The sequence below is a fragment of the Cryobacterium sp. PH29-G1 genome, from assembly GCF_030063365.1.
GTDB lineage: Bacteria > Actinomycetota > Actinomycetes > Actinomycetales > Microbacteriaceae > Cryobacterium.
Genome location: NZ_JASISY010000001.1, coordinates 112,537 through 522,756, shown reverse-complemented (window position 1 = coordinate 522,756; position 410,220 = coordinate 112,537). Strand labels below are relative to the sequence as shown.

Here is a 410,220-nt window from a genome sequence, read left to right as displayed (position 1 = left end):
CGGGCTGGGGCACGGAGTCGAGCTGGTCGAGCAGGCGGCGGGCATGGCGGAGGGAGATGTCGCCGGTGCGGAGGGCATCGAGGGTTTGGGGGCGGGACTCGACCAGCACGCGGCTTTCGTGCAGGAGACCGGACGCGGTGCCGGACGGGATACGCAGCGCGCACGCCATCTCCGCGACCAGCCCTTGTTGGGCGGCGAAGGTGGCGTCCCAGTCGTGTTCGTGCTTCGGACCGGCCTGTGGGCGGCCGGTTTCGGCGGTGTTGGTGGTGTAGTCCCACGCTTCGGCGAGGACCTCGGCTTTGCTCGCCTGGGCCCAGGCGATGATCTTCTCGAAATACAGCGCCCGGTCAACGAACTGCGCCTGATGCCGCTGGAACGGACTCAAGCCATCGGCCGCACTACTGCCGGGCGAACTACTGCCGGTCGGACTACTGCCGGGCGAACTGCTGTCGGTCGGTAGCGGCTGGCCCGGTTCGTTGTCGCTATCGTGCTCGGTGCGGAGATGCTCGGTGCGGAGATACTCGGAGTAGAGGAACTCCTCGCGCAGGTCATCATCGAACAGGTGCTCGGGCGGCACAGCGGCGAACACCTCGGTCAGGTCCAGACCGGCCGGCAGAGGCGGACCATCAGGCATCTCACGGCGATAGAGCGCCCGGCCGACAGCATCCGTTACGACAGTATCCGCCAGGAAGGGGTCCGGGCTGACGGGCTCGGCACTGCAGGGATCGGTATCGACGTCTTCGAGCGCGTCGTACGGAGCGAACTGACCGAGGCCCTCGGCAACCTCGAACCGCCAGTCGGCCTGGCACTGCGCCCAGAACGCATCAAATTCAGCGCGCTCCTCGGGCGAGACCGGCCACGTACCGTATGCGGCGAAGAACGGATCGACACTGCCCTGCTGCTGGGGGGTGTCGCCGCTCTGGCTCATAGAACAAGTGTACCAAACTCAACCCCCAAAGTCGAGGTATTCTCATACGGATTGGGATATCCGTGCGAAGCTGAATTCGCACGGTCAGCAGCATTTGTGCATCGCACTCTTCGTCAGGCGTACACGGCGGTTACGCTGCGCGCTGCGCGAGAATCACCCCCAGCGTCGTGCCCAGAAACCGCGCGACCTCTCGCACTTCTCCGTGAGCGGCGCCCGCGCCCCATCTGACAGCCCGGCCTGACGCACCGGGTCGGCGTTGTGCGAGATGTCGGACCGCTTCACGATGAGCGCGAAGTCGTGCGCCACCCCTGCCATCGACTCGGCGAGCGGCTCCCCCGGGCGCTTGGTGATGGCATCCACTGCTGAGACGACGTTTTGCTCGAAGCCGAGCGTGCGCAGGTAGTCGAGCGTGACTGCCGTGTCTTCCACCACGTCGTGCAGAGCAGCCACGATCTTCTCGTCGTCGGTGTGCACCCGGCGCATCACCTCAAGCGGGTGGCGAATGTATTCGACGCCGAGCTTGTCGCACTGGCCGGCGTGCGCCGAACGGGTCAGATTGACCGCTACGTCGAGCATCGACGCTTGCGGCCTCGCGAGCAGATACTCGGCAACCGATGACTGTACGTCGACCAAGGTGTTTTCGAGGATGATGTTCGGTGCTTCGGGGTTCGTCATAGTTTTGCTCCTTGATCGATTACGGCAGGTAGGGGCCCAGAAGGGTTGCAAGAAGCGGATGTCGCGGCGATCAAGTAGGGGGTTCGCGAGCCGTGCGTGCTCGGATGCCCCTAGTGTGAGGGTAGACAGATTCGATTCGTTGGAACCGGTCCCGTGGGGTGCGCACGATTTCGTGCGTGGTGGACGTCTGTTAGTTGTGGCGCCGGGGATTCTCTGGGGGTGAACTCTGCCGAAAGCGAAGCCAGTCAACGCCAAGAAGCCCGGTGAGCAGCATCGGTGACCGCACCCACGGCGGCCCTGCCCGAGTCCGCGTCCTGCGGTTCATTGAAAGGGAACAAACATGATCACATTCCAGCAGCCCTCCACCTCACGCAAACGCCTTCTGGCCGCGGCGCTCGCGCTAGCCGTCGTCGGCATCGGCAGCATCGGCTTCGGCACAACCGCTGTCGCTGACCCGATCCCCCAGGCCCCGGTCGACCTCGGCGTTGCCGGCACCTTCGCAATCCTGTCGCAGACCGGGGTGACGGATGTCCCGACATCAGCCGTCACCGGCAATGTCGGTGTGAGTCCGACCTCGGGCGCCGCTACCCTGCTCACCTGCCCGGAAGTGACCGGCACGATCTACTCCGTTGACGCCGCCGGCCCGGCATGCAAGGTAACGGATGCCACGCTCCTCACGACTGCCGTCGGCGACATGCGCACCGCGTACACCGATGCCGCCGGGCGGACCAACCCCGACTTCATTAACCTCGGCGCCGGCGAGATCGGCGGGCTCACCCTCAAGCCCGGACTGTACAAATGGAGCACCGACGTCAGCATCTCCAACGACGTGAAACTGGTCGGCGGCCCGAATGACGTCTTCATCTTCCAGATCTCGGGCGACATCACCGAGGCCGCGGCCAAGAATGTGACCCTCGCGGGCGGCGTGCAGGCGAAGAACGTGTTCTGGCAGACCGCCGGTTCGGTGTCCGTGGGCACCACCGCCCACTTCGAGGGCAGCGTCCTGAGCAAGACCCTGATCGCTTTGAAGACCGGTGCATCCATCAACGGTCGACTGCTGGCCCAGACCGCGGTCACGCTGCAGAGCAACACGGTCACCGAGCCCGCGCTGTAGGTTCCTCCACCGCATGACCGCGGGGTCACCGTCGGGTGAAAATCCAACAACCCCACTCGACTAGCGTTGAGCCCATGGAATGGTGGCAGGTGCTGGTCAGTGTGCTCGCGGGCCTGGCGCTACTTTGGCTGGCGTTGATCGGGGCGCTGGTTTGGATCTCGCGAGGTCAGGTCGAGAAGATCAAGCTGGTCGACGCCCTGCGCCTGGCACCCGATGTCGTGCGGCTCACCCGCCGCCTCGCCGCCGATCCGACCGTGCCACGAGGGGTTCGAATCTGGTTGCTGGTGCTGCTGGTCTATCTCTTGCTGCCGATCGATCTGGTGCCCGATTTCATTCCCGTGATCGGCTTCGCCGACGACGCCATCGTCGTGGCATTGGTGCTGAGGTTCGCGACGAAACACGCCGGAGCGGATGCCCTGGACCGGCACTGGCCCGGCACACCGCAGGGGCTGCACGCCCTGCGCACCCTCGTCGGCCTCGGCGACTGAGGTGCTCGCCGTACCCTTGGTGGCGCCGACGGCATAGACCAACTGCTGCGACGCACCCCGATGGCGAACGGCAGCGGGACCACGACATAGCGAATGCACAGCGAGCCCGGCGGCCACGCGCAACGCGGAAGCTGCGGTCGGGGGCATCCGCTGGCATGGTGCCGGCTGCGCGGGAGTTGCGCCAGTGCGCGGGAGTAATGGGCTGGCCACAACTCCCGCGCAACGAGCTAAGCGGGAGCTGCGCCAGTGCGCGGGAGTTCCGCCTCCCGCGCAGCTGCGCAACTCCCGCGCCGCGAAATCATCTGCCTGCGCTAGCGGGTGTAGTGCGACTCCTGCAGCTCGTAGACCGGAGTATCCAGACCCTCCATGCGCGCCTTGATCTGCAACGCCAGGTAGTTCGAATAGTGCCGGCTCTGGTGCAGGTTGCCGCCGTGAATCCAGAGCTGAGGAACGTTGGTGGGCTTCCACATATTGCGCAGCTCGCCCTCCCAGGGGCCCGGGTCCTTCGGAGTGTCCGAACCGTAACCCCAGCAGCGACCGACCTTGTCGGCGACCTCGGGCGAGACCAGGTCGGCCAACCATCCGTTCATCGAACCGTAGCCGGTGGCGTAGACGATGAGGTCGGCTGCCAGCTCGGTGCCGTCGTCGAGCACCACCGCCTCGGGGGTGATGCGCTCAACCTGACCCGACTTCACCGCGACACGACCATCGATGAGCAGCTGTGAAGCGCCCACATCGATGTAGTAGCCCGAGCCACGCCGCAGGTATTTCAGGAACAGGCCGGAGCCGTCCGTGCCGAAGTCCAGGTCGAAGCCCGCGGCGGCGAGTTGGGCGTAGAACTCGGCGTCGCGCACGGCCATCTGCTGAAAGATCGGAATCTGTGCCTCGGGCAGGATGCGGTACGGCAGCGACGCGAATAGCAGGTCGGCTTTTTCGGTGGTGACACCATTGGCCAGCGCCTGCTCGGAATACAATCCGCCGAGGGCGAGGTCCATGAGCGAATCGCTGCGCGAGATGTGCGTCGACGAGCGCTGCACCATGGTGACGTCGGCGCCGTGCTCCCACAGGTCGGCGCAGATGTCGTGGGCCGAGTTGTTCGACCCGATCACGACGGCCTTTTTGCCGGTGTAGTCGCTGCCCCCGGTGTGCTTCGAGGAATGGTGCTGCTCACCGTCGAACGAGTCGGCGCCGGCAAAGACGGGGGTATTCGGGTACCCGGAGACCCCGAGGGCGAAGACGAGCTGCTTGGGCCGCAGAGTGACCGGCGTTCCGTCACGCACGACCTGCACCACCCACTCCTGGGTATCCTCGTCGAAGGCTGCCTTGGTGCATTCGGTGCTCGACCAATAGTTGAGTTCCATGATGCTGGCGTAGTGCTCGAGCCAGTCGCCGATCTTGTCCTTCGAGGCAAAGACCGGCCAGTCCTCGGGAAATTTCAGATAGGGCAGGTGGTCGTACCAGACCGGATCATGCAGGTGCAGGGACTTGTAGCGATTGCGCCAGGAGTCGCCGGCCTTGGCGTTCTTCTCGATCACAATCGTGGGCACGCCGAGCCGGCGCATCCGAGCCGCGAGGCCAATACCGCCCTGCCCACCGCCCACGATCACGCAGTACGGCTGTTCCTCATAACCCAGGCGCGCTTCCTGAGCGGTCTTCTTTTCCAGCCAGGAGGTACGGCCCTTCTCAATGGTGTGGGAGACGCCCCGCTCGCGGTTGTGACCCTTCTTCTCCTCGAAGCCCTTGAGCTCCTGCATCGTAGTGAGCAGCGTGTAGCAGAGGCCGTTGTTCAGTCGCAGGTGTGCGTAGCCGCGGGCGACCGCGGTCTCGAATGTCACCCAGGCCTCGACGGCACCGGCTTCTCCGGTGGCCGCTTCGGCGAGCGCCCAGTCGTGCGGGCGCACGTCGTCGAGGGTGGCTGTGAGCATCCGCTTGATGTCAGCTTTGCTCTCGAATGTCTTCAGGTTCCAGGTGAACGACACGAAGTCGCGCCAGTAGCAGTCGTCGGCGAACAGCGCGAGGGCGCCGTCGATGTCGTGGTTGTGTAAGGCCGTGTCAAACCGGGCGAGCCAGTTTTCGACGACAGCGGTAGGTGAATCGGGCATGTCACTCCTTTGTGAACCAGCGAAAAGTCGGCCCATTGTCGGAGGCGACCTGTATGTTCAAGTACACGGCCGCGAGGGTTACACAGGCGTTACACCTGCTGTTTGCACGGCTTCATCGTCGGATCCAATGGAGGAGACAACGCATGCCCACAGAGCCGAGCACCGCGGTTTTGCCTGCCGGCCTGCGCTTTTCTTCCCCTCTCGAATACGAGCGGATGCTGCGCACGGCCCACGAACGCACCCTCACCGGTGCGCCCGCGCCCGAGATCACCACCGATGTCTGGGACTCCTGGCAGCGTTCTCTGGCCGCAGGTATTGACCCCGACCGGCACGTACCGCGGCATCTGCACGAAGTAGCGGATGCCGTGGCGCTGCGCCGCGGGCATCCGCTCGAGGCGGTGATGCCGGCCCTCAGCGAGCTTCTGGCCGATGAGAGCTCGGACGGGCAGCACCTGCTCGTGCTGGCCGACGCCCACGGCGAGGTGCTCTGGCGGGTTGGCAGCCGGCCGGCCCTGCGCCAGGCCGACGGGCTCGAGTTCGTCGAGGGCGCCGACTGGTCGGAGGCCGGCGTCGGCACCAACGCCATCAGCGAAGCCGTCATGAGCGGCCGCGCTGCGCAGTTGTTTTCTGCCGAACACCTCGTGCGCACCCACCATTCCTGGGCGTGCACGGCCGCCCCCATTCGACACCCACTCACCGGTGCCGTGCTCGGGGTGCTGAACGTGTCCGGGCCACTCAACACGGTCACGGCCGACAGCATGCGCATGGTCAAGTGCGGTGTGCGGCTCGCCGAGGAACTACTGCGGGCGGCCCACCGAGACCTGGAGCGTACCGTTGGTTTCCTGCCTGACGGTGCCGCCTCGCCCGGTTTTTCCGCGCCGGGTCGTTCGTCGGCCGTCGCACTCGAATTACTCGGCGAGAGTCCGGCGGTGGTCACCGCCGACGGCAACCGGGTGCCCCTCACGCTTCGCCGTGCGGAGATTCTGGCCTTGCTGGAGTCGCGCGATCGCGGCTGGAGCGCCGACGAACTTGCCTACGCCGTGCACGGTGAGACCGGCTCGGCCGCCAGTATTCGCATTGAGATGCACCGTATTCGGCAGGTGCTGGGCGACGCGCTTCAGTCGGCGCCGTATCGACTGGCGCCCGCACTGCGCGGCTCATCTGACGCGGCCCGGGTGTTGCAGCTGGTGCGTCTCGGGCAGGTGGCGGCGGCCCTGGCCGCGTATACCGCCCCGTTTCTCGCGCGGTCAACGGCCCACGCCCTCGAGCCGCTGCGCGCGGAGCTGACCAGCGCGGTGGGGGCATCCGTTCGGACCAGTGGCAGCGTTGAACTTTTGCGACGGTGGTGCCTGACCGAAATGGGCAGCGATGATCGCTCAGCGGTGCTGGCCCTCGGCCAGTTGGCCGGCCTCACCGATGCCGCCTATCTGGCCGCGCTCGCCCGCCTCAGCCGGATCGACCGCGAGCTCGGCCGCTAAACCGGCAAACTGTCGGGCACGGAGCACCGAGATGTCGGTCCCCACGCGTAGGCTGCGCCTATGCGCGCAATTATGGTCAACTCCCCCGGCGGCCCGGACGCCCTCACCCTGACGACAGTGCCCGACCTCGAGGTCGGCGCCCGAGAGATTCGGGTGGAGGTGGCTGCCGCCGGTGTGAACCGAGCGGATGTCGTGCAGCGGCAGGGCCATTACCCCTCGCCCGCCGACGCACCGCAGTGGCCGGGACTCGAGGTCTCCGGTGTGGTCACCGAGGTGGGTGACGACGTGACCCGGTTCGGGATCGGCGACCGCGTCTGCGCGCTTCTGGCCGGCGGTGGGTATGCCACCGAAGCCGTGGTGCACGAAGACCTGGCCTTGCTGGTGCCGCTGTCGATGGACCTCGTCGACGCCGCAGCCCTGCCGGAAGCTCTGGCCACAGTGTGGTCAAACGTGTTCATGAGCGCCGAACTCGCACCCGGCGAGACCCTGCTCGTGCATGGCGGCGGCAGCGGAATCGGCACGACCGCCATCCAGCTGGCCCGGCTGATGGACGCCCGCGTGGCCGTGACGGCCGGTTCGGCCGAAAAACTCGCCGTGTGCGAGAGCCTCGGGGCGCAAACTCTGATCAACTATCGGGAGCAGGATTTCGTGGCCGAGGTTCAGGCCGCCACCGATGGACGCGGTGCCGACGTGATTCTGGACATCATGGGCGGCTCCTACGCGGCGCGCAACATTGAGGCGGTCGCGGTGAACGGCCGCATCATGGTCATTGCGAACCAGAGCGGCGAACCGGCCACGTTCGACCCGCGGCACCTGATGCAGAAGCGGGCCCGCTATTGGGCGACCACCCTGCGTGCGCGGCCGCTGGCCGAAAAGATCGCCATCATGCGATCGCTCGAAGCTGCGGTCTGGCCGTGGATCGCGTCGGGCGAGTTTCGCCCCGTGGTCGACGGCCGGTTCTCGTTTGCAAACGCACCGGATGCGCACCGCCGGTTGGAATCATCCGCTCACGTCGGCAAAATCGTGCTGGTGCCCTAGGGGCGCCTCCCCCTGGCGCCCCCTCACCCGACGCGTAGGGCGGCGAGCGCCACCGGTGCCCCTACGATCGAGTACATGGCACTCCTCTACGACGCCGTACTGCGGCCTTCCAAGTCCGAGATCATCGCCGGGTGGGTCCCGACCCAGTCGTGGTTCGCTGGCGACGCCGCTGCCGAGGTTGAGCACGTGGCATCCTTTCGCTTCGACGATCCGGAGGGCGAGGTGGGCGTCGAAACGCATCTGGTGCGTTTTGGAACGGGGCCGCTGTTGCAGGTTCCGCTGACCTACCGCGGTGCACCCCTCGCCGGCGGTGACGACTGGCTCGTCGGCACCATGTCGCACTCCGTGCTCGGCGACCGCTGGATCTACGACGCCACCGGCGACCCGGTCTACCTCGGGGCGACTGCCACGGCCGCGCTCACCGGCGGGAAGCAGGCGGACCAGTTCGTGCAAGGTGACGGCGAGCTCATTCCCGTTGCTCCCACCGCCAGCGCGGTCGGCAGCGGAACACCGGGAGCACCTGTTGCGGCACCGTCATCGTCGATCAGCACCGTCTCAAAGGCCGGCACCACGATCGTAACGGCGGGCAGCCTGCACATCACGGTTGTGCGGGTGCTCGACGGCACGGCTGTGACGCCAGCAGCGGATGCCGCCACCCTCCGTGGCGCCTGGCCCGGGCAGTCAACGCCCCAGCTGCTCGTGGTGGTCTCAGCCGTCAGGACGACCGAGGAGCCAGGGTGAGAGTTGCCACCTGTTCAACCACCGGATGGAGGTGATCGTCCTGGTGCACCACGCCCTTCTCCCACCAGAGTTTCAGCCCGGCGGGGGTGTCTTCCAGGCTCGCCAGGCAGTTGTCAAACCACGGCCCCCTGATACCGGCCCAGCGAAACGGCGGTGGCGCAACCCCGGCAGAACGGGCCAGCATCGCGCCCAGGCGGGTAGCGATTCCGTAGGAAAGCACGGCGGAGAAGGAGCGCATGGCCACGGGAAGCGGATTGCGGATCGGCGAGCAGACCGCTTGCACGATGCGGCTACCCGACGTTCGCTCCACCTCGGAAACGGTCGAGTAGTGTACGTCACCGGATAGAAACGTCACCGTCTGCGGGCTCGATCCCCGTTTCCCGTCAGCCACCTCGGCGGCCATCCGGGCCAAATCGAGGAAGCTGCGCTGGAACGCGGCCCAATGTTCCAGGTCGACCAACCGGCGCACCCGCTCGGCGACCCGCGCGGCCGACTTACCCCAGGCCCCTTCAGACACGGCCTCATCCCACGATTCCAGATGATGGAGCCCGGGTGGCAGCAAAAACGGCAGGGATGTGCCAATCAGCAGCTGCCGAAAACCGCCGCGCATCCGCTGGTCAAGCCAGTCGGTTTCTGCGGTGTCCAGCAAGGCGCGCCGTGTCGGCTCCAACTCCCGGGCGGCGCGGGAGTCGACCACGATCAGGCGGACATCATTGAAGTCGCGGCAATAACTCCACCGGTAGCTGGCGGGTTCTCGATCACACCGCTTTGCGAACGCGTCGAGCCGGGAGCTGATGTCGAGCTCAAAAGCACCGTCGTGCGCGGCGATTTCTTGCCAGATTTCATCGTCAGCGCGTTCGGCGGGCGACATGTTGCCGAGGTGTTGGTACACCCAGTACGAGGCCAGCCCGGCCGTGATGCGCCCCCGCCACCACGACGTTGCCGCCATCTTTCGCTTCCAGCTTAGGGAGGTGTTCCAGTCGTCGCGAATGTCGTGATCGTCAAAGATCATCGCGGTCGACACCGTGGAGAACAGCCACCGGTTGGCCTCGTCCGACCACGCCAGACGGTAGAGATGGGCGTATTCTTCGAAATCGGCCAGTTCCTTACCCGGCGGCTCGGTGATGTCTCGCCGGGCGCGAATGAATTCCTGCATCTTCTTCGTGGTCAGGTCGGCGTACACCTGATCGCCGAGAAAGAGAATCAGGTCGGGGCGCGGCACTTCGTTCTCTGGCGAGGCCAGGCGCAGTGCGTACGCCCGGAGAGCGTCGACACCGTGCGTGCGATTGCCCTCGGCGTCATGGGGAACGCTGGTGCGGCAGGAACCAAAGGACAGGCGCAGTGGATGTGCGTTACCGAGCGTCGCGATGACGCACGCCGGAAACGTGGAGTGCGCCGCCGGCCACGCCCTTTCTCCGTTCGACTCGGCGTCGAACTCGGCGCTGAATCCTGCGTCGAATCCTGCGTGGAACAGCACGGCATACGGCAACGTCGTGTCGGGTTGCAGGCCGTCAACGGAGACGAGCGCGTAGTGGTGTCCGTGCACGGCGAAGGTGCGCGCTCGCCACGATCGGCCGTCGACGAGCACGGTGACCTGGCCGGCCTCCCGCGTCTCGCACCAGATACTCGCCGAGACATCGTCGACGTACCGCACCATCGGGCCGAGGATCAACGCGGAATTCGTCATGAATCAGGTGTACCGCTTCACACCGGCGACGGCTATACCCGTGTGCTGGGCAACGGCTTGCAATCCTGCCCCCCGCTCACCTAAGTTAGGTAAGGCAGGCCTAATAAACCCGCCCCTCCTCTTCGCCCGCAGGCCGCTCGCCGTCTTGCGTTCGCGAGGACATTGCCGTGCCCAAAACCCCACCGCACCCGTTCCAGAAATAAGGACTTCATGCCCCGCGCCCCCAAACTGATCGCACTCGGTGCGGTTGCGTTGCTCACCCTCGGACTCACCGCCTGCGCCCCGGCCACGGCGAGTGACGAGACCGCGAGCAGCGTCGACTTCACCCCGCTGACCATCGAGCATGCGCTCGGCACCACGGTGATCGAATCGAAACCCGAACGCGTCGCCACCGTCAACTGGGCCAACCACGAGGTCCCCCTCGCCCTCGGCGTCGTTCCGGTCGGCATGGCCGCAGCAAACTTCGGCGACGACGACGCCGACGGCCTGCTGCCGTGGGTCAAGGAAAAGCTCGACGAGCTGAACGCCGAGACCCCCGTTCTGTTCGACGAAACGGATGGCATCGACTTCGAGGCGGTCGCCGACACCCGGCCCGACGTGATCCTCGCCGCGTATTCCGGCCTCACCCAGGAGGACTACGACACCCTGAGCGAGATCGCTCCGGTCGTCGCCTACCCCGAAACCGCTTGGGGAACCCCGTGGCGAGAGATGATCGCGCTCAACAGCGAGGCCATCGGCTTGGCCGATGAGGGACTCGAGCTCATCGCCGACCTCGAGCGCCAGATCACCGACACGGCCGCAAAATACCCCTCGCTCGTCGGCAAGACGGCAATGTTCATGACCCACGTCGACACCGCCGACCTCAGCGAGGTGAGCTTCTATACGGCCAAGGACACCCGGGCGATGTTCTTCGATGACCTGGGTCTGGTCACCCCGCCGAGCGTCGCCGAGGCATCCGCTGCGACGGAGAAGTTTTCGCTCAAGCAGAGTGCCGAACAAGCGGATGCCTTCAACGATGTGGACATCATCGTCACCTATGGCGGTTCCGACCTGGTCACCGCGCTCGAGGCCGATCCGATCCTCTCGCAGATGCCCGCCGTGGCCAACGGCGCGATCGTGAACCTGTCCGGATCGAGCCCGCTCGGCACGGCCGCGAACCCGACACCGCTCTCCATCTCGTGGGTGCTCGACGACTACGTGGCGTTGCTCGCGGCGGCCGCCGACAAGGCCTGATGACCCCAGTAGTACCGGATGCCGCCATCGTGCGACGCCCGCGCCGACTGCGCTCCCTGTGGCTTCTCCTGGCACTCGTCATGGTGCTCGGCCTCATGCTTGCCTCCGTCACGATCGGTTCCCGCGAGGTCGGCTGGGCCGACATCTGGGCGGCGCTGAACGGTTCAGCCGACGGTTTTGACGAAGCCGCCGTCGCGACGCGTATCCCCCGCACCGCTCTCGCCGTTCTGGCGGGAGCGGCGCTCGGCATGTCTGGGGCGGTCATGCAGGGCGTTACCCGCAATCCCCTCGCCGACCCGGGAGTTCTGGGTGTCAACGTGGGTGCGGCCCTCGCGGTCGTCACCGGCATTGCCTTCTTCGGGCTGAACGCGGCGGCCAGCTTCATCTGGGTCGCCATCATCGGAGCGGCCGTCACTGCGGCGTTCGTCTACACGGTCGGCTCACTCGGGCGCGGCGGCGCTACCCCCCTCAAACTCGCGCTGGCCGGCGCGGCAACCTCCGCAGCCCTTGCCTCAGTGGTCACCGCGGTCGTGCTGCCGCGCAATGACATCGCCGGCGGCGTTTTGTCGTGGCAGATCGGCGGGGTTGGCGGCGCTACTTTTGTCAGCATCCAGCAGGTTGTGCCGTTTCTGCTCGTGGGTTTCACCATGAGCCTCGTCGCGGCCCGATCGCTCAACTCCCTCGCTCTTGGCGACGACCTCGCAGCGGGCCTCGGCGAGCGCGTGGCCCTGGCCCGTGGCGGCGCGGCGCTCGGCGCGGTCGTCTTGGCCGGCGCCTGCACCGCGGTGACCGGCCCGATCGGCTTCGTCGGCCTCGTCGTTCCGCACGCCTGCCGGCTGCTCATCGGCGTCGACCACCGTTGGCTCCTCCCGTTTTCGGCCGTGCTCGGCGCGGCGCTGCTCACCGCAGCGGATGTGCTGGGTCGCGTCATCGTGCGCCCCGGCGAGGTCGACGTGGGCATCATCACCGCCCTCATCGGCGCCCCGTTCTTCATCTACATCGTGCGCCGCCAGAAAGTGCGGGCGCTGTGAGGCTGGAGCGCGCCGTTGGCGTCGTGACCACCGCCCAGGCCATCCGGAACAGCCGCACCCACCGGGCGTTCCGCCGACGCTCGGTCGTGGGCCTGCTGGTCGGCGTCATCGTGGTCGGTTTCGCCGTCACCCTCATGGTCGGCCAGACCTTCTACCCGCCCGCCGACGTGATCGGCGTGATTTTCGGCCAGGACGTTCCAGGCGCTACGTTCTCGGTCGGGCGTCTGCGCCTGCCCCGGGCTTCCCTCGCCATTCTGGCGGGCCTGTGCTTCGGCCTCGGCGGCGTCACCTTTCAGACCATGCTGCGCAACCCGCTCGCGAGCCCGGACATCATCGGCATCAGTTCGGGTGCGAGCGCCGCGGCTGCCTTCGCCATCGTCACCCTCTCGCTCGGTGACACCGCGGTGTCGGTGCTGGCGATTGCCGCCGGGCTCGCGGTGGCGCTGCTGGTCTACGTTCTCTCGTTCAAGGGCGGGGTCGCCGGCACCCGCCTCATTCTGATCGGCATCGGGATTGCAGCCATGCTCGACAGCATCACCGCCTACTCCCTCACCCAGGCTGCCGAGTGGGACCTGCAGAATGCGATGCGCTGGCTCACCGGCAGCCTCAACGGCACCAGCTGGAGCCAGGTGCTGCCGGTATTCATCGCCCTGATCGTGCTCGCCCCGGTGTTGGTCGGCCAGTCGCGCAACCTGGCCATGACGCAGCTGGGTGACGATACGGCATCCGCTTTGGGGGTGCGCGTTGAACGCTCCCGCCTCATCGTGATTATCACCGCGGTCGGTCTGATCGCTTTCGCGACGGCGGCGGCGGGGCCGATCGCGTTCGTCGCGTTTCTCTCCGGCCCGATCGCGAGCCGCATCGTCGGCCCCGGCGGCTCACTGCTGGTGCCGTCAGCCCTGGTCGGCGCGCTCCTCGTGCTCGTGGCCGATTTCTGTGGCCAATACGCGTTCGGTACCCGGCTTCCGGTCGGCGTCGTGACCGGCGTGCTCGGCGCGCCGTACCTGATCTACCTCATCATTCGCACCAACCGCGCGGGGAGCTCACTATGAGTATCGAACATTCACTTCTGATCGAGAATCTCACCCTCGGTTACGGCGACCGCACGGTCATTGACAATCTCGACCTGCCGGTGCCGCCGGGCCAGGTCACCGCCATCGTCGGTGCGAATGCCTGTGGCAAATCCACCCTGCTGCGCTCGATGTCCCGGCTGCTCGCGCCGCGCGCTGGTCGCGTCATTCTCGACGGCAGGAGCGTGCACCGGATGCCGGCCAAACAGTTGGCCCGCACGCTCGGCCTGCTCCCCCAGTCGCCGGTCGCGCCGGAGGGCATCACCGTGGCCGACCTGGTCGGGCGCGGACGCAACCCGCACCAGGGCATCCTGTCGCGCTGGAGCATGGCCGATGACCTGGCCGTCGCCGATGCCCTCGAAGCGACAGCGACCGTCTCCCTCGCCGACCGCAGCGTCGACGAGCTCTCCGGCGGTCAGCGCCAGCGGGTGTGGATTGCGATGGCCCTCGCCCAGCAGACGGACCTGCTGCTGCTCGACGAACCCACCACTTTTCTCGACGTGAGCCACCAGATCGAGGTGCTCGACCTGCTGACCGACCTCAATCGCACCCGCGGCACCACGATCGTGATGGTGTTGCACGATCTCAACCTCGCGGCCCGGTACGCCGATCACCTCGTCGCCCTCACCGACGGGCAGGTTTACGCCCGCGGCACCCCGGCCGAGGTGCTCACCGAGGAAGGCGTGCGCGCGGTGTTCGGTCTGAACAGCCACGTGATCATCGACCCGACCTCGGGCAAACCGCTGATGCTGCCGATCGGTCGTCACCATATGGTTTAGCGGGGCATCGGATTTCGGGCCGAACGACGGTAGCAGCGGCCGATCGGGTGCGCCGGTGAGCGGCTGCCGGGGCTCTTTCGTGCCCCGCGCCAGCCGGATGCGCTCATCGACGCATCCGGCTCAACTCAGCGGTTGGCTGCCCGCGGCGCACCGATCCCGGGGTTGATCTGGAACGGTCCGGCCGACGTCGGTTGCACGTCGAAGTCGAAGATCGAGGTGGGGATATAGACCGTCGAGCAGGAGTTGGGAATGTCGACCACACCCGACAGCCTGCCTTCGATCGGTGCCGCGCCGAGCAGCAGGTAGACCTGCTCCGGCGAGTACCCGAACTTGGTGAGGTAGTCGATGGCGTGCAGGCAGGCCCGCTGGTACGAGAGGTGCGAGTCCAGATAGCGCTGCTCGCCGTCGAGCGTCACCGATGTGCCGGAGAAAGCGAGCCACTGGCTGAACTGGGGTTCCACGTTGCCCGGCATGAAGATGGCGTTCTCGCTCACACCGTAGGTTTCCATCCCACCCTTGATGATGTCCACGCGCAGCTCGATGAAGCCGCCCATCTCGATGGCGCCGCAGAAGGTGATCTCACCGTCGCCCTGCGAGAAGTGCAGGTCGCCGAGCGAAAGGTTGGCGCCGTCCACGAACACCGGGTAGAAGATCCGGCTGCCTTTCGACAGGTTCTTGATGTCCTGGTTTCCGCCGTTTTCGCGCGGCGGTGCGGTGCGGGCAGCTTCCCCGGCTACCCGGGCGAACTCCGAGGACGCGAGGGAGCCCAGCACAGCGTGCTCGGCTTCGGGCGGCAGGGCGAGCGGCGGCACCCGGTTCGGGTCGGTGGCGATCAGGTCGCCTTCTCGCTTGTTCCATGTGGCCAGCAGTTTCGCTGAGGGTGCCGTGCCCATCAATCCGGGGTGGATGAGCCCGGTGAACGAGACATTGGGGATGTGGCGCGAGGTTGCGGTCTGGCCGGTGAAATCCCAAATAGCCTTGTACGCGTCGGGGAACTGGTCGGTCAGAAAGCCGCCGCCGTTATTACGGGCGAAGATTCCGGTGTATCCCCAGCCCTGTCCGGCCAGTGGCCCCGAATCTTCCATGGGGATGGGACCCACATCAAGAATGTCCACCACGAGCAGGTCGCCCGGCTTGGCGCCTTCCACGGCGAACGGGCCGCTGAGCTTGTGCACGGTCAGTAGCGGCGCGTTGAGAATGTCTTCGGCCGAGTCGTCATTCACGATCGCGCCGTCAAACCATTCGCGACAGTCCACCCGGAACGACGTACCGGGTTTCACCGTGGCGACCGGGGGAATCTCGGGGTGCCACCGGTTGTGGCCCACCTTCTCCTGGTCTTCGAACTTCTTGGAAGAATCCAACGGAAATAGCAGCTCTGGCATTTCTTTTTCTCCTTCTTCAGTGTGAATAAACGTGCAATTACGGTCGGGGAAGCTTCTTATGCAGCGGATTCGACGTGTATTTCTGCACGGGTCCCGAACGCTGCCCCGGGCCGGGAGAGTTGACCACCGTGGGTTCGTGGGCGCTGCGTTTCGTCGAGTCGATCAGCCGATAGGCTGCCGACCCGGTCGCTGAGATGCGCGGCGCGCTCATGCGGCGCCGCGCGGTGCCCGCGCACGTCGGGCAGTCCACCGAATCGGGTACGGACCGCATTTCAAAAATCAGGTCGAAGTCTGCGCAATCCGGGCACCGGTATTCGTAGGTGGGCATGAATCCCTTTCAGTTCGCCGTCGAGGCGTTGGCGGGTGCTGCGGCGGGTGCCGACGAGCTGGCGGGCAGGCGACGGCCGAGGGCCACCGAAACGAGGAGCGCGATCACGGCGAGGGCTGCCACTCCGAGGGCGAGGGCGGTGGTGGACTCGTAGCGGCCCGTGAGCAGGAAGAAGGCCGGAATGGTGGCTGTGAGGTGGCTGGTCAGGATAGCGAACCAGCCGGTGGTGCGGGTGAGGGATTCCATGCCGAGGCCGAGTAGCAGGAAGAACAGTAGCCACAGCACCGCCCAGGTCCACCAGATCACCGCAAATACGGCATCCCCGAGGTTGAGCGTGATGGCACCGATCACCACGGCGGATGCAGCGACGAACAGAGAGAACCAGCCGAGTCCTTCTCCGCTCCATCCGGTCACCTGAAGGATACCCACGTACAGATAGGTGAAGCCAAACAGGTAGAGGCCGGATGCCCCGAAGATGATCGCCGGGTCGTTGTCCGCCTGCATCAGAATAATGGTGGGCAGGATCACCTGCATGCCACCGACGAAGAAGTTGAGGATGGCGGCGGACTTGCCGGGAATAACCCCGATCAGCATGAGCCCGTTGATGAACAGGATTGCCCCCACGTACAGCAAACCGACGTTACTCATATGGCATTGCCTCCATGGAAGCCGCTGGAAGGCCTCTTTGCCCTCCTGACTTGAACGTATCGTCACAATCAGTCGGGTGTCAACCTTCTTCGGGTGGGCTCGCAGATGCTCCAATTCGGCCGGTATCCAGATCCACGAGCGGGAGCGCCGCGGCATCCGCTTGCAGGGGTAACCAGCACAGCACCGCCGATCGGCTCCCCTAGAATCGGCGCATGCCCCGCCTCGTTGTCGTGATGCCGCTCACGCCGCTGCAGACCGGCGCGAGCTTCTTCGTCGACCAGTGGCCGCTGCACGTGACCGTGCTGGCCCCCTTCGAAACGGATGCCGCGCCCGCCGAAATCGCCCGCGTCACCGCCACCGCGCTGGGCGGCTTCGCGGCCGTCACGGTTGTTGCCGGACAGGACGAGCTGTTTGGCCGGCGCCACGACATTCCCGTGACGCTTCTTGACCAGAGCCCCGCGCTGACGCTGGTGCACGACCAGCTCATTCTGGCGCTGCGGCCGCTCGCCACCGCATGGAACGCGCCGGCGTTTTCCGCGCGGGAGTTTCGAGCGCACGTCACGGTCAAGCTTCAGGGGCGCGTGCACGCGGGCGATGTGCTCAGCCTCGCTCAGATTGCTCTCGTGGACATGGCGCCACGAGCGGCGCCGAGCGGCCGAACGGTGCTCGCAACACTTGAGGCGGCTGATTTTTGCATGCCCGACCCCAACAGTTCAGCCTCGCGCCATTCCCGGTAACGTGCGCTCGACCGGGCGTCGCACCCAGCGCGGTACCTTTTTACGACTGCCGTCGAACCGTTGTAATCGACGAGCAAAGCGCGTTAAACAGGCTGCTACAGTGAGCCTTGTGTCCACGTCGCCGACCCCATAGAGTCGGCCGACAGCCACACATGTGCGGCACGTCATGCACCCCCAGCCACAGCAGTTTGGGGGCAGGTTGTCCAATGGAGGAAAATCACATGCGTTCTAGAAGACTCTCTCTCATTGCGGGCTTCGCGCTCGCGGGCCTCGCTTTGGCGGGCTGTTCCCCGGCCAGCGACAGCACCAGCTCGGGGAGCGCCGATCAGGTGGAAGTCTTCACCTGGTGGGCTTCAGGATCGGAAAAGGCCGGACTCGACGCCCTCGTCGCCGTGTTCAACGAGCAGTACCCCGACGTGGAGTTCAACAATGCCGCCGTGGCCGGCGGTGCTGGTTCAAATGCCAAGGCAGCCCTCGCCTCCCGGCTTGAGGCGGACAACCCGCCCGACACTTTCCAGGCCCACGCCGGCGCCGAACTCACCGACTACATTGCCGCAGGCCAGCTGCAGGATCTCAGCAGCTTCTACGCCGACAACGGCCTCAACGATGCTTTCCCGGCCACTCTGATCGAACGACTCACCTCCGACGGCAAGATCTACTCGGTGCCCAGCAATATTCACCGCGCCAACGTCACCTGGGTGAACATCTCCGTGCTCGAGGGCGCCGGCATCGACCCGACCGTCGCCCCGGCCGACATGGACGCCTGGATCAAGGACCTCACCAAGCTCAAGGACTCGGGCGTCGAGACACCCCTCGCCCTCGGCACCGAGTGGACCCAGATGCAGCTGCTGGAAACCGTGCTCATCGCCGACCTCGGCGCCGAGGGCTATTCCGGGCTGTGGGACGGCACCACCCCGTGGGATGGCCCCGGCGTCGCGATGGCCGTTGACCACTACGGCCAGCTGCTTGACTTCGTCAACAGCGACTACGTTGGTCTCGACTGGGATGCCGCCATGCAGCTCGTGCTTGACGGCAATGCCGGCTACAGCGTGATGGGCGACTGGGCCGAGGCTGCCTTCGCACAGGCCGGCCAGACCTACGGAACCGAGTACACCACTTGGGCAGTTCCGGGCACCGACGGAATCTTCGACTTCCTCGCCGACTCTTTCACCCTGCCGGTCGGCGCTCCCCATGAGGCCGCAGCCATCGACTGGCTGAAGACGATCAGCTCCGCCGACGGCCAGAAGGCATTCAACATCGCCAAGGGCTCCATTCCGGCACGAACGGATGCCGTCGCATCCGACTACCCGGCCTACCAGCAGACGGCGCTGAAGTCCTTCGGCGAAGACACCGTTGTGAGCTCGCTCGCGCACGGTGCCGCTGCAGCGAGTTCCTGGTCTGCTGACCTCTCCTCGGCCATCGGCAAGTTCGGTGCCGACCGCAAGGGCGACGCGTTGATTGCTGCGATGGTCTCTGCGGCCTCGAGCGCACTGGGCTGATTTGTTCCACCCCCCTCCGGGAGGGCGAAGCTGCGGCCTCGCCCTCCCCGTTCGTTAACGCTCTGACGCAGGGAAAGGCGCACTGTGCGCAAGGGAATTCGCAATTGGGGACCTCCGCTGCTGCTGGTATCCCCCACCATCATCATTCTGGGCATCTTCGTGTACGGCCTCATTGCGGCCAACATTCAGGTTTCCACGACCAACCGACACAGCCTGGCGCCCGAATCCGCGTTCGTGGGTCTCGAGAATTATGTGGCTCTGCTCAGCGAAGATCGTTTTCTGCACTCTCTGTTCAACCTCGTCATGTTCACCGTCGTGTTCATCGCCGGCACGATGCTCTTTGGCTTCATCTGGGCGTGGATGCTCGACAAGGGCGTCAGCGCCGAGGGCATCTTCCGCTCCGTCTACCTGTTTCCGATGGCGATTTCCTTCGTCGCCTCCGGTGTCGTCTGGCGGTGGCTGCTCAACAGCGCTGAGGGGGATCGGGCATCCGGTCTCAACCGAATCTTTGAGAGCCTGGGTCTCGGCTTTCTGCAGAATGCGTGGTGGAACGAGCCCATCTGGGGTATGGCGGCCATCGCGATGCCCGCCATCTGGCAGCTGTCCGGCTACGTCATGGCCCTGTTCCTGGCCGGCTTCCGCGGCGTTCCGCAGGAGTTGCGGGAGGCGGCCCGAATGGACGGCGCCTCCGAGTGGAAGCTCTACCGGTACGTGGTGTTTCCCCAGCTGAGCCCGATCGCACTGTCGGCGCTGATTATCGTGAGCCATATGTCGCTCAAGGTCTTCGACCTGATCATGTCGATCACCGGCTCGATCTACCAGACCGAGGTACCCGCCACCTACATGTGGGTCACCCTCACCTCGAATGACTACGCCAAGTCGGCCACGATCGCCACGATCCTGCTCCTGCTGGCCTCCCTCTTCATCATTCCCTACCTCATTCAAACGTGGCGTTCAGAGAAGGCGAACCGATGACCGTCACCGACCAGGCCCCCCGGGCCGCGCGGCTCGATCCGGGCATGCGCACGCCCAAACCGGCACGCCGCTTCACCATGGGGCGCACACTCAAATACGTGTTCCTGGTCATTTTCGTCTTCGTGGTGCTCATTCCCGTGTATGTGCTCATCGTGACGAGCTTCAAACCACCGGCGGACGTTACGGCGTCCACGTCGTGGGGGCTGCCGGTGCGGTGGCCGTGGGAGAGCGTCGCGCCGGGCGGACCGACCGGCTTCGACAATTGGACCGGGGCGTGGACGGCGCTCGCCCCGGCGCTGGGACGCACGTTTCTTCTGGCCATTCCGGCAGCGCTGATTTCGTCGTTCATCGGTGCCATGAACGGGTTCGTGCTTTCGCGTTGGCGGTTTCCGCACGCCGACATCGTGTTCACGTTCATTCTGTTCGGCATGTTCATTCCGTACCAGGCGATCATGACTCCGCTGGTGCAGATGAAGACGACCCTCGGCCTGCCGAGCGACATTTCGACGCTGCTCATGGTGCACATCATCTATGGCCTGCCGATTTGCACGTTGATCTTTCGCAATTATTACGTGAGTATCCCGATGGAACTCATGGAGGCTTCGCGGGTGGACGGCGCGGGCATGTTGCGCACCTTCGCCTCGATCGTGCTGCCCCTGTCGCTGCCGGGTTTCGTGGTCACGATCATCTGGCAGTTCACCAGCGCGTGGAATGACTTCTTGTTCGCGATGTTCCTCTCGGACACCAGCGGTGGCCCGGTCTCACTCGCGTTGAACAACCTCGCCCAGGGCGCGCAGCTGGCCAACTACGGCACCGCTATGGCCGGGGCGCTCCTGGCGTCCTTGCCGACCCTGCTCGTGTACATCATTCTCGGCAAGTACTTCATCGGCGGGCTCATGAGCGGATCGGTCAAATAACCTCAGGCACTCTTTGCGGAAGCGGGCACTCGTTGGAACGGATGCCCGCTTCCCGAACGCGTGCCACGAGTGGCTCGGCGACGCCCCGGCGGCGAGTACGCTCGAACTGTGCTCTCCCGCGATCTGATTCGTTTGTACCCCGAGCTCTACCATGTGGCCGCCGACGGCAGCTGGCCTGCCATTGAACGGCACGGGCTGCTCAGTCCCGCCGCCCTGGTGACCCGGTGGGGAGTGAAGCAAGGCGCGCCCCAGGCGGCCATTTTGGGCAAGCGCCGCGGCGAGTCACGCGTGCTGGAGCATGCGGACTTCGGTACCGCGGTCATCCGTCATCAAAAAGCCATTCACGAGCCATCGCTCGAAGACGCCCTCGACGACATGACACTCGCCGAGTGGTATGCCACCCTGAACGACCGCGTGTTCTTTCATCTGCAGCCGCGATTGTTACGTGACCTGCTCAATGCTCGCTCGTATCGGGACGACGCCCACACCGTGATCACCCTGAGCACCAAGAGCGTGGTCGCCGCGTACGAAGACCAGATTGAATTGAGCGCCATCAACTCCGGCTTCGCACAACGCCACGACAAAGAACCGCGCGGGCGCGACACCTTTGAGTCCATCGAAGATTATCGGCACCCCACCCGGTCGCACGCGGTGACCAAGGGTCGCGATATCGCCGAACTCGCCATTCCCCGCGGGGTGCGCGATCTGCGCGACCACGTCGTGCGGGTCGAGCGGATGCGCGAGGGCACCATTCTCGAGCGTCTCACCTAACGGCTCGGCGGGCCGAGCCAACGCGCAGCCTGGCTGCTCAGTGGGCGGCGAAGTACTCCACGGCTGAGATGAGCAGCGGCGAGGCCACGACGGCGAGCACCGTTGCGGCCGCCGCGGCGGCCAGAACGGTGAACGTGGTACGCCGCGTGCGCGCGGCCGCGACGCGCTGTTCGAGGGCGGTGAACCGGGCGTGCAGGTGCGCCGGTGTGAGCGGCTGCCCCGCGGTACGCCAGATGGCCGGGTCGTCGACAACCGCGGTGAGCGCGGCCTGCTGCAGCGCGGTGAACACCGCCGGGCGCGCGACGAGCCACCGGCGCAGGCGCGTGGAATCGATCACGGTCACGTTGTCCGGTTTGCGGGCGAGCAGTATTTTGTGCGGGTTGACCAGCACGATCATGGGCTGGACAACGGATGCTTCCGGCATGCCGGCGGCCAGCAGGGCGGTGATCTGGGCCGACTCAAACCGGGCGTCGCGCAGGTACGGCATGGCGTGGTCGCCGATCGGAATCGAACGCAGCGACCCGGCCAAATCCCGATCCCAGTGGGTCTTCGAGTTGATCGCGAAGATTCCGCCCGGTCCCACCACAAGGTGATCGACCCAGAATGCCGTATTGCGAATGGGCAGGGAGTGGTAGACGCTGTAGCCGTCGGGGAGCCGCGCCAGAATGTCACCGACCACGATCTCGGCCTGCGCGGCGCGCAACCAGCCCAGCTCATTGGCGTCCAACGGCGAAGCGCCCAACGCCCGTGCGAGCCGGGACTGCTGCGGGCCATCTTCGTGCTGGCGGAGCAGTTCCTCGATCACGGATTGGCCGGCGAACCGACCGGGCGCAGTGGGCGCCGCGGGAGGGACCGGGGTCAACACGTCGGCCGGTTCGCGTACACGAGCAGGCATCCCAGCACTGAGAAATGTAATAGCCACGTTCACTTGCCTCACCAGGGGTTCGCACCCCGTACTATCGTGGCGCCGACACATGTCGATTCCGGGTTTACAGTCGGCCGCGTCCGAGCGTTCGTTAGCAACTCTTAAGTATTACTCATTCGGACTGGGGCGGCGACGCACGAGGCTGGTGCGGAGCATCCGCTGTCAATATAGATGGACCGGCCGCTCCGGTGCCTCCCCCATTAAGTAGGGCAACGTCAGCTAGCCTGAAACTCACCCCACCGATTGGATCCGCACGTGAAATACCTGACCTTCAACGTTTGCGCGATCGCCGGACTAGGCTTCAGCGGCTTAGCCGTGCTTCTCCTGCTGGCCAATCTTCTCTCGGGCAACCGGTTCGTCGATGCGATCCTGCCGGCGGCCATCGTTTCCCTCGTGGTCGGCGGTGCCTTCTCGGTGCGCGCCCGTCTGCTCTCAGCCAGGGGCAACGGTCCGGCCAAGCGGCGTGGTCCGGCCAAGCGCTGACGATCGGCCCGTCTCCTACGCTTTCGGCTGCTCGGCGCCACCGGAACGCGGCGCAATCGACGGGCGGATGCCCCAGGTCAGCGGGTTATCGATCACGGCGGCGAGTTCCATGCGTTCGGCCGGGCGCAGCACCTGCGGACGGGCGGCCAGCCAATCGCCCAGAGTTGCCGAGCCGAGTAGCGGCACCGTCTTGCTCGCAGTCTTGCCGAGCATTGTGCGGCCAGGCGCCGATCGGCCGGTGGTCCACCGTGCCCGAGTGCCGAGCACGACCAGCGCAGGCTGCACCGCGGCACGAAGTGGCAGCCGACCGCGCAGGAGCATCGTCACGCGGCGCGCGGCAGCTTCGGCGACCGCGGAATCCGGCGAGCGCTGCCCAGCGACGAGCACGGTGTGCCGATGTACCCAGGCGATCTGGCCGTCATAGAGCTGTGCCTGCAACGCGAAAACACCGCCGGGGCCCACCAGCAGGCGCGTGGCGCGCTCGGCGTCACCACCGATATCGGGCGGAGCGAAGGCGGCCCAGTGCTGCGGCAGCGTGTCCAGCAGCGAGTCGAGCGCGGTCTCGGTGAGCGCCCGGGCCAGCGCCAGGTCGGTTGGCGTGGCGGATGCCCGGCGCCACGAGCGACCGAGCAGCCAGGCCGAACAGGTGAATGGTCGAGGCGCTCCGGTGCGATTAGATTCGGTGCGATTAGATTCGGTGCGATTCGATTCGATAAGTTCCGGGGGCGTCACCAGACGCCGCCGCGTGGAGAGTATATGAGTCATCAGTGCTCCTCGCCGGGTTCTATATCTTGCCAGTGTCACCCCCGCCGCAAGACCCCCAGAACGGGTGACGTTCAGCCACGCGAAAGCCGGCGGGCCGGCCGTGTTCGCGCCGGTGGCGCGAACAGCCGTTGCGTCTGGTCAGACCGCCCTCACGCCGGCGCACCGAGACATCCGCTCTATAGCGTGCCGCTGAGCTGGGGCAGCAGGAGCAGGAGCATTCCCGCGGCACCGAGTGCGACCAGCAGCAGTCCGAGCGGCAGCCAGAGCAGGCGGGTGCGACGAGCACGGGCCACCTCGGCTTCGAGAGCACCAAACCGCTGCAGAATCTCCGCCGGTTGCACGGCCGCGAGCGCCTGCCACAGCACCGGGTTCTCAACGAAGCCGGCGACTTCGATCCGGTCCAGTGGTGTGAGCACCGGAGGCAGTGCCTGCAACCACGCGCAGAGGCCCGCCGCCTCGACAACTTTCACGTGGGCCGGTTGCGCCTTCACGGTCACGCTCTTGGTATCCACGAGCACGACGACGCCGTGCACCGATGCGGACCGCGGCAGCCACCGGGCGAGAAGGGTGGTGAGACAGACCGCCTCGTATTCGGCTTCGCGCACGTAGGGGATTCTTCGAGCTCCGACCTGCACGCTGCGCCCGGCAACCTGAACCGCCTGACGCGCTTGCCGCTCGGAATGAAGCGCAAAAACTCCGCCGGGACCGATGACGAGGTGATCAACGTCGGCACCGCTATCGCCCACCGGGAGGGAATGAAAGACGATCCATTCCCGAGGCAGTTCGTGCAGGGTGAGTCCCACGGCGATTTCGGCGCGGGCGGCATCGAAGCAGCGAACGCTTTCGGCGCTGAGCGGCGAACGACCGATCAGGCGTTCCCACCGGCGGCGCGGCGCGACGAGCCGTTGCTCCAGCAGGAGCACTTCTATGATCGACTGCGCAGGGCAACGCTGTCGCATACTCGGAGCGTCGATGGTCACGGTTCTCCTGTTCGGGTGCTTGAATCTACCCTCCCGACAGTGCGGCGAGCAGCCCCCATTGGGGTACTTGCGCACACGACGTCGACCGTGACCGGTGCCCCGATGACGTGCTGAGCTCCTCGCTCAACACTTCACGCGGTGGCCAGATCAGCGCTCGACGAGAATTCCGTCTTCGTCGCAATACACGCTGCGCCCCGGGGTGAAGACGACTCCGGCGATCTCGACGACGGCATCCGCTACCCCGGAACCGGTCTTGGAACTCTTGCGGGGGTTGCTGCCGAGCGCTTTAACGCCCAGATCGAGCGCGCCGATGGCGACCCGGTCGCGCACGGCACCGTTGATGATCGCGCCCGACCAGCCGTTGGCCACGGCGAGGTCGGCGATCATGTCGCCCATCAGCGCCGAGTTGAGTGAGCCGCCGCCGTCAATGACGAGTACGGCGCCGTCGCCCGGCGTGGACAGGATGGACTTGAGCAGCGCGTTGTCTTCGAAGCAGGTGACGGTGCGGATCGGGCCGCTGAAGCGCGCCCGCCCGCCGATCGTCTGAAACTGCAAGGGTACGGATTGCAGCTCTTCGCCACGCTCGTCGTACAAATCGGCGGTCAATACGGTCATTGTTCCTCCAGGGTTTCGTAGCTTCCAGCGTAGGCCCGGCACCGACCGGGCCCCGACGCCACGGGTGCTAGAACCGGATGGTGTCGGTGCTTGCGGTGACTTTGGCCAGCACGTCGGTCAAGACCTCCACGCCGATGCCGGGCCCGGTCGGTACCCGCAGGTGACCGTTTTCGAGTTCGAACGGCGCGGTGAGATCCTGCGCAAAGTATCGGTTCGAGGCGGAGGTATCGCCCGGCAGCACGAAGTTCGGCAGCGCGGCGAGGGCCACGTTGGCCGCCCGGCCGATGCCGGTTTCGAGCATGCCGCCGCACCAGACCGGCACGCCGTGGGCCGCGGCGACGTCGTGGATGCGCCGGGCCTCCAGATACCCGCCGACCCGAGCCGGCTTCACATTGATGATGCTGCACGCGCCGAGCGTGATCGCCGTCGCGGCGTCGCGGGCGGATTCGATGGATTCGTCGAGGCAGATCGGTGTGGTGATGAGCTTGGCCAGGCTGGCGTGGCCGAGCATGTCGTCTTCCTTCATCGGCTGTTCCATCAGCAGCAGGCCGAACGGGTCCAACCGGGCCAGATGGCGCGCGTCAGCGAGCGTGTAGGCCGTATTGGCATCGACCTGCAGCAGCAGGTCTGGCCCGAAACGTTCGCGCACGGCTCGCACCGGTGCCAGATCCCACCCGGGTTCGATCTTCAGTTTGATCCGCAGGTATCCCTCGGCGAGATAGCCGGTGACAGCGTCGAGCAGTTCGGAGATCGAGTCCATGATGCCCACCGACACGCCGGCCGGCACGGTATCGTGCACGGCGCCGAGGTGACTGCCCAAGGACACGCCCGTTGTTTTCAGCTGCGCGTCCAGAATGGCCGTTTCGAGTACGGCCTTGCTCATCATGTGGCCCTTGACCGGTTCCAGCACGGTCGCGACCAGCTCGGCCGTGAGTCGGTCCCCGAGCGCTTGCAATCGCGGCACCAGGTGGTCGCGAATGACCAGATCGCTCGCGTCGAGAAACTCGGAGCTGTACAACGGGCGGGCGTCGGCGGCGCACTCGGCCCAGCCCTCGGCATCCGCTGTGAGCACGCGCAACACGGTCACCTCCCGCTCGGTCGAGGTGCCGAACGAGGTGCGAAAGGGCCGCACCAACGGCAGGTGCACCCGCCGCAGCTCGATGGCCTCGATTTTCATGCTGTACCTCCTGGTACGAGGCGGTACCAACCGTCTCGGCTGACCCCGCGGGCGACATGCCCCGAAGCGAATACATCGGTAAAAATAGAGCGGATGCTGTGCCGCCACTCGGCGGCCACCCGCGGGTTCTGCGCCCGCAACGCCACAATGTCGGTGGGAACCCGACACCACAGGGCGCCGTGAGCCGCCACCAGTGCCGGCTCGCCGTCGGGCCCCAGCCGAAGCACAGCGCGGCGCTCGACGACGGGACCAGCGACGGCTTCGGGGCGGCGTTCGCTGCACGCTGCGGTGGTGTCGCTGGTGAGCGGCCAGACGGCAACCAAGCGGTCACTCTCGTCGTTGGCGTTCACCTCGCCCTGCATCGGACCGTAGAAGTCGACGGCGTACTTGCGCGCGTGAGCGCCGAGTTTGGTGAGATTGAACCGGGCGTTGCGGCTGACCAGCGGGTCAAAGGTCCAGGTCATCTCTCTGAGGTCGCGGGCCAAACCCCAGGCCCGCTGATGCTGTTTCATGGCGAACCCCACGCCGTGGTCGCCGACGCCCGGCAGTACCCCGGCAATCAGGGAGTACATGGACGGGGATTGCCGCGCTGGGGCCTGATCCGCGGCGGGTTGGTTCGTGTTCGGTGGGATCGAGGGCGCCCGTGGCGTGACCAGCGCCGCGGCGGCGCCGACGAGTCGGCCGGATTCGTCGCGAGCCACGGTCACATTGCACCCGGCGTGGCTCATGCTGCGGAGCAGTTCCGACGGCATCACACTCTCCCCCGCCGGTAGGCGCCAAACCGTATTGAACAGGGCCTCCACCTCGAGCAGGCCGGCGAGACTGGACTCGTCGCCCACCTGCAGCCCGGCTGTTTCGGCGGCCCGGCGAGCGGCAGTCTGGGCTTGTTCGGTGATGGCGGCGAGGGATTGTTGCGACAGCATCTGTTCAGTGTGGTCTGCCGCGCACGGTTCTACCAGCCCGGAGCGACGCGTGGGTCAGCCGAACAGGACCGCGGCCTCGTCGTAGCGCTTCTGCGGGACCGTTTTCAGCTTGCCGAGCGCTTCTTCGAAGCCCACCCGTTCGATCTCCGTGCCCTTCAGCGCAACCATCGTGCCCCAGGCTCGTTCCGTCACTGAATCGATAGCCGCCAAGCCCAACCGGGTGGCCAGAACGCGGTCGAACGCTGACGGCACGCCGCCGCGCTGGATGTGGCCCAGGATCGTGGCACGGGTTTCTATGCCGGTCCGGGCTTCCAGTTCCGGAGCCAGCTGATCGGCGATTCCTCCGAGCCGGGGACGACCAAAGGTGTCCAACCCGCGGTCGGAGTGCGCAGAATCCATATGGTCCGGAACAAAGCCTTCTGCCACCACCACCAGTGGTGCGCGCCCTCGGGCATGGGCGTCCTGCACCCACTCGGTAATCTGCTCCAGGCTCACCTTCTGCTCGGGAATCAGGATGGCGTGGGCGCCGGCAGCCATACCGGCGTGCAATGCGATCCAGCCCACATGACGCCCCATCACCTCGGCGATAATGCATCGATGATGCGATTCACCGGTGGTGCGTAGCCGGTCGATCGCTTCGGTGGCAATCTGCACCGCGGTATCGAAACCGAAGCTGTAGTCCGTGGCGTCCAGGTCGTTGTCCACCGTCTTGGGTACGCCCACAATGTTCAATCCGGCGTCCGTCAGACGTTTAGCCGCGGCCAGGGTTCCCTCGCCTCCGATCGCGATGATCGCGTCGATGCCCAGCCGGTCCAGGTGCGCCCTGATCACCTCGGGTCCCCCGCCGTTTTCGAATGGATTGGTGCGGGAGGTGCCCAGGATGGTGCCTCCGTGCTTCGCGATGCCCCGTACCAGGGTTCGGGGGATATCGATGATGTCGCCCTCGACGACGCCGCGCCAACCGTCAAGGAATCCCACGAATTCGTGACCGTGTATGGCAATTCCCTTGAGTACGGCGCCGCGGATGACGGCGTTCAAACCGGGGCAGTCTCCACCGCTGGTGAGAATTCCAATTTTCATGTTTCGGCTCAAATCGTCGGGGCGGCAGCGCTCACGGGTCAGGAATTAAAGATCACAAAGAATTTTCTGAAGCGTTCCTGAATCTCCCACGTTCCTTGCCACCCAATGGGGAAGACTGCGGCAGTTCCAGCCTGCAGAATGACCGGTTCGCCGCCATCCTCAGTGACGACCATGCGGCCTTCGAGAACGTGGATCGCTTCACCGCGCTCCAGGAATTCCCAACGCGAGAGGCCCGGTTCGGCTTCCCAAACACCGGACAGGATACGCGAGTCGTCGCTGATGAACGGAACGGACATCCGCACCGCAATATTGTCTCCGAGCACGTCGGCGAATGGCTGGCCGAGGAGGGATTCGTCGAGTTCCCCGGCGAAGAGCTCACGGGGCTGGAAGGTTATGCTCATTTTCAAATTACCTTTCTGATGGGACTCGCCGAAGTGCCTCCGACGGTCTGCTGGTGGCGGACGCGACTCGATGAACCGCGGTTGAACTATGCCAAGGCGGCAAGCACCGACATGGCCTCCTCGACCGCGTCTGAGGAGGGGAAGGCGTGCCGTTTCACTCCGGCCATTTCCTCCATGACGCGCACAACCTGGCAGCTGTAGCCGAACTCGTTGTCGTACCAGACGTAGAGCACCAGGTTCTTCTCGTTTGAAATGGTGGCGAGGCCGTCTACGATCCCGGTACGGCGTGACCCGACGAAATCTGTGGAAACCACTTCAGGTGAGTCGATGAAGTCGATCTGCTGTCGCAGATCCGAGTGGAGTGACATCTCACGGAGGTAGCTGTTGATCTCGTCCCTGGTAGTGGGATTTTGCAGGGTGAGGTTGAGAATGGCCAGGGATACGTCCGGAGTGGGGACGCGGATAGAACTCCCCGTGAGCTTGCCCAGCAGTTCGGGCAGCGCCTTGGTCACAGCCTGAGCGGCGCCTGTTTGGGTAATGACCAGGTTCAGAACGGCGGAGCGCCCGCGACGGTCACCCTTGTGAAAGTTGTCGATGAGATTTTGGTCGTTTGTGAAGGAGTGCACGGTTTCAACATGGCCGTGCATAACACCGAACTTGTTATTGACGGCTTTCAGCACCGGCGTGATGGCGTTCGTGGTGCAGGAGGCGGCGGACACGATCTGGTCAGTGGCGTCGATGGTGCCGTGGTTGATGCCGTACACGATGTTCTTCAGGTTGCCCTCGCCTGGAGCGGTCAATAGTACGCGTGCAACCCCCTTGCTTTGCAGGTGCTGGGACAGTCCTTCGGCATCGCGCCAACGGCCGGTGTTGTCGACCACGAGTGCATTGTGGATGCCGTATGCGGTGTAGTCGATCGAGGCGGGGTCATCCGAGTAGATCACCTGGATCTGTACTCCGTTGGCCGTGATGGTGTTGGCGGCCTCGTCGATCCGAATGGTGCCGTCGAAGGAACCGTGCACCGAGTCACGGCGCAGCAGGCTGGCACGCTTGGACAGATCGTTGTCGGATGAGCGGCGCACCACAATGGCACGCAGGCGCAGGCCCTGGCCGCCGCCGACCTTTTCGATCAGCAGCCGAGCCAGAAGCCGACCAATCCGGCCAAAGCCGTACAGGACGACGTCGGTGCAGGCGTGCTCTTCGCTGCCGCGCCGGCCCACCAGGTCGGCGAGTTCCGCGCGCAGAAATTCTTCCAGCGTGGCGTTGTTGCCTTCTTCCTTGAATTTTTGGTTCAGCAGGGCAATATCGATCGCGCCCGAGCCGAGTTCCAGCTGCGCCAGGGTGTTCAGCAGCGGGGTCGTTTCTTCCAGGAGCAGCTCGTGCTTACCGATCCGCCGCGCGAATCGGTGTGCCTTGAGAATCTTTATGGCCGACTTGTTGATCAGACTGCGACCGTGGATGCTCGTGACCACATTATTCTCGCGGTACAGCCGGCCGATCACCGGAATCATGGCCTCGGCCAGAGATTCTCTGACCAGCCACGTATCAAGACACGAATCTGGGGTGTGTAACATCGGGCTGCCTTTCCGATCAAGGGACGGGTCGAGTTTCATTTTGTTTTTCCTCTGGGAGGCCTGACACCTATCTTCCGGTCATTTTCAGGTAGCCGAAACGCCGATCGGGACGGTTTAAACAGTCCGTTTGGGTAGGCGGCCGGGGGCAGGCTAGTGGGTGTCCACTGCCTCGACTTCGCTCTTGTCTTCGCCCCAGAGAGTGTGGAAGCTGCCTTCGGCGTCGACGCGGCCGTACGTGTGCGCACCGAACAGGTCGCGCTGGCCTTGGATCACCGCGGCGGGCAGGCGCTTTCGGCGCAGCCCGTCGTAGTACGCCAGCGAGGAGGAGAACACCGGCACGGGAATGCCGAGCTGCACCGCGGTGGAGACGACTCGGCGCCAGGCCGGGAGAACGTCGGCGATTGCTTTGGTGAAGGATGGGGCGAACAGCAGGTTCGCCGGCTTCTCGGTCGCGGCGTAGGCCCGGGTGATTTCCTTGAGGAGTTCGGCGCGAATAATGCAGCCGCCTCGCCAGAGCGAAGCGATCTCGTCGAGTTTCAGGTCCCAGCCGTACTCGGTGGCGGCCGAGGTGAGCATGTCGAGGCCCTGGGCGTAGGAGATCAGCTTGGAGGCATAGAGCGCCTGACGGACGTCCTCGACGAAGCTCTCGGGAATCTCAATATCGGCCTCGGCACCGATGAGCAGTTCCTGGGCCAGTTTGCGCTGTTTTGTCTGGGAGGACAGCGCCCGGGCGAAGACTGATTCGGCGATCCCCGACGTCGGGGATCCCAGTTCGAGGGCAGAGATCACGGTCCAGCGACCGGTGCCCTTCTGGCCGGCGGCGTCCACAACGACGTCGACGAACGGCCTGCCGGTCTTCGCATCCACGTGGCCGAGGACCTCGGCTGAGATTTCAATCAGGAAGGAGGCAAGATCGGTTGTGTTCCACTCCTTGAAAATCCTGGCCTGCTCGGCCGGCTCGAGGCCGGCTCCCGAGCGCAACAGGTCGAAGGCTTCGCCGATGACCTGCATGTCGGCGTACTCGATCCCGTTGTGAACCATCTTGACGAAGTGGCCGGCGCCGTCGGTTCCGATCCACGCGCAACACGGCTTTCCATCCACCTGCGCGGCAATCTTTTCGAGCAGCGGTCCGAGGGCCCGGTACGATTCCTTCGAGCCGCCGGGCATGATCGAGGGGCCGTTGAGGGCACCTTCCTCGCCACCCGAAACGCCGATTCCTACGAAGTGCAGGTTTTTTTCGGCGAGCGCGGCTTCGCGGCGGCGGGTGTCTTCATAATGCGAGTTGCCGGCGTCGATAATAATGTCGCCCGGCTCCAAGAGCGGTTCGAGCTGCTCGATCACCGAGTCGACCGGCTGGCCGGCCTTGACCATAATGAGCACACGGCGCGGTTTCTCCAGGGCATCGACGAGTTCCTGCAGGGTCTCCGTTCGCACGAATTCGCCGTCCTGGCCGTGTCGGGCGAGCAGGGCGTCGGTTTTCTCGACCGAACGGTTGTGCAGGGCAACCGTGAAGCCGTTCCGGGCGAGGTTGCGGGCCAGATTGGCCCCCATCACCGCAAGGCCGGTGACACCGATGTGTGCTGACATTAATTCTCCCAAAAATTGTCGATGGAACGATGCGTCTCACGGTCGGGCAGATCAGCGCCGCTGGCTCGGCTGGCCCGGATTCGGCCGGCTATCGCGCTAGCTCACCGGTGGATTCGTAGGTGGCAATCTCGCCGATCCGGCGCTCGTGGCGTTCGGCGTTGCTAAAGGGTTCCGCCAGGAAGGCTTGGATCAGTGCGGTGGCCTCCTCGACGGTGTGCTGCCGCCCGCCTACCGCCACCACGTTGGCATCATTGTGTTGGCGGGCCAGTTTGGCCGTATCAAGGTTCCAGGCCAGGGCCGCACGCACACCCTGGACCTTGTTCGCGGCAATCTGCTCGCCGTTGCCCGAGCCGCCGAGTACGATCCCGAGGGCGTCCACGCCACTGCTCTGGTCGGCCACCACCGCGGCTGCGGCAGTGATACAGAAGGCCGGGTAGTCGTCCTCGGCGTCGTAGGCCGCAGGGCCGTGGTCGACCATTTCGTAGCCGTTGGCTGACAGGACGGTGATGAGGTGGGAGCTGAGCTCCATGCCGGCGTGGTCGGTTGCGATATGAACGCGCATGAGTGATCCTTCAATCTCGTGTTGGGGTGCGGTATTCGGCGCGTCGGGAAATTCCAGCGGCCTCAGCTGATTGCTGCGTAGCCGAAGGCGAGTTGTCCGTTCGCGCGCAGCGACTCAATGGCATCCGCCGGAGACGGCCTGCCGTAGACGGCCGATCCCGCCACAAAAATGTTGGCGCCGGCCTCCGCAGCGCGGAGGATGGTTTCCTCCGTGATACCGCCGTCGACCTGAATGGCGACGTTGACCCCCGACCCCTCGACCGCCGCGCGGGCACGGCGAATCTTGGGCAACATGACGTCCAAAAATGCCTGGCCGCCAAAGCCGGGATCCACCGTCATGATCAAGAGCATGTCGATTTCGTCGAGCATGTCCAGATACGGCTCCACCGGGGTGGCCGGGCGCAGTGCCATACCCGCTTTTGCCCCCCGGGCGCGGAGCTCTCGAGCGAGTTTGATGGGGGCATCGGACGCCTCAACGTGGAATGTCACGGAGCTCATTCCGGCGTCGGCGAACTGTGGGGCCCAGCGGTCTACATCGGAAATCATCAGGTGGACGTCGAGCGGAATGGGGCTGACCTTTTGCAACCGTTCCACGACGGGCAGCCCGATCGTCAGATTCGGCACGAAGTGGTTGTCCATGACGTCCACGTGCACGGCATCGGCGTTGCTGATGCGGGCCAACTCTGCCTCCAGGTTGACGAAGTCGGCCGAGAGGATGCTGGGGTTGATGCAACACTGCAGGTGTGAATGGGACATGGAGTGCCTTTCGGTAGCGGTCGGTGCTGGGTATCAGTGCTCAGAGTTCAGGGTTTAGGAGCCGGCGCTCAGTGGGTCAGTTCCTTGCGTGCGTTGACGAGGGCGCCGTCGACGTCGGCCAGGAGTTCCTTCCAGCTGGTCACGAACTTCTCCAGGCCCTCGGATTCGAGAAGCGCGACGACCTCGTTGTAGGAGATGCCGAGTTTCTCGAGCGCGGCCAGGGTGAGATTGGCCTGAGCGTAGGTGCCTGAGATCGTGTCACCGGTGACGACGCCGTGGTCAAAGGTGGCGTCAAGGGTCTTTTCGGGCATGGTGTTGACGACACCGGGTGCGACCAGTTCGGTCACGTACAGGGTGTCGGGGTACGCCGGGTCTTTGACGCCGGTAGAGGCCCACAACGGACGCTGCGGGAGCGCGCCATCGCCGGCCAGAACAGCCCAGCGTTCGGTGGCGAAGAGCTGTTCGTAGACCTGGTACGCGAGGCGAGCATTGGCAACACCCGCCTTGCCCTTGAGCGCCTGTGCCTGCTCGGTGCCGATGGCGTCGAGGCGCTTGTCGATTTCTGAGTCCACACGGGAGACGAAGAAGGAAGCAACTGAATGAATCGTGGCGAGGTCATACCCGTTTTGCTTGGCCTGCTCCAGCCCGGACTGAAAGGCGTGAATGACAGCGCGGTAGCGCTCCAGAGAGAAGATCAGGGTCACGTTGACGCTGATCCCTTCGGCCAGGGTGGCCGTGATGGCCGGGAGACCTTCGCGGGTTGCCGGAATCTTAATGAGGACGTTGTCCTTGCCGACCTTCTGGTAGAGGTTCTTGGCTTCGGCGATCGTACCGTCGGTGTCCCAGGCCAGCCGGGGGTCGACTTCGATGGAGACACGACCGTCGACACCGTTGGTGGCGGCGGCGACCGGCGCGAAGAGGTCGCAGGCGTCGGCGACGTCGGTCGTGGTGATCTCGAAAATGGTCTGATCGAGGCCGGCACCCTGTGCGGCAAGCTCAGCGATCTTTACGTCATAGTCAGTGCCCGAGGTGATCGCGGCCTGGAAGATCGACGGGTTGGTGGTCACACCGACAACGTTCTTCTCGTCGATGAGCTTCTGCAGGCTGCCGCTGGAGAGCCGTTCGCGGGAGAGGTCGTCCAGCCAGATGGACACGCCGGCGTCGGACAGTCGTGCGGTGGGGGTTGCGTTGGTCATGGCTTCTGCTTCTTTCTTGGGAATGTTCATGGAGAGTGAGCGTGTGCGGCCGGCGTCGCAGGAGAACCCTGGGGCCGTCTGGACGCCGGCCGCGATGCAGCCGAGAAGGCTAGTCGCCTGCTGCCGCGAGGGAGTCCTTCGCGGCGGCGGTAATTGCAGCCGTGGTGATTCCGAACTCCTGGAACAGGCGCTTGTAGTCGGCCGAAGCCCCGTAGTGCTCGAGGCTGATGGACCGGCCGGCGTCGCCGACGAATTCCTTCCAGCCCAGAGCCAGTCCGGCCTCGACCGAGACGCGGGCTTTGACGGCGGCGGGCAGTACGGATTCGCGGTAGGCGGCATCCTGCTTGTTGAACCATTCCACGCACGGCATCGAGACGACGCGGGTGGCGATGCCCTGGGCCTGGAGCGCCTCGCGGGCCTCAACGGCCAGCTGCACCTCGGAGCCCGTTGCGATCAACAGCACCTGCGCCGGCACGGTGGCACCGTTTTGAGAGGCCTCGGCCAGAACGTAGCCACCCTGGGCGACGCCGGCGGCGCTTCCGAAGGTGTCGCCCTGAGCCGTGCCTGCACCGCGGGCATAGGTCGGGATGTTCTGACGGGTCAGCACGATGCCGGCCGGGTTCTCGTGGTTCTGCAGTATCGTCTTCCAGGCTACGGGAACCTCGTTGGCGTCGCCGGGACGAACGACGTCCAGACCCGGGATGGCACGCAGGGTCGAGATCTGTTCCACCGGCTGATGCGTGGGGCCGTCCTCGCCCAGGCCGATGGAGTCGTGCGACCAGACATAGATGGACGGAACGCCCATGAGCGCCGAGAGGCGGATGGCCGGGCGCTGGTAGTCGCTGAAGATCAGGAACGTGCCGGAGAAGGCGCGGGTGCGGCCGTGCAGCGAGATGCCGTTCACGATCGATGCGGCCGCGTGCTCGCGGATGCCGAAGTGCAGCACCCGACCGTACGGGTTGCCCTTCCACGATTCGGTCGAGCGCGAGGACGGAATGAACGACGCGTTCCCTTCGATGGTGGTGTTGTTGGACTCGGCGAGGTCGGCCGAACCGCCCCACAGCTCCGGGAGTACCGGGCCGAGCGCGTTCAACACTTTTCCCGAAGCGGCGCGGGTGGACATGTCCTTGCCGGCTTCGAACACCGGCAGGGCGGCATCGACGCCGGAGGGAAGCGTCTTGGCCTCGATGCGCTCCAGCAGGGCGGCACCCTCGGGGTTGCCCGTCTGCCAGGCTTCGAAGGAGGCTTGCCATTCGCTGTGGGCTGCGGCACCGCGTTCGACGGCCGCTCGGGCGTGGGCCAGAACGTTTGGATCGATGTCGAAGGATTTGGCCGGGTCGAAGCCCAGGACCGACTTCAGACCGGCAACCTCGTCGGCACCGAGGGCGGAGCCGTGGATCTTGCCGGAGTTCTGCTTCTTCGGCGAGGGAAAGCCGATGATGGTGCGCAGCGAAATGATGGAAGGCTTGGAGGTCTCGGCCTTCGCCGCCAGGAGCGCGGAGTAAAGCTCCTGAACGTCTTCGATGTACTCACCCGTCTCGGTCCAGTCCACCCGCTGCACGTGCCAGCCGTAGGCCTCGTAACGCTTCAAGACGTCTTCGGTGAAGGAGATGTCGGTGTCGTCCTCGATAGAAATGTGGTTCTCGTCGTACACCACCACGAGGTTGCCGAGCTCCTGGTGGCCGGCCAACGAGGATGCCTCGGAGGTCACCCCTTCCTGGAGGTCGCCATCGGATGCGATGACCCAAATGGTGTGGTCGAACGGCGACGTTCCCGCGGCAGCATCAGCGTCGAACAGGCCGCGCATGCGGCGCTGCGAGTAGGCGAAGCCCACCGACGACGCCAGTCCCTGGCCCAGCGGGCCGGTGGTGATCTCCACACCGGCGGTGTGCTTGTATTCCGGGTGCCCCGGGGTGAGCGAACCCCAGGTGCGAAGCTCCTGCAGGTCTTTCATCTCCAGGCCGTAGCCGGAGAGGAACAGCTGGATGTAGAGCGTCAGCGAGGAGTGGCCGGGTGACAGGATGAAACGGTCTCGTCCCAACCAGTCCGGGTTCTTCGGGTCGTGGCGCATCAGCTTCTGGAAGAGCAGGTACGCGGCTGGCGCCAGGCTCATGGCCGTACCGGGGTGACCGTTACCGACCTTCTCGACGGCGTCAGCTGCTAGAACGCGGATCGTGTCGACGGCACGCTGGTCGTCGGCCGTCCAGTTGAGTGGTGCTGATTCAGTCGTTGACTCTGAACCTGTAGCGCTGGCAAGCGTCACATTTGCTGTCGGATTCACGATTCGTCCCCTTGATTCGGTCGTCGGCCGGTAGCGGCCGCACGGATGGTCTGTGGTTGATGTCCATCTTCACCAAACGAAAGGGTAGGGGTAACACTGTTTTCTGACGGTTCTGACTACACTTTCGGATTGGTCGGCGTCAGCATTCGCCGGCAGTAGGATATCCGCATGAGCATCGTCGCTGATCAGCCCCTGAAGGATTCCCTCGCAGTTCTTCCTGACCTGCCGTGGCCGCTATTGCAGGCGGTGGCGGCATTGGCCGATGCCTCGCTGGCGCAGATCGCGGAGCGCCTCCGCGACGCGACGCTCCCCTATATGGGAAGCAGTGCGCTAGTCATCTTCACCGAGGACTGCACCGGGCGACCGCAGAAGAAGGCTGGTGCGCAAGAAATCATCTCTCACGTCTCCATCACCGAACTCGAGGCGCTTCGCACTGTCCTTTCGGATGATGTGCCGTGGTTCGGGGAAGCTGAACTCGCCGGCCGGATCCGCCCGGTACTGGCCGTGAAATACTCCCCCAGCAATGCCATCCTTGTGCTCACCGACCCCCATCCGACCGGCCCGATGCACGACGCCGGGCTCGACGTGGTGAAGTATCTCTGGCGTCTTGCTGCGGGGCGGATCCAGGAGAGAGTGACGGATGCGCCGCCGTCGTACCTGCTGGAGTCGCGCGCGGCCTCAGCGGAACGCGTGCGCGTGACGGCCGAGCTGACCGATCTGCATTCCACGACCCTGGAAATTCTCCTGGCGGCCCTGCGCTCGTCTTCCCTGGACCATGCAGCAGCCCGCTCAACCGTCACCGGCCTCACCGCCAAAGCCCTGGTTGAGCTGCGCACCCTCAGCGACCGCACGACGGACTCGGTGAAAGAGCCCGTCGCCAAAGCATTCGAACGCCTCCGGGATGACCTGCGCCCGCTAACTCGCTTCAGCGGCATTGAGGTTGAATTCATCGAACCGCCGTTGAACGGACGTGCGCTACCCGGCGAGGTCGCCCACGCCGCCCGCGCGATCGTCCGCGGACTCGTGCTGGCCATGATGGAAGAACCCCACGTCAGTCGGGTACGCACGCAATGGGACTGCGACGGTGAAAACCTGCTGATCAACGTGCGCGACGACGGCCGCGGGTCACTCGACGCCGACGCGCCGAGCATCGCACGGCTCGACCGCCGCGTGCAGGCGCTCAACGGTCAGCTGCGGATGGATGTCATGCCGGGTTGGGGCGCCGACATTTTCGTCTCCCTGCCCCTGGACCTGCCGGCTCGCCCGTCCGAGGATGTCGCCGAATGGAATCTGGCCGCGCGCGAACTCGAAGTGCTGCAGCACCTCGCCGCCGGAGAGCGCAACCGCACCATTGCCTCAACGCTGGGCATCAGTGAAAATACGGTCAAGTTCCATGTGCGGAACCTGTTCAGAAAGCTCGACGTGGGTTCGCGCACCGAGGCCATCGCTCTGGCACACAGCCACGGTCTTCGGTGACGGATGCCGCCGGTGGCGGCGTAGCGGCGCAGAGCACACCGGGAGTGTCTCGGAATCAGTTCTTCCGAGACACTCCCCTGTGCCGTCTACTCGATCACCACATCGGGTCGGGAACCAATTCAGGGTCTGACGCATCGAGATCCGGTGCGCGCACGGGTGCGGCTGCGTTCTTGGATCGACTCGATTCGTGCTGGGAATAGAACCAGATGGGGATGTAGAGCGACAACACTATGAAGCCGACCCAGGTTGAGCCCCAGCCGATTTCCAAGCTGTTCAGGTAGACCACACCCACCAGGCACAGGGGCAGATTGAACAGGCCAAAGAGCATGGCGACATGTTTCCAGCCCTTGGGCGCTTTGAAGGGGCGTTCCAGATTGGCAAAGGAGGGATGGTTCTTGGCCTTGACATAGGCGAACAGGCTGATCCCGTTGGCAAAGGTGTATCCGATCGCGGCGGCCGCGAGAATCGCCGCCATTGATCCGACCGAGATCAGCACCATGTTGAACGCTGCGGTGACGAGCAATGCAACAAACGGGGTTCCGTGACGATTGGTCTTGCCAAAGAACTTGGGAAGATTACCTTCCGTTGCCATGGAGTGCATGGCGCGGGAGGAACCCAGGAAAGCGGTTTGAATGATCAGGATCATCGCGATGATCAACATCATGATGGTGAGCATGGAGCCGGATTCACCAAAGATTGCCTTTGCCACGGGTATCAGCGGCGATAGCGGCTCGGCTACGACCCCGTCAACACCGAGCACCCCGATCACGGCAGTCTGCACCAGCACATAAGAGAGGAAGCAGATAATGCCGACGGCCAGCAACGCCTTGGGCACGTCCTTGGACGGGTTCTTGTACTCGGGGCCGTAGATCGCGGCCGTCTCCCACCCACAGGCGCTCCACTGTGCGATCGCAAAGATACCGAACAGGATCAGGATGTGGTTCATATCCCAGGTCCAGTCCGCCGGCAACCAGTTGCCGGTGATATTGGCCAGGTCAACGTGTCCGGTGGCGAACGGCGCCACCGTCAAAACAATCAGCGGTATCAGCGACAGTGCTCCCAGGATGTAACCCAGGATGGCGCCGTCCTTGAGGCCGAACCAGTTCACGAAAGACAACAGGGTGAAAATCACCATGCCCGATATCAACGACAGCTGATACTCGGTGAATGTTTCGGCCAATACCGGAAACAGCCCGTGCAGGTAGCCGCCGATCAGGATGGCGAAGATTGCCAGCACCGGGTTCCAGGCAAACCAATAGCTCCAGGCACTGAAGCCGCCGATCAGCTTTCCCTTGTCGTACTTGCCGGTGAAGTTCTCGGTGCGGAAGATGTGCTGCGCGAAACCTGGAAGACCGGAGGCCTTGGGAAACGTGGTGGCCATTTCGGCGTAGGCGGCGTTCTGCATGAAGCCCTGCGTAACCGACAGGCCCCAGATCAGGATGGCAGCAGCGGATGTCCACATCGGCAGGTAGCCCAGGGAAGGCAGAATCAACAGGGGCACCCCCAATGCGATGGCCATGCCCTGCTTCCAGTCGATCGATCTTTTCAGATGATCGACTTCATCCGAACGATGTTCACTCATGACAATCTCCCTTGAATATCAATAGGTCTCTGATTTATTAGCGACGTACGGTATTTCTGGAATTTCTAAAATGGCAGTGAGAATGCAGCGCTCGGGCCAGTGTTCGGCTCAGCGGTGGACGTGACAAAAAAGCGTTAGAGTTCGAAGTACCTGAACGAGTGGGATTCCAAGCCTTCGGGGTTGGGGCCGTAAATGGTGAACATGTGTGCGTAGACCGGCGCCCAGTACCGACCGGTGCGGCCGGGATTCACGCGTGCTGAGTCACCGGGTTTCAGGATCACCGTCTTACCGTCGGTCTCGATGTGGAGTTCGCCTGCCAACAGGAAGTTCGTTTCGGTGTGCGGGTGAAAGTCCTCCCATCCGCAAGCCTCCAGCTCCCATTCCGAGAGGATGACGTCGTCCCACTCGCCCACGGGGTCGGCGTTGATGAACCGGCAGCGCAAGCGAGGCCATTCGTCTTTCATCGGCGTCATGGGCTTGGCCGGCCAGAGATCGAGCACGTCCATCATCGACGGTGTCGAAGGTTGAGGGGTGGTTGGCGCCATTGTCGGTAACCCTTTTCTTCAGTGGAGAATCTGCTTGGGGCATGCCTGAATAATCTCAATCACAGGGCAGCATCGCGTCGTGGGTCACTTCGCTGTCAAGACATTGTCATGGACAAATGTTCAAGTCAATGGTCCAAGTTGAAGAAATGGCACTTTTCGAGTGTCCAAACGAATAGTCTTTCCCCACCCTCTCTCGAATCGGGACGGTAGAAGCTGGAGCGTGCACCATGCGGATACCCGCAGCAGAACGTAAGACCCAGCTCATTGCAGCGACCGTGGAACTCATGAGACGCGAGGGCGTGCAATCGGTGACCATGCGAGCCATTGCCAAGGAGGCCAATGCTCCCCTGGCGACGGCACACTATTGCTTCAGCAATAAGGACGAGCTCATGGACGCCGCCGCCGAGGCCTGGCTGAAGAACCTGAACCGCTTTTCCAGCGATGTTCCGGTGCACCTCGGTCTTCGCAAGGCCGTGGAACAAGTGGCCGAGGGCTACTGGCGCTCGCTCGAGGAAGAGCCCGCCAGCCTGGTCGCTGAGTTCGAGCTCATCATGTGGGCAACGCGCAATGCCAGCTCAAGCCGGCTGGCAGCGAAAATCTACCCCGCCTACGAAGTCGAGCTGGGAGAGATGCTGTCGTCGGCCGCCGATAGCAGTGATGATCAGTGCCTCATGAGCATTCCGGCCCTGGTCAGGTGTTTTCTAATGATCTACGACGGAGCGGCGATCCAATATTTGACCGATCCGGTAGCCACGGACCACCGCGGGCTTTTCTTCATGATGGTTGATGCTCTCCTGACCAAGGCGGGGCTCTGATTTTTTTCAGGCCCGCAATAAATTCTCGCGACTTCAACTTGAACCATTGACTTGAACAGTTGTTCATGTGAAAGTAACTCCAGCGAACGTTGGTGACGTTCATTCCACCGGTAGACCTCGGAGCAGAGCTCGACCGGACCTCTCGAAACAATGGATTGTTCGGTCGCCAGCGCTTCTTCCCGGAGCCCCCAGCCGGGTTTCTGACTCGATCTCGAGCGCAGTGTCATAGTCCCAAAAAGATGGCCAAACCTGACCCATCTTCGCAAACACTAGTCACAGGAGAAACCATGGAAACCGTATTGGGCACCCTCACCAAGGCCGGCGCCATCTACAAGGTCGAAGGCGGCTACCTCGACCTTCCGAAGATGAACGAGCCCGGCTGCGACGCCGCCATCGGCGACTCCCTCTCCAACCCGGAAGGGTCGGTGATGAGCGCCGGATTCTTCGAACTCAAGGCATCCGAGCCCCTGGTGTACACCTACACCTACGACGAGATGAAGGTGGTCATCAAGGGCGAATTCATCCTCACCGACCAGTCCACCGGCGAAGTGACCCGCGCCACCGAGCGCGACGTACTCTTCTTCCCCAAGGGCACCACCGTCAAATTTGAAACCCCCGACTACGCTCTCGGGTTCTTCGCCGGCGACCGCACCTTCGCACCCTAACCACCATGCGGGGCGCATCCGCTCCTCATCGACCGGATGCGCCCCGCTGGATCGGGTTTTTGACCCCTGCGTCACGACGATGCAGCCGGCCTTTCGGCGCATCCATTTTCTGCCCGGGCACTGTTGCCCGGCGAATTGTCGACCCATTTTCTGGACCAGCTCAGGGCCGGATTGGCGCTCCCCTATATATACGTACGACAAGCACCACCCGCTACCGCAGTGCGGCATCAAACGGTCACTTGCCTCAGAGGTAGCGTCATTCATTTTCTGCCGCACACCGGCGGCCCGGCTATCTATTGGAATAGGAGAACAGCATGTCACTGCGAGTTGGAATCATTGGTGCGGGCCCCAGCGGGATGGCACAACTGCGAGCATTTGAGTCAGCCCGCCAGAAGGGCGCCGCGATCCCCGAGATCACCTGCTTCGAGAAGCAGGACGACTGGGGCGGGCAGTGGAACAGCAGCTGGCGCATCGGCCTGGACGCTCATGGTGAGCCGGTGCACACGAGCATGTACCGGCACCTGTGGTCCAACGGGCCCAAGGAGTGCCTGGAGTTCTCGGACTATTCCTTCGACGAGCACTTTGGTCGTGCCATCTCTTCCTTTCCGTCCCGCGAGGTTCTGTTCGACTACATCAAGGGCCGCGTGGAGAAGTCCGACGTGCGCAAGTACGTTCGGTTCAACACTGTCGCCCGCCACACCAGCTACAACGAGGTCACGCAGGAATTCACACTGACGGTCGAGGATCTCAAGACCAACCTCACCGAGACCCACGTTTTCGACAAGCTCGTGGTGGCCACCGGCCACTTCTCCGTGCCTTCAGTTCCCGAGTTCACGGGGATCAAGACGTTCCCGGGCGAGGTTATGCACGCACACGATTTTCGCGGCGCCGAGCGCTTCTATGGCAAGAACCTGCTCATGATCGGGAGCAGCTATTCTGCTGAAGATATCGGCATGCAGGCGCACAAGATGGGCGCCGCCTCCATCACGTTGAGCTATCGCTCGAAGCCCATGGGCTACGTCTGGCCGGAGAACACCGTGGAGCGCCCGCTCGTCACCCACTTCGTCGGCCGTACCGCACACTTCAGCGACGGCACCCAGGGTGACTTCGACGCCGTCGTGCTGTGCACCGGCTACCAGCACAAGTACCCGTTCCTCCCCAGCGAGCTGTCGCTGAAGTCCGCAAACGTGCTGTACCCGGCCAACCTATATAAGGGAGTGGTGTGGCAGCAGAACACCAACCTGTTCTATCTGGGCGCACAGGACCAGTACTACACGTTCAATATGTTTGACGCGCAGGCGTGGTACGCCCGCGACGTCATGACCGGAGCGATCGTGCTGCCGTCCCTGGCCGAGCGCGAGGCGAACATCCAGCTCTGGATTGAGCGCCTGGCCGCACTGCCGGATCATAACGCTGAGGCTGACTTTCAGACGGACTACCTGCGGGAGCTCATTGCCTCAACGGATTACCCTTCCTTCGACCTCGACGCTGTCTCCCAACTGTTCAAGGACTGGATGCACCACAAGGAAACGGACATCCTGGGATACCGGGACATGCTGCACCGATCCGTCGTCACCGGCACCATGGCCGCCAAGCACCACACACGCTGGCTCAACGCGATGGATGACTCCATGGCGCGCTACCTGAATGGCCCGTCGCAGGAAGTGGACACCAGCACGCCTGAGGCTGTCGACGATATCCTGGCCGCGAGGTAATTGCTGGCCCTCCCCCGTCCAGCAGGGCCGTACTCGGGTTGAGTACGGCCCTGCTGGGTGCGGAGAGTGGATGCCACGGGCCTAACGAGCGGTCGCGAAGGCTACCTGTGGTGCCGCCGCCGGGATCGCCTCGGGATAGGCAGCCCACCACGCAGCGCACGCGGCACGCCAGCTGTCGAGGTCATCCTCGCGTCCGCTGATGGTCACCATCGAATCGGTGACCGAGGCCACTGTCCGACCGCAGGAATACGAGACCCCGTCGAGCGTCACCGCCGGATACTTTTCGTAGAGCTCCCCGAGGGAGCCGATCAAATAGTCGGGGCGCTCATCCACCCGTGCTGCCAAGGCCGTGCGGACCGAGTCTATGCCCGTGAGAACGAGCGCTGTGGCCATCCCCGCGCGGTTCCCACCGAGGATATCGGTGTCCAGCCGGTCCCCCACCACAATCGCCCGCTCGAGACCAGAGTGACGAGCCGCGGTCTCGAAGAGGGCGGCCCCTGGCTTTCCCGCGACCAACGGTGACCTCCCGGTGGCCGCGGTAATCGCGGCCACGAGGGCACCGTTCCCCGGGGCGATCCCGCGCTCTTGCGGAAGGGACATATCGGTGTTCGTCGCAACCCAAACCGCACCCGCGCCCACCGCGTAGGCGGCCTCCGCCAGGTCCTTCCATCCCAGATCGGGCGAGAAGCCCTGAATGACGGCATCCGGTTGGGCATGGGCAGTGCCGACGACGTTGAGCCCTTGGGCTCGGACGGCGTCCACGAGACTCACGCTCCCGATGACCAGGATTGCCGACCCGGCCGCAACCAGTCCGGCCAGCAGCTCGGCACCGGCCAGGGCTGAACCGAACACCTGCTCAGCTCTGGCTGGAACTCCCAGCTCTCGGAGATGGGCCGCCACCTGTTCGGACGAGCGGGACGCATTGTTCGTCACGTAGGCGAGACTCTTGCCTTCCACGGCGAGCTGTTTCAGGGCCTCTGATGCCCCGTCGATTGCTCGCGGTCCGGTGTACACGACGCCGTCCAAGTCCGCGAGCACACCGTCGTATCCGTCTATCAACCGTTCAGTCATCATCAACGTCCTCCTGGATCGCTTTCGTTGTGGATTCAGGCCTAGACGGCGAGGAGAGCCGGACGATCCCGGTCATGTACTCGCGTGGGGGTGCCCGTCAGCGTCAGCTGGCTGTCCTGATATACCCGGGTGGTGCCCAGTCCACGAACCGTTTCGCCGAAGACCTCGTCGGGGTCCAGTCGGCGGAGTTCCTCGGCCAGGCAGAGCCGCAGGGTGCGGCGCGGCAGTGAGATCCGCTGCGCCGGCTGTCCGGGTTGAGTGAGTTCAGCCACCGACTGACCGGAACGAAACAGCACAACGTCCCCGGTTCCGCGGCAGAGCCGCACACGACGCATGCCCATCCCGGCCCGCGCAGCCAGCACGGTCACCGGAACCTGCAGGGACAACTCGAGCCACGCCGCCAGCAGCAGGGTGCTGGGGGAATCTGCAGCGCCTTCCACGGTGACGGCCGTGACAGGGGCGGAATCCACCTGGTCCAGTACGGCGGCCAGCTGGATCCGCCACGTGGTCAGGCGGGTCCAGGCGAGGTCGGTGTCACCGGCCCGGTAGGTCATCCGAATGTTTTCCAGGGCCTGCTGCGGGTTTTCCTCGTTGGCCGAGTCGGTGATCCGGCGGTGCGCCATGCGTCCGATCGACGTCTCGCCCGCGTTCTTGGGGGCGCCGTACGGCCACCAGGCCACAATGGGTGCGTCCGGCAGGAGCAGCGCGGACACCAGGGATTCGCTTTCTTCGGAGAGCTCACCGGCGCCGCGAAGCACGATCACTTCGGACGCGCCGGCGTCACCACCCACGCGGATCTGCGCGTCCAGGCGGGTCGGCGCCTCGGCACCGGCGTCCGCGAGAACGATGATCCGACAGGGGTGTTCCCGGCTGGCGTCGTTGGCCGCTTCGATCGCCTCCTCCTCGGAACCGGACTTGGTCACGACGACCAGGGTGAGCACGCGTCCCAGTGCGATCACCCCGCCCTGCTCGCGCAAAGACATGAGCCTCTTGGAAATCAGGGAGGTTGTGGTGTCGGGAAGATCTACAATCATGGCCGTCTCCAGGTTCGTCCATCGCGCGCGAGCATTGCATCGGCCGAGGCTGGTCCCCAGCTTCCGGGGGCGTAGGCCTCGGGCTGTTCGCCGAGGCTTGCCCAGTATTTTTCGAACGGATCCAAGATCTTCCACGAGTGTTCAACTTCTTGATGCCGGGGGAACAGCGGTGGTTCGCCGAGCAACACGTCCAGGATGAGCCGCTCGTATGCTTCCGGGCTGGATTCGGTAAACGAGTGCCCGTAGCCAAAGTCCATGGTCACGTCGCGCACCTCCATCTGCGTTCCGGGAACCTTCGAACCGAACCGGATCGTTGCACCCTCATCGGGCTGCACCCGGATCACCACGGCGTTCTGGCAGAAATCGTCCTCCCCGTGATCGCGGAACAGCAGGTTGGGGGCGCGCTTGAAAACGACGGCGATTTCCGTCACCCGGCGACCCAGCCGCTTTCCGGCACGCAGATAGAACGGCACACCCGCCCAGCGACGGGTGTGGATATCGACCCGGACTGCGGCGTAGGTTTCCGTCGTCGACCCGGCCGCGATACCGTCCTCGTCGAGGTAGCCGACCACCTTTTCACCGCCCTGCCAACCGCCGGCGAACTGCCCGCGTGCCGAATGGGTGGACAGATCCTCGGGAAGTTTGACCGCTGCCAGCACCTTTTCCTTCTCCGCGCGCAGGTCATCGGCGTTGAACGAGATGGGTTCTTCCATCGCCGTCAGGGCCAGCAGCTGCAACAGGTGGTTCTGAATGACGTCACGTGCCGCGCCCACGCCGTCGTAATATCCGGCCCGGCCGCCCGTGCCGATATCTTCGGCCATGGTGATCTGCACGTGGTCCACGTAGTTGGCATTCCACAGCGGTTCGAACAACTGGTTCGCAAAGCGCAGCGCCAGAATGTTCTGCACCGTTTCCTTCCCGAGGTAGTGGTCGATCCGGAACACCGCATTCGGCGGAAAAACGGTCTCCACGATGTCATTGAGCCGCCGGGCCGACTCCAAATCGTGCCCGAACGGCTTCTCAATCACCACCCGCCGCCACTTGTCGCCCTCGGCCTGCGCCAAACCATGCTTGCTCAGCTGGCGGCAGACCTGCTCAAACGCCTTCGGCGGGATGGACAGGTAAAACGCGTGGTTTCCCCGCGTTCCCCGCTGCTCATCGAGTTCATCGATGGTCTTTCCCAGCCGCTTGAACGCAGCGTCGTCGTCGAACTCACCCTGCACAAAACGGATTCCCTTGGCGAATTGGTTCCATACCGTCTCGTCAAACGGGGTGCGGGCGTAGGCCTTGACCGTTTCCCTGACCTCGGCGGCAAAATCGTTGTCGCTCCACTCCCGACGGCCGAAACCCACCAGCGCGAAACTGGGCGGCAGGAGTCCCCGGTTCGCGAGGTCGTACATGGCGGGCATCAGTTTCTTGCGGGCCAGGTCCCCGGTTACACCGAAGAGTACCAGGGAGGACGGACCCGCCACGCGGGACAGCCGGCGGTCGCGTGGGTCCCGGAGTGGATTAGACCCGGACCGCGCGCTCGTTTCAGCGTGAGTAGCAGACATCGTTGCTTCTAACTGTCGACGTGGCAATATGGTCCGCGACCGGCGGTCACGAAAGTGTCTGCTCGCGGGTCTCCCCGAAGGGGACGGTTTCGCTGAGCGCGAGGGTGTAGCGAAAAAAGTTATGGCGGGTGACCAGGATGCCGGCACACCGTTGGGGTATCTGCCGAAGCAGGGCCTCGGCATGGTCGAGCATCTCGTCGAGTCGGGTGGGAGGGGTGACGAAGACTTCCAAAGGCTCAGTGTGAGAGTGCATGATGAACAGCTTCCTTCCCAGTTTCTCGGGGTCTGAAAAATGCCAACCCCTCATCGTTGAGGGCGTGCTTTGCCCGGAATGTTCCCGTGCGTGGTGGTTCTTGACTCCGGCTTTGCGCCGACCTCGTACTGCCCGCGGTGCTGCTTCTCCGCGGGCAGTACGAGTAGGTCATCGGATGACTAGCCGATGGCTGCGAGGGAGCCGACGATGGCGTCGCGGAGGTCCTTGGCTGCCTGTGCCGGGTCGGCTGCGCTGTAGATGGAGCCACCAACGACGGCCACTTCGGCACCGGCACGCTGGACGGCCTCGATGGTGCTGAGGTTCACGCCACCAGCGACCGAGAACGGAACGCGGGCCTCTTCGCCGGCGCGGAGCAGACCGGTCAGGTCGTAGCCGGGCTTGGCCTGCTCGTCGAGGCCAGCGTGCATCTCGACGAATTTTGCGCCGAGAGTGCGGGCTTCCTTGGCGCGGGTGACCTTGTCTTCCACGCCGATGAGGTCGACGACGATGCCCTTGTTGTGAGCCTTGGCTGCCTTGACGGCGCCGGCGATGGTGGAGTCATCGGCGGTGCCGAGGATGGAAACCAGGTCAGCGCCGGCCTTGAATGCGATGTCGGCCTCGAGCTCGCCGGCGTCCATGGTCTTCATGTCAGCGAAGACGAGCTTGTCCGGGTGAGCGTTCTTGACGGCCGTGACGACCGCAAGGCCGGCAGCCTTGATCAGCGGGGTGCCGAGCTCAATGATGTCGACGTACTCGGCGACCTGGCCGGCCAGTGTGAGGGCGTCTTCGATGGTGAGCAGGTCCATTGCAACTTGGAGCTTCATGATGTTTTCTACTTTCTGTTGGGAATTGCGGTGGGGTGGGAAAACTTTGAGGCCTCGGTTATTCGAGGTTGGCGTGCCGGAGCCAGAGCTGTTCGGCCGGTTCGTCGGCGTTGTCCCAGAGCGACTGGAAGACGGCCTCGGTGGCGAGGAAGAGCACCTGTTCAAACAGGGATCCGGAGTACTGGCGAGAAACGCTGGAGCCGTGGTCGGTCTTCTGCACGGCGGGAATGATCACCAGGGCGTCGGCGAGTGCAGCGAGCGGTGAGTCTGCGTTGGTCGTGAACGCGGCAATTCGCGCTCCAGCCTTGGCCGCTGTTTCGGCCGACTTGACCACGCCCGAGGTCGTTCCCGAGCCGGAGGCGACCAGAAGCAGGTCGCCGGCGCTGATTGCCGGCGTGGTGGTGTCGCCGGCGATGTGCACCGTCAGACCAAGGTGCATCAGCCGCATGCCGGCCATTCGCAAGACCAGGCCACTTCGACCCGCACCGGCGACGAATACCCGACCCGGCTGGCTGAGGAGGCCGGCGAGGTCGGCGACCTGTTGTTCGTCGATCTTCGCCGAGGTATCAGCGATCTCGTCCCTGACGAGCGACAGGTTGCGCGCAATGTCAGCTGCGGTGCTGTACCCGGTTCGTGTTGCATTTGCTGTCGGATTCACGATATGTCCCCTTCGATTCGGTCACTCGGCCGGGAGCGGCCGCAGGATGCTTTCTGGTTGTGATTCATAATCTCGAAGCGACGGGGCAGGGGTAACACTGTTTTCTGACGGTTCTGCCTACACCTTCGGATAGGGCCGTGGGCGTGGCGGCTACCGGAACCCTGAAAACTCTGGTGCTGAAGGTTTTATTGCATAGACTCTAAGAAAGAATCACAGTCCTTCTGTACCGGCCGGACTGCGTAATACGACTCCACCCGTCGCCCATATTCGAAAGCGCAGACTCTTGGTCATTCCGACCCCCTTCCAGTCGCAGATCTATCGCTCTCTGCCGGAAATCGAGCGGGCCGACGCGATCGTCGACAGAATCACCACGGCCATCCGTCTCGGCTTGCTCAAAGTCGGTGAACGCCTGCCACCCGAAGCCGCGCTGTCGGAAATGTTCGGGGTTGGCGGGGCGACTTTGCGCGAAGCTCTGGCGGAGCTGCGGGAGCAGGGGGTCGTCGAGACGCGTCGCGGTCGAAGCGGGGGAACCTTTGTGGTTACTCAGCCTCGGCCCCAGACCGACAGCATCCGGGAGTGGTTTCTCTCGACCTCCATTTCGGAGATACGCGACATCGGTGACGAGCAGGCAGCGGTAGCCGCCGCGATCATCCGTCTGGCCTGTGAGCGTGCCGAAGCACACGATGTCGAACGACTTCAGGAGCTGGCACGGGCATTGGTGTTGGCCACGAGTCCCGAAGGGCGCGCATTGGCTGACAGCCGGTTCCACATTGAGTTGGCCGTGTCTGCTCAATCACCGAGACTGGCCAATGCCGAAATTCGGCTGCAGGAAGAGACTGTTCAGCAGCTGTGGACCCCGATCGCCGCCGCACTTGACCCAGAGCCCGCAACTGCGGAACACTTGGAGCTCGTTCGAGCCGTGGCCCAGGACCAACCAGCGAAGGCCGGAAATCTGGTCCTTGAACACATCAGGAGAAACATTTATCACCTGATCGACACGAAGCTCACCCTCGGTTACGCCCGATCGAATCAGGATGCCCCATGAACCCGGACAGGGAAGTCGTACAGGCAGCTCATGCTCTTACACTGTGGTTCCGCGGCGTCTCCGTCGAGATCAATCACCTCAGCCGCAACGTCGCTTCCTTGCTTGAGTCTTCACTCGCCGGCCGGTCTACGGTAAACAAGGGCGCCCTGGTCGGACTAGAGGAACTCGCGCACGAGTTTCTGACCCGGAACGCATCCGCTATCGGTGCCGGGATGTTCTTCGCTACGGACTCGATTGATGAGGGCGGTCGACCGCGGGAGTGGTGGACCCGCGAGCCGGACGGTGCCCTCAAGCGGCTCGATTTTGACTCTACCCCTGGAAGTCGCCGATACTACGATTACGAGAAGCTCCCGTTCTTCTCGGCCGCCGCGTCGACGGGCGAGCAGACCCTCTGGGGGCCCTACGTCGATTACCTGGGCTTCGAGGACTACATTCTCACCGTCTCGGCACCGTTTTGGGTGCGGGGTCGCTTCATGGGAGTGGTGGGATGCGACATTCGGCTGAGGGATTTGGAACCACTCATAATGCCCACCCTGCGTCTCATTCATGACAATGCTGCCCTCATCAACGCCAGCAACCGCGTCATTCTCGGTAACTCCGGCATGTATCTCGTCGGCGAGCGGGTCAGGTCCGAATCTGCACACCAGCATCGACTGGCCCTGGACGTTCCCCATCTGGGACTGTCTCTGATTTACACCACCACGACGTAGGCGCCGCGCACGACCGCGAACACTTCAGGATGCCATTGGTCCGGTGCGGGTCACCGGCACGGGGTACTCGAGCGATGCCGGGGATCACACAGCCGAGTCGCCGCCGCCGGTGACGCACCTTCCGTCACCCCTTGCACGAAAAAAATAAAAATAAAAGCTATCGAAATTAAGCTTTAAGCATGTAACCTCTCCAATGATTTGATACATGCGGCGCGCGGGACGCGCTTTCCCCATGCGACTCATCATTCGTTTCGCCATCCGTCCGCTAACTCAGTGCGGCTGCGACTTCGTTAACTGAACTGAGAACTGGGTACTCGAGCGCCGCGTCAGGCGAGTCATTTTCATCCCCGAAAGGGACGACTCTGCGGGCACAAGCGCACCAATGAACCCCCCGACAATGAAGTTCAAGGGAGATCTAATGAGTGAAAATCGTTCGGATGAAGTCGATCATCTGAAAAGGTCCATCGACTGGAAACAGGGAATGGCCATCGCGCTGGGGGTGCCGTTGCTGATTTTGCCTTCCCTCGGCTATCTTCCGCTGTACGTATCCGCCGCGGCAATCGTGATCTGGGGGCTCTCAGTCCTTCAGGGATTTATGCAGAACGCCGCGTATGCCGAGATGGCCACCACCTTTCCCAAGGCCTCCGGCCTGCCCGGTTTTGCGCAGCATATTTTCCGCACCGAGGACCACCAGGGCAAGTACGACAAGGGCAAGCTGATCGGCGGTTTCACGGCCTGGAGCTACTGGTTTGGTTGGAGCCCGATTTTGGCGATTTTCGCCATCTTGGTCGGCGGCTACCTGCATGGCTTGTTTCCGGTGCTGGGCGAGACTTTCACCGAGTATCAGCTTTCATTACTGTCAGGCGTGGTGATCTTCTCCGCGGTGTTCGCGGTCAACTGGTTCGGCCTTAAGGACGGCGCCACCCTGGGTTATGTCCTGGCAGCCTTTTCTCTGATCCCACTCGTCATCTTGGCGTTGGCGCCTTTTGCCACCGGTCACGTTGATCTGGCCAACGTGACCAACAACTGGTTGCCGGCCGACTGGGCCTGGGATCTGCACCATGTATTGATTCTTTTTGGTGTCTTTGCCATCGCGCAGTGGAGTGCCTGTGCTTGGGAGACGGCGGCCATTTACGGCCCGGAGTACAAGAATCCGTCCAAAGACGTCCCCAAGGCGCTGCTTGCCGTGGGCATCATTTGCTTCCTCTTCTTTGTACTGGTGCAGACGGCCGTAATCGGTGTGCTCGGTGTTGACGGCGTTCTGGCCGAGCCGGTTTCGCCGCTGATTCCGGTGGCCCAGGCAGTCTTCGGTGGAGCGGGCTCCATGATCGCAATCATGATGTTGATTTTCGCCATGATTCTGATCATTCAAACGGCCTATCTGGGCTCATCCCGCGCCATGCACTCGATGGCGACGGAGGGTAACCTTCCCGCGTTCTTCGGCCGGACCAATCGTCACGGAACTCCGTTTGTGGCCATGGTGGTCATTGGAATCTTTAACCTGATCCTGATTTCCATGGGAAGTGCCGCAGCGATTCTGGCGGCCTCGGCGATTGGCTACACCTGCGCCAACGGCATCAGTTTGTTCGCCTATGTCCGGGCCAGGAAGCACCCCTCCTTCGCCAATTTGGATCGTCCCTTCGAAGCACCGAAGGGCTGGAAGAATGTTGCACTGACCTTTGGCCTGTTCAATGTTCCCCTGTGCCTCGTCGGAGTGGTCTATCTGAACAGCTTGGAGATCGGCTGGGCGTCGACGTGGGTTGGTTTCATCGTGTTGGGACTCTACATACCCATCTGGTTCTATACCCAGCACCGGGCTCGTCGTTCGACCGGCACAGCACCCGCGAGCGTGTCGTCTGGCCACGAGGCCCAGGACAACGATCCGCGCCGCCCGGTTGACGTAATCACCTAGAGACCGCGGGCAGGTCGCCATCGCGGCCTGCCCGCCCTCGAGATTTCGATCACGGATAGAGGCCATGGATCCGCTAGCCCTGAACCTCATTGAGCTGGGAGCCGTGGTGTTCAGCCTCGGCCTCCTGGCCAGACTGGCCGGGCAGATCGGCATGTCGCCGATCCCGTTCTATCTTCTCGGGGGACTCGCCTTCGGTACGGGCGGGTTGGTTGAGTTGGAGGGCATGAAACAATTCGCGCATCTCTCCGGCGAGATCGGCGTTATCCTGCTGCTGCTCATGCTCGGTCTGGAATATTCAGCGTCTGAGCTCTTCACCGGACTGCGAAGTTCCTGGCGGGCCGGCGCGATCGACCTGCTGTTGAATTTTCTCCCCGGAGCAGCACTCGCCGTCCTGCTGGGCTGGGGCCCGGTCGGCGCGATGGTGATGGGCGGAGTCACCTACATCTCCTCATCGGGCATCGCAGCAAAGGTGATGACGGATCTCGGGCGGCTGGGCAACCGCGAAACCCGGGTGGTGATCTCACTTTTGGTCTTTGAAGACCTGACTATGGCTGTCTACCTGCCTATTCTGACCACCATCCTTGCCGGTGCCGGTTTTCTCGGCGGGCTCACAACGGTAGGCATCGCTTTGGCCGTGGTGAGTCTCATCCTCGCGGTTGCCTTGCGCCACGGCCATCACATCTCCAGGGTCGTGCAGAGCGAGAACGCCGAAGTGTTCCTCCTGAACATTCTGGGCGCGGCCCTGCTCGTTGCCGGATTGGCCTCGGCCATGCACGTATCGACCGCGGTGGGGGCGTTCTTACTCGGCATCGCGATCTCCGGTGCCACATCGCACAGTGCCACGCGCCTGCTCACACCGCTGCGGGATTTATTCGGAGCGATCTTTTTTGTGGCGTTCGGATTGAATACCGATCCCGCGTCCATTCCGCCCGTGCTCGGCTGGGCGCTCGTACTCGCCCTGGTCACCACTGCCAGCAAAATGGCCACCGGCAGCTGGGCTGCGAAGCGCCTGGGCATTGACCGCCCTGGGCGTCTCCGCGCTGGAGCGGCACTCATCGCTCGCGGGGAATTCTCGATTGTCATCGCCGGACTGGCAATCGCGTCCGGCGCCGTCACCCAGGAACTGGCGGCAATGGCGACTGCCTATGTGCTGATCATGGCCATTATCGGCCCACTGGCGGCCCGATATGTTGAACCGCTGACGGAGAGGCTGCTCCCTGCAGCGAGCGTAGCGAAGGCGGTGCGCTGGAACCTCGGCTGGCTACGGCTGGTCGCCGGCCCGCGCCGACCCTGGTAGCTGCGCCGCCCTCATTGCGGGAGCGACGCCAACGGTCGCGAGGACGACTTTGGGATTCGCCGGGGGCGCAAACGAGCGAAAAACGGGATCCAGGAATTCTTCAGATTTTTTTCTAAAAAAGACTGGACTAGATGAATTAGGTGCCGTAGCTTTGCATCACATCAGAAGAGCTCGGACTCGAACCCTTCACAAACTCATAGGAGAGATCATGGAAACCGTATTGGGCACCCTCACCAAGGCCGGCGCCATCTACAAGGTCGAAGGCGGTTACCTCGACCTGCCGACGATGAACGAACCCGGCTGCGACGCCGCCATCGGCGACTCCCTCTCCAACCCGGAAGGGTCGGTGATGAGCGCCGGATTCTTCGAACTCAAGGCATCCGAGCCCCTCGTCTACACCTACACCTACGACGAGATGAAGGTCGTCATCAAGGGCGAATTCATCCTCACCGACCAGTCCACCGGCGAAGTGACCCGCGCCACCGAGCGCGACGTACTCTTCTTCCCCAAGGGCACCACCGTCAAATTTGAAACCCCCGACTACGCTCTCGGGTTCTTCGCCGGCGACCGCACCTTCGCACCCTAACCACCATGCGCACCGCATCCACGTCGCCGGCAACAGGCACCGGCTGCGAACCAGGCTTCCGCGGAGTCATCTGCGTGTCGTTCGACACCGCCGATGCTCTCAAGGATTACGCCACCGCTGGTGTGTCCCGGCACGACCTCTGCTTTACGTCCGCAACCCCGGACGCCCTCGCAAACCTGAGGTCGGCACTCGGACGCTCGCGCGTCGGTGTGCGTGTCGTGTTGGCCGGTCCTCCGGCCGACGTGCATGCTGCAGCATCCGTCGCCGCGGAATGTGGCCTGGTGGACGAAGAGATGACCCTACGGTGCAACGAGGTCGGACCCCGGGTGATCTTCTGCGGACACTGCCACACCTCCACTACAACCGATCACCCGATCGGTACGAATGTGGACTGTCAGGGCTGCGGCACGACCCTGACCTTCACCGACCACTTCTCCCGCCGGGTGGGCGGGTACCTGGGATTCTCAGCTCATGCCGAGGAGGCAGCATGACCGCGACGGCGCTCCAAACGAAGGTCCAACCGGTGTTGGAAGGAACCCTCCAGCTGGAGGTGACCAACGTCAGTGCCCAGACGGACTCGATCACCAGCATCTCCTTTGGTGATCCGCTGGGCGAACTGCTGCCGTGCTACGTACCGGGGAGCCATCTCGTGGTGCAGCACGCAAGCGGCGCCAACGCCTATTCGCTCACCGGCTCAGGCAGTGCTCCGACGGAATACAGCATCTCCGTGCTGCGAGTCGAAGGCGGTTCCGGCGGATCCTTGGCCATGCACGCGCTCGCGGTGGGTGACCGTGTTCAGGTTTCGCACCCCCGCAGCGCTTTCGCCCCGGCGGCAACAGCGAAGCATCATCTGCTTATCGCGGCAGGAATCGGCATCACACCGGTGCTCTCGCACGCTCGGTACGCGGCCGAATGGGGCGCGTCAGCATCCCTGATCTACGTGCACCGCCCCGGAACGGGGGCGCACGTTGCGGAGGCACGCGCGCTACTGGGAGCTGGCCTGACGGAATGCCTGGATCGCGGCAGTTTTCAGGAGGTTCTCACCCGAAAGCTCACGACCCAGAAGCTCGGTACTCACCTCTATGTCTGCGGTCCGACTGCCTTCATGGACAGTGTGCTCGAGCAGGCCCACGATCTCGGCTGGCCCAAGGGGTTGCTGCATTCGGAAGCATTTTCCGGTGCGGCGCTGGACGATGGCGAACCCTTCACGGTGAACCTTGCCCGTAGCGGAGTCACATTGAGCGTTCCGACCGGTGTTTCTTTGTTGGAAACCCTCGAAAACGCGGGGCTGAGCATTCCGAATATGTGCCGCAAAGGCATCTGCGGCGAATGTTCCGTGCCGGTGCTGGCTGGGAACCCTCTGCACCGAGATCTCTACCTGACCGACCAGGAAAAAGAAGACAACGCCGCCATGATGTGCTGTGTCTCCCGCAGCCTGGACAACGAATTGGAGCTGGACCTGTGAGTACTGTCATCAATGACACTGTCCGGGACGCCGACGTGCTTCCCGAACGGATCAAGCACTTTCCCTTTCCGTTTTCCGGCGACATCTACCGCTACAGCGCCAATGTCGAACCGTCCCGCAAGGAAGTCCCGACAGAAGCGGGCGCCTGGGGCGGCCGCCTGCTCCACATCGACGAACACTATCTTGCCGAGCTCAAGGAACGTGACGAGGTGCTGGATCGGGATCCGTCCCGGCTCCAAGTGCTCCCCCACATGCGACCCGCCGTGTGGGACGCCATTTGCACACTGCTGCCCGCCCTGGCCCAGGAATACCCCGACACCGTATCGTTCACCCGCGAAGGAAACGTCTGCCGCTGGCGCAACTCTCTGCAGAACCTCGACGTGCAGTTCACCGTCGGCGACGACAGTTCGCTGCCGATGGGTCCATTGCGGTTTCTGGGCAGCCAGATTCAGGACGATCTGGTCTTTCTCGACCACCGACAGGATGCGCTGTGGCTCGATGCGGGAGTGGTCACCTTCGCCGCCGACTGGTCTGTTGGATTCGACGTCGGCATGAAATTTCTGGAGGTCCATCACCCCGTTCCACGGGTGAAGGAAGAGAAGATCGTCAGCCGCGCGGAGCAGTTCTTGATGCGGCTCCAGCCGGGGGAACAGTACCGCAGAACCAACTGGACCCTCACCATCGACCGGCGTCTGGACACGTCCACCGAGACCTACCCCAACTGGGCTCATGACCGCACCACCATTGCCGACGATCCCGCCCTGCCGGACCGGCTCCACCTCCGGGTAGAAATTCAGCACATGATTCGTCTCCCGCACTCCGGTGCCGTGCTGTTCATGATCCGGAGCTATCTACTGCCCCTGCGGGATATTGCCCGCGTACCCGTCTGGCGGGAGAACATGGGCCGCGTGCTGGCCGAGCTCCCAGACGATATGGCCGAATACAAGGGAATCATCAACTACCGCAAAGCGGCGTCCGACTGGTTGCTGGCCAACTAATCACCCTCAGCTTTATTGCCTTCCAGAACCTGCAGAATCAACCAAGGAGAGAGAACCATGACCATCAGCATTGAAACTCAGACCGTTGTCGGGGCACACCCGCTCGATCCGCTGTCCCGCGCCGAGATTACCCGGGCAGTCGCCATCCTCAAGAATGGGCCTGCGGCAGCCGAGACGTTCCGCTTCATCAGCGTTGAGCTGCGCGAACCGTCCAAGCATGCCCTCCGAGCCGGCAGTGAAACCGAGCGCGAAGCAGACTCGGTGCTCATCGACCGTGGCACGGGGAACGCGTTCGAAGCCATCGTCAACCTCGACGCCGGCATTGTCTCGAAGTGGACGCAGTTGGCTTCCGGCGTTCAGCCGCCGTTCATGCTGGACGAGTTCGCCGAGTGCGAGATCAACTGCAAGAAGGACCCGCGCGTCGTGGAGGCACTTGCTGCCCGCGGCCTGACCAACCTCGACCTCGTCTGCTTTGAGCCCTGGTCGGTCGGCTGGTTCGGCGAAGACGCGCAGGGACGACGTCTGATGCGCGCCCTCGTCTTCGTGCGGCAGGATCCTGATGACAGCCCCTATGCCCACCCGATCGAGAATTTCGTCGTCATCTACGACCTCAGCTCGGGCACCGTAGCCAGGGTGGAAGACGCCGAGGCTATCCCGGTCCCCGCAGCCGCAGGCAACTACCTGCCCAAGTATGTCGGGCCGGCCCGCACCGACCTCAAGCCCATTTCCATCACCCAGCCCGAAGGCGCGTCCTACACGGTGACGGGCAACCACGTGCAGTGGGCCGACTGGTCCTTCCGCGTCGGTTTCACGCCCCGCGAAGGCCTGGTGCTGCACCAGCTCAAGTTCCGCAACAAGGGCACCGACCGCTCCGTCATCAACCGTGCGTCACTGGCCGAGATGGTCGTTCCATATGGTGACCCCGCTCCCGTGCAGGCCAAGAAGAACGCCTTCGATTCCGGCGAATACAACATCGGCAACATGGCTAATTCGCTCAAGCTCGGCTGCGACTGCCTCGGCGAGATCAAGTACTTCGATGGCATCACCACCGACAGTCACGGCAACCCGATGACCATCGAGAACGCCATCTGCATGCACGAAGAAGACGACAGCATCATGTGGAAGCACTTCGACTTCCGCGAGGGCACCGCTGAAGTGCGACGCAGCCGCAAGCTCGTGATCTCCTTTATCGCGACCGTCGCCAACTACGAGTACGCGTTCTACTGGCACCTCTTCCTAGACGGCAGCATCGAGTTCCTGGTCAAGGCCACCGGAATTCTGTCGACAGCCGCCCAGAACCCGGGCGAGAAGACCCCGTATGGTCAGGCCTTGAACAACGACGGACTCTACGGCCCCATCCACCAGCACCTCTTCAACGTGCGGATGGACTTCGAGGTCGACGGTCCGCTGAACTCCGTCTACGAGGTGGACACCGAGACACCGGCCGACAACCCCACCTTCACCGCTTTCCGCGCGGTTGATCGACTGCTGGAAACCGAGCAGGCGGCAATTCGCAAGGCGGACAGCTCCAAGCACCGCTTCTGGAAGGTCGCCAACCGCGACAGCAAGAACCTGGTGAACGAATCGGTGGCCTACCGTCTCATCCCCACGAACGCCATCACCCTCGCCGCCGACGAACGCTCGCACGTGAGTCAGCGCGCCCAGTTCGCCCGCAACAACCTGTGGGTCACCGCGTACGACCGGGCCGAGCGTTTTCCCGCTGGCGAGTTTCCGAACCAGAGCACCGGCGGCGATGGCCTCCCCGCCTGGACCCTCGCTGACCGCAACATCGTCGACCAGGACCTCGTGGTCTGGTACACCTTCGGAATGCACCACGTGGTGCGCCTCGAAGACTGGCCCGTCATGCCCCGCCAGAACATCGGCTTCATGCTCGAACCGCACGGCTTCTTCGACGAGAACCCCACCCTCAACCTCCCCACCTCGGAGGAGATCGCGACCAACACCGGAACGTGCTGCAGCGGACACTGAACCGACGGTGACCCTGGACCACCCCAGGGTTGAAGCTGAAACAAAACAAGCGGTCCCCGGTGCGGTTGCAGCCGCACCGGGGACCGCTTCCATACCTATCCGCTATCCAGTGGAGAGAGTGAACCCCGTGTTCGATCTTCCTGCACTTACCTGGACGCTCACAGCCGTTCTACTACTCAGTGGATGCTATTACGTTGTGCAGGCGATCCGGTCGCGTCAGATCACGAGCCGAGTCAACAACGGCCTCAGCGCCCTCATGAACGTCGTGATGGCTTCGATGATGTGGCATCTCGGGGCCACGACCATGCTGGCTCAAATCGCAGTTCTCACCGTGGCGGCACTGTGGTTTTTGCTGCAGGCGGTCGCCCGACCGGAACTCAAAATACTCTGCGCCAGCAGCCACGGCCGGCTGAAATGCGCGTACCACACCTTTGCAATGGCCAGCGCTGCTGTGATGGTCGCCCTGATGATGGGCCACCTGACGACCGCCGGTTCTTCAGGCCTGGCTGCGGGCACAATGTCTATGTCGGGTGGGCACCACTCGATGGCGGCAACACCCCAAAGCGCCGGTACAGCCGCGCTGGATCACTCACCTGACCTGGCGACGGTGTTGGCTCTGACCTTCGGTGCTGCAGCGATCGTATTTTTGGTTTTGCTCGTGCGTTGGCAGGTAACGAAATCTGCTCCCCGCATTGCGGCTCCACACAATTCCGTGCGCGCGGATCACGGGTTTGAAGCCGTCGGCGCCGCGGTCATGGCCATCATGTTTGCTGCAATGTAGCCAGTCAGGCGGCGTGCGGTCGACCGACTAGTCCTTAAGGTCGAGCATCGGCGTCGGTCGGCGAAATCCGCGGGTGAGCACGAGCAGGTAAACGAAACCGACCGCGAGCCAGATCAGACCAACGATGAGCGCCCGCGGCGACAGGCTGGTCCACAGCCAGAGGGTGAGCACAACGCCCACGCTCGGCACGATCAGGTAGTTGAGCAGGCGGCTGCCGCGGCGCAGGTGTTCGGCGACGAAATAGTGTTTGATCACCGAGAGGTTCACCGCTGTGAACGCGATCAGGGCGCCGAAACTGATCATCTCGGCGAGCAGGCCCAGATCGATCACGAGGGCGAGAAGCGACACGATCGAGACAATGACGATCGCAATCACCGGCGTACCGAACCGGGAGCTGATGCGCCCGAAGAACCGGGTCGGAAGCACGCCGTCGCGACCCATGGCATACAGGATTCGTGAAACGGATGCCTGGGACGTGAGCGCGGACCCGGCCGCGCCGGCCACGTACGCGGCCGTGAAAAACGCCACCAGAAATTGTCCCCCGACGACGCCGACCACGTCGAGGGCTGCCGAATCGACGCTCGAAAACGCGTGGCTGGGGAGCACCAGGTGGGCAAGGTAGGACAAGCCGACGAAAATAACCCCGGCGGCGATGGTGACGATCATGATCGCCCGCGGCAGGTTCTTTTTCGGATCGCGGGTTTCTTCGGCGAGGGTGGAGACCGAGTCGAAGCCGAGGAACGACAGGCAGAGCACGGCGGCGCCGGCGGCGAGCGGTGCAAAGCCGGGAGCATCGCCGGTACCGTTGAATGGGGCGAGCAAATCGAGGCTGGCGCCACGGCCGATCGACACGATCGCGAGGGCAACGAATACGACGATGAAGATGGTCTGCACGGCGATGATCACGATGCTGGCCCGGGTGACCGAGACGATGCCGACGATGTTGAGCACGGTGACGAGGATGATGGTGGCCAGCACGAAGGTCCACGCCGGCAGGGCGGGGAACGCCGCGTTGAGGTAGATCCCGATCACCAGGTAGTTGATCATGGGCAGAAACAGGTAATCGAGCATCAACGACCAGCCGGTGAGAAAGCCAATCCCCGGTCCGAAGCTGCGTTGTGTGTAGGTATAGGCCGATCCGGCAAACGGAAACGCGCGCGCCATATGTCCGTAGGCCCGCGCGGTGAACACCATCGCGACGAGGGTGATCAGGTACGCCATCGGCAGTCGGCCACCGGTCATCTGGGTGACGATGCCGTAGGTGGTGAACACGGTGAGCGGCACCATGTAGACCAGGCCGAACAATACGAGCGATGGCACACCGAGAACACGCCGAAGCTGCGCGGTGCTCGCTCCGGTGCTCGCTCCGGTGGTCGCGGAGGTGGCTGAACCGTGGGAGGAATTGGTCTTCGTTGACATAGCTATTCCCTTCAGATTGCGGTGAATTCGGCGGACAGAGCCGGGAGGGTTTTGGTTGCGGCCAGGTAGGTTGCCGTTCCGGCCAGATAGGTGGCGTGCACCGCGATCTGGGGCAGGTCGGCGGCCGGCGTGGTGCGCGGGTCGGCCGCTAACCAGACCAGGTCGGCGCTCGCACCGACCTCGATGACGCCCCACGGGGAATCCGTCTGGTCGGCGAAGGCCTGCCGCGCGACCCCGCTCGTGTAGGCGGCGAGGGCTGTCTCTGCATCGAGGCGTTCGGCGGGGGTCCAGCCGCCAGCCGGCTTCCCCTCCACTGTGGTGCGGGAGATAGCAACACCGAGACCGTCCAGTGGTGCCGCCGAAGAGCAGGGCCAATCGGACCCGAACGCGAGGGTGGCCCCGGATTCGGCGAGGGTACGCAGCTGATACTGCCGGTCGGTGCGGTCAGGACCGAGGCGCGGCACGGTGAGCACGGTCATCAACGCGTCGAGCTGGGCCCAGAACGGCTGCATGACGGCGACCACGCCGAGTTGCGCGAATCGAGCGAGGTCGCTCGCGCTGGCAAGCTGCACGTGCGCGATCACCGGGCGGCGGTCCCTGGCCGGATTGACCCGTTCGGCGTGCTCGATGGCGTCGAGCGCCTGCCGTACCGCGGCATCGCCGATGGCGTGCAGGTGTGGTTGGAAGCCGGCCGCATCGACCAGGGCGACCGCGTCGGAGAGCTGCTGCGGCTGCCAAAGCAGCATGCCGTGGTCATGCATGCCCGAGCAATACGGTTCGAGCAGGGCGCCGGTCTCGTTCTCCACGACTCCGTCGACGAAGAACTTGACGCTGTTGGCCGTGAGCAGCGGATGCCCCAACCGGAGAACGCGTTCCCGCGCGTCCAGCAGGTCGGAAAACGACCCGGGAAAGTGACGCGGGTCGGCCAGCAAGGCCAGATTGACCCGAGTTGACAGGGCTCCACTCGCGGCCGCTTCAAGGTAGACGTCAATATCGTTCGGCTCAACCCAGGCGTCTTGCACCCAAGTCACGCCGAGGCTGGCGAAGTGGGCGGTGGCCCGGCGCAGCGCGTCGACCCGGTGGTTGTCACAGAAGCCCGGACTCACCGCATTCATCAGGTCGACCGCGCCCCATTCGCGCAGCACGCCCAGCGGGCTTCCGTCGGCGCGGCGGGGAATTTCGCCGAGCGCCGGCTCGGGGGTCTCGGCGCTGATTCCGGCCAACTCGAGGGCCCGGGAGTTGCACCACAGCGTGTGGTAGTCCCAGGCGCGCAACACGACCGGGCGGTCGTTGACGGCCTCGTCGAGCCAGCGGGCATCGAACAAGCCGCCAGGGGCGAACGATCCGTCGTAGGACGCACCGTGAATCCAGTCGAGGTCGGGGTTCGCCTCGGCGTAGCGCCGCACTTCGGCGACGATGTCGGCCACGCTCGCGCAGGCGCGAATGTTGGGACCATTTTCTTCCAGGCCGCCGAATACCGGATGCGCGTGACCTTCTCCGAATGCGGGCATAAGAAAACCGCCGGCCAGGTCGATAACCGTGGTGTCAGCATCCGCTGCAGCCTGGGCGGCAGTGCCAATCGCCGCGACGCGACCATCGATCACGGAGAGGGCGCTTTCATCGGGCTGAAGCGGCCCCATCCAGACGGTTCCATTGGTGAAGAGGGTGGATGTCACGCTGTCGTCTCCTAGCGTTTGGCAAAATACGAACAATGTTCGTATTGAGTACAGTACGGTTTAGAGCGGGAAATGGAAAGCTTTTTTTCTGAGGAGATTTCATGGCAATGACCAGTCGACAGATCGCCGTCGCCGCCCTCGATCTGGCCGAGACCCACGGCAGCGACGCCCTGACCATGCGTTCCCTGGCCACCCGGCTGAACCGGCGTCCATCGTCGTTGTACAACCACATCGGCGGCCGCGACGACCTGATCGAACGCATGCGCGCCCTCATCGTGGAAGAAATCGACACCAGTAGCTTTGCTACCGAATCATGGGACGTGGCCCTGATCAGCTGGGCACACTCTTACCTGGCCGCCTTCGCGACGCGGCCCAATTGCATCCGTCTCTTGGCGACGACCCCGGTCACCGACCCGTCAACACTGCGCATGTACGAAATTGTCGTCACGGCGCTCGGGCACGGCGGCTGGCCCAACGGCGAGGGGATTGCCGTTGTGCGCACGGTCGAAGCGCACGTGCTCGGCAGCGCCCTCGATCTGATCGCGCCGAGCAACCTGGCCGCGCTAGCGATAGTTCCAGTCGAGCTGGAGAACCTGCGTCGCAACCTCGACCCGGCGCACGCCGCACACGCCTCAGCGCGTTTTGCATTCGATCTCGGCATCACCGCGCTCGTGGACGGTCTACGCAGCCGCAGCGGGACTCGCGCGGCGGCGGCGCCCGGTACACAATAGTCGGGTGATTCGTAAACGAATTCTCGTACGCGGCGAGGTCCAGGGCGTCGGGTTTCGGTATCATTCCCGGGGCCAGGCACTGCGCCTCGGGCTGGTGGGGTACGTGCGAAACCGGCCAGACGGGTCGGTGGAACTCGAAATCGAGGGGCCGGAGGAATCCGTCTCGCGTATGCTGCGCTGGCTGCACACCGGTCCACGCTACGCCGTCGTGACCGCGCTCGAAGTGAGCGATGTCACTCCGACGGGCGAAGCGGAGTTTTTGATCACCCGCTGAGTTCGGAGGCAGCCCCGCGCTGGCGTAGCGTTACCGTATGACCGCGCGCACGAGCCCCGGGGAACGCGAATGACAGCGCGCACCGCGTTCGGTCTAGCGCGCCTGGGCCTGGCCACAGCGGGACTCGTCGCTTTGATCAACTATTTTGAGTACACCCTCGGTGTGACCACGTTTGCGATCGCCAACTTTTTCAGCTATTTCACGGTACAAAGCGCCATGGCCGCCGTGCTCGTGTTTCTGACGGCGGCCGTCGTTGCGTTGCGCCGACCGACCGACCCGGCCTGGCTCGACATGCTGCGGGCCATGGTGACGACCTACATTCTGGTCTCTGGCGTGGTCTACGGCATTATCGTGTGGCAGTCGTCCGCTGCACACTATTCAATCGAAGTGCCTTGGTCGAGCCAGTTGCTGCACTTCGTCATTCCGGTTTGCGCGCTCATTGATTGGATCGTGGACCCGTTCAAGGCCCGGCTGTCCTGGAAATATCTCGCCTGGGCCATCGTGTTTCCGGTGTTCTGGCTGGTCTTCACGCTGGTTCGGGGACCGATCGTACGCTGGTACCCGTACTTCTTTTTGGATGCCCGTCAGGTGAGCGGGCCCGGCGAGACGGTGTTCTTTTGCCTGATCATCGTGGCGATCATCACCGGAATTGCGGCGCTGCTCACCTGGATCACCCGGTTCAAGCGCACGCCGCGGCACCTGCGCGCACCGTGGCCTGCGACCGACTGACGTCCGGGGCCTGGACTATTCGGCAGCGTCGGGCACTGCGAGAAACGGTTCGAGCGCTGTGAGCGCCGCTGCCAGGAACGCGTCGTCATCGAGCGCGGAGAGGCGGGTTGCGTTTTCGGCGGCAACCATGCCCATCAGCACGGGTTCCCCGGTGAGCGGCATCATGTTGACCCAGAGGGGAAAGTCGGGGTCGTCCCCGACAACGGTCCACAGCTGAGCCTCGGTGTCCCAGAATGGCGTGTCGAAGCGCAACCACACCTTGTCGACGACCCCCATTCCGAGGGCTGCGATGGCCGCACGGTGCGCAAACGGCAGCGCCGGCGAGAATTCAATCGCCGCGTCCTGCAGCACTCCCAGGGGTACCGTGACGATGACGCGATCGGCCGATACCGACTCGCCGGTTCCGAGGCGCAGGCTCACACCGTCATCGTCGTGGGCAATGCGGTTGACCACGTTGGACAGCAACAGATCGAGGCCGTCTGCGTCGTGTGTGAGCAGGGTCGCATAGCCGCCGACGACGATCTTGTCGTCCTCGGCCCAGGCCAGGTCGCCGGTATACCAGGCCGATTGCAGGCTCGGCGTGGCACCGGTCTCAACCTTAAGCTTGGTGGCGATTTCGTATTCGAGCCAATCGGCATCCGAGAGGCCGTCGGCGTTGGGGGTTGTCGACAGGTCGGCTTCGCCGGAGTCGATCAGGGCGCGTTCCACCGAGACATCGCTCTGCTGTTCGGCCGCCCAGCGCAGTGCACCGGCGACGGCCTGAGCGCCGAGTGGTGAAGCGTCGACAACGGCACCGGCCCGGGTGCGCACCTCGGGTGCGGGTACGACGGGGATCAGGCTGACTCCGAGCGCGGTCAGCTCGTCGTCCAGAAAACTCTCCGAAGCGCCGCGCACGAACGAGGGTCCCCGTTCGATCGGGAACGGCCAATCGCCACGGACGGTATCGATGCGCCCGCCGATCCGGTCGCGCGCCTCGATTACTACGACATTGAAACCAGCATCCACGAGTTGACGCGCCGCAGCGATGCCGGCAATACCGGCACCGACGACGGTGATGCGTTCGTCGGGGCCGGCGACGTCCTTCACCCGGCTGGCGGCGAATTGTCCCGAAGTGCGTGCGCCGTCCACGGTGCCGGGCGCGTCGACCGCGGTCGCTTCACCGGCGAAGAACACCCGAGCGCCAACAGCCCCCCGCAGGGCAGCACGGTGCTCCGGGGTGGAGTTGACGGCGGCGTAGCTGAAGGATCCGCGCGAGAACGGGTCGGTCGACCAGTTGGTACGGGAGACGGCCAGCGGCTGCGGTACCAGCGAGGGGTTCACCGGGGTGGGCACCACGGATGGCGTCGGCACCGGCGCCGGCGCCACGCACGCGGCGAGGGCCAACACAGAAAAACCCGATGCCGTGCCGAGCAAAAAAGTGCGCCGCTTCACGATCGGTCCGGTCCGGGACGGCAAATCTCGGGCGCGGGCCCGCAGCTGTTCAGTCCGGCGCCAGTCATACGTCCAAACTACCGCAGACCGTCGCCGCGTCGAGGTTCGAGGGTTGACATTTTCGTCCGAAGGTACTTAGTTAGTTACATGACCAACTAACCAGCTAACCGACCGGCGGTCGGTGAGCGGGCCGCACCATCCACTGATTGAAAGCAGGCAGTCCTTGATTGAGGCGGGCAAACCGATCTTCATGCAAATCGCGGAGCAGATCGAGAACGACATCATCGATGGCGCCATCGAGGAGGAATCGCCGGTGCCCTCAACCAACGAATTCGCGGCATTTCACCGCATCAACCCGGCCACCGCGGGCAAGGGCGTCAACCGTCTGGTCGACGACGGCATTCTCTACAAGAGGCGAGGAATTGGAATGTTTGTAGCAACCGGGGCCCGACAACGACTCGTCGGCGCCCGCACCGAGCAGTTTCGAACCAACTTCGTTGGTCCGCTGCTCGACGAAGCCGCCAAACTCGGCATCACGCCCGAGCAGGTGGCCGACATGATCAAGAACCCGACAGCGACCGAGCGAAAGGCAAACAACTCATGACCCGCACTGACCCTGACACCGCCGTGCGCGTGGCCGGCCTCACCAAGAGATTCGGCACGTTCACCGCTATCGACGACGTGAGTTTCACGGTCGAGCGCAACAAGATTTACGGTCTGCTGGGTCGTAACGGCGCCGGCAAGACCACTCTCATGCAGCTGCTCACCGGGCAGCAGTTCGCTACGAGCGGCACCCTCGAGGTATTCGGCGCATCACCGGTGGAGAACGCCCGGGTGTTGCAGTCGCTGTGCTTCATCAAGGAAAGCCAGAAGTACCCCGACAGTTTTCGACCCGAACACGTGCTGGCGAGCGCGCCATGGTTTTTCGCCAACTGGGATGCCGCCTTCGCCGCCCGGCTCGTTGACGATTTTCGGCTGCCGTTGAACCGACCGATCAAGAAACTGTCCCGTGGGCAGCTGTCGGCGGTCGGTGTGATCGTCGGGCTCGCTTCGCGGGCACCGCTCACCTTCTTCGACGAACCCTATCTCGGCCTCGACGCGGTGGCGCGGCAGATCTTCTACGATCGCCTCCTCGAGGACTACGCCGAGCATCCGCGCACCGTGATTCTCTCCACCCACCTCATCGACGAGGTGAGCAACCTGCTCGAGCACGTCCTCGTCATTGACGAGGGTCGTATCCTCATGGATCAGGATGCCGAGCAGCTGCGCGGCTCCGCCAGTACCGTGGTCGGCAAGAAAACGGATGTCGATGCTTTCGTCGCCGGACGCGACATTATTTCCCGAGATGGCATCGGCGGGCTCGCCTCGGTGACCGTCAGCGGCCTGAGCGAGGCCGAACGCACAGCGGCCCGCGCTGCGGGGCTCGAACTCTCCCCCGTGTCGCTGCAGCAGCTCATCGTGCAGCGCACCACGAGCACCACGGGAAGCCCGACCACTCATGACGCTGTGACCGCGACCGATGCTTGGAGTACCCACTCATGACTGATTTAATGACCGGCACCGCGGCATCCGTTCACCCGCGCAGCGCTCCGACACGCATCTGGAACGTAGTGCGGCTGCACCTGGTCGACCGACGCACCTATATCGGTATCCCCTGGCTAATCGTGGGCATTGCCTTCGTGATCACCGTCTTCATCGCCCAGATCATCGGCTTCACCACGGGCGGCCTCGGCACCCCCGATGCCATCGAGGGCCAGCGGTATAGCTGGGCCGTGCTCTCGCCGCAGTGGTATCTGGTCGTGGTCGGCGTGCAGGCCATCTCCTTCGGGTTTCCCCTCGCGCTCGGTTTCGGCGTGACCCGCCGGGACTTCTACCTCGGCACCGCACTCCTGTTCGTGCTGATCTCGGCCGGCAACGCTCTGGCCTTTGCCGTGCTGACCCAGCTCGAGCAGCTCACCCACGGGTGGTGGCTGAACAGCTACATGTTCAACGCACTCTGGCTCGGTCTCGACGGTTTCTGGGTGGACGTGTTCTCGTTCTTCGTGATGCAACTTCTGGTGTTCTTCGTCGGTGCGTCGATCGCAACGATCTACATGCGCTGGCGGATGCCCGGGATGCTCGTGTTCTGGAGCGCACTCGCCCTGGCCATCGTTGGCACGATTATGCTGATCACCTTCACGAGCAGCTGGCCCACGGTTGCGATCTGGTTCGTCGCGCAGGGCATCGCCGGAATCTTCGCCTGGCTGCTCGTTCCGGCCGCACTCGCAGCCCTCGGCGGCTACCTGGCCCTGCGAAAAGCCACCCCCAAGAACTAACCGCCGCACGGAGTCTGCGGGAGGTGCTATTGGGGGCGGCGCTCTTCGGCCACGGCGTTGCCACCGTCTACGACGATCACCTGGCCGGTGACGTAGGCGGCGCCGGGGGACGCCAAGAAGGCGACAACGGATGCGACCTCCCCCGGTGTACCACTGCGTCCGGCCGGCACGAGCGCCCCTTCCAGAGCCTCGCTGGTGAGCTGGGAGCCGGTTCCGATCCACCCCGGGGCCACGGCGTTGGACGTGATACCGGCTCCGGCCTCGTCGACGGCGAGGGCCCGGGTCAGCCCAACCAGACCGGCCTTGGCCGCCGCGTAGGCAACGTCACCACGGCTGGCCATGATCGCGCCGCTCACACTGGACACCGTCACGATGCGGCCCCAGCCGGCCGCGCGCATGAAACCGATCACCGTGCGCGTGGCGTGAAAGGCCGTGGACAGGTTGATGGCGAGGCCGTGCTCCCACTCGGCGGGGCTGGTCAAAATGTCGCCGTGCCCCATCTCGGCGTCGCCGACAGCGACCATGCCGGCGTTATTGACCAGGATCGTCGGTTCGAGTCCGCTCGCGGCGAGCGCCACCTCCAGCCCGGCGGCCCCGGCGGCCGAGTCGAGGGTGCAGATGACTCCGCTGGCTTCGAGGCCGTCTGCGACTAGTTCGAGCGCGCGGTCGTGCACCCGCGCCGTCGTGCCGGTGAGGATCACCCGGGCGCCGAGTTCACCCAGCATCCGCGCTGCGGCAAAGCCGATGCCGGTGACGCTGCCTGCCCCGGTGACGAGCGCCGTGCGACCTGCCAGGTCGAAGGCGGCCGGAAGCGCTGGTGTAGTAGTCATGGCGTCAGGTTAGCGCCCCGCCCGCGCATAACTCCTGCAATTGGTGACCGGCGCCAAACGGATGCGCGGAATTCCGCCCAACTATTCTGACGCCTGTGCAAATTGCAGGAGTTACGAACGGGGGCGGCGGTGGCTAGACCGGCTCGGGCAGGCTCAGAAAGCCATCGACGAGCAGGCCACGCAGCTGCGGCAGCAGTTCGGCGACCAGAGCGGCCTCGTCGGCCTCGAGCAGCTGGGCGAGAGCGCCAATGATGGCCCCGACCGCGAGGTCGCCGTCGCAGGCGCCGACCAGACCGGCGAGGGCCGTGTCGAGCGGCACCGAGCGGCCGAATCCGCCGCCCTGGTGCAGCGTCATGAGCGTGGGATTTGGTTGGCCGGGCCAGTAGTGGCGTTCCTCGGTGACATCGGAAGCCACGGTGAGGCTCGTGCGCAGCAGGAGCGCGTCATCCGTTCGGGCCAGCCAATCGTGGGCCGCGAGGCACTCGGCCAGGTGGGCGCCGAGGCCCGCCGGATTGTGGCCGAGGGCATCGGGCATCCGTTCGAGGCGGCGCAGGGTGGGCGGAGTAGGCAGGCCGGTGGCGACGACATCGGTTCGACGCAGCACCAGGTAGCCGAACCCCACCCGGCGCACGCCGCGCGCTTCGAAGTCATTCAGCCAGGCGTTGTAGAGCAGGTCGAAGTCGGCGGTGCCGGGGCGAGTACCACCGTCCCGAATCCAGGTTTCGGCGTATTCGCCCGGCGACTGCACCTCACGCTCGATGATCCAGGCGTCCAACGACTCTCCGGCAACCGGCGTGAGCCACCGCTCGAGCCGGTCGAAGGCATCCGTGTCGTCGTGATACTCCCAGTTGCCGAGCAGTTGCACCACACCTCCGGGGCTCAGATGCGCGGCGGCGCCCCGCACCACGGCTTCGACCAGCGCATCGCCGACCATGCCGCCGTCGCGGTACTCGTAGCTCGGCACGTCAACGCCCCGCGGGGTGATCACGAACGGCGGATTCGAAATGATGTGGTCGAAACGCTCCCCCGCCACCGGCTCAAACAGGCTGCCGAAGCGAAACTCAATATTGTCGATGTCGTTGAGCTCGGCGTTGAGCGCCGCCAATTCGAGCGCGCGCACCGAAATATCGGTCGCGACGACGTGCTCGGCGTGCCGCGCGGCGTGCATGGCTTGAATTCCGCAGCCGGTGCCGATGTCGAGCGCCCGCGCCACGGGTGTCGGCATCATGAGGCCGCTGAGGGTGCGGGAGGCCCCGCCGATGCCCAGAACATGCGTTTCACCGAGCGGATGCCCGAGCGCCAGCTCCCCCAGATCACTCACGATCCACCAGCTGCCGGCACCGTGGGCGTCGACGAAGCTGTACGGGCGCAGGTCGACGAGCGGGCGCAGGAATGTTTCCGGCCCGGCCGAGTCTGTGGCGGTGGGGTTACCAACGAAAGCCACGAGGGCGAGCTCTTCCGCGCCCTTGGCCCCGAGTGTCGGCATTGCGGTGTCGAGGTCAGCGCGCGGTACCTGGTCGCCGAGCAGGAACAGCCGCGCGAGGGTCGCGGCGGGCTCGTTCCGGCCCAGCCTGGTGGCGAGCGCGGCGAGCGCGCGCTGGGCCGGGACCCGCTGGTTACGGCGGAGGGCGGCATCCGCGTCGATGCCCCACAATCCGGTCAGGCCCGGAACCGAGAAATGGGCGGCGGCAAGGTCGGAGCGCAGCCGGGAGATGAGGTCAGTGGTTATTGGTGCAGAAGTCACCCGTCTATTCAACTCGATCTGCGGCCGGAGCCGGCACCACTTCGGGCCGGCGCACGCTCACAGCCAGCGCATCGTGAACGCCCGGGCGATGAGTTCGTTGGCCGGGGGCAGCGTGAGGGCGCGCACCAGGGCGTTGCGGGCGCCCAGTCGCACGCCGTGCGCCGGTCGGCCCATGTTCATGTTAAATCCGGCCTGCACGGCCGCGCGACGAGCGGCGTTGCGCCGGGTGCGGTCGTAGCCGGCCAGAACGGATGCCGCCTGCGACGGTACCAGCAGCGCCCGTTGCAGCGCCGGCGCGAGGGCAACGGCGTCGAGCCAGCCGAGGTTCATGCCCTGCCCGCCGATCGGGCTGATTTGGTGTGCCGCGTCGCCGACCAGCACGATGCGGCCGGCGTGCATGCGCCCGGCGAGCCGCTGCTGCACGGCGAACGCGCTGGCCTCCCCGACGGGTTCGGCCACACGCACGCCCGTTCGATGACGGATGAGCGCGGCGAGGTCGGCGCTGCCGGCATCCGTTGCCAGGAAATCGGTCATGGCCACCCAGCGACGCCGGCCACCGGGCAGCGGAAACGACTCCACCACTCCGCCGCGTTCGAAATAGAGCACCGCACGGCTCGCACCGGGTCCGGTATCAGCCAGCGCGGTATCGATAAAGTCACCCATGAGATAGGTTTCCCGGCGGCCCAGCTGCTGCCAGGTGATGCCGGCCGCGTGGCGCACCACGCTACGCGCGCCGTCGGCGCCGATCACATAGCGGGCCTCGACCTGGCCGGCGTCGGTCGACAGCAGCACGGCAGCACCGCCGTCACGCACCGCCGTCACGGTGACACCGCTGCGGTACCGGCCCGGTCGCAACTGCTCGAACCGTTGCCGCAGCAGGGCCTCGGTCTCGTATTGCGGCAGGGCCGCCACGAACGGGTACCGCGGCGCTGCCCGCTCGAACGACAACTGTCCGAGCCGTCGGCCATCGCAGCGCACCTCCCCCGCTCCAATGCGCACGGCACGCTCGAGCAGGGCATCCAGAACGCCGATCCCGGCGAGGGTAGCGAGCGAGGGCGGGTGGATGCCGATGGCCCGGGAGCGCAGCGACGGCTGTTCCCGCTGTTCGAGCACCTCCACGTCGATCCCACCGACGGCGAGCACGCAGGCCAGCATCGTGCCGACCGGTCCCCCACCGACAATGACAACATCACGCACCGGGCGCATCCCAGCTCAGTACGAGACGAGACGGCCAGCCGCGGGAGACGACCCACCCGGCCGGCACCGCGGCCCACAGCTCATGGGCGGTATAACTGCGCCGAATCGAGGTCAGCCCGTCGGGACGAATGTAGGAATGCCGAAAGAAGGGCCAGGTCGCCACCGCGAACCCGAGGTAGGCGTATGTCGACCGCTCCAGATCGGCGTGCAGCACCCGGCCGCGAACGAGTTCCTCCGAATCCTCGAGCAGTCCGTGCCGCTCGGCCGCGCTGAGGTGGTGCAACACGTGGTTGGAAATAACGAAGTCGAACCGTGCGCCCTCCGCGACCAGATCGGAACTGAGCGCCCGTCGAAACGACAGTCCGGCGATCGTGGGTTGGCTGGTCGCGAACGCGTGCGCGCGGGCATCCGGGTCGATGCCGGTCACCCGAAGCCGCAACCCGTCACGGCGCGCCCAGCCGGCGATCGCCCGCGACACGTCGCCGCCGCCGGAGCCGACGTCGAGCAGCGTCGATTCGGTCGTGGTCGACAGTGCGGGGCGGATGCGCGTGCGATAGATCCCCGACCAGCCGGACACCACCGCGTTGACGACGCGAAAGTCCCGGTAGGTACGGGTGAGCATGGCCGGGTCGCACAGCGGCGAATCCATGATCTCCACCGCGTCGTGTGCCCGCACGCGCAGTGAGGGAAGGGCCATTCAGCCCTCGACCACGGTCATCAGGCTGGATTCCACGGTGAGGCCCGGGCCGAACGCCATGGCACAGACCCGTTCGCCGTCGGCCGTGGCCGGGGCGTCAAGAATGGCCTTCATCACGAACAGAATGGTTGCGCTGCTCATGTTGCCGTTGGTGCGCAGCGTCTCGCGCGACGGGATCAACTGGTCGGTGCGTAGCGCAAGTTTCGCCTCGGTCTTGTCGAGAATGCTGCGGCCGCCGGGGTGAATCGCCCAGTGCTCGATCACCGAGCTGAGCGACGGGGCCGGAGCGAGGGTGAGAAGGGGAGCCAGCAGGGTCCCGCCGGTGCCGACGGTCACCGGGCCGGCATCCGCTGCACGCCCGGCGGCGAGCTGCCCGGTGATCGACGCATCCCGGGCGAACAGCGGGGCGAGCGCCTCTTCAATGTGTTCGTCGATGATGTGCGGAACGTAGGTGCTGAGAATCATTTCGAATCCTTCATCACCGATTTTCCAGGCCATGTCGCCCTCACCGACCGGGGTGATCACCGTTTCGAATAGGTCGAGTCCGAGGGCTTTCTCGCCGGGCAACGGCGCGCGCGCACTGACAATGCCGGCGGCGGCACCGTCGGAGAACAGCGAGGAGGCCACGATGGTGTCGGGGTCGCTCGAGGTGCGCAGATGCAGCGAGCAGAGTTCGGCGCTGACCACGAGCACGACCGCGTTCGGGTCGGCTTCAACGAACTGTTTCGCGGTGCGCAGGGCGGGCATCGCTGCGTAGCAGCCCATGAATCCGAGGTGGTAGCGCTGGGTGTTGGCGTTCAGGCCGAGCTCACGCACCAGCATGTAGTCGGGGCCGGGGGCGTAGAACCCGGTGCACGAAACGGTCACGACGTGGGTGACATCTTCCGCACGAATGTCGGGGCAGGCCGCGAGCGCGCGGCGCCCGGCTTCGACGAAGAGTTTGGTGGCCTCCTCGATATACAACTCGTTGCGCACCCGGGTGCTCGGCCTCAGCAGAAGCTGCTGCTGCGCGTCAAAGAACTGCGGTTGGGCGGCATCGTTGTCGAGGGTGAGTTCGGCGATGACGGTATGCCGCGTGTCGATGCCCGACACGTTGAAACTCGTGCTGACCAGCCGTTGCGCCAGCCGAGTGAGTCCGGGCTGGGCGGCGAAAATATCCCGCACCTGCTCCTGAATCAGAATTGTCGGGGGAACAACGGTCTGGAGCGCTCTCAGCGTGACGGCCATGAGCCAGTGTCGCACGGGACCTCGATTGAGTACACCCCATCTTTGCCGCGGTGCCGTCGGCCGCGGCTCGGCGGCGAGATCCGTCAGGGTAGGCGGGCGAACAGTCGCGTTCCGCTGAGCGCGAGCACCAGGCCGGCGGTGACAATCGCCGTGACACCGCCCAGATAGGCCACGATCGAGCCCAGGGTTCCGACCGACTCAAAGAGACTGGTGTTCAGAACCAGGGTGGCGACGAAAGCCACGGCGGAGACCGCGCCGCAGCCGATCGACAGCCAGCGAATACCGCGCATGGTGGACTGCCGCAGCCCGGTGAGCGCGAGCCAGCGTGGGGCTGCGGTTCCAGCCGGAACGCCGGCCTCCGCTCGCGGCACGATGCCCACGCTCGGCCAGGCGAGCACGGCTCCGGCGAGGCACCCCCATAGGGCCACCCAGAGCAGGGCAGCGATCACGTCGCTCGGCCGGTGCCATTGGTTGGCGAGGGTCGCCACCCCGGCCAGCACGGCGAAGGCCGTTCCCCAGCCGGCGACCATCGGGCGCATCCGGGGGCCGGAGACCAGAAACACCACGAGAGCGGATGCCGCCGCCACCGTCGTATGCCCCGACGGGAAGGAGTTTCCGGCGTAGCCGTCGACGGCCAGGTCGGGGCGAGCCAGAATGCCATATTTGAGCAGTTGGGCCGAAGCCGTTGCAGCCCCCGCGGCGACCAGAGCCACCAGCAGGGTGCGCCAGTTGCGGCGCACGAACCCGATGACGGCGGTCAGCACCAGCCCGAACGCCACGGCGATATCCGGCACCGCGTCGAGCACTCGGCCGGTGAACGGAGTGATGCTGCGGCGGCCGAACTCGGCGCCGTCATAGGCCAGTTGGTCCGCTTCCTGGCCGATATGGCTGCGCACAAAGAACAGGTACAGACCGATGAAAGCCACGGTGGTGAGTGCGGCTCCGGCGAGGTACCCCAGCGAACCCTGCTTGAGGGAGCTGAGACTTGACCGGTTGCGCACGATCAAGCATGCCACAGCCCGGCTGGGAGGCAGTCTGTCACCGGGCCGGTGGGAACACGCCCAGGTGCCGGGTCGGGCGGCAGCCGGTCAATGGATCCACGAGAGCTGGACGATATTCCTTGCCCATTTGCCCCGACTGTTGCAGGATTGTTGCGTGGCATACACCCGTTGTTCAAGAACTTCTGATCGAATAGTGTGATGAATCGCGATGGCGCTCCCGCAGCGTGTGCCCGCGACAAACGAATGGACGCTCCGTGAGCATTCGAACGGCTGAGTACCCCCGGCCGGACCATTTCCTGTTACATCTGAGCGACACCCACCTGCTGGCGGGGGGTTCGAAGCTCTATGGCAGCGTCGATGTTGAAGCCCATCTGGCTGAACTTTTCGCCGAGGTGGAGGCCTCCGGCGCCCGCCCGGAGGCCATCGTCTTCACCGGCGATTTGGCCGACAAGGGTGAACCAGGCGCCTACGAGCTCCTGCGGGAAATCGTGGAGCCCACCGCAGCCCGGCTGGGCGCCCGCGTCGTCTGGGTGATGGGCAATCACGACGACCGTTCGGCGTTTCGCACCGAACTGCTCGGCCAGGAGCCCAGCATTGCACCGATCGACCGATGCTTCGATCTCAATGGCCTGCGTCTGATCACGCTGGATACCTCGGTGCCCGGTCACCACTATGGTGCCGTGTCCGACGAGCAGTTGCGCTGGCTGGCCGAAGAGCTGCGCGTGCCGGCACCTGACGGCACCATTCTGGCGATGCACCACCCGCCGATCCCCAGCGTGCTCGACCTGGCCACCGCTGTGGAGCTGCGCGACCAGGAGCGCCTGGCCGAGGTTTTGCGCGGCACCGATGTGCGCAGCATCATCGCCGGGCACCTGCACTACTCGTCCATGGCGATGTTCGCCGGCATTCCCGTGTCGGTGTCGTCAGCGACCTGTTACACACAGGATCTCAACGTTCCGGTCGGCGGCACGCTCGGACGTGACGGAGCCCGAGCGTTCAACCTCGTGCACGTCTACCCCGGCACGGTCCTGCACTCCGTGGTGCCGCTTGGGCACTATCCGACGCTCGAGTACGTCGATGCCGCCGAAAGCGCGCGTCGTCTGCACGCTTCCGGCATTGAGATCACGCCGTCGGAAACTCTGCCTGCATTGCGCGAGCCGCCAATGACCAGGCCGATCCCGGTTCTGCACTAGTTCCGGCGCTGGCCCGTTCCCACGGTGCCACGATCGGAAAATACTGTTCCAGAAAGTCGGTGACCGCTTCGGTGCGCACCTCGGTGGAGATTTCGGGGTGGCTGCCGTCGTTGAGGCAGAACATGTCCTGATCGCGGCGCTTGCGCAGGTGGTTCATCTGGCGCAGGGCAATGCGCAGCGTCGTCTCGATGTACAGCGAGTGCACCTGCGTCTGTGCGACCGCGCGACCGGTCATCAGCGCATAGTAGTGGTACAGCGAGTTGGTGACCGAGATGTCGGTGGCCGAACGAAAGCGACTCGCCGCGGTACGGCTGAAGTCTTCGGGAAATTCCTGCTCCATCTCCAACAGCACGCTCTTGCGCATCGGCGCCGGCGTGTGCTCGAGGTGACGGGTGGTGACCTTGCCGAACCGGCCGCGCAGCAGCGCCCGGTTGACGCGGGCGGCATTTTCGAATCCGCTGCGGGTCGGGTCATTCTCGCCGAGACCGATCCGAGTGGATGCCTCCACGAACTTGGTCACGCCGCCGGGCGAGAAGAACAACTCGGGGCCGACCGGACGACCGAAGAACATGTCGTCGTTGGAGTACAGAAAATGCTCGGCCAGCCCGGGAATATGATGCAGCTGGCTTTCCACAGCGTGCGAATTGTGAATGGGCAACACGCTGGTGTCGACGAAGAAGTCTTCGCTGCGCATGATCGTAACGAGGGGATGCTCGGCCAGCCATTCGGGTGCCGGCGAGTCGGTGGCAATGAAGATACGGCGAATCCACGGAGCGAACATATACACGCTGCGTAGCGCGTACTTGAGTTCGTCGATCTGCCGAAAACGGGCATCGGAATCGTCACCCTCACCGACGACGTAGTCCTTCATCCGCTTGGCGCGTTCCTTCTGAAACGCGGCGCTGGAACCGTCGACCCAGCTGAACACGAGATCGATGTCGAAGGAGACGTCGCTGGCCAGATCGTCGAACATGTTCTGCAGGGTCAACCAGGTGCGACCGTACAGGTCAATCGTGGTTTCGCGGGCTTCGGAGCGCGGCAACCGGGTGCGCATGAGTACGTTTTCGACCGGGGCGATGATTTCTTCTTCGCCAAAGCGCCACAGCTCGAACTGGAACGCGGTCTGCGCGCCGTAGCGCAGGCGGCCGATCGGTTCAATGCGCGGACGGTAGACCCGAAAGACGGATGACTTGCGCAGCGTCGTCAGAGCGCCGTCGGCGAGGAGAAGCTGCTGGCTCACGTTGCCGTCGAGCGATTTGGCGTAAAAAGGCTCGTTGGCGAAGGCGGTGGCGAGAACCCGGGTGATTTCCTTGCGCCGTTTGCGGTCGACGGCGATGACCGGACGGTTGTGGTCGCCGCGCACCAGCAGAAAATCGATGCCGGCGTTGGTCAGAGCGTCGTAGACGGCGACCAGGTCTTTCACCATGGACTCGTGCGGCGTGTAGTGGCCGTTGATCAGGGCGATCTCGCCCTTACGTACCACGAGGTCGTCGCGGTCGAAGCGGCGGGTGCGGGAATCCGGTGTGATCAGCACCAATTCGGGTTCACCGCTGAGCGACAGGGTGGGAATCAGCCCGGTGTTAGTGGGGGGTTCGGGCTCGTTGGAGTCGTAACCCACGGAGTCGGACCGCAACGCATCGGTGTCGAAGATGTCGCCGCCGAACGAATCCGGGTAGCCCTGCTCGGGAGTATCCGGTTGAGCGTCCGGGATGTCGAGTGTCGCCATGGTCCTCCTTGAGAAAGTGGAGCACTGTTGCGGGCCAGCCGGAGCTGACACCGGGGAGTGCGGCCGAAATTACCGGCGTGGATGTTTCCGTGTGGTTCGCAGCAACGATCTTCTCGAGAAGTGACGGGGTTCTCGATGGGCGACTGGCGTTCGGTGAAACGCGGTGGCCTGCATCTTCAGTGTACGTCGCACGGGTGGTAATTTGCTGCGTCGACCGATTGGTCGACTTGTGTCGCCGGAACGGATGCGTCGGCATCCGCTCTATTGGTGTGTCGCGGTTACTGGGCGGAGATGCCGAACAGGCCGATGATCAGGGCCATGAGCAGGATCGTGACCAGTTCGTGGGCGATGTTGAGCACGGTGAGGCCGGCGGGGCGGCGGTCAAACGCATCGTGGGTGATCATGCGGGCGGCGGTGAATCCGGCCCAGAGGATGACGCCGGTGAGCAGGGTGTTCACCAGAAAGTTGCCGCCGTAGAAGTTTTGGGCGATCGCGGCCGCGCCGGCCAGCACGGAAGCGGTGATGAAGCTGACGATCACGGTGATGATGATCGCACCGGTGCCGCTGCCCTTCATGCTCTCCTCGGTATGGCCGACCGCTTTCATCCAGTACCGGCCGAAGACGGCGCGGGTGTACCAGATGGAGCCGACGACCATGCTCGACGCGGTGGCCAGGAGTACGGCCCAGATGTTGATTTCGGGAACCATGAGGATCCTTTCGGCGGGCCCGGTAATCTGGGCCGTGGGTGATACCCCGATTTTAGTGCCTGGGCGGCTCAGCCGAATGTTGCGCTTCGGCGGCGATATCGACCAGGAGCGCTGCCGTTTGCTGGATCGGCGGCACCCGGGCCGGATCGGTGACCGGCAGCTGGCAGACGAAGTCGCGGCAGAGGTACGCGGTGGGCTGGCCGCTCGGGGCCGTGCGCGCCGCGAACAGGTCGAATCCGGCGGCGGTGAAGGCGCGTGCCTGCGATTCCAAGACGCAGGCGACGACTCCGGCCGGGTGGCGTCGGGCGAGGCGTTGCAGGGTGACGGGGTAGGCGGGTGCTGTCGTCGGCTCGTCCGGCACGACGATGACGAGCTGTTCGGTGGGGCCCTGCAACTGGTCGAACAGGCGTAGGGCAGCGCCGAACGCGAGCGGACGGTCGGGCGCAAGGTGCGCGACCGGACCGAGCCCGGACAGGGCTGCCCGCCGATATCGGTCGTCGCCGGTGAGCTGGTAGAGCAGCAGTGCTGCGTCGACCGTCGCCGACAAGCCGGACGGATAGGCGCCCTCGGAGGGATCAATGGCGCTGACCAGACCCTGCCGGGTGAGCACCGGATCTGCGCCGTGCGGCGGCCGGAAGGAGGACTCGTCGACGCCGTCCGACAACAGTGTGCTCTCCAGCAGATCGCGAGCCCGGGTGGCGTACGCGACCTCACCGGTGACGAGGGCGAGTTCGAGCAGGCCCCGTGCGTGCATGCCGTAGTCCTCCAGCGTGGCTTTCGCCGTGGAGGCACGACCGGTGACCGAGGCTCGCACCAGGCTGCCGTCGGCGCGCTCGTGATGCTCGCGCAGGTAGTCGGCGGCACGGCGGGCGGCGTCGATCAAGTGCGGCTGGTCGAAGGTGAAGCCGGCGCGGGCCAACGCCTCGATGGCGAGCCCGTTCCAGCCGGTGAGCACCTTCTCGTCAAGGGCCGGCGGGGTTTGGTGCCGGCGGTCGCCCTGTTCCAATGCGTAATAGCCGCCCTCAACGCGTTGGCCATCGACGGTGCTCTCGGAGTCTTGGGCGCTCGCGAACCCGCCGCTCGGCAGCTGCATCACGTTACAGAGAAAGCTGGCGATCCCCTCGGCGATCTGGCGGGCCCACGCCTGGCCGGTGAGCATCCACGCCCGCGTGTACAGGCCGAGCAGCTGGGCGTTGTCGTAGAGCATGCGTTCGTAGTGCGGCTCACTCCAGTCGCGGTTGACCGCGTAGCGAAAGTAGCCGCCTTCGATCGGGTCGCGCAGCGGCGATGCGCCCATGCGCTTGAGTGTGCGGAGGGCGAGCTCGGGCCCGTCGTTACCGGACGTATGGGAATGTCCGAGCAGAAAGGACAGCGCCGGAGCCACCGGAAACTTCGGCGCGCCGCCGAAGCCACCGTAACGGGCATCCTCATACCCCACCAGCTCGGCCACCGCGCGATCCAACCGGTCAGTGCCAGGCTTCCCATCCGGCCCGGCGCCCACCCCGACGTCTACCCCGGCGCTCGGTGTCGGGCCGAGCGCGCGTGCCGACTCGGCGAGGAGCTCGGCTACCTTGGTGGCTCCGGCCGTCACCTCGGCGCGGCGGGTGAGCCAGGCCGTCGTGACCGCGGTCAACACGTCCAGAAAGGACGGACGCCCCGGCATGGCAACCGGCGGAAAGTAGGTACCGGCGTGAAACGCCTGCCCGTCGGGTGTGACGAACACGTTCAATGGCCAGCCGAGCCCGTCAATGAAAGCGCTCGCGGCGGCGAGGTAGCTCGCGTCAACGTCGGGGTGCTCCTCGCGGTCGACCTTGATGCTGACGAAGTGGGCGTTGAGATAATCGGCGATCGCGGGGTCACTGAAACTTTCCCGGGCCATGACGTGGCACCAGTGACAGGTGGAATAGCCGATCGAGACGAGCACCGGCACGTCACGCTCGCGGGCCGCCGCGAACGCCTCCTCGCCCCAGCCGAACCAGTCGACCGGGTTTTCGGCGTGGCTACGCAGGTAGGGGCTGATGGCATCGGCGAGACGGTTGGGCATGTTCCATTGTGCTCCGATTGTGTCGTTCGAGCCGTTTCGTCCGAGTTGCATTTCGCGGATGCACCCTTCTCACAGTTCCAGAACCCCTGCGCCACTCGTCGGGCGGGGGCTGCGCCAGTGCGCGGGAGTTCCGCCTCCCGCGCACCGGCGCAACTCCCGCGCGCCGCGAAGTTACCGCTCACTACCGGCGGATCGAGGCTTAGACGACCGGGAGCAGGGCGTTGCGGCGACGCTGCACGCGCACCCAGACCACGAAGCCGACGATGGTGAAGGCGCCGTAGAACAGGTACAGCACCGCGGAGGCGTAGTAGCCCGCACTGATCAGCAGCGGCACCCCGACCACGTCGACGGCCACCCAGATCAGCCAGAATTCGGTCCAGCCCTTAGCCATGCCGTAGGTGGCGAGCAGCGATCCGGTGAAGATCCAGGCATCCGCCCACACCGGTTCGAACGAGCCGAGGGCGCGAAAAATGGGGGTGAGCACGAGGGTGCCGGCGACGAGTCCCAGGCCCAGCAGGATGCGGGTGCGGGTGCCGGCCCAGTGTGGAGCGACGGCCACGTGCACTGTGGAGTTGCGACTGCGCTGCCACTGCACCCAGCCGAAGATCGACACAACGATGAACATGATCTGCCGGCCAGCCTGCCCGAGCAGGTTGATCGGGTTGGGCGTGCCGAACACAGCGCCGAGAAATACCGTGAACAGCAGGGCGTTGCCGAGGATCCCCACCGGCCAGGCCCAGATTTTGCGGCGCATACCGCCGAACGCGCTGGCGATACCGAACACGTTGCCCACGACCTCGCGCCACAGGATGGTCTGGGTGCCGATCTGAAGTTGGGCGTCGAACAGCCACTCGATCGGGTTCATGGGCTTCTTTCACAACGGTGCGGGGTGACGATGGCACCAACGCTACTCGTAAATGGCGGGAAGATGACATGCATGCGGCCGATCCCGATGGTCTCTCTGTCCGGGGCCGCGGATCCCGGGACAGGTGTACGGCGCGAACTGGCCGGCGCGAACATCCGCTGTCATGCTGAAGTCATGGGGTGCAGCGAGAACATATTTGACGGACCGGCCCAGGCTGCGCCTGAGCCGATGGCACAGCAGGCGACGATCTCATGGACAACCGATCTGACCACCGCCAGGTTGCCGGTGCGGCACCTAACCGGGTACGCGGCCTTCGTCGACTTCAGCGAAGGTCTGGGAGCACCCGCGTTGTCCGCCGACGTCGCCACACTGCTCGATTTTTTGCGCCAGCACACCGCAGCCCTGGCCGCGGATACCGCTTTGGCCGATGCTGCCGCCGTTTACCTCGGCAATGTGATCGCCTCCCTGCGAGCGGATGCATGCTGGCAGGTTTTCGACGGCCTCGACGGCAGCGTGGGCAACGACTCGATTCAGTTCACCCCGATGACGCTGATCGAGCGGTTGCGCGAGACCGAGAATTGGGCACCGAAGATACTGGACCTCCTACAGGACTGGGCCGGCGAAGTTATCGCAGAAGCAATGCCGTATCCTGTGCTCGCCGGCTCTCGCCCCGGCATACCCCGATATGAGCGCCCTTCCTGGTCGGAGGCAACGTATTACGCGGCCGACGGCACGGTCATTCGGTACGGCGAGCGCTGGAACGACGCCGGGAACAGCCCTCCCGAAAACAGCTACTCGGTCACGAGCAACCTAGAACGCTTTGCGGGCATTCACGTCGTGGCCGAGGCGCTGATCAATCACCTGACAGGTTCATATGACGTCACCGTCACCGACGATCTCAGCTGCGCGGATGACCTGTCCATAGCTGGCGCCGACGTCACGCGCGCCGTACGGATCGTGCCGCACGATGAGCAGGCCGCTCCGCTGACGATCGTGTTCACGAGCTTTCCGGGACTGATGGTGCATGCCGGGGTTCTGCACGATTTCGCCTACCCGCAGTGCGGGTGCGATGCGTGTGACGACACCGCCCTGTCGCAGGTTGAGCAACTCGAGGAGCTCGTGCTGGGGGTTGCGTCGGGCAATTATCACGAGCGCTATCCGGTCGGCAGCAAACGAGAGAGCCAGTACGCCCTGACCAATCCGGACGGCTCGGGGTCACGTTCCGGCGGCAGCGGCGCGGAGACCACCGACCCGGCCCTGCTCGATGTCGCCGAGCACCGGTTGCAGGGTGTACCGGACGGGTGGCAGCCCTGGCCGCTGCGCGCGCGATAGCGCTGCCGTTCGCTGCTGGCGATGCCGCCTAGTTGACGTCGTTCGGGTGGGCGGAAACGCGTCCGGCCCGCTCCAGCGCGGAGATCATGGCGACCTCGGTGCGGCTGAGCTCGAAGTCGAACACGTCGATGTTCTCCTTCATGCGCTCGATCCGGTTCGACTTGGGGAAGAGGATATTGCCCAGCTGCAGGTGCCAGCGAATCACGATCTGCGCGGGCGATTTGCCGTGCGCGTCGGCAGCATCCACTATCACCGGCTCGTCGAACAGGGGGTACTTGCCCTGGCCGAGAGGGCCCCAAGCCTCAATGTTGATGCCATTGTCGCGGGCAAAAGCGGTGACCTCGGGCTGCTGGTGCGCCGGGTGCAGCTCGATCTGGTTCACGGCGGGAACGACACTCGTCTCGTGCAGCAGACGATCGAGGTGCGGCACCAGAAAGTTGGAGACGCCGATGGAACGGGCGCGGCCGGACTCCTTGATCTTTTCGAGGGCCTTCCAGCTCTCCACGAACTTGTCATTGGCCGGTGCCGGCCAGTGGATCAGGTACAGGTCGACATAGTCGAGGCCGAGCTTCTCCAGGCTCTCTTCGAAGGCGTCGAAAGCGCTCTCTGTGCCCTGGCGGTCGTTCCAGAGCTTGGTCGTGATGAACAAATCCGAGCGCTTGATCTTCGAGGCCGCGAGCGCCTTCCCCACGCCCGCCTCGTTGCCGTAAATGGCAGCGGTGTCAATGTGGCGGTAGCCGACCGACAGCGCATCAGAGACGATACGGGTGGTTTCATCGGGTTCGACCTTGAACACGCCGAAACCGAGCTGAGGAATCGTGTGGCCGTCGTTGAGGGTGATGGTGGGTACAGATTTCGTCATGCGCTAACACTATTGGCCGCAACTTACCGTCTGCCCCCCAAGCACCCGATGTTCACTCTCCGCGAAAGGGAGCACCCGATTTTTCACCGAAGCTGCGGGAAGGAGCGCACGACCGGGGCGAAGTACGATAGAAGATCCATGGAAAACGTTGAGATCACCTTCCCGCCCGAATTGCCGGTCAGCCAGCGCCGCGAGGATATCGCCCGCGCCATCCGTGACAACCAGGTGGTCATCGTGGCCGGGTCGACCGGGTCGGGCAAGACCACCCAACTGCCCAAGATCTGCCTCGAACTCGGGCGCAAGAACATCGGTCATACCCAGCCGCGCCGGCTCGCCGCGCGCACCATCGCCGAGCGCATCGCCGAGGAACTCGGCCAAGAGGTCGGCCAGCTGGTGGGCTACCAGGTGCGGTTCACCGATAAAGTCGGCGCCGACACCCGCATCAAGTTGATGACCGACGGCATCCTCTTGAACGAGATTCACCGCGATCGTATGCTGCGCAAGTACGACACGATCATCATTGACGAGGCGCACGAGCGCAGCCTCAACATTGACTTTCTGCTCGGCTACCTGCGGCAGCTGCTGCCCAAACGCCCCGATCTGAAACTCATCATCACCTCGGCCACCATCGACCCGGCCAGTTTCGCGAAGCATTTCGCGGCCGCCGATGGCACCCCGGCGCCGGTCGTCGAGGTTTCCGGGCGCACCTTCCCGGTGGAGATTCGCTACCGCCCGCTCGTCGCCGAACCAGGCCTCGACGATGACGAGACAACGGATGCCGCTCCCCCGGTGGACCGCGACTATATCGAGGGCATCACCACGGCCCTCGACGAGCTCGAACGGGAATCCGACGGCGACGTGCTCGTCTTTCTCTCCGGCGAGACCGAGATTCGCGACGCCGCAGACGCCCTGCAGGGAAAGTACGCCTCCTCGGCCAGTCGCAACCCCACCGAGGTGCTGCCGCTCTACGGCCGGCTGTCGTCGGCCGACCAGCATCGCGTGTTCCAGCCGTCGACGGTTGCCGGGGTCAAACGTCGCATCGTGCTCGCCACCAACGTGGCCGAGACCAGCCTGACGGTGCCGGGCATCCGCTATGTCATCGACGCGGGAACCGCTCGCATCAGCCGGTACAGCGTGCGGTCCAAGGTGCAGCGGCTGCCGATCGAGGCAATCTCCCAGGCCTCGGGCAACCAGCGCAGCGGGCGCAGCGGGCGCACCAGCGACGGTATCGCCATTCGGCTCTACTCCGAAGAAGACTATATGCGTCGTCCGGAATATACCGAGCCGGAGATTCTGCGCACCAACCTTGCCGCCGTTATCCTGCAGATGATCTCGCTCGGCCTCGGCGACATCGCCTCCTTCCCTTTCTTAACCCCGCCAGACTCTCGCAATATCAAGGACGGCCTCGACCTGCTCGCCGAACTCGGCGCCATCGAGGCGGAGGGCACCCGCACCAAGAGCGGGCGCGGCGCGTCTCGTGCCACTACCGAAGCGGATGCTGCCGCTCGCCCCAACACCGGCCCGGCCACCCCGCGGCTCACCCGCATCGGTCAGCAGCTCGCGCAATTGCCGATCGATCCGCGGTTCGGCCGCATGGTGATCGAGTCGAAAACCCAGGGCACCAGCCGGGAAGTCATGGCCATCGTCGCCGGACTCACCATCCAGGATCCGCGGGAACGCCCGCTCGAACGACGCGCACAGGCCGATCAATTTCATGCTCGGTTCGCCGACCCCACGAGCGACTTTCTCAGCCTGCTCAACCTCTGGAACTACCTGGAGAAGCAGCAGTCCGAATTGGGCTCGAGCGCGTTCCGACGGTTGTGCAAGAACGAGTACCTCAACTATCTGCGGGTGCGCGAATGGCAAGACGTGCTGCGCCAGTTGCGCCAGCTCGCCAAACCACTCGGCCTGCACCTCGGCGAGGCCAGCGCCAACCCCGACGGTGTGCACCGGTCGTTGCTGGCCGGGCTGCTCTCACACATCGGACTCAAGGATGTCGCCAAGAAGGACTACATTGGCGCCCGCCAGCAACGTTTCGTGCTGTTTCCCGGATCGACGCTGGCCAAGAAACAGCCCAGCGCGGTCATGAGCGCCGAGCTGGTCGAGACCAGCCGGCTCTTCGCCCGCATGAATGCAGTCGTCGACCCGGCCTGGGCCGAGCCGCTCGCCGGCAATCTGTGCAAGCGCAGCTACTCCGAACCGCACTGGGAAATGAAGCAGGGCGCCGCCGTGGTCTACGAACGCGTCACGCTGTACGGCGTGCCGATCGTGGCCCGCCGTCGGGTGCAGTTCTCCCGCATCGACCCGGCCTATGCCCGGGAGCTGTTCATTCGGCACGCTCTCGTTGAGGGCGAGTGGGACCGCGCCTCCGGGCCGCAGTCGAACGCCGTCGAGCGGGAAGCCGACCGCGGCGGGCGTGGACCGTCGCGCAACGAGCGGGTCAGCATCTCCGCTGACGGCGGAAACGCTTCGAGCGGCCGCGGATCCGGCCGCTCCGACGGCGCGCCGGCTGTCGGCAGCAGCGCGAGTCGCGGCGGCCGACCGGGCCAGACCGGTGACCCGGGCATGTGGGCGTTTGAGCGAGCCAATGCGCGCCTGCGCGAGGAACTGGCCGAGTTGGAGGAGCGCACCCGACGCCGGGACATCCTCTTTGATGATGAGGCCGTTTTCGACTTCTACCAGCGCCGCATTCCGGCCGAGGTGTCGTCGACCAAGAGCTTCGAGGGGTGGTGGCGTACCGCCAGGTTCGACACCCCCGACCTGCTCACCATGACCGCCGATGCTCTCGTCGCCGAGGACTCCCCCGAGATCGATGAGGGACTCTTTCCGCCGAGCTGGCAGCAGGGCGACCAACGTCTCACCCTCGGTTATCGTTTTGAACCCGGCGAAGAAGACGACGGCGTGACGGTGCGGATTCCGCTCGCCCTGCTCGCCCGTCTCTCTCCGAACGGTTTCGACTGGCAAGTGCCGGGCCTGCGCGCCGAGCTGGTGACCGCCATGATCAAGTCACTGCCCAAGAGCATCCGACGCAATGTTGTACCCGCCGCCGACTGGGCCGCCCGACTGCTCGGCGAGCTGCCCGCCGAGCCCGGCATCGTGGGAACCTTGCCGACGACGATACCCGTGGCCTCGTTCGCCGAGACCCTGGCCAGCCTCATTCAGAAGCTGACCTATGTTCCGGTGAGCGCGCGCGACTTCGAGCTCGGGCGCGTTCCTTCACACCTGCGCATGACCTTCGTCGTTACCGACGAGCGCGGGCGCACGGTCGCCGCCGATAAGGACCTCGCCGATCTCCAGCGCCGGCTCGGCACCCGGGTGCGGGAATCCGTCGCGAAGGCAACGAGTTCCGCGGCGCCGAGCAATGCAATCGAGCGCGGCGGCATCACTACCTGGGATCTCGGCGAGCTCCCCCGCTTTCTCGATACCAAGCAGGGCGACAACACAATTCGCGGGTATCCGACGCTCGTCGATGACGGGGCATCCGTTTCTATTCGTATGATGAGCACCGAGCTGGAACAGGCCCGTGCGCTGCCACGCGGCGTGCGCCGGCTGCTGTTGCTCGCGACGCCGTCACCGGCGGCCTATGTGCAGCAGCACCTCACCGCCGCCGAGAAGCTCAGCCTTGCGACCAGCCCGTACAAGAGCACGCAGGCCCTGTTCGAGGACTGCCTCGCCGCCGCCGTCGACGACGTGCTCTTTCGGGTGCGGCCCGACGGCCAGGTGTTCATGAAGGCCGAGTTCGACACGATTCGAGACCGTGTCTCGGGGGTGGTGATGGATTCCATGTTCGAAACCGTGGGCCTCGTCGCCCGCATACTGACCGCGAGCCGGGTGGCCGATAAGGCGCTCAAAGCCGCGACGAGCATGGCGTTGCTGCCCGGAATCAGCGATGCCCGCCAACAGCTCACCGCCCTGGTCTACCCAGGTTTCGTCAGCGAAACCGGCCTCGCCCAGCTGCGGCACCTGCCGCGCTACCTCGGCGGCATCAGCGCGCGGGTACCGAAACTTGTCGATAACCCCAGCCGCGACCGGGTCTGGATGAACGAAACCCAGGCCGCCACGACCCGATTCGAGAACGCCGGCGGCACCATGCCGTTGAAAGCGGATGCCGCGGCGCCGGTTCTGCGCGCCCGCTGGATGATCGAGGAGCTGCGCATCAGCCTGTTCGCTCAGGAGCTGAAGGCAGCGGAATCCGTCTCGCTGCAGCGCATCCAGAAGGTGCTCGCGGGTTAGGGGCGTCGCTGCGGTCGTGTGCTGGCCGGGCCCACCCTATGCAACTGGGCCCATGATCTATCATGGGCCCAGTTTCCGGGCCCGGGCCCGGGCAACAACAGACGGGGCTAGAGGACCTTGGAGAGGAAGGCTTGGGTGCGCGCGTGTTGGGGGTTGGTCAACACTTCGGTGGGCACGCCACTCTCGACCACGACGCCGCCGTCCATGAAGACGAGAGAGTCGGCGACCTCTTTGGCGAAACCCATCTCGTGGGTGACCACGATCATGGTCATTCCGTCGCGCGCGAGATTCTGCATCACGTCGAGCACCTCACCGACGAGCTCGGGGTCGAGCGCACTGGTCGGCTCATCGAACAGCATGAGCTTGGGTTCCATGGCGAGGGCACGCGCAATCGCCACCCGCTGCTGTTGCCCCCCGGACAGGTGCGCCGGGTAATAGTCGGCCCGTTCGGCCAGGCCGACTCGGGCCAGCAGGGTGCGAGCGTTGGCCTCGACCCCGGCCTTGGACAATCCTTTGACCCGGATGGGTGCTTCCATCACGTTCTGCAACGCGGTCATGTGCGGAAACAGGTTGAAGCGCTGAAAGACCATGCCGATGTCGCGGCGCTGCCGAGCGGCCTCTTTCGGGCGCATCTCATAAAGCCTGTTGTTGGCCTCGCGATAGCCGATGAGTTCACCGTCGACGCTCAGCCGCCCGGACGACACCACCTCGAGGTGGTTGATGCAGCGGAGGAAGGTGGACTTGCCCGAGCCGCTCGGCCCGACCAGGCACATCACCTCTCCGCTTTTGACCTCGAGGGAGATGCTCTTGAGCACCTCGTTGGAACCGAAGCTCTTGGAGACGCGGTCAGCGACCACCATGGGCGTATCGTTCGCAGCGCTCATCGGCGGTCTCCCTGGTCTGGATCATTGGGCGGCAGCACGACGGTGGGCTGATTGCCACCGACCACGGGGGTGACGCCCGTCATGGCGGCGGTGGCGTCATCCGCTTTTTTGTCGGGACGACGGTCGCCGATGCCCCGGGCGAAGCGCTTCTCCAGAAAGTACTGGCCGACCATAAGGATGGAGGTGAAGAACAGGTACCAGATCGATGCGACGAGGAGCATCGGCACCGTCTCGAAGGTGACGGCCGAGATATCACGGGAGCGCGTGTAGAGCTCGAGGGTGAACGGGATCGCCGTGACCAGCGAGGTGGTCTTCAGCATCGAGATGACCTCGTTGCCGGCCGGCGGGATGATCACCCGCATCGACTGCGGAACGATCACGCGCACCATGGTTTGAAACCAGCTCATACCGAGCGCGGTGGCGGCTTCTTCCTGTCCGCTGTCCACCGAGAGCAGCCCGGCCCGCACAATTTCGGCCATATAGGCGGCCTCGTTCAGGGCCAGCCCGATGATCGCGAGAATGAACGCACTCAGCGCGACCCGGGTGGGAAAGGACACCCACGGATCGGTGAACGGCAGCCCGATATCGATCGACTGGTAGATCGTACCGATCAGGCCCCAAAAGACCAGTTGAACATAGACCGGTGTGCCCCGGAATACCCAGAGGTAGACCCAGGCCATGCTGTTGACCACCGGGTTCGGTGACAGTCGCATGATGGCCAGCGTCACGCCGAGAATGATCGCGATGATCATCGAGTACACCGTGAGCTGCAGGGTGACGAACGCCGCCTGGGAGATGCGCTGGTCAAACAGATATTTGCCAACGGCCGGCCAGTTATAGGCCGGCCGCATCGCCGCATCGGCGATGAACAACGCCACGATGATGAGCAACACGACCGCGAAGGTATTACGCCAGGGATGGCGCAGACGAATCGCCTTGATTCCGGGCTCCGTCTTTTCGGCGGTCGCGGCCGTGTCAGTCATGATGAAAGTCGCGCTCTCTAGCCGTTGGATGCAGCGTTGATCGTGATGGTGTCGATACCGCCGTCGGTAACACCCCAGGTGTCAAGGATCTTGGCGTAGGAACCGTCGTCGACCATGGACTGCAGAGCAGCCTGCACGGCCTTGGTCAATTCCGAACCTTTATCGACCGTGATGCCGTACGGCGCCGTGTCGAAGCTCTCGCCGGCCTTCTGCAGCTTGCCGTCAGCCTTGGAGATGGCGTACAGGGTGACGGGCGAGTCGGCGCTGAGGGCGTCGGCCTTGCCGAGCACGACCGCGTTGGTCGCTTCGTCCTGCGAACCGTAGGGCAGAACCTCGATCTTCTCCTTGCCGGCGGCGACGCAGGCCGCGCTCTTGGCCGGCAGCTCATCGGTGTCTTCTACGGTGTTGGACTGCACGGCCACGGTCAGGCCGCAGGCGTTGTCGGGGTCGACGGTGCTTCCGGTGGGCGAGGCCCAGAGAATGCCGGCGTTGTAGTAGTTGACGAAGTCAACCTGCTTCTCGCGCTCGAGGTTGTCGGTGAAGGAGGATTCGCCGATGTCGACGGTGCCGCCGGTGATGCTGGGAATGATGTTGTCGAACGACGCGATCTGGTACTTGGTGGTCAGGCCGAGCTTGGCGGCGATACCGTTGGAGAGTTCGATGCCCCAGCCGATCGGTGCACCCGCATCATCCTTGAACTCGTTCGGCGGGTACGCCGCGTCGGTGCCGATCACGAGCACGCCTGCGCTCTTGATATCGGCGGGGAGCAACGCGACCGCGGCAGCATCCGCTTCAATCGTGCTGGCCGCATCGGGGGCAGTCGTCGCGGCGGGAGTCGAATTGTCGACACAACCGGTGAGCAACAGCACTGCCCCGGCTGCGAACGCCGGAATAATGAATCGTGCGCGCATGGCACTTCCTTCTCGAATTGGTCAAAAATGCACAGGTTCGCCAGTGAAGCCTGCACGCGGGATGAGACCTAACGAGCCTAATGCACGGGCGGCCCTCGGAAATCGTGCTTTTGCACTCTCACCTTTCATTTTGACGAGCGGATGCTGCGGTTCTATCGTCGGGTAGTGCCCACACGATCCCCGAACATTTTGTACACCTCGCCGACCGACCCGCTGGCGGCGCCGCTGGTCGCCGAACTCTCCCGCGAATACGACGAGCGGTACGGCAGCCACGATGGAGTTCCGGCCTCGATCGAACTCAGCCGGTATCCGGCCCGGCGGTTTCTGCCGAGTGCTGGCGGTGCTTTCGTACTGCTGGTGGAGAACGGCCACGCGGGCGCCGGCGGTGCCTTCATGCGGGCGAACGAGACGACCGTCGAGGTGAAACGGGTGTGGACCCACTCGGCAAAGCGGCGCCGCGGGCTCGCGCGCCAGGTCATGGCGGAGCTCGAGGCGGAGGCCGGTCGGCGCGGGATCCCCTCGATCATGCTGACGACGGGACCGCGCCAGCCCGAAGCGGTCGCGTTGTACGTCGCGCTGGGCTACGAGCCCCAATTCGACCTCGAGGCTGACTGGGAATCGCTCGGGTACCTCGAATTTCGTAAGCACCTCACCGGGGCCGACGACGACTCGGCCCTCTGACCGGCCCGCATGGGGGCACGTCCTCTCCCCCGATTTCGACACTCCCGACCGTAGACTGGGAACACTGTGAAAAGTTACTGGACCCTCCTGCGTACGCCCGGCGTATCCCGCCTGATCGGCGCTCAGCTGACGGCCCGTTTTCCCTTCGGAATGCTCTCGCTCGCGTTTCTCATTCACATTGAACGGATTTTTGATTCCTATGGCGCGGCCGGGCTGGTCCTCGGCGCCATGAGCATCGGTCAGGCCATCGCCGGCCCGCTCACCAGTCGTTTGATGGGCCGACTCGGCATGCGCCCCGTGATCGTCGCGACCATGTTCATCTGTGCGGTCTCGATCATCGTCATGGCGCTGGTTCCGCTGGCCATTTCGAGCCTCATGGTCATCGGATTCGTCGCCGGCCTGTCCACCCCGCCGATCCAACCGGCCGTGCGCACCATCTATCCCAAGATCGTCAACTCCCGTCAGCTCACCCCGCTGTTCGCACTCGACGCCTCCGCGCAGGAGATCATCTGGGTGCTCGGCCCGGTGATCGCGACCTTCGTGGCGCTGCAAGTGTCGACGACCGCGGGCATCCTGCTCGCCGCTTTCTTTCTGGTGGCCGGCGGGATCTGGTTCGTCTCGCTGCCCGAAGTGGGCCGGGTGCGCATTCCACGCAGTCGCCGCAAGCTCGGCGTCGTGCTCAAAAAGCCCGAAGTACTGCTCAGCACCGTCGTCGGGTTCACCCTCGTCGCGGCCTGCGCCGCCGTCGAAGCCGGAGTGGTTGCGGTATTCGGGCACGGCAGCGCCGACGCCGGCTGGGTACTCGGCATCTTCGCGATCGGTTCACTCATCGGCGGGCTCGCGCTCGGCCACGCCCCGATCGGCCCGTGGGCCCTGGCCGGCCGCATGCTCATCGTCACGGTCGGTCTCGCCCTGGCGAGTCTGTGGCTCACCTTCTGGTGGCTCTCCTTCGCGCTGCTCCTGGCCGGGGTCGGCATCGCTCCCGCCTTCGCGGTGTTGTTCGGCATCGTCTCGGCGAGCGTGAAGTTCAGCGACACCGCCGAAGCCTACGGCTGGGTGGGTACCGGCCAGCTGATCGGCGCCGCCATGGGCTCCGCCATCGCCGGGTTCTCGATCGACCACTTCGGACCGGTCGCGGCCATCTATGTCGCCGCGGGTTTCGCCGGCCTCGGCTGCATCATTCCCGCGCTCGGTCGACGCTGGCACCCCGACCTGCGCGGGCGCGACATCAGCCCCATCCCCGACACCGAGCCCATCCAAATCCAGGTCTCGTAGCATGGTGGCATGATCTCCCTCCCCCTCAACGATGGCCATTCCATTCCCCAGCTCGGTCTCGGGGTCTACAAAATAGCGGATGCCCTCGCCGCCGATACCGTGCAGGTCGCGCTCGACGCCGGGTACCGTCATATCGACACCGCCGCGCTCTATGACAATGAGGTCGGCGTCGGGCTGGGCCTGGCGCGTTCGAGCGTGCCCCGCGACGACGTGTTCGTCACCACCAAGGTCTGGAACGATCGGCACGGCTACGACGAAACGCTGCGGGCATTCGACGAGAGCCTGACCAAACTCGGACTCGACTACGTCGATCTCTATCTGATCCACTGGCCCGCCCCGCACCAGGATCGCTACATCGAGACCTATCGGGCCCTCGAACAGCTCCGCACCGACGGCCGCGCCCGCTCGATCGGGGTCTCTAATTTTCACCCGCATCATCTCGATCGGCTGCTGGCCGAAACCGACGTCGTACCCGTGCTCAACCAGGTTGAGCTCCATCCCTGGCTGCCACAAACTGCGGTGCGCGCCTATGACGCGGCCCACGGCATCCGCACCGAGGCCTGGTCGCCGCTGGCGCGGGGGCGCGCGATCGGCAACGACACCCTCGACGCGATCGGCGTCAAGCACGACAAATCGGCGGCTCAGATCGTGATTGCCTGGCATCTGGCGCTCGGCAACATTGTCATTCCCAAGTCGGTCACGCCGGCCCGCATCCGTGCCAACATCGACGTTTTTGACATTGCGCTCGATGCCGCCGATCTGGCCGCTATCGCGGAGCTCAACAGCGGCGAACGCACCGGCAAAGATCCCGACGACCTCGACTGAATCGCGTTGGCCGCATCACCAGCGCGGGTGGATCTGCTCCCGCAGCAACCGGTCGTAAATATCCTGCACCCCTTCGTTGAAGGCCAGGTCGAGCGGTTCGGCCACACCGGCTGCGGCGTTGCCCTGAGCCTGCGCGACCGAACGTGCTCCCGGAATGACAGCGCTCACCCCGTCGATCTGCGCGACCCAGGCCAGGGCGGCCTGCGCCGGGGTGAGGCCGGCCGGGGCGAGGGCGGCGAATTCGGTGGCGGCCTGCAGCCCCACCTCGAAGTCGACGCCGGAGAACGTCTCTCCCACATCGAAGTGGCTGCCGTCACGGTTAAAGTTGCGGTGATCACTCGCGGCGAAGACGGTCTCGCGCGAATATTTGCCGGTGAGCAGGCCGCTGGCCAGCGGAACCCGCGCAATGATGCCGACCCCGGCGGCGCGCGCGGCCGGCAGTACCTCGTCGAGCGGTTTGAGTCGAAAGGCGTTCAGGATGATCTGCACCGTGGCGACGCCCGGGTGGCTGATCGCGGCGAGGGCCTGGTCGCAGGTTTCCACGCTCACGCCGTAGTTGCTGATGACACCCTCGTCAACGAGGGTGTCGAGCGCGTCGTATACCTCACCGGACTCGAAGACCGAACTCGGCGGGCAGTGCAGCTGTACCAGGTCGAGGGTGTCAACGCCCAGGTTGGTACGCGACCGGTCGGTCCACGCGCGAAAATTGGCCAGCACAAAATTTTCGGGCAGCTGTTCCAGACGTCGACCCATTTTGGTGGCCACGGTGATCTCCACACCGGGGGCATCGTGCGCCAGAACATGCCCGATCAGGCGTTCGCTGCGGCCGTCACCGTAGACATCCGCTGTATCAAAGAAGGTGATTCCTGCATCAGCAGATGCCGCGATCACCCCGGTCGCTTCTTCGTCAGACACGGCGCCCCAGTCGGCGCCGAGTTGCCAGGTGCCGAGGCCGATTACCGAAACAGTGCGGCCGGTTTTTCCAAGGGTGCGCTTTTGCATGCCTTCAGCTTAGGCACGGACCGTGCTTTATGCCCGGTCATTTGGCCACGGCGGATCTGGCCTGAGTTCAGACGTCCACGACGATTGTGCTCGCCGGCTCGACCCTGGCATCGTCGGACACGCTTACGGGCGCCACCCCCGCGACCGCAGCGCCGCAGCTACGGCGTCGCGCACCCAGTCTTTCGACGACCCCTTACGCACCGTGATCACCAACCACCCGGCTTCGCGCAGGTCGTGCAGTCGTTCGGCATCGCGGTTGTGCTGAACATCGTCGGTGCGATGCTGCTCCCCGTCGTATTCCACGAGCACCTTGTAGCGAAAGTAAACCAGGTCCCCGCGCACGCGCCGTTTACCCCTCGGCAGCGGAATATCCCGGTTAGTCTCCGGCTCCGGAAACCCACACACAATGAGAAACAGGCGCAGAAATGTTTCCCTGCGGGATTCCACCCGAGGCCGAATCAGTGCCTCGGCGGCGCGCAGGCGGCGGGCGCCGCGATGCCCCGCATACTGCACAACCCGCGCGGCAATCTCGGGGGCCGTCGCGAGTCCGAGCTCCGCACGCAGCAGATGATCTCCGGCCGCCACCAGGTCGTTCAGCTGCAAAACGGATGCCAGTCGGCACCAAGTCGCGATCGGCTCGAGCACTGGCATCCCGGCGAGGTCTTTCACCCCGGGACGGTCCACTGAGCTGTGCCCGATCACCCCCGCGCCACGCAGCGCACGGTCCGAACCCACTACGGTCACGTGGATACGCGGGTCGGTTTCGAGAGTTCCCGGAAGGGGCATCCCGTGGAGCACGGCCGCCGTGGTGTGGCTGAAGAAGGCGCCTGCGGGCATCCGTGGCAGGAAGGTCCGGCAGCGGTCGGTTACATCCTGATTGCCCCTCGCCGCCAGGCAGATACCCCAAAACGGATGCTCGATGTCGCCCGAGCGCATTCGCTTCGCCGAGAGGCCCGCCGCTTGAGCCTCGGCAACGGTGAAGGCCCGGTCAGCCAGGTCGGGCGGGAGCGGAGTTCGATTGTGCATGGCTTGAGGGTGCCACAACCCCGCCCTCCGCGAAGAGTTATCCACAGGCCTGGTCGCTCGGGCTCTTCTGCCCCGATCGACCACATCGGCCCAGTAAAGCTGCCCCTCGCCCGCGAGACGACGCATTCCGCCCCATGAACCTCGCGCACCCCGCGCGAGACGACAAGATCGGCCCCATGAGACCCCGCCAAGGGGCCGAACGTGGCATCTCACGAAACCCATGGGGCCAAAGATGTCCCCTCGCGCGTGATCTGGCCGGGCCAACGCTTCTGCGCGTGAATTCCCGGAGGGAGACCAGCGTGCCCAGACAGCAGTTGGCCCTGGTAACCAGCGCCCGGGCAGCAGCCCGGGCTAGCAGCTGTTAGTGGTTGCCGATGCGCTCCGCGATCAGCGGACCGCCATCTTGCACGGGCTCCCCCGGGTCGCCGATGCGCCAGGCACCCTCCACGGCTTTGAGGGCACGGCTGAACCGTTCCGGCTCGTCGGCGCTGAGCGTGAACAGGGGCTGCCCCTTGACCACGGTGTCGCCGGGCTTGGCGTGCAGGTCGATACCGGCGGCATGCTGCACCGGGTCCTGCTTGCGCGCCCGCCCGGCACCGAGCCGCCAGGCCCCGATGCCGAAGGGCAGGGCCTGCTGCTCAACCAGCACGCCGGATCTCTCGGCCAGCACGACGTGCGTCTCGCGCGCGACCGGCAGCGCGGCATCCGGGTCGCCGCCCTGCGCCCGAATCACGGCCCGCCACTTGTCCATGGCCCGGCCGTCGGTGAGTGCGGCCGCCACATCGACGCCCGTGATTCCCGCGAGGGCGAGCATCTCCTCGGCCAGGGCCACGGTGAGTTCGACCACATCGGCCGGGCCGCCACCGGCGAGCACCTCGACCGACTCGCGCACCTCATTGGCATTGCCGATTGCACAACCGAGCGGCACGTTCATGTTGGTCAACAGAGCGGATGTCGCCACCCCGGCATCCTCGCCGAGCTCCACCATCGTGCGCGCCAGTTCCCGCGACCGTTCGATGTCCTTCAGAAAAGCGCCGGAGCCGAATTTCACGTCGAGCACGAGCGCACTCGTGCCCTCGGCGATCTTCTTCGACATGATCGACGACGCGATCAGCGGAATGGCCTCGACCGTGCCGGTGATGTCGCGCAGGGCGTAGAGCTTGCCGTCGGCCGGAGCCAGACCGCTGCCGGCCGCACACACCACGCCGCCGATATCCTGCAGCTGCTTGAGCATCTCGGCGTTGCTGAGGTTGGCGCGCCATCCGGGAATCGACTCGAGCTTGTCGAGCGTGCCGCCGGTGTGGCCGAGGCCACGGCCGGACAGCTGCGGCACGGCCGCGCCGAACACGGCGACGAGCGGCATGAGCGGCAGGGTGATCTTGTCACCAACACCACCGGTGGAATGCTTGTCGGTGGTCGGCTTGCCGAGCCCGGCGAAGCTCATCCGTTCGCCGCTGGCGAGCATCGCCATGGTGAGCGCGCGAATCTCGTTTCGGGTCATGCCGTTCAGAAAAATCGCCATGGTCATGGCGGCCATCTGTTCGTCGCCCACATAGCCACGGGTGTAGGCGTCGATGAGCCAGTCGATTTGCGCGGTACTCAGCTCACCGCGATCCCGCTTGGTGTGTATCAGGTCGACGGCATCAAACGCTTCGATGGTGGTCACGGGGCAGACTCCTTAGGAAGCGGTGGTGTGAAGCTGGACGGTGTTAGGAGGCGGTGCCGGCGCGGTACTCGGCGAGTTGGCGCGGCCCGAAAGCATCCGGCAGTACCTCGTCGATGGTCTTGACCCCCGAGACCGTTTCGAGCAGCATGCCCGGCGCGGAGTGTTCGTAGAGCAACTGCCGGCAGCGACCGCAGGGCATGAGAAGGCCCCCATTGCCGTCGACGCAGGTGAACGCCACGAGGTGGCCGCCGCCGCTCAAGTGCAGGTTGGACACCAGGCCGCATTCGGCGCACAGGGTGAGGCCGTACGAGGCGTTCTCCACGTTGCATCCGCTGACCACCCGCCCGTCATCGACCAGCGCCGCGGCACCGACCGGAAACTTCGAATACGGCACATAGGCGGTGGCCATGGCGGCGCGGGCGGCCTCGCGCAGTGCCGCCCAGTCCACGGTGACAGCGGTCACTTGATGTACGGCTTTCCGTCGGCGGCCGGCGCCCGCGAGCGGCCGACGAACCCGGCAACGGCGAAGATGGTCACGACGTAAGGCAGCATGAGCATGAATTCGCTCGGCACCGGCGAGCCGATGATGCCCAACACATTCTGCAGGTTGGTCGCGAAACCGAACAGGAGTGCCGCCAGGGTGGCCTTGATCGGATGCCACTGGCCGAAGATCACCGCGGCGAGGGCGATGAAGCCCATGCCGTTGGTCATTTCCTTGTTGAATGCTCCCACCGCACCCAGCGTGAAGTACGCACCACCGAAGCCTGAGACGACGCCGCCGAGGGTGACGGATACGAAGCGGGTGCGGTTGACGTTGATGCCCACAGTGTCGGCGGCTTGTGGATGCTCACCCACGGCCCGCACGCGCAGGCCCCACTTGGTGCGAAACAGGCCGAAATACACGATCGCAATGGCGAAGTACATGACGTAGACGATGATGGTCTGACGAAAGAGCACCGGACCAATGATCGGAATCTCACTGAGAAACGGAATGTCGAGTTGGGGAAAGACGTCAGGTGAGTTCAGGTTCTTGCTGGGGGCGAGCACCTGGGAGTACAGAAAGCTCGTGAGTCCGATCACGAGCACGTTGAGCACGACGCCGACGATGACCTGGTCGACGAGGTATTTCAGCGAGAAAGCGGCGAGCACCATCGCCACGAGCGCGCCGGCGACCATGGCCGCGAGCAGGCCGAGGTACGGGTTACCCGTCGCAGAGGCGACGACCGCCGAGCTGAAGGCTCCCGCCAGCAACTGACCCTCGATCGCCACGTTCACCACGCCGGCGCGTTCTGACAGCACGCCGCCGAGAGCTCCGAAGATGAGCGGGGCGCTGAGGGTGACCGTTCCGATCAACAGTCCGGGCACCGGAATCGTGGAACCGGATGCCGCCCACGCCAGAAACCCGACCAGAAACAGTATGGCGAACAGAATGGAATAGATGATCGGGATCTTGATGCGGCGGTAGACCATCCAGGCCGACAGTGCAGCCAGAAGCACCAGCACGATGGCGACGACCACGCCGGTGATGAAGGTCGGCAGGGCTACCGCGGGCAATTGGATCACGTCACGGGCCTGGGACAGGCGGAAGGTGCTCAGCTCACCGCGCTGGCCACGACCGAGCAAAACAAACAGGAACAACGACAGCACGGCGAAGCCGCCGAGGGTGATCGGAATCTTCCAGCTGCGACTCGCCGCCGTCGCCTTCACGATTGGTGCCGACGCCGGCGTGGGGGCGGGGCTCTGTGTGATCGTGCTCATTTCGCCACCACCTCGTTGGTCTTGTGGGCCTTGACAACCCGAATTTTCGGTTTCTTGGTGGTGCCGGGGGTGGGCAGGTGGAACATGGCGCGCACCAACGGCGGGGCCGCAATGAACAACACGATCAGGGCCTGCACGACCACGACGATATCGATCGGTACGCCCTCGGCTGCCTGCATGGCGAACCCACCGGCTTTGAAAGCACCAAAGAGGATGCCGGCGGCGAAGATTCCCCACGGTTTTGACCGACCGAGCAGGGCCACCGTGATGGCGTCGAAGCCGATTCCGGCATCGATGCCGGCGCCGAACCCGGTGGTCACCGTGCCCAGTACCTGGTTGATCCCGGCTAGGCCAACGAGGGCCCCCGAGATGGCCATGGCGTACATGTAGATGTTTTTCACGTTGATGCCGGCGACGCGGGCCGCGCGCGGGTTCTGCCCGACGGCGCGAAACTGAAACCCGAGGCTGGACCGGCTCAGCAGCCACCAGACGAAGATCGTGGCCGCAATGACGGTGAGGAAACCGGCGTGGAGGTTGTAACGCGGCCCGAACAGATCGGGAAAGATCGCGGTGGACAACATGGCCGGTGTCTTCGGGTTGTTGCTGCCGGGAGCCTGCAGGGCGCCCGGGGTGCGCAGCAGAAACTGAATGAGATACAGGGCCACGAAGTTGAGCATGATCGTGACGATCACCTCGTGCGCGCCGGTGCGCGCCTTGAGCAGGCCCACGATTCCGCCCCAGATGGCCCCACCGAGCAGTCCGGCCAGAACGGCGACGATCAGGTGGATGCCGGCCGGCAGCTCCACGGCGAAGGCAACCCAACCGGCGGCGCCGGCGGCAATCAGCATCTGGCCACGGCCACCGATGTTGAACATTCCCACTCGAAAAGCGAGACCTACGCCGAGACCGGCCGCGATCAGCGGCGTCGCGAAGGTGAGCGTCTCGGTCAACGGACGAATCGCGGTGAGAAAGTTGTTGGCACGAAAGTTATAGATGGCGCCCTGGAAGAGGGCGGAGTAGGCCCCCGCAACGGCATCCCCGACGGCCCGCAGCAGGTCGCCCGGCCGCGAGAAGAAGTACACCGCGGTCTCCTGCACGCGATCGTTGGTGAAGGCGATCAGAACCGCGCCGACGATGAGCGCGAACAGAACGGCCAGGATGGAGATCATGGCGCTGCCACCGGTGATATCGCGCAGGGTTTGGGTCCAGCGTTCCGACCCGTCCTTCTTGGCGCCGCCGGGTTCGGGGGCTGCCGGTGCTGCGGCTGCCGGTGCGGGTGCCGAGGTGTCGCTCACAGTGCCGCCTCCGTTGCTGGGGCCGGTTCGCCGGCCATCATGAGTCCCAGCGTGGCACGTGGGGTGGTACCGGGCACAATTCCAACGATTTCTCCTCGGTACATCACCGCGATGCGGTCGGCGAGAGCGACAACTTCGTCGAGCTCGGTGGATATGACAATCACCGGGATACCGGAGTCGCGGGTTTCAATGATGCGGGTGTGCACGAATTCGATCGAACCCACGTCGAGCCCTCGAGTCGGCTGCGCCGCGACAAAGAGGCGCAGCTCACGGCTCAGTTCGCGGGCGAGTACGACCTTCTGCTGGTTGCCGCCGGAGAGCCGACCGGCTTCCATGTCGCTCCCCTGCGAACGGATGTCGAACTCTGCAATCTTCTCCGCGGCGAACGTGGCACGAAACCCCAGCTGCAGATTGCCCGCTTTCACAAAAGGTGCCCCCGAGCTGCGGTCGAGCATGAGGTTCTCGGCGATGCTGAAGTCGGAGATGAGGCCGTCTTCGGTGCGGTCCTCGGGAATGAAACCCACACCGGAATCGAGAATGTGCCGCACGCTGTAACCACGCAACGGCTTTCCATCGAGGTCGATCGATCCGGTGACATGGTGCTGCAGGCCGATCAGCGCCTGGGTCAATTCGGTTTGGCCATTGCCCTGCACCCCGGCGATGGCGAGCACTTCACCGGCCTGCACGTCGAAGCTCACGTTGTTCACGACGATCTGGTTGAGGGCGTCAACCACCGTGAGGTTTTTCACCGATAGCGCGGTACCACGCAGGTCGGGAGCGTCCTTGTGCACGGTTAGTTCAACAGCGCGGCCGACCATGAGCGAGGCGAGTTCGGCGTTGGTCGCGGTCGGCGATGCTTCACCGACGACGGCGCCCAAACGGATGACCGTGATGCGGTCGGCGACGGCGCGCACCTCGCGCAGCTTGTGCGTGATGAACACGATCGAGGTTCCGGTCTCGGCGAGTTGGCGCATGATGACCATCAGCTCGTCGGTTTCTTGCGGGGTGAGCACGGCGGTGGGTTCGTCGAACACCAGCACCTTGGCATCTTGGGAGAGCGCTTTGATAATCTCGACGCGTTGCTGCACGCCGACCGGCAGGTCTTCGATGCGGGCGTCGGGATCGATGTCGAAATTGAAGCGGTCAGAGATTTCCCGCACCTTGGCACGGGCCGCGCTGAGATCCAGTCGGCCGCCGAAGGTGGTTTTTTCGTGGCCGAGCACGACATTCTCGGCCACGGTGAACACCGGAACGAGCATGAAATGCTGGTGCACCATGCCGATTCCCGCGTTCATGGCGTCGCCGGGTCCGGCGAATTTCTGCACCTTGTCGTCGAGCAGAATCTCGCCCTCTTCGGCCCGATACAGGCCGTACAGCACGTTCATCAGGGTGGACTTGCCAGCGCCGTTCTCGCCCAACAGGGCGTGAATTTCACCCGACTCGACGGTGAGGGAGATGTTGTTGTTGGCGACCAGCGCACCGAAGCGCTTCGTGATGCCGCGAAGTTCGAGCTTCATTCATCCTGAATTCTTGGGTCAAGCATGCGGGAGCGCGCGAGGGTAATGAAATGGGGAGGCCGAATATTCGGCCTCCCCATTCTCAGAGCTTATTACTGCTTGGGCGAAGCGGGCGATTCGACCGTGATCGAACCGTCGATGATGCCGGCCTTGATGGCGGCAACGTCATCGGTCATGGTCGCGGGAACCTTGGACTCGAAGTCGTGGAAGGGTGCGATGCCCACGCCTTCGTTGTCGAGCGTTCCGATGTAGGGCGCCGGGTCGAAGCTGCCGGAGCCGGAATCCGTGACGACGGTGGACACGGCGAGCTTGATGTCCTTGAGGATGCTGGTGAGGAACAGGCTGGAACCGGCCGGGTTGGTCTCAAACAGGTCGGCGTCGACACCGATCATCGCGATGTCCTTGCCCGAGCTCTTGATCGCTTCAATCGCGCTCAGGAAGATCGGTCCACCGACGGGCAGGAGCACGTCAGCGTTCTGGTCGATCAGGCCCTGTGCCTTGGCGAGGGAGTCGACGCCGGCTGCGAAACCGCCGGTGAACGAGCCGGTCTGCGCGGCAACGTCCCAGCCGATGGTCTGAACGTTCTTACCGTTCTTCTCGTTGAAGTAGGTGACGCCGTCGGCGTAGCCATCCATGAAGATAGTGACCGGGGGAATCTGCTGTCCGCCGTAGGTACCAACAACACCGGTCTTGCTGTAGCCGGCAGCCGCGTAACCGGCCATGAAGCCGGCGGGAGCGGTGTCGAACAGGAGCGGCTTGATGTTCGGCGCGTCGACCGTGCCGTCAAAGTTGAGGTCAGCATCGTTGTCGATGATGGCGTAGTTGACCTCGGGGTTGGCCAGAGCCGACTCCACGGTGGCAGCGGCGAGGTTGAACCCGACGGTCACGATGAGGTTACAGCCCTGGTCGACGAGGTTCTGCACGTTCGACTGGTAGTCGGTCTCGGTGGCGGACTCGACCGTTTTGGGCGTTACGCCGAGGTCTTTGGCGGCCTCGGTGAGGCCTTCGAAGCCGAGCTGGTTGAACGACTGGTCGTCGAATCCACCCTCGTCGGAGACCATGCAGGGCAGAAAGTCGCTGGAAGCGGCCGAGTTGGTGTTGTCGGTCGTGGCAGGCGCCTGAGCACAGCCGGCGAGCATCGCCACGGTGCCGAACATTGCAAGACCGGCAAGTGCGGTCTTCCGGGTCGAAATTGTCAAGAGGACCTCCAGGATGCTGCCCAGCTCGATCGCACGGGCGTGATGGGCTCCACGTTACCGAATGTGACGCTGCGCAGATGAGCATTGTGGGTGCGCGAGCGAGTCGTTACCAAGCCGCGACCTTTCGCAACAGAAATCTCCCCTTACTGGGGTGAACTGGGGCCATCCACGACAATGATCCCGGCTATAATTGCGGCTCGAATCTGGTCGAGTTCGTCGACGAGTTCAGCCGGCACGAGATCGGCCTGCTCGTGGAAGTCTGCAATCTCCACGCCGCCGTTCTTCAGCGTTCCCACGAATGCCGTGTTGTCGAAGGTGCCGTCCAGGTCGGACCCGATGGTCTCCACCACCGCGTCCGCGGTGTTTTTCAGCACGCTCGTGAGTACGACCGATTGAAACTGGGTGGGCAGCGTGACATAACCGTCGTTGTCGACCCAAATAATGGAAACGCCCGGTGTCTCGATCGCGGCAGCGGCCGCGCCCTGACCGACCTGGCCGGCGACCGGCAGAATAATGTCGGCACCCTGGTCGATGAATGATTGAGCGAGGACCTTGCCCTTGTTGACGTCTTCGAAGTCACCGGTGAAGCTGCCGTCCTGGGTGTCTTTGTTCCAGCCGAGCACCCGCACGTCGGCCTCGTGCTTGTCGTTGTACATCGCAACGCCGTCGACGAACCCGTCCATGAACAGGGTGACGGGCGGTTGATTGCCGCCGCCGAAGGTTGCCACAATGCCGGTCTTGCTGACCCCGGCGGCGAGGTAACCGGCCAGAAACGACGCCTGGGCGGTATCGAACACGATCGGTTTCACGTTGGGTGCGTCGATGACCTCGTCGACGATCGCGAAGTGCACGTCGGGGTTGGCCGTCGCCTCGGCGAGGGTGGCGTCGGCCAGTTCATAGCCGACGGTGAGTACGAACGAGCATCCGGTGGCCACAGCCTGGCTCACATTCGGTGCCAGATCGGTCTCGGCGGTCGACACGATCGCGTCGGCGTCGATGCCGTACGTGGCCGCTGCCTCCTGCAGGCCTTCCCAACTGGACTGGTTGAACGAGCGGTCTTCGAGACCACCGGAGTTCGTAACCATGCGGGCGCAGTACTCCGGCTCCGTCGCGTCCGTGGTCGCGGTGGGGGTCGGCGCCTGCGCGCACCCGGACAGCAGCAGAGCGGATGCCGCGAGGGCAGCAACAGCGATCACACGACGCATGGACACTCCCTTAAGCATGAACTGGAATTCTAGTCAGGATTGGCCTAGAGCACGTCGCTGGAGCCGGACAGCTTGAGCGCATCGACGACGGCCTTGACCTTTTGCGCGTTTGCGCTCGTGGTGACCAACAAGGCATCCGGGGTGTCGACCACGACAATGTCCTCGACACCGATAAGCGCGATCATGCGGCCGGTATGGCTGACCACGATGCCGCTCGACGAGTCGGCGAGTACCCGGGCGCCCTCGCCGAGGATGGCGAGGTTGGACTTGCGGCCGCCGGAGTGCAGTTTGGCGATCGAGGCGAAGTCGCCCACGTCATCCCAGTCGAACTGACCGGGAATCACCACGAGCTTGCCGGCGGCGGCGGCGGGTTCGGCGACCGAATAGTCGATGGCGATCTTCTTCAGGCGCGGCCAGACCTGGTCGACCACGGCCCCGCGGGCCGGGGTGTCCCACGCCTCGGCGAGCTTCATCAGTCCGGCGTGCAGCTCGGGCTCGGCCACCGCTATTTCGGCCAGCAGCCGGTCCGCCCGCGCGATGAACATGCCGGCATTCCAGAGGAAGTTACCGTCGGCGAAGTACTCTTCGGCGACGTCAGGGCTTGGTTTTTCCACAAAGGAGTCCACGGCGAGGGCCGTCGGGGCACCGGCGACCTCGAGCGCTGCGGCGCTCTTGATGTAACCGAAGCCGATTGCGGGTTCGGTCGGCTGGATTCCGATCGTGACGATATAGCCGGCATCCGCTGCCGCGACCGCCTCCGTCACCGCGGAGCGGAACTGGGCATCGCCCCGGATGACATGGTCGGCCGGGAACGATCCAATGATCACGCCGGGTTCGCGCCGCTGCAAGATGGCGGCGGCGAGGCCGATCGCGGCGGTGGAATCACGCGGTTCGCTCTCCAGCACGACGTTCGGGTCGCTCAACTCGGGCAGCTGCTGCTCGACGGCGGCACGGTGGGCACGCCCGGTGACGACCATGATGCGCTGCTCCCCCGACAGCGGAACGAGGCGATCCCAGGTGTCGCGCAGCAGGGTATGACCGGAGCCGGTGAGGTCGTGCAGAAATTTGGGGGCATCCGCTCGGGACAGCGGCCACAGCCGGGAGCCGATACCGCCGGCCGGGATCACGCTGTACAGGCGGTCGATGGGCTCACTGGACGTAATCATCCGCTCAGACTATCGGGCCGGTTGCGCGCGCCGCCCAGCCACGATTTGTTCATGTGCCCGTCACCCGTCGGCAAGGACCGGTCCCTAGCCTCGAACCATGCGGATCGCAGTCATCAGCGAAAGTTTTCTTCCCACCGTCAGCGGCGTCACCACGAGCGTCTGCCGGGTGCTCGAGCATCTGGCAGCCACCGGGCATGAGGCCATGGTCATCGCCCCCGCTGGCGCTCCGGCCGAATACGCCGGATTTCCCGTGCACACCGTGTCCGCGGTGAATTACCGCGAGTTTCCCGTTGGCATACCCAGCCCACAGGTGCAGAAACTGCTCGCCGATTTTCGCCCCGACGTGCTGCACGCAGCCTCGCCGTTTCTGCTCGGCGCCCAGGGCATCAGCGCGGCAAACCGCCTCGACATTCCCTCGGTCGCCATCTTTCAAACGGATGTCGCCGGCTACGCTCACCGCAATCACCTCGGCCCCGCCACCGCGCTGGCCTGGCGTTTTGTGAAATGGGTGCACGAGGGTGCCACCCGCACCCTGGTGCCCTCCTCGTCATCGATGGCCGCCCTCCTGCGCCTGGGAGTACCGCGACTCGCGCTGTGGACCCGCGGCGTCGACCTCACCGGATTTCACCCGAACCTGAAGAACGATCCGGCGGTCGCAGCCCTGCGGGAACGCATCGCGCCGCTGTCGGCCGCCGCCCGAACGCCCGCCGCCCCAACGCCCGTGATCGTTGGCTATGTCGGTCGGATGGCGCCGGAGAAGCAGGTGGAGCGACTGCGCGCGCTGCGCGGGGTGCCGGGCATCCGTCTGGTACTCGTCGGCGACGGCCCGAGCGTACCTTCTATACGCCGTGCGCTCGCGGGAATGCCGGTTACGTGGCTCGGCCGACTCTCGGGACGGGAGCTGGCTGTCGCCTACGCGAGTTGTGACATTTTCGTACACGCCGGCACCGAGGAAACGTTCGGACAGACCCTGCAGGAAGCACACGCCGCCGGGTTGCCCGTGGTGGCGCCGCACGCCGGGGGTCCGATCGACCTCGTCGCGCACGGTGAGAACGGCTACCTGTTTCGGCCCGATGACGAGCGCGACCTGCGCCACTGGGTGCTCCAACTCGTACGCGACCCGCTGCTGCGCGCACGCATGGGCGAAGCTGGACGACGATCGGTGCTCGGGCGCTCCTGGCCGACGGTGTGCGGCGAGCTGATGGACTACTACGAACAGGCGATCGACGAGCGTCTTGCCGTGCGCGCGGACACTCAGGTGCCGCCCGCCATGCAACGTTAGGCAACCCTTACCGGCACAGGGTGCGGTGCGCTTGTAGAATAACGAAATGTGCTCACAGCACATTCACGGTCTTACTAAAGAGCCATAATTCAGCCAGGGAGGGTTGTTCATGCCACAGACGGCAGGAACCCTAGATTCTCAGCAGAAGACGACGTCACGTCGCCCCGCCGGCACCCTGTATCGGGGTAACACGGGCATGTGGTCGTGGGTTTTGCACCGCATCACCGGTGTCGCGATCTTCTTCTTTCTGCTCGTTCATATTCTCGATACGGCGCTCGTGCGAATCAGCCCCGAAGCGTACAACGCGGTGATCAGCCAGTACCAGACGCCGATCATGGGTCTCGGTGAAGTCGCACTCGTCGGCGCCATCGTGTTCCACGCCTTCAACGGACTGCGCATTATCCTGATCGACTTCTGGAACGCCAAGTACCAGCGCGTGCTGTTCTACGTCGTCATCGGCCTCTGGGTCGTCACCATGCTGGGCTTCGCACCGCGCCACCTCATCAACGTGTTCAGCCACTAAGGGGGCGACAATATGACTTCAACAATCGAAGCTCCCCGCAGCCCGTACACTCGCTCCAGCAAGAAGAGCAGCGTCAACTGGGAAAAGTGGGGCTGGATCTACATGCGCGTCTCCGGCGTCGTGCTGATCGTGCTTATCTTCGGACACCTGTTCGTCAACCTCATGGTCGGTGAAGGGGTGAACGCACTGAACTTCGCGTTCGTGGCCGGCAAGCTTTCCAGCCCGTTCTGGATGGTCTGGGACGTCCTCATGCTCTGGCTCGCCCTCATTCACGGCGGCAACGGCATGCGCACCCTGGTCAACGACTACGCCACCTCTCGGATCAGCCGCGGCATCCTGAAGATCGCCATTCTGGTCAGCGTTGTCGCGTTGATCGTGCTCGGCACCCTCGTGGTGTTCACCTTCGATCCCTGCCCCGCCGGTGCGCCCGCCGACCTCGTGGCATCGTTCTGCAAGACCCTCTAGGAGCAGCACACACACATCATGACAACACCTGCACCCGCACCCACCTCCACCCTCGTGGACGGCGTTCACTACCACCAGTACGACATCGTCATTGTGGGAGCGGGTGGTGCCGGCATGCGTGCCGCCATCGAAGCCGGCCCCCACGCCAGCACGGCCGTCATCTCCAAGCTCTACCCGACGCGTTCGCACACCGGTGCGGCGCAGGGCGGGATGGCTGCGGCCCTCGCCAACGTTGAGGAAGACAACTGGGAGTGGCACACCTTCGACACGATCAAGGGTGGCGACTACCTGGTTGACCAAGACGCCGCCGAGATCCTGGCCAAGGAAGCCATCGACGCGGTCATCGACCTCGAGAACATGGGCTTGCCGTTCAACCGCACCCCCGAGGGCAAGATCGACCAGCGTCGTTTCGGTGGCCACACCCGCGACCACGGCAAGAGCCCGGTGCGTCGCGCCTGCTATGCCGCCGACCGCACCGGCCACATGATTCTGCAGACGCTCTATCAGAACTGCGTCAAGCGCGGCATCAACTTCTTCAACGAGTACTACGTGCTCGACCTCGTCATGACCAACGTCGACGGCGTCGACCAGCCCTCCGCCGTGGTCGCCCTCGACCTGTCCAGTGGCGAACTGCACGTGTTCCAGGGCAAGGCGTTCATCTTCGCCACCGGTGGTTTCGGCAAGATCTACAAGACCACCTCGAACGCTCACACCCTCACCGGTGACGGCGTCGGCATCGTCTGGCGCAAGGGCCTGCCGCTCGAGGACATGGAGTTCTTCCAGTTCCACCCGACCGGCCTGGCGGGATTGGGCATCCTCCTGACCGAGGGAGCCCGCGGCGAGGGCGCTATTTTGCGTAACGCCTCCGGTGAGCGCTTCATGGAGCGCTACGCGCCCACCATCAAGGACCTCGCCCCGCGTGATATCGTCTCGCGCTGCATGCTCAAGGAGGTCGCGGAAGGTCGCGGCGCCGGCCCGGACAAGGACTACCTCTACCTGGACTGCACGCACCTCGGCAAGGAACTGCTCGAGACCAAGCTGCCCGACATCACCGAGTTTGCGCGCACCTACCTCGGCGTCGACCCGGTCACCGAGCCGGTGCCGGTCATGCCGACCGCGCACTACGCGATGGGCGGGATCCCGACCAACGTGAAGGCCGAAGTCTGGCGCAACAACGAGCAGGTCGTTCCCGGCCTCTACGCCGCCGGCGAATGTGCCTGCGTCTCGGTCCACGGCTCCAACCGCCTCGGCACCAACTCGCTGCTCGACATCAACGTGTTCGGCAAGCGCGCCGGCAACAACGCGGTCGAGTATGTCAAAACGGCCGAATTCACTCCCCTGCCGGAAGACCCGGCCAAGGAGGTGCGCGAACTGCTCGAGGGCATCCGCTCGTCGACCGGAACCGAACGCATCGCCGTGCTGCGCAAGATTCTGCAGGAAGAAATGGACAAGAAGGCTCAGGTGTTCCGCACCGACGAGTCCCTCGCCGAGGTCACCGAGACCATCCACCTGCTGCGTCAGCGGTACAAGAACATCGGCGTGCAAGACAAGGGTCGCCGGTTCAACACCGACCTGCTCGAGGCCGTTGAGCTGGGCTTCCTCCTCGACCTCGCCGAAGTCGTCGTCTACTCCGCCCGCAACCGCAAGGAAAGCCGCGGCGGACACCAGCGCGAGGACTACCTCGTGCGTGACGACGAGAACTATCTCAAGCACACCATGGCGTACCTCAAGGGCGACGCAATGTCGGCGGATGCCGCCGACCACATCACGCTCGACTGGAAACCGGTTGTCATCACCCGCTACCAGCCGATGGAGAGGAAGTACTAGTGAGTACCGCCACGATTGACCAGAAGCCGGCCGTTCCCGAAGAAATCAAGTCCTTCACGGTCACGCTCATTGTGCGTCGCTTCAACCCCGAGGTTGACGAAGAGCCGCACTGGCAGGACTTCGACGTGCAGCTCTACCCGACCGACCGCGTGCTCGACGCACTGCACAAAATCAAGTGGGAGCAGGACGGCTCGCTGACCTTCCGCCGCTCCTGCGCGCACGGCATTTGCGGCTCCGATGCCATGCGCATCAACGGCCGCAACCGTCTGGCCTGCAAGACGCTCATGAAGGACCTCGACGTCACGAAGCCCATCTACGTGGAGGCCATCAAGGGCCTGCCGCTGGAGAAGGACCTCATCGTTGACATGGAGCCGTTCTTCGACTCCTTCAAGGAGGTGCAGCCGTTTCTCGTTGCCAAGAGCACGCCGGTTGACGGCAAGGAACGTCAGCAGTCCGTGGCCCAGCGCGCCCGCTTCGACGACACCACGAAATGCATTCTCTGCGCTGCCTGCACGTCGAGCTGCCCGGTGTTCTGGACCGACGGCCAGTACTTCGGTCCGGCTGCGATCGTCAACGCGCACCGTTTCATCTTCGACTCGCGTGATGAGAATGCGGCCGTGCGCCTCGACATTCTCAATGACAAAGAGGGCGTGTGGCGTTGCCGCACGACCTTCAACTGCACGGATGCCTGCCCGCGCGGCATCCAGGTGACTCAGGCCATCGCCGAGGTCAAGCAGGCCATCATGCGCGGCAAGGCGTAACTGCTCGTCTCACTGTGTACCAGGACGCCCCCGTCGATTCGACGGGGGCGTCCTGTCGTACTACCGCGCCGGTACCTCGGGTGGCGAGCCCGGTTAAACTAGCCCAGTGAAAGAACTTGCGACCCGCGTTCAGGCGTGGCGGCCGGTGCGGGTCGTGACCCACTTCTCGGGCGTGCGCGGCAGCATCCTCGCCGCCGGGATGTCGTACCAGGCGATATTCGCCATCTTCGCCGCGATCTGGGTCGGGTTCTCCATCGCCGGACTGTTTTTGACCGCGAACCAGGATGTGCTGGACGCGCTGTACGCGATCATCAACCAGTCGATTCCGGGACTGATCGGCACCGACGGCATCATCGATCCGAAGCTGCTCGCAACCGCCGGGGTGCTCACCTGGACCGGAGCGATCGCCCTGGCCGGTTTGCTGCTGACCGCGCTCGGCTGGCTCTCGGCGACGGCGCAGGCCGTGCGCACCGTCTTTGGTATGCCGCCGCAGACCCGGTTTTTTCTCTGGGTCAAACTGCGGGAGCTGGGGCTCGGGTTGCTGTTCGGGCTGGCCCTGATCCTGTCAGCTCTGGTCTCCCTGGCCAGCACGGCGCTGCTCGGTGCGCTCTTCGGTCTCTTCGGCATTCCGCAGGATTCGTTCTACTACGAGGCGTCGGCCCGGCTGATCGGTATTGTCGTGGTTCTCATGATCGACACCATCACCCTGGCCGGGCTGTTTCGGGTGCTGTCGCGGGTGCGCATCCCCATTCGCCGTTTGTTTGCCGGCGCACTGCTGGGCGGCGTTGCCCTCGGAGTACTGAAGATTCTCGGAGGCGCCCTGCTCGGCGGGGCCAGCCGCAATCCGCTGCTGGCCACCTTTGCCGTGATCATCGGGCTGCTGATCTGGTTCAACCTCGTGAGCACCGTCACCCTGATCGCGGCATCGTGGATCGCGGTCGGGATGGACGACGCGGGCATTCCGCCGCACTCCCTCAGCGCGGACGAAGCGGCAGAAAGCCAGAAACAGCGCGTGCACGATGCCCTGCGGGTGACCGCACAAGCCGAGCTGACGGCGTCCAGGGCCGACCTCGACGCCTCACCGTGGTACGCCCGCTGGAGCGCGAGGCGCCGTCTGAAGGCCGCCGAGGCCCGGGTGGCCGAGTATGCCAGGGCAGATGCGACGGCCGAGCGATAACTAGACTTGACCCATGTCTTCTGCCAAGCCCCTTCGCATTGCCAGCATCAACACGAACGGGGTACGAGCCGCGTTCCGCAAGGGAATGGGCGAGTGGCTCAACGCCCGCGACGTCGACATCCTGGCGATTCAGGAGGTGCGCGCATCCACTGCGGATCTCGAGGGACTGCTCGGGCCGGACTGGAATATTCTGCACGATGCGGCCACCGCCAAGGGCCGGGCCGGGGTCGCCCTCGTGAGCAGGGCCGGGGCAGCCATTCATCGCGTCGCCCTCGGCGCCGAGGAGTTCGACAGTGCCGGCCGCTGGCTCGAGGCGGACTACGAGGTGAACGGCCAAATCATCACCGTCGTGAGCACCTACGTGCATTCCGGTGAGACCGATACGCCCAAACAGGTGGAGAAGTACAAGTTTCTCGACGCCATGCTCGCCCGGCTGCCCGAACTGACCGAGCACAGCCCGCGCGCGCTCGTGCTCGGCGACCTGAACGTTGGGCACCGCACGCTGGATATCAAGAACTGGCGCGGCAACAAGAAGCACGCGGGGTTCCTGCCGGAGGAACGTGAATATTTCGACCGTATTCTCGGAGCCGAAGGCGCGCCGGGATACAACGAGGGCGCCGGACTGGGCTGGGTGGATGTCGGACGCAAGTGGGCCGGTGAGGTCGACGGTCCATACACGTGGTGGTCGCAGCGCGGCCAGGCGTTCGACAACGACACCGGTTGGCGACTGGACTACCACCTGGCCAGCCCGCTGCTGGCGGCATCCGTTGTGAATTATGCGGTCGATCGGGCCGCGGCGTACGACCAGCGCTGGAGCGACCACTCCCCCGTCGTCGTCGACTATGACCTAACTGGAGACAACAAATCATGACCAAATCTCGCCTGTATTCGGGCATGCAGCCCTCGGCTGAGTCCCTGCAAATCGGCAACTACATTGGTGCGCTGCTCAATTGGAAGTCGCTGCAGGAGTCGCACGACGCGTTCTTCTCGATCGTTGATCTGCACGCCATCACGGTGGCGCAAGACCCGGCCAAGCTGCGCGAGAACACGCGTCGCACGGCCGCCCAGTACATTGCCGCGGGCATCGACCCGTCGGCGTCGACGCTGTACGTGCAATCGCACGTGGCCGCCCACGCCCAACTGGCCTGGGTGCTGAACACCATCACCGGGTTCGGTGAGGCGAGTCGGATGACCCAGTTCAAGGACAAATCGGCGCGGCACGGCGCCGACGCGACCACCGTTGGGCTGTTCGCCTACCCGACGCTCATGGCCGCGGACATTCTGCTGTACCAGAGTGAGGTGGTCCCGGTCGGGGAAGACCAGCGCCAGCACGTGGAGCTCACCCGCGACCTCGCGCTGCGCTTCAACTCCCGGTTTGGAGACACCTTCACGATCCCCGAGGTGGCAATCGTGAAGGAGACCGCCAAGGTCTACGACCTGCAGAATCCCACGTCGAAGATGAGCAAGTCGGCCGAATCGCACGCCGGGGTGATCTGGTTGCTCGATGAGCCCGGCGTCACGAAGAAGAAGATCATGCGAGCCGTGACGGATGCCGACGGCGGGGTGGTCTTCGATCGCGAGAACAAACCGGGCGTGGCCAACCTCCTCACGATCTATTCCGTGCTCGCCGAGCGCTCGATCGAGTCGATCGAGAACGAGTACGTCGGTCGTGGCTACGGCGACTTGAAGAAGGGACTCGTCGAGGTGGTTTTGGGCACGTTCGACCCGATTCGCGAGCGGGTCGCCGAACTGCTCGGCGACCCGGCCGAGCTCGACCGGGTGCTCGCCTCCAACGCGGCGCGGGCCGACGAGGTCGCCAACGAGACTCTGGCCACGGTCTATGACCGCGTCGGCTTCCTCCCGCGCCGCTGACCGTGGACTCGCCGGTACAGGTCGTGCTCTTCGACCTCGATGACACCCTGTTTGCGCACCGAGCGGCCGTGACCGCGGGTATTCTGTTGCACATCGACCGGGCCGGAGAAGCCTTCGTCACCGACGATCGTCCGGCAGCGACCGCCCTCTGGGATGCACTCGAAGAGGAGCACTATCACGCCTACCTCGCCGGGAGTCTGGACTTTGCTGGCCAGCGCCGCGCCCGAGCTCAGGATTTCGCGGCGTCGTTCGACATTGCGCTGACCGGGCCCGAAGCGGACAGCTGGTTCGACGAATACTTCGAAAGCTACCGGGCCAGTTGGCAATTGCACGATGACGCTCTCCCCTGCTTCGATGCGTTGGCCGAGATGATTCCCGGGGTGCGCTTTGGACTCATCACCAACGGCGACCCGGTGTTTCAGGGCGACAAGATTCGGCGTGTCGGTCTCGACGATCGGTTCGAACACGTCATCACCTCGGGCGCATTCGGCGTCGCCAAGCCGGATCGGCGCATCTTCGAGCACGCCTGCACGCTCTTTGATGTGCCCGTGGACGCAGCGGTGTACGTCGGAGACCGGCTGCGCACCGATGCTCTGGGCGCGGCAGCGGCGGGCCTGACGGGGGTCTGGCTCGACCGCGCCGCACCATCCGTCTCATCCGTCGACGCGGCCAGTGCCGCCCGTCTGGGCGTACTACGCATCGAAAAGCTGGCAGACCTCTGTGCGGTGCTCGCCTGACGTAACCGCCGTGCACCTCCCTCTCGGCCACCCGTGTCACTAGCCCCCCCCCCGACACCAGCCCCTCGGTCACCAGCCCCTCGGTCACCAGCCCCTCGGTCACCAGCCCTTCGCCCCCCCCCCCCCCCTCACGTCCCCGGCATTCCTCCCCCTCCCCTTTCGCAACTCCTGCAAACCGAAGGTCTCGATCCGCATACACGCACATCGACTGGGGTGTTTTCAAAGCGGGGCGCAGACTGCAGGACTTATGCGCCCTCACGTGAACATGGGCAGCGACCCGGCGACCTGGCTGCTAGTGAACCCGACGTCTTCAGTCGAGTAACCGGGTGCTTCCGTAACGACAAGTGGTGACGAGGCGCCGGATTGCTGCGACGACGCCTTCTGGATCGAACATGATATCGGCGTAGAGCACGCGAAGAGTGACATACCCGAGGGTGGCCGCGATCCGATCACGGGCTCGATCTCGAACCTGATCTTTCCAGCTCGAATGGTGGGCAAAGCTGTCGGCCTCCACGATCACACAGCCCTCAACCACCGTGTCGACTCGGCCAACACCTGGGATAGTGACTTGAATTTCGCACCGAAGGCCGGCACTGCGAATCAGGTCTCGAAGAACGCTTTCTTGTCCCGCGTCCACACGGGCATCGATCCGAGAGCGCACTACTTGGGCGTTGAAGGGTACGTGAGCGAAGATCTCGCTGAGATCACTCACGCGGATGAGGCGCTGGTGGAGCGCCGTATCCAAAGCGGCGAGAGCGAAGGGCTGCTTTTGGCACCTAATTATTTGCACGAGGGCATCCCGGGCACCAACACAATATTCGGTTCCATCGGCTCGATCAATCAACGGTGACCAATGTAGTTCAACCCCCTCACGGGGCAAAGCCGACAATGGCACAGACTTATTGTGCGGGCTCCGCAGACGAGAGCCCGCACGGTCGACGTGTATGTGGGTGAAGCGCGTATCAAAGGCAAAAATCCCCAACTCCTTTGCGGCAGACACGCACGCCATACGTCCGCCGACACGCACAGCCTCGAGGGTGTGGCGGTCCGTTCCCGGAAGGGCGTAGTGATCTCGGCGAACACGTAAGAGTGCGTCAGCACGGACGGCCTGAGTGATTTGCTGCCCCGACATACCGCTGGCAAGAAGTTCGTACCGGTGAACGATGCGGCGCATTCCAAATTCAACGCTCAGATGAGGTCCCATGCGTCGAGGGTGATGCCGATTGGATCCGAGCAGGTCTCGCCGCAGTCAATCTGGGGCCAACTCCTGAAACTTGGCGCTGTGGAGAACCCCCAAAACCCTCGACGTCAGATTTCGGAACCGAAACTGCACAGTTTCATCCGCCCAGAACTCGCCCTAGTACGCCTAACTCCTGCAATCGAGGAGACACGATCCAAGTTTTCGTGCCAAGTCGCGGATCCGCGACTGCAGACGCGCAAATTGCAGGAGTTGCGGACGAGGCGGGTGAGGGGCGAAGGGGCGTGCCTTAGTTGGCGGGGCAGGCTGGCGACTTGGTGTGAGGGCAGGGGTGGGCCATCATGCTGGCTCTGGTGCACGCTCGGCCGGCCTCACGCCGCACACCTCCTGCAATTTTCTGAATCCGAAGCCATTGAGGCCCGCAGACATGCGAATTTCTCGACGCGAGCCGACGAGTTGCAGGAGTTGTGCGAGGGAGACTGGGTGCATTGGGGACGCACAAACCCGGCGGCCGCGTGACGGTCGCCGGGTTTGTGGTGCTTATGGTAGTACTAGGGGTACTAGCGCACGTCTTCGTCTACCCAGTCAAGGGTCTTGGTGACGGCCTTCTTCCAGTTGCGGAGGAGGCGGGCGGCCTCTTCCGGATCCATGGAAGGCTCCCAGCGGGAATCTTCCTGCCAGTTGGCACGCAGGTCATCGAGGCCACTCCAAAAGCCAACCGCGAGGCCGGCCGCGTAGGCGGCGCCCAGCGCGGTGGTCTCGGCGACGACCGGACGCACAACGGGCACACCGATGATGTCGGCCTGGAACTGCATGAGCAGATCGTTCGCCGTCGCACCGCCGTCAACCTTGAGCTCGGTCAGCGGAACCCCGGAGTCGGCGTTGACCGCGTCGAGCACCTCACGGGTCTGGTAGGCGATGGCTTCCAGCGCCGCGCGGGCGATGTGGCCCTTGTTGACGTAGCGGGTGAGGCCAACGAGCGCGCCGCGGGCGTCCGACCGCCAGTACGGTGCGAACAGGCCGGAGAAGGCCGGTACGAAGTAAGCGCCGCCGTTGTCGGAGACCGTCTTGGCGAGGTCTTCAATTTCGGAGGCGTTTTTGATGATGCCGAGCTGGTCACGCATCCACTGCACGAGCGAGCCGGTGACGGCGATTGAACCCTCGAGCGCATAGTGCACGGGGGCATCGCCGAGCTTGTAGCCCACCGTGGTGAGCAGCCCGTTCTTGGAATGGATGATGTCGGTGCCGGTGTTGAAGATCAAGAAGTTACCGGTGCCGTAGGTGTTTTTGGCCTCACCCTGGTCGAAGGCAGCCTGACCGAAGGTCGCCGCCTGCTGGTCGCCGAGGATACCGGCAATCGGCACCTCGCGCAGCAGGCTGTGGCCGCTCGCGGTGCCGTACACCTCGGAGGAGGACTTGATCTCGGGCAGCATCGACTTGGGTACGTCGAAGATGGCGAGGATATCGTCGTCCCACTGCAGGGTTTCCAGGTCCATGAACAGGGTGCGGCTCGCGTTGGTGACGTCGGTCGCGTGCACGCCGCCCTCGGTGCCGCCGGTCAGGTTCCAGAGCACCCAGGAGTCGGTGGTGCCGAACAGAAGGTCGCCGGCATCCGCCTTCTCGCGGGCACCCTCGACGTTTTCGAGGATCCAAACAATCTTGGTCCCGGAGAAGTACGTCGCCAGGGGCAAGCCGACCTGGTTCTTGAACCGGTCGACGCCACCATCGGCCGCGAGGCGATCGACGATGGCCTGGGTGCGGGTGTCCTGCCAGACGATGGCGTTGTAGACGGGGACACCGGTGTTCTTGTCCCAGACCACAGCGGTTTCGCGCTGGTTGGTGATTCCGACGGCCTCGATGTCGTGGCGGGTGATATTTGCCTTTGACAACGCCTGACCGATGGCCTCACGGGTGTTGTCCCAAATTTCTTTGGGGTCGTGCTCGACCCAGCCGGCCTGCGGCAAAATCTGTTCGTGCTCAAGCTGACCGGTCGAGATAATCGATCCGGCCTTGTCAAAGATGATCGCGCGGGAGCTCGTGGTTCCCTGGTCGATGGCGAGAACGTACTTGGCCATGTTCTAACTCCTTTGTTGTTCCAGGTGAGAATTCAGTTCAAAACGAAAGCGGATGCTGCAGGGTACGTCAGTACCCTTAGCCCAGGATCGGAAGCAGCGCGCCGGAGGATACTCCAGCGAGCACGCCACCGATGATGGGGCCGAGGACCGGGACCCAGGAATAGGACCAGTCGCTGGAACCCTTGCCCTTGATCGGCAGGAAGAAGTGCGCGATGCGCGGGCCGAGGTCACGAGCCGGGTTGATGGCATAACCGGTCGGTCCGCCGAGTGAGGTACCGATCACGATAACGAGCAGGGCAACCGGCAGCGCGCCGAGCGCGGCGAGCCCGCCGCTGTCGCCGTTGCGGCCGAAGCCGATCACGACGAAGACCAGAACGAAGGTACCGATGATCTCGGTGACCAGGTTCCAGCCGTAGGAGCGAATGGCCGGGCCGGTCGAGAAGACGCCGAGCTTGGCGGCCGCATCCGGCTCTTGGTCGAAGTGCTGCTTGTAGGCGAGCCAGACGACGACGGCACCGAGGATGCCACCGATCATCTGGGCCCCGATATAGGCCATGGTCGATACGAAGTTGACCGGCACGCCGGAACCGAATTCGGTCGCGCCGCTGGCGACGAGCCCGAGGGTGACAGCAGGGTTCAGGTGGGCGCCCGAGTTGTAAGCGGCGACCACACCGGCGTAGACCGCGAGGCCCCAACCGATGGTGACCATGAGGAAGCCGCCGCCGAAGCCCTTGTTCTTCGCTAGCGCTACGTTGGCGACCACGCCGCAACCCAGCAAGACGAGGATGGCCGTTCCCACGACCTCTGACATAAAGACGACACCGAGATTGTCCACATTGACCTTTCAGATGGGGGTGCTGCTATTCACCGACCGACCTTGTTGTCGAATGCGGCGATCGTGCTGTGTGTTTAAAAACGTATCGGCGCCCGGCTCAAATTCGGCCCGTTTCCGCTGCACGTTCGTGCAGATTGTCGGCAATCCTGAGCCGGGTCCAGCGGTCGGAACCTAAGCGACCAGAACGGAACCCTGGCCCGCAGCCGCGAGGGTGACCCCGTGTGCGTCGCGGAGGATGTCGCGAGCCAGCGCGATCTCCTCGGCCCGCCGACCGGCATCCCAACCGAGAACGGGGGCGACAATCTGCGCCAATTCCTCGATCAGCGACGCGGTCACCGCACCGACGAAAGCCATGCTGGTGCGACGCAGGAGCACGTCGATCAACCGGACCACGCTCTCGGTGGAAGCCAGGAATTCGATCTCACGCCGCGTGTAGGCAGGATTGTGTTGGAGGGGGGCATCCGCTGCTGCGGAGGGGTCGGTCAGAAAGTCGATGACCTCACTCGCGCGGGTGCCATAGCGGGCCAGTAGGGCGCCCGCACGCTCGACACCGACCTCATCGCCGTGGGCCGTAACCCAGACCAGATGGGCGGCCGGCGTCGCCGGGAAGTCACGACCGCCGCCGATAGCGAGGCCCTCGGTGGAGACGGTCCGCGGCAGGCCGAGCAGCTTGAGGATGTCGGTGCTCAGGTTCTCGGCCAGCGCGCGGAACGTGGTCCATTTGCCGCCGACGAGGCTGAGCAGGGTGCCGTCGACTGCGTTCGTGCGCGGCAGCGGCCGCGACTCAATGCGGTAGTCGCGGGAGACGAAACCGGGGGCCTCCTCGTCGTGGCGCGGCAGGGGGCGCACGCCGGCAAAGCGGAAGACGATGTTTGACCGATCGACCGGGACGGTTGGGAATACGTGCGCGACCAGGTCGAAGAAGTAATCGATTTCGTGCTCGGTGCACCGGATCGGCTTCGTCATGTCGTGCTCAAGGTCGGTCGTGCCGACCAGAACGCGGCCCTTCAGCGGGTAGATCAGCACGATTCGACCGTCTTCGTGCTCGAAGAAGATCTCACGGCCACCGGTCGCCGCGAGCAGCTCCGGGCTGTCCAGAACGATGTGGGACCCCTTGGTGCCGCCCATGAAGGTGCTCGGCTGGCCGAGGGCGTCATTGGTCAGGTCGGTCCACGGCCCACTCGTGTTGACGACGACATCCGCTTGGAAGGTGAACTCTTCGCCGGTGATGGTGTTGCGCAGCAGCACGCCATCCTCGTTCATCCCCGCAGCTTCAACGTAATTGGCGGCGCGAGCGTGCACTCCGGCCTCCAGTCCGTCGCGCAGTACGTCGAGGGCGAGGCGTTCCGGGTCGTGCATGGCGGCGTCGTAGTAGGTGGCCGTGTACTTGAGGCTGGGGTTCAACAGGGGCAGGGCGGCGAGCGCTTTCTTGCGGCCCTTGAACTCGTGGCGGGGCACCGTTCCACCGTCGCGGGAGAAGGCGTCGTAGATCATCATGCCCATTTTGATGAGCAGGGCGCCGCGCTCTACGTGCTTCTTGCCCTGCTTATGGGTGAGAAAGCGCAGTGGGGCGGCCATCACACCGGAGAACGTGGAGAAGATGGGAATGGTCGTCTGCAGCGGCTTGACGTAGTGTGGCGCGATCTTGAGCAGACCGTTGCGCTCCTCGACCGACTCTTTAACCAGGCGGAATTCTCCGTTTTCGAGGTAGCGCACCCCACCGTGGATCATGTGCGAACTGGCCGATGAGGCGCCGGAGACGTAGTCGTTCTTCTCGACGATGACCACGTCGACGCCCTGCAGCGCCAGATCGCGGAAGGTGGCAATGCCATTGATGCCGGCGCCGATGATGAGCACCTGGGCGCGGGGGCGATCGGAGATCGCGGTCGAAGTCTGTGAGTTTAAGAACGACATTGTTGTCACCTCTGTCTCGGGGCTTGCCCTGGCTCGAATTGCGCGGGGCACGCCATATGAATAGATTCAGTCTGACAGTTCGACACAATTTCTCAACTGGATTGAACATACGTGCAAGGAGCCGCCGTGACCTTCGATATCGATTCTGTACAGTCCGACCGCAACCGTGACGCGCTCACCGCGGCGCACCTGTACTACATGCAGGACCTCACCATGGATGCCATCGCCCACGAGTTGCATACCTCCCGATCCTCGGTCTCGCGCCTGCTCAGTCACGCCCGCGAGACCGGCCTGGTCGACATCCAGATCAGGTCACCCCTCGACGCCCCGAGCCATCTCGAGCAGCAAATCGAGGCGCGATTTCAGATCACCGCCCACGTGGTTCCCGTTCCCGACAGCGCAAGCGATGTCGATCGGCTCGAGCGCGTCGCGCTCTCGGTTGCACGAATTCTCGGTCAGTATTTCGACTCCAACATGACCATGGGCATCGCGTGGGGTTCCACCATGAATGCGATCAGCCGGCATGTCACCCCGAAACAGACGCACAATTCGCAGATCGTGCAGCTCAACGGTGCCGGAAACATGCGCACGACCGGGCTCGGCTATGCCAGTGAAATCCTCGGACGCTTCGGTACGGCGTTCGGCGCGCACGTGCAGCAGTTTCCGGTGCCGGCGTTCTTCGACGATCCGGCGACCAAGCAGGCGTTGTGGCGGGAGCGCAGCATCAGCCGGCTGCTCGAGATGCAAGCCATCATGGACATTGCCCTCTTCGGCCTGGGCTCGCCGTTTTCGGGTGTGATCAGCCGTGTCTATGCCGGCGGTTACCTGGAACAGGCCGAATTCGATGCGCTCAGCGCCGCCGGAGTGGTCGGCGACGTGGCTACCGTGTTCTACCGTGCCGACGGTTCGGCCGACCGGATCGCCTTGAACGCACGCTCCACCGGGCCGGATTTCACGGTGCTGCGCCGCACGCCGCGGCGCATCTGCGTCGTGGCGGGCCGTTCCAAACTGGCCAGCCTGCGCGGAGCCCTGGCCGCGCAGCTCATCACCGACCTGTTCGTCGATGAGAGTACCGCCCGAGTCCTGATCGAGGCCCCCTGACCTCATCCCAAAACGACGGATCCGGGCGGGAATAACACGGCATGCAGGCTGTTGCACTATAACTAGAAGTAGAACTTGCAGTACACGTGCTCCGGGGTCGGTGTAATTCCGAACCGGCGGTTAAAGTCCGCGACCCGTTAGTCCCGTAAGAAACTGTGCGGGGCCAAACGGTTGAGCTGGTGAAACTCCAGCACCGACGGTTAAAGTCCGGACGGGAGGCGCACGAGTCGGTTGGCCCCTATGGTCGACCGACGGGATTTCGCGTGGAAACGCATTCCCATACCCCCGGAGCTCGTCCGACACGGATGAGGGCGGGATGACCACGAACGCAGACGCCGACACCGGTGTGCAGAGCCCCGCCCTGCACACGGCCATGCTGCGCGCTCTGGAACTCGCATCGCGCGGCCCGGCGACCGGGGTGAATCCGCAAGTCGGCTGCGTCATCGTGAACGCGGCCGGCGACACCCTCGCCGAGGGCTGGCATCGCGGCGCCGGAACGCCGCACGCCGAGGTCGATGCCCTGTCGAAGCTCGCCCCGGGCGCCGCACGCGGCAGCACCACCATCGTCACGCTCGAACCGTGCAATCATGTCGGCCGTACCGGACCCTGCTCCGACGCTCTGATCGAGGCCGGCGTCACCCGAGTCGTGTATTCCGTGACCGACCCCGGCCCGCAGTCCTGCGGCGGGGCCGACCGGCTCCGTGCCGCCGGCATCGACGTACGGGGCGGCCTGCTCGCCGAAACGGGCGAGGCATTTCTCGGCGACTGGCTGGTCGCCGCGCGCCTCCGCCGCCCGTTCGTCACGCTCAAGTGGGCTTCGAGCCTCGACGGCCGTGCGGCCGCGGCCGACGGCTCGAGCCGGTGGATCACCGGCGCGGCGGCCCGCCTCGACGTGCATCGGCGTCGCGCCGCCAGCGACACCATTCTGGTGGGAACCGGCACCGTGCTCGCCGACGACCCGGCGCTGACCGCACGCGACGAAGCCGGCAGCCTGCTCACCGAACAGCCGGTACCCGTGGTGGTCGGCCGTCGTGCGGTGCCGGCATCCGCTGCCCTGTTCGACCACCCCGAGCAGCCACTGTTTTTCGACGGTCAGGACTTGCCGGGCGTGCTGGCCGATCTACACGGCCGTGGCCTGCGCACCGTGTTCATCGAGGGCGGGCCGACCGTGGCGAGCGCCTTCGTCGCGGCCGGGTTGGTCGACGAATACCTGATCTATCTCGCGCCGACGCTGATCGGCGGACCGCAGCTCGCCCTCGGCGACATTGGTGTGACCGCCATCGACCGGCAGCGCCGCCTCTCCATTCATTCCCTCGACCGGCTCGGCGACGACGTTCTCATCGTCGCCCGGCCCCAACCCGCTTCGATCTAAGGACACGCATGTTTACCGGAATCATCGAGGAGCTCGGCCAGATCGAGCGCATCGACCTGAGCCAGGATGCCGCTCGCCTCACCATTCGAGGCCCGCTGGTCGTCGCGGGTGCCGGTCACGGCGACTCCATCGCCGTGGGGGGCGTGTGCCTCACCGTGGTGGAGCGTACCCCCGAGACCTTTACCGCCGACGTGATGGCACAGACCCTGCGCATGTCGACGCTGTCCGACGCCCGGGTCGGCTCCCCGGTCAACCTCGAACGCGCCGCCCTCGTGGGCGATCGCCTCGGCGGTCACATCGTGCAGGGGCACATCGACGGTACCAGCACCGTGCTCGCGATCCGCCCGGGTGAGGCCTGGCGGGTGCTTCGATTCAGCCTGGGCGCCGACCTGGCGCCGCTCGTCGTCGACAAGGGATCGATCGCCATCGACGGTGTCTCCCTCACCGTGAGCGACATCAGCCCGGCCACCGAAGCCAACCAGTGGTTCGAGGTATCGCTCATTCCCGAAACCCTGACCGCCACCACCCTCGGCGAGGCAGTCGTGGGCGACCGGGTCAACATTGAGACCGATATTCTGGCTCGCCACGTTGAACGGATGCTGGCACTTTCTGCCGCCGCAACTCCCCCTGAACCGTTAACCGCCAGCACACCCCAGCAGACAACCGCACCTAGGAGCGCATCATGAGCCTCGCCGATATTCCCTCCGCCCTTGACGCCCTCCGCCTCGGCCGACCGGTCATCGTCGCCGACGACGAAGGCCGCGAAAACGAAGGCGACGTCATCATCTCCGCCCAGCTGGCCACCCAGGAGTGGATCGCCTGGACCGTGCGCTATTCCTCGGGTTTCATCTGCGCGCCGATGACCAACGAGATTGCCGACCAGCTCGACCTGCCGGTCATGGTGGTGAACAATGAAGACCCGCTCGGCACCAACTACACGGTGAGTGTCGACGCAGCCGACCGGCTGTCGACCGGAATCAGCGCGGCCGATCGCGCCCACACCCTGCGGGTACTCGCCGACCCCGTGTCGGCACCGGCGAGCCTGCACCGCCCCGGCCACATTCTGCCGCTGCGCGCCCGCGATGGCGGCGTGCGCGAGCGCGCCGGCCACACCGAAGCCGGCGTGGATCTGATGAAACTGGCCGGTCTGGTACCGGTCGCGGCGATCGCCGAGATCGTCGCCGAGGACGGCGAAATGATGCGCCTGCCCGGCCTGCTCGAACTCGGAGCGCGCGAGGGCCTGCTCGTGATCACGATCAAAGACCTGATCAGCTACCTCGACGAGGTGCACCCGAATGAAACCCTGCCGACGATCGCCCCCCTCATCGAAGCTCCGCGCGTGGACTTCGAGGTGGAGACCACGGTCCCCACCCGGCACGGTGCCTTTCGGGTGCGCGCCTACCGCGACCGTTCCACCGGCGCCGACCACGTTGCGTTCGTGGCGGGCACCCCGGTTGATGGCGCCATCGTGCGGGTGCACTCGGAGTGCCTCACCGGCGAAGCCTTCGGCTCGCTCAAATGCGAGTGCGGACCGCAGCTCGACGCCTCGCTCGACATCATTCAGGAAGAGGGCGGCGTGGTCGTCTACCTGCGCGGCCAGGAAGGACGCGGCATCGGACTGATCAACAAGCTACGCGCCTATGAGCTGCAGGAGGACGGCCTCGACACCCTGGACGCGAACGTGGCGCTGGGCCTGCCCGTTGACAGCCGTGATTACGGTGCGGCCACCAGCATCCTGCACGATCTCGGTTTGAACTCGGTGCGGCTGCTCACCAACAACCCGGAGAAGGTACGCCAGCTCGAACTGCACGGCGTCGCCGTGACCGAACGGGTGCCACTCGTGGTCGGCATCGGCGAGTTCAACGAGAACTACCTCGCCACCAAGCGTGACCGAATGGGTCACCACATCAGCAACATCGAGCTCATGAACGGAATCGCCTAATGGCTGGAACAGGACCGGTAATCAGTGTTGACGGGAGCGGACTGCGGGTTGTCGTCGTGGCTGGCCGATGGCACGACGTGATCACCGACGGCCTCATCGCCGGTGCCACCCGGGTGCTCGAGGCCAGCAACGCCGAGTTCTCGGTGGTGCGCGTGCCGGGCAGTTTCGAACTGCCCGTTGCCTGCAAGGTCGCGCTCGAGAGCGGAGCCGACGCGGTCGTCGCCCTCGGCGTGATCATTCGCGGCGGCACCCCCCACTTCGAGTTCGTGTCGAATGCGGCAACGGATGGCCTCACCCGCGTGGCGCTCGATACCGGCAAGCCGGTGGGCTTTGGCGTGCTGACGCTCGACGACGAACAGCAGGGGCTCGACCGGGCCGGTCTACCCGGTTCGAAGGAGGACAAGGGCGAGGAGGCGGCATCCGCTGCCCTGGCCACCGCGCTCGTGCTGCGTGAGTTGCGCGACCACGGCGTCGCCTAGGCTGAGCGCATGGACCTTTTACGCAATATTCTGCTCATTCTGCACTTCGTCGGCCTGGCCTCACTGCTCGGCGGCTTTCTCGTGCAGATCAAGCCGATCATTGCCGGCAAAGGCACGATCGTTGCCGCGATGTTCCACGGTGCGCTGACCCAGCTGGTCACCGGACTGCTGCTCGTTGGCATCATTGAGATGGGCGCGCTCGGCCACATCGACAACGCCAAGATCGGCGTCAAGCTGCTCGTACTTATCGTGATCACCGTGCTCGTGATCGTGAACCGCAAGAAGCCGAGCGTGTCGTCGCTCGTGCTCTGGGCCATCGGCGCCCTGACCCTCGCAAACGTGGCCATTGCGGTGCTCTGGAAGTAGCCGGGCGGCGATCGCCGGAAACCACGGGGGTAAAGTCTTTAGTGACCTCTAAAACGCGGCCACACCACCATTCGTGCTTGAGCGCTGCCGCGGGATGTCTGAACGACATGCGGGCTGCGTCGGCGCCCCGCCATCCCAACCGGAGTGTTTCACCCCCATGTCTACTGCCACAGCGTCCGTTTCGACGCCGACCACACCACTCAACCCGAAAAGCCGCGTCATCATGGCGAGCCTTATCGGTACGACCATTGAGTTCTACGATTTCTACGTTTATGCCACGGCGGCTGTGCTGGTCTTCCCGCACCTGTTCTTTCCCACCGGCAACGAGACCACCGCGCTGCTCGCCTCCTTCGCCGTCTTCGGCGCCGCCATGGTCGCCCGCCCGATCGGCGCGCTGTTCTTCGGCCACTTCGGCGACCGCAAGGGTCGCAAGGCCACCCTGGTCGGCGCGTTGCTCACGATGGGCATCGCGACCTTCCTGATCGGTCTGCTGCCGACCTACGACATGATCGGCTGGTGGGCACCCTTCATGCTCGTCATCCTGCGCCTCGCCCAGGGCTTCGCCCTCGGCGGCGAGTGGAGCGGCGCGGCACTCGTCGCGACGGAAAACGCCCCGGTCGGCAAGCGTGCCTGGTACGGCACCTTCCCTCAGGTCGGCGCCCCGCTCGGCTTCATCATCGCCAACACTCTCTTTCTCGGCCTCGCTCTCGCACTGCCGTCCACCGACCCGACCCGCCCGTCCGAGGCATTCCTCGAGTGGGCCTGGCGCATCCCGTTTCTGTTCTCCGCTGTGATGGTTATCGTCGGACTCTGGGTGCGTCTGCGCCTGGTCGAAAGTGAGGTCTTCACCAAGGTCGTCAAGTCCGACCGGGTCGAGAAGCTGCCGCTCGCCGCCGTATTCAAATCGAACTGGCGTGAACTCATCCTCGGCACGTTCATCATGCTCGCCACCTACGTGCTGTTCTACCTGATGACCACGTTCACGCTCGGCTACGGCCGCGCCGCAACGGATGCTGCGGTTCCGGGACTCGGCTTCAGCTACAACAACTTCATTCTCATGATGATTGCCGGCGTGGTGTTCTTCGGAATCTTCACCCTCGCCTCCGGCCCGTGGGCCGATAAGCACGGTCGTCGCAAGACGCTCATCGTGGTGACGCTGGCCATTATTGTGTTCGGTCTGCTGTTCGTGCCGCTGCTCGGCGCCGGCTTCGTCGGAGTGATGGTGTTTCTTATTGTCGGTTTTTCACTCATGGGAATGACCTTCGGCCCGATGGGCGCGCTGCTGCCCGAGCTGTTCCCGACCAGCGTGCGCTACACCGGTTCCGCGTTCGCCTACAACATGAGCTCGATTCTCGGTGCCGCCGTCGCCCCGTTCATCGCCATCTGGCTCTGGACGCTCGGCGAGGGCAGCCCGTTCTGGGTCGGCATTTACCTCGCGGTAATGGCCGTCGTCACCCTGATCGCGCTGATCCTCAGCCGCGAAACAAAGGACCTCGACCTGCATCGCTAGCCGCCGATGGGCCGGCGAAGTATAAGTTTCGCCAGTCAGGGCGCGCGCTTTACGCGCGTCTCGAGACCGCGCGAGTCAGTCTGCGAAACCCTGCCGCCGCCATCCGCTAGTCGAGGAGGAGGGCTCGCAGGCGGCGGGTGGTCAGGACCAGGCCGACCGCGATCATCACCGCGTAGTACAGAACGTGCCAGAGCATCCCGGGGTCGACCTGGCCGGTGGTCAGGCCGCGCACGAGCTCGACACCGTGCCAGAGCGGCAGCGCCTGAATCAGATATTGGATGCCCTGCGGGTAAACGCTGAGCGGGTAGAACGTGGCCGAGAACAGAAACATCGGCAGCAGCATGAAGTTGATCCAGTCCATCTGCTGGAACGTCTTCAGATAACTCGTGACCGCCATGCCGACGCTCGCGAAACCGAACGCAATCAGCAGCACGGCCGGCAGGGCGAGCAATGCCCACCAGGTGAGGTTCAGGCCCAGTATCTGCATGACGAGCATGAATCCACTCGCGTAGAGCAGCCCGCGCAGCAGAGCGAGCGAGATCTCGCCCAGTGCCACGTCGAGCGGACCGAGCGAGGTCGCGAGCATGCCCTCATAGAGTTTGGCGAACTGCATCTTGAAGAACACGTTCCAGGTCGAGTCGTAGATCGCGCCGTTCATGGCGGCGACGGCCAGCAGGGCCGGCGCAATGAATGCCGCATAGGACACACTCGCGCCGCCCGACGTTTGCACCGGACCGATCAGGGTGCCGAGGCCCAGTCCCATCGACAGCAGGTAGAAGATCGGTTCCACCACACCGCTGAGCACGACGAGCGAGTTGGTACTGCGTGTTGCGCGCCAGCCGCGGGCCATCACACTGCGCGCGTTGCCGGAATAGAGACTGCCGATGCTGCCGGTCATTTGTTCAGCCGCCGGACGGTGAGGCGGCGGCACCAGATCCAGCCGATGGCCAGGAGTGCCGTCAGATAGAGCACGTGTACCAGGCTCAGCCAGAGCGGCTCGGACATTCCGTAGGCGAAGACGCGGGAGAGCTCGGTACCGTGCCAGAGTGGTGAGATCCAGCCGATCCACTGCAGGTAGGGCGGCAGCAGGGTCAGCGGAAAAAACGTGCCGGAGAACAGCGTCATCGGCAGAACGATGAGGCGCTGCACCATGGCGAGCTGGCCGGTGTCGTCCTTGAGCGTGATCGTGTACGCCATGACGAGCACACCGAAGGAGAGCCCGGTGAGTAGCGCGACCAGCACGGCCACGATGCCGAGCGCCCCGGGCACCGCCCCGAAGACCAGCATGAACACGTAGTAGATGGCACAGGTGAGCAGCATGCGCGCCGCGACGGAGATCACGAGGCCGTTGATGACCTGGCCGGGTTGGATGGCGCTCGCGTTCATGCCGAAGAAGGTCGGATTCCATTTAAGTCCGAGCATGATCGGGTAGGTGAATTCTTCGGAGGCGACCGCGATCGCGCTGCTCGCGAGCAGCGCCGGTGCCAGGAATACGAGGTAGCTCACCCCGGTGAGGGCGTTCGCGCCGACGTTGCCGTCGACGAGGCTGGCCAGGCCCACCCCCATCGCGTAGAGGTAGACGAGCGGGCTGCCGATCGCGGTGAACAGCACGGTCTGCGCATACGTGCCCATGACCCGAAACCGGTGCTCGGCCACGTACCAGGAGCCGTAGCGGCGGGTGCGCGCCGCGGCCGCAACGGCGGAGGCGAGCGCCGCCGAGTGGATGCGCTCGCTCTCTTCCCGGCTGCTCATTCGATCAGGTTTCTGCCGGTGAGGCGCAGGAACACGTCTTCCAGGCTGGATCGTCGCACCAGGCTCGTGATCGGGCGGAGGCCGGCCGCGGTCATCCGCTCTAATTCCTTCTCGCCGCTCGTGCTGTAGACCAGAATGCGGTCGGGCAAAACGTCGATCCGTTCGCCGTAACCGTGAAGGCGCCCGGCCGCCTCGGCGTTCTGGGTGGAGCCGAACCGCACCTCGAGCACCTCGCGGGAGGAATACCGCCGGATGAGCTCGGCCGGTGAGCCCTCGGCCATAATGCGACCCTGGTCGATGACAACGAGGCGGTCGCAGAGCTGTTCGGCTTCGTCCATGTAGTGCGTGGTCAACAGCAGCGTCGTGCCCTGCTCCTTGAGGCGGAACAAGCGGTCCCAGAGTATGTGGCGTGCCTGCGGGTCGAGGCCGGTCGTCGGCTCGTCGAGAAGCAGCAGGCGCGGGTCATTGATGAGAGCCCGCGCGATGGTGAGCCGGCGTTTCATCCCGCCGGAGAGGTCATCGACCTTGGCGGTGGCTTTGTCTTCGAGCTGGGCGAACTCGAGCAGCTCATCGGCGCGGCGGGCCACCCGGGCACGCGGCAGACCAAAGTACCGGCCGTACACCAGCAGGTTCTCCCGAACCTTCAGTTCGAGGTCGAGATTGTTCTCCTGCGGCACGACGCCGAGCTGCGCCCGAATCTCGGGACCGTACCGATCGGGGTCGAGGCCGAGCACGCTGAGATCACCGCTCGTGCGGGTGGAGACCGCGCCGATCATGCGCATCGTCGTAGATTTGCCGGCCCCGTTGGGGCCGAGCAGGCCGAAGGACTCCCCCGCCGCCACCTCGAAATCAATACCGTCGACGGCGACGAAATTCTGGTATCTCTTCACGAGATTCTGGGTGACAATGACAGTCTCTGGCACAGTGGCCCACTGTAGACCGAACCGTGACAATGGGCATTGTTCGCATCTGCGACGGTTAAGATTTATGAGTGACTACCGTTCCTCGTGCGCCTGAAAGTTCCACTGTGTCCCCGACCCCAACGGCGATCAAGCCGCCGCGTGTTGGCCGGCGCGGCCGCCCCGCCCCCACCGGACCGAGAGCGCGGTTCAGCCAGCTGCTGCCTTACCTGCTTGAGCACAAGAAGGTACTCGCCGTGGTCATTGTGCTGAGCGTGCTCGGCGCGGCGGCGAGCCTGGCCCAGCCGTTGCTCGTGAGCCAGGTCATCACCATCGTGCAGAACGACAAACCGCTCGGTTCCCTCGTTGGCCTGCTGATTGCCCTCGTGGTGGTGTCGGGTCTGATCAGCGGATACCAGCACTATTTGCTGCAGCGCACCGGCGAGGGTGTTGTGCTCTCCAGCCGCCGCAAACTGGTCGAACGCTTGCTCCGGCTGCCGATCAGCGAGTTCGACGCCCGTCGCACCGGCGACCTCGTTTCCCGCGTCGGCAGCGATACCACGCTGCTGCGCGCGGTGCTCACCCAGGGTCTGGTTGAAGCGATCGGCGGATCGCTCACCTTCCTCGGCGCGCTCGTGGCTATGCTCGTGATCGACCCGGTGTTGCTCGGGCTGACCGTACTCGTGATCGCGGTGTCGGTGGTCACCGTCACGCTGCTGTCCCGACGCATCCGCACGGCCAGCCAGGCCGCCCAGGCCAAGGTCGGCGACCTCGCCGCGAGCGTGGAACGTGCCATCAGCGCGATCCGCACCGTGCGCGCCTCCAACGCGACCGCACGCGAGACGTCTGTGATCGAAGAAGACGCTCGCGGCGCCTGGCGGATGGGCATCAAGGTCGCCAAGATCAGCGCCCTCGTCGTACCGATCGCCGGCATCGCCATGCAGGTGTCATTTCTGGTGGTACTCGGTGTCGGCGGTTTTCGTGTGGCCAGCGAAGCCATCACCGTGGCCAACCTGGTCGCGTTCATTCTGTTTCTGTTTCTCATGATCATGCCCCTCGGCCAGTTCTTCGGAGCGATTACCTCGGTGAACTCGGCGCTCGGGGCGCTCGGCCGCATTCAGGAGATCATCGATCTGCCCACCGAAGACCAGTTCGACCGCGATATCGCACCGCTGGCCATGACGGTGGGTGCCGCCAACGAGAAGGTCAACCCCGAGGCCGCCGCAATCAGCTTCGAGAACGTGCACTTCGGCTATGCCGGCGCACCGGCCGAAGACGTCGCGAGTGCCGGCGCCGACGCTGCCCACGCTGCGAAATTCATCGCCGATGACTCCGCTTCCGAGGACTCTCCCGCCGATGACTCCGCCGACGCCACGGAGCCCCGTCCGGTGCTCAGCGGGGTTTCCTTCAACGCCCCGCGCGGTCTGCGCACCGCGCTGGTCGGGCCCAGCGGCGCCGGCAAGAGCACGATCCTCGCCTTGATCGAACGGTTCTATGACGTCGACGCCGGCACGGTGAGACTGGGCGGGTTGGACATCCGTTCGTTGGACCGCATCGCGCTGCGTGCCCAGATCGGGTACGTCGAACAGGATGCGCCGGTTCTCGCCGGGTCGCTGCGCGACAACCTCACCCTCGCCACGCCCGATGCCACCGACGACGAGTGCATCAAGGTGCTGCACGCGGTCAATCTAGGCGAGGTGCTCGACCGCGATCCGGCCGGTCTCGGCGCCGCGGTCGGCGAATCCGGCGTCAAACTCTCGGGCGGCGAACGCCAGCGGCTCGCGATCGCGCGGGCGCTGCTCGCGGCTCCGCCGATTCTGCTGCTCGACGAGTCCACGTCGAGTCTCGACGGCAAGAACGAGCAGATGATGCGCGAGGCCATCGATGCCGTCGCGGCCGACCGCACGCTCATCGTCATTGCGCACCGGCTGTCGACCGTGGTGGATTCCGACCAGATCGTGGTGCTCGACCACGGCCAGGTCGTTGGCGTGGGCACGCACTCCGAGCTCGTGGTGTCGACGCCGCTCTACCGCGACCTCGCCAAGCACCAGCTGCTCGTCTAGGCCGTCGGGGTGCGGGGGTAGCGCAGCGTCACCAGCTGGAACGGACGCAGTTCGAGCAGGAGCGCGGCGTTGCCATGGGCGTCGTCACCATTCTCAGCGTCGCCAGCGTTCTCGGCGTCACGTTCGGCCGATACCGTGCTCCGACGCTCGAGCAGGTCGGTGTCGTAGGCCGCACCCGCCGGAAACGAGCGGATGACCCGGGCCCGGGCCCGGGTGCCGTGCGCTTCGTAGAGCCGCACGATGACATCACCGCTACCGTCTTCGGCGAGTTTGACGGCCTCGATCACGACCGCCGGATTGTCGACCGTGAACAGTGGGTCGATCGGCACCGCACCCACGCCGGTCACGGTGCGCAGGGGCAGGTTCAGTCGATACCCCGCATCGACCGCATCGGGAATGGCGGCTCCGACGAGCAACGCCACGCGCAGTTCGTGCCGCCCCTGATCTGCGGTCGGATCGGGATAGAGCGGGGCGCGCAGCAGGGACAGCGAGACGGTGGTGCCTACCCGACCGATCGCGGCGAATGCGGTGCGGGTGATGGCATGACCGTAGGTGGAATCGTTCGCGACGGCCACTCCGAAGCCGGGTTCGCCGACGTGCACCCAGCGGTGGGCGACCGTTTCATAGCGGGCAGCATCCCACGAGGTATTCGTATGCGTCGAACGGAATATATGACCGAATTGAATTTCGGACGCGGCGCGATCGGACTGCAGGTCGAGCGGGAAATTTAGCCGTAACAGTTTCTGTTGTTCCTGCCAGTCGATGCTGAACAGCAGATCGATCGCGACAGAGTCCCCCGCAAGAATGACGTCTTCACTGATCCGGGACGCACCGAACCGACGGATAATGCGCAGGCCGACCGACCCCGAAGGCAACTCGTCAGCGGCCAATGGTTCGACCGATTCGGCAGCGGTGAGCGCGTCGAAGAGTCGGGCGTGCGGGGTGTCGATGTCCCAGGCATCCCACTGGGTGGGGGTGTCCCGGTGCAGGGTGAGCAGGTTGGCCCGGCTGCCGGGCGGCACGACCTCCCGCTCGGCGCTGCGATCGTAGACCGAGCAGAACAGGCCGTCGGTGTCTATTGCCACTCGCACGTGCCGGTTCGACAGCAGCCAGCCGTCGGCGGTTGGGGTGAGCGTCGCTGTGACGGGTGGCCCCACCAGGTCAACCCGGGGCAGGCTTCCACCGAGCGCGGGCACGCCGGCACGGTCATACGGTCCGGCGTTGAGCACGATCGCGCCGTCACCCGCCCCGCACAGCGCTCGAACGGATGCCGCGATCAGGCCCTCGAGCTCGGCGGCAACCCGCGCATACTCGCGCTCCGCCTGCTGGTGTACCCAGGCGATCGACGATCCCGGAAGAATGTCGTGGAATTGCTGCAGCAGCACGGTCTGCCAGGCCTGTTCAAGTTGCCGGCGCGGATACTCCGCCCCCACCCGAACCGCGGCCGTCGTCGCCCACAGCTCGGCTTGCCGCAGCAGGTGTTCGCTGCGCCGGTTGCCCTGTTTGGTGCGAGCCTGCGAGGTGAGCGTGCCGCGATGAAATTCCAGGTAGAGCTCGCCCGACCACACCGGCGGCACGGCATACTCGGCCTCCGCCGCCTCGAAAAACGCGCGGGGGCTGGACAACTCCACCGTCGGAGATCCCTCGAGCGAGGCGGTGCGGTGCGCGGCCGCGATCATCTCCTCGGTCGGTCCGCCACCGCCGTCGCCCCAACCGAACGGCACGAGGGAGGTATTCGCCGCGCCCTTCTCCGCGAACAGACGCTCGGCCCGGGCCAGTTCGAGCCCGGACAGCTGCGCGTTGTAGTCGGCGACCGGCGGAAAATGCGTGAAGATTCGACTGCCGTCGAGGCCCTCCCAGAGAAAACTGTGGTGCGGAAAAACGTTCGTGTCGTTCCAGGACAGCTTTTGGGTGAGAAACCAGCGGCTGCCGGCCGCCCGCACGATCTGCGGCAGAGCCGCCGAGTAGCCAAACGAATCGGGCAGCCAGACCTCGAGCGGTTCCACCCCGAATTCGCGCTGAAAGAACGCCTTGCCGGTCACGAATTGTCGGGCGAGGGCCTCCCCGCCGGGCATGTTCGTGTCGGATTCCACCCACATGCCACCCACCGGAACGAAGTTACCGGACGCGACGGCCCGACGCACCCGCTGAAAAAGCTCCGGGTAGAACTGCTGCAGCCAGGCGTATTGCTGCGCCGACGAGGCCGCGAACACAAAGTCCGGATATCGGTCGATCAGATCCAGCACGTTGGAAAAGGTGCGTGCTACCTTGCGCACGGTCTCCCGCACCGGCCAAAGCCAGGCGCTGTCGATGTGTGCGTGTCCCACCGCGTGCACGTGGTGGGCACTGGCGTTTGCCGGGCTCGCCAGCACGGCGGCGAGGGTCGCCCGCCCGGCCGCAGCTGTTGCGCCCACGTCATTCGGGTCGAGCACATCGAGGCAGTTTTCGAGGGCGCGCAGAATATTCGCCCGTCGCGGTGCGTCGATGGGCAGCTCCCGACGCAGGCCGTCGAGGGTGAACAGGTCCTGCACAAGCTGCCATACCGGTGTGTCGCGCTGGGCGACATCCGCTTGGCGCAACGAGTAGAGCGGCGTGCTGCCAGCCGTCGTGAGGTCGCCCAGGAGGGTGGGGGTGAAGCTGAAGTCAGCGGCAATATTGGGGTTAGCCGCGGCTTCCAGATAGAGGTCAACGGTGTCGCCGGTCACCGGCACGGTGCGGTTAAGCGATTCCACACCCTTGATGAGGTGGCCGTCGGGGCGGTACGCGGTGCCTTCGGCTTGAAACCCGGGTACGGCGCTGGTGAAACCGAGATCGATGACGACCTCGATGCGGGTGTCCGCGCTGCCGCGCCAGTCTGCGGGAACCGTTCCGGTGAGATGAAACCACACCGTGCCCCACGGCCGGCCCCACGGTTCGCCCACCACGAACGGTACAAACGAATGCGTGACCGCCTCGGCGAACGAGACCGGCTCCCCCGGGCTCTCCCAGACGGTGACCATGAGCGGCACTTTGGCCCGGTAGAGTGCCGGCTGCAACCGCTCGCGCAGAAACCGGTTCAGTCGAGTCTCGACGAGGGCGCTGTCGTCATGCATGGTGGAATCTTACGGCTGCGTCGTCCCCGCTGCACCGTGGATCACAACGGATGCCGCCGCGAGCCCGGATGGGCGCGCCGCCGGGCCCACCTTATGACACCGGGCCAACGATAGATCATGGGCCCACTTTCCGGGCCTGGGCCCGGAAAGGTAGCGAGGGGTGCGCGCACAGGATGGACGGGAAACGGCCCCATCACGGGAGGCGATGGGGCCGTTTTTTTGTTGCGGGAACTAGTCCTTGAGGTGGTAGCGCACGCTCGCGAGCTCGGCGCGCAGTGCCGGCGGCACCTTCTCGCCGAACTTGTCGAAGTATTCCTCGGTGAGGTCGCACTCGGCGAGCCAGCTGGTCTGGTCGATCGCGAACAGCTGGTCTACGGCTTCCTTCGACAGGTCAAGACCGTCAAGGTTCAGACCGTTTTCGGCCGGGAGCAGGCCGATCGGGGTATCGACGGCGTCGGCCGTGCCCTGAATGCGGCGAATCATCCACTCAAGAACCCGGGAGTTCTCGCCGAATCCGGGCCAGATGAAGCCACCGTCGGGGCCCTTGCGGAACCAGTTCACCTGGAAGATCGCCGGCGCCTTGGTACCGAGGTCCTTGCCGACCTTGAGCCAGTGGCCCCAGTAGTCGGCCATGTTGTAGCCGCAGAAGGGAAGCATCGCGAACGGGTCGCGACGCAACTCGCCGACGATGCCGTCAGCGGCGGCCGTCTTCTCGGACGAGATCGTGGCGCCCATGAAGACACCGTGCTTCCAGCTGCGCGCCTGGGCGACCAGCGGAACGTTGGTGGCACGACGGCCACCGAACACGATGGCGTCGATCGGTACGCCGCCGGCGGCTTCCCAGTCGTCGGCGATCGACGGGCACTGAGCGGCTGCAACGGTGAAGCGGGAGTTCGGGTGCGCGGCCGGACGACCGGAGTCGGGCGTCCAGTCCTTGCCCTGCCAGTCGATCAGGTGCTCGGGAGCCTTGTCGGTGAGGCCTTCCCACCAGACATCTCCGTCGTCGCGCAGGGCGACGTTGGTGAAGATGGTGTTGCCCCACATGGTGGAAACAGCGGTGGGGTTGGTGGTTTCACCGGTTCCGGGGGCGACGCCGAAGAAGCCAGCCTCGGGGTTGATCGCCCACAGGCGGCCGTCCTCGCCCTGACGCAACCAGGCGATGTCGTCGCCGATGGTCTCGACCTTCCAGCCGGGAATGGTCGGACGCAGCATCGACAGGTTTGTCTTGCCACACGCCGACGGGAACGCGGCGGCCACGTGGAACACGCCGCCTTCCGGCGAGATCAGCTTGATGAGCAGCATGTGCTCGGCCAGCCAGCCCTCGTCCCGGCCCATGACGGACGCGATGCGCAGGGCGAAAGACTTTTTGGAAAGCAGGGCATTTCCGCCGTATCCGGATCCGAAGGACCAGACCTCGCGGGTGTCGGGGAACTGCACGATGTACTTCTCGTCGTTGCAGGGCCATTCGACGTCGGGACGAGTGATGCCCGACGCGTCGACGAGCGGGTAGCCGACGCTGTGCACGGTGTGCACCCACGGGTCACCGGCTTCGATCATGGTGAGCACGGTTTCGCCCATGCGGGTCATGATGCCCATGTTGAGCACAACGTAGGGGGAATCGGTGATCTCGACGCCGAGCTGCGAGATGGGGCCGCCGAGCGGGCCCATCGAGAACGGCACGATGTACATGGTGCGACCGCGCATGCTGCCGGCGAAGACTCCACGCAGTTCGGCGCGCATTGCCGACGGTTCGGCCCAGTTGTTGGTGGGGCCGGCATCCGCTTCATCGTTGGAGCAGATGAACGTGCGGTTCTCGACGCGAGCGACGTCTTTCGGGTTGGTGCGGGCGAGGAAGCTGTTGGGGCGCCATTCCGGGTTGAGGCGGATGAGCTGGCCGGAAGCGACGAGCAGTTTGGAGAGCTCGTTGGCCTCACGCTTGGAACCGTCGCACCAGACGATCGCGTCGGGTTCGGTCAGGCGGGCAATCTCATCGACCCAGGCCTGCAGGTTCGGGTCGGTGCTGCCCGTACGGGACGGGCGTGCGTCTCCGTTGGTCTGGAGGGAAGAGTTGGTGAGGGTCATATCCTGGCCTTTCCGTGCTACTCGGGTAGGTGCAAATTTGTGGAACGTCGGGCGGCGTTGCTGTTAGACGTTGCATATGGCCAATATTTCGGCTACAAATCAAGGATGCTCCCCTTCGGCGCATAGAACAGGCGATATTGCTAGTTAAGAATTGATGTTTTTTAGATATTGTTAAGGAATGTCGCCTCAAGCCTCCGATCTGATCACCCTCGGCCATCGCATCCGCCATTTTCGAAGCGAACGAGGCCTCACCCTCGACCAGCTTGGCGAGCGCGTGAGTCTTGCCGGCAGTCAACTGTCACTCATCGAGAATGGTCGCCGCGAGCCGAAGCTATCGACCCTGCAGGACCTCGCGACCGCGCTGTCGGTGGACCTGGCTGAGCTGTTGCGCCGGGAGGCGCCGAACAATCGGGCGGCACTGGAGATCGAGCTGGATCGTGCCCAGAAAAATCCGCTCTACGGGGCACTCGGCCTGCCCGTCGTGAAGGTGACCAAGGGGATGCCCCTTGCCGCCGTTGAATCGCTGCTGGGGCTGCACCGCGAGCTGTCCCGACGCGCCAGCGAGGCCATCGCTACCCCGGAAGAAGCTCGACGAGCCAACACCGAGTTGCGGGAGCGCATGCGGGAGCAGGGTAACTATATGCCCGAGATCGAGGAGCTCGCCGAAGAGCGGGTGCGCGCGAGCGGACACATTTCGGGCGCCCTCACTCACCGCGAGGTCAGCGTTATGGCCGATCAGCTCGGTTTCAACCTCATCTATGTGAATGATCTTCCCAACTCCACCCGGTCGGTCACCGACCTTGCCAACGGACGCATCTACCTGCCGCCGGCCTCGATTCCCGGCGGGCACGGCCTGCGCTCGATGGCGTTGCAGGCGATGGGCCACCGGCTGCTCGGGCACGAACGACCCGGCAGCTACGCCGAATTTTTGTGGCAGAGGCTTGAGATCAACTATTTCGCGGCCGCCTGCTTGATGCCGCGGGAGGCATCCGTAGCCTTTCTCTCCAACGCCAAGGCGGAACGCGAGCTTTCGGTGGAGGACTTTCGCGACACCTTCGGCGTGACCCACGAGGCAGCCGCCCTGCGACTGACCAACCTTGCCACCTCGCACCTCGATATGACCCTGCATTTCTTACGGGTCAACGGTGACGGCGCGCTGCAGAAGGGGTATGAAAACGACGATTTGCCGTTTCCGGTGGACGTCACGGGGTCGATCGAGGGCCAATACGTCTGCAAACAGTGGAGCGCCCGCAGCGCTTTCACCCACACCAACCGCACCACCGAGTTCTACCAGTACACCGACACCCCGGCCGGTACCTACTGGTCGGCGACGCAGACCGGGTCAACGGATGCCGGCGAGTTTTCCATCAGCGTCGGCGTTCCGTTCGCGCAGGCGAAGTGGTTTCGCGGGCGGGAGACCACCCAGCGCACGGTCTCGCGCTGTCCGGACGAGTCGTGCTGCCGTCGCCCCGATGCGGATGCCGCGGCCCGCTGGGCCGGCCGGGCTTGGCCGAGCGCCCGGCTGCACGCCCACGTGCTATCGCCGCTGCCGTCCGGCACGTTTCCGGGGGTGGACGACTCCGAGGTATACACGTTTCTGGAGACGCACGCCGCGGAGTCCTAACGGGGTCAGGACCCTGCAGCCGTAGAACGTAGCGCGCCAGCGGGCAAGGCAAGTTCATGCTCGGCGATGGTACGCACGAGGGGACGCTCGGTGCGGGCGTCGCCGTAGCGCACAGTGGCATGCGCATTGAGGCCATCGATGATGCCCAGAAGCTGCCAGGCCAGGGCGGGCGCATCGTCGGTCACGAATTCGCCGCGGATCACACCGGCTTGCAACTGGGCGACCAGGAAGCTCTGCCAGGCATCCATTTGCCGACCCACCTCGGTGGCGAGCGCCGAATTACTGCGTCCCAAACTCCAGGCGTCGAGCCAGATCACGGTGACCGCGCTACGCTCGGGGCCGAGCAGGGTATCGATCAGGGCGCCGAGTGCCTGCACCGAGGTGGGGCAGGCCGCTAGTTCTGCGGCGACCTCGTCAATCTCGGCGGCCACGATCGCCCCGAAGGTGGCTGCCACAAGCACGGTCATGCTCGGCTGGTAATGCGCGACCAGAGCCGGTGCCACCCCGACCCGGGCCGCGACGGCACGTACCGTTACGGCGGCGAGCCCCTCGGTCAGGGCGATTTGGCGGGCAGCCAGGGCGATCTCCGCGGCCCGCTCGGCGGGGCTCTTGCGCCGGTTGCGCGCGGAAAGTGTTGACATGGGACACCAGTGTATATAGTTTGATCTCAGGTTGTTGATCACTCGATCAATAAGAGCCGCAAGGAGAACAGCATGCGCCTGATCGAGGCCCCGTCCAGTCCCGCCTCGCCCACCCGGGTGCAGCAGCCCGATCGCGCACCGCTCCGCGTTGGACTCGTTCAGCACCGCTGGCACGCTGACGCGGCGACGCTCACGACCGAACTGGCCGAGGGCATCCGTCTGGCGGCTGAGGCCGGCGCTCGAATTGTGTTTCTACCCGAGTTGACCCTCAGCAAGTACCCGGGCAACGTGCGGGCCAGCGGCATCCCCAAAGCGGATGCCGAGCACCTCACGACCGGTCCCACGTTCGCCTTCGCGGCCGCCCAGGCTCGCCGGCACAACGTGATCGTGCACGCCTCACTGTTCGAGAAGCCGGCCGACGATGACGAGCCCCTCGACGGCCGCGGCTACAACACGGCGATTCTGGTGTCGCCCACCGGTGATTTGCTCGGTCGCACCCGCAAGACCCACATCCCGATCAGCGCCGGCTATTACGAAGACACTTACTTTAGGCCGGGGCCGGCCGAGAACGCCTACCCGGTCTATACCGTGGCCGGCGCGCAGCTCGGCCTGCCCACCTGCTGGGATGAGTGGTTTCCCGAGGTCTCCCGGCTGTACGGCCTGGGTGGCGCCGAAATTCTGGCCTACCCCACCGCGATCGGTTCGGAACCGCTGTTTCCCGACTTTGACACCCAGCCGATCTGGCAGCAGGTCGTGGTGGCCAACGGCGTCACGAGCGGACTGTTCATGGTGGTGCCGAACCGGCACGGCGACGAGGGCGACCTCACCTTCTACGGTTCGTCGTTTATCTCCGATCCGTTCGGACGCGTGCTCGTGCAGGCCCCGCGGGGCGAATCCGTGGCGCTCATGGCCGATCTGGATCTGGCCCAGCGTGAAGAGTGGCTCAGCCTGTTTCCGTTTTTGACCACCCGCCGGCCCGACAGCTACGCGGCGCTGACCGCGCCGGTCGACCCGAAGCATCCGTACGGCGCAACGGCAATAGAGCAGGCATGACCTGGCGCATGCCGGCCGAAACCGCGCAGCAGGAGCGGGTCTGGATGGCCTTTCCGACCGGCGGTTACACCCTCGGCGATACAGCATCCGAGGCTCACCAGGCTCGCAGCACCTGGGCTGCCGTCGCCCACGCCGTGGCCGAGTTTGAACCGGTGACCATGGTCGTCGATCCGACGGCCCGCGCTGACGCCGCCCGATATCTGGGCAGCGAAATCGAGATCATCGAGGCACCGCTGAATGACAGTTGGATGCGCGATATCGGCCCGAGCTTCGTGCACGATGAAACCGGCCGGCTCGGCGCCATCGACTGGACCTTCAACGGCTGGGGCGGCCAGGACTGGGCCACCTGGGATCACGACGCGCGGGTGGGCCGGTTTGTGGCGGAGGCCGCCGGTGCTGCCGTTGTCTCGTCATCGCTCGTGAACGAGGGCGGCGGCATTCACGTCGACGGCGAGGGCACCGTGCTGGCCACACACAGCGTGCAACTCGACCCGGGTCGCAACCCCGGCGCTACAACGGCGTCGGTCGAAGCGGAACTACGCCGCACCATCGGTGCAGAGCACGTTGTCTGGCTGCCGCGCGGCCTCACCCGCGACCAGGGCCGGTTCGGTACTCGCGGGCACGTCGACATGGTCGCCGCGTTGCCGTCACCGGGCACGATTTTGCTGCACGCGCAGCACGACCCGGGCCATCCCGACTATCCGCTCACCCGTGAATTTCGCGCGCTGTTGACCGCCGCGCACGATGCGGCCGGGCGGTCATTCACGATTATCGACCTGCCGGCACCCGCGACGCTGCGCGACGACGAAGGATTCGTCGACTACAACTATGTCAACCATCTCGTCGTCAATGGCGGCGTCGTGGCCGGCAGCTTCGGCGACGAACATGCCGACGCGCTGGCCCGCGATCTGCTCGCCGCGGCCTACCCGGGGCGCCGGGTGGTGTCGGTCGACGCGCGGGCGTTGTTCGCGCGCGGGGGCGGCATCCACTGCATCACGCAGCAGCAGCCGTCAATACCACCGCGCACGCCAACGCCGGAACCAACTCGGATACCGAACTGATCGGTCAGTTGGCCGCGGCGACCCGATGATTGTGCCAGGCGCGAATCACAAGGAACGGTACGAGCACGGCCGCGATCAGCAGCACGAACGCCCACGCGCCGATGTCGGGCGTCATTATGTTGGCACCCCAAATGACCAGCGCGATCGCACCGACGTTCAAGAGAACGGATGCACGCGGCCGGCTCGGCGCGTTCGCAAACAGTGGCAGGGGCACCGTGGGATTGGCCCAGGCCAGTCGCAGAACGTAGAAAATACCGCAGACGAAGCCGGCAAGAACGAGAATCGTGCCGAATATCATGGCCATGCCGTGGTGCTCCTCAAGTGCGTCGTAAATATGACCATATCCCGCTTCGTCGTTGAAATGCCTATGAACTTTCCATTTGGAAAGTACCTGCTAGTCTGCCGGTAGTGCTGGGGTGGCATCCGCTCACCTTCCGGCGCGAACAAACTGAGGAGCCGACGATGAGCTCAACCAACGATGATCACCTCGACGCGGCCGGCGCCGCACGACTACTCGAGGCGGGGGCTGCTGCCCGTGCCCGCGCCGACAGCGCGGTCGACTATCGCACCCTGGCCCGCATGCAATTCGGTATCGCGGGCAGCATGTTCATTTATCTCAGCGCGTTCCTGTTGCTGGTCGGCAACCAGCAACAGAGCGCGGCGCCGACCGGGTCGACGAGCGGTTTTTCGTACAGCGTCGTCTTGCTCATCCCTTTTCTCGTCTTGAGCCAGCTCGTGATGGGTGCCAGTGCCCGTAGCCGGGTACTGAGAACGCACCGGCGCCTGCTGGTGATCACGCTCGTCGCGCTCGTGCCGTTCGGTGTCGTCGGCGTGCTCAACCTGCTGGGAGTGAGTTACCCCTGGGGCATCAACCTGCTCGTAGCCGCTGCTCCGGCCACTCCCCTGATCTGGCAGGGCGGCATGTTGGCCAGGCGGGCCGGCCCCACGCCACCGCGGGCTCCGCGCACCCCGCTGAATCGACCGGCCCGCATCATGACCGGTTGTCTGGGCCTGTATTTCGGTCTCACCGGCATGCTCGCCGCCTTCAGCTGGTTTGCCCTCGCCGGACTCGGCCTGATGCTGGCACTGGTGGCCTTGTTGACCCTGGCCTCGTCGCGCTGGGGGCTGCCGAGCCTCGGATCCGACTGGAGATCCCCCGAGTGGAACGGTTTCGCCGCGTCGTTCATCCTGCTCGTCACGCTGGCGGTCGTGCTCGCGCGCACCGACTGGAATACCCCGCTGGCAGGTGTCGTCGGCGGCGTGCTCGTAGCCGCTCCGCTCGTCGTGGCAGCCATTCGCGGCGCGCGGTCATGACCGACGCGGCGCGGCGGCATCCGCGTCACGAGCTCGACCCGGCCCTGCTCACCCCACTGCGGTTTTCACTGATGGCGGCGCTGGGAACGGATACCGAGATCGACTTCACGACCCTGCGTCAGCTGCTCGAAACCGAGGATTCGTCACTCAGCAAGGCGATCGCCACGCTCAGCGCGGCCGGCTACCTGGGCGTGCGCAAGGGCTACGTGGCGAACCGTCCGCGAACCTGGCTGCGGGCGACCCCGGCCGGCGGGGCCGCCATGCGGGTGCACGTGGCGGCCCTGCAGGCCATCGCCGGTGGAGCAACTACTTCGGCTGCATCCGGATGGCACCGTCAAGACGAATAGTTTCCCCATTCAGCATGGGATTTTCCACTATATGCCGTACCAGGAATGCGAACTCTGCGGGGTCGCCGAGCCGGGACGGATGCGGCACCTGAGCGCCCAGGGAGTCCCGTACCGGCTGCGGCAGACCCTGCAGCATGGGAGTGTCGAAGATCCCTGGGGCGATCGCCATGACCCGGATCAGGCTCTGCGCGAACTCGCGAGCGAGCGGCAAGGTCATCGCGGCAACACCGCCCTTGGAAGCGGCGTAGGCTGCCTGCCCGATCTGCCCGTCGAAAGCGGCCACCGAGGCGGTATTGACGATGACGCCACGTTCGGCACCGCCCTGGCGGTCGGTGTCACCCAGGGGGTCGGTGAGTTGCATCGCGGCAGCGGCCAGCCGCACGACGTTGAAGGTTCCCACGAGGTTGATGCGGATCGCACGTTCGAAGTCCTCGAGCGGCAACGGCCCGTCACGGCCGACGGTGCGAGCACCGGGTGCGATCCCGGCACAGTTAATCACGATACGCAGCGGTTTCTGGGCCACAGCGGCGTCGACGGCGGTCTGCACGTCGCCGGCACTGGTCACGTCGCCGGCCACGAACCGGGCACGATCGCCGAGGGCTTGGGCGATCGCCTCGCCGGGAGCCCCCGGCAGATCCAAGAGCACGACGGAAGCCCCGGCCTCGTGCAGCGCCCGAACGCAGGCCAGACCGAGGCCGGAGGCGCCTCCGGTAATGAGGGCGGAGCATCCGCTGATAATCATTTAGAGCCTTTCGATCAGGGTGGCGTTGGCCATGCCGCCGCCCTCGCACATGGCCTGCAGGCCCCAGCGACCGTCGGTCATTTCGAGGTGGTTGAGCAGGGTGCTCAGCAAGCGAGTACCCGAGGATCCGAGCGCGTGGCCGAGGGCGATGGCCCCGCCGCGCGGGTTGAGTCGGTCGGGATCGGCGCCCGTCTCCCGCAGCCAGGCCAGCGGCACGCTCGCGAAGGCCTCGTTGACCTCGTAGGCGTCGATGTCGTCGATGCTGAGGCCCGCCCGGGAGAGGATGCGCTGGGTCGCCGGAATCACCCCGGTCAGCATGAGCAAGGGGTCACTGCCCACCACGCTGAAGCTGTGAAACCGGGCGCGCGGGTTGAGGCCGAGCTGGGCGGCTCGTTTTGCGCTCATGATCAGCGTCGCCGAGGCACCGTCGGTGAACGGCGACGAGTTGCCGGCTGTGACGTGCCAGTCAAGTTTGGGGAAGCGTGCGGCGAGGGCATCCGTGCGGAAGGCGGGGCGCAGGGTGGACAGCCCGGCGTGCGCGGTGCCGGGGCGAATGGTTTCGTCCTCGCTGATCACAGTGCCATCCGGGCGGGTGATGGCGACGATTTCGCCGGAGAAATCGCCGCGCTCGGTGGCGGCCGCGGCGAGTCGGTGGGAGCGGGCCGCGTAGGTGTCGAGGGTGTCGCGGCCGAGGTTCCACTTCTGGTTGATGAGCTCGGCGGATACTCCCTGGTTGACCAGGCCATCGGGGTAGCGCTCGTGCATGAGTGTGCCGAACGGGTCTTGCTCACCCCGGGATGAACCGAGCGGGACCCGGCTCATTGATTCCACCCCGCAGGCGATGACCACATCAGCGCTGCCGCTCATGATTGCCTGCGCGGCAAAGGCTGCGGCCTGCTGGCTGGATCCGCACTGGCGGTCGATGGTCGTGCCGGGAACGGTGTGCGGAAAACCCGCGCTGAGCAGGGCGGTGCGCGTCACGTTATTGCCCTGCTCGCCGACCTGGCTGACACAGCCGCCGATCACGTCATCGACCAGCGCCGGGTCGAGATTGTTGCGGCTGACCAGTTCGCGCAGCACGGTGGCCAGCAGGTCAGCCGGGTGGATGCCATCGAGGGCTCCCCCGGGTTTGCCGCGTCCCGACGGGGTGCGCAGAACGTCGATGATGACAGCTTCATTGCTCATATCCCCAGCCTAAGCCCGCCGGGCTGAGTCATCCGTTATCGGGAGCGATCGACCCCAAAACTGGCAGCGCACAACGCAGTTGCAGCGGATGCTCCAGCGTTGTGCGTCGGGCGGGCGTCGTCACGCCCTCGGCGTCATTACCCGGAGAGTGCCCACATGGCCACGGCACTCGCCGCGGCAACGTTCAGCGAGTCGATGCCGTGCTTCATCGGGATCTGCACCACACTGTCGGACGCGGCGAGCGCCTCCGGGGTGAGCCCCTCGCCCTCGGCGCCGAGCAGAAGAGCGAGACGCTCGTGGCTGGCACCGTCGAAGTCGCGCAGGCTGAGCGCATCCTCGGTCAGGGCGAGGGCTGCAACGTGAAAACCGTGCCGGGTGAGCAGGGCGCGGGTCTCGCCCCAGTCGCCGACCCTGGTCCACGGCACCTGCAAAACCGTGCCCATCGATACCCGGATAGCCCGGCGATAGAACGGGTCGGAACAGCGGGGCGTGACCAGAATCGCATCCGCGCCAATGGCGCCGGCCGAGCGAAAGATGGCACCGACGTTGGTCGGATCCGACACGTTTTCTAGGATCACGATGCGCCGCGCACCCGCCAGCAGAGTATCGGCGCTGAGTAGTTCGGGTCGGTGCATCGAGGCGATCAGGCCGCGATGCAAAATGTACCCGGTGAGTTCGGCGAGCATCTCGCCCGGGCCGACAAATACCGGAACATCAGCGGCATAGTCTCCGAGCACGGCGAGCGCCTCGTCGGCCGTGTTGCCGAGTGCCAGCACCGACCGCGGAATGTGCCCGGCGCGCAGCGCACGCTCCAGCACGAGGGCCGATTCGGCGATGTACAGCCCGTGCTCGGTGCCGCGGGCTTTCTTGAGGGCCACGTCGGTGAGGTGGGCATAGTCGACCAGGCGCGCATCGCTCAGGTCGTCGATCGCGATCAGGGGCATCCGCAAAGTCTAACCAGCGGCCCGGTCGCACGATTCCCCGCTCCCCCGGGCCGTGCATCCAACCTCCAGCCAGCAGCTCCGGCTCCAGCTCCTGCTCCTGCTCCGGGCCGAACCAGGAATAGCTGCGCGGATCGCATAACTCCTGCAATTTCACGAGCCCGGCCCAGCGAGCCCCGTGAATCCGGGGCCCGTGCCGGGCCGAAGCTCAAATTGCAGGAGTTATGCGCACCGGCGGCCGGCGCTACTTCGTGGGTACCGTCTGCACGGCCAGGGCGAGGTTGCCGTCAGCGAGGCTGCCCCAGGCGTAGACGACGGTGTTGGTGTGCGCTGCGACGGCGACGTCGGCCGGGCCGATGAGCGCCGCGGTGGTACCGGCGGCGGCGACCGCGGCCGAGATGGTGCCCACCGGCAGCACGAGTACCGACTCATTCGGGTTGGTCAGGCCGGTGATGGCCGGAGCGCCGTTTGCGAGCACGTCGACCGCCGGAGCAGCTGCGACGTGGCGCACCGTGAGGCGGCCCTGGCCGTCACCGGGTGCGGAGGTGTCGTTCGCGAACAGGGCCGCGGTCGGAACTCCGGCTTCACTCAGGTGAGCCACCGCCGTGTAGTTCATTCCGGATGCGACACTGAGATCGACCGGGCCGATGACGGGAGCGCTGGCGTCGACGGCATCCGCTGCGGTGATGGCGAGGGTGTAGCTGCCAGCCGCGATACGGAAGGTCTTGGTGAGGGTTCCGGGTTCGAAATCGTCGATGACCAGCTTGTTGTCAACATAGACGTCAACAACGACACCCGGGATGGCGTGCAGTACCGAAACGGATGCCGGAGCCTGGGCCCGCGTAGGCACCGTCTGCACGAAGAGGGCCAGGTTACCGTCGGCGGCGTTGCCCCAGGCGTAGACGATGGTGTTGGTCTTCGCTGCGATGGCGACGTCGGCCGGACCGAGCAGCGGCGCGGTGGTTCCGGCGGCAGCGACGACGGCGCTGATCGTGCCAACCGGCAGGTCGAGAACGGCCTGCGACGGGTTGGTCAGGCCGGCGACAGCGACGGCTCCGTTGGCGAGCACGTCGACCGCCGGAGCGGCCGCGACGTGACGGACGGTGAGGCGACCCTGCCCGGTGGTCAACGGCGTGGTGTCGTCATTGAACAGGGTGGCAGTGGGAATGCCGGTGTCGCCGAGATGAGCAACGGCCGTGAAGCTGCGGCCGGCCGTGACGGTTACGGTGGTCGAGCCGCTCAGGGCGATGCTCTTCAGCGGGGAGCCATTAGCGCTGCCGCCGAGCACGAGCGGATCCGAGGCGGAGATGTCTACGGTGTGGGTGCCGGCCGCGATGTTGATCGGACCAAGCAGGGTGCCCGGCTCAAAGTCGTCGACGACGACACGGCCGTCCACCGAAATGTCCAGGGTCACGCCGGGAATGGCGTGGAGCACCGATACCGAGGCGGTGCCCGACGACGCGGACGACGCGGGAACGGCCGCCTGCGCCGGTGCGAGCCCGGCGAGAGCGACGAGAAGGCCGGCGGAGATTCCGACGGCGATGGACTTGCGCATTGCTACCTCCAGTGGGGTCGTGACGGAAGGCAGCGGTGCCTCCCTGGTAACAACTTCCCCGACCCCGCGGGTTTTGGATGCATCGGTTTCAAATTTTTCTCAGGTTCGCCCCTGAGCGGTTCGCGGCGAGAGTTGCTGTTCGGGGTTAGAGCGCGTGCAACCGGCCGCGCACGATCGAATCGCCGGAGTGCGCCGGGTCCCCGTCGGCGGGCTCGGCTGAGACATCGACGAGCGGATACTGGGCGAGGTCGACGCTCGCGGGAATGGTGAAGCGGCCGGTGGATCCGTCGAGGAATCCGACGCTGACCAGGCCGGAGGCATCCACTTTGAGCAGCCAGACCTCGCGCAGGCTCGGGCTCGTGGAGTTCGGGGCGTCAAGATCAACGACGACCGAGCGACGGCCGTCATCGGCCACCTCGACCAGTGCCGACCCGCTCGCGGTCCAACCGGGCAGAGCGTCGAGGGTCGCTTCGGCGATCACCCGGTCACGGGGCGCGCCGCTGGTCGTGGCCGCCACACCGATAGCGATGCCGCCCACCAACCCGATGACTCCGGCGGCCACCGCCAAGGGCACCCAGCGGCGGCGAGACAGCAGGCGAACCGGTGCCTTCCCCACCGGCACTGCGGCGACCGGCACAACGGTGACAGGCACAGCGGCGATCGGCGCTGTGCGCACCGCGTCGCTCAGCCCCAATTCGGCGTGGATACCCGCCCAGACCTGTGCGGGCGGAGTGAGCACGCGATCGGACCCGGCCACGCGACCGATGTTTACGACCCGGCGCAGGGCACCGAGTTCAACGGAGCACGCGGCGCACTCGGCGAGGTGGGCCCGTTCCCGGGCGGTGGCGTCACGTTCGGCCAGGGCCAGCAGCTGGAGATCGACCGGTTCGATGTGGACCGGGTCAGCGCTGGTGCGAGCGGCCTCAGTTGGAGTCATCGGAGGCCTCCAGCCGAGCCCGCAGGCGGTGCAGACTGCGCCGCATGTGGCTCTTGACCGTGCCCAGGGGCAGCCCGAGGCTGTCGGCGATCTGCACCTGGGTGAGATCGTCGAAGAAAGCCAGCCGCATTACCTGCTGCGGCACGGGCTCCAGCCGGTCGATTTCGTCGCTGACCAGCACCCGATTGACGACGCCGGCGCTGTCGTCAGCGCGGTGCGACGGAATGGTCGCGGCGAGTGACTCTTCGATCCGCCGCTGGCGCCTGCGCGCCTCGTGGGTGTCGGCGATCACATTCCGCGCGATGCCGATCAGCCAGGCCGGTAGCGGCGAACGCGCCGGGTCGAAGCCGGTTCGTCCACGCCACGCCGCGATGAATACCTTCTGCGTGACATCCTCGGCGTCGGCCGCGTTGGCGAGGGATCGCACGGCGATCGTGAAGACCAACGGCGACCAGCGTGCGTAGGCCGCGGCCAGAGCGCGCTCCTCGCCATTCTGAAAGGCGCGGGTTAGAGCCGCGTCATCGTCGGTGGTTGAGCTCACGTCGGGGTGGGTCCTTCGGGCCGAAACTCGAACGGGGCAGGAACGCGGCAGCCAGACACCTCGGGTGTTAACTTCCGCGCACACCAGCATAGTGAGTTTTCCTCGCCTCAATGGGCTTCACCCGATTGGGCACCACGAGGGGCCACAGCAGCACACCCGACATGCGTACTGTGGCCCTCCACGGGCGAAAACCGCTTACGCTCTTACTTCCCCGATCGAAGGCAAAACGGATGCACCCCGTCGCGTTTCGCTGTCGATGGTTACGGAGTCGGCGTGAGCGTGTACTTCGTCGAGAGGTATTCCTGGATGCCCTCGAGACCGCCTTCGCGACCGAGGCCGGACTGCTTGACGCCGCCGAACGGTGCGGCGGCATTGGAGACAACGCCGGTGTTCAGGCCCATCATGCCGGTCTGCAGTTTATCGATCATGCGCTGCCCACGGGCCAGGTCGGTCGTGAAAACATAGCTGATCAGGCCATACTCGGTGTCGTTGGCGAGGCGCACGGCATCCGCTTCGTCGGTGAAAGTGCTGATCGCCAGCACCGGGCCGAAGATTTCGTCACGCAGAATGTCGCTGCCGGGCTGTACGTCGGCGACCACGGTGGGGGCGTAGAAACTACCGTCACCCTCGATCGCAGCGCCACCGGTGAGCAGCGTCGCGCCACGGGTGAGCGCGTCCTGCACCAGGGAATCGGCCTTCGCGACAGCCTTAGAGTCGATCAGCGGGCCGATCGTGATGCCGGCTTCGGTGCCGCGCCCGATCTGGAAGGCTTCGACCCGCTCGGTGATCCGGCGGGCGAATTCGGCCGCGACGGACTCGTGCACGATGAAGCGGTTGGCCGCCGTGCAGGCCTGGCCGATATTGCGGAACTTCGCGATGAGGGCGCCATCAACGGCCTTGTCGAGGTCGGCGTCGGCGAAGACGACGAACGGGGCGTTGCCGCCGAGCTCCATCGAGGTGCGCAGCACGTTCTCGGCGGACAGCTTGATGAGCGATTTGCCGACCGCGGTCGACCCGGTGAAGCTGAGCTTGCGCAGGCGCGGGTCGGCGATGATCGGCTCGGAGACCGCTCCGGACTGCGACGTCGTGATGACGTTGACGACACCGGCTGGCAGGCCGGCCTCTTCGAGCAAAGCCACAAAGTGCAGGGTGGTCAACGGCGTCAGCGCGGCCGGCTTGACCACAACGGTGCAGCCGGCAGCGAGCGCCGGAGCGATCTTGCGGGTCGCCATGGCGAGCGGAAAGTTCCACGGCGTGATCAGGAAGCAGGGGCCGACCGGGTGCTGGGTGACGATCATCTGACCGGTGCCCTCCGGGTTGGCGCCGTAGCGGCCGCTGATGCGCACGGCTTCTTCGCTGAACCAGCGCAGGAATTCGCCGCCGTAGGCGACCTCACCGAGCGCCTCGGGCAGCGGCTTGCCCATTTCGATGGTCATGAGCAGCGCAAACTCCTGCTTACGTTCCTGCAGAAGGTCGAAGGCACGACGCAAAATTTCACCGCGAACACGGGCGGGGGTCGCTGCCCAATCGGCCTGTGCGGCGTCGGCGGCATCGAGGGCGGCGGCGCCGTCGGCCACGCTGGCGTCGGCGATGGTCTTAATAACCAGGCCGGTGGCCGGGTCTGTCACATCGAGGGTGCGTCCGCCGGTCGCGGCGACCCATTTGCCGTTGATGTAGAGCTGGCCAGGAACGCGAGCGAGCAGCTCGGATTCGTTCGTGCGCGCGTCGGTAACAACTGTCATTGCATCTCCCATACTTGTGTCTGCCCGTCGATCTGACGGTAGTAAGCCTATCTGCGCCCACCCTGAGGGCTGCTGGACGCCCCTGCTGCTTTGCTCAGCCCAACACCAGCGGCACGATCATGCCGACCGTCATTGCCGACATGGCCAGGCCCATGCTGGCGTGTTGCGCGGCCGCGCAGCGCTGGCGAATGCTCGGCCGCTCAGCCCAGCGGCGGGCGGCGGCCACAACGAGCACGACAACGAGAGCGGATGCCGCGATCAGCGCCCACCCCAGTGGCAGAGCGAGCGATCCAACCGCATGCGCGTGTGCTGCGTGCACGGTGACGGGCGCGGCAGCATCCGTTCCAGCGGCCGGAACCGGCGGAAGCATGGCCAGCCACATCGTGGCCATGAAGAGAAGCCCGGCCGCGTGCTGCGCTGCTGATCGACGATCGCTCCCGAGCGCCGATCGAATGCCGGGCAGGCTCGCCAGCATGAGCGTGAGGAGCAGGGCCGCCCAGGCCAGGGGCGAGAGCAGCGTTCCCGGAAGCGCCATATCGAGAGTCGAGACGACCATGGCCAGCGCGAGGGCTGCGGCCATGAACGCCCGCCACGGGCGTCGAGGCCGGCGCAGGTCCGCGAGCCCGCAGAGCACGCTCGCCCCGGTGAGCGCGAGCGCGAGTCCCATCCAGGCCGCGGCCCAGATCTCGATGCCCCCCGCCATGCCCACCGTTGCGCTCATGCCAGCACGCTACGCGTGAACTCGCCGACGGAGTTGTCAACCGGCGCACGCTTGGTGTGCACCGGCGCAGGTCGTGAAGCGCGCACCCGGCCGCGTGAACGCGGTGACGCACTGGTGGCACGAGCGCTACCGCGCCATGCCGTAGATCTGGCCAATGGCTTGCTCGGCTTCATGATCGGGACCGAGCGGGATCCCGGTGCGGTCACGCAGCAACAACGTCGCCGCGAAGGCGATGACCGTGACCCCGGCAATGTAGAAGGCCACGGACAGGGCTGTTCCAGTTGCCTGCACGAGTGCCGCAGCCACCAGCGGAGCGAAGGCGCCACCGATAATCGCTCCGAGTGCGTAGGTGATCGCGACGCCGGAGTACCGGATCGACGCCGGGAACAACTCGGTGAAATACGCCGCCTGCTGCCCGTAGGTAAACCCGTTGCCCACGGTGAACAGCGACAGGCCAAGAAACAGCAGCCAGACGTTCCCGGTGTTGACCAGGGGAAACAGTAAAAACACCGTGGCCAGCTGCACGATCCATCCGATGATGTAGGTATTACGCCGGCCGATCTTGTCAGAGAGACCACCGGCGATCCAGGTCATCGCCAGCCAGACCACCGCTGAACCGGTGACGGCCAACAGCACCGGGGTGCGTTCCATCCCGACGAAGCCGTTCGGATCGGTGGCATAGTTCTGCAGGTACCCGCCGGTGGTCATGTAGCCGGCTGCGCTGTTGCCCGCGAACGTCAGCGCCCCGAGAATGACAAGCAGCCAGTGCTTGCGGAACAGCACGACAATGGGAACCTTAGTCTGCTGTTTACGTTTGGCGATTTCCTTGAACACCGGGCTCTCGTCAACGCTGCGGCGAACGATGTAGCCGGCCACGATCAGCACGAAGCTGAGCAGGAACGGGATGCGCCAGCCCCACTCGAGGAAGGCAGCACCGGGCGAGATTACACCGGTCATCAGGGCGAGCACGCCGGAAGCCAGCAGCAGGCCGAGCGGTACACCGATCTGCGGGAACGCGCCAAATCGGCCGCGCTTCCCGTCGGGTGCATGTTCGACGGCCATCAGCACAGCGCCACCCCATTCCCCGCCAGCGGAGATGCCCTGCAGAATGCGCAGCAACAGCAGGATGACCGGCGCCGCAACGCCGATCTGCGAGTAGGTCGGCAGAACCCCGATCAAAGTCGTCGCCGACCCCATCAGGATGAGCGTGACCACGAGCATGGCGCGGCGTCCGAGCCGGTCGCCGAAGTGGCCGGCCAGGAATGCCCCGATCGGGCGAAACAGGAAACTCACGCCGACCGAGGCGAAGGCGAGCAGGATGCCGATCTGCGGGCCGGCCGGCTTGAAGAACAGCTCGGCGAAGATCAGGCCAGCGGCACTGGCATAGAGGAAGAAGTCGTACCATTCGATCGTGGTTCCGATGACCGTGGCCATCGCCACCCGTCGCCGATCGGACGAGCGTTGAATGGGCGGTGCTGCTGTCGAAACAGATGACATCTGCTGTGACTCCCTTGTCATGGTCGGTCGCACGGCCGACCATGTCCACGGCCTGCGAATTCCATTGCATCGTATATGATTTGAGATACGAACGCAATTGGCGGAGCGGCCCGAATGAAAGATGCTGAAAGGGTTGCATCCTCAGCGAGATCGTATATCATTTCAAATACACACGCAGCGCCGCGAGAGGACACCCTATGCAGAACCCCACACCATTCACCGGCACCCCCGGCAAGGTAATCGCCCTGCACCTGAACTATCCGTCCCGCATCGCCCAGCGCGGCCGCGTACCGGAGCAGCCCTCCTACTTTCTGAAGCCTGGCAGCTCGGTGAGCGCGTCCGGCACCCCGATCGAGCGCCCGGCCGGCACCGAGCTGCTCGCCTTCGAAGGCGAGATCGCCCTGATCATCGGCCGTAGCATCCGCCGGGTGAGCCCCGAGGAGGGCTGGGCGGCCGTCTCGGGCATCACCGCAGCGAACGACTTCGGCGTCTACGATCTGCGCTACGCCGACAAGGGATCGAACCTGAAGTCCAAGGGAGGCGACGGCTTCACGCCGCTCGGCCCGAACGTGATCAACGCCAGAGACGTTGAACCGGATGCCCTGCGCGTGCGCACCTGGGTCAATGGCGTTCTCGTGCAGGACGACACCACCGAGCAACTGGTCTTCCCGTTCGGCCGCCTGGTCGCCGATCTCTCGCAACTCATGACACTCGAACCCGGTGACGTGATTCTCACCGGCACCCCCGCCGGTTCCTCCGTTGTACAGCCCAGCGACGTCGTCGAGGTCGAGGTGGATGCCCCGGGCGTGCCCGGCGCGCCGAGCACCGGCCGATTGGTCACTCCGGTCGTCGCCGGCACGATCGCACTGGCCGAATACGGTGCCCGGCCGAAGATCGACGATCTGCAGCGGGCCGAGGCCTGGGGGTCGGCCGAGGCGGCCGGACTGACCGCTTCGACCGGCGCAGCCTCCGTCCTGACCGAGGAACTCAAAGCCAAAATCAACTCGGTCGGCACCGCCACGCTCAGCTCCCAGCTGCGCAAGCGCGGCCTGAACAACGTCTCGATCGACGGACTCCAGTCCACTCGTCCGAGCAGGCGCCTGGTCGGTCTCGCCCGCACCCTGCGGTTCATTCCCAACCGGGAAGACCTCTTCACCTCCCACGGTGGCGGCTACAACGCGCAAAAGCGCGCCTTCGATTCGCTCCGCCCCGATGATGTGCTCGTGATCGAGGCCCGCGGCGAGACCGGCACCGGCACGGTCGGCGATATCCTCGCGCTCCGCGCCCAGGTCAACGGCGCGGCCGGCCTGGTGACGGATGGCGGCGTGCGCGACGTGGCCGCCGTCTCCGCGCTCGAGATGCCGACCTACTTCGCCAACGCTCATCCAGCCGTACTCGGCCGCAAGCATGTGCCGTGGGACACCGACCTCACCATCGCCTGTGGCGGCGCTTCCGTACAGCCCGGCGATGTCATCGTCGGGGACGCCGACGGCGTTCTGGTGATTCCGCCCCGTTTGATCGAAGAAATCGTCGCGGACGCGATCGAGCAGGAACGCGAGGAGACCTTCATTGCCCAGATGGTCGCAGCGGGCGAGGTCGTCGACGGGCTGTACCCGATGAACGCACAGTGGAAGGCACGGTACCAGGAATGGCTGAAGTAACCGGCCAGGCGGCCGGACTCAGCAAGTCGCAACTCGCCTATCAATGGATCAAAGCCCGCATCTCCGACAGCACGTTCACCCCGGGCTACCGCCTGGTGCTCGGCGCGATCGGCAAGGAGCTCGGCGTGAGCGTCGTTCCGGTGCGCGAGGCGATCCGCCGACTCGAGGCGGAGGGCCTGGTCACCTTCGAGCGCAACGTCGGCGCTCAGGTCGCGATGATCGAGGAGACCGAATATCTCTACACGATGCAGACCTTGAGCGTCGTCGAGGGCGTCGCGACCGCCCTGTCCGCACCCTTCATCACCGCCGACGACATCGAACGCGCCCGCACGGTCAACCGGGCCATGATCGCTTCCCTCGAAGACCTCAACCCGCACCGGTTCACCGAACTCAACCTCGACTTTCACGCAATCCTGTTCGAGAACTGCCCGAACCCGCACATCCTGGAGCTGGTGCACCGCGGTTGGAACCGCATGAAGGTGTTGCGCGACTCCACGTTCAGCTTCGTACCGGGCCGGGCCCGCGAATCCGTCGCGGAGCACGAACAGCTGCTGCAGCTGATCGAGTCGGGCTCGGACGCTCTCACCCTTGAGCTGGCCGCGCGCGCCCACCGCACCGGCACAATGAATGCCCTACTCGCCTTCCAGAAATCGCATCACCCCCACCCAGCATCCGAACCCTCCCCGAGAAAGAGAGCCTGACCATGACACAGACGTCTGTCCAGACCACGCACTATATCCCCACCGACCTGCCCACGAGCATCCGTCACTTCATCGGTGGAGAATTCGTCGACAGCGTCGGCGGGGAAACCTTCGACGTGCTCGACCCGGTCTCCAACCAGACCTACGCCACAGCGGCCGCCGGCCAGCAGGCCGACATCGATCTGGCCGTCGCGGCAGCGAAGGAGGCGTTCGACAACGGACCCTGGCCGCGCATGCTGCCCCGCGCCCGGGCCCGGGTGTTGCATCGCATCGCTGACGCCGTCGAGGCGCAGGACGCCCGACTGGCTGAGCTGGAGACATTCGACACCGGGCTGCCGATCACGCAGGCACTCGGTCAGGCGCAGCGCGCCGCCGAGAACTTTCGGTTCTTCGCCGACCTGATCGTCGCCCAGATCGACGACACCTATAAGGTGCCCGGCCGACAGATCAACTACGTCAACCGCAAGCCGGTCGGTGTCGCCGGTCTCATCACTCCGTGGAACACCCCGTTCATGCTCGAAAGCTGGAAGCTCGCCCCCGCGCTGGCCTCCGGCTGCACCGTCGTACTCAAACCGGCCGAATTCACCCCCCTGTCGGCGAGCCTCTGGGCGGAGATCTTTCGCACCGCCGGCGTGCCCGACGGTGTGTTCAATCTGGTCAACGGTATCGGCGAGGAGGCCGGCGATGCGCTGGTCAAGCATCCGGATGTGCCGCTCATCTCGTTCACCGGCGAGACCACGACCGGCCAGACCATTTACCGCAATTGCGCGGCCAATCTCAAGGGCATGTCGATGGAGCTCGGCGGCAAATCGCCTGCCGTGGTCTTCGCCGATGCCGACCTCGACGCCGCGATCGACTCGACCCTGTTCGGAGTATTCTCGCTGAACGGTGAGCGGTGCACCGCATCGAGCCGCATCCTGGTGGAGCGGTCGGTCTACGATGACTTCTGCGCCCGCTACGCGGCCCGCGCCCAGAGCATCGTGGTCGGCGACCCGCACGACCCGAAGACCGAGGTCGGCGCGCTCGTACACCCCGAGCACTACGCGAAGGTCATGAGCTACGTCGAAATCGGCAAGACCGAGGGACGCCTGCTCGCCGGTGGTGGCCGCCCGGCCAACCTCAGCGAGGGCAACTACGTCTCCCCCACGGTCTTCGCGGACGTCGCCCCGACCGCCCGCATCTTTCAAGAAGAGATTTTCGGTCCGGTCGTCGCCATCACCCCGTTCGACACGGATGCCGAGGCACTCGAACTGGCCAACGGTGTGAAGTACGGTTTGGCCGCCTACATCTGGACCACCGACCTCACTCGCGCGCACAATTTCTCGCAGGCAGTCGATGCCGGAATGGTGTGGTTGAACTCGCACAACGTGCGTGACCTGCGCACCCCGTTCGGCGGCGTCAAGGCCTCCGGTCTCGGCCACGAGGGCGGCTACCGTTCGATCGACTTCTACACCGATTCGCAGGCCGTGCACATCACGCTCGCCCCCGTGCACACGCCCCGCTTCGGCGGCAACTAGCCCCGCCGCCGCCCGTTCGCTTTCCGGGCCCGGGCCCGGAAAGCCGGCCCAGGTTAGATACTGGGCCCACTCTCATAGGGTGGGCCCGGTGCAGCACCCCGGACCATCACTGGCCGTCTCAACGGCCGGCCCCACGCATCCGTTTCAGAAAACCTCAACGAGGAGAACCCCATGACCAACCCCATCCCCACTCCCACCACGACCCCGCCCGACATTCTGCGCTGCGCCTACATGGACATCGTCGTGACCGACCTGGCCAAATCCCGCGAGTTCTACGTTGACATTCTCGGCCTCGTCGTCACCGAGGAGAGCGACACCGAGATCTACCTGCGCTCCTTCGAGGAGTTCATCCACCACAATCTGGTGCTGCGCCAAGGGCCGGTGGCCGCCGTCGCAGCGTTTGCCTACCGGGTGCGCAGCCCCGAAGACGTCGACCTCGCCGAGGCGTACTACCGCGAGCTCGGCTGCCGTACCGAACGCCGCACCGAAGGCTTCACCAAGGGCATCGGCGACAGCGTGCGCGTCGAAGACCCGCTCGGCTTCCCCTACGAATTCTTCTACGCCACCACCCACGTCGAACGCCTCGCCTGGCGCTACGACCTGATGGGACCGGGCGCGCTCGTGCGACTCGACCACTTCAACCAGGTCACCCCCGACGTCGGCCGCGGCCGCAAATACCTCGAAGACCTGGGCTTTCGCGTTACCGAAGACATCCAGGACTCCGACGGAGTCACCTATGCGGCCTGGATGCGCCGCAAGGACACCGTGCACGACACCGCCCTCACCGGCGGCAACGGGCCACGCATGCACCACATCGCTTTCTCCACGCAGGAGAAGCACAACATCATCTACATCTGCGACAAGCTGGGCGCGCTGCGCAAGAGCGACCTGATCGAGCGCGGCCCGGGCCGGCACGGTGTCTCGAATGCGTTCTACCTCTACCTGCGCGACCCCGACGGTCACCGCATCGAGATCTACACGCAGGACTACTACACCGGCGACCCCGACAACCCCGTGGTCACCTGGGACGTGCACGACAACCAGCGCCGCGACTGGTGGGGCAACCCCGTGGTCCCCAGCTGGTACACCGATGCCTCGCTCGTGCTCGACCTGGACGGCAACCCGCAGCCCGTCATCGAACGCACCGAGTCCAGCGAAATGGCCGTCACCGTGGGCGCCGACGGCTTCTCATACACCCGCAAAGACGACAGCGTGGCCGGCTTCAAACTCGGCAACACCCTCTAGGAGGTAGCTCATGCTTGACCAGTCAGTCATAGAAGAGATCGCCGACGAACTCGTTGCGGCCGGCCGCACCCGGTCGACGGTTCCCCTTCTGACCACCCGACACCCGGGCATGACCGTCGAAGACGCTTACGCCGTACAGAGCCTGTGGAAGGAGCGCGGCATCGCGGCCGGCCGTCGGCTCGTCGGCCGCAAGATCGGCCTGACCTCCAAGGTCATGCAGGTCGCGACCGGCATAACGGAGCCCGATTACGGGGTGATCTTCGCTGACGAGGTCTACGAGAATGGCGCGAGCATCCGTTTCGACAGCTTTTCGAACGTGCGGATTGAGGTCGAGCTCGCGTTCGTGCTCGGTAAGCCGCTGTCCGGGCCGAACTGCACGCTCTTCGACGTGCTCGATGCCACCGAGTACGTGGTTCCGGCGCTGGAGATCCTCAGCTCGCGCATCGAGATGCCTGGCCGCACGATCGTCGACACCATCTCCGACAACGCGGCGATGGGCGGAATGGTGGTGGGCGGCACACCGGTGAAGGTCGGTGACATCGACCTGCGCTGGGTGTCGGCACTGCTCTACCGCAATCAGACCATCGAGGAATCCGGGGTGGCTGCGGCCGTGCTCAACCACCCCGCTGCCGGCGTCTACTGGCTGGCGAACAAGCTCGCACAGCACGGAACCAGCCTCGAGGCCGGGGAGATCATCCTGGCCGGCTCGTTCACCCGGCCCATGTGGGTGGAACAGGGCGATACCGTACACGCCGACTATGGACCGCTGGGAGCCATCACATGCCGATTCGAGTAGCAGCGGAGCCGACCTTCCGCGACGTTCTGGCGGGCAGTGAACGTGCGCAGATCGGTATGTGGGTGTGTTCCGGCAGCGCCCTGGTCGCGGAAATCTGCGCCGGCAGCGGTCTCGACTGGCTCCTGATCGACACGGAGCACAGCCCGAACGGCCTGGAGTCGACGCTGAGCCAGCTGCAGGCCGTGCACGGTTACCCGATCATGCCGCTGGTGCGCGCTCCAATCGGGGATCGGATCATCGTGAAGCAGCTCCTCGACCTCGGTGTGCAGAATCTGCTCATTCCCATGGTCGATACCGCCGAACAGGCCCGTGACATGGTCGCCGCGGTGCGCTACCCGCCGCACGGCGTTCGCGGAGTCGGCAGTGCTCTCGCCCGGGCCTCCCGGTGGAACCGCATCGACGGCTACCTGGCCCGCGCCGACGAGACGATCGCACTGTTCGTGCAGATCGAGACGACGGATGCCGTGGCCAACGTCGCCGAGATCGCGATCGTCGACGGGGTGGACGGCTTGTTCATCGGTCCCTCCGACCTCGCCGCATCGATGGGCCTGCTCGGCCAGCAGGACCACCCCGACGTCGTCGCCGCGGTCGAGCAGTGTATCCGCACCGTCACGGCGCTCGGCAAACCGGTCGGCGTCAATGCTTTCGCGCCGGCGACCGCCGAACGCTACCTGGCGGCGGGTGCCCGGTTTGTGCTCGTCGGTGCCGACGTAGCCATCCTCGCCCGGGCATCCGAGACGCTCGCCGCGACCTTCATTCGCCCCACGGGTCCGGCCGGGTCTGAGCTTCCGCGGCCGAGTTACTAAAGCGACAGAGCGACCGAGCCGAATGCGAGAATAAGAGGGTGTCGATCCCAGAATTCGCCGAAAACTCCGGCCGCCCCCGGCCGGCGCCCGCCGCGCACTCGCAAACCCTGTCGCGCGGCATCCGCGTGCTGGAAATTCTCGCTGACACCGCCGAACCGATGAGCATCGTCGCACTCGCTGCCGCCCTCGACGTGCACCGCTCGATCGCCTACCGCATTCTGCGCACCCTCGAGGATCACGGCCTCGTCGTGCGGGATCCGGCCGGACAGGTGCGGCTCGGCGCGCGGCTGGCTGCCCTGGCCCGCGGGGTGTCCCGCGATCTGCAGGCCGCTGCCCTGCCCGTGCTCACCCGCATCGCCAACGAACTCGGCATGACCGCGTTCGTCGCGGTGCTCGACCAGGGCGAAATCTTCACTCTCGTGAGTATCGAGCCGCGGCAGGCCCATGCGACGGTCGCGCAGCAGCCCGGCACGCGGCATCCGCTGAACATGGGCGCACCGGGAATCGCCATCCAGTCCGGTCTGAGCGCCACGGAGTGGGCCGCGCTCGGCCAATCGGAAACCCGCCGCAGTGAGGCTGGGGAGGTCGCCGCCCTCGGCTATGCCTCAAGCCACAACGAGGTCATTCCCGGCCTGTCGTCGATTGCCGTTCCGCTGCTGGTTCCCGGGGACTCCCCCGCGTCTCTGGCCGTCGTCTACATCTCCAGCCGGCATTCCCCCGCCGATATCGGCGCCGTCCTCACCGCCGCGGCTCGCACGATCGTCGCCGAAGTCAGCTGACTATTCGGCCACACACAGGCTCTGCACACCCACCCGCACGATCGACCCGATGTGGCGTGCCCGCAGTTGAGACACGATACTGGGCTCGTCGGCATAGGCGAGGAACTCGCTGTTGTAGGTCTGGCTCGGGTATCCGTCGGCGGCCCACCCGTCGGTGATGCGCAGAAACGCGGCTGCTGCGGCGTCGTAATTGACGTCCCAGTCGTCGGTGTTCGCGCCCGAGAACGTTAGGTTCATGCCATACCCGACGCCGGCGCCGTCTGCGCACTGAAAGGAGTACGGCGTGGTCGCCCCGGCGAGGTCGAGCGCCGCGCCGGGAACCTCTCCCTGCGCGGCCGGGGCCTCAAACGCCGGCCCGAAGCGGGCGGTGGTTCGCGCGACAAACGCGCCGAATTGCTGCTCGAGTTCAACCGCCGCCAGCGCGGTCGAGGGCGCAGCCGGTGGCACAATTTGCGGGGGCAGGGCCGGAGTCTGCAGGAGTTCAACGTTCCCTGCAGCCGGGAGCTCCGACCGTTCGCCGGCAGCCACAACCTTCGCGATCGCCCCGAGCCCGAGCGCCAGGGTGAGGCAGAGCAGCACGGCCGCAGCGACCAGCCCGGCAACCGCAATGGACGCCGCATCCGCTCCCCCCGACCGTTGGCGTGCCCGCGGCACCCAGCCGCCGATGCCCGCCGCGAGCGCGAGCAGTGGAATGGCTGCCGCCGCGACGAGCTGCGCGAGGTAGCCGAAAATCAGCGTGTACGGGTCGGGCGCGGCCGAGCCGCCATAACCGACGCCGAGCCCCAGGTAGAGCATCCACACCGGCGACACCACGGAGGCCACCGCGAGCAGCCCACACAGCCGGCGCAGGCGACGCACCCGGAGTGACGGCAGGCTGCCCGCCAGATAGGCGAAATTCTCAGCGGATGCCGCCGGCGCGAGCGTCGGCACCGACCATACGCCGACAACCACGCCGACGATCATGGCCGCGACGGCGAGAACGAGCACGAGCGACAAGCCGATGGTCACGCCACCGTCGGTCGCCACCACCCACCCGTCGCCCCCGGTGGCACAGAGCAGGCGCGGCGGAAAGAAATCGTAGCGCAGCCGGTGAGTTGACCCGTTGACCCCAGCGCAGGTCTCGCCCACGTCATAGGGGCTGAGTAGGAACGCGGTGACGATCGGCCACAGCATAGCCACGATGAGGCCGGTGAGAAGCACGCCGACCGCGGCACGCGCCTGCGTCGATGGTGGTTTCGTGGAGGTCATTTCCTCCAAACTAGCGTTGATCGAACGGTGCAGCGCCCGGGCGCACCCGAACACGACGCTCACAATACTGACCGCTAGGTAGGTAATTCACGGTTTTACTGTCATACTGCCCCAGTGCCGGTTTCACCGCACAATCCCCACACTTTGCAGCGTCACCCGCCGCAATACCCGCAGCAGTACCCGACCCCCAGCACCGCAGTGAGATACGAGGGAGTATTCCATGGCCTTAACGACCGAGCGCACACCGATTTCCAGCGCCAAACGGAACGAAGAACGGCGAGTTCTCGCCGGCACCATGGTGGGTACCACCATCGAGTGGTACGACTTCTTCATCTACGCTCAGGCCGCCGGGCTCGTACTGGCGGGCCTGTTTTTCGCCCCGCTCGCCGGAGAGAATGCCCCCTTGGCCCAGCTGATCGCCTGGGCATCACTCGGAATCAGCTTCCTGTTCCGCCCGCTGGGCGCCATTGTCGCCGGCCACCTCGGTGACCGCATCGGCCGCAAGGCGATGCTCGTCTTCACCCTCGTCACGATGGGTGCGGCAACGGCACTCATCGGCCTGCTGCCGACCTACGACCAGATCGGCGTCGGGGCACCCGTGCTGCTGATCGTGCTGCGCATCCTGCAGGGCTTCTCGGCCGGCGGAGAATGGGGCGGTGCCGCGCTCATGTCGGTCGAACACGCACCAGACAACAAGCGTGGCTTCTTCGGCGCCTACCCGCAGATCGGCGTTCCGGTTGGCCTCATCCTCGCCACCGGCGTCATGATCGCCGTGACCACCTCGATGAGCGAAGAGGCCTTCCTCACCTGGGGCTGGCGCATCCCGTTCCTCGTGTCGGTGCTCCTCATCGTCGTCGGGTGGGTCATTCGCCGCGCGGTGTCCGAGAGCCCGGTCTTTCAGGAGATGCAGACTCGCAAGAAGGAATCTGCCGCTCCGCTCAAGCAGCTCTTCCAGAACCACTCGCGTCAGGTCATCCTCACCGCACTCATCTTCATCGCCAACAACGCGGCCGGCTACATGCTCATCGCGTTCTTCAGCTCCTACGCCACCAAGCCCGTTGAGGCCGGCGGACTCGGCATGGACCGCACCCCGGTGCTCGTCGCCAGCACCGTGGCAGCCGTGTTCTGGCTCGCCTCCACCATGTTCGGCGGCATCCTCTCCGACAAGATCGGTCGCATCCGTACCTTCCAGATCGGCTATGCCTTTCTGTTCCTCTGGGCGATCCCGATGTTCGCCCTCATCGACACCGGCGATATCGTGTGGTTCGCGGTATCCCTGATCGTGTTGGCGAGCGGGCTCGGCCTGTCCTACGGCCCGCAGGCCGCGCTCTACGCCGAGATGTTCCCGGCCCAGGTTCGCTACTCGGGGGTGTCGATCGGATATGCCCTCGGCGCTATTCTCGGTGGAGCTTTCGCACCGCTCATCGCGCAGTTGTTGCTCGATCAGACCGGTCAGTCGTTCTCCATCGGCATCTACCTCATGGCACTGGCTGCGATCTCCTTCGTCGCGGTGACCCTCGTAAAGGAGACCCGCGGGATTCCGCTCGGCGTCAGCGCCCACGAGTAGCCGCGCCCCATTTCGACCGGGCCCGGGCCCGGAAAGCGGGCCCATGGTAGATCATGGGCCCGCTTGCGTAAGGTGGGCCCGGCCAATACTGCTCGGAGCCGGGCACCGAAAACCGTGAGCCAGGTACCAGAAAGAGCCCCCGTCACCGACGGGGGCTCTTCTGTACTGCTGAACGGATACCTAGCCGTTGATGACCTGCGGCACGCCAAGCGCCTTGAGACCCTCGACGCCGAACTCCAGCCCGTAGCCGGACTGCTTCGCCCCGCCGAACGGAATCATCGGGTGCACCATGCCGTGCGCGTTGATCCAGACGGTACCGGTCTCGAGACGGGCGGCAACCTCGCGAGCCCGAACGAGGTCGCTCGACCAGACAGAACCGCCCAGTCCCACATCAACGTTGTTCGCACGAGCGATGGCATCGTCGAGGTCGGTATAGCGGATGATCGGAAGCACCGGCCCGAACTGTTCCTCGGCGACGAGCGGGTTGGCGTCGTCGATGTCCGCGATCAGGGTGGTCGGGTAGAAGTAGCCCGGTGCTTCCAAATCGGGATTGCCACCGATGAGCACACGAGCGCCGGAATCCTTCGCAGCCTGCACGAGACCGGCGACAATGTCGAACTGCGCCTTGTTCTGCAGCGGACCGAGCACGTTGTTCTCGTCGATTCCGACGCCCATCGGCATTTTTGCCGCGAACGCTGTCAGCGCGTCGCAAACAGCGTCGTAGATGTCGTCGTGCACGTACAGGCGCTTGAGGGCGGCGCAGGTCTGGCCGGTGTTGATGAACGCACCCCAGAACAGTCCCTCGGCAATAGCCTCGGGGTCGGCGTCGGGCAGCACGATGCCGGCATCGTTGCCGCCGAGCTCGAGAGTGAGGCGCTTGACCGTGTCGGCCGAGCTGCGGATGATGGCCTTGCCGGTTGCGGTCGATCCGGTGAACATGACCTTGCCGATGCCGGGGTGCACGGCGAGGCCGGCTCCGATCTCGCGACCGCCGGAGACGACGGTGACGAGTCCCTCGGGCAGCACCTGGTTCATGACGGCCACGAGGGCGAGAACGCTCAACGGCGTGTACTCGGAGGGCTTGACGACGACGGCGTTTCCCATCCGCAGCGCGGGCGCGATCTGCCAAATCGAGATCATCATCGGCCAGTTCCACGGACCGATCGCGCCGACGACGCCGATCGGGCGGTAGGTGATCGCGGCGTGGGTGGTGCCGTCGTCGAACACCACCTCGGACTCCAGCGGGGTCGCGGCCGCGGCGCGCAGCCACCCGGAGGCTCCACCGACCTCGAAACGCGCATTCGGTCCGTTGAGCGGTTTGCCCTGCTCACGCGAGAGCAGCTGGGCGAGGGGCTCAGCGGCGGCATCGATCGCGTCAGCGGCGCGCATCATGATGGCGCTGCGCGCTTCGTGGCCGAGGGCCGCCCAGGCCGGCTGGGCCAGCTTGGCGGCAGCGATGGCCGCTTCGAGATCGTCGACGGTGTGCACCGGGGCGAGGCCGACGACATCGCCGGTCGCGGGGTTGAGCATTTCGCGCGTCTCCCCCGTCGTCGGGGTGATGGCGGCGAGCAGTCCGTCTAGGGTGTCCAGCGTCGGGGTTGCCAGGGTGTCGTTCGTTGTCATGAGTCCTCCACGTTGAGTGCGGCGCCGTGAGTCCCGCCGTGACTCCACCGTACGCGCGGGCCTCACCTCAGCGCTTGCACGAGAGCGCTGCCCAACCACCATCCCGTGCACATCGTGCGCGGGGCGCCACTCGTTCCGCGGCCGTTGGCGGTCATTTCACAGACCGGTACGCCCGGGTCAGGCCAGAAACTGTAGCGCAGCCTCTCTGAACTCGCGGGAGGTGAGCGCGTTAAGGTGGGTGCGTCCGGGCAACTCCAGATACCGCGCGCCGCGGTCGGCGGCGAGCGTGGCAATCCCCGCCGTAATCGGGTCCGCCCCGCCGGCGACAAACAGCTGGGGGATGCCCGCCGGCACGTCGAGCGTACTCCCGGCAAAACCCTGCACACAGGCCACGAGGGCGTCCAGATCGGCACCCGATGCGATTATCGGGCCGAGCACCGCGGCGATGGTGGGGTCGGCCGGCAGGTCGCCGTGGGCCACGAACCGGTTGACGGCGTCAGCATCCCAGGTTGCAAACAGTTCGATGGGGCCGGCGCCACCGAGCACGAGGCGGTGCACGCGTTCCGGCACCAGCCGGGCCAGGGCGGCAACAACCCGCGATCCCATCGAATAGCCGATCACGTCGACCCGCTCAAGTTCGAGCGTGTCGAGCACAACCACCAGGTCGGCGGCGAGTTGCCGAGGCTCATAGTCGGCGGCGTGGTGCGGCTTATCGCTGCGTCCATGACCGCGCAGGTCGGGGGTGATCGCCCCGCGCTGGGCCTCTGCCAGCGCACGAACCCAGCCCGAGCCACCCCAGGTGACCTCGGCGGTCGACGCGAAACCGTGCACGAGCAGAACCGGCCGTGCTCCCGGCGCTGCATCAAAGGCTATGCGCACGCCGTCCAGGCGCCGAGCGAAATCGGTCACTCGACGGCATCGCTCTCTGCGAACACCGCGCCGGCGTGCGCCATCTCGGCGAGGGCCGTCGCGGTGGATTCCGGGGCGACCCCGGCCACGAGATCGGTCAGCACGCGCACGTGCTGGCCGTGTTCCAAAGCGTCAAGGGTGGAAGCGCGCACGCAGTAGTCGGTGGCCAGACCGACGATGTCGACGTCAGTCACGCCGTGCTCGCTCAGCAATGCCCCCACACTCTGCCCCGCTTCTGTGGTGCCCTCAAAGATGGAGTAGGCGGGCTTGCCCTGCCCCTTGCGAATGTGAAACGTGACGGCATCGGTCGTGAGAGCGGGGTGGTATTCGGCGCCCGTGGTGCCGGCAACACAATGCACCGGCCAGGTCGTGACGTAGTCGGGCGTCGTGTCGCGGGCGAAGTGGCCCCCGTTGTCGTTGCCGATATCGTGCCAGTCGCGCGAAGCGAAGACATATTTATAGACGAGCGGATGCTGCGCCAGCAGCGCGCTCACACCCGTCGCGACGGCGGTACCCCCGTCAACGGCGAGGGCGCCGCCCTCGGTGAAGTCATTCTGAACGTCGATGATGAACAGTGCGTGGGTCACGATGTCTCCTTCGAGAGTCAGTTAGTACACGGTCAGTTGTTGGACAGGTTATCGCCGCAGTGAAAGAATCCGGTGGTCAACGTGTCGATGGCGATTTTTGCGTTCGAATTCACGTTGCCGATGGCATAAATAGCGAAGGTGAGCGGGGTGCCGTCGGCGGCGTGGATAATGCCGGCCAGCGTGTAACCGGTATCGATCCAGCCGGTCTTCGCGAAGACGGCGCCGTCGGCGGCGGAATTGGCACCGGCGAACCGGTCGCTGTAGGAGAGCGATCCGCGCGGACCGCCGGCTACCGGCAGGCCGTCGAACAGCACCCCCAGGTTTCCCTCCCGCGCGTTGACCTTGATGAACAGCGCGGTCAGATAGGCCGGCGAGACCGCGTTGTTGGGGCTGAGCCCCGAGCCGTCAGTGATGATCATGCCGGTCGTGTCGATGCCGTACGCGGCGAGACCCCCCACGATGCCCTCCTGCAGTGCGGAGAACGAATTTCCGGCGCCGTATTCGATGGCCACGAGCCGGGCGAGCATCTCGGCGATGGTGTTGTCGCTCACGATCAGCGCCTGCTGAATGAGCGTTGACACCGGAGCGGACTGTACGACACCGAGTGGAGCTGCGCCGGCCGGGGCAGTGCCCTGGCTGATGGTCACGCCGCCGCCGAGGGCGTCGGCGAATGCCTGCCCGGCCCGCATGATCGGGTCTTCGCTGCGAGCCGAGGTGCTGCGGGTGGGGTCGTTGCGGTCGCCGTCGACCATGAGCGCGGTGATCTCCGGCATGTAGCCGAGGCCGAGTTCGGTGCGGGCCCAGCCCGCGTCCCAATCCGGGCCGGAAAAGTAGGAGGAGTCGAGCACGAGCGAGCTGATCGGCGGGTTGGCCGGATCGGCGGCCCAGGCGACCATGGTCTGCGTCGCGAGGTCGTCGAGGTGCGCGGCACCCGTGTAGAACGATTCCTGGCCCGTGGGCAGCCGCGACAGGGTGAGGTCTCCACCACCGACGAGCACGACCTGGCCGGGTTCGGCACCCTGCACGACGCGGGTGCTGGCTCGATAATCACTACCGAGAACGTTGAGGGCGGCGGCCGAAGTGAGCACCTTCATAACGCTCGCCGTGCGCGAGGAGGTCGTGCCGCCCCGGTCGAAGAGCACCTCACCGGTTGTGGCATTGACCACCTGGGCCTGGAATTCAGCGAGGCGGCTGTCGGCGGCCAGCGCGGCGACCGAGCAGGTACGCAGCTGGCTGGCGGCGGTGGCCTCGGCCGGAACCGGCCGGGCCGGATCGACGGTGGGCGTGGGGCTCGGTGTCGGCGTGGTCACCACGGATGCTGCCGCCGGTTGCGTCACGCCGGTCTGGGTTCCGGCAAAAACGGCGCCACTGCCCAGCAGCACGAACGCGACGCCGCCGGCGACGATCAGCCAGGCGCGCCGGTGCCGGGTGAACACGCGTGCGATCCCACCGCGCGGGGCGGCACCAGCCGGAGCGGGTTCGGGTTTCTGCACTGGTTCGTCCACCTCCGTATGCTAACCGACGCACCTTGCCGTCGAACTATTCACCCGGGTAGCGCAGACCGATCTGAGCCCGCACCGTGTCGAGGGTGGTCATGATGGCGACGGATTCCTCGGCCGGCATGATGTCGCTCGATACCTTGCCGGCACGAATCAGAGCCTCCGCTTCGGCCGCTTCGAAGTGCATGCCACGACCGGTGAATTGGGTCGGCTCGAACGTTTCGAGCACCGCGCCGAGATTGTCGAGCACCCGAAAACTGGTCGGCGTATACCAGACGGCGTCGATGTCGATGCGCCCGTCGGTGCCGATGATCGTCGCCGACGTGGGGCCACGCGTGTTGCTGGCCGTGAATGTCGTGGCGATCTGGCCGCCGGGATACCGGAAGATCGTCGCGACCTGAGCGTCCACTCCGGTGGATTTGAACGAGGCGCTGGCCAGAATCGAGTCTGGCGCCCCGAAAACGGCGTGCGCGAGGCTCACCGGGTAGACACCGAGATCGAGTAGCGCGCCGCCCCCGAGCTCCAAGGCGTTGATCCGGTGTGCCGGATCGTCGGGCATGTCCTGAGTGTGGTCGGCGAGCAGGCTGCGCACATCGCCGAGGGTGCCGGAGGCCAGAATCTCGCGAATGCGCACCATGTGCGGCAAAAATCTGGTCCACATGGCTTCGAGCACCAGCAGGTTCTTGCTCGCGGCCAAATCAACGATCTGCCGGGCTTCACGGGCGTTGAGCGCGATCGGCTTCTCGATCAGCACGTGTTTGCCGGCGTTCAGCGCGAGGGTGGCGTGTTCGGCGTGAAACGGATGCGGCGTTGACACGTAAATGACGTCGACGTCGGGGTCGTTCACGAGGGCCTCGTAGCTGGAATGCGCGGTCGGGATGCCGAATTCTTCGGCAAACGCATCCGTTGAGGCCTGGTTGCGTGACCCGACGGCTTGTACCGTGTGGCCGTTCTGCACGAGATCATTGGTGAACATGTGGGCGATGCCGCCGGTGGCCAGGATTCCCCAGCGAATGTGAGCCGTCATGCCTGCAGCTTATCCGCAGGCACCGACACGGGGTTCTGAATCCCGAGTCCTGACACGATTCCGCCGCCGACCAGCAGTATTCCGGTCGCAATCGCCGCCCGATGAAACCCCGCCAAATCAAGAATCGGGCCGACGATGATGCTTGCCGCCGCAATCATGACGAGTCCAGCCACCCGCGACACCGCGTTGTTGACGGCCGAGGCGATACCGGCCCGATTCGGGTCGATGGCGCCGAGGATGGCGGAGGTCAGCGGAGCGACCGTGATGGTCAGGCCCAGGCCGAAGATGACGACGCCGGGCAGCACCTGGCTGGCATAGACGACACCGGGGCCGACCCGCAGCATGGTGAAGAAGCCGATTCCCGCGGTGATCGGGCCGATGAACATGAACAGTCGCGGGCCGAACCTGCCGGCCAGCCGCCCGACGATACCGGACAGGGCAATGCTCAGGATGCTCACCGGCAACAGGGCCAGGCCGGCCTGCGTCGCGGTATACCCGCCGACCTGCTGCAGGAAGACGGCGAGAATAAACGAACCGAGCGACAGCGCCGCATAGATCAGGGTCGTTGCCACGTTACCCACCCAGAAATTGCGCACTCGAAACAGGCTCAGCGGCATCATGGGCTGCCGAGTGCGGCTCTCGTGCCCGATGAACGCGGCAAAGCACAAAAAACCCACCGAGAGCGGCACCAGAATGACCGGGCTGCCCCACCCGAAGTTCGCGTGTTCGATCAGTGCGAAGACGGGCAGGGCGAGGCCAAGCACGCCCAGAACGGCGCCGACGATATCAACGCGGGTGCCGGCATCCGCTGCCCGATCGCCCGGGAGACGCGCGAGCAGCCAGAGGGTCACCAGAATCGGCACGATGTTGATGGCGAACACCAGTCGCCAGGACGCGACGTCGACCAGCACACCGCCGATGAGCGGGCCGGCGATGAAGGCGGTGCTGGTCCAGGCGGTCCAGGTGCCGATGGCGCGGGCCTGACCGGCACCCGAAAATGTGCTGAAGATGAGGGCGAGCGAGCTCGGTACCAGCAGAGCACCGGCTACGCCCTGCAGGGCGCGCGCGCCGATCAGAAAGGCAGCGGTCGGCGCCAGCGCACACAAAACGGATGCCGCGGCGAACCCCACGAGACCCCAAAACAGCACCCGTTTGCGCCCGAACGCGTCGGAGAGCGAACCAGCCAACAGAATGATGCCGCCGAGGGTGATGAGGTAGGCATCGACGACCCACTGCTGCGTCGCGATGCCGCCGCCGAGCTCGCGCGTGATCGCGGGGAGAGCCACATTGATCACCGTGCCATCCAAAAAAGCGATGAACGAGGCGAGCACAGCGACGGCGAGAACGAGTCGTTGTGTAGCGGCCGGTGCACGTGTCATGACCTGATTAAACTCCACCGGCCGCCGTTGCGGGTCTTTAGTACGCTCACGCGAATTTAATAGGTCAAACTAGACCGATGATCACCCTGCAGCAGGATGCCGATGGCTTCATCCGCATGAACCGGCACTTTCCCGACAACACGCTCATCAGCATCAGCTTCACCGCGGGGGCCCCGGAGGAATTCACCGGAGCCCAACTGAACGCCGTCTTTGACACGGCCCTGGCCGAGTTTCGTGGGCGGAACCATCTCGAGGGCGCCAAGGGTTTCTCCCGCGCGCCGGCGAAGACGGTACACCCCACGAAAAACATCACCTTCGTCAAGGTGTATCCCGGGATGGCCGGCTGAACGCGGACGCGACACCCGGTTCAGGCGGGTTGCGACGCCAGCGCGGTGAGGGCGGCGAGCTTGTCGACTCCGACCGGTTCCTCGGCCAGCAGCGGAACGATCGCGACCCGGTCAGCGCGGGCGAAGACCTCCGCGATCTGGGTGGCTTCGTTGGCGGCGCGCGCTTGCAGGAACGGGGTCTCGGGGTGCGCCGCGGCGATGGAATTGTTGACGACCCAACCCCAGGGGTGAATCCCGGCGCGTTCCAGGTCTTGCTGCAATCCCTCGGCTTCGAGCACCGGCGTCGTCTCGGCGAGGGTAACCAGCAACACCTTCGTCAGGGCCGGATCCTGCAGGCGCATCAACGGTGTGACGAACGACATGCTGTCGCCCATCTGACGCGAGATCTCTCGGTGATACGACCCCGTGGCATCCAGCAGCAACAGGGTGTGGCCGGTCGGGGCGGTATCGACCACCACGAACTCATGCCGTGATTCGTGCACGGCCTTGGAAAACTGCCGAAACACTGCCACCTCGTCGGTGCACGGTGAGAGCAGGTCTTCGGCGAGGGCCGCCCGGCCATCGTCGTCGAGGTTCTTGCCCTTGGTCGCCATGACGTTGTCCCGATACTCGGCAATAGCCTCGACCGGGTCGATGCGCGAGACACGCAGCCCGGGCAGGCTTCCATGCAGTGTGTCGACCAGATGGGCGGCCGGGTCCGTCGTTGTGAGGTGCACCGGGTGACCGCGCTCGGCGAGGGCCACGGCGAGCGCCGCGGCGATCGTGGTCTTGCCCACGCCGCCCTTGCCCATGCACAGGACCAGTCCGTGACCGGTCTGCTCCAGCTCGTCGACGAACCGGCCGAGCGGGGCATCCGGCACCTCGACCATCGATTGCGGTGGGGTATCTCCGTCAGTGCCGGCCCGAAACAGGGTGCGGAGCGCCCCGACGCCCATCATGTTGCCGGCCTTGAGTTCGAGAATATCCGTGGGCAGGGCGGCGAGGCTGGCGGGAAGATGATTCAGCGCCGCCGCCTCCCGGTTGCGCACCGCGGTGGCGATCGGTTCGATTCCCGCTTTGTCGGGCAGTACACCGTTGATCACGACATAGCCTCCGGGAATGCCGATTTGGTGCAGTTCGCCGAAGGTTCGATCGATCTCCGCCAGAGCGGATGCCTGGGCGCGGGCCACGAGCACCAGCCGGGTGCGGTCGGGATCAGCCAGAGCGGCGACCGCTGCGGCGTAGACCGCCTTGTGCTTCTCCAATCCGGACAACGGGCCGAGGCAGGAGGGGTCGCCCTTGCCGGCGTCAAGAAACTCCGTCCAGGACCCCGGTAGCTGCAGCAGGCGGATGGTGTGCCCGGTCGGGGCCGTGTCGAAGACGATGTGGTCGTACGTCTCCAGCAGGCTGTCGTCGGTCAGCAGATTCGTGAACTCATCAAATGAGGCGACCTCGGTCGTGCACGAGCCGGACAAACCCTCGACAATGCTCGCGAGCTCCCGGTCCGGCAGCAGTCCGCGAACGGGGGCGATGATCCGTTCGCGATAGGCATCCGCTGCCTGCTCTGGATCAATTTCGAGCGTCCACAGCCCGGAGATGGCGTCTATCGGGGTCACGGTATTGCCGATCGTGAGACCGAACACCTGCCCGATGTTGGAGGCCGGGTCGGTGCTCACCAGCAGTACCCGGCGACCGTTTTCGGCCAGCTCAATGGCCGTGGCACAGGCAACGGATGTTTTTCCCACGCCGCCTTTGCCGGTGAAGAAGAGAAAGCGGGGCGGGTGTTCCAAAAACTTCACGGTGTCAGCAGCAGGCAGTTGCAGCGCCGCCGCAGCATCCGCTGTCAGATTTCTCGGTCAGGCCCAGCTGCGGGCGCTCGTTCGGTTCGGTCGGTTCGGTCGGTTCGGTCGGTTCAGGAGCGAAGCCGGCGAAGGCGAGCAACTGTGACTTCGAGGGGTATGCACCGGTCGCCACGGTGACGCCGTCGACGACGGTGAGCGGCAGCCCGGTGGATCCGACGACGTGCATGAAGGCACGTACCGTCTCATCGGTGGTGAAGGCGAGCGGATCGGTGGCCAGGTTGTGGCGCTGAATATCGGCGCCGAGGTCCTGCAGGCTGCGGACCGTCGCGGTCACCGCCACGAGGGACTCATCGACGTCGACGCCGCAGACTCCGGTGTCACAGCACAGGGCCGGTTCGTAGATTCGGATGGCAGCCATATCAATCTCCTCAGGTCGTTATACCCAGTATGACCCTATATATCGATGAATATCAATACAGCCGGAGGTTCATTCCGCCGGGGCCCGGGGAGGCGCCAACGTGAAGTCGCGCACCTCCCCCGGAGCCAGGGTGGTTTCCACCCCATCGACCATGACGGTGACCGCGGCCGTGCCGCCCGCACGTACGTGCAATCGAAGATTGGTCGCCGTCACCTCCAGCCGGATCGGCTGCTCCCGGTAATTGATGGTGAAGTCGATGTAGGCGAGCTCCGCGGGCAACAGCGGATGCAGCCACAGTTTGTCGTCGCGAATTTCCAGCCCGGTATAGCAACGGCGCACGATGTCAACGGATCCGGCCATGGCCCCCAGATGAATTCCCTCGTGGGTCGTACCACCCTGAATGTCGGAAAGATCCGTCTCCAATGCGGTTGTCAAGAAGGTCCAGGACCGCTCGCGGTCGCGGCGGGCCTCAACCCAGGAGTGCGCGACATTGCTCAGCGTCGACCCCTGCGTCGAACGTGCAGCATAGAATTCCACCGTTTTCACGATCACCTCCGGCGCCAACGGATAGCCCATCTCGTGCAGCAGCTCGCGGAGTTCTTCGGCGGAGAACAGGTACAGAAGCATCAGAACGTCCGCCTGCTTTGACACACGGTAGTTGTTGGTGCGATCCCCCTCGGCGTTGAGGATGAGATCGAGCCGTCCCAGGTCGCCGTATCGGGACCGATACGCCTCCCAGGCGAACTCGGGCAGGTCTTCATAGCCGTCGAACTGGCTGATCACCCCGTCGGCGTGGAAGGGAACGCGCAGGCGACTGCTCATGTGCTGCCAGAGCGCGACCTCGTCCGGCCGCAAAGCGATCCGATCCCAGAGCGGACGGCAGTGGTGCTCCTCCAGCAGGGACACGGTGTGCACCGCACGACCCAGCACCCACGCTGTCAGAACATTCGTATAGGCGTTGTTGCGTATCCCCAACCCCGGTTTTCCGGGGTAGCCGTCATGGAATTCATCGGGCCCCATGGTGCCATCGATGTCGTACCGGTCGGCTGCCGCGTCATAGCCGGCGAGGGAGACAAAGAATCGCGCCACCTCGATCAGCAACTCGGCCCCTTGCCGGATGAGATAGTCGACATCGCCGGTCGCTTCGTAATACTGCCAAACACTGTAGGCGACGGCGAGCCCAACGTGACGCTGACGATGGGAGTGGTCGGGCATCCACTCGCCGCTGCGCGTGTTGAAGAGTTCGGCCGGCGTCACGTCACTCCCGTCGATGCCGCTCTGCCAGGGAAACATGGCACCGTCAAAGCCGGCGGCGCGAGCCAATGCCCGCGCTTCGTTCAAACGTCGGTAGCGGTACCCGAGCAGGGTCCGACTCAGGTCGGGCCGGCACAGTGTGAGGAGGGGGTAGACGAACATTTCGTCCCAAAAAATATGACCGCGATACCCCTCGCCGTGCAGCCCCCTGGCCGGGATGCCGGCGTCGAGGTCGGAGTCGGCTTCGGCCACCGACTGCAGTACGTGGAAGGTATTCAGGTTGAGGGCGAGGCGCTGACGTTCGCCGGCATGGATCTGCACGGCGAACTCTTCCCACAAGATCTCCCACCGCCGTTCGTGCGCCCGTTGCAGGTCGACGGTGTCTGGCAGCCGCTGAATCCAGGTCGAAACCGCCACGACCGGGGACGCTATCGCGCGATCCCTGGACGTACTGACGACGACGATCTTCTCCACCCGGAGCGGTCGACCCGGCTCCAACGCCAACTCGAATTCGTGCGCGACCCAGCCGCGGTCGTCGGTGAGCAGCCGCCGGTCCACCGCGAGCTGTTGGCCATCCGAGAACGCTCGGGTGCGCGCTGCCATCGCCAGGTGGATGCCGGACTGCGTCGTCGCCATCTCCAGCAGAACAGTTTCGTCGTTCAGGGCGTCTGCCGTGCGGGGCAGGAGATTTTCGCCCGTGAGCATGCGATCGGCGGCGACATTGCGGTTCGCCACCCGGCCGTCGAGTGCCGACCGCACGGTGAGCGGACCGGACCAGTCTTCAGCCTCGAACACGGTCTCGATCACGGCCAGATGCGGCGCAGACTGCGAGACGAAGCGGTGTGAGGTAACGCGGGTGGTTCGCCCCGCCGCGTCTCGAAAGCGGATGACGCGGCTCAGCACAGCTCGACGCAGGTCCAACTCTTGTCGGTACGTCACGACCTGATCGCTGCTCGGGCGGAACCACGCGTTGTCGGCCACCCGAAAGTTCAGGGGGAGCCAATTGGGCGCGTTGACCATGTGCTCATCCACGATCGAATGCTCGCCCAGATCGGTTCTCACCCGGTTGTAGACACCGGCCAGATACGTGCCGGGATAGTGCACGGAGTCGGCCTCCACTTCCGAGGCCGCGCCGCGGGTTCCCCAGTAGCCGTTGCCGAGCGTGCAGAGCGCTTCGCGTCGCCCCTCGGTGACCGGATCGAAACCGTCGTAGCAGAGCAGCCATGGTTCGCTGCCGGATTCGCTGCCGGCCCAACCGGGGAACGCCCGGAGGAGACTGGGATCCAACTCGCCCAGATCGGACACGATGCGATCGGCGCCAGCCGCCCGAAGATGTTCGCCGACCCCCGCCCGGTCCATGCCGACGACCAGCCCGAATCCGCCGGCCGCCGCGGCCTGCACCCCCGCCTCGGCATCCTCGACGACGACGGCCCGGCCGGGTGCCACCTGCAGCTGTCGCGCCGCCTCCAGGAACATGGCCGGATCGGGTTTGCCGGGCAGCGACAATCTGAGTGCATCCGTTCCGTCGACCCGGACATCAAAAAAGCCGGTCAGGCCCGCCGCCGTGAGTACCGCAACGCAGTTGCGGCTCGACGTCACGACCGCCGTGGGAACACCCTGCCGGCGCAGCCGGTGCAGCAGTGCGACCGCGTCGGCAAACGGTACCGTACCGTTGGCGGCAAGACGCTCATCGAAGAGCGCTTGTTTGCGTTCGGCCAGCGACGCGATCGTGGGAAGCAGACCCGGCTGTACGATCGGCTCATCGACGCGGTGAGTGGCCACCCCCTCGGGCAGCGTAATCCCGCGCGAGGCCAGAAAGACCCGGATTCCGTCTTCCCGGGGGCGTCCGTCTACGTAGCGCCGATAGTCAGCGTCGGCATCAAAAGGTTTGACCGGGGCGGTCGAGAGCTGAGGAAGCACCTCATCGAACAGGTCTTTCCAGGCGCTCGCATGCACGGATGCCGTCTGCGTGACCACACCATCCATGTCCAGGATGACGGCGTCGTAGGCCCCGCGCGCTGCAGGCACCGGCTGGTTCTCGCTCACGAATGCGCTCCTCACCCCTTGGGAACACCCAGGTACTCCTCAGACCCTACAGGCGGGGCCGGTGGTTCCCGGTCCGACGCCGCGCACGCGGCGTCCGCGGCTTTGGTTCACGCGTCGCTCGCGCGCACCGCGGCGAGCGGTGTCCAAAATCGGCTCGGTACCGTTCTAGACTTGCCCTGCTTAGCGTGCTTACCGAGGAGGTACCGTGGCACGATCGAATATTTTAGACAGGTTCCGCCCGGTAGGCGCGCCCGGAGCGGCGTCCCCGAGTGGCGATGCGGCTTCGGATGCCCTGGGCCCGGCGGCTGAACTGGCGCCTGTCTTCGCCGCTCTCGCCGCCGACGTGGAAGCCTGTCGGAAGCTGGTCGAGGACGCCCGGCAGAGCGCGAGCGACGAGCTGTCCCGCGCTCAGGAGCGGGCGGATGCCGTGATCGCCCGCGCCCGGCTGGACGTGGGCGCCGAGCAGGCTCGTGCCGCAGCGGCCGTCCTGCGCACCGCGTCGGAACATGATGCCCAGTTGTTAGAACAGTCCAGCCGCAAAGCGGCGGAACTCGAGGAGACCGGCACCGCCCAGCTGGCCACGGCCGTGCACAAGGTCATGGACGCCCTCGTGTCTGAGCAACTCACCCTGCGGCGATGAAGTCCGATTGGGTTGCCGCATCTGTGCGGGCGCGTTCCCTGGCACAACGCCGCGTCGGCGCGGGAGCAAGCCGCACAATCGCCGCCCAGCTCAGTCTGGAAGGGGGCCTGTCCCTGCTCGAAAACACGGTCTACGCCCACCTCCTGGACAGCGGCAGCACTCTCGCCGCTGCGGAACGCGCCACCCACGACACCGTGCTGTGGCAGCTCAGAGTGTTGGCCGGTTGGATGCCGGGAGCAGGAACGAGGCTGGCCCGGGCAGCCGCCGGCGCGTATGAACGCGACAATATTCTCACCCTGTTCCGTCGTCTTGCCGATGAAAGCACCACGGTCGAGCCTTTCGAACTCGGGTCGCTCGCATCCGCCTGGCCACGGCTACAACTGGTGACGTCGACCGATGAGCTGACGGATGCCCTGCGCACGTCTGTCTGGGGTGACCCCGGGCCCGGTGACACCACCGCGCTGCAAGACGTTCTGACTCTGGCCTGGCTTCGTCGACTGACCGAAGCGACGGCAGCCGCGCGTCCGTGGGCCGTAGGTGTCGCCACGGTGACCGTGGCTCGGCTTCGCCTGGTCGATAGAGCAGAGCCGTCCACGCGAATGCGTCAACTGGTGCGTCCGCTGCTCGGCGACAAGTGGGAGACTGCTGCCGACCTCACCGAGCTGCGCAGCTTTCTGCCGCGCTCGGCCCAGGCCGTGCTGCTGGGCATCAGCACCCCCGACGATCTGTGGCGAGCGGAGTCGCGACTCCGGGCGAGTGTGGAAGCCGATGGTTTTCGTCTCATGCGCGGCTCCCTGCCCGGACCGGATATCGTGCTGGGTGCCATTGCGGTGTTGGCCGTGGACGCCTGGCGGGTGCGCGCGGCTCTGGCCGCCGCGGCGTCAGGAACAGGATCAAGCGAGGTGCTCGATGCCGTGGCGTGAATCTCTCAGCCCCGTTCAAATGACGCGTGTGGCGCTCGTCGCCCCGATCGAACAACGCCGCGAATTACTGGTGGCTATCGCGCACAATGCGCATGTTGAGCTCGACCTGCCGTACTCGCCCGGCGACGGGCCGGACGAGGTGGACAAGGCCGTTGATGCGGCCATGACGTCCGGTTCGACCGCTGGCTGGGTGGGCTGGACTCCGGCCAAAGAACTTCCCGCCCTCACGGAAGCACTCACGAGCGTGGGCGCTGCCGTCGTTCCGTTGGGGCGACCCCGAGGTGTCCAACCGCCAACCCTGCTGACCGGAGTCGGCACCAGCCGCGCTGGAGTCTCTCGCACCCTGGTCGACACCTATGGCACCGTGCCCTACGCCGACGTGGATCCGTCCCGGATGGCGGGAGTGGCGTACGTGGTCATGTTCGGCATGATGTTCGGCGACCTCGGACACGGGGCCATCCTGGTTCTGGCCGGTCTGGTGCTGCGCAGCGGCCGGATCAAGAAGCTGGCTTCCCTGAAAAAGACGTGGCTGTTCGTGGCGGGTGCTGGGCTGACCTCGATGGTCTTCGGGGCACTATACGGCGAGGCCTTCGGCCCCACCGGGCTGGTGCCAGTGCTGTGGCTCGAACCCATGAATAACCCAATTCCGCTGATGGTCACCGCACTCATTTTTGGCGCGGTCCTCCTCGCCGGCGCGTATGCCCTCGGCACCATAAACCGGGTGCGGGAGGGCGGCTGGGCCTACGCCCTGTACGCCAGCTCGGGCGCCGCCGGCGCCGTGCTGTTCCTGGCGATCGGCCTGCTCACCTGGGGTCTCATTTCGAACCTCTCCCCCGTGGTCTTGATCGCGGTCATACTCGCTGCGACCGCGCTCGTGTTCATTTTCATCGGCTTCTTCGTCGACGCCGGCGGCGGTCCGACGGGCATCATGCAGGCCGTCATCGAGCTGGTGGACACCGTGATTCGCCTCGGCTCGAATGTTGTCTCGTTCGCTCGGCTGGCGGCTTTCGGGCTCACCCACGCGGCGCTGCTGAGCGTCGTGTGGAGTGCCACCACGGCGTTGTGGCAACCGGATTGGCGGGCATTGGCCGCCATCCTCGTGTTCGTGGTCGGCAATGTGCTCACCTTTGCGCTCGAGGCGCTCGTGGCCGGGGTCCAGGCGCTCCGCCTGGAATACTACGAACTCTTCTCCCGAATTTTTCAATCGGAGGGGCGGCCGTTTCGTCCCTGGGCGCCCGTTCGAAGCGCCGATCTCCACCCCGACAGTTCCTCTGAAAGGCCTCTACCGTGACTATCTGGCTCGGCACTATCCCCGTGTTTCTCCTGGCCGCCGGCGGCGCCTTCATGCTGATGAAGCGCCGGGGCAAGTCCGGCATCACGCTGCTCGTGGGTATCAACGTGGCCGTGATGGTCGGTGCGCTGGCCCTGGTGGTGACCGCGCTGAATGCCACGCCCGCGGTGGCAGCCGACGTGTCCGTGCCGGCAGCCACGGCGGTCGCGGCCACCGGAAGCGGCGGGTCGGCCCTCATCGCCGCGGCCATTGCCGTGGCCGGGTCGTCCATCGGAGCAGCCTTCGCCGTGGCCTATACCGGGTCGGCCGCGTTGGCGGCGATGAGCGAACGTCCCGAGATCTTCGGGCGTGCCATGGTCGTTGTCGGTCTGGCCGAAGGCATCGCCATCTATGGTCTGATCATCGCGATCATCCTCATCGGTAAGGCCTGAGGCGGATCGCGATGTCGACCACTGTTGCCGCGCTGGGTGAACAAGCACTGCTTGAGGGCTTCACGCTCGCCGGTGCCCACCTCTATGCGGCCGAAACCGACGACGCCGTACGTCAGGCCTGGGCCGCGCTGCCGGATCGCACCGGAGTCGTGCTCTTGACCCCACGTGCGGCACACGCGCTAGGCGCAGCAGTCTCCGCCCCGCATTCCCCCCTCACCGCGGTGCTGCCGCTATGACGGGACTTCCATCCGGGTCAGATTCCAGCCTGGCACCGCTTCGCGATTCCATGCATGCTGCAGCGCGCGCGACAGCCGCTGAGATCTTGGACAGTGCACACACCCAGGCGCAGGCGCTAGTGGATGCGGCCCAGTTGAAGGCCGCCACGATCCTCGCGGCCGCAACCGCCGACGGCGAAGCCGCCGCCCAGTCCGAGTCCAGGATGCGTTCCGCTCGGGTACGGCGTCAGGCCCATGAGGCCGTGCTGACCACGCGCAATGCCCTGCGACTACAGCTGCAGGGACAGGTACGAGAGTCAGCCCTCGCGCTGCGAACCGACGAACGGTATCCGACCCTGCTCGACCGACTCACCGAGCGAAGCCGCATGCTGCTCGGGCCCGATACGACGGTCACCGAGAGCCCCGACGGCGGCGTCATCGCCGAGGCCGGCTCCCGCCGTGTCGATTTCTCCCTGCCGACTCTCGCCGCCGGCACACTCGACCGGATGGCGCCGGAGGTGGACGGCCTGTGGTCGCGGTAGGCAAGCCCCGCACAGGTGCCATCGTGCGGGTCAGCGGCCCCCTGATGGAAGTCGACGGAGTACCGGACGTCTCCATGCTCGAGGTTTTGGCCGTGGGTCCTCAGCGCATCAGTGCGGAGACCGTGGCAATCGCGGGCAACCGCGCAACGCTTCAGGCTTACGAATACACCGGCGGGGTCAAGGTCGGCGACACCGTTGAAGCCACCGGCAGTCAACTCACCGGTCTGCTCGGCCCCGGCCTTCTCGGTGCCGTCTTCGACGGACTGATGCGTCCGCTCTCGTCAGCGCCGCTCTGGCTGACGCAGGATCGCACCACCTCGACCGACGATCCCGCCACCATGGAGCGCATCTGGACGTTCGTACCGTCAGTCGCCGTCGGCGACCAGGTTTCACCGGGGGATGTTCTCGGCACAGTCCCCGGCGCCGGGTCGGTGGAACACCGGGCGCTCGTACCACCGGGCATTTTCGGCACTCTCACCTGGCTGACATCCGAGATGGAGGTGCACGCGCTGGATCCGATCGCCCGCGTCGGCACCCAGGAGGTGCTGCTGTCGGAACGCTGGCCGGTGCGCGCTGCCCGCCCGTTCCGCGACCGTACCGCTGGAGTCGTCCCGCTCCACACCGGGCAGCGTGTGCTCGATTTGATGTATCCGCTGGCCCGCGGTGCCGCCGCGGCCGTGCCCGGCGGGTTCGGTACCGGTAAGACCATGATGCTCCAGCAGATTGCCAAGTGGAGTGACGCGGATGTGATCGTCTACGTGGGCTGCGGCGAACGAGGCAATGAGATGGCCGATGTGCTCGACGGCTTGTCCCAGCTCGTCGATGAGCGCACCGGCGGCAAACTCATCGACCGCACGGTCATCATCGCCAATACCTCTAATATGCCGATGATGGCCCGCGAGGCCAGCATCTACACCGGCATTTGCGTGGCCGAATATTACCGGGACATGGGCTACGACGTGGTGGTGATTGCCGACTCCACCTCCCGCTGGGCCGAGGCGCTGCGAGAGTTTGCCAACAGAAACGGGGACCTGCCGGCGGAAGAGGGATACCCGGCGAACCTCGCATCCGAGCTGGCCGCGTTTTACGAGCGGGCCGGTCGAGTGACCACGCTCGGCGGGCAGACGGCATCCGTCACCGTCATCGGAGCGGTATCGCCGCCGGGCGGCGATATGACCGAGCCTGTTACCACCGACACCCAGCGTTTCGTTCGGTGCCTCTGGCTGCTCGACCGGGATCTGGCCTACTCACGGCATTATCCAGCGGTGAGCTGGACCGGATCATTCACGCGTGACGAAGAAGCGCTCGGCCGCTGGCACACCGCAAACGGAGACCCGGGTTGGGCGCCGCGGCGCGCCCGCGCCGCGGCGCTTCTGGCCGAAGCCGACCGCCTCGGAGACCTCGCCGAAATCATCGGCGCGAACTCGCTCCCCGGGCATGAACGCATGGTTTTGCTGGGCGGGCGCCTGTTGCGAGACGGAGTTCTGATGCAGAACGCACTGAGCCCCAACGACGGCTTCTGCTCGGCGGAGAAGGGCGCGGCTCTGCTCGATCTGGTGCTCGACGTCGTCGACACCTGTCAGCAGCTGGTGGAGCGCGGCGTCTCGGCGACGACCATCGAACAAGCCGACCACGGGCCGGTGCTTCGGGCCCGTGAAGAAACCGGGCCGGCGGATGCCGCTGGCGTCGCCTCCCGACGGGCCGACGTTGTGCGCAAGCTGGAGGAACTCTCATGACGGACCCAACGACCGCGCCATCCGGCACTGAGCGCCCTGACGAGGGGCCGAACCCGGGGGTGGCCCAGATTTCGCACGGCGACGTGCGTGAATTGCGCGGCCCGCTGCTGGTGATGGGAGATGTCGACGACGTCGGGTGGGACGAGTTCGCCACGGTCGACTTCGCTGGCCGGGAACGACACGGCCTGGTGTTGGAGGTGGATCATGATCTCGTGACGCTGCAAGTGCTGGAGGGGACGGATGCGATGGCGCCCGGCGGCGTTCGGGTGCGATTTGCCGGCCGCCCCCTGCGCATTCCGGTCGGGAGCGGCTGGCTCGGGCGCGTGTGCAACGGCCGCGGCGAGCCCCTCGACGGCGGCCCTCCCGTAACCGGGGACACCACTCTGCCGGTCAGCGGATGGCCGCTCAACCCGGTCTATCGAGAGCCACCGCAGGAACCGGTCCTGACCGGTATTTCCGTCATCGACGCGTTGACCACCCTGGTCAGGGGTCAGAAACTCCCCATCTTTTCCGTTCCCGGGCTCCCCCACCTCACGCTGGCCACGCAGATCGCCGCCCAGGCAACCTCCGGAGGCACCACCTTCCGCGTTGTGTTCGCGGCAATGGGTCTGACCCACGCAGACATTGCCTTCGTGCGAGACCGTTTGGAAGAACGCTCAGCGGCCGGCGAACTCGTGCTGTTGATCAACGCCGCAGACGACCCCGTCATCGAACGCATCCTCACCCCTCGAATCGCGCTGACCATTGCCGAGAACCTGGCCTATACGGAAGGTCACGACGTCTTGGTCATCATGTCGGACATGACCAGCTATGCCGAAGCCGTGCGAGAAGTTTCCGCTGCCCGTCGCGAGATCCCGGCCCGGCGTGGATACCCGGGCTACCTCTACAGCGATTTGGCCAGCCTGTACGAACGCTGCGGCCGAGTGCGGGGGCAGCAGGGCTCGGTGACTATCGTGCCGGTGCTCACGATGCCCGCCGGCGACATCACGCATCCGGTGCCCGATCTGACCGGCTACATCACGGAAGGACAGATCGTGCTCTCCCCCGAGGTCGCCGCACGCGGGATCTACCCACCCGTCGATGCGCTGTCGTCCCTGTCGCGCCTGATGCGTAGCGGCGCCGGTGCCGGCCGTACCCGCGAGGACCACCTCGATGTGGCCGCGCAGGTACTTGCCGCCCTGGCACATGCCCGGCAGTCCGCCGAGTTGGCCGAGCTAGTGGGAGCCGCGGCCCTCAGCGAAACCGACCGCAGCTACATCGCCTACCGAGGCCTGCTCGAACAGGGGTTGCTGAACCAGGGTCACGACGACCGGCGTTCCCTCGAGGACACGCTGGACCGGGCCTGGTCCGCATTGGCCGCGCTGCCGCGGCGGGAACTGACCATGCTGTCCACCGAATTCCTGGACCGATATCTGCCGAGCGAACCGGAGGCGACATGACCGACACTGGTCGATCGGGAAAAGTCCGTCTCGAACGCCGGCTGCTCACGGCCAAACACGGCGCTGCTCTGCTCGACCGTAAACAACACATCATGGCCGATGAACTTGAGCGACTGCAGTTGCACGCTGACGGCATCCGCCAGGAATGGGAGGAGCGGGCGCGGGAGGCGGCCATGTGGCTGGGCCGCGCCGCCGGCCTAGACGGCCGAGCGCAAATCGAGGCGGCTTCACCGTCCGACTCGGCCGAGGTCGAGATCCGCTGGGGCGGTGCCATGGGTGTCACGTACCCGGAGGAGGCCAGCTGCCGGTTGCCCGGTGTCCCGTTGTCGGGTGGCAGCTCGGCGTTGGCCTTCGCGGCAATCGCGCATCGATCGGCCCTCACCGCCGCAGTCCAGCACGCGGTCGTGCAGCGCGCGGTTCTGTTGCTGTCCACCGAACTCACCGCGACACGGACCCGTCAGCGGGCCGTCGAAAATCGTTGGATTCCCCTTTTGGAAGACGGACTGAGGGCAATCCGCCGCGCGCTCGAAGACCAGGAGCTCGAAGAGAGCCTGCGGGTGCGCTGGGCTGCGGACAGAACTGAGAAGCCCGTACCCCGACCGAGGGTTCCCGAATTGGAGTCCTCATGAGCGGCACAATACTGGTCGCCGTCAACGATTCACCTGCGGCGTTCACTGCGGTCGACGTCGCTGTCGACCAGGCCCGGCGTCTCGGTGCACGCCTACGCGCCGTTATGGTCATCGAAGACGGCGCGATCGACCGGCATCTAGACCCAACCGTGGCCCTGGCCAGACGTCGGGAGCTTGCGGCAGATGCTGTCCTCAACCATGTCATTGCCGTGGGTCTGGCGTCCGGCATCGACGTCGCGGGCCATCGACGAACCGGCAAGGTCGCCGCCGAAATCCTCGAGGAGGCGCGCGCGGTCGACGCGACGTTAATCGTCATGGCCCGCGTCGACCGACCGGGCCACGCCATTCCTTCTATCGGCAGCCACACGCTGAGGGTGCTCGAATTCTCCAGGATTCCGGTGTTGGTCGTTCCGGCGCCATAGCGCCGCCGGATCGGTGAAAATTCCAGTCCGCTGCGGCATCCGTGCTGTCCACTTTCGCCAGCCGCTCACGCGGGCCAGACTGTTCCCATGGAACACGAACAAGCGGCCGAGATGAGCGCCCGAGTGGCGGGCCTGTTCAACCGGGTGGCCGACACCTATGACGCGGTCGGGGTGCCCTGGTTCACTCCGATCGCCGAGCGACTCGTGGCAGAGTGCTCGCCCCGACCGGGTGAGCGAGCCCTGGATCTCGGCACCGGCCGCGGCGCAGCCCTGTGGCCGTTAGCCGCGGCCGTCGGGCCGAACGGCCACGTGACCGCGCTCGATCTCGCCGAGCAGATGGTCGCGGCAACCCGCCGTGATTCCACGGCGCGCGGCCTCGGCACGGTGACCTTCCTCGTCGCTGATGCTTCATACCCGAACCTGCCGCCGGCGTCGTACGACCTGGCCGTCGCCTCACTCGTGCTCTTCTTCCTGCCCGAGCCGGGCGCCGCTCTCCGCGTCTGGTGGGACCTGCTCGTGCCGGGCGGTCGCCTCGCTGTTTCCACCTTCGGCCCTCGCGATCCGGCCTGGGAAGACCTGGACGACGTATTCACCCAGTACCTTCCACCCCAGCTGCTCGACGCGCGCACGAGCGGCATCCGTGGCCCTTTCGCAACGGATGCCGGGGTCGAAGCCCTCTTTCGCATCGCGGGTTTCGACGACATCCGCACCACCTCGTTCGATCTGCCGGTGCATTTCAACGATGTCGATCACTGGTATCGCTGGTCGATGTCGCACGGCCAGTTGTCGCACTGGCTAGCGGTGCCGGAACCAAACCGAGCCGAGGTTCTGGCGCAGGCAGCCGAGCGGTTGAAAGCGGCACGCGACCCGCGCGGCGGCTTCACGCTGGAACAGCAGGTGCGCTTCACGCAGGGGCGGCGCCCGCTGCCCGGCTGACGTCGCCGCCACCGCGTAAACCGCGAGTAAGCTGGAACCGTTATTTGGGGGGTTACATGCTCGATCGTGGAGTGGGTCTTGCTGTGGGCACGACCGTTGCAGCGGGAGCGGCGGTAGTCTGGCTCGCCGTGAGCCGGGATCTGCCGACCGCCAGTCCGCCGGCCGACAGCGGGTCTCTCGGGATGTGGACCTTCCTCTACGCCCTCGAGGCTCCCGCACCCCACGTGCTCGTGGCAGCAATCGCCCTCGCCGTGTTTTTTGCCGCCGGGATCAGCGTGCTGGAATGGCGGGTGACCAATACGTCTCGTCGGTCGTCGAACCGAACCCTCGCCCCGCTGGCGCCGAAGATCGTGATGTCCCTGACAGGGGGTGTCTACGCCGGCCCGGTCTCGTTTACCGTCCTCATCCCGGCCTACAACGAGGAAGCAACACTCTCGGCCACGGTGACCGCGCTTTTGTCGCAGTCCCACCGCCCGGAGCGGGTCATTGTCGTCGCCGACAATTGCACCGACAACACGGCGGCCATCGCGCGCAGCCATGGTCTTGAGGTCTTTGAGACGCAGGGAAACACGCAGAAGAAGGCGGGCGCCCTCAACCAGGTGCTCGCGGTCATCCTCCCCGACCTCGGCGACAACGACATCGTCATGGTCCTGGATGCCGACACTACGCTGGATGCGGGTTTCCTTGCGAGCGGCGTCGCTCGATTCGAGAATGATCGCGCGCTCATGGCCATCGGGGGCTTGTTCTACGGAGAACCGGGTGCTGGCCTGCTCGGCCAGATGCAGCGCAACGAATTTGTGCGCTATTCCTCCCAGTTGAAGCGTCGCCGCGGCAAGGTATTCGTGCTCACCGGTACCTCTTCTATGTTTCGGTCCCGGGCCCTGCGCGAGATTGCGCTCAACCGAGGCGGCCTCCTCCCGGGGCAGCCCCACGACGTCTACGACACCCACGCCCTGACCGAAGACAACGAGCTCACCATCGCCTTGAAGACGCTGGGAGCGCTCATCACCTCGCCGGCCGAGTGCACGGTGGTCACCGAGGTGATGCCCACCCTGCGCGCTCTGTGGGTGCAGCGCCTGCGCTGGCAGCGCGGAGCGCTGGAGAACCTCAGCGTTTACGGCGTCACCCCACCCACCCTGCGATACTGGGCCCAACAACTCGGCATCGGATACAGCGTCATCGCCCTCACCTCCTTTTTGACTCTCATCCTGCTTACCCTGCTGTCGCTGGACGAGTGGATCTGGTATCCATTCTGGCTGGGCCTCGGACTGGTGTTCATGCTCGAACGCGTCGTATCCGCGTGGAAAGGCGGTTGGCCGGCGCGCCTGCTGGCTGTCACCGTGCTGCCGGAGCTGTGCTTCGATATGTTCCTAAACCTCGTCTACGTGAAGGGAATCATCGACATCACCCGCGGCCGACAGGGGCAGTGGGGCGCCGCCACCCAGTCGACCCGTCCACGTGTCCGAACGCTCGGCGCGGCGACAACGCCCGGTGGCAACTGATGTTGTTTCCAGCCGGGATTTTGTTTCCCGAAACTGTCCTGCGCTCCGAATTCTTCTCCGTTCTTGCCGCGTTCGTAGCCGTGAACACGGTCATCTATGCCACGCTCGCGATCTCTCGCATCCTGCCAACGGTGTATCCGGGCGATCTGGTTCCGGGCCGCCGACGCCGCGCCGAAACGCGCAGCATCTTCCCCGAAGCGGCCCGCGACGACCGTGACGGGGCCCGACACCTCAGAACCACGCCGGAAGAGACCGCTGCGCCGTAGCGAGCACCGCTTGACAACTTGTCGCGTTTATCCCCGATCGTAGGGAAACCCCGCTCACAGGAGTCTTACGGGACGCCCGGTGACGGCGCACACTCGATCATGCGCAGCGGCGTTTCCTTGTGTATGGGCACGAGCTGCCAGTCAGCCCCGTGGTCAATCGGTCTTCGGCGCGAGTCCGAGTCGTGGGTAAAGCACAACGAAGGCCTCGTCGAGGCCGTCGGTGAGAGCGGGAAGGACGTGCCCGCCGTTGGGCGATTCCCAATAGGTGACCGTCATGCCCGCGGCTGACGCGGCCGCGGCCATCCGCTTCTGTCCGGGGACGAATCCTGTGTCGTTGGACCCGACGGTGAAGACGGCGACCGTGTCGGTGAATTTCTTGGCGGCGAGCAGGTTGAGTGGTTTCATCGCGTCGTAGGAGGCCTGGTCGCCGTGGAAGACGTCGGCGAGGGTCGCCGCCTGAATCTCGGAGCCGGGGAATTCCTCACCGGAGATGTCGACGACGTTGGAGAACAGGTTTGGGTGTTTGGCGGCGAGGGAGATGGCGCACTGTCCGCCGTTGGAATATCCGGCGATGGTCCAGTACCTCGGGTCATTGATGATGTTCAGGTTCGCCCGCGCCCAGTTCACGACGTCCTGGGTGATGAACGTTTCAGCATTGCCGTAGTTCGGAGTGTCCAGGCACAGCGGGTCGCTGGCCGGGTCGCCGAGCTGGTCCGCGACGATGACGATCGGTGCGAGACCCGCGTGGGCGGCAGCATCCTGGTCAAGGGTCGCGGCGATGAACGACGGATCGGGGTTGCCCGGCTGCCCCATGAGCAGGATGACCAGCGGTAGCGCCGGCGCATGGGGGACGAGCGCTGCCGGTGGAAGGTAGATCCCGGCCGGCCGTGAGGTGAATCCCGAGATCGTGTTGGGGATGACCCGGCTCCCCGTCGTGCCCTGCGCGGGGAGATCGGGCGGAGCGACCCAGCTCTGGTAAAGCGGACCGGTCTTCGAAGGTGTGACGGTGGCAGGCAGCGCGATCGCCGTTTCCGTCGTCACCCCGAAGAGAGAGCCCAACGTGCGGTTGAGCCCGAAGCTCGCATTGATCGCCAACGACCCCGACGCCAGAAAGATGAGAACCGATGCCGCAGCCATGATTTTGCGACGTCGGCGCGCTCCCCGAAAATTGGCCAGGGCCAGGGCGACCGCCGAGCACGTGGCGGCAAACCAGAGGAAACTCGCCAGGCCCGGCGACATTCCGAACGCGTCGACGACAATCACGACCACGAACCAGATCCCCACGGCGACCCCGGCCCCGGCGGTAGCAGCGATCACGACCGTCAGCATCCAGGCCAAGGTCGGGGCGCGGAGGAGGAGATACAGCAGCTGCACCGTCGCCAGACCCAGCACGACATAGAGCACCGGGCCAGTGACGATATCGATGCGAAGCAGGGAGGTGCCGAAGTCGTTGATGAGCGTCCCGTCTGCGCGGTCGGGCGTCAGCTCCACTGCCGGATAAATTCGTCGGTGAAGCTGACTCGCCGGAACTCTACTGCGGTGCGCTGACGTCGCGCGTTTTATGGACGACTCTGAAAGGAAGCAGCGGCTCAACTCTCAGGAAGCCGGTGTCGTAGGAATTGGTCGCACCGCCGTCAACCGGGTCGACGGGGTCGGTCGCGGACGTTTCCGAGCGCTACACGATCGGCCCGCTCGCGTCGCGGTTGTGGGAAACACACCCTCGCGGACATCCGGGCAGTCGATGCAGCTTGGGAGGAAACAGAGCCACTTGGTGAGACGCCCGTTCCTTGGGAGGACGTAAAGCGTGACCTCGGTCTGTCGTGACGTACACGGTTCAGATCCTGCCCGTCGCAGCCCGAGCAATCCGCAAGCTTCCCCCGGAGGCAAAACGTCGCGTGCAAGCGATGGTCGAACCATATCCGCCGCCCAGTTGAGCACGCGGGTCACCGAGGCACGGTCCTTAACCCGCGAGCCTCAGGCAGTCTGATGCACGGAACTGAAATAGGTGACTACAGGCGGGACGCCTTCAGAACAATAGAGGTACCCGCGTGCTCAAACGTCAACTGCGTAGTTCAGCGTCAGCTCGTCAGCGGGCACTCCTCGAATGCCCCAGTTCGCACGCGGCGTCTCCGTGATCGTGATTTCTAGATCGTGCGGAGTGACACCGACGGCTGCAACATTGCTGATGAGTTCGCGGATGAAGTCCTTCTTTGTTTCCGTCGATCTGCCCTCAAACATGCTGACCTCGACGATGGTGTAGTCGATCGAACGATCCTCAGGCGTGATGAACTCGTCGGGGCTAAGGGTAATGAAACGGTGGAACCGCTTCTCCATCGGCAGCTGAAGCGCCGATACCGCCGCTGCGTGGATCGCGTCGGACAGCGAAGAGATGCGCGGAGCAAGCGCCGATTTGTGACCGTAAATTTTGATTTGAGCCATGCTTCAGTTTGGCAGGTCGCCAAGTGCGGCTTGTCCGAACACGCACGCATTGAATTCCGCAAATGGAACCGCAAACGGTCAACGTCCGTGAGGCTCTGCACGGCCACGCCGTCGTGGCACCTGTTTGGGACGTTGGCACTGGTTTGAACGCGTGCCAACTTCCCAAACACGTGCCACGAGACGCGCGCAGGTGCCTGGCGGGGTGCCCAACCTCCGGGGCGTCGAGTGCCCGAGTGCCGGACAGCCAACGGGAATAATCTCGCCGAGGCTGGGCGCCACCGCCCGCGTGAACGCACTTGTCGCGTTACCCTGCCCGTCAGGAAATCCCGCTCACATGCGTCTAACGGGTCACGAGTTAAAGGCTCTTGCCGTCTTCAAGCCAGGATATATGAGGCACCAAGGTTCCGAGACGCGTTACGGTGGTCGTGGATAACGTCTGCGACTGTGAGCGGTAAATATCCGGTCGCAGGGTTGCGATTTTGCTCGTACCTCGTGACTTCGCCGTCCCTAGTCGCAGAGCGCAGGCATATGCATCAATTGACACGACGACAACCGGGGGGAAGTCATGAAGAAAACGCCTGCACTCTGCGCTGGATTCATCGTCATCTTCTTCTTGACTGGCTGCTCTGGCCAGGTGAGCGGTGCGGCAGCGACTTCGCCCCCTTCGCCCTCTAGTACCCGTCACCCTTCGGCTTCCCAGTCGGCTTCCCCTTCGCCCGAAATGCCTGGTCCGGCTGAGTCCGAGCCCGTCGGAGCCGCTGAATGTGACGGGGATAACCTGGATATCTCGATCGCCGCACAGCCGATGGCCAGCGGTGCAGGTTCGTTTTACTCCGAGATCACGTTCACTAACACCAGCGGCGACACCTGTCTGGTCGAGGGACCGCTTTCCATCTTCAACCTCGCAGACAGCGCTACGGGGGCAGTCGTCGGCAAGCGCGCGGAAGACAACGGGCTACCAGAGGTGGTGCCCATTGCTCCTGGGGCGTCTGCTTACAGCACCATCCACTTCACCAATGCCGGAGCCTACGACTGTGAAACAGCCGTCGCCGATGTGGCCTACGTGAGTCCGCCCAATTGGGATTCATCGCGGACCATCACGCTGGAAAGTCCCGTCACCGTATGCAACACACCGGCTACGTACAGTGTGTCGTGGATCAGCGCGACCAGTCTCTTCTGATCTAAACGCATGGGCAGCGACTCCCAGCTGCCGATGCAATCGCCGCTGCTGCTGTAGCAGGGGCGATAGTCGGGGTGATTGGTCGCCGCTGGAGGATCAGGACGCCAATCGATCGTTGGGACCGACTCTAACAACGCCCTACCCACGGTCCGGAACACCGCCACGCTCGCGATCAGCACAAGGCCGCGCACTTAGAACAGATGCGGGCAAATTGTGAGCAAATTCGGAGAAACATACCGCTGAGACGGTTTTAGAAACTACGTCTGATCAGGATTTTTAGTGGAGCCGCCTGTCAGAATCGAACTGACGACCTTCTCATTACGAGTGAGATGCTCTACCAACTGAGCTAAGGCGGCGTTACCAGAGCACCCCAAAAGGTACTCGGTGACACAGCAGCCAAGCCTAGTCGTTTTTCCGAGTGATCCTGTACACCTCGGCGAAGGAGGCGTCGATGCACTCCGAAAGCGCGCGTACACCGTCGCCCTCAGCCCAGACCCGCCACGCATGGCGAATCGACGCGACAGCTACGAGCGTGAGCAACAGCGCCCGCTGGTTGAGCTCCGTCGGGTGGTTGGCGAGGTCGGGGGCATCCGCTGTAAAACGGTGCGCAACAATTTGCTGCAGCTGGTCTTCAAAATCGCGCAGTGTTGCCATGCCTATACCGAGCAGGTACGCGTTTTCCTTCATGACCGCGCGCCGCAGCTGGTTAATCTCAAGGTCTACCTCGGTGTGCGCCAGGCTTTGGGAGAGCAACACGGCCAGGTCGGCCAGCACATCGGCATTCTCGCCGCCGCCGGTCACAAATTTCTCAATATCGGCAGCGGAGGCCATTCCCGGTGTATCCCCGATCAAAGCCGCATCTTTCGAGGGGAAATAGTTGAAAAAGGTGCGTGGTGAAACGTTGGCGAGGCGGCTGATGTCCTCAACCGTGACATGGTCGACACCCCTCTCGCGCGCCAGAGTGAGTACGGCATGTTGGATGGCGCGCCGGGTAGCACGGCGCTTACGCTCGCGAAGACCCAGCGGTTCAGTTTCGATCGGCATCCCCAATTATTTCACGGTGCGCACACGTGCACATCGAACGGGCGGCACCCCTAGCACTGCGGGTCGGCAGCCGGAACGATCCCGTCTACCAGATACGCGTCGACCGCATCGTTCACGCACGAGTTGGACTTGTTGTAGGCCGTGTGTCCTTCACCGGTATAGGTCACCAGATTGCCGCTGTCGAGCTGCTCAGCGAGCCGCTGCGCCCAGACATAGGGCGTTGCCGGGTCATTGGTCGTGCCGACGACCATAATGGGCGCCGCACCAGGCGCGTGAATCTCCGCGCGTTCTCCCGTGAACTTTTCGGGCCAGTTAGCGCAGGCGATGTCTCCGAAGCTCATATACGCACCGATGACCGGGGCTGCTGCGGCCATTTCTGCGGCCTGAGCGCGCATGATGGTGGGGTCGGCGTTGTACGAGTAGTCGATGCAGTTGATTGCCATGAAGGATTCGGTTGAGTTGTCGGCGTAGTTGCCGTCGGCATCGCGCCCGTTGTACGCGTCGGCGAATTGGAAGGCACCGTCGGCATTGCCGTGCAACACGGTATCGAACATGACGCTGAGCTGGGGCCATGCGGTGGCTTGGTAGAGCGGGTAGATAATCGCGGTCAGCAGCGCATTGGCGCCCAGCTGGCGGCCATCGGTTGCCGTGATCGGGCTGGCATCTACCGACGTCATGAGCGAGCCGATCGTTGTCATAGCGCTGTCAACGCTGCCCCGGAACGGGCAGTCCTCCCCCGCCAGACAGTCGGCCAGGTAGGCGCGCAGGGCGTTTTCGAACCCGACCGCCTGAGTTTTGGTCACCTCAAAGTTGCTGGTCGACGGATCAACGGCACCGTCTAGCACCAGGCGGCCGACTTTGTCAGGAAAGAGCTCGGCGTAGGTGGCACCGAGAAATGTGCCGTACGAGTAGCCGAGGTAGTTCAGTTCAGTATCGCCGAGCACCGCGCGCAGCAGGTCGAGGTCGCGGGCGGCACTTTCGGTGTCTATAGTACCGAGCAGCGCTCCGGTTTGTTCGGCGCAGGCGGCAGCGAAGGCATCGGAAGAGGCCGCCAGTTCGGCGATCCAGGCATCCGTGCCACGCTCGGCCGTGGTTAGGCCATAGAGGTATTCGTCCATATCGGCCGAGTCGTAGCAGGATACGGCGGAGGAGCGACCGACCCCGCGCGGGTCAAAGCCGACGATGTCGAAGCTCGATTGCAGCGTCTTGTCGGTGGCATAGTCGAGCGAGTCCTTGACGAAGTCGTAGCCGGAACCACCTGGTCCGCCGGGATTCACGAGCAGGGAGCCGATACGGTCGTTCCCCGTGGCGACGTGCCGCACGAGCGCCAGCGAGATATCACCGGCAGCGGGGTCGGAGTAGTCCAGCGGTGCGGTCGCGTCGGAGCATTGGAGTCCGTCACCACAGTCATCCCACTGCAACACCTGGCTGTAGAACGAATCAAGGCCACCGCCGACCGTCTCGCCGGTGGGGGTAGATTCGGCGGGTCCGGCATCCTGCGCGAACAGCGAGGAGCATCCGCTGAGCACGAGTGCGAGAGTTAGGACGACCGCCGTGGTGCTGAGGGCGCGGATGCTGCGATTCAACGAGTTCCTCTTTCGTGACATGAAACGGATGCTGCGTTAGAGGCTACCGAAGGCGGCTGGGAGCGTGCGGGTGGCAGCAGGCCGGCTAGCGACGGATCGCCGACACGAGCATTGCCTCCAGCGCGAGAGCCGGAGCCACGTTGGATTGGATCCGCTCACGGGCCAGGGCGATCGCATCCATGGTGGCGACCGTGGCTTCGGGAGCGCTCGTCGCGCTGGCCGTACGCAGTTCGGCGAGCAGTTCGAGGTTGATCACGACGTGTTCCCGGCCAAGCTGCACCATCACCACGTCCCGGTAGAGCGAGGCGAGATCGACCAGAATGCGGTCGATCCCATCGCGCAGGCTGCGCACGGCGCGGCGTTTCTGATCATCTTCGAGCGCCTTGACTTGGCTGCGGAGCGCCGGCGGCACGGATTGGCCGGCCTCGACACCGAGCGAGCGCAGCATGCCGTCTCGTTCAGCAGCGTCGAGCTCCAGAGTGATCGCCTTGGCATCGTCACCGGCAATGGCGAGCAGCCGCGCCGCCGCATTGACGGCCGCTGACACCGAGCGGATGCCGAGGGCCGTGCGCAGGGTCTCCTCGCGTCGGGCCCGCGCGTCGGCATTGGTCGCGAGCCGCCGGGCCATTCCGATGTGGCTCTGGGCAAGACGAGCGCTACTGTCGGCGATGACCGGGTCGACGCCGTTGCGCCGCACGAGCAGATCGGCCACATCGGCCACGCTCGGTACGCGCAGACGCACGGTGCGTACGCGGGAGCGGATAGTGGGGAGCAGGTCGGCCTCGCTGGGCGCGCACAGGATCCACACGGTGCGCTCCGGGGGCTCTTCAAGGGCCTTCAACAGCACGTTGGAGGTACGTTCGACCATGCGGTCGGCGTCTTCGACGACGACGACCCGGTAGCGGCCGACCGACGGCGAGTACTGCGAGCGGGCGACGGCCTCCTTCACGGATTCCATCTTGATGATGACGCCCTCGGTCGTGAGCACGCTGAGGTCGGGGTGGGTGCGCGCCTCGACCTGACGCGCGGCCGCGAGGTCGCCTTCGGGAGTGCCCGGACTCAGTAGCGCCGCCGCGAAGGCGAAGGCGAGGTTGGACCGGCCGGAGCCGGGCGGCCCGGTAATGAGCCAGGCGTGGGTCATCGAGCTCGACTCGATGGTGGCCCGGCTGGTCGCGCTCCCCGCGGCATCGCTCGCGGCCATGTCCCCCGTCAGGCCGGTACCCGCAGCAGAGCCAGCGCCCGCGCCGGACGGCAGGCGCTGCGCCGCCGCTTGGAGGATGGCGATCGCGTCGGCCTGTCCCGTTAGGTTGTCCCACACTGCCATGAGTCAAGGGTAACCCGGTCCACCGACAGTCCGCCTCCCGCCCGTCCTTCTATTGCCCGGGCCCGGGCCCGGAAACTGGGCCCGTGATAGATCGTGGGCCCAGTTGCATAAGGTGGGCCCGGGCCCGTGAGATCAGAGCAGGGAAGCTACCCGGGCGCGGATGAGAGCCGCGATCTCGGCGACGGGCGCCGCGGCGTCAACGACGAGAAAACGGTGGGGTTCGGCGGCGGCCAGTTCGAGGAATGCGGCACGCACGCGAGCATGAAAGTCGTTTTTCTCGGCCTCGAGTCGGTCGAAGACCTTGTCCTCGGCATCGAGGCGAGCGCGCGCGACGACCTCATCGAGGTCGAGCAGCACGGTGAGATCGGGCAACAGTCCCTCGGCGGCCCAGAGCGAGAGGTCGCGCACCTCGGTGGCCCCGAGCACCCGTCCGGCGCCCTGGTACGCCACCGACGAGTCGAGATAGCGGTCCTGCACAACCACATCACCGCGGGCGAGCGCCGGCCGCAGCTTCGTTCCCACATGCTGGGCACGGTCAGCGGCGTACAGCAGAGCCTCAGCGCGCGGGTCGACTTCCCCGCGGTGATGCAGCACGATCTGCCGAATCGCAACGCCGACGTCCGTTCCACCGGGCTCGCGGGTGCGCAGCACCGTGCGCCCCCGCTCCTGCAGCCAGTTGGTGAGCAGGAGCGCCTGGGTGGTCTTTCCGGATCCGTCGCCGCCCTCGAGGGTGATGAAGAGGCCGGTCACTCCGGGTGCGCAGCCTTCGGCGCGACCGTCGTCGTCGCAGCGGAATCCGGAAGTGTGCCGACGGTCTTCTTCACGGCCGGCTTTTTCGCAGCCGGCTTTTTGACCGCTGCCTTCTTGACTGCAGTCTTCTTAGCCGCGGCCACGGGCGCATCCGTGCTGGCCAATGCTGCCTTGGCTGCCGCGTTCGCGGCTCGGGTAGCGGCAGCCTTCTTCGCCGTGGCCGCCTTCGCCGCCGCGGTCGGCGCCTTCTTCACGGCCGGCTTCTTCTTGGCCGGTGCCTTCTTGCGTGGCGCGGCCGGACCCTTGGCCCGCTTATCGGCGAGCAGCTGCACGGCCCGGTCGAAGTCGATCTCCTCGATATCTTCCGACTTGGGAATCGTCGCGTTGGTGACCCCGTCCGTGACGTACGCGCCGAATCGGCCGTCCTTGATCTTAATCGCCTTGCCGCTCTCAGGATCGGGTTCTTCGAACTCTTTCAGAGCACTCGAGGCCCGGCGGGCACCATACTTCGGCTGGGCGTAAAGCTCGAGCGCACCCGGCAGGTCAATGTCGAAGATCTGGTCTTCGCTCGTGAGCGACCGGGTGTCGATGCCCTTCTTCAGGTACGGTCCGAACTTGCCGTTCTGGGCCAGAATCTCGGTTCCGGTCTCCGGGTCGAGACCGACAACGCGCGGCAGCGCCAGCAGACGCAACGCGGTTTCAAGGTCAACGGTGGCCAGATCCATCGATTTGAAAATGGATGCCGTGCGCGGCTTGTCCGCAGCGGCCACCTTTTTCGCAGCCGGCTTGCGCTTGGGTTTGGTCACGGTGACCTCGCCGGTGACGGGGTCTACGGTCTGCGCCGGAGCGGCAACGACCACCGGAATAATGGGTTCGGCCGGGGCCGGCGCGAGTTCGGTAACGTACGGACCGAAGCGGCCGTCCTTCGCGACGATCTCCTTGCCGTTGTCCGGGTTGATTCCGATCACGCGGTCAACGACGACCGGAGCATCGATGAGCTCGCGGGCTTTGGCGGCGGTCAGTTCATCGGGGGCGAGTTCCGGCGGAATGTTGACCCGGCGGGGCGGGGCATCCGCTGCAGCGTCCGGGTCGATGACCTCAAGGTAGGGGCCGTACTTGCCGATGCGCAGGGTGATGTCGTCGCTGATGGCGACCGAGTTGATCACGCGCGGGTCGATCTCACCGAGGTTGTCGATGACCTGGCGCAGACCGCGGTGCTTATCGCTGCCGAAATAGAAGCTGTTGAGCCAGTCCAGACGGTTGGCTTCGCCGCCCGCAATGCGGTCGAGGTCGTCCTCCATCTCGGCGGTGAAGTCGTATTCGACCAGGTCGCTGAAGAAATCTTCGAGCAGGCGCACGACGGAGAACGCGATCCAGTTCGGAACAAGAGACTGGCCCCGCGGCGTAACATAGCCACGCTCGGTGATGGTCGAGATGATCGAGGCGAACGTGGACGGGCGACCGATGCCCAGCTCTTCGAGCTTCTTGACCAGGCTGGCCTCGGTGTAACGAGCGGCCGGGGTGGTCTCGTGGCCCTTGGCCTCAAGATCGAGCAGAGCCAGCATCTGGCCCTCTTCGAGCGGCGGCAGCTTCGACTCGGTCGCCACGGCCTCGGCGTTGCGTTCTTCGTCCTTCGATTCTTCGTAGGCGAGCATGAAGCCGCGAAAGGTGATGACCGTTCCACTGGCGGAGAACTCGGCGAGCGCGCCCGACGCGGACGGGTGCTGGGCGGTTCCGGTCGGACCGGCCGCGATGGTGACGGAGGCGGTCGAACCGGTAGCGTCCTTCATCTGCGAGGCGACGGTGCGCTTCCAGATCAGGTCGTACAGCTTGAAGTCGTTTCCGCGCAGGTTCGAGGCGAGCGAGGCCGGGGTGCGGAAGGTATCGCCGGAGGGGCGAATAGCCTCGTGCGCTTCCTGCGCGTTCTTGCTCTTGCCCTTGTAGGCGCGCGGGGCATCCGGAACCGTTTCGGCACCGTACAGCGCCGCAGCCTGCGTGCGAGCGGCGGTGAGCGCCTGCTGCCCGAGCGACGGCGAGTCGGTACGCATATAGGTGATGTACCCGTTTTCGTACAGCGATTGGGCAACGCTCATGGTCTGGCGGGCGGTGAAACGCAGCTTGCGCGCCGCTTCCTGCTGCAGAGTCGAGGTCGTGAACGGTGCGGCGGGGCTGCGGCGGTACGGCTTGGAGGTGACCTTGGTGACCTCAAGCTTGACGCCGGGGTGCTGCAGGGCGGTTGTGAGGGCATGGGCGGCGTCGGCGTCGAGCGTGACCGCTTTCACGGTGGGCTTGAGCGCGCCGGAATCGTCGAAGTCGCCACCGGTGGCAATGCGCTCACCGTTCAGCCGCACGAGCTTCGCGTCGAAGGCCTGGTCGGTTTCTGAAGCGGATGCCGCCAGTCGCGCGAGCAGGTCCCAGTAGCCGGCCGAGACGAACGCGAGGCGCTCCTTTTCCCGGTCGACGACGAGGCGGGTTGCTGCGCTCTGCACGCGACCTGCGGACAGGCCGGGGCCAACCTTGCGCCACAGCACCGGGGAAATTTCGTAGCCGTAGATGCGGTCGAGGATGCGCCGGGTCTCCTGGGCATCAACCAGGGCGGTGTCGAGGTCGCGGGTGTTGTCTTTGGCGGCGAGGATCGCGTCTTTGGTGATCTCGTGAAACACCATGCGCTTGACCGGAACCTTGGGCTGCAGTACCTGCAACAGGTGCCAGGCAATGGCCTCGCCCTCGCGGTCCTCATCAGTTGCGAGCAAGAGTTCGTTCGCATTCTTGAGGGCGCGTTTGAGTTCGCTCACGGTTTTCTTCTTGGCGTCACTCACCACGTAGTACGGTTCGAAACCGTTGTCGACGTCGACCGAGAATCGACCGAGCGCACCCTTCTTGAGTTCAGGCGGCAGGTTTTTCGGCTCGATCAAATCGCGAATGTGACCGACCGAAGACAAAACTTCGTAACCGTCGCCGAGATACGCGGCGATCGACTTCATCTTGGTCGGTGATTCAACAATGACCAGCTTCTTAGTGCCTGGCACCAGACTCCTCTTTATACGTAGTGGCCAAATGATGGGCCAAGGCACACCATACACACCGGAATGGAGTGCCTGCCTAATCGAGGGACGCGGTTCGGCGCGCCCCGGCCGCACACACGGCGCTCCCAGCCGTCGCCCAGTTCGCTCTGAGCTTGCACCACAACAATCCCAAACCCTTGCTGTTTACCCGCCCAAGTGCAGAATAGACCCATGGGTACAACAACGGCCACATACACCGCGAAGTTGACGGATGGGCCCCTTCAGGGCAAGACAATCACCACGACCTTTCTCGACTCGGGCGATCCGCAGCCCCGCATCGAGATTCCAGGTGATTCCGGTAAACGCTACCTCTATGCGCGCGGCACCGGACTGGAATTCGAGGGTTCCGACTCCACCGGGCGCCCGAGCGCGGTCGAATACCATTACCTGGAGGTGCTCTTCTCCTAATCACGTTGCTGGTCAGGTTGATGCCGGTCGATCCCGTGAGCGCGCCCGGGATCGGTCACCCGGTTGGCGGTCCGGCCCGCGCACTCGCGGAGATGTCCAGGCCGTGCACTCGGCGCAGTACCGAAACGGATGCGATCAGCCCGACCACGGCACAGTGTGTGACGGCCGCCCCGTTCAACGTTGCTGCCGCATCCGCTGCCTCGCAGGGGTACCCCGCGATGGCACCGGAGGCGGTGTCGGCAGCGGCGAGCGCGGCCGCGTCGGCCGCCGTTGCCACGGATCTCCCGGCGGCAAGCAGGGCCAGCACCGACACGACAACGGTGGTCAGCAGTACCGTGGCCCCGATCAGAGCGAGCGCGAGCACCGACCCCGCTCCGCGCTCGGCAGCCTGGTCGGGTGAGCGCCCGGAGCGCGCACTCATCGGCCACCGGCCAGGGCGCAGGAGCGTGCTTCGAGGGTGAGGCCGGCGAAGATCCCCGGCAGGGCCGCAGCGGCGACTCGGGCGCAGACGAACTCCCCCCGCTGTTCGGAAGCGAGGCTCGCCCCGGCCACCGCCTGCGAGACGAGACCCGCGGCACGGCCAGCGGTGTCGCCGCGGGCCAGCGCACGCGCGGCGGTAGCGGCTGCGTCCGTCAAGCGCACCTGCACGCCAACGACCTGAACGGCACCGAGACAGCAGGCCAGCACGAGCACGACCGCCGGCAGGGCAGTGGCAAATTCGGCGGTCGTGCTGCCCCGGTCACCCCAGCTAGCCGCGCTAGCCGATATTGAGGGCACGTCGCACGAGATCGGTGAGCATGCCGCGCACTTCGTCGCTGCGCAAAATGACGATGAGCAGCCCGGCGAATCCGACCGCGGCCATCGTGGCCACAACATATTCTGCCGTCGCGGCACCGGCTTCATCGGCCCAGCTTTTCAGGGTGGACTTTGTATACACAGACTCGTCTCCTTCGGCGTCCATCGACGCGAGTTGGGCGGCACGAGCACTGTCACTCTGGTCGGTTCTCGCGACGTGCGTCGCCGCATCCGCGCATCTGGGGACAGTTTCAGAACGTCGTCAACGTGGAGGACAGCACGCTAATTAGCAACGGAACAACGCCGACCAGCATGAACGCGGGCAACACGCACAGGCCGAGCGGCAGCATCAGAGTCACCGACAGTGTTGCCGCCCGGCGTTGCCCGGCACCGCGGGCATCACGGCGCAGCTGCTCAGCCTCGCTGCGGAGAAGTTCAGCTGCGGGAACTCCCGCTCGCGTGGAGAGATCAAGCACCCGGTCAATCGAGTCGACGCCGGCGCCGAGCGCGATGCCGTAGCGCTCGGTGCCTGCCTGAACGAGCGTGCGCGAACGGTCAATCGACCCACCGCCGGACATAGCAATCGCCATGAGTTCCAACCGCAGCCCCGGCGTCAGGTCGGCCGGCGCCGCCCGGCGCACGAGCGCGCGGTTCCAGCTGGCGGCAGCGAGCATCAGAAGTGCACCGCCGCCGAGGCAGACCAGTCCCGGCACGGTTGCGACCAGCGTGTGCACGGAATCAAAACCCATCAGGCTGCCGAAGACCACGCCGATCACGGGCAGCACCATCACGAGCCGGGCCGTCGCCCGCGGGGCGGCCAGCGCCACCTCGAGATCGCGCTGCACCTGGGCGAGTTCGCGCAGCGACGCGGCAAGCTCGCGCAGACATCCGGCTAGGGGCGCACCGGCCTGCGTGGCCACCTGCCAGGCAGCAGCCAGCCCGAGCCAGGCCCGCTCGGCTTGAACCGCTGCGGTACCCCGCCGTCGGGCGCGGGCTGGGGCCCGCACCCGTGCGGCGTCGCCGGTCGCCAGGCCCACCAACGTCTGCCGACGTGCCTGCCCGGCGATGGCGTCGGCCACACTGTCACCGCGGGCCGCAGCCCGCGCGGCAGCCCGCAAGATGCCCGTCGTCGCCGATTCCGCCCCGCCCGACGATGATTCGGCCCCCACGCCGGCGCCCACGCTCGCACCCACAACGACAGTCCCGCCCCGCGCCGGCAGCAGGTATCCCCAGGCCGACACCGGAGAAACCCCGGCCGACAACAACACCGCGAGCCGCTGTGTGACTGCCGCGACCTCCTCGATTGGCGGAATCGCTTCACCCCGCCGCACGGTCTGACGCCTCCCCCGCTGCTCGGACCGGTGCCGGCAGCAGCACCGTTATGCGCGAGCGCATCAGGCCGCCTCGATGGTCAGTCGGTCACGGCCGTTGAGGGTGAACCGGCCGACCGCCTCCAGCCGCCGCACCCCGTCGGTGCGCTCCAGATGCAGGACCAGCCCGATCGCACTGACGGTCTGCCGGGCCACGGCCGCAGCGCTCATCCCGGCGAGAGCTCCGAGTGCCTCCAACCGCGCCGGAACGTCTTCGAGGGAGTTGGCGTGCAGCGTGCCCGCTCCCCCGTCGTGCCCGGTGTTGAGGGCGGCGAGCAACTCCCGAATCTCAGCGCCTCGGCACTCGCCGAGCACGAGCCGGTCCGGGCGCATGCGCAGCGCCTCCCGCAGCAGCGCTTCCAGACCGATCCGCCCGGCACCCTCCAGATTGGCTTGCCTGGCCTCGAGTGCGACCACGTGCGGATGCCGAATGCGCAGCTCCGCCACATCTTCGATTGCCACGATGCGTTCGTCGGCCGGTGCCTCGCCGAGCAGTGCTGCCAGCAGGGTGGTCTTTCCGCTCCCGGCCGCACCGGTGATGAGCAGATTCTGACGGCCACGCACCGCCGCACGCAGGCGATTCAACCGGGCAGCGGATGCCTCCCCCACGCCGAACAAACCGGCGTCAGCGAGCGCACCAAGACTCCGATCGGCGGCGTGCGGCAGCCGGATGGAGAGCAACGTTCCCATGCTGGATACCGGCGGAAGCACCGCGTGCACGCGAATCCCATCGGCCAGTCGCACGTCGACGCACGGGCTCGCCTCATCGATATGCCGCCCGCCGAGGGCGATGAGCCGAACGGCCAACTCGCGCACCGCGGTCTCGTCACACTGCCAAGCCGGCGCGAAGACGAGGCCGTGCCCGGCGTCGATCCAGAGCCCGGATTCCCCGTTGACAAACAGGTCGGTCGTTTCGGGATCGGCGGCGTAACCGGCCAACGGGCCGAGCGCCCGAACGTCACGGCGAGCGCTGCCACCATAAGAAGCGTCGTCGCCAATGGGTCTGGGGGCATCCGTTGTCGCTGTGCGGTGGCGCGCGCCGGTGGCGGTCGGCTGCACAGCCGCCGGATGCGCCACGGGCTGAGCCGGAAACGGGGAAGCGGAAGCATCCGTAGAAGCATCCGCACGCAGCGGAACGGCATACGACGGAACGGCAACAAAAGGCAGGCCCATGCTTCGACACTAGGGCGAGCCATCCGCGTACCGATGGGCCGGGGCGTTTGTGTGCACATCCGCCCGCTGGCGAGCCTGGGGAGGGATCATCGCGGAACGCAAACCGAGCACGACCGCCACGATGACCCGTGAAGCACAAGGCGAGTGAAGCTTAAATAGAAGGGGCGGCACCTATTGGGGGGAACAGGTGCCGCCTAGCACCGCGCAGATTGGGGGGAACCGTGCGCGATACCGGTCGAACTTTCGTTCTGACGTGATTTAGTTTACGCAGCGCGAGCCAAAAAGCAAGTCCAATGTCCTCATAAAGGAGGACACTCGACCGGGGGTGACGAATTGACTCGAAAATGAGGGTCTATTTCTCAGTATTTCATTTGTGTATACAGAGATTGGTCGCGACCGGTAGGGTTCAATTGAGCTGGCAATGTCCTGCATGCACGTACCGCAAAGGAGCGAATTACACATATGACGGTTAAAATTGACACCCTCCTGCACGAATCGCGTCGATTCGCGCCCACTCCCGAGTTCGCCGCACAGACCACTGCGACGCCGGACCTGTATACAGAAGCACAGAAGGACCCGGTTGCTTTTTGGGCTGATCAGGCACGCAATCTTTTGCACTGGCACAAGCCATTCACCAAGACTCTCGACTGGACCAACCCGCCGTTCGCGAAGTGGTTCGAAGACGGCGAACTCAACGTCGCCTACAACTGCCTCGACCGCCACGTTCTCGCCGGCAATGGCGACCGCGTCGCACTCTACTTCGAGGGCGAGCCGGGAGATTCCCGCAGCTATACCTACGCCGAGCTGACCACCGAGGTCAAAAAGGCCGCCAACGTGCTGCTCGGGCTCGGCGTCACAGCGGGCGACCGCGTGGCCGTGTACCTCCCGATGATCCCCGAGGCTGTCATTTCCATGCTCGCCGTCGCCCGCATCGGCGCCGTTCACTCGGTCATCTTCGGTGGTTTCAGCGCCGAGAGCCTGCGCTCCCGTATCGACGATGCCAACGCTGTGCTGGTTATCACGGCCGACGGCGGCTACCGCAAGGGCAAGATCAGCGCCCTTAAGCCGGCCGTCGATGCCGCACTGCAGACCAACGACTCCTCGGTGAAGAACGTGCTCGTAGTCAAGCGCACCGGCCAGGACGTGCAGTGGAACGACCGCGACATCTGGTGGTCCGACGCCATGGAAACGGCCTCCCCCGAGCACGAAGCCGAAGCTTTTCCGGCCGAGAACCCGCTGTTCATTCTGTATACATCGGGCACGACCGGCGCACCCAAGGGCATCCTGCACACCAGCGGCGGCTACCTGACCCAGAATGCGTTCACCCACCAGGCCGTTTTTGACCTCAAGCCAGAAACGGATGTCTACTGGTGCACCGCCGACGTCGGCTGGATCACGGGACACAGCTACGTGGTCTACGGACCTCTCGCCAACGGCGCCACACAGGTGCTCTACGAGGGCACCCCCGATTCCCCGCACACCGGACGCTGGTGGGAAATCATTGAGAAGTACAAGGTCTCGATTCTGTATACAGCGCCCACGGCTATTCGTACCTTCATGAAGCTCGGTCGGCAGATCCCGCAGAAGTTCGACCTGTCGAGCCTGCGCGTGCTCGGTTCGGTGGGCGAGCCCATCAACCCCGAGGCGTGGATGTGGTACCGCGAGGTCATCGGCAGCGCGCTAACGCCGATCGTCGATACCTGGTGGCAGACCGAGACGGGATCCATCATGGTCTCGGCCCTCGCCGGTCTCACCGAGACGAAACCGGGCGCCGCCCAGGTTCCCGTGCCAGGCATCACCATCGACGTGCTCGATGACGATGGCGTGCACGTCGGCCACGGCAACGGCGGACTCCTCGTGGTCACGAAGCCCTGGCCCGCCATGCTTCGCGGCATCTGGGGCGACCCGGAACGCTTCAAGGAGACCTACTGGGACAAGTTCGAGGGCACCAGCGGCGCCAAGGACGGCCCGCTGTACTTCGCCGGCGACGGCGCCCGCCTCGACCACGACGGCGACATCTGGCTGCTCGGCCGGGTCGACGATGTCATGAACGTGTCGGGCCACCGCCTGTCGACCGCTGAGATTGAGTCGTCGCTCGTGGCGCACTCGCTCACGGCAGAAGCGGCCGTGGTCGGTGCCGCCGACGAGACGACCGGTCAGGCCGTTGTCGCGTTCGTCGTGATCAAGTTCAGCCAGGCCGAGATTGCCTCGCACGAGGACATCACCGGCATTCTGCGAGCCCACGTGGCGCAGCAGATCGGTGCGATCGCCCGCCCGCGCGACATTTACATCGTCGACGAGCTGCCGAAAACCCGTTCCGGCAAGATCATGCGGCGCCTGCTGCGCGATGCGGCCGAGGGGCGCGACGTCGGCGACGTGACGACCCTCGCTGACACGATGGTGATGAACACGATCACCTCGCAGATGAAGAAGTAGCCGCTCCACCCGCGTAACCCGAGGCCGCCTTCCGCCAGGAGGGCGGCCTCGGTCGTGCGCTCACCCCGCACGCCCAGACATTGTGTTCTACTGTGGCGGCATGCCACGACCCGAGGTACCCGCCCGCAGCCGCCTCGGCCGGCTGGATGCGCTCCGCGGGGTGGCGGCAGTTATCGTTCTGGTGCACCACGTGTCGATGACGCTGCCGCAAATCGCTACGGCATACGAGTCGAGTGCCGGGGTGGTGCTTTTTTCCGTGGGCTGGTGGGCCACGCTCTCGCCGCTCAAGGTGCTCGTCGCCGGCCCCGAGTTCGTTCTGGTGTTCTTCGTGCTCAGCGGCTTCGTACTCGTGCGCTCACCGCTCGCCGCCCGCCAGGCGAACACGAGCTACGACTGGGGCGCTTACTACCCGCGCCGCATCATCCGCTTGGCCGCGCCGGTTCTGGTCTCGCTCGCTCTCGCGATCATCTGGATCGTGCTCGTGCCGCGCACGGTCGGTGCAGCGGACGGTCCATGGCTCGCGCGGCAGGACACCCCCGATTTGGCACTGGGCAACCTGCTGCAAGAGGCGAGCATCATCGGTGAAACTCAGCGCCCCGACATCAACCCGCCGTTGTGGTCCCTGGCCTGGGAGATGTGGTTCTCTCTGCTGCTGCCTGTCTTCGTGGTCATCGCAGCGCTTTCCCGCCGCCCCGCGATAGCCCCGGTCGGCCGGGTACTGGCCTGGGCCGCGTTCTGGTGCGCGATCGCCAGTGTCGGGTACGTCACGGCCACGCAGCCGCTCATGTATTTGCCGCCCTTCGCCCTCGGCGCGTTGTTGGCCGCAAACTATGATGAGCTCCAACGCTCTAGCGAGTTGCTTCTGGCGAGCGCTCGCGGTCGCGTGATCGGCTGGGCCGTGGCGGCGCTCGGCCCATTTCTGCTCGTGATCTATTGGATGCTCCGCCCCCTGACGAGCGGGGTGTGGAGCGAGGTCACACTGTCGATGCGCGTGACCGGAGCTTTCGTGATTGTCGCAACGGTAGCGTTCTGGCCGACGAAAGCACCCCGACGCCAGACACCGTCGAGAACCGGTCGCCTTCTGGCGTGGTTCGGCTCGATCAGCTTCAGCCTCTACCTCGTGCACTTTCCCATCGTCGTGGCGTTCGCGCTGCTCGCGGGCCAGGGACGGTGGTGGCTCGGCGCCCTCGTTTCGGTGCCGCTCAGCCTGGTCTTGGCCCAGCTGATGACCCGGTGGGTCGAACGACCGGCGCAGGCCCTGGGCCGGCGGGTGGGGGCATCCGTCTCAAAACGGATGCCCGCACCCGCCTCACGCCGGTAAACGCGGCAGGGTTAGGCGAATGCGACGACGAACTCAATCTCAACCGGGGCGTCGAGCGGCAGCACCGCAACACCAACGGCGGAGCGCGCGTGCCGACCGATGTCGCCGAAGATCTCAACCAGCACGTTCGACGCGCCATTGACCACGGTCGGCTGGCCGGTGAACGCCGGATCGGAGGCGACGAAGCCGGTGACCTTGACCACCTGGGTGATGCGGTCAAGCGACCCGATCACGCTCTTGATGGCGGCGAGACCGTTCAAGGCACAGGTGCGGGCGTATTCCTGCGCGTCCGCGGCGGGAACGAGGCCGTGACCGTCACCGACCTTGCCGGCGGCGGGCAGCGCGCCCGACACCATCGGCAGCTGACCGGCCGTGTACACGAAACCGTTGCTGATCACGGCGGGCAGGTAGGCGGCAACCGGCGGCACAACATTGGGCAGTTCGAGCCCCAGTTCGGCCAGGCGTGCTTCGATGTGCGACATGATTATGCCTCTTCCTTCGGTGCGAGTGGGCGTTTCAGATAGGCAACGAGGCCACCTTCGGGGCCGGGTACGACCTGCACGAGTTCCCACCCGTCCGTTCCCCAGTTGTTCAAAATGGCGGCCGTGTTGTGGATCATCAACGGCGTTGTGAGGTATTCCCAGGCGGGCATGTGACTCCTATTGAGGCGGGCTTTCAGATTTGTCGCTTACGCTCAAGTCTATGTCTGCCAAAAATCGAACCGTGAGCGGGGCTCTGGGGGGTTTCCTGGGTCTCATCGGGATGAGTGCCGTTGCCGGCATTCTCGTGACCGCCGCCGTCGCCCCAGCCGTTGCCCTGTCCGGCATTGCCGCTACGAACACCATCAACGTGTTCGATAGCCTGCCCGAGTATCTCGCCATCGATCGGCTGGCGCAGAAGAGCAATATCTACGCCTCGACCAACGCCGACGATCCGGTGGGCACCCGCGTACTCCTCGCCTCGTTCTACGAGCAAAACCGGGTCGACGTGGCCTCCGACGCCATCAGCCAGTTCGCCAAAGACGCCGCTATCGCCGGTGAAGATCCGCGATTCATGGAGCATGGCGGTGTCGACATTCAGTCGAGCTTCAACGGCGCTGTACAGACTCTGGCCGGTGGTGGAACCCGTGGTGGCTCCTCGATCACCCAGCAATACGTCAAGAACGTGCTCGTGCAAAAATGCGAGGCCATGACCGACGCCGACGCGGCGAAGGAATGCTACACGGATGCCACCCAGACCACGGCTGATCGCAAGCTGCGCGAGATGCGTCTGGCAATCGGCCTCGAGAAGAAGTATGAAAAATACGAAATTCTTCGTGGCTACCTCAATATCGCCGGCTACGGCGGATCGGTGTACGGCATCGAAGCCGCCGCCAACTATTACTTCAACACGACCGCCATCGATCTGACACTGCCGCAGGCGGCAAGTCTCGTGGCGATCGTGAACAACCCGGTCAAGTTTCAGCTCGACCATCCCGACAGCGAGACGAACGGCGCGGCCAACGGCTACGCCGCCAACAAGGTGCGCCGGGATTACATCCTCACCGAGATGCTCAAATACGACAAAATCACCCAGGCCGATTTCGACGCGGCGATCGCCACGCCGATCGAACCGGTTATTACCGTGCCGAGCACCGGATGCCAGACCGCCGGCGGCAGCGCCTACTTCTGTGACTACGTCACCAAGAATCTCAAGTCTGATCCCACCTTCGGCGCGGATGCTGACGAGCGCCTCGCCAACTTCAAGCAGGGCGGATTCGACGTGTACACCACGCTCGACCTCGACCTGCAGTCTGCTGCCGAGACTTCTCTGAACAAGTACGTTCCCAAGACGGTTCCCGGCTGGGACGTGGGCGGGGTCGTTTCGAGCGTGAAGGTGGGTACCGGAGAGGTGCTCGCGATGGCGCAAAACAAGGACTACAGCCAGCAGGAGCAGCCCGCAGGCAGCACTTTCACGAGCATCAACTACAACACCGACTACGCCACGGGCGGTTCCGGCGGATTTCAGCCCGGTTCAACTTACAAGGTGTTCACACTGGCCGAGTGGCTAAAGGAGGGGCATGCCCTCACCGAACGGGTTGACTCGCGGGTCAAATCGGACTGGGGCACGTTCCAGGACAGCTGCCTTGGGCCGCAGAGTTACGGTACTAAGTTCAGCCCCAGGAATGACGGCGGCGAGGGCGGCTCCAATGAATCGGCGCTGCACTCGACCACCCGGTCGATCAACACCGGCTTCATCGGTATGGCCAAGAAACTCGATCTGTGCGGCATCAGAAAAACCGCTGAGAACTTCTTCGTGCACGCGGCCGACGGCGGCGAGCTCGGCCAGAACGCGTCGTCGGTCATTGGCACGAACTACGTCGCTCCACTTACCATGGCCGTCGCCTTCGCCGGCATCGCCAACAACGGCATGACCTGCAGCCCCGTTGTCATTCGCAGCATGGTCAGCTCAGACGGAACCGAACTTCCGGTGCCCAAGTCGGAGTGCAAGCAGTCGGTCGAACCGGACGTCGCCGCCGGCATGCAGTACGCCATGGCGACCACGACCACGGGCAGTGGAACAGCAGCCGCCTCCGGCTCGCGCACCTCGCCCAAGGTGCCGATCATCGGCAAGACCGGAACCACCGACTCCGCCAAGGACACCTGGATGAGCGGAGCCAGCAGCCAGGTCGCCACCGTTGTCGGCGTGGTCAACGTGAGCGGCGCGTTCAAGAATCAGCGCATTACCTCACTTAATGGCATGTCAGCCCAATACATCCGCCACTACGTCTGGCCCGACGTCATGAGTGTCGCGAATGCCAAGTACGGCGGAGAGGCGTTCCCCGACGCTTCGTCGGCCATCATCAACGCGGTGGCGGTGCCCGTTCCCGACGTGCGCGGCAAGTCAATGTCCGAGGCCAAGAGCACCATTCAGGCGGCCGGATTCTCGTTCGTCGATGGCGGCGCCACCGCCTCGGAGATGCCGGTGGGAACCGTGGCCAGCACCGACCCGGCTGGCGGCTCGTCCTCCACCCGCGGCGCGACCATCACCGCGTACTCGAGCGACGGCACCGGCGTGACCATTCCCAACGTCGTCGGCAAGAGTGAAGCGGATGCCCGCAGCACACTCACCGGCGACCCGTACACCTTCACCGTCGCCAAGACTGAAGAGCCGACCACGGACAAGGCGCAGGACGGCAAGGTCATCGCGGTTCAGCCGGGAGTCGGCACCTCCAGTCGTCCCGGCGATGCAGTGACCATCGTCATCGGCAAGTTCGCCGCAGCAGCCCCCGAGAAGAAGACCGAATGACCGCGGCTCGTCGCCGTGCCACGGGCGGCCAGATCGTCGGCACATCGCTCGCGGCGGCGGGCGCGGTCGGCCTCGCCGCCTTCGCCTGGGGCTCGCTCGTGGAACGCAATCGGTTCACCCTGCGCGAGGTGAGTGTTCCGGTGCTCGCACCGGGTTCCGCCCCGATTCGAGTGCTGCACCTCTCTGACCTGCACATGGCGCCCTGGCAGAAAAACAAACAAGAGTGGGTGCGCAGCCTCGCCGCGCTGAAGCCCGACCTCGTGGTCGATACCGGGGACAATCTCGGCCATGCAGACGGCGTCACCGGAATCGAGTACGCCCTGGCACCATTCCGGGGCATTCCCGGCGTGTTCGTCAACGGGTCCAATGACTATGTCGGACCGCAGCTGAAGAACCCGTTCACCTACTTCGGCGGGCCATCCAGTCGACGCACCGTGCACCGCGAGGAACTCGACACCGATGCGTTGCGCCGGGTATTCGCCGATCTCGGCTGGACCGACATTAACAACGCGGCCGAGTCCCTCGATCTGAAAGACACCCACGTGGAGTTCTTCGGCGTCGACGACCCGCACATCGGACGGGACCGCCTCGACCTGATCACCCGCGCGATCGACGATCTGCGAGCCAACGATCCGCTCGGCGATGACGTCTGGCCCGACCCGGAAGAAGCGGCAGCCGCGCGTTCCACTCTCACGGTGGGCGTGGCTCACGCGCCCTACCAACGCGTGTTGAATTCGTTCGTGAACCACGGTGCCCAGCTGATTCTGGCCGGGCACACGCACGGCGGCCAGGTCTGCGTGCCCGGTTTCGGAGCGCTCGTGACCAACTGCGACATTCCGCGCCGTCAGGTGAAGGGCCTGAGCCTCTGGAACCACGGGCTGCGCACCGCTTTTCTGAACGTCTCGGCCGGCCTCGGCACTTCCATCTACGCGCCGGTGCGCTTCGCCTGCCCGCCCGAGGCGACCCTGCTGACCCTGACCGCATCCTAACTGCCCGTTCAATTCGTCACGGGAGGCCTGGAGCACCTATACTGATTGAGGCCCACGGGCCATCGGGGTATGGCGCAGCTTGGTAGCGCGCGTCGTTCGGGACGACGAGGTCGCAGGTTCAAATCCTGTTACCCCGACAGCAGTAAATATGAACAGCAGTAAATATGAACAGCACGAAACATCGCAAACCCCCACTCCATCGGAGTGGGGGTTTCGTTGTAGTATCGCCTGTCGGCATCAACATCACTCCTGCCGAGGATCGCCGGGAAACCGGCGCGAATGGATTTCTCCTCGTATGACCGCAAGTCCCAGCACCACGAGCACGCCACCCGTCGTCTCCCGCCGCGCCTGGCAGGCTCTGATCGTGCTGCTCGCCGGCATGTTCATGGCCCTGCTCGACACGACCATCGTCAATGTCGCGCTTCCCAGCATCCGCACCAGCCTCGATGCCTCCGAAGCCACCCTGTCGTGGATCATCTCCGGCTACGCCCTCGCCTTCGGCCTCGCGCTCATTCCAGCCGGCCGAATCGGCGACCGCTACGGCCACAAATGGGTGTTCTTCTCGGGCCTGGCCGTGTTCACGCTCGCGAGCCTCGCCTGCGGCCTAGCCCAGAATGACCTGCAGTTGATTGTTGCCCGCGTTGTTCAGGGGCTGGCCGGCGGCATGTTCGTACCGGCGGTGACGGCCGTCATTCAGCTGATGTTCCCGCCCCAGGCCCGCGGCAAGGCGTACGCGATCATGGGATCGGTCATCGGCGTTTCCACCGCACTCGGTCCGATCGTCGGCGGGCTCATCATTGAGGCCTTCGGCGTGGAGAATGGCTGGCGCCTGGTGTTCTGGGTAAACCTGCCGATCGGTATTCTCGCCCTCATCGCCACCGTGTTCCTGCTGCCCGGCGGCGCCGCACTCCCAAAATCCACGCAGCTGTCGCGTGCGGGCATCGACTGGCTCGGGCTCGTCCTCATCTCGGCCGGCCTCGTGGCGCTCCTGGTGCCCTTGATCGAGGGTCAGGATCAGGGCTGGCCGCTCTGGACCTTCCTCACCCTCGCGGCCGGGGTGCTGCTCATGGTTGCTTTCGGTGCGTGGGAAGTCTCTGTCGCCAAGCGTTCGGGCAGCCCGCTCGTGCCGCCCCACTTGTTCTCGCATCCCGCATTCACCGGCGGTGTCATTCTCGCCCTGGTCTACTTCGCGGCATTCACGAGCATCTTCTTCACAATCTCGATTCTCTGGCAGGCGGGCCTCGGGCACAGCGCTCTCGAGTCGGGCCTAGTCTCCATCCCGTTCGCGATCGGTACGATTCTCGGGGCCTCGCAGAGCGACCGGCTGGCCAAACGCCTCGGTCGCACCGTGCTCGTGGTCGGCGTGTCCTTCGTCACGATCGGCCTGATCTGGATCTGGCTGGTCATGCTCCTGACAACGCCCGGCGACCTCACCAACTGGCACCTGCTTCCGCCCCTGTTCATCGCGGGCCTCGGCAGCGGATTCTTCATCGCGCCGAACGTGTCATTCATTGTGGCGACCGTCGACCGCTCCGAAGCCGGCGGCGCGAGCGGCGTGGTCGGTGTCATGCAGCGCGTCGGCAGCGCGGTCGGAATCGCCGTGATCGGCAGCGTGTTCTTCGGGACCCTGGCCGTGGCCGGTCCCGGAGCGGATGCCCTCGCCACGGCATTCACGCACAGCGCCACCATGGCAATGGCAGTGAGTGCCGGTTTCAGTATCCTCGCGCTCATCCTCGTGTTCGCTTTGCCCAAGCGGGTCGCCGGCAACGGGCCGGCCGCCGCCGCCGGTTAGCGGGCCTGAGGTCGAACTACCGAATACGCGTGAGCTCGGTGAACGACATGGTCGCGCTCGAGCCGTCAACACAGGTTTGGTAGAGCAGATCGTAGCCATGCGGGATGGCACCGGCTTTGTCGGTGGCAGCGTTCAGTACGACGGCGACCGGCCCCACCCGAAAGGTTCCGGTGACCGCCCCGGTCAGGGCGACCGTGCTGCCCTCCGCAGGAAACCAGGACCCCCCACAGGACCAGTGCTCAGCGATGACCGGTGTTCCGTAGCGGTCCCCAACGTCGACGGCGCCGCGACAGGCGTCGATCTCGTCCTGCCACCCGGCCGTCCACACGACCTCGGTGTAGTCGACCGATACCGCCGCGGTCGTCTCTGCGGCCGCGGGGGCCGGCAGCCCCGCCACTATCGTGAATGGTGACAGAGCGCCGGCGACGAGCCCGATCGTGGCCACGCTGCGCGCGAGACGGCGGCTCCGCGCACCCAGCCGTGCTCTGACCACGGCGGCCCCCTTTCGGGACAGGAGAAAGTAATGCACGAGAGGACCGTCAGTAAACATCCGCTCCACCGTTCCGACTACCCCCAGGTGGCGTAGACCGTGCGTTTGGGCGGTGCAATCTAAGGCATAGTTGGCTAGCAACCAGGAGGTGTCATGACCGCTAGTCGACGGCGTCGGCACGGCGTGCTGCGGCGCGCTGCCCTGTGGATCGCGCTCGCCTACCTGGTGGCTCTGTCTCTGATCGCCTTCTGGCCCACTCCGGTTGACCGTGGTGCGCACGAATCGATTTCCTCGGTCGTCTTCTGGCTGCACGAGCACGGGGTCCCAGCCTGGCTCGGCTACAACACGATCGAATTCGGCGCGAACATCGCGCTGTTCATTCCGGTCGGTCTGCTCATCGTGGTGCTCGCCGGCTCCCACCGGTGGTGGTTTGGTCCACTGATCGGCACCCTGGTCAGCTGCGCGATCGAGCTCGGGCAGCTCGTCTTTCTTCCCGAGCGCTTCGCGACAGTCAACGACGTCGTGGCCAACGGTCTGGGTGCCTCACTCGGCACTCTTCTTGCACTCGGCCTGCTGCGGCTCACGCTCGGGACAGCCCCCGTCATGCACCAGCGCTCAAAATAGATTGGACCGGGTCGAATCTCTCTGCTAGCTTCTCCAGAATGGACCGTCGAAAATTTCTCACTTTGTCTTCCGCTGGCGCAGCTACGCTCGGGTTTGGAGCAATAGGCGCACCCGCCGCGCTGGCGGCCACGGCCCCCGCGCTACCCAATGAGGTCTCCCGACTAGCAAATGTGCGCACCCAAAAGGGGGGCGCCCTCTACGACAACGTTGAAGTGGACATTGCCGGCGACCGGGCCCGCCTGTTCATTCCGCAGACCGTCTCACGCAATTCCACGGCGATGGTCGGTGCAGTGTGGTTCTACCATGCCGCCTCGAGCTCCCACAACGCCCTCAACGGCGGTTTCAAATATCCCGCCGAACTCGTCGTCGACCAGAACGCCATCGCCATCTGTATCAATGCCGGCGGCACCCAGTACACCAACTCCATCGCCACAACCGCTCAGAAGAACGCCTGGACCTACCTGAACGCGCTGTACACCGTCCGCCGCAATTTTCTGCGGGCCACCTCGTTCGGCGGCTCGCTCGCCTGCTACACCTACGGCAAAAAGCTCATCCCCTACATTCGCGGGCTGTACATGGTCAACGCCCTCTACGACAACGAGTGGCTGTACGCCTACGACACCCAAAACCAGGCTCACGTCGGCGATGCCTACGGCAACGACCTCACGCAGATCAAGGGCACCAATCCGGCTCGCATCAGTGCATCGCCCTGGACCAACAGCCGGGTCAAGGTTTTGGTCTCCGACGACGCCCACCCGGACAACGTCGTCATCCCCAGCAAGAATGGACTGGCGCTGATTAGTAAGATCAAGCCGGTCGCCGCGGACACCCAGGTCATGTATCACACGCTCGGCCATGATACGCCGGGGTTTGCCCACACCGACATGATGAAAACCTTTGCCCAGTGGTCGGTGTAGCGACACGCTCGCGGGTTGATTGGGTTGATGGCGCCAAGGGCATCGCCATACTTTTGGTCGCCCTCGCGCACGCCGTGCAGTGGACGGTACTCAGCGGTCTGGCGCCTGAGCTGTGGAACAAGATCAACCTGATCTTCATCGTTTTTCGGATGCCCCTGTTCTTTCTCGCCTCCGGGCTGTTCGCCGCCTCGATCATCAAGCGCAACTGGCCCACGCTCTGGCGAACCCGGCTGAGCCTGTTGATCTGGGCGCTCGTGCTGTGGACGATCCTGCGATTCGGCTATTTTTCGTTACTGCCCAACCCGGCTGGGTTTGATGAAACGAACCCGATCGATCTCCTGCTCGCGCCGGTGCGCCCGAGCAACGGGCTCTGGTTTCTCTACGCGCTCGCCCTGTTCTTTGTGGCCACCAAGTTGATGAAGGACCGCATCGACTGGCGGGTACAAATCGGCGGTGCGGCCGTGTTGTCGGTGCTGTTCTTCGCTCGGGCCGATACCGGCAACATTGCCTGGAACGGCATCGGCCGCTATTTCGTGTTCTTTTTGCTCGGTTGCTACCTGCGCGAGTGGATCCTCGCCTTCGTTAACCGACCCAGCCGCTTCGGTGCCCTCGGGTTGGGGCTCGGCTTCGGTCTGGCCTTCCTCGTTCTGGCCGGAGTCATCCTGACCGTCGATTCGAGGGTGCCCTTCATCACCGGAACCCTCGTTGTGGTGAGCCTCCTGGCACTCGGAGCGGGACTGCTCCTGGCCCGTTTCTTAGTCGAATATCGAGCCATGGCCTGGCTGACCTACATCGGCCGCAATACCTTGCCCATCTACGTTGTGCACGTTCTCGCTGTTTCTGCCATCACGAGCCTCCTGCTGCTCGCCCACGGGCAGGTGTGGCTCGAGCGCCTGGCCCCGGTTCTCCCCGTGCTGGTCGCCGGCAGCGCGGTCGCCGCCTCCCTGCTGGTGTGGCGTCTCCTGCGCGATCTGCCGGTGCTGCGCTACGCCTTCGCCGTACCAACCTGGTTCTCGGGACGCGCACCGGCCAGCGAGGCGCGAGCGGGGGCGGCGGCATCCGTTCTCGAGCACCAGCCCGAGCGGATGACGCCACGCGGCGAGTGAAATCGCGCCGCCGCACCCGCCACCGCGCGTTGGTATTTCTCACCGGCCTGGTTCTGCTCAGCCTCGGCCTCCTCGGAATAACCACCCGAACGGTCATGTTTCCGCGCGAGGATTCCGCGATCTCCGCTGACGCCATCGTCGTGCTCGGCGGACTCGGCAGCGCTGCCGTCGTGCAGAAGGCAATTGAACTCGCCCAAGCCGGACACAGCGAGCACATTCTCATCTCGGACGCGTTCGGCGGTGATACGCGCCCCGCCCACCTGTGCGCGCGGCCCACTCCCGTACCCGGCACGACGATCACGGTAGACTGTTTCACCCCATACCCCGGCAACACCCGCGGCGAAGCCGAAGCGATAGCGGCGTTCGCAACCACACAGGGCTGGAACCGGGTCATCGTGGTGACTTCGAGCTATCACGTGAGCCGGGCACGCGTGCAGGTGAGCCGCTGTTACGCCGGAACGCTGTCGGTGATCGGCGCGAGCCAGCCGATGGATCCGCTCAAGTGGGCCTACCAGATCATGTATCAGAGTGCCGGATTCGTGAAGATCTGGCTGACGCCGGATTGCTGATCCGGCCCTTTTTTCTGGCCGATGTCTGCGGCGGAGTTGACATTGAGGAAAAGTCACGTGTTATCGTTGCGGCTAATCGCATCACCAGCGCTGCGCTCACCCTGTTTTTTATTCACCGTGTATTGACCGTGTTTTACTCACTGTGCTGTATCGACAGTGCCACGACCACCCGAGGCGGCCGATGTCTGATTCCATCTTGCGGCGATTGCGAAGCGCGCCGGTCATTCTCGTTGTGCTCGCCGCCGTGTTCGTGGTGGTGGCGAGCCTACTACTGCCTCGATTCGTCGCGGGCCTCGGGATCATGGTGATTCCGTTGACCCTGCTCGCTTTCGCCGCCGTCGTAACCCTGTTCATGCTGCCGGTGCACATCCTTCCGGCGGTCGCACTCGTGACTTTTGCGCTGATTCCGGCCCGGATCCTGCCGCAGGACGGCCCGATCGGCGCCTTGCCGCTGACCACCATGATCATCGTCATCTGGGCGCTGCGACGGTTGATCCCGGCGAAAACGACATTGGGCCGCACCACTCCACCCGCGCCCTTTCGTTCAGCCACCCGCTACTTTGCCCTGCTTTTTCTGATCTGGACGCTGTTCACCCTCGCGCGAACGACCGATCTGCAGGCGAGCCTCGGTTGGACGATCAGCTTCAGCGCCGCAGTACTCCTGCCGCTGGCTATCGGCACGAGCACCAGCGAGGCCTACTGGATTCGCCGGGTGTGGCTGCTGCTCGGCGCCTGGCTGGGCGCCTACGCGGTCATCGAGGGCGTCCTGGGTGTCAACCCGATTTGGGGCACCGTGTTTCGGGCACTGGGGCTCACCGACCATCAGCACTGGTCGGTCTATCGTGCCGACGCGTCGTTTGGGCATCCGCTCTTTGCGGCTCTGTTCTTTGCCGTTGCCTGCGCCCTCGCCGTTGGCATCTGGCTGCAGGAGAATTCCAAGCCGGCCCTGGCCGCGGCCGTGTTCAGCGGACTCGGTTTGGTCGCCACGGTCTCCCGTGGAGCTCTTCTGGCCGCAGCCATCGCCGTCGGCTTCGCCTACGCCGTATCGCTCGTGCTGCGCGGCGAGAAACGGTGGGGCAAATTTGCGGTGCTCGCCGTCTTGATGGTTGTCGGCGTCGTGGGGCTGTTTCAGTTCGATGCTTTCACCGCCCGGAACAACTCCATCGAGGCCGAGCTATCTTCCCAGGCCCGCGACCTCGGCGTCTGGGTTTCGCTGCAGGCCGCAAACTTCACGGGGTGGATCGGTTCGGGACCGGGCACGTCGGGCATCACCGGGCGCCTGTTCAATGAGGTGACCATTGAGAATTCCATGCTTCAGCTGCTTATCAGCATCGGCCTGCCCGGCCTGGTGCTCTTTCTGCTCATGATCGGCTCGGCCGTGGCGCATGCCCTGTCGCGTCGAGCGGTCGGCGCGGGGGCCGCGCTGGTTGCGTACACGGTGTGCATCGCCGGGTTCAATGCGATCGACGCGCTGCGCCCGATGCACCTGCTGTTGGGCTGTCTGCTCATTCTGACCCTGAACCCGATGCGAGCGGATGCCGACGGCCGGCTCGAACCGGCCGTGCGCCGCCCAGCGACCGCGCGCCCCAAACGGGGGTATGCGCGGCTCTGACGCGTCCGTAGCGCGCACGCTACGCTAAACCGACAGATTCTCAAGTTTCGCCGGTCTTTTTTCACCGGCCCGTGAGGGGTATGGGCGTGATGACAACAGGCATGACACAGATCACCGTGTTGCAGTCGCTGAGCCCGCCCGATGGCACCACTCGGTATGTCAATCAGGTGGTTGAAGGTGCACCCGACGCGGTGACCATGCGCTTCTTCTCCTGGCGCACTGCGCTGCTGGGACGGTACGACGTGTTTCACGTCCATTGGCCGGAGCTTCTCATTCGCGCGCCGCGACCCTTGAAAGCCCGACTGCGCCGCGGTGCGCTGTACGCGCTGCTGGTACGCGCGCGCCTGCAGCGCATCCCGATTGTGCGCACCATGCACAATCTGGCGCCGCACGAGGTAGGCCACAACGCCGAAACTCGGGCGCTGAACGCCCTCGATGCCCGCACCGCCCTGGTCATCCGTCTGAACCCGACGACACCGGTCGAACCGGAGGCCCGAGCCGTCACCATTTTGCACGGCCACTATCGCGATCGCTTCAGCGGCATACCACTGCCGAATTCCGTGCCGGGGCGCATCCTCTATTTCGGGTTGATCCGACCGTATAAGGGCGTAGAGACACTGATGCGGGTGTTTCGGTCGCTGCCCGATCCCGACCTGAGGCTGCGCCTTGTGGGTCGGCCGTCGAGCGGGCTCGGCGAGATCATCACCGTCGAAGCCGCACGGGATGCGCGCATCAGCTCGGTACTGCGCTTCGTCTCCGACGCCGAGCTCGTGGTCGAGGTCGGCGGGGCCGAGCTGGTCGTGTTGCCCTACCGCGAAATGCACAATTCCGGCGTGCTGCTTGTGACGCTGTCACTCGATCGGCCGGTGCTCGTGCCATCGACACCGTCGAATCTGGCCCTGGCCGAGGAGGTCGGGGCCGACTGGATCTATCTCTACGACGGCGAGCTCACTCCCGAGATCCTGCACGGCACTCTTGAACGGATGCGCGCGGCCGGTCCGAGACCTCGCCCGCGCCTCGATGACCGGGACTGGACAACGCTCGGCCTGCAAAGCTATCGAACCTACCTGCGCGCCCTGCAGCTGACCGGACGCACGGTGCGCGCCGGGCGGAGCAGGCGTTGACCGTGACGATTCCGCCCAACGCCCCCGATACTCCGCCAGACGCAGCGACACCCGTCGCCCCGCGCTCAACGGCCGGACTCGGCCGCACCGCGGGGCGCGGGGCGTCGACGACCATGGTCGGCCAGCTCATTCGCATCGGTGTGCAGCTCGGCGGTATCGTCGTGCTCGGCCGACTGCTCGACCCGAGCGACTATGGGCTGGTCGCGTCGGTCGCCGCGATCATCGGCGTCGGCGAGGTGCTGCGCAACTTCGGCCTGTCATCGGCTGCCATCCAGGTGCGAAATCTGAGCCGACACCAGAAGAACAATCTGTTCTGGATCAACAGTCTGATCGGGCTCGCCCTCATGCTGATCGCTGCCCTGTTCAGCCCACTCATCGCTGCCCTGTACGGCGATGACCGGCTCGTTCTGCTCACCCAGGTGCTCGCCGCTACCTTCCTGCTCAACGGTCTGGCCACCCAGTTCCGTGCGGACCTCAACCGCAACTTTCATTTCCTGGCTCTGGCCGGGTCGGAGGTCGGCGCGCAGGTCGGCGGTCTCGTCGTGGGTATTGTCATGGCGGTGAACGGTTTCGGCTATTGGGCTCTCGCCGGGCAGCAGATCAGCCAGGGTATTTTCACCCTCATCATTCTGGTGCCGGTCACCAACTGGTTTCCGGGCTGGTATCACCGCAAGGCGCCCATGCGTCACTTGATCTTGTTCGGCTCGAACCTCGCCGGCACGCAGCTGCTCGGCTATGCCAGCCGCAACACCGACACGATCGTGATCGGTGCAACGCTCGGCGCGGGCCCGCTCGGCCTGTACAACCGAGCATTTCAGCTACTCTTGCTGCCGCTCAACCAGATCAATGGTCCGTCGACCCGGGTGGCCCTGCCCGTCTTGGCACGATTGCAAGACGACCAGCCCAAATACGACCGGTTCATTCTGCTGGGGCAGACCATCATGCTGCACGCTGTGACCATCGTGCTCGCCTTCTCCTGCGCCCAGGCATTGCCGATCATAAGCATCGCACTCGGCAGCCGATGGCTCGGCTCCGCCCCAATTTTTCAAATTCTCGCCATCGCCGGTTTCTTCGAAGCTGCCGCGTACGCGACCTATTGGGTGTTCTTGTCGAAGGGCGCTACCCGGCAGAACCTGTATTTTGCCCTCACCACCCGGCCGCTCCTGATCGCGTTCGTGCTGCTCGGCTCGCTCTGGGGGGTTTACGGCGTAGCCGCCGGGTACTCGTTGGGCGTCGCCCTGATCTGGCCGATCGGACTGTGGTGGATCAGCCGGGCCACGAATGCCCCGGCACGGGCAATGTTCCTGGCCGGTGTTCGCGCCATTCTCGGCTACGGATTTGTCACCGGCATCAGCTGGGCGGCCGTGCAGTGGATCCCGATCGAACTGCCGTTCGCGCGGGTGGCCCTCGGCAGCGTGGCCCTGCTCGCGGCCATCGGCGTGGTCATGCTGATCTGGCCGACCTTTCGCCGAGACGTGCGCTCGATCGCCCAGGCCCGCAGCTTTCTGCGCTCCGCGAAGTCTACGAAATCATCGTCCTCATCCAGCGAGAGCCCCACCACGACCACCGACCGCCCGTCATCGATGAACAGCGGGGCTCCTCGCCGCGCCGGCACAGCCGCACGCACGCGTCGGCGTATCCTTCGCCGGCTCGAACGAATCCTGCAGGGGCTCGCCGCGGGGTCCCCTCTCCCCTATCAGCGCGACCGAGCCGCGTTGAAACGGGCCACTGCCCGGTTGCGCCCGCTCGACCCGCACCGTGAGCGGTGGCACGTGCTCGTCGCCCCGCCCGGTGAGGGCAATATCGGCGACCAGGCCATGATCGAAGCGTTCCTCGAAAACGTGTCAGGGCCGGCTCAGGTGCTCGTGCGGCGCTCGGCCGACGTGCGCATTCCCCTGCAGCATGCCTGGCGCGCCCATCTCGTGCCGATTCCGCACCTGATCTACGGCACGGGAAAGGCACACCGGCAGTCCATGGCCCTGCTGGCGCCGGTACTCAATGGCGCCCTGTCGCTGACCGTGGTGGGGGCTGACATCATGGACGGCGCCTACAACGTGCGCGCGTCGTCGCGGCGAGCGGATGTCGCCAGCCTGGCCCGCAACGTCGGTGTCGATGCGCGCATCCTCGGCTTCAGCTGGAACGGCCACGCCAATGCCGGAGTGCGTCGGTCGCTGGCGCGAGCCGGTCGAATGGGCACCCGGTTGCAACTGCGCGACCCGATCTCAAGCGAGCGCGCCCGGGCCGATGGGTTCACCAATGTGATTGATGTGGCCGATTGTGTGTTCGCAGCTCACACCAGCTCGGCCCGCGCGGCGACCGAATACCTCGGTGCAACGCCGCCCCCGTATGCCGTTGTCAACGCGAGCGCGCTGGTCGGCCGCGGTTTCGACCAAACTACCGAGTATGCCGGCATCATCACCGCGCTGCTCGAGGCGGGGCTCCGGGTGGTGCTGTTGCCGCACGTCGTGCGCCAGAGCGGCGACGACGCAGCCGCCTGCCGGGCCGTGTTCGACCGGCTGGCCGATCAGTCCGGCGGCGCCGATTCCCGGGTCATTCTGGTCAACCGCTTGCTCGCCCCGGCCGAAGTACGCGGGCTGTGCGCCGGCGCCGACATCGTGCTGACCGGGCGCATGCACCTGGCCGTGCAGGCGATGTATCACGCGGTGCCGGCCGTGGCGCTGTCGACCCAGGGCAAGGTCGCCGGGATGATGCGACTCTTCGGCACGCAGGAGCTGTGCGTCGAGCCGGGCGCCAGGCTGGCGGAACGCATGATTCCGGTCGCTCTCGCGGTGCTGGGCGATCGTGAGCGTTATCGCGACCATCTGGCCAAGAGATTTCCGGAAGTACGGCGCTTGGCCGCCCTCAATTTTGCGTTACTGCCGACAGACACACGTGCGCACCCGCCCGTTCAGACCCCGCCTGCCGCGAGCGGAGCGCGACTGCATCCGCCTGGCCCGCCCCCGACTCCACCCAGACAAGGACCCGCATGACACTCTCCTCGCAGACCGTGCCCGACTTTCCGCGCGCCCAGTCGCCGCTGCGCCGCATCCTTTTTGTGATTCCCTCGCTGCACGGTGGCGGGGCAGAATTTGTGGCCCGGACCTGGATGGGCTGGCTCGCCGACCAGGGTTACGAGGTGCGTGTTGTGCTCACCGCCGCCGAGGTGAAGCCCGAATATCTGCCCGACGGGGTCGAGGCTCACTCGCTCTCCGGAGCGCACGGTCAGGTGCCCAAGGTCGCCGCGCTGCGCCGCCGGCTGCTCGACTGGCAACCTGATGTTGCGTTGTCCCTGCAGGCGCACCCGAATTTGCTGCTCTTGACCGCGACACGGCTGGTGCCGGTGAGGCAGCGCCCACGGGTGCTCGTGAGCGAGCGCAATCTCGTGTCGCTCGGACTGCCTGGTTCCGCTCGAGCGCACCGGGTGAAGGTTTGGCTGGCTAAGCGCCTGTATCCGTGGGCGGACCACGTGATCGCCATTTCGCATCCGGTTGCCGCAGAAATGGTGGCGGCCTTCGGGGTGCGCGGTGACCGCATCACCGTCGTGGCCAACCCGGCGACTGCGAAGCTGCGCGGCACCGCGCGCGGCAGCCAGCGCGGGCAGGGTACGACCGAGGTACACGCGCAGGGCGCTAGCGGCGAGCTGTCGGGCACGGAAATCGGAGCAACCACGACCGTGACGCGATCAGAGCGCCGCCCCGGATCGGCCGACGGCATTCAGATTGTGTTGGCCTGCCGCCTGGTCGAGCAGAAGCGTCCGCTGCTCGCTATCGCCGCCGCCGCCGAGCTGACTCGCCGTGGCGTGCCCGTGGAGGTCGTGTCGTTCGGCGGCGGTCCGCTGCTCGATGATGTGCAGGCGGCCGCCCGGCATGAAAACGTGGTCTTTCACCATCGTGGCTGGGTCGAGAACTGGTTTGACCACTTCGGCGCCAATGCCGTGGCACTGCTCACCTCCAGTCGTGAGGGCTTCGGCAATGTGCTGGTCGAGGCAGCCGCAGCCGGATACCCGGCGGTTGCCGTATCGGGGGCGCTGGGGGTAGCGGATGCGATCGTGCCCGGCATCACGGGCGAGCTCGCGCTGTCCGCGCATCCGGTCGACCTCGCCGACGCCATTCTGCGGGCGGCCGACCTGACGCTGGAGAATATCGAGCCGTGGCTGGCGCGGTTTTCGGAGGAGTCCAGCGGCGCCGACCTGGAACGGGTACTCCTTCGGGTCGTGGAGCACTCATGAAAATCTTTGCCTCGGCCATGGGCCAGGTCGACAATGTGGGCGATACCGTATTGCGGCGGGCCTTTCTGGAGGCGCTGCGCGGAGCCGGTGACCTGCAGGTGTTCGTCGGGGGGCGCGCGGATTCCTACCTGAGCGGTCTCGGCCTGCACGACGAAGACCGAGTGTTTCGCACCAGCGCCGAGTGGCGACGTGAAATTTCGCGGTCAACGCTGCGGGAAGCATCCGTTTATGCCTTCAATGCCGGGGAAATGGAGTTGCAGCGTGCCTACGCACTGCGCTACCTGCGCCTGGCTCCGCATCTCGCTCTGAATCGACTGCGCGGCGGGCATGCCGTGCACGCCGGGTTTGGCGTGCGAGAGAAGACGGGGTGGCGCCTTCCGGTGGCCGCAACCCTGCGGTTGTGCGACCTCGTAGCCTGGCGGGATGCCTATAGCCGCAGCGCGATGGGCGTTGGCCGCATCGCGCCGGACTGGGCCTTCGCAACCGGTGCGACGGATGCCGATCTGCTCGCGTCGACGCCCGATCGGCCGCTCCTGGCCGTCTCGGTGCGCTACAACGGGCGCCTTCCCGATGACACCTGGCTCACGGCCCTGCGGGGTCTGGCCGACACGCTCGGGCTCGACGTAGTGGCCGTGGCACAGATCGAACGCGATGGCCCCCTCGCCGAAAAACTCGCCGCAGAACTCGGCGGAACCGCACTGGTCTGGGACGGTCCCGACCATTTCACGCAGGAGCTGAAACTGCGCGAGGTCTACCAGCGCTCTTTGCTCGTGGTGAGCGACCGGCTGCACGCCGCGGTGATCGGGCTGACCGAGGGCGCGCTGCCACTCGTGATCGCCGACTCGGGGCACTCGAAGGCGGCTCGCACCCTCGACGCCGTGGGGATCAAGGGCACCACGATCGGTTGGACGCTGCCCGACCCCGCGGCGCTCGCACGCCGCGCCCACGATGTGATCAGCCGCCGAGAGCCGATTCTGCGCCACGTCGTCGAAGCTCGCGCCTCGCTGCGCGAACTGACCGACTCCATTCGACAGCTGACGGCATGAACGGAGCAGGAGCACCGGTCGTGAGTGTCATCGTGCCGGCCTACAACGCCGCCGATTTTCTGGAGGGCGCGATCGATCGACTGCTGCAGCAGACGCTGTGCCTGAGTTCTGCAGCGGTCGAGATCATCGTGGTCGACGACGGCTCAGTGGATGCCACGGCCACGATCGGTGCGCGAGCTGCGGCCACGCACGCGAGCGTTCACTTCTTTCGACAGGAGCAGAACGGCGGAGTGGCCCGGGCCCGCGCCCGGGCCGTTGCCGAGAGCCGGGGCGAGTTCATTTGGTTCATCGATTGTGACGACGACTGGTCCGACTCAGCGTTGGAGAAGCTCGTGGCTGCGGCCCGGTCGACGACCGCCGACGTGGTCGTCTGCGGCGCGGAGTATGTGTACCCCGGTCACCGTCGCCCACTGCCAGAGCCGGCCGACACCACACCGATCACCGGCGCGGCCGCTTTTCGACTACTGCTCGACGGCGATCTCACCGGGCATCTCTGGAACAAGCTGTTCCGTCGTGACCTGACCCGAGAGATCGAGTTCACGCCGGCGCGTGTGCACTCCGACCTCGCCATGGTCGCCCAGCTGCTTGCGGCGGCCGATCGGGTGGCCTTCATCAGCGACGTGCTCTATTCCTATCTGGTGCGCGGCGGTTCCATCATTCGTTCGGGGTCGCGCCGAGCCGAGTCGCTGCTATTGGTCGAACAAGCCGTCACGACGGCGGCGATCACCCTCGATACCCGCATCATCGGTTCGAACTCATACGGCTACTTTCGGCTGCGCTACGTTTTGCTCTCGGGGCTGAAAGATGCCCTCAGCGGCCCCTACGATGCCGAGGAACGTGACGAGATCATCACGGAGTTGCGCTCCCGACTCACCTGGCGTCTCGTGCTGCTGGCCGCGCGCCGCCGCGATTGGAAGCGACTCGCACTGGCCGGAACGGCGAAAGTGAGCCTGCCCCTGCACCGCCGGGTGCTGCGTCTCGCCGCCGAGCCGGTTAGCCGCCGGTGAGGGTACGAACCACGGCGATAGCGGTGTTCGCCTCATCGCCCGGCGTGCAACTCGGCAGCGGCTCGCCTCGATTCAGCTTTCGCACCGGTTCCGGCTCGCTATTTCGGTGCGGTTTCGGTGGGCCAGTGGGTGGTGGGCCAGTGGGTGTTGGGCCAGGGTGGTTGTGGCCAGGGTGGGTCGGTGCTGGGGGTGTTGGCGCGGTGGGTGTTGGCGGGGCGCCAGGTTTGGGTGGGGTCCCAGAGGAGGGGGCCGCGGATTTGGGGTTGGCCGTTGGTGATGCGGATGTTCCAGCCGGTGAGGTGGATGGTGTGGTGGTGGTACCAGCAGAGTAGGACTCCGTTGTTGATGTTGGTGGGGCCGCCGTCGGTCCAGGCGGTGACGTGGTGCACTTCGGTCCATTGTGGGGGGATGGTGCAGCCGGGGATGATGCAGCCGCCGTCGCGGGCGGCGATGGCGGCGCGTTGTTTGGCGTTGAAGCAGCGGAGTGTGGTGCCGAGGTAGAGGACGTCGCCGTCGGTGCCGAAGAGGACTTTTTGGTAGCCGCCGGCGCAGATGAGTTCGGTGACGCGGCGGAAGCTGAGGGGCGCGTCGATGCCGTCGATCCAGGCCGCGGCCGTGGTCGAGGTCGGCGGCGTTGATGTGCACCATGACGGTGGGGGCGGCGCCGCCCATGGTGGGGGTGTGGGGGTCGCGGGCGGTGGCTTCGAAGATGGCGCGGAGGATGTCGGCGCGTTTCTCTCTGCCGGTGCGGCGGTCGCCGTCGAACCGGTCGTCGCCGGTGAACGGCTCGTCACTGAACCGTTCGGTGTCCCTCGTAGCGTCGGTATCACGCTCGTTGCAGTCCGTGCTGCTGTCCGTGCTGCTGTCCGGGTCGGTGGGTCTGAAGCGGGGGGTGTGTGAGCGGGCGCTGAGGTAGGTGTTGAAGAGGGTGTCCATGATGCCGCGGAGTTCGGGGGTGACGTCGGCGCGCAGCGGGTAGAGGCCGTTGCGCAGCAGCCCGAACGACAGGGTGCTTCTGGCTTCGACGGCGTCGTCGTTGGGGGCGGTGCCGTCGGGGTCGAGTCGTGCCTGCCATTCCACGGCCTGGGCGCGGAGCAGGTCGGGCGCGAAGCAAATCCCCGCCCCGGGCAGCCCGACGGTTTCGGGGGTGAGGGCGCCGGTGGCGGAGGCGACCAGGGCGCGTTCGACCCGGTCGACGTCGTCGGGCCCGACGCGGCCGTGCAGGGCGGTGAGGGTGGTCGCGATGATCTCCGCCGCCTCCAGCCCGAGCTCGCCGCTGGCGAGGCCGTCGGCGATGACGGCGTACCGGGCCGGCACCGGCAGGCCCAGCGGGGTGCGTTCCACGGCGGTCTCGCCGAGTTTGAGGCGACGCCGGGCTTCACGGCTGGAGATGCCGGCGAGGTGGGTGATGAACTCCACCCGGGTACGGCATCCGTTGCGATACGCCAACGACCCGCTGCCGAGGTCGGTCTCGGCACGAGCACCGATGTCGGTGGTCGCTCGTAGTCTGGCCCCGTCCACCTTGCGCCCCAAATGTTCCAAAGCGGCCATGACCGCGATGGCCTCGGTGTCGTCAAGATGACCAAACCGCACCCCATCCAGCACGGAAGCCAACAACGCACCGGCCTGAGCAATGACCTCAACCCGAGTGAACCCAGGATCTGGCAGGGAACCAGCTGCAGCGGGCGGGACGGTGAGGGTCATGGCGACGGTGCCTCCTTCACCCACCATGATACCCCGAAAAGCACTTAAAGACGAGAGAAGCTCAGATAAATTCTAAAACAGATTCGTCATTAAATGCGATCTACTGCGCGCATTGCGGGTTGTCTGTCACGACTGAGCGAATCGGGCAATTCCCCCGGTTGTCGGGCGGCTCTGTAAGCACTTTCACAGGAAGGTGACACGAGCTCGACTTTAGTTCTGGCTAGGCTCACCGAATAGTTTGCCCGCCTGCCACTGCTGGGATCCACAAGTCCCGATTGCCCCGTGCCCACCCCCCGAGCGCACCAGCGCAAGTCACGTCCATGAATCTCCGGAGGACCCAATGCCGCTTCGCCGCAAGCCTCCGGCGCTTCCCCATTCGAAGGCATCGACCGCTCGCTGGGCCGCTCGCTGGACCGCCGTGGGCATCATCGCGGTGGCAGCAGCGCTGTTGACGGCGCTGCCGCCCGTCACCGCTCCATCCACGACACCACCAGCAGCACCTGCACCCACGCTCACGTCGACACCAGTGGTACACCGTTACGCCGACTGCCCGAAGGCCACGACGACGGTGCATACGGGCGATGAGCTCCGAGCGGCCGTCGACCAGGCCGGTCCCGGCACGGTGATCAAAATGGCCGCCGGCACTTACCGTGGCCAGGTCAACGTGCACGTCACCGGCACCGCCGCCAACCCGATTTGGGTCTGCGGCCCGCGCGACGCCGTGATCACCCTCGGCAGCGTGCAGAACAACCACGGAATCCTGATCAAGAACTCCGCCCATCTCGTGATTGCCGGCATGACGGTCACGAATGGACTCAAAGGCATCAGCGTGATTAGCAGCACGAACGTGACGATCGCCGACACTCGCATCGACAACATCGGCTACGAGGGCATCCATCTGCGCGCATTCACGACCGACAGCACGGTGGTCGGCAATACAATTTCGAACACCGGCCTGCGCGAGGCACGATACGGCGAGGGCATCTATATCGGCACCTCAGAGAACAACTGGTGCGCGCAGACCGACTGCGGGCCCGACCACACCGATGGAACACTCCTCCTCGACAACCACATCAGTCTGACCGGCGCTCAACCGATCGAGGTCAAAGAGGGCACCTCGAACGGCATTATTCGCGGCAATGTCATCGACGGCGCCAAAGCCATGAGCGCCGCCGAGGAATGGATCAAGGTCAAGGGCAACGACTGGATCATCGAAGCGAACCGGGGCTCCAACAGTCCCCGGCACGGCTTCGCCGTGAACGGAAGCGTCGCCGGCTGGGGCCTGCGCAATACCTTCGTTGACAATACCGGCATCGTGAACGCCGGTGGTTACGCCTTCTTCATCTACGAGACAGGCAGCAAGGGCTCAAGCTACACCAACGTGTCCTGCTCGAACTCCGTCACTCGCGCGGCCGACGGATTCTCCAACATCGCCTGCACACGACCGAGATTGCTGGTCTTCCAACAGCGCGCCACGGCGCCCTGTGATGTATTTTGGTGCGCCCGCTAGCTTCGGGTATCGATGCGGCTGAGAAATCAAGGTCTGCAAAACTGCTCTCGGTACTTTCACAGGAAGAACGGATGCCCTCTCGCGGCGTTCCCCTGCGGGCGTAAATACACCTGCCACCCGCCTGCGGGACAAAACCTAAAATGGGTAAAAACACTGATCAGGGCAGAATCATCGAGGGCACCTCAGTTTCGCTCCTGCGGGTGATCGAACCGTCGTCCGCTCCGCGCTGCGCGTCGGCCTGCGACGCGCACTTCGCATCCGTCAAAATCCCGCCCATATACCCATTTGCACACGGCTAACTCGCAGCAGTTCAGACGCTAATTGACGCAGTGATCACGGGTGGCCCAGCCGCCCGGAATCACGATCATGAGCGTCGGGACCCGTCGGGTTCACGGACGTTATCACGCTGTCCTTGAACATCCGGAAAGGGTCTGACCATATTGTTCCCCCGCTTCTCGCGACGCGCCGCCGGCGCGGCCGCTGCCATCACCGCGCTCCTCACGGCCCTACTCCCGATCGGTATTGAGTCCGCGTCCGCCGCCACGGCGCCGGACGGCACCACGGTCATCGACAATAGCTCCGCCCAGGTCAAATACTCCGGCACCTGGCGCACCACGGGCCACCCCGCCGACAATGACTCCTCCATCGCATATTCCTCAAGCACGTCCAGCGCGTCACTGACTTTCACCGGGTCAACCATCGCCTATGTCGCCCGCCTGACCAGCAGCTCCGGTACAAGTGACATCACGATCGACGGCACGCTCGTCGACACCGTGAATGGATACTCGGCGACCACCGAATATCAGCAGGTACTGTTCAGCACGTCGAAACTATCCGGCGGAACCCACACCATCACCGTGAGCCGTACGGGGCAGCGGGATGCCCGTTCAACGGGCACGAACAGCATCATCGATGCGTTCGTCACACTCGACTCCGCGACCGTGGCGACTCCAGCCCCCGCTCCGACTCCCGCTCCGACCACGCCGCCCCAATCAGAACCGACTCCGACAACGCCAACCCAGACCACGCCGACCGAGACCACGCCGACCGAGACCACACCGGCAGCCATGAGCGGGCCGGTCGAGGCTCCGGCCAATTCGACCACCGTGGACAGCGATTCACCGCAGGTTACCTATGCCGGTTCGTGGCGCCGGTCCGGTGCAGCGGGCGATATTGGCGGCGGGGTGAATTTCTCCACCAGCTCCAGTAACGCCTCCTTCACTTTCGATGGCACCAGCGTGGCCTACATCACCCGCCTCACCAGTAGTTCGGGTACGAGCACTGTCGCAATCGACGGCCAGCCCGTAGCGACGGTCGATGGCTACGCCGCCAAAACCAGCTACCAGCAGATCGCCTACAGCACGACTTCCCTCTCAGCCGGCCGGCACACCATCACCGTGACCCGCACCGGACAGAAGGATGCCCGTTCGACCGGTACCAACAGCATCGTCGACGCCTTCATCGTGGCCGAGGTCGCCAGCACCGCGCCGGCTCCGGCGCCGATCAGCACCCACCGATATGAGGACTGCCCGGCAGCTACTGTCACCGTGACGACGTCCCAGGAACTCATGACCGCCGTATCGAAGGCTCAGCCGGGAACGGTCATCACGATGGCCCCCGGAACCTACACCGGCCAGATCAAGATGACCGCGAACGGAACCGCCGCCAACCCGATTTGGGTCTGCGGGCCGCGCAGCGCCGTGATCAATATCGGCGGCATCCAGGACGACCACGGTATCCAGATCACGAACTCGTCGAATCTGGTGGTCGCCGGCATGACCGTCACCAACGGTCTCAAGGGCATCAGCGTCGTGCGCAGTAACCACGTCACCATCGCTGACACCCTCGTCGACAACATCGGCTACGAGGGCATCCATCTGCGGGCGTTCACGACCGATAGCACCGTTGTGGGCAACACCATCACAAACACCGGAAAGCGCAACTCTTTCTACGGCGAGGGCATCTACATCGGAACCTCAGAGAACAACTGGTGCGCCCAGACCGGTTGCCAGCCCGACGCCACGGACCGCATTCTCCTGATGGGCAACAACATCAGCCTGACCGGTGCCCAGCCGATCGAGGTCAAGGAAGGCACCTCGAACGGCATCATCCGCGACAACGTCATCGATGGCGCCAACGCCATGTCGCGCGCCGACGAATGGGTCAAGGTCAAGGGCAATGACTGGCAGATCTACAACAATCAGGGCACGAACAGCAGCATGCACGGCTTCGCCGTCAACGGCAGCGTGGCCGGCTGGGGCCTGCGCAATACCTTCTTCGGCAACACGGCCCCGGTCGATGCCGCCGGCTACGGCTTCTACATCCACGAGCAGGGCAGTGCGGGTGCCAGCGGCACCACGGTCTATTGCTCGAACGACGTTACGACTGCGGGATCCGGATACTCGAATCTGGCTTGTATCTCGTAGCCCTTCGTTCTGATCGTCGGTCGAGCGCAGCCTGCCAGCTGCGCTCGACCAGCGGAAAGACGGCGGCCGCCGAATAGGTGGCGGCAAAGGCGGATCTCGCCAGGTTCGCCTTTTCGGCGCGCCACGCAGCATCCGTCATGGCGCGCCGCAGCGCCGACTCGAGCGAACCGATATCGCCGGGCTCAACAATCACGCCCACGCCATTGGCCAGCACCGCCGGCACTCCGCCGACCCGGGTCGCCACGACACAGTTTTCGCGGGCCATCGCTTCCAAAATGAACATGGGCATCGCCTCATCGCGGGACGGCAAGACCGCGATCGCCGAACGTTCGAGCAATTTCATCAGGGCCTCATGACTGAGCGGGCCGACGAACTCGGCCCGAGTGAGCGGAACCATCGGCTGGTCGGCGATCGGGCCGGCAATGACGAGCCGCCAGAGCGGATGCTGCGGCGCGAGTTCCTTCCACACGGCAGCGAGCACATCGACCCCCTTGCGCTTGCTGACCGCGCCGCCGAACACCACGAGGGGTTCGATCTCACGCCGCACACCGTCAGCGACGGCGTTCGGCACGAGCCAGACCCGCTCCCCCGGCACGAATTCGGCTGCGGCCGCGTGCGACTCCGCCGAGAGGGTGAGCACCACATCGGCCGCGCGCAGAACGCGCCCAACCAGTCCGGGTCGCTTCCGGGCAAATTCGGCGAAGGAACTACCGTGCAGCTGAGCGACCGTCGCGAACCCGCGCGCGTGGGCGAGCATGAGCAGCGCGCCCTCGCGAACAAAGGAACCACCCTGAGACAGGTGCGCGATTACAACGGTATTCTCGGGATCGGTCAGGCGAAGCACCTTCCAGAACGCGGCTACCGCGACGGCCAGCGCCCGCACCCCACCGCTGCCGTCACGCGACGAGACCATGCGCAGATCGAAATCGGCGAAAGAATGCGCCAGATAGCCGTTGACAACCTGACTCATGCCGCCGGCGACCTCGCCGTTGCGCCCGATGTGCACGGCCAGCGGCCGCACGGATGACGACAGCGCTCGGGGCGAACCCGGCTCCTGGCCAGCGGGCTGGGTGTTATCCAATGAAGCCACGCTCACCGCGCGATTTCGGTCGTGAGCACCTGATCCAGCAGACGCCGAACGGTCTGCAATTCGCCCTGGGCCTCGGCCAGTCCGGCCAGAATAGCCGTCCGCCGCCCGAGCAGATTCTGCAACCGTCCCGCAATGTCGACGGCGGTCAAACCCGCGCTCGCCACGCTCACGTCGTACAGCCCGGCGGCGGCGAAGTGTCGGGCAATCTTGTCGGATTTCGCATCCACCAGCAGCGCGGCCGGAACCGCCCCCTCGGTCAACGCTCCCACCAGCACGTGCAGTCGATCGCTCACTGCGAGCGCCGCCCGCCGGTACAGGGCGCGCAGGCGTTGTTCCTGCTGGTCGTGGGCGGTTCCGTTCCAGCGCAAGGCCTGGCCCCCCAAATCTTCGGCTAGTCGTGCGCACTTGTCGTCATCGCGCAGCACCTGCGTGACGCACCAGATCTGCAGACCGTTCTCTGCGGCGACGGCGCGCACGCCGGCCAGCCAGGCCTCGCTCGGGTACTCGAGATCGGAGCGCATCGACACGACGAGTACATCGCGGACCGGGGCCGTGCTCACCTCAGCAGCTCCCGACTGCGCACTGGATTCGGCCGTGCTCGCGCGCGCGAAGGCGAGGTCGGGCATAATGCTTCCCTGCCCGAGATACCCGGCGGTGGCGGCGTCCCGCCACAACGACACGTTCGACAAAGCGATTGACGGCCCCATGAGCGCGCGCGGCACCGGTGCAAAATTACGACTCCCGACGCCGACCCGGGCGACCCGGCCGCGCCGCGCACGCACGAGCGCGAGTACCGGAAGCATGGCGAGGTGCTCCTTCATGCCGATCAGCGTCAATTGGATCTCGCCCGGTTTGAACACGTACGAGGCACGGCCGCGCGCCGCGCTCCGCAGGGCCGCCGCATACCATCGACGAAACGAGCGATACTGCACATCCGTGTGTGTGAGACCGAGTCCCTCGGCGTAGCCGTCCGGCGCGTCTCCGACATACACGTGCAGCGGTCCGCACGCGCGCAACCAGTTGAGCAATTCACGACGCAGCAGGATATCCCCGATATTGTCGTACTGCCCCCGGGCCGGCACAAAGATCTCGCGCAGCGTCCTGGGGGCTGGGGCCTGATCGCTCATCGTTTACTGGGCAGAGGAATTCGCACCCCAGTGTCGATGGCACGCCCGGCAGCAAAGCGGATGACGTCGGCCGTCAGATCGGGCGCGTCAACGGCCCGCGCGACACCGAGATATTCGGCCAGCTCGGCGATCTGCATCTGGTGATCGTCAACGTGTTCGCCGCGGTACTTGCGGCGGGTCACGATCACCGGATAAATGCCCATTTCGAGCAGCCCCATGAAGGTGCCGACGCCCGCGTGGGTGATCACGACATCGGCGTTCAGCGCGGCATCGACAAACTTCGCGGCCGGCATCATCTGATGTACCTGGCCGGGAAGGTCGGATCGGTTGGTGGTGAAACCGAGCTGCCACACGGTGCGTTCGTCGGCCAGGCCGCTCGCGAGCACCGCGTCAACGAGGGAATCAAAACGGTAGCCCTCGATGGTGCCCAGGGTCACGAACAGGCTGGGCCGATCCGGCGCCCGCCGGTTCAACGCCTGGTAGGTGGAGAGAACGCTCGGATGGGTGCGCCACCGGTTGCTCGCCCACGCGGGATGCTGGGTGCGCACGCTGACTAAGTGACTGGCGGCCAGCATCCGCCCGCTGAGCGATGGCCCCTCAACGCGCGAGACGCTTTCGATGTACAGGCTCGGCACGCCGCTGATCGCCGCCTGCGGGAGAGCGGCGACAGCGAGCCCGGCGCCGGTGCTGACCGCACCGTCGAAAGTTTCGTGTTGGAGGACCCGGCGCACGATGCCGGCCGCGCGCATCATGCCCATGTAGTCCCGGGGGCGCACGTATGGAACATGGATGCGACGTCGGCCGGCCAGCAGTGAGCGGCTCTGCATGGAGTCGAAGGTGACCCAGAGTGAACTCGGCGAAGCGCCGAGCCCCGGGGCCAACCGCACCAACTGCGCCAGATGCCCGCCGGTGGAGGCGACGAGCAGAAGCTTGCGGGGTGTGGTCGGCGACGGATCGAGCGAATAAGACGTTTGCACGGACACTGCGGCTCCCTTCGGTGGAGAATGTGGAACTTTTTCGAACGTGCTACGGAAGGGGTGGATCTACCAGGTGACGCGCTGTTGGGTGGGGCCGTCCGTCGGGACGAAATCGCGGTCAGGCGCGGTGGAACTTCCGGGGTCGGCCGGGTGGGCGCCGGTCGGGTGGGCGCCGGTCGGGTGGGCGCCGGTCGGGTGGGCGCCGGTCGGGTGAGCGCCGGTCGGTTTGGCGTTCTTTTTGGTGGTCTTTTCGGTTGTCGGTTTGGTAGTCGGTTTGGTGGTCGCATTGGCGATCGGCCGGGTGCCGGCCGATCGGTTCGAGCGGGCAGCGGCGCGGGCGACAACCGCGGCACCGCCGTCCTGTACGAGCGCGTCAGGGCCACGGGTGGGGACCATGGCCAGCACGACGCCGACCGGCGTGGTCCCGACCGCCTCGAGAGCATCGAAGGCGGCGAGAAGTTCTGGTTCGCTCACCCGATTGGCGCCCACAACCAGAATGGTGCCGCCGGTCCAGCGACTGAGCACGGCAGCATCGGTCACCGCGAGCGCCGAGGGGGCGTCGATGAGCACGTAGTCGTAGCTGCTGCTGAGCGCATCGAGAACGCTGCCCATGGCGGTCGACCCGAGCAATTCGCTCGGATTGGTGGGGATTTTGCCCGATGACAAGACGGTGAGCGGATGCTGTGTGCCCCACGACTGCAGGGATTCCTTGAGTTGCACGTCACCGACGAGAACGTCGCTCAAGCCGCGGCCGGAGTCGAGGCCGAGGTAGTCGGCGAGGCGTGGCGTGCGCAGATCAGCATCGATTACAGCGACGGTCGCGCCGCTTTCGGCGAGCACGATGGCCAGGTTCAGCAGCGTCGTGGTTTTACCTTCACCGGCAACGGAGGAGGTCACGACCAGACTGCGCCGCTCTGTGCCGGCGTCGGCGAACTCAAGATTGGTGCGCAGGATGCGAAAGGCCTCGGCGCGGCCGGTGGTCGCGCCGTCGGGGGCGATGATCGGGTGGGCGCGGGCTTCGAGCGGAATGGCGCCGAGCACCGGAACCTCGGTGAGTCGTTCAACGTCGTCGCGGTTGTAAACGCGACGGTCGAGCAGTCCCAGGATGAACGCGGTGACCAGTCCGACCAGCAGACCGATGAGGAGGCCCACGGCGAGGTTGAGGTAAAGCTGGGGCAAGGCGGGGTTGTCAGGGACCACTGCGGGGTCAAGCACTCCGACCGTGACCGGGCTCGCGCCACCATCGGCGGGCTTTTCCAGCTGGTTGATGACGACGTCGGTGAAGCTCTCGGAGACGGCCTGGGCAAGCTGTTGCGCGGCAGTGGCATTGGGAGCAAGAGCGGCGATTTCGATGATGGCCGAGCCGGGCTGGGTTGTGGCCGTGACGCGCTGGGCCAGATCGATCGCGCTCTCGTTGAGGCCGAGACTCGTAATCACCGGGTCAAGCACGCGGGGGCTGGTCGCCACATCGAGGTAGTACGGCAGCTTCTGCACCACAAAGTTGTTGCCCTGCACGAGGTCACCGGGACTCGAGCCGTTCTGAATCTGCGCGGCCACGAACACCCGCGTCGACGACTGGTACTGCACCGGAGTCAGAAGCGCTGCGGCGGCCCCACCGACCACACCGAGCAGCACGAACGCCACAATGAGAATCCATCGTTTTCGCAAAATACGAACCAGTCGCTTCAGTTCCATGGACATTTCTCCCCGCGCAATCGGCTCGTCGTGCTTCGGGTGCACGACGACAGAAAACCATGTTTGCATAAAAATCCTCACTTTTGGACCGCGAGCGGTGAGGATTTAATCTGTTCGTGTTGATGCGGTAACTAATTCTTCGATCAAAAACTGACGAATGCTCGCTCGCGTAGCCTCATCCAGGAGCTCTAATGCGTGTCGTTTACCGGCTTTCACGTCGAGAATGACGGGCACGCCGACCGACTTGAGCGCCAGCGCCATGGCCTGGCCCTGCGCGAGGGGAACGAGTTCATTTTTCGACATGGCAATGTAAAAGGGCGGGTCAGTTTTATCCACGGCATACAACGCCGACGCGTCCCGGGCGTTCGGGCATTCGGTGAAGTCGTCGCACCCGAGGTATTGCAGGATGGATGCGATCGCCACTTTCGACGGGTCGCCGAGCAGAAGACCACTCTCGGTGAGATCAACCGCCGGCGACAACGCCACGACCGCTGCGACCCGGTCACCGCCGTTCAGGCTGCCGCTTCCCTTGGTTCCGATCGACGACGCAATGATCGCGCCGGCCGAACTGCCGAAAAGGCCGATGCGTTCGGGATCGATGCCGAATTCGGCCACCTGGGCCGGCTCACGCAACCATTCCAGGGCAGCGGTCACGTCGTTCACCTGAGCCGGGTAGGCGTATTTGGGAGCCAGGCGGTAATCCACCGAGAAGGCGGCGATGCCGCCATCGGCCAGCTCGGCACACAGGGCCGTCATTCCGCCGAAATCCTTCGTGCCACTGTCAAAGCCTCCGCCATGAATGAGAATCACGGCCGCTGTTGCACCCTTCGCGCCCTCGGGCAGGCAGGCATTCAACAACAGCTTCTCCCCGCTGGCGGTGCCGTATTGCAGGTCGTTTCGCACCGCGCCAGCGTCAGCAGGCGCAGTCGCGCTCGGCTCGGGTGCGTCGGCGGAGCATCCGCTGAGCAACAGGCCAAGAGACGCGACGAGCACGACGACGGTTGCGAAACGACGCCTCATCACTGGAGGCCTCCGTCGAGGCGGGACCGGCGCGCGAGAGCCGGAGACTGGCGTTTGCGAAACGGACTGACCCAAAGAAAGGAGAACCGCCGCAGGAGCCTGGCGAGGTGGAGCGAGGCAACGAGCACGATAGCCGCGAGCAGGAACGGCAGCGCATTGCCGGCGCCACGGAGCCACGGCTCCTCGGCGAATGGTGCGAGCAGGGCGAGCGCGCCGGCCACGAGAAAGAGGTGCAACAGGTAGATCTGAAAGCTGTATTGACCGAGCGTGTTCATGAAGTTCAGCCATTTCACCCGCACCAGCAGAGTTGACAGAATGACACCCATCGTGACAGCGACCGCACTTTCGAGCAGAACCAAACCGGGTATTCGCGACAGGTGCAGCGGCACGAGCAGCACGGCGAGGCCGAGGTAGACGGCGACGATCAGGATGGCGTGCCAGACGCGCACCCGTGCGGCCAAACGGTAGACCGTGTGTGGAAAGTACACGGCAATGATGAAGAAGATGAAGTTCGCGGCGACGCGGTCCCAGCCGACATTGTCGAGGTCGAGCATTCCCGGCGTTGTCGACACGATGGCCATGGCACCGATGAGTGTGATTTGCAGGCTGACCGGCACCTTACGTAGCAGCCAGGCGAGCAGGGTGAACATAGCCAGGGCCCAGATGAACCAGTAGCTACTGGTGGGCCACACGGGCAGGAGCAGGACATTGAACGGGTCGGTGGGAGATCGTTCGGTGCCGCGCAGGTGCGGAACGATGAAGTAAAACACGACGCGAATGACCGACCAGAGCAGATACAGGTACACCAGTGCCAGCAGCCGCCGCCGCCACAGGTCCTTCAGATTCCAGGTGAGCATGCGCCGCGCGGTGAGGCCGGCAATGAAGAAGAACACCGGCATCGGAAAGTAGCTGAGCACGAGACGCAACCGCGGGGTCCCCCCGGCCAGGTCCAGATCGTTGAGGAACAAGGAACAGTGGTAGAGCACGACGAGAATGATGGCCGCGCCCTTGGCGAAGTTCACCCACTCGCGGTTCTCGGCTGGTATGTCTTTCACATGCGAAATGTACACGAGAAAAACTCAGGATGGTATCTCGCCCGTCCGCTAGGGACGGTAGTTCTCAAATGAGTCGGTCTGAAACGCCTGCTGCAGGGCGGGCAACGCACCGGTGTCGATATTCACTATGGATTGACCGTCGGCCGACGTTCCGGTGCCGGTCGTCGGCAGGGTGAAGAACGTGAGGTCACTGCCGTGCAGGTCGCGCAGTTGCAGCTCCAGGCCGGTGAGGTAGGCGAAGTCCAGGCCGTCATCCACGGCGATCCACGGGGTGACCGACTCGATCAACCGGGTCAGGGTCGCCGGATTGGTGACGGTGCGGGAGCTCATCACCGTGCTGAGCATGGCCTTGAGAAAGCGCTGCTGGTTGCGCACGCGGGTGAAATCGCCGTCGGCGAAGGCGTAACGTTCCCGCGTGTAGGCGAGGGCCTCGGCGCCGGTCACGACCTGCTTGCCGACGGTGAAGGTATGGCCCTTGAGCTTGGACGAATTGAAGGCGACCGGGTTGTCGATTTCGACGCCGCCGAGGGCATCCGTGATGGCTTGGAAACCCTCAAAATCGACCACGGCAACGTGATCGATGCGGGATTTGATCAGGCTTTCTACGGTTTCAACGGCGAGCGGAACACCGCCCCAGGAGAACGCGGCGTTAATCTTGGCCTGGCCATGCCCGGGAATCTCCAACCAGCTGTCGCGCATGATCGACATCACCCAGATGCCCGTGCGGTTGGCCGGAATATGCACGACCATGATCACGTCGGAGCGTTGGCCGGTCAGATCCTGGATCGAGGTATTGTGCGCCCCGCGACTGTCGGAACCGAGCACCAAGATGTTCTGAGCCTCGGCGGCGACGCCGGTACTCGCAGCCGGGCGCAGACTCGCCTGCGGAAACACCTTACTGATGGTCGCGACCTGATCATCGAAGGAGCGGCTGAGCTTGTAGGCGCCGACCCCGCCGACTCCGACGCCGAGAAGAACGAGGGACAGAACACTGCCCAGCGCGATGCGCCAGACCCTCTTGCGGCGTGACGTTTTCTCATGTTTGGGCGCGGTGAGCACGGTACTGCCTCCTGATACCGCTTTCGGGAGCGGTGAGCACACCGTAAGCCGTTCTCCGGTTCCGTGGAATGGGAGAACGGTTAGTCAGCCTCGAACTGGGGGTATGCCCCTGCCGGTCGCGCTTAGACGGCGACGTAGCGAGGAAGAAGATCCTCGAGCAGAGCGGCGGTGTCGGGCCAGCCCGTAACGGCGATGCACTCCACGCCGAGCACCTTCACCGGATAGTCATTTCCGTTCTCATCGAGGCGGTCGCCGACGAACAGCATGTCCTCGAGGCTGACGCCGGTGAGATCGGCCAGGCGCTTCATGCCGTAGGCCTTATCGATGCCCTGCCGGGTGATATCAACGGATGTCGACCCGCCGGAACGCACCTCGAGGTCGGGCAGCAGCGCCTGCACGGCCTCGCGCAGGGCATTCTTCTTGTCACCGGTGGGATCCCAGGCAATTTTGACGGCGACCGGGGCGGCCTGGCCGAGAGCGGAGAAGGTGATCTGTGAGCCGCGGTCTTCGAGGATGGGCCCCCACGTTTCACTCTCCCAGAAGCCCAACCGGCGGGCGGACTGCTCGACCGCAGCGAGGGCTCGGGCCTTCTGATCGTCGTTGAGGTTCTCGGCGTACACCTGCGTCCAGCCCTGGGCATCAGCGCGGTAGTACTGGGTGCCACAGGTGGGCATGAGGTGCAGGCGCTCGAGCCTCTCCGCGCTGATCTCGGGCAGGTTGTCGATGATCTGCGCCTGGAACTGACCGAACTGCCCGCCGGAGATGATGCAGACCTCGGCGACGCCGAGCAGCTTCACGAGCAGGTCGATCATGGTGGGGTCGAGCTCAGATTTGGACGGCGCGAGCGTATCGTCAAGGTCGAAGGCCACCAGGCGCGGAAGAATAGGCATCAGGCCACTCTATCGGCGCGGCCGAGTTGTTAGCCTGAACGGGTGCGCACTGACTTTGACCCCCAGAACTTGCCCCGCCGCGACTTCTATCGCCTGCTGAACTCCCTGGTGGTGCCGCGGCCGATTGCCTGGGTATCCAGCCGGTCAGCGGCGGGGGTCGATAATCTGGCACCGCACTCGTTCTTCACCATCGCATCCGTCTCGCCACCCATCGTGCAATTCACCTCCGTGGGCGTCAAGGACTCCGTGCGCAATATTCGTGCGACCGGGGATTTCGTGGTGAACTTCACACCGGAATCACTGTTCGAGGAGGTCAACGCCACCGGAACCGATTTCGGACCGGAGGAAAGCGAGTTCGATCGCGCCGGGCTCACCCGGGAACCGAGTCTGACCGTGCAATCACGGCGAGTGGCCCAGTCCCCCGCGGCGCTCGAATGCCGCCTGCATTCCATGCTGGAGCTGGGAGATTGCACTCTCGTGTTCGGTGAAGTGACGCATATCGCGGTCGCGACCGACGTGCTCGACGATGCCGGGCATCCGCTCATTGACAAGCTGCGCCCGCTTTCCCGACTCGGCCTCGATGAGTGGGGAACCATGGGCGAGGTCAAAGAAATCACCCGTATTCGGGCGAGCGACTGGCCGCGGGAGTTTCGCCCGCGGCAGCACTGAGCGGATGCTTGAGCGCGGCCGACCCGGGAGTCAAACGGCCGGCGGGAACAGGGCCTCGGCGAGCAGCGGACCGAGCTGGGCGCTCGCCTCGCGAACGAAGTGCTGGCCGTCGAAGAACAGGGGGGTGTTGTCGATGAACGCCGGACAGCTATCGTCGACGCAGAGCCAGGGTACGACGTTCACGTACTGGGCAAAATCACCCAGCTGGCCGACGGCATCCTGCTCGCTCGCGACAACCTTCTGGTAGAGGCTGGATGGGCTGTAGATGCAATCTGCGGGGGCGCTCGTGAGGGTCTTGCACTCCGCGAGCGCGGTACTGGCCGGCGGCGGCGACAGCACCGCCACTCGCTCGGTTGAGCCCCGTAACGCTGTGATCGTGTCGGCGGTGGCGGTTTGCCACTCGGCTAGAGCTGCGGCGCCTTCGTTGCCGCTGGCGAGGCGCACGATGGACCCCGCGAGGCTGGACATGACGACCAGGTCGGGATGGAGTCGAGCGACCTCGTCGTAGACCCAGGCGTGGTGAGCGTCACACTTGGCCGCTGACGCGTCGGAGGCGTTCTTGGGCGCGACCGAGATGTTCACGGCCGGGCAGGAGAACATGGTCAGCGACTGCACGTTGTAGCCGAGCGGTTCGAGCGCGGTGCGAATGGCCGGCATATAGCTGATCGCCATGGAGTCACCGATCAATACGGCCGTCTTGGCCGCTGCAGGGTCGCCGTAGCGGCAGCCGGCAACGTTCTTCTCGCCGACCGAGAGGCAGTTGTCGTCGACCCACTCGGGGGCGCCGGAGTTATCGCCGAGCGCGTCGAAGGCCGGAATGGTGTCGGGCCAGGCCGTGCTGGCCAGGGCCGCGGTGACAGCGGCCTGCCGGGTAGCCAGCAGGCCGGCGGGCGCGCCGGGTGACTGCGCCCCGAGCGCGGCGCCCGTCCCGAGCGGAGCCGTGTCAACGGTCGTCCCCGGCGATGTACGGGCATTCAGGGCGGCGAACGAAACCGACACGATAACGAGGGTGACAACCACCAAAGCGCCGATCCAGGCGTGCGCCGGGCTGATCCGCGAGCGCTGTTCGGGGGCGGAGTGAAGCATCCGTTCTCGGTTTCGGGTTTGAGAGGTTTCCAGCCACAGCGAGCGCCGAACGGGGTCTTCAACGAAGTGAAAAGAGAATACCGAGAGTGCGACCATGAGCACGAGGGCGAGCGGCAGGTAGAGCGGCGAATCGGTGGCGAAGATGGTGGCGAGCAGAATGACCACCGGAAAGTGCCAGAGGTAGAGGGAATAGGAGATTTTGCCGATGTAGCGACTGACCGGGTTGGTGAGCGGAAACAGGAGACGTTGCGCGGGCTGCCCGATGCCGGCGGCGATGACGAGGGCTGCTCCCGCGACGGGCAGCAGGCCCCACGGTGCGGGGAACATGGAATCGCGACTGATGAGCACGAGGCTCGCCACGATGAGCACTAGGCCGAGCCAGGCGAGCACGGGCCGCAGGCTCGCCGGCAGTTTGGCGATGCCGGGCGCCGAGGCGGCGAGCAGTGCTCCGATGCCGAGTTCCCAAGCACGGGCGCCGGTGGAGAAATAGGCGATGGCGCTGCTGGTGGAGGTTTCGAAGAAGCTCCAGGCGAGAAAACCGAGGGTGATGACACCGGTGGTGACGGCGACCGTGGCGACGAGGGCCCGGGCGGTCAGCGTGCCGCGACCGGCGAGGGCGAAGATGACGATGAGCAGAAACGGCCAGACGAAGTAAAACTGTTCTTCCACCGCGAGCGACCAGTAGTGCTGCAGCGGCGAAATCGCATTGGTGGCTTGCAGGTAGTCGGTGCCCGCGAATGCGAAGTGCCAGTTGGCCACGAACAGAGCCGAATAGATTCCGTCCCAGAGTGTGCTCAGGGCGCGGGCACTCGGAAGCAATAAATAGCCTGCCGCCACGGTGACGACGAGCACGAGTAGCGAGACCGGCAGAATGCGCCGGATGCGCCGGCGGTAAAAGTCAACCAGAGAGATACGGCCGTTTCGGGAATGTTCCTTGAGCAGCAGGCTCGTGATGAGAAACCCGGAGATGACGAAGAAGACGTCTACGCCGATAAAGCCACCGGAGGGCCAGCCGAACAGGTGGTCGAAAATCACGACGATCACGGCGATCGCGCGCAGGCCCTCGATATCACCACGAAAAATGCGAGTGGCGGACTTGCCGCCGGTCGTGGCGGCCGGGTCGGGTGCGCGTTGCTGGTGTTCCAGGGTGGATTGAACGGACATGTATAGCCTCCGACTCGGTTTCGGAACTGGTACCTGTTCGGCCCGAAAATCGGACACGCCCTGCGATTATGACGTAATCTCAACTCCGCGGGCAAACCCGCCGTGATTGTTTTACCGGACCGACACAACCGCGCCCGTGCGAGCCGACTCCTGCGCGGCGAGCACGATTTTCAGCGAGCGGATGCCGGCACCGCCGTCAGGCTGCCCCGCCCGCCCGTCGCGCACCGCGTGCAAAAACTCAGCCAGAAGTAGTTCGTCGGTGTTCGTGCCGTATGCCAGGTACACCGCGCCCGCCGGTCCGACGCCGCCCACGTGCTGCGCAAAGGGGTCGATGTCGGCGATGCCCCGCGTGCCGACCACCTGCAGGGTGAGTCCGCCCCAGGTCGGCGCGCTGTCGGGCTGGCTCCAGGAACAATCGACCGTGGCGATGAAGCCGCCGGCGTAGCCGATGGTAACCAGTCCCCCGGTCTCGGCGCGCACCTCGGGCTTCTCGCCGTGCAGAATACGGTTAGCCACTGCCCGCACAGTGACGGGTGTGAGCCCGGTGAGGGCGTCGAGCAGGTCGGCGACGTGCACGATGTGGTCGACCATGGCGCCCCCGCCGGACAGCGCTGGGTCGGTGAACCAGGCGCGGTCGCCGACCGGAATCTGCCCGTTGTTGGTGCCCGTCGCGGCGAGCAGAGTGCCCAGACCACCGGCGGTGACGAGCTCGCGCAGCCGGGCGAAAGCAGGCGAAAACCGCACCGGGTAGGCGGTCATCAGGGTGACACCGGCCGCATCACAGGCGGCCTGCATGGCGAAGGCATCGTCGAGGGTCGTGGCGAGCGGCTTCTCACAGAGCACGGCGGCGCCCGCCTGTGCTGCAGCCTCCACGAGCGGGCGATGCCGGGCGTTCTCACTCGTGACAATGACGGCGTCGGGCCGCCAGGCCAGCAGCTCGGCGTAACTGTCGACGTAGGCCACACCGAGGTCGTCGGCGAGGTCTTGTCCGCGCCGTTCACCCACCGGTGACGTCGCGCTGTCGGGATCGGACGCGCGCAGTTCGACCTGCGGCATCGCTTGAAGCAGGCTCGCATACGCGGCGGCGTGCACGTGGGCGAAGGACATGAGGGCCACGCGCAGGGGGCGCGCCCCTGGCACCGTTGTCGCCGGGATGGCGCTCATGCCGACACCGTCTGACGCGACACCGACACGGTTCGTCCGGTTGCGATCGACTCGATCGCGGCGACGGCCAATCCGACCGCGCGGGTGGCATCACCGAGACTGACCCGCGGGGTTGCTCCCCCGGAAATCGCCGCAGCAAACTCGCGCAATTCGGTGAGGTACGGGCTTTCGCCGAGGGACGTGTCGGGGCGCATGGAATGCGTGCCGATGGGCGGGGCGCCCAGATCGAAGCGAAGCGAGGCATCCGTTCGGGAATCGTGGGTGAGTATCCCCCGCGACCCGGCGATCGAGAAGCTCGTGGCGAAGGTGGTGCCCGGGGCGCCCCACACACCGGTGACGTAACTGAGCGCGCCACTCGCGTGGGTGAGCACGACCTGCGCGGTCTCGCATCCGTCGCCAGCGGATTTCACGGCGTAGACCTCGGTCACCTCACCGGCGATCCAGCGGGCAATGTCGAGGTCGTGGATCATCTGGTCCAGCACAATTCCGCCCGATTGTTCGGCGTCTGCGAACCAGCTCGACCAGGTCGGAAACTCGCCGATACGGCTGAAGCGCAGAATGGCCGGTTCGCCGACCTGGCCGGCGGCGACCGCTTGTTGGGCCAGGGCATACTCGGCGAAGTAGCGCACCACGTGCGCCGGGTGCAGCTGCTTGCCGACGAAGGCTGCGAGCTCGGCGAGAGCGTCGGCATCCGCTTCGGTGAGTGCGATGGGTTTCTCGCAGATCACGTGCTTACCAGCACGCAGCGCTCGTTCAGCGATGCGGTAGTGGGTGGCGGTGGGGGTGCAGATATCGACGACGTCACAGTTGTCGAACAGTTCGTCGAGGGAATCAGCGACGCCAACGCCATAGTGCGCGGCGACTGCGGCTGACCCTTCCAGCGAGAACACCGTGACCCGCGCGCCGAGTGCGAGCCAGGCCGGAATGTGCACGTGGGTGATGCCGCCGGCACCGATGAGGCCAATGGAGAGATTCACGAAGGATCCAGACATGTATAGGGGCGCTACTTCGAACCGCTGAAGGCGAGGCCGTCGACGACGCGACGCTGCAATGCGATGAAGAGGATGAGCACGGGGGCCATGGCGAGTACACTCGCGGCCATCATGACGGGGTAATCGGTTGTGATGCTGCCGGCCAGGGTGGCCAGACCCGCCGAGAGCGGCATCTTCTCGGCGTAGGTCGTGACGACGAGCGGCCAGAGCAAGTCGTTCCATGACCACAGTGTTGTGATGATGACGAGGGCGCTGATGCCGGGGGTGGCGAGCGGCAACATGATCTTGTAGAAAATTTGGAAGGGGTTGGCGCCGTCAAGTCGAGCTGCCTCTTCGAGTTCAAGCGGCAGGCCGAGAAAGATCTGCCGCATCAGGAATACGCCGAAGGCGCTGAAGATACCCGGCAGGGCGATGCCCAGAATGGTGTTGAGCAGGCCGAGATTTTGAATGATCTGGAACTGCGGGATGAGGTAGACCTGCGGCGGCACCATGAGTATCGAGAGAATCACGCCAAGAAAAATTCCCCGACCGCGAAAGCGCATGCGGGCGAAGGCATAACCCGCCATGGAACAGAGCACGACCTGACCGATCACCCGAATCACGGTGATGCCGACCGAGACGCCGAACTGATCGAAGAACGGCAGCTTCGTGAAGACGTCGACGAAGTTTCCCCATTGCAGGTCACCGGGCCAGAAGGTGGGCGGCACGCTCATGACCTGGTCGTTGGTGGAGAGCGAGATGATGAGCTGCCAGAGGAACGGGAACACCATGATGAAGCCGATGATGCCGAGCACCAGGTGGGTGCGCACGCTGTTGGCACCCTGCTGGGCTGGGGAGAAGGACTCTTTAGACATAGTTCACCCACTTTTTCTGCATGCGGAACTGGAAGAAGGTGACGATGCCGATCACCACGAGAATGAGCATTCCGATCGCGGCGGCGTAGCCCTTGTCGTTCTGGATGAAGGCCTGGTTGTAGAAGATATAAACGAGCGACTGACTCTGAACCAGGGCCGGATTGTACTGGCCCATGATGGCGTACAGCAGGTCGAACAGCTGGAACCCGTTGATCACCGAGATGATCGTGACGAAGAACAGGCTCGGCGTCACGAGCGGCACGGTAATCGCGGTGAACTGCTTCCATCTGGTGGCGCCATCGAGCTGCGCCGCCTCGTAGTACTCGGGCGAGATGTTCTTGAGCGCGGCGCCGAGAATGATGATGCCGAAGCCGAGCGAGGCCCACATTCCGACGATGCCGACCGAGACGATGGCGAAACCGGGAGTCGAGGTCCAGTACGGCCCGTCGATTCCGACGAGCGAGAGCATCCAGTTCAGAATGCCGAAATCACCGTTGTAGATCATGCGCCAGACCAGGGCAACCGCGGTGGGCATCGCGATGTAGGGCATGAAGAACAGCACCCGGTAGAAGGAAGCGAAGCGCAGGCCGGGCTGGTTGACCAGGTTGGCCATGAGCAGGGCAATCGGAATACCGGCCAGCACGATGATCGTGTAGACCAGCGTGTTGGTCAGGGCTTGGCCGACGTTGCCGTCGGCCAACATGGTTTGGTAGTTGTCGACTCCGATGAATTCTTCGCCGCCGAACGGGCCGGTTTCGGTGAAGCTTAGGTACCCGGTCTGGATGATCGGCCAGATATAGAAGCCAAGCACGCCGAACAGGGTGGGCAGCACGAACAGCCACGGCCAGTAGCCATCGAATCCCTTAGGTCGTGCTTTCGGGGCTTTCGGGGCTGCGACAGGCACCGGGTGGGCGGCGGGAGCACGGCTCTCGCCGACCATGCTCCCGGTGCGAAGGGTCATTCCTTGGCCAGCGCTTCGTTCATGCGCGTGGCGAGCTCACCGGCGACGTCTTCAACGGTGCGGGCACCGGAGAAGGCCTGCGGCAGCAGTTCGTTTTCGATCGTGCTCCACGCGGCTGTGTCCTTCGAGACCGGGAATGGGTAGGCGTAATTGTCGGCTTCGTCGATGAAGACCTGAAGGTCGAAGTGGTCGACCGAGTCAAGAAATGCCTGGCCGGCACCGATGAACGCGGGGTTGGCGGCGCCCATTTCGGCCTGCAGCGTCTGCGCCTCTTCGCCTCCGAGATAAGCCTGAAATGCCTGGGCAGCGGATTTGTTCGGGCTGTTGGCCGAGACGACGTTTGCGACGCCGTGAATGACGGTGGCTTGCTTCTCGTCCTGCGGCAGCGGAGCAACATTGAGATCGAGGGTGTTGCTCGCCGCGGCCAGCTCAGAGACACTCCAGGTGCCCGACCAAAAGAAGGCCGTCTTACTGCTGGTGAACCAGGCATTGTGCGGGGTGTCGGAAAGCTGCTGCAGGCTCGGGCTCGAGCCGTCGGCGATGAGGTCGGCCCAGAACTGCAAGCCCCGAATCGTTTTCGGGTCGTCGTAGCCGCTTGTGGTGCCGTCGTCGGAGAGCACGAAGCCGCCGGCTTGCAGGATCGTGTTGTAGTAGCCTTCCTGGCCGCCCGTCAGACCGGTCGCGACGCCGTACACACCCTGGTCGGCGAGCGTGTCACTGACCGTCTTGGCCGCGGTGTGGAAATCGTCCCAGGTCCAGGTATCGTCGGGCGTTGCCACGCCCGCCTCGGCGAGAATGGCCTTGTTGTACCAGAGAGCTACGGTGTCGAAGTCCTTCGGCATGCCGTACTGCACGTCGTCGTAGGAGTACAGCTCGTTGAGTACCTCGACATAGTTGGCCGGGTCGACATCGCCGGCGTCGATGAGATTGGTCATCGGCTCAAGCTGATCGTTGGCCGCGTAGAGCTGAAAATTCGGGCCATTCATCCAGAACACGTCAGGCAGGGTGCCGCCGGAGGCCTGCGTCTGCAATTTTGTCCAATACTGCGCCCACGGGGTGATATCGATCTTCACCTCGATGTTCGGGTAGATCTCGTTGAACGCGGCGATGTTCGCCTCCAGCGCCGGAACCTGGTTTTCGTCCCAGACCGCGTAGCTGATCGATGCTTCGGAACTCTCGGTGATTGGTTCCTCTGATGCCGCCGACGCTGAACAGGAGGTCAGCGCGAGCGCGGCGACGAGCGCCAGTGGCGCCAGCCTGGTGATTCTTCTCATTGGGATCCCTTGCTGTGTGATGGACGGTCGATGAAGTCGGCGTTCGCGAAAGCCGCCAGGCGGTCGCCGAACGGGGCCGTGTCGAGGGGAAAGTCGTGGGCGGAATCGGCCGCGCCGTCGGTCTGGATGTCGGCCGGGCCCACGGCCACGTTCGGCACGCGCAAACGCGGCACGGCAATGTCGCGCGAGCCGTACAGCCGCTCCGACACGATTTCGAAGGCACGCACGAGGCCACCGAGAGCGACTCCGTTCCGGCCGAGGGTTCCAGAAACCAAGGGCGGTTGGGTGCTGCGGCTGACTAGTTGGGCCAGCTCACGCTGGAGCGCACCGAGCAGCACGGGACCGGAGGCGGAGAGCCCACCACCGATCACGATGAGGTCAGGATCTACCGTGAGCCCAACCACGGCGATGCCGCGAATAATCCGGTGCGCGAACTGGGTGACGAGATTCCCGGCGTCGATGTCCCCGGCGTCGGCTGCAGCGAAGACGTCCTCGGGACTGCGTCCCAGAAACGCTCCGAGCACGCTAGTCTCGTGGATATCCTGATATCCCCAGCCGGTCGACTCCAAGTCGCCGACCTCGCCCGCAGCAAAATTGCTTCCGCGGTGCAGGGTGCCGCTGAGGATGATCGCGGCGCTGATCCGGTGGCCGACCATGATGAAGACGACATCGTCCGCGGTCTGCGCTGCGCCGGCATGAACTTCACCGAGTGCGGCCATATTGACGTCGTTTTCTACCGCGACCGGGCAGCCGAGCCGAAAGCTGAGGGCCGCGGCCAGGTCCTGGCCGTTCCACTCGGGCAGCACGTTGCTCTGCAGAACTCGACCGGAGGCATCCACTATGCCGGAGATGCACACGGTAGCGGCGGTCAGGCGGCTCGCCTCGAGTCCGAGGTCGTCGAGCGCGCTGTGCAGCGCGCCGACCGCGAGGGTCACGAGCTCAGCACCGGTGACGTCGGTGTCGACGTCGCGCAGCACGGCGCCGACGATGGTGCCGGCAAGGTCGCTAACGAGCACCGTGACGCGGTGCAGCCCCAAGTCGATGCCGGCGACGTAACCGGCCGCGGCGTTGAACACGATGCGGCGGGCGGGCCGCCCCTTGGTCGTAGCAACGGGCCCGCCGTGTGGTTCGGTCTGTGGCTCGTCGGCGACCAGGCCGTGGGTTTCGAAGTCGGCGACGATTGATTCGACCGTGGGGCGGGAGAGTCCGGTCATGCGTGCCAGTTCGCTGACTGTGAGGACCCGGTGATCGCGGAGGGCGCCGATACAGGCGGCGGAATTCCGCTGGCGAAAAGACAGCATTTCGCGTTCGTGGTGTGAGGGCAAGGCCATCGTCGTTCCTCTCTCACATCATAGTGAGCCTTTATGAAACTCGTTTTCATAAAGGCAAGTGACTTCACCATAGGCACCCCTGCGCGCCGGTGTCAACAATCCAGCGAGAATTCATGCTGCGCAGAGCGCGACTACAGTGATTGAAAGACCCTCTCTTCAATCACTACCGATCACCTTTGGACCCCGATGGCACACGCGTTACCGCTCGGACCCGGCGCGCCGGTGCTCGCCTTCGACATCGGCGGCACCGACATCAAGGGAGCACTGATCGACGAAGCGGGGCAGTTGCTCGGGCTGCGTCGGGTACCGACGATCGTGTCCGAGGACGCCACGGCGGATGCTGTGCTGGGCCAGCTGCAGCAGCTCGCCACTTCTTTGACCCGTGACTTTGACCAGGTGACCCCGCTCGCGGTCGGTCTGATCGCCCCCGGAATCATTGACGATTCCCGGGGTCTCGTGCACCGGGCCGTCAACCTGAACTGGACCGAGGTGCCGTTTCGGCAGCTCGCCAGCTCGGCCCTCGGGCTGCCCACTACCTTCTGCCACGACGCCCGCGCGGCCGGCGCGGCCGAAGTGGCCCTCGGCGCTGCCCGCGGATTCTCGGATGTGATTGTGATCGTGATCGGTACTGGACTCTCCTGCTCCATCCTTCTCGGCGGCCGCCTGCACAGCGCGGGCGGTTTTGCCGGAGAGCTGGGGCACTCTATCGTCGACCCGCGCGGTCTGCCGTGCGCGTGCGGCGCCCGCGGCTGCCTCGAAACGGTGGCCTCGGCGGGCGCCATTGCGCGCCGCTACGAGGAGCTCACCGACACTCCCCCGCACGGCGCCCGCGGCGTGCTCGAGTTCGCCGAAGCCGGCGACCCGATCGCTCAGCAAATCTGGGGCGAAGCGCTCGATGCCCTGGCACTGACCATTGCCCAACTCGCCGCGGTGCTGGCGCCGGACGCGATCGTAATCGGCGGCGGCCTCGCCCAGGCGGGGCCGGCCCTATTCGATCCGCTTCAAAAACGGGTGGACGCGCTGTTGACGTTTCACCGACATCCGCTGCTGAAGCCCGCCCTGCTCGGCGAAAACGCCGGGCTGCTCGGCGCAGCACTGCAGGCCAGGGCACGTCTGAAGGAGAACGCATGAACCGCGCGGAACGGCTCGCTGCCGTGCTCGATCTGCTCGCCGATTCGGGTCAGGTGGAAGTTGACGACATCATCACACGGCTCGGTGTCTCGGCCGCGACCGCACGCCGCGACCTCGACACCCTGGCCGAGCAGCAGCTGCTCACCCGCACCCGCGGCGGCGCGATCGGGCAATCCGTCGCCTACGACCTGCCGGCGCGCTACAAACAGGAGCGGCACGCGCCGGAAAAACTGCAGATCGCCCGGGCGGCGAGCGCACTCGTGACACGCGGCGACGTGGTCGGTCTGTGCGGAGGCACGACCAGCACGGCGATCGCCGGCGTGCTGAGTTCCCGCTCCGACATCGCCGAGGCCAGCCCGCACGCCAACCTCACGGTGGTCACGAACGCGATCAATATTGCCGCGCAACTCGCGATGCGGCCGCAGATCAAAACCGTGGTCACCGGCGGCGTCGTGCACGCCCGCTCCTACGAACTCGTCGGCGCCTACGCCGAATCGGTGCTCGCCCACGTGCGGCTCGACCTGGCGTTCATCGGCGTGAACGGCATCGATGCCGTCATCGGCGCCACCGTGAACGACGAACGTGAAGCCGCCGTCAACACGCTCATGGCCGGGCGCGCGAGCCGGGCCGTGCTCGTGGCGGATTCGAGCAAGATCGGGCTGGTGGCCTTCGCCGCACTCGGGGCGCTGGATCAGTTCAGCGCGCTCATCACCGACGCCGGAATCTCGGCCGAGAACCTTGCGGCATTCGCCGACGCGGGCCTTGAGGTGATCGTGGCATGAGCATCATCATTCATTCGGCCCGACTGGTCTCCGGCGGCACGGTGACCCCTGATTCCTGGGTTGCGTTCGAGGGAGACACCGTTGCGGCGGTCGGTACGGGCGACGGCTGGCGCGCCCTCGCCCGTGGCGGTGGATCAGGCGATCTGAGGGGTGACTCGGGGGCTGATTCGAGCGGTGGCTCGGGGGCTGATTCGAGCGTTGACTCGGGGGCTGGGTCGAGCGCTGGCTCGAGCAGCGGTTCGGGCGGCCCCGACATCGTTGATGCGCGGGGCCGCTGGCTCACGCCCGGCTTCATCGACATTCACTGCCACGGCGCGGGCGGGGCTGCCTTCGACGACGGCACCGCCGGCATCCACACCGCTCTCGCCGTGCACCGCGCGCACGGTACGACACGGTCGGTGCTCTCGCTGGTCACCGCGAGCCTGCCCGACCTGGAAGCCCGGCTCGATTGCATCGCCTCCGCCGCACAGCGCGACCCCCTCATCCTGGGCGCGCACCTGGAGGGGCCCTTTCTCGACGACTCGTTTCGCGGCGCACACGACCGCACCTTGCTGCGCGCAGCGGATGCCGCCGCCACCGAGCGCCTGCTCCTCGCCTCCCACGGCTACCTGCGTCAAATCACCCTCGCGCCCGAGCTACCCGGCGCTTTTGCGGCCATCGCCCACTTCGTCGACGCCGGGGTGGTCGTCGCCGTCGGCCACAGCGCCGCCGACTATGACACCACTCGTGCCGCCTTCGATGCCGGCGCCTCGGTGCTGACCCACGCATTCAACGCCATGCCGGGCATCCATCACCGGGCACCGGGGCCGGTCGTGGCGGCCATGCGCGCCGGCGGAGTCACGCTGGAGATTATCAATGATGGGGTGCACGTGCATCCGGATGTGGTGCGGTTGGCCTTCGCCGGAGCGCCCGGCCGCATCGCTCTGGTCACCGACGCCATGGCCGCGACCGGGTTTGGCGACGGGGAGTATTGGCTGGGCACACTGCTGGTTACCGTGCGCGATGGGGTCGCACGGCTGGTCAGCGACGCGACACGTGGGCTGGCTGACGCGGCTGGCGGCGGCGCGGCATCCGCTTTAGGAGCGATCGCGGGGTCGACACTCACTCTCGATGCGTCGCTGCGGCGAGCCGTGACCACGGTCGGGCTGCCCATCGCCACGGCCGTGACGGCACTGACCGAGACGCCGGCACACGCTATCGGTCGCGCACACGATCTGGGACTGCTCGCACCTGGATTCGCGGCCGACGCGGTGCTCTTGAGCGACGATTTCGTGGTCGAGGCCGTTTTCGCCGCGGGACAGCCGCTGTAGGGCCGTACTCGGTACTGAATCTCGGAGCTATTCGCGACACACCGCCACCACGGCTGGTTCACGCAGCGTGTCGTAATATTCTCCCGGGTTACGTTCCAACGGATGCCGGCATGGCGCCGGGACGTGCGGCTGCACCCTCTGGCTGCGGGCTTAGATCCCTTGCCAGGCGGGCTTATTGGCCCAGATGTAGCGGTAATAGTCGAGGTTGGCGAGCTGTGCGGCGGCGGCCTCGTCGAGCACGACGGTGACATGCTCGTGTAGCTGAATCGCCGAACCGGGCTGGCTCGCAGTGACCGGACCCTCGACGGCAGCGGCAATCGCGGCGGCCTTGTCGGCGCCGAAAGCGAGCAGCACAAGGTGGCGGGCACGCCGGATGGTGCCGAGCCCCTGGGTGATGCAGTGCCGGGGCACGTCATCCGGCGTCGGGAAGAAGCGCGCGTTGTCGGCGCGCGACTTCGGCGCGAGCGTCTTGACCCGGGTGCGCGAGGCAAAGGAGGAGCCTGGCTCGTTGAAGCCGAGGTGGCCGGTGCGCCCGATGCCGAGAATTTGCAGGTCGATGCCCCCGGCCGCCTCGATCGCGCGTTCGTAGGCGGCTCCCGCCCCCTCGAGTGTCGCCAGGTCGCCGTTGGGCACGTGAATGTTGTTCGGTGTCAGCCCGAGCGCCGCCACGACGTCGCGGTCGATCACGGCGCGATAGCTCTCGGGGTGCCCCGGCGGCAATCCGACGTACTCGTCGAGCGCGAAACCGCGGAGCCGCGACACGTCGATCGGGTTCGAGCGGAACGACTCAGCCAGAGCCGCATAGATCGGCAATGGCGTCGAGCCGGTTGCCAGCCCGAGCACGGTGTCGGCTTTCGCCTCGATCAAGCGGCGAACGGATGCCGCCACCAGCTCTCCTGCGGCCCGCTTGCTCTCGACAACGACAATTTCAGCCATGTGCTTGCACTCCATCTTTGATTGTTTATGACTGATTTTAGCAGAAACAATCAGAATCAATCACTTTGTGCGGAGCGCGCGGAACGAGATGTCCGACGATGTGCGAGCACTCCGCCGAGCTGCTGCGCGGCCGCGAGGCTCCGTCACGGGTGCCCGCCAGCCATCGGCCGGCAGGCCGGGCTGACGTTCCGGCGGTTGGCCGTGTTTCCGGCCCTGCCTCCGGGCGCGACCTCCGGGCACCAGCTTCGGGCACGACCTCCGGGCGCCACATTTGGGCGCGTTCCGGGCACGACCTCCGGGCACGTTCCCGGGTGCCCCTAGAGTTTCCGGGCCCGGGCCCGGAAACTCGCCGTGCAACTTTAACGCCCGGGCCCAGGTTGTGCAACTGGGCCCATGATCTATCACGGGCCCAGTTGCATAAGGTAGGCCTGATCGCGAGCACCCCTTTCAGGAGGTGGGCCCGCTTTCCGGGCCCGGGCCCGGAAAGTACTCAGAGCTAACCGGCAGCGCAGCGGTCGATCGCTACGGGCGGCCGAGTCCGTGGTAGGTCCAGCCGGCGGCGCGCCAAACGGCCGGGTCGAGGGCGTTGCGGCCATCGATCACCGTCTTGGTACGCACCAGCGCGCCGGCCCAGACCGGATCCAGGTGCCGAAACTCGGGCCACTCGGTAACGAGCACGACAGCATCCGCTCCCCGCAGGGCGTCTTCGAGCGATTCCGAGTAGGTGAGCTGCGGATGCCGCGCCCGCGAGTTCTCGATGGCCTGCGGGTCGGTCGCCACCACTTCGGCACCGAGTCCGCGCAGCTGCACGGCCACGTCGAGTGCGGGTGAGTCGCGCACGTCATCGGAATGCGGCTTGAAGCTCAAGCCCAAAACCGCGACCTTGGCGTTGTAGACGGACTTGCCGAGCGCTCCGACGGTGAGGTCGACCACGCGCTGGCGGCGGCGCAGGTTGATCTTGTCGATCTCCTTGAGAAAGGCCACGGACTCGCCGCGCCCCAGCTCTTCGGCTCGAGCGGTGAAGGCGCGAATGTCCTTGGGCAGGCATCCGCCGCCGAAACCGACGCCAGCGCCCAGGAAACGGCGGCCGATACGGCCGTCGTAGCCGATCGCATCCGCCAGCTGGGTGACGTCGGCACCGGTGACCTCGGCGATTTCGGCCATGGCGTTGATGAAGCTGATCTTGGTGGCGAGAAACGCGTTCGCCGCGACCTTCACGAGCTCGGCTGTGGCGTAGTCCGTGATCACAAGCGGGGTATCGGCCGCGAGCGCCGAAGCGTAGATCTCATTGAGCAGCGCCGTGGCGTGCTCACCGGCCTCGCCGGGCGCGACCCCGTAGACGAGGCGATCGGGGCTGATGGTGTCCTGCACGGCGAATCCCTCGCGCAGGAACTCAGGGTTCCACGCCAACGAGGCACCACTGCCGGCCTCGATGAGGTCGGCCAGGCGCGCGGCGGTTCCCACCGGCACCGTGCTCTTGCCAACGACGAGGTCGCCGTCGGCCAGATGTGGAATGAGCGATTCGACCGATGCATCGACGTAACGAAGATCGGCGCTGTAGCTGCCGGGCTTCTGCGGCGTGCCGACAGCAATGAAATGCACCTGCGATCCGGCGGCATCCGCTATGTCGGTGCTGAAGCGCAACCGGCCACTGTTCATAGCCGAAGTGAGAACTTCGGGAAGTCCCGGTTCGAAGAATGGTGGCTTGCCGATGGCAAGTTGGGCGATCTTCGCGGCGTCGACGTCGATTCCGACGACTTCGTGGCCTAGTTCGGCCATGGCCGACGCGTGCACGGCCCCCAGGTAGCCGCATCCAATGACAGAAATCTTCATGTATCCCTCTCGGTCACCCCAGAGCCTAGCGGCAGCCGAAGACCGGCCCAATTCGAGCACGCAAACAAACGGATGCCCGACCCCGCGCTTGCGTCCCGGGTCGCGCTTGCGGGAACCTTTCAGATCCGGGAGCGGACGGTGATCTCGGGGGGGAGAGTTTCCGGGCCCGGGCCCGGAAAGCGGGCCCACCTTAGGCAAGGGCTCGCAGGACCGGGCCCACCTTAGGCATGGGCTCGCAGGACCGGGCCCACCTTAGGCAACCGGGCCCACGATAGATCATGGGCCCGGTTGCATAACCTGGGCCCGGGGTTCACACAGCGGACCCCGAGCGTGCGCATCGGGCTTATGCGGCTGTCACAGTGCGGCGCCGCGGTCGCACGGCCACCGCGAGGCCGGCCAGCACCACCAGCAGGGCGCTTCCGAGCACTCCACCGAGATCTATTCCGGTCTTCGCGAGGGTCAAAGCGGATGCCGCGGCATCGGCCACCCGCACGCCCAGATCGACCACACGGGTCGAACCGTTCGGGGCCAGCCCCACCAGCTGCAGCGTGTGCAGGCCGGCCGACATACTCGCCGGTACGGCGAAGGTCGCACTGAACGCCCCGGCCGCGTTCACCGTGGCGGAGCCCACAGCGGTGGCGGTCGAGAACAGGAAGACCTCGACGTCGGTATTAGGTGCGAATCCCGTGCCCGACACGGTCACAGACCCGTCTCGTTCCAGCACGAGCACATTGTTCGCATCAACCGGGATCGCCGAGCCACCGTGGTGCAGGCCGTTGACGGTGAGAGCGAAGCCAACGCCGCTGATGGTCAGTCCGGAGATACCGGTCGCACGGGCCACGGTCACGGTGCCGGGTGTGCCATCGACAGTGAGAATCGCCTGGCCGACGGCGGGAACCGTGATCGGGGTGACCGGTGCCAGCAGGCCGCCGGTCTGGGCCGGGTCTATGCCCGGGTCTGTGCCCGGGTCTGTGCCCGGGTCAACCGATGCCGCAACGATTTCCAACTCGACGGCTCCCCACTCGCCGCTCTCGGCGCCGACCACGACAAAGTAGGCACCCGTGGCCAGATCGCCGGGAATCTGTACACCGTCAGACTCCCCGCCTGCGGTCAACACGGTCGAGAAGGCCGGTTCGGCGCCCCAGGGCGACGGGGAAACTTTCGGCACGAGCATCATGGTGAGCTCGGAGCCTGTCGGCGCTCCCTGAAGCTCCAGCGGCAGTACGGATCCGGCTGCGATCGATCCCAGCTCGGACACCAGGAATGACATGTTGTTGAGATCGGCCTTCGGTGTCGCTGCGGTTGCGGGCGCGACCTCGAAGGTGAGTGAGACCACGTCGGACCGGTCCGCACCATCGGTAACCCTGACCTTGACGGTGTGGATGCCTACCGGAATATCCGCCGCAACCAGACCGACCGGATTGTCGGCATCGTAATGGCCGTCGTTGTCGTAGTCGAACTCGTAGTTCAGACTCGCGTCGGCCGATTCCGTGCCGACGGCCGAGATCGTCGTCAGACGCCCCTCGAACGCCAAAACGGAGGCCGCAGCGTGGGCCACCGGGGCGGCGGCCTGCAGGGCGACGACTGGATTCAATTGTGCGTTCGTGGTGAGCGCAGCCAATGCCTGTGTTGCGGGCGCGATATCATCGATCGAGACGAAATAGGCGTGGTTCTCGTACCGTTGGCTGGGGACTCGCCACACGCTGGTCCAGCCGAAGTCGCAGACGGGGTCGCCCGCGTGGCACAGGGCCGCGGTGACGGTGTCCTGAGCGTACAGTGCGTCGAACTTATCCCCGAAGCTCGGAACGAGCCAGCGCATGAGCCCGTCTCCGGCGGCGCCGGCGCCAACGTTGCCCGCGGCACTCGGTTTCTGGGCCGGGTCGCCGATCGTGACAACCCCAACGACATCGGTGGAGTTCAGCTGTGCCAGCACCCGGGCGGCGATGGCGCCCTGCGAGTAGCCGACGGCGATGAACCGCGGGGAGAATGCACAATGGTTCACTATGGCGGCGGATTTGGCCTGTTTGATGATGAGCTCGGCGGCAATGGCGCCGGTTTGAGCGGATTCAGCGATTCCAATCAGATCCGTGGGGCCGACCGGAGCGGCGGGATAACCGGGTACATACACGGAATCGGATGCGCCGACACCGATCACCGGAATGGATGCGGCGGCCGCTTGCGGTGCGAGCTGGGCGATCAGTCGCTCAAGCGTAGGGCCTTCCCAGCCGTTGGTGATGAGGCCGGTCGTTCCGTACGCGTGTGCGGCACCGGCGCTCGCGGTCGCTTGCGGATCAAGATTGCCCTCGCCGCTTCCGCGGAACGCGAGCACGGTGATCGGTGAGCAATCGGGAGCGACATTGGCGACAGCGGCCGTGGACACGCCCCCGACCAGGGCCGAAGTCACGATTGTGCCAGCCAGAACGCCCCCTAGGAATCGATAAACGGTGGCCATGGCCATGTTTTTCCCCCTGAGTAGTAAAACTATGAGCGCTCCGCAGTATCCGGCGACGCCGATTGGCCGAGCGTATCGTGCGGCTAAGTCCCGCTACAACGCCCCCAAACGCGCGCCACCTTTGGTTCGGCGGATGCGGTTACCAGCGCGCGCGGCCCGGGCATGGATATCTTTCCGGGCCCGGGCCCGGAAAGTGGGCCCATGTTCTATCGTGGGCCCGAGTGCCGCAGACGGGCCCGGTGCCGGAGACCGGTGCGGACCGCGGGCGCGGCGCACGACTACGCCGTGCGGGCCAGCAGGTAGGCGTTCAGGGCGTCGGTGGTCTGCTGGTCGGCGGGGAACGGCTCGCCGTCGAGGGCGACCACGGAGACAGCCAGGCGCACGCTGGAGACGAGCCAGGCGGCATCCGCTCGTCGAAGCTCGGAGACCGTGACATCACGATATTCGACCCGGTCGCCGCGGGCGCGCAGGTAGTCGAACATGCTCTGTTGCGTGGTGCCATGCAGAATAGCGCCGCTCGGGGCTGGGGTGACGTACTCGTCACCGATGCGCAAGACGACGCTGGAGGTGGGCCCTTCCATCACGTATCCGTCAGTGGTGAGAAAGATGGTGTCGTCGGCGCCACGACGGTGGGCTTCGCGAATCGCCGCCATGTTCACCGCATAGCTGAGAGTCTTCGCGCCCATGAGCAGCCACGGCGCGCGTTCGGCGACACCGCGCGGGTAGCCACGGTCCAGGGTGACGACGCGCACACCGTTCGCGCGCACGGCTGTGAAGTCCGACGCCGCGGCCGCGTGCAACCAGGCTGTCGGAGCCGGACCGTGCTCCACGCCGCGGCTGAGCACGAACTTGAGCGCGATCTCGCCCTGCTGCGGAATGCGCGCAACGGCGTAGGCGATGGCAGCGCGCCACTGCTCAGCGTTGGGCACCGGCAGGTCGCAGATCAGCGCAGAGTTCCGCAGCCTGCTGATGTGCGGCTCGACCTCCTGCGGGTGGCCGTTGACCACCGCGAGAGTTTCGAAGATTCCGTCGCCGCGCTGCGTGCTCAGCTCGCCGACCCGAAGTGCCGGGGCGCCGGAATCCATCTCATGAAACGTGTCATCGAAGTTCTGCCCCAGCGAATCGGCGGGCACGGGGTCGATCAGCAGGGTGAAGGGCAATCTCATGCCTTGAGCCTACTTCGCGCGCGCATCCGCTCACGGTATTGCACGGATACCGCAGCGCTCGCGCCGACCGGCCGCATCTCGGCGGCCGGTCCATCAGCTCTGAAAGGCGACGATCGGGTTGCTTGTGGGCTGGTCGGATCCCCCGTTGGGTTCCACGGTGACGCCCACCTGATCGCCGGCGTGCATCGTGCCGTCGAGTACACGCCAGGCGGTGCCGTCCCCGCTCGAGTCGAACGTTCCGGCGGGGACGGCGCCCTCAGCGTTGATGTACCAGAGCTGATAGTCCTGATTGCTCGGCAACGCGGGCAGGTTGTCAACGAGCACCGCCGAAATTCCGAGCTTGTTCGACCAGACCAGGGTGGCTTCCTGGCCGTCGGCGGTCGTCGTCGCGGCGCGCTGGGCGTCATCGGCCGCATTGATCTGCGCGAGCCCGGCCGCCTGCTGCGACTCGAACTGGTTGGTGTTAAGCGTTTGGCCGAGAAAGGTGCCACCGACGAAGAGTGCAGCTGCGGCCGCCGCGGCCAGCAGGAACTGAGCTGGACGCTTGAACCAGCGCGCCTGCGCCCGCTCGGCGGCTGAGCCCGGGCTGGTCGAACCTGTTCCCGAGCGGATGTCCGCGACCGGCCGGGGTGCAGCGGGGTCAGTCCGCGCCGTGTCAACCTGTGCGGTCGGTGCTTCGCCGCTAACTTCGGTGGGTTCGGCGGCCGCGGGCGTGACCGGCGCCACGACCGAGGTCGCGCCGGAAACGGAAGCGGGGGCATCCGTTGTGGCGGGCCCAGCAGCACGCGGTGCCGGCACCGGTGGAAGCTGCGGAGTCGACGCAAGCATCGACATGAGATTTGCCTTGAGCGCGGCCGAGGGCTGCACGGGCGCCACGGCCAGGCCGAGGGCCACGGCGGTATCGTTCAACTCGGCAGCTTCGATGCGAGCCTGCTCGGATTCGGCGAGGTGCGCTTCGAACGCGGCTACGTCGGTGGCGTCCAGGGCGTGCAGGGCGTAGGCACCGGCCAGATCAGCCGGGTGCAGCTCGCGCTCGTTACGGTCGGTCATGATGCCACGCCCAATTCATCGCGCAGGCGGATGAGCCCGTCGCGGAGCCTTGTTTTTACGGTGCCCAACGGTATGTGGAGCATGTCGGCGACCTCGCTATGACTGAACCCGCCGTAGTAGGCGAGGCTCACAGCCTGTCGCTGCAACTCAGTCAATCGAGTCATCGCCTTTTCCACCCTTTCATGCTCCAGTCGTACTTCAACAGTTTCGGCAACGTGATCGTAGGCAACGGCCAGATCACGGATTCCAATTTTGGTATCGCGGTCACGTCCGGCCTGCGACGACCGAATTCGATCGACCGCTCGCCGGTGTGCCATGGTGAGAATCCAGGTGCTCGCACCACCACGTGATTGTTCGTACCGCGCGGCCGACTGCCAGATCTCCAGAAAAATCTCCTGGGTCACTTCTTCCGACTGCGCATGGTCGACGAGCAGACGCTTGACCAGGCCAAGCACCCGCGGGGCGATCTGGTCATACAGTTCTCCGAAGGCCGATTGGTCGCCGTGGGCTACTCGTGCGAGCAGCTCCTCCTTGGTGGCAGGGGCTACCGAAGCGAAGTCTCCGGCGGGATCAACAGTCATGAGATCTAGCATGTCAGGTCTTATCCCGTTCCATGACTAGGGTTCGGTGCGAAGTCGGTAACGGATTGGTCGCTGTGTCAAATAATCCCCGAAAAACGGATGCCCCCGGCCAAGTTCACAGCGCAACTCCGGAGTACACACGGCTGGCGGCCCGGGCTGCCGCCCCGGGATTGCAGAAGGCCGGGCCGCAGAGCACCTCTCGGCGCGAGGCCGCTCGAAGCGGCGAATAATGGAACCCGGGATTACTGCGGCCCGACCAGATCCCAGTGTATTCGAGCCGGGCGGCCGGCGTCGAATGTTCGCCGTCGGCGCACAGCGATTGTTGAAGTTAGACGTGCCGCGAGCGTACGGCGAGCGCGAGCCCCGACACGCAGCGCAACCCGACGGGGCCCTGAACCCCAGCTGGGCCCACCTTAGGCAACCGGGCCCACGATAGAACATGGGCCCACTTTCCGGGCCCGGGCCCGGGCAATAAGGCGGGGGCTACTCTAGGGAGTCGCGGCGCCAGAGACGGGCGCAGGCGGCGAACTCGGCGGCGGTGGTCGAGAAACGTAGGGCTCGAGTGGTCAATTCCGACGAGCGGTGCGGTTCCGTCAGTTCCAGATCGTCGGCGATGGCCGCCGCACCGACCGCGGTGACCCGACAGTATGCCGCACCGCGATCCAGCGCCACGGCGAAATCTCCGGTGAACAATCCGCGCAGAATCTCATCGGCCAGAATCATGATCTCGGTCGGCCCCGTGGGCACCGCGGCCCCCGCAACGAGCGGATCGATGGTGGCGGCAGCATCCGTGCCCCGCTGGTAGAGGTAGGCGCAGCCCTCGGGATCCTGCCGAATCAGCATGCGAATGAGATAAATGCGCCAGAGCGCGCCCGGGAGGCTGCGCGGCGTGGCCCGCGACCACAGCTCGGCAACGGCATCGATGCCGTTCTCGTCGGTATAGGCGACCAAACGTTCAACCGTGGCCGGATCGGGGTCGCTGCGCACCCGGTTGAGCAGAGCCTGCGCTGTCTCGTGCGCAACCCGGCTGATGGCAGCCGGATCGTCGCCGCCCTGAAATGCCTCGAACTTGTTCGCGGCGAACAGGGTGGGCTTGTGAAAGTTGTCGGCCACGGCGAATTCTCCTCGGTTCTTTCGGTCTCAAACGGCTGATTTTTGCTGCACTCCACGCTACCCAGAAAAGCTGGGCGCGAATCCACGGTAGGTTAGAACCTACGGGCCTCTAGCTCAGTTGGTAGAGCAAAGGACTTTTAATCCTTGGGTCGTCGGTTCGAGCCCGACGGGGCCCACATAATCGCGCACGTGGCGCGGCACCTGCGCACCGAATCCACTCGATTCGGTGCGCAGGCGTGTTTTACGCGGCGTAACGGTGCCGAATGTGCTGGCGATCGGGGCTGGCCTGCCAGAACTCCACCTCGGTGGGGCGCAGGGCGTAGAGCTGCCAGTCGGGATTAGCGCGGCCGTCGGCGCCCGGGCGTTCGTCCCAATCCACAGCGGATGCCGCAGCCGACAACAAGGCGACCCGGCCCACCACGCGCACCTGCCGACCAAGCGGTGCCCAGTAGAAGTTCATGGCCGCTATCGGGTTTGCGGAAAGCTCACGCCCCTTGCGGGAACCGCGCGTGCTTGCAAAATGCCAGGCGCCGTCGTCAACATTCTTCAAAATGAGCATGCGGGACGAAACCTCCCCGGTCGCGGTGGCCGTCGCGAGGCTGAAGGCATTGGGCCCCGGCACTCCGGCGGCCAGCGCCTGGTCGAGCCACTCGAGAAAGAGGTCGATCGGATCGGCCGGTGCCGTGGCCGGATCGAATCCGGGCAGGACGGCGGGAAAATCGGGGAGGGCACGCAGCCGCTGGCGCAGGGAATCGCTCACGCCGCGAGCCTACCGGCCTCGCGCCGGCCACAGCCCGATGATTTCACCAGCCAGGTGGATGACCAGCTGGCCGGTCCCCAGCCAACCGCCTGCGCCAGCAAACGCGCGGGTCCGGACCCAAGCGGCGCGCCCGCACCAGTGGCAAATTTCACCCGCGACCACAGCCGAGGGCCGACCGCGCCGAACCCACAATTCTGTAATCCTCTACCATCAGCTTGTCATCGACTGGTCCCACCGGGTAGGGACGAAAGTCCTGATTAGCTACTAAGAACGCACCCAGTAGTGGGGCTGTCGCCGGCAGCCCCCGAGTCCCTATCTTTGGGGTAGCAGCACCGTGCGATTCCAATGACGCGACCACGTGCTCGATATATTTTCTCGCCATAAATCTTCAGGAGTTGCACCATGCCCAAATTGTCCAAAAAAGCTCTCGCCGTCGCCGTCACCACGGCCGTCCTCCTCGGCGGCTCTGGAATCGCCTTCGCATTCTGGACCGCGGGCGGCTCCGGCACGGGTACCGGTACAACTGGAACGACCGTACCGATCAAGGCCGAGCAGACGTCCGTCATCTCCGACCTGCGGCCCGCAGGGACGGCGCAAAAGTTGGAAGGCAAGTTCACCAACACCAACGATGGCCCCGTGTACGTCACGAGCGTCACGGCGACGATTGCCAGCGTAGACAAGGCCATCGGCGCGGTCGAGGGCGCCTGCACCGCTGCCGACTACACGCTGGCGAATCCGGTCGCCTTGGTCGGGCATGAAGTCGCCTCGGGCACCGCGGTCGATGCCTGGACCGGCCCGACCATCGCATTCAAGGACAGCAGCACCGAGAATCAGGACGGCTGCAAGGGCGCCACGGTGCACTTCGCCTATTCAATCCAATAATCTGAACACCACCGGCACCACCTGAAACACTCATGAGTTCTGCACAAAACCGCATTGTGCTCGTCGCCGCCGTCTCGGTAGCGACGGGCACTCTCGCGTTCATGCTGTTCGCTCCCGGCTTTGATATCGCCAGCGAGGACCTCAATATCGCGTCGCAGACCACCGTGATCGGACCGCTGTCACCGGGTACCGGGGTACCGATTGATCTGCGGCTGAACAACCCGCACCACTTCAACCTCGCCGTTTCGAACCTGACCGTCGCCATCGACCATCTCGAAGCACCGCAGTCCGATGCCGACAGCCCGTGCACCGCGCACGATTTCATCGTGTCCCAGCTCTCACGCACCACTCCCCTGATCGTTCCTGCCCAGGAAAGTCCCACCCTGAGCTCTCTCGGTCTGCCACGGGAGAGTTGGCCGCGCGTCGAGATGCGCGACACCAACGCAAACCAGGACGGTTGCAAGGGCGCGCACATCACCTTGGAATATTCCGGAATCGGCACGGCGGAACTGCCATGACGCCACATAAGTTCCCCCCGATCCCACTCCCGATCCCGATCCCGCATCTCCCGCCGGACGTGCGCCGCCGCATACCCAAAGAGATGATTCTCGCCGGCGCCTTTTTCATGATCGCCATGGCCCTCGGCGGTGTCGCGTATTCACTCTGGTCGACCTGGGGAGACGGTATGGGAACAGCCAGCACGGGCACCACCCTGCCGATCGCCCTGGCACCGGCGACCACCACGGCCCTGCTTGTTCCCGGCGGCACCGCAGCGGTCACCCTGTCGGCATCGAACCCGAACACATTTGCCGTGCGTATCGGCTCGATCTCCCTGGACACCACCCGAGGCACCCAGGCCATCGTTGCCGACAGCGCACACTCGGCGTGCGCCACATCGGCGCTGAGCTTCACCGTGCAAACCAATACCGGCACGGGCTGGACCGTCCCGGCGAAGTCCGCAGCAACGCCCGGCACTGTCACCATTTCGCTGGCAAATGCACTCGCGATGAGAGCGGATGCCGCATCCGCTTGTCAAGGCGCGACCTTCACGGTCTACCTGGTGACCGGATCATGACCCCGTCCCGTCACCGCAAACGCGACACCATCCGCACCCGTCCGTGGCGCCTAGTGCGTCGCCTTGCTGCGCTTCCGCTCCTGATTCTGTTCCTATGGGCGAGCGGTGCGGCCTGGGCCTATTGGAGCGTGGGTTCCGTCGCGGGCAGCAGCGGCACATCCGCTGCCGGCATCGTGAACGCCGGGCCGATCCCGACCGCCAGCATCTCGGGCAGTTCCGTCACCGTGTCCTGGGCCGCGTCGAAGCTGTCGAATGGCACGGCCGTATCGGGGTACACGCTGAAACGCTACAACTCGGCCGGCACGACGGCGCAGAGCATGTCGAGTTGTTCCGCCAGAATTACGTCGACGAGCTGCACCGAAACCGCTGTGCCCGACGGATCATGGACGTACAAGATCACACCGGTCTTCCAGACCAACTGGACCGGCGTCGAAAGCGCCGCGAGCGCCGTGATCGTGGTGGACAGGACTCCCCCATCGGGAGGCTCCGTCACCATCAGCGGCCTCACGGGAACCGGAAACAACTACTCCCGCACGACCAGCCTCAGCCTGGTACTCAATCCCGGTACGGACGCGAACGGCATCGCTGCCGGCGCCCAGCTTTGGCGCGCCACCGCGACGCTGACCTCGACGGGCGGGGCCGACGGCGTCTGCGGCGCACTCAGCACCTACTCGCTCGTGGCCACCGGCCCCAGCTCGCCGACAACGAACGACGCGCCCGATCAGAAGTGCGTCAGCTACCAGTACCTCGTCTCCGACACACACGGCAACTCAGCCACCTACACGAGTGCCACCGCGAAGATCGACACCACCGCGCCGACCAATCCGACCCTGATTCTCACGGGCGCCACGGCGACAAACACGTGGTGGAACGGTTCGACGGTGTTCTACCGTTCGAATGCCGCGACCGGATCGTTCACGGCGACCGCCACGGCCTCCGATACCGCTTCCGGTGTCAAAACTTTCGCCTTCACCTCGCCCGGCACGAACTGGACCTCGAGTGCCGGAACAACCTCCGGGGTGAACACCTACTCCTGGAGCAGTACCCCGGGCGGCACCGGGGCGTCCGTCACGGCTACCAACAATGCCGGCGGGCAGTCGGGCAGCACCGCGTTCACACTCGTGGCCGACAACACGGCGCCAACCGGCTCTTCGGTGACGCCGCCCAGCGGGTCGAGCTCCAGCACCACCGCCAGTGTGTCCTTCACGACGGGAACGGATGCCTCCGGCATAAACACCCGCCTGCTGCAACGGGCCAGCGTGGCCCAGGCGAACGGTGTCTGCCCGACGTCGGGATATTCCACGTTCACCACTATTTTCACCAACCCGGGGTCCAGTCCGGTCTCAGACACGGTCAAGGTCGGTAACTGCTACAAGTACCAGTACGTTGTCTCGGACAACGTGGGCAACACCGCGACGGCGAGCAGCGGCAACGTGCTGCGAGTCGGCTCGAGTTACTACGCGACCGTGTCAGCGACGAACGGGTTGGTCAGCTACTGGCGCCTCGCCGATGCCACATTCGCCAATAGTGTTACGACCGGTCAGCCGGGAACTTTCTCTGGTTCGCCGACGTTCGTCACGGGCGCTATTGCCGGAGACGCGGCCGCCGATTTCGGTAGCAGCGCCTATGGAAGCGCGTCGCACGACTTGACCGCGAATTTTTCCATCGAGCTGTGGATGAAATCGAACAGTGCCAGCGGATCCGGCTGCACCACGCGGTCCGACGGACCCGCCTTGGCCAGTACCTCCAGCAATGGCAACCACCTTGAGGTTGGCGTCTCCTTGTGCGGCGGCAAAATCATCGCGGGATCGAACACAAACCAGGCCTCGGCTAACATCGTCTCGCCTACGGCCAGCTACAACGACGGCAGCTGGCACTACATCGTCTTCACCCGTATCGCAAACGGAACGATCGCTCTTTACCTCGACGGCGCCTTCATAGCATCATCGACTGGCGGACCGAATAACACCCCGAGCACGTCCAAGCTCAATATCGCGGGAACCTCCGGCAACAGCTTCGTCGGCACCCTGGACGAGATCGCCGTCTATGATTTCGCGCTCGACCAGGCCGCCGTGAGCGCGCACTACGCCGCGCGCTAGCGCTGCTGCTCTCCAAAGACCTCGGGAGGAAGTTTTTTCGGTCAAACTGACTTAGTTTCCTTTCCCGTCCTGGCGGTACTTGCGGAGCTTGTCTTCGTCAATTTTCGCGCCGAGGCCCGGCTGGAGGGAGGCGGTGATGGCGCCATCAATGATCTGCAGCGGCTCGGCGATGAGATCATCCGCCATATCGAGAAAGTTTGACAGTTCCGCGGCGTGCCGGCCAGCGTAGTTGACACCGGCAGCGAGGGCGACCGATCCGCAGGTCCCCACTTGGGAGTCGATCTGATTGCCGATGATGGCCTCGACGCCGAGGCCTTCCGCGAGCGCCAGAATCTTTTGCGCCTCGCTGAAGCCGCTGCGCGCCACCTTGACGCTGACGGCCGTCGCTCCCCCGGTGGTGATTTCGCGGGCGGCGTCGGCCAGACTCGGCGCGCTCTCATCGGCCACCACGGGAACTCTCGAGTGCGCAACGAGGCGCCGCCTCCCGAGAATCTCGGCCGCATCGCAGGGCTCTTCGAAGAACGTGATATCCAAGTCGGAGACCGCATCCAGGACGCGCATCGATTCCGCGGCGTTCCAACCACGGTTCGCGTCAAGATACAGTTCGACGGCCGAACCGAAATGTTCGCGAAGGGCCCGCACCACATCAACATCCAGGAGAAACGGACGCCGACCGACCTTGACCTTGAAGGTGGTTATCCCGTACTGCTCCCGAACGCGTTCCGCTTCGTCCACCATTTTTAACGGATCGGCGAAACCCACCATATGAGAGACACGTACTGAATCCGCCGCGCCACCGAGAAGGCGGTGTACGGGTTGCTGCAGGGTTTGTCCCATGATGTCCCACAGGGCGACGTCAACCCCCGCTTTGGCCGTGAAGTTCCCCACTGTACGATGCATGCGCCGGTGAATAGCGCCACGGTCCAGGGCGCTCATTCCCACGAGCAGCGGCGCAAAAACCGTAGAAATCACGGCGATGATGGACTGTTGAGTCTCACCGTAGGTATACGGGCGCGGCGGAATGTCGGCGATTCCGACCACTCCGTCCGTCGTCTGGATGCGCAACAGCACGTGGTCAATTTCATCCACGCGACCGCTCGCGAACTCCAGCGGCTTTCGCATGGGGATCCGGTAGGGAATCACTTCCACGGAATCAATTATCACTAAACTTCTCCTAATAATGTGGGGATCGTTTCCCTAAGAAAGTCGACATATCGTCGCACGGTGTCGGAGGTCTCATCCGACCGCCAGGCGGTGGCCAACGCAACGGTCGGCGCGTCGACAATCGGGCGGTAGAGCACGCCGGACAGTTTCAAGGCCATGGCCGATTCGGGAACGATCGCCATCCCCAAGCCGGCTGAAACCAGGGAGATCAGTGTCGATGTCTCGGGAACGCGGTTGCTGTACCGCGGCCGCTGCCCGGCGGAACGGATCTCCGTATCGAGCACTCGACTCACCGATGAGTTTGCCGGATAGCCCACGAGCGCGCCCTCAGTCACGTCGCGCAGATGAAGCTCAGCGCGATCGGCCAAAGGCGAGTCGGCGGGCAGGGCGGCCACCAGGGACTCATAGGCGATGATGGTGTGTTTGATGTTCGTTGAGTCCACCGGCGGTCGCAGCAGGGCAACGTCAATCTGACCGCTGAGGAGCTGTCGTTCCAAAACTGGAGTCAGGCTTTCGCCACTCACGTGGAGGTCTAATTCCGGCAGCGCAGCGGCCGTCGCCCGAACGATTTTCGGCATGAGCCCGTACGTTGCCGATCCGGTCAGCCCCAATCGCACCGAGCCTTCCAGCCCGCGGCCTACCTTCTGTACGTCTTCAGCGAGCCGCGCGGCATCGGAGAGAAGCAGTTTGCCCCGCGCGAGCAGAAGCTCTCCCGCAGTGGTGAGTTCCACGCGCCGAGTAGTGCGCAGGAGAAGCACTGTTCCCAACTCGTTCTCCAACCGCTTGATCTGCTGCGACAACGGAGGCTGCGCGATATTAAGGCGCTCAGCAGCACGGCCGAAGTGGCGCTCTTCGGCCACAGCGACGAAGTACCGGAGCATTCGCATGTCAAAAATTGGCTTTCTCACGTCAGCGGATGCTACATCGTCGCCGGCAGGAAGGTCACCAGGATGGGGAAGATTGCCAGCAGGATGATGACGACAACATCGGAGAGGATCCACGGCAGTGCGGCCTTGTAGATCATCGTCATCGGCACGTCCGGCACAACGCCGCGCATGACGAACAGCGACATGCCGAACGGTGGCGTCGTGTTGGCGATCTGCAGGTTGATCAGCAACAAGATGGAGAACCACACCGGGTCCCAACCGAAGGCCGCCACGATGGGCATGAACAGTGGTGCCGTCACCAGCATGATGGACGCCTGGTCGATAAACGCACCGAGCACCAGCAGGATCGCCATGATCACCAGCAGCATCAACGCCGGGGAGGTGATGTTGTCGGTGATGGACGTCACCAAGCCGCGCGTCGTGCCGCTGAAGCTCATCAACTGTGCGTACAGGTTCGATCCGAGCAGAATGAAGAAGATGATTCCGGAGGTCTTTGCCGTGCCGACGGCAACCTCCATCCAGGCTTTCCGGTCCCACGTGCGCAGGAACAGTGCGAAGATCACGGATGCGACGGCGCCGATCGCCGCAGATTCTGTCGGCGTTGCGATTCCGAAAAAGATCATCCCGAGCACGGCAACGATGATCAGTCCGGGAACAACGGCATTGCGGAGCAATGCGACTGCCGCATCGCCGACCTTCCGCTTCTCGTGCAGCTCGGCCGGTGGGGTCGCACCGGGGATGCGCGACCACACCAGAACGATGATTCCGTAGCCGATTGCCATCAGAAAGCCGGGGACGATACCGGCGATCAAAAGCGGACCGATCGGCACATCTGCGATGGCACCCCAGAGGATCGCCAACGCGCTTGGCGGCAGGATCATCGCGAGCCCACCCGAGGCGAGGATCGATCCCATGCCGAGCGATGGGCTGTACCCCTTGGCGCGCATTTCGGGCAGCAACGTCTTGCCGAACAGTGCCGTGTTGGCGAGGGTCGAGCCCGAGAGCAGGCCGAACAGGGCACCGCCACCGATCGACACCATGGCCAATCGCCCGGGGAAACGCCGCATGGCGATGGATATCTCCGCCAGCGCCCCCTGCGCGATTCCCGATCGAAACAGGATCTCACCCATCAGGACGAACAGCGGGATGGCCGTGAGAGTGAAACTATCAACACTGGCCAGCACGCTCAACGAGACCTGGTTGATGCCGGCAGAGAAGGATCCGAAGGCGAACAGCGATGCCACGGTACCCACGCCGAGCATTGCGAAACCGACGGGAACACGCAGGGCCAGCAGCACCACCAGCGCAGCCAGAAATATGGCAAGAAAGGTCGGCCACGGCATGTTAGTTCTCCTCGGGCGTGGACGGAGCGGAGGTTCGACGCGGACGCAGCGCGCGCACCAGCTGAGGAACGAGAAATACCAGCATCATCCCGAAACTCAAGGGAAGTACCGCGGTGAGCATCGCACGCGGCAGCCTGAGCTCACCCAGAAAAGCAGTGCCGCGCTGCAGATCCTGTGCGAAGAGCAGGAATGTGGCGTACAGCAGGACGGCGGCAACGAGAATTTGAACCAGCAGAGCGATGACGTCGATGACACGCTGCGTGCGTTGGCCCCCCAGCCCGTTGGTCAGCTCAATCTTGACGTGCTCATTGCGAAAGATGAGTGCAGGAGCGACGAGCAATGTCATCACGACCAGGCTGACCCCGGCCACCTCGATGGCTCCGACGAGGGGGATGCTGAGTGATCGGGCGATCACCCCCAACGTGACGACGATGGCGAGAGCCAGCACGACAATGCCGGAGAGCCCTTCCATGATGGCGGCTAGGCGGTTTAGCAGCCCGCGGCCGGGAATCTTTATGGAGGTGGTGTTCATATCGAACGCCTCCCCAATAAATCCGGCCGCGCGCTGGGAGGGACCGTCGTTCTCGTGGTCCTGTTTCATGTGGTCTTCTAACGCTCGTCGGGTGCGGGACTACGCAGACGGCTCAACAACCGTGCCACCGGGTACTGCCTTGGACAGGTCATCGAAATCGTAAGCGGCTTCGAACTTGTCGCGAATAACCTGGGCCTCGGGAGTGGCCGCGACAATGTCATCCCACTTCAGTGCATCCCACGCGTCGACATAAGCAATTTCGAGCATCTTCTGGGTATCGTCAGCGTCGAACTCGATCGTCTCGATCCCGGCGTCACGCCAGTCCCGCGCCTCGTCCTTGATAGCCGTCTGGTAATAGTCGAAGATCTCCGGCTCAATCTCGATCATCGCCTCGTTGAAGGCGTCCTGGGTCTCAGCGTCCAGCGAGTCCCATTTGTCTTTGTTGATGACAGTGTTGGCCAGGGACTCGTAAAAGCGTGGGGCGAGATTGTATTTGACCTCGGTCTGAAAGCCCAGGCTGGTGACACCGATTGAACTCCACGACGAACCCTTGACCACTCCACGCTCGAGCGCACTGAAGATCTCACCGCCGGGAAGTGCAACCGGGTTGCCGTTGAGTGCGAGCACCATGTTGCTGGTCGCGGATGAGACGCGGATTGCGCGCCCCTCAAAATCGGGCTTCGACATTTTGTCTTGCACGAAGATCAGCTGCGGCATGCCGGAGTTGGTGTGACCGAGGTAGTGCACGCCCAGGGTGTCATGCGCCGACTGGTATTGCTCGGTAATGCCGTTCTCCCGCTCTTCAGAGGGAGTGAAGGGCGTGAAGCGCGCGATCTCCATCACCGGAAGCTGGTCGACGTAATAGTCGCCCGGCAGGTGAGCTCCATCGATTGCGCCGCTGGAGACGCCCTCGATGAGGAGGTTCGGCGCCATGACCTCTGGTCCGCCCTTGTACTCGACGGTGACCCAGGGAGCCTTCTCCTTGAGCTTGTCGACGAACATGAAGAATCCGTCGTTGTTCTGCGACGTTTCGGGAAAGGCCGTAACGAACGAGAGCGTGACCGGGGTGTGGCCGTCGCTGCCGGCATCCCCGTTGCCCCCGGTGGAAGCCGGGGCGGAACAGGCCGACAGCGCCAGTGCTGCCGTAGCCAGAAGCGTGGCGGCGATAGTGCCCTTGGTGCGGAAATTCAAGACCATTGTGTTTCCGTTTCTAGATCATCTAAGTATGAATAGCCATCAGGTGCTTGGGATCGGTATAACTCTCACACGAGTCCGCGGTGGCTTCCATGCGAAATCCCCCTAACACGTGTAGGGGATTACTTTGCGCGGCGGTCACCTTCAGAGTGGCGCCGTTGAGCCTGCGCGCGGAGAAGGGAGATGGCCAGGGTGACTCGAGCGCTTCGAGTTCGCGCACGCGTTATGACCCCCAAACGCATCGGCTCCACATCGTCCAGGATTTCCACGGGAACGACCTCGGCGCCATCCGCAGTGATATTCGTGCCCCAGCGCTGATTCAGAATGGAGAAGCCGACTCCGGCTGCAACGAGCGCCCGCACCGAATCCAGGCTGGTCGCGCGCATCTCATTCGGCAGCGCCACCCGGGCAGCCTCGAACAGCTCGTAGGCCCGGCCCGCCGTGAACGTCAACTCATAGTTCACCATCGTGTGTGTTGAAAGCTCCGCAAGGCTCACAGCGCTGCGGTCGGCGAGCGCACTGTGCGGCGGCACAATGACGTACGGCCAGACGGAGGCGAGCGGATGGAAGTCAAGCTGGTCGGGAAGATCCCGGTCATAGACCAGCGCGAGGTCGAGCTCCCCCTCAAACACCGCACGCTGAAGCATGTCTTGTGTCCCCTCGCGGATGACCAGGTCCATGGTCGTCGAACGCTCCCGAATGTCCGCCATGAGGCGGGGGATGTAGAAGGGCGTGAGGGGGAGAAAACAGCCGATGCGCAGTGCTCCTTGGAGTTCATCGAGTTCACCGCTCGCAGCGTGTTCGAGATCTCTGACCGCGTTGACGATCTCCTTGGCGCGTGTTGCGATCTCTTGACCGATGGCAGTCATCCCCACTCCCTTGGAGCGGTATCGCACGAGCAGTTCCACCCCGAGCAGCCGTTCGAGTTTCGCCATGGACACCGAAACATTGGACTGTGAGGTGTGCAGCGCTGCTGCGGCGTTGCTGAGGCTACCGGTGTCGGCAGCGGCGATGAGCGCTTCCAATTGGGAGAGCGTGACGTTCAGACGCGTGGGGACCATGTCCCTCAGTAAATACATTTTTTGCATATCAAGCAAGAGAATTATCTATTTGATTAGTGATGTGGCCTCGGTGAAACTGAGACCCAACGTCGCAACCGAACCCAAAGGAGGGATCGTGGCATCACATACGGATCTACACCGGCTGGAGCTGTCGCCCGGATCAGGGCCTGAGATCCGGCAACGCTTTATCGCCGGCATGGGTAAAGCCACGGCGGCGGTCACCTTGGTCACCACGGACGGTACGGCGGGGCGCTTTGGTCAGACTGTCACCGCAATGATGTCCGTCTCTGCAGACCCTCCCACACTCGTGATCGGCCTCTTCCGCGGCGCTCCAGTCGCTGATGCCGTGCGCACGAATCAGTGTTTCGCGGTCAACATTCTCTCTACCGAGGACATGAGTGTCGCGCAGAACTTTGCCGGCGTCACCGATCCCAGCACTCGCTACAAATTCGGTCCGGAATGGAAGTCGCTGCGAACCGGCTCCCCGATCTTGCCGACCGCAGCAGCATCCTTCGACTGCCATGCCGAGCAATTTCTGGTCGCCGGCAGCCACCTACTCATCGTCGGTCGGGTGGTCGACGCGCAGGCCAGCGAAGCCGCCACCCTCATCTATGGAGCCCGTAGCTACGGATTCTCCAGCCCCCTTCCATTTCCACTCTGATCACGACTCATAGGAGAGCCACACCATGAAGCAGCTATACACCGAACGTCAGAAGCGTTTTCTTGCACTTGCCGACCAACTGGTCGAACGCTTCCGCGACCGCGCCGCCGCGAACGACGCCGACAACACGTTTCCCTTCCAGAACTACGAAGACATGCGCGACGTTGGATTGTTGAACCTCTCCGTACCCGAAGAGCTCGGGGGGCTTGGCGCCACACTGTTTGAGGTGATCCCGGTTGTTGAGCGGATTGCGTCGGCCGACGCCGCCACGGCCCTGGCGGTGAACATGCACTTCACGCCGTTGGCGCAGTGGTCCAACGTATGGCGCAAGACCAAGAGCCCCCGCCTGGAGGGCCTGCTCCGCGAAGCCGCAGAGGGCAAACTCATCTGGGCCGCCATCACGAGCGAGTTCGGTACCCCCAATCTCATGACCGACGCGCGCACGCGCGCCGAGAAGGTTGAGGGCGGCTACCGAATTACGGGGCGGAAGAACTTCGGCACGAACTCCGCTGTCGCCACGCACGCTTCGACCACTGCGCGATTTGAGGATCCCGAAAAGGGCCCGCAGCTGCTCATGATGAAGCTCGACCTCAAGGACCCGAACGTCAGAATCCACAACGTGTGGAACATGATGGGCATGCGCGCCACGCAGAGCAACGACCTGGAATTTGACGGTGTTTTCGTGCCCGACGCGGACGTCGTGCATTCCTTTCCGGTCGGCCACCTCGATGCCACTGTCACGGAGACTGTATTCGGTTCCTCCCAGCCAGCGTTTGGTGCCGTCTACGTGGGCATCGCTGTCGGCGGACTGGACTGGGCAAAACAGCAGGTCCGTCGCCGAGGTCTCGTCGATGACGCCCGCGCGCAGGATTGCATTGCCGATGCAGAGATCCTGATCGAAACGGCGCGAGCCCTGCTGTACCGTCACACGCACCAGTTCGGCACCCCGGAGTACTACAACGAGTTTGACCTGCAGGAAATCGTCGCCGGTAGCGCCCTGGTCAAGCATGTCTGCGCGACCAATGCCGTCGCGGTCTTCACCCGTTTGATCGATGTTGTCGGCGGAGCTGCCTACGCAAAGTCGTTGCCGTTCGAGCGCATGTGGCGTGACGTGCAGGCTGGCCAGTTCATGCCGGTCTCCTCCTTCGCCGCACACGAGTTCATTGCCGCCACCTCGCTTGGCCTGGTGCTTGCTCCGACCCATGGCAGCCTTCGCGAAGGAGTAAACGCATGAGCGACCAGCAGAGCCCCGAACCAGTGCGCGCACTCATCTGCATCGGCGTTCGGGACGCATTCTTTGCCGCCGACGCCGATGAGCGCAAGCTCGTTTTCGAAACCACGAAGGCAGCGTTTGCCGACCTGAGCGGTCGTTTCGGCGTGAGCGTCATCGGCACGTTCGACGACGATACCCTGCAGGTTGGCCCCTCCAGCGCGGCGCCGTGGACCGCATATATTCTGATGGACACTCCAGGCTACGAATCGGTGAGATCCATCGCGAGCATCATCCGCGACACCCCGGTGGGCGACCACCTGATGTGGCACTACTACAAAATCGAGGCACGCCTCGGCCGTGGACTGTTCTTTGGCACGGAGTAGCGCCGTGGCCCCGAACGAAAACCGATCCGCACTTGTTACCGGTGCGGCCCAGGGCCTGGGCGCTGCGATTGCTCGGCGGCTTCACGCCGACGGCTTTCGCGTCGCAATCGCCGATCTGAACATTGACACGGCCACGGCGCTTGCTCTCGAACTCGATGCGAGCGGGGCGACGGCGCGTGCACTTGCGGTCGACGTCTCAGACGCGGACTCGATTCATCGGGCCTTCGCTGACCAGACGGCGGCCTGGGGCGCACCGGACGTGCTGGTCAACAACGCGGGGCGCACCGTGCGAAGCTCGATCTGGGACATCACCCCGGAAGAATGGGACGCGGTGCTTCGCACCAACCTCCGCAGCTATCTGGTGTTCTGCCAACTCGCGGGTTCCGCGATGCGGGACAAGGGCTGGGGTCGAATCGTGAATATGGCTTCCTTTGCCGGCCAGCAGGGCGGCTTGGTCACGGGAGCACACTACGCCGCATCCAAAGCGGGGGCCCTCGTGCTGACCAAGATCTTCGCGCGTGAGCTCGCCGGTGACGGCGTCACCGTCAACTCGGTCTCGCCGGCCGCGATCCACACGCCAGCGATGGGCAGCGACGCGGATGCTGCCGAGATCGGGCGCACGCTTCCCGTCGGACGCGTGGGAACCGCCGAAGAAGTTGCCGCGGCCGTCGCCTATCTCGTTGGGCCGGACAGCGGTTTTGTCACCGGTTCCACGCTCGACGTCAACGGGGGTGTCTTTATGCGCTGACGGCGCACGCCGAAGCCAACTGAGCTGTGCCGCTGAGCGGACCCGAAAATCACCGCAGTGTCTTTCTATTTAAGAGGTATATGACCATGAGAGTTGCAGTACTTGGTGGAGGGAACGGGTCCTTCGCCGCCGTGGCGGATGCGACCGTGGCCGGTCATGATGTGCGCTGGTGGCGACGCGAATTGGCGGCCTTCGGCAGCCTCGCGACGGGCAAACCCCTCACGCTAATCGATAGTGACGGCATCCGGGAGATTCCAATCTCGCCCACGGATGACCTGGCCGCGGCGATTGAAGGTGCCGAACTGATTATCGCGCCGACGCCCGCCTTCGCGCACGAGGCGCTCGCCGACGCGCTGGCAGCGCATCTCGTGGACGGGCAGGTCATCTACCTCTCACCCGGCTCGTTCGGCTCGTTCCTCATGATGAAGCGGCTGCGCGAACAGGGCTGCGTTGCCGATATTTCCATCGCCGAGACCGGGACTCTTCCGTGGCTGTGTCGTAAGCAAGGCGACGACACCGTGCGAATAACGACCCGCGCGACGCGCCTGCCGACGGGCGTTCTCCCCGAGCGGCTGGCTGATCATGCACTCCGAGTCATCGGTCAAGCCTTCCCCGGTGCCATTGAGCCCTGCGGTGATGCGCTCTCGGGCGCCCTGATGAATGCGGGGCCGATCATCCATCCGCCGCTCATCCTGATGAATGCCGGCCCAATCGAGCACTTCGACCATTGGGACATCCATAACGAAGGCACCCAGCCGGCGGTGCGCGCTGTGCACACCGCGCTCGACGCCGAACGCATGGCCGTACGCGAAGCTCTGGGCTACGGTGCCCCGCACTTTCCCCTCGCCGACTACTACGAGGGTGGTGACTGGATGTATGGCACCAAGGCCCGTAACAATCTGGTGGACTCCGGCGATTGGAGTGAGAAACTCAACTTCCAACAGCACCGGTACATGACCGAGGACACCGCTGTCGGCCTGGCCTTTCTCGTCTCGGTCGGCGAATGGGCTGGCGTTCCGGTACCCGTTGCAGCTGGTCTGCTGTCCATCGCCGGCGCTGTGCACGGCCGCGATCTTCGCGCCACCGGACGCACTCTGGAGAATCTTGGCCTCGCCGATCAGTCGGTGACCGAGGTTCAGACAATGCTGCGCGCCGGGATCTGAGGGGCGCTTGTGCCGTCGCAGTGACAACTGTGTTCTGACAGCACACTGGGCGTCACGCAGATTCCTGCGTGACGCCCATTTCAGCGCGGCCTCAGTAGAGTTCGATGACCAACTTTTGAGTCTTGGCACGAGAAACGCAAATGGCGATCTGTTCGCCGGCGTCTTTCTCTGATTTCGACAGACAGCTATCACGGTGGTCCGCGACACCCTCAATCAGACCGCTGACGCAGGAACCACAGACGCCCTCCTCGCATGATTTGAAGACGTCAATGCCGTTGTCTTCCAGCACGGCGAGAATCGTCCGATCCGCGGGGATCTCGAACACCTCACCAGAGTCGAGTTCCACCGTGAAAGCCGTGTCTTCGCTCGTGTCAATCTCTGCGGCCTGAAATTGCTCGATGTGCACGTGTTCCTGGCCAACGACCGGCGCGAAGATCTGCTCGACCTGTTCCATGAACGGAACAGGGCCGCAGGTGTATAGGTGGCTTCGCGGCGTTACCCGGGACACGATGTCGGCATAAATCGCCGGGCGCTCAGCTCGCGGACCGCCAAAGTGGAAGTGGACCATGTCGCGGAACTCGGCGCGCTCTTCGAGGAACGGAACAAACGCCGCTTCCGCACGCGAGCGTGCGAAATAGTGCAGTTCAAAGTCGGCACCGCGCGAGTACAGCTCGTACGCCATTGAGAGCAGCGGCGTCACGCCGATACCGCCGACCACAAGGATGTGACGGTCGGCATCGTCCATGATCTTGAGCAGGTTGCGCGGTTTGCCGATGAGGAGCCGGTCGCCTACCTGCACTTCGTGCAGCGCCGCGCTTCCGGTACCGCCCGGTTCGCGTTTGACCGCAATGAGAATCGACGAGGGGTCGCCTGGCGCGCTGGCCAATGAGTACTGCCGCAGAACTCCTGTTGGGCCCGTGACGTCCATATGGGCGCCCGCCTCGAAGCGCGTGAACGGGCGCTCGTCCTCGTGGACGAGCCTGAGGGTGCGGATGTCCGGAGTCTCCTCGGTGACTTCCGCAACCACAACGACAACTCCGCTCACAACAGGAATCCTGAGGCGGGAGTCACGCCTTGACTGTCGACCAGGCGAATGACCTTCAATACAATCCGGTCGTCTGCGGTGGTAGCACCGAAGCGAATCTTGTACTCAACGTCGCCGGCCCAGATGTGGTGAGTGCCTCGCTTGTAGGCCACCACAATCTGCGCCGCGCGCAAAGTGATCTCGGTGTCGCTGACTTCAGCGGCGATGAAACGACCGAGAGTGCGCACTGTCAGCGCAGCATCCACGGCCGAAATGGCGTAGCCCTCGCTCAGCCGAACAACGCGTGCGCGACGGAGCTTGTCATGGTCATAGACCATGTTCAGCTGACTGTCGAAGTTATCGGTCTCTGGATCAATGGGAATAACATATACGCCGTCCTCGGCGTACAGTTCCTGCCAGACCACGTACTCCTTGCGATCGAGAAGCTCAGCCTCATAGGAGACAAAATCGATGGCGCGCGCCACCCGAGGGTCGCTGCTGGAAATACCAGCGTAAGACAGCGGTCGCTTGTAAGTACTGCGGCCGGTCAGCCACGCACCGGGCTTGAGGGTCGCTCCTGGGTCACTCATTGCCCATCATTTCCTTCCACTGGTAGTACGCCGCACGCATCCCTGACTCATCGGTGACGTGCGAGGTCGTCCAACCTTCGGGCGATTTTGTTTCGCGAGCGAGACCACGGTTCACCATGACAGGCAGTTCTGGTCCGCCGACGGCGCCGCGCTGCACACGGTCCCATCCCTCGGCATCGTCCGGCGTGCCGAATCCGAAGGGGCCCTGAAAGTTCTCGTGCGCACGCATGCGCTCCTGGTTGACGCGGTCGACGATCTCCGGCGGGCCATCCGGGCCGATCGCAATGTGTTCGATGATCGTCTCGTTGACGGACACCGGACGCAACGTGCGAAAGAACGAGATCGACAATGACACGTTCGGAAAGAGGTTGAGGTTGAATCCGGTGCCGTGCACGGTGTACACGAGCTTTCGTATCCTCTCTTCGTCGACCCCCTGTGCCCGCAGGTCGGCGACGAGGCCATCGAAGCGCGGCTGCAGCGGCTCGCTGCCGTCGTCCGCTTCAAGGTCGGTGTGTTGCGGGACCATCTGCATGACGGAGTGACCGTTGCCGAGCACGTGAGTGATTGCAGTCGGGTCGGTCATGAAGCTCATCATGTCCGCGGTCTCTTCATCAACGGTCGCCATCCACGAGCGGTGCACGATCGGAAAGTGGTAGCCGTCGGTGGTGTTCTCCAACTGGATCTTCCAGTTGCCTTTGAACTTGAAACGGTGCGTGCCCAAAACCTTCACGGGGTAGCCGGCGCCCTGTGCCATGAAGCGGTCGATCCACATTTTCGCATCGCCGAGGAAGTCCTCGAGCGGCTCGATGTCATGGTCGAAGGTAGCGAAGATCATGCCGTTGTACTGCTCCGTACGCAGCTTCTTCAGACCCATCGTGGACTTGTCCATGATGCCTTCATACCCATCGGGATACGGGATTCCTCGCAGGCTGCCGTCAAGGCCGTATGACCACGCGTGGTACGGGCAGGTGAACCCGTTCACGACTCCGCTGGGCGTCTCGCACACAGTTGCACCGCGATGGCGGCACCGATTGAGCATCGTGTGAATGTTGCCCTTGCGGTCACGCGACACGATGACCGGCTGTTGTCCGACGTAGGTCGTCTTGAAGGCGCCGGCCTTGGGCAGTTCGCTGAGGTGCGCCACCCAGATCCAGGTCCGTTCGAAGATCTTGGTCATCTCTTCATCAAAGATGTCCGGATCGGTATACATTCGTCCGGCGACTCGATCGGTGAGCACCAGCTCATCGGGTGTCAGGTCGTAGATGTTCTCTTCGGTGAACTCAACGGTCATCGACTTGCCTCCATCTGTGTCAGTGCGCATAGGCCCGACCATAAAACATGGCCGAGAGAGCGTGTTGCCATCGTATGAGACGCGTGACTTTCAGGGATATGCGGGATCGCCTCAGCATCGCGGGGGGAATCTTTAGCTGGATGGTGACTACCCCCGCTGTCGCAGCGACGTCGGCGCGCCTAGCCTGAAGACATGCCCAACGACGCCCAACCCGGTGACGACACCGTGAAGTTGATCCGTGCCATGGCTATTCCCCTGGCTTCGGCTCACAACTACCTGGCCGGGGTCCAAGTGCGCGCGCATTCCCTGACCGATCTCACTGGCGCCTCGGAGGAGGTCAGCGAGCAAATCCTGGTGGGGATCACGTGCGCCATCAGACACCTGCAGGTCGCAGCATCACTGATTGAGCACAACCGACGCGAGGTCATGTGTGGAGATTCGTGTGCGGAAGCATCTGAGAAATTTGCTCTCGCCCAGCCCGAGACGACAGACGATCTGATGAACTTCTTGCTCGCGGCGCTGGCACGAGAGTAAGGAATTCTCTGCACTGCCGAACGGTAATCTTCACTTGCGATTTCTTTGGTGCGACATAGGCTCAAGTTGGAACCTCATTCCGGACCGTCGGTCACGCGAGGCGAGACCTGTCCCGCCCCCGTCTCCCGGTTCAATCCGTGCACGATCACCACAGAGGAGGGATGCACATGCTTCGGCTCGACACCCCTGACGACCAGCGCAAGATGACGCTGATGTGTTACAACGATACGTTCGGCTACGGCTGGAAGCACGTCGATCTCTTCATCCATGATGCCGATGGCAATGAGCTGAACTGGGTTCACTGGGGTGTTCCCGAGGACGGCCCGGAAGCTGCCGATGCGGTAACGGCGCGAATCGAGCCCACGCTCAAGCGTGTCTCCGATTGGGATCACCACCAGAGCCCGGTTGGGCAGGACTATTGGCGTGCCGATGTGGTCTGGGACGAGGCGTGAGCCTATTCGCTCCATGGTCTCTCCGGGAGCTCGTTGAAGATCTCAAGACGGGCCGCACCACCCAAGATGCCGCTCGCGCACGCTCACGGCAGCGCATAGATGAGACCGAGGAAACAGTCCGCGCGTGGGTGGACATCTCTTTTCCCGAGCGGCCCAGCGCAGAAGGAGCGCTGCACGGAGTGCCGATGGGCGTCAAAGACATCATTGACCTGCATGGTTTTCCCACAAAATGCGGTTCGGCCACGCGGCGTGACGCCGCACCGGCCGAAACGGATGCGACGATCGTGTCGGCGTGGCGTGCTGCTGGTGCAGTACCCATCGGAAAGACCGTCACGACGGAGTTCGCATTCTTTCAACCCGGCCCGACCAACAACCCCGCTGCTCCCGGCCACACTCCCGGCGGATCATCGAGCGGCTCGGCTGCGGCAGTTGCGTCCGGCCAGGTTCCACTCGCGCTCGGCTCACAGACAGCGGGATCGGTCACTCGTCCCGCTTCGTTCTGCGGCGTGGCATCGCTGGTCATGACGCACGACCGGTTTCCGGTTGACGGCATCACCGGCCTGTCCCAAAGCCTGGACAGCAACGGCATGTTCACCGCGGATGCCCACGACCTGGCCGTGGCATGGTCAGCCCTCTCCGGCGAAAGCATCCCACCCTCCGCGCCACCCCGACTGCTGCTCTGGGATGCGTGCACTATCGGCTCGGTGTCTGGCGAGATGGTGGATGCCGTGGACCGGGCCACCCGTGCTTTTCGCGCAGATGGCGCTGTCGTTGAGGTCTTCCCCGAGGCCCAACTGATTATCGATTGCACGGCAGCGCAGCCGATCGTGATGGGCTATGAAGCCGCCCGCGAACGTGCCACAGAGCTGGCTATGGCCGACCGCTTGAGTGAGCCTCTCCGACAGCTGCTCGAGAACGGTGCCCGGATTTCGGACGCCGATTACCGCGAGGCGCGCACCCTGCTGGCACGGGGACGCGCTCGGATCCGCGAGGTACTGAACGGGTGCAGTGGCATCGTCGGAGCGGCTGCACTGGGCGCTGCTCCTGAAGGCACGGCGGCCACCGGGGATCCGCTGCTCAGCCGTCCGTGGCAGGCGATTGGCCTGCCCGTGGCCACTATTCCGGGCTTGAGAAGCCAGGCTCACCTCCCACTGGGGATCCAACTGATCGGACACCCTCGAGGTGAAGCCGCGCTCCTCAGCACTGCTGGCTGGATTCAGGACCGCTTACCCTGAGCGACGCTGGGTCTCTGAGCGACGCTGGGTCTCTGAGCGACGCTGGGACCACGTTTACTGATGAGCTCAGACCTTGATGCGGTGCTGAAACAGATCTCGCACCAGGCAGCCCAGACTTTCAGCATCGGCCTTAGCCCGGATTCGAGCGCGGTGCACGTCGATCGTCTTGACACTTGCGCCCAGAAGCGACGCGATCTGCCGACTGGGAAGGCCCTCCATGACCAGACGCAGCACGTCCAGCTCGCGCGGTGTGAGTGAATCGATGCGAGCCTCGATCGAGCGGCGTCCGGCGCGTTCCCGGAAGGCGGTCTCCGCCTCTACGATCTGCTCCTGAACGGTCTCCAACATCACCTGTGGGTCGTACGGCTTCTCGAGGAAGCCCACGGCCCCCGCGCGCATCGCACGCACCGTGGTCGCGATGTCGCCATGGGCCGAACAGAACAGAACAGGTGCGGGATAATCCCGCAGCGCCAGCCGCTCCTGGAGCTGCAGGCCGCTGAGCCCACGCATGCGCGCCTCCAGGATGACCACCGCGGGCTCGTCGCTATCAAGCTCCTCGAGAAAAGTAGTGGCGAGCGGGTACGTGAGCGCGACGATGCCCACACTCTGCAAGAGGAAGGCCAGGGAATTTCGCCATCCTTCGTCATCGTCAACGATATGAACGACGGGGGCGGACTCCAGCATGCGTACGGAACCGCTGAGCGTGCTCGGCATAGTCATGATTCCCTAACCACGCATCAATACGGAAGCCGAGGGGAATGCCTCGGCAAAATTGTCGGGCAATGGTGCAACAAAGACGTTCTCGGTGCGGGTTCTCGTGATCAACCACACGCCGTTCTCTCTGCGAAAGGTGTTGTACAGCCGGCTCGAGCGCAGCAACCCCGTGCCATCGGCGAACAGCCACGGCTGCATGTGAATCCATTGTCCGGTCGCGGTGTCACCATCAACGTTAATCTGCTCCGACGTGAGGTAATGGGCGTTCAGGAGCAGAGCAGGATCCTGACGGCTGCCCCAGAATCCTTCGAAGTGCCGACGAATCGCGTCCTTGCCTTCAGCGCGTCCAAACTGATTGTCGTAATACTCTCCCACGCCTTCCCACACCGCATCTTCGGTGTAGAGATCAAGGATGAGTTCGACGCGTCGCGAGTCATCGGTGACGTCAGCTTCAGGCATCGGAGTGTCACAGAGAAACATGTAGCGAGCTTGAATTCGACGAATATCGGCCTCGGCTTCCAGCACTTCAACGCGTCGCAACAGATCTGCCAGAACTGATTCGCTACTCATGGAACTCCTTCATCGCTCGCGCGGCCACGGTGCCAATACGCATAGTCGACGGTAGAACTAAAGGAAGCTGCCGAGAGAGTTCGGGTTCATTCAGCGAACCGGCTTGCGTTGCAGAGCAGCGGAGATTTCGCCCGCTGCCGCCCACAGCGCGTGCAGCGTCTCCTGATCATCCTGACGACCCGTGTGCACGGTAGCCGCAATCACACCGATGACGAACGAACCACCCGGGTATTCAATGGGAACGGCAAACGTTTTCGCCCCGGCAACGACGGAACCGGTTTCGCTCGCCCAGCGACGCTCTCGAATGGCGGCGTACTCCGCCGCTTGCTCACTCGTAACCGACCCCCGTTCCGTGTTCGCACTGTATGCCTGCAGAACGCGTCCAGAAACGGTTTGGTCGGCCGGCGCCGACGCGGCCACGGCAGCAAGCAGTGCTACCTCACGGCGCCCGCCTAGCCGCTCGAGATACACGACGTCGTCACCCTGCAGAACAGCGAAATGCACGACGAGAGCCTTCGTCGCTTGGCGGAGATCGACGAGCGTTGGGCGCGCAACGCGCCGCAGCTGCGCGGGCCGCGGCACCGACTGCCCCATCTCGTAAATCCGCCAACCCAACTGATAACCCCGGGCCGTCTTCACCATGAAGCCAAGGTCGACCAGCTGTTCTGCAAGGCGATACGTGCTGGCCTTCGGCACCTGCGATCGTCGCGCGAGTTCGGTGAGGCCGAGAGTGCTCGACGTTTCTGACAGCGCTCGAAACAATCGATCCACTTTTTCCAGCACCGACGAATCCGAGGGATCTGACCCAGCTGGTTTCGTACCCGGAACGGGAACTGACTGTTCGGGGGGACTCACCATAGGTGAACAGTACCGCTTTCACCGGGGCAAACCGGTTCACTGACCGGTCCAGCACGCGCTGACCTAGTGTGCCACTGGCGGCACCCGCAGTTCCCGCTGCACGAGGAGCGCGAGTTCGCGCAGCAGCACCTGGTCAACCTCGGCGAGCACCCGCGGCTTCGGATCGAACACGCAGAGGGCACCGATGCGTTCCCCCGAAGGAGACTCGATCGGAAACCCGGCATAAAAGCGGATGCTCGGGTCACCGTTCACCAGTGGGTTGTCGCTGAACCTGGTGTCGCTGCTGGCATCCTCAACGATGAGTGCCCCATCCCCCTCGATCGTGATCGCGCAGAATGATTGGGATCGGGGCACTTCGGTCTCGTTGGTCCCGACCCGGGCCTTATGCCACTGCCGGTCGTGATCAATGATGCTGATCAGCGCAGACTCCGTACCAAACAGGCGTTGCGCCAGGGCGACCAGCTGGTCGAACCGCGCTTCCGGCGGGGTGTCCAGAATGGCCAGGCCGTCGACGGCCGCCTGCCGGGAGCGCTCCCGGCTGGCGGCATCCGCGCCCGGGGCCTCCGCACCGTTTATGCCGAGGCGTACCGAGTCGAGGCTGTCAGCCATGGCGTTGGCCAGGAGCACGGCCCAGCCACGGTAATCCTGCGGGGTACGATGCCGATCGGGCGTGAGCGTTGCGGTGGGCGAGAACGGCACGAAAGTGGTGCGGGACGCCTCGGCGGCCAGCCGGGCACTCACCGCGTTGAGGTCCGCGGCCGACCAGTCGGCGATGAACACGAGCGGACGTCGGAAAATCTCGATGCTGCGAATGGGCGGAATACCCAACACCACGATCATGGTGCTGCGCGACGTCTCACGCTCGAGCATCGCAAGCAGTGCCGTCAACCGGTCGTGCCACTCGTGCACGCTGGTGAGGTCAAGCGCCTCGTTCAGCCCAAGAATGACCACAACCGCGTCATAGCGGCTAAGGCGCGTGCCGGCCAGGGCGCTGAGCGCGTTCGCCGCTGTCATGGTGCGACTACTCACGAGATCGATATCCGCACCACGCCCGGTGCGCACGGACAGCTCCCGAGCGAGCGCCCCGGGCAGAGCCAGCTGGTGGCTCAGCACCCCCCAGCCGACCGCCGGACCACAACCGAGAATGAGCACACGGTCACTGTCGATTCCGGGAGCGTGGGCCTGCGGAGCGTCGTTCGGACGAGGCAGGGTACGGTCCTGCCGCTCGGCAGACGCCGTCCAGACACGCATCAGCGGACGCAGCGCCCACCGGGTGAGGTCGTGCATTGGTGCCTTTCAGAAACAACCGAAAACACTAGTCTGCCCCGAACAGGGGCGGCCCCGCACCACGAACCCGTATTTTGGGTTCAGAACAACGCCGCCACCGCGTGTGCGAGCGCGAAGATAACCAGACCCACAAGGGCTCCGACCACGGTTCCGTTGATCCGAATGAATTGCAGGTCACGGCCCACCTGCAATTCGATCTTCGCGGCCGTCTCCGCAGCGGGCCAGCGTTCGACGGTTTCGGTGATCACCCCGGCGATCTCGTGGCGATAGTTGGCCACGACATAACTGGCCGTGTCAGCGAGCCAGCGGTCGATGCGGGAGCCGAGCGCGGCGTCCGTCGTGAGCCTCGTGCCGATGTCTTGCAGCGTGTCACGGATGCCGACCCGCAGAGCGCTCGTCGGCTCACCGAGGGCCTGCATGAGGGAGGCCTTGACCGCCTCCCAGGTGTCAGCGGCGAATTCGCGCAACTTGGCGTTGTCGAGCACTTCGGCCTTGAGCTTTTCGATCCGATTGATCATCGCGGGCTCGTATTGCAGGTCGTGCATGACCTCGCTGAGGTACTCATCGAGAGCACGCCGAACCGGATGCCTGCGGTCGCCGCGCGCCGCCGCTATGAAAGTGAGCACCTCGCGATAGGCCTTGTCGTCGACCAGTTTGTCGACGAATCCGGGAAGCCAGCTCGGCAACCGCTCGGAAACGACGCGACCGAAGGCCTCGGGGTGCTCGCGCAGCCAGCCGTCAGCACGGTCGAGCAACAGGTCGACCGCTGCGTGCTGCTGCCCGCTCGCGACCAGCCGCTCCCCCACCCGGCCGATACTGGGTCCCCACTCGGGCTTGACCAGGTGCTCCCGGGCAACCGATTCGATGAGGTTTTTGATGGCGTCATCGCCGAGCAGATTGAGCAGGCCCTGGCCGGCGACAGCCAGCTCGGTGGTGAGTTTTTCAGCATTGGCCGGGGCAACGAGCCAGACGCCCAGGCGGCGGGACAAACCGACCGATTCGAGCTTGCCGCGAATGACGCTCTCGGCCAGAAAATTGGTCTCGATGAACTCGCCGAGGCTCGCGCCGATCTCATCTTTACGGTTGGCGATGATGTTGGTGTGCGGAATGCGCAGGCCCAGGGGGTAGCGAAACAGGGCCGTTACGGCGAACCAGTCGGCGATCGCGCCCACCATGCCGCCCTCGGCCGCTGCGCGCACGTATTCCAGCCACGGGTAGCGATCCTGCAGGGCGAACGACAAGGTGAAAATGACGGCCATCAGCGCGAGCAACCCGCCGGCGAGTCGCTTCATACGGGTGAGCGCGGTGCGGCGGGCGGCGTCGTTCGGGGATTCAGCGGGGAGCGCCGTGAGTGTCGTCGGTGCTGTGGATGCCGTGGGTCTCGTCTGCGCCATAGCTCCAGCCTGCCCGATCGCGCGGCCGCGTGGTGTCCATATGTTCGTATTCAGCGTGGGATCATGCAGATCGGATACTCTATGGGGGTATGCGGTTCAACCGAGCCGCTCGCACCCGCGTCGACGGAGGTGGCATGACACAGACAGCGGCCGTGCCGGCATCCGTTTCGAGGCGGTGTCACCCGCTGAACGTGCGCACGTCAATGCTCGCGCTGCTGGCCCTCGTGGCCCTGCTGCTGAGCGTGCTGGCTATGCACTCGGCCGCGAGTTTCCACGTCATGGGCTTTGCGCTGCCGGTCGCCGCGTCGCAGGTCGATGCGTCGCAGGTCGATGCGTCGCAGGTCGCCGTGGCCGCGCCGCACCACGGGACAACCGCGGCACACCCCGGCACGGCTGCCGAGCCTCAAGTCGGCCCGGCGGTCAGCGCCGCTGCTACTGCTACTGCCGCTGCGCTCGGCAGGGCAGGCAGCGCGATGATCATGGCGCCAGCCCTGATGAGTGCGGCTGCTGTAGTTGGCGTGGTCGCGCCCCTGACCCACAATGGCATGCTGGACTGCGCTCTCATGGTCATGGGCTGCGTAATGCTGCTCGTGCTGGCCGCGACGGTGATGCTCAATCGGCGCGGCACGCCCGCTCACCGCCTGCCGAGGCCCAGCAGCGTTCTGCATGCCCAGTTGTTCGCGGTCGCTCTGCCGATTCACCGACCCCGCCTGGCCCTTCTCGGCATCCGTCGCGTCTAGAAACCGTCGCGCTTTCGGGCGCACTCCGACACCCCCGGTTTCTGTGACGTGATCTGAACGGATTGAACGATGAACAACGCACGTGTACCACTTTGTGCCACAACGGCGTCCGCGACAGCCCGCAAAACACCCCGGGAAACGGCTCCCGCTCCCCGCGCCCGGCTGGCGCGTCGACCATGACGAGCCAGCAGAAAATGGTACTCAGCCGCCGCCGGGTGCTGACCATTGGCGGCCTGGGACTGGCCGCGACCGCCGTCGGGGGCGCCGCGGTCTGGAAGTTATGGCCCGATTCGGGCGGTTCGGGCGGTTCGGGCGATTCGGGCGAGAACCCTCCGGTGGGCGCGGAGTTCGTGCAACCGGAGGAGCTGACCAGCGCATCCGGTGATCTCACGGTGGACCTTGACGCAGCGCCCGTTCGGGTTCAGTTGGCCGGGGTGGAGGCGAGCGTTCTGGGGTACAACGGCGGCCTGCCGGGGCCGACGCTGCGCATCCGCTCTGGTGATCGCCTGCGGGTGAATCTGCACAACGGGCTGAATGATCCGAGCAACCTGCACGTGCACGGACTGCACGTCTCACCCGAGGGCAACAGCGACAATGTGTTCGTCATGGTTGAGGCCGGCCAGTCGTTCGCCTACGACTACCAGCTGCCCGACAATCACCCGCCTGGCGTGTATTGGTATCACCCGCACCACCACGGTTACGTCGCCGATCAGGTCTTCGGCGGACTCTACGGGGCGATTATCGTCGACGATCCCGTGCCCATTCCCAGTGCGCGCGAGCGGATGCTGGTGATCTCCGATATCGCATTGGCATCGAGCGGGCAGGTGGCCGCGGTCAACGCCATGCAGCAGATGGACGGGCGTGAAGGCGATATCGTGCTGGTCAACGGGCAGGTGAACCCGGCGCTGGCCGCGCGTCCCGGCGAGCGCGAGCGCTGGCGCATCGTGAACGCCTGCGTGTCGCGCTATCTGCGCCTGCAGCTCGACGGGCAGCTGATGCAGCTGCTCGGCATCGACTCCGGTCGATTCGAGAATGCGGAGGAAGTCACCGAGATCGTGCTCGCGCCGGGCAACCGGGCCGACCTCATGGTCACCGCCCAGGCGGGAACCTCGGTGCTGCGCGCGTTTGCTGTGGACCGCGGCTCGCACAGCGGAACGTCCGGCGCGATGACGAGCGGCGGTACGACGAGCGGCGGCATGATGGGAGGAAGCAGCGGGACGTCAGACACGACCGCACTGGCAACCTTGGTTGTGGCCGGATCCGAAGTGCAGCCACTCGGCGCCCTGCCCACCCAGCCGAAGCCGCGCGACCTGCGGTCAGCTACCGTGACGGCCCGGCGCGAGTTGGTTTTCGATATGGGCATGGGCATGGGAATGGGTGCCAACATGATGGTGTCTACGATCAACGGTCGCGTCTTCGCCGGCGATCGGGTCGACACGACCGTAGCGGCGGGCACCGTGGAGGAGTGGACGCTGACCAACGCCAGCACCATGGCGCACCCACTGCACCTGCACGTCTGGCCCATGCAGCTCATCGAGCAGAACGGGCAGACCGTGTCGAAGGCGCCCTGGCAGGACGTGGTCAACATCCCGGCGCGCGGCCAGGTGCGGGTGCGCATTGCATTCGAGGACTTCAGCGGTCGCACGGTGTACCACTGCCATATCCTCGATCACGAGGACACCGGAATGATGGGCGTCGTGGAAGCCAGATGAGCACGTCCTGAGCGGATGCAGGAACTCCCCGACAGGTATACCCTTGGGGGGTATTGAGCAGAGTTTTTTTGCAGATCAAGATCGAGGAACGACATGACGCAGCCTGACCTGAACCACAGCACAGACCTGAAACACAGCACGGCCATGGACCACGGGGCCATGAACCACAGCGGGCATGGTGACCACGTCGGGCAATTTCGCCGCCTGTTCTGGACCATGCTCGTCATCGCGGTGCCGGTGGTCGTGTTCAGCCACATGTTCTCCATGCTGCTCGGCTACACGCTGCCGAACCTCGTGGGCATCGAGTGGATCTCCCCCCTGCTCGGAACGGTCATGTATGTCTGGGGCGGACGCCCCTTCCTGACCGGGGCAGTGTCCGAGCTGAAGTCCCGCAAACCGGGCATGATGCTGCTGATCGCCCTGGCGATCACGGTGGCGTTCCTCGCCTCCTGGGCAGCGAGCCTCGGTATCATCGATGCCGAGCTCGATTTCTGGTGGGAACTGGCCCTGCTGATCGTGATCATGCTGCTGGGCCACTGGATCGAAATGCGGTCACTGGCGCAGACATCCACTGCCCTCGAGTCGCTCGCCGCGCTGCTGCCCGATGAGGCTGAACGAGTCGACGGCGATGAGATCGTTGTGGTGGCACCGGGCGAACTAGTGCTCGGTGACCTTGTCGTGGTGCGGCCGGGCGGCCGGGTTCCGGCCGACGGCACGGTCACCGAAGGCACAGCGGATGTCGACGAATCGATGATCACCGGTGAGTCCCGGCCGGTGCAGCGGGGGGTCGGCGATCAGGTCGTGGCTGGCACCGTGGCGACCGATTCCGCCCTGCGGGTGCGCGTTGACGCGGTCGGCGACGACACCGCGCTGGCCGGAATCCAGCGACTCGTCAGCGAGGCACAGAGCTCGTCGTCGCGGGCGCAGCGCATCGCGGACCGCGCGGCGGGCTGGCTGTTTTGGTTCGCGCTGGGTTCCGGTGTCGTGACCGCGATCGTCTGGACCCTGCTCGGCCAGCCCCAGGATGCCGTGATCCGCACCATCACGGTGCTCGTCATCGCGTGCCCGCACGCACTCGGACTGGCGATTCCGCTCGTGGTGTCCATCGCCACCGAGCGCGCCGCGAAGGGCGGCGTGCTCATCAAGGACCGGCTCGCCCTCGAGAGCATGCGTCAGGTCACCTCGGTTCTGTTCGACAAGACCGGCACGCTGACCAGGGGCGAGCCGACGGTGACCCACGTCGCGGTCGCCGACAGCACGTTCACGAGTGATCAGGTGCTGGCCTGGGCCGCCGCCGTGGAAGGCGATAGTGAGCATCCGCTCGCCCGGGCCATCGTGACCGCCGCGCGCGACCGTGATCTGGCCGTGCCGCGGGCGAGCGAATTTCAGACCGCAGCTGCGGTCGGTGTTACCGGTCTGGTCGATGGCCACCGCATTGGCGTGGGCGGGCCAAGCCTGCTCACCGAGCACGATGCAACACCGCTGGCCGAGACCACGCACTGGCAGAGCCAGGGTGCGATCATTCTGCACGTGCTTCGCGACGGTGCGGTCATCGGCGCGATCGGTCTCGCCGATGAGGTTCGTGAGGAATCGCGGCAGGCGGTCGACGCCCTGCATCGCCGGGGTATCGAGGTCGTCATGATCACGGGCGACGCCGAAGCCGTCGCGCAGTCCGTGGCCGCCGAACTCGGCATCGACCGGGTATTCGCGGGCGTACACCCGGAAGACAAAGCCCGCAAGGTGGCGGAACTGCAGCATGAGGGTCGCCGGGTGGCGATGGTCGGAGACGGCGTCAATGACGCTCCAGCCCTCGCCCAAGCCGACGTCGGCATCGCGATCGGCGCCGGCACCGATGTGGCGATCGCCTCGGCCGGTGTCATTCTCGCGAGCGATGACCCGCGTTCGGTGCTCTCGGTGATTGAGTTGTCGCGGGCCAGCTACCGCAAGATGAAGCAGAATCTCTGGTGGGCCGCCGGTTACAACCTGCTGGCGGTTCCGCTGGCCGCCGGGGTGCTCGCCCCGATCGGCTTCGTGCTGCCGATGGAGATCGGAGCGCTGCTCATGTCGGTGTCCACCGTGGTCGTCGCCCTGAACGCGCAGTTGCTGCGCCGGCTCGACCTGCGGCCGGCGTCGAGCGTGCGGGAGGGTTAGCCCAGGCACGCTCGGTGGCCCCAAGGGATGAAATACAACCCCGTCTCCCCTGGCGCCGTTCTTCCGCTCATTCCACGTATCGACGCGATTGTGCCGGACGAGATCATTCGGGGGGTCGGCTACACCCGCCTGCCCAGCGGCCTCCTGGTGCAGGTCGGCTCCATGACATCCCCGCCGCCGACCTCCATAGCGCTGCCCGAGGGATGGAAGTCCAAACCCTTTCTCACGGCCGTACCAGATGCCGCTGCGCCGCCGTCATGGCTGCGAACCGGCGGTAAGGTTCTGGGCGTCGCCGGCGCGGGCACTACCGTTTGGGGCGAGTACTCCAACCAGTACAACTCAGACCTTCAGGCGCACCCGGAATGGGATAATGGTGCCCGTGTCGCCAGCGCGACGGAGAACGCCGTGATCGTCGGCGGAGCGACCGCCGCCGGAGGCGCAGGCGGGGCGTGGGCCGGTGCAGCTGCAGGAGCGGCCATCGGCAGCATTTTTCCCGGATCTGGAACGCAGATCGGCGGCATCGGCGGCGGCGTCGGCGGCGTGATCGGCGGCGTTGCCCGCGGGTGGGGCGGCGGCGAAATCGGTAAGGGTATCAAAGACACGTGGAACGGATTGTTCGGATGAACTGGATTTTGATCGGCATCGGTCTGGTCGCGCTAACCCTCGGCACACTCGCCTACCGCCGCATCTGGAGCAGCTGGATCCGCCCAGTAACTCCCGGGCACTATGGCTACAGCGTCGGTTTCGGATTTATCTACCTGGGCTTTGCCGCGATCGTTTTTTCGGCGACGGACACCGCTCTGGCTGCCGATTCGAGGATTCTCGCTTTGATTCTGTTCACCATCGGCGTTCTGAGCGTGCTCACATTCACCGTGTCCCTGTTCTGGCTACCTCGCTTCCTGTTGCCAATTTGGTTCACAACCCTGAAGGGACTCACCTGACGATGTTGAGCGCTACTCTGCCCGAGCTCGACGGATGGGGAAGCATCCAGCACGAGGGGGCCGAGCGTGTCCTCGCGCTCGCAAACGTTCCTGCCGGTGTCTTTCGACCAACGATCGTGCTCACGTCCACGTCGTCGACCGCACCGATCGAGGCCGCCTCCAGCGTCTCCATCGCCGCAATTCTGACCGACCATCCCGGTGCCCAGATCATCGCGGTCGATCTGTGGGCCGAGCAGACCGTTGACGGGCGCATGATCACGGCGAGCTACCCCTCCGGCGACGAGCAGATCGTCATTCAACGCTGGATCTGGGCGACGGGTCTGCGACACGTTCACCTCACGGCATCCGCTGCGACGCATCAGTTTCTGGCCTACCAGCGGCAGCTGTCGTATGTTGCGACTGCTCTCGTGCTCTCTGGCGAGATGAGCGCGACGCGAGTGCATGTCGACGCCGCCCCAAAGCTCGACGTTGCCGCCACCGCGGCGGTCGGGGACCGCTCGAACTTCTGGAGCGGGTGCCCACTTTTCAGCCGTATACGCCTCCGGCGCTGGAGATCTCCGAGGCGGCGCAGGGCGCGCTGCTCAGCGCGCGCACGACCGGCGCCCTCGCCTGGCGCTCGCCCGTCCGCGAGGAGCTGCGTGATAGCGGCCTGCTCGAGGGCGGTAGTCGCCGGCTGAGCCCGTTCGCGCTGCAGGTTGTCACGCACTGGGGCGCCGGCGTCTTTCAGCTCGAGGCCAGCACTTCCCGCGGCGGGGTCAACCGGAGCCTGCGCAGCTGGACGCGAGGCGAGTCCACCCTGTTCGCCTACTCTTCCACGACCCAGAACGAAGCGGATACCGGTGGTCTCGCCATCGAGTTGCGTCCGGTCAGCCAGACCGTCGACCTGATCCTGCGTTTTCTGGGCGTCGGGCCAATGTGGTCGCGTGCGATGGAGCCTGCGCGGCTGTCGGTGGGTTTGTTGAATGAGCGGCTGGCTGCGGGTGCTGCGTCGACGCTGCCAGCGCCGCCGGCCAGCGCCAACGACGCATTCGTGCGGATCTGGAACCAGGAATGGACCGAACTGCGAGTGCGTTCGGTGCACGCGTCGGTTCGCGCCGTCAACACTTCCTCGGCCGGCCTGCTCAACATCGGTGCGCCGGAGGCCGGCCCGGACGAAGCATTCGTTCCGATCGCGACGTTGCTGAGCTACGCGTTCTACACGCACCTGCTCGAACTCTTCGAGACCGCGCTACGCGGCTGAGCCCCGGTTCGCGCGAATAGTCGATGGCCGCGGCCGGCGCGACCGACGGATGGCCGCGGCTGGCCCGCGCGCCCCGGCATCCGCTGATCTGGGCCCACCTTCGGAAAGTGGGCCCATGATCTATCACGGGCCCACTTTCCGGGCCCGGGCCCGGAAAGCGCAGAACCTCACGCCCGGGGGCCAACGAAGACGACTGGGCGTGAGGCTGTGTCAGCGCGCCGAGCGGTCAGTGGCAGTGGCCGCCGGATGCCGGGGGGACGCTGGCGGGCACGTCGAGTACCGGACTGCGGTCGAAGAAACCGTCGGGGCGCAGTTTGAAGCCCACCGTGTCGACGGGCATGATCGGCCAGTCTTCGACCCGCGGAAAGTGGGTGAGGCCAAAGGTGTGCCAGAGCACGATGTCTTCGCCGTCGATGTCGCGATTCGCGGCGATGAAGGCCGGCAGTCCGGCGCCACCGGAGTGCTGGTTGACGAAGTCGCCGGTGGGATAGCGCTCGTCTTCGGCGAAACGGGTGACCCAGAGGCCCTTCGTGGCGAAAGCTGCACGCTGAGCCACCGACGACTCGGGGTCAGCGAGCAGCATGGGCAGGCCCTGCGGGTGCAGTTTGTAGGCCACCGGTTCGCCGAGGCGGTTGAGGGAATTGGGGTTGGAGACGTGCCAGGTGCGACCGATGGAGGTATCCGCTTGCCTGACGCCCTCTGCCTCGGTGGCGAGCAGCGTGCGCTGGCGGGTGAAGGCGTTGCCGCGCTCGTTGCCGGGGCCCATCGGTACGCGCACGACGTCTTCCTCTTCGACCCGGTTGGTGTCACCGTCGAGGGCCATATCGAGGCGGGCGCTGAACAGGTGCTGGTGAAAGGGTGCGCCGAGTCCGGGGGCGATTTCGGAGGCGTAGGGGTACCCCTTGCCGGCGTAGGCGCTCGTGAAGACGACGCCGGTGGCCTTGGCCTCGAATTCGATGGTGCCGTCGAGGTAGAGGTACCAGTAGAAGCCGTAATCGTAATTGCCGACCGTGGTGAAGAACGAGATCACAAAACGGCGGTTGCGACGGGTGTACTCGATGCCGCTCCAGAGGTCACTGTGCTTGGCGAGGATGCTCCAGTCCTCTTCGTGCATGCAGATTCCGTTGCGAATCTCGCGCGGGTTGCCGAAGCCGTCGGTGACGACCGGGCTCAGGTAGGTGATTTCACCGAGGCAGTCGCAGCCGAGCTCGAGCGAATTTGCGTACTGGCCCACGAGGTATTCACCGGTGTCGAAGTAGTTCTGCCAGGAACGCACCGGGGCTGGGTCGCCGTAGGGCACCACCATCTCGGCGATCGAGGCGCGTCGAATGATGGACCGCGTCTTTTCGCCATCACGAAAGCCGATGTTGTGCAGCACGACGCCCTCGCGCACGTCGAACCCCACGTCGAGGCTCCAATTCTCCCACTCGATGTGGTTGCCGCCGGTAACGGTGAAGCTCACGCCCTCCGGCTGGGTGATGCTGATCGGCTTGAGCGTCTCACGCATCGGTCCGGTGAGGGTGGGGTCGGTGTAATTGCCGTGTTCGGCCGGAACCGGCACGACCCCGAAGTCGAGCACCTGCTCGACGGTGCGCGCGACGACGTCGATGTAGGCGACGAGGCCATCGATGGGGTGAGCCCAAGCGCTGTCTTCGGGAAAGTTCTGCACGAAGGCGAGGCCACGAAGAATGCGGTGCCCCTTCTCGTTCGGGTACTCGAACACTCCGGCCGAGAGCGGCGCGACGCGCACGTTGGCCACGTCGATTCCGCGGGCGGCGAGGGCTGCCAGCCAACGGGCATCCGTCGTGAGGAGCTCTTCGACGGCACCGAATTCCTCTTCAAGCACGGGCAGTTCACCGGTGAGCGCGGTGTCGAGGGTCACGCTGGATTCGACCACGGACCGTGTGACCGACACGGTCACATCGGTGGGGGCGGCGCCGGAAACATCGTGCAGGAAGACGCGAAAGCGGCGATCAGCTGTGTCGCCGGCAGCACCGCGCGGCGGGTCGAGGAGCCCGAGGTAGGCAACACGGATGCTGTTGCCGAATAAACCGGCCTCGGTCAGGATCGTGCGCACTTTGTGGAGTTCGTCAGCGGTGGGTAGCGCGAAGGCGGTCACGGTGTCGGTATCGGAGGTGAGCGCGGGAGACATGGGTTCTCTTTTCCAAATATCGGCCAAGGACCACCTCAGTGTGGCCCCGGGAGAGTTTTTTCCTATGGTTGTAGAATATAAATGGTTCATGCCGCTGCTGGCAAGCGTTTGCCGAAACTTTCTGGCAAGCTGAAGTTTCGCCAGCAGAAGAGGGCCCATGCCAAAAGTCGTCGATCACGACCAGCGTCGCGTTGAACTGGTCAATGCGACCTGGCGCGTCATCGCCCGCCACGGCATCGAGGGGGCAACCCTGCGCGAGATAGCGACCGAGGCCGGATTCGCCAATGGCGCGCTCAAACCCTACTTCGGCACCAAAGACGATCTGCTGACCTTCGCGTTCGGCCATGTGTTCAGGCAGACCAACCTGCGCATCGCGCGCACGACCGCCGGACTGACCGGACTGGCTGCCGTACGCGCTTACTGCCACGAGATTTTACCCCTCGACGAGACCCGAGTCAGCGAGGCGCGCATCGTGATTCCGTTTTGGCAGAAGGCGCTTAACAGCGCTGCCAAAGCGCAGCTGCACAATGAGTCGATGTTGCAGTGGCGGCTCGCACTGCTCGGCCATGTCGCCGAGGCGCGCGCCGCCGGCGAGGTACACACCAGCATCACCGACACGGATATCGTCGGTCACCTCATGGACGTCGTGCTCGGCGCCCAGATCACTACCTCGCTCTCCCCCGACGAGCACTCCCCCGAGCTTCTTGTGCTGCAGCTGGACGGATACCTGCACCTACTGGCCACCGGAAGTTAGCTGTCGGAGCCCTCACGCCCCGGGGGCACGGGTCTTCAGGGTTCGGGGGCCACGGCTCCGGGTTCTGGCCTCCAGCACACCTCGACCGATAGAACACCGGTTCTCCACAGGGGGTGTGTTCGGTTTCTTCTCCACAGATTGCGAGCTTTTCTCGGCTTTGTCGGTGGTGGGTGGGAGAATTGGGGTATGAACAGCCTCGCTGATGAGCTTCGATGGGCGGCCGACCGGGTCGCCTCCCTCGGCGATTGCAGCGCGGCGTTTGACGCCCTGCCCGAGGCCGATGTGCTCAGCGGCCAGCGGTCGTTGGCGGAGGCACGGCGGCTGCTGGATGTGTTCGCGGCGTGGATGGCCGGCACCGTCGCCCGCCGGTCCCGGCCCGAGCTCGGCCGCGAAGGCCTGGCCGCACGACAGGGGTTCGCGTCGCCGGAGGCCATGATTCAGCACGTGAACGGCTCCAGCCGCGGCGAAGCGGTCAAGCTGGTCGCGTCGGGCACGCTGATGGCTGAAACGGATGCCGCGGAACGGGCCGCCCAGCTGGCTGCCGAGGCGGCTGCCGCGCTGACGGGTGCTAGTGGTGGAACGGATACTGGCGGTCCGAACAGCCCAGCCGACGGTCCCGGTGACGGAATAGGCGACGGCAGAGGCGACGGGATCGCCGAGGGTATCGCCAAGGATCTAGGCGACGTGCCGTGGCAGGCGCCGATCGTGCATGCCGTTGCCGCCGGCACCCTCACGGTCGATCAGGCCGACGCCCTCCGGCGCGGGCTGGGCGATATTGATCAGGCCGTGTCCGCGCCAATCCTGCGCGATGCGCTGTCGGTGCTCGTGCCGGAGGTGACCGGGTTGAACGTGGAGCTGGTGTACCGGCGGGCGCGTCGACTGCGCGACCACCTCGACGAGGCCGGTATTCGGGCGCGGGAGAAGCAGGCCCGCGACGACACCAAATTCACGCTGTTCCGCCGGCACGACGGCATGGTCGTGCTCAGCGGACTGCTCGCGCCCGAGCAGGGCGAGTACTGGCTCAGCGCCTACGACTGCCTCACCAGTCCCCGCCGCGGCGGCGTGCGCTTCGTCGACACGGAGCAAGCGGCCTGGGCTGAACGCATCAAGAACGACCCGCGCACCGTCGACCAGATCGCCGCCGACGCGTTCACCACACTGCTAAAAACCGGCACCGACGCCGACCCCACCCGCATGTATGGCGGACGCCACCCCGCAGTGCGCGTCATCGTCACCCACACCGACCTGAAAAACGCCGGACTCGTGCCGGCCGACGAGCGCGACCCGGCCGACCCGGCCGACCCGGCCGACCCGGCCGGCGCAGCCGGCGCAGCCGGCGCAGCCGGCGCAGCCGGCGCAGCGGGCGCGACCGCGGAAGCGGAGTTGCGCGCTGCCACTGCGGCCGCGGCCGCGGGGGCAGCGTCGTCAGAGCCAGTGACAGTGCCGTCGTCAGGGCCGGCGTCAGGGCCGGCGTCAGTGCCGGCGACAGGGCCGGCGACAGTGCCGGCGTCAGTGCCGGCGTCACCGGCCCGGGTAGGGCACGGCTTCCTCGAGGGCAACCCCGCCCCGATCTCCCTCGAAACGGTGCAGCAGATTCTCTGCAACACCGGCCAGCTCCGGCTACTCCTGGACGAGGCGGGGCATCCACTCAAACTCGGCCGCAGCCAACGCACCTTCAGCGAAGCCCAACGCGTGGCCATCGGCATGCGCGACGGCGGCTGCATGTTCCTGGACTGCGACATGCCACCCTCCCGATCCGAAGTGCACCACGCCGAGCACTGGGTACGCGACTCCGGCACCACCGATATCGACGTCGGACTCCTGCTCTGCGCACCGTGCCACCGCCGACTCCACCAGGAAGGCTGGCAGATCATCGCCGACCACGGCCGGTTCTGGCTGCAACCACCCGCAACAATCGACCCACACCAAACACCGATCGCCCTGCACAGCAAAAACCCCCTCCTGCTCGAACTCCACCACGAACAACACCCCGAACAACACCAGCCCAACGCCCAATCAGGCTGACGCCAGCACACGGAACACACCAGCATCACCGACACGGATACCGTCGGTCGCCCCGTGGAGGTCGTGCTCGGCGCACGGCAACCTTCGCATTGCGCTCTTCGATCCGAACGGATCGGAGCAGGCGCTGGCCTGGGGCGCTGAAGAGCAATCCGGCAGCACACCTCCTTGCGCCCCGGTCGGGAGTGGGGCACCCGATTCCTACTCAGTTCCCCCGGCTGCGGGGAAGTGCGCGTGGCAACCGACACCACGAAAGCTTCAGTGCGGTTCGACGTCCTCGCGTAGCTGTCGATGGCCTGCGCGCCGGCAGATTCCGCCGGCGGACAGGGGTCTTGGCAAGTCCTTTTTTCGACGAGTGTCGAAAAAAGAATGACATTCGGCACGACCCGGGCTACATTAGCTGCAGACGATCACTGATTTTCCCCGGGCAAATCTGGTCGCCGCACTCGAACCGGCAAAGGAGCTGCTTGTGACGATGACGACTGCAAACTCGTTCCCTGACGTCGCACGCAGGTCCACCGTCACCCCGGCGACCGGCGCGGCCGGAGCCAGCGATATCGCAGCGGGCGATACCGTAGCGGGCGATACCGTGCAGTGCGCCGTCGCCGACTCGTTCACGCAGTGGCGCACGCTCGTGTCGCAGTCCTTCGTGCCCCTGGAAGTACGCAGCGAATCCCGCAGCTTTCATGGCACCCTCCGCTCGCGCGTGCTCGACGAATTGTCAATCGTCGAGGTCACGGCCAACGGTCACCAGGTTCTGCGTACCCCGTCGCTGATCGCGGGATCCGCTCGGCAATACTTCAAATTGAATCTGCAGCTGACCGGCACGGGCATGCTCGTGCAAGACAACCGGGAGGCAACCCTGCGCCCGGGAGACCTCGCCGTCTACGACACCAACCGCCCGTACACGCTCGCCTTTGAAGAAGATTTTCGCACTCTCGTACTGATGTTTCCGCACGACGTCCTCGACCTGCCGGCCGATTCAGTCGGCCAGCTCACCGCCGTGCGATTGGCCGGCGACGCGGGACTGGGCCGGCTGATCAGCCCGTTCATGGTGCAGCTCGCCGAAAATCTCGACGTCCTCTCGGGTGCGAGCGGACACCGCCTCGCCTATAACGCCGTCGATCTCATCGCGACCATGTTCGAGAGCGAGTTGAACCTGCGCCGCGACCCGGAAGCGGGGGTGCACGGCGACCTGCTGGGGCGCATCCGCTCCTATGTTGATGGGCATTTGGGTGACCCCGAGTTGTGCCCGGCGAGCATCGCCGCTGCGCACTTCATCTCGACGCGCCACCTGCACAACGTGTTCCACGAGGCCGACACCACGGTGGCGAGCTGGATCCGCACCCGACGCCTGGAGCACTGCCGCCGCGACCTGCGCGACCCTATCCTCGAAAGCCGCTCGGTCGGCACCATCGCCGCCCGTTGGGGTTTCGTCGACGCCGCGCACTTCAGCCGCATCTTTCGTGCGGCCTTCGGCGAGACGCCGAGCACGTACCGCCGCGCCTAACCGGGTTCGTGCACTGCAGCCGATGCGCGTCGAGCCGCGTGCCCCGTTCGACGCGCCGCGGTGCACGGCGCTGCACAGCAAAAACGCACAGCATGCACCATTCGACAACTGCGGTGCCGCCGATGGCAACCCGTTTAGCCCAGAGGTTGCCACGATGTGAGACACACCTAAAACGGATGCCGCAGCATCCGCTGTGTAATTCAGCCGCCCGCACGGCCGCAACTGACCTCTTACTCGACGAGGAGTAATCATGACCCAGACCATCCGCAATTCGACGCCAACACAAGAAACGGTCCTTCATAAGGGCCGGCTCGGCGTGATCGGTATCGTCTTCTTCGTCGTCGCGGCAGCCGCTCCCCTCGTCGGTATGACGGGTGCGGTGCCGGTGGCGATCGTGCTCGGCAACGGTGCGGCAGCGCCCGGTGCCTACGTGGTCGTCGGGCTCACCCTGCTGGTATTCAGCGTCGGCTACGCTGCCATGAGCCAGCGCGTCACCAACGCCGGCGCCTTCTTCGCCTACATCGGACGCGGTCTCGGCCGTCATCTCGGCACCGCGTCGGCGTTTGTGTCAATTCTGGCCTATCTGTCCATCCAGCTGGCCATCTATGGATTCTTCGGCGCCCTGATGGCTGGTCAGGTCGGCGTACTCCCCTGGTGGGCCTGGTCGATCCTGTCCTGGGGTGTGGTGACACTGCTCAGCCTGCTCAGCGTGGACGTCGGGGCCAAGGTGCTCGGCGTGCTCATGCTGCTGGAACTGACCGCACTGGTAGTCACGGCGATTGCCATTCTGATCGACGGCGGACCGGAAGGCATCAACTTCTGGGCCTCGTTCAACCCCGCCGCCATTGTCGCCGGGGGCCTGGCCGGTTCGGCCGGAATCGCCTTCGCATTCGCCTTTGCCTCATTCATCGGCTTCGAAGCCACCGCCATCTACGGTGAAGAATCAAAAGATCCGAAGACTGTAGTACCCCGCGCCACCTACCTCGCCGTCGTCGTCATCACCGTATTGTTCGGCCTGACCGCTTTCGCGATGGTGACCGGAATGGGCGCGTCGAGGGTGGTCGAGCAGACCGTCGAATTGTCGACGGTCGCGGGCGTCCCCTTGGCCGACCCTGCCGCGGTGTTGTTCGCGCTGGCCACCCAGTATGTCGGCCCATGGATGGCGACGGTCATGAGTATTCTCGTTCTGTCGAGCCTGTTCGCCGGGCTGCTGGCCTTTCAGAATGCGGCCGGCCGCTACCTGTTCGCGCTGGGTCGTGGCGGTGCGCTGCCCCGGCCGCTCAGCACGGTCAACGACCGTGGCGCACCGAGCACGGCGTCCATCGTCACCTCGGTCATCACCGGCATCGTGCTCGTGGTGTTTGCGGTGTTCCAACTCGACCCCATTCTCAACCTGTTCTACTGGTTCAGCGGCCTGTCGGTTATCGCGATCGTGCTCATCGAAATTCTGGTGAGCATTGCCATCATCGTCTACTTCCACCGCAATAAGGGCGCTGAAAACATCTTCCAGACGGTCATCGCCCCGGTACTGGCGACGGTCGGCCTGTTGCTCGGCGAATACCTGCTGATGAGCCACTTCGGGCTGCTCGCCGGTACCGTGGCCGACGGGGTCGACCCGACCACCACCTCCTGGGGCCTGAGCGCGATCGGCTGGGTACTCGTTGCCCTCCCATTCGCACTGTTGATCGGTGGTTTCGCCTTCTCCCGAATGCAGAACCACGAGAACGATAACCTCGTGCGCGATGTGCTGTCGTAGCTGATCGCCCGTCGCTGCACCCGGTGGCTCGAGCCGAAACTGCGGCCCGAGCGATGCTCGCACCTGACCTTTCTATCACCCACCACCGCACCCATCGAGGAGAACAAACATGGCCGATGCCAGCACCCCCGACCTGATTGTCACGGGCAAGATATTCACCAGCGATCCCGACAACGAGTGGGTCGAGGCATTCGCCGTGACCGACGGCATGATCACTGCCGTCGGCAGCGAATCCGAGCTGCGCGGCCTCGCCGGGGCGACGACGGAGATTATCGAATCCCCCAGTGGCCTCGTCTTGCCCGGCTTCAGCGACGGACATTCCCACCTCGGCTTGGGCGGTGGCCAGGCCGCGTGGGAGATGCCGCTGCTGCCGACGGACACAAAAGGGGAGATCTTCGAGAAGGTGCGCGCGTGGGGCGCGAATCTTGCTCCAGACGAATGGATCATCGGCGGCATTGTCGGTGCCACCATCATGGACGACATCAAAAATGTTGCAGACCTCGCCTCCCTCGACGAGGCTGCCGGTGGCCATCCCGTGTTGTTGCGGGACGACTCGATGCACAACCGCTGGGTGAACTCCCGTGCGCTGGAGCTGATGGGCGTCGGCCCGGACACCCCCAACTCCGATGGTGGCGAATACGTGCGCGACGCAGCGGGTCGCCTCACCGGCGTGCTCTACGAACTCGCGTCAGCCGACGTCGAGGCCGCTGCCGATGCGTCAATGGTCGAACCGGATGCGCATAACAAAGTCTCAGTTCAGACCGCCCTGCGCATACTCAATTCGTACGGCATCACGTCGGTTCAGGACGCGGCGACCATGGCGTATTCCTGGAAGGCCCTCGGTGCACTCGAACAAGCGGGGGAAATCACAGCGTGGGTAGTCGGGTCGATGCCAACCCGGGGATTCATCGAGGCCGGAGTTGTGGGCGAGGAGCTGTTCACAATCGGAGCAGCGCACCGCAGCAAGCACGTGCGTCCCGACTTCGTGAAGTTCGTGCTCGATGGCGTGCCCATGACCCGCACCACGGCCATGCTGCGGCCGTACATTTGCCACGAGCACGAAGATCCAGAGTTCACCGGCACGTCGCTGTGGACTCTGGAAGACCTGGTCGCGAGCCTCGAGCTCTGCTACGAAAACGGTATGGGAGGTAAGTTGCACGCCACCGGCGATGCCTCTGTACGCCTGGTGCTCGACGCCGTTGAAATCGTGCGCAACAAGCTCGGCGACGGCCCGATTTTTCAGATCGCCCATGTGGAGTTCGTCGACCCCCTCGACGTGCCCCGGTTCGCCGCACTCGGCGTCGTGCCCGATGCGTCGCCGTACATCTGGTATCCCTCGGTCATCCAGGAAAGCATCGGCAAACAGATCCCCGACGCTACCGTGCAGAACAGTTGGCTAACCAAAGACATGCTCGATTCCGGGGCACTTCTGTCGGCCGGGTCTGACTGGCCATGCGTCTTGCCGACACCCGACCCGTGGGTCGGGCTGGAGACACTGGTCACCCGAAGAAACCCGGACCCCACAGTGGCGGGCATCCTCAATCCCGGCCAGCGGCTCACCGTTGCCGAGGCGATCGCAGTGTTCACGCGCAACCCGGCGGCGGCCATGGGGCTCGCCTCCGTAACCGGAATGATTCGACCTGGATTGTCCGCGGACTTCATCATGGTGGACCAGAACCTGTTCGAGGTCGACCCGTCGAGCATCCACCAAACCAAGGTGACCCAGACGTACTTCGAAGGCCGCAAGGTCTACGACGCGGCGCAGACCCTGGCCGTGGTTCCGACTCCGACTCCGGCGTAGTCGACGAACGAGTGACAGCAGGGCATTGCGCCGATCTGTGAGTTTGACCCCACCCGAACGTTGTCAGTTGAACGTCGTCAGCGGTTGAAACTCACGGGTCAGCGCCGTGGGGTGCGGCTTGAATCAGAAGTGGCCGCCCCCACCGCTATTGCCACCACCACCGAAGCCTCCGCCGCCGCCGCTATTGCCGCCACCGCCGAAGCCGCCGCCGCCGAAACCACCGCCGCCTCCGAATCCGCCGCCGAAGCCACCACCGCCCCGGCCGCCGCTCAACAGCGTGCCGATCAGGATGCCACCCAGCGCCGCACCCAGCGAGCCGTTTCTCCCGCGCGGGCCGCGACCGCCACCGCCACCGAAAAAGTCATCGCCGAAACCGTCGACGTCTTTGCGGGCAAGTGCATTCGCCTCGGCGGCGAGCGCGTTACCGCGCTGGGCGGCGGCGAGGGCCGCTTCGGGGTCGATGCTCGCCTGCGCTTCAGCGAGCGCGACGAAGCGGCCCGCCTCCGCCAGCCTGGTGCGTGGCTCCGCTCCGATCGCGCCGCGGCGCGCGCCAATGAAGTCTTCGGCGGCCGACACCTGACCTCGAGCGGCCAGCAGGGTCTGGTCGAGTGCCGCGCGCACCCGCCGCGCTCGCTCGCCGGCATCGCGCACCCCCTTGAGCACGGCATCCATCTGAGTATTGACCGACTCCAATCGCGCAGCAAGTTCGAGAGGATTGACCGCGCCCGCCGCGAGCCGGGTCTGCGTCTCGCTCAGACGCTGCTCGGTGAGTGCGATTACACCCGGGAGATTCGCACCGGCATCGGACTGGCTCGGAATGGATCGGGCGATTCTGAGGTCGTTCTCCAGATCGGCCACCAGAGGGGCGATACTCGCCACCGCCGCACCGAGGCTCGACGACAGCCGATCAATCGCCGCGAGCAACAGTTCGCCCTGATCGACGGATTCTTCGGCGGCACGGATGGCGACCGCGGCAGCACCCATGTCGGAGGCCGAAAGCCGAGCCGTGGCTTCGCTCAGGGCCTCGTTCGCGAAGGCGATACGTTCGCTGATCTGCGCCGGGTTGTCGGTGACCGTGGCGAGGGCCGCCTCGGTGTAGCGAGAAGCGAGGCCGGCCAGCTCCTCTTCGGCCTGAGGCACCCGGGACTGCAGTTCGGCGAGTTGTTGAGCAACGGATGCGGCCACCGCCGGTGCGTTTTTGGCGACCTGACGGAGTTCGTCGAAGTCAGCTGTTTGCTCGTCGAGCAACGCATTGGCGGCGGCGCAGAGCTGCCCGATTTCGCTGAACCAGGCCCGACGCTGCTCGTCGGTGTCGGGTTCGGCATCATCGAGTTTTTGTTGCAGGGTGAAGGCAGCCAGGAGCTTCTGCTGGGCCTCGGCGAGAGCTGTGTGGAATGGTTCGGTGGCGGCCTCACCATATTGGGCCGTCGCGAAGCCGAGCTCCTGCGCGCTGGTCTTGATGGCGTCGTCCGTGTGCACGAGTGCGCGCCCGGCTTCCTGACCGAGCTGCTCGGTGGGGATCTCCGGTTTGGGCTGAGCCACCGATGACACCCGACTACGCCGACGAACGAGGAAGAAGATCAGGCCGACCGCGACCAGCACGATCAGAATGATGATTATGGCCCCACTGCCGCTCCCACCAGACTGGCCCGTTTCCGGCTGAATCTGGCCGTCATCCGCGATGTCCTGGCTGCTATCGGGTTGGCTCTGGCCGGAAACTCCGACTTCGAGTCCGTCGGCGGCGGACAGCGCGGCGCCGGCCCAGTCGCTGTCGCGGAGGGCCGGTTCGATCCAATCCAGCTGCACACCGGAGAGTTCGGAATCGGTCAGGACAAAGCCCGGCGTGACGCGCACCTGATATTGCCGATCGTCAGTGGCCACCGCGAGGAGAATGTCGTTGGTACCCATGCCGTTTCGGCTGATCACTTCGTCAGCCCACTCTTCCCGGTCACTGGGGTTGGTGAAAGAGTCGACGTAGGCAACGAAGAGATCTATCTGCGTGTCTTGGTACAGCTGGTCAATCCGATCGGTGACCTCGGCCTCCTGGTCGCCGAGCACTCCGGCCGAGTCGATCACATGGCTCGCGCCGAAGTCCACCGGTGTGCTCGCCGAGGCCGCCGTCGAGACTCCGCCACCCAGAATGAGCGCAATCAGTCCCGCGCCCAGTGCCGCAAATATCCGCATCGCTCTACTCTCTCGCTCTCGATGACACGCTGCAGGGTCACCAGCATCTGAAACACCCGCCCTGACATCAACTTAAACCCGCTACCGTGCGGTGAATCCGTCATGACGGATGCCCCAGCGCACGACCCACTGCTCCCCCGGCTCCACCCAGCGCAGCCCCGCGCCGGAGTTGAAGGCGTTGGCGGGTGCCGTCATGGGCTCGATCGCGATGGCGAGGCCGCGCACGGGCTCCATAGAATCATTGCTGACCGGAAAGATTCTGGGTGTGAAGACCTGCACGTAGCGCATGTTCTCATCGCCCCAGAGAGTGAGGCTGCGGCCATCCGCTGCTGTGAGCGAATGCTCGCATCGATCGTTCGCCATGCTCACACCACCGAAGCCATCATCGAGGTCGAGATCGCCAACGGCGACGCCCGCGCGCAGGTCGAATCCGGTGGCGTCAACCGAGGTCTCACCGGTGGGATTTAGCCGATCATCCACATCGATGTGGGTCGCCGCGGCCACCCGCACGACCAGATCAGCCGTGGGAACGTCGCCAATCTTAAGAAACGGATGCGCCCCCACGGCCACCGGCGCCGGCGCCACCCCGACGTTTCGCACCCGATGGGTGACGTCGAGGCCGGTCTCCGTGAGCGAGTACGTCACCTCGGTTTCGAGGTGAAACGGATAGCCCGCCTGCGGAAACACCGTGGCTGCGAGTGTCACCGTGTCGCTCGAGCGCGACACTTCGCGATAGGGAGCGAAGCGCAACAGCCCGTGAATCGCGTTCTGCTTCCCCGGCTCGGTGAGCGCGAGCTGACGGGTGGTCCCGTTCTGCGTCCACCGGCCATCGCGAATGCGGTTCGGCCATGGCACGAGCACGATTCCGGCCGCCATCGGAGGTTGCACCGCCTCGTTGAAGGACTCCACCAGGTCTATGCCATTAATGGAATATGCCCGCAGGCCGGCCGCGACTTCGGTTACTACCGCGCGGGCGGTGCCGCTCGGCGACTGCAAGTTCAGCTCATACTGGGTTCCGGTGGGTGCGCGCATAGCGTCAGCCTACGGCCGCGAGTCGGGGTTGTGTTCAATTTCCGGCAGGAGCACGGTGAGCCCGACTTCGCGAAACGAGTCCAGCACTGCGGAATCCGCCGCCGCATCCGTAATGAGGGTATGGACCGCGCTCAGCGGGCCAACCAGGCCGAGGTGAACGTGGCCGAGCTTGGACCGATCGGCCACCACCACCACACGCTCGGCCGCAGCGAGCATGCGCGCCTTAACGCCGGCCTCAGGAAGGTTGACGTTCGTGACGCCACCCACAATGTCGACGCCATTGCAACCGATGAAAGCAAGGTCGGCATGTACCTGACTCAGTACCGTGCCGGCTAGCGGCTCGACGAGGGAGTGCTGCAACGGGCGCAACGATCCTCCGGTGACGATGACGGTGAACCGCGGAATAGCCCGTTCCAGTTCCAAGGCGATGTTGAGTCCGTTGGTGATGATGACAACGTCCTGCAGGTCTTCGCGGTCACAGAGTGCGCGAGCGATCGCGTGTGTCGTGGTACCCACATCCAGAATGACACTCTGCCCACTCCGCACGAGCCCGGCTGCGACCTGGGCGATTTGACGTTTGGGTATCGCGGAGGATTCCAGCGCTTCCTCAAACGAATGCTCGCGTTCCAGCCGCAAAGCCGCGTGCTCGCTCGGGGAGTGCGCCGGCACCGCCCCGCCATGCACTCGTCTCACGGCTCCCCGCAGCACGAGCGCATCGAGGTCAGCCCGGGCGGTCACCCCGGACACCCCAAAAGCGCTGCGCAGCTCGCTGACCCGCACGAATCCGCGTTCATCCACCAGTCGCTGCGCGTGCTCCCGCCGCACATGAGCGGGAAGCGGTTCGGCCGCAGGGTTGGGAGTCGAGTCGGTCGAAGTCATCTCTCAAGTATCGCTTATTTTCTTTTACCTTTCAATGTGAAATAGATGGTATCGATTAGGCAAGTTTGCTACTGTGGGCTCTGCCATGACGAACTCACTTTCCAACCACCCCCAATTTGTCGCCGATGAGCGCATCGCCCGGCAAACGTGCACACTCGCCGACGGGCGCGACCTGGTCTATTTCGATGACCCGGACACCGCCCTGCCGCCCGACCGAGCGCCCGACCTGCGAACGCCCACCGTGCGAGCAGCGACCGCAACCATGCGGCAAGACCCCCTCACCGGCGAGTGGGTCTCGATCGCGGCGAACCGCCAGAACCGCGTGTTCCTGCCGCCCGCCAGCCTGGACCCGCTCGCCCCGCAGTCCCCCGACAACCCGTCGGAGATTCCCAGTAACTACGATGTGGCGGTGTTCGAGAACAAGTCCCCGTCGTTCGGACCGCTCCTAGCGGATGCCTCCGACTCCGTCGATCTGCACGATCTCGACTCCATCGGAATCGGACGCACCCGTCGTTCCATCGGGCGCTGTGAAGTCGTCTGTTTCAGCCCCGAGCACGAAGGATCTTTTGGGAGCCTGTCCGTGACTCGCGCGCGAACCGTCATCGAGGCCTGGGCCGAACGCACCTCTGTGTTGTCGCGCCTACCGGGGGTCGAGCAAGTGTTCCCGTTTGAGAACCGCGGCGAGGCAATCGGCGTGACCCTGCGGCATCCGCACGGCCAGATCTATTCCTATCCCTATGTGACTCCGCGCACGCAGCGACTGACGGCCTCCCTGGACAACTATGGACCCACACTGTTCGCCGACATTCTGGCCAGCGAGCAAGCGAGTGACCGGGTGGTGCTTCGGGGAGAGCACTGGAGCGCGTTCGTGCCGTTTGCGGCCCGGTGGCCGATCGAAGTGCACATGCTGCCGCACCGCCACGTGCCCGACTTTGCCGAAACCACGCTGGCCGAACGCGACGAACTCGCCGTTCTCTATCGGCGGCTGCTGCGCGGCATCGATGCGATCTACTCGACACCCACTCCCTATATCGCCGCCTGGCATCAAGCGCCGGTGCGAGTACACCGCACCGATATTCGACTGATGCTGCAACTGACCAGCCCCCGGCGCGCCGAGGACAAATTGAAGTTTCTCGCAGGATCGGAGGCAGCGATGGGTGCCTGGATCGGAGATGTCACCCCGGAGGATGCCGCCGCCACGATTCGGGCCGCCATCGAGCGGGCAGCCGCGTCGGACTTAGAGCACGCCGACGATGCCACGGAGGCGAACGCATGACACTCTTCACCGGTGCGAACTCCGAGCTGAACCGCGCCGCCCACGCCGGATTCGAGAGTCGATTCCATCGCCCAGCGCACGACCTGTGGTCGGCGCCCGGTCGGGTCAACCTGATTGGTGAGCACACGGACTACAACGATGGGTTCGTGCTGCCGTTCGCGATCGACCGGCGCACGGTCGTGGCGCTGGCACCCCGACCTGACCGCATCGTTCGCGTGGCGAGCTCCTTCGCCGGTGACATCGTCGAGCTCACCCTCGACGAACTGGCGCCGGAGAATCTGCACGGCTGGTCCGCCTACCCGCTCGGGGTGGCGTGGGCGTTGGGCCAGTTCGGAGCCGACCTCACGACGGTATCCGGGTTCGACATCTACATCGACTCCGATGTGCCGGTTGGTGCCGGACTGTCCTCGTCGGCCGCAATCGAGAGCTCGGTCGCCCTGGCGCTGAACGAGGTGTGGGATCTCAATCTCGATCGACCGACCCTCGCCCGAGTGGGACAGCTCGCCGAAAACCGGGTCGTGGGAGCACCCACCGGCATCATGGATCAGTCGGCGTCGCTGCTCGGCCAGATCAACTCCGCGGTATTTCTGGATTGTCGCAGCCTGGAGGCTGAGATCATCCCCTTCGGTCTCGACGAGGCCGGCTTGGAACTCCTCATCATCGATACCCGAGTGAGCCACTCGCATGCCACGGGCGGATACTCCGCGCGGCGTCAATCGTGCGAGGCCGGAGCCCGATTGATGGGGGTGAAAGCTCTTCGCGATCTCAGTGTCGACGATCTCGACCGAGCGTCGACTGTGCTCGATGAGGAGACTTTTCGCCGGGTACGCCACATCGTCACCGAGAACCAGCGGGTACTCGACACCGTGCAGGTGCTGCGCGAGAGCGGATGCGCCGCGATTGGCGATCTGCTCGACGCCTCACATGTATCGATGCGCGACGACTTCGAGATTTCGGCACCGGAGTTGGACCTGGCCGTGGTGACCGCCCGGGGAGCCGGCGCGATCGGCGCGCGCATGACCGGAGGCGGATTCGGCGGTGCAGCAATCGCCCTGACCCCCACCGAACTCGTGCCCACGGTGACAACCGCGGTCCTGGCGGCCTTCACCCTGGCCGGCTTTGCAACACCTGACCTCTTCGTGGTGCACGCTGCCGACGGCGCTCATCGCGAGTGACGGCTGGGGACGGGGAGGGCTGAGGGACGGGAGGCCTGAGGGCTCGGACTAGGCTGGCGCCTATGACTGTCAACAGCGCCGCCCGAATCATCGTCCTGCCGCACACGCCGGCTCCGAGCATCGCGGAGACCGCGTTCGTCGCTCCCGGCGCCGTCATCGTCGGCAACGTCACCCTCGCCGATCGGGCCAGCGTCTGGTACAACTCCGTGCTGCGCGCCGAGCTGGAAGCCATCACGATCGGGGCCGGGTCAAACCTGCAGGACAACGTCTCCTGTCACGTCGACACCGACTTTCCGCTCACCCTCGGCACCGGTGTCTCCGTCGGGCACGGCGCCGTGCTGCACGGCTGCACGATCGAAGACAACGTGCTCGTGGGCATGGCCGCGACCGTTTTGAACGGTGCCGTCATCGGCACCGGATCGCTCGTGGCCGCCGGAGCCGTGGTGCTCGGCGGCACCATCGTACCGCCCGGTTCGCTCGTGGCCGGTGTTCCCGCCAAGGTGCGGCGCCCGCTCACCGACGACGAGATCGCGAGCATCCGTCACAACGCGCAGAACTACCTCGAACACACCGAGCTGCACCGCGCCGCTCTCGCCGAGTCGTAGCGGCGGAGAATGCCGGTTCGAACCGGCGAAAACGCCTATTTTCGCGCGATCATGCGCGAAATCTCGGCGGGTAGGTCCAGCCGCTCCGGTGACTCGGCTACGGCTACGGCTACGCCGACAGGGACTGCTCGGCGGCCTTAACCACGTTGGAGAGGAGCATGGCCCGCGTCATTGGGCCGACACCACGGGGGTTGGGCGAGAGGTGGCCGGCGACCGTAGCGACGTCGGGGTGCACGTCGCCGATCAGGCGGCTCTTGCCGGTGACCTCATCGATCACGCGGGTGATTCCCACATCGAGCACCGCGGCGCCCGGCTTGATCCAGTCAGCCTGCACCAGGTGCGGTACACCCACGGCGGCCACGACGATGTCGGCGCGGCGCACCTCGCCGGCCAGGTCAACCGTGCGGGAGTGGGTCAGCGTGACAGTCGCATCGAGGCCCTTACGGGTGAACAACAGGCCGAGCGGACGCCCGACGGTGAGCCCACGACCGACCACGACAACCTTCTTGCCCACGATCGGCACGTCGTAGCGGCGCAACAGTTCCACGATTCCGGCCGGGGTGCAGGGCAACGGTGAACGCAGCTCGCCTTCGATGCCCAGCACGAGACGCCCCAGGTTGGTCGGGTGCAGGCCGTCGGCATCCTTCGACGGATCGATGAGCTCCAGCATGGCGTTCTCATTGTGGCCGACCGGCAACGGCAGCTGAATGATGTAACCGGTCACCTCGCGGCTGTTGTTGAGGTCATTGATGGCGGAGCGCACATCGGCGCTCGTCGCCGAGCCGGGCAGGTCGATGCGCAGCGATTCGATGCCGACCTCGGCGCAGTCGCGGTGTTTGCCCGCGACGTAGGTCTCGGAACCCGGATCGTTGCCCACGAGCAGGGTGGCCAGGCCGGGCACGACGCCGTGCGCGCGCAGGGCAGCAATGCGGTCACGCAGCTCGGCCTTGATGTCCGACGCGGTTTTGACCCCGTCGAGTGTGATTGCCGTCATCATGGTTCCCTACTGTCGTGGTTCAGATCGGTGCTGTGCTGCGGTTCCCTCTGCCCGGGCCCGGGCCCGGACAGCGGACACATCGCGCGGGGTGACGCACGGGCAACCGCGAGGAGACGGATGCCGCCGGCCGGGCCAGCGGCATCCGCTTTCGAAACGGTTGCGTTACTGCTCGAGGCCGGAGTACAGCGGGAAGGCCTGGGTGAGCACGCCGACGCGGCTGCGAAGCGCGGCAATGTCGGCGCCGGGCTTGAGAGCCTCGGCGATGATGTCGGCCACCTCGGTGAACTCGGTGTCGCCGAATCCGCGGGTGGCGAGGGCGGGCGTGCCGATACGGAGGCCGCTGGTGACCATCGGCGGACGCGGGTCGAACGGAACCGAGTTGCGGTTCACGGTGATGCCCACCTCGTGCAGGGCATCTTCGGCCTGCTGGCCATTGATTTCGGAGTGACGCAGATCGGCGAGCACGAGGTGCACGTCGGTGCCGCCGGTGAGCACGTCGATGCCGTGCGCGCGCGAGTCGTCGGCGGTGAGGCGGTCGGCGAGAATGCTGGCCCCGCGCAGGGTGCGCTCCTGACGTTCCTTGAATTCGGGCTCGGCGGCGAGCTTGAACGCGGTGGCCTTGGCGGCGATCACGTGCATGAGCGGCCCGCCCTGCTGACCCGGGAACACGTTGGAGTTGAGCTTCTTGGCCAGCGCCATGTCACGCGACAGGATGAATCCCGAGCGCGGGCCGGCAAGCGTCTTGTGCACGGTGCTCGACACGACGTCGGCGTAGGGCACGGGCGAGGGGTGCAGACCGGCGGCAACGAGTCCGGCAAAGTGCGCCATGTCGACCCAGAGCAGTGCGCCGACCTCGTCGGCGATGGAGCGGAAGGCTTCGAAGTCGAGGTGACGCGGGTAGGCCGACCAACCGGCGATGATGACCTTCGGCTTGCTCTCGAGGGCCTTGTCGCGCACGACGTTCATGTCGACGCGGAAGGTTTCGGGGTCAACCCCGTAAGCAACCGGGTTGTACAGCTTGCCCGAGAAGTTGAGCTTCATGCCGTGGGTGAGGTGACCGCCGTGGGCCAGCTCAAGACCGAGGATGGTGTCGCCGGGCGTGGCGATGGCGGAGAGCACAGCGGCATTGGCGGTCGCGCCGGAGTGCGGCTGCACGTTCGCGTAGGCGGCACCAAACAGGCTCTTGGCGCGATCGATGGCGAGCTGTTCGGCAACGTCAACGTATTCGCAGCCACCGTAGTAGCGGCGGCCCGGGTAGCCCTCGGCGTATTTGTTGGTGAGTACCGAGCCCTGCGACTGCAGCACGGCGCGCGGAACGAAGTTCTCGCTGGCGATCATTTCGAGGTAGTCACGCTGGCGACCGAGCTCTTGCTCAAGCACGGCGGCGATCTCGGGGTCGACGACCGAGAGCGGTTCGTTGAAAGTCGACTTCACTGCGTTGTTTGACTGCACAGTGGTGGCGGAATCAGGCACGGAGTTCTCCTTAGAGGTGGATGTTGCGGCCCAGGCGTGCGGCCACTAACCGTGTCAGTCGCTCCCCGATGGTGACCCATCTTCGTGCTACGCCAGTTGCGACTCGTTTAGCATACCAGTCGGTGCGCGGCTCGGGGAGGCAGCCCGGCACCAGAAGCGGATGCTCCGGGCCCACCTTATGCAAGCGGGCCCAGTATTTATCATGGGCCCGGTTTCCGGGCCCGGGCCCGGTGCAGTTTTAGGGGGCGCGCAGTTCGTCCACGATGAGCAGGTCGGCGCGCAGGTGCTCGGTGGTATACGCAGCGCGGCCCACCAGGTGCGCGGCCATCGGTGCCGTAAGCGCCTGAAAGACCACGATCGCAACGACGAGCGTCACGGTGCCGACCGAGAAATTGTTGATGGCGACATCCGCGGTCACGGCCATGAGACCGAAGATCTGCGGCTTGGTCGCGGCGTGCAGCCTCGACAACACGTCGGGAAAGCGGATGAGCCCGATGCCGGCGGCGAGGCACATGGCGGCGCCGGCGAGCACGAGAACAGCGGTCAACACGTCGTGCACAATGGCGCTCATCGGGTCACGGCCAGACCGGTCGGGCCCAGACGGGTCAGGCCCAGACGGGTCAGGCACAAGACGGCGCTCATGCGCTGTCCCGAGCGGGCAGAAAGCGGGCGACGCTGAGCGAACCCAGCACCGCGAACAGCGCCAGCACGAGCAGCACTGGCAGGTTGTCGGTGTGCCGGTTCAGGGCCATCTCGGCGCCGAGGGCGCAGATGAGCGTCGCGACGAGCACATCCGACGCGATGACGCGGTCGAGTACGCTCGGGCCGACGACGATGCGGTACACGGCCAGGATCGCCCCGACCGCGAACATGACACCGGCAACCCCGGCCACAATTTGCATCATGACGATCCCTTTCCCTTGGTTCGCGCGGCGCGGCGGGCGGTCAGGCGGTTCTCGGGCAGTACCCCACGCATCCGCTCGACGTCTTCGTACGAGCCGAAGCCGCGCACGATGCGTCGCTCGGTGTCGAGCACACGCCGCCGAAACCGCTCGATATCGCGGGCGCTGTGCATGTTCAGCACGTGCAAAAACAGGATCGATGATTCCCGGTCGATGTCGACCACGATCGAGCCGGGCACGATCGAGGTGGCGACACCGGTCCAGGTGAGAATGAGGTCGCTGCGGGTGCGCAGACGAATCTTCAGGATCGCATTGCTCGTGACCAGCCGCGGCTTCACCGCCAGCCAGGACACCTCGATCGAGGCCCGCGCAATGTCCACGATCAGCCGCACAAAAAATATCACGGTGTGCAGCGGATGCAGGCGCCCGCTCAGCTGCACCGGCACGAGATAGAACGCGACGGTCACGATCATGCCCACAACGAACCCGACAAGCAGGTTCAGCCAGGAGAACTCACCCCAGAGCAGCATCCACAGCACGGTCAGTGCGATCAGCGGTGGAATCTGGTTGCCGACGGCTTCCAGACGTTCGTGCTTGGTGGTCATCGGGCACCGCCCTCGAAGTTTGTGCCCACGTTACTCTCGGCAATCGACCCGGTTCCGTTCGGGAATACGGCGTCGATGTAGGTCGACGGCGAGCCGATGTTGCCGGCGGCCCGGGTGGTCAGGTCGAAGATCGGACCGGCGAAAATTGTCAGGCCCAGGGTCAGCACGAGCATGGAAGCCGTCGTGCCGACCATGAGCGGCGATACTGTCTTCTTGAGCACGATGCCCTCGTCTTGCGGGTCTTCCACGAGCGACGCGGACATCGACGAGGTGTAATTCTTCACCTGCTGCTTCGGCCGCCAGAACGCCAGGTTCCACGCTCGAGCCAGCGCGTACAGGGTGAGGAGCGAGGTCAGCGCTCCGACCGCGATCAGCACGTAGATGATGGGCTCGCCGACAATCGTGCCGGCTTGAAAGAGGGCGATCTTGCCCAGAAAGCCGGAGAACGGCGGGATGCCGCCGAGGTTGAGCGCGGCGAGAAAGAACAGAACGGCCACGAGCGGTGCCGATTTCAGCAGCCCGCCCAGGCGCGACAGCGACGTCGTGCCCCCCACCCGGTCGATGAGCCCCGCTGCCAGAAACAGGGTCGTCTGAACGGTGATGTGGTGCACGACGTAGAAGATGGTCGCCGCGATGGCCAACGGGGTTCCGATCGCAATGCCGAACAGCATGTAGCCGATGTGGCTGACCAGGGTGAACGAGAGCAGTCGCTTGATGTCGGCCTGGGCGAGTGCGCCCAGAATGCCCACTATCAGGGTCAGTGCCGCCACGACCATGAGCGGCCTGGAGAACTGGTTGTCGGGAAAGAACAGGGTCTGGGTGCGCAGGATTGCGTAGACGCCCACCTTGGTGAGCAGTCCGGCGAACACGGCCGTGACCGGTGCGGGCGCGGTCGGGTAAGAGTCAGGCAGCCAGAATGACATCGGAAACACGGCGGCCTTGACCCCGAAGGCGATCAGCAGCAGCAAGCCGAGGATCAGCTGGATGTCGCCGGGGAGGTCCGGCATCCGCTCGGCGATGAGGGCGAGGGTGACCGTTCCGGTCGCGCCGTAGATGAGGGCGATCGCGCTGAGGAACAGCAGCGACGACACCAGGCTGACCACGATGTAGGTGATGCCGACGCGGATGCGGGCTCCCGTGCCGCCAAGCGTCAGCAGCACGTAGCTCGCCGAGAGCAGCATCTCGAAACCGACGTACATGCTGAACAGGTCACCGGCCACGAAGGCGTTGAACAGTCCGGCGGCCAGAACGAGATAGGTCGGGTGAAAAATCGACACCGGCGCTTCGGTGTCGCCGTCAACGATGCCCTGGCCGACCGCGAACAGCAGCACTCCGAGCAACATCAGTGCCGAAATGAGCAGCATGATCGCCGAGAGTCGATCGACGACGAGCACAATGCCCCACGGCGCTTCCCACCCGCCGACCTGCACCACCGCCGGACCGATCTGGTCGACGAGGGCGAGGAGCACCGCGCTCATCACCGTTGCCGCCGCCAGGCTCGTCACGCTCACAATCACCTGCAGGCGACGACGCTGGCCCAGCATGAGCGTGATCGCCGCACCGAGCAGCGGCAGACACACGATGAGGGGCACCAGAGCGGTCATCGGTTCCCCCGATCGGGCCCGGGCGCTTTGCGAGCGGATGCTCCGGCGCGGCCGACAGCATCCGCCGAACGGGCCGGGTTCGCTGCATGGTTCGTGGTGTCTTCATCGCTCGTGGCGCCGTCGCCCCGCTCGAGTTCGTCGAGCGATTCGGCGATCGCGTCGTCATCGTCGGATGAGGAACGGAAGGTGGCGTCAGCCTCATCGGCGCTCTCGGCGGCGTGCTCATCGGTGAGCGTATCGCCCTCGTCCCCAAGCTGGGCCAGCCACCAGGAACGGTAGATGAGCGCGAGCAGCAGTGCGGTGATTCCGAAATTGATCACGATCGCGGTCAGCATCAGTACCTGGGGAATCGGGTCGACCATGTCCGCAGCGCTCGTGTCAGTGACGATCGGTGAGCTGCCCGGCCGCCCGCTCATGATGAAAATGAGCAGGTTGGTAGCGTTGCCGACGAGCAGAAAACCGATCAGCACCCGGGTGAGGCTGCGTTCGAGCATCACATAGACGCCGGCCGCATACATGACCGCCATCAGGATGACGAGGGTGAGCGAGGCGCTCATCGGGGGACCTCTTCAGTTGTCGTGGCGGGCGTCGTGGCGGGCGTGGTGGCGGGCGTGGGTGCCTCCACGTTGATCGGGGGTTCGGGTGTGGGCCGCAGGCCGTTCTCGGCCGACTCACTCTGCCGGTCGATTTCGCTGCCGAGGCTGCGCAGAATGTCATAGGTAAGGCCGATAACGACGAGGTACACGCCGATGTCGAAGATGGTCGACGTGCCGAATGACAGGTCGCCGAGCACCGGCACGGTCGCCGTGAAGTACGCCGACTCCAGCGGGATGCCGTCGAAGAACAGCGAGATGACGCTCATGCCGACGGCGAGAATCACACCGAGGCCGAGAATCTTGCCCGGGTCGATCGGAGCCGCTTCGCTCAGCTCGTAGCGTCCGCCGGCCAGATACCGCGACACGAGGGCCAGGCCCGCGAGCAGTCCGCCGGCGAACCCGCCGCCGGGCAGATTGTGGCCGGCGAAGAGCAGGTAGATCGACACGATCATCGCGGGATGGAACAGGAGCCGCACGAGCACCTCGATCAGAATCGACCGGCTCTGCTGCGGGTTCTTGCGACCGGCGAGCAGGAAAGCCTGCCGGGTGACGGCATGGCCCTCGCTCGAGAACTCGGGGTCGGCGACGACCCGGCGACGGTTGGCGCCGGAGCGCAGGCGGCGGGATTCTTTGAGTCGCGGCACGCTGGAATTTCGACCCGACACGAAAAGCAGGCTCGCGACACCGGTCGCCACCACGATGAGCACCGACACCTCGCCCATGGTGTCCCAGGCACGAATATCCACGAGCATCACGTTGACGATGTTGTCGCCGTGCCCATCGTCGACCGAGAGCTGGGGCAGGGCGCCGGCGATGCTCTCAAACTGGCGAGCACCGAGGGCGATGAAGCCGATCGTGCCCATCACCAACCCCACCAGGCTGCCGATCAGCAGGCGACGTTTGCGGCGCACCGGCTTATTGTGCTGGGCGATATTCGCCGGCAGGCGGCGCAACACGAGCACAAAGATCACGAGGGTGATCGATTCGACGAGTGCCTGGGTGAGGGCGAGATCGGGCGCGCCGTGAAAGGCGAACAGGGCGACGAGGCCGTACCCGGTGACGCCGGCGAGGATGACCGCGGTCATCCGCTGCCCGACCCGAGCCGCCAGCACCGCACAGATCGCCATGATCAGGGCGATCAACACCTGGCCCGGGTAATCCCAGAGCACGATCGTGTCCGGCCAGGTGCGGTTGACGAAGGCCGCGAACCCGAGGGCCAACACGAAAACGCTGAGGATAGTGCCGAGGTACTGCGGCAGTCCGCCCTGCTGGGCGAAGTGGGTGACCCGGGCGGCGACGCGATCAACGCCGCGAATGGCTTTGCCGTAGCCACGGCCGGCGTCAATGTAATCAGGAACCTTCGATTGCAGCCGTGCCACCCCACGGCGGGTCCCGAACAATACCCCACCGAGCAGCAGCACGACCGCGCTGATATACAGGGCCGGTTCCAGCCCGTGCCACAGAGCGAGATGGTAGGGCGGCTCGGTGAGGCTACCGGCGCCCGGAACTGTATTGGCGTAGGGCGCGAGCAGAGGGTCGAGGGCTGAGGCGAACAGTCCGAGTGCGATGGTGGCGATGGTGAGCACGCCGGGGGCGAACAAGGTGTCCCACGGGCTCGCGTGCAGCACGGTGTCGCGCTGCTTTTTGCGGGTTCCGAAGGCACCCCAGAAAAAGCGGATGCTGTACGCGACCGTGAGCACGGAACCGACGGCGGTGCCGATCAGCGCGACGTAGCCCCAGCCGGATCCCCCCACCCCGGCATCGAGCAGGGAGGTGAACACGGCCTCCTTGGCGACGAAACCGAACAGCGGCGGCAGGCCCGCCATGGATGCGACCGCGACAAGGGCGATGACGGCGAGAGCCGGCGCGCTGCGTCCAACGCCGCTGAGCTTGCGCCAGTCACGGGTGCCGGCCCGGTGATCGATGACCCCGACGACGAGAAACAGGGTGGCCTTATAGAGTGCGTGTGCGAGGAGCAGGGCGGCGCCGGCGAGGGCGGTGTCCCGGGTGTTGAAACCGATCGCGATCATGAGAAAACCCAGCTGGCTGACCGTACCGTAGGCCAGCAGCAGCTTGAGGTCGTATTGGCGCAGGGCCCGCCAGGCTCCAACCACCATGGTCCAGACGCCGAGGGTGACGAGTACGGGCAACCAGCCGGCGCTCTCGGCATAGCCGGGAGCAAGGCGAGCAACAATGTAGATGCCAGCCTTGACCATGGCGGCGGCATGCAGGTAGGCACTCACCGGGGTCGGTGCGGCCATAGCGGCCGGCAGCCAGAAGTGGAACGGCACGAGCGCCGATTTGGAGAGCGCTCCGACCAAAATGAGCAGAACTGCCCACGTGCCCATGGTGTTCGTCACCGGATTGGCCACGATGTAGGCGAGGCTCGTCGTACCGGCGGCGACCGAGATCATCACGACGCCCACGAGCATGACCAGACCGCCGAATGTTGTCACGATCAAGGCCTGCAGGGCGGCGCCGCGACTCTCCCGCTTGTGGGTGTAGTGCCCGATCAACAGGTAAGAGAGCACGCTCGTGATCTCCCAGAACATGAACATGATCACGAGGTCATCGGCCGTGACCAGACCGTACATGGTACCGGCGAAGGCGAGCAGCAGGGCGGAGAACCGGCCGAGGCTCGGTTCGTCATCGGTGAAATAGCGGGCACAATAGACCAGCACGAGGGCGCCGATACCGGTGACGACGAGGGCGAGCAGCCAGGCCAGCGTGTCAACGCGAAAAGACAGATTGATGCCGAGCTGGGGAATCCACGGAATCGACTGGGTGACGGCCCCACCCGCCGTGACCGCGGCGGTCTGGGTCAGCGTGTACGCAAACGCGCCGGCCGGGAGCAGGGCGATGAGGTAGAACACTCGCGTTCCCAGCCGCCGGGTGAGCCAGGGCGTGAACACCGACAACACGACAAACGCGAGGAGGAACGAAACCATGCGTCCTCCAGGCTTGTCAGGTCGGGGTGTGAAGGTCTATTCTAACCGCCGATGGGCGACACTCTTGCCTGCACCGGTCAGATCAACCGGATCAGGCGCGCTGGCGCCGCCGCATGATCAGGTCGGTGACCAGCACGAGCGCAAGCGCCAGAACGAGCAGACCCAGGTAAACCAGCGGCACGAGTCCCAGCCCGACCGATTCGATGAGCACCGCTCCAAGCAATGCGCCCCCGCCGATTCCGGCGTTGAACGCGGTGGTGTAGAAGGCCGAAGCCGTGTCGCGGATCCCCGGGGACGCGGCGTGCAGCATCCGCGTTTGCAGCAGGGGAGGCAAGGTGCCAAACGCCATGCCCCATAAGACAAAAGCGACAAGAGCGACCGGCAGGGTCGCGCTGAACAGCGCGAGCAGCGTGACGCTGACGGCGCTCGCACCGAGTCCGAGCACGAGCCCGAGGGTGGGTCGCGGGCCGAAGACTGTTCCCACCAGCAACAGTCCGACCGCGCCGGCGATGCCGTAGGCAAACAGGAGCGGGGCCAGCTGTCCCAGTCCGACACCGAGCTCGTCGAGAAGGAACGGAGCGATGTAGGTGTAGAAGCTGTAGTGGCCGACCATGGTGATGCCCGTGATGAAGCAGATCAGCACGACGGCCGGAATGGTCGAGTCTCGGCGGCCGACCGGCGCAGCGGGGGCATCCGCTGTAGAAGTGCTCGTGGCTGTGCTCGTGGAATGGCGTGCGACCGGGGGCAGAAACTTCCAGACCAGGGCGGCGCCGACCAGCATGAGTACGCCGAGGGCAACGAAGGAGAGGCGCCAGCCGAGCACGTGGCCGGCCGCGGTGCCCAGCGGCACGCCGAAGACGAAGGCGAGTGTGCCGCCGGCGACGGTAATCGACACGGCGCGACCGATCTGCGCCTTGGGCACGAGGTGGCCCGCGTAGGCGCCGACCACCGACCAGAACAGGCCGTGGGCGATTCCGCCGAGCACGCGCGCGGCGACGACAAGCTCGTAGGTCGGTGCGATCGCGGTCAGCATGCTGCTGATCGCAAAGACGATGAGCACGATGATGATGAGGCCGTGGCGCGGAAACCGTCGGGTCATGATCGCGACCGGCGCGCTCGTGATGACGACGGTGAAGGCGAACCAGGAGACGAGGAGCCCGATCTGGCTCTGGGCGACGCCAAGACTTGCGCTCATCTCCGGGAGCAGGCCGGTCGGCAGCATTTCGGATGTGACCGAGAGAAAAACGGCGGCGGCGAGGGTGATCAAACCGATCCAGGGGAACGGCGGCGTGGGTGCGGCCGGTGTTGATCTGGACGTCGGAGGTGTGGTCGTCGTGGCAGGCGCTTCCGAGCCGCGCGGAACGGTGGGCAGAAAGATATTGGCGGTATTGGTCATTACGGCACTCATACTGGTGATTCGGCGGGCATCCGGTCGAACATTCGCACCGAAGCCGGCTGCGCGCCGACGTGCGCGCCCGGGGCCGGCTTGTTCAGCGCGACCAAGCGCGAGTCTACCCGACCCCGCTGAGGCGTCAATCGATTGTGCCGGCTCGCGTGCACGGGCACGGATTTCTCCGCAGCCTTGCACCCGACACGGGTGGAAGGCAGCGGATGCACCCGCTGGTCCCGAAGCATCCGTCTGCGTCCCGGTATTCTGGTCGAATGACTTCTTCGACCCCGCATCACTGGGTAATCACTCTCGTCTGTGCCGACCAGCCTGGAATCGTGCACGCTGTCAGTGGCGCGATCGTGCAGGCCCGGGGCAATATCGAGGAGAGCCAGCAGTTTTCCAGCGATGACACCGGCCGTTTTTTCATGCGCCTGCAGGTGCAGTCGCCGGCTACCCGGTCCGAGCTCGAGTCCGCGCTGTCACCCGTGATCGACCGCTACTCGATGGCGTCGATCATCGATGTCGTCGGGCGTCCGTTGCGCACGCTCGTACTCGCGTCCTCGGCCGGACACTGCGTGAACGACCTGTTGTTTCGCCAGCGTGGCGGCCAGTTGCCGGTCGAGATTCCGCTCGTGCTCAGCAATCACGGCACGCTGCGCGACCTCGTGGGGTTTTACGGGGTGCCGTTTGAGTCGTTGCCGATCACGGATGCCGACAGCAAAGCCGCCTTCGAGGCCCGCGTGATCGAGGCGGTGGACGAACTCGACATCGAACTCGTCGTGCTCGCCCGGTACATGCAGATTCTCTCGCCCGAGCTCTGCGACCGGTTGAACGGCCGCGCGATCAATATTCACCACTCGTTCCTTCCCGGGTTCAAGGGAGCCAATCCCTACCGTCAGGCGCACGCTCGCGGCGTGAAGCTCATCGGGGCGACCGCCCACTTCGTGACGGGCAACCTCGACGAGGGACCGATCATCGAGCAGAACGTGGTGCGGGTTGATCACTCGCGCACCCCGGCGGAGCTCGTATCGATCGGACAAGACGAAGAGAGCCGCACGCTCACCCAGGCGGTGAAGTGGTTCGCCGAGAACCGGGTACTGCTCGACGGGGCCCGCACCATCATCTTCAAGTAGCCCCCGCTGTTTCTTGTGCCCGGGCCCGGGCCCGGAAAGCGGGCCCATGATCTATCGTTGGCCCAGTTGCCGGGCCCGGGCCCGGCAAGCGACGGACACGGGGATCGCTAGGATTGACGGGTGACAGATACGCGCGAACTACCGAAAATCGGCCCCAACGACATGCTCCGGTTCGTGCTCGAACTCTTCGCCTTCGTCAGCCTCGGCATCTGGGGCTTCGCGGCTTGGCCGCTGCCCTGGCCGGGCATACTTGTCGGCCTCGTCACCCCCGCCTTCGCCATTCTGGTCTGGGCGCTGTTTCGGTCGCCCAAGGCCGTTTTCCGCCTCGATGCGTTCGGCAAAGCCTTCATAGAGATCGCCATCTTCGGCTCCGCCGCCATCGCCTGGTGGGACCTCGGCTTTCCCATCATCACCGCGATCTTCGCCGTCGTGGCCACCGTCAGCGGCGTCATCTCCGGACGCAAAGAACTCCGCTAGCCTGCGCGCGAGTGCAAAAGTGCCTGATCAAGGGTGCCAAACAGCTACTTTTGCGCCCGTGCGCTAGAGCCACGACGCAGCCACGGCTATATCCGCTTGCGTGATGCCGTGGGTGCCGGGGCGCAGGTGCTGACGCACGCGGGCGCCGCGCTCATGCAGCAGGGTCGCCAGCTTCTGCACACTCGCCAGCGGTGCCATCGGGTCGCTTCGACCGTTCACGAGCAACACAGCGGATGCCGTGAGATCGCTCACCGCAAGCCGCGCGTCGAGCGCACCCCCGGCAGCCACCGTGCTCGCCCCTGCGCTCCCGGCGGCCGAATGCGAACCTGCCGGCACCCGATCGAGCGGATGCATTCCGGAAAAAGCGATCACCCGTGGCAGCACTGCGGGGTGCAACAGTGCCGTCGCGAGGGCGATGTTGGCGCCGTTCGAGAAGCCGACGGCCACGAGCGGGCGCTTACCGAGTTCGTACTGATTCCGCGCCCAGACCAAAAACCCGGCGAGGTCATCGGCGCGTCGCGCCACGTCAGCGGTGTCAAAGACACCCTCTGATACCCGACGAAACCAGCGGTTGAGCCCGTTCTCCTGCACGCGTCCGCGCGGCGCCAGCACGGCGGCGTTCGGGTTGAGCGCTGCGGCCAGACCGCTGATCTCCCGCTCATTGCCGCCGGTTCCGTGCAGCATCACCAACACGGGCGCGTCAGCTGCCCCCGGCCGAAACAGGTGCGGCCACGCGGCTTCCGGTGCCACGGCAGGCGTCGGCGCGTTCATTCGGCGACCGTGGCGACCGACACCGCAGCATCCGTTATCGCCGGGTTGTTCTCCGGCGGCAATGCGAGCGGCGCGACCGCTCTCTCAATGGCCTCGCGGCTCGGTTCGAGCCACGGCGGAAGCTTAAGCGACCGGCCCAGCTCCAGCAACGGCTCGTCGATGTCGAAACCGGGAGTGTCCGTGGCGATTTCAAACAGCACACCGCCCGGTTCGCGAAAGTAGATCGAGGTGAAGTATTGGCGGTCGAGAATAGCGGTCACGCCGTAGCCTCGTTCCACGAGCTGCTCACGCCATTGCGCCTGCGTGGCCCGGTCGGGCACCCGAAACGCCACGTGGTGCACGGTTCCGCCGGCGGTGAGTCCCGGCTGACCGGCGGGGTCGGCGAGCACGTCAACGAGGTTGCCCGCCGCGCCGTCGCCGGCGCCCACACGGATGCGACCATCCGCTTCCGCGATGACGTGCATGCCGAGATCGGTCGTGAGCACCTGCACGGTCTTCGCCGGGTCGGCCACGGTAAGCACCGAAGAGTGCTGCCCACGCACCGCAAACTCGGCGGGTACGGATGCAGAATCCCACGGATTCCGCGGATCCACGGTCGACGACGCCACCAGGTCGAGCTGCAAACCGTCGGGGTCACGCAGGGAAAGCCGCTCCTCGTGCGACGAGCGCCCGGTCACCTCCGATTCCACTCCGAGCTTGGCGAAATGGGTCTTCCACCAGCCGAGGCTGCCGGACGGAACGGAGAATGCGGTCGTCGTCGACTGGCCGGAGCCGGTGCGCCCGCTGCGAATGCCGGTCCACGGAAAGAAGGTGAGCAGCGATCCCGGCCGTCCGGAGTCGTCGCCGTAGTAGAGGTGGTACGTGCCCGGGTCGTCGAAGTTGACGGTTTTCTTGACCAGACGCAGGCCCAGCCCGGTCACATAAAAGTCGATATTGCGCTGCGGGGCGCCCGCGATCGCGGTGACGTGGTGCAGTCCGGTGGTCTGGACGTTCATGAGGTCCTCTTCCTGGAAAGTCGATTGGTTGATATTCATGCAAACGCATGTACCTACCGTCGTATTCCCAGCGGATGCCGCACTCAGTCGGCGACGCGACGCTCCGACGGCATCCGCACGGCGTAGGCGGCCGCGATGAACAAGAACACAGCGCCCACGGCGAATCCCACCGAGAACGAGAACGTATCAACGAGCAGACCGGCCACGAGCGGGCCGACGATGGCTCCGGCATCCGCGCACATCGAGAACACCGACACCGGCCGGCCCCCGCGAGCGCCGGCAGCGTCGCCCACCGCGGCCGCGGGTGCCGTGCCCATGAACGCAGCCGCGACCCCGTAGACGCACAGGAGCGCGCCGAGCACCCAGATATTCGGCGCAAACGAGATCGCCACAATCGCGAGTCCCGCTACACCAAATGCCCCGATAATGGCGGGTTTGCGCCCGACGGTGTCCACGAACCTCGCGGCCGGTGCGAGCGCGAGCGCTTGAGCCACCGCTGCAGCTGCGAGGGCGATTCCGGTCCACGAGCTGGTACCGCCGAGCACCACGACGACGAAGAGCGGAATGAGTGTCGTGCGCACGCCGAGCGAGGTCCAGCCCTGTGCAAAATTAGCCAGGCAGGCGGCACGAAAGCGCTCGTCACGCAGCACCTGGCGAAACGGTGTGCGCACAGCGGATGCATCGGACCCGGCGAGCGCGCTGCCCCGCCCACCCGAGCGCAGCAGGAGCAGTCCGACCAGGCCGGCCACGGTGAGGGTTCCGGCGTAGAAGAAGAACGGCGCGGTCAGCGAGATGGTCGCGAGCAGGCTGCCGATCGCGGGACCGGCCATGCCACCGATGAGAAATCCGCCCTGATAAAAGCCGATTGCGCGGGCCCGACGCCCCGGCTCGGCGGTGCGCAGCAACAGCGTCATCGCCGACACCGAGAACATGGCCGAGCCGATACCGCCGGCGCCGCGCAGCAGCAACAGGTGCACATAGCTGTCAGCGGCACCGACCAGCCCGCTGGACACGGCGACGATGCCGATACCGACGGCCAGCACGGTGCGCTCCCCCGCCCAGTCGATCAGGCGACCGCAGGCCGGGCTGAACACAAACCGCATGAGCGCGAACGCGGAGACGACCGCCCCGACCTCGAGGTTGCCCACCCCGAAACTCTGCACGTAAACCGGCAGCACCGGAACGACAACCCCGAACCCCACCATCACGAAGAATGCGATGACGCCGAGCACGATCACATCGCGGTTCAATCGAGGCTTCGGGCTCGCACCGGGAGCAGCGGATGCCCCGGAGCGGTTCCGCATCCAACCCGTTAATCGCATCCTCCCAGCTTAAGCTGCCGGGCCCGCTGCACGCGCCGCACCCGGAGCCGGTGCGGCAGGAATTCGCCGCGTGACCGCAGAAAATTGAACAATCCGATCGATCGTCCCGGGTCAATGTGGAAGAGCGCCTCACTAGACTTGCCGACAACTCGCCCGACGACGAGCGGCGCGCGTCAAAGGAGATCTCGCATGACAGACACGCTCGGCAGGTCTCAACCCGGTGGCCGCTCCGGTGATCGAATGGTGCTGGATAGTTCTGTTCTGCGGGCGGCAGACCGATTTGATGCCTGGACGCAAGCCGTGAGTCACAGTTTTGTCCCGCTTGTTGCCGACCCCAAAGCGCGAAACGGCGCGCTGGAGTTTCAGGGTCGACTCGTCTCCCAAACGCTCGGCCAGGCCGAAATCAACACCGTCTCCGGTTCTGCGATGTCCGTGCATCGTTCCGAGCGTTCGATAGCGCGAGACAACCCCGGTTATATCAAGATCGGTCTCCAGCTGCGCGGGTACAGCGTGGTTTCGCAGGACGAGAGGGATGCCGCGCTCGCGCCCGGCGATTTCGCCATCTACGACACGACCCGCCCCTACCGACTCGATTTCGATTCCGCCTTCGCAATGTTTGTGGTCATGGTACCGGCGGAGCTGTTACGGATCGACCGCCGAACCCTGTCGACGTTGACGGCATCCCGGTTCTCCGGGCGTCGAGGACTCGGCGCCGTCACGTCGGCGATGTTGCGCGAGCTGAGCCGACAGCTTGACGAACAACCGCTCGCTTCCGGCCACCACGTCTCGGACGCCGTCCTCGATCTGGTCACGGCCACCGTCTCCGAACGTCTCGAACCGATCGAGGGCCTACCCGATGCTTCTCGTCGCCGTGTTCTCCGCCTGCAGGCCGAGAACTACATCATCCATCGACTGAGCGACCCCACGCTCACCGTGACCGCCATCGCGAGCGCCCACAACGTCTCGGTTCGGTACCTGCAGAAGCTGTTCGAACAGCATCAGACAACGGTCAGCGGGTGGATCAGAAGCCGTCGACTCGAGCAGTGTCGCCGAGACCTCGGAGCCGCCGGGCTGGGTGATCGTCCGGTCTCCTCGATCGGTGCCAGCTGGGGGTTCACCGACGCCGCGGCATTCGCCCGCGCCTTCCGCTTGGAATTCGGAGTGAGTCCCACGCAGTACCGACACGAGATGCTGGCCCGGGGAAGCACCGTCCCCCTGATGGACGGCACTTCCCCGATCGCCCAGAGCGGCGGTCTGGACTACTCCTCCGGCTCCTTCTAGGCGGTGAGAAGACGGGCCGCGGTGGGTTCACCGGCGGCAACGCCGAGAAGGATGTCGGCCATCCGCTCGCCGATCATGATCGACGGCGCATTGGTATTGGCGCTGGGAATGCTCGGCATCACCGAAGCGTCGGCAACGCGCAAACCCTGCAGCCCGTGCACGCGCAGGCTCGGATCGACGACGGCGAGGTCATCCACACCCATCCGGGCCGTCCCCACCTGATGGTGGTACGTGCCGACCGACTGCCGGGCGAATTCGCGCAGTTGCTCGCGCGTCGTGACATCCGGTCCCGGCGCGAACTCGGCCTTGCGAATCGCGGCAAAGGCGTCCTGCTGCCCGATTTCTCGGCACAAAATAATCGCGTCGACCATGGCTTCCAGGTCGTAGTCTTCGGCAAAAATATTCGGATCGGCCAGGGCTGGATCCGCCGGATTCGCGGAGGCGAGGCGCAGCGTCCCCCGGGATTGGGGACGCACGATGCCGGGCGCGATGGTGTACCCGTTCTCCGGGACCGGCCCGCCATTGGTCGGGTAGGGAAGGTGCAGAAACAGAGGTTGCAGGTCCGGTGCCGGACCGTCCCATCCCGAGCTCCGCGCAAACAGCTGGCTCTCCAACAGGTTGGCTTTTCCCGCAACCAATGGTTCGACAGACTCGTAGATGTTACTGACCAGCAGATGGTCGTGGAGGTTTTCACCGACGCCCGGCAGGTCTGCGAGCACGGCGATCCCGTGCTCGGCCAGGTGATTCTTCGGGCCGATCCCGGAGAGCATGAGAATCTTCGGCGAGCCGATCGTACCCGCGCTCAAGATAACTTCGGCCGCGGCGAAGGTCCGGTGCGTCTGGCCATCAGCGGCGTATTCGACTCCGACCGCGCGGTTTTTGTCGAGGATCACCCGGTGTACCAAGGCACCGGTCGTCACGGTGAGTCGAGCATTACCGAGAACCGGCTTCACATAGCTCGTCCAGGCGCTTGCCCGCCGGCCATCCTTCGTCGTGGTGTGGTTGAACCCGACACCGTCGAGCTTTTCCGCGTTGAAGTCGGTGGTCTCAGCGATGCCGAGCGATTTCGCGGCGTCGACGAACATCTGCGCCGCCGGGTGACGATTTTCGGGTTTGATGCGTTCGACATGAAGCGGCCCGCCAACGCCATGAAACTCGGATGCGCCGTCTTCGTGGTCTTCAGAGCGGAGAAAAAGCGGCAACACATCCGTCCACCCCCATCCGGCGGCGCCCTGGGTCTCCCAGCTGTTGTAGTCGCTCTGGTCACCGCGCATATAGATCATGCCGTTGAGAGAGCTGCTGCCTCCGAGCACTTTTCCGCGCGGCCAGTACACACTGCGTTCGGCGGCATGGCGTTGCGGAACGGTCATGACCGCCCAGTCATTTTCGGAGAAGAGCAGTGCTGGCCACCCCTGCGGGCTGTGGATGTTCGGGTCGGTATCGACTTGTCCGGCTTCGATGACGTGAACGCGATGGCCGGCGTCGATCAGGCGTCGGGTTATGGCGCTCCCGGCGGAACCGGCACCGACAACGATGTAGTCAACGGTTGACCCGTCGGAATTTTTCTGGGCAGTCATAACTGTTCCTCCTTGAACAATCTCGAGTCGGCCGCGCTGGACGTTGTCGAACCGACGTGAACAGCATCCCCCGGAGCGGAGATCCTGCGCTGCACACAATGCGAACGATGCTGTGCCCAACGCGCACGCCTTAGGGCCTGGGCCCACCTTGTGAAAGTGGGCCCAGGTTCTAACCTGGGCCCACTTTCCGGGCCCGGGCCCGGTCGAAATTGAGGCGGACTAGCGCACGATCAGCAGGGAACGCGTCGGGCTGGTCGCTGCCGCGACCGTATCGTTGCCGGCGTAGTGCCCGGTCACCTTGTACAGGCCCCGGCTGAGCCGCGGCAGGGTCACGCTGCCGTGCCCCTGCGCGTCGAGTGCCACCGTGAAGCGGCGCTTATCGACCGTGACGGTGGCGGTGTCACCGACGTTGCCCGTGCTGGTCACCGTGACCGACACGGTGACCCGGCTGGAAAAGAAAACCACCCGGTGGTTCAACGACATCGCAACCGTGGCGGCGTATTTCACCAGGACCCCGGGCGAGGTCGCCGACGCACTCGGCAGCCCGTCCTTCGACGCGGTCACCACCACGGTCAGCGTCGTTCCGGCGAGCGCCGCGTTCGGCGTGAACGTCGACGTCGTCGCGCCGGCGATGTCGACGCCGTCGCTCTGCCACTGGTAGCCGAAGGCGAGGCCCTCGGTGTTCCACTGGCCAGGATCGGCCGTGAGTACCGACCCGATCTCAGGCGTGCCGACCACGGTGGGCGCCACCGTATTCACCGGAGCATCCGGTTCGCCGGGAGCGGTGGCCGCCACGGTGAGGATCGTCGACGCGGTGCTGTCGCCATAGTCGACCACGCCGAGGTAGGGCGTGTTCGGCGCAAGGCCGGCCCAGCTCAGCGTGTACGTAAGCGGCACGCCCTGCGGCCCCTGAATCGACGGCGGGGTCGCCGTGAATCCGTTGCTGGGCTCCCCCGCCGCCACCGCGAAGGTATTCACGTCGAAGGCGGTCGAACCCGAAAAGAAGTCCACGACGATGCGATAGAAACCGGGTTCCGGGTCGGCCAGGTCGACTCGCTCATCGGCGGAACCGGTGGCGGATTGCCAGCCGGCAACCGGGTCACCACCCGCACCATCGAGCAGGAACACGAACAGGTCCAGGTCGGTCGAGTCATCCACGGCGTTCAGGTCGAAACGGGCCAGTCGGCCTCCCTGAATCTCCACCTCCGACGTGACCTGGTCGCCGCTCACGCCGGAACCGGAGTGCACGCCGGTCGGGTCGGCCGGGTCCGTCTGGTGCGTTCCCGCGGCCAGGCCGCTCAGGTTCAGCGCTACCGGCTCCGATCCGCCCGGGGTGACGGTGACGTCAACAAAACCGTCCACGCCGGCGCCGGCCACGTCGCCGGGAGCGACGACGGTGACCGGCCGCACGGCGATCGGGCTGTGCACGACGTTGCCCTTGCCGAAGCCCCAGTCCAGCGAGCCGGTGGAGTATTCGTCGAGCGGGGCATCCGTTCGAGTGAAGGTCACCGTGTAGCTCTGTTTCTCACCCACCGCACCAAAGGTCATGCTGGCCGGAGAGACAACCGCGCTGATCCCGGGGATGTTGACCGGGGCGGCCGTGTAGGTGCCCGCCCGCACGGCTGTCACGGTGCGGGTGATCGTTTCCGGTGCGGTCAGGGCACCGATCTGAATGGACGGCAGGTTCAGGTTGCTGGCGTCGATGGGGTCGACTCCGGCGTTGAAACCGATCCCCTGCAGGTAGGCCAGCCAGTCGGCCGGGCCGCTCTGGTAGACCAGGCCCGGAAATTCGAACGACGAGGGGGTGACCTGCCCGGCACCCTGAGCGAACGGGTCGGTCACCCGATCACCGTTGGCATCAACGGTGTTCGTCGCCGTCGTCATCATGACCGATTTGATCTCGGCCGGTGTCGCGAGCGGTCGGAAGCCCAGAACCAGTGCCGCCAGACCGGCGATGTGTGGGCTGGCCATTGAGGTACCCGACAAAAATTGGAAGGTCGGGTCGGCTCCGGCCGCATTGGCCCCGTCAGCGAGAACGCTGACACCGGGCGCGGAAATGTCGGGCTTGAGCAGGTCGGCGCCGTCGGCGGTGACCGGCCCGCGCGAGGAGAATCCGGCGACCTGGGGCACCGGGGTCTGCATGGCTGTCGTGTTGTCCGGGGTGAAGGTGACGGTCGCTCCGGGGGTCGCCGCATACGCGTAGACCGGGTCGAAAGCGGGAGCGTCGAGGTGGATGCTCGGCACCGAGTGCTCGTCGGTGTCGACGTCTGCGGGGGTTCGATTGACCAGCAGCATGCCGCTGCCGCCTGCCCGCAACACCTCGGCGGATTTGTCCACCCGGGCGTATACGCCGCGTTCACAGAAGACGATCCCGCCGGCGACCTTGGCCGGGTCGAGCGCGCCCGGTGCGCAGAGCAGCGCGTCGGCCGGGTCGAAGCCGTCGACGGCGACGAGGTCGGCCCGGAGCAGGTCTCCCGAGAGCGGGGTGGCTCCCGGAGTGCGGTCGACGGTAATCGAGGCACCGGCGTATTTCGAACCGTCACCGAGAGACGCCGTCGCCTCGTAGGAGGGAATGGTACTCGCGGCAACCGTGGTGATCCACGGTGACGCATTGTCGAGGGTTGATGCGTCTGGTCCGGCGTTGCCGGCGGAGGCGGCCACAAAGATGCCCGCTGCTGCCGCGCCGAGGAAGGCCGCGTCGGTGGGTGAGAATGTGGTCTGCGCCGGCCCGCCGCCGATCGAATAGTTGATCACGTCGACACCGTCGGAGATAGCCTGGTCGATGGCCTTGAGAATGTCGGTGTCGGTGCAGCCGTCATCGGTCGTCGCCGAAGGGTCCGGGCCCGACCAGCACACCTTGTAGGCGGCGAGCTTGGCAGCCGGTGCCACACCCGAAATGACGCCGAAATCGTTTCCGTTGATAGCGGCCGCTACGTCAGCGTTTCCGCCGGCAGTGCTCATGGTGTGCGAACCGTGGCCGTCGCCGTCGCGTGGGGAGACATATTCTCCAGTGGCGGCGTCGCCGATCCGATCGGCGCCGAAGCCGTCGAGAAAGTAGCGTGCCCCGATCACCTTGGTGCTGCAGTCGCTCGCGGCGAACTGTTCTCCGGTCTGGCAGAGACCGGTGAAGGTGGTGCCGTCGGCTTTATTCATGGTGATCGTGTCACCGTCGAGCCATGGCTCGTTACCGGGCGTCGTACCGAGCTGTTCGCCCGCGAAGGACGGGTTCTCCGGTGCGATGCCGGTGTCGAGCACTCCGATCACAACGCCCTGTCCGGCCTTGCTCGCCCCACCCAGCTTGGACCACAGTCCGCCGGGTCCGCTGAGCCGCAGAAAGTCGGTCGAGGATTCTGCGGTCACGTGCCTCAGCGCGTCGGGCACGACCGAGACCACGTTTCTCTTCATGGCGAGGGTGGCCGCCTGCTTACCGGTCAGCTGCGCGGCGAATCCGTTGACCGCGAGCGTGTAGGAATACGCCACCGTGGCATCAACGGATGCCGCCACCTGACTCTGGACGCGCGCGAGATAGTTCTGGTAGCTCTCGGCCGAGCGGCTTTGCGCGTCGAGCTTGGCCCCGGCATCCGGCATCGTGGCCGAGAAGCCGTTGACACCGCCTTGATACAGCGCAACGGCCTCGTCGCTGAGGGTCACGATGTAGCGTCCGGCGGTGAAGTCCATCCGCTGCCCGCCGGGGGCGCTGATGCTGCCGGCCAGGCCGGTCGCTGCCGGGGCTGCGTTGGCGGGCAGGGTGCCGCCGACGAGGGCTGAAGCGCCGACGAGGGCGAGGGTGACGGTGGCCGCGATTGTGGCGCGACGACGCGTACGTGATGTTGACGCTGGGTTCAGCGCGGTATCCGGCGCAGACATCATGCGCCTGAAGAAAGAACTCACGTGGGTGTCCAATCCGATAAGGGTACGAGATGGTCGTTCCACGACAGGAGCGGAGCTCTTTCCGGCGCGTGGGACAGTTCGCTCGTGACCGTAGCGCGCTCATTGCCCCCCGGATAGGGGCATTCTGCAGGTATCGGACGCCGTGATATCGGGGCAGTCCGCCAGCGCAGTCCGCCAGCGCAGTCAGCCGGCGCGGTCAGCCGGCGCGGTTGGCGTCCGCGGCCACCGTGCGCGGCGCCGGCATCTGAGTCTGCCGCTGCTCCTGTGCCGCCGCCGCGTTATCCCGACGGCCGCCGATCGCGCGCAGGGCGTTCAAAATGGTCAGCAGATCGACGACCTCCTGGCTGATCGCTCCCGCGGTGGCCGGAATCAACCCGAACGCCGCGACGACCATGAGCACGACGCTCAGCACGATGCCGAGCCAGATGCTCTGTAAGGCCACCCGCACGGTGTCCTGCCCGATGCGCACGGCGCGCACGGTGCGGGAAATATCGTCGAGCAGAATCACCACGTCGGCCGATTCACTCGCCGCCGTCGACCCCTTCGCCCCCATCGCGATCCCCACGTCGGCGACGGCGAGTACGGGCGCATCATTGACCCCGTCACCGACCATGATCACCGGCCGCTGGGGCAAGGCCTGCACCGCGTCGACCTTATCGCTGGGCAGGCAATCCGCCCGCACGTGCACGATGCCCACCTGGCCGGCCACATGCTGGGCGGTGGCGCGCGCATCGCCCGTGAGCATGAGGTTCTCCCGCACGCCGACTCGAGCGAAGTCAGCGACCGTCTGGCGCGCATTGTCCCGAATCCGGTCGCTCGCGATAATACTGCCCGCAAATCGACCGTCGACGGCAATGTACATGGCCAGCTGGCCGCCCTCAAGATGGGTGGCCGTGGCATCCGCTGCCCCCTCATGAATGAAGGACAACTTGCCGACGCGCACCGTGCCGGCCCCGAATTGCGCCTCAACGCCGAACGTTGCGGCCTCACGCGCCGAATCGGTCGTCTGCAGCAGAAGGCCCCGCTCGTGTGCCGCCGCGATCACGGATGCTGCCAGCACGTGACTGGAATACTGTTCGGCCGATGCCGCGAGGGTGAGCAACTCGTCAGTGGAGAACCCGGCTTCGGGGCGCACCTCGGTGATTTGGGGCGTGCCGTAGGTGAGCGTTCCGGTCTTGTCGAAGACCACCGTTTTGGCGCGAGCGAGGGCTTCGAGCACCCCAGCACCCTTGACGATAATGCCGTTGCGGGCGGCGCGGCTCATGCCGCCCATGAACGCGACCGGGGCGGCCAGCAGCAGCGGGCATGGTGTCGCCACCACGAGCACCTCGGCGAAGCGCACCGGGTCGCCGGAAAGCACCCAGGCCAGCGCAGCGAGCGCGAGCGAACCCACAGTGAAGGGCACGGCATAGCGATCGGCGAGCCGCACCACCGGAGCTTTACTCTGCGAGGCCTCCTCAACGAGGGCGATAATGCGTTGGTACTGGCTGTTTGCGGCGGTCGCCGTGGCGACGATGGTAGCCGCCCGCTGCCCGTTGATCGATCCGCTCAGTACCGCGTCGCCGGAGGTGCGTTCGACCGGCAGACTCTCGCCGGTGAGCGAGGACTCATCAAATGCCGCGCTGACGCTGTCCAACTGCCCGTCGACCGGCACGATCTCGGACGGGCGCACGAGCAGCAGGTCACCCACGGTGACCTCGGTGGCGGGCACGTCCGTGGCCTCGCCGGAGTGGGGGTCCAGTCGATGTGCGATCTGGGGGGCGCGTTTCAGCAGTGCGTCGAGTTCCCGGGCGGCCCGCCCGGCAGCGAAGTCTTCGAGCGCCGCTCCCCCGGAGAGCATCAGCACGATGAGCAGGGTCGCTATGTATTCGCCCACGAGAATGGTCGCGACGATGGCGATGATCGCCAGCAGATCGACGCCGAAGGAACCCCGCATCAGTTGACGCACCATACCAACGGATGAGATCAGGGCCGCGATCAGGCCGAACCCACTGAACAGCCAGCGCACGACATCCATTGCCCCGGCGGCGCCGAGCACGAGCCCGAGCAAGCCGACAACCACGGTGGCAACGACGAGGGGGTAGCGGCGCGCAAGCGCGAGAAGGCGGGGCATACCTGCATTCTCTCGCGAGCCGGGGCGACGCGCCAGCGAGGGCAGCCTCCTCTGCACTCGGGCGCCCGCATTCGGGCGCCCGCATTTGGGTCGCAGCAACAGGCAGCCGCACTTAAACCGCTGCACCCCCACGGCTCCACCGACACACAACGAGGGCCCCGACCGTTTCCGGTCGGGGCCCTCGTTGGACCCAGCTGCTGACGGTAGTGAACTACCGACGCGCCGTCAGGCGCTGGTGCAGGTTACGCCAGGCGGGTCTGCAGGTTCTCGGCGAGCGAGGCGAGGAATTCCTCGGTGGTCTGGTACGCCTGATCCGGGCCGACCAGCAGGGCGAGGTCCTTGGTCATCTTGCCGCTTTCGACGGTCTTGATGACGACGTCCTCGAGGGTGAGCGCGAACTCGGTGAGCGCCGGGTTGCTGTCGAGCTCGGCACGGTGAGCGAGGCCGCGGGTCCAGGCATAGATCGACGCGATCGGGTTGGTCGAGGTGGGCTTGCCGAGCTGGTGCTGGCGATAGTGCCGGGTCACGGTGCCGTGGGCAGCCTCCGCCTCGACGACCTTGCCGTCGGGCGTGGAGAGCACGCTCGTCATGAGACCGAGCGAGCCGAAGCCCTGAGCCACGGTGTCAGACTGCACATCGCCGTCGTAGTTCTTGCAGGCCCAGAGGTAGCCGCCCTCCCACTTCATTGCGGACGCGACCATGTCGTCGATGAGGCGGTGCTCATAGGTGAGGCCGGCGGCGTCGAAGTCCGCACGGAACTCAGCGTCGAAGATGTCCTGGAAGATGTCCTTGAACCGACCGTCGTAGGCCTTCAGGATCGTGTTCTTGGTCGACAGGAAGACCGGCACCTTGCGCTGGAGGCCGTAGTTGAGCGATGCGCGGGCGAAATCGATGATCGACGAGTCGAGGTTGTACATACCCATCGCGACACCGTCGCCCGGGGCCTGGAAGACCTCGAACGTGGACGGCTCGCTGCCGTCCTGCGGGGTGAAGGTCATGCTGAGCGTGCCCTTGCCCTTGAACCGAAAGTTGGTGGCCTTGTACTGGTCGCCGTAGGCGTGGCGGCCGATGATGATCGGCTTGTTCCACCCGGGCACGAGGCGCGGGATGTTGGAGATGATGATGGGCTCGCGGAAAATGGTGCCGCCGAGGATGTTACGGATGGTTCCGTTGGGCGAAAGCCACATCTGCTTCAGGCCGAATTCTTCGACGCGTGCCTCGTCGGGGGTGATCGTGGCGCACTTCACGCCGACACCGTGCTTCTGAATGGCGTGAGCCGCATCGATCGTGATCTGGTCGTTGGTCTCGTCACGCTTCTGAATTGACAGGTCGTAGTACTCGAGGTCAATGTCGAGGTACGGGTGAATGAGCGTTTCTTTGATAGCGTGCCAGATGATGCGGGTCATCTCGTCGCCATCGAGCTCGACAACAGTACCCTCTACCTTGATCTTCGACAAAAAATTCTCCTCTTTACTCAGTGTGGCCGTCACGACCACCGTCAAGCCTACTAGAGGCCCGCAAGTATCTTGACATCGAGATAAATCTTGCAGGTGAATTGCCGGGGTCAAACGCTCTCTCGACTTCCGACTACCGCGGGTGCACGTTAGCCTGATCACATGGGTGAGCTGAAGCTGGAAGAACTATCCGCACGAAACATCGTTGCGGCCAACACTTTGAGCCTGAAACCGGGCCAGGAACAATTCATTGCGCCGGTCTCGTATTCGGTCGCAGCTTCGGTAATCAACCCGGCAACGTCTTGGCAGCGCGTGGTTCTTCTCGACGGTGTCGTCGCGGGGTTCATCCACGGTAACTTCGACCCAGAGTCTGACCACGAAGAGTTTCGGGCTTGTATCTGGCGTATCAACGTCGATGCAGACGCGCAGGGCCGGGGTGTCGGCAAATTTGCTGCCGAGGCTCTTGCTGCTGAAGCCCGCGATCGCGGCTTCAACCACGTCAACGTGATCTGGGAGCCTGGCGCCGACGGCCCGGAGGCGTTCTTCCACCGCCTCGGCTTCGTCGATGTCGGCGAAACCCAGTACGGCGAAATCATCGGCGCCCTCCAGCTCTAACCGAGTTCAGCCAGAGCGTGAGCACGCCCGAGCCCGATGATTTCGTCTCCCTGGTGCTCGGCGTGGTCGATTCCATCCCGCCGGGACGGGTGATGACCTACGGCGGAGTGGCCGCACAACTCGGCTCGCGCGCCGCCCGCGCCGTCGGCCAGATCATGGCCCGCTATGGTTCCGACGTGGCGTGGTGGCGGGTGATCCGCTCCGGCGGGCATCCACCGATCGGGCACGAGGCGCAGGCCCTGCCGCACTACCGCGCCGAACATACGCCGCTGATACACGCCGGCAGTGACCAGCCGAGCGCGGATGCCGCCTACCGTGTCGACTTCGCCGCCGCCCGCTGGTCACCGCCCGCCGGTCGCCAGCGGCCGAGCGAATCCGATCATCCGCAGCCGAGGGACGCGTTCGATGCGGCAGCACCGCCGAGCGTGCTCGATTTGTGACCCTATTGGGGCCCAACGCGGGCTAACCTCAACCACGGCCTGTTCTGCACATGCTCGCAGTCGGTCCGGATAATTCCTGTCTGCAGCGCTGCAGGCACAATATTGCGAAAGGCACACACCAATGACGGTGAACACCAAAAACCTGTTTCGCGTCGGCGCCCTGGCGGTTGTCGCCACCCTGGCTCTGGCCGGATGCTCCCCCACATCGTCCGAGGACACGACCGGCGATACTGCGGCTGCCAATACCCTCACGGTGTGGGTTGACGCCGAACGCCTCGATGCACTGCAGCCGGCCGCCGACGCCTACACCGAGAAGACCGGTGTCGAGGTCGACCTGATCTCCAAGGACAACGCGACACTGAAGGATGATTTCATCCAGCAGGTGCCGACCGGCAAGGGACCCGACATCACCATGGGCGCCCACGACTGGCTCGGAGAGCTCGTCACCAACGGCGTCGTGAGCCCGATCGAACTCGGCGACAAGGCCGCGGAATTTCTCGACGTGGCCATCACGGCGTCGACCTATGACGGCAAGGTCTATGAACTGCCCTACGCCGTGGAGAACCTCGCGTTGCTGCGCAATGCCGACCTCGTTCCCGCGGCCGCGACCTCCTATGACGACATGATCGCCAAGGGCACCGCGGCCGGTGTAACGTACCCGTTCCTGGTCGAGCAGGGCGTCGACGGCAACCCGTACCACCTGTACCCGTTCGAGACGTCGTTCGGTGCTCCCGTTTTCGGCACCGACGCGTCGGGCGGTTATGACGCCACCAAGTTGGAGATTGGCAACGCTGGGGGCGAGGCATTTGCCGCCTGGCTCGCGGGCCAGGGCAAGAACGGCACCGGTGTCTTCAACACAGAAATCACCGGCGACGTGGCCAAAACCGCCTTCACCTCGGGCGACGCAGCCTTCTGGTTGACCGGTCCGTGGAACGTCAGTGCAGCCCTCGACGCCGGCATCAACCTGGCAGTGGACCCGATCGCCGCTCCGTCGACGAATGCCGCAGCACCCTTCGCGGGCGTCAAGGGCTTCTTTATCAGCGAGCAAAGCAAAAACAAGGTCGCCGCCAACGACTTCCTGGTCAACTACATGGCCACCGAAGACGTTCAGACGGCCCTGTTCGAGTCTGGCAAGGTGCTCCCCGCCTTGACGGCTTCGGCCGAGGCCGCTTCGAGTGATCCCGTGCTCGCCGGCTTCGCGGCGGTCGGTGCTGAGTCGGTGCCGATGCCGGCCATCCCTGCTATGGGGCAGGTCTGGCAGTTCTGGGGTATCGCCGAGGCGGCCATCATCAATGGCGCAGACCCGATCGCGACGTGGCAGAAACTTGCCGCCGACGTGCAGGGCGCTATCGGCTGACCACCGGCCATCGACTGACCACCGGGTGGTGTGGTCGCCCCATCGGGCGACCACACCCATTCATGACCTGTGACCCTGACGAAAGTTGAAGCATGCGCACCACTGACACCGACGTCAGCGCGACCAAACCGTCTCCGCAGCAGCATCGCGCCGCCATGATCGCAGAAGCGGCGTCGGGAGGGCTCAAGGCGATCCTGCTGAAGATCGCACTCCTGGGAATTGTCGATGCCATCGCCCTGTATGGGCTGTTCGTCCTGTTTCTGCACCAGCAGTGGCTGATCTTCACCCTCGTTGCCGCCGTCACGGTGGTGGTGAATTGGATTTATTTCACCCCGGGCAAGCTTCCGGCCAAATATCTCACGCCGGGCGTGATCTTTCTCGTGGTGTTTCAGATTTTCGTCGTGGGTTACACCGCCTACATCGGTTTCACCAACTACAGCACGGGGCACAACAGCGACAAGGCGCAGGCGATCTCCGCCCTCATGAGCAGCGCCCAGGACCGTGTCCCTGACTCACCGGCGTATGCGGTCACCGTGCTCGACCAGTTCGGCACCCTGAGCTTTTTGGTGACGGACCCAAACGGCAAGGTCAGTCTGGGCTCCGCCGACAGCCCACTTGCCCCCGTGAACAACGCACGCCTCGACGGCGGTGAAGCGGTCGGGCTCGACGGGTACACCAGCCTCAGTTTTCAGGACATTTTGGCGCGCACCAGCGAGATCACCGCACTGGCCGTCCCCTTCTCCGACGATCCCAACGACGGTGCCCTGCGCACCAACGACGGCAGTAACGCCTACCTGTATCTCTCGTCGCTCGTCTATGACGAGCAGGCCGACACCATGACGGATGCCCAGACCGGCACGGTCTATTCCGATACCGGTGACGGCGCCTTCGTCGCCGCCTCGGGCGAAGAAATGCTGCCCGGCTGGCGGATCAATGTGGGCTTCGATAACTTTGCTCGTGCGTTCACCGAGGAGGGCATCCGCACGCCCTTGATCAGCGTCACCCTGTGGACCGTCACGTTTGCAGCGCTGTCGGTTGCCACCACGTTCTTTCTGGGGTTGTTCCTCGCGATCGTCTTCAACGATATGCGCATGAAAGGTCGAAAATTCTACCGGGTGGCGATGATCCTGCCCTATGCTTTTCCCGCATTCCTGTCAGCGCTGGTCTGGGCCGGAATGCTCAGCGAGAGCTTCGGCTTCGTCAACCAGGTTCTCCTCGGCGGGGCCCAGATTCCCTGGCTGACCAACGAGTGGCTGGCCAAGATCAGCATTCTCACGGTGAACCTGTGGCTCGGCTTCCCCTACATGTTCCTGGTCTGCACCGGTGCGCTGCAGTCGATTCCGACGGAGCTCGAAGAAGCCGCAACCGTTGATGGAGCACGACCCTGGGCGGTGTTTCGGCTGATCAAATTGCCGCTGCTGCTGGTGTCGGTGTCGCCGCTTCTCATCGCATCGTTTGCCTTCAATTTCAATAATTTCAACCTCATTTATATGCTCACCGGAGGGGGGCCGCGTGACGCGGCCGCCGACGTGAACGTCGGCGCCACAGACATCCTGATTTCGATGGTCTACAAGGTTGCCTTCACCGGCCAGGCCCGTGACTACGGCCTGGCCAGCGCCTTCTCCATCATTATTTTCGTACTCGTGGCCGTCATCTCGGTGGTCGCTTTCCGTAAGACCAAGGCGCTTGAGGAGCTGAATCGATGACCTCCGTCTCCACTCCATCGCGGGTAGTCCCGCTGAAGCGTCCGTTCACGTTTCGGCGGTGGTTCGGGCGCACCGGCTGGCGGCATCTGGTCGGTCTGGTGATGGTTGTGTTCTCGGCCTTCCCGCTGCTGTATGTGCTGTCGGCCTCCCTGAATCCGCGGGGAACCCTGACCGGTTCCAACGCTTTGTTCTCACAGGTGGGTTTTGAGTCGTATGCCCGCATTCTGAGCACCCCGGAAACCCCCTTCGCCCAGTGGTTCGGCAACACCATCCTCATCGCCGGCACCACCTCGATTCTCACTGTTTTCCTCGGGGCGCTCGCTGCATATTCCTTTTCGCGCATGCGTTTTACCGGGCGTCGAGCGGGCCTGCTCACGCTCGTTCTGGTGCAGATGTTTCCACAGCTGCTCGCCGTCGTCGCGATCTTCCTCGTGATGAGCACGATCGGCGACCTGTTCCCGGCGATCGGTCTGAACACGCAGATCGGCCTGATCATGGTCTATCTGGGCGGCGCCCTCGGCGTGAACACCTACCTGATGTACGGCTTTTTCAATACCATTCCTGCGTCAATCGACGAGGCCGCGAAGATTGACGGGGCCAGTCACGCGCGCATCTTCTTTACGATCATCCTGCGTCTGGTGGCACCGATTCTCGCGGTTGTCGGACTGCTCTCGTTCATCGCGACGACGAATGATTTCGTGGTCGCGAGCGTGCTGCTCATCGATCCCGAGAAGCAGACGCTCGCTGTGGGCCTGTACAAGCTAGTGTCCAACCCGAACTATGCCGATTGGAGTGCATTCTCGGCCGGGGCCGTGCTCGCCGCACTGCCGGTGATGGCGCTGTTCCTCTACCTGCAGAAATACATCGTGGGCGGCCTGACCGCCGGATCGGACAAGTAACCGGCGGGTGGGCCGCTCGGCCTACGGTGCCGGTGTCGCGGTGGGTTGAGCCGCACCCGAGTGCGCGACCGCCTCACCGGTCGGCTCGGTCGCACCCTGGTCGAGCCGGAACGGCGGGTATTCGTCGCGCATCAGCGCCGTGTACGTCACGACGCGGAACACCCAGCGGTTGACACCCATGATGAAGTCGAACAGCGGCCGCTGATACCGACCGGTGAACAGCAGAATGACCCCGGCGACCACGACGAGCACGGCCAACAGCGAGACCCCGTCGGTGCTGCCAAATCCGGTATTTCCGGATGCTGAATCGCCGAATCCGACATCATCGCGCCACGGGTAGGCCCACGTTGACATGCCGCCGACGAACACCGTGAGTAGTACCAGGTGCGGAATGGCGAGCAGCCAGCTCTTCACGAGCACGAGACCACGCGACAGATGCTCCGGGTACTCAACGTCGAAGTCGGCGGGGTAGTCGGTGCGCGCGAGGGTGAAGGGCGGGTAGCGGTCGGTACCGAGTGCGGAATAGGCGTAGTACGACACTCGCCAGCTCCAGCGGAGCACTCCCACGTTGAAGTAGAAGATCGAGCGCGGGTAGCGACCGGTGAACAGAATCGCGAATGCCGCCACGATCGTCGTGACGACGAACGCAAACCAGAGGCAGGCAATCAGCACGAAGTGCGGAATGGCCAACAACCACTTGATCAGCCACAGGCCACGCGAAAGCACGGGGTCAAGGTGGCCGGTCAGTGCCGCCGGATAAATCCGCTGTGCCCGGTCACCGCCAGCCGAAACGGATGGCGCGGCCAGACCCGGTGCTGCCGACCCAGATGCTGCCAGCGGCTGGCCGGGCATCGCCGGCGCGCGCGGTGTGAGCTGACGACCGAGCCCGATGGCGCCCAGCACGACGAGAAGCGCACCCGTGAGAAAGAGGGTCACCCCGCCCACGAGAAGCCCCACCGCGATCGGCCCGAGCAGATCGGTGTGTACGCCGGCGGTCACGTTCACCGCGACGCCTCCGCTCCCGTCGGAGTTCATGACGACGACCGACCACTCGCCCGCTGCGGGCTTCCACAGGATCTGTTGAGTGCCGGGGCCCGACGATGACTCGGTCCAGAACGACTGGTCGCCGGGGAGGGCGGGCGATTGGGTTCCGGACACGTCGCGGTAGGTCACTCGGAACGGGGATGTCTGCACCTCGCGTAGTTCGCTGTGGTTCACCTCGGCGAGGTACGCGTCAACGTTGGAGCGTGGTGCTATGCCGATGAACACGTCCTGGCCGCTCGTGACGGCACTCGCCTGCAGCCGCAGCGTTGCAAGGTCGAACCCGACTCCGGTCGGCATCCCGAAGTCGCTTCCAACGTCCAGCTTCGGCGAGGTGATCGCGTAGGAATCAACCGTGAAGGTGCGCGCCGGAGAGGTGAAGTAGCCGTCGTTCTGCTGCGTCGCCGTCGCGACGGCGAGCGCCGTTCCGCCGGAGAGCATGCCGGCGCCGATCAGGCCCAGCACGGTGCCCACAATGAGCAGGATGATCGGTCCCGGCTTAGCCCCTGGCCGAGCTGAGGCGGTAGGCGGGGTCGAGGTCGGGGTCGGGTTCGGCGGGATGGAGCCGGGAGGTGTCATACTGCTCATCGTTCTGGCAGCCTTTCTCGTGCTGTGCGTACCTGATGTGCCTACAGAAGGACAAATTGCCCGGTTCCAGCATCTCGCGCATTCCGGGAGCGCGCCAGTGACCAAAGTCCCACAATCGCGACGCATGTTGGAACGACGTCCTCGGCTCACCCGCCACCTGGCCAGCACCCGTGCAGCGTAATTTCTCCCGGTGTTACGGATGCCGGCATCCGAACGGTTACACCAGGGAGTCGCGCCAGGCCGCGTGCATGGTGGCGAAACGACCGGAGCCGGAGATGAGGTCGTTCGGCGTGCCGTCCTCCACGATGCGGCCGTACTCCATCACGAGCACCCGGTCGGCGATGGCCACCGTCGACAGTCGGTGGGCGATAATGACGGCCGTGCGATCTTTCAGCAGGGTCTGCAGTGCCTCCTGCACCAGCCGTTCGCTCGGAATGTCGAGCGACGAGGTGGCCTCATCGAGGATGAGCACCGCCGGGTTGGCCAGAAACGCCCGCGCGAACGAGATCAGCTGGCGTTGACCGGCCGACACCCGACCGCCCCGCTTATTCACGTCGGTGTCGTAGCCATTGGGCAGACTTTCGATGAATTCGTGGGCGCCGACGGCGGCCGCGGCGGCGCGGATCTCCTGCGCCGAGGCATCCGGTTTACCGATGGCGATGTTCTCGGCAACCGAGCCGCTGAACAGGTAGGCCTCCTGGGTGACCATGACGATCGCCCGACGCAGGTCCTTGGGGTGCAGATCCCGCAGGTCGACGTCGTCGAGCCGCACCCGGCCATCCGTGGGGTCATAGAACCGGCTCATGAGCTTGGCGAGCGTGGATTTTCCGGCTCCGGTCGACCCGACCAGGGCGATGGTCTGCCCGGCCGGAATATCCAGGTCGAACTGCGGCAGAATCTCGCGGTCGGCTTGGTAGGCAAATTGCACGTTCTCGAAGCGCACCCGCCCGCGTGCTTCCCACAGGTCGATCGGGGCCACCGGATCGGGCACCCCGGGGCGTTCTTCAAGTACGCCCGAGATTTTCTCGAGCGCCGCAGCAGCCGACTGATAGGAGTTGTAGAACATCGCCATCTCCTCCATCGGGTCGAAGAAGCGGCGAGTGTAGAGCAGGGTGGCGAGCAGGGCACCGATGGCCAGCTGGCCGTCGGCGACACGAAATCCGCCGACCAGGAGCACGACGGCGACGGTGACGTTGCCGATGAGTACCAGACCCGGGTCGAAGACCCCGAACAGTTGGATGACCCGGGCGTTGACCGCGCGGTAGCTCTCGACGAGCGCGGCGAACACCGATTCGTTGTGCTTCTCGATGCGAAATGCCTTCACGGCGCGAATGCCGGTCATCGTCTCGACGAAACGCACTATCAGGCTCGCCGACGCGACCCGCGATTGGCGAAACAGGCTCTGTGAGCGCACCTGAAACCAGCGGGTGAGAATAGCGAGCGGCAGCAGAGCACCGAGCAATACGAGTCCGCTGGTGCCGTCGAGGAGCACGAGCGCAATCGCGGTGAACGACATATAGAGGATGCCCTGCACGAGCTGGTTGATGCCGGAGTCGAGCAGCTCCCGAATGGCGTCGAGGTCGCTGGTTTGGCGCGAGATAATGCGTCCCGAGGTGTACGACTCGTGAAATTCGAGGCTGAGCTTCTGCGTGTGCAGGAACACCCGCTTGCGCAGGTCGATCAGCACGGCCTGGCTCACCCGGGCGCTCACCACGGTGTACCAGGCAATGAGCAGCGCGCCGAGTACCCCGGCGACGAGGTAGATCGCGCCGGTCGCGGCCAGCGGCATCCAGTCGTTGTCGAGTAGTGCCGGCAACCCACGGTCGATGCCGACGGCGATGAGGGCTGGACCAGCCACCTGCGCCGCGGTCGAGACGACGACCACGAGCATGGCAAGCACGACCTTGCCGCGCACCGGCCGCAGCAGTGAGCCGAGCAGCCGCAGGGAACGGGCTCGAATCTGCTTGCTCTCCGCCTGGGTGAAGTCGTGGCGTTCCTCGCCGGCGACTCCCCGCACGCTGGATTTGATGCTGCCGTTTGCATTGGTACCGCCGCTCACAGCGTCTCCCCCGCTCTGCTGGATTCTCTGCGTTCTTCGTCTTCCAGGCTGGAGATGACGAAAATGTAGTGCGGGCTGGTGCGCAGCAGCTCGGAGTGCGTGCCGACGACCGTGATTCGGCCGTTCTCGAGTAGGGCTACCCGATCGGCGAGCATAACCGTTGAGGGACGATGCGCCACGATCAGTGCGGTGGTGTCGACGAGTACCTCGCGCAGGGTATTTTCTACGAGCGATTCGGTGTTCACATCGAGCGCCGACAGCGGATCGTCGAGAATGAGCACCGCCGGACGGGCCGCGACCGCGCGGGCCAGCGCCAGGCGCTGCCGCTGGCCGCCGGAGAGGCTCATTCCTTCTTCGCCGACGAGGGTGTCCACGCCGAGGGGCAGGTCGTGTACGAAACCGGCCTGAGCAATCTGCAGCGCCTGCGCGAGCGCTGCATCCGCTTCAGGGCCGGAATCGGCGTATTCAGCACGACCGAGCAGCACGTTGTCCCGAACGGATGCCGAGAACAGTGTTGCATCCTCGAACGCCATCGCGAGGTGGCTGCGGAGCTCCTCGCGACTGAGCATGCGCACGTCGACGCCGTCGAGCGTCACCGAGCCGGCGGTCACATCGTAGAGTCGAGTCGTGAGCGCCGTCAGTGTGGACTTGCCCGAGCCGGTGAGGCCCACGAGAGCCATGGTCTCCCCCGGTTCGAGCACGAGGTCGATGCCGTTGAGCAGGTCGGGAAAGCGCTCCGGTGAGTCCGGGTAGCGAAAATGTACGTTGTCAAAGGCGAGCCGCCCGAGCGGCGCGGCGAGTGTGGCCGGACGCGCGGGGTCCGTGATGTCATTCGGGGTGTCGAGAATGTCGAAGAAGCGGTCGGTCGCGGTGCGCGCATCGAAGGTCATCGACAATAAGAATCCGATCGATTCGACCGGAAACCGCAGCACGGTGGCCGTGGCAAAGAACGCCAGCAGTTCGCCGCCGCTGAGATCGCCCTGGCTGGTGAGCCAGACGCCCACCACGAGGCAGAGCGCGAAAGCCACATCGGGCACGAGGAGCAGCCAGAGCCAGATGCCCGCGATGGCGCGTGCCTTCTCGATCTCGGTGCCTCGCAGGCTTTCCGCCTGCGAGGCAAAGTTTTTGAGCGCGAACGACCCTCGCCCAAAGGCTTTGAGCACGCGGATACCGTGCACCGATTCCTCGACGGCGGTTGCGAGGTCGCCGGCCTGATCCTGGCTGCGCCGTGCAATCACCGAATACTTCTCTTCGAAGACGTAGCCGTAGATCCAGATCGGAATCGAGCAGACCACGAAAATCACGCCGAGAAGCCAGTGCATCCAGAGCAGGATGGCGACGCCGACAACGATGGTGAGAAAGTTGACGACGAGCAGCACGAGCCCGAACGACACCCAACGGCGAATGAGATTCAGGTCGCTCACCGCGCGCGAGAGCAGCTGGCCGCTCGGCCACCGGTCGTGGAAGCTCACCGGAAGGTCCTGCAGGCGGGCATAGAGATGGTTGCGCATGCGCGCCTCGATGTGCGTGCCGGGGGTGAGCACAAACCAGCGGCGCAGGGCGATCATGATCGCCTCGAGCACACCGAGCCCGAGCACCATCCACACGGCCGGCCAGATCTGCGCGGCGCTGTCTCCGTTGCCCACCGCACTGAGCGGGCCGTCGACGAGCCAGGCCAGCACCTGCGGAATGGCCAAGGCCACGAGTCCCGCGAGGAGCGCGGCCACCATGCCGAGGTAAATGCGGGGCAGGGCCGGTTTGGCATAGGGGTAGAGCCGTTGCAGGCTGCGAAAGGTCTTGCTGCGCGCTGCCGCGTCGTTTGCGGGAGGCGGCGGTGCCGGTCGTGCGGTCGTGGTCGTCATGTTCCAGTCCTGATTGCGATGTTGCCGCGCCCCGGATCGCGGGGTTGCGGGTTCATGGCGGATGTCTATGGTCGCCGTTTCCTGTGGGGTGGGCGACCGGGATCGTGCGAGCGCCGAACGGGCGCTGGTGAGAACGCGCCTCCTTCTGGGCGGCTCAAGAAAATGTAACCTTTGCCCCCGGATCAGGCAGCCTTTCAGAATATGGCGAGCGAGGGTAGAAGGCAAGAATTTTCTCACAGCCCACACGGGCACTGATCCCCGGCTGGCACTGCGCTGCGGCGCCCACCGGTTTTTCATACGGCGTCCCGTAGTCTGGGTTCTGCGCCACTCGTCGGCATGCCATGCCCCGCGCGCTCGCCCCGTTGGAAGGATTCTTCATGCTGCCCACCCTGCTCGGAATCGATTTTCTCGACTCTGACTGGCTGATCCACTCGTTTGGATCGTTCGTGCTGCTTGGCGTCGCCGCGGTTGTGTTCATCGAGACCGGCTTCATCGTGTTGTCCTTCATGCCGGGTGATTCGCTCCTGTTCACCGTGGGCCTGCTCACCGCTACCGGCGTCGTTCCACTGCCGATCTGGGTGACCTGTCTGGTCGTTTTCGTGGCGGCCTTTGCCGGCGACCAGCTCGCCTTCCTCATCGGTCGAAAAGCCGGTCCTGCCGTGTTCTCGCGGGAGAAGAACCGGTTCTTCAATCCGAAGAACGTCGAACGCACCAACGCCTTTTTCGCCAAGCACGGTGGAAAGTCGATCATCCTGGCCCGTTTCCTGCCGATATTTCGGGCCTTTGTGCCCGTTGCTGCCGGCGTCGGCAAGATGCGCTACCGCAGCTTCGTGACCTACAACGCGATTGGAGCCTTCGCCTGGGGCGTCGGACTGACCCTCGTGGGGTTCTTCCTCGGCCAGTTCGAGTTCGTCGCCACCTACTCCGAATACTTCATCATCGGAATCATCCTGGTCTCCGGAATCCCGATCCTCACCGAGTTGAGCAAGGCCGCACGCACGACGCTCAAGGAGCGCCGCGCGGCCGCACGCGTGCTCCCGACCCTCCCCGCTGACCTCCGCGAGTAGCCCTCCTGGGGCAGCCCTCGGTCCGGCAGCGTCTTACCCGGCCGGGTTGAGACGGGCGGCGGCGAGCCGTTCCGCAGCCGCGAGGGTCGTTATGTCGTTCGCGCGAGCATCCGCAAAAATCTGCGTCAGCACCGAGCCGATCGCGCGGACACGCTCGCTGATCTGCTCGAGGTCGGCGCTGCGTTCGCTCGCCATCGAGAGATAGATCACGCCGCCCCCGTTGACGACGAAATCCGGTGCCCAAAGGATTCCCCGCGCATCCAGCTGGGCCGCCCCGGCGGGGTTCGCGAGTTGGTTGTTGGCGGCACCGCAGATGCCGAGCACGTTCAACTCCGCGATCACGGTCGATGTCAGCACGCCGCCGAGTCCGCACGGCACGTAGAGGTCGGCGGGCACCCGGTGAGCCTCGCCGACAGCAACCCAGCCGGCACCGAGCTCGTCGGCGAGTCGGCGCTTGTCGGGGTTGATGTCGGTGACGGTGAGGGTGGCGCCCGCGGCGGCGAGCGCCGTGGCCAGGCGTGCGCCCACCTGACCGAGTCCGGAGATCACCAGGTGGCGGCCACGCACCGCGCGAACGCCATACAGAGCCTCGAGGGTGGATTCGATGCTGGCATAGACACCGGCCGCCGTGGCATCCGCTGGTTCACCGACACCGCCTGTGGCAGTGGGGAGTCCGCAGACGTGGCTCGTGCGTTCGGCCACGATGGCCATGAGCTCGGCGCTCGTGCCAACGTCTTCGGCCGTCATATAAGTGCCATCGAGGCTCTCAATCGCGTCACCGAGGTCGAGCATCGCCCGGCGCGTGACGGCATCGGTGAGCACGGTACCCAGTGGCAGGTAGATCACGGCCTTGCCGCCGCCACGGTTCAGGCCGGCAACGGCGTTCTTGAGGGTCATGGCGGCGGAGAGCCGCAGGGCGTCGGCGACCGCGTCGGTCCAGCTGGCGTACTGCCAGAGACGTGCGCCGCCGAGGGCCTGACCGAGGCGGGTGGAGTGGACGGCCACCGTGATCATCAATCCGGAGCGTTCGCCCGTCGTGATCAGTACCCTCTCGTGACTGAACGGAATCCCGGTGAGTGATTCGAGGGGTGCGGCGGGGTGCGTGAGCGTCATTGCTCCTCCAAAAGTCGGGCCTTGTGGGCCGAATGCGGCGGAGCCGGTGTCTGGCCCCGCCTCGATCAGGATAACCGCGCCGGCTCCAGCACTCAACGCTTATGCAGCCAACGCCCATCCACCACTTGTGCAGTCGACGCCCAGGCACCCCGCAGCTACGTCACGGCGACTCCTTCCGGTCGCGGTGCCCTGAGCCCTTCGGCAGTGCGGCCAGTGGAAAGACGCAAAAAAGCACCTCCAACTCAACATTGAAGGTGCTTTTCTTGCGTTTGAGCCTAGTGGAAGAAGTGTCGCTCTCCCGTGAAGTACATCGAAATACCGGCAGCGGTGGCCGCGGCGATGACTTCGGGGTCGCGCACCGAGCCGCCGGGCTGCACGACGGCGGCGATTCCGGCCTCGAGCAAGACTTCGAGTCCGTCGGCGAAGGGGAAGAACGCGTCAGACGCGGCGACCGATCCCTCGGCGCGTTCGCCGGCCCGACTCACGGCGAGGTGGCAGGAGTCGACCCGGTTGACCTGGCCCATGCCCACTCCGACGGATGCCCCGGCGTGCGCGAGCAGAATCGCGTTCGACTTCACGGAACGGCACGACTTCCACGCGAATTCGAGGTCGGCGCGGGTGGCGGCATCCACTTCGGGGCCGGCGACGAGCGTCCAGCCGGCCGAGCTGAACCCCTCGAAGCTGTCGGTTTCCTGCACGAGCAGGCCGCCGGAAATCTGGTGCAATTCCAGCGATGACCGCTCGTAGTCGGCGGGCAGCTCAAGCAGGCGAATGTTCTTCTTCTTGGTGAGCAGCTCCACCGCGGCCGGTTCGAATCCGGGAGCGACGAGCACCTCGGTGAAGATCTCGCTGATGGTTTCGGCCATGCCGAAGGTGACAACGCGGTTCGCGGCGATGACGCCGCCGAACGCCGAGATCGGGTCGCAGGCGTGGGCGCGCAGGTGCGCTGAGGCGATGGCATCCGGTGCGTTGGGCTTGGCAATGGCGATGCCGCACGGGTTGGCGTGCTTGACGATGGCCACGGCCGGTTCGCTGAAGTCGAAGGCGGCGCGCACGGCCGCATCCGCGTCGACATAGTTGTTGTACGACATTTCCTTGCCGTGCAGCTGCTTGGCCTGCGCGATACCGCGGCCGCCTTCGCCGACGTAGAGCGCAGCGGCCTGGTGCGAGTTTTCGCCGTAGCGGAGGATGGCCTCGCGGGTCACTTCGATGCCGAGCCCTGCGGGGAACGGCGACTCGTCGTCCTCATCCTCGTCGTCGGCCGCCTCGAAGGTGACGTCTTCGTCGAGCGCCTCGGTGTCGTCCTGCCACTGGTCGTAGACGTTCTCGGTGAACCAGCTCGACACGCTGAGGTCGTAGTCTGCGGTGTGTTCGAAGGCGAGCGAGGCTAGCTTCTGACGCAGTTTGAGGGTCGAGCCACCCGCAGCGACGGCGGCGATGATCTCGCCGTAGTTGGCCGGGTCGACAACGATCGCCACGTTCGCGTGGTTTTTAGCGGATGCCCGCACGAGCGCCGGGCCGCCGATATCGATCTGCTCGATCACGTCGGCCGGCTCGGCCCCGCTCTCAACGGTTTCTACGAACGGGTACAGGTTGACCACAACGAGCTGGAAAGCCTTGATGCCGAGCTCGTCGAGTTGAGCTTCGTGCGTCTCGAGTCGCAGGTCGGCGAGGATGCCGGCGTGCACGCCGGGGTGCAGCGTCTTGACGCGGCCGTCGAGCGATTCCGGAAAACCGGTGACGGCTGAGACGTCGGTGACGTCGTAGCCGGCGGCACGAATGGTTGCCGCGGTGGATCCGGTCGAGACGATTTCGACGCCATCCGCTTTAAGCGCTGCGGCGAGGTCGAGCAGGCCGGTCTTGTCGCTCACGGAGATGAGTGCGCGCTTGATGGTGATCTGGTCCCGGTGTCGGTACGAGCTGGGCGCGTTGGTGTGACCACTCATGCTGTGGAGTTCTCCTTGAGGTTCATGTGTCCGTTGGCGATGTCGAGCACGGCCTGGATGAGCAGGCGCCGCTCGACGATCTTGATGCGATTCTGCAGGGAAGTTTCGGTGTCATCGGGCAGAACGTCAACGCGTTCCTGCACGAGAATGGGGCCTTCGTCAACACCGTTGTCAACCACGATGATGCTCGCACCGGTCTGCACCGCCCCGGCGGCGAGGGCGTCGCGCACGGCGTGCGCTCCGGGAAACTCGGGCAGGTAGGCCGGATGCGTGTTGATGAGGTTGGGCGAGAGGGCGGCGACGACGCGCGGAGGCAGCAGCCGCATCATGCCGCTGAGCACGACCAGATCGGGCTCCCACTGCTGAATCTGAGCGAGCAGTTCGTCTCCCCAGGCCGCGCGGTCGGCGAACGAGGCGAACGGAACCGAGAACGCGGGGATACCGAATTCCACGCCGAGCTCGAGCCCGTCGGCATCGCGGTCGGCACCGATCGCTACGATTCGGGCCGGAAATTCGGCGTCTTCTGACGCCTCCAGCAGGGCTCGAAGATTGGATCCTCCGCCGGAGATCAACACGACAATTGACAGCACTGTTCGAGCTTACCGTTTGGCGCGTCGTACCGACGGTATCCGCACCCGGCCGGCGAGCATACCGAGGGCCGCTGCTACACCGATTTCAGCTGCGGCCAGCGCTCCGACCAGCAGCGGATTCGGTCCCACCTCGACGAGACGACCGGGGCCTATCGCTCCCGCCGACCACCAGGCGAGCAGCCCTAGGAGGGCGCCACCGACGACCCCCATGCCCAGGCCGGTGAGTACGTGTTCGAACGTGGTGCGTTCGGGCACGCCGGGCCGGTCCAGAAATTGCCGGGTCACGACGGCGAAAATAAAGCCGATCAGCACGGGAACGAGCAACCCGATGAAGCCGTAGGCGGGGGTGCCCTGCGGCAGCGCACCAAACAGGGGTAGCCCCGGCAGTGTGCCGACAACGGTACCAATGGGCGAAACTGTGCTGCCCGCACCCAACGCGATGCCGGGCCCGACAAACCAGGCAGCAGCCCAGATGACGAGGTTGGGGATGAGGGCGAGCTGCGCGAGGGTGATGGTGGCGCCACCGACAACGCCGGCCTGCACGGCCTCATAGAGGCCGATAATGGTCGCGTAGTTGACCGCGATGAGCACCGCAACGGTCACGGCCGACACGAAAAGTACCCCGGCCGCGGCGGCCGTTCCACCGCGCACCGCGCCATCGATGACCGCGCGCGTGGCCTGCGGTATGCGCTGGTACCACGAACGGATGCCGCGGCTCAGCCGATCCGTGCTGGCCACCGGTCCCGCAGTCTTGCGCCGGCCTAGTTCAGCGCCGATCAGAACCCCGACGGCATAGATAAGCGTCGGTAATACGAACCCCTGCAGTTGGTTGGGCCGTACCGTTTCCGAGAGCGCGGACACGGTCACGAGTGCGGAAAGAATCGCGTAGGTGACCACGGCGACCCCAACGCCGGTCCAGCGGTATGGCGTCTCTGCGGCGCGGCGGCCGGTGTGCACGCCCATGAGCACGGAGAGCATGGCGAAGCCGAGCGGCACGATGGAGATCAGAAAGGGGGTGTCTGCGCCGGCCAGGCCGAGCGCGGCGGCCACGTCGGGGCCGAGCTGCACCGTGAGGTCGACGCCGTTGCCGAGCAGCCAGATATCGGCCGCGGCCCGCCAGAACACGAACCATTCGACCGACAGACCGAAATGGGCGGCCCAGAGTACGGTGAGCGGCACCATGGCGATGCCGACGCCGATGGCGACGACAAGTAACGCCTCCAGGGCGGCGAGTAGGGCGGTCGTTATGCGATTCATCCGTTTGGAGCCTACCTGCTCACCCCACGCATCGTGACGCCCACGCTGGTGCTGCGGCCAGAAGTCGCAGCTATCCTCGGAGAAATTGACGACATGCCGTCACGGCCGCGTGCACGGGCGCGCGTGTCGCGAAAATCTCCGCGGTTGCTGATTGTTGCCGCGTTAACGAGACAGAGCCCGCCGGAATCGGCGGGCTCTGCAGGGGTGGAGAGGTTACAGCGCGGCGAGTGCCTCGCGCAGCAGGGTGGCAGCCTCGCTCGGAGTCTTGCCGACCTTGACTCCGGCGGCCTCGAGGGCCTCCTTCTTGCCCTGGGCGGTTCCGGCTCCGTCGGAGACGATGGCGCCGGCGTGGCCCATGGTCTTACCCTCGGGGGCGGTGAAACCGGCCACGTAGCCGATGACCGGCTTCGTGACGTGCGCCTTGATGTACTCGGCGGCCTTTTCTTCAGCGTCGCCGCCGATTTCGCCGATCATGACGATCGCCTTGGTCTCGGGGTCGTTCTCAAACGCCTCGAGTGCATCGATGTGCGTGGTGCCGATGATGGGGTCGCCACCGATACCGATCGCGGTGGAGAAGCCCAGGTCACGCAGTTCGTACATCATCTGGTAGGTCAGAGTGCCCGACTTGGAGACGAGTCCGATCGGGCCCTTGACGGTGATGTTCGCCGGCGTGATGCCCACGAGTGCTTCACCGGGCGTGATGATGCCGGGGCAGTTCGGGCCGATGATGCGGGTCTTGTTGCCTTTTTTGATGGCGTAGGCCCAGAACTCGGCCGAGTCCTGCACGGGAACACCCTCGGTGATGATGACGAGCAGCGGAATCTCGGCGTCGATCGCTTCGATGACTGCGTCCTTGGTGAATACCGGCGGCACGAAGACGATCGACACGTCAGCGCCGGTCTTGGCAACGGCCTCGGCGACCGTGCCGAAGACGGGCAGTTCGACATCGCCGTGTACGACCGTGGTTCCGGCCTTGCGAGCGTTCACGCCACCGACGACCTGGGTACCGGCCTTGAGCATGAGGGCGGTGTGCTTGGTGCCCTCACCTCCGGTGATGCCCTGCACGATGACCTTGGAGTCCTTGTTGAGGAAGATTGACATTGTTGGTTGTCCCTTACTTCGCTGCGTGGGCGAGCTCGGCGGCCTTGGCGGCGCCCTCGTCCATGGTGGCGGCCAGTGTTACGAGCGGGTGGTTCGCCTCGGCGAGGATGCGACGGCCCTCCTCGACGTTGTTACCGTCGAGGCGCACCACGAGCGGCTTGTTGGCACTCGAGCCGAGCTCGGCGAGCGCGCCCACGATGCCCTTGGCTACGGCGTCACACGCGGTGATGCCGCCGAAGACGTTGACGAATACGCTCTTGACCTGCGGGTCACCGAGGATGACGTCGAGACCGGCAGCCATAACCTCAGCGGATGCTCCGCCCCCGATGTCGAGGAAGTTGGCCGGCTTGACGCTGCCGAAGTTCTCGCCAGCGTAGGCGACGACGTCGAGGGTGCTCATGACGAGCCCCGCGCCGTTGCCGATGATGCCGACTTCGCCGTCGAGCTTGACGTAGTTGAGACCGGCAGCCTTGGCCTTGGCCTCGAGCGGGTCAGCGGCGGCAGCGTCCTCGAGGAGGGCGTGCTTGGGGTGACGGAAGTCGGCGTTCTCGTCGATCGTGACCTTGCCGTCGAGGGCGATGATGTCGCCCTCTTCGGTGAGTACGAGCGGGTTGACCTCGACCAGGGTCGCGTCCTCGCCCTTGAACACGTCGTACAGCTTGACGAAGACCGGGGCAACCTTGTCGACGAGCTCGGCCGGAAACTTCGCGTCAATCGCGATCTGCTTCGCGAGTGCGAGGTCGATGCCGACCGTGGGGTCGACGGCCGTGTAGGCCAGCGCTTCGGGCTTCTCGACGGCGAGAACTTCGATCTCCACGCCACCCTCATAGCTGGCGAGCGACAGGTAGGACCGGTTGGACCGGTCCAGCAGCACGGAGAAGTAGAACTCCTGCTTGATGCGGGCTCCGCCGGCCACCATGACGCGGTGAACGGTGTGGCCCTTGATGTCCAGACCCAGAATGTCGCGGCCTGCGGCCTCAGCGTCATCCGGAGTCTTGGCTACCTTGACGCCGCCGGCCTTGCCGCGGCCGCCAACCTTGACCTGCGCCTTGACGACGACAACGCCACCAAGCTTCTCGGCCGCTGCACGCACTTCTGCGGGGGTGTCCGCGATGATGCCCGGCAGAACCGGTACACCATATTCCTCAAAGAGGTCTCTCGCTTGGTATTCGTAAAGATCCACGCTGCTCTTCCAATCCGCGTCTTGGCGATCACACCGCCGGTGAAGATATATGAGGTTGTTGGTAACAGCAGTCGTCGCCGTAAATTAGCTCGACGTCAAGACATACCGACCACTGAAAACTCTATCGCGTGAATGGGACGTCAAGGCGCACCCTATATACGCTGACACCGGGCGCTGTAGCGCCACACACGGGCCGTCGAAGGCTAGCCACACCTTGCTGGACGACGCCCCCGCCGAGTGATTATCTAGTGCTATGACTGATCTCGCTCACACGGTGGAACCGCACGCCTTCGGCCTCGCCTCACGGCTGAATTGGCTCCGCGCCGGTGTTCTCGGCGCCAACGACGGCATTGTCTCCGTCGCCGCGCTCGTCGTCGGCGTCGCCGCGGCCACCACCGATTCCGGCGTCATCCTCATCGCCGGTGTCGCCAGCTTGCTGGCCGGTGCAATCTCAATGGCCCTCGGTGAGTATGTTTCCGTGAGCAGCCAACGCGACTCCGAGCGCTCCCTCATCGCCAAAGAAACCTGGGAACTCGAGAACCAGCCCGAAGAGGAGCTTGCCGAGCTGGCCGGTTTTTACGTGGCAAAGGGGCTGTCGAGCCACACCGCCGAGCAGGTAGCCATTGAACTCACCCGGCACGACGCACTCGCAGCGCACCTCGAAGTCGAACTGCACATCACGGCGGAAGACATCTCCAATCCCTGGCACGCAGCCTTCGCATCCGCTATCGCCTTCACCGTCGGTGCGGCCCTCCCGCTGCTCGCTGTGCTGCTGCCGCCGGCCGAATGGCGCATCGGTGCCACCTTCCTCGCGGTACTGGTAGCCCTCGTCATCACCGGCTGGCTCAGCGCTCACCTGGGCAGCAGCCCCAAGCCCCGCGCCATCGCCCGCATTGTCATCGGCGGCATCCTCGCCCTCGCCGTCACCTATGTCATCGGAGCGCTCATCGGCGGCAACGTCTAGCATTCCGGCTCGGGCGATTGCGGATTACGCACAGACCGCTTGGCTAGACTCACAAAAATGGCATCACTGCGCATCGGAGCCGGCACTATTCCTCGATCATCGATCATTACCGCGGGCGCGCTCGACGCGGCGTTGGTTTTGCTGTTTGCCGTTATCGGCCGGCTGAGCCACGGCGAAACCCTGGCCGGCCTCGGCGTCACCTATTGGCCGTTCCTCGGCGGGCTCGTCGTCGGCTGGCTACTGCTGCGCGCCTGGCGCCACCCGCGCACCATCGCCCCGACCGGTCTGGGCATCTGGATCGCCACTGTGGCCGGCGGTCTCCTGCTACGCCTGGCCAGCGGCCAGGGCGTGCAGCTGAGTTTCGCGATCGTCACGACCATCGTGCTGGGTGTTTTTCTGCTCGGCTGGCGTGCCATTGCCGCGCTCGTGCAGCACTTTCGTTCGCGCCGGACAGCTCAGGCCTAACCGGCGAACAGCCTGCACCAGGGTCAATTCGCGAGCCGAAGCCCGGGCCCGCAAGGCCTGATTTTTTCGTAATTAACTACTAATCTCGGGACTCTTCAAGCCATGAAAACCTGAGCGAGTCTCGCTTTTGTGTTCTATTCGTGAGATAATGGATGCATGGCGATCCACGACGATCCACCTCCCACCCCTGAGCCCCCGGCGAGTCGCGGCGAGGCTGCCGAGGCTGAATCTGAGGCTGAGTCTGAGCGAGCTCGGGCTGCTGATGCTGTGGAGGCCGCCGCGACTGCTGCGACTGCTGCGTATTTGGCGGAGATGGCGGCGGCGGGTATCCGGCCGGGTAAGCCGGCGCCGACGCACCGTTCAGCGGGCACGAAAACGATCTCCGGGGTGCAGGCGCTCGATTATGTGGTCGCGGCCTCGCTCGATGACTGGAAGAAACGACCCGTCGATGCGGAGCAGGTCCGGCTGCTTGACGCGGTACGCGAATGCGACCTGGCCATCAATCGGGCCCATGCCGCACGGGCGGCCGCGATCGATGACGTCGCCCGCTGGGTGGCCAGCACCGCCGAAACCGGCCGGCCCCTACCCCGGGCGCTCCTCACCCAGCACGCGCAAGACACCGGCGAAGAGTGCCGTCCGTTGCAGCGCTGGTCCGAGAAACAAGCCGCCACCGAGGGCCTCGTCGCCGAACTGGGCTGTTTGCTGCGCGTGCACGAAAACACCGCCCGCAACCTGCTCTGCGTCAGCGCGATGCTGCAACACGAACTTCCCGCCACCCGCGCCCTCCTCGCCACCGGCTCCATCAGCTACCGCCACGCAGAAGTCATCGTCAACAACGCCCTCTCCCTACCCGACACGGCCCGAGCAACATTTGAAGCCGAAGCGCTGACCGGCGCAGACGACCTCACCGTGAACCAGCTGAAAAAACGCGCCAGCACCGTGCGCGAACTCTCCCACCCCGAATCCATCCTCACCCGCCACCGCAGCGCGTTGAACGCGCGCAGCTTCGCCGTCATGCCCAACCGCGACGGCATGGCCTGCCTCGAACTCATCCTCACCCAGGAAGACGCCGCCGCGATCAACGACCGCGTCGACACCCTCGCCCGCAGCCTGCACAACGCCGCCGCCGCCGAGCCCGTCGACACCCGCACCCTCGGCCAGCAACGCCTCGACGTGGCCGTCGACCTCCTCCTCACCGGAGTGACCGAAACCGGCCTCGGTGCCGGAGTGCAGGGACTGGTCAACGTCACCGTGCCCGTCCTCACCCTGATGGGCCTCAGCGAGCAACCCGGAACCCTCGACGGCTTCGGCCCCCTCGACGCCGACACCGCCCGCCGCGTCGCCGCCACCGCAAAAAGCTTCACCCGCATCCTCATCCACCCCGAGACCAGCACCGTGCTCAGCGTCGGCACCACCCGCTACACCGTCCCCGCCGACCTCAAGAAATGGCTCGAAATTCGCGACGGCACCTGCCGATTCCCCGGCTGCACCCGACAAGCCAGACACAGCGACATCGACCACACCCACGACTGGCAATACAACGGCCAAACCCGTTGGGACAACCTCGCCCACCTCTGCAAACGCAGCCACCGACTCAAAACCGAAACCGGCTGGACCGTCACCCAAACCCCCGACGGCACCATGAACTGGACCAGCCCCGCCGGCAAACACTACGCCACCCACCCCGCCACCCGCCTCAGCCCCCACCCCACCACCACGGCGAGCGAACCAGGCCCCGACCCCGGACCGAGCAACACCGCACAACGCCCCATCGACATCTGGAACAACCTCACGCACCTTGAAGATCTCGCCAGCTCCGAACCCGACGGGAACACCGCCCCGTTCTAACCGAAGAGCTGCCGTCGTAGGCCCGGCGGTATAGGTCGAGGACCTATCGATACCGGACCTATCGATACCGGACCTATCGATACGGACCTATCGGTACGGGACGGCATCGGCAGAAGACGGTATCAGCACAGGCCGGTATAAGCACAGGACGGTATCGGCACAGGCGCCTGTCTCGTGCGGTAGACGATGCTCCGAACCGGTAGTAGTCTCGCCGCCAAGAACCCGACCCAGCGGTCGCTCCGCCTATCTGAAAGACCCCGATGGGCAGCCCCGCGACTCCGCCCCTTGGCGGCGCACGAGCACAACGAGCACAACGAGCACGACGAGCACGACACCGAGTGCACCGCGCCGCCGCCCCGGGGCACCTCCCCCGGGCACTGCACCCCTTCCGCGACGGGCAGTATCGCCTACTCGTGGGTGCGATGACACTTTCTTTGTTCGGGTCCGGCATGTGGATCGTGGCCGTGGTCTGGCAGGTCATCGAACTCGGCGGAGGACCCGTCGACCTGTCCGTGGTGGCGACAGGTTCGGCAGTCGGGGCCGTTGCCGCGGTGCTCGTCGGCGGGGTCGTAGCCGACCGTGTTCCCGGGCGTCAGATCATGATCGCGATTGAAATCACCAAGGTTGTGAGTATCGCCGCGGCGGCCGCGCTAGCGCTCAGCGGTACAGTGCAGATTTGGCACCTCGCCGCCGTGTCCTTTCTGCTCGGAGTGACGGAGGGATTCTTCTACCCGGCCTATTCCGCACTGCTTCCCGCTATCCTTCCGCCCGATCAGTTGCTCGCGGCGAATGGCGTTGAGGGCATGCTGCGTCCGATCGTCCTGCAGGCGGCCGGTCCGGCCGCGGCGAGCGCGGCCGTGGCTGTGGCGTCACCGGGCAGCGCTTTCGCATTGATCGCCGGGGCGCAGTTATTGGGCGTGCTCGTGCTCTGGCGAATGAAGCCGACACCCGAGCGGCGACGCACACCGAATCCGGAGGCCGGAACCGGGGCCGGAGCTGAGTCACGGCATCCGCTGTGGGGCATTCTGTCCGAAGCGAAGGACGGCTATCTCTACATGGTGAAAACGCCGTGGCTGCTCGGGACCCTCTCCTATTTTTCTCTGCTGATCCTCGTGCTGATGGGCCCGATCGAGGTACTCCTCCCGTTCGCGGTCCGAGACCAGGCCGGAGGTGGCGCGGGCGGTTACGCACTAGTGCTCGCCTCTTTCGGAATCGGAGGTGCCGCCGGGTCGCTGCTGGTGGCGAGTCGGCGCCTGCCGCGGCGCTACCTCACGATCATGAACCTGCTCTGGGGCCTGGGCTGCGTTCCGCTGGCGATCATCGGCCTCACGACCGAACTCTGGGTGATGGTGCTCGCGCTGTTCCTGACCGGATTCGCGTTCCAGGCCGGTGGAGTGATCTGGGGCAGGCTGTTGCAGCGACGCGTTCCATCGGAGCTGCTTGGCCGGGTCTCCAGTCTGGACTTCTTCGTGTCCATCGCCCTCATGCCGGTCTCGGTGGCTCTCGCTGGTCCGGTCGGCGAGACCGTCGGGCTCGCACCCGCGTTTCTCGTTGCCGGACTGGTACCACCGGTACTCGCGATTACTGCGATGCTCGCGTTCGGTATGGCGCGGGACGAGCTCGTGCATCCGCTCGACGTGGTTGCCTCAGCCGACAACGACTGACCGGACCGGCGTGGCGCGGGCGGTGCGGTCCGGCCGGACCCGTTGCTAGACCAGCACCTTCAGGGCAGTGTTCCAGTTGAACGAGGCATGAGCCGGGTTGACCTGCAGGGTCATGATGAGCAGCTGGAATCCCTCGAGCTCGCGAGCACGACGCAGCGGGCCGGCATCGATCGGATTGAGCCCCGCGTCGGTGACGAACGATGCCACGGCGGCCTTGGCCGTATCGGATTCGCCCGCCACGAACACGTCGAGAGTCTGGCCGGCCACGGAACCGGCGACGAGAGTACCGGCGAAGGTGGTGTTGAATGCCTTGACGACGTTCACGCCGTCAGCGGCGAGTTCGGCGAGCTCTTCGGCCGCTGAGGTGCCCAGGGCAACGGTCAGCGAGTCGAAGGTCGTGAAGTCGATGGGGTTGGTGATGTCGATAACGGTTTTGCCGGCAAGCGCGGCACCATAGCCGCTCACGAGCGTGCGGGCAGCGTCATAGGGAACGGCCAGTACCACGATGTCGCCGTCGACGGCGGCGAAGTCGATCGGGCCGCTCGTGACGGATGCCCCGAGCTCGGCAGCGAGCGCCGCCGCCTTGGGCAGGTCCTGTCCGAGAATCCGCACGCTGCGTCCAGCCGCCACCGCACGGGTGCCGATGCCGCGAGCCATATTGCCGCTGCCGATAATCACGATGTCAGTCATGAGGGTTCGCTTTCTGTTGGCGTTGCACCGAGTCGATTACTTGAAGCAACAACTAAAACCTAAATCATTTTAGTTGAACCGTCAAGTTCCTGATAGATTGTGGCCATGACAGAACCCGTCGCGTCCGAGCCCGACAGCGCACAGCCCCGGTGGCTCACCGACGACGAGCGCACGGCATGGCTGCGCTTGATCGCGGTCACCATGCTGCTGCCGGCCCGGCTGGAATCTGAGCTCAGGCGTGACGCGGGCCTGAGCCACTTCGAGTACTACGTGCTCGCGATGATCTCGGAGAACGAAGCCCGTTCGCTCCCCCTGAGCGAACTCGCCTCACGCACCAATTCCTCACTGTCCCGGCTCTCACACGTACTCACCCGTCTGGAGACACAGGGCTTCCTCACCCGCTGCGCATCAAAAACGGATGCCCGCGCCTCGATGGCAAGCCTGACCGAAACGGGCCGGCAGAAGGTCGTTGCCAGCGCTCCGGGGCACGTCAACGAGGTGCGCGCCGTGGTATTCGACCCGCTTACCGCCCGTCAGGTCGGTCAGCTCAGCGAGATCTGCGAGCGTCTACTCGGCACACTCGACCCTGATCACCTGCTGCTCGATCGAGGCTGAGTGGGCCGCCGTCACCGATCCGAGACCTCTCAGCCACGGCCACCCCGTCAGCTGTGCTCGTCGTCAGTAGCGGTCACTGTCAGTACCGGTCGTCGTCAGTACCGGTCATCGTCAGTACCGGTCATCGTCCCTGAAATCGAGATCGGCGTAGGCATCGCCATCCAGATCGAGTTCCACAGTCCGGTCATCCGCGTCCGACCGTCGCACCGAGGCGTCGTCGTCCGGCGCACTGTCTCGCTGGAGATCACCCGAGAGATCACCCGACAGATCACCCGACAGATCACCCGCGAAATCACCGGCGAAATCACCCACGAGCTCGTCTATTTCACGTTCCTCGTCACTCCAAAAATTGCTGCTGTCGCTCATGATCTGCCTCTCCCTCCCGCGAGCGCGGTCATTTCGCGAGCCACGCTACTCCAGCCTTCACGGGGCAGCAAGCGTCATGTTTCAACCGTGCGAGGGACGACTATTCGGCCCGGCGCAAGCCCGGAGTCGCGAGCAACCGGCCGTCGCGCCGAACGGCCAGCACATCAATGGCAAAACGCGCGGTCAGGTCGGCCAGCGTTGCCTCGCCGCCGGCTATGATCGCCGTCGCGAGTACGTCGGCCGTGACGATATCGGCGGCAAAGACGCTCACCTGGTGAAACGGCGACGGTTCACCAGCATGCACCGACCAGATATGTTCCCCGCGCTCAGCGCTGCCCGAAGTGGCGACGGCTCGACGAGCATTCCGCAGCGGCACGTTCGCGATCACGTCACCGCGATCGGCCGGATTGACGATCGCCACGACCCATTCGGGGTGACGATTCGTCAACGCTGGAACGGCCACCCGATGCCCGACCGGCATCACGCCCTCGGCCGACTCCCACGCTTCAAACCGCTCTGTCGGCTCGCCGCTCACCAGAACGTCACCGCCGGCATTGATCGACCAGTTACTGAGTCCACTTTCGGTCAGGGCAACCCCGGCTTCGGCAATGGCGAGCGCCTTCACCACTCCGGAGAGATCGATCACGCCATCGGCCCGATGCGGTGTGAACACCCCCAGAGTGCGATCCCGCCAATCCAATGCCAGGGCGTAGCAGTTGCGCAGGCTCTCACTCGCCTCGGTCAAACGGATGTCCCCGTGAGCGACTCGACTCAGCTCGGAGTCTGATCGGTACAGGCTGAACTGCTCGTCCCACCGCCGAAAAATGCTTTCGACGAGGTGTAAAGCATGCGCCCGGGCACCCCCGTCCGAACCGGGCTCGTCGACGAAGCCGGCCAACCGCAGACTGACGATTGTGCCCATCGTGGCGAGGGTCGGCGCCGGGAGCGTGCGCTCGACCGGCGAGTCGGCGGGCATCCGTTCGTCGTCACTGCGCATACTCAGCACCCTAGAATCCGGCCGCATCGAGGGCCGACTGCAACGACTGCAGGTAGCCACCGGTCGTATAGGTGGCGCCACTCACGTTCTGTACCCTGGCGGACTGGGCTGCGAGCACTTCAGATCGCAGAATCGGAGCGGCCTGGTTGCTGATTGCCACCGATCGGCCACCGCGGTTGGTGAGCTGCAGCGGGGTTACGTCGGTGATCATCCCGTTGGCGATGGTCACCGACACCTGCATGTTGCCGAACTGCGTTGATACCACCGAGCCGGCGAACGTGCCGGACTGCGACGATGCCGCACTCGCCGCCGCGGCCGTCGCGGCCGCATCGGCTGCCGCCGCCGCGTTGGCTGCTGCCGTAGCCGCGGCGGCGGCATCCGCTGCCGCTTGCGCCGATGCCGCCGTGTTGGTCGCGTCCGCCTGGGCCTGGGCGGCTGCGGCGGCGTCAGCGGCCGCTTTCGCCGTCGCCGCAGCCTGCGCAGCCGCCGCCGTTGCCGCCGTGGCAGCATCGGTTCCGGTTGTGCTGGACGCCAGGTTCTGTGAGGCGTCAATCGCCTGGGATCCCAACTGCCAGCCGATACCGACGATCGAGACCGAGGCCAGGGCGGCCAGGGCCACCGCGCGTGCTCTCACCAGTCAAACCTTTCGTAGTGAATCTGCTTCTTGGGAACCCCCGAGGCACGGGCATCGCGTACGACAGCGTCGGTCCAGGGGCGGGGACCGCAGATGTAGATGTCGGATTGTTGAAGTTCGGGCACGATCTTGCGCAGGTTGAGGCCGGCCCGGGCCGCATCCGCTGGCAGCCAGGTATTGACGCCCTTGGGCCGCTTCCCAGCGATGATGCGCAGCTCGGCGCCACGCACCCGGCACAGGTCGGTGAGCTCGTCGACCAGGTAGGTATCCCCCAGTGAGTGCGAACGCAGCAGAACGGTGGCGTTGCCCGGTGCGAACGACACTGTTTCGAGCAGGGAACGAATGGGCGCGACGCCGATTCCGGCAGCGATCAACACGACGTGGGGCGAGGTGCGGGCATTCTCAGTGAACAGTCCGTAGGGGCCTTCAAAACTCACCCGGGTACCGCGCTTCACTTGGGGCAGCTGCTGCGAGGCGTCACCGAGGCCACGAACGGTAATGCGCAGACCGCGCTCGCTCGGAGCCGACGACAGGGAGAAGGGGTGCGCCTGCCACCAGAGGCCGTGGGCCCAAAAGCGCCAAACGAAGAACTGGCCGGAGGTCGCCCGCAGTTGGGCCAGGTTTCGGCCGGTCAGGGTGATCGAGACGACCCCCGGTGCGACAGCATCTACGCGGTCCACGACCAGACGGTGCCGAAGCGACCGGGCCACCGGCAGCACAAATCGAAAGACAATGATGGATCCGGCGACAGCTACATAGAGGGCGAGCCAGTAATAGCGGGCAATGGCGCCCTCACCGAGTAGGTTGCCGACGCTCAGCTGGTGCGGAATGGCAACCAAAACCGAGAGGTAGGCAATCAGGTGCACGGCGTGCCAGGCCTCGTAACGAAACTTGCGGCGCACCACGACGAGCGAGGTGATGACGACGCCGATCATGAAGGCCAGGCCGAGAAAGGCCAGCGGCATGTCGGGCAGGGTCGTGAACATGTTCCAGACCTCAACGAACACATTCACGTTTTCGGCGAGCGCATAGCCGGTAATGAGCAGGCCGGCGTGACCAAGAATGAGATACAGGGCTGGCTTGCCGAGGGACTGGTGCACGGCCATGGCCTGGTCGTGGCCGAAGGCGCGGTCGATCGGGGGCAGTCGCGCGGCCAGCACGAGCATGACGAGCAGCAGGTCGGTGCCGACGAGTCCGGCGACGATTCCGAGCGAGGTGAAGGCGTCGGCTGGTGTGCCGAACTTGGCCGCTCCCCCGTCGGCCAAAAAGACCGCGATCACCACGGCAACCGAGGCCACGCACAGAATCTGCAGGCTGTCGGCCAGCCGCATCCGCTTCTTGTAGGCCGGATGCAGCGACGCGACACGGGTACGACGTGTGGGCGCCGGACCGTCTCGTGTGATACGGGTGTCAAGGCTCATGAGTAGAGCATCGGGCGCAGGCCCATCGAATGGCTATCGATAACCTGTGAACAGCCTGTGGGTTGTCAATGCTCGACTTTCGACTTCGCCCTCGCCCGCACGAGCAGCACGATGATGAGGGCGATGACGCTGCCGAGCACCGTTTCCAGCACGCGATCGACCAACAGCGCCGGCACCGGCGCCGGGCTCGTGAGATGCACCACGGTCAGTGCCAGTGGGGTCACAAACAGCAGGGCCGCGCCGTAGTGTCGGCCGATCAGAATTTCAGCGCCAAATTGTCCGAGGGCGATCACCAGGATGAGCACGGCGACGGGCGGACCCGGCAGTAGCACGAGCGCGGTGAGGCCAACGCCGAGCGTCGTACCGATCATGCGGTGAATGGCTCGCGACGTGGAGTGTGCCGCACCGGGCGGCGGAAGTACCGCCACGACACTGACCACGGCCCAATACGGATGCCCAATGCCGGCGGCCAACGCGAGCGCACCGGCCGCGAGCGCACCGACCACGTTCTGCGCGATGGAGACCCAGACCCGGCTGTCACGGATGGCCCGGGGCCGCACGAGCGCGCCGTGCAGAAGGTTTTTGAACAGGTCGGGTTCTCGCCGCCCCGCAACCCGGCGCAGCAGCCAGCCCGACATGGTGAGCAACCAGGCGAACGCGGCGGACGCCCCCGCTACGAGCAGCCGCGGCCAGAACTCAGCGCCGGGAGTGGGCAGTTGCGCGATGACGGCGTAGCCGAAGACAAAGAAGATCGGCGTAGCCGGAAACAGCCCGGCCGTGGATGCCACGAGAATTCCGACCACGATCACCACCACCAGCCCTGCGGTGAGCACGAGCAACGGTGCCTCGATCACGGCCAGTACGAGGGCGACTGTGATGATCACCAGCATGAGGGTTCCGGCGACGGTGACCGTGCGCAGGCGCACCCGGTAAGGCTCATTGCGGCCGAACAGCGACGTCATTGCACCGAAGGCCGCGTAGGCGGTCCAGTCGAGGTGGCCGGTGAGAACGAGTACGGTGAGCGGCAGCGCGGCGGCCACTGCTGCCCGGGTGGCGACCTCGAATTGGAAGGCACGCAGCGAGCGCGCCCACTGTCTCAAGCTTTCAGGCTGTGCGGCACCCCCGGGAAGGTGGATCGGGTGCACCCTAGATCTTTTCGATCGGAGCGATCTTGATCAATAGCTTCTTGGCACCCATGCTGTCAAACTGCACGTGTGCGATGCGCTTCGTGCCCTCGCCGGTGACCTGGTTGACCCGGCCCTCGCCGAAATCATGATGACGGATGCGGTCGCCCGCGACCAGCTCGAGGCTGCCGTTGTCGCGCACCGTTCCGGTGATCTTGTTCGCCCACTCAGTCTTCGGCTTGCCCGGCGGCAAGCCGGCCGGCTTCGCGCTGGTACCGGTACGGCTGCGCCCGCCGTAGCCGTCGCTGCTGGAACCACCCAACGAATTTCCAAAGCCGCCGAAACCCGAATCGCGGCGCGCATTCAGCGCGCGCGGTTGGGTTCCGCCGCGCGAGTTGGCCATGCCCGGCGACTGCTTCCAGTCAATTAGTTCGGCCGGAATCTCTTGTAAGTAGCGACTCGGCATCGCCACGTTGATATCGCCGAATTGGGCGCGGGTCATGGCGAGCGAGAGGTAGAGCCGTTTGCGGGCGCGGGTGATGCCCACGTAGAACAGGCGGCGTTCTTCGGCCGGTCCGCCGGGTTCATTCGCCGACATCTGGTGCGGCAGCAGTCCCTCTTCAACGCCGGTGAGGAACACCGCCTCGTATTCCAGGCCCTTGGCTGTGTGCAGGGTCATCAGCGAAACCGTGCCCGAGGCGTCGTCGAGGTCGTCGGCGGCGGCCACGAGCGATACCTGGGTGAGAAAGTCGACGAGCCCGCCGTCGGGGTTCTCCTTGTTGAAATCTTTGGTCTGGGCGACGAGTTCTTCGATGTTCTCGGCGCGCACCTCGTCTTGCGGGTCGCGGCTGTTGCGCAGCACGGCGAGCAACCCGCTGCCGGCCAGCAGAAACTCGAGAACCTCGGAGACGTTCGCGCCGCCGACCCCCACACCATCGTCGGTGACCGAGGTGGGAACGAGCATGAGCGCGGCGGAATCGAGCAGTTCGGCGAGCTTCAGGATGGCGCCGGTCACCTTCGGCCCGAGCCCGAGTGCGGCACAGTTGCGCATGGCCTGCCGAAAACTGAGTTCGTTGTCGTCGGCGAAGCTTGACAGCGCGGTCTCGGTGGCGGGACCGATGCCGCGTTTGGGGGTGTTCAGAATGCGCCGCAGGGCGAGTTCATCGACCGGGTTGGCCACGGCGATGAGGTAGGCCAGGGCGTCTTTGATCTCGGCCCGTTCGTAGAACTTGGTGCCGCCGACCACCCGGTACGGCGTGGCCGAGCGCACCAGAATTTCTTCGAGCGCTCGGGTCTGCGCATTGGTGCGGTAGAACACGGCCATGTCGCGGTACGCCATGCCCGCCGCGTGCAGCACCTGGATTTCGTCGGAGACGAATTGGGCTTCATCGTGCCCGGAGTACGCGGTGTACCCGATGATCTTCTCGCCGTCGCCGCCCGCGCTCCACAGTTTCTTGTCGGTGCGATCAAAGTTGTGGCCGATCACCGCGTTGGCCGCCGAGAGAATATTCTGGGTCGACCGGTAGTTCTGCTCGAGCAGAATCACCTTCGCTCCCGGGTAGTCTCGCTCGAATCCGCTGATGTTGCGGGTGTCCGCCCCGCGGAAGGCGTAGATCGATTGGTCGGAGTCACCCACCACGGTCAGTGATGCCCCGGGGATGGCGCCAGAGGCGTCGCGCAGGTTGCGTACGTGCACGCCGTCATCTTCCATCTCCTGGGCGAGCTCGGCGGTAACCGGCCTAGTGAGTTCGTGCACGAGGGCGTACTGGGCGTGGTTGGTGTCCTGGTATTCGTCTACCAGCAGGTGTCGAAACCGACGCCGGTAGAGTGCGGCGACTTTGGGGAAGGCGCGGAACAGGTAGACGGTCTCGCCGATGAGGTCGTCGAAATCGAGTGCGCTCGCGGCCCGCAGCCGGGCCGAGTACTGCCGAAAGATCTCCACGAACATGACCTCTTGTGGATCGCTCATGTTCGCGTTGCGCGCGTAGGAATCCGCGTCGGCGAGTTCGTTCTTGAGCTTGGAAATCTTGGCGCCCGCCGACCCCGGCGTAAACCCGTAGGTGTCGGCGTCGAGGCCCTTGATGATGCGTTTGAGAGTGACCTTGCTGTCGGCCGAGTCGTAGATGCTGAAGGTACTCGACAGACCGATCTTCTCGGCTTCGCGCCGCAAAATGCGCACGCAGGAGGAGTGAAAGGTGCTGATCCACATTCCGTCGGACCCCTGGCCGAGGATGGCGTGTACGCGCTCGCGCATTTCGGCCGCGGCCTTGTTGGTGAAGGTGATTGCCAGAATCTGGCTCGGCCAGGCATCGCGGGTTTCGAGCAGGCTCGCCACGCGGCGGGTGAGCACGCTGGTCTTGCCCGAGCCAGCACCGGCGATGATCAGGAGAGCCTGCCCGCGGTACTCGACGGCCTCTTTCTGCTGCGGGTTGAGTCCCGCGAGCAGTGGGCTCTGCTCGCCGCCAGCCGCGCCCGCGTGTCCGCGTGCATCGAGAATGATCGGCGTGGCCGAACGATCAGGGTTTGCGGGGGCGGATGGCGTGTTAAAAGGTGTGCTCATGTCGGTTTCCAGTGTAGGCGAGGCCCCTGACAGGAGGGCAGGTCAGGAGTGCCGGGCAGGTCACGCGGGGCGAATTCAGCGAAGTTCGTCGCGCACGTGCACGGCCAGATCGGGGTGGTCGGCGAACACGCCGTCGATGCCCGATTCGAGAATCACGCGAAACTCCGACTGCCAGTGTCCGTAGTCCGCCTTGCGGGTGCCGTTCTGAAACGTCTTCGCCAAAAACTTGTTCTCCGGGCGCAGAGTCCAGCAGTAGATTTCCAGCCCCGCGGCGTGGGCGTCGTCAACCAGAGCGGACGCCCCGGCAACGTCACCAACGTCATCCGTTTCGAGAATGAGCGACTTGGGTACGCTGATGCCGTCGATCCCCCGGCCGTCACGACCGGTATCGCTCGTGGCCGTGCTCGTAGCCATGCTGCTGCGAGTGCCGCCGGACACACGGCTGCCCGGGCGGCCGGCCGCGAGATTCGCCAGCCCGTCGGTCGTCAGATGCTCGGCGTAGCTCAGCGCGCCGGCGCCGAACTCGGCGAGCTGGTCGGCCGGATGCCCACTGTCTTCGAGCAGAAAAATGCGTTTGCCGCGCACGCCCTGGGCCCGAACCTGGGCGAGGGCGCTCGGTTCGAAGCTTTCCACGGTGAGCCGGTCGGTGTTCCAGCCGGCCTCTGAGACTTCGGTGGCGAACAGTTCGGCCAGCGGCAGCCCGAGGGCGGCGAAATAGTTGGCGTGCTTGATCTCGGCGACGATGCCGAGCGCGCGGTCGGTGTGTTCGGCCGCGGCGTCGACCAGGTCGAACAGGTCGCGCAGTCGCAGGATCGGCTGCTGGTCGTCGAAGGTCGTGTTGCTCTGCCGCAGGGCGGGCAGGCGCTCCCTGGCCCGCAGCGTGCTGAGTTCCGCCCAGGTGAAGTCTTCGGTGAACCAGCCGGTGACCAGCTGCCCATCAACGTGTTTCTGCGTGCGGCGAGCCATGAAGTCGGCGCGGGTGGCGACATCCGTTGTGCCGGATATCTCGTTCTCATGACGAATGACCAGCACGCCGTCACGGGTCGCGACGAGATCGGGCTCGACGGCGTCGGCGCCCAGCGCGAAAGCGAGCGAAAATGCGCTGCGGGTGTGTTCGGGCCGGTAGCCGCTTGCACCGCGGTGGCCAATGACAATCGGTTGCATGGTTTCAGGCTAGCCGCGTCACCACGATCAGACCCAGCCACGTTGCTGCAAATCGGCTGATCCCCTGCGCATTCGCATGTGCACTCGGGTACCGTTGAAGGAGCGCCGCACCAGGCGCTGCATGTCGGTTCGCCGGCGCGCTTCCACTACTCCTCCAGCTGATTGTGAGTACAGCACCCCATGGCATCCTCCAACCCCGCTTTCTCCCGCAACGAAGCGTTCGGCGCTCGTGGCGCAGTGGCGTCGTCGCAGGCCCTTTCTGACAACGATCTGCAGTCGATGTACAACCGGCCCTCCGCCGGTGCGCAAGACACCGAACGCATGACCTACGAAGACACCATCACCAAGACCGGCTTGGGCTTCGCCCTGCTGATCGTAGCCGCGGCGATTTCCTGGGTCGCCACCCCGGTGCTGCCGTTCCTGTTCATTCTCGGTGCCCTTGGCGGTTTCGTTCTCGGCCTGGTCAACGTCTTCAAAAAGGAGCCGTCGGCTCCGCTGATCCTCGCTTTCGCGGCCGCAGAGGGCTTGTTCGTCGGCGGCATCTCCAGCATCTTCGAGTCGCTCTACCCGGGCGTCGTCACGCAGGCCGTTCTCGCCACGCTGGTCGTCGTTGTGGTCACCCTGGCACTGTTCAAGAGCGGCAAGATCCGTGCCTCGAAGAAGGCCACCAAGGTCTTCCTGATCGCCATGATCGGCTACGGCGCGTTCTCGCTGATCAATGTCGGCATGATGATCTTCGGCGGCAGTGACCAGGCCTTCGGCATGCGCAGTGCCAGCGTCAGCATTCTCGGCTTCGACTTCAAGCTCGGCATCGTCATCGGTATTCTCGCCGTGCTCATGGCCGCGTACTCGCTCGTGCTGGACTTCGACTTCATCCAGAAGGGCGTCAACAACCGCCTGCCGCGCAAGTACGGCTGGAGCGGCGCATTCGGCATCATGATGACCGTCGTCTGGCTCTACGTTGAGCTGCTGCGCATCTTCGCCCTCAGCCGCAATTAGCAGCACTCACGCATCGATAAGCGCCCTCGTTCTGTGGAACGAGGGCGCTTTTTCGTACGCCACGCCCGCCACACTGTGGTTGGCTTAGGCAATGAGTTTCACAGACCTGCACGCGCTGCTTCCCCTCGAGACGAACGGCCTGAACGCCACGTTCGGCTACATCGGCAGCGCCATCGTGCTCCTCGGCCTCGCCTGGGTGGTCATCCTCGCCATTCGTCGCTACCTCAGAGCCCCCAAGGACTGATCCAGCCGATGCCCGCCATCGGGTTTCGCCGCTTTTACGACGATGACAGCAGAGACTGAACCCAGGACGATGACGATTCCAACGATCTGAATCAGCCCGAGGTGTTCGCCGGCAATCGTCCAGCCCAGCAGGATGGCTACGACCGGGCTCAGCAAGCCGAGGAACGCAATCGTGCTTGCCGGCAGGCGCGCAATGCCGTGGAACCAGGCGACGTAGGCGAATGCCGTGCCGACCACCGAGAGATAGGCGTACCCGGCGAGGTTGGTCGCGGTCAACGGCGTGGTCGGAACGCCCTCGAAGCAGCAGCAGCACGGGCAGGAGCGTGAGTCGGCCCGCAATGAGCTGCCACGACGTTGTCGCCAGAAGCGGTGCAGGCTGCCCCCACTTCTTGGAGAGCACGATCCCGGACGCCATGCACAGAGTGCCGGCGAGCGCGGCGCGGAGTCCAATGGCGTCGAGCCGCGCCTGCGACTGGAGCACGATCAGACTGACACCGAACGCGCCGGCCGCGCCGCTGACCACGCAGACCAGGTCGATCGCATCCTTGAACAATGGAATGCCGAGAAGCCCGATCTCGACGTCTCCCCGATGGCCGTCATCGGCCGGTTGAGTCGCACGGCCCAGGCCGTCGAGTCGCGTCTGGGCGTCACTTTTGCTCGGTACGGACTGGACGCATCCTCTTTCGACGTATTGGCCACGCTGCGCCGGAGCGGGGCGCCCGATCGGATCACACCGGCGGCGCTGGCCCGCAATGCGATGATCTCAACGAGCGCGGTCGCCCAACGTCTGAACAAGCTGCAGTCGCGAAGGCTCGTCGGCCGTGAGCACATCCCGACGACGGCCGCGGCACCCTGGTGGTGCTGACGGCTGTCGGAAAGCGACTCATCGACGCCGCACTGGCCCCGCACGTCGAGACCGAGCGCGCCATCACTGAAATTCTCACGGTCGAGGAGCAGGATCCTGGCGGAGCTGCTGCAGCGGATCAGCCGAGCGGCAACCCAGGAACCCAGGAACCCCAGGAACCCCAGGAACCTCAGGAACCTCAGGAACCTCACGGAACCGCACGGAACCGCACGGCGGAATCCGCTCCGCTGATCGAAGGCGGGCAGCGCCGGCGCACGATGAACCGGGCAACTCGAAGTAGTCGACGGAGGGCTCGCCGAATGTCGGGGCGGGCAGACAGAAAGGGCCGACTCGAGAGCCGGCCCTTCTGGTCACGCTACTGCCTGAGACAGTGCGACAGGATTACTCCCACTCGATGGTTCCCGGCGGCTTGCTCGTGACGTCGAGCACCACGCGGTTCACCCCGTCGACCTCGTTGGTGATTCGATTGCTGATCTTGGCCAGCAGGTCGTAGGGCAGGCGAGTCCAGTCGGCGGTCATGGCATCCTCGCTGGACACCGGGCGCAGCACGATCGGATGGCCGTAGGTGCGGCCGTCGCCCTGCACACCCACCGAGCGCACGTCTGCCAGGAGTACAACCGGGCATTGCCAGATCTCGCGGTCGAGACCGGCTGCGGTCAGCTCGAACCGAACGATCGCATCCGCTTGGCGCAGCAGATCGAGGCGCTCCTGAGTGATCGAACCGACGATGCGGATACCGAGGCCGGGGCCGGGAAAGGGCTGGCGTTGCACGATCTCGGCCGGCAGGCCGAGCTCGGCGCCAATCGCGCGCACCTCGTCCTTGAACAGGGTGCGCAGCGGCTCGACCAGCTCAAACTTGAGGTCGTCGGGCAGGCCCCCCACGTTGTGATGACTCTTGATGTTGGCGGTTCCGCTACCGCCGCCGGATTCGACAACGTCGGGGTAGAGCGTGCCCTGCACGAGGAAAGCAATCGGGTCGCCGTCGGTCTCCTTCGCCTCGAGTACGAGTTCGGCCTGGGCCTGCTCGAAGGTGCGGATGAACTCGCGGCCGATGATTTTGCGCTTGGTTTCCGGGTCGCTGACGCCGTCCAGTGCGGTGAGAAACTGCTCACGCACATCGACGGTGACCAGCCGAATACCGGTGGCCTTCACGTAGTCCTCTTCCACCTGGCGACGTTCGTCTTCGCGCAGTAGGCCGTGGTCGACGAAGACGCAGACCAGCTGGTCGCCGATGGCCTTGTGCACGAGGGCGGCGGCCACGGCGGAGTCAACCCCGCCGGAGAGCCCGCAGATGACCTTGCCGGTGCCGACCTGGGCGCGAATTTTCGCAACCTGCTCGGCGATGACGTTGCCGCTGTTCCAATCCGGGTTGATGCCGGCGGCGCGGTGCAGAAAGTTCTCGAGCACGTGCTGGCCGTTTTCGGAGTGCTTGACCTCGGGGTGCCATTGCACGCCGTAGAGCCGCTTGGCGTCATTGGCGAATGCAGCGACCGGGGTGGACGCCGAGGAGGCGAGCACGGTGAAGCCTGCCGGCGCCGTGGCGACCGAGTCGCCGTGGCTCATCCAGACCGTCTGACTGCCCGGCTGGTCGGCCAGAAGCACGTTGTCTCCGTTGCTCACGGTCACCGGGGTCGAGCCGTATTCGCGGGCACCGGTGTGGGCGACGGTGCCACCGAGAGCGGTAGCCATCACCTGAAAGCCGTAGCAAATGCCAAGCACGGGCACGCCAAGCTCGAAGATCGCCGCGTCGAAGGCGGGCGCACCCTCGGCGTAAACGCTGGACGGTCCACCGCTCAGCACGATGCCGCGTGGATTTTTGGCGAGCACCTCGGCGGCGGTAATCGTGTGCGGCACGATCTCCGAATACACGGATGCCTCACGCACGCGCCGGGCGATCAGCTGCGCGTACTGCGCACCGAAGTCGACCACGAGAACCGGGCGATCCAGCCCCGAGTCGGCCAACGTGGCATCCGTGGTGTCGACGAGCGCGCTCATGAACGCACCTCGGCGGCCTTCTTCGCTTCGAGCTGTTCGAGGGAACGTTTGACGCGGCGGGTCATGGGGCCTTCCAGGAAGAACGAGAGTGTGGGAATGATGCCGCCGAGCGCGATCAGCACGAAGAGCGGGAACGGCCAACGCATCAGGCTCCACAGACGGAAATCGGCGAACAGGTAGAGCACGTAGAACCAGCCGTGCACGATCAGGATGATGGTGCTCAGGTTGATCGCGGCGACGGTTCCGCGTGGAACGAAGGCGAGAAAACCCTCGGCGCCGTTCAGTTCGAGCTCGTAGCCGAGCACGAACTTGGCGTAGACCTCGGCGCACAGCAACAGCAGAAAGACACCGGTGATGATGGACGACACCTGGTAGAGCCGAAGCGCACCGGGGATTCGGGAAATATCGGCGGGCTTAGGTTCAAGTGGCATGGGGTAATTCTATGCGCCCGCGCTGGGAGAGCTTGCAGAGGCGGCTTCTGCCAGCGCGGCCTCCTCCTGCTCGCGTTCCACGGCGTCACGCACCAGGCGGTACCAGAGGAACACTGCGAACCCCGCGAAGACGACCCACTCGATGGCGTAGAAGACATTCAGCCAGTTCAGCGACTGGTCAACTTCGGGTACCGGAGAGTCGATAACGTCGAGGCCGGCCGGGGCAGCAGCGTCAACAATATAGGCGGAATACACCGACTGGTCGATGAAATCAGCCCACAGATTGATCAGAGCGGATGGCGCGACCTTGGTCAGCTCCATCGAGTCGCCCTCCGGGTCGGGCAGCTCAGGGGCCTCGCCAGTGAGAAAGCGTCCGGTCAGGGTGATCGAGGCATTCTCGGGCTGGGTCTGGAGCGCGGCGATGACGGCTTCGGCAGTCTCTTTGTCGGGAGCCCACCCGCGTGCGACGGCGATGCCGGCGGTGTCGGCATCCGTCTGAAAATGGCTGACCACCCAGTAGCCGAGAACGCCGCCGTTGAAGCGCTTCGTAACGAGCTGTTCGTCACCGGGTACCCAGCTTCCGTCGACGGTGACCATTTGGCCGGTTGCGACCTGCGCGATCCCGGCGTCGGGCTGCGCGATCTCGGCGAGGGGCTTTACCTGCTCGGTGCTGCGTTCCACCACCACGCCTGATTCAATGGCGCGGTCCAGCTGCCAGTGCCCGAGCAGGGCGAAGGCCGCGGCAATGCCGAGGGCCAGCAGCAGTGCGGCCACCCAACGGGGGCGCACCATCATTCTGATCACGAATAGTCACCTGTGTGGGTTTCTCGCCCGGGTTTGCGTACCGGTTTGTCGGCATCATCATCGTCGGGTTCGGGGGAACGCTGACCGAGAGCAAAATCCGCCATCGGATCCAGACCGGAATCGCCCGCATGGGAGCGTCGCGCTGGGTTTAGCGTATCGGCCGTTGGTTGGGAATTAGCCGAGTCGACAACCCGCTGGGCCGCACGACGGGTGTACTCGTCGGCATCCGCGGCTTGGGCTGCCGTCGCCGCTTCGACGAGGGCGATCTCCTCGTCGAGCATCGGGTTGTGCGGTGTGCGGGCGGCAACGGATGCCGGCACGCGGCGGCGCAGTGCCGACCCGATCTTCTCGGAATTCGCCGTGAACAGCGGTCCGATTATGGCCATGACCAAGACGTAGAGGCCGGCAAAGGGTTGCAGCCGAGAATCGAGCCCGGCCGACACCGAGAGGGTCGCCAGAATCAGCGTGAACTCTCCGCGGTTGACGAAGATCGCGGCGGTATTGAGGGCCTCGCGTGGCCCCATTTTGTGCAGCCAGGCCAGCAGCGCGCCCGTTCCGAGACTGAGCACAAAGGTCATCCCGATGGCAATCAGCACCACGCCGATGACCGAGCCAAATTCCGCCACGTCGAGGGCGAGGCCGAAGTTGAGAAAGAAGAATGCGGCGAAAATATCACGCAGCGGTACCGCGACGCGTTCGATTCTGGCCCGGTAGCTGCTCGCGCCGAGCACGACGCCGATCAGGAATGCGCCGATCGCGTCGGTGACGCCAATGATCTCGCCGATGCCGGCGAACAGCACCACGAGACCGAAGAACAGAATCGTGAACAGCTCATCATCTTTGGTGCGCATGAGGCGTGAGACCACGCGCCCACCCCAGCGGGCGAGTGAGAACATGGCCACGAGAAAAAGGAACGCGATGGAGAGTTGCAGCACGATCGGCCAGATCTCCGTTTTGCCGCTGAGCACAACGGAGACGATGGAGAGATAGATGGCGATGAAGATATCGCCGACGACGGTGACACCGAGGATCATCGGTGTCTCTCGGTTGGCGAGGCGTCGCAGCTCAATGAGCAGTTTGGTGATGATCGCACTGGACGATGTGCCGGTCATGCCCGCGATGACAAGGGCTTCACGCGGCCCCCACCCCACGAGCACGCCGAAAACGAAGCCGGCACCCATATTGATGAGCACCCAGGATCCACCGGAGATGATCAGAGTTCTGGCATTGCCGAAGAATTCTTCCTGGTCGAACTCGAGCCCGAGGCTGAAGAGCAGCAGAATCAGGCCGAAAACGGCGATGAGCTCAATGTCGGCGGACTGGAAATCAAGCGGGAAGAAGTCGGTGTTCGGGCTCGCGAGAACGCCCACAATCATGTAGATCGGGATGGTGGGGAGCCCGATCACCTTGCCCAGGCGGCCAAGAACGTAGGCGACGACGAGCAGAATCCCGAGAACGAGGAGGTCTTCGCCCAGGTGCATCGTTATCCCCCGGGTGGAGCGTCGACGGTCTTCGCCTTCACTTCACCCGTGCGGAAGAACGCGAAGGCTTTGACGACTTTTTCGGGGGAACCGGCCACAACGAGGGTGTCGCCCGGAAAGACCTTGAAGTCGGCGGCTGGAGCCGGGTTGGCCGATTCACCACGCACCACAGCAACCACGGTGAGGCCGGCGATTCCGCGGTCGGCCGGGTTGCCCAGAGCCTGGCCCGCAATGTGATCTTCATAATCCACGGTGAACCAGTCGATACTCAGGCCCGGGATCTGGTCGAGGGCGCTGAGCGACTCGGTGATCTGGGTACCGCCGAGCAGCTCGGCGAGGGTGTGCGCCTCGTCTTCGCTGAGTCGCAGTGACACCTTGCTGGCGTCGGGCCCGCCCTCATCGTCGGCGAACGTGATGAGGTCGCTGTGGCCGGAGCGGTGGGCGATGACGCCAACCTTGCCGCCGTCATCCGTGATGAAGGTGTGCAGCACACCCACGCCGGGGAGTTTGACCCGCCGAACATCAACCATTGTCATGACTCCTGAGGTTTAGGGGCAGTTCTCCTATTCTACCGGAGCCGCTTTTGCCCCCACGCCCGGCTGCCTGTGTTCGGCACCTCTGGGTTGTATCGCGGGGCTGTGGCGCGCGACGCGGAAGTTTCACTCAGGGTCAGCTGACGCGCACGATCTGCACGGTTACTTCTGCACCGGGCTCCGCCGCTGCCAGGAGCGAGTCGACGACCCGTCGGCCTGTTTCGCGGGCTGGCTGATCGGCGGTGGCCGCAATCTTCGCGGTGATTCGGGTGCCGCCTGAAGTTTGCTTGACCTCAACGAGGTCCGCACGGATAGGACTCCGGGTGAGGAGGCCGGCGGCGGCCGTCGACAGCTGGACGATCGGTGGCGACGGTGGAAAAATCTCAGCGACACCCGGAATAGCCAACAGCTGCGCCGCGAGGGCGCTGGAGTCGGGCGGGATGGTCATGTGGGGTCCTCGCTCTCCGTGATGATTGGACTCTCCGCGGTGATTTGACTCTCCGCGATGATGTGGTGAAGGTCATCGATGACAATGTTCACGGCAGCGACCCTCAGATCGGTGTGTTGCCGCAGTGCGTCGTGCACCCGGCCGCGAAGAACCTCGCTGAGATCCTGCGGGGAGCGACCCCACAATATGCTGGCCGTGATGGTGACCTGCACGGGCGCGTCGAGAGTTTCGGCGTCGCCATCGATGCGGCACCGGCCGATGACGACCCCGTCGATGCCATCACCGACCGACCGAACGAGTGCGCGCACAGCCCCCTCGGTAATGCTCAGGGTGACCTCAGGGTTGTCGTGGCGCAGGGGCAGGGATCGGCCCGAACGAACTTCCTGGGCGATGTTCGACATGATGGTCGTGATCCATGACTCCGGAGGGTCGGATTGTCTGCCGATGTCGCGGGCAATCAGATCTCGGGACAGTTGGGCGACATGATCCAATCCGTCCAGTGCGCTGAGACATTCCGGACATGTGTCGATGTCCGGGTTTGGGGGCAGGCGATCGGCGGCGAGGTAGGCGCTGAGCTCCTCAATCGTCTTCCCACAGTCCAGCCTGGTGGGAGTGTTCTCGGTCACCGCCATCCCTCCATCCGTGCGTAGATACTCGCTCTGGCCCGTGCCAGTTTGCCACGAACGGCCGAGGGTCTGATGCGTAGCTCCTCGGCAATCTGCTCATAGCTGAGGCCCGCGACTTCGCGCAGCAGCCAACACTGCCGTTGATCTTCGCTGACCGCCTCCAAAGCTGCGGCGAGTGCCCGCAGCTGGGCGTTTCGAATCACGACGCTCTCGGGTTGTAACTCTGGCGGAACAGCGCATTCTCGCTCCGGCACGGCACGATCGAATGGGCGCCCCCGAAGGCACGAGAGCGCCTGCCGGCTGGTGATCTTCATCAACCACGCCTTCACGGCAGCGGGATCGTGCAGGGTGGGCAGCTGTCGCCAGGCGATCAGGAAGGAGTCTTGTACGACATCGTCGGCGGCGCTGACCGATCCCAGCATTCGGGCAGCGAAGGCGCGCATCATCGGAGCGTGGCGGCGCACCAGAGTTTCGAAAGCCGCAACATCGCCGTCGGCGGCCCGCCCGACGAGCGTTCCGTCGGACACGTCCTCCCATGGGGAGTCCGCGCCGTCCTCACCGGTGGGGGCCATGTCCAAGACCAATCTGCAAGAAGTTAAACAAATTTGTGACGAATTCGGCTCGACGCGCGTCTTATCTGTAGAGCGAGAATACCGCTTGGATCCGGCACCACAAGGTGGCGGTGACACTTCTCACAGATTGAGTAATCATGGCCACCGAAACCCAGAACCCGTCCGGCACCTCCGCTACACCGGCCCAAAGCGGCACCCCTCGACCGTCGGGAGCGTCCATGTCGCGTGTCGATCACGCAGCCAATGCCTCAGGCACGAATTTAGATTCCTCGACTACGGGAAAAACAACCATCGCTGACGGCGTCGTCTCCAAGGTCGCCGGTATCGCTGCTCGCGCTGTTCCCGGCGTGTACGCCCTGGGCGGTGGGGGCGCCCGCGCTATGGGCGCGCTGCGCGACGCGTTCAACGCGACCGACCTCAGCCAGGGCATCAAGGTCGAAGTCGGCGAAACGCAGGCGGCAATCGATCTCACGTTGGTCGTCGAATATCCGGCGCCGATCCAGGAGGTCTGTGACAACGTGCGAGCAAGCGTTTCCGGAGCGATCAACACGCTGGTCGGTTTGGAAGTTGTCGAGGTGAATATCGCCGTCAACGACGTGCACCTTCCCGGTGAGGAAAGCACGCCCGAGGAGTCACGCGTCTCATGAGCGGCACCGTGACCGGCATTTTCTGCGGGGCCATCCTCGCCTTTGCCATCCTCCTCTTTGGGTTCTGGGGATTCCTTCTCGTGCTCGTGCTGATGGCCGTCGGCGCGCTGGTGGGTCGCTTCGCTTCCGGACAAATCGACACCCGCGGACTCGCGGACGCGTTCCGCGGTCGGCGCACGTCGTAATGGTCACGCAGACCCTTGCCCGGCACGGTGGCGCGCCTCCGCCGCGCGCCACCGTCGGGGCGACGCTGCGCCCCGGCCACACCGTCGTGCACGACCGGGTCATTCAGAAAATCGTCGAGGAAGCATCCGCCGCTGCCCTGGGAGTGGATCGGAGCAGAGTGACCGTGAGAATTTCCCCAGCGTTCGGGGGGATGGCCGTGACCATTTCGTCGGCCTTGCCCATTCCGCCGTTGAATGACGCACTGGCCGTTGCGGCAGCGGGCTCTATTCTGGAGCGCCTCGTAGAAACGCAAACGAGCCTGCAGAGGCGAATCTCCCGGATCGTCGGGCGGGACGTGACCCGGGTGAACATCACCGTCACCGGTGCGATCGTCAGCGAGCAGCGGAGGGTGAAATGAGCACACGCACGAGCACGAGCACGAGCACGAGCACAAGCACAAGCACAAGCACAAGCACAAGCACAAGCACAAGCACAAGCACAAGCACAAGCACCGCATTCCGGCGCATCGTTCGTCGGGAGACTCACTCTCCCCGCTCCGTGGCCATGGCCAGCGCCGTCGTTCTGGCCGTGGTGGCGCTGGCCTATGTTGGCACCGAGATCGTGCTCTCGCTGTTCTCGCAGCCCGGTCTTCTGCTTTCGCCCGCGGCGGCCGGCACTTGGTTGAGCGGCTTGCCGGATCAGCAGCCGGCGTGGGCGATCATCACCGTCGCGCTCCTACTGGCCCTACTCGGAGTGGTATTCATCGTGCTCGCCCTCACCCCGGGCAGGCTCCCGAAACACCAGCTGACCCGCACCGGACGTGTCGTCCTGGTCGATAACGCGGTGATCGCTGCTGCTCTCGCGCAACACGTCAGCGACCATACCGGGATCGCCCGCGACCGCGTCACCGTGGGAGTGTCGGGTCGTGTCGTCGATGTCGTGGTCACTCCCGACGCCGGCGTTCCCGTGCCGAACGAAAGGATTCGAGAGTTGATTGCGGCAGAGCTCGACGTCTACCAACTTGTCCGGCCGATCAAAACCCGGGTACGCACAGCGCAACAGCGCGAAGGAGCCCTCGCATGAACGACACCAACCGGTTTGTGAACCGTACGCTGTTGCTACTGATCGGTCTGGTCTTTCTTGCCATCGGCGCCGGCGTGGTTGCCGTCTTCGCGTGGCCTGCCGCCGCCGATTGGTGGTCCGCCGCGTCCACGTCCGCCCGGGCGTGGGTTGACGACGCGACCCGCCAGACCCTGATCGCGGGCAGCACGCTCAGCTGGGGCGCTGCCGGATCGCTTGCCGCCATCGCGCTGATCATCGTCTTGTTGATCATTGCTCTGGCTCGGCTCGGCGGCGGGCACACCCGCTCGCTCGTTCGCACGGGCGGTCAGGATAGTCCGGCCGGAAGGATCATCATCGATACCAGCTTTGCCTCCGATGCACTCCGAGCCTCACTCGACCACAGACCCGAGATCCTCTCGTCCCGCGTGTCCGTGGTCAACGTGCGCCGCGCCCCGATGATGCACCTCAGCGTCACTCCACGCCAAAATACGTCCCCCGGAGAGATCATCGATGACGTCGATCACCTTCTCGACAACCTGGCCGCGCTGACCGGTGCCGATATTCCCAGCTACCTGTCGATTCACACCGGTCTGCGGTCGAAGCTCGCTCGCGACCAGCGCCGAATCGCCTGACTGCCGAGCCGCCTAACTGCCGAGCCGCCTAACTGCCGAGCCGCCTAATCGCTAGGCGTCGGCTCGCTAGGCATCGGCTCGCTAGGCATCGGCGGAGGTGATGTCGGGGGCCTCGAGGCGCACCCGGTCGGCGGATTCATCGTCAGGCTCCTCCTGCGACGCTCGTTCGGCGGCCACCCGAGTGAGGTAGAAGCCGACCTCGCGCTCGATGCGTTCCTCGTCCCAGCCCAGCACACGAGCCATCAGCCGTGCGGCCACCGGGGCGGCCGAGACCCCACGGTCCCACGCCTCGATGGAAATCCGGGTGCGACGCGCGAGCACGTCTTCGAGGTGCAGGGCCCCCTCATGCGAAGCGGCGTAGACGACTTCGGCACCGATATAGTCGTCAGCTCCCGGCAGCGGTTCGGCGAGCGTCGGGTCGTCCCGAATGAGGTCAAGCAGCTCGTCGGTGAGGGTGCCGTAGCGGTTGAGCAGGTGTTCCACCCGCACGGTGTGCAGCCCGAATGCCCGAGCAATCTTGCCGCGCTTATTCCAGGCGGCCTGATAGCCCTCCGCCCCGAGCAGGGGGATGTCCTTGGTCGCCGAGGCGGGAATGCGGCCGTCGAGGGCCGACACCGCGGCGTTCACCGCGTCCTGTGCCATGATGCGGTAGGTGGTCCATTTGCCGCCGGCGATCACGACGAGGCCCGGCACCGAGTGCCCGACGAGGTGTTCGCGGGAGAGCTTGGAGGTTTGGTCACTCTCGCCGGCCAGCAGCGGTCGGAGGCCGGCGTAAACACCCTCCACATCTTCTCTGGTGAGCGGAACGCTCAGCACCGAGTTGATGTGCTCGAGAATGTAGTCGATGTCGGCTGCCGTCGCGGCCGGGTGCGCCTTGTCGAGATGCCAGTCGGTATCGGTCGTGCCGATGAGCCAGTGTCGACCCCACGGAATGACGAACAATACGCTTTTTTCGGTGCGCAAGAGCAGCCCCATGGCGGACTGGAACCGGTCGCGCGGCACCACGAGGTGCACTCCCTTCGACGCCCGCACCTTGAAGGTGCCGCGTTCGCCGACCATGCGCTGGGTGTCGTCGGTCCAGACACCGGTCGCGTTCACAACCTGCTTGGCCCGCACCTCAAAGTGTTCGTCGGTCTGCAAGTCGTGGGCACGCACGCCCACGACGCGCTCGCCCACCTTGATGAATCCCTCGACCCGCACCCGGTTGGCGGCGTGTGCGCCGTAGAACGAGGCGGTGCGCACGAGCGTTGACACGTATCGTGCGTCGTCGACCTGGCCGTCGTAGTAGGTGATACCGCCTACCAGGGCATCGTTGGCGAGGCTCGGCATGAGTTTCTGCACCTGGCGCTTCGACAGGTGGCGGTGGTGCGGCACGCCGGGCGGGCGACCGCCGGTGTACGAGAAGATGTCATAGAGCAGCATTCCGGCGCCCACGTAGAACCGTTCGGTGAAACGCTTTTTCAGCGGGTAGAGAAACCGTACCGGCTTCACCAAGTGCGGCGCGATGCGCTGCAGCAGGAGGCCTCGTTCGGTGAGCGCTTCGCGCACCAGACGAAAGTCGAGCTGCTCCAAATAGCGGATGCCGCCGTGCACGAGTTTGGACGATCGGCTGGACGTGCCCGACGCCCAATCCCGTGCTTCCAGAATGCCCACGCTCAATCCGCGGGTGACGGCATCGAGGGCGGCGCCGGCGCCGACGATACCACCGCCCACGACGAGAATGTCGAGTTCTTTGTCTTTAAGCTTGGCGAGAGCGGCAACCCGCTCCTCCGGCCCCAATTTTGTGGACCGGGTGACCGATTTGTGGGAGGCCATTGCTACTCCTGTTCAGACTCAGTGTTTAGACGAGAGGTCAGGGCGTGCTGCGACAACATTATGGCGGGTAGTGACGGGAGGTACTGTCTTCGACGCTAGTTCACTCGGTACGGCGCGACAACCACTTCAACCCGTTGAAATTCTTTGAGATCGGAGTAGCCCGTGGTGGCCATTGACCGACGCAGCGCGCCGATCAGGTTGGCGGTTCCGTCGGCGACCGGTGCCGGGCCGTAAAGAATCTCTTCGAGGGGCGCAACGCTGCCCACCTCGACGCGCTTGCCGCGCGGCAGTTGCGGGTGGTGAGCTTCGGCGCCCCAGTGGAATCCGCCGCCGGGCGCGTCCGTTGCCCGGGCGAGGGCGGTACCGAGCATGACGGCGTCGGCGCCGCAGGCGACGGCCTTGACGATGTCGCCGGAGGTGCCGAGCCCGCCGTCGGCGATGACGTGCACGTAACGGCCGCCGGATTCGTCCATGTAGTCGCGGCGAGCGCCCGCGACATCCGCTACGGCCGTGGCCATGGGAGCGTGAATGCCGAGAGTCGCGCGGGTGGTGGAGGCTGCGCCGCCACCGAATCCGACCAAAACGCCGGCGGCTCCGGTGCGCATGAGGTGCAGGGCCGCCGTGTAGGTGGCTGCACCACCGACGATGACGGGCACGTCGAGCTCGTAAATGAACTTCTTGAGGTTGAGCGGTTCCTGGTTCTGGGAGACATGCTCGGCCGACACCGTGGTACCGCGAATCACGAACAGGTCGACGCCGGCGGCAACGACGGTTTCGTAGAGTTCCTGGGTGCGCTGGGGTGACAGCGCACCGGCCACGGTAACGCCGCCGGCGCGAATTTCGGCCAGGCGGGCGGTGACCAGCTCGGGCTGGATCGGTGCGGAGTACATCTCCTGCATGCGAGCCGTCGCCTTGTCGGCGGGCAGACTGCGAATTTCGGCGAGCAGCGGCTCGGGATTCTCATGCCGGGTCCACAACCCCTCGAGGTCGAGCACTCCGACGCCGCCGAGCTGGCCCATCATGATCGCCGTCGTGGGAGACACCACGGAGTCCATGGGAGCGGCGAGCACCGGAATGGCGAACTGGTAGGCGTCGATGCTCCAGCCGACCGATACGTCCTCCGGGTCGCGGGTGCGCCGACTGGGCACCACCGCGATGTCGTCAAAGGCGTATACGCGGCGAGCGCGCTTGGAACGGCCGATCTCGATTTCCATGACTCCAGTTTAGACGGAGCCACCGACCTTCCCTTTTCAAGCGGATGCCCAGTCCCCGGAGCGGGCGGACCGCCCCGGGGTCTTCAGGCACCGACCTAACGACGGTAGTTCGGCGCCTCAACCACGATCTGCACGTCGTGCGGGTGCGATTCCTTGAGCCCAGCGGGCGTGATGCGCACGAACTTGCCGTTTTGCTTGAGCTCGGCAATGGTGCGGGCGCCCACATAAAACATGGACTGGCGCAGGCCACCGATGAGCTGGTAGGCCACGGCAGCGAGGGGACCGCGGAACGGAACCTGGCCCTCGATGCCCTCGGGAATGAGCTTCTCGTCGTTCGGCACGTCGCTCTGAAAGTAACGGTCCTTGGAATAGGACGTTTTCGAGCCGCGAGTCTGCAGCGCACCGAGCGAACCCATACCGCGGTAGGTCTTGAACTGCTTACCGTTGACGAACACGAGTTCACCGGGGCTTTCGGTGCACCCGGCCAGCAGCGAGCCGAGCATCACGGTGTCGGCTCCGGCCACGAGGGCCTTGGCGATGTCACCGGAATACTGCAGTCCACCGTCGGCGATCACGGGAATACCCGTTTCGCGCGCGGCCAGCGAGGCCTGGTAGACGGCAGTGATCTGGGGAACGCCGACGCCAGCCACGATGCGGGTGGTGCAGATGGAGCCGGGACCCACGCCCACCTTGATGGCGTCGGCGCCCGCGTCGATGAGTGCCTGGGCGCCCGAGCGGGTCGCCACGTTGCCGCCGATCACGTCGACGTCGTTGAAGGCCTTGTCTGATTTGAGACGACGGATAATGTCGAGCACCCCGGCGCTGTCACCGTTGGCGGTGTCCACCACGAGCACGTCCACCCCGGATTCCAGCAGTGCGGTCGCACGCTGCCAGGCATCACCGAAGAAGCCGATGGCGGCGCCGACGCGCAGGCGTCCGCCGTCATCCTTGGTAGCGAGAGGGTATTCCTCGCTCTTGTCGAAGTCTTTCACGGTGATCAGGCCGGTGAGCTTGCCGTTGGCGTCGATCAGGGGGAGCTTTTCGATCTTGTGCCTGGCGAAGATCGCGAGTGCGTCTTCGGGGGCCATCCCGACCTTGCCGGTGATCAGCGGGGACGTGGTCATGACCTCGCGCACCCGGGTCAGCGCCTTCTTGGCGTGGGGCACGAAGCGCATGTCACGATTGGTGATGATTCCCACGAGAATGCCGTCACTGTCGACGACGGGCAGACCGCTCACTCGGAACTGGCCGCAGAGAGCGTCAACCTCGGCCACGGTGGCGTCGGGCGATGTGGTGACCGGATTGGTGATCATTCCGGATTCGCTGCGCTTGACCAGGTCGACCTGTTCGGCCTGGTCGCCGATCGAGAGGTTGCGGTGCAGAATACCCAGGCCGCCCTCGCGGGCCATTGCGATGGCCATGCGGGTCTCGGTAACGGTGTCCATAGCGCTGGACAACAACGGCAGTGACACGTCGATTCGCCGGGTCAACCGGGATTTGGTGACCGCCTCACTGGGAATAACGTCGGTGTGCCCCGGTAGGAGCAGCACGTCGTCGTAGGTGAGCCCGGTGAAACCGAACGGATCTGGCTGATCCATGAAACCCCTTATCTATAGCTAAAAACAGAAAATTGTCCGGCAAAACTCGCGAATTAACCGGTCCTTCAATGTTAAGCGTGTTTGGGCTCATCACATTCCGCCCACGAAACGCGAGTTGGTGCGGAGTTTCGAAACATATAGGACATAATCGGCACGTACTCTCAACAACGAAGTTGACAGTAGTTACCCGGCGCCCGCCCGGTTACCCACCGGTCGGCACCAACATGGAGGTCCCGTGAAGTCCACTCTTACGGCTGCGAGATACGTTCCCAGGGTGCTCGCCATCCTGCTACTGACGCTTCTGGCAGCCCTCACCATGGCCACTTTCTCGGTGAGCAGCGCCCACGCCGATGAGGTGGGTACCGAATACGACTACACGGTCACCGGCAACGTGCAGTTCAACGGCGACGCCCTCGACGGCGTGGCCATCGCCCTCAACGGCAATGGTTACAAGGCCGACACCGTGACGGATGCTGATGGCAAGTGGGCCATCGGAGTGCCGGAGAAGGGCACCTACAAGGTGACCCTTGACGAAGACACCCTGCCCGACGGCGTCATCGTCGCCAAGGGCGGCAACGTGATCGACGCCGAGTTCGGCCTGACCAACCGCAAATCGGTCAACTTCTTCCTCGGTGAAGGCACCCGCAGCACGGTGAACTTCTTCGACCAATTCGTCAACCGGTTCGTGAACGGCCTGAACTTCGGCCTGCTCCTGGCCCTCGCGGCGATCGGGGTGTCACTGATCTTCGGCACCACCGGACTCAGCAACTTCGCCCACGCTGAGATGATCACGTTCGGCGCGCTGGCAACCCTCGTGCTGTCCGTGAACCTTGGCCTGCCGATCTGGCTGGCCATCCTCATCGCCGTGGTATTAAGCGGCGGGCTCGGCTTCGGCCTCGATGCGGTCATCTGGAAGCCCCTGCGCCGCAAGGGCGTTGCCGTGATCCCACTCATGATCGTGAGCATCGGGTTGTCGTTGGCCCTGCGGTACGTGTACCAATACTTCTTTGGCGGCAGCACGAGCCAGCTCCCCGGCGCCGGTATGAGAGACCTCCAGTTCGGTCCGGTGTCGCTGTCACCGATCGACATGGCCAGCATGGGAGTCAGCATTGTCGTTCTGCTCGCCGTGGCATATTTTCTGCTGCGCACCCGCATCGGCAAGGCCACTCGCGCTGTCTCCGACAACCCGAGCCTCGCCTCTGCGAGCGGCATCGACGTCGACAACGTCATCCGCATCGTCTGGGTGGTCGGTGCAGCCCTGGCCGGGCTCAGCGGCGTGCTCTGGGCCTATTTTCGCCCCGGCGTCAGCTGGGACATGGGCTTTCAAATGCTGCTCCTCGTCTTCGCCGCGGTCACGCTCGGCGGCCTCGGCACGGCTTTCGGAGCCCTCGTCGGCTCCATCATCGTCGGGCTGTTCGTTGAGCTTTCGACGCTGTGGCTTCCGTCCGACATGAAGATCGTCGGCGCCCTCGTAATTTTGATCCTGGTGCTGCTGTTTCGACCGCAGGGCATCCTGGGTCGCAAAGAGAGAATTGGTTAGGGGTTCACATGGACTGGGGAGCAATCTTTGGCAACGCAGCTGTCGAGCTGATCAGCCCGACCACCGCCGCGTATGCACTCGCCGCCCTCGGGCTGGCCGTGCACTTCGGCTATACCGGCCTGCTGAACTTCGGCCAGGCCGGCTTCATGGCTCTCGGAGCCTACGGCTATGCGATCTCGATCCTGACCTTCGGGTTTCCGGTCTGGGGAGCTTTTCTCGTTGGGGTGGGAGCATCCATTGTCTTCGCGTTGATTTTGGGTGTTCCCACCCTGCGACTGCGCGCCGACTATCTGGCCATCGTCACGATCGCAGCCGCGGAAATCGTGCGGCTGCTGTTCACGACGAACACCTTCGCCGACGTCACCGGCTCGGCCAACGGCCTGAGCGGTTACAAGAACGAGTTCGCGGCGCTCAACCCCTTGGCGCCGGGAAGCTACGGATTCGGACCGTTTGAGAACAACGCCTACGACACCTGGCTGCGCATCGTGGCCTGGTCCATCGTGATCCTCGCTGCCCTGCTGGTCTGGCAGATCATGCGCAGTCCCTGGGGCCGCGTCATCAAGGGCATCCGCGAAGACGAAGATGCCGTGCGCGCCCTCGGCAAGAACGTGTACGCCTACAAAATGCAGTCGCTCATCCTGGGTGGCGTCTTCGGCACTATCGCCGGCATGATCTTCGCCCTGCCGCGAGCCGTCGTACCGTCCAATTATCAGACCACCCTGACATTCTTCATCTACGCCATCCTGCTGCTTGGCGGTGCGGCTACCGTGCTCGGCCCGATCATCGGATCGATGATCTTCTGGGTGCTGCTCTCCTTCTTCTCGGGTTTTGTCGCCCGCGCCGTGGAGGCCGGCTGGTTGCCGTTCATGACTTCGGTTCAGGGCGGTCAATTGCGTTTCATCCTGGTGGGAGTGGCGATCATGCTCATCGTCATCTTCAGACCGCAAGGCATCTTCGGAAATAAGAAGGAGTTGGCTTTTGTCCGCTAACGCTATTCCTCTCGATTCGTCGGCTCCCCTGGAGCCGCCAGTCCCCACCCAGAAGCCGATCAAAACGACCGGCCTGCACGTCGGCGATGCCGAACCGGGCTGCCGCAAGGTCGACCCGATCCTGGTCGTCGACAACGTACGGCGCACCTTTGGCGGTCTCACCGCCGTCGACGTCGACCACGTCGAGGTTCCCCGCGGCGCCATCACCGCGCTGATCGGTCCCAACGGTGCAGGCAAAACGACGCTATTCAACCTCCTGACCGGTTTCGACAAGCCCGACGAGGGCACATGGACGTTCGACGGGCGTTCGCTCGCCGGCGTTCCCGCCTACAAGGTCGCCCGCATGGGGCAGATCCGCACCTTCCAGCTCACGAAGGCCCTCGGCCTGCTCACGGTCATGGATAACATGCTGCTCGGTGCCAAGGGACAGACCGGCGAGAATCTGTTCCGCGCCCTGCTGCCGTTTCTCTGGCGCAATCAGGAGGCAGACAACCGGGTCAAGGCGCTTGATCTGCTCACCCGGTTCAAGCTCGATGCCAAGAAAGACGACTACGCGGCGAGTCTCTCCGGCGGGCAGCGCAAGCTGCTGGAAATGGCCCGTGCGCTGATGAGCGACCCTACCCTGGTGATGCTCGATGAGCCGATGGCCGGCGTCAACCCGGCTCTCACGCAGTCGCTGCTCGACCACATTCTCAACCTCAAGTCCCAGGGCATGACCGTTCTCTTTGTGGAGCACGACATGCACATGGTGCGTCACATCGCCGACTGGGTGATCGTGATGGCCGAGGGCAAGGTGGTGGCCGAGGGCGACCCACACGAGGTCATGAAAGACCCGGCCGTGATCGACGCTTACCTCGGTCAGCACCACGACGAGGACATCGGCGAAGACCCCGATGCCGAAACCGAACACGTTTCCGCAGTGAAGGAGTTGCTCGATGACGAACGCTAGCCCGCAGGCCGCACCGGCCCCCTCCCCCTCCCGCGACGCCGTCGTCGAGGTCAAGAACGTCACGGCCGGTTATGTCACCGGCGTGAACATTTTGAATTCCTGCTCCCTCACCGCCTACGACGGCGAGCTCATCGGCATCATCGGCCCGAACGGCGCCGGCAAGTCGACGCTGCTCAAATCGATCTTCGGCCAGGTGAAGGTGCGCGAGGGCGAGATTCTGCTGCGCGGCAAAAACATCACCAACCTCAAAGCGAACAAGCTGGTCGCCCAGGGCGTCGGCTTTGTGCCGCAGAACAACAACGTTTTTCCCACGCTGACCATTCGGGAGAACCTCGAAATGGGCATCTTTCAGCGACCCAAGGGCCTCGTGGAACGCCTCGAGTTCGTCACCGAGATCTTTCCCGAGCTGGGCAAGCGCATGTCGCAGCGCGCGGGTTCGCTCTCGGGTGGCGAACGCCAGATGGTCGCCATGAGCCGAGCACTCATGATGGGACCGCACGTGCTGCTGCTCGACGAGCCGAGCGCCGGCCTCTCCCCGGTGCGCCAGGATGAGGCCTTTCTTCGGGTGAAGGAAATTAACAAGGCCGGAGTGACCACGATCATGGTCGAGCAGAACGCCCGTCGCTGCCTGCAGATCTGCGACCGCGGTTACGTGCTCGACCAGGGCCGCGACGCCTACACCGGCACCGGACGTGAGCTTCTGAACGACCCCAAGGTGATCGGCCTGTACCTCGGCACCCTCGGGCAGGATTAGCCCGCTGAACCGTACCTGCAGCTTGCCAGCCGAGACAGACGGCATCGACGGCGAAGTCAACGCCGCCGATTGGGCAGAAAAGGGCCCCGACCGAAGCCGGGGCCCTTCACGCAGTGTGACTAGCTGATGCGCAGTGTGACTAGCTGATGCGCAGTGTGACTAGTTGATGCGAACGTACGTGTTATCGGCCTGGTACTGGTACAGGCCGATGGTCGCCTCGGTCGGGTCGCCGTTCTCGTCGAACGTGATCGGACCGGAGAAGCCGTCGTAGTCAACCTGTTCTCCGTCGGCCAGTGCCTTAGCGGCGGTCGCGAAGTCGGTGACCTTGGTCCCGTCGCCGGTTCCGCCAGAAACCTGGCGGAGATAGCTGGCGATGGAGGTACCGGATACGTCGTTGCCCGCGTAAGCGGCCATGGCGATCAGGATCACGGCGTCGTACGACTCAGCGGCGTAGCTGTAGTCGGTCAGCGTCGGGTTGATTTCCTTCAGGCGATCGGTGAAATCGCCCAGCGTTCCCACGTCAAGCCCGGGCAGCGTGCCCTTGGCTCCGGTGATGAGGTCGGCGGCGAAGTCGGGGCTGTAGTCCTTCAGGTTACCGTCAACGAAGTAGAGCTGGCCACCCGGAAAACCGCCGGCGACCAGGTCGGGCACGATGATCTTGGACTGGTCGAACGTGATCAGCGCGATCGCGTCGGGAGCTGCCGCGGTAACGTCGGCAATCTGCGAGGCGAAGTTGGACTCCCCCTCGTTGAACAGCGACTCGGCGACAACTTCTCCGCCAGCCGCCTCAAACGCCGTGCGGGTGGCCTTGGCCAGGCCGGTGCCGTAGGCATCGTTGAGCACGATCAGTCCGAGAGTGGCGTTGCCGTCATCGGCGATCTGGTTTCCGAGGACCTCGCCCTGAAGCAGGTCGGAGGGAGCGGTGCGCCAGTACAGGCCCTTGTCGTCGTAGGTCGTGAAGTCCGGCGAGGTGTTGGCCGGTGAGAACTGCACGACCCCGGCGCCGGTGATCTTGTCGATCACGGTCTTGGAGACACCCGAGGAAGCCGCACCGACGATCGCCGTGACGTCCTGCGAGAGAAGGTCGGTCACGGAGGGGGTCGCGGTGTCGGTCGTGGTATCGCCCGAGTCGCGGAAGATCGCCTCAACGTTGATGCCGAGTCCGGCCGCATTGATGTCGTTGACGGCGAGCTGAACGCCGGCTTCTTCGGGCGGGCCGAGGAAGGCCAGCGCACCACTCTGCGGGAGGATGGTGCCGATTTTCAGGGACAGATCGCGAGCACCGGACTCAACCGGTTTGAAGTCGGCGGCATCCGCCGACGGTGACGCAGAATCGCTCGGCGTCGTAGCCGCACCATTGCTGCAGCCGGTGAGCAGTAGTGCGCTCACGCCGACGAGTGCGACACCGGTAACGAGGGTACGAACTGAGCGGGAGGCCGAGGCCTTCGCGAATACGCTCATGTTGCTCCTTGATGGTTGTGGTAAGTCTGGTCAGCCGATTGACTGCCGTGGTGTCAGAGTAGGCAATCAGGGGCCCCGAAACCTATCTCTGCGTGTTACAACCGTGTAAAGCGACCAAATCGTTACGAACGACGACCGGTAATCCCCTGATAATCAATGATTTGCGTCTCGCTGACGGCGAGCACGCACGCTCCCCACGAGCCGCACACGGCGCTTCCCGAAACCACTTGCGACCAGCCTGCCGTCAACGATGCAGCGCCGTCGTCCGCGGTGATCACGGCGGCCAGGGCAGCGGTGATGACGCCGTCGTAGGCTTCGGCGCCGCCGGCGGTGCCGGCCAGCCCGGGATCGGCGGACTTGAGCCGTGCCGTGAACGCCTCGTCGGCGGCGAGGGGGGTTCCTCCGTTCGCGAAGTCGCTCAGGGCGACCAGTGCCGCACCGTTCACGGACGCCTCAGCATCCGCTGGAAACGCCGTCGTCGCATCCCACAAGATCAGGTCTGCCCCGCGCGCCACGAGGTCGGCGAAGGCCGCGGCGAGGTCACCGGCGGAGTTTCGATGGATGAGCTCTACGACCTGGGTCGGTATCGTCTGCTCGGCCAGAATGTTGCGTAGAGCCAGCTCGGTGCCGGCCACCTGGGCAGCGCCGCTGGCAGCATTATCGCCGGTCATGGGAAACAGGGTGCCGATCCGGAGAATCCCATCGCCGCTCGGCACCGCCGTCACGCTCGGTTGCGGGGTGGCGCTGGGCACGACTGCCGGGGTGCTCGCGCAACCGGTGAGTGCAAGAATGCCCAGAAGTACGGCGGCGGTGAGCAGACGACGGGGCATGTGGATCCTTTGGTGCGAGCGGCGGAACGTATCGCCTCAGCGTATCGGCTGGTCAGGCCGGTTCGAGGGCAGCCCGGCGCGGAGCTCGACCGGAGGCGACCATGTCGACCGTGAGGATGATCAGGGCCACCCAGACCAGGCCGAATCCGGCCCAGCGCTCGAGGGGCATGGCCTCCTTCAACACGAACACGCCGACCAGGAATTGCAGCACCGGGGCGACGAACTGAATGAGGCCCAGCACGGTGAGCGGCAGGCGTCGTGCCGCCGCCGCGAAGAGCAGCAGGGGCACCGCCGTGATCACACCGGCAGCGAGCAGGCCCATGGTGTGCACGGGCGAGACGGTGCCGAAGGTGAGACCGGACAGGCTGGAGACCACGAACAGTTGCACGATGGCGACCGGGGCAAGCCAGGCGGTTTCAAGGGTGAGTCCGGTAACGGCGTCGACGCTCGGCCCGACCCGCTTTTTGATCAGCCCGTAGAACCCGAAGGAGAAGGCGAGAATGAGCGAGATCCACGGGAGGGAGCCGTATCCGACGGCGAGCACGACCACGGCGAGAAAGCTGACGCCGATCGCCACCCACTGCAGGGGGCGCAGCCGCTCGCGTAGTACGAAGACTCCGAGCAATACCGTGATGATGGGATTGATGAAATAGCCCAGCGCCGCCTCAACCACGTGCCCGGTCGTGGCGGCGATCACATAGGTCTGCCAGTTGATGAAGATGAAAATGCCGGCCAGGCCCATGGTCAAGACGATGCGCCGTTGGCGAAGTGCGCGGCCGAGCACGTTCCAGGCGCGGGTCACGGTGATGATGACGGCGCAGAACACAAGGGAGAACAACACCCGCCAGGCGACAATCTCGAAGGCCCCTGAGGGAGTGAGCAGCAGAAAGTACAGCGGCAGCATTCCCCACAGCAGGTACGAGAGCCCCCCGAACATGAGGCCGGAGCGGTGTGTGCTGTGCAGGCTGCGCGCGTCGGCGCCGGTGGTGCTGCCCGGGGTACCGGCATCCATATGAGTGTCCTTGGGTCGAAACAGAAAAACTCCCGAATGGCAGAGCCATTCGGGAGCTTTCAGTCTAGAACTACCGACTGGTCGGTGTACTAGTTCGTGCGCGTGCTATCGAAAGATAGTCAGCGAACGATTGTTATCGAACGACGACCGCGAGCACGTCGCGAGCGGAGAGAACCAACAGGTCGTCGCCACCGAACTTGACCTCGGTTCCGCCGTACTTGGAGTAGATGACCTTGTCGCCGACGGCGATGTCGAGGGGAATGCGGTTGCCGTTGTCGTCAATGCGGCCGGGGCCGACTGCAACAACTTCGCCCTCCTGGGGCTTTTCCTTCGCGGTGTCAGGAATGACCAGACCTGATGCGGTGGTCTGCTCGGCGTCGACCTGCTTGATGACGATGCGATCCTCGAGCGGCTTGATGGAGACCGACACGGTTGACCTCTTTCTAAGATTTGGGTTAGCAGACTCACAGCGAGAGTGCCAAGTGAAGTTTAGGGGGCTTCTGGCACTCACGCAACGTGAGTGCCAGAAGGGGGCCGTTTTGGTAGCGTTGAAACATGGATCGAACCGAACTCGTTGAGCTGCTCTCGCCCGCGAGTTTGCGGCTGCTGGACTCGCTGCCCGCCTATGACACAAACGGTGACGTGCTCAAGCTGGTGAGCGATCTGCGCAAGGCGGGGCATGCTCCCGGGCTCGTCTCGGCCGTGCTCAGCCAGTCCCGGCTGCGGGCGAAGGCGGCGGGTAAATTCGGTGAATTCGCCGAGCGGATGCTGTTCACCGACGCCGGACTGGAACAGGCGACCCGGCTGCGGGTCGCGGCGCTGCACGCCGGCCGGTTTGCCGGACTGTCGGCCGCCCTCGGACACCCGCCGCGGGTCGCCGACCTTGGCTGCGGCATCGGGGGCGACGCCATGGCCATCGCCGCGATGGATCTTCCGGTCGTAGCGGTCGACGCCGATGAGGTGACGGCGACCGTCGCGAGCTTCAACCTTGCTCCTTTTGCGAACGCCTCCGCCCTGCACTCCGATGCGGAGTCGGTGGACCTGACCGACTTCGATGCGGTCTGGCTCGACCCGGCCCGACGCACGAGCGGGCACAGCAACACCACCCGGCTCACGCGCTCCGAGGACTACTCCCCCTCGCTCGACTTTGCCTATCTGCTGGCGACCACGCTGCCACTCGGCATGAAGCTCGGGCCCGGCCACGACCGCGATCAAATTCCGGTCGATGCCGAAGCCCAGTGGGTGTCCGTGGACGGCCAACTGGTGGAGATGGCGCTGTGGTTCGGCGCTCTCGCACGCCCGGGCATCCGTCGTTCGGCACTGCTGCTGACCGCCGGCGGCATGCAGGAAATGGTTGCTTCCGCCGACAGCGATGACGTTGAAGCCGGTGAACTGGGCCAGTACATCTACGAGCCGGACGGTGCGGTCATTCGCGCGCGCCTGATCGGCGACCTGGCCCGTTCGATGGATGCCCGAATGCTGAGCGAGGGAATTGCCTACCTGACCAACGACACGTTCACGCCGACACCCTTCGCGAGCGCATTTCGGGTGCTCGAAACCCTGCCGTTCGACGAGAAGAAACTACGGCTGGCGTTGCTGGAGCGACGCATCGGCACCCTCGAGATCAAAAAACGCGGCGTCGACGTTGATCCGGCGACGCTGCGCACCCGCTTGAAGCTCAAGGGTCCGGAATCAGCGACGCTCATTGTGACCCGGGCGGCCGGGCATCGAGTCGCCCTGCTCGCGGAGCGCGTGCGGTAGCGACAAGAGTTCGAAGAAGTCAGAGCAGCGGGAGCACGCGCTGCGTGATGTAGACGACCCAGCCGGTCGCGAGCAGCACGCCGATAAGGCCGCTCACCAGCCCGCTCAACCACAGGGTGCGCGCCCAATTCTCGGTTGTGCGGGCGATCAGAGCGAGCGCGATCGCGATGAGCGCGATCGGAAAGCCGAACACACCGATCACGCCGAGGGCGAGCCCGACCAGGCCACAGATCACGGATGCGACCGACAGGCCGCGGCGACTGATCGCACGCGCCACCTCGGCCTCGGTGTAGGTGTACGGCACGAACTCGGTGGGAGCGGTGACCGTGGACGACCAGTCCAGCTGGCTGCCGGGCGGTGCGGCGGGACGGGTGTAGTCCAGCCGCGCCGGGGCGTCGTCGTGCTGGTGGGGTGTCGTCATGGTTGTCCTCTGGCCGCAAACCGCGCCGGGCAGCACACGCGGCGTGCCCCCCAATGCCTAGTTGTAGTTGTACCCGCTGGTTGATGCTGTGGCGATAAGCAACGCGATCATCCCGAACGCGAAGATCGCACCGCCGACGAGGCCGACGTAGCCGAGGATGGTCCCCCAGAGCGCCAGTCCGTGGCCCTTCTCGCCGGTCCTTTTGATCTGGCTCAGGGCGATGTGGCCGGTAATGATGCCGACCAGCGAGATCAGAAGGATCGAGCTCACCAGTGAGATGATCGACAGGACGTTGTACTTGTCCTGCGGGTTCTGCTGGCCGTACGGGTTCTGGCCATAGGCGGGAGGCTGGCCGTATGCCGGGGCCTCGCCATATGCCGGAGCTTGGCCGTAAGCGGGAGCTTGGCCAGTACCCGGAGCGGCCGGGGCACCCGGTGCCGGGTAGCTCGGGTAGGCCGGGGCGGCCGGGGTTTCGCTGGTCGGGTCGCTGCCGGTCGGGTCGGCGGGGGGTTGGGTGGGATCAGACATCAGCGGTCTCCTTCATGGTGAACGTGCGGTGGTCGCACCGCAAGAATATCGCGTGCGGCTGCGCGAGTGTGACTACCCCGCGCTGCAGACCTGAATCTGATCGACCGGCAGGGTGGAGTCGGCACCGAACTCCAGCGTCGACGGCTTATGCCCGGCCATGATCAGTTGGGCGCCGAGAGCGGCGATCATGGCGCCGTTGTCGGTGCACAGCGATAACGGCGGGATGCGCAGCACGATGCCGGCGGCATCCGTTCTCTCCGTGGCGCGCAAGCGCAGTCGCGCGTTGGCGATGACACCACCGCCCAACAGCAAGCGTGGCACGTTGTAGTCGGCGCACGCCGCGAGGGCTTTGGTGAGCAGAATATCAACGACCGCCTCCCGAAAGCTCGCGGCGACGTCGCCGATCGGAACCGGTTCACCGGCATCCTGACGCTGCTCCACGAAGCGCGCGACCGAGGTCTTCAAACCCGAGAACGAGAAGTCGTAGCGGTGCGCAGCCATGTCTTTGGGCTGGCTGAGTCCGCGCGGAAAGCGGATGGCTTTCGGATTACCGTCGGCGGCGACGCGGTCGATCTGCGGGCCACCGGGGTAAGGCAGCCCGAGCAGCCGCGCCACCTTGTCGAAGGCTTCCCCGGCTGCATCATCAATGGTTTCACCGAGCAGCTCAACGTCGCTGACCAGGTCGCGTACCAACAGCAACGACGTGTGGCCGCCGGAGACGAGCAGGGCGATCGTCGGGTATTCGAGCGGTTCGGTGTCGGTGCTGTCGGTGCTGTCGGTGCTGTCGGTGCTGTCGGTGCTGTCGGTGCTGTCGGTGGTTTCGGTGGTGCTGTGCAGCAGATCGGCACCCACGTGACCGACCAGATGGTTCACGGCGTAGATCGGCTTGTCCAGGGCGACGGCGAGCGCTTTGGCCGCGCCGACCCCGACCATGAGCGCTCCGGACAGGCCCGGCCCGCTCGTGACGGCGATGGCGTCGAGATCGGCCAGACGGATGCCGGCCTCCGCCACGGCGGCCGTGATGGCCGGGCCGAGCTCGTCGAGGTGTGCTCGCGCGGCGATCTCGGGCACGACGCCGCCGTAGCGGGCGTGTTCGTCCATCGAGCTGGCAATCGTGTTGGAGAGCAGGGTGGTTCCGCGCACAATGCCGATACCCGTTTCATCGCACGACGTTTCGATGCCGAGCACGAGAGGGTCGATACGATTCATGAGTGCACCGTCGTTGCTGGTTGAGTGAGCATCGGATTGAGTTCGGGAATGGTCAGGCGCATAACGATGGCGTCGACATTGTCGGGCTGGTAATAGCCGCGGCGCACCCCCACGCTGATGAAACCGAGCCGTTCGTAGAGGCGCTCCGCGTCGGGATTGTCGGCGCGCACCTCGAGAAAGACCAGCCGGGCACCGCGCTTGCGCGCCTCACCGATGAGCGCCTGCATGAGAGTGCGGCCGAGGCCGTGACCGCGAGCCGATTCCGCGACGGCGATGGTCTGGATATCGCCCTCAACGGCTCCCTGCGGCGCGAGCAGCCCGGCGTAGGCCTCGATCCGGCTGGGGTCCTCGGGCGGGAACGCAACAAGGTAGTAGCAGGCGGTGTCGCCGAGGTCGCGCAGCATCATGGGCGACGACCAGGCGTCATTCTCAAAGATGCTGGTTTCCAGGTGCATGATGGCATCGAGGTCGGCCTCGTGCGCCCGCCGCAGCTGCCAGGTCATCGGCTCACCCGTTTGGGACCGGCCGAGAGCGTGACGTCGGGTGAGCGCAGATACAGCGGCTCGTTGGCGGCGAACGGTCGTTGGTGGGCGTAGCTCAATTCAGCGACCAGGCCGAGTTCGCCGGCCGAGACGGTGGCGGCGTCCAAACGTGGCCACCCTGCGTGCAGCCAGGCGGGGTCATCAAGCTGGGCGGGTTTGGCGAGGCCGGGGGCCCCGGCGCGCACGGGCAGGCCGGCGGCATCCGCTGCCGTATAGGCGCTCCAGTAGATTTCGCGGCGCCGAGCGTCGGTGACGACCACGAGGGGGCCCCGATGACCGCGCCGGTAGTGGCCGTAGGCGATGGCGTCGTGGCTGATCACCGGAACCAGCGGTTTGCCGGCGCCGAGGGCGAATACCCGGGCCGAGGCAATGCCGACCCGCAGTCCGGTGAACGGGCCGGGGCCCATGCCCCCGACCACGCCGGAAAGGTCGGCTGGAGTGATGTTCGCTTCATGGAGGCAGGCCAGTATGAAGGGGCCGACAATTTCGGCATGACGCATGGTGTCGTTTTCGCCGCGTTCGGCGAGCACACCACGGGTCAGGTCGACAACGGCGACACTCGTGCCGGCGGAGGTATCGATGGCAAGTAGCACCCGATCAGCCTAGGCGCTGTGGCGCGGGGTTCAACTCGCGTCGGGCTTGGGTCCGCGCTGGGCGCGCACGGCCTTGATGCTCAGCTGAACCGCGGCCAGGATGAGCAGTCCGGCGAAGAGAATGCCGGACAGGCGCGCCGGAATCATCAGCGCCACGGCGACGCCCGGTGCGGAAACCAGGGTCGCGGCCACGCCGACGGCGAGGCCGGCGCGCAAATCTACGAGTCGACCGCGCAGGTTGGAGATGGTACCGACGATGCCGGTGGGCAGCATCACGAGCAGCGAGGTTCCCTTGGCGATGAGGTCGCTCGCGCCGAACAGGGCAATGAGGCCGGGCACGGCAATCACGCCACCGCCGATCCCGAACAGTCCCGACGCGATGCCCATGAACAGGCCGAGCACGATGTAACCCAGAGCGACCGGCCAGGTGAGGTCAACGACCGCGCCACGAATCGGAGCAACCAGCAGCAGCCGGGCGGCCACGACCACGAGCAGGCCGATGAACATCCAGCGCAGCCAGACCAGCGGGATTCGCCGCAACAGCCGCGTTCCGATAATCGCACCGACAACGGCGCCAATGACGATGAATCCGGCGGCGACGAGGTCGGTGTGGCCGTTCAGGAAGTAGGTGGTGGCCCCGACCAGGGAGGCCGGCACGATGGCCACGAGCGAGGTCGCCGCGGCGCGACGTTGATCCATCCGGGCGAGATCAACGAGCAGCGGAACCATCACGATGCCGCCGCCGACGCCGAACATGCCGGAGAGGAAGCCGCCGATGGTACCGATCAGAATCAGTGTCAGCCAGTACCGGGCCCCCGAGTCAGGCTTCACGAGAGCGCGCAGGAGTGAGAACGGGGTACGGGCATGGCATTAGCCTAAGCGGGTTCGGTCGGTAACAATTCCGCCAGGGTGGCCCACCGCGGGCCGTGACCGATCAGGGTCACGCTTCTGGGCTCGTCGAGATCGTGATCCAAATCGATAACGGATGCTGCGGCATCCGCTTCTGCCAGCGCCGGCGACTGCCCCTGCGGACGCACGATCTCGATATCGAGCCAGGACTCGGTGATGCCGTCGAGCAGGCCACGACCCCATTCGACCACGACGATGGAGTGTGCGAAATCGATGTCGAGATCGTCGAGTTCCATGGCGCTGCCCAGGCGGTAGGCGTCGACGTGCACGAACGGCGCACCGCCGACGAGGCTCGGATGCGTGCGGGCGAGCACAAAGGTGGGGCTGGTGACGGCTCCGCGCACGTGCAGGCCTTCGCCGAGCCCCCGCGTGAGGGTGGTCTTGCCCGCACCGAGTGGGCCGGTGAGCACGATCAGGTCGCCGGCTTTGAGGGTGCGCGCGAGCTCAACACCGAATTGGTGCATCGCCGCCGCATCCGCAACGGTGCGGCGCAGCTCAGCCATTGATATGCCGCCGGTTCACGCGATGCCCGATGCGGGTGACGATCTCGTAGTTGATCGTGCCGGCGGCGTTGGCCCAGTCGGTGGCGCTCGGTGCTCCGGTGGTCGGGTCGCCGAACACAATCACCTCGTCGCCCACGGCCACGCCGGGATCCTCGTTGCCGAGGTTGACCACGAATTGGTCCATCGCCACTCGCCCCACCACCGGGTAGTTCTCGCTGCGAATATGCACGAGCGCCGTTCCCGCGGCCTGGCGCGGAATTCCGTCGGCGTAGCCGAGCGGCACGAGCACGAGCGTGGAATCCTGTGGTGCCCGCCAGAGGTAGTCGTAGGAGACCCCGGCACCCGCGTTCACCCGACGCACGAGGGCCACCCGGCCACGCAGGGTCATCGCCGGAACCAGCCCGAGGTCAGCCGACGTCGCATCGGCAAAAGGCGACAGCCCGTACAGGGTGATGCCCAGGCGCACCATGGTGAAACGCGCAGACGGCAACCGCAGGGCCGCCGCCGATGAGGCGAGGTGCACGAGAGCGGGAGCCAGCCCGGCGGTGCGGGCCGCCCGGAGACCGCGTTCGAAGCAAGCCAGCGCCTGCTGGTCATCGTCGTCCGAGGCGTTAGCGAGGTGACTCATGACGCCGTCGACGCGCAGCAGTCCGACCCGCTCGAGTGCGGCGGCGAGCGCGAATACCGCGGCCCAGTCACCTTCGTGCACGCCGTTGCGGCTCAGCCCGGTCTCCAGCTTCAGATGAACGGATGCGGTGCGACCCAGCTCCGCCGCGGCATCCGCTACCTGTTGCAGTTGGCGCGCTGACGAGACCCCGAGGGTGACGTCGTCGTCGATGGCGGCGCTGAAATCGGCGTCGGGGTCGTGCAGCCAGGCCAAAATCGGTGCGTCAATGCCGGCGTCACGCAGGGCCAACGCTTCATCGATATCGGCGACGCCAAGCCAGTCCGCTCCCCCGGCGAGGGCGGCCAGGGCCACCGGAATCGCGCCGTGCCCGTAGGCGTTGGCTTTGACCACCGCCATGGTGTGGGGGGTGCCGATGACTGTGCGCAGGTGAGCCATGTTGCCGCGGATGGCCGCGAGGTCAATCACGGCTTCGCGAAAGCCGGTCATTGCTCACCCTCAGCGACGACGAAGGCGCAGGCCACACCGGCGTCGTGGGTCATGGTGACGTGCACCCGGCCAATACCGCGGTCGGCCAGGGCCGTCGCTGCCGCCCCGCTGAGTTTGAATTCGGGGTTGCCGTGCGGGTCGTTCACAATCTCCATCTCCTGCCAGGTGGCGCCGGCGCTGTCACCGAGGGCCTTGATCAGGGCTTCCTTCGCGGCGAAGCGCGCCGCGAGGGAGTGCACCGGCAGGCCGCGCTCCCCCGGGGCGAACAACCGCGGCACGAGACCTGGCGTGCGCTCGACCTGGCGCGTGAACCGCGCCAGGTCGACCACGTCAATCCCGATGCCTTTGATCACCGCGGTCTATTCGACCGTGACGGATTTGGCCAGGTTGCGCGGCTGGTCCACGTCGAGACCCTTGGCAATGGCCAGCTCCATGGCAAACATCTGCAACGGCACCACGGCCAGCAGCGGCTCGAACAGGGGCCCGGCGAGCGGAATCGGAATGACGGTGTCGGCAAACGGCAGAACCGCGGCATCGCCGGCCTCGGCGATCGCAATGATGCGCGCGCCGCGTGCGCGGATCTCCTGGATGTTCGAAACGACCTTCGGGTGCAGGTGGGCAGAACCTCGTGGGCTCGGCACCACGACGAACACCGGCTGACCGGGCTCGATCAGGGCGATCGGACCGTGCTTGAGCTCACCGGCGGCGAATCCTTCGGCATGAATGTAGGCGAGCTCTTTGAGCTTGAGCGCGCCCTCGAGTGCGATCGGAAACCCGACATGACGGCCGAGGAACAGCACCGCGCGGGTGTCGCTCATCCTGCCGGCGAGCTGCCGCACATCCTCTTCGACGCTGAGAACGGCGGCGATCTTCTCCGGAATGCCCTGCAGCTCGGCGACCTGCAGGGCCTGCTCGGCATCCGTGAGCGAGCCACGCACGCGGGCGAGGTGCAGCCCGAACAGGTACAGCGCCGCGATCTGCGCCACGAAGGCCTTGGTCGACGCGACGGCGACCTCGGGGCCGGCGTGCGTGTAGACCACGGCGTCGGACTCGCGCGGAATTGTGGCGCCCTGCGTGTTACAGATCGAGATCGCTTTCGCGCCTTGCGACATGGCGTATTTGACGGCCATGAGCGTGTCCATGGTTTCACCGGACTGGCTGATCGAAATCACCAAGGTGTCATCGCTGAGCACCGGGTCGCGGTAACGGAATTCATGGCTGAGTTCGACATCCACCGGCACCCGTGCCCATTTTTCAATGGCGTACTTGGCGGTCTGGCCGGCGTACGCGGCGGTTCCACAGGCGACGATGACGATACGACGGATACCGGCGAGCACGTCGTCACCGAAAGCCGTCAGTTCGGGAACAACGACGTGTCCCTCGTGAATGCGGCCGCGCAGGGTATTGGCGACGGCATCCGGCTGCTCGGAGACTTCCTTGGCCATAAAGCTGGACCAGCCGCCCTTGTCCGACGCCGAGGCATCCCAGGCGATGTCGAATTCTTCCGTCTCGACCGGGTTGCCGTCGAAGTCGGTCACGGTGACGGTGTCGGGCGTAATGGTGACGATCTGGTCCTGGCCGATGGCCACGGCCCGGCGGGTGTACTCAACAAAGGCGGCCACGTCAGACCCGAGAAAATTTTCGCCGTCGCCGAGTCCGATCACGAGCGGGGAGTTGCGGCGGGCGCCGACCACGACGCCGGGCTGGTCCTGGTGCACGGCCAGTAGGGTGAATGCACCGTCGAGGCGGGCCACGATGGAGCGGAACGCTTCGGCCAAATCGCCGACGCGCTGGTACTCGCGGCCGAGCAGAACCGCCGCAACCTCGGTGTCGGTTTCGCTCAGGAAGGTGAAGCCCTCAGCGAGTAGTTCGTCGCGCAGCGGTGCAAAGTTTTCAATGATGCCGTTGTGGATGAGAGCGAGTTTGTTGTTGTCACCCAGGTGCGGGTGCGCGTTTCCATCGGTCGGTCCACCGTGCGTGGCCCAACGAGTGTGCCCGATCCCGGTCTTTCCGGTATTGATGGGACGAGCCTTGAGCTCATCGGTCAGCGCCGAGAGCTTGCCCGCCTTCTTGGCGGTGTTCAGCACGCCGGATTCATCAATGACGGCGATCCCCGCGGAGTCGTACCCGCGATACTCGAGTCGCCCGAGCCCTCCCATCAGAACATCAACGGTTTTGTTGCTTCCGACATAACCTACGATTCCGCACATAGCACCTGATATTAGTCGGACTAAGCTGGGGGGAATGTCCGATCCGGTGCTGACCCCTGTAGTGAACGGTCACGGCACCCCTTTTGTGGAATTGGACCGGGCCGATTGGGCTGCCCTCGCGCCGACCACGATGCTTCCGCTGAAAGAAACGGAGATCGTGCAATTGCGCGGGCTGGGCGAGCCGCTCGACATCAACGAAGTGACGGATGTCTACCTGCCGCTGAGTCGCCTGCTCAACCTGTACGCTGCGAATGCTCGCACACTGCACCGCGCCACGAGCGGATTCCTAGGCGAACGTGCCCGTCCGACGCCGTTCGTCATCGGTGTCGCCGGCTCCGTCGCGGTCGGTAAGTCGACTACGGCACGGCTGTTGCGCGAGATGCTGGCCCGGTGGGATGACACCCCACGAGTCGAGCTCGTCACGACCGATGGGTTTCTTTTTCCCAACGCGGAACTGAATCGTCGCGGGCTGATGGCGCGCAAGGGTTTTCCGGAATCGTATGACCGGCGGGCCCTGTTGCGGTTCGTGAGCGCGGTCAAGAGCGGCGCCCCCGAGGTGCGTTCACCGTTCTATTCGCATTTGAGCTACGACATCGTGCCCGACGCCCAGATCGTCGTGCGACAGCCGGACATCCTCATCGTCGAGGGCCTCAACGTGTTGCAGCCCCCCGGGCCGGGACACGGTCTTTCGGTGAGCGACCTGTTCGATTTCACGGTCTACGTGGATGCCCGCACCCAGGACATTGCCCGGTGGTACGAGGAACGTTTTCTCAAGCTGCAACGCGGAGCGTTCTCCAACCCCAACTCGTTCTTTCACCGTTATGCCGCCCTCACCGAGGAAGAAGCTCGCGGCAAGGCGCGCAGCATCTGGAGCAGCATCAACGAACCGAACCTGCTGCAGAACATCCGCCCCACCCGGTCGCGCGCGACCCTGGTGTTGCGCAAGGACCCCACGCACGCGGTCTCCAAGGTGCTCCTGCGCAAGGTCTGACCCGCAGTCCCAGGAGCGTCACCCACACCGCTGGTCGAGGAGCAGGCCCGCCCGTCACCAGGTCTCGAGACGCTCGCAAAGCTCGCTCCTCGACCAGCGAGCGGCGAAATCTCGACCAGCGAGCGGGGCGACCCACCCCGCTGGTCGAGGAGCGGGCCCGCTCTTGGCCCGCGTCTCGAGACCTGGTGAGCCGAGCTACGAAACTAGAGGGCCAGGCGCTCGCGTACTACGTCGGCGAGGGAATGCGCCAGCCGGTCAGCCGTGGGCTGGTCGGCGGCTTCCACCATGACCCGCACCATCGGCTCGGTGCCGGACGGGCGCAACAGCACCCGGCCGGTATCGCCAAGCTCGCTTTCCGCCGCGCGCACCGCCTGGGCGATGACCTCGTCGCCGCCGAGGCCCTTGTGGTTCACACCGCGCACGTTGACCAGGATCTGCGGATACACGGTCATCACGGATGCCAGTTCAGCGACAGTCTTACCGGTGCGAGCCATCTCAGCGACCAGGTGCAACCCCGTGAGAATGCCGTCGCCGGTGGTGGCGAACTCGGTCATGATGACGTGACCGGACTGTTCGCCGCCGAGCGAATAGCCGTGGGCATTGAGCTCTTCGAGCACGTACCGGTCGCCGACCTTGGTCTGCACCACGGCGATGTCGTTGGCTGCCATCGCCTTTCGCAAACCGAGGTTGCTCATCACGGTCGCCACGAGCGTGCGGTCCTTGAGTACGCCGCGTTCGGCCATCGACACGGCGAGGATCGCCATAATCTGGTCGCCGTCCACGATCTTGCCGTCGCGGTCAACCGCCAGGCACCGGTCGGCGTCACCATCATGGGCGATGCCGATGTCGGCACCGTGCTCGAGTACCGCACGGGCCAGGTTGTCGAGGTGGGTCGAACCCACGCCGTCGTTGATGTTGAGACCGTCAGGGTCGGCACCGATCACGGTGAGACGAGCACCGGCATCCGTGAATACCTGCGGTGAAACGCCGGCGGCGGCACCGTGGGCGCAGTCGAGCACGACGTGAATGCCATCGAGGCGATGCGGCAGCGTTGTCAGCAGGTGCACCACGTAGCGATCTTCGGCGTCGGCGAAACGACGGATGCGTCCCACGTCGCCACCGATCGGCAGGAGGGTGTCGCGACCGATGTAGGACTCGATGCGGTCCTCAACGTCGTCGGGAAGTTTGGTTCCGCCGAAGGCGAAGATCTTGATGCCGTTGTCGGGCGCCGCGTTGTGTGAGGCAGAAATCATCACACCGAAGTCGGCACCGATGTCGTTGATCAAGAAGGCTGCGGCGGGCGTGGGAATAACCCCGGCGTCGAGAACGTCAACGCCACTGGAGGCCAGACCGGCCGAGACTGCAGCCGTAAGAAATTCACCGGAAATTCGTGGGTCGCGGGCGACCACGGCAACGGGCCGGCGGCCCGCTTCTAAGCGTGCTTCTGCACGACGACCACGGGTCAGCACGGCGGCGCTGGCCTGAGCAAGGCTCAGGGCCAGGACAGCCGTGAGATCACGGTTGGCCAGGCCCCGAACGCCGTCGGTGCCGAATAGACGAGTCATATCGTCGTCGGCAATCCGGTTAACGCTTGCTGAACTGAGGTGCCTTACGGGCCTTCTTGAGTCCGGCCTTCTTGCGCTCCTTGACACGAGCGTCGCGGCTCAGGAAGCCGTTCTTCTTGAGGATGGCGCGGTTGTTTTCTTCGTCAATCAGGTTCAGGCAGCGTGCAATGCCGAGGCGAAGCGCGCCGGCCTGGCCGGACGGGCCACCACCGGTGATGCGGGCGATGACGTCGTACGAGCCGAGCAGGTCGAGGACCTTGAACGGGTCGTTGACGAGCTGCTGGTGCAGCTTGTTCGGGAAGTAGTCAGCGAACTCGCGGCCGTTGACAACGATCGTGCCGGAGCCGGGGACGATGCGCACGCGGGCGATGGCCTGCTTGCGACGGCCGACGGCTGCGCCGGGAACGTTGAGGACGGCGCGGGGCGCCTTGGTTACGGTTTCGGCCGGGGTCTCGGTGGAGTAGCTCTCCGGAGCCTGGTCAATCTGGTCTGCGATCTTCGCCACGATGATGGGAATCCTTTTTATCTAAGAGTCGAGAAGTCTGGTTGCCGGCGCTACTGCGCGACCTGGCTGAGGGTGTACGGCTTGGGCTGCTGAGCGGAGTGCGGGTGCTCAGGGCCGGCGTATACCTTCAGCTTGGTGAGCTGGGCGCGACCGAGCGAGTTCTTCGGCAGCATGCCGCGAATCGCTTTTTCGACCGCACGGGTCGGGTGCTTCTCGAGCATCTCGGAGTAGTTGGTCGCCGTGAGGCCGCCCGGGAAACCCGAGTGGCGGTAGGCGATCTTCAGGTCGAGCTTCTTGCCGGTGAGGGCAACCTTCTCAGCGTTGACGATGATGACGAAGTCGCCACCGTCCATGTGCGGGGAGAAGGTGGCCTTGTGCTTGCCGCGCAGCAGGATTGCCGCGTGGCTGGCCAGACGTCCGAGAACGATATCGGTGGCATCGATGACAACCCAGTCGTGCTGGAGTTCGCTTGCCTTGGGGGTGTAAGTGCGAGTCACTGTTGTACTGCTTTCTTCTTTTTCGAACGGAGGTGTTCGTGAATCCCGCTCCGGGCTTGTTCTTTTGAGAAATACTTCTCGGGAAAAGAACACTGTCGATGGAGGGCTCACGTTCGGGTGCCGTGCGGCAACGCACAGACACCAAGGGTCAACACTAGTCGGAGCAAACCGCTGGCGCAACTTGCCGATCAGTCGGCGGCCACGGTTTCGGGCAGTGACCGACGGTTGCGGGTGTCGATGGCGCGCTGCGCCAGCGCGGCGTCGTCGGGATAGCCGACATCGATCAGGGTGAGGCCATGCGCCTGCATCACCTTGAACTCGCTGATGCGATGATTGTCAAAGTGCAGGTTGGCCAGCGTGCTGCCGTCGAGCCGCCCCTCCCCCACAGCCACGCAGGCTCCGACCATGGCGCGCACCATGCTGTGGCAGAAGGCATCCGCTATGATAGTGGCGATGATGAGGCCATCGTCGTCGCGATGCCACCGAAATTCCTGCACGGTGCGAATGGTCGTGGCGCCTGGGCGTGGCTTGCAGTAGGCCGCAAAGTCGTGCAGGCCCACCAAATTGGCCGCAGCGGCGTCCATGGCGGCGAGATCGAGTTTGAACGGATGCCACGTGGTGCGCAAGCGCTGATTCGGGTCACGCAGGGCGAGCGGGTCGGCGATGCGGTACTCGTAGCGACGCCACATCGCCGAGAAGCGGGCGTCGAAACCGCCGGGCACGACCGTGGCGCGGCGCAGCACGATGTCGGGCTTGGTCACCAGGATGCCGCCCAGGCGGCGCAGCACCGCGGTACCGAGGTCGACCGGCGGGCGGTTTCCGGTGCCGCGCTGGATGCGCACGAGGGAATGGGATTGCTCCGCGGTGAGGTCGAAGTGGGCGACCTGTCCCGCCGCGTGCACCCCGGCATCCGTTCGTCCAGCGACGATCAACGTGGGGTGCGGTGGGAAGCTCTGCAAAATGCCCGCGAGACCGTTTTCAATCTCGGCCTGCACCGTGCGAAAGCCCGGCTGGCGGGCCCAACCGGTGAAATCGGTGCCGTCGTAGGCGAGGTCAATGCGGATGCGCGTGGAGCCCAATGCTGCATGAGCGGCGCGGGGCACAAAAAGATTCACGTGGGTAAGCCTAGGTGGCGCGCGCGGGTTATCGTTGAAACCGGCCCTTGGTCCACCCCCATTGTGAGTGCCAAAGAAATCTCGTGTTTCCCATGACTCGTTCCCCCCTGTCGCTCCCGTTTACCGGGAGAACTCGGTTGACCGCTGCCCTCATCGGGCCGGTGAACACCCCGGTGTTGGGCCCGAGCAACGCCCACACCGTGACGCCCCGGAGCGGCCGACTGTCCGGACTGGACGGCCTGCGTGCCCTCGCCGTGATCGCCGTGGTGCTCTATCATTTCTTTCCGGATCTGCTTCCCGGTGGTTTCATCGGCGTCGACGTCTTCTTCGTGATCAGCGGCTTTCTGATCACCGGGCTTCTCATCTCCGAACACACCCGCACCGGGCGTATTTCGCTTCGCCGATTCTGGCAGCGCCGCGCCCGCCGCCTGGTACCCCCACTCATTCCGGTGATTCTGATCAGCTGCACCATTGCGTTTCTCATTGGCGGGGACGTGCTGGTCGGTCTCGGCGCCCAGCTGCTGGGAGCCCTGACCTTTGGCTACAACTGGGTGTCCATCGCCAACGACGCGAGCTATTTCAGCGTCAACGAGCCCGAGTTGCTGCGCAACCTGTGGTCGCTCGCGGTGGAAGAGCAGTTCTACCTCATCTGGCCGTTGCTCCTGTTGGCCGTGTTGGTGATTCGCCGCCCCCGGCTGCGTCTGGCCCTGGTCACCGCCCTCTTCGTTGCCTCGGCGCTATGGATGGGCGTGCTCTACCAGCCCGGCGCCGATCCGACCCGGGTCTACTACGGCTCAGACACGCACAGTTTCGGGCTATTCGCCGGCGCGGCACTGGCCCTGCTGCTTCGTCGCCCGAGCGGGCAGCGCAACGAGTTGCCCCGAGCGCGCCCGTGGCTGGGTGTCGCGGCCGTGCTCGTCATCATCGCCGGCGCGCTCTGGCTGCCCGAAGACGGCACCGTGACTTTTCGGGGCGGACTCGTCGTCGTGAGCCTGGCCACCGCGGTGGCAATCTGGGCGGGGGTGCGCGGCGGCCGGTTCGGACAACTGCTCGACGCGACCCCGCTGCGCTACATCGGTGAGCGTTCCTACGGAATCTATCTGTGGCACTGGCCGGTGCTCGTCCTGGTGCAATTGCTCTGGCCGGTCGCATCTCCCAGCGACGGACTGCTGCCGATCGGGGTGCTCTCCCTGGTGATCACGCTCGGTCTGGCCGGGGTGTCGTATCGGTGGCTGGAGCTGCCGATCCGGCGCTTCGGTGTGCGCGACAGCATCCGTCAGATCGGTGCGCTCTGGACCGGGCCCACGCGTCGGCGTCGGCTCATCGCCGCGTCTGCCACGCTGTCCATGCTTCTCGTTGGCGGCACTACGGCCGCCGTCGTCGCCGCTCCGGCCCAAACGTCGGCCCAGTTGCGCATCGAGCGTGGCCAGCGGGCAATGGATGCCGCGGCCCGCGCGAGCGCTCGCGCCCTGGCCGAGGCGGCCCGCCAGGCCTCGGCGGCACCAGCCCTCGCCGACGGCCCGGTCACCGCCATCGGTGACTCGGTCATGCTCGCCTCGGCGCCGGAATTGCAGGCCACCTTTGTGGGAATGACGGTGGATGCCTCGGTCTCACGCGGCATGTATTCCGCCGATGACGTATTGACGGCGCTGAAATCGGCCGGACAACTGCATCCGGTCGTCGTGGTCGGGCTCGGTACCAACGGACCCATCACCGCTGACGAGCTCACGCAAATTCTGCGCATTCTGGGGCCCGACCGCCAACTTGTACTGGTCAACGCCTATGCCGAGCGGGATTGGACCGACGGCGTCAATGCGACGCTCGCCGATTTCGCGGCGGGTAATCGCCGCGTCGAACTCGCGAATTGGCACGACACCATCGCGGGCCGACTCGACCTGCTGGCCGGCGATCACGTGCACCCGGGCCCCACGGGCGGGCAGCTCTACGCGGACGAGGTGCGCGGCGCCGTCGATCGTCTGGCTGCCCTGCCGCCGTTGCCGGAGCACAGCTGGTTACTGCGGGAGCCCGACGCGCCCCGCCCCCCGCCGTTTCGCTGACGCACTCGGTGGAGCCCCGGCGCTGACTCAGAACTCCAGCACGTAGGCGAGCTCACGGTTCGTGGCAAAAAAGCCCATCCCCGTGTAGAGACCGAGTGCGCCGGTCGGGCTCGCCGAGTCCACGTCGAGGGTGGCACGTTCATGCCCGGCGGTCCGGCTGGCCGCGAGCTGCGCGGCCAACAGCGCTTGCGCGATGCGGCGGCCGCGCCAGGCGCTGAGCACGCCGACCAGGCCGATATAGCTGCTGCTGTAGCCGGCCGCCGCCCAGTTCTGCTCGTTCACGCTCGACATGATGAAGCCGACGACCTGCTCGCTGCCGTCGGGCTGTGTGCCGAGCGCGACGAACGACAGCTCCGGGGCGAAGGTTGCACCGGCGACGTAGGCGTTCCAGACTTCGTCGGGCACGGGCTGGCTCGACCAGTGGTCCATGAACGCGGCATCCCTGGCAGCATGCACGCCGGCGGAGAGCTCTGCCGTGTACGGTGCCACCCGGAGGCCGTCGGCCAGCTCAAACTCGCGAATCGGATCGGCGAGGCGGCGTTCCAGGGACAGAAAGTATCGCGTGCAGACCAGGCCGAACCGCTCGTAGAGGCGGCCGTTCTGCGGGGCGCGCTCGTCGCAGAACGCCCCGATCCAGCCGGGCAGCAGCTTGCTGGACGTCGCCAGCTGCTGGCGGGCCCTGGCCATTTGCCAGTTCAGCAGGGTGCGCCCGATCCCAAGGCCGCGCAGCTCGGGCAGTACTCCGCCGCTGACGGTGGACTTGACCAGAGTCACCTGGCCCGGCGCCAATTCCACGACGCCGTGAGCAACCATGCGGCCCCCAGCGTCGAAGCCGACCAGCGTGTCGGCCTCGGCACTAACGAACGATACGTCGAACGCCTCACTGACCTCATCCCGCTCCACCACGTAGTTGGGATGGTCGGCGCGACCGATCGCTTGCTCGAGCTCCCAGATGGCGTCGACATCGGCGGCCGTTGCGGCACGCCACACGGCAACATCGGCGTGCTCGGGAACCGGCAGCAGCGCCGAAGCGGTCACCCGCTCCGAGAGGGGAATCGTGGGTTCGGTCATACTTCAGCCTATCCACGCCATCCCCCACCGAGCCAGTGCCAGATCCACGGTTCGTCGG

General features: G+C 65.1%; 370 protein-coding genes, 3 tRNA genes, 3 pseudogenes and 2 riboswitches. Of the genes and pseudogenes, 166 read left to right on the top strand and 210 right to left on the bottom strand.

What is annotated here, in order from left to right; genetic code table 11:
• Positions 1-928: pseudogene (locus QMK22_RS02410) on the bottom strand (hypothetical protein); the annotation flags it as partial.
• Between the two features lie 153 nt (positions 929-1,081).
• Positions 1,082-1,603 carry a phosphohydrolase gene (locus QMK22_RS02405; RefSeq protein WP_283496024.1) on the bottom strand — a complete coding sequence of 174 codons (522 nt, stop codon included), beginning with the start codon at positions 1,601-1,603 and terminating at the stop codon, positions 1,082-1,084.
• Positions 1,604-1,943: 340 nt separating this feature from the next.
• Between QMK22_RS02405 and QMK22_RS02400 the strand changes: the two genes are divergently transcribed.
• Together QMK22_RS02400 and QMK22_RS02395 are read left to right on the top strand one after the other, a co-directional pair.
• Positions 1,944-2,717 (top strand): ice-binding family protein, encoded by a 774-nt coding sequence (locus QMK22_RS02400; RefSeq protein ID WP_283496023.1) that lies wholly within the window; start codon positions 1,944-1,946, stop codon positions 2,715-2,717.
• Positions 2,718-2,791: 74 nt separating this feature from the next.
• Positions 2,792-3,205, top strand: coding sequence for a YkvA family protein (locus QMK22_RS02395; RefSeq protein WP_283496022.1), 414 nt, complete (start codon positions 2,792-2,794; stop codon positions 3,203-3,205).
• A gap of 311 nt (positions 3,206-3,516) precedes the next feature.
• Here QMK22_RS02395 and QMK22_RS02390 read toward each other — a convergent pair whose 3' ends face one another.
• Entirely contained in the window at positions 3,517-5,307 is a 1,791-nt protein-coding gene (locus tag QMK22_RS02390; RefSeq protein ID WP_283496021.1) for an NAD(P)/FAD-dependent oxidoreductase, read from the bottom strand.
• 143 nt (positions 5,308-5,450) lie between these two features.
• Between QMK22_RS02390 and QMK22_RS02385 the strand changes: the two genes are divergently transcribed.
• The 3 genes from QMK22_RS02385 to QMK22_RS02375 all read left to right on the top strand — a co-directional run bounded on the left by QMK22_RS02385 (position 5,451) and on the right by QMK22_RS02375 (position 8,564).
• Positions 5,451-6,785, top strand: a complete 1,335-nt coding sequence (locus QMK22_RS02385) for a sigma-54-dependent transcriptional regulator family protein (RefSeq protein WP_283496020.1) — start codon at positions 5,451-5,453, stop codon at positions 6,783-6,785.
• Between the two features lie 60 nt (positions 6,786-6,845).
• On the top strand, positions 6,846-7,823 hold the full coding sequence (locus tag QMK22_RS02380) for an NAD(P)H-quinone oxidoreductase (RefSeq protein ID WP_283496019.1): 978 nt from the start codon (positions 6,846-6,848) through the stop codon (positions 7,821-7,823).
• A gap of 75 nt (positions 7,824-7,898) precedes the next feature.
• A complete protein-coding gene (locus tag QMK22_RS02375) occupies positions 7,899-8,564 on the top strand; it encodes a CG0192-related protein (RefSeq protein ID WP_283496018.1) in 666 nt (221 codons plus the stop codon).
• On the opposite strand, the gene QMK22_RS02370 is transcribed toward QMK22_RS02375, so the two are convergent.
• Positions 8,539-10,251, bottom strand: coding sequence for an alkaline phosphatase D family protein (locus tag QMK22_RS02370; RefSeq protein WP_283496017.1), 1,713 nt, complete (start codon positions 10,249-10,251; stop codon positions 8,539-8,541). The two genes, QMK22_RS02375 and QMK22_RS02370, sit on opposite strands and share 26 nt — an antisense overlap.
• Positions 10,252-10,461: 210 nt before the next feature.
• Between QMK22_RS02370 and QMK22_RS02365 the strand changes: the two genes are divergently transcribed.
• Genes QMK22_RS02365 through QMK22_RS02350 form a run of 4 tightly spaced genes read left to right on the top strand, consistent with a single transcriptional unit; the run spans position 10,462 to position 14,364 of the window.
• Entirely contained in the window at positions 10,462-11,484 is a 1,023-nt protein-coding gene (locus tag QMK22_RS02365; RefSeq protein WP_283496016.1) for an iron-siderophore ABC transporter substrate-binding protein, read from the top strand.
• The gene (locus tag QMK22_RS02360) at positions 11,484-12,515 is read left to right on the top strand and encodes a FecCD family ABC transporter permease (RefSeq protein WP_283496015.1); all 1,032 of its coding nucleotides are present in this window, start codon (positions 11,484-11,486) and stop codon (positions 12,513-12,515) included. The genes QMK22_RS02365 and QMK22_RS02360 overlap by 1 nt, the downstream gene beginning before the upstream one ends.
• A gap of 2 nt (positions 12,516-12,517) precedes the next feature.
• Positions 12,518-13,567: a FecCD family ABC transporter permease gene (locus tag QMK22_RS02355; protein ID WP_502856877.1), complete on the top strand. Its 1,050-nt coding sequence runs from the start codon at positions 12,518-12,520 to the stop codon at positions 13,565-13,567.
• Positions 13,564-14,364, top strand: a complete 801-nt coding sequence (locus tag QMK22_RS02350) for an ABC transporter ATP-binding protein (RefSeq protein WP_283496014.1) — start codon at positions 13,564-13,566, stop codon at positions 14,362-14,364. The genes QMK22_RS02355 and QMK22_RS02350 overlap by 4 nt, the downstream gene beginning before the upstream one ends.
• Positions 14,365-14,489: 125 nt before the next feature.
• Here the strand turns inward: QMK22_RS02350 and fmdA are convergent, their stop codons facing one another.
• Genes fmdA through QMK22_RS02335 form a run of 3 tightly spaced genes read right to left on the bottom strand, consistent with a single transcriptional unit; the run spans position 14,490 to position 16,722 of the window.
• Positions 14,490-15,746, bottom strand: a complete 1,257-nt coding sequence (gene fmdA / locus QMK22_RS02345) for a formamidase (RefSeq protein ID WP_283496013.1) — start codon at positions 15,744-15,746, stop codon at positions 14,490-14,492.
• Positions 15,747-15,783: 37 nt separating this feature from the next.
• Positions 15,784-16,074: an FmdB family zinc ribbon protein gene (locus QMK22_RS02340; RefSeq protein WP_283496012.1), complete on the bottom strand. Its 291-nt coding sequence runs from the start codon at positions 16,072-16,074 to the stop codon at positions 15,784-15,786.
• A 9-nt stretch (positions 16,075-16,083) separates the two neighbouring features.
• Positions 16,084-16,722: an AmiS/UreI family transporter gene (locus QMK22_RS02335; RefSeq protein ID WP_283496011.1), complete on the bottom strand. Its 639-nt coding sequence runs from the start codon at positions 16,720-16,722 to the stop codon at positions 16,084-16,086.
• Between the two features lie 212 nt (positions 16,723-16,934).
• Between QMK22_RS02335 and QMK22_RS02330 the strand changes: the two genes are divergently transcribed.
• The 5 genes from QMK22_RS02330 to QMK22_RS02310 all read left to right on the top strand — a co-directional run bounded on the left by QMK22_RS02330 (position 16,935) and on the right by QMK22_RS02310 (position 21,621).
• The gene (locus tag QMK22_RS02330) at positions 16,935-17,459 is read left to right on the top strand and encodes a 2'-5' RNA ligase family protein (protein ID WP_283496010.1); all 525 of its coding nucleotides are present in this window, start codon (positions 16,935-16,937) and stop codon (positions 17,457-17,459) included.
• Positions 17,460-17,680: 221 nt separating this feature from the next.
• Positions 17,681-18,958 carry an ABC transporter substrate-binding protein gene (locus tag QMK22_RS02325; RefSeq protein ID WP_283496009.1) on the top strand — a complete coding sequence of 426 codons (1,278 nt, stop codon included), beginning with the start codon at positions 17,681-17,683 and terminating at the stop codon, positions 18,956-18,958.
• Positions 18,959-19,042: 84 nt separating this feature from the next.
• On the top strand, positions 19,043-19,933 hold the full coding sequence (locus tag QMK22_RS02320; protein ID WP_283496008.1) for a carbohydrate ABC transporter permease: 891 nt from the start codon (positions 19,043-19,045) through the stop codon (positions 19,931-19,933).
• Positions 19,930-20,850, top strand: coding sequence for a carbohydrate ABC transporter permease (locus tag QMK22_RS02315; RefSeq protein ID WP_502856855.1), 921 nt, complete (start codon positions 19,930-19,932; stop codon positions 20,848-20,850). Before QMK22_RS02320 ends, QMK22_RS02315 begins: the two co-directional genes overlap by 4 nt.
• Positions 20,851-20,958: 108 nt before the next feature.
• The gene (locus QMK22_RS02310; RefSeq protein WP_283496007.1) at positions 20,959-21,621 is read left to right on the top strand and encodes a DUF7002 family protein; all 663 of its coding nucleotides are present in this window, start codon (positions 20,959-20,961) and stop codon (positions 21,619-21,621) included.
• 37 nt (positions 21,622-21,658) lie between these two features.
• Here QMK22_RS02310 and QMK22_RS02305 read toward each other — a convergent pair whose 3' ends face one another.
• Entirely contained in the window at positions 21,659-22,516 is an 858-nt protein-coding gene (locus tag QMK22_RS02305) for a nuclease-related domain-containing protein (RefSeq protein WP_283496006.1), read from the bottom strand.
• A gap of 285 nt (positions 22,517-22,801) precedes the next feature.
• Here QMK22_RS02305 and QMK22_RS02300 point away from each other — a divergent pair, with 285 nt between their 5' ends.
• Positions 22,802-23,029 (top strand): hypothetical protein, encoded by a 228-nt coding sequence (locus QMK22_RS02300; RefSeq protein WP_283496005.1) that lies wholly within the window; start codon positions 22,802-22,804, stop codon positions 23,027-23,029.
• A 15-nt stretch (positions 23,030-23,044) separates the two neighbouring features.
• On the opposite strand, the gene QMK22_RS02295 is transcribed toward QMK22_RS02300, so the two are convergent.
• From QMK22_RS02295 to tkt, 13 genes are all read right to left on the bottom strand, one after another.
• A complete protein-coding gene (locus QMK22_RS02295) occupies positions 23,045-23,794 on the bottom strand; it encodes a hypothetical protein (protein WP_283496004.1) in 750 nt (249 codons plus the stop codon).
• Between the two features lie 176 nt (positions 23,795-23,970).
• The gene (locus QMK22_RS02290; protein WP_283496003.1) at positions 23,971-24,774 is read right to left on the bottom strand and encodes a nuclease-related domain-containing protein; all 804 of its coding nucleotides are present in this window, start codon (positions 24,772-24,774) and stop codon (positions 23,971-23,973) included.
• A 147-nt stretch (positions 24,775-24,921) separates the two neighbouring features.
• The gene (gene rraA / locus QMK22_RS02285) at positions 24,922-25,389 is read right to left on the bottom strand and encodes a ribonuclease E activity regulator RraA (RefSeq protein ID WP_283496002.1); all 468 of its coding nucleotides are present in this window, start codon (positions 25,387-25,389) and stop codon (positions 24,922-24,924) included.
• A 67-nt stretch (positions 25,390-25,456) separates the two neighbouring features.
• Positions 25,457-26,566: an o-succinylbenzoate synthase gene (gene menC, locus QMK22_RS02280; RefSeq protein WP_283496001.1), complete on the bottom strand. Its 1,110-nt coding sequence runs from the start codon at positions 26,564-26,566 to the stop codon at positions 25,457-25,459.
• Positions 26,563-27,489, bottom strand: a complete 927-nt coding sequence (locus QMK22_RS02275; protein WP_283496000.1) for a hypothetical protein — start codon at positions 27,487-27,489, stop codon at positions 26,563-26,565. Before QMK22_RS02275 ends, menC begins: the two co-directional genes overlap by 4 nt.
• A gap of 54 nt (positions 27,490-27,543) precedes the next feature.
• Positions 27,544-28,569 (bottom strand): ATP-dependent 6-phosphofructokinase, encoded by a 1,026-nt coding sequence (locus QMK22_RS02270; RefSeq protein WP_283495999.1) that lies wholly within the window; start codon positions 28,567-28,569, stop codon positions 27,544-27,546.
• Between the two features lie 38 nt (positions 28,570-28,607).
• Positions 28,608-28,970, bottom strand: coding sequence for a cupin domain-containing protein (locus QMK22_RS02265; protein ID WP_283495998.1), 363 nt, complete (start codon positions 28,968-28,970; stop codon positions 28,608-28,610).
• 86 nt (positions 28,971-29,056) lie between these two features.
• Positions 29,057-30,544 carry a glyceraldehyde-3-phosphate dehydrogenase gene (locus QMK22_RS02260; protein ID WP_283495997.1) on the bottom strand — a complete coding sequence of 496 codons (1,488 nt, stop codon included), beginning with the start codon at positions 30,542-30,544 and terminating at the stop codon, positions 29,057-29,059.
• Positions 30,545-30,694: 150 nt separating this feature from the next.
• A complete protein-coding gene (gene gnd / locus QMK22_RS02255) occupies positions 30,695-32,131 on the bottom strand; it encodes an NADP-dependent phosphogluconate dehydrogenase (RefSeq protein WP_283495996.1) in 1,437 nt (478 codons plus the stop codon).
• An 88-nt stretch (positions 32,132-32,219) separates the two neighbouring features.
• On the bottom strand, positions 32,220-32,693 hold the full coding sequence (locus tag QMK22_RS02250) for a ribose-5-phosphate isomerase (protein WP_283495995.1): 474 nt from the start codon (positions 32,691-32,693) through the stop codon (positions 32,220-32,222).
• A gap of 62 nt (positions 32,694-32,755) precedes the next feature.
• A complete protein-coding gene (gene rpe / locus QMK22_RS02245; protein WP_283495994.1) occupies positions 32,756-33,448 on the bottom strand; it encodes a ribulose-phosphate 3-epimerase in 693 nt (230 codons plus the stop codon).
• Positions 33,449-33,516: 68 nt separating this feature from the next.
• Positions 33,517-34,644, bottom strand: coding sequence for a transaldolase (gene tal, locus QMK22_RS02240; protein WP_283496042.1), 1,128 nt, complete (start codon positions 34,642-34,644; stop codon positions 33,517-33,519).
• A gap of 109 nt (positions 34,645-34,753) precedes the next feature.
• On the bottom strand, positions 34,754-36,925 hold the full coding sequence (tkt, locus tag QMK22_RS02235; protein ID WP_502856848.1) for a transketolase: 2,172 nt from the start codon (positions 36,923-36,925) through the stop codon (positions 34,754-34,756).
• Between the two features lie 168 nt (positions 36,926-37,093).
• Here tkt and QMK22_RS02230 point away from each other — a divergent pair, with 168 nt between their 5' ends.
• On the top strand, positions 37,094-38,401 hold the full coding sequence (locus tag QMK22_RS02230) for a helix-turn-helix transcriptional regulator (RefSeq protein WP_283495993.1): 1,308 nt from the start codon (positions 37,094-37,096) through the stop codon (positions 38,399-38,401).
• 94 nt (positions 38,402-38,495) lie between these two features.
• Here QMK22_RS02230 and QMK22_RS02225 read toward each other — a convergent pair whose 3' ends face one another.
• Positions 38,496-39,983 (bottom strand): APC family permease, encoded by a 1,488-nt coding sequence (locus tag QMK22_RS02225; RefSeq protein WP_283495992.1) that lies wholly within the window; start codon positions 39,981-39,983, stop codon positions 38,496-38,498.
• Positions 39,984-40,117: 134 nt separating this feature from the next.
• A complete protein-coding gene (locus QMK22_RS02220) occupies positions 40,118-40,492 on the bottom strand; it encodes a cupin domain-containing protein (protein WP_283495991.1) in 375 nt (124 codons plus the stop codon).
• Positions 40,493-40,755: 263 nt separating this feature from the next.
• Here QMK22_RS02220 and QMK22_RS02215 point away from each other — a divergent pair, with 263 nt between their 5' ends.
• The 3 genes from QMK22_RS02215 to QMK22_RS02205 all read left to right on the top strand — a co-directional run bounded on the left by QMK22_RS02215 (position 40,756) and on the right by QMK22_RS02205 (position 43,723).
• Positions 40,756-41,343 carry a TetR/AcrR family transcriptional regulator gene (locus QMK22_RS02215; protein WP_283495990.1) on the top strand — a complete coding sequence of 196 codons (588 nt, stop codon included), beginning with the start codon at positions 40,756-40,758 and terminating at the stop codon, positions 41,341-41,343.
• A gap of 287 nt (positions 41,344-41,630) precedes the next feature.
• Positions 41,631-42,008 carry a cupin domain-containing protein gene (locus tag QMK22_RS02210; RefSeq protein ID WP_283495989.1) on the top strand — a complete coding sequence of 126 codons (378 nt, stop codon included), beginning with the start codon at positions 41,631-41,633 and terminating at the stop codon, positions 42,006-42,008.
• A gap of 314 nt (positions 42,009-42,322) precedes the next feature.
• Complete coding sequence (locus tag QMK22_RS02205) at positions 42,323-43,723, top strand: trimethylamine monooxygenase (protein WP_283495988.1); 1,401 nt, start codon at positions 42,323-42,325, stop codon at positions 43,721-43,723.
• 81 nt (positions 43,724-43,804) lie between these two features.
• On the opposite strand, the gene QMK22_RS02200 is transcribed toward QMK22_RS02205, so the two are convergent.
• The 6 genes from QMK22_RS02200 to hxlB form a co-directional block, all read right to left on the bottom strand.
• Positions 43,805-44,794 carry an HAD-IIA family hydrolase gene (locus tag QMK22_RS02200; protein ID WP_283495987.1) on the bottom strand — a complete coding sequence of 330 codons (990 nt, stop codon included), beginning with the start codon at positions 44,792-44,794 and terminating at the stop codon, positions 43,805-43,807.
• A gap of 41 nt (positions 44,795-44,835) precedes the next feature.
• The gene (locus QMK22_RS02195) at positions 44,836-45,828 is read right to left on the bottom strand and encodes a glucose-6-phosphate dehydrogenase assembly protein OpcA (protein ID WP_283495986.1); all 993 of its coding nucleotides are present in this window, start codon (positions 45,826-45,828) and stop codon (positions 44,836-44,838) included.
• Positions 45,825-47,381, bottom strand: coding sequence for a glucose-6-phosphate dehydrogenase (gene zwf / locus QMK22_RS02190; RefSeq protein ID WP_283495985.1), 1,557 nt, complete (start codon positions 47,379-47,381; stop codon positions 45,825-45,827). Before zwf ends, QMK22_RS02195 begins: the two co-directional genes overlap by 4 nt.
• Positions 47,382-47,427: 46 nt before the next feature.
• Positions 47,428-47,634 carry a hypothetical protein gene (locus QMK22_RS02185; protein WP_283495984.1) on the bottom strand — a complete coding sequence of 69 codons (207 nt, stop codon included), beginning with the start codon at positions 47,632-47,634 and terminating at the stop codon, positions 47,428-47,430.
• Between the two features lie 179 nt (positions 47,635-47,813).
• Positions 47,814-48,458: a 3-hexulose-6-phosphate synthase gene (hxlA, locus tag QMK22_RS02180; protein WP_283495983.1), complete on the bottom strand. Its 645-nt coding sequence runs from the start codon at positions 48,456-48,458 to the stop codon at positions 47,814-47,816.
• Between the two features lie 58 nt (positions 48,459-48,516).
• On the bottom strand, positions 48,517-49,116 hold the full coding sequence (gene hxlB / locus QMK22_RS02175) for a 6-phospho-3-hexuloisomerase (RefSeq protein WP_283495982.1): 600 nt from the start codon (positions 49,114-49,116) through the stop codon (positions 48,517-48,519).
• Positions 49,117-49,399: 283 nt separating this feature from the next.
• Here hxlB and QMK22_RS02170 point away from each other — a divergent pair, with 283 nt between their 5' ends.
• The 10 genes from QMK22_RS02170 to QMK22_RS02125 all read left to right on the top strand — a co-directional run bounded on the left by QMK22_RS02170 (position 49,400) and on the right by QMK22_RS02125 (position 59,899).
• Positions 49,400-50,161 carry a FadR/GntR family transcriptional regulator gene (locus QMK22_RS02170; RefSeq protein ID WP_283495981.1) on the top strand — a complete coding sequence of 254 codons (762 nt, stop codon included), beginning with the start codon at positions 49,400-49,402 and terminating at the stop codon, positions 50,159-50,161.
• Positions 50,158-50,871 (top strand): cache domain-containing protein, encoded by a 714-nt coding sequence (locus QMK22_RS02165; protein ID WP_283495980.1) that lies wholly within the window; start codon positions 50,158-50,160, stop codon positions 50,869-50,871. Before QMK22_RS02170 ends, QMK22_RS02165 begins: the two co-directional genes overlap by 4 nt.
• Positions 50,872-51,289: 418 nt before the next feature.
• The gene (locus tag QMK22_RS02160; protein WP_283495979.1) at positions 51,290-52,783 is read left to right on the top strand and encodes an APC family permease; all 1,494 of its coding nucleotides are present in this window, start codon (positions 51,290-51,292) and stop codon (positions 52,781-52,783) included.
• Between the two features lie 64 nt (positions 52,784-52,847).
• On the top strand, positions 52,848-54,080 hold the full coding sequence (locus tag QMK22_RS02155; RefSeq protein ID WP_283495978.1) for a cation:proton antiporter: 1,233 nt from the start codon (positions 52,848-52,850) through the stop codon (positions 54,078-54,080).
• A 208-nt stretch (positions 54,081-54,288) separates the two neighbouring features.
• Positions 54,289-54,666, top strand: coding sequence for a cupin domain-containing protein (locus tag QMK22_RS02150; protein WP_283495977.1), 378 nt, complete (start codon positions 54,289-54,291; stop codon positions 54,664-54,666).
• Between the two features lie 5 nt (positions 54,667-54,671).
• The gene (locus QMK22_RS02145) at positions 54,672-55,157 is read left to right on the top strand and encodes a dimethylamine monooxygenase subunit DmmA family protein (RefSeq protein ID WP_283495976.1); all 486 of its coding nucleotides are present in this window, start codon (positions 54,672-54,674) and stop codon (positions 55,155-55,157) included.
• On the top strand, positions 55,154-56,131 hold the full coding sequence (locus tag QMK22_RS02140) for a PDR/VanB family oxidoreductase (RefSeq protein ID WP_283495975.1): 978 nt from the start codon (positions 55,154-55,156) through the stop codon (positions 56,129-56,131). The genes QMK22_RS02145 and QMK22_RS02140 overlap by 4 nt, the downstream gene beginning before the upstream one ends.
• Positions 56,128-57,129: a heme-dependent oxidative N-demethylase family protein gene (locus tag QMK22_RS02135; protein ID WP_283495974.1), complete on the top strand. Its 1,002-nt coding sequence runs from the start codon at positions 56,128-56,130 to the stop codon at positions 57,127-57,129. The genes QMK22_RS02140 and QMK22_RS02135 overlap by 4 nt, the downstream gene beginning before the upstream one ends.
• A gap of 57 nt (positions 57,130-57,186) precedes the next feature.
• Positions 57,187-59,118 (top strand): primary-amine oxidase, encoded by a 1,932-nt coding sequence (locus tag QMK22_RS02130; RefSeq protein WP_283495973.1) that lies wholly within the window; start codon positions 57,187-57,189, stop codon positions 59,116-59,118.
• A gap of 127 nt (positions 59,119-59,245) precedes the next feature.
• Positions 59,246-59,899 (top strand): DUF5134 domain-containing protein, encoded by a 654-nt coding sequence (locus QMK22_RS02125; RefSeq protein WP_283495972.1) that lies wholly within the window; start codon positions 59,246-59,248, stop codon positions 59,897-59,899.
• 27 nt (positions 59,900-59,926) lie between these two features.
• On the opposite strand, the gene QMK22_RS02120 is transcribed toward QMK22_RS02125, so the two are convergent.
• Positions 59,927-61,318, bottom strand: coding sequence for an APC family permease (locus QMK22_RS02120; protein ID WP_283495971.1), 1,392 nt, complete (start codon positions 61,316-61,318; stop codon positions 59,927-59,929).
• 11 nt (positions 61,319-61,329) lie between these two features.
• Positions 61,330-62,994 (bottom strand): amidohydrolase, encoded by a 1,665-nt coding sequence (locus QMK22_RS02115; RefSeq protein WP_283495970.1) that lies wholly within the window; start codon positions 62,992-62,994, stop codon positions 61,330-61,332.
• Positions 62,995-63,101: 107 nt separating this feature from the next.
• Here QMK22_RS02115 and QMK22_RS02110 point away from each other — a divergent pair, with 107 nt between their 5' ends.
• The 3 genes from QMK22_RS02110 (at position 63,102) to QMK22_RS02100 (ending at position 64,728) form a co-directional block, all read left to right on the top strand.
• The gene (locus tag QMK22_RS02110) at positions 63,102-63,725 is read left to right on the top strand and encodes a TetR/AcrR family transcriptional regulator (RefSeq protein WP_283495969.1); all 624 of its coding nucleotides are present in this window, start codon (positions 63,102-63,104) and stop codon (positions 63,723-63,725) included.
• Positions 63,726-63,729: 4 nt separating this feature from the next.
• On the top strand, positions 63,730-63,999 hold the full coding sequence (locus tag QMK22_RS02105; RefSeq protein WP_283495968.1) for an acylphosphatase: 270 nt from the start codon (positions 63,730-63,732) through the stop codon (positions 63,997-63,999).
• A gap of 69 nt (positions 64,000-64,068) precedes the next feature.
• A complete protein-coding gene (locus QMK22_RS02100; RefSeq protein WP_283495967.1) occupies positions 64,069-64,728 on the top strand; it encodes a Pr6Pr family membrane protein in 660 nt (219 codons plus the stop codon).
• Between the two features lie 15 nt (positions 64,729-64,743).
• Here QMK22_RS02100 and QMK22_RS02095 read toward each other — a convergent pair whose 3' ends face one another.
• A complete protein-coding gene (locus QMK22_RS02095; protein ID WP_283495966.1) occupies positions 64,744-66,159 on the bottom strand; it encodes a flavin monoamine oxidase family protein in 1,416 nt (471 codons plus the stop codon).
• Positions 66,160-66,409: 250 nt separating this feature from the next.
• Here QMK22_RS02095 and QMK22_RS02090 point away from each other — a divergent pair, with 250 nt between their 5' ends.
• From QMK22_RS02090 to QMK22_RS02080, 3 genes are read left to right on the top strand one after another with little or no spacing between them, the layout of a single operon-like run.
• Positions 66,410-66,763: a GntR family transcriptional regulator gene (locus QMK22_RS02090; protein WP_283495965.1), complete on the top strand. Its 354-nt coding sequence runs from the start codon at positions 66,410-66,412 to the stop codon at positions 66,761-66,763.
• Positions 66,760-67,701 (top strand): ABC transporter ATP-binding protein, encoded by a 942-nt coding sequence (locus tag QMK22_RS02085; protein WP_283495964.1) that lies wholly within the window; start codon positions 66,760-66,762, stop codon positions 67,699-67,701. Before QMK22_RS02090 ends, QMK22_RS02085 begins: the two co-directional genes overlap by 4 nt.
• The gene (locus QMK22_RS02080; RefSeq protein ID WP_283495963.1) at positions 67,698-68,474 is read left to right on the top strand and encodes a hypothetical protein; all 777 of its coding nucleotides are present in this window, start codon (positions 67,698-67,700) and stop codon (positions 68,472-68,474) included. Before QMK22_RS02085 ends, QMK22_RS02080 begins: the two co-directional genes overlap by 4 nt.
• A 26-nt stretch (positions 68,475-68,500) precedes the next feature.
• On the opposite strand, the gene QMK22_RS02075 is transcribed toward QMK22_RS02080, so the two are convergent.
• The 6 genes from QMK22_RS02075 to QMK22_RS02050 form a co-directional block, all read right to left on the bottom strand.
• Complete coding sequence (locus QMK22_RS02075; protein ID WP_283495962.1) at positions 68,501-69,304, bottom strand: SDR family oxidoreductase; 804 nt, start codon at positions 69,302-69,304, stop codon at positions 68,501-68,503.
• Between the two features lie 133 nt (positions 69,305-69,437).
• Entirely contained in the window at positions 69,438-71,048 is a 1,611-nt protein-coding gene (locus QMK22_RS02070) for a DUF7059 domain-containing protein (RefSeq protein WP_283495961.1), read from the bottom strand.
• A gap of 57 nt (positions 71,049-71,105) precedes the next feature.
• Entirely contained in the window at positions 71,106-72,254 is a 1,149-nt protein-coding gene (locus tag QMK22_RS02065; protein WP_283495960.1) for an FAD-dependent oxidoreductase, read from the bottom strand.
• Complete coding sequence (locus QMK22_RS02060; protein WP_283495959.1) at positions 72,238-72,942, bottom strand: class I SAM-dependent methyltransferase; 705 nt, start codon at positions 72,940-72,942, stop codon at positions 72,238-72,240. Before QMK22_RS02060 ends, QMK22_RS02065 begins: the two co-directional genes overlap by 17 nt.
• On the bottom strand, positions 72,943-74,169 hold the full coding sequence (locus QMK22_RS02055; RefSeq protein ID WP_283495958.1) for a type III polyketide synthase: 1,227 nt from the start codon (positions 74,167-74,169) through the stop codon (positions 72,943-72,945).
• A gap of 83 nt (positions 74,170-74,252) precedes the next feature.
• Positions 74,253-75,185, bottom strand: coding sequence for a phosphatase PAP2 family protein (locus tag QMK22_RS02050; RefSeq protein WP_283495957.1), 933 nt, complete (start codon positions 75,183-75,185; stop codon positions 74,253-74,255).
• Between the two features lie 239 nt (positions 75,186-75,424).
• Between QMK22_RS02050 and QMK22_RS02045 the strand changes: the two genes are divergently transcribed.
• Positions 75,425-76,363, top strand: coding sequence for a phosphodiesterase (locus QMK22_RS02045; RefSeq protein WP_283495956.1), 939 nt, complete (start codon positions 75,425-75,427; stop codon positions 76,361-76,363).
• Here QMK22_RS02045 and QMK22_RS02040 read toward each other — a convergent pair.
• The 4 genes from QMK22_RS02040 to pnuC form a co-directional block, all read right to left on the bottom strand.
• The gene (locus QMK22_RS02040; protein ID WP_283495955.1) at positions 76,293-78,089 is read right to left on the bottom strand and encodes a stealth family protein; all 1,797 of its coding nucleotides are present in this window, start codon (positions 78,087-78,089) and stop codon (positions 76,293-76,295) included. The two genes, QMK22_RS02045 and QMK22_RS02040, sit on opposite strands and share 71 nt — an antisense overlap.
• 278 nt (positions 78,090-78,367) lie before the next feature.
• Positions 78,368-78,796: a DUF1761 domain-containing protein gene (locus tag QMK22_RS02035; RefSeq protein WP_283495954.1), complete on the bottom strand. Its 429-nt coding sequence runs from the start codon at positions 78,794-78,796 to the stop codon at positions 78,368-78,370.
• A 52-nt stretch (positions 78,797-78,848) separates the two neighbouring features.
• Positions 78,849-80,840 (bottom strand): thioredoxin domain-containing protein, encoded by a 1,992-nt coding sequence (locus QMK22_RS02030; protein ID WP_283495953.1) that lies wholly within the window; start codon positions 80,838-80,840, stop codon positions 78,849-78,851.
• A gap of 199 nt (positions 80,841-81,039) precedes the next feature.
• Positions 81,040-81,705: a nicotinamide riboside transporter PnuC gene (gene pnuC, locus QMK22_RS02025; protein WP_283495952.1), complete on the bottom strand. Its 666-nt coding sequence runs from the start codon at positions 81,703-81,705 to the stop codon at positions 81,040-81,042.
• A 228-nt stretch (positions 81,706-81,933) separates the two neighbouring features.
• On the opposite strand from pnuC, the gene QMK22_RS02020 reads away from it, so the two are divergent.
• Positions 81,934-83,037, top strand: coding sequence for a DUF6226 family protein (locus QMK22_RS02020; RefSeq protein ID WP_283495951.1), 1,104 nt, complete (start codon positions 81,934-81,936; stop codon positions 83,035-83,037).
• Between the two features lie 28 nt (positions 83,038-83,065).
• Here the strand turns inward: QMK22_RS02020 and QMK22_RS02015 are convergent, their stop codons facing one another.
• On the bottom strand, positions 83,066-83,899 hold the full coding sequence (locus tag QMK22_RS02015; RefSeq protein ID WP_283495950.1) for an aldo/keto reductase: 834 nt from the start codon (positions 83,897-83,899) through the stop codon (positions 83,066-83,068).
• A 138-nt stretch (positions 83,900-84,037) separates the two neighbouring features.
• Between QMK22_RS02015 and hrpA the strand changes: the two genes are divergently transcribed.
• Positions 84,038-88,132: an ATP-dependent RNA helicase HrpA gene (hrpA, locus tag QMK22_RS02010; RefSeq protein WP_502856832.1), complete on the top strand. Its 4,095-nt coding sequence runs from the start codon at positions 84,038-84,040 to the stop codon at positions 88,130-88,132.
• 107 nt (positions 88,133-88,239) lie between these two features.
• On the opposite strand, the gene QMK22_RS02005 is transcribed toward hrpA, so the two are convergent.
• The 3 genes from QMK22_RS02005 to QMK22_RS01995 are packed head-to-tail and all read right to left on the bottom strand — an operon-like array spanning position 88,240 to position 90,910.
• On the bottom strand, positions 88,240-89,016 hold the full coding sequence (locus QMK22_RS02005) for an amino acid ABC transporter ATP-binding protein (protein WP_283495948.1): 777 nt from the start codon (positions 89,014-89,016) through the stop codon (positions 88,240-88,242).
• Complete coding sequence (locus QMK22_RS02000) at positions 89,013-89,999, bottom strand: amino acid ABC transporter permease (RefSeq protein ID WP_283495947.1); 987 nt, start codon at positions 89,997-89,999, stop codon at positions 89,013-89,015. The genes QMK22_RS02005 and QMK22_RS02000 overlap by 4 nt, the downstream gene beginning before the upstream one ends.
• Positions 90,000-90,016: 17 nt before the next feature.
• Positions 90,017-90,910, bottom strand: a complete 894-nt coding sequence (locus tag QMK22_RS01995) for an ABC transporter substrate-binding protein (RefSeq protein WP_283495946.1) — start codon at positions 90,908-90,910, stop codon at positions 90,017-90,019.
• Positions 90,911-91,075: 165 nt separating this feature from the next.
• Here QMK22_RS01995 and QMK22_RS01990 point away from each other — a divergent pair, with 165 nt between their 5' ends.
• From QMK22_RS01990 to QMK22_RS01980, 3 genes are all read left to right on the top strand, one after another.
• A complete protein-coding gene (locus QMK22_RS01990; RefSeq protein WP_283495945.1) occupies positions 91,076-91,591 on the top strand; it encodes a GNAT family N-acetyltransferase in 516 nt (171 codons plus the stop codon).
• 66 nt (positions 91,592-91,657) lie between these two features.
• Positions 91,658-92,866, top strand: coding sequence for an MFS transporter (locus tag QMK22_RS01985; protein ID WP_283495944.1), 1,209 nt, complete (start codon positions 91,658-91,660; stop codon positions 92,864-92,866).
• 9 nt (positions 92,867-92,875) lie between these two features.
• Entirely contained in the window at positions 92,876-93,691 is an 816-nt protein-coding gene (locus tag QMK22_RS01980; protein WP_283495943.1) for an aldo/keto reductase, read from the top strand.
• Positions 93,692-93,706: 15 nt separating this feature from the next.
• Here the strand turns inward: QMK22_RS01980 and QMK22_RS01975 are convergent, their stop codons facing one another.
• The 10 genes from QMK22_RS01975 to QMK22_RS01930 form a co-directional block, all read right to left on the bottom strand.
• Positions 93,707-94,693, bottom strand: a complete 987-nt coding sequence (locus QMK22_RS01975) for an aldo/keto reductase (protein ID WP_283495942.1) — start codon at positions 94,691-94,693, stop codon at positions 93,707-93,709.
• Positions 94,694-94,816: 123 nt separating this feature from the next.
• Positions 94,817-95,719, bottom strand: a complete 903-nt coding sequence (locus tag QMK22_RS01970; protein WP_283495941.1) for a DUF559 domain-containing protein — start codon at positions 95,717-95,719, stop codon at positions 94,817-94,819.
• A 361-nt stretch (positions 95,720-96,080) separates the two neighbouring features.
• Entirely contained in the window at positions 96,081-97,385 is a 1,305-nt protein-coding gene (locus tag QMK22_RS01965) for a thymidine phosphorylase (RefSeq protein WP_283495940.1), read from the bottom strand.
• 43 nt (positions 97,386-97,428) lie between these two features.
• Positions 97,429-97,848 carry a cytidine deaminase gene (locus QMK22_RS01960; RefSeq protein ID WP_283495939.1) on the bottom strand — a complete coding sequence of 140 codons (420 nt, stop codon included), beginning with the start codon at positions 97,846-97,848 and terminating at the stop codon, positions 97,429-97,431.
• Positions 97,845-99,143: an ABC transporter permease gene (locus tag QMK22_RS01955; protein WP_283495938.1), complete on the bottom strand. Its 1,299-nt coding sequence runs from the start codon at positions 99,141-99,143 to the stop codon at positions 97,845-97,847. Before QMK22_RS01955 ends, QMK22_RS01960 begins: the two co-directional genes overlap by 4 nt.
• On the bottom strand, positions 99,140-100,438 hold the full coding sequence (locus QMK22_RS01950; protein WP_502856827.1) for an ABC transporter permease: 1,299 nt from the start codon (positions 100,436-100,438) through the stop codon (positions 99,140-99,142). Before QMK22_RS01950 ends, QMK22_RS01955 begins: the two co-directional genes overlap by 4 nt.
• Positions 100,435-101,955: an ABC transporter ATP-binding protein gene (locus tag QMK22_RS01945; RefSeq protein WP_283495937.1), complete on the bottom strand. Its 1,521-nt coding sequence runs from the start codon at positions 101,953-101,955 to the stop codon at positions 100,435-100,437. Before QMK22_RS01945 ends, QMK22_RS01950 begins: the two co-directional genes overlap by 4 nt.
• Positions 101,956-102,047: 92 nt before the next feature.
• A complete protein-coding gene (locus QMK22_RS01940; RefSeq protein WP_283495936.1) occupies positions 102,048-103,154 on the bottom strand; it encodes a BMP family lipoprotein in 1,107 nt (368 codons plus the stop codon).
• Between the two features lie 143 nt (positions 103,155-103,297).
• Positions 103,298-104,377, bottom strand: a complete 1,080-nt coding sequence (locus tag QMK22_RS01935; RefSeq protein ID WP_283495935.1) for a BMP family lipoprotein — start codon at positions 104,375-104,377, stop codon at positions 103,298-103,300.
• Between the two features lie 26 nt (positions 104,378-104,403).
• Complete coding sequence (locus tag QMK22_RS01930; RefSeq protein WP_283495934.1) at positions 104,404-105,525, bottom strand: mannose-1-phosphate guanylyltransferase; 1,122 nt, start codon at positions 105,523-105,525, stop codon at positions 104,404-104,406.
• Positions 105,526-105,622: 97 nt separating this feature from the next.
• Between QMK22_RS01930 and QMK22_RS01925 the strand changes: the two genes are divergently transcribed.
• From QMK22_RS01925 to QMK22_RS01885, 9 genes are all read left to right on the top strand, one after another.
• A complete protein-coding gene (locus tag QMK22_RS01925) occupies positions 105,623-106,807 on the top strand; it encodes a glycosyltransferase family 4 protein (RefSeq protein ID WP_283495933.1) in 1,185 nt (394 codons plus the stop codon).
• Positions 106,808-106,916: 109 nt separating this feature from the next.
• Positions 106,917-107,330, top strand: coding sequence for a succinate dehydrogenase, cytochrome b556 subunit (gene sdhC / locus QMK22_RS01920; protein WP_283495932.1), 414 nt, complete (start codon positions 106,917-106,919; stop codon positions 107,328-107,330).
• A gap of 12 nt (positions 107,331-107,342) precedes the next feature.
• Positions 107,343-107,795 carry a succinate dehydrogenase hydrophobic membrane anchor subunit gene (locus tag QMK22_RS01915; RefSeq protein WP_283495931.1) on the top strand — a complete coding sequence of 151 codons (453 nt, stop codon included), beginning with the start codon at positions 107,343-107,345 and terminating at the stop codon, positions 107,793-107,795.
• Positions 107,796-107,813: 18 nt separating this feature from the next.
• Positions 107,814-109,622 carry a succinate dehydrogenase flavoprotein subunit gene (sdhA, locus tag QMK22_RS01910; protein WP_283495930.1) on the top strand — a complete coding sequence of 603 codons (1,809 nt, stop codon included), beginning with the start codon at positions 107,814-107,816 and terminating at the stop codon, positions 109,620-109,622.
• Complete coding sequence (locus QMK22_RS01905; protein ID WP_283495929.1) at positions 109,622-110,383, top strand: succinate dehydrogenase iron-sulfur subunit; 762 nt, start codon at positions 109,622-109,624, stop codon at positions 110,381-110,383. Before sdhA ends, QMK22_RS01905 begins: the two co-directional genes overlap by 1 nt.
• A 106-nt stretch (positions 110,384-110,489) precedes the next feature.
• A complete protein-coding gene (locus QMK22_RS01900) occupies positions 110,490-111,560 on the top strand; it encodes a YihY/virulence factor BrkB family protein (protein WP_283495928.1) in 1,071 nt (356 codons plus the stop codon).
• A gap of 13 nt (positions 111,561-111,573) precedes the next feature.
• The gene (locus tag QMK22_RS01895) at positions 111,574-112,431 is read left to right on the top strand and encodes an exodeoxyribonuclease III (protein WP_283495927.1); all 858 of its coding nucleotides are present in this window, start codon (positions 111,574-111,576) and stop codon (positions 112,429-112,431) included.
• Complete coding sequence (gene trpS / locus QMK22_RS01890) at positions 112,428-113,432, top strand: tryptophan--tRNA ligase (protein WP_283495926.1); 1,005 nt, start codon at positions 112,428-112,430, stop codon at positions 113,430-113,432. Before QMK22_RS01895 ends, trpS begins: the two co-directional genes overlap by 4 nt.
• 2 nt (positions 113,433-113,434) lie before the next feature.
• Positions 113,435-114,169 (top strand): HAD family hydrolase, encoded by a 735-nt coding sequence (locus QMK22_RS01885; protein ID WP_283495925.1) that lies wholly within the window; start codon positions 113,435-113,437, stop codon positions 114,167-114,169.
• 310 nt (positions 114,170-114,479) lie between these two features.
• Here the strand turns inward: QMK22_RS01885 and QMK22_RS17510 are convergent, their stop codons facing one another.
• Complete coding sequence (locus QMK22_RS17510; protein WP_502856875.1) at positions 114,480-114,683, bottom strand: DUF559 domain-containing protein; 204 nt, start codon at positions 114,681-114,683, stop codon at positions 114,480-114,482.
• On the opposite strand from QMK22_RS17510, the gene QMK22_RS01880 reads away from it, so the two are divergent.
• Positions 114,657-115,019: a hypothetical protein gene (locus QMK22_RS01880; RefSeq protein ID WP_283495924.1), complete on the top strand. Its 363-nt coding sequence runs from the start codon at positions 114,657-114,659 to the stop codon at positions 115,017-115,019. The two genes, QMK22_RS17510 and QMK22_RS01880, sit on opposite strands and share 27 nt — an antisense overlap.
• A 908-nt stretch (positions 115,020-115,927) precedes the next feature.
• On the opposite strand, the gene glpK is transcribed toward QMK22_RS01880, so the two are convergent.
• The 3 genes from glpK to QMK22_RS01865 all read right to left on the bottom strand — a co-directional run bounded on the left by glpK (position 115,928) and on the right by QMK22_RS01865 (position 120,191).
• The gene (gene glpK, locus QMK22_RS01875; protein ID WP_283495923.1) at positions 115,928-117,442 is read right to left on the bottom strand and encodes a glycerol kinase GlpK; all 1,515 of its coding nucleotides are present in this window, start codon (positions 117,440-117,442) and stop codon (positions 115,928-115,930) included.
• A 76-nt stretch (positions 117,443-117,518) separates the two neighbouring features.
• Positions 117,519-118,253: an MIP/aquaporin family protein gene (locus QMK22_RS01870; protein ID WP_283495922.1), complete on the bottom strand. Its 735-nt coding sequence runs from the start codon at positions 118,251-118,253 to the stop codon at positions 117,519-117,521.
• 195 nt (positions 118,254-118,448) lie between these two features.
• Entirely contained in the window at positions 118,449-120,191 is a 1,743-nt protein-coding gene (locus QMK22_RS01865) for a glycerol-3-phosphate dehydrogenase/oxidase (protein WP_283495921.1), read from the bottom strand.
• A gap of 198 nt (positions 120,192-120,389) precedes the next feature.
• Here QMK22_RS01865 and QMK22_RS01860 point away from each other — a divergent pair, with 198 nt between their 5' ends.
• From QMK22_RS01860 to QMK22_RS01830, 7 genes are all read left to right on the top strand, one after another.
• Complete coding sequence (locus tag QMK22_RS01860; RefSeq protein ID WP_283496039.1) at positions 120,390-121,292, top strand: sugar-binding transcriptional regulator; 903 nt, start codon at positions 120,390-120,392, stop codon at positions 121,290-121,292.
• Positions 121,293-121,375: 83 nt separating this feature from the next.
• Positions 121,376-121,519, top strand: a riboswitch (FMN riboswitch).
• Between the two features lie 89 nt (positions 121,520-121,608).
• On the top strand, positions 121,609-122,664 hold the full coding sequence (gene ribD / locus QMK22_RS01855) for a bifunctional diaminohydroxyphosphoribosylaminopyrimidine deaminase/5-amino-6-(5-phosphoribosylamino)uracil reductase RibD (RefSeq protein ID WP_283495920.1): 1,056 nt from the start codon (positions 121,609-121,611) through the stop codon (positions 122,662-122,664).
• An 8-nt stretch (positions 122,665-122,672) separates the two neighbouring features.
• Positions 122,673-123,350 (top strand): riboflavin synthase, encoded by a 678-nt coding sequence (locus tag QMK22_RS01850; protein WP_283495919.1) that lies wholly within the window; start codon positions 122,673-122,675, stop codon positions 123,348-123,350.
• On the top strand, positions 123,347-124,606 hold the full coding sequence (gene ribA / locus QMK22_RS01845; protein WP_283495918.1) for a GTP cyclohydrolase II: 1,260 nt from the start codon (positions 123,347-123,349) through the stop codon (positions 124,604-124,606). Before QMK22_RS01850 ends, ribA begins: the two co-directional genes overlap by 4 nt.
• Positions 124,606-125,085, top strand: coding sequence for a 6,7-dimethyl-8-ribityllumazine synthase (gene ribH, locus QMK22_RS01840; protein ID WP_283495917.1), 480 nt, complete (start codon positions 124,606-124,608; stop codon positions 125,083-125,085). Before ribA ends, ribH begins: the two co-directional genes overlap by 1 nt.
• A gap of 9 nt (positions 125,086-125,094) precedes the next feature.
• Positions 125,095-125,451 (top strand): hypothetical protein, encoded by a 357-nt coding sequence (locus tag QMK22_RS01835; RefSeq protein WP_283495916.1) that lies wholly within the window; start codon positions 125,095-125,097, stop codon positions 125,449-125,451.
• Between the two features lie 157 nt (positions 125,452-125,608).
• On the top strand, positions 125,609-126,961 hold the full coding sequence (locus QMK22_RS01830; protein ID WP_283495915.1) for an MFS transporter: 1,353 nt from the start codon (positions 125,609-125,611) through the stop codon (positions 126,959-126,961).
• A gap of 106 nt (positions 126,962-127,067) precedes the next feature.
• On the opposite strand, the gene QMK22_RS01825 is transcribed toward QMK22_RS01830, so the two are convergent.
• From QMK22_RS01825 to QMK22_RS01815, 3 genes are read right to left on the bottom strand one after another with little or no spacing between them, the layout of a single operon-like run.
• Positions 127,068-127,859, bottom strand: a complete 792-nt coding sequence (locus QMK22_RS01825) for an ABC transporter permease (protein WP_283495914.1) — start codon at positions 127,857-127,859, stop codon at positions 127,068-127,070.
• The gene (locus QMK22_RS01820) at positions 127,856-128,713 is read right to left on the bottom strand and encodes an ABC transporter permease (RefSeq protein ID WP_283495913.1); all 858 of its coding nucleotides are present in this window, start codon (positions 128,711-128,713) and stop codon (positions 127,856-127,858) included. Before QMK22_RS01820 ends, QMK22_RS01825 begins: the two co-directional genes overlap by 4 nt.
• Entirely contained in the window at positions 128,710-129,636 is a 927-nt protein-coding gene (locus QMK22_RS01815) for an ABC transporter ATP-binding protein (protein ID WP_283495912.1), read from the bottom strand. The genes QMK22_RS01820 and QMK22_RS01815 overlap by 4 nt, the downstream gene beginning before the upstream one ends.
• 104 nt (positions 129,637-129,740) lie before the next feature.
• Here QMK22_RS01815 and QMK22_RS01810 point away from each other — a divergent pair, with 104 nt between their 5' ends.
• The gene (locus QMK22_RS01810; protein ID WP_502856816.1) at positions 129,741-131,675 is read left to right on the top strand and encodes an ABC transporter ATP-binding protein; all 1,935 of its coding nucleotides are present in this window, start codon (positions 129,741-129,743) and stop codon (positions 131,673-131,675) included.
• On the opposite strand, the gene QMK22_RS01805 is transcribed toward QMK22_RS01810, so the two are convergent.
• Positions 131,672-134,767 (bottom strand): alpha-mannosidase, encoded by a 3,096-nt coding sequence (locus QMK22_RS01805; protein ID WP_283495911.1) that lies wholly within the window; start codon positions 134,765-134,767, stop codon positions 131,672-131,674. The genes QMK22_RS01810 and QMK22_RS01805 overlap by 4 nt on opposite strands.
• 231 nt (positions 134,768-134,998) lie before the next feature.
• Positions 134,999-136,849, bottom strand: coding sequence for a phosphoenolpyruvate carboxykinase (GTP) (locus QMK22_RS01800; RefSeq protein ID WP_283495910.1), 1,851 nt, complete (start codon positions 136,847-136,849; stop codon positions 134,999-135,001).
• Between the two features lie 178 nt (positions 136,850-137,027).
• On the opposite strand from QMK22_RS01800, the gene QMK22_RS01795 reads away from it, so the two are divergent.
• Positions 137,028-138,473 carry a helix-turn-helix domain-containing protein gene (locus QMK22_RS01795; RefSeq protein ID WP_283495909.1) on the top strand — a complete coding sequence of 482 codons (1,446 nt, stop codon included), beginning with the start codon at positions 137,028-137,030 and terminating at the stop codon, positions 138,471-138,473.
• A gap of 5 nt (positions 138,474-138,478) precedes the next feature.
• Here QMK22_RS01795 and QMK22_RS01790 read toward each other — a convergent pair whose 3' ends face one another.
• The gene (locus tag QMK22_RS01790) at positions 138,479-139,114 is read right to left on the bottom strand and encodes a TetR family transcriptional regulator C-terminal domain-containing protein (RefSeq protein ID WP_283495908.1); all 636 of its coding nucleotides are present in this window, start codon (positions 139,112-139,114) and stop codon (positions 138,479-138,481) included.
• A 72-nt stretch (positions 139,115-139,186) separates the two neighbouring features.
• Here QMK22_RS01790 and QMK22_RS01785 point away from each other — a divergent pair, with 72 nt between their 5' ends.
• Positions 139,187-140,167, top strand: coding sequence for a nitrilase-related carbon-nitrogen hydrolase (locus tag QMK22_RS01785; protein ID WP_283495907.1), 981 nt, complete (start codon positions 139,187-139,189; stop codon positions 140,165-140,167).
• Complete coding sequence (locus tag QMK22_RS01780) at positions 140,164-141,228, top strand: agmatine deiminase family protein (RefSeq protein WP_283495906.1); 1,065 nt, start codon at positions 140,164-140,166, stop codon at positions 141,226-141,228. Before QMK22_RS01785 ends, QMK22_RS01780 begins: the two co-directional genes overlap by 4 nt.
• 4 nt (positions 141,229-141,232) lie before the next feature.
• Here the strand turns inward: QMK22_RS01780 and QMK22_RS01775 are convergent, their stop codons facing one another.
• Complete coding sequence (locus QMK22_RS01775) at positions 141,233-141,532, bottom strand: hypothetical protein (protein WP_283495905.1); 300 nt, start codon at positions 141,530-141,532, stop codon at positions 141,233-141,235.
• Between the two features lie 158 nt (positions 141,533-141,690).
• Here QMK22_RS01775 and QMK22_RS01770 point away from each other — a divergent pair, with 158 nt between their 5' ends.
• Entirely contained in the window at positions 141,691-142,542 is an 852-nt protein-coding gene (locus QMK22_RS01770; RefSeq protein WP_283495904.1) for a hypothetical protein, read from the top strand.
• Complete coding sequence (locus QMK22_RS01765) at positions 142,539-142,889, top strand: transcriptional regulator (protein ID WP_283495903.1); 351 nt, start codon at positions 142,539-142,541, stop codon at positions 142,887-142,889. The genes QMK22_RS01770 and QMK22_RS01765 overlap by 4 nt, the downstream gene beginning before the upstream one ends.
• Here the strand turns inward: QMK22_RS01765 and QMK22_RS01760 are convergent.
• From QMK22_RS01760 to QMK22_RS01720, 10 genes and pseudogenes are all read right to left on the bottom strand, one after another.
• Entirely contained in the window at positions 142,849-143,631 is a 783-nt protein-coding gene (locus tag QMK22_RS01760) for a 3-hydroxyacyl-CoA dehydrogenase (RefSeq protein WP_283495902.1), read from the bottom strand. The two genes, QMK22_RS01765 and QMK22_RS01760, sit on opposite strands and share 41 nt — an antisense overlap.
• Entirely contained in the window at positions 143,632-144,816 is a 1,185-nt protein-coding gene (locus QMK22_RS01755) for a thiolase family protein (RefSeq protein WP_283495901.1), read from the bottom strand.
• A gap of 137 nt (positions 144,817-144,953) precedes the next feature.
• Positions 144,954-145,760, bottom strand: a complete 807-nt coding sequence (locus tag QMK22_RS01750; RefSeq protein WP_283495900.1) for a TrmH family RNA methyltransferase — start codon at positions 145,758-145,760, stop codon at positions 144,954-144,956.
• 241 nt (positions 145,761-146,001) lie between these two features.
• Positions 146,002-146,628 carry a DUF4397 domain-containing protein gene (locus QMK22_RS17505; protein WP_502856872.1) on the bottom strand — a complete coding sequence of 209 codons (627 nt, stop codon included), beginning with the start codon at positions 146,626-146,628 and terminating at the stop codon, positions 146,002-146,004.
• Positions 146,629-146,835: 207 nt separating this feature from the next.
• Positions 146,836-147,312 (bottom strand): annotated as a pseudogene (locus tag QMK22_RS17500) (DUF4397 domain-containing protein); the annotation flags it as partial.
• A 145-nt stretch (positions 147,313-147,457) separates the two neighbouring features.
• Positions 147,458-148,249 carry an anti-sigma factor gene (locus QMK22_RS01740; RefSeq protein ID WP_283495898.1) on the bottom strand — a complete coding sequence of 264 codons (792 nt, stop codon included), beginning with the start codon at positions 148,247-148,249 and terminating at the stop codon, positions 147,458-147,460.
• A complete protein-coding gene (locus QMK22_RS01735) occupies positions 148,236-148,790 on the bottom strand; it encodes an RNA polymerase sigma factor (protein WP_283495897.1) in 555 nt (184 codons plus the stop codon). Before QMK22_RS01735 ends, QMK22_RS01740 begins: the two co-directional genes overlap by 14 nt.
• A 260-nt stretch (positions 148,791-149,050) precedes the next feature.
• Positions 149,051-150,532 carry an NAD-dependent succinate-semialdehyde dehydrogenase gene (locus QMK22_RS01730; protein ID WP_283495896.1) on the bottom strand — a complete coding sequence of 494 codons (1,482 nt, stop codon included), beginning with the start codon at positions 150,530-150,532 and terminating at the stop codon, positions 149,051-149,053.
• A 94-nt stretch (positions 150,533-150,626) separates the two neighbouring features.
• Positions 150,627-151,253 carry a hypothetical protein gene (locus QMK22_RS01725; protein WP_283495895.1) on the bottom strand — a complete coding sequence of 209 codons (627 nt, stop codon included), beginning with the start codon at positions 151,251-151,253 and terminating at the stop codon, positions 150,627-150,629.
• A gap of 126 nt (positions 151,254-151,379) precedes the next feature.
• Positions 151,380-152,750, bottom strand: coding sequence for an MFS transporter (locus tag QMK22_RS01720; protein WP_283495894.1), 1,371 nt, complete (start codon positions 152,748-152,750; stop codon positions 151,380-151,382).
• Positions 152,751-152,947: 197 nt separating this feature from the next.
• Here QMK22_RS01720 and QMK22_RS01715 point away from each other — a divergent pair, with 197 nt between their 5' ends.
• The 7 genes from QMK22_RS01715 (at position 152,948) to QMK22_RS01685 (ending at position 160,255) form a co-directional block, all read left to right on the top strand.
• A complete protein-coding gene (locus tag QMK22_RS01715) occupies positions 152,948-154,411 on the top strand; it encodes a fumarylacetoacetate hydrolase family protein (RefSeq protein WP_283495893.1) in 1,464 nt (487 codons plus the stop codon).
• A complete protein-coding gene (locus QMK22_RS01710) occupies positions 154,399-155,112 on the top strand; it encodes a GntR family transcriptional regulator (protein ID WP_283495892.1) in 714 nt (237 codons plus the stop codon). The genes QMK22_RS01715 and QMK22_RS01710 overlap by 13 nt, the downstream gene beginning before the upstream one ends.
• 2 nt (positions 155,113-155,114) lie before the next feature.
• Positions 155,115-156,629, top strand: a complete 1,515-nt coding sequence (hpaE, locus tag QMK22_RS01705; RefSeq protein WP_283495891.1) for a 5-carboxymethyl-2-hydroxymuconate semialdehyde dehydrogenase — start codon at positions 155,115-155,117, stop codon at positions 156,627-156,629.
• Positions 156,630-156,800: 171 nt separating this feature from the next.
• Positions 156,801-157,874 carry a 3,4-dihydroxyphenylacetate 2,3-dioxygenase gene (gene hpaD, locus QMK22_RS01700; RefSeq protein WP_283495890.1) on the top strand — a complete coding sequence of 358 codons (1,074 nt, stop codon included), beginning with the start codon at positions 156,801-156,803 and terminating at the stop codon, positions 157,872-157,874.
• Positions 157,875-157,884: 10 nt separating this feature from the next.
• Entirely contained in the window at positions 157,885-158,670 is a 786-nt protein-coding gene (hpaH, locus tag QMK22_RS01695) for a 2-oxo-hept-4-ene-1,7-dioate hydratase (RefSeq protein ID WP_283495889.1), read from the top strand.
• On the top strand, positions 158,655-159,476 hold the full coding sequence (locus QMK22_RS01690; protein ID WP_283495888.1) for an aldolase/citrate lyase family protein: 822 nt from the start codon (positions 158,655-158,657) through the stop codon (positions 159,474-159,476). Before hpaH ends, QMK22_RS01690 begins: the two co-directional genes overlap by 16 nt.
• A 38-nt stretch (positions 159,477-159,514) precedes the next feature.
• Complete coding sequence (locus QMK22_RS01685) at positions 159,515-160,255, top strand: IclR family transcriptional regulator (RefSeq protein ID WP_283495887.1); 741 nt, start codon at positions 159,515-159,517, stop codon at positions 160,253-160,255.
• Here the strand turns inward: QMK22_RS01685 and QMK22_RS01680 are convergent, their stop codons facing one another.
• A complete protein-coding gene (locus QMK22_RS01680; RefSeq protein WP_283495886.1) occupies positions 160,256-161,503 on the bottom strand; it encodes a hypothetical protein in 1,248 nt (415 codons plus the stop codon).
• Positions 161,504-161,723: 220 nt separating this feature from the next.
• Between QMK22_RS01680 and QMK22_RS01675 the strand changes: the two genes are divergently transcribed.
• The gene (locus QMK22_RS01675; protein WP_283495885.1) at positions 161,724-163,070 is read left to right on the top strand and encodes an MFS transporter; all 1,347 of its coding nucleotides are present in this window, start codon (positions 161,724-161,726) and stop codon (positions 163,068-163,070) included.
• A gap of 180 nt (positions 163,071-163,250) precedes the next feature.
• Here QMK22_RS01675 and QMK22_RS01670 read toward each other — a convergent pair whose 3' ends face one another.
• From QMK22_RS01670 to QMK22_RS01645, 6 genes are all read right to left on the bottom strand, one after another.
• Complete coding sequence (locus QMK22_RS01670) at positions 163,251-164,660, bottom strand: aldehyde dehydrogenase family protein (protein WP_283496037.1); 1,410 nt, start codon at positions 164,658-164,660, stop codon at positions 163,251-163,253.
• 210 nt (positions 164,661-164,870) lie between these two features.
• The gene (locus QMK22_RS01665; protein WP_283495884.1) at positions 164,871-165,602 is read right to left on the bottom strand and encodes an alpha/beta fold hydrolase; all 732 of its coding nucleotides are present in this window, start codon (positions 165,600-165,602) and stop codon (positions 164,871-164,873) included.
• Positions 165,599-166,189, bottom strand: coding sequence for an isochorismatase family protein (locus QMK22_RS01660; protein ID WP_283495883.1), 591 nt, complete (start codon positions 166,187-166,189; stop codon positions 165,599-165,601). Before QMK22_RS01660 ends, QMK22_RS01665 begins: the two co-directional genes overlap by 4 nt.
• A 32-nt stretch (positions 166,190-166,221) precedes the next feature.
• Entirely contained in the window at positions 166,222-167,694 is a 1,473-nt protein-coding gene (gene dacB, locus QMK22_RS01655; RefSeq protein ID WP_283495882.1) for a D-alanyl-D-alanine carboxypeptidase/D-alanyl-D-alanine endopeptidase, read from the bottom strand.
• Between the two features lie 34 nt (positions 167,695-167,728).
• Positions 167,729-168,715, bottom strand: coding sequence for a Gfo/Idh/MocA family protein (locus QMK22_RS01650; RefSeq protein WP_283495881.1), 987 nt, complete (start codon positions 168,713-168,715; stop codon positions 167,729-167,731).
• On the bottom strand, positions 168,712-170,094 hold the full coding sequence (locus tag QMK22_RS01645; RefSeq protein ID WP_283495880.1) for a DHA2 family efflux MFS transporter permease subunit: 1,383 nt from the start codon (positions 170,092-170,094) through the stop codon (positions 168,712-168,714). The genes QMK22_RS01650 and QMK22_RS01645 overlap by 4 nt, the downstream gene beginning before the upstream one ends.
• A gap of 77 nt (positions 170,095-170,171) precedes the next feature.
• Between QMK22_RS01645 and QMK22_RS01640 the strand changes: the two genes are divergently transcribed.
• Positions 170,172-170,441 (top strand): hypothetical protein, encoded by a 270-nt coding sequence (locus QMK22_RS01640; protein WP_283495879.1) that lies wholly within the window; start codon positions 170,172-170,174, stop codon positions 170,439-170,441.
• A gap of 20 nt (positions 170,442-170,461) precedes the next feature.
• Here QMK22_RS01640 and arsA read toward each other — a convergent pair whose 3' ends face one another.
• From arsA to QMK22_RS01625, 3 genes are all read right to left on the bottom strand, one after another.
• Positions 170,462-172,219: an arsenical pump-driving ATPase gene (arsA, locus tag QMK22_RS01635; RefSeq protein ID WP_283495878.1), complete on the bottom strand. Its 1,758-nt coding sequence runs from the start codon at positions 172,217-172,219 to the stop codon at positions 170,462-170,464.
• A 4-nt stretch (positions 172,220-172,223) separates the two neighbouring features.
• Entirely contained in the window at positions 172,224-172,640 is a 417-nt protein-coding gene (gene arsD / locus QMK22_RS01630) for an arsenite efflux transporter metallochaperone ArsD (RefSeq protein ID WP_283495877.1), read from the bottom strand.
• Between the two features lie 69 nt (positions 172,641-172,709).
• Complete coding sequence (locus QMK22_RS01625) at positions 172,710-175,940, bottom strand: beta-phosphoglucomutase family hydrolase (protein WP_283495876.1); 3,231 nt, start codon at positions 175,938-175,940, stop codon at positions 172,710-172,712.
• Between the two features lie 205 nt (positions 175,941-176,145).
• Here QMK22_RS01625 and QMK22_RS01620 point away from each other — a divergent pair, with 205 nt between their 5' ends.
• The 13 genes from QMK22_RS01620 to QMK22_RS01560 all read left to right on the top strand — a co-directional run bounded on the left by QMK22_RS01620 (position 176,146) and on the right by QMK22_RS01560 (position 186,912).
• On the top strand, positions 176,146-176,580 hold the full coding sequence (locus QMK22_RS01620; protein ID WP_283495875.1) for a hypothetical protein: 435 nt from the start codon (positions 176,146-176,148) through the stop codon (positions 176,578-176,580).
• On the top strand, positions 176,577-177,503 hold the full coding sequence (locus tag QMK22_RS01615; protein ID WP_283495874.1) for a hypothetical protein: 927 nt from the start codon (positions 176,577-176,579) through the stop codon (positions 177,501-177,503). Before QMK22_RS01620 ends, QMK22_RS01615 begins: the two co-directional genes overlap by 4 nt.
• Positions 177,504-177,522: 19 nt before the next feature.
• Positions 177,523-178,794, top strand: coding sequence for a V-type ATPase 116kDa subunit family protein (locus tag QMK22_RS01610; RefSeq protein ID WP_283495873.1), 1,272 nt, complete (start codon positions 177,523-177,525; stop codon positions 178,792-178,794).
• Entirely contained in the window at positions 178,791-179,225 is a 435-nt protein-coding gene (locus tag QMK22_RS01605; RefSeq protein WP_283495872.1) for an ATP synthase subunit C, read from the top strand. The genes QMK22_RS01610 and QMK22_RS01605 overlap by 4 nt, the downstream gene beginning before the upstream one ends.
• An 11-nt stretch (positions 179,226-179,236) precedes the next feature.
• Positions 179,237-179,461: a hypothetical protein gene (locus QMK22_RS01600; RefSeq protein WP_283495871.1), complete on the top strand. Its 225-nt coding sequence runs from the start codon at positions 179,237-179,239 to the stop codon at positions 179,459-179,461.
• A gap of 86 nt (positions 179,462-179,547) precedes the next feature.
• Complete coding sequence (locus tag QMK22_RS01595; RefSeq protein ID WP_283495870.1) at positions 179,548-179,982, top strand: hypothetical protein; 435 nt, start codon at positions 179,548-179,550, stop codon at positions 179,980-179,982.
• Positions 179,970-181,718 (top strand): V-type ATP synthase subunit A, encoded by a 1,749-nt coding sequence (locus QMK22_RS01590; protein ID WP_283495869.1) that lies wholly within the window; start codon positions 179,970-179,972, stop codon positions 181,716-181,718. The genes QMK22_RS01595 and QMK22_RS01590 overlap by 13 nt, the downstream gene beginning before the upstream one ends.
• Entirely contained in the window at positions 181,715-183,157 is a 1,443-nt protein-coding gene (locus QMK22_RS01585; RefSeq protein ID WP_283495868.1) for a V-type ATP synthase subunit B, read from the top strand. The genes QMK22_RS01590 and QMK22_RS01585 overlap by 4 nt, the downstream gene beginning before the upstream one ends.
• Positions 183,154-183,786, top strand: coding sequence for a V-type ATP synthase subunit D (locus tag QMK22_RS01580; RefSeq protein ID WP_283495867.1), 633 nt, complete (start codon positions 183,154-183,156; stop codon positions 183,784-183,786). Before QMK22_RS01585 ends, QMK22_RS01580 begins: the two co-directional genes overlap by 4 nt.
• Positions 183,783-184,208: a universal stress protein gene (locus QMK22_RS01575; protein ID WP_283495866.1), complete on the top strand. Its 426-nt coding sequence runs from the start codon at positions 183,783-183,785 to the stop codon at positions 184,206-184,208. Before QMK22_RS01580 ends, QMK22_RS01575 begins: the two co-directional genes overlap by 4 nt.
• Positions 184,209-184,295: 87 nt before the next feature.
• Positions 184,296-185,144: a class I SAM-dependent methyltransferase gene (locus QMK22_RS01570; protein ID WP_283495865.1), complete on the top strand. Its 849-nt coding sequence runs from the start codon at positions 184,296-184,298 to the stop codon at positions 185,142-185,144.
• A 56-nt stretch (positions 185,145-185,200) separates the two neighbouring features.
• The gene (locus QMK22_RS01565) at positions 185,201-186,646 is read left to right on the top strand and encodes a glycosyltransferase family 2 protein (protein ID WP_283495864.1); all 1,446 of its coding nucleotides are present in this window, start codon (positions 185,201-185,203) and stop codon (positions 186,644-186,646) included.
• Complete coding sequence (locus QMK22_RS01560) at positions 186,646-186,912, top strand: hypothetical protein (protein WP_283495863.1); 267 nt, start codon at positions 186,646-186,648, stop codon at positions 186,910-186,912. Before QMK22_RS01565 ends, QMK22_RS01560 begins: the two co-directional genes overlap by 1 nt.
• A gap of 153 nt (positions 186,913-187,065) precedes the next feature.
• On the opposite strand, the gene QMK22_RS01555 is transcribed toward QMK22_RS01560, so the two are convergent.
• Together QMK22_RS01555 and QMK22_RS01550 are read right to left on the bottom strand one after the other, a co-directional pair.
• Positions 187,066-188,403, bottom strand: coding sequence for an alpha/beta hydrolase (locus tag QMK22_RS01555; protein ID WP_283495862.1), 1,338 nt, complete (start codon positions 188,401-188,403; stop codon positions 187,066-187,068).
• A gap of 561 nt (positions 188,404-188,964) precedes the next feature.
• Positions 188,965-189,351: a tautomerase family protein gene (locus tag QMK22_RS01550; protein WP_283495861.1), complete on the bottom strand. Its 387-nt coding sequence runs from the start codon at positions 189,349-189,351 to the stop codon at positions 188,965-188,967.
• A 565-nt stretch (positions 189,352-189,916) separates the two neighbouring features.
• Between QMK22_RS01550 and QMK22_RS01545 the strand changes: the two genes are divergently transcribed.
• Entirely contained in the window at positions 189,917-190,531 is a 615-nt protein-coding gene (locus QMK22_RS01545) for a DUF4232 domain-containing protein (protein ID WP_283495860.1), read from the top strand.
• Between the two features lie 280 nt (positions 190,532-190,811).
• On the opposite strand, the gene QMK22_RS01540 is transcribed toward QMK22_RS01545, so the two are convergent.
• The 6 genes from QMK22_RS01540 to topA form a co-directional block, all read right to left on the bottom strand.
• Positions 190,812-190,887, bottom strand: a tRNA-Thr gene (locus tag QMK22_RS01540).
• Between the two features lie 46 nt (positions 190,888-190,933).
• The gene (locus QMK22_RS01535) at positions 190,934-191,575 is read right to left on the bottom strand and encodes a TetR/AcrR family transcriptional regulator (protein WP_283495859.1); all 642 of its coding nucleotides are present in this window, start codon (positions 191,573-191,575) and stop codon (positions 190,934-190,936) included.
• Positions 191,576-191,625: 50 nt separating this feature from the next.
• Positions 191,626-193,182: an alpha/beta hydrolase gene (locus QMK22_RS01530; protein WP_283495858.1), complete on the bottom strand. Its 1,557-nt coding sequence runs from the start codon at positions 193,180-193,182 to the stop codon at positions 191,626-191,628.
• A 64-nt stretch (positions 193,183-193,246) separates the two neighbouring features.
• Positions 193,247-194,485 carry a DNA polymerase III subunit delta' gene (locus tag QMK22_RS01525; RefSeq protein WP_283495857.1) on the bottom strand — a complete coding sequence of 413 codons (1,239 nt, stop codon included), beginning with the start codon at positions 194,483-194,485 and terminating at the stop codon, positions 193,247-193,249.
• Positions 194,486-194,617: 132 nt separating this feature from the next.
• Entirely contained in the window at positions 194,618-195,235 is a 618-nt protein-coding gene (gene tmk / locus QMK22_RS01520) for a dTMP kinase (RefSeq protein WP_283495856.1), read from the bottom strand.
• Complete coding sequence (gene topA, locus QMK22_RS01515; protein ID WP_283495855.1) at positions 195,232-198,264, bottom strand: type I DNA topoisomerase; 3,033 nt, start codon at positions 198,262-198,264, stop codon at positions 195,232-195,234. Before topA ends, tmk begins: the two co-directional genes overlap by 4 nt.
• 207 nt (positions 198,265-198,471) lie before the next feature.
• Between topA and QMK22_RS01510 the strand changes: the two genes are divergently transcribed.
• Positions 198,472-198,708 (top strand): hypothetical protein, encoded by a 237-nt coding sequence (locus tag QMK22_RS01510; protein WP_283495854.1) that lies wholly within the window; start codon positions 198,472-198,474, stop codon positions 198,706-198,708.
• Between the two features lie 55 nt (positions 198,709-198,763).
• On the opposite strand, the gene QMK22_RS01505 is transcribed toward QMK22_RS01510, so the two are convergent.
• The 5 genes from QMK22_RS01505 to QMK22_RS01485 all read right to left on the bottom strand — a co-directional run bounded on the left by QMK22_RS01505 (position 198,764) and on the right by QMK22_RS01485 (position 202,046).
• Complete coding sequence (locus QMK22_RS01505) at positions 198,764-199,129, bottom strand: Rv3654c family TadE-like protein (protein ID WP_283495853.1); 366 nt, start codon at positions 199,127-199,129, stop codon at positions 198,764-198,766.
• Complete coding sequence (locus QMK22_RS01500; protein WP_283495852.1) at positions 199,126-199,485, bottom strand: TadE family type IV pilus minor pilin; 360 nt, start codon at positions 199,483-199,485, stop codon at positions 199,126-199,128. The genes QMK22_RS01505 and QMK22_RS01500 overlap by 4 nt, the downstream gene beginning before the upstream one ends.
• The gene (locus QMK22_RS01495) at positions 199,466-199,669 is read right to left on the bottom strand and encodes a DUF4244 domain-containing protein (protein WP_283495851.1); all 204 of its coding nucleotides are present in this window, start codon (positions 199,667-199,669) and stop codon (positions 199,466-199,468) included. The genes QMK22_RS01500 and QMK22_RS01495 overlap by 20 nt, the downstream gene beginning before the upstream one ends.
• Positions 199,670-199,754: 85 nt before the next feature.
• Positions 199,755-200,834, bottom strand: coding sequence for a hypothetical protein (locus tag QMK22_RS01490; RefSeq protein WP_283495850.1), 1,080 nt, complete (start codon positions 200,832-200,834; stop codon positions 199,755-199,757).
• A gap of 63 nt (positions 200,835-200,897) precedes the next feature.
• Positions 200,898-202,046, bottom strand: a complete 1,149-nt coding sequence (locus tag QMK22_RS01485) for a TadA family conjugal transfer-associated ATPase (RefSeq protein ID WP_283495849.1) — start codon at positions 202,044-202,046, stop codon at positions 200,898-200,900.
• 462 nt (positions 202,047-202,508) lie between these two features.
• Here QMK22_RS01485 and acs point away from each other — a divergent pair, with 462 nt between their 5' ends.
• Both acs and QMK22_RS01475 read left to right on the top strand, forming a co-directional pair.
• On the top strand, positions 202,509-204,482 hold the full coding sequence (gene acs, locus QMK22_RS01480) for an acetate--CoA ligase (RefSeq protein ID WP_283495848.1): 1,974 nt from the start codon (positions 202,509-202,511) through the stop codon (positions 204,480-204,482).
• A gap of 100 nt (positions 204,483-204,582) precedes the next feature.
• Positions 204,583-205,803, top strand: a complete 1,221-nt coding sequence (locus QMK22_RS01475; RefSeq protein ID WP_283495847.1) for an acyltransferase family protein — start codon at positions 204,583-204,585, stop codon at positions 205,801-205,803.
• An 11-nt stretch (positions 205,804-205,814) separates the two neighbouring features.
• Here the strand turns inward: QMK22_RS01475 and QMK22_RS01470 are convergent, their stop codons facing one another.
• On the bottom strand, positions 205,815-206,285 hold the full coding sequence (locus QMK22_RS01470; protein ID WP_283495846.1) for a RidA family protein: 471 nt from the start codon (positions 206,283-206,285) through the stop codon (positions 205,815-205,817).
• Between the two features lie 2 nt (positions 206,286-206,287).
• Positions 206,288-206,455: a Sp36 family protein gene (sp36, locus tag QMK22_RS01465; RefSeq protein ID WP_166788150.1), complete on the bottom strand. Its 168-nt coding sequence runs from the start codon at positions 206,453-206,455 to the stop codon at positions 206,288-206,290.
• Between the two features lie 50 nt (positions 206,456-206,505).
• Between sp36 and QMK22_RS01460 the strand changes: the two genes are divergently transcribed.
• The 4 genes from QMK22_RS01460 to QMK22_RS01445 all read left to right on the top strand — a co-directional run bounded on the left by QMK22_RS01460 (position 206,506) and on the right by QMK22_RS01445 (position 211,872).
• Positions 206,506-209,091 (top strand): transglycosylase domain-containing protein, encoded by a 2,586-nt coding sequence (locus QMK22_RS01460; protein ID WP_283495845.1) that lies wholly within the window; start codon positions 206,506-206,508, stop codon positions 209,089-209,091.
• On the top strand, positions 209,088-210,080 hold the full coding sequence (locus tag QMK22_RS01455) for a metallophosphoesterase (RefSeq protein ID WP_283495844.1): 993 nt from the start codon (positions 209,088-209,090) through the stop codon (positions 210,078-210,080). Before QMK22_RS01460 ends, QMK22_RS01455 begins: the two co-directional genes overlap by 4 nt.
• A 63-nt stretch (positions 210,081-210,143) precedes the next feature.
• Positions 210,144-210,217: transfer RNA gene (locus QMK22_RS01450), tRNA-Pro, on the top strand.
• Positions 210,218-210,375: 158 nt separating this feature from the next.
• The gene (locus tag QMK22_RS01445) at positions 210,376-211,872 is read left to right on the top strand and encodes an MFS transporter (protein WP_283495843.1); all 1,497 of its coding nucleotides are present in this window, start codon (positions 210,376-210,378) and stop codon (positions 211,870-211,872) included.
• Between the two features lie 16 nt (positions 211,873-211,888).
• Here QMK22_RS01445 and QMK22_RS01440 read toward each other — a convergent pair whose 3' ends face one another.
• Positions 211,889-212,365, bottom strand: a complete 477-nt coding sequence (locus tag QMK22_RS01440) for a hypothetical protein (RefSeq protein ID WP_283495842.1) — start codon at positions 212,363-212,365, stop codon at positions 211,889-211,891.
• Between the two features lie 150 nt (positions 212,366-212,515).
• Between QMK22_RS01440 and QMK22_RS01435 the strand changes: the two genes are divergently transcribed.
• From QMK22_RS01435 to QMK22_RS01390, 10 genes are all read left to right on the top strand, one after another.
• Positions 212,516-212,986 carry a VanZ family protein gene (locus QMK22_RS01435; RefSeq protein WP_283495841.1) on the top strand — a complete coding sequence of 157 codons (471 nt, stop codon included), beginning with the start codon at positions 212,516-212,518 and terminating at the stop codon, positions 212,984-212,986.
• Between the two features lie 170 nt (positions 212,987-213,156).
• A complete protein-coding gene (locus tag QMK22_RS01430) occupies positions 213,157-213,903 on the top strand; it encodes a hypothetical protein (protein WP_283495840.1) in 747 nt (248 codons plus the stop codon).
• On the top strand, positions 213,891-215,009 hold the full coding sequence (locus tag QMK22_RS01425; RefSeq protein ID WP_283495839.1) for an acyltransferase family protein: 1,119 nt from the start codon (positions 213,891-213,893) through the stop codon (positions 215,007-215,009). Before QMK22_RS01430 ends, QMK22_RS01425 begins: the two co-directional genes overlap by 13 nt.
• Positions 215,006-215,578, top strand: a complete 573-nt coding sequence (locus tag QMK22_RS01420) for a YdcF family protein (protein ID WP_283495838.1) — start codon at positions 215,006-215,008, stop codon at positions 215,576-215,578. The genes QMK22_RS01425 and QMK22_RS01420 overlap by 4 nt, the downstream gene beginning before the upstream one ends.
• 181 nt (positions 215,579-215,759) lie before the next feature.
• Positions 215,760-217,190 carry an O-antigen ligase family protein gene (locus tag QMK22_RS01415; protein WP_283495837.1) on the top strand — a complete coding sequence of 477 codons (1,431 nt, stop codon included), beginning with the start codon at positions 215,760-215,762 and terminating at the stop codon, positions 217,188-217,190.
• Positions 217,191-217,291: 101 nt separating this feature from the next.
• The gene (locus QMK22_RS01410) at positions 217,292-218,314 is read left to right on the top strand and encodes a glycosyltransferase family protein (RefSeq protein WP_283495836.1); all 1,023 of its coding nucleotides are present in this window, start codon (positions 217,292-217,294) and stop codon (positions 218,312-218,314) included.
• Between the two features lie 2 nt (positions 218,315-218,316).
• Positions 218,317-221,304 (top strand): oligosaccharide flippase family protein, encoded by a 2,988-nt coding sequence (locus tag QMK22_RS01405; protein ID WP_283495835.1) that lies wholly within the window; start codon positions 218,317-218,319, stop codon positions 221,302-221,304.
• Positions 221,301-222,542: a glycosyltransferase gene (locus tag QMK22_RS01400; RefSeq protein ID WP_283495834.1), complete on the top strand. Its 1,242-nt coding sequence runs from the start codon at positions 221,301-221,303 to the stop codon at positions 222,540-222,542. Before QMK22_RS01405 ends, QMK22_RS01400 begins: the two co-directional genes overlap by 4 nt.
• Positions 222,539-223,588, top strand: coding sequence for a polysaccharide pyruvyl transferase family protein (locus QMK22_RS01395; protein ID WP_283495833.1), 1,050 nt, complete (start codon positions 222,539-222,541; stop codon positions 223,586-223,588). Before QMK22_RS01400 ends, QMK22_RS01395 begins: the two co-directional genes overlap by 4 nt.
• Positions 223,585-224,595, top strand: coding sequence for a glycosyltransferase family 2 protein (locus QMK22_RS01390; protein WP_283495832.1), 1,011 nt, complete (start codon positions 223,585-223,587; stop codon positions 224,593-224,595). The genes QMK22_RS01395 and QMK22_RS01390 overlap by 4 nt, the downstream gene beginning before the upstream one ends.
• 98 nt (positions 224,596-224,693) lie before the next feature.
• Here the strand turns inward: QMK22_RS01390 and QMK22_RS17495 are convergent, their stop codons facing one another.
• Both QMK22_RS17495 and QMK22_RS17490 read right to left on the bottom strand, forming a co-directional pair.
• Complete coding sequence (locus QMK22_RS17495) at positions 224,694-224,984, bottom strand: HNH endonuclease signature motif containing protein (RefSeq protein WP_502856870.1); 291 nt, start codon at positions 224,982-224,984, stop codon at positions 224,694-224,696.
• A 235-nt stretch (positions 224,985-225,219) separates the two neighbouring features.
• Positions 225,220-226,146: pseudogene (locus QMK22_RS17490) on the bottom strand (DUF222 domain-containing protein); the annotation flags it as partial.
• Between the two features lie 493 nt (positions 226,147-226,639).
• Here QMK22_RS17490 and QMK22_RS01380 point away from each other — a divergent pair.
• Both QMK22_RS01380 and QMK22_RS01375 read left to right on the top strand, forming a co-directional pair.
• Positions 226,640-227,809, top strand: a complete 1,170-nt coding sequence (locus tag QMK22_RS01380; protein ID WP_283495830.1) for a right-handed parallel beta-helix repeat-containing protein — start codon at positions 226,640-226,642, stop codon at positions 227,807-227,809.
• Positions 227,810-228,249: 440 nt separating this feature from the next.
• Entirely contained in the window at positions 228,250-230,235 is a 1,986-nt protein-coding gene (locus tag QMK22_RS01375) for a right-handed parallel beta-helix repeat-containing protein (RefSeq protein ID WP_283495829.1), read from the top strand.
• On the opposite strand, the gene QMK22_RS01370 is transcribed toward QMK22_RS01375, so the two are convergent.
• From QMK22_RS01370 to QMK22_RS01335, 8 genes are all read right to left on the bottom strand, one after another.
• Positions 230,189-231,316: a glycosyltransferase family 4 protein gene (locus QMK22_RS01370; RefSeq protein WP_283495828.1), complete on the bottom strand. Its 1,128-nt coding sequence runs from the start codon at positions 231,314-231,316 to the stop codon at positions 230,189-230,191. The two genes, QMK22_RS01375 and QMK22_RS01370, sit on opposite strands and share 47 nt — an antisense overlap.
• Before the next feature lie 11 nt (positions 231,317-231,327).
• Positions 231,328-232,452, bottom strand: coding sequence for a polysaccharide pyruvyl transferase family protein (locus QMK22_RS01365; protein WP_283495827.1), 1,125 nt, complete (start codon positions 232,450-232,452; stop codon positions 231,328-231,330).
• On the bottom strand, positions 232,449-233,435 hold the full coding sequence (locus QMK22_RS01360; RefSeq protein ID WP_283495826.1) for a glycosyltransferase: 987 nt from the start codon (positions 233,433-233,435) through the stop codon (positions 232,449-232,451). Before QMK22_RS01360 ends, QMK22_RS01365 begins: the two co-directional genes overlap by 4 nt.
• A 60-nt stretch (positions 233,436-233,495) precedes the next feature.
• Positions 233,496-235,193, bottom strand: coding sequence for a tyrosine-protein kinase domain-containing protein (locus tag QMK22_RS01355; RefSeq protein ID WP_283495825.1), 1,698 nt, complete (start codon positions 235,191-235,193; stop codon positions 233,496-233,498).
• Positions 235,194-235,229: 36 nt separating this feature from the next.
• Positions 235,230-236,144 (bottom strand): alpha/beta hydrolase, encoded by a 915-nt coding sequence (locus QMK22_RS01350; protein WP_283495824.1) that lies wholly within the window; start codon positions 236,142-236,144, stop codon positions 235,230-235,232.
• Complete coding sequence (locus QMK22_RS01345; protein ID WP_283495823.1) at positions 236,144-237,199, bottom strand: acyltransferase family protein; 1,056 nt, start codon at positions 237,197-237,199, stop codon at positions 236,144-236,146. Before QMK22_RS01345 ends, QMK22_RS01350 begins: the two co-directional genes overlap by 1 nt.
• Positions 237,200-237,247: 48 nt before the next feature.
• Positions 237,248-238,258 carry an LCP family protein gene (locus QMK22_RS01340; RefSeq protein ID WP_283495822.1) on the bottom strand — a complete coding sequence of 337 codons (1,011 nt, stop codon included), beginning with the start codon at positions 238,256-238,258 and terminating at the stop codon, positions 237,248-237,250.
• A gap of 122 nt (positions 238,259-238,380) precedes the next feature.
• Positions 238,381-239,148 carry an HAD-IIB family hydrolase gene (locus QMK22_RS01335; RefSeq protein WP_283495821.1) on the bottom strand — a complete coding sequence of 256 codons (768 nt, stop codon included), beginning with the start codon at positions 239,146-239,148 and terminating at the stop codon, positions 238,381-238,383.
• Between the two features lie 42 nt (positions 239,149-239,190).
• On the opposite strand from QMK22_RS01335, the gene QMK22_RS01330 reads away from it, so the two are divergent.
• Positions 239,191-239,817, top strand: coding sequence for a flavin reductase family protein (locus QMK22_RS01330; RefSeq protein WP_283495820.1), 627 nt, complete (start codon positions 239,191-239,193; stop codon positions 239,815-239,817).
• 30 nt (positions 239,818-239,847) lie between these two features.
• On the opposite strand, the gene QMK22_RS01325 is transcribed toward QMK22_RS01330, so the two are convergent.
• The 7 genes from QMK22_RS01325 to QMK22_RS01295 form a co-directional block, all read right to left on the bottom strand.
• Positions 239,848-242,067 (bottom strand): acyltransferase family protein, encoded by a 2,220-nt coding sequence (locus tag QMK22_RS01325; RefSeq protein WP_283495819.1) that lies wholly within the window; start codon positions 242,065-242,067, stop codon positions 239,848-239,850.
• A 111-nt stretch (positions 242,068-242,178) separates the two neighbouring features.
• Positions 242,179-243,231, bottom strand: a complete 1,053-nt coding sequence (locus QMK22_RS01320; RefSeq protein WP_283495818.1) for a Gfo/Idh/MocA family protein — start codon at positions 243,229-243,231, stop codon at positions 242,179-242,181.
• Positions 243,228-244,208 (bottom strand): Gfo/Idh/MocA family protein, encoded by a 981-nt coding sequence (locus tag QMK22_RS01315; protein ID WP_283495817.1) that lies wholly within the window; start codon positions 244,206-244,208, stop codon positions 243,228-243,230. Before QMK22_RS01315 ends, QMK22_RS01320 begins: the two co-directional genes overlap by 4 nt.
• 26 nt (positions 244,209-244,234) lie before the next feature.
• Positions 244,235-245,077, bottom strand: a complete 843-nt coding sequence (locus tag QMK22_RS01310) for a carbohydrate ABC transporter permease (RefSeq protein WP_283495816.1) — start codon at positions 245,075-245,077, stop codon at positions 244,235-244,237.
• Positions 245,070-246,038 carry a carbohydrate ABC transporter permease gene (locus tag QMK22_RS01305; protein ID WP_283495815.1) on the bottom strand — a complete coding sequence of 323 codons (969 nt, stop codon included), beginning with the start codon at positions 246,036-246,038 and terminating at the stop codon, positions 245,070-245,072. Before QMK22_RS01305 ends, QMK22_RS01310 begins: the two co-directional genes overlap by 8 nt.
• Positions 246,035-247,312 (bottom strand): ABC transporter substrate-binding protein, encoded by a 1,278-nt coding sequence (locus tag QMK22_RS01300; protein WP_283495814.1) that lies wholly within the window; start codon positions 247,310-247,312, stop codon positions 246,035-246,037. The genes QMK22_RS01305 and QMK22_RS01300 overlap by 4 nt, the downstream gene beginning before the upstream one ends.
• Entirely contained in the window at positions 247,309-248,643 is a 1,335-nt protein-coding gene (locus QMK22_RS01295) for an ROK family transcriptional regulator (protein ID WP_283495813.1), read from the bottom strand. The genes QMK22_RS01300 and QMK22_RS01295 overlap by 4 nt, the downstream gene beginning before the upstream one ends.
• Before the next feature lie 186 nt (positions 248,644-248,829).
• On the opposite strand from QMK22_RS01295, the gene QMK22_RS01290 reads away from it, so the two are divergent.
• From QMK22_RS01290 to QMK22_RS01280, 3 genes are read left to right on the top strand one after another with little or no spacing between them, the layout of a single operon-like run.
• Positions 248,830-249,774, top strand: a complete 945-nt coding sequence (locus QMK22_RS01290; RefSeq protein WP_283495812.1) for an ROK family protein — start codon at positions 248,830-248,832, stop codon at positions 249,772-249,774.
• On the top strand, positions 249,771-250,556 hold the full coding sequence (locus QMK22_RS01285; RefSeq protein WP_283495811.1) for a DeoR/GlpR family DNA-binding transcription regulator: 786 nt from the start codon (positions 249,771-249,773) through the stop codon (positions 250,554-250,556). Before QMK22_RS01290 ends, QMK22_RS01285 begins: the two co-directional genes overlap by 4 nt.
• Complete coding sequence (locus QMK22_RS01280) at positions 250,553-251,866, top strand: N-acetylglucosamine-6-phosphate deacetylase (RefSeq protein WP_283495810.1); 1,314 nt, start codon at positions 250,553-250,555, stop codon at positions 251,864-251,866. The genes QMK22_RS01285 and QMK22_RS01280 overlap by 4 nt, the downstream gene beginning before the upstream one ends.
• A gap of 150 nt (positions 251,867-252,016) precedes the next feature.
• Here QMK22_RS01280 and QMK22_RS01275 read toward each other — a convergent pair whose 3' ends face one another.
• From QMK22_RS01275 to QMK22_RS01245, 7 genes are all read right to left on the bottom strand, one after another.
• The gene (locus tag QMK22_RS01275; protein WP_283495809.1) at positions 252,017-252,802 is read right to left on the bottom strand and encodes a glucosamine-6-phosphate deaminase; all 786 of its coding nucleotides are present in this window, start codon (positions 252,800-252,802) and stop codon (positions 252,017-252,019) included.
• A gap of 522 nt (positions 252,803-253,324) precedes the next feature.
• On the bottom strand, positions 253,325-254,635 hold the full coding sequence (locus tag QMK22_RS01270) for a UDP-glucose dehydrogenase family protein (protein ID WP_283495808.1): 1,311 nt from the start codon (positions 254,633-254,635) through the stop codon (positions 253,325-253,327).
• Positions 254,636-254,978: 343 nt separating this feature from the next.
• Positions 254,979-257,093, bottom strand: coding sequence for a cutinase family protein (locus tag QMK22_RS01265; RefSeq protein ID WP_283495807.1), 2,115 nt, complete (start codon positions 257,091-257,093; stop codon positions 254,979-254,981).
• A 272-nt stretch (positions 257,094-257,365) separates the two neighbouring features.
• Positions 257,366-258,253 carry an aminodeoxychorismate lyase gene (locus tag QMK22_RS01260; RefSeq protein WP_283495806.1) on the bottom strand — a complete coding sequence of 296 codons (888 nt, stop codon included), beginning with the start codon at positions 258,251-258,253 and terminating at the stop codon, positions 257,366-257,368.
• A gap of 93 nt (positions 258,254-258,346) precedes the next feature.
• Entirely contained in the window at positions 258,347-259,303 is a 957-nt protein-coding gene (locus tag QMK22_RS01255; RefSeq protein ID WP_283495805.1) for an anti-sigma factor, read from the bottom strand.
• Positions 259,300-259,884 (bottom strand): sigma-70 family RNA polymerase sigma factor, encoded by a 585-nt coding sequence (locus tag QMK22_RS01250; protein ID WP_283495804.1) that lies wholly within the window; start codon positions 259,882-259,884, stop codon positions 259,300-259,302. The genes QMK22_RS01255 and QMK22_RS01250 overlap by 4 nt, the downstream gene beginning before the upstream one ends.
• Before the next feature lie 483 nt (positions 259,885-260,367).
• Positions 260,368-260,997, bottom strand: coding sequence for a DNA-directed RNA polymerase subunit beta (locus QMK22_RS01245; RefSeq protein WP_283495803.1), 630 nt, complete (start codon positions 260,995-260,997; stop codon positions 260,368-260,370).
• A 103-nt stretch (positions 260,998-261,100) separates the two neighbouring features.
• On the opposite strand from QMK22_RS01245, the gene QMK22_RS01240 reads away from it, so the two are divergent.
• Positions 261,101-261,173, top strand: a tRNA-Lys gene (locus QMK22_RS01240).
• A gap of 65 nt (positions 261,174-261,238) precedes the next feature.
• Here QMK22_RS01240 and QMK22_RS01235 read toward each other — a convergent pair.
• A complete protein-coding gene (locus QMK22_RS01235; RefSeq protein ID WP_283495802.1) occupies positions 261,239-261,757 on the bottom strand; it encodes a pyridoxine/pyridoxamine 5'-phosphate oxidase in 519 nt (172 codons plus the stop codon).
• A gap of 402 nt (positions 261,758-262,159) precedes the next feature.
• On the opposite strand from QMK22_RS01235, the gene QMK22_RS01230 reads away from it, so the two are divergent.
• From QMK22_RS01230 to QMK22_RS01215, 4 genes are read left to right on the top strand one after another with little or no spacing between them, the layout of a single operon-like run.
• Complete coding sequence (locus tag QMK22_RS01230) at positions 262,160-262,639, top strand: hypothetical protein (RefSeq protein ID WP_283495801.1); 480 nt, start codon at positions 262,160-262,162, stop codon at positions 262,637-262,639.
• A 32-nt stretch (positions 262,640-262,671) separates the two neighbouring features.
• The gene (locus QMK22_RS01225; RefSeq protein WP_283495800.1) at positions 262,672-263,157 is read left to right on the top strand and encodes a hypothetical protein; all 486 of its coding nucleotides are present in this window, start codon (positions 262,672-262,674) and stop codon (positions 263,155-263,157) included.
• Positions 263,154-263,714 (top strand): hypothetical protein, encoded by a 561-nt coding sequence (locus QMK22_RS01220; protein ID WP_283495799.1) that lies wholly within the window; start codon positions 263,154-263,156, stop codon positions 263,712-263,714. The genes QMK22_RS01225 and QMK22_RS01220 overlap by 4 nt, the downstream gene beginning before the upstream one ends.
• Positions 263,711-265,813: a LamG domain-containing protein gene (locus QMK22_RS01215; RefSeq protein ID WP_283495798.1), complete on the top strand. Its 2,103-nt coding sequence runs from the start codon at positions 263,711-263,713 to the stop codon at positions 265,811-265,813. The genes QMK22_RS01220 and QMK22_RS01215 overlap by 4 nt, the downstream gene beginning before the upstream one ends.
• A 51-nt stretch (positions 265,814-265,864) precedes the next feature.
• Here the strand turns inward: QMK22_RS01215 and QMK22_RS01210 are convergent, their stop codons facing one another.
• The 6 genes from QMK22_RS01210 to QMK22_RS01185 all read right to left on the bottom strand — a co-directional run bounded on the left by QMK22_RS01210 (position 265,865) and on the right by QMK22_RS01185 (position 271,994).
• Positions 265,865-266,977: a mandelate racemase/muconate lactonizing enzyme family protein gene (locus QMK22_RS01210; protein WP_283495797.1), complete on the bottom strand. Its 1,113-nt coding sequence runs from the start codon at positions 266,975-266,977 to the stop codon at positions 265,865-265,867.
• Entirely contained in the window at positions 266,977-267,885 is a 909-nt protein-coding gene (locus QMK22_RS01205; protein WP_283495796.1) for a LysR substrate-binding domain-containing protein, read from the bottom strand. Before QMK22_RS01205 ends, QMK22_RS01210 begins: the two co-directional genes overlap by 1 nt.
• Positions 267,886-267,896: 11 nt before the next feature.
• On the bottom strand, positions 267,897-269,207 hold the full coding sequence (locus QMK22_RS01200; RefSeq protein ID WP_283495795.1) for a TRAP transporter large permease: 1,311 nt from the start codon (positions 269,205-269,207) through the stop codon (positions 267,897-267,899).
• Between the two features lies 1 nt (position 269,208).
• The gene (locus QMK22_RS01195; RefSeq protein ID WP_283495794.1) at positions 269,209-269,808 is read right to left on the bottom strand and encodes a TRAP transporter small permease; all 600 of its coding nucleotides are present in this window, start codon (positions 269,806-269,808) and stop codon (positions 269,209-269,211) included.
• Positions 269,809-269,838: 30 nt separating this feature from the next.
• Positions 269,839-270,936, bottom strand: a complete 1,098-nt coding sequence (gene dctP / locus QMK22_RS01190; RefSeq protein ID WP_283495793.1) for a TRAP transporter substrate-binding protein DctP — start codon at positions 270,934-270,936, stop codon at positions 269,839-269,841.
• 119 nt (positions 270,937-271,055) lie between these two features.
• On the bottom strand, positions 271,056-271,994 hold the full coding sequence (locus QMK22_RS01185) for a LysR family transcriptional regulator (RefSeq protein ID WP_283495792.1): 939 nt from the start codon (positions 271,992-271,994) through the stop codon (positions 271,056-271,058).
• 115 nt (positions 271,995-272,109) lie between these two features.
• Here QMK22_RS01185 and QMK22_RS01180 point away from each other — a divergent pair, with 115 nt between their 5' ends.
• The 5 genes from QMK22_RS01180 (at position 272,110) to QMK22_RS01160 (ending at position 276,162) form a co-directional block, all read left to right on the top strand.
• Positions 272,110-272,655: a flavin reductase family protein gene (locus QMK22_RS01180; protein ID WP_283495791.1), complete on the top strand. Its 546-nt coding sequence runs from the start codon at positions 272,110-272,112 to the stop codon at positions 272,653-272,655.
• Between the two features lie 25 nt (positions 272,656-272,680).
• Positions 272,681-273,889 carry an acyl-CoA dehydrogenase family protein gene (locus QMK22_RS01175; RefSeq protein ID WP_283495790.1) on the top strand — a complete coding sequence of 403 codons (1,209 nt, stop codon included), beginning with the start codon at positions 272,681-272,683 and terminating at the stop codon, positions 273,887-273,889.
• Positions 273,886-274,251 carry a hypothetical protein gene (locus QMK22_RS01170; protein WP_283495789.1) on the top strand — a complete coding sequence of 122 codons (366 nt, stop codon included), beginning with the start codon at positions 273,886-273,888 and terminating at the stop codon, positions 274,249-274,251. The genes QMK22_RS01175 and QMK22_RS01170 overlap by 4 nt, the downstream gene beginning before the upstream one ends.
• Before the next feature lie 4 nt (positions 274,252-274,255).
• Complete coding sequence (locus QMK22_RS01165) at positions 274,256-274,999, top strand: SDR family NAD(P)-dependent oxidoreductase (RefSeq protein ID WP_283495788.1); 744 nt, start codon at positions 274,256-274,258, stop codon at positions 274,997-274,999.
• Positions 275,000-275,085: 86 nt separating this feature from the next.
• Positions 275,086-276,162, top strand: a complete 1,077-nt coding sequence (locus QMK22_RS01160) for an NAD/NADP-dependent octopine/nopaline dehydrogenase family protein (protein ID WP_283495787.1) — start codon at positions 275,086-275,088, stop codon at positions 276,160-276,162.
• Positions 276,163-276,253: 91 nt separating this feature from the next.
• Here QMK22_RS01160 and QMK22_RS01155 read toward each other — a convergent pair whose 3' ends face one another.
• From QMK22_RS01155 to QMK22_RS01145, 3 genes are read right to left on the bottom strand one after another with little or no spacing between them, the layout of a single operon-like run.
• Positions 276,254-277,207, bottom strand: coding sequence for a PDR/VanB family oxidoreductase (locus QMK22_RS01155; RefSeq protein ID WP_283495786.1), 954 nt, complete (start codon positions 277,205-277,207; stop codon positions 276,254-276,256).
• Positions 277,204-277,776, bottom strand: coding sequence for an aromatic-ring-hydroxylating dioxygenase subunit beta (locus QMK22_RS01150; RefSeq protein ID WP_283495785.1), 573 nt, complete (start codon positions 277,774-277,776; stop codon positions 277,204-277,206). The genes QMK22_RS01155 and QMK22_RS01150 overlap by 4 nt, the downstream gene beginning before the upstream one ends.
• Entirely contained in the window at positions 277,769-279,097 is a 1,329-nt protein-coding gene (locus QMK22_RS01145; protein WP_283495784.1) for an aromatic ring-hydroxylating oxygenase subunit alpha, read from the bottom strand. The genes QMK22_RS01150 and QMK22_RS01145 overlap by 8 nt, the downstream gene beginning before the upstream one ends.
• Positions 279,098-279,259: 162 nt before the next feature.
• Between QMK22_RS01145 and QMK22_RS01140 the strand changes: the two genes are divergently transcribed.
• The 3 genes from QMK22_RS01140 (at position 279,260) to QMK22_RS01130 (ending at position 281,288) form a co-directional block, all read left to right on the top strand.
• Positions 279,260-279,601 carry a hypothetical protein gene (locus QMK22_RS01140; RefSeq protein ID WP_283495783.1) on the top strand — a complete coding sequence of 114 codons (342 nt, stop codon included), beginning with the start codon at positions 279,260-279,262 and terminating at the stop codon, positions 279,599-279,601.
• A 167-nt stretch (positions 279,602-279,768) separates the two neighbouring features.
• Positions 279,769-280,053: a hypothetical protein gene (locus tag QMK22_RS01135; protein ID WP_283495782.1), complete on the top strand. Its 285-nt coding sequence runs from the start codon at positions 279,769-279,771 to the stop codon at positions 280,051-280,053.
• Positions 280,050-281,288: an amidase gene (locus tag QMK22_RS01130; protein WP_283495781.1), complete on the top strand. Its 1,239-nt coding sequence runs from the start codon at positions 280,050-280,052 to the stop codon at positions 281,286-281,288. Before QMK22_RS01135 ends, QMK22_RS01130 begins: the two co-directional genes overlap by 4 nt.
• Positions 281,289-281,354: 66 nt before the next feature.
• Here the strand turns inward: QMK22_RS01130 and QMK22_RS01125 are convergent, their stop codons facing one another.
• From QMK22_RS01125 to QMK22_RS01105, 5 genes are all read right to left on the bottom strand, one after another.
• Complete coding sequence (locus QMK22_RS01125) at positions 281,355-282,002, bottom strand: response regulator transcription factor (protein ID WP_283495780.1); 648 nt, start codon at positions 282,000-282,002, stop codon at positions 281,355-281,357.
• Between the two features lie 12 nt (positions 282,003-282,014).
• A complete protein-coding gene (locus QMK22_RS01120; RefSeq protein ID WP_283495779.1) occupies positions 282,015-282,572 on the bottom strand; it encodes a nuclear transport factor 2 family protein in 558 nt (185 codons plus the stop codon).
• A 90-nt stretch (positions 282,573-282,662) separates the two neighbouring features.
• Complete coding sequence (locus QMK22_RS01115) at positions 282,663-283,355, bottom strand: IclR family transcriptional regulator (RefSeq protein WP_283495778.1); 693 nt, start codon at positions 283,353-283,355, stop codon at positions 282,663-282,665.
• A gap of 138 nt (positions 283,356-283,493) precedes the next feature.
• Complete coding sequence (locus QMK22_RS01110) at positions 283,494-284,717, bottom strand: GAF domain-containing protein (RefSeq protein WP_283495777.1); 1,224 nt, start codon at positions 284,715-284,717, stop codon at positions 283,494-283,496.
• Positions 284,718-284,797: 80 nt separating this feature from the next.
• Positions 284,798-286,111: a DUF445 domain-containing protein gene (locus QMK22_RS01105; RefSeq protein WP_283495776.1), complete on the bottom strand. Its 1,314-nt coding sequence runs from the start codon at positions 286,109-286,111 to the stop codon at positions 284,798-284,800.
• Positions 286,112-286,245: 134 nt separating this feature from the next.
• On the opposite strand from QMK22_RS01105, the gene QMK22_RS01100 reads away from it, so the two are divergent.
• From QMK22_RS01100 to QMK22_RS01075, 6 genes are all read left to right on the top strand, one after another.
• Complete coding sequence (locus QMK22_RS01100) at positions 286,246-286,851, top strand: hypothetical protein (protein WP_283495775.1); 606 nt, start codon at positions 286,246-286,248, stop codon at positions 286,849-286,851.
• Positions 286,852-287,027: 176 nt separating this feature from the next.
• On the top strand, positions 287,028-288,563 hold the full coding sequence (locus QMK22_RS01095) for a multicopper oxidase family protein (RefSeq protein WP_283495774.1): 1,536 nt from the start codon (positions 287,028-287,030) through the stop codon (positions 288,561-288,563).
• A 144-nt stretch (positions 288,564-288,707) separates the two neighbouring features.
• Positions 288,708-290,714: a heavy metal translocating P-type ATPase gene (locus QMK22_RS01090; RefSeq protein WP_283496036.1), complete on the top strand. Its 2,007-nt coding sequence runs from the start codon at positions 288,708-288,710 to the stop codon at positions 290,712-290,714.
• 27 nt (positions 290,715-290,741) lie between these two features.
• A complete protein-coding gene (locus QMK22_RS01085; RefSeq protein WP_283495773.1) occupies positions 290,742-291,338 on the top strand; it encodes a hypothetical protein in 597 nt (198 codons plus the stop codon).
• Positions 291,335-291,655, top strand: a complete 321-nt coding sequence (locus QMK22_RS01080) for a hypothetical protein (protein ID WP_283495772.1) — start codon at positions 291,335-291,337, stop codon at positions 291,653-291,655. Before QMK22_RS01085 ends, QMK22_RS01080 begins: the two co-directional genes overlap by 4 nt.
• Positions 291,656-292,169: 514 nt before the next feature.
• Positions 292,170-292,895: a hypothetical protein gene (locus tag QMK22_RS01075; RefSeq protein ID WP_283495771.1), complete on the top strand. Its 726-nt coding sequence runs from the start codon at positions 292,170-292,172 to the stop codon at positions 292,893-292,895.
• A gap of 226 nt (positions 292,896-293,121) precedes the next feature.
• Here QMK22_RS01075 and QMK22_RS01070 read toward each other — a convergent pair whose 3' ends face one another.
• On the bottom strand, positions 293,122-295,047 hold the full coding sequence (locus tag QMK22_RS01070) for a primary-amine oxidase (protein ID WP_283495770.1): 1,926 nt from the start codon (positions 295,045-295,047) through the stop codon (positions 293,122-293,124).
• Between the two features lie 157 nt (positions 295,048-295,204).
• Here QMK22_RS01070 and QMK22_RS01065 point away from each other — a divergent pair, with 157 nt between their 5' ends.
• From QMK22_RS01065 to QMK22_RS01045, 5 genes are all read left to right on the top strand, one after another.
• Positions 295,205-295,801, top strand: a complete 597-nt coding sequence (locus QMK22_RS01065; protein ID WP_283495769.1) for a TetR/AcrR family transcriptional regulator — start codon at positions 295,205-295,207, stop codon at positions 295,799-295,801.
• Positions 295,802-295,987: 186 nt separating this feature from the next.
• On the top strand, positions 295,988-297,826 hold the full coding sequence (locus tag QMK22_RS01060; protein WP_283495768.1) for an HNH endonuclease signature motif containing protein: 1,839 nt from the start codon (positions 295,988-295,990) through the stop codon (positions 297,824-297,826).
• 553 nt (positions 297,827-298,379) lie between these two features.
• Positions 298,380-299,333 carry an AraC-like ligand-binding domain-containing protein gene (locus QMK22_RS01055; protein WP_502856867.1) on the top strand — a complete coding sequence of 318 codons (954 nt, stop codon included), beginning with the start codon at positions 298,380-298,382 and terminating at the stop codon, positions 299,331-299,333.
• 250 nt (positions 299,334-299,583) lie between these two features.
• Positions 299,584-301,089: an APC family permease gene (locus QMK22_RS01050; RefSeq protein ID WP_283495766.1), complete on the top strand. Its 1,506-nt coding sequence runs from the start codon at positions 299,584-299,586 to the stop codon at positions 301,087-301,089.
• 109 nt (positions 301,090-301,198) lie between these two features.
• A complete protein-coding gene (locus QMK22_RS01045) occupies positions 301,199-302,890 on the top strand; it encodes an amidohydrolase (protein WP_283495765.1) in 1,692 nt (563 codons plus the stop codon).
• A 123-nt stretch (positions 302,891-303,013) separates the two neighbouring features.
• On the opposite strand, the gene QMK22_RS01040 is transcribed toward QMK22_RS01045, so the two are convergent.
• From QMK22_RS01040 to QMK22_RS01030, 3 genes are all read right to left on the bottom strand, one after another.
• Positions 303,014-305,074: a TPM domain-containing protein gene (locus QMK22_RS01040; protein WP_283495764.1), complete on the bottom strand. Its 2,061-nt coding sequence runs from the start codon at positions 305,072-305,074 to the stop codon at positions 303,014-303,016.
• A gap of 81 nt (positions 305,075-305,155) precedes the next feature.
• Entirely contained in the window at positions 305,156-306,106 is a 951-nt protein-coding gene (locus QMK22_RS01035; RefSeq protein WP_283495763.1) for an aldose 1-epimerase family protein, read from the bottom strand.
• A gap of 9 nt (positions 306,107-306,115) precedes the next feature.
• A complete protein-coding gene (locus tag QMK22_RS01030) occupies positions 306,116-306,985 on the bottom strand; it encodes a DeoR/GlpR family DNA-binding transcription regulator (RefSeq protein ID WP_283495762.1) in 870 nt (289 codons plus the stop codon).
• 85 nt (positions 306,986-307,070) lie between these two features.
• Here QMK22_RS01030 and galT point away from each other — a divergent pair, with 85 nt between their 5' ends.
• The 3 genes from galT (at position 307,071) to QMK22_RS01015 (ending at position 310,041) form a co-directional block, all read left to right on the top strand.
• The gene (gene galT, locus QMK22_RS01025) at positions 307,071-308,261 is read left to right on the top strand and encodes a galactose-1-phosphate uridylyltransferase (RefSeq protein ID WP_283495761.1); all 1,191 of its coding nucleotides are present in this window, start codon (positions 307,071-307,073) and stop codon (positions 308,259-308,261) included.
• Positions 308,258-309,436: a galactokinase gene (galK, locus tag QMK22_RS01020; protein ID WP_283495760.1), complete on the top strand. Its 1,179-nt coding sequence runs from the start codon at positions 308,258-308,260 to the stop codon at positions 309,434-309,436. The genes galT and galK overlap by 4 nt, the downstream gene beginning before the upstream one ends.
• 62 nt (positions 309,437-309,498) lie before the next feature.
• The gene (locus QMK22_RS01015; protein ID WP_283495759.1) at positions 309,499-310,041 is read left to right on the top strand and encodes a gamma carbonic anhydrase family protein; all 543 of its coding nucleotides are present in this window, start codon (positions 309,499-309,501) and stop codon (positions 310,039-310,041) included.
• A 109-nt stretch (positions 310,042-310,150) separates the two neighbouring features.
• Here QMK22_RS01015 and QMK22_RS01010 read toward each other — a convergent pair whose 3' ends face one another.
• The 9 genes from QMK22_RS01010 to QMK22_RS00970 form a co-directional block, all read right to left on the bottom strand.
• On the bottom strand, positions 310,151-311,035 hold the full coding sequence (locus QMK22_RS01010; RefSeq protein WP_283495758.1) for a bifunctional methylenetetrahydrofolate dehydrogenase/methenyltetrahydrofolate cyclohydrolase: 885 nt from the start codon (positions 311,033-311,035) through the stop codon (positions 310,151-310,153).
• Positions 311,036-311,200: 165 nt separating this feature from the next.
• Positions 311,201-312,511 (bottom strand): serine hydroxymethyltransferase, encoded by a 1,311-nt coding sequence (gene glyA, locus QMK22_RS01005; RefSeq protein WP_502856791.1) that lies wholly within the window; start codon positions 312,509-312,511, stop codon positions 311,201-311,203.
• 21 nt (positions 312,512-312,532) lie between these two features.
• Positions 312,533-312,621: riboswitch (ZMP/ZTP riboswitch) on the bottom strand.
• 128 nt (positions 312,622-312,749) lie between these two features.
• Positions 312,750-313,082 carry a monovalent cation/H(+) antiporter subunit G gene (mnhG, locus tag QMK22_RS01000; protein ID WP_283495757.1) on the bottom strand — a complete coding sequence of 111 codons (333 nt, stop codon included), beginning with the start codon at positions 313,080-313,082 and terminating at the stop codon, positions 312,750-312,752.
• A 67-nt stretch (positions 313,083-313,149) separates the two neighbouring features.
• Complete coding sequence (locus QMK22_RS00995) at positions 313,150-313,416, bottom strand: monovalent cation/H+ antiporter complex subunit F (RefSeq protein ID WP_349360372.1); 267 nt, start codon at positions 313,414-313,416, stop codon at positions 313,150-313,152.
• The gene (locus QMK22_RS00990; protein WP_283495756.1) at positions 313,413-314,018 is read right to left on the bottom strand and encodes a Na+/H+ antiporter subunit E; all 606 of its coding nucleotides are present in this window, start codon (positions 314,016-314,018) and stop codon (positions 313,413-313,415) included. The genes QMK22_RS00995 and QMK22_RS00990 overlap by 4 nt, the downstream gene beginning before the upstream one ends.
• Positions 314,015-315,622, bottom strand: coding sequence for a Na+/H+ antiporter subunit D (locus QMK22_RS00985; protein ID WP_283495755.1), 1,608 nt, complete (start codon positions 315,620-315,622; stop codon positions 314,015-314,017). The genes QMK22_RS00990 and QMK22_RS00985 overlap by 4 nt, the downstream gene beginning before the upstream one ends.
• Positions 315,619-316,179, bottom strand: coding sequence for a sodium:proton antiporter (locus QMK22_RS00980; RefSeq protein WP_283495754.1), 561 nt, complete (start codon positions 316,177-316,179; stop codon positions 315,619-315,621). Before QMK22_RS00980 ends, QMK22_RS00985 begins: the two co-directional genes overlap by 4 nt.
• Entirely contained in the window at positions 316,176-319,166 is a 2,991-nt protein-coding gene (locus QMK22_RS00975) for a Na+/H+ antiporter subunit A (RefSeq protein ID WP_283495753.1), read from the bottom strand. Before QMK22_RS00975 ends, QMK22_RS00980 begins: the two co-directional genes overlap by 4 nt.
• Before the next feature lie 91 nt (positions 319,167-319,257).
• Entirely contained in the window at positions 319,258-320,562 is a 1,305-nt protein-coding gene (locus QMK22_RS00970) for an MFS transporter (protein WP_283495752.1), read from the bottom strand.
• A gap of 266 nt (positions 320,563-320,828) precedes the next feature.
• On the opposite strand from QMK22_RS00970, the gene purU reads away from it, so the two are divergent.
• Together purU and QMK22_RS00960 are read left to right on the top strand one after the other, a co-directional pair.
• Positions 320,829-321,689: a formyltetrahydrofolate deformylase gene (purU, locus tag QMK22_RS00965; RefSeq protein WP_283495751.1), complete on the top strand. Its 861-nt coding sequence runs from the start codon at positions 320,829-320,831 to the stop codon at positions 321,687-321,689.
• A gap of 120 nt (positions 321,690-321,809) precedes the next feature.
• Positions 321,810-322,166, top strand: coding sequence for a YrdB family protein (locus QMK22_RS00960; protein ID WP_283495750.1), 357 nt, complete (start codon positions 321,810-321,812; stop codon positions 322,164-322,166).
• A gap of 63 nt (positions 322,167-322,229) precedes the next feature.
• Here QMK22_RS00960 and QMK22_RS00955 read toward each other — a convergent pair whose 3' ends face one another.
• The 3 genes from QMK22_RS00955 to QMK22_RS00945 form a co-directional block, all read right to left on the bottom strand.
• On the bottom strand, positions 322,230-322,937 hold the full coding sequence (locus QMK22_RS00955) for an alpha/beta hydrolase (RefSeq protein ID WP_283495749.1): 708 nt from the start codon (positions 322,935-322,937) through the stop codon (positions 322,230-322,232).
• Positions 322,934-323,932 (bottom strand): ring-cleaving dioxygenase, encoded by a 999-nt coding sequence (locus tag QMK22_RS00950; protein ID WP_283495748.1) that lies wholly within the window; start codon positions 323,930-323,932, stop codon positions 322,934-322,936. Before QMK22_RS00950 ends, QMK22_RS00955 begins: the two co-directional genes overlap by 4 nt.
• A gap of 83 nt (positions 323,933-324,015) precedes the next feature.
• Positions 324,016-325,254 (bottom strand): MFS transporter, encoded by a 1,239-nt coding sequence (locus QMK22_RS00945; RefSeq protein WP_283495747.1) that lies wholly within the window; start codon positions 325,252-325,254, stop codon positions 324,016-324,018.
• Positions 325,255-325,443: 189 nt separating this feature from the next.
• On the opposite strand from QMK22_RS00945, the gene QMK22_RS00940 reads away from it, so the two are divergent.
• A complete protein-coding gene (locus QMK22_RS00940) occupies positions 325,444-326,535 on the top strand; it encodes an AraC-like ligand-binding domain-containing protein (protein ID WP_283495746.1) in 1,092 nt (363 codons plus the stop codon).
• On the opposite strand, the gene QMK22_RS00935 is transcribed toward QMK22_RS00940, so the two are convergent.
• From QMK22_RS00935 to QMK22_RS00920, 4 genes are all read right to left on the bottom strand, one after another.
• Positions 326,532-328,112 (bottom strand): GMC family oxidoreductase, encoded by a 1,581-nt coding sequence (locus tag QMK22_RS00935; protein WP_283495745.1) that lies wholly within the window; start codon positions 328,110-328,112, stop codon positions 326,532-326,534. The two genes, QMK22_RS00940 and QMK22_RS00935, sit on opposite strands and share 4 nt — an antisense overlap.
• A gap of 219 nt (positions 328,113-328,331) precedes the next feature.
• The gene (locus QMK22_RS00930) at positions 328,332-331,982 is read right to left on the bottom strand and encodes a S8 family serine peptidase (protein WP_283495744.1); all 3,651 of its coding nucleotides are present in this window, start codon (positions 331,980-331,982) and stop codon (positions 328,332-328,334) included.
• A 217-nt stretch (positions 331,983-332,199) separates the two neighbouring features.
• Positions 332,200-334,116 carry a heavy metal translocating P-type ATPase gene (locus tag QMK22_RS00925; RefSeq protein ID WP_283495743.1) on the bottom strand — a complete coding sequence of 639 codons (1,917 nt, stop codon included), beginning with the start codon at positions 334,114-334,116 and terminating at the stop codon, positions 332,200-332,202.
• A 242-nt stretch (positions 334,117-334,358) separates the two neighbouring features.
• A complete protein-coding gene (locus QMK22_RS00920; protein ID WP_283496033.1) occupies positions 334,359-335,573 on the bottom strand; it encodes an NADP-dependent isocitrate dehydrogenase in 1,215 nt (404 codons plus the stop codon).
• A gap of 159 nt (positions 335,574-335,732) precedes the next feature.
• Between QMK22_RS00920 and QMK22_RS00915 the strand changes: the two genes are divergently transcribed.
• The 5 genes from QMK22_RS00915 to QMK22_RS00895 all read left to right on the top strand — a co-directional run bounded on the left by QMK22_RS00915 (position 335,733) and on the right by QMK22_RS00895 (position 340,587).
• On the top strand, positions 335,733-336,185 hold the full coding sequence (locus tag QMK22_RS00915; RefSeq protein WP_283495742.1) for a GNAT family N-acetyltransferase: 453 nt from the start codon (positions 335,733-335,735) through the stop codon (positions 336,183-336,185).
• A gap of 17 nt (positions 336,186-336,202) precedes the next feature.
• Positions 336,203-336,625, top strand: coding sequence for an MGMT family protein (locus tag QMK22_RS00910; RefSeq protein ID WP_283495741.1), 423 nt, complete (start codon positions 336,203-336,205; stop codon positions 336,623-336,625).
• Positions 336,626-336,746: 121 nt separating this feature from the next.
• Positions 336,747-337,982 carry a sugar ABC transporter substrate-binding protein gene (locus QMK22_RS00905; protein WP_283495740.1) on the top strand — a complete coding sequence of 412 codons (1,236 nt, stop codon included), beginning with the start codon at positions 336,747-336,749 and terminating at the stop codon, positions 337,980-337,982.
• 92 nt (positions 337,983-338,074) lie between these two features.
• Positions 338,075-339,688 (top strand): ABC transporter permease subunit, encoded by a 1,614-nt coding sequence (locus QMK22_RS00900; protein WP_283495739.1) that lies wholly within the window; start codon positions 338,075-338,077, stop codon positions 339,686-339,688.
• Positions 339,685-340,587, top strand: a complete 903-nt coding sequence (locus QMK22_RS00895) for a sugar ABC transporter permease (protein WP_283495738.1) — start codon at positions 339,685-339,687, stop codon at positions 340,585-340,587. The genes QMK22_RS00900 and QMK22_RS00895 overlap by 4 nt, the downstream gene beginning before the upstream one ends.
• A gap of 21 nt (positions 340,588-340,608) precedes the next feature.
• Here QMK22_RS00895 and QMK22_RS00890 read toward each other — a convergent pair whose 3' ends face one another.
• The 3 genes from QMK22_RS00890 to QMK22_RS00880 form a co-directional block, all read right to left on the bottom strand.
• A complete protein-coding gene (locus QMK22_RS00890) occupies positions 340,609-342,216 on the bottom strand; it encodes a DUF4389 domain-containing protein (protein ID WP_283495737.1) in 1,608 nt (535 codons plus the stop codon).
• 217 nt (positions 342,217-342,433) lie between these two features.
• Complete coding sequence (locus QMK22_RS00885) at positions 342,434-344,245, bottom strand: ABC transporter ATP-binding protein (protein ID WP_283496032.1); 1,812 nt, start codon at positions 344,243-344,245, stop codon at positions 342,434-342,436.
• Positions 344,246-344,271: 26 nt separating this feature from the next.
• Complete coding sequence (locus tag QMK22_RS00880; protein WP_283495736.1) at positions 344,272-346,137, bottom strand: ABC transporter ATP-binding protein; 1,866 nt, start codon at positions 346,135-346,137, stop codon at positions 344,272-344,274.
• Positions 346,138-346,478: 341 nt separating this feature from the next.
• Between QMK22_RS00880 and QMK22_RS00875 the strand changes: the two genes are divergently transcribed.
• Positions 346,479-347,204, top strand: a complete 726-nt coding sequence (locus QMK22_RS00875; protein WP_283495735.1) for a DedA family protein — start codon at positions 346,479-346,481, stop codon at positions 347,202-347,204.
• Positions 347,205-347,237: 33 nt separating this feature from the next.
• Here the strand turns inward: QMK22_RS00875 and QMK22_RS00870 are convergent, their stop codons facing one another.
• The 6 genes from QMK22_RS00870 to sucC all read right to left on the bottom strand — a co-directional run bounded on the left by QMK22_RS00870 (position 347,238) and on the right by sucC (position 354,394).
• Positions 347,238-348,317 (bottom strand): Glu/Leu/Phe/Val dehydrogenase dimerization domain-containing protein, encoded by a 1,080-nt coding sequence (locus QMK22_RS00870; RefSeq protein WP_283495734.1) that lies wholly within the window; start codon positions 348,315-348,317, stop codon positions 347,238-347,240.
• A gap of 275 nt (positions 348,318-348,592) precedes the next feature.
• The gene (gene purH / locus QMK22_RS00865; RefSeq protein ID WP_283495733.1) at positions 348,593-350,263 is read right to left on the bottom strand and encodes a bifunctional phosphoribosylaminoimidazolecarboxamide formyltransferase/IMP cyclohydrolase; all 1,671 of its coding nucleotides are present in this window, start codon (positions 350,261-350,263) and stop codon (positions 348,593-348,595) included.
• On the bottom strand, positions 350,260-350,853 hold the full coding sequence (gene purN / locus QMK22_RS00860; protein ID WP_283495732.1) for a phosphoribosylglycinamide formyltransferase: 594 nt from the start codon (positions 350,851-350,853) through the stop codon (positions 350,260-350,262). The genes purH and purN overlap by 4 nt, the downstream gene beginning before the upstream one ends.
• Positions 350,854-350,862: 9 nt before the next feature.
• Positions 350,863-352,110, bottom strand: a complete 1,248-nt coding sequence (locus tag QMK22_RS00855) for a cell division protein PerM (RefSeq protein WP_283495731.1) — start codon at positions 352,108-352,110, stop codon at positions 350,863-350,865.
• A gap of 213 nt (positions 352,111-352,323) precedes the next feature.
• On the bottom strand, positions 352,324-353,211 hold the full coding sequence (gene sucD / locus QMK22_RS00850) for a succinate--CoA ligase subunit alpha (RefSeq protein WP_283495730.1): 888 nt from the start codon (positions 353,209-353,211) through the stop codon (positions 352,324-352,326).
• Positions 353,212-353,224: 13 nt separating this feature from the next.
• Positions 353,225-354,394, bottom strand: coding sequence for an ADP-forming succinate--CoA ligase subunit beta (gene sucC / locus QMK22_RS00845; RefSeq protein WP_283495729.1), 1,170 nt, complete (start codon positions 354,392-354,394; stop codon positions 353,225-353,227).
• A 253-nt stretch (positions 354,395-354,647) separates the two neighbouring features.
• Between sucC and QMK22_RS00840 the strand changes: the two genes are divergently transcribed.
• From QMK22_RS00840 to QMK22_RS00825, 4 genes are all read left to right on the top strand, one after another.
• Positions 354,648-355,358, top strand: a complete 711-nt coding sequence (locus QMK22_RS00840) for a VIT1/CCC1 transporter family protein (protein ID WP_283495728.1) — start codon at positions 354,648-354,650, stop codon at positions 355,356-355,358.
• A 57-nt stretch (positions 355,359-355,415) separates the two neighbouring features.
• Positions 355,416-355,823, top strand: a complete 408-nt coding sequence (locus tag QMK22_RS00835; RefSeq protein WP_283495727.1) for a DUF3054 domain-containing protein — start codon at positions 355,416-355,418, stop codon at positions 355,821-355,823.
• 156 nt (positions 355,824-355,979) lie between these two features.
• Positions 355,980-357,671 carry an HNH endonuclease signature motif containing protein gene (locus QMK22_RS00830; protein ID WP_283495726.1) on the top strand — a complete coding sequence of 564 codons (1,692 nt, stop codon included), beginning with the start codon at positions 355,980-355,982 and terminating at the stop codon, positions 357,669-357,671.
• Positions 357,672-358,009: 338 nt separating this feature from the next.
• Positions 358,010-359,335 carry an MFS transporter gene (locus tag QMK22_RS00825; RefSeq protein WP_283495725.1) on the top strand — a complete coding sequence of 442 codons (1,326 nt, stop codon included), beginning with the start codon at positions 358,010-358,012 and terminating at the stop codon, positions 359,333-359,335.
• 45 nt (positions 359,336-359,380) lie between these two features.
• On the opposite strand, the gene QMK22_RS00820 is transcribed toward QMK22_RS00825, so the two are convergent.
• Entirely contained in the window at positions 359,381-360,025 is a 645-nt protein-coding gene (locus QMK22_RS00820; RefSeq protein ID WP_283495724.1) for an NADPH-dependent F420 reductase, read from the bottom strand.
• Between the two features lie 105 nt (positions 360,026-360,130).
• On the opposite strand from QMK22_RS00820, the gene QMK22_RS00815 reads away from it, so the two are divergent.
• Positions 360,131-360,640, top strand: coding sequence for a MarR family winged helix-turn-helix transcriptional regulator (locus QMK22_RS00815; RefSeq protein WP_283495723.1), 510 nt, complete (start codon positions 360,131-360,133; stop codon positions 360,638-360,640).
• A gap of 111 nt (positions 360,641-360,751) precedes the next feature.
• On the opposite strand, the gene QMK22_RS00810 is transcribed toward QMK22_RS00815, so the two are convergent.
• The 7 genes from QMK22_RS00810 to QMK22_RS00780 all read right to left on the bottom strand — a co-directional run bounded on the left by QMK22_RS00810 (position 360,752) and on the right by QMK22_RS00780 (position 368,906).
• Positions 360,752-361,006, bottom strand: coding sequence for a hypothetical protein (locus tag QMK22_RS00810; protein ID WP_283495722.1), 255 nt, complete (start codon positions 361,004-361,006; stop codon positions 360,752-360,754).
• A 100-nt stretch (positions 361,007-361,106) separates the two neighbouring features.
• Positions 361,107-362,003 carry an FAD:protein FMN transferase gene (locus QMK22_RS00805; RefSeq protein ID WP_283495721.1) on the bottom strand — a complete coding sequence of 299 codons (897 nt, stop codon included), beginning with the start codon at positions 362,001-362,003 and terminating at the stop codon, positions 361,107-361,109.
• A 10-nt stretch (positions 362,004-362,013) separates the two neighbouring features.
• A complete protein-coding gene (locus QMK22_RS00800) occupies positions 362,014-362,637 on the bottom strand; it encodes an FMN-binding protein (protein ID WP_283495720.1) in 624 nt (207 codons plus the stop codon).
• Positions 362,634-364,058 carry a ferredoxin reductase family protein gene (locus QMK22_RS00795; protein WP_283495719.1) on the bottom strand — a complete coding sequence of 475 codons (1,425 nt, stop codon included), beginning with the start codon at positions 364,056-364,058 and terminating at the stop codon, positions 362,634-362,636. Before QMK22_RS00795 ends, QMK22_RS00800 begins: the two co-directional genes overlap by 4 nt.
• Before the next feature lie 65 nt (positions 364,059-364,123).
• The gene (locus tag QMK22_RS00790; protein WP_283495718.1) at positions 364,124-365,158 is read right to left on the bottom strand and encodes an FUSC family protein; all 1,035 of its coding nucleotides are present in this window, start codon (positions 365,156-365,158) and stop codon (positions 364,124-364,126) included.
• Between the two features lie 46 nt (positions 365,159-365,204).
• A complete protein-coding gene (locus QMK22_RS00785) occupies positions 365,205-367,742 on the bottom strand; it encodes an ATP-dependent helicase (protein WP_283495717.1) in 2,538 nt (845 codons plus the stop codon).
• Positions 367,743-367,817: 75 nt separating this feature from the next.
• Entirely contained in the window at positions 367,818-368,906 is a 1,089-nt protein-coding gene (locus QMK22_RS00780; protein WP_283495716.1) for a glycerophosphodiester phosphodiesterase family protein, read from the bottom strand.
• Between the two features lie 180 nt (positions 368,907-369,086).
• On the opposite strand from QMK22_RS00780, the gene QMK22_RS00775 reads away from it, so the two are divergent.
• Both QMK22_RS00775 and QMK22_RS00770 read left to right on the top strand, forming a co-directional pair.
• Positions 369,087-369,905, top strand: a complete 819-nt coding sequence (locus QMK22_RS00775) for a Bax inhibitor-1/YccA family protein (protein ID WP_283495715.1) — start codon at positions 369,087-369,089, stop codon at positions 369,903-369,905.
• 91 nt (positions 369,906-369,996) lie between these two features.
• Complete coding sequence (locus QMK22_RS00770) at positions 369,997-370,149, top strand: hypothetical protein (RefSeq protein ID WP_283495714.1); 153 nt, start codon at positions 369,997-369,999, stop codon at positions 370,147-370,149.
• On the opposite strand, the gene QMK22_RS00765 is transcribed toward QMK22_RS00770, so the two are convergent.
• Positions 370,125-370,424 carry an EamA family transporter gene (locus tag QMK22_RS00765; RefSeq protein ID WP_283495713.1) on the bottom strand — a complete coding sequence of 100 codons (300 nt, stop codon included), beginning with the start codon at positions 370,422-370,424 and terminating at the stop codon, positions 370,125-370,127. The two genes, QMK22_RS00770 and QMK22_RS00765, sit on opposite strands and share 25 nt — an antisense overlap.
• Positions 370,425-370,428: 4 nt before the next feature.
• On the opposite strand from QMK22_RS00765, the gene QMK22_RS00760 reads away from it, so the two are divergent.
• Positions 370,429-371,013, top strand: coding sequence for a MarR family winged helix-turn-helix transcriptional regulator (locus tag QMK22_RS00760; RefSeq protein ID WP_283495712.1), 585 nt, complete (start codon positions 370,429-370,431; stop codon positions 371,011-371,013).
• A 381-nt stretch (positions 371,014-371,394) separates the two neighbouring features.
• On the opposite strand, the gene guaA is transcribed toward QMK22_RS00760, so the two are convergent.
• The 8 genes from guaA to QMK22_RS00720 all read right to left on the bottom strand — a co-directional run bounded on the left by guaA (position 371,395) and on the right by QMK22_RS00720 (position 377,903).
• Positions 371,395-373,008, bottom strand: coding sequence for a glutamine-hydrolyzing GMP synthase (gene guaA, locus QMK22_RS00755; protein ID WP_283495711.1), 1,614 nt, complete (start codon positions 373,006-373,008; stop codon positions 371,395-371,397).
• Positions 373,005-373,439 carry a DUF3817 domain-containing protein gene (locus QMK22_RS00750; RefSeq protein ID WP_283495710.1) on the bottom strand — a complete coding sequence of 145 codons (435 nt, stop codon included), beginning with the start codon at positions 373,437-373,439 and terminating at the stop codon, positions 373,005-373,007. Before QMK22_RS00750 ends, guaA begins: the two co-directional genes overlap by 4 nt.
• A 9-nt stretch (positions 373,440-373,448) precedes the next feature.
• The gene (locus tag QMK22_RS00745) at positions 373,449-374,234 is read right to left on the bottom strand and encodes an SURF1 family protein (RefSeq protein WP_283496031.1); all 786 of its coding nucleotides are present in this window, start codon (positions 374,232-374,234) and stop codon (positions 373,449-373,451) included.
• Between the two features lie 5 nt (positions 374,235-374,239).
• Complete coding sequence (locus QMK22_RS00740; protein ID WP_283495709.1) at positions 374,240-375,724, bottom strand: cation:proton antiporter; 1,485 nt, start codon at positions 375,722-375,724, stop codon at positions 374,240-374,242.
• 2 nt (positions 375,725-375,726) lie between these two features.
• The gene (locus QMK22_RS00735; RefSeq protein ID WP_283495708.1) at positions 375,727-376,260 is read right to left on the bottom strand and encodes a cation:proton antiporter regulatory subunit; all 534 of its coding nucleotides are present in this window, start codon (positions 376,258-376,260) and stop codon (positions 375,727-375,729) included.
• A 133-nt stretch (positions 376,261-376,393) separates the two neighbouring features.
• Complete coding sequence (locus QMK22_RS00730) at positions 376,394-376,705, bottom strand: hypothetical protein (protein ID WP_283495707.1); 312 nt, start codon at positions 376,703-376,705, stop codon at positions 376,394-376,396.
• Entirely contained in the window at positions 376,702-377,331 is a 630-nt protein-coding gene (locus QMK22_RS00725; protein WP_283495706.1) for an Asp23/Gls24 family envelope stress response protein, read from the bottom strand. Before QMK22_RS00725 ends, QMK22_RS00730 begins: the two co-directional genes overlap by 4 nt.
• Positions 377,328-377,903: an RNA polymerase sigma factor gene (locus tag QMK22_RS00720; protein WP_283495705.1), complete on the bottom strand. Its 576-nt coding sequence runs from the start codon at positions 377,901-377,903 to the stop codon at positions 377,328-377,330. The genes QMK22_RS00725 and QMK22_RS00720 overlap by 4 nt, the downstream gene beginning before the upstream one ends.
• A gap of 137 nt (positions 377,904-378,040) precedes the next feature.
• Between QMK22_RS00720 and QMK22_RS00715 the strand changes: the two genes are divergently transcribed.
• The 5 genes from QMK22_RS00715 (at position 378,041) to QMK22_RS00695 (ending at position 380,409) form a co-directional block, all read left to right on the top strand.
• Positions 378,041-378,550, top strand: a complete 510-nt coding sequence (locus QMK22_RS00715; RefSeq protein ID WP_502856790.1) for an Asp23/Gls24 family envelope stress response protein — start codon at positions 378,041-378,043, stop codon at positions 378,548-378,550.
• Complete coding sequence (locus QMK22_RS00710; RefSeq protein WP_283495704.1) at positions 378,547-378,735, top strand: DUF2273 domain-containing protein; 189 nt, start codon at positions 378,547-378,549, stop codon at positions 378,733-378,735. Before QMK22_RS00715 ends, QMK22_RS00710 begins: the two co-directional genes overlap by 4 nt.
• Positions 378,735-379,133, top strand: coding sequence for an NTP pyrophosphohydrolase (locus QMK22_RS00705; RefSeq protein WP_283495703.1), 399 nt, complete (start codon positions 378,735-378,737; stop codon positions 379,131-379,133). Before QMK22_RS00710 ends, QMK22_RS00705 begins: the two co-directional genes overlap by 1 nt.
• A 146-nt stretch (positions 379,134-379,279) precedes the next feature.
• Positions 379,280-379,798 (top strand): DUF6286 domain-containing protein, encoded by a 519-nt coding sequence (locus QMK22_RS00700; RefSeq protein ID WP_283496029.1) that lies wholly within the window; start codon positions 379,280-379,282, stop codon positions 379,796-379,798.
• Positions 379,795-380,409, top strand: a complete 615-nt coding sequence (locus tag QMK22_RS00695; protein WP_283495702.1) for a hypothetical protein — start codon at positions 379,795-379,797, stop codon at positions 380,407-380,409. The genes QMK22_RS00700 and QMK22_RS00695 overlap by 4 nt, the downstream gene beginning before the upstream one ends.
• Positions 380,410-380,490: 81 nt before the next feature.
• Here QMK22_RS00695 and QMK22_RS00690 read toward each other — a convergent pair whose 3' ends face one another.
• The 3 genes from QMK22_RS00690 to guaB form a co-directional block, all read right to left on the bottom strand.
• Complete coding sequence (locus QMK22_RS00690; RefSeq protein ID WP_283495701.1) at positions 380,491-382,224, bottom strand: glycerol-3-phosphate dehydrogenase/oxidase; 1,734 nt, start codon at positions 382,222-382,224, stop codon at positions 380,491-380,493.
• A 95-nt stretch (positions 382,225-382,319) separates the two neighbouring features.
• Positions 382,320-383,438: a GuaB3 family IMP dehydrogenase-related protein gene (locus QMK22_RS00685; RefSeq protein ID WP_283495700.1), complete on the bottom strand. Its 1,119-nt coding sequence runs from the start codon at positions 383,436-383,438 to the stop codon at positions 382,320-382,322.
• Positions 383,439-383,533: 95 nt separating this feature from the next.
• A complete protein-coding gene (guaB, locus tag QMK22_RS00680) occupies positions 383,534-385,036 on the bottom strand; it encodes an IMP dehydrogenase (protein ID WP_283495699.1) in 1,503 nt (500 codons plus the stop codon).
• Positions 385,037-385,352: 316 nt separating this feature from the next.
• Between guaB and QMK22_RS00675 the strand changes: the two genes are divergently transcribed.
• Genes QMK22_RS00675 through QMK22_RS00660 form a run of 4 tightly spaced genes read left to right on the top strand, consistent with a single transcriptional unit; the run spans position 385,353 to position 389,268 of the window.
• Complete coding sequence (locus QMK22_RS00675) at positions 385,353-386,576, top strand: branched-chain amino acid ABC transporter permease (RefSeq protein WP_283496028.1); 1,224 nt, start codon at positions 385,353-385,355, stop codon at positions 386,574-386,576.
• A gap of 8 nt (positions 386,577-386,584) precedes the next feature.
• On the top strand, positions 386,585-387,565 hold the full coding sequence (locus tag QMK22_RS00670) for a branched-chain amino acid ABC transporter permease (RefSeq protein WP_283495698.1): 981 nt from the start codon (positions 386,585-386,587) through the stop codon (positions 387,563-387,565).
• Between the two features lie 58 nt (positions 387,566-387,623).
• Entirely contained in the window at positions 387,624-388,514 is an 891-nt protein-coding gene (locus QMK22_RS00665) for an ABC transporter ATP-binding protein (protein WP_283496027.1), read from the top strand.
• On the top strand, positions 388,501-389,268 hold the full coding sequence (locus QMK22_RS00660) for an ABC transporter ATP-binding protein (RefSeq protein ID WP_283495697.1): 768 nt from the start codon (positions 388,501-388,503) through the stop codon (positions 389,266-389,268). The genes QMK22_RS00665 and QMK22_RS00660 overlap by 14 nt, the downstream gene beginning before the upstream one ends.
• A 159-nt stretch (positions 389,269-389,427) precedes the next feature.
• Here the strand turns inward: QMK22_RS00660 and QMK22_RS00655 are convergent, their stop codons facing one another.
• The 4 genes from QMK22_RS00655 to groES all read right to left on the bottom strand — a co-directional run bounded on the left by QMK22_RS00655 (position 389,428) and on the right by groES (position 393,001).
• Positions 389,428-390,729 carry an ABC transporter substrate-binding protein gene (locus QMK22_RS00655; RefSeq protein WP_283495696.1) on the bottom strand — a complete coding sequence of 434 codons (1,302 nt, stop codon included), beginning with the start codon at positions 390,727-390,729 and terminating at the stop codon, positions 389,428-389,430.
• 122 nt (positions 390,730-390,851) lie between these two features.
• The gene (locus tag QMK22_RS00650) at positions 390,852-391,559 is read right to left on the bottom strand and encodes a hypothetical protein (protein WP_283495695.1); all 708 of its coding nucleotides are present in this window, start codon (positions 391,557-391,559) and stop codon (positions 390,852-390,854) included.
• Between the two features lie 52 nt (positions 391,560-391,611).
• Positions 391,612-392,571: an EamA family transporter RarD gene (gene rarD / locus QMK22_RS00645; protein WP_502856789.1), complete on the bottom strand. Its 960-nt coding sequence runs from the start codon at positions 392,569-392,571 to the stop codon at positions 391,612-391,614.
• Between the two features lie 133 nt (positions 392,572-392,704).
• Entirely contained in the window at positions 392,705-393,001 is a 297-nt protein-coding gene (gene groES, locus QMK22_RS00640) for a co-chaperone GroES (RefSeq protein WP_092339382.1), read from the bottom strand.
• Between the two features lie 125 nt (positions 393,002-393,126).
• On the opposite strand from groES, the gene QMK22_RS00635 reads away from it, so the two are divergent.
• Positions 393,127-394,332, top strand: coding sequence for a class I SAM-dependent methyltransferase (locus QMK22_RS00635; RefSeq protein ID WP_283495694.1), 1,206 nt, complete (start codon positions 393,127-393,129; stop codon positions 394,330-394,332).
• A 19-nt stretch (positions 394,333-394,351) separates the two neighbouring features.
• On the opposite strand, the gene QMK22_RS00630 is transcribed toward QMK22_RS00635, so the two are convergent.
• From QMK22_RS00630 to glmS, 10 genes are all read right to left on the bottom strand, one after another.
• The gene (locus tag QMK22_RS00630) at positions 394,352-394,753 is read right to left on the bottom strand and encodes a hypothetical protein (RefSeq protein ID WP_283495693.1); all 402 of its coding nucleotides are present in this window, start codon (positions 394,751-394,753) and stop codon (positions 394,352-394,354) included.
• Positions 394,754-394,810: 57 nt separating this feature from the next.
• Positions 394,811-395,281: a DUF4190 domain-containing protein gene (locus QMK22_RS00625; RefSeq protein ID WP_283495692.1), complete on the bottom strand. Its 471-nt coding sequence runs from the start codon at positions 395,279-395,281 to the stop codon at positions 394,811-394,813.
• Positions 395,282-395,353: 72 nt separating this feature from the next.
• The gene (gene tsaD, locus QMK22_RS00620) at positions 395,354-396,490 is read right to left on the bottom strand and encodes a tRNA (adenosine(37)-N6)-threonylcarbamoyltransferase complex transferase subunit TsaD (protein ID WP_283495691.1); all 1,137 of its coding nucleotides are present in this window, start codon (positions 396,488-396,490) and stop codon (positions 395,354-395,356) included.
• Entirely contained in the window at positions 396,487-396,993 is a 507-nt protein-coding gene (gene rimI / locus QMK22_RS00615) for a ribosomal protein S18-alanine N-acetyltransferase (protein WP_283495690.1), read from the bottom strand. Before rimI ends, tsaD begins: the two co-directional genes overlap by 4 nt.
• Positions 396,990-397,625 (bottom strand): tRNA (adenosine(37)-N6)-threonylcarbamoyltransferase complex dimerization subunit type 1 TsaB, encoded by a 636-nt coding sequence (gene tsaB, locus QMK22_RS00610; RefSeq protein ID WP_283495689.1) that lies wholly within the window; start codon positions 397,623-397,625, stop codon positions 396,990-396,992. Before tsaB ends, rimI begins: the two co-directional genes overlap by 4 nt.
• Before the next feature lie 30 nt (positions 397,626-397,655).
• Positions 397,656-398,456 (bottom strand): sulfite exporter TauE/SafE family protein, encoded by an 801-nt coding sequence (locus tag QMK22_RS00605; protein WP_283495688.1) that lies wholly within the window; start codon positions 398,454-398,456, stop codon positions 397,656-397,658.
• Between the two features lie 44 nt (positions 398,457-398,500).
• Positions 398,501-399,037, bottom strand: coding sequence for a tRNA (adenosine(37)-N6)-threonylcarbamoyltransferase complex ATPase subunit type 1 TsaE (gene tsaE, locus QMK22_RS00600; RefSeq protein ID WP_283495687.1), 537 nt, complete (start codon positions 399,035-399,037; stop codon positions 398,501-398,503).
• Positions 399,030-400,151, bottom strand: a complete 1,122-nt coding sequence (alr, locus tag QMK22_RS00595; RefSeq protein ID WP_283495686.1) for an alanine racemase — start codon at positions 400,149-400,151, stop codon at positions 399,030-399,032. The genes tsaE and alr overlap by 8 nt, the downstream gene beginning before the upstream one ends.
• Positions 400,148-400,504: a holo-ACP synthase gene (locus tag QMK22_RS00590; protein ID WP_283495685.1), complete on the bottom strand. Its 357-nt coding sequence runs from the start codon at positions 400,502-400,504 to the stop codon at positions 400,148-400,150. The genes alr and QMK22_RS00590 overlap by 4 nt, the downstream gene beginning before the upstream one ends.
• 6 nt (positions 400,505-400,510) lie before the next feature.
• Positions 400,511-402,361 (bottom strand): glutamine--fructose-6-phosphate transaminase (isomerizing), encoded by a 1,851-nt coding sequence (gene glmS, locus QMK22_RS00585; protein WP_283495684.1) that lies wholly within the window; start codon positions 402,359-402,361, stop codon positions 400,511-400,513.
• 34 nt (positions 402,362-402,395) lie between these two features.
• On the opposite strand from glmS, the gene coaA reads away from it, so the two are divergent.
• Complete coding sequence (gene coaA, locus QMK22_RS00580) at positions 402,396-403,352, top strand: type I pantothenate kinase (protein WP_283495683.1); 957 nt, start codon at positions 402,396-402,398, stop codon at positions 403,350-403,352.
• A 203-nt stretch (positions 403,353-403,555) separates the two neighbouring features.
• On the opposite strand, the gene glmM is transcribed toward coaA, so the two are convergent.
• The 4 genes from glmM to truA form a co-directional block, all read right to left on the bottom strand.
• Positions 403,556-404,917 (bottom strand): phosphoglucosamine mutase, encoded by a 1,362-nt coding sequence (glmM, locus tag QMK22_RS00575; RefSeq protein ID WP_283495682.1) that lies wholly within the window; start codon positions 404,915-404,917, stop codon positions 403,556-403,558.
• A gap of 19 nt (positions 404,918-404,936) precedes the next feature.
• A complete protein-coding gene (gene rpsI / locus QMK22_RS00570; RefSeq protein WP_283495681.1) occupies positions 404,937-405,422 on the bottom strand; it encodes a 30S ribosomal protein S9 in 486 nt (161 codons plus the stop codon).
• A gap of 50 nt (positions 405,423-405,472) precedes the next feature.
• Positions 405,473-405,919 (bottom strand): 50S ribosomal protein L13, encoded by a 447-nt coding sequence (gene rplM, locus QMK22_RS00565; protein ID WP_283495680.1) that lies wholly within the window; start codon positions 405,917-405,919, stop codon positions 405,473-405,475.
• A 188-nt stretch (positions 405,920-406,107) separates the two neighbouring features.
• Positions 406,108-407,034 carry a tRNA pseudouridine(38-40) synthase TruA gene (gene truA / locus QMK22_RS00560; protein ID WP_283495679.1) on the bottom strand — a complete coding sequence of 309 codons (927 nt, stop codon included), beginning with the start codon at positions 407,032-407,034 and terminating at the stop codon, positions 406,108-406,110.
• A gap of 92 nt (positions 407,035-407,126) precedes the next feature.
• Between truA and QMK22_RS00555 the strand changes: the two genes are divergently transcribed.
• Positions 407,127-409,091 (top strand): acyltransferase family protein, encoded by a 1,965-nt coding sequence (locus QMK22_RS00555; protein ID WP_283495678.1) that lies wholly within the window; start codon positions 407,127-407,129, stop codon positions 409,089-409,091.
• A 27-nt stretch (positions 409,092-409,118) separates the two neighbouring features.
• Here the strand turns inward: QMK22_RS00555 and QMK22_RS00550 are convergent, their stop codons facing one another.
• Positions 409,119-410,162 carry a GNAT family N-acetyltransferase gene (locus tag QMK22_RS00550; protein ID WP_283495677.1) on the bottom strand — a complete coding sequence of 348 codons (1,044 nt, stop codon included), beginning with the start codon at positions 410,160-410,162 and terminating at the stop codon, positions 409,119-409,121.
• Positions 410,163-410,220: the final 58 nt, after the last annotated feature.

Excerpts from the sequence above, each read along its gene's own strand:
- QMK22_RS02405 (WP_283496024.1), bottom strand. The coding sequence starts at position 1,603 with ATGACGAACCCCGAAGCACCGAACATCATCCTCGAAAACACCTTGGTC.
- QMK22_RS02400 (WP_283496023.1), top strand. The coding sequence starts at position 1,944 with ATGATCACATTCCAGCAGCCCTCCACCTCACGCAAACGCCTTCTGGCC.
- QMK22_RS02395 (WP_283496022.1), top strand. The coding sequence starts at position 2,792 with ATGGAATGGTGGCAGGTGCTGGTCAGTGTGCTCGCGGGCCTGGCGCTA.
- QMK22_RS02390 (WP_283496021.1), bottom strand. The coding sequence starts at position 5,307 with ATGCCCGATTCACCTACCGCTGTCGTCGAAAACTGGCTCGCCCGGTTT.
- QMK22_RS02385 (WP_283496020.1), top strand. The coding sequence starts at position 5,451 with ATGCCCACAGAGCCGAGCACCGCGGTTTTGCCTGCCGGCCTGCGCTTT.
- QMK22_RS02380 (WP_283496019.1), top strand. The coding sequence starts at position 6,846 with ATGCGCGCAATTATGGTCAACTCCCCCGGCGGCCCGGACGCCCTCACC.
- QMK22_RS02375 (WP_283496018.1), top strand. The coding sequence starts at position 7,899 with ATGGCACTCCTCTACGACGCCGTACTGCGGCCTTCCAAGTCCGAGATC.
- QMK22_RS02370 (WP_283496017.1), bottom strand. The coding sequence starts at position 10,251 with ATGACGAATTCCGCGTTGATCCTCGGCCCGATGGTGCGGTACGTCGAC.
- QMK22_RS02365 (WP_283496016.1), top strand. The coding sequence starts at position 10,462 with ATGCCCCGCGCCCCCAAACTGATCGCACTCGGTGCGGTTGCGTTGCTC.
- QMK22_RS02360 (WP_283496015.1), top strand. The coding sequence starts at position 11,484 with ATGACCCCAGTAGTACCGGATGCCGCCATCGTGCGACGCCCGCGCCGA.
- QMK22_RS02350 (WP_283496014.1), top strand. The coding sequence starts at position 13,564 with ATGAGTATCGAACATTCACTTCTGATCGAGAATCTCACCCTCGGTTAC.
- fmdA (WP_283496013.1), bottom strand. The coding sequence starts at position 15,746 with ATGCCAGAGCTGCTATTTCCGTTGGATTCTTCCAAGAAGTTCGAAGAC.
- QMK22_RS02340 (WP_283496012.1), bottom strand. The coding sequence starts at position 16,074 with ATGCCCACCTACGAATACCGGTGCCCGGATTGCGCAGACTTCGACCTG.
- QMK22_RS02335 (WP_283496011.1), bottom strand. The coding sequence starts at position 16,722 with ATGAGTAACGTCGGTTTGCTGTACGTGGGGGCAATCCTGTTCATCAAC.
- QMK22_RS02330 (WP_283496010.1), top strand. The coding sequence starts at position 16,935 with ATGCCCCGCCTCGTTGTCGTGATGCCGCTCACGCCGCTGCAGACCGGC.
- QMK22_RS02325 (WP_283496009.1), top strand. The coding sequence starts at position 17,681 with ATGCGTTCTAGAAGACTCTCTCTCATTGCGGGCTTCGCGCTCGCGGGC.
- QMK22_RS02315 (WP_502856855.1), top strand. The coding sequence starts at position 19,930 with ATGACCGTCACCGACCAGGCCCCCCGGGCCGCGCGGCTCGATCCGGGC.
- QMK22_RS02305 (WP_283496006.1), bottom strand. The coding sequence starts at position 22,516 with ATGCCTGCTCGTGTACGCGAACCGGCCGACGTGTTGACCCCGGTCCCT.
- QMK22_RS02295 (WP_283496004.1), bottom strand. The coding sequence starts at position 23,794 with ATGACTCATATACTCTCCACGCGGCGGCGTCTGGTGACGCCCCCGGAA.
- rraA (WP_283496002.1), bottom strand. The coding sequence starts at position 25,389 with ATGACCGTATTGACCGCCGATTTGTACGACGAGCGTGGCGAAGAGCTG.
- menC (WP_283496001.1), bottom strand. The coding sequence starts at position 26,566 with ATGAAAATCGAGGCCATCGAGCTGCGGCGGGTGCACCTGCCGTTGGTG.
- QMK22_RS02275 (WP_283496000.1), bottom strand. The coding sequence starts at position 27,489 with ATGCTGTCGCAACAATCCCTCGCCGCCATCACCGAACAAGCCCAGACT.
- QMK22_RS02270 (WP_283495999.1), bottom strand. The coding sequence starts at position 28,569 with ATGAAAATTGGAATTCTCACCAGCGGTGGAGACTGCCCCGGTTTGAAC.
- QMK22_RS02265 (WP_283495998.1), bottom strand. The coding sequence starts at position 28,970 with ATGAGCATAACCTTCCAGCCCCGTGAGCTCTTCGCCGGGGAACTCGAC.
- QMK22_RS02260 (WP_283495997.1), bottom strand. The coding sequence starts at position 30,544 with ATGTTACACACCCCAGATTCGTGTCTTGATACGTGGCTGGTCAGAGAA.
- gnd (WP_283495996.1), bottom strand. The coding sequence starts at position 32,131 with ATGTCAGCACACATCGGTGTCACCGGCCTTGCGGTGATGGGGGCCAAT.
- QMK22_RS02250 (WP_283495995.1), bottom strand. The coding sequence starts at position 32,693 with ATGCGCGTTCATATCGCAACCGACCACGCCGGCATGGAGCTCAGCTCC.
- rpe (WP_283495994.1), bottom strand. The coding sequence starts at position 33,448 with ATGTCCCATTCACACCTGCAGTGTTGCATCAACCCCAGCATCCTCTCG.
- tal (WP_283496042.1), bottom strand. The coding sequence starts at position 34,644 with ATGACCAACGCAACCCCCACCGCACGACTGTCCGACGCCGGCGTGTCC.
- QMK22_RS02230 (WP_283495993.1), top strand. The coding sequence starts at position 37,094 with ATGAGCATCGTCGCTGATCAGCCCCTGAAGGATTCCCTCGCAGTTCTT.
- QMK22_RS02225 (WP_283495992.1), bottom strand. The coding sequence starts at position 39,983 with ATGAGTGAACATCGTTCGGATGAAGTCGATCATCTGAAAAGATCGATC.
- QMK22_RS02220 (WP_283495991.1), bottom strand. The coding sequence starts at position 40,492 with ATGATGGACGTGCTCGATCTCTGGCCGGCCAAGCCCATGACGCCGATG.
- QMK22_RS02215 (WP_283495990.1), top strand. The coding sequence starts at position 40,756 with ATGCGGATACCCGCAGCAGAACGTAAGACCCAGCTCATTGCAGCGACC.
- QMK22_RS02210 (WP_283495989.1), top strand. The coding sequence starts at position 41,631 with ATGGAAACCGTATTGGGCACCCTCACCAAGGCCGGCGCCATCTACAAG.
- QMK22_RS02205 (WP_283495988.1), top strand. The coding sequence starts at position 42,323 with ATGTCACTGCGAGTTGGAATCATTGGTGCGGGCCCCAGCGGGATGGCA.
- QMK22_RS02200 (WP_283495987.1), bottom strand. The coding sequence starts at position 44,794 with ATGACTGAACGGTTGATAGACGGATACGACGGTGTGCTCGCGGACTTG.
- QMK22_RS02195 (WP_283495986.1), bottom strand. The coding sequence starts at position 45,828 with ATGATTGTAGATCTTCCCGACACCACAACCTCCCTGATTTCCAAGAGG.
- zwf (WP_283495985.1), bottom strand. The coding sequence starts at position 47,381 with ATGTCTGCTACTCACGCTGAAACGAGCGCGCGGTCCGGGTCTAATCCA.
- QMK22_RS02185 (WP_283495984.1), bottom strand. The coding sequence starts at position 47,634 with ATGCACTCTCACACTGAGCCTTTGGAAGTCTTCGTCACCCCTCCCACC.
- hxlA (WP_283495983.1), bottom strand. The coding sequence starts at position 48,458 with ATGAAGCTCCAAGTTGCAATGGACCTGCTCACCATCGAAGACGCCCTC.
- QMK22_RS02165 (WP_283495980.1), top strand. The coding sequence starts at position 50,158 with ATGAACCCGGACAGGGAAGTCGTACAGGCAGCTCATGCTCTTACACTG.
- QMK22_RS02160 (WP_283495979.1), top strand. The coding sequence starts at position 51,290 with ATGAGTGAAAATCGTTCGGATGAAGTCGATCATCTGAAAAGGTCCATC.
- QMK22_RS02155 (WP_283495978.1), top strand. The coding sequence starts at position 52,848 with ATGGATCCGCTAGCCCTGAACCTCATTGAGCTGGGAGCCGTGGTGTTC.
- QMK22_RS02150 (WP_283495977.1), top strand. The coding sequence starts at position 54,289 with ATGGAAACCGTATTGGGCACCCTCACCAAGGCCGGCGCCATCTACAAG.
- QMK22_RS02145 (WP_283495976.1), top strand. The coding sequence starts at position 54,672 with ATGCGCACCGCATCCACGTCGCCGGCAACAGGCACCGGCTGCGAACCA.
- QMK22_RS02140 (WP_283495975.1), top strand. The coding sequence starts at position 55,154 with ATGACCGCGACGGCGCTCCAAACGAAGGTCCAACCGGTGTTGGAAGGA.
- QMK22_RS02130 (WP_283495973.1), top strand. The coding sequence starts at position 57,187 with ATGACCATCAGCATTGAAACTCAGACCGTTGTCGGGGCACACCCGCTC.
- QMK22_RS02120 (WP_283495971.1), bottom strand. The coding sequence starts at position 61,318 with ATGTCAACGAAGACCAATTCCTCCCACGGTTCAGCCACCTCCGCGACC.
- QMK22_RS02110 (WP_283495969.1), top strand. The coding sequence starts at position 63,102 with ATGACCAGTCGACAGATCGCCGTCGCCGCCCTCGATCTGGCCGAGACC.
- QMK22_RS02100 (WP_283495967.1), top strand. The coding sequence starts at position 64,069 with ATGACAGCGCGCACCGCGTTCGGTCTAGCGCGCCTGGGCCTGGCCACA.
- QMK22_RS02090 (WP_283495965.1), top strand. The coding sequence starts at position 66,410 with ATGCAAATCGCGGAGCAGATCGAGAACGACATCATCGATGGCGCCATC.
- QMK22_RS02085 (WP_283495964.1), top strand. The coding sequence starts at position 66,760 with ATGACCCGCACTGACCCTGACACCGCCGTGCGCGTGGCCGGCCTCACC.
- QMK22_RS02080 (WP_283495963.1), top strand. The coding sequence starts at position 67,698 with ATGACTGATTTAATGACCGGCACCGCGGCATCCGTTCACCCGCGCAGC.
- QMK22_RS02075 (WP_283495962.1), bottom strand. The coding sequence starts at position 69,304 with ATGACTACTACACCAGCGCTTCCGGCCGCCTTCGACCTGGCAGGTCGC.
- QMK22_RS02065 (WP_283495960.1), bottom strand. The coding sequence starts at position 72,254 with ATGCGCCCGGTGCGTGATGTTGTCATTGTCGGTGGGGGACCGGTCGGC.
- QMK22_RS02060 (WP_283495959.1), bottom strand. The coding sequence starts at position 72,942 with ATGGCCCTTCCCTCACTGCGCGTGCGGGCACACGACGCGGTGGAGATC.
- QMK22_RS02055 (WP_283495958.1), bottom strand. The coding sequence starts at position 74,169 with ATGGCCGTCACGCTGAGAGCGCTCCAGACCGTTGTTCCCCCGACAATT.
- QMK22_RS02040 (WP_283495955.1), bottom strand. The coding sequence starts at position 78,089 with ATGGCGACACTCGACATCCCGGACGCTCAACCGGATACTCCCGAGCAG.
- QMK22_RS02035 (WP_283495954.1), bottom strand. The coding sequence starts at position 78,796 with ATGGTTCCCGAAATCAACATCTGGGCCGTACTCCTGGCCACCGCGTCG.
- QMK22_RS02030 (WP_283495953.1), bottom strand. The coding sequence starts at position 80,840 with ATGCCCAACCGTCTCGCCGATGCCATCAGCCCCTACCTGCGTAGCCAC.
- pnuC (WP_283495952.1), bottom strand. The coding sequence starts at position 81,705 with ATGAACCCGATCGAGTGGCTGTTCGACGCCCAACTTCAGATCGGCACC.
- QMK22_RS02020 (WP_283495951.1), top strand. The coding sequence starts at position 81,934 with ATGGCACAGCAGGCGACGATCTCATGGACAACCGATCTGACCACCGCC.
- QMK22_RS02015 (WP_283495950.1), bottom strand. The coding sequence starts at position 83,899 with ATGACGAAATCTGTACCCACCATCACCCTCAACGACGGCCACACGATT.
- hrpA (WP_502856832.1), top strand. The coding sequence starts at position 84,038 with ATGGAAAACGTTGAGATCACCTTCCCGCCCGAATTGCCGGTCAGCCAG.
- QMK22_RS02005 (WP_283495948.1), bottom strand. The coding sequence starts at position 89,016 with ATGAGCGCTGCGAACGATACGCCCATGGTGGTCGCTGACCGCGTCTCC.
- QMK22_RS02000 (WP_283495947.1), bottom strand. The coding sequence starts at position 89,999 with ATGACTGACACGGCCGCGACCGCCGAAAAGACGGAGCCCGGAATCAAG.
- QMK22_RS01995 (WP_283495946.1), bottom strand. The coding sequence starts at position 90,910 with ATGCGCGCACGATTCATTATTCCGGCGTTCGCAGCCGGGGCAGTGCTG.
- QMK22_RS01980 (WP_283495943.1), top strand. The coding sequence starts at position 92,876 with ATGATCTCCCTCCCCCTCAACGATGGCCATTCCATTCCCCAGCTCGGT.
- QMK22_RS01975 (WP_283495942.1), bottom strand. The coding sequence starts at position 94,693 with ATGCAAAAGCGCACCCTTGGAAAAACCGGCCGCACTGTTTCGGTAATC.
- QMK22_RS01970 (WP_283495941.1), bottom strand. The coding sequence starts at position 95,719 with ATGCACAATCGAACTCCGCTCCCGCCCGACCTGGCTGACCGGGCCTTC.
- QMK22_RS01955 (WP_283495938.1), bottom strand. The coding sequence starts at position 99,143 with ATGAGCACGATCACACAGAGCCCCGCCCCCACGCCGGCGTCGGCACCA.
- QMK22_RS01945 (WP_283495937.1), bottom strand. The coding sequence starts at position 101,955 with ATGAAGCTCGAACTTCGCGGCATCACGAAGCGCTTCGGTGCGCTGGTC.
- QMK22_RS01935 (WP_283495935.1), bottom strand. The coding sequence starts at position 104,377 with ATGCTTAAGGGAGTGTCCATGCGTCGTGTGATCGCTGTTGCTGCCCTC.
- QMK22_RS01930 (WP_283495934.1), bottom strand. The coding sequence starts at position 105,525 with ATGATTACGTCCAGTGAGCCCATCGACCGCCTGTACAGCGTGATCCCG.
- QMK22_RS01925 (WP_283495933.1), top strand. The coding sequence starts at position 105,623 with ATGCGGATCGCAGTCATCAGCGAAAGTTTTCTTCCCACCGTCAGCGGC.
- sdhC (WP_283495932.1), top strand. The coding sequence starts at position 106,917 with ATGCCACAGACGGCAGGAACCCTAGATTCTCAGCAGAAGACGACGTCA.
- QMK22_RS01915 (WP_283495931.1), top strand. The coding sequence starts at position 107,343 with ATGACTTCAACAATCGAAGCTCCCCGCAGCCCGTACACTCGCTCCAGC.
- sdhA (WP_283495930.1), top strand. The coding sequence starts at position 107,814 with ATGACAACACCTGCACCCGCACCCACCTCCACCCTCGTGGACGGCGTT.
- QMK22_RS01895 (WP_283495927.1), top strand. The coding sequence starts at position 111,574 with ATGTCTTCTGCCAAGCCCCTTCGCATTGCCAGCATCAACACGAACGGG.
- trpS (WP_283495926.1), top strand. The coding sequence starts at position 112,428 with ATGACCAAATCTCGCCTGTATTCGGGCATGCAGCCCTCGGCTGAGTCC.
- QMK22_RS01880 (WP_283495924.1), top strand. The coding sequence starts at position 114,657 with ATGGTGGGCAAAGCTGTCGGCCTCCACGATCACACAGCCCTCAACCAC.
- glpK (WP_283495923.1), bottom strand. The coding sequence starts at position 117,442 with ATGGCCAAGTACGTTCTCGCCATCGACCAGGGAACCACGAGCTCCCGC.
- QMK22_RS01870 (WP_283495922.1), bottom strand. The coding sequence starts at position 118,253 with ATGTCAGAGGTCGTGGGAACGGCCATCCTCGTCTTGCTGGGTTGCGGC.
- QMK22_RS01865 (WP_283495921.1), bottom strand. The coding sequence starts at position 120,191 with ATGTCGTTCTTAAACTCACAGACTTCGACCGCGATCTCCGATCGCCCC.
- QMK22_RS01860 (WP_283496039.1), top strand. The coding sequence starts at position 120,390 with ATGCAGGACCTCACCATGGATGCCATCGCCCACGAGTTGCATACCTCC.
- ribD (WP_283495920.1), top strand. The coding sequence starts at position 121,609 with ATGACCACGAACGCAGACGCCGACACCGGTGTGCAGAGCCCCGCCCTG.
- QMK22_RS01850 (WP_283495919.1), top strand. The coding sequence starts at position 122,673 with ATGTTTACCGGAATCATCGAGGAGCTCGGCCAGATCGAGCGCATCGAC.
- ribA (WP_283495918.1), top strand. The coding sequence starts at position 123,347 with ATGAGCCTCGCCGATATTCCCTCCGCCCTTGACGCCCTCCGCCTCGGC.
- ribH (WP_283495917.1), top strand. The coding sequence starts at position 124,606 with ATGGCTGGAACAGGACCGGTAATCAGTGTTGACGGGAGCGGACTGCGG.
- QMK22_RS01835 (WP_283495916.1), top strand. The coding sequence starts at position 125,095 with ATGGACCTTTTACGCAATATTCTGCTCATTCTGCACTTCGTCGGCCTG.
- QMK22_RS01830 (WP_283495915.1), top strand. The coding sequence starts at position 125,609 with ATGTCTACTGCCACAGCGTCCGTTTCGACGCCGACCACACCACTCAAC.
- QMK22_RS01825 (WP_283495914.1), bottom strand. The coding sequence starts at position 127,859 with ATGACCGGCAGCATCGGCAGTCTCTATTCCGGCAACGCGCGCAGTGTG.
- QMK22_RS01820 (WP_283495913.1), bottom strand. The coding sequence starts at position 128,713 with ATGAGCAGCCGGGAAGAGAGCGAGCGCATCCACTCGGCGGCGCTCGCC.
- QMK22_RS01805 (WP_283495911.1), bottom strand. The coding sequence starts at position 134,767 with ATGCATGACGACAGCGCCCTCGTCGAGACTCGACTGAACCGGTTTCTG.
- QMK22_RS01800 (WP_283495910.1), bottom strand. The coding sequence starts at position 136,849 with ATGACCCTCACCAACTCTTCCCTCCAGACCAACGGAGACGCACGCCCG.
- QMK22_RS01795 (WP_283495909.1), top strand. The coding sequence starts at position 137,028 with ATGTCGCCTCAAGCCTCCGATCTGATCACCCTCGGCCATCGCATCCGC.
- QMK22_RS01790 (WP_283495908.1), bottom strand. The coding sequence starts at position 139,114 with ATGTCAACACTTTCCGCGCGCAACCGGCGCAAGAGCCCCGCCGAGCGG.
- QMK22_RS01785 (WP_283495907.1), top strand. The coding sequence starts at position 139,187 with ATGCGCCTGATCGAGGCCCCGTCCAGTCCCGCCTCGCCCACCCGGGTG.
- QMK22_RS01780 (WP_283495906.1), top strand. The coding sequence starts at position 140,164 with ATGACCTGGCGCATGCCGGCCGAAACCGCGCAGCAGGAGCGGGTCTGG.
- QMK22_RS01775 (WP_283495905.1), bottom strand. The coding sequence starts at position 141,532 with ATGGCCATGATATTCGGCACGATTCTCGTTCTTGCCGGCTTCGTCTGC.
- QMK22_RS01770 (WP_283495904.1), top strand. The coding sequence starts at position 141,691 with ATGAGCTCAACCAACGATGATCACCTCGACGCGGCCGGCGCCGCACGA.
- QMK22_RS01765 (WP_283495903.1), top strand. The coding sequence starts at position 142,539 with ATGACCGACGCGGCGCGGCGGCATCCGCGTCACGAGCTCGACCCGGCC.
- QMK22_RS01760 (WP_283495902.1), bottom strand. The coding sequence starts at position 143,631 with ATGATTATCAGCGGATGCTCCGCCCTCATTACCGGAGGCGCCTCCGGC.
- QMK22_RS01755 (WP_283495901.1), bottom strand. The coding sequence starts at position 144,816 with ATGAGCAATGAAGCTGTCATCATCGACGTTCTGCGCACCCCGTCGGGA.
- QMK22_RS01750 (WP_283495900.1), bottom strand. The coding sequence starts at position 145,760 with ATGCCCCTGATCGCGATCGACGACCTGAGCGATGCGCGCCTGGTCGAC.
- QMK22_RS01740 (WP_283495898.1), bottom strand. The coding sequence starts at position 148,249 with ATGACTCCAACTGAGGCCGCTCGCACCAGCGCTGACCCGGTCCACATC.
- QMK22_RS01730 (WP_283495896.1), bottom strand. The coding sequence starts at position 150,532 with ATGACAGTTGTTACCGACGCGCGCACGAACGAATCCGAGCTGCTCGCT.
- QMK22_RS01725 (WP_283495895.1), bottom strand. The coding sequence starts at position 151,253 with ATGAGCGCAACGGTGGGCATGGCGGGGGGCATCGAGATCTGGGCCGCG.
- QMK22_RS01720 (WP_283495894.1), bottom strand. The coding sequence starts at position 152,750 with ATGTCATCTGTTTCGACAGCAGCACCGCCCATTCAACGCTCGTCCGAT.
- QMK22_RS01715 (WP_283495893.1), top strand. The coding sequence starts at position 152,948 with ATGCAGAACCCCACACCATTCACCGGCACCCCCGGCAAGGTAATCGCC.
- QMK22_RS01710 (WP_283495892.1), top strand. The coding sequence starts at position 154,399 with ATGGCTGAAGTAACCGGCCAGGCGGCCGGACTCAGCAAGTCGCAACTC.
- hpaE (WP_283495891.1), top strand. The coding sequence starts at position 155,115 with ATGACACAGACGTCTGTCCAGACCACGCACTATATCCCCACCGACCTG.
- hpaD (WP_283495890.1), top strand. The coding sequence starts at position 156,801 with ATGACCAACCCCATCCCCACTCCCACCACGACCCCGCCCGACATTCTG.
- hpaH (WP_283495889.1), top strand. The coding sequence starts at position 157,885 with ATGCTTGACCAGTCAGTCATAGAAGAGATCGCCGACGAACTCGTTGCG.
- QMK22_RS01690 (WP_283495888.1), top strand. The coding sequence starts at position 158,655 with ATGCCGATTCGAGTAGCAGCGGAGCCGACCTTCCGCGACGTTCTGGCG.
- QMK22_RS01680 (WP_283495886.1), bottom strand. The coding sequence starts at position 161,503 with ATGACCTCCACGAAACCACCATCGACGCAGGCGCGTGCCGCGGTCGGC.
- QMK22_RS01675 (WP_283495885.1), top strand. The coding sequence starts at position 161,724 with ATGGCCTTAACGACCGAGCGCACACCGATTTCCAGCGCCAAACGGAAC.
- QMK22_RS01650 (WP_283495881.1), bottom strand. The coding sequence starts at position 168,715 with ATGACGGCTCACATTCGCTGGGGAATCCTGGCCACCGGCGGCATCGCC.
- QMK22_RS01645 (WP_283495880.1), bottom strand. The coding sequence starts at position 170,094 with ATGACACGTGCACCGGCCGCTACACAACGACTCGTTCTCGCCGTCGCT.
- QMK22_RS01640 (WP_283495879.1), top strand. The coding sequence starts at position 170,172 with ATGATCACCCTGCAGCAGGATGCCGATGGCTTCATCCGCATGAACCGG.
- arsD (WP_283495877.1), bottom strand. The coding sequence starts at position 172,640 with ATGGCTGCCATCCGAATCTACGAACCGGCCCTGTGCTGTGACACCGGA.
- QMK22_RS01615 (WP_283495874.1), top strand. The coding sequence starts at position 176,577 with ATGAAGTCCGATTGGGTTGCCGCATCTGTGCGGGCGCGTTCCCTGGCA.
- QMK22_RS01610 (WP_283495873.1), top strand. The coding sequence starts at position 177,523 with ATGACGCGTGTGGCGCTCGTCGCCCCGATCGAACAACGCCGCGAATTA.
- QMK22_RS01600 (WP_283495871.1), top strand. The coding sequence starts at position 179,237 with ATGTCGACCACTGTTGCCGCGCTGGGTGAACAAGCACTGCTTGAGGGC.
- QMK22_RS01585 (WP_283495868.1), top strand. The coding sequence starts at position 181,715 with ATGACGGACCCAACGACCGCGCCATCCGGCACTGAGCGCCCTGACGAG.
- QMK22_RS01580 (WP_283495867.1), top strand. The coding sequence starts at position 183,154 with ATGACCGACACTGGTCGATCGGGAAAAGTCCGTCTCGAACGCCGGCTG.
- QMK22_RS01575 (WP_283495866.1), top strand. The coding sequence starts at position 183,783 with ATGAGCGGCACAATACTGGTCGCCGTCAACGATTCACCTGCGGCGTTC.
- QMK22_RS01570 (WP_283495865.1), top strand. The coding sequence starts at position 184,296 with ATGGAACACGAACAAGCGGCCGAGATGAGCGCCCGAGTGGCGGGCCTG.
- QMK22_RS01565 (WP_283495864.1), top strand. The coding sequence starts at position 185,201 with ATGCTCGATCGTGGAGTGGGTCTTGCTGTGGGCACGACCGTTGCAGCG.
- QMK22_RS01560 (WP_283495863.1), top strand. The coding sequence starts at position 186,646 with ATGTTGTTTCCAGCCGGGATTTTGTTTCCCGAAACTGTCCTGCGCTCC.
- QMK22_RS01550 (WP_283495861.1), bottom strand. The coding sequence starts at position 189,351 with ATGGCTCAAATCAAAATTTACGGTCACAAATCGGCGCTTGCTCCGCGC.
- QMK22_RS01545 (WP_283495860.1), top strand. The coding sequence starts at position 189,917 with ATGAAGAAAACGCCTGCACTCTGCGCTGGATTCATCGTCATCTTCTTC.
- QMK22_RS01535 (WP_283495859.1), bottom strand. The coding sequence starts at position 191,575 with ATGCCGATCGAAACTGAACCGCTGGGTCTTCGCGAGCGTAAGCGCCGT.
- QMK22_RS01530 (WP_283495858.1), bottom strand. The coding sequence starts at position 193,182 with ATGTCACGAAAGAGGAACTCGTTGAATCGCAGCATCCGCGCCCTCAGC.
- QMK22_RS01525 (WP_283495857.1), bottom strand. The coding sequence starts at position 194,485 with ATGGCAGTGTGGGACAACCTAACGGGACAGGCCGACGCGATCGCCATC.
- QMK22_RS01510 (WP_283495854.1), top strand. The coding sequence starts at position 198,472 with ATGGGTACAACAACGGCCACATACACCGCGAAGTTGACGGATGGGCCC.
- QMK22_RS01505 (WP_283495853.1), bottom strand. The coding sequence starts at position 199,129 with ATGAGTGCGCGCTCCGGGCGCTCACCCGACCAGGCTGCCGAGCGCGGA.
- QMK22_RS01495 (WP_283495851.1), bottom strand. The coding sequence starts at position 199,669 with ATGGACGCCGAAGGAGACGAGTCTGTGTATACAAAGTCCACCCTGAAA.
- QMK22_RS01485 (WP_283495849.1), bottom strand. The coding sequence starts at position 202,046 with ATGGGCCTGCCTTTTGTTGCCGTTCCGTCGTATGCCGTTCCGCTGCGT.
- acs (WP_283495848.1), top strand. The coding sequence starts at position 202,509 with ATGACGGTTAAAATTGACACCCTCCTGCACGAATCGCGTCGATTCGCG.
- QMK22_RS01475 (WP_283495847.1), top strand. The coding sequence starts at position 204,583 with ATGCCACGACCCGAGGTACCCGCCCGCAGCCGCCTCGGCCGGCTGGAT.
- QMK22_RS01470 (WP_283495846.1), bottom strand. The coding sequence starts at position 206,285 with ATGTCGCACATCGAAGCACGCCTGGCCGAACTGGGGCTCGAACTGCCC.
- sp36 (WP_166788150.1), bottom strand. The coding sequence starts at position 206,455 with ATGCCCGCCTGGGAATACCTCACAACGCCGTTGATGATCCACAACACG.
- QMK22_RS01460 (WP_283495845.1), top strand. The coding sequence starts at position 206,506 with ATGTCTGCCAAAAATCGAACCGTGAGCGGGGCTCTGGGGGGTTTCCTG.
- QMK22_RS01455 (WP_283495844.1), top strand. The coding sequence starts at position 209,088 with ATGACCGCGGCTCGTCGCCGTGCCACGGGCGGCCAGATCGTCGGCACA.
- QMK22_RS01445 (WP_283495843.1), top strand. The coding sequence starts at position 210,376 with ATGACCGCAAGTCCCAGCACCACGAGCACGCCACCCGTCGTCTCCCGC.
- QMK22_RS01435 (WP_283495841.1), top strand. The coding sequence starts at position 212,516 with ATGACCGCTAGTCGACGGCGTCGGCACGGCGTGCTGCGGCGCGCTGCC.
- QMK22_RS01415 (WP_283495837.1), top strand. The coding sequence starts at position 215,760 with ATGTCTGATTCCATCTTGCGGCGATTGCGAAGCGCGCCGGTCATTCTC.
- QMK22_RS01410 (WP_283495836.1), top strand. The coding sequence starts at position 217,292 with ATGACACAGATCACCGTGTTGCAGTCGCTGAGCCCGCCCGATGGCACC.
- QMK22_RS01400 (WP_283495834.1), top strand. The coding sequence starts at position 221,301 with ATGACACTCTCCTCGCAGACCGTGCCCGACTTTCCGCGCGCCCAGTCG.
- QMK22_RS01395 (WP_283495833.1), top strand. The coding sequence starts at position 222,539 with ATGAAAATCTTTGCCTCGGCCATGGGCCAGGTCGACAATGTGGGCGAT.
- QMK22_RS01390 (WP_283495832.1), top strand. The coding sequence starts at position 223,585 with ATGAACGGAGCAGGAGCACCGGTCGTGAGTGTCATCGTGCCGGCCTAC.
- QMK22_RS01380 (WP_283495830.1), top strand. The coding sequence starts at position 226,640 with ATGCCGCTTCGCCGCAAGCCTCCGGCGCTTCCCCATTCGAAGGCATCG.
- QMK22_RS01365 (WP_283495827.1), bottom strand. The coding sequence starts at position 232,452 with ATGAGCGATCAGGCCCCAGCCCCCAGGACGCTGCGCGAGATCTTTGTG.
- QMK22_RS01355 (WP_283495825.1), bottom strand. The coding sequence starts at position 235,193 with ATGCAAACATGGTTTTCTGTCGTCGTGCACCCGAAGCACGACGAGCCG.
- QMK22_RS01350 (WP_283495824.1), bottom strand. The coding sequence starts at position 236,144 with ATGAGGCGTCGTTTCGCAACCGTCGTCGTGCTCGTCGCGTCTCTTGGC.
- QMK22_RS01335 (WP_283495821.1), bottom strand. The coding sequence starts at position 239,148 with ATGCCTATTCTTCCGCGCCTGGTGGCCTTCGACCTTGACGATACGCTC.
- QMK22_RS01325 (WP_283495819.1), bottom strand. The coding sequence starts at position 242,067 with ATGTCCGTTCAATCCACCCTGGAACACCAGCAACGCGCACCCGACCCG.
- QMK22_RS01320 (WP_283495818.1), bottom strand. The coding sequence starts at position 243,231 with ATGAGCGCCATCCCGGCGACAACGGTGCCAGGGGCGCGCCCCCTGCGC.
- QMK22_RS01310 (WP_283495816.1), bottom strand. The coding sequence starts at position 245,077 with ATGTCTAAAGAGTCCTTCTCCCCAGCCCAGCAGGGTGCCAACAGCGTG.
- QMK22_RS01305 (WP_283495815.1), bottom strand. The coding sequence starts at position 246,038 with ATGACCCTTCGCACCGGGAGCATGGTCGGCGAGAGCCGTGCTCCCGCC.
- QMK22_RS01300 (WP_283495814.1), bottom strand. The coding sequence starts at position 247,312 with ATGAGAAGAATCACCAGGCTGGCGCCACTGGCGCTCGTCGCCGCGCTC.
- QMK22_RS01295 (WP_283495813.1), bottom strand. The coding sequence starts at position 248,643 with ATGGCCTTGCCCTCACACCACGAACGCGAAATGCTGTCTTTTCGCCAG.
- QMK22_RS01290 (WP_283495812.1), top strand. The coding sequence starts at position 248,830 with ATGGCACACGCGTTACCGCTCGGACCCGGCGCGCCGGTGCTCGCCTTC.
- QMK22_RS01285 (WP_283495811.1), top strand. The coding sequence starts at position 249,771 with ATGAACCGCGCGGAACGGCTCGCTGCCGTGCTCGATCTGCTCGCCGAT.
- QMK22_RS01280 (WP_283495810.1), top strand. The coding sequence starts at position 250,553 with ATGAGCATCATCATTCATTCGGCCCGACTGGTCTCCGGCGGCACGGTG.
- QMK22_RS01275 (WP_283495809.1), bottom strand. The coding sequence starts at position 252,802 with ATGGCTGAAATTGTCGTTGTCGAGAGCAAGCGGGCCGCAGGAGAGCTG.
- QMK22_RS01270 (WP_283495808.1), bottom strand. The coding sequence starts at position 254,635 with ATGAAGATTTCTGTCATTGGATGCGGCTACCTGGGGGCCGTGCACGCG.
- QMK22_RS01265 (WP_283495807.1), bottom strand. The coding sequence starts at position 257,093 with ATGGCCATGGCCACCGTTTATCGATTCCTAGGGGGCGTTCTGGCTGGC.
- QMK22_RS01260 (WP_283495806.1), bottom strand. The coding sequence starts at position 258,253 with ATGAGATTGCCCTTCACCCTGCTGATCGACCCCGTGCCCGCCGATTCG.
- QMK22_RS01255 (WP_283495805.1), bottom strand. The coding sequence starts at position 259,303 with ATGACCGACCGTAACGAGCGCGAGCTGCACCCGGCTGATCTGGCCGGT.
- QMK22_RS01250 (WP_283495804.1), bottom strand. The coding sequence starts at position 259,884 with ATGACTGTTGATCCCGCCGGAGACTTCGCTTCGGTAGCCCCTGCCACC.
- QMK22_RS01230 (WP_283495801.1), top strand. The coding sequence starts at position 262,160 with ATGCCCAAATTGTCCAAAAAAGCTCTCGCCGTCGCCGTCACCACGGCC.
- QMK22_RS01225 (WP_283495800.1), top strand. The coding sequence starts at position 262,672 with ATGAGTTCTGCACAAAACCGCATTGTGCTCGTCGCCGCCGTCTCGGTA.
- QMK22_RS01220 (WP_283495799.1), top strand. The coding sequence starts at position 263,154 with ATGACGCCACATAAGTTCCCCCCGATCCCACTCCCGATCCCGATCCCG.
- QMK22_RS01215 (WP_283495798.1), top strand. The coding sequence starts at position 263,711 with ATGACCCCGTCCCGTCACCGCAAACGCGACACCATCCGCACCCGTCCG.
- QMK22_RS01200 (WP_283495795.1), bottom strand. The coding sequence starts at position 269,207 with ATGCCGTGGCCGACCTTTCTTGCCATATTTCTGGCTGCGCTGGTGGTG.
- QMK22_RS01195 (WP_283495794.1), bottom strand. The coding sequence starts at position 269,808 with ATGAAACAGGACCACGAGAACGACGGTCCCTCCCAGCGCGCGGCCGGA.
- dctP (WP_283495793.1), bottom strand. The coding sequence starts at position 270,936 with ATGGTCTTGAATTTCCGCACCAAGGGCACTATCGCCGCCACGCTTCTG.
- QMK22_RS01185 (WP_283495792.1), bottom strand. The coding sequence starts at position 271,994 with ATGGTCCCCACGCGTCTGAACGTCACGCTCTCCCAATTGGAAGCGCTC.
- QMK22_RS01175 (WP_283495790.1), top strand. The coding sequence starts at position 272,681 with ATGAAGCAGCTATACACCGAACGTCAGAAGCGTTTTCTTGCACTTGCC.
- QMK22_RS01170 (WP_283495789.1), top strand. The coding sequence starts at position 273,886 with ATGAGCGACCAGCAGAGCCCCGAACCAGTGCGCGCACTCATCTGCATC.
- QMK22_RS01160 (WP_283495787.1), top strand. The coding sequence starts at position 275,086 with ATGAGAGTTGCAGTACTTGGTGGAGGGAACGGGTCCTTCGCCGCCGTG.
- QMK22_RS01150 (WP_283495785.1), bottom strand. The coding sequence starts at position 277,776 with ATGAGTGACCCAGGAGCGACCCTCAAGCCCGGTGCGTGGCTGACCGGC.
- QMK22_RS01145 (WP_283495784.1), bottom strand. The coding sequence starts at position 279,097 with ATGCGCACTGACACAGATGGAGGCAAGTCGATGACCGTTGAGTTCACC.
- QMK22_RS01140 (WP_283495783.1), top strand. The coding sequence starts at position 279,260 with ATGCCCAACGACGCCCAACCCGGTGACGACACCGTGAAGTTGATCCGT.
- QMK22_RS01135 (WP_283495782.1), top strand. The coding sequence starts at position 279,769 with ATGCTTCGGCTCGACACCCCTGACGACCAGCGCAAGATGACGCTGATG.
- QMK22_RS01125 (WP_283495780.1), bottom strand. The coding sequence starts at position 282,002 with ATGCCGAGCACGCTCAGCGGTTCCGTACGCATGCTGGAGTCCGCCCCC.
- QMK22_RS01120 (WP_283495779.1), bottom strand. The coding sequence starts at position 282,572 with ATGAGTAGCGAATCAGTTCTGGCAGATCTGTTGCGACGCGTTGAAGTG.
- QMK22_RS01110 (WP_283495777.1), bottom strand. The coding sequence starts at position 284,717 with ATGCACGACCTCACCCGGTGGGCGCTGCGTCCGCTGATGCGTGTCTGG.
- QMK22_RS01105 (WP_283495776.1), bottom strand. The coding sequence starts at position 286,111 with ATGGCGCAGACGAGACCCACGGCATCCACAGCACCGACGACACTCACG.
- QMK22_RS01100 (WP_283495775.1), top strand. The coding sequence starts at position 286,246 with ATGACACAGACAGCGGCCGTGCCGGCATCCGTTTCGAGGCGGTGTCAC.
- QMK22_RS01095 (WP_283495774.1), top strand. The coding sequence starts at position 287,028 with ATGACGAGCCAGCAGAAAATGGTACTCAGCCGCCGCCGGGTGCTGACC.
- QMK22_RS01090 (WP_283496036.1), top strand. The coding sequence starts at position 288,708 with ATGGACCACGGGGCCATGAACCACAGCGGGCATGGTGACCACGTCGGG.
- QMK22_RS01085 (WP_283495773.1), top strand. The coding sequence starts at position 290,742 with ATGAAATACAACCCCGTCTCCCCTGGCGCCGTTCTTCCGCTCATTCCA.
- QMK22_RS01080 (WP_283495772.1), top strand. The coding sequence starts at position 291,335 with ATGAACTGGATTTTGATCGGCATCGGTCTGGTCGCGCTAACCCTCGGC.
- QMK22_RS01070 (WP_283495770.1), bottom strand. The coding sequence starts at position 295,047 with ATGTCTCCCGCGCTCACCTCCGATACCGACACCGTGACCGCCTTCGCG.
- QMK22_RS01065 (WP_283495769.1), top strand. The coding sequence starts at position 295,205 with ATGCCAAAAGTCGTCGATCACGACCAGCGTCGCGTTGAACTGGTCAAT.
- QMK22_RS01060 (WP_283495768.1), top strand. The coding sequence starts at position 295,988 with ATGAACAGCCTCGCTGATGAGCTTCGATGGGCGGCCGACCGGGTCGCC.
- QMK22_RS01050 (WP_283495766.1), top strand. The coding sequence starts at position 299,584 with ATGACCCAGACCATCCGCAATTCGACGCCAACACAAGAAACGGTCCTT.
- QMK22_RS01045 (WP_283495765.1), top strand. The coding sequence starts at position 301,199 with ATGGCCGATGCCAGCACCCCCGACCTGATTGTCACGGGCAAGATATTC.
- QMK22_RS01040 (WP_283495764.1), bottom strand. The coding sequence starts at position 305,074 with ATGCGGATATTTGCGGCACTGGGCGCGGGACTGATTGCGCTCATTCTG.
- QMK22_RS01035 (WP_283495763.1), bottom strand. The coding sequence starts at position 306,106 with ATGCGCGCACCCACCGGAACCCAGTATGAGCTGAACTTGCAGTCGCCG.
- QMK22_RS01030 (WP_283495762.1), bottom strand. The coding sequence starts at position 306,985 with ATGACTTCGACCGACTCGACTCCCAACCCTGCGGCCGAACCGCTTCCC.
- galT (WP_283495761.1), top strand. The coding sequence starts at position 307,071 with ATGACGAACTCACTTTCCAACCACCCCCAATTTGTCGCCGATGAGCGC.
- galK (WP_283495760.1), top strand. The coding sequence starts at position 308,258 with ATGACACTCTTCACCGGTGCGAACTCCGAGCTGAACCGCGCCGCCCAC.
- QMK22_RS01015 (WP_283495759.1), top strand. The coding sequence starts at position 309,499 with ATGACTGTCAACAGCGCCGCCCGAATCATCGTCCTGCCGCACACGCCG.
- QMK22_RS01010 (WP_283495758.1), bottom strand. The coding sequence starts at position 311,035 with ATGACGGCAATCACACTCGACGGGGTCAAAACCGCGTCGGACATCAAG.
- mnhG (WP_283495757.1), bottom strand. The coding sequence starts at position 313,082 with ATGAGCGCCATTGTGCACGACGTGTTGACCGCTGTTCTCGTGCTCGCC.
- QMK22_RS00995 (WP_349360372.1), bottom strand. The coding sequence starts at position 313,416 with ATGATGCAAATTGTGGCCGGGGTTGCCGGTGTCATGTTCGCGGTCGGG.
- QMK22_RS00990 (WP_283495756.1), bottom strand. The coding sequence starts at position 314,018 with ATGACCACCAAGCACGAACGTCTGGAAGCCGTCGGCAACCAGATTCCA.
- QMK22_RS00985 (WP_283495755.1), bottom strand. The coding sequence starts at position 315,622 with ATGACCGCTCTGGTGCCCCTCATCGTGTGTCTGCCGCTGCTCGGTGCG.
- QMK22_RS00980 (WP_283495754.1), bottom strand. The coding sequence starts at position 316,179 with ATGAGCGCCTCGCTCACCCTCGTCATCCTGATGGCGGTCATGTATGCG.
- QMK22_RS00975 (WP_283495753.1), bottom strand. The coding sequence starts at position 319,166 with ATGGTTTCGTTCCTCCTCGCGTTTGTCGTGTTGTCGGTGTTCACGCCC.
- QMK22_RS00970 (WP_283495752.1), bottom strand. The coding sequence starts at position 320,562 with ATGACCAATACCGCCAATATCTTTCTGCCCACCGTTCCGCGCGGCTCG.
- purU (WP_283495751.1), top strand. The coding sequence starts at position 320,829 with ATGACTTCTTCGACCCCGCATCACTGGGTAATCACTCTCGTCTGTGCC.
- QMK22_RS00955 (WP_283495749.1), bottom strand. The coding sequence starts at position 322,937 with ATGAACGCGCCGACGCCTGCCGTGGCACCGGAAGCCGCGTGGCCGCAC.
- QMK22_RS00950 (WP_283495748.1), bottom strand. The coding sequence starts at position 323,932 with ATGAACGTCCAGACCACCGGACTGCACCACGTCACCGCGATCGCGGGC.
- QMK22_RS00945 (WP_283495747.1), bottom strand. The coding sequence starts at position 325,254 with ATGCGATTAACGGGTTGGATGCGGAACCGCTCCGGGGCATCCGCTGCT.
- QMK22_RS00940 (WP_283495746.1), top strand. The coding sequence starts at position 325,444 with ATGACAGACACGCTCGGCAGGTCTCAACCCGGTGGCCGCTCCGGTGAT.
- QMK22_RS00935 (WP_283495745.1), bottom strand. The coding sequence starts at position 328,112 with ATGACTGCCCAGAAAAATTCCGACGGGTCAACCGTTGACTACATCGTT.
- QMK22_RS00930 (WP_283495744.1), bottom strand. The coding sequence starts at position 331,982 with ATGATGTCTGCGCCGGATACCGCGCTGAACCCAGCGTCAACATCACGT.
- QMK22_RS00925 (WP_283495743.1), bottom strand. The coding sequence starts at position 334,116 with ATGCCCCGCCTTCTCGCGCTTGCGCGCCGCTACCCCCTCGTCGTTGCC.
- QMK22_RS00915 (WP_283495742.1), top strand. The coding sequence starts at position 335,733 with ATGGGTGAGCTGAAGCTGGAAGAACTATCCGCACGAAACATCGTTGCG.
- QMK22_RS00905 (WP_283495740.1), top strand. The coding sequence starts at position 336,747 with ATGACGGTGAACACCAAAAACCTGTTTCGCGTCGGCGCCCTGGCGGTT.
- QMK22_RS00900 (WP_283495739.1), top strand. The coding sequence starts at position 338,075 with ATGCGCACCACTGACACCGACGTCAGCGCGACCAAACCGTCTCCGCAG.
- QMK22_RS00895 (WP_283495738.1), top strand. The coding sequence starts at position 339,685 with ATGACCTCCGTCTCCACTCCATCGCGGGTAGTCCCGCTGAAGCGTCCG.
- QMK22_RS00890 (WP_283495737.1), bottom strand. The coding sequence starts at position 342,216 with ATGAGCAGTATGACACCTCCCGGCTCCATCCCGCCGAACCCGACCCCG.
- QMK22_RS00880 (WP_283495736.1), bottom strand. The coding sequence starts at position 346,137 with ATGACGACCACGACCGCACGACCGGCACCGCCGCCTCCCGCAAACGAC.
- QMK22_RS00875 (WP_283495735.1), top strand. The coding sequence starts at position 346,479 with ATGCCCCGCGCGCTCGCCCCGTTGGAAGGATTCTTCATGCTGCCCACC.
- QMK22_RS00870 (WP_283495734.1), bottom strand. The coding sequence starts at position 348,317 with ATGACGCTCACGCACCCCGCCGCACCCCTCGAATCACTCACCGGGATT.
- purH (WP_283495733.1), bottom strand. The coding sequence starts at position 350,263 with ATGAGTGGTCACACCAACGCGCCCAGCTCGTACCGACACCGGGACCAG.
- QMK22_RS00855 (WP_283495731.1), bottom strand. The coding sequence starts at position 352,110 with ATGAATCGCATAACGACCGCCCTACTCGCCGCCCTGGAGGCGTTACTT.
- sucD (WP_283495730.1), bottom strand. The coding sequence starts at position 353,211 with ATGTCAATCTTCCTCAACAAGGACTCCAAGGTCATCGTGCAGGGCATC.
- QMK22_RS00840 (WP_283495728.1), top strand. The coding sequence starts at position 354,648 with ATGACTGATCTCGCTCACACGGTGGAACCGCACGCCTTCGGCCTCGCC.
- QMK22_RS00835 (WP_283495727.1), top strand. The coding sequence starts at position 355,416 with ATGGCATCACTGCGCATCGGAGCCGGCACTATTCCTCGATCATCGATC.
- QMK22_RS00830 (WP_283495726.1), top strand. The coding sequence starts at position 355,980 with ATGGCGATCCACGACGATCCACCTCCCACCCCTGAGCCCCCGGCGAGT.
- QMK22_RS00820 (WP_283495724.1), bottom strand. The coding sequence starts at position 360,025 with ATGACTGACATCGTGATTATCGGCAGCGGCAATATGGCTCGCGGCATC.
- QMK22_RS00815 (WP_283495723.1), top strand. The coding sequence starts at position 360,131 with ATGACAGAACCCGTCGCGTCCGAGCCCGACAGCGCACAGCCCCGGTGG.
- QMK22_RS00810 (WP_283495722.1), bottom strand. The coding sequence starts at position 361,006 with ATGAGCGACAGCAGCAATTTTTGGAGTGACGAGGAACGTGAAATAGAC.
- QMK22_RS00805 (WP_283495721.1), bottom strand. The coding sequence starts at position 362,003 with ATGCGCAGTGACGACGAACGGATGCCCGCCGACTCGCCGGTCGAGCGC.
- QMK22_RS00795 (WP_283495719.1), bottom strand. The coding sequence starts at position 364,058 with ATGAGCCTTGACACCCGTATCACACGAGACGGTCCGGCGCCCACACGT.
- QMK22_RS00785 (WP_283495717.1), bottom strand. The coding sequence starts at position 367,742 with ATGAGCACACCTTTTAACACGCCATCCGCCCCCGCAAACCCTGATCGT.
- QMK22_RS00780 (WP_283495716.1), bottom strand. The coding sequence starts at position 368,906 with ATGCAACCGATTGTCATTGGCCACCGCGGTGCAAGCGGCTACCGGCCC.
- QMK22_RS00775 (WP_283495715.1), top strand. The coding sequence starts at position 369,087 with ATGGCATCCTCCAACCCCGCTTTCTCCCGCAACGAAGCGTTCGGCGCT.
- QMK22_RS00770 (WP_283495714.1), top strand. The coding sequence starts at position 369,997 with ATGAGTTTCACAGACCTGCACGCGCTGCTTCCCCTCGAGACGAACGGC.
- guaA (WP_283495711.1), bottom strand. The coding sequence starts at position 373,008 with ATGAGCGCGCTCGTCGACACCACGGATGCCACGTTGGCCGACTCGGGG.
- QMK22_RS00750 (WP_283495710.1), bottom strand. The coding sequence starts at position 373,439 with ATGCCACTTGAACCTAAGCCCGCCGATATTTCCCGAATCCCCGGTGCG.
- QMK22_RS00745 (WP_283496031.1), bottom strand. The coding sequence starts at position 374,234 with ATGATGGTGCGCCCCCGTTGGGTGGCCGCACTGCTGCTGGCCCTCGGC.
- QMK22_RS00740 (WP_283495709.1), bottom strand. The coding sequence starts at position 375,724 with ATGCACCTGGGCGAAGACCTCCTCGTTCTCGGGATTCTGCTCGTCGTC.
- QMK22_RS00735 (WP_283495708.1), bottom strand. The coding sequence starts at position 376,260 with ATGACAATGGTTGATGTTCGGCGGGTCAAACTCCCCGGCGTGGGTGTG.
- QMK22_RS00730 (WP_283495707.1), bottom strand. The coding sequence starts at position 376,705 with ATGACCATCCCGCCCGACTCCAGCGCCCTCGCGGCGCAGCTGTTGGCT.
- QMK22_RS00720 (WP_283495705.1), bottom strand. The coding sequence starts at position 377,903 with ATGGCCCCCACCGGTGAGGACGGCGCGGACTCCCCATGGGAGGACGTG.
- QMK22_RS00715 (WP_502856790.1), top strand. The coding sequence starts at position 378,041 with ATGGCCACCGAAACCCAGAACCCGTCCGGCACCTCCGCTACACCGGCC.
- QMK22_RS00710 (WP_283495704.1), top strand. The coding sequence starts at position 378,547 with ATGAGCGGCACCGTGACCGGCATTTTCTGCGGGGCCATCCTCGCCTTT.
- QMK22_RS00705 (WP_283495703.1), top strand. The coding sequence starts at position 378,735 with ATGGTCACGCAGACCCTTGCCCGGCACGGTGGCGCGCCTCCGCCGCGC.
- QMK22_RS00700 (WP_283496029.1), top strand. The coding sequence starts at position 379,280 with ATGGCCAGCGCCGTCGTTCTGGCCGTGGTGGCGCTGGCCTATGTTGGC.
- QMK22_RS00695 (WP_283495702.1), top strand. The coding sequence starts at position 379,795 with ATGAACGACACCAACCGGTTTGTGAACCGTACGCTGTTGCTACTGATC.
- QMK22_RS00690 (WP_283495701.1), bottom strand. The coding sequence starts at position 382,224 with ATGGCCTCCCACAAATCGGTCACCCGGTCCACAAAATTGGGGCCGGAG.
- QMK22_RS00685 (WP_283495700.1), bottom strand. The coding sequence starts at position 383,438 with ATGGAAATCGAGATCGGCCGTTCCAAGCGCGCTCGCCGCGTATACGCC.
- guaB (WP_283495699.1), bottom strand. The coding sequence starts at position 385,036 with ATGGATCAGCCAGATCCGTTCGGTTTCACCGGGCTCACCTACGACGAC.
- QMK22_RS00675 (WP_283496028.1), top strand. The coding sequence starts at position 385,353 with ATGGCCACTTTCTCGGTGAGCAGCGCCCACGCCGATGAGGTGGGTACC.
- QMK22_RS00670 (WP_283495698.1), top strand. The coding sequence starts at position 386,585 with ATGGACTGGGGAGCAATCTTTGGCAACGCAGCTGTCGAGCTGATCAGC.
- QMK22_RS00660 (WP_283495697.1), top strand. The coding sequence starts at position 388,501 with ATGACGAACGCTAGCCCGCAGGCCGCACCGGCCCCCTCCCCCTCCCGC.
- QMK22_RS00655 (WP_283495696.1), bottom strand. The coding sequence starts at position 390,729 with ATGAGCGTATTCGCGAAGGCCTCGGCCTCCCGCTCAGTTCGTACCCTC.
- QMK22_RS00650 (WP_283495695.1), bottom strand. The coding sequence starts at position 391,559 with ATGCCCCGTCGTCTGCTCACCGCCGCCGTACTTCTGGGCATTCTTGCA.
- rarD (WP_502856789.1), bottom strand. The coding sequence starts at position 392,571 with ATGGATGCCGGTACCCCGGGCAGCACCACCGGCGCCGACGCGCGCAGC.
- QMK22_RS00635 (WP_283495694.1), top strand. The coding sequence starts at position 393,127 with ATGGATCGAACCGAACTCGTTGAGCTGCTCTCGCCCGCGAGTTTGCGG.
- QMK22_RS00630 (WP_283495693.1), bottom strand. The coding sequence starts at position 394,753 with ATGACGACACCCCACCAGCACGACGACGCCCCGGCGCGGCTGGACTAC.
- QMK22_RS00625 (WP_283495692.1), bottom strand. The coding sequence starts at position 395,281 with ATGTCTGATCCCACCCAACCCCCCGCCGACCCGACCGGCAGCGACCCG.
- tsaD (WP_283495691.1), bottom strand. The coding sequence starts at position 396,490 with ATGAATCGTATCGACCCTCTCGTGCTCGGCATCGAAACGTCGTGCGAT.
- rimI (WP_283495690.1), bottom strand. The coding sequence starts at position 396,993 with ATGACCTGGCAGCTGCGGCGGGCGCACGAGGCCGACCTCGATGCCATC.
- tsaE (WP_283495687.1), bottom strand. The coding sequence starts at position 399,037 with ATGGCTGAGCTGCGCCGCACCGTTGCGGATGCGGCGGCGATGCACCAA.
- alr (WP_283495686.1), bottom strand. The coding sequence starts at position 400,151 with ATGACCGGCTTTCGCGAAGCCGTGATTGACCTCGCGGCCATCCGCGGC.
- glmS (WP_283495684.1), bottom strand. The coding sequence starts at position 402,361 with ATGTGCGGAATCGTAGGTTATGTCGGAAGCAACAAAACCGTTGATGTT.
- coaA (WP_283495683.1), top strand. The coding sequence starts at position 402,396 with ATGTCCGATCCGGTGCTGACCCCTGTAGTGAACGGTCACGGCACCCCT.
- glmM (WP_283495682.1), bottom strand. The coding sequence starts at position 404,917 with ATGACTCGTCTATTCGGCACCGACGGCGTTCGGGGCCTGGCCAACCGT.
- QMK22_RS00555 (WP_283495678.1), top strand. The coding sequence starts at position 407,127 with ATGACTCGTTCCCCCCTGTCGCTCCCGTTTACCGGGAGAACTCGGTTG.
- QMK22_RS00550 (WP_283495677.1), bottom strand. The coding sequence starts at position 410,162 with ATGACCGAACCCACGATTCCCCTCTCGGAGCGGGTGACCGCTTCGGCG.